Source organism: Parvularcula oceani, assembly GCF_000733125.1.
Taxonomy (GTDB): domain Bacteria; phylum Pseudomonadota; class Alphaproteobacteria; order Caulobacterales; family Parvularculaceae; genus Parvularcula; species Parvularcula oceani.
In genome coordinates this window covers 168,633-500,140 of record NZ_JPHU01000001.1, presented here as the reverse complement: position 1 = coordinate 500,140, position 331,508 = coordinate 168,633, and the positions used below count along the sequence as shown (strand labels likewise).

Sequence of the window (331,508 nt, the reverse complement as noted above, 5' to 3'; positions counted from 1 at the left end):
CGAGAAGGGTCGTCACCCGGCTCCGGCCGGGGCCGGGCGGGGGAAGAGCTTGAGCACGGCGGCGGTGACGATGCCGAGCGTGCCTTCGGCGCCGACGAAGAGATGCTTGAGGTCGTAGCCCGTATTGTTCTTCCGCAGGCTGTTGAGGCCGTGCCAGATCCGCCCGTCGGGCAGCACGGCTTCGAGCCCGAGCACGAGGTCGCGCGCATTGCCGTAGCGGATCACGTTCACCCCGCCCGCATTGGTCGAGAGGACGCCGCCGATATTGCAGGTGCCCTCCGAGCCGATGGAGAGGGGCAGGAGGCGGCCTGCCTCTTCCGCCGCCCCTCGCGCCTCGGCGAGGGTCACGCCCGCCTCCGCCGTCAGCGTGAAATCCTCCGGCGAGACGGCGCGGATCCTGCGCATCCTCCTGGTCGAGATCAGCAATTCGCCATGAGGCACCTGCCCGCCGACGAGGCCGGTATTGCCGCCCTGGGGCACGACGGCGATGCCGTTCTCTGCGCAATAGCCGATGACCGCCGCGAGCTCTTCGGTCGTTCCGGGCGCGAGGATCAGCGGCGTCTCGCCCTGCCAGCGGCCGCGCCATTCGGTGAGGTGCGGCGTGCGGTCGTCGCCTTCGATGACGGCGCGCGGGCCGGCGAGGCGGGTAAGGGCATCGGTGTGTGCGGCGTCGAAGGGCATGAGGGAGAGATAGCGGTTCGGCGGCGCGGGCAAAAGGCGGCCAGCCCGAAGCGCCCGCCTGTCGCGGGTGACGGAAGAAGAAGGGACCCGCGCGCGGACGCGCCGCAGCGAAAGGGTTTTGTGAACTGTGCCTTGCGCGTTCGAGGGTCCCAAGCCCCTCGCCCGCGCGCGGCCGCGATCCTTGACCTCTCCCGGCCCGATGAGCTCGCGGGAAAGGCGGGCCGTCGGAGGCCTGCTTTTGTCGCCCGGTCAGGGCGGGCGCCGCTCGGGGCAGAGCCCCTCGCGCGCGCCGCAGACCTCTCGCCTGAGATCGCGGGCGGCCCTCCTCACAGATGACGGTACCTGTCAGCCCCGGTGAGGGTCGCCTTGGCAGGGTAGGGGGCGGAGAGGGGGGCGGGGATAAGTGGCGGGCATCGCTCGCAGCGACGGCTGTTCCGAGATGGGCCCCGGCTCTCCGCTGCGCTCCGGCCGGGGTGACGCCTGATTGCCGCCGCTGTCACCCCGGCCCCCGCGCCGGGGCCCATCTCGGGAAGAGGGAGAGGGTGCGTAGGCGGGAGCTAGACTTCCAGATCCAATCCGATGTCGAGGTTCGGCGCGGAGTGCGTGATCCAGCCGGACGAGATCACGTCGACGCCGGTTTCGGCGATGGCGCAGACAGTTCGTACCGTGACATTGCCCGAGGCTTCGAGAACGCATCGTCCCTTCGCCATCTCCACCGCCTCACGCAGCTGATCGGGCGTCATGTTGTCGAGCAGCACCACATCCGCGCCGCCCGCGATCGCCTCTTCGAGCTGGTCGAGCCGGTCCACCTCGACCTCGATCTTCACCATGTGGCCGAGCGCGGCTTTCGCGGCCAAGAGCGCCTGCGCGATGCCGCCCGCCGCGACGATGTGGTTGTCCTTGATCATCGCCGCGTCGTGCAGACCGAAGCGGTGATTGTGCCCGCCGCCGCAGAGGACGGCATGTTTCTGGACGGCGCGGAGGCCGGGCAGGGTCTTGCGGGTGCAGACGATGCGGGCGCCGGTGCCCTCGACCGCGTGGACGAGTTCGGCCGTCGCGGTGGCGACACCCGACAGATGGCCGAGAAGGTTGAGGGCGGTCCGCTCTGCGGTCAGGAGCGAGCGGGCGCTCCCGCTGACCGTCATCAGCTCCGTACCCGCCTGAAGCGCCGCGCCGTCCGGCGCGTGGATCGTCACAGCGAGGTCCGGATCGACGGTGCGGAAGACGCGGGCCGCCAGTTCCACGCCCGCGGCCCGGCCGGGCTTTCGGGCATTGATGCGCGCATGGCCGGTCCGCCCGGGCGGAATGGTGGCGAGGGTGGTGACGTCGCCCGCATCGCCGAGATCCTCCTCGAGGGCGCGGCGGATGAGAGGCTCGGTCAGGACGGGCGGTAGGGGAAAGGGGATCATGCGAAGCGCACTCCGTCGGGTTTTCGCGTGAGGCTGTGGCGCGGCGCGTCCTGGTCCGGGAAGTCGGTACGCTGATGGGCGCCGCGGCTTTCGCGCCGTGCGAGCGCCGCCTCGGCGACGAGACGGGCGGCGGTGCGGGCGAGCGCGCCGCCCAACGTTTTCGCCCTATCGCCCTCGATCTGCGAAAGAAGAGCGGTCAGCCCGGCCTCGTCACGTAACAACCCGCAGCTATCCGACATGGCGCGGCGCAAAGGGGCGAGGTTCGCCGCAGGGCGCGCAGGCAGGGCCGGTTCGGCGGCGGTACCGTCTTCCTTCGCGCCATTGCGCGGCAGGGCACGGGCGGCTCTGGCGCCGAAGACGAGCGCTTCGAGAAGCGAGTTCGATGCGAGGCGGTTCGCACCGTGGACGCCGGTGCTGGCCGTCTCGCCCACCGCCCAGAGGCCGGGGATGTCGGCGCGGCCATCGGTGTCCGTCAGCACGCCGCCCATGTGATAATGCGCGGCGGGGGCGATGGGAATGGGCTTGACCCGCGGGTCGATTCCGCCTTCGCGGCAGGCCTCGAAGACGGTGGGGAAGGCTTTCGGGAAGCGGGCGCCAATGGCTTCTCTCGCATCCAGGAAGGCGCCGCCGGTCGTCTTGATCGCGAGCGCCACGCCGCGGGCGACGACATCGCGCGGAGCGAGCTCGGCATCCGGATGCAGCTCCGGCATGAAGCGGCGGCCATGCACGTCGCGAAGGACGGCACCCTCGCCGCGCAGCGCCTCGGTGGCGAGCGGGGCGGGGTCGCGGCCGATATCGATGCCGGTGGGGTGGAACTGGACGAATTCGAGATCGCGCAAGGTCGCGCCCGCCTCGTAAGCCAGGGTCAGGCCGTGGCCCTGTGCGTGGAGGGGATTGGTGGTTACGGCGAAGAGGCCGCCTGTGCCGCCGGTCGCGAGGACGGTCTCATGGGCTGGGATCGCCAGCGCCTCACCCGCCTCGGCGTCCCAGCAGGCCGCGCCCGTAACCGCGCCGTCCTCGGTCAGGAGCTCATAGGCGATGCAGCGCTCGCGCACGGTGATGGAGGGCGTCTGCCGCGCCTTCTCCGTCAGCACGCGCATGATCGTGGCGCCCGCTTCGTCGCCGCCGACATGGACGATGCGGTTTCGCCCATGCGCCGCTTCGCGGCCGAGCCTCAGCGTGCCGTCCTCTTCCCGGTCGAAGGGCACGCCGAGGGAGAGGAGGTCGTCGATGCGCGCGGGGCCTTCGGTGCAGAGGATGCGCGCCGCCTCTTCGTCGACGAGGCCGGCGCCCGCGGCGATCGTGTCGGCGAGATGCTCTTCGGGACTGTCATCCGCCCCGACGGCCGCGGCGAGCCCGCCTTGCGCCCAGACCGAGCTGCCGCCCGCGCCCAAATGCCCTGCGGTGACGAGGGTGACGGGGTGCGGAGCGAGTTTGAGCGCCGTGTAGAGGCCGGCGAGGCCGGCCCCGACGATCAGAATGCCGCCTTGCGCGGGTTCGGCTCTCATGCCTCATCCTCCGGAAGCGGAGGGCTTGGCTTGTAAGCCATTATCAAGTCCTCCATTAGGACCCGTTCTTCGCCAGAGAAGCTGCTATCTAGATTATCGCAAGCCGATTTGACCAGATGAAACTCCGTATCAGATTGCAGGCGACCTCGTGAAATGGCTTTCCTGATTGTGCGGTTTGTCTTCCTACTGAGGGCTTCAACAGGAGGAAGCCCTGCTTTTCGGAGTTCTCCATCCAGATGCAGGCGCAGATCTGTATCGAGATCTTGAGCCATCTCGATGCAGTCATTGATTCCCTGTTCCAATCCCGCGAGCGCGGCGCTGAGGCGCGGGTGCTCGCGCGCTGCTCGCGCTACCCGAACGGGATCGATATCTACCGACGACGATATGACTGCACGTACAGAAGCGGGAACGACCCCACGGTGAAGCGTCTCGAAGAGAACGAGTCGCTGATCGTACAGAGCAAGAAGTTCGTCCCTACTCCGCCGCTTGGCTTTCACCGGTGCTCGACCGAGATCACGTCGCGCCCGGCTTTCGCCTCGAAGCGGGCGGGGGCGCCGGGGCTCGGCAAGTCGATCATGCGCTGGACGGCCTCGCGGGCGCGGGCGGCGATGACGGGGTCGACCGTGACCTCGTGCTCGCCGGTCTCGAGGCTGTGCAGGATGCCCTCCAGCGTGATCCGCTTCATGTGCGGGCAGAGATTGCATGGCCGGACGAAGTCGACGCCGGGATTCTCCAGCGCGACATTGTCGGACATGGAGCATTCGGTGATCAGGACGACGTTCTTCGGCTGCTCGTCCTTGACGTAGTTCGACATGGCGGCGGTCGAGCCCGCGAAGTCCGCCTCGGCCAGGACTTCCGGCGGGCATTCGGGGTGGGCGAGGACGGTGACGCCGGGGTTCCCCGCACGGATCTCGCGGATGTCCTCCGCCGTGAAGCGCTCATGCACCTCGCAGGCGCCGGCCCAGGTGACGACCTTGAGGTCCGTCATCGCCGCGACGTTGCGGGCGAGGAACTGGTCGGGGATCAGGATGACCGTGTCCGTGCCCGCCTCGCGCGCGGCGTGCTCGCAGACCTGAACGGCGTTGGAGGAGGTGCAGCAGATATCGGTCTCGGCCTTCACCTCGGCGGTCGTGTTGACATAGGTGACGACCGGCACGCCGGGATAGCGCTGCTTGAGGAGGCGCACGTCGGCGCCGGTGATCGAGCTTGCGAGCGAGCAGCCCGCCTCCATCGAGGGAATGAGCACGGTCTTTTCGGGCGCGAGGATCTTGGAAGTCTCGGCCATGAAATGCACGCCGGCCTGAACGATGACCTGCGCGTCCGTCTTCGCCGCCTCCCGCGCGAGTTGCAGGCTGTCGCCGCGAATGTCGCCGACGCAGGCGAAGATCTCCGGCGTCATGTAATTGTGCGCCAGGATGACGGCGTTCTTTTCCGCCTTGAGGTCGTTGATGCGCGCGATGGTCGGCGCGATCAGCTCCCATTCGAAGCGGGGAATCTTCGCTTCGACAAGGGGATAGAGGTGATCGGTCTTCGCCCGCACTTCGTCGGTATAGCCGCTCGCGGCGTCCGCGTCGTAGGCCATGGCGATGCTCCCGTCCCGTCCAGGGTATTGCTCAACTAGAGTATATCTAGTGCGGGACATTATGCCCTTCAAGAGCAAAAGGCAAACCGCGCGGTCACACTTCGCGGCGCAGGCGGGGCAGGGTCAGGCCGACGCCAGAGGGGCCGCCGGGCGCGCGCCGGTAGAGCGCGGCGGGGCGGCCGCCCGTCCGCGCGGCGACGGCGCCGGTCTTCTCGACGAGCCCCGAGGCCTCGATCGCGCGGCGGAAATTCTGCTTGTGCACACAGAAGCCCAGTATCGCCTCGACGGCATCCTGGAGGTCGGTCAGCGTGAACTCTTCGGCCACGAGCTCGAAAATGACGGGCCGATAGCGCAGCTTGCCGCGCAGGCGCCCGATGGCGGTGGCGAGAATGCGGCGGTGGTCCGAGGTCATGGCCGGGCCGGTGCCGGGCAGCCCCTCCGCCGCTTCGCCCGCATCGCGCGCCGCTTCGGGGACGAGCCCCGCCTCGTACATCAGCTCGTAGCGGTCGAGCGCGCGCTCTTCCTGCCAGCCGGGCTCGGTGAGGCCGAAGGCGAGGTCGAGCCGGGCGCGGCGCGCGCGGTCGCCTCCGGCCCAGTCGCGAAGGGCGGGAAGGATCGCCTCTTCGAGGCCGTCTCTCGCGTAAGGCCTGCGGTCCTCCCAGGGGAAATGTTCGTACCAGCCGCGCCACGCCGCATCGCTCCGCCCCGTCTCGCCCGCGACCGGGGAAAGGGCGAGATAGCCGACCGAGACGACCCGGTCGGAGGCCTCGCCGCCGCGGAAGCTCGCCAGCGGCGCCTCGCGGCCCTCATCGCCGAAGGTGTAGAGCTGCTCGACATAGCCGAGCTGGAGCGCGGTCTGGCCGGTGACGAAGTCGCGCATGCCGAGCTCGAAGGTCCGGTGCCGCGCAGGATCGAAGGCACCGTAAGGCAGGCCCCAACCCTCTTCGCGCCGCACGCAGAGAACGTGCGGATCGCCGCCTTCGAGGGCGGTGACGACGGCGTTGAGGCCGATGACGACGCGGGCGGACATAAGCTGCTTATGTCGTCACGCCCGCCTTCGTATCAACCGGCGCTAGCGGTTGCGGGTCAGTTCCGTGAAGCGTTGCAGGTAGAGCGCCTGGCTGTCCTCGGCGCCCAGCGCCTCGATCTTCAGCGCATGGGGCTTGGGATCGCCGAAGAGCTTGCGGCTCTCGGTGACGCCGAAGCCCGCGATCTGCGTCGCCTCGAAATAGGCGCAGATGCGGTCTGCGCGCTTGATCGCCCGCTCCACCCCGTGGGGCAGGTCGGCAGGCAGGCCGAAGCGCAGATGGATCGCGCGCTGAAGGCCGCGCTCGACCGATTTGTAGGCCTCGCCGAGGGCCGATTTAAACGGGCTGATCATGTCGCCGATGACATATTCGGGCGCGTCGTGCAGCAGGGCGGCGAGAAGGTTCTCTTTCGGCCAGCCGGGATTCCGCTCCGCGCAGAGATCGGTGACGATGACGCTGTGATGGGCGACGTTGAAGGAGAGGGGGCCCGTCGTCTGTCCGTTCCAGCGGGCGACACGGGCGAGGCCATGGGCGATGTCCTCGATCTCGACGTCGAGCGGGGAGGGGTCGAGGATGTCGAGGCGGCGGCCCGACAGCATGCGTTGCCAGGCTCTTGGCGCTTGCGGATTGGACAAGGGGAACTCTCGGGCTTTCGGGTCAGGCTATTCGCTGCCGCCGCGTTCGAGGCCGGCGGGCACGTCCGGCCGGACCATGTCGAAACGCGATCCGGGCAGGGTCTCGTAATAGGCGGACGGGCCGCCGCCCCGGCTGATCGGGCGGGCGCGCGCGGTGTCGTAGACGCCGTCTTCGATCAGCCTGCGGTCGATATGCACCATGACGACCTCGCCGAAGACCATCCAGTTGGGCATGTCCTCGCCGGAACTTGTCTTGAGGCGGATCACCTGCGTCGTCCGGCATTCGAAATTGACCGGGCTCGCGAGCACGCGGGGCGGGGCGACGAGGCGGCTCTCCGCCCGCTCAAGCCCGGCTAGCGCGAATTCGTCCTCGCCGCGCCGCACCTCGGCGGAGGTCGCGTTCATCTTTTCGGCGAGGTCGCGCGTCGCCAGGTTCCAGACGAATTCGCCCGTGGCCTCGGCGTTCTCGACGCTGTCCTTCCGGCCCCAGCTCGCAAAGCCGATGATGGGCGGGCGATAGGCGAAGGCGTTGAAGAAGCTGTAGGGGGCGAGATTGACGCGGCCCCCGGCATCCGCCGTCGACACCCAGCCTATGGGGCGGGGCGCGATGATGGCGTTGAAGGGGTCATGGGCGAGGCCGTGCCCCTTGGCGGGCTCGTAGGCATGTGCGTCGGGCTGCGCCATCGGCCGGTCAGACGGCCCGCACGATGATCGAGCCCGCCGAATAGCCCGCTCCGAAGCCGGAGACGACGCCGATATCTCCGTGCTCGAAGCCGTCCTTGTGCTTGTGGAAGGCGATGATCGAGCCTGCCGAGGAGGTGTTGGCGTATTCGTCGAGCACGACCGGCGCTTCCTCGCGGGTGGCCTCGCGGCCGAGCACGCGCTTGGCGATCAGTTCGTTCATCGACAGATTGGCCTGGTGAAGCCACATGCGCTTGAGGCTCGAGGGCGCGATGTCGTTGTCTTCGAGGTGCTCGGCGATCATGGCGGCGACCATTGGCACCACCTCCTTGAAGACGGCGCGGCCGCGCTGCTTGAACAGCTTGTCCGTATTGGGATCGTCCCAGTCGATCACGCTGTCGGTCGCGGGGTCGAGGAAGCCGAAATTGTTGCGGATATTGCTCGAGAACTGCGTCTTGAGGCGGGTGTCGAGGATATCGAAGGGCTGCTGGCCATGCGGATCGTCCGCATGGCCGACGATGACGGCGGTCGCCACGTCGCCGAAGATGAAATGACCGTCCCGGTCGCGGAAATTGATATGCGCCGTGCAGATCTCGGGGTTCACCATCAGCACGCGCCGGGCGCCGGTCGAGAGAAGGCCCACCGCCGTCTGGATGCCGAAGGCGGCGGATGCGCAGGCCACGTTCATGTCGAAGGCGTAGCCGCCGATCCCCAGCGCCTCCTGGATCTCGACCGCCATGGCCGGATATTGGCGCTGCATGTTCGAGGCGGCGCAGAGGACGGCGTCGATGTCCTCCGGCCCCAGCTCGGCCGCCGCCATCGCTTCTCGCGCCGCGGCGACGGCGATCTCGGCCATGATCGACAGCTCGTCATTCTCCCGCTGCGGCAGCCTCGGCCGCATGCGGTCGATATCGAGCATGCCCTCCTTGTCGAGCACGTAGCGCGACTTGATGCCGGACGCCTTCTCGATGAAGGGCGCCGAGCTCGGCTCCTTCGGATCGTCGGGATGCGCCGCGTTCCATTTCTCGACCCAGGCATTGTAGCTCTCGACCAGCTCCTCGTTGGAGACGGACTGTTCGGGCGTGAACAGTCCGGTCGAGAGAATGCGGGCGACGGGTGTGCGTGCGGGGGCGGTCATGGCGGATCTCGGCGCGTGGCGGTGGTCCGTTTTGCGCTGTCGTTCCCGCGCTGGCAACCGCGCGGGCGTTATGCCTTTGAGAGCTCGGAATGGCTCTTCAGCACGTTCCCGCCATCGTCCTGCGAGATGTAATAGGCGGGATCGTCGTCATCGGCGTTGCGCGTGACCTCATTGCCGTCGATCTTGCGCGTGACCTTCTCGGTATAGCTCTTCTCGACCTTGCCGGTCGCGGTGCCGTTCCCCCAGCTCCACTTCACCTTGTCGCCCTTGTTGTAGGTCTTGCTCATCTTGCGCTCCTCGTTCTTGCGGATCGGGAACGGGGCGAGGGCCTGCGGGGTTCGCCGACCGGGACGAAGAGTCACGACAGAGGCAGCATGGCGGAAGACGAGAAACAGACGGTCTCAGGCGAAAGGGCGCGGCAGGGGGAGGTCGTGCTGCGCAAAAGGTGGCAGCGCGGCGTGTTTATCGCGGGGCTGGCAGGGATCGTGCTCCTTGCCGTCCTCGTCTGGATCTTCTGAGCATCAGCCGTCCAGCAGCTTCGCCCGCGCTTCGAGAAGGTCGCGCCAGGCGAGGCGCTTGCGCGCAGGCTGGCGCAGGAGGAAGGCGGGATGGAAGATCGGCAGGGCCGGGACGCTCCCGCCGCTGGTTTCGTAGTCCCGCCAGACCCCGCGGCTGCGGGTAATGCCCTTCGCGTCGGCGAAAAGGGCCTGGGTCGGCACATTCCCCGTCAGCAGCAGCACTTTCGGGCGGCTCAGTTCGATGAAGCGCCGCATGAAGGGCAGGCAGACCGCGATCTCGGCCTTGGTGGGATTCCTGTTGCCGGGCGGGCGCCAGAAGATCGCGTTGGAGATGCAGGCATCGGTCAGCCCGTCGCCCTCGCGCCGCGAGCAGCCGATCGATTCGAGCATGCGGTCCAGAAGGAGGCCCGAGCGGCCGACGAAGGGCTTGCCCTCGCGGTCCTCGTCCCGGCCAGGCGCCTCGCCCATGACGAGAAGCGGCGCGCCGGGAATGCCGTCATAGACGACGGCCTGTCTCGCACCGGCCTTCAGGGCGCAGCCGTCGAACCCGCCGATCGCCTCGGCGAGCTCTGGGATCGTCGCCGACCCGGCCGCGAGCCGTTCGGCCAGCGCCGTCGCCTCGGCCGTCGGCATGGGGGCATCGGCGGCGGTGACGGGCCTGGGCCCGGACGCCTTGGGCGCAGGCTCGGGAGCGGGCGCAGGTTCAGGCCGCTTGAGGCGCGGCGCGCCTTCCGGCCAGCCGAAGAAGTCCGACGGCGCTTCGCCCTCGACGGTGTCGATACCGTTATCGGCATAGAAGCGCAGGACGGCTTCTGGATCGAAACCGGGATCGTCGGAGGCATCGGCCATGGCATCCATATGGGCCATCGGCCCTGCGGACGCTACTGCTGCGCGGCGTCGCGGGTGAAGGCGGCGAGCGCAGCGATCACGCCGTCCGCCATCGGCGCTCCGGCTTGCGCGTATTCCGAGATGGCGCCCGTCTCGGCCTTCTGGAAGAGGTGGTTGAGGCCTTCGAAGACGTGGCTCTTCACGCCCGCCGCCTCGGCGGCCTGCGCATTCGCTGCGGCGTCGACCTGGCTGTCGCGCTCGCCGAACAGGGCGAGGACAGGGGCGTCGACCTGCGCGTAAAGGGCAGCGGGGTCGATGCGGAACAATGTGTAGAACCAGGGCGTGCAGAGCTTGCCGGCCTGGTTCTGCACCGGTTCGGGCGCGCCTCGGGCAGCGCGGGCGAGGGCTGCGCAGGCCTCTTCGCGCGTGCCGTCCGTCATCGCCGCAGCGAGAAGGCGGCGCTGAAGCGCCATGTTCTGCACGCTCGCGGCCTCGCCGAGACCCATCTGCCGCATCATCGTCTCGGATTGCCGTTCGAGAACCGCGTCCATGGGCTCGAAGGGGCTCGCCAGAAGCGCGATCATGTCCGGATCGGCGTCGCGCTCTGCCGCTGCCAGCCCCGCGACGATGCCGCCTTCCGAATGGCCCAGGAAGCCCGCGGCGCCGATCTCGGGCCGGGCGCGCAGCGCGTCGAGGGCGGCCTCGGCATCGGCGGCGAAATCGCGGCTGGTCGCGTCCTCGAAACTGCCGGTGCTTCCTCCGACGCCGCGGTCGTCGTAGCGATAGGTCGCGATACCTTCGCGGGCGAGGCCATCGGCCAGGACGGCGAAGGGCTTGCGGCCGAAAAGGGTCTCGTCGCGATCCTGCGGTCCGGACCCCGAAATCAGGACGAGGCCCGGAAAAGGACCCTCGCCCTCGGGCAGGGTCAGCGTACCCGAAAGCGTGACGCCTGTGCCGGGCACGACCAGGCCCATCTCGCCGGCCTCATAGGGCGCGTCTTGCGGTGGAACGAAGGCTTGGGAAGGAGCGGCTTCGGCGGGCTCGAAGCGAAGCGGGAACGTCGCGCCGGACTGGCTGAACGTGCCGTCGATCGCGCCATCATCGGTCAGCCGGCCCTCATAGCGGGCGCCGAGAACGCTCCAGGAGGCGTCGAGTGCGCCGTCCTCGCGCGGCGCCGCTTCGCCCGGAAGGCCGAAGGCGCCCTGCATCGGGCTGTCGAGGGTCACCTCCGGCGCCTCTTCCGGCATGACGTGCAGGACGAGGGGCAGGGTGGTCCCTCCCACCTGCAGCTCCCCCTCCCAGTCGCCGGCATAGGGCGCGAGGTCCTGAGCCTGCGCGCCGCCCATGACGAGGAGGGCGAGGAGAATGATCCAGGCTGCCGCAACGCGGTGCCGCAGCCGCCGCCAGCGCGTACCGATTCTTCGAATCATGGGCCCTCCGTCCTTGCGGATCCTGCCGTCCCGGCCGGGGCAGGGATGTGCAAGAGCCGCTCCGCATCCACTGCCCGCTAACACTGTTCGGTATCAGCTCCGTGACGACAAGGCCGGGCTGCAGTCCGACTGCGCTGACAGAGCGCATTGAAACCTGTTAGACGATCACGAACTGAACCTGCGAAGTCCGCGGGACGAAACAGAGAAGAGGATCCATGGCCGACGAGACCCCCATCGAGCGCGAGAGCATGGAATTCGACGTCGTCATCGTCGGCGCGGGCGGAGCGGGCCTCTGCGCCGCGATCCGGCTGAAGCAGCTCGAGCAGGAAACCGGAAAAGAGATTTCCGTCGTCGTGGTCGAGAAAGGCTCGGAAGTCGGCGCGCACATCCTGTCCGGCGCCGTCCTCGACCCCAAGGCGCTCGACGAGCTGATGCCCGACTGGCGCGAGGACGAGAGCTGCCCCATCGACACGCCCGTCACCTCGGAGCGCTTCTTGTTCCTGGGGCCGCAAGGATCCGCGCCGCTGCCCAACGCGCTCCTGCCCAAGATGATCAAGAACCATGGCTGCTACAATGTCTCCATGGCCAATGTCTGCCGCTGGCTGGCCGAGAAGGCCGAGGCGATGGGCGTCGAGATCTATCCCATGATGGCGGCGAGCCGGGTGCTGCGCGCCGATGACGGCCGGGTTCGCGGCGTCCTCGTCGGCGAGGCGGGCATCGGCCAGGACGGGGAACCCAAGGCAGCCTACGAGCCGGGCATGGAGCTTCTGGGCAAATACACCCTGCTCGCCGAAGGCGTGCGGGGCTCTCTGTCCAAGCAGATCATCTCGGAGTTCGGTCTCGACAAGGGCAAGGAGCCGCAGAAATACGGGATCGGCCTCAAGGAGCTGTGGAAGGTTCCCGACGAGAACTTCAAGAAGGGCTTCGTCCAGCACACCTTCGGCTGGCCGCTCGACGACCAGACGGGCGGCGGCTCGTGGATGTACCATTTCGGCGACAATTACGTGTCGATCGGGCTGGTGGTGCACCTCAACTACAAGAACCCCTATCTCGCGCCGTTCCAGGAATTCCAGCGCTTCAAGACCCACCCCGAGATCCGCCCCTTCTTCGAAGGTGGCGAGCGGGTCGCCTACGGCGCGCGGGCGATCAATGAGGGCGGGTTCCAGTCGGTGCCCAAGCTGACCTTCCCCGGCGGCGCGCTGATCGGCTGCTCTGCGGGCTTCGTCAACGTGCCCCGCATCAAGGGCAACCATAACGCCATGAAGACCGGCATGATGGCCGCCGAGGCGGCCTTCGAAGCCGTCACGGGCGCGGGCGAGGGGGCAGAGGTCCCGGCGGATCTGACGGGCTATGAGGAGCGCTACGAAGCCTCCTGGGTGCGCAAGGAACTCTATCAGGTGCGCAACGCCAAGCCGCTCTGGTCCAAGTTCGGCACCTGGAAGGGCGCCTTGCTGATGACGGGGCCCGAGCTCTGGATGACCTCGGTCAGCGGCGGCTATTCGCCCCTCGGTACGCTGAAGCACGGCAAGACCGACGCCGAGGCGACCGAGCCCGCAAGCAAGCACAAGCCCATCGATTATCCTAAGCCGGACGGGGAGATCAGCTTCGACAAGCTGACCTCGGTCTCCTTCTCCTTCACGAACCACGAGGAGGACCAGCCGGTCCATCTCAAGCTTCGCGACCCCGAAGTCCCCTATACGACCGAGCTGCCCGAATATGCGGGGCCGTCCCAGCGCTATTGCCCCGCCGGCGTCTATGAGTGGGTCGAGGCGGAAGGGAAGACGGACGCGCGTGGCCAGGACGACCACGGCACCGGCAAGATCTTCCAGATCAACGCGCAGAACTGCGTCCACTGCAAGACCTGCGACATCAAGGACCCGGCGCAGAACATTCTCTGGACCGTGCCCGAGGGCGGCGGCGGGCCGAACTATCCGAACATGTAGCGGCGCATTCCGTCCGAACGACAAAGAGCCCGCCGATCGGACGATCGGCGGGCTCTTTCATGCGCAGACCGGGAAATCAGCCCGGCTGGTTCGCGATCACGAAGAAATAGACCAGGAACAGGAGGATCGCCGCGAGGGCCGTCGAAATGACGAAGGTTCGCCATTGCCAGCGGCGATTGGTGCCTTCACGGGCTCTGGTGGCGTCGATCTCTCTTTTCATCGCGTCCTCGCTTTCGCCATGCGCTCTCATCCGAGCCGGTATGCAAAAGGAACGGCTGCGCCTCGGGCGGGGTTCCGTAGGGGGTTCGCGTTATCGCGTCGCAGCGGAGAGGGGCAGGAACGGCCTCAGAAGATGCCGAAGCGCTTCTTGTCCTCTTCTTCCGGCGTGCGGTCGACCCCCGCCTCCTCGCAGCCCAGCGCGTCGCCCATGCCCTTGAGATAGCTACGGCGCTGAATGCCGAGGAGATAGGCCTCCCGCAGCCTCACCTGATGGCGGTTCGCGCCGGTCGCGAAGCGGACCGCGCTGCGAAAGGGGATCTGGCTTCTCGTGACCGAGCGGATGCCCGAGCGGGTCAGATTGCCGGCCCCGTCCGAGGTTTTCTCGAAGATGTTGCGGTCATCCTCCAGGGGCGGATCGTCCACGTCGGGCCCCAGCGCCTCGGTCAGCCGGTCGATCTCGCTCTCGAGCGCGTCGCAGCTCTCTGGCCAGCCCGGCGAATAGATCCGCTCGGTCCTGCGCAGGGTCTTGGGGATCCGGGTCCGCTTGAGGTTGAGGTCCTCGAGCGGCACCTGCACGGCGACGCCCGCCACCTTGGCCGTGGTCTTCGCCGTGGTCTTGGTCGCGAAGACGGCGGTCTTCCCCGCGCCCTTGGCGGTCGTCTTGGCGACGCTCGCGCAGCCCGTCACGGCGGTCGCGGCGAGCGTCAGGGCGAAAAGGCGGAAATAGAGCATGGGCGTGAAGGTTAAGCCTGGCCGCCGCGCCGGCAAGCGCGGGCGCCTGCGGCTAGTCGTCCATCATCAGGCCGCGCCGCGCATCGCGGGGCGCGGCGGGCGGCTCGCAGCCGCGGATCTGACCGATTCCCTTGAGATAGGCCCGCCGAGCGATGCCGCGTTCATAGGCGGCCCGCACCTTGGCCTCATGCGCCGTCGCACCGGTCGCGTAGCGCACGACGGAGCGGAAGGGGATGATGTCGCTCGCCGCGCTCGAAATCACGCTGAGCGTGCCTTCGCCGGCCTTCTCCCCGAGGCTCTCATCCTCCTGCGCCTCCGGATCGTCTTCGTCAGGACCGAGAGCCGCGTTGAGGTCGCGCACATGCGCCGCGATCGCCGCGCAGCTCTCGGGCGCCTCGAGCGGATAGGGGCCGAGCAGGCCCCGAAGGACGATCGGGATCTCGTCGCGCTTGATGTTGACGTCCTCGAGCGGGGAGAGGACCGCCTCTCCGAGCCCTTCGGACGTGGTGTCGACGGTGTCGCTGCTATTGCTGCTGACGCTCGCGCAGGCCGTCAGCGCGGCGAGCGCGCCCAGAAGGTGGAAAGAGAAGAATTTCGTCATGCGTCCTGCCCTAGCGCGTGCCCTGCCGTCCGCGATGCGGACCGCAGGGCACGTTATCAGATGCCCTGCCGGGCCGCATCATATTCCCGTTTCAGCCGGTCCACCACCGACGCGACGGACGCCACTTCGTGAACGGCGCCGATGCCTTGCCCGCAGCCCCAGATATCCTTCCAGACCTTCTTGTTCGAGTCGCCGCCGGATTTGAAGTTCATCTTGGTCGGATCGGCTTCGGGCAGATTGTCCGGATCGAGGCCGGCCTTGCGGATCGAGGGGCCGAAATAGTTTCCGTGCACGCCCGAGAAATAGTTCGTGTAGACAACGTCTTCCGCTCGGCCCTCGACCATGCCCTGCTTGTAATCGTCGCTGGCGCGGGCCTCTTCGGTCGCGATGAGGGCGGAGCCGATATAGGCGGCATCGGCGCCCATGGCCCGGGCGGCGAGGACGCCGGCGCCGGTCGCGATGGAGCCCGAGAGCAGGATCGGACCCTCGAACCATTCGCGCACCTCGGCGAGGAAGGCGAAGGGCGAGAGGCTCCCCGCATGCCCGCCAGCGCCCGCCGCGACCAGGATCAGGCCGTCGGCGCCTTTCTCCACGGCCTTGCGGGCGAACTTGTCGTTGATGACGTCGTGGAAGCAGAGGCCGCCATAGGACTGCACGGCCTCGAAGACGTCCGTGCGGGCGCCGAGCGACGTGATGCAGAGCGGAGCCTCGTGGCGGACCATGACCTCCAGATCGTGCTGCAGGCGGTCATTCGAGCGATGCACGATCTGGTTCACCGCATAGGGCGCGCCGTCCACAGACTTGATGTCGTCCATCCACTCGGTCAGCGCCTCGGCCGGGCGGGCATTGAGGGCCGGAAAGGCGCCGATGATGCCGGCCTGTCGTTCCGCCTTCACGAGCTCGGGTCCCGAAACGATGAACATGGGCGCGGCGACCACGGGCAGGGCGAGCGCATCGACCATCTCGCGGAATTTGGCGCGGGCGTCGCGGGGAGAGAGCTTCGGCATGGGGCATCCTTCCTTTGGGCGGGCAGGCTAGAGAAGCGGCCAGGGCGGGACAACGCGGCCCGGCAGCGCGGCCTCGGCCAGAAGGACGAGCGCGATGCCGCCGGCGAGATAGGGACCGAAACGAAGGGCGGTGCCGCCTTCCACCGGCCGCCCGCGCGCGGCGGCGGCGGCGATGACGGCGAGCGCGCAGGCGGCGCTCGCGAGAACCACGAAGGGCAGGGCGAGCGGCCCGAGGGCCGCGCCGCCCGCCGCAAGAAGCTTGGCATCGCCCCGCCCCAGCCCCTCCCTGCCGCGCAGGGCCGCATAGCCTCCCGCGATCCCGCGAAAGGCGGCATAGCCCGCGGCCGCGCCGATGATCGCCGCGCCCGGCGGCACGCTGAGCCCGGCCGCGGCGGCGAGGAGCGCGAGCCAGAGCGCAGGTCCGGTCAGGGCGTCGGGCAGATAGCCCGTCTCCGCATCGATCGCCGCCGCGGCCAGGAGGAGGAGAAGGAAGCCGAGGAGGAAGGCGGCGCCCGCGACACCGGGCGCGCACAGGACCGCCGCGATGCCGGCCAGACCGCCCAGGAGCTCGATCAGCGGATAACGGCCGGCGATGCGCGCGCCGCATTGCCGGCACCGGCCGCGCAGGACGGCATAGCTCAGCAGCGGCACGAGCTCTGCGGGCGCCAGGGTGCGCTTGCAGGAAGGACAATGCGAGCGGGGGCGCGAGAGGTCGAAGGGGCCTTGCGGGCGCGGTTCCTCGCTCAGGCCCCAGAGCACCGGGCCCCGCGAGATCACGACATTGCAGAAGCTGCCGAGAATCAGCCCCAGAATCGCGAAGACGGCGAGCATCATGCCGGGGCGGCGGCCAAGTCGGATCGTGAAAAGATCGGGCTGTAGAAAAAGATTCTCATATCTCCGAAAGTCCGCATCGATGCGGGTTTTTCACTGTCCTTTGCGCACGTTGTGCGCACACTTCCTCTGCTCTTCGGCGGCGTCGTGGAACCGTCAGCTTACTGTCATGAAACTGTAGCGCCCCGGCCATACTCCGCGCCGCATTCCTCGCGCTCACCCCGCGGGTTCACGGACGTGTTTCAGGGGCCATAGCATGATCTCCTCTCTTCTTCGTAGCGGCCTGCTCGCCAGCAGCGCGATCGCTCTCCTCTCGGCCTGCTCGGGCGGCGGCGACGTGGCCTCCACCGGCGGAACGGCGCCCGTGGTCATCAATCCCGGCGGCGGCGGCGGCGGTTCCTCGAACGGGTTCGACTTCGTCGGCTCGGGCGGGTGCCCCTCCGGCCTCGACGAGACGACCGTCACCTCGAACGGCCAGGACATCCGGGCCTGCCGCATCCCCGCCGGCGTCATCACGACCGACCTTACGCTGACGAGCGACAATGCCTATGCGCTCGACGGGACGGTCTTCGTCGGCGAGAACGCGATCACGGTGGACGGCGCGCAGAGCGCCACGCTGACGATCGAGCCGGGTACGGTCATCTTCGGCTCTTCGGGCCGCGACGCGCTGGTCGTCTCGCCCGGCTCCCGGATCGAGGCGAACGGCACGCAGGCCGATCCGATCATCATGACCTCCGCCTCGGACCTCGCCGACGGCGATTCGGGCGACAGCGCGCGCGAAGCGGCCTCCGACGGCACGGCGGGCGGCTCGGCCACGGCCCGCGGCGAATGGGGCGGCCTCGTCATCAACGGCCTCGCGCCGATCAATGACTGCGCGGACACGGGCGCGACGCCGGGCACCGAAGACTGCACCAAGGACGGCGAGGGCGGCTCGGGCCTCTTCGGCGGCGGCGACGCGGCGGACGATTCGGGGTCGCTGCGCTATCTGCGCGTCCAGTATGCGGGCTTCGCCTTCTCCTCGGACAATGAGCTCAACGGCATCGCCTTCCAGGGCGTCGGCTCCGGCACCGAGGTCGAATACGTCCAGGTCCACAACAATGCCGATGACGGCGTCGAATTTTTCGGCGGCACGGTCTCGCCGCGCTATGTCGCGATTACGGGCGCGGGCGACGATTCGATCGACTGGACCGATGGCTGGCAGGGCAATCTGCAATATGCCGTGGTCGTGCAGACCGAAGGCGATGCGGACCGCGGCATCGAGGGCGACAACCGCGGCGACGACGTGGACCTGACGCCGCGTTCGAACCCGCTGATCGCCAATTTCACCTTCCTCGGCGCAGAGGGCGTGGGCGATGACGGCGTCAAGCTGCGCGCGGGCACGAACGCCGCGCTCTATAACGGCGTGGTCGTGAATTTCGAAGGCGACGGCCTCGACTATGACGACGAGGGCACGGGTCCCGACCCGCAGGTCTTCTCGCTCTTCGTGGCAGAGAACGGCGCGCCCTATGACAGCGACGGCGAGGTGATCTTCGAGGCCTCGGACAGCAATGTCGCCTCGACGGGCGCGACCCTGAACGGGCTCTTCCTCGGCGATACCGAGACGGACGTGGCGGCGACCACGGACATTCCCGGCGACGACACGGAGGACACGGATTATCTGGGCGCCTTCGCGCCCGGCGTGCAGTCGGTCGCCGCGAGCTGGCTCGCCGACTGGACGCTCGAAGCGCCCTTCCCGGACTCGGCCGCGCAGGGCTGCCCGAGCGGGACGGAGCAGAGCAGCCGCGCCGTGCCCTCGGGCCGGAGCGAGGACAATGTCTGCACGCTGCCGGCGGTCATCACCGCCGACCTGCGGCTGACGCGAGGCAATCTCTACGAACTCGACGGCACGATCTTCGTCGGCAACGATCTCGGCCCCGATCCCGAGAATCCGCGCGCCAGCGCGCAGAGCGCGACCCTGACGATCGAGCCGGGCGTCACGCTCTTCGGCTCGTCCGGCCGGGACGCGCTCGTCGTCACGCGCGGCTCGCAGATCGAGGCGAACGGCACGGCCGCCGCGCCGGTCGTCATGACCTCGCTCAGCGACGTGGACGGATCGGTCGACCCCTCGGCCCGCGGCGAATGGGGCGGCCTCGTCATCAACGGCCGCGCGCCGATCAATGACTGCGGCAATGCGACGGCCACGCCGGGCACGGTCGCCTGCGAGAAGGACGGCGAGGGCGGCTCCGGCCTCTTCGGCGGCGCCAGCCCCGAGGACGATTCGGGCAATCTCAACTACCTTCAGGTCCGCTATGCCGGCTTCGCCTTCACCTCGGACAACGAGCTGAACGGCATCGCCTTCCAGGGCGTCGGCTCGGAAACGGATGTCGATTTCGTCCAGGTCCACAACAACCAGGATGACGGGGTCGAGTTCTTCGGCGGCACGGTCAGCGCCAGGCATCTCGTCATCACCGGCGCGGGCGACGACTCGATCGACTGGACCGATGGCTGGCAGGGCAATCTGCAATACGCCATCGTGGTGCAGGCCGAGGATGACGGCGACAGGGCCATCGAGGGCGACAATCGCGGCGACGACGTGGACCTGACGCCGCGTTCGAACCCGCAGCTCGCCAACCTGACCCTGATCGGCAACGGATCGTCCGACATCGTCAAGCTGCGTGCCGGCACCAATGCCTCGATCTACAATTCGATCCTGCTGGTGGCGGATGCCGAGGGCGACGCGTCGGGCACGAATGACGGCATCGATTTCGACCAGGAGAGCCTGGCAGGCATCGTGCCGACCTTCTACTCGACCTATGTCGTCGACGTCGAAAACCCCGTGGTCGACGCGGAGGGCGACCTCTTCAGCGCCGCCAACGGCAACGTGGACGGCGAAGCGCTGGGCCAGGACAGCACGCTGACGGCCGACGGCACCGACGCCGAGCTCGTTCCGGGTGCGAACGAGCTCGCGGTCGACGCCACGGACATCGAAGAGGACGGCGAGTTCTTCGACGACTCCGACTATATCGGCGCCGTCGGCGGCTCTTCGGACGACTGGTACCAGGGCTGGACCTTCAGCCTCTGAGAACGCGTTCCCGGCGGGCGGCCCGGCGCCGCCCGCCATTCATGCATTTCGCCCCGGCAATGGGGCATGAGGGCATCATCATGACACGCAATTCCTCGCTCGCGCCGTCCGCACTTCTCGCGATGGCCATGCTGAGCATCGCGACCGGCGCCCGCGCTCAGGATGCCGAAGCCGCAGCGCAGACGGACACCGACGAGGGCGACGTCATCGTCGTGCGCGGCGCCTTCATCCCGGACGAGAAGCGCGCCACCTCCGAGATCGCTTCGGTTCTCGACGAGGAAGCCTTCGCCCGGGCCGGCGACAGCGACATCGCGGGCGCCCTGCGGCGGGTCACCGGCGTCACCATCACCGACGGCAAGTTCCCGGTCGTCCGCGGCCTGAACGAGCGCTACAGCTCGACCACGCTGAACGGCGTGCCTCTGCCGAGCCCGGAACCCTTGCGCCGCGCCGCGCCGCTCGACCTCTTCCCGACCTCGATCCTCGAGGGGACGCTGGTCCAGAAGACCTATTCGCCGCAATTCTCCGGCGAGTTCGGCGGCGGCCTGATCGAGCTGCGCGCCCGCGCGGTTCCCGACGACGACTTCCTGACCGTCGGCATCGGCTTCGAGGTCGACACGGAGACGACGCTGCGCGAGGGCCTCTTCTACGAGGGCTCGGACACCGACGTGCTCGGCTTCGATGACGGCCTGCGCGACCTGCCCGAGGCGGCCGAGCAGGCCGTGATCTCCGGCGACACGCGCCTCGACCCGTCCGTGGCCGTCTCGTTCGAGCAGGACGACACGCTGCTCCTCGCCCGCGACGAGACGCCCGCCAGCGGCGGCGGCTCGCTGGCCTTCGGCAAGCTCTTCCGCGACGATGCGGATGCGCGCATCGGCACCGTGTTCTATTTCGGCTATGACAATAACTGGCAGACCCGCGACGGCCTGCGCGAGCGGCCCGAGCGCTTCTCGGGCTCGAGCTTCATCGACACGCCGGACGCGCAGGTCGACTTCGAATTCTTCGAGACGCGCCAGAACATCCTCTTCAACGCCTACAACACGACGGGCATCGAGTTCGCGGGCGGCGACCATACGATCGCGCTGACGTCCTATCTCCTGCGCGACACGCTCAAGCGGGCGCAGATCTCGACCGGCTCCGACTTCGACGTCGAGGGCGGCGACCAGCAGATCCGGGAGCGCACGGACTTCATCGAGCGCCAGGTCTGGCAGACGCAGCTCAATGGCGACCATCTCTTCGCGGGGCTCAACGACGCCGAGCTCGGCTGGCGGGTCGCCTATGGCGAGGCCGAGCGCGACGCGCCCTATGAACGCCAGACGACCTATATCCAGGACGGCGAGGACGGACCCTTCGAATTCTTCGAAGGCACGAATGATGCGAGCTTCATCAACTTCTCGACCCTGCAGGACGAGAATTTCTATGCAGCCGGCGATTTCACCCTGCCGCTGACGGTGGCGAACCGCGCCTTCGAGCTGTCGGCGGGCGCATCCTATTCGGACCGCAGCCGCGACAATGCCCGCCGCGACTTCTCCTTCGACGGATCGATTCCGGATGAGCTGGCCCGGGCCCGCGCGGACATCGTCTTCTCGGATCCCGTCCTCGCCTCGGGCCTTCTGACCCTGCGCCCGCAGGCGAGCCCGCTCTTCCCGGACGAATCCTCGGCCTCTCTCGAAGTCCTCAGCGTCTACGGCATGGCGGATGTCGAACTCGGCGACTATGTCCGCGCCTCCTTCGGCGTGCGCTACGAGGACAGCTCGGAAGAGAGCAATATCGACTTCCGCGGCGACGAGGTCGTGGCCGACCCGGTGGCGCTCGACGACGAGTTCTTCCTGCCCGCCGCCACGATCACCTGGAACCCGGTCAGCAACATCCAGGTGCGCGCAGGCTATTCGCGCACGATCACGCGGCCCCAGTTCCGCGAGCTGGCCGGCACCGAATTCGTCGATCCGGACAACGACGTCACCTTCTTCGGCAACCCCTTCCTCGTGAACACCGAGATCGACAACTTCGATGCCCGTGCGGAATATTATTTCGGCAGGGGCGAGTTCGCGACGCTCGGCGTGTTCTACAAGAACATCGAAAAGCCGATCGAGCAGTTCGCGACCGGCCTCGACGCCACCACGGCGTCCTTCCTCAACGCGCCTTCTGCCGAGCTTTACGGGGTGGAAGCCGAGTTCGAGAAGCGCTTCGCCTTCGAGGAGATCGGGCTGGGGCGCTTCGCGCAGGACAAGGACCTCTTCTTCTCGACCAACTACACCTGGTCGGACAGCGAAGTGTCTTCGGACGGCGAGGTCACCATTCCGCTGATCGGCCTCGATGCCGAGGGCCGGACGCTGGGCCGCACCGTCGACGCCTCGGGCCGGATCACCGACGGCCGCAGGCTCCAGGGCCAGTCCGAGCACCTCTTCAACCTGCAGCTCGGCGTCGAGGACGTGGAGACGCAGAGCAAGGCGACGCTGCTGCTCAACTATGCGTCGGACCGGATCCTGATCGTGGAGAGCCCCACGAGCTCGGGCATCCGTCCGGCCATCGTGGAAGAGCCGCCGCTGAGCCTCGACTTCGTCATCAGCCAGAACCTCGAACTCGCCGGCGGAGAGTACGGTTTCGGCCTTAAAGTCACCAACATCCTCGGCGAGGACTACTCGGCAACCCAGACCGACGACCGCGGCGTCGAGAAGGCGTTCCAGGAGTATGATCGCGGACGGATGCTCTCCGTCAGCCTGAAGCGGGAGTTTTAGAACTCCCGCTCTTCTGGCACTGTCTGTGCACGCGGCGGCAGCGAGTCTTAAGCAGGCTTTAACCTGCGCTCGCGAAGTCGTTAATGGTAAGGCTTCATTTACCGGCGCGCCGCCCGGGGCAGGGCGGTGCAGGCGTGCAGGAGAATTACGGCGTGGCGGAGACCGCGACACTCAGCGGAGCGGGGGACGAGCCTGCGGCACCAGCCGCCGGGCGCCGCCCGCCCGCGCGCCGCGGACGGGCCTGGCTGACGCCGCGCCTGGTCGAGCTCGCCTATGTCGCGCTTCTGGGCGTTCTCCTCGTCCGGCTCGTCTGGCTCCTGGTCACGCCGCTGCCGCAGCCGGAGATCGAGACCCGTTCGCCCGCCGCCGCGCCTGAGCGCGCCGATCTCTCGGTCTTCTCGCGCTTCGATCCTTTCGGCGGCACGCCCGGCGCCGAAGAGGCCGTTCCCGATTACGCCGATGCGCAGGAGACGACGCTGGACCTGCGCCTTGTCGGGACGACCGTCGGCGGCAGCATCACCACCGCGACGATCGAGACCCCCAATGGCCGCCAGCGCACCGTGCCGCTCGGCGAGGAGATCCTTTCCGGCGTGGTCCTTCGCGACGTGCTGCCCGAACAGGCGATCCTGAGCCGCAACGGGGTGACCGAGACGCTGACGCTCGCGGGGCGCGATCCCCGCACTCCGCGCCGGGAATCCCGCGGCGGGCCCGCCCCGGCAGCGGGCCCGGCCTCCTCGGTGCAGCGGCCCGACATCACCCCGGCAGCGAACCTGGCCGCGCTGGCGCGGTCCTTCTCCTTCAGGCCGCTGCGCGACGATGCGGGCGAGGTGCTGGGCTATGCCCTCTATCCCGGCGGCTCGCGCGAGCTGTTCGACCGGTCGGGCTTCGCCGAAGGCGACATCGTCACGGCCGTCAACGGCACGCCTGCGCCCTCCGATCCCGAAGACCTTCTCGAGCTGATGGCGGATCTTCCGCCCGGCGCTCCCTTCACGGTCACCGTCGAACGCGGTGGCCTTCCCCTCGATGTGCCCGTCGATCCGAGCAGGGCACCATGAGCCGAGGTTTCATGACGTCACGACACACGCTTCGCGGCCTTCTTGCCGCCCTTGGTCTGAGTGCGAGCAGCCTGACGCTCCTGCACGGCGCAGCGCTGGCGCAGAGCGGCGCCGCGCTCAACTATGAGGACGCCGATCTGCGCGCGGTGGTGGACGATATCTCCCGCCGCACCGGCCGTGCCTTCATCATCGACCCGACGCTGGCGGGCAAGGTGAACATCATCTCGCCGCCCGACGCGGATCTGGGGCCGGACGAGGTGTGGGAGGTCTTCCTCGCCGCGCTGCAGCTCAACGGCTATACGGCGGTTCCGATCGGCGACCGGGAATACAAGATCGTCCGTTCGCAGCAGGCGCTGCGCGAGGCAGGACAGAACGGCAGCCAGGCGGCGCCCGGCGGCAGCGCGGTGACGCGGCTCGTCGAGCTGCGCTTCGTCGACGTGCGCGAGGCGGCCAATGCCGTGCGCTCGCTCGTCGCCGATACGGGCCTCGTCACGCCGATCACCGAGACGAACACGCTGATCGTCGCCGATACCGCCGCCAATGTGCAGCGCGTGGTCAGCCTTCTCGAGGAACTCGACGTCGACAATACCGTCGTGCGGCCGGTGACCCTCCAGAACGCGCCGGCCTCCGAAGTGGCGAGCACGCTCCTCGAGATCATCAACAACCAGGTCACCGAGGGCCGCAGGGCTGGCGCTGTCAGCGTCGTGGCGGCCGATGCGACCAATCAGGTCATCCTGCGCGGCAATCCGCAGGAGGTGCGCCGCCTGATCCCGATCATCGAGGAACTCGACAATGCGGGCGCCTCACGCGTCGGGCTCGATGCGATCTACCTCAACCATGCCGATGCGGAGAAGGTCGTCGAGCTTCTGCAGGGCGTTCTCGGCGCGCGCGTGACGGGGGAAGGCGCGCCCCAGCAGGGCGGCGCCGGGCAGGGGCCGAGCATCGGCTTCGATGCCGCGACCAATGCCGTGGTGGTGAACGCGCCGCCGGATACGCAGCGCCTCGTCCGCTCCATCGTCAACCGCCTCGATATCCGGCGGCCGCAGGTCCTGCTCGAAGCGATAGTGGTCGAGATCTCGAACACGACGGCGCGCGAACTCGGCGTGCAGTACCTCTCCGGCGGCGACGGCTTCCCGGTGACGGCGGCGAGCTTCACCAACACGCAGCCCAATCTCGTCAGCGCGGCGGGCGCGGCCTATTTCCTCGGGCCGGGCCGCGACAGCATTTCGGGCACGCGCACGGTCACGACCGATAGCGGCGCGGTCATCGTCGACGATGCCGACCCGCAGCTGACGCAGGTCGCCGGCCAGCTGGTCGAGGCGGCGGTGGGCCAGCTCCTCAACTATAACGGCTTCCTCGGCGGCTATGCCGCGCAGACCGATGACGGATCGGTCTATGGCGTGCTCCTCTCGGCGATCCAGTCGGACAGCCAGTCGAACCTTCTCTCCACGCCCTCGGTCGTGGTGATGGACAACGAGGCGGCGCGCCTTCAGGTCGGCCAGGAAATCCCGATCGTCACCGGCAGCACGGCCGGAGACGATTTCGAGAACGTCTTCAACCAGATCGAGCGCCAGGATGTCGGCAATATCCTGGAGGTCACGCCCCAGATCAACGAGGGCAACACGGTCAAGCTGGAGATCAAGCTCGAGGTCAGCTCGATCGGCGCCTTCACCGCGCAGACCGACAACATCATCACCAACAAATCGGTGATCCAGACCACGGCCGTGGCAGAGGACGGCCAGACCCTGGTCCTGGGCGGCCTGATCGACAATGACCGCCGCCGGACCGAGAGCAAGGTGCCGATCCTCGGCGACATTCCGCTCCTCGGAAACCTGTTCAAGGGCCAGAACCGCCAGCAGGAGGACACCACGCTCATGGTGTTCATCCGCCCGACCATCCTGCGCGATCCGCTGACCGCCAACGCGGCGACGGCGCGCAAGTACGACTATGCCCGCCAGCAGCAGCTGCGCCGCGAGAAGCGGGGCGCGGTGGCGCCGATCGACCGGGTGCTGAACGAATATCTCGGCACGGGCGGCTATGTCTCGCCAGAGCGGGTGGACGAGTCCCTGCCCGTGGACGAGCCCCTGTCGGGCGGACCGATCGAAGGGATGCCGGCCATCGATGAGTGAAACCGAGACGCTTCCTCCCGCCCCCTCCCATGAGGCGCCGCAACGCTTCTCCTACGGCTTCGCCAAGGAGGCGGGCATCATCCTGCTCGGCGGGCAGGGCGGCGAGAAGGTGCTCGGCGTGCGCGCGAACGCCGAGGGCGCGGCCCTGGCCGACCCCTGGGCGATGGCCGAGGCCTATCGCGCGGCCGGCGGCGATCCATCGGTCGAGCTCCTGCCCGAGAACCTCTTCGAGCGGCGGCTGTCGGAGGTCTACTCCGCCGAAGGGCTGTCGGCGGCGACCTTCGAGGACGAGGGCAGCGAGGATCTCTCCGCGCTCGCGGAAGGCCTGCCCGCGACGGCGGACCTTCTGGATACGGAGGACGACGCGCCGGTCATCCGCCTGATCAACGCGCTGATCGCGGAGGCGGTGAAGACCCGCGCCTCGGACATCCATATCGAACCCTATGAGGGCGCGCTCTCCGTGCGCCTGCGGATCGACGGCGTCCTGCGCGAGGTGCTGGAGTTGCCCGCGCGGATGACGCCGGTCCTGACCTCGCGCGTGAAGGTCATGGCGCGGCTCGACATCGCCGAGAAGCGCGTGCCGCAGGACGGGCGCATCTCGCTGTCCATGGGCGGGCGCCTCGTCGACGTCCGGGTCTCGACCCTGCCCAGCCGCTTCGGCGAGCGGGTGGTGATGCGCCTTCTCGACAAGGAGCAGGCCAAGCTCGACCTCGACGCGCTGGGCATGCCGCCGGGCATTCTCAGCCGCTTCAAGCAGGTCCTCAAGCGTCCCAACGGCGTGATCCTCGTCACGGGGCCCACCGGCTCGGGCAAGACGACGACGCTCTATTCGGGGCTCACACTGCTCAACGATCCGGGCGTGAACATCCTGACGGTCGAGGACCCGGTCGAATACGCTCTCGACGGCGTCGGGCAGACGCAGGTCAATTCCAAGGTCGGCATGACCTTCGCGACCGGCCTCCGCGCCATCCTGCGCCAGGACCCGGACGTGGTCATGGTCGGCGAGATCCGCGACGTCGAGACCGCGCAGATCGCGGTGCAGGCCTCGCTGACGGGGCACCTCGTCTTGTCCACCGTCCACACCAATTCTGCCGTGGGCGCGGTGACGCGGCTGCGCGACATGGGGGTCGAGCCCTTCCTTCTGTCCTCGACGATTGCGGGTGTCCTCGCCCAGCGCCTCGTGCGCAGGCTCTGCGAGGCATGCAAGGCGCCGCACGAGGCGGATGCCTCCGAACGGCAGCTTCTCGGGGCCGAGGAAAGCGTCACGATCTACGAGCCGCGAGGCTGCGCGCGCTGCAACGGCACGGGATACGAAGGCCGGATCGGCCTCTACGAGCTGGTCGTGGCCGACGACACCTTCCGCAAGCTCGTCCATGACGACGCCTCCGAGCACACGCTGGCCGAGCACGCCTTCCGCGATGCGCCGACCTTGGCCGAGACCGGCTGGGCGCATGTCCTCGCAGGCCACACCTCGATCGAGGAGGTCCTGCGGGTCGTCCAGGAGGCCGAAGCGACGTGACCGCCTACCGCTACGAGGCGGTGGACGCGGCCGGACGCAAGAAGCGCGGAACGGTCGAGGCGGACACCCAGCGCCGCGCCCGGCGCGAGATCCAGGCCTCCGGCCTGACGCCGGTCTCGCTGTCCGAGGCGGGGGAGGGGAGCGGCCTCGATATCCGCCTCAGCCGCGGGCCGAAACAGCCCTCGCGCAAGGACATCATCGCCGCCACGCGCCAGCTCGCCACGCTGATCGACGCGGCCATGCCGGTCGAGGAGGCGCTCGCCGCCGTGGCGGCGCAGGAACGGGGCAGCCCCACCGCCCGCGTCCTGACCGCCGTGCGCATGCGGGTCGTCGAAGGCTGGCGGCTCTCAGAAGCGCTCGGCGAGCATCCCAAGAGCTTCCCGCCGCTTTATCGCGGAATCGTCGCGGCGGGAGAGACCTCCGGCACGCTCGGCGCGGTCCTGGGGCGCCTCGCGGACATGCTGGAGCGCAACCGCGCCATCACGCAGAAGGCGACGACCGCGCTCATCTATCCCGCCACCATCGCCGTGGTCGCTATCGGCGTGGTCTGGGCGCTGATGACCTTCGTCGTGCCGCGCATGGTCGAGCAGTTCTCGGACATGGGTGCGCAGCTGCCGCTTCTGACGCGGGTGGTGATCGGCGTATCGGACTTCGTGCGCGATTTCGGCCTGATCGTGCTGATCGCGCTCGTCGCGGCGATCATAGGCTTTATCGTCGCGCGGCGCAGGCCCCGCCCGAAGCTCGCCATGGACAGGATGCTGTTGCGCCTGCCCGTGATCGGCCCGCTCGCCCGCGACCTCGACGCCGCGCGCTTCGCAAGGACGCTCTCGACGCTCTTCGCCTCGGGCGCGCCGCTTCTCGATTCGCTGCGCTCGGCGCGCCGCACCGTGGTGAACAGCCATATCGACGACCGCCTCGGCGTCACCCTGACCGGGGTGCGCGAGGGGGCGAGCCTGTCGGCATCGCTTCGCCGGGCGGGCGTCTTTCCGCCGATGATGGCGAGCATGGTCTCGGCCGGCGAGCGCTCCGGCGCGCTGCCGCTCATGCTGGAAAAGACCGCAGACCAGATGGAGGGCGGCTTCGAGGCGGCGACCACGCTCGCCCTGCGCCTTCTCGAGCCTGCCGTGATCGTAACACTCGGCCTGGTCGTCATGGTGATCGTGCTCGCTATCATGCTGCCGATCCTGCAGATCAACACCATGACGCTGGGCTAGCGAAGGAGCCTCATGACCACCTCTCACCGCAAACGCCGCCAGCAGCGCGGCGTCACGCTCGTCGAACTGCTCGTCGTGATCGTGATCCTGGGCGTTCTGGGCACGATCATCGCCGTCAACGTGCTGCCCGCCGCCGACCAGGCGCGGACCCAGGCCGCCGCGACGCAGATCGACAATTTCAGCCAGGCGCTGCAGAGCTATTACCTCGATCACTCCACCTATCCGGACAATTCCCAGGGCCTCGAAGCGCTGGTGACGCCGCCCCAGGGCCTGCGCACGGCGGGGCGCTACCGCCCCGGCGGCTATCTGGGCGGCAATTCCGTGCCTGCCGATCCGTGGGGCAATGACTATGTCTACAACTATCCCGGCGAGTTCGGTCAGTTCGACATCCTGTCCTATGGCCGCGACGGGCGGCCGGGGGGCGAGGGCCCCGATGCCGACATCACGAGCTGGGACTAGCCGGACGCTTCAGCGCGGCGTCACGCTCGTCGAGCTTCTGGTCGTGATCATGATCATGGGCGTCGTCGGGGCCGTGGTGCTCTTCTCGGTGCCCGCGCGCATCTCCGAGGCGGAGCGCGCGGCGCGGGAGCTGGCAGGCCAGGTGCCCGCGCTCAGCGACGCGGCGGTGACGAGCGGCCGGACGGTCGGCCTCGACCTGCGCGAGGGGCGGCTCATGCTGCTTGGCTATGAGAACGATCGCTGGCGCGAGACGGGAGGCGTGCCTATCGGCCCCGATCTGCGCCTCGACCTGTCGCCTGCGGACGAGGTGCTGCCGCCCGATCCCCCCTCGGAGGGACAGCTGATCTTCTACCGTCCGCCGGGCGAGGAGGAAGAGGAGCTGCCGCCGCCTCCGCCTGTGCTGTTCTCGCCGACCGGCGAGGCGACGCCGTTCTCGGTCCGCATCGAGGACGAGGAGGCGGCCTGGGTGGTGAGAGTGGATGCCATGGCCGAAGCGGGAGTGGCTCGTGCCGAAGACTGACACGCAGACAGGCCTGACCTTGATCGAGGTGCTGGTCGCGCTCGCCGTTCTCGCCTCGGCGGTCGGCGCGATCCTGATCATGATGTCGACCCAGACCCGCAATGCGGCGGCGCTGCGCGACAATGCCCTCGCCCGCATCGTCGCGGAGAACGCGATGGTGGAAATCGCGCTCGGGGTCGGCGAGGGCGACGATCCCAGCCCGTCCGGCACGGCCGAGATCGGCGGCACCGTCTATGAATGGCAGGCGAACCGCGACCCCGCGCCCCTGCCGCGCGCCGAGATCGTCTCGGTCGCGGTGCGCCGTGCCGATAGCGGGCAGGAGGTCGCGCAGCTGAGCACGCTGCGCCGCATCGAGGACGAGCAGCCTCTGAGCGAAGAGGGTGGCCCGACGCTGAGCGAGGTCACGCAATGAACGCGCAGCGCGGCCTCACCCTGGTCGAGCTTCTCGTCGCGCTCGGCATCTTCGCGCTGGTCAGCGCGGCGAGCATCGCCGTCTTCAGCCTTGCGATCGGCAGCCGCGCGCAGCTCGAGGAGGCGACGGACGAGACCATGCGGCTCGAGCGGGCGCGGGCGCTGATCCGCTCCGACCTCGCCCAGCTCGTGCCGCGCCCGGTGCAGGAAAGCGGCGAAGCGAGAGCCTCCTTCGTCGGCGGAACGGCCATATTGGAGGGGGCGGACGATGAAACCGTGCTGATGGCGCTGACGCGGAGCGGGTGGAGCAATCCGGGCGCGGCCCGTCCCCGCGCCGAGTTGCAGCGCGTGGAATACGTTCTTCGCGAGGGGTCGCTCATCCGGCGCAGCCGCCCCTTTCTCGACGCGGTCGAGGCGACGCCGCGCACCGAACAGGTGCTGCTGGCGGGGGTCGAGGCGGCGGATATGCGCTTCTTCGACGGCGATAGCTGGCGGCCCGGCTTTTCGGCACCCTCCGGCCAGCCCGGCCCCCGCGCCGTGCGCCTCGAAATGATCCATCCGCGCTTCGGTCCGCTGCGCCAGGATTTCCTCGCGGGGCCCCGGTCATGAGAGTCGCCCGCGAGGAAGAGCGGGGCATAGCCCTCCTCGTCGTCCTCCTGCTCCTTGCCAACCTTGCCGTGGTGGCGGTGGCGACGACGGAGGTGATGACCCGCTCGGTCGCGCGGACCGGCGCGGCGCAGGCCCGCGACCGCGCCGTCTGGGCGCTCCTCGGCGCCGAGCAGGCGGGGGCTCTCGTCCTGGAGCAGGCGCTTCAGGACGAGGCCGCGCAGCAGACGCTCGGCGACCCGCTCTTCGCCGCGCCCGTGACGCTGTCCCTGCCGGGCGCGACGATCGAGGGGCGGTTCGAGGACCGCTCGGCCTGCTTCAACCTCAACGATCTCGTGGACGGGCCCCCCGGCGCCTATGTCACGAACGAGGCGGGGGTGGCGCGCTTCGGGGATCTCATCGAATCGATGGGCGGGAACCGGCCCCAGGGCACGCTCCTCGCCGAGGCCGTCGCCGATTTCGCCGACAGCGACGATGCGCCGAACCCAGGGGGCAGCGAGGACTATGACTATTCGCGCGGCACTCCGCCCTACAGGACGGCGGGGACGCTGCTCTCGGATGTCTCCGAGCTGCGGGCGATCCGGGGGTGGAGCGCGGAACTCTACGCGGCGCTCGGCCCGCATCTTTGCGCCCTGCCGCGGACCGGGCCGGCCCGCCTCAATGTGAACATGCTTGCCCCCCAGGACGCGCCCGTCCTGCATGCCCTTCTGGACCGCCAGGTGCCGATGGGAGAGGTGGAGCGGCTGGTCGCGAACCCGCCGCCCGGCGGCTACGGCACGGTCGAGGCCTTCCTGTCGCAGGGCGCGCTGGCGAACGCCTCTCTTCCCGACGAGGCGCTGGCCGGACTTTCGACCAAATCTTCGCTGGTCTCCCTGACGGCGAGCGCCGTAGAGGGAGGACAGGAGTTGAGTATGACGACGCTGTTCTACATCGACGGCGGCACCGCCCGTCCCATCGCCCGCCGCTTCGGAGGCGCGCCGTGACCGTCGCTCTCGTTCTGCTGACGGGCGCCTCGCCCGATGAGCCCGTCCGCTGGGCCGTGGGCGAGGGCACGCAACTCGGGGCGGCCGGCATCGCGCCGAACCTCTTCGCACTCCCCGACCCGCTGCCCGCCCATGAGCGGCTCGCCGTGATCCTGCCCGGCGACCGGGTGGCGACCCGCGTGCTGCGCCTGCCGGTCAAGGGCGACCGCGCGATGGAGAACGCGGCCCGCCTCGCCATGGAGGATGTGCTCGCCGAGCCGGCCGAGGACTTCCACATCGCCTATGGGGAGCCGGATGCCGAGGGCGCCCGCAGGGTGAGTGCCGTGCCGCGGAGCTGGTTCGAGGAATGGATGGCGGCGCTGTCCGAGGCGGGGCTCGATCCCGACACCGTCTCCTGCGACCATGCCGCGCTTTCGGCAGACGGCTATGACGGCGTGGTGCTGCGAGAGCGCGGGCGCATCGTCGCCATGCTGCCGGGCGGCGGCTTCACCGCGTCGGAGAGCTTCGCCCGCCCGCTGATCGAGCGGCTCGGGCAGGGGGCTTCGCTCCTGTCGGTGCGGATCGGCCCTTCGGGCGAGACGATCGGCAGCGAGAGCCTCGTCCTCGCCGATGAGCGGGCGCTCAGCGCCTTCTATCTCGCGGGGCTCGGCCGGATGCGGCCGCCGTCCTTCCGCCGCGGCCGCTTCGCCAAGAGGCGCGATATCGGCGGCGCCCTGCGCAATTGGCGCCTCGCGGGCGGGCTCATGGCCGCCTGTCTCGCCGTGTGGTTCGCCGGCATCTTCGTCCAGGGCGCGCGGCATGGCGGCGCGGCGGATGCGCTGCGGGCCGAGGCGGAGGCGACCTTCACGCAAGCCTTTCCCGATGCCCGCATCGTGGATCTGCGGCGTCAGGCCCAGCAGCGGGCGGCCACTGGCCCCGGCGGCTCGCAGTTCCTCGGCCTCTCCGCCGCGCTCGCCGAAGCGCTCGAGGAGGCCGGCAGCGTGGAGCTGTCCGGCCTGACCTATACCGCGGAGGGCCGTCTGGTGGCCGATGTCCGGTATGACGGCTTCTCCGAGCTCGAACGGCTGACCCGGGCGCTGAGCGCGCGCGGGGTGCGCGCGCAGGAGGGTCAGAACCCGCGCCTCGAGAACGGCGCCTATGTCGACCGGCTGACACTGGAGGCCCGCTCGTGAGCGCCGTGACCGACGCCTATGCCCGCCTGTCCCCGCGCGAGCGGCTCCTGGTGCTGCTCGCCGCCGCGCTGCTCGGCGTGCTGATCCTGTGGTTCGCCGTCTTCGGCCCGATCCTCGCCGCGCGCGACGCGGCGAAGGCGAGCTATGCCGAGGCGGCGCAGACCTATGCTCTCGTCCAGCGCGCCGCCGCGACGCCGCGGACGGAGACCCCGGGCTCGGCCGAGCCGCTGCGCTCGGTCCTCTCGCAGACGGCCGCGCAGGCGGGGCTGACCATCGACCGCTACGACATCCAGGAGAATGCGATCGACCTGACCGTGGCCAGCACCGCCGCCGACACGCTCTATAGCTGGCTCGGCGAGCTGTCGCGGCGTCACGGCATCGTGGTTCGCGAAGGCACGGTGCGCGAGGTCGGCGAGGGCGGCGAGATCACCGCCAGGCTCACACTGGTGCGCCAAGGATGACCGCCGACCTGTGGCCGAGGGTCTTGGGCGGCGAGGCGGCTCGGCGTAGCGTGGCCGCATGACCCACCGCGCAGCCGGCCTCTTCGTGCTTCTTTTCGCCTCGCTCGGCGCCTGCGCCAGCACGCAGGACACGAGCGGCCGCGGCGGCGGCGCGCCCCTTCTCGCGCGGAGCGAGGCGCCGGACCCCGATGCGCTCGACGACTACGCGATCCCGCCCGGCCGCTGCGGCACGATCCTGTGGACGCTGTCGGGGGCCAGTCCCGTTCCGATCTTCCGCTCGGTGGATGACGGCATGGCCAGCATGGTCATCGAGGGGCAGAGGACGCAGCTCAACCTCGTCGGCCGCGGCGGCGAAGCGCGGCTGGGCATTCCCTCTGTGCAGCATTTCGAGGGGCAGACGCAGAGCGGCGCCGTGCGGGTCACCATGCGCGGGCAATGGGGCCAGCCCTTCCCCGCCGGAAACTATGTCGAGGAAGCGGTCTTGCGGGTGCAGGGCGCCGATGGCTGGTCGCGGGTCGTCCCCGTCGCCGGGATTGCGGGGTGCAGGCCATGAGCGCCGGGCACGGACATGACCACGATCACGACCATGATCACGGAATGAGCGATAGCGGGCGTTTGCGCATCGCGCTGTTCGTCATCGCGGGCTTCATGGTGGTCGAGATCGTCGGCGGGATCGTCTCGGGCTCGCTGGCCCTGATCGCCGATGCCGGCCACATGGCGACCGATGCCGTCGCCCTCGGGCTGGCGCTCGGCGCGCGCTGGCTCGCAGGAAAGCCGGTCACGCCGGCGCTGCCCTTCGGCTATAAGCGGGCGCAGGTCCTCGCCGCCTTCGTCAACGGGCTCGGGCTCTTCGTGCTGATCGGGTTCTTGATTCTCGAATCCTTCGAGCGCCTGTCCGAGCCGCCGGAGATCGGGACGGCGACGATGTTCACCGTCGCCGTGCTCGGGCTCCTCGCCAATATCGCCGCCTTCTTCGTCCTGCATGGCGGGGACCGCCACGACGTGAACATGCGCGGCGCGATCCTGCACGTGATCGGAGACATTCTCGGCTCCGTCGCCGCGATCGTTTCGGCCATCGTGATCTGGACGACCGGATGGCTCTATGCCGACCCGCTGGTCACCCTGATCGTCTGCGCCCTCATCGCCCGCTCGGCATGGGTGCTGACGCGGGAGACCGCGCATGTGCTGCTGCAGGGCGCGCCCGGCACGGTCGACACGGCCGAGATGCGCAGCACGCTGCTGGAGGCGGCCCCGCATGCGATCGACATTCACGATTTCAGGCTGTGGATGGTCACGCCGAAGGAACGCGAGCTCACCATGCATGTCACGGTGGAGAATGCGGGGGCCGCGCAACAGACGCTGATGACGATCAAGCGGGTGCTGGCAGAGCGCTACGACATCACCCATTCGACCATTCAGGTCGATGCCGTGCCGCAGGGGCGCGTCGTGCCCTTCTGCACCGACGCGCGGACGGCACGGGGCTAGCGCCCCGGCCTCCGCGCCGTCAGATGACGTTGTCGAACAGGCGCTCCTCGATGGCCGGGATGACGTCTTCCGGGCGGGTCACGACGATGATGTCGTGGCGCAGTTCCTCGGCCGCGAAGCCGCGGTCGATCACGTGGCCGATCAGTTCGACCAGCGGGGTCCAGAACCCTTCGACGTCCAGAATGACGATCGGCTTCCTGTGCAGCTCGAGCCGCGCCCAGGAGAGAAGCTCGATCACCTCCTCCAGCGTGCCGATCCCGCCGGGCATCGTGCAGAAGGCGTCCGATTCCTCGAACATCATCATCTTGCGGGTATGCATGGTGTCCACGACCTCGTGGTCCACGCCGTCGAGAATGCCTTCCATCTCGACCAGGAAGCCCGGGATCACGCCGAAGACGTCGCCGCCCGCGTCGCGCACGGCGGAGGCCACTTCGCCCATCAGGCCGAGCTTGCCGCCCCCATAGACGAGGCGGGTGCCGTTTTCCGCCATGGCCTCGCCCAGCGTCCGGGCGGCCTCGGCGAAGACGGGACGATCACCCACGCGCGAACCGCAGTAGACGCAGAGGGACTTCAGTTTGCTCACGAGAGACTCCTAGGTAGTGTAGGGGCGGCGTCTGAACGCCGCACGGCCCGCCTACATAGGGCCTACGATGTGAAAGGTCTCTATGCGCGCCGCCTTAATTGTTCTCGTCCTCGTGATACTCGCGGCGGCGACCTGGTTCGGCCTTTCCCATTTCGGAGGCTCGGAACCCGCAGAGGCACCGGTCGCAGAGCGGCAGGCGCCGGCCGAAGCCCGGACCGAGGCGACGGAGCCGGGCATGGTGCTGCCCCGCTTCGACATCGTCCGCGTCGCCCGCTCCGGCTATGCCGTCGTGGCCGGCACGGGCGAGCCCGGCGCCACCGTCTCGCTCCTGTCGAGCGGCGAGGTGCTCGCCGAAACCACCATCGGCCCCGACGGCGCCTGGGCGATCAACACCGAAACGCCGCTCGAGGCGGGCCCGGTCGAGCTGACCCTGCGCCAGACGCCCATAGACGCCGAGGGCGAGGCGGTGTCGAGCGAGGAGGCCGTGGTCATCTACGTGCCGGAAACCGAGACCGACTCTCCGCTCGTCCTGCGCACGACGCCGGGCGGGGCGACCGAGATCCTCCAGCGGACGACCGACAGCCCGCGCAATCTCGGACCGCTGGCGATCGAGGCCATCGACTACGACACTGCCGGCAACGTGCTGTTCTCGGGCCGGGCGAGCCCCGACAGCATGGTGCAGGTGCTCCTGGACGGCATCGCCCTGTCCCAGCCCGTCACCGCGGACGGGGAGGGGCGCTGGGAGCTGTCCGCCCAGGTGGCGCCCGGCCTCTATACCTTGAGGGCCGTGCAGGTCGGCCCTGACGGAGAACCCGAATATGTCGTCGAGGTGCCCTTCGAGCGGGCCGCCTATGACGAGGTGGTCCAGCGCACCGATGGGGGCGTGGTGGTCCAGCCGGGCAATTCGCTGTGGGTGATCTCCCGCTCGGTCTATGGCGAGGGACGGCAATTCACCGTGATCTTCGAAGCCAATGCCGATCAGATCCGCGACCCGGACCTCATCTATCCCGGCCAGGTCTTCCGCGTGCCGGGCGAGGAGGAATGATCATCCTTCCGCTTCGGGGCGCAGGAAGGCAGCGTATGTGCGCCGCAGCTTGCCGAGCTTTGGGTCGATATGGGTCCGGCAGAAGGGCGCATCGGGCCGGCTGCGGTAATAGTCGCGATAGCGCGGCGGCGAGAGCCTGAACCGGCGCAGGCGCAGGATGCGGGTGACCGGCGCGGTCCCGGTCTCCTCCTCGAAGGCGGCCAGCGCGCGCTCCGCGTCCTGCCGCTGTATGGCGCCGAGCGTGTAGACGGCGCTGCGATACTTGCCGCGCATGCTGTGATCCGACGCGCTGGCATGGGTGCGCAGGTGGATCTCGATCAGCACGGGCAGGGGGATCTGCGCAGGGTCGAAATGCAGGCGCACCGCTTCCGAAAGGGCGTCCTCGGGCGGGTCCGCCCCGATAAAGCCCTGCTCGACGATCGTCACGCCGCGCAGGGACTGGAAGACCGCTTCGGTGCACCAGTGGCAACCGCCGCCAAAGCCGATCACCTGATCCATTCGCACTTTCCCGCATGGCCCTCCGCCTTCGATCTGGGCGCGCCTCCGCCTCGCGGCCAGCCCTGCCGACGCCGCGCGTGACAAAGACCCCGGTCTGGGTCCACAAAGCGGGTCAAAGCAAGCGAGGCATCGGGCATGAGGGCGATCGTCTGCGGCGCGGGACGCGTCGGACACGGTATCGCGGCGCGGCTGGCGCGGGAGAAGGCGAGCGTCACGGTCATCGACCGCAACCCCGACCTGATCCGCAGCCTGACCGAGCGCCTCGACGTGCGCGGCGTGGTCGGTTCCGGCTCCTATCCGGACGTGCTGGTCGAGGCAGGCGCGCGCGAGGCCGATATGGTGATCGCGGTCACCCATTCGGACGAGGTGAACATCGTCAGCTGCCAGATCGCGCATTCGATCTTCAACATCCCGACCAAGATCGCGAGGATCCGGGCGAAGAGCTATCTTGAAAGCCGCTACGCCGACGTCTTCAGCCAGAACAACATTCCGATCGACGTCATCATCTCTCCCGAGCGCGAGGTGGCGCAGAGCGTGCTGCAGCGCCTGACGACCCCCGCCGCATTCGAGGTGAAGGTCTTCGCCGAGGACCGGATCTGGGCCGTCGGCGTGCGCCTGCGCGAGGACTGCCCGATCCTCGAGACCCCGCTGCGCCAGGTGCGCGAGCTGTTTCCCGACCTGCAGATCACCATCGTGGGCGTCCACAGGGGAGACACGCTGTTCCGCGCCAATGCCACAGATCAGCTTCAGGCGGGCGACGAGGTCTATTTCGTCTGCGACCGGGACCGGGTGGAGCGGGCGCTCGAAATCCTCGGCGAGCCGCAGCCGCGCGCGCGCCGCGTGATCATCGTGGGCGGCGGCAATATCGGCTACGATCTCGCCACCGAGCTCGAGGCGCGCGGCCAGTCCAAGATCCGCCTCATCGAAAAGGACGAGGACCGGGCCGCCTGGATCGCCGAGCGCCTCGAAAAGACGATCGTGCTTCAGGGGTCGGGCCTCGACCGCGAGGTCCTGCGCGAAGCCGGCGTCGCCAACGCAGAGGCGCTCGTCGCGCTGACCGACAGCGATCAGGTGAACGTCCTGTCCGGCGTGATCGCCAAGCGGGAGGGGGCGCGGCGGGCCAATGTCCTGATCAACGAGCCAGAATACGGCCCGCTCAGCCAGTCCGTCGGCATCGACCGCTATATCGACCCGCGGGCGACGACGATCTCCACCATCCTGCAGCATGTGCGGCGCGGGCGGATCAAGGCGGTCTATTCGATCCTCGACGGCCAGGCCGAACTGATCGACGCCATCGCGCTCAAGACCTCCAATCTCGTCGGCACGCCGCTCGGCGAGGCGCATCTGCCGAGCGGCATCGTGATCGGCGCCATCCTGCGCAATAGCGAGGTCATCCTGCCCGATCAGTCCACCATCGTGCAGGCGGGCGACCGGGTCGTCCTCTTGGCGCTGCGCGAAAACGTGCCTCAGGTTCAGAAGCTGTTCCGGGTCGGCTTCGAATACTTCTAGGGCGCAGGCATGTCGCTTTCGCCCGTCGCACGTTTCATCGCCTATGCGCTGTTCGCCGTCGCCGGCGCCAGCATCCTGCCGGCAATCCTCGCCGGAACGGCGGCGCCGCAGGAATTGCCGGGCTATGTCTTCGGCGGCGGAATGGCCCTCTTCTGCGGCGGCGCGGCACTGATCCTCGGCCGCAACCTGCCGCGCCGGACCATCGTCAAGAACGGGCTGCGCGAGCTTCTCCTGGCGCTGGTCCTTCTTTGGGCAGGCGTTCCAGTTGCCGCTTCCCTTCCCTTCATCCAGCAGGGCTGGTCGCCGGGCGATGCCTGGTTCGAGGCGGTCTCGGGCCTGACGACGACGGGCGGCTGGCTTTCCGATCCGAGCGCGCGCGCGACGGCGGCGGGGATGATCTACCGCGCGAGCCTGCAATGGATCGGCGGCCTCGTTTCCCTGTGCACGGCGGCGGCGATCTTCGTGCGGCCAGAATTCATGGGCATCACGCCGCTGGTGCCGCCCTTCGCGCGGGGGGAGTCGAATTCCTATCTGCGCGCCTTCGATGCTGCCTTCCGCGTCTTCCTTCCGGTCTTCATGGGCCTGACGGGAGCCGCAGCGGCCGGCTTCATCGGCCTCGGCATCCCCGTCATCGAAGCGCTGGTCATGGCGATGTCGCTCATCTCCTCGGGCGGCTTCGTTCCGCATCCGAGCGGGATGGAGGGCTATGGCGGCGCTGTGCGCGTGCTCTGCGTCCTCGTCATGACCCTCGGCGCCGCGAACTTCATCGTCATCGCCAGGATCGCCTCGGGCCAGCGCCAGCGCATGCGCGGCGGCGATGACCGCGAGACCCTGACCTTCGTGCTCCTTTGTCCCGCGATCGCGCTCCTCTTCTGGCTGTCGACCGGTGCCGGCGATCTCGACCGCCTGCTCGCGCAGACTTTCAACGCGGTCTCCATCCTGTCCACGAACGGCCTGACGGTCGGGGAGGATCCGGCGCTGACCCCGGTCCTCGTCACGGCGATCATCGGAGGGGCGGCGGTGTCCACGGCCGGCGGCATCAAGCTGCTGCGCTGGCTCGTCACCTTCTCCCGCACCGGAGAGCAGCTTTGGAAGCTAACCCATCCGGGCGGCGTGGTCGCCGACAAGCCGACGATCGACGAGTTCGGCGTCTGGATCCACACCATCGCCTTCACCATCCTGCTCGCCGCCTTCGTCCTGATCGCGGCGTTCTTCGGCAATTCCCTTGAGGTCAGCGCGGCGGCCGCGATCTCGGTCGTGGCCAATGCCGGCCCGGTCCTCAACCTCGCGCCGCTGATGACGGCGGACTACGTGCTGTTCGATCCCGCGCTGCGCCTGCTCTTCGGCATGGGCATGATCGCGGGGCGCCTGGAACTGGTCATCATGCTGGTTCTGCTGAACAAGCGGTTTTGGCTGGGATAAGCTGCGCGGGCCTGCCATGCTCCCCGGCGGGACCCGGCGAGGCGGTCCTTGCTAAGGGAATGCTGCACTGCAAGATAGGTGAGCAGATAGAAGCTGGAGACAAGAATGAGCGAAAAACGGCCAGGGCTTCAGGATTTGTTCCTCAACCAGGTGCGCAAGGACAAGGTTCCGACCACCGTCTTCCTCGTCAACGGGGTGAAGCTGCAGGGCATCATCACTTGGTTCGACAGCTTCTGCGTCCTTCTCAAGCGGGACGAGCAGGTCCAGCTGGTCTATAAGCACGCCATTTCGACCATCATGCCCAATGGGCGCGTATCGCTTCGCGAGGAGGAGCAGGATCACGACTGATCAGCCAGACGATCCGCACGCGGTCCTGCTGCCCGCCGAGCGGGCGCTCGTCCTCCAGCCCGTGCACACGCGCGAGCGCGGGGGGCTGCGCTCCGAGGAGGGCGCGCTCGAGGAGACGGTGGGCCTCGCGGCCGCGATCTCGCTCGACGTGGTTCAGGCCGACCTCGTCCGCCTGAACCAGAAGCGGCCCGCCACGCTGTTCGGCAGCGGCAAGGTCGAGGAGATCCGCGAATGGCTCGACGCGCAGGCGCCGCGCCCGGGCCTCGTCATCATCAATGACAGCCTGACGCCGGTGCAGCACCGCAATCTCGAAAAGGCCTGGAACGCCAAGGTCCTCGACCGCACGGCGCTGATTCTCGAAATCTTCGGCGAGCGGGCGCAGACCCGCGAAGGCGTCCTGCAGGTCGCGCTGGCGCATCTAAGCTATCAGCGCTCGCGCCTCGTGCGCTCCTGGACCCACCTCGAGCGGCAGCGCGGCGGGGCGGGCTTTCTGGGCGGTCCCGGCGAGCGGCAGATCGAGGCCGACCGCCGCGCGCTCGCCGACAAGATCGACCGGCTGAAAGCGCAGCTCGAACAGGTGCGCCGGACCCGCACCCTGCAAAGGGCGAAGCGGAAGAAGGCGCCTTATCCGGTGGTGGCGCTGGTGGGTTACACCAATGCCGGAAAATCGACTCTGTTCAATCGCCTGACAGGCTCGGACGTGATGTCGGAGGACCTGCTCTTCGCGACGCTCGACCCGACCATGCGGCGGGTCGATCTCGCATCGGGCACGCGGGTCATCCTCTCCGATACGGTGGGATTCATCTCGGAGCTTCCGACGACGCTGGTGGCGGCGTTCCGGGCGACGCTCGAAGAGGTGCTCGAAGCCGACATCATCGTGCATGTGCGCGACATCGCCCATGCGGAGACGGACGCGCAGCGCGCGGACGTCCTGTCGGTTCTGGGCGATCTCGGCGTCCGGGACGAGGATGGACGGCGCGTGATCGAGGTCTGGAACAAGGTCGACCTTCTGGAGGAGGAGGCGGCAACTCGCCTGGCCGCAGCCGCAGAAGCGCGGGCGAAAAGCGCTGCGGGCACGCTCGCCGATCCGGTGCCGATCGCGGGATCGGCCATCACGGGCATCGGCATGGACGGGCTCAATCTGTGGATCGACCGTCTTCTGACAGCCGAGCATCGCCTGTTCCGCCTGAGCGTTCCCGTTTCTGACGGGGCGGCGCTGTCCTGGCTCCATGCGCATGCCGAGATCGTCGAGGAGACCAGGTCGAGCGGCGGGGACGCGGATCTCGTCGTCAGACTCGGCGAAAAGGAGGCCGGGCAGTTCCGGGCCCGATTCGCCCACCCGCTCCTGTCCGAACCGGCCTCCGGTCGGCAGGAGGAGGACCGGGACTCGGCATCGGGCTGAGAAGCGGGATCTTCCGGCGGAGGGACGATGGCCTGCCGACCGTCCGCGCAAGAAAAAAGGCGGCCCGAGGGCCGCCTTTTCCTGAGATACTGGTCTTGGCCTTAGGCCGTCTTGCGACGACGCGCAGTGGCCGCGCCGGCAGCCGCGAGGCCCGACAGCATGAAGACAGCTGCACCCGGCAGCGGGATCGGATCGATCGGCTCGACCACGACGCCGCCATCATCCAGCGTGCCGTCATATTTGAAGCCGCCGAAGTTGAAGACGAAGTGCGCCGTCACGTACTGGCTGAGATTGGTCAGCATGTCGCGCAGCGGGAAGTCGCCGTCGATGACGTCGTTCGCGAAGGTCAGGCCGATGGAGAAGTTCCCGGCCAGTTCGCCTTCGGTCGAGACGAGGTTGAAGGTGACCTGATCCATGGCGTAGTCGGACGCGCTGCTCGGCACGTCGATCAGGAACGCCTGGCTGTACTCAGGATCGCCGTCGGCGCCGCCGATCGTCACCATCGCGCCGTTCAGCGCGTCGGTGAAATCGCCGTTCGGGCCGACCGTGCCGTCCTCGTCGATATCGAGCTGGATCTGGAAGTCTTCGCCGCCGACCATGGGATCGACAACGCCGGGGATCGGCGTGCCGTTGGGCGGTGTCGCTTCGGCACCGACGGTGCCGTTGAACGTCACGGTTGCCGCTTGCGCAGCAACGCCGAGACCCATCGTGGCGACCGCAGCGACGCTAGTAAGCATCAGTTTGCGCATATTCATAACCCTCCGAATTGCGTTCAGGAACCTTGCAGTAGGTGAACAATGTCCTAACGCATTCGTTCCACACGAAAGCGCGGCGTTAATCAATCGGGTAGCACATAGCTGTGATACACGTTTATGGTGTGCCGGCCCCCGTAAGGGCATGCTCCATCACGTAATAGAGCACGTTCTGCTCGAGGACTCCGCCGACGAGATAGGCGCCGGGCCCTGCCGCATAGACCGCGACATCCTGCCCGCCATGCGTCTCCGAGGGAGAGGGCACGAGGGATTGCTGCCTGTAATCAAGATGCTGCGCCTGCTCATCGCCCAGATCGGGCCGCAGGAGGGGGGCGTCCGCAGCGCCCATGGCGCCGACCGCCAAGGCGCCCGGGCCGTTCGCGTAGCCGAGCGTGGTATAGGGGCGGCCATCCGTCCCGGTCCGCACCACGGCCTCTCCGTCCGAATCCGCGCTCTTCACGATTCCGAGAATGGGATTCCCGCGCTGCGGGTAGCCGGCGAAGGACAGGGTATGCCCGTGATCGGCCGTGACGAGGATCAGCGTTTCGTCGAGATCCACGGTCTCGAGCGCCGCCTTCACCGCTTCGTCCAGGGACAGCGTCTCCTCCAGGGCGCGGGCGGCGTTGCCCGCATGGTGCGCATGGTCGACCCGGCCGCTCTCGACCATGAGGAAATAGCCGTCCTCGTCCTGGTCCAGCTTCTCGATGGCGAAGCGGGTCATCTCGGCGAGGGACGGCTCGTCGGCCCCTTCGGTCTGCCGGTCGGGCTCGTAGCGCAGATGGCTCGGCTCGAAGAGGCCGAGGACGGCGCCGCCGGCCGCCGGATCGAGGTCTTCGAAGCCTTCCTCGTTCCAGACGAAGCGATTGTCCCGCGACATCGCGTTCCAGGCCTCGACGAGGTTGCGGCCGTCCATCCGGCGGCCGGTGCGGTCCTCATATTCGGGATCGGCCATGTCCTGCGGCAGGAAATTCGAGCGGCCGCCGCCGAAGGCGACCTTGAGGTTGATGGCCTCGGCGCGGTCGAGAAGCTGCCGGGCGATGTCGGCGCAGGCCGAATCCGCGGGCATGTCGGCATCGCTCTCCCAGTCCCGCTCGGGCGCTGAGGCGTAGACCGAGGCCGGCGTGGCATGAGTGAGCCTGGCCGTGGTCACGATCCCGACCGAACGCTCGCTCGCCGCCGCGACGTCCGCGAGCGTGTCGAGCGGGGCGCCGCGGGCGGCCTCGCAATCGCCGCGCGGCACGCCCTGATCGACGTTGAGCATGCCGCTGCGCGTCTTGCGCCCCGACAGCATCGCCGTCGCCGTGCCGGCGCTGTCGGGCGTCTGCATGTCGGTGTTGTAGGTCTTGGACAGCGCCGTGTGCGGCAGCGTCTCGAAGCCGAGAACGTTCTCCTCGCCGCTCAGGCCCTGTTTCTGGCCGCCGAGGATGCGGGCGGCGGATATCGTGGTGATGTCCATGCCGTCGCCGATGAAGAGGATGACGTTGCGGGCCGGTCCTGTTTTCGGCTCCACCGCGAGGCGCTCGGCCAGCGCCTCGCGCCCCTGCGCCTCCCAGTCGGGGGCGGGCGCCTGCGGGTCCTGAGCACCAAGCAGGGCGGCGAAGAAGAGAGCGGTGATCATACGTGCTGTTCCGTCTGCGTGGCCGCAGAACTAACTCCTGTTCGCTGCGGGGGGAAGACGACGCCGCCTCTCGTCTCGGTAAGGCGGCGCTAGCGGCCCTGTTCCCTAGCGGCTCGCGCGGGCCCGCAGCGCGAAGCCCGATCGCTTGAGCGGTTCGTGCAGCCAGGAAGGCAGAATGCTCGCCGCCGCTATGGCGGCGCGCTGATAGGCGTAGGGCGTTCGGGCCATGCGCAGCGGATCGGTGCGCCATGCGCTGGCCGTGTGCCTGCGGGCTTCGCCGTAATCGCGCTGCGCATAGGCGAGGCTGGCCCAATAGAGCCGCTGCGCCGCAAGGGCCCGGCGGCGCGCGCGCACCCCCAGCGCCTCGTCCCGCCCGGCCTTTTCGAGAACCCTCGTGAAATTGTCTTCCATGCGCGCGGCGAGCGCCGTGATCTGCCCGGGCCTGCGCCTGTAGAGCACCAGAGGATCCTCAAGACAGGCCGCATTGCCTTGCCGCAGCGTCAGGACGCGCCGCCAGAAATCGAGGCCGATGCACCCGCTCAGCGTCTCGTCGAAAAGGCCTGCGGCCATGGCCGCGCTCTTGCGCACCATGACGCCGCTATCCGAATGAATCGGATTGCGGACCAGAAGCCGCTCCGCCGTCAGCGGCCCGGCCGGGGCGAGGCTGCGCGTGCCGAGGCGTTCTCCGCCCGGCCCGATATGTTCGAAAAGCGGATAGGCCATGTCCAGCGCGCCGCTCTCCGCCAGGCGGTTCCGCGCCCGGACGAAGAGGTCGGGCATCAGGATGTCATCGCCGTCCAGAACGACGATCATCTCGCCCCGCGCCTTTCTCAGCGCGAGATTGCGCGCCGCCGCGAGCCCGCGCGGGCCGGTCCGCAGGACGGTCACCGGCCGGAACGCCGGGTCGGCGCTTGCGGCATGGCGCGCGAGCATGTCCGCCGTTTCGTCGGTCGAGCCGTCGTCGACGGCGACCAGCTCGAAGGCCTCGAGCGTCTGGGCGCAAAGCGATGCCAGGGTTTCGGGCAGGAAGGCGGCGGCGTTCCTCGTGGCGAGGATGACGGTGACGCTGCCGGGACCTGTCATGAATCGGGACATCGCGTTCATCTTGCGGCGGTGTCGGCTGCACGGTACCGCATCGGCCTGGCCGGGGGAAATCAATTCGGAACCCGGTCTGACAGGTTCGAGTGAGGGGCTTCTTAATGGCGAACTGGACGCTGACCCAGCTGACCTTCGGGACGGAGAAGAACCGGTTCCATAGTCACAGCTATTACGACATCGCCGTGATGGACAAGGACGGGGCGCGCCTGCTCGTCCATCGCATGGGCTTTGCCGGGCATCAGCCGACCGCGCAGGATGCGGTCGAGGTCGGCGTCGTCGACATCGCCGAGCCGGGAAGCTTCGCTTCTCTCGGCGAGAGCCGCGCCTGGAGCTGGCAGCAGGGGCCCATGGCCCAGTGGGTCGGCGGAGGCGGGCTGGCCATCTACAATGACCGCGAGGACGGCGCCTTCGTCGCGCGGCTCGTCGATACCCGCACCGGCAGCCGGCGGACCCTGCCGCGCCCGGTCTATGCCGTCGCGCCGGACGGCAAGAGCGGGCTCTGCCTCAACATGGCCCGGCTCGACACGCTGCGCCCGGGCTACGGCTATCCCGAAGGCGGCGATGCGCGCCTCAAGCAGGAGGCGCCCAAAGAGGACGGCGTGTGGCGCATCGACTTCGAGACGGGGGAGGCGAAGCTCCTCCTGTCCCTCGACGAGGCGCGGGACTTCGTTCTCTACCGGCTGGGCGTGCGGCGGCAGGTGCTCGAACGGCTGCGCAGGCCGCATTACTGGTTCAACCACGTCAAGATCTCGCCGGACGGCAAGCGCTTCACGGTTAAGCTGCGCTGGCGCCGTCCCGGCAAGGGCTGGAACGACAAGCAGGGCGTCTCGCTGACCGGCAGCATGGAAGGCGGCGATCTGCGCTTCCTGGCCCGGGCGACCTCCCATGTGGTCTGGCTGAACAACCACGAACTCTACGCCTGGCGCATGTCCGAGGTCGTGCTGCTGGGTGACCGGAACGGCAAGGACAACCGCCTGCGCCGCATCGCGCCGGAGCTCCTGCAGCAGAACGTGCATATGCGGCACCTGCCGCCCGGCCCCACGCCCGTTCTCGGCGAGGCGGTCTTCGACACGCCCTATCGTGAGGACATCAAGCTCCTGCATTACGACGACCGGAGCGGCCATCACGAGGTCATCGCGAAGTTCGGCAATCACCGGCCGGCGCGCGGGCCCTTCCGCTGCGACCTCCACCCCGTGCCGAGCGAGGACGGCCGCACGGTGATCGTCACATCGATGCAGGATGGCGGTCGGCAGGTCTACGCCTTGCATCGCGGCTGACGAAAAGCAGCGGAAAGGAGCGGCCATGACGCTCGTCGAGGATGCAAGGGCGGACGAGGCGGCCTGCGGGGATGCCGATCCTGCGCGAGGGCAGGGCGGCTTTGCGCGTCTGCGCCTTCTTTCCTGTGTCGGCGTCGACCTCGAGCTCGCCCTCCTGCCGCATTTCCTCGAGCATTATCTTTCCCTCGGTATCGACCCGGCGAAGATCGCCCTGATCTTCAACACGGCCGATGCCGCCTCGCCAGCCCTCGAAGAGGCGGACCGCATGCTCGCCGAACGGGGCATCGCGCCGGCTAGGCGCTGGATCGCGCCCTATACGAGCGAGGCCATGTGGGCGCAGCGCCGGGCGCTTCAGGCCGAATTGGCGGAGCCGGGCGACTGGATCGTCAACGCCGATGTCGACGAGATGCACGTCTATCCCGCGCCGCTGCCAGAAATCGTCGCCGAGCTGGAGGCGGAGGGCCTCAATTGCGTGCAGGGCGTGATGATCGACCGCTTGGCCCCTGGCGGCGCGCTGGCGGCGGTGGAAGCGGACAGGCCGCTTGCGGAGCAGTTCCCGGTCCGGGCGGACGTGGCGCTGAGCATTATCGGGACGGGCGAGAATCACGGCGTGGCCGGGACGACCAAGCTGATGCTCCACAGCCATGACGTCCTGCCCAAGCGCGGCGGGCATACGGTCCATAACCCGGCGGCGGAGCGCTATGCGGCGGGCACCCGGCTGAGCGTCTTCCCGGGTGCCAGCGACCCGGCATGGCGAGCGGATTTCCCGTTCCAGGTCGACCACTATAAATGGACGGCCACGCTGCGCGGCAGCCTCGAGCGGCGGCTGAAGACGAAGGGCGTGTCGGTCGCCGGCCGGGAATATGGCAGCAAGATCGACCGCTATCTGAGCGCACACGGACGAATCCGGCTCGAAGACGCCTGCGTGCTGGACGAGGCGCCGCGGGAGGAAACGGACTGGCGTGGCCAGCTGGCCGCCATGCGCAGATCGGCGCCCTATTGGAAGGTGCGCAACGCCGTCCGGCACAAGGTCCTCTTCCTGCGCAGCGTCGCGGGGCGCGCCCTGGGCCGGTAGGGCCGGCTCAGCCGATCAGCAGACCGAGAAGGCTGGCCACCAGGAATCCGACGAGGCCGATCAGCGTGGTGCAGACCGTCCAGCTGCGCAGGGTCTGCGCCTCTGTCAGGCCCAGATAGCGGCTGACGAGCCAGAAGCCCGAATCGTTGACGTGGCTTGTCAGGCTGGCGCCGCTGGCGATGGCGATGACGAGAAGGGCGACCTGCGGCGCGGGCACGCCCGCCGTCTGGACGACGGGCGCGGCGAGGCCCGCGGCGGTCACCATGGCGACCGTCGCCGAGCCCTGTGCCAGCCGCACGATGCCGGCGGTCACGAAGCCGAAGAGGAGGAGCGGGACCGACGCCGCCTGAAGGCTCGCCGCGAGCGCCGCGCCTGCGCCCGAATCCACGAGGACCTGCTTGAAGGCGCCGCCAGCGCCGGTGACGAGCACGACCAGCCCGGCAGGCTCCAGCGCGCGGGCCATCGCGGCCTGAAGGTCTGCCGCCGGCATCCCCCTGGCGCGGCCGAGCCGCCACCAGCCGAACAGGCAGGCGATGGTCAGGGCGCTGAAGGGGTGGCCGATGAAGAGGATGACCTGTCCGAGAATGCCGTCCTGCGCATCCGGAGCGAAGCCCGTCAGCGCCGTGGCGAGGAGGATCAGGAAGACCGGCACGAGGATGACGAGCAGCGCGTCGAGAAAACCTGCCGGATCCGGCGCCCTCCCGCCGCTTCCGCTCGCTGCAGGAACGGGCGAAGCCTCTCCTTCGAAGGCGGAAGAGCGCGCGAGGATAGCCGCAAGGAGGGGGCCGCCGACGAGCGCGGCGGGAAGCCCGGCGATCAGGCCGAACAGCATGACGAGGCCGAGTTCGGCGCCGAGAATGTCCGCCACCGCGATCGGGCCCGGCGTCGGCGGCACGAAGGCGTGGGCGACGGCGAGCCCTGCCAGCAGCGGGATGGCGAAGGCGATGAGCGGGCGTCCGGTCTTCTGCCTCAGGCCGACGAGGACGGGGAGAAGGATGATCAGCGCCACGTCGAAGAAGACGGGGATCGAGACGAGAAGGCCGATCAGGGTGAGGGCTGCAGGCGCGCGCTTCGGGCCGAAGCGCGAGAGGATGCGCCCGGAGATCGCGTCGATGCCGCCGGACGCCTCCAGAAGCGCGCCCATCATCGCCCCGAGGCCCACCACGACCGCAACGAAGCCGAGCGTGCCGCCTACGCCTTCGCGCACCGCGCCCAGGACCGCCTCCGGCGCCATGCCGACGCTGATCCCGAAGAGGAGGCTGACGAGGATCAGGGCGAGGAAGGCCGGAAGCCTCGCCCTGAGCACCAGGAGGAGGAGCGCGGCGACGGCCGCGCCTGTGGCCAGGATCGGCCCGAGCGTCTCCCCTGGCATCCCCTTGCCTCAGTCCGCCTGCAGACGGACCCGCGCGAGGAAGGCGCCCGATGTGATGTAGAGCGTGCTGCCGTCCTCGGTCAGCGCCGCGTTCGCCGCCGGCGTGCCGGTGCGGATGAGCGCCAGCCGCTCCCCCTCGGGGCTCAGGAGGTGAATGCCGCCGGGGCCCGCCAAATAGATGTTCCCCTCCGCGTCCACGGAGAGGCCGTCCGGCAGGCCGGGCTCTCCGGCCTCCACCAGCGGGGTGAAGTCGGCGAGGAGGGTGCGCCCTTCGGGCATACCGTTCCCGTCCAGCGCGTAGGCGTAGAGATGCGCCGCCTGCGGATCGGATTGGGCGACATAGAGCGTGCGCTCGTCCGGGGACAGCGCGACGCCGTTGGGCCGCGTCAGCCGGGCATCGATCCGCGTGACCTCCCCGTCCGGCGTCAGGCGGTAGACGCCGTTCGCATCCATCTCCTTGAGGGGGGAGTCATCGCCGCCGCGCATGCCGTAGGGCGGATCGGTGAAGTAGATCGTCCCGTCCTCGGCACGGGTCAGGTCGTTGGGGCTCGTGAAACGCTTGCCGTCATACCGGGTGGCGAGGAGCATCTTCTCCTTCGTGTCGAGGTCGAGCCGGGCGATGGCGCGATTGCCGTGATCGCCCATCAGGATGGCGTCCGGACCGTCCGCGATCAGCCCGTTCGCGCCGGGCTCGCGGACCTCTTCGGGCACGTCCCCTTCGAGGCCGGAGGGCGAAAGGACCACTTCGAGGCCACTCTCCTCCGACCATCCGTAAAGCACATTGCCGGGCACGTCGGTGAAGAGCACCTGCCGGCGGTCCGTCATGTGGACGGGGCCTTCGGACCAGCCGAAGCGGTCGGCGGTCAGCTTCTCGATCCGCGCGCCGGGCGCGATCAGAGCATCCGCACGCGGATCGAGCCGTTCGATCGTGCCGATGGTCTCGTAAGCGTCCTCCTCGCCTTCTCCTATCAGCGCCGTATGCGTCGCATGCGCCGCGCCCGCGCCATCGGCCGCGAAGCCCTCGGCGACTTCGAAGCTGCCCTGCGCGCGGATATCGGACGAGGAGCTGCCGATGAACCAGTCGATGCGGCCTGCATCGACGCGCCATGCTTCCTCGGGTCCCCAATAGGCGAGCTGTTCGGGGGTCAAGGAGAAGGCCACCGTCTTCGTCTCCCCCGGCGCGAGAGCCAGCCGCTGGAAGCCGCGCAGGCTGCGCACGGGCCGCGCGACGCGGGCGAGCGGGTCGCGGATATAGAGCTGGACGACTTCCTCGCCCGGCCGGTCCGAGCCGTTGGTGACCGGCACTTCGATGGTGACGCTGTCGCCCCGGCGCAGCTCGCCTCTGTCCTGGACGGCTTCGCCATAGGCGAATTCGGCATAGGAGAGGCCGTGGCCGAAGGGGTAGAGCGGCGTGATCTGGGTATCCATGTAGCGGGCCGTGTCCTTTGACAGGTCCGGATCGGCAGGACGGCCCGTGGGAGAATGCGCGAGATAGATCGGCACCTGTCCGGTGCGGCGCGGGAAGGAGACGGGGAGGCGTCCGGCGGGATCCTCCTCTCCCAGAAGGACCGCGGCGAGGGCAGGCCCCGTCTCGACGCCGAGCATCCAGCTTTCGAGGACGGCCTCGGCCTGTCCCGCGATGCCGGGGATGGCCAGCGGGCGGCCATTCATCAGCACGACGACGACCGGCGTGTCCGTGTCCAGAACCGCCTCTGCGAGGGCGGCCTGCGGCGCAGGCAGGCCGATATCCGAGCGGCTCCGCGCTTCGCCGGAGAGGTCGTAATCCTCTCCGATCACGAGCAGCGCCACGTCCGCCCGCTCGGCCGCCCTCGCGGCCCTGCGCAGGGCCATCCGGCCGGGCATCTCTTTCGTATCCGCGCCCGCGACATAGTCGAGCGTGACCGCCTCCGGCAGCGCGTCCCGCAGGCCGTCGAGGAGCGTCACGACGTCTTCCTCGCGGCCCTGCGCCGCCCATGAGCCGAGCGGCGAGCGCGCATCGTCGGCCAGCGCGCCGATCACGGCGACGCGGCGCAGGCCGTCCGTCCGCAAGGGGAGCGTTCCGTCGTTCTGGAGAAGGACGAGGGAGCGGATCGCCGCTTCCCGCGCGAGCGCCCGATGCGCCTCGGACAGGAGCAGGCGCTCCTCCCGCTCCGGATCGGAATAGGCGAGAGGATCGTCCAGGAGGCCGAGCCGGTCCTTGGCGAGGAGGATATGGCCGACCGCACGGTCGAGCGCGGCCTGCAGCGTCTCGTCCCCCCGCACGCGGTCCGCCAGATCGGCGACATAGATGCCCGACGTCATCTCCATGTCCACACCGGCGCGAAGAGCCAGCGCGCCCGCCTCGGCGCGGTCCGCCGCGACCCCGTGCTCGGTCAGCTCGAGGATCGCGTTCCAGTCGGAGACGACGAGCCCGTCAAAGCCCCATGCTTCCCGCAGGATGTCCTGCAGCAGCATCTCGTTGGCGGTGGCGGGCACGCCGCCGATATCGTTGAAGGCGGCCATGACGCTGCCGGCGCCCGCATCGATCGCGGCGGCGAAGGGCGGCAGATAGACCTCGCGCAGCGTGCGTTCGGAGATATCGGCGCTGTCATAGTCCCGACCGCCCTGCGCCGCGCCATAGGCGCCGAGATGCTTGGCGGTGGCGAGGATCGTGTCGGGCGCTGAGAGGTCCTTCCCCTGATAGCCGCGCACCTGCGCCTCGGCCATGCGGGCGCCGAGATAGGGCTCCTCGCCGGCGCCCTCGACGGTGCGGCCCCAGCGGGCATCGCGCGCGATGTCGATCATCGGGGCGAAGGTCCAGTGCAGCCCGGCCGCCGACGCCTCCCGCGCGGCCATGCGGGCAACGCGCTCGGCGAGATCGGGATCGAAGCTCGCCGCCATGGCCAGCGGCACGGGATAGATCGTGCGGTAGCCGTGGACGACGTCCATCGCGAAGAGAAGCGGGATGCCGGTGCGGCTCTCCTCCACCGCCACGCGCTGAAGCCGTTCCAGCGGTTCGGCGCCCGCGACATGCAGATAGGAGCCGACGAGGCCGGCCCGCACGCGCGCGTCCTCCTCGTCGCCGAGGCGGGAATTGAGCGATTTCGAACGGCCGCCGGCCATCTGGTGAAGCTGGCCGAGCTTCTCCTCGAGCGTCATTTCTCCGATCAGGAAGTCGATCCTGTCCTGCCCGCTCAGGCCGTCCGCATTCGCCCGTGCAAGGAGGGTTTCCGCCTCCTGCCCGGCGGGCGAGGTCGGCGCCGGCTGCGCGGCGAGAGGGGCGGGCAGGCACAGCGCAAGAAGGGCGAGGCCCCGACCGATCACCCGTCTTCCGACCATCTTCTCTTCCTCCGCTTCGCTCGCCGGGAGATCCGCCCGCAGAGCGTCGTGCAAACCAGAACCAGACAGAAAACCCCCAAGACCATTCGGCACCGCAGCATGAAGCAGGAAGTGATCGTTCCCGCATGCACTTGCTGCGCTGCAACAAAAGAGAAGGCCTGTCCCTGCGCGTTCCTATCCTATTCTTCGAAGGAATGGTAGCGCTCGCATCAGCGTATGAGAATGGGAGGCCGAGGCAGGCGTTCAGTATACAGAAACAAGGCCGTCCCCCCGGGGGCGCGATCCGCCCAGCTTGCGCCGCGGGGCGGGACCGACCAGTCTCAGCACCGCCTCGCCTCAAGGAAAGAAGGAGCCGTCATGGCCGATGTCGTTCTGCTCAATCATGCCGAGCATGCGGATCTCCGGGTCCTCGAAGGGCATGGCGAAGCTTATGGGGACGCGGTCAATCTGGTGCCGGTCTTCCCGACGGAATTCGTGGAGCTGCAGCGCGAATATCCGATCCTTTTCCGAGAGGGAGAGGACGGCGCCTATTCGGCGGTCGCGCTTCTGGGTTTCGACAGGGGCGAGAACCTGTTCCTGTCGGAGGGGCGCTGGCGGGCCCGCTACGTTCCCGGCATCCAGGCCCGAGGGCCTTTCTCGCTCGCTCTGCGTCATGCGCAGGGCGAGGAGGCGCCGCCCGAGGCGATGATCCATATCGACCTCGCATCCCCCCGCATCAGCCGCAGCGAGGGGCACCGGCTCTTCTCGGAGGAAGGCGGCAACACCCCCTATCTCGAAGCCATGGCCGCGACCCTCGTTCGCCTGCATGACGGGGCGCGCACGGCGCCGGCCATGTTCGACGCTCTCGGCGGCGCAGGCCTGATCCAGCCCGTCGCGCTCGAGCTCGACACGGGAACGGAGCACGGCCACAGGCTGGACGGGTTCTTCACGATCGACCAGCGCCGCTTCGCCGAGTTGAGCGGCGAGGATCTCTCGCGCCTGAACACCGGCGGGTTCCTCGCGGCGGCGTTCTGCGTCGCCGCGTCCTTCGAGAATGTCCGCTATCTTGCAGACCTCAAGGCGGGGCGCAGGACGCTTCCCTGAGCCGCGCCCGCGCGTTCAGCGGCGTGCGGAGGACGTGCCCGCGTCGCCGCCACCCCCCGCCCGGCCGAAATCGTAGAAGGCGCGGGCGTCTTGCCCGAAGGCCGCCGAGCTTTCGGGATGCATGTAGTACATGTGCCCGCCCCAGTAATTGGACAGCGTAACGTCCTCGCGCTTCTCCTCGGGGATGGCGAGATTATTGATGATGTAGGCCGTCTCGAAATAGGGCGTTTGCAGATCGAAATAGCCGTGCGTAATCCAGACCTTGAGGTGCGGGTTGAGCGCGAGACCCTCGCGCAGCGCCTCGGCCGCGGCGGGCGGCTGGGGCCGCTTGTCCGAGCCGACGTAATAGCGCCATGCCATGCTGACATCGCGGCTGAGCGGCTGATAGCGGCGGTCGGGAAGGTTGAAGCCGAGCTCGTCGCTCAGGAAGCTGACGAGCGCCGCGCGGAAGGGGCCCGACAGGACGGCGAGGGTCGGATCGACATCGTATCCGGCTTCCGCCTCGTCCGGGGCCGGATCGAGGCCGGTGACGGAGGCGTCGTAAATGCCCAAGAGCCGCCCCTCGTCCTGGAGGAGGGCACGGGCGAACTCGTCCTGCGAGATGCGTCCGCGCTGGCGCGAGACATAGTCGTAGTCGAGGCCGGTCATCTCCGCGAAGCGCCGCAGCACGTCCTCGCGCTCGGCTTCGTCCATGCGTTCGCCCTGCACGAGGTAATCGGTGAAGCCGTTCAGTGCGAATTCCTCCGCCTCGCCGATCATGTCCTCGATGTCTTCCGCGCTCTTGGCCGCCTCGCCCGAAGGGCCGACGCCCTGCGCCGCGGCGGTCGCGGCATAGCTCGGCACGCGGGTCAGCCATGGCGCCGGGTGCAGCATGTCGCGGCGGCCGCCGAACAGATCGAATTTCGGCGAGATCAGAACCGCTGCCGTCAGCGGCACGTTGTGCTGGGTCGGCAGGCGCTGGGCGAGCGCGGCGGACCGGAAGCCGCCATAGCTTTCGCCGGCGACGACCACCGGCGAGCGGTAGCGGCCGTTCTCCGCCAGCCAGCGCTCGATGAAATCGCCCATGGCGGTCAGGTCGCCATCGACCGAGTGATAGGTCTTGGACCCTTTCGCCTCGCCGTTCTCTTCCTCGGCGGCTTCGCCGACGAAGCGGGAGAAGCCGGTGCCGACGGGGTCGATGAAGACGAGGTCAGTGAAGGGCAGCCAGCTATCGGGGTTCTCTTCCAGCGTGATCGGCGGGGGCGGCAGCGTGCCGTCCTCGGCGAAGGCGAGCCGCACGGGGCCGAGCGCCCCCATGTGGAGGTAGATCGACGCTGCGCCCGGGCCGCCATTGAAGACGAAGGTGACGGGGCGGCTGGCAGGATCCGCGTCCTGCTTCAGATAGGCGGTCGAGAAGATCTCGACCTCCGGCTCGCCTTCGGGGCCGAGCGGCGTGAAGCCGGCCTTGGCGCGATAGTCGAAGGCGTCAGCGCCCCCGCCATAGGTCAGCACGGCATCGGCGGCCGTCTGCGTGATCGTGACCTCCTCGGAGGCCGGAGCGTCTGCCGTGTCCGCCGCCTGGACGGCCGCGGTGGTGAGGAGAAGCGAAGCGAGCAAGCTCGGAACCATGAGGGACTCCATCCGTCGTCGCGCCGGCATGGCGGGATGCCAGAGTGACAAGCCGGGCGAGGCGAAGCAAGAAGAGGCGCTGCAACCGCCAGCGGGTGTGCGGCGGCGGCGGGAACCCCAGATCGGGGGTGCGCCTATGCGAGAAATTCCCATGCCCATGCTGCTCGAAGGCAAGTGCCGCTGCCATGCCGTCCGCTTCCGGGTCGAAAGCTCCACGCCCGTTCCCTATCAGCGCTGCTATTGCCGCATCTGCCGCAAGACGGCCGGGGGCGGCGGCTATGCGATCAATCTCGGCGCGGACAACCGCACGCTGGCGGTCGAGGGCGAGGAGCATATGCGGGTCTACCGGGCCGAGATCGACCGCGGCGGCAATTGCGAGAAAAGCTCGGGCGAGCGCCGCTTCTGCGCGCAATGCGGCAGCGCGCTGTGGCTGTGGGACCCGAACTGGCCGGACCTCGTCCACCCCTTCGCCTCGGCCATCGACACCGACCTGCCGGTCCCGCCGGAGAGCGTGCACCTGATGCTGCGCTTCAAGGCCTCATGGGTCGTCCCGCAGATTGGGGAGGGGGATCGGTGCTTCGATCTTTATCCCGAGGAAAGCATTGCGGACTGGCACAAGAAGCGCGGGCTCTGGACGGCATGAGGAGGCGTCAGACGCGCCGCGCCCCCGCCTCCCGCACAGCCTTGAGGGTCGGGTAGCCGTTGACCGCCATCAGGAGGTCGGCTTCGGCGAGGATGCAGCGCAGGAGATGCGCCGCGCCGTCCGCACCAGACAGGGCGAGGCCGTAAGCATAGGGACGGCCAATGCCGACGGCCCGCGCGCCGAGCGCCAGCGCCTTCACCGCGTCGCTGCCGGAGCGGATGCCCGAATCGAAGAGCACGGGCGTCTCCCCCGCCGCCTTCACGACATCCGGCAGCATGTCGATCGCGGCGATCCCGCCATTGGCCTGGCGTCCGCCATGGTTCGAGCAGAAGACGGCGTCAGCGCCCCTGTCCACCGCCTGCCGCGCGTCGTCGGGATGGCAGATCCCCTTGAGGACGAGAGGAAGCGAAGTCGCTTCGCGCAGCCAGCCCATGTCCTCCCATGTCAGGACCTGCCCGAAGGTCGCGGCCCACGCCGCGACGGCTGCCGGGAGATCCTCCTCGGGCGGAGCGTCGAGCATGCCGCGGAAGACGGGGTCGGTGAAGTAGTTCTGCAGGACATGGCCCCCGCAGCTGGGGGAAATTCGCCGTGTTGAGGTCGCGCGGCCGCCAGCCCGTCACCCAGGTGTCGAGCGTGATCACGAGCGCCCTGTATCCGGCCTTTTCCGCGCGGGAGATGAGGCTGAGCGCGAGATCCCGGTTCTTGGGCGTATAGAGCTGGAAGAAGGCGGGCGTGTCGCCGCAATGGGAGATGACGTCTTCGAGCGGGTCGTTGGACAGGGTCGAGGCCATGAACGGCACGCCCGTCTTCGCGGAGGCCTTCGCCGCGGCGAGGTCGCCGTGTCCGTCCTGCGTGCAGATGCCGTTGACGCCGATCGGGCTCATGAAGAGCGGGCTCGGCAGGGTCTGTCCGAACAGCTCGGTCGAGAGGTCGCGCTTCGAGCAGTCGACCATCATGCGCGGCACCATTCCCCAATGGGCGAAGGCTTCGGCATTGCGGTCCTGCGTGCCCTCGTCGCCGCAGCCGCCCTGAACGTAGCTGAGGACATGGGGCGCCATCGCCGCCTCCGCCCGCGCTTTCAGGTTCGCGAAATCGACGGGCAGGCCCGGGACGATGCCGCGCAGGCCCGCCCCGTAGATCTCGTTCTGATAGTCACCGTAATGCGCCATGCCTGACCTCCTCGCGCGGGGGAGCTTGGCATGGCCCGCCGCGATGTCCACGCGGCCATCGCAGCCGCGGGGGAGGAGAGCCGGCCCTCAGGGGATGCGGCTTCCCGTCTCAGCTCACCCAGTCGTCGAGATCGGGCAGGTCGTCGAGCGCGGAGAGGAGGGCGGTGGACCAGCCTTCCGAGATCGCGACATAGCGGGGATCATCCTCTTCGACCCGCCGCCGCGTCGAAAACTGCATGGTATCCGTCCTCAGCACCGCAACGTCGAGAGGCAGGCCCACTGAGAGGTTCGAGCGGACCGTCGAATCCATCGAGACGAGCGCCATGCGCAGCCCGGCGCCGAGGGCCATGTCCGATCTGACGGTGCGGGCGATGATCGGCTTGCCGTATTTGGCTTCGCCGATCTGGAAATAGGGCGTGTCCTCGCCGCACTCGATGAAGTTGCCGGCCGAGTAGACGAGGAAGAGGCGCGGCGCCTCGCCGGCGATCTGGCCGCCGACCAGGATCGACGCGCCGGCGGCGGCGCCGTCCTTCTCCATCGGGGCCCGGTGGCGGTCGACGAGTTCCCGCATCATCAGCCCGACGATCTGGGCGAGGCGGAACAGGTTGGGGACGGTGAGGACAGTCTCGCCGTTCTGGATCACGCCGAGATCGTCGGTGAAGACCTCGCCCCGGTCGGCGGCTCTGACGGCATGCTCCAGCCGGTCGATCACGCCCTGCGTGATCGAGAGATTTCCGGCGGTCATCAGGACCACGGCCCGGTCCGGGCTCTCCCAGGTGAACATCTTGCGATAGCGGGCGACATCGTCGATGCCCGCATTGGTGCGCGTGTCGGACACGCAGACGAGCCCCTCATCGAGCTTGAGCGCGACACAATAGGTCATGAGCGGATATCCTGATCGGGCGAAACCGGATTGAGGTTACTGCTGCGCCTGCGTGATCGCCACCGAGGCGGACAGCGTCTCCTCCACCTGGCCGGAGACGGCCCCGGATATGAGCCCCCCGCGCCCCGCATCAAGAGAGACCGCGACCCGAACGTGTTCACGAGTGGGACAGGTCCGGTTCGCGACATCGAAGCCGACCCAGCCGAGCCCCGCGGCATAGCCCTCGGCCCAGCCATGGGTCTGGGTCAGGGCGCCCTCTTCGGCGCCCGCCAGGTAATAGCCGGCGACGTAGCGGGCGGGAAGATCGAGGCAGCGGGCGGCGGCCACGAAGACGTGGGCGTGGTCCTGGCAGACGCCCGCGCCCTGCGAGAGCGCCGCGGCGGCGCTCGTCGCCATGTCCGTCGTCTCGGGGCGGTAGTCGATGGCGTCTCGCACGGCGCCGGCGAGCGCATGCAGGGTGTCGAGCGGCGCATCCTGCCGCGCGCTTTCGGCGAGCGCGCGGATGGCGTCGTCGGGCTTGGTCAGCTCGGTCTCGCGCAGGAAGACTTCCGGCGGCGTGCGCTCCTTGAGGCCGCGGAGGATGCCGGCATCCTCCGCGCGCAGAACCGTCCCCTCGGCGATGACCTCGGCCGCCGAAACCGGTTCTGCGGCTGTCCAGAGGCCTTCGGCGACGCCGCAGCCGTCATGGAGGGAGGGCGAGACCGGCTCGCCGTTCACATGCACCGCCCAGTCCTCGACCGTCTGCGAGGCGAAGCGCGAGGGAAAGAGCCGCAGCCGCATGGCGAGCCCGGCGGCGGGGGGCGCATAGTCGTAGCGCGTCAGGTGTCGGATCGTCAGGCGCATCTTAGAACCCGTAAGCCTCCGCGATCGCGCTGTGCAGGGCCAGGACGTCATCCAGGGTCTCGGTGACGAACTCGTGCAGGCCGTCGCTGAAGATCGTGTCGGTGTCGGCGTTGCGCAGCGTCTCGCACAGCGCATTGGCCCGGTCATGGCAGTCATGCCGCTGCCCGTAGCGGCCGGCGAGCCTGTCGAGCGCGGCGCCGGCTTCGTCGGCGCAGAGCGCGACGGCGCGGGGGAAGGCGCGGTTGAGAAGCAGGAGATCGGCCACGTTCCGCGCTTTCACGTCGCCCCGGTAGACGTGGTGGTAGGCGCGCAGCGCGGAGGATGCGAGGAGAAGCGACGTCCACTGATAGAGATCGCGCCCGCCGCCCACGACGTCGCGCTCCGGCAGGAGGGCGAGATATTTGACGTCGAGCAGGCGCAGCGTCATCGCCGCCCGCTCGATCAGCCCGCCGAGACGCAGGAAGTCATAGCGGTCGTCGCGCAGCATGGTGGTTTCGGTCGCGCCGCGGAAGGTGGCGGCCCGGCGGTGGGCCCAGTCGATATGGTCGGGCAGGGACTGGGAGGCCGCGGCCACGTTGACCACTTCGAGCGCGCGCCAGTCATCGTTCAGCGCCTCCCACATCAGGCTCGTCAGCGCGGTGCGCTCGGCCCTGCCATTGCTGCGGGCCGCCTCGAAGCAGGCCTTGATCGAGCTGCCGCCGGGGGCGAGGAGCAGCGCCTCGATCGCCTCGCGCCGTCCGGTCAGCCCGTCCTCGGGCAGGGGCACGCCGGCCGTCTGCAAGACGGACTGCCAGTCGCCGCGCGTCGCGGCGCCGGGCAGCATGGTCATCCGGGCGCCCATGGCGAGAAGGCGCGCGGTCGCATCCGCCCGTTCGACATAGCGGCCCGTCCAGTAGAGATTGGCTGCGGTCCGGCTGAGCATCAGCTCTCCTTGCTCAGGACCCAGGTGTCCTTCACCCCGCCGCCCTGGCTCGAATTGACGACGAGGGACCCTTCGCGCAGCGCGACGCGGGTCAGCCCGCCCGGCGTCAGGCGGATCTGCTTGCCCACGAGGCAATAGGGCCGCAGATCGACGTGCCGGGACACGATCTTGCCGCTCGCCAGCGTCGGCGCGGCGGAGAGGTCCAGCGTGGGCTGCGCGATGAAGTCTTCGGGATCCGCCTCGATCCGTGCGCGATAGGCTTCGACCTCCGCCTCGGTCGAGCGCGGCCCGACGAGCATGCCGTAGCCGCCCGAGCCCGCCACCTCCTTGACGACGAGGTCGCGCAGATTGTCGAGCACATAGGACAGATCGTCGGGCTCGGAGCACTTGAAGGTCTGCACGTTGGGCAGGATCGGGGCTTCTCCGAGATAGAAGTCGATCATCTCGGGGACATAGGTATAGATTGCCTTGTCATCTGCGACGCCCGCGCCGGGCGCGGAGGCGATGGTGACCCCGCCGGACAGATAGGCATGCATCAGGCCCGGCACCCCGAGGGCGCTGTCGGGACGGAAGGCGAGGGGGTCGAGGAAGTCGTCGTCGATCCGCCTGTAGATGACGTCGACGACTTCCGGCCCGCGGGTCGTGCGCCGCCAGACGCGCCCCTCCTGCACGTAGAGGTCCCGCGCCTCGACGAGGTCCGCCCCCATTGAATCGGCGAGGAAGCTGTGTTCGTAATAGGCGGAGTTGAACGGCCCCGGCGTCAGCACGACGACCTGCGGGTCCTGCTTGCAGGCGGGCGGCGCCACCTCTTCGAGCGTGCGCCGAAGATCGGCGGCATAGCCGTCGACCGGCCGCACCAGCCCGTCCTCGAAGAGGTCGGGGAACATCCGCATCATGATCTCGCGGTTCTCGAGCATGTAGGAGACGCCGGAGGGCGTGCGGCAATTGTCCTCGAGAACGAAGAAGTCGTCAGGCCCCGTACGGACGAGATCGACGCCGACGATATGGCTGTAGACGCGGCCCGGCGGCTCGAAGCCGATCATCTCGGGCAGGAAGGCGTCGTTCTGGGTGACGAGGCGGGAGGGGATGCGTCCGGCCCGCAGGATCTCGCGCCGGTGATAGACGTCATAGAGGAATGCGTTGAGCGCCCGCGCCCGCTGCTTGATGCCCGCCGAGAGGCGCTCCCACTCGGCGGCCGCGATGACCCGCGGGATCAGATCGAAGGGGATGAGGCGCTCGGGGTCGCCGCCTTCGCCATAGACGGCGAAAGTGATCCCGATGCGCCGGAACAGGGCTTCCGCCTCCTTCGAGCGCAGGTCGAGAAGAGACAGGCCGATATCGTCCAGCCAGCCCTCGACGCCGGCATAGGGGGCGCGCGTCGCGCCATCGGATCGCATTTCGTCGAACAGAAGCAACCTCCAGCGAGGACCTTGCTATAGAGCATCTGCTTTTGCAAGAGCGGCACCCCGTGCAGCTTTCTGTCAAATGCGCCTGCGGGAGAGGCGGGAGCGTGATCTTGGGCCCGCCGCGCGCCCTCCGCCCCGCCTGTCACTCGAAGTCGTAGAATTCCCAATCCGCTTCGTAATCGGGCGACAGCTCCTGGCCGGTCAGCCGGGCACGGACCATCTCGATCGGCATGCGTCCGCCGATGAGGATCGCGTCGTGGAAGGTCCGGGGCGACATGTCGCCATTGGTGACCAGCTCGTCGTAAAGCGCGCGGATCTGAAGGCCGCCGATGAGATAGCCGATCTGGTAGAGCGGCGCGGCCTGGGCGGTCCTCCGCACCTCCGCCTCGGCATTGGCGCGCTCATGGCCGACGCGCTCCACGAGGAAGTCCACCGCCTCCTGCGGGGTCCATTCGCCGAGCTGATAGTTCAGCGAGAAGATGATCCTTGCCGCCCTGTGCATGCGCCAGAACAGCATGCCGATCCTGTCGGGGTCGTTGCGCGCGAAATCCTCGTCCCACAGGACCAGTTCCCAATAGAGCGCCCAGCCTTCGCCCCAGAAGGGCGTGCGGATGAGTTCCGCCCGATGCTGGTTGAACCGGTCGTCCATGAAACCCTGATAATGATGCCCTGGAACGAGCTCATGGTGCACCGTGGGGAAGTTGAAGTGCGGCGTGTTGCCCCGCATGCTCATCATCTTCTGGTCGTGCTCCATGGTGTTCGTCGGATAGGAGAGGTGGGTCACCTCTCCGCCCGTGAAGAACGGGTTGATGAGCTGCCGCTCGGGCGTCTGCATGGTGAAGCGCCAGATCTCCCGCGCGAGCGGGGCCATGGTCACCGCATCCATGTTCTCGATGAAATCTTCCGAGTAATGCGCGATGTCGTAGAGGGCCCAGGGCACCTCGCCGGGCGGCGGGGCGAGGTTTTTCGTGTGCTCGAGCGCCTGCTTCCAGTCGTCGCCATAGCCCATGTCGCGCGAGACCTCGATCATCCGCTCCTCGATCCAGGCGAATTCCTGCTCGCCGATCCGGATGAGCTCTTCTGGCGTGTAGGCGATCATCTCGTGCTCGAGATCGGCCGCGAGGCCGTCGGCGAGGACGGGGTCGCCGACGATCGGCGGCACCTCGCCCTCTTCAAGGCCGACCAGCTCCTCGCGCAGGGCGAGGGCGTAGTCTTCCAGCGCGGCGTCGATGTCCGGATAGACAGTACCCATCCACCAGGTGAACATCGGATCATAGCCGTCGTAGAAGGTGTTCCAGTTGGCGAGCGTCTCCTGCAAGTGGTCGACGAAGCCGGCGGCGCGGTCCGCGACGACGGGCGAGACCCCGCCGCGGCGCCGCCCTTCGGCGGGCGCGATCTCTCCCGAGCGGACCTGTTCGGTCAGCCTTTCGACCTCGCGCGCCATGTCGTGCAGCATGGACGCGGCCCCGCGGGGATCCACGCGCTCGCGGTCCAGGCGCGTTTCCTCGAGTTCCCGGATGCCGTCGGCGAAGGGGACGAGCGCCTCGATCTCCGCGAAGCGCTGCTGCGCGAGCCCGAGCTGATGCCGGTCATAGGCGATTTCGTTCCGTAGAAGGATGTAATCGATCCGGGCTTCGTGGGACAGCTCAGAGAAATCGACGTCTTCGAGCTGTCCGGCCCATCCCTCGTAGAACCGCTGCAGGCGGTCGTGCTGGGCGGGAGAATACCGCACCGGATACCGCCTGAGGATCGCCGCCTCGTCCTCGACATAGCGAATGACCGGATTGCGCATCTCGCTCTCGTCCCGGGCGAAGGCGATCAGGGCGTCGAGAGCGGGCGGGTCGGCGGCCCAGCCCTCCGGGGGCACCAGCCCTTCTGGCTGGGCGAAGGCCGTAGCGCCCAGAAGAGCGATTGCCGCTGCCGTCGCCCTCAGGCTTTCCGCGAGGATCCTATCGGTCATGGTGCACTCCTTGCCCCTCTGCTCCCGTGCCGCACGCCGAGGCGCCGCTTCGCACGATTGACATAGTATACGGTATCCGATCTAGTTCCTGCGAGTCCAGTGAGGGGATCGGCGAAATGTGCGGAAGGGAAAAGGCAATGCAGCGGAACCTGTCGGCAACCCGGAGGAAGCTGCGTCTTGCGGCGGGCAGCATCGCCATGGGGCTCATGTTCGGCCCGGCTCCGGCGCTCGCGCAGGAAGAAAAACAGCCGCCCGCGCCCGTCCCGGCCCGCGAGGAGGGCGAAGGGCCCTATGACCGCCTGATCCTGCGCGGCGGCTACCTGATCGACGGCACGGGGCGCCCGCACAGGGGCCGGTCGATATCGTGATCGAGGATGACAAGATCACCCAGATCGCCGTGGTGGGCGCGCCGCTCCTCGCGATCGATCCGGAGAACAGGCCCGAGGCGGAGGGGGCGGAGGAGATCGACGTCTCCGGCTCCTACATCCTGCCCGGTTTCGTCGACACGCACCTGCACCTGCATCACGCCGAGGCCGGGCAGGGCGTTCCCTCCGACTACATCATGAAGCTCTGGCTGTCGCACGGGATCACCAGCGGCCGCGCGGTGGGCAGCGACGACACCGAATGGATGGTGGAGACCGCCGAGCGATCGGCGGCGAACGAGATCACCGGCCCGCGCCTGCAGGTCTATCCCATGTTCAACCGGGGCTCGCTCGGCATGGATGCGGCCACGACCCCTGAGGAGGCGCGCGAGCAGATCCGGGCGATGAAGCGCATGGGCGCGGACGGCGTGAAGTTCATCGGCGCGCCGGAGAACATTCTCTTCGCGGCGCTCGAGGAGGCCGAGAAGCAGGGCCTCAACTCGACCATGCACCACGCGCAGATCGCCGTGACGCAGGCGGATGTCATGGACACCTCCGCCCATGGCCTCAGGAGCATGGAGCACTGGTACGGCCTGCCCGAGGCGATGTTCGAGGACAAGCAGATCCAGGACTATCCGAACGACTACATCTACCAGAACGAGCAGCACCGCTTCGGAGAGGCGGGAAGGCTCTGGCGCCAGGCGGCGAAGCCGGGCTCGGAGCGCTGGAATGAGGTCATCGACACGCTGATCGAGCGCGATTTCGGCATCTCCCCGACCTTCACCGCCTATCTGACCAGCCGCGACTTCATGCGGATGAGCCGGGCGGTCTGGCACGACGAATACACCATGCCCGCCCTGTGGGACTGGTACCGCCCGAACCGCGACGCGCACGGATCGTACTGGTTCTACTGGACGCTCGAGGACGAGGTCGACTGGCAGGAGAACTACGATCTGTGGATGCAGTTCGTGAACGATTACAAGAACAAGGGCGGGCGCGTCACCGTCGGCTCGGACTCGGGCTACATCTACAACCTCTACGGCTTCGGCTATGTCCAGGAGATGGAGCTTCTGCGCGAGGCAGGATTCTCTCCGCTCGAGGTTCTCCACGCGGCGACGCTGGTCGGAGCCCAGCAGCTCGACATCGCCGATGAGGTGGGCTCGGTCCAGGTCGGCAAGAAGGCCGACCTCGTCATCGTCCCCGAAAACCCGCTTCAGAACCTGCACGTGCTGCTCGGTACGGGAACGATCCGGCTCAATGACGAGACCGGCGAGGTCGAGCGCGTCGGGGGCATCTCGCATGTCGTCAAGGACGGCATCGTCTACGACGCGCGCGAGCTGCGCCGCCAGATCCGGGACATGGTGGCCGAAGAGAAGGAGAAGCGGGACATCCCGCCGGGACCGATGCCCATCGCGACGGTTGCGCAAGGGGAGTGAGGCAAGCCCGCTCTCTTCCGCAGCTCTGAGAGGTATCCGTCCCGATGGAAAATCTGAAGGTCCACGAGACCTGGTCGTCCAGGCCCGCCTTCCTCTTGTCCGCGATCGGCTTCGCCGTGGGCCTGGGCAATATCTGGCGCTTCCCTTATGTCGCCGGAGAGAATGGGGGCGGCGCCTTCGTCCTCATCTATCTCGTCGTCCTCTTCTGCATCGGCGCGCCGCTCGTCGCCGCAGAGCTCCTGATCGGCCGCCGGGGCGATCTCAGCCCGATCGGCAGCATGCAGCGCCTCGCGCGGGAAGCGGGCGCGAGTTCCGCATGGGGAGGGGTGGGCGTGCTCGCGCTCGTTGCGACCTTCCTGATCCTGACCTTCTATTCCGTTGTCGCCGGCTGGGCCGCGGACTATCTCTGGCGCAGCGTGTTCGGCGGCTTCGCCGGCATCGATGCGGCCCAGTCGCGGGAACGCTTCGACACCCTCCTTGCGACGCCCTGGCGCCTGGCCCTGTGGCAGGCGGTGATGCTCGGCCTCGCGGTCATGATCATCCGGCGCGGAGTGAGCAAGGGCATCGAGAAGGCCGCGCTCGTCCTGATGCCGATGCTCTTCCTCATCCTGATCGTCATGGCGCTTTACGGCATGACGCTCGAGGGCTTCGGCGATGCGGCGGCCTTCCTCTTCGTGCCCGATTTCAGCCGCGTGACGGCGCAGACTTTCCTGATCGCCATCGGCCAGGCCTTCTTCTCTGTCGGCGTCGCAATGGGCGGGATGATCACCTATGGCGCCTATATGCCGGACCGGATCAAGATTCCGAGCTCCACGATCATCATCGCCTCGGCCGATACGCTGGTCGCGCTCGTCGCCGGGCTCGCCATCTTCCCGATCGTCTTCACCTCGGGCCTCGCGCCCGCCGAAGGCACGGGGCTCGTCTTCCAGAGCCTGCCGCTCGCCTTCGGGAACATGGCCTATGGGGGCGTGATCGCCGTCGCCTTCTTCCTTCTACTCGTCGCCGCGGCGCTGACCTCCATGGTCGCCAATCTCGAGCCGCTCGTCTCCTGGGCGGAGGAGCATGGCGGCATGAAGCGGCCGGGCGCAGCCCTCGCCTTCGGGCTCGCGATCTTCGGCGTCGGGATCGCCTCGACGCTCTCCTTCAACGTCCTGTCGGACTTCCACCCTCTGGGCGTCCTGCCGATCTTCGAGGAGATGACGATCTATGGCGCGACCGAGTTCATCGCGTCGAACCTCCTCCTGCCGATCGGCGCGCTCCTGACGGCCGTCTTCGTCGGCTGGATCGTGAAAAGAGAGGCCGCGCAGGACGAGCTGGAGCTGAGCGGCGGCGCACTGTTCGGGACGTGGCTCTTCCTTCTGCGCTTCGTCGCGCCGCTCGGCATCCTCCTGCTGATCGTCTTCGCCTTCATCGGCTGAGGGCAGGCGCCTCGACGCTGAAGATCCGCTGTTCCGGCAGCGAATCGATGTCGATCACTCGCCCCTTCGCGATCACCGCCTCGATGTCGTGGACGTTCGCGATATCGTCGAGCGGGTTCGATCCGAGAAGGACGAGGTCGGCGATCATGCCTTCCTCGATGGCGCCGATCTCATCCGCCATGCCGGCGGCGCGGGCGCCGTTGCGCGTCGCGGCCATGAGAGCCTCCATCGGCGTCATGCCGAGTTCGACCAAGCCCTCTATGGCGAGAAGCGACCCCATGCCGGCTTCCTGCTCCAGCGGCTTGGGTTCGCCGCGCAGCTCCGGCGCGTCGCCCTGATAGTTGTCGGTGGCGATGGTGACCGGGCAGCCAGCCGCAATCAGCCGCCTCGCATTGCGCCGCTGAAGCTCCAGATCGTCGCCCCGCGCTTCGGCGCGCCGGTTCTCCTGCGCGCCGGTCGCGGGCGGCGGCATCTCGGACTGCGCCGCAAGCGCGGCCTCGCGCCGCTCCAGATGCTCGGACCAGATCCGCCCGGTCAGCATGTTCGGCCGCATGGCGCACAACACGTCCTCCTCGACGATCAGTTCGATGAGGTCGTCAGGATAATCCGCACTCAGAATCTCGGGGTGCTGGATCAGGTCGATGCCCGCCTCGACGGCGAGGCGCAGCGATTCCTGGCTCGTCGCATGGGTCTCGGCGATCTTGCCGCGCTCATGGGTCTCTTCGACGATCACCTCCTGCACCCGGGGGGAAAAGCCGATCAGGACGGGGCGGCGGAAATGGCCCGAGCCGCCATATTTGATGAAGTCCACGCCCTTGTCGAGATAGGCGTTGATCGCCTCGCGGACCCCCTCGGGTCCCATATCCATCAGCTCTTCGCCGACCCCTTGGGTGATCCTGTCGTTCCAGGTCTGCTGGAAATGCGTCAGCTCGTCTTCGGGCAGCAAGGAGAAGGTGATCGAGAAGGGGCCGCCCCAGCCCACGATATTGCCCGCGACGAGCATCCGCGCGCCCGTGGCCTCGCCCGCCTCGATGCGGTCGCGCACCGCGAGAAGGGATTGCAGGTCGCCATAGCTGTCGCGGACCGTCGTCACTCCGTGGGCGAGGTGGCGCTGCGCGGATTCGAGCGCCAGTTCCTCGTTGCGGGGGCCGTAGCGGACCACGGTCTCGCGACGGCGGGCGTTCCCGTACACGGTCAGGTGCACATTGCTGTCGATGAAGCCGGGCAGGAGATAGAGGCCCGATCCGTCGATGACGGTGTCGGCGTCCTCGTCGTCCCGCGCCCTGCCGATCCTGATGATGCGCCCATCCTCGATGGCGACCGTGCGGCCGCTCATCGGAGCCGCTCCTGTTCCGTCGATCACCGTCACATCGGTGATGAGGATATCCGCTGCAGCCGCCATCCCGCTCACGGCGAGAAGAGACATGCTTACGGCGCATGCGGTCATAGCGTAACGGGCCATAGTTTTCACGATCGACTTTCCCTCTTTGCCTTCAGCGCTTCGACTGTTGCAGGCCATGCGGAATTGCACCGGACCGGACGCGACTGTCCGACCGTGATGACTTGGCAACACTCTCTTCGGGAGCGACGTCCGCCGCAGAAATCTGCGGAAAGCGCATTGACAGCCCCCGACTATGTAATACCGTATTTAGTATACTATTGCTGAGCAAGGGCCGGTGTCAGCGTGCCGGGCGGCTCGGCAGGGGAAGGGGACGGCGGGACCACCGCCGCGGCAACGGCGTCCCGCCAGCGCGGATGCCGGGGGAGGTCCGGTCGGAGCAGTTGCCGCTTCGAGGTCTGCCGGCAGTGCCGGCAGGGCGCTCCGGGCGGCGATGAGGGGCGATCGCGGCGGGCCATAAGGTCCGTATAATGAATGAGTCGAGCCGCTATGGTCAGAGGGGTAGAGAGATGACGACGAAGATCCGTTCTTGGAAGCGCAGCAGAAGGAAGGCCGCGGCCCTGGCCGGCGTGTCGGCCATTGCCCTTCTTCCCGCAGGGCCCGCCTTCGCGCAGGAAACCACCGCACAGCAGGATGAAGGCGACACGATCTACGTGACCGGATCGCGCCTGGTCAGGAGCGATCTTTCCGCGCCGAGCCCCACCACCGTCGTCGACGAGGAGGCGCTCGAGCTTTCCGGCGATCCCACGATCGAAGCCGTCCTCTACGAGTTCCCCCAGCTTTCCGGCGGCGTGACTTCCAGCGTCAACTCCGGCGGCGGCTCGGGCGTTCTCGAAGCGAACCTGCGCTCGCTCGGCGCCACGCGGACCCTGGTTCTCGTCAATGGCCGCCGCTTCATTCCCGCCAATGGCGACGGGACCGTCGACCTCGCCACGATCCCCGGCGGGCTGACCGAACGGGTCGAGATCATCACCGGCGGCGCTTCGGCCGTCTACGGATCGGATGCCATCGCCGGCGCGGTGAACTTCATTCTCGAAGACGATTACGAAGGCTTCTCGGCGGGCGTCCGCTACGGCGAAACGGGCGAGGGCGACGGGTCCTCGCAGGTCTACGAGCTGCAATACGGCGCGCAGACCGCCAGTGGCCGCGGCAACGCCGTCGTCTACGCATCCTATACGAACCGGAACCCGGTCTTCTTCGACGACCGGGAGTTTTCCAGCATCTCCCTGTCCGAACAGGACGGAGAACTCGTTCCCTTCGGATCGAGCAACATCCCCGGCACCCGGATCGCGCTCAGCAGCGCGCAGATCGCGGCGCTGGACGGGGTCGACCTCTCCACCGACAACTGCACCAACCTCCAAGGCGTCCGCTTCGGAGAGGGCGGCGGGGTCCTGTCCTATTGCCAGCCGGAGGACGGCTATAATTTCGCGGCGCTGAACTATCTCCTGCGGCCGATGGAGCGCGGGCAGATCGTCGGCATCGCGAACTTCGATGTCACGGACCGGACCGAGGCCTATACCGAGCTCTATTTCGTCGACACGCGGAACGCCTATCAGCAGGCCGAGGAGTCCTTCGCGCTGGCGACGCCGGGCCTCGAAGGGGGCGGGGTCCTCGTACCCAATTACGCCAACAACCCGATCCTGTTCGATCCGGTCCGGCAATTCCTGATCGACAATGCGGACCTCTTCGATCCGGACGGGGACGGCGATGCCCAGATCCTCAGCACGGGCCGGCGCGGCATCGAGACGGGTCCGCGCTTCTATGACTATTCGCGCCTCGCCTATAATGCGACGGCGGGCCTGCGCGGCGATTTCGATACCGGCAGCCTCAACTGGCGCTGGGACCTGTTCGGACAGTTCCAGCGCTCCCGCACCGACTCCGCCTTCGAAGGGCAGTATGTCGACGCCTATCTGTCCGCCGGCCTCGATGTCGTGGTCGACGATGAGACGGGCGAGGTGCGGTGCCGCTCGAGCATTCCGGGCTGCGTTCCGGTCAATCCGTTCGGCTTCGACTCGATCACCGAAGAGGCCGGCAATTTCATCGCGGGCACCTTCACCTCCCGCGAGATTTTCGAGCGGCACATCGTGGGCGGGTCGGTGACGAGCGTTCTGGCCGATCTTCCCGCAGGCGAACTCCCGCTCGCGGTCGGCTTCGAATATCGCGAGGACGACTACAGCTTCGATCCCGGTGCGCTCTATGCTTTGGAGAACAATCCGACCTTGGCGACCGAGGGCGGGTTCGACGTCAGCGAGGTCTTCGCGGAGACGCGGGTGCCGATCCTGGCTGGCCGTCCCTTCGCCGACGTCCTCGCGGTGGAGGCGGCGATCCGCTATTCGGACTATTCGACCTCGGGCGGCGCGACGACCTGGAAGGTGAACGGCGAATGGGGACCCGTGCCCTGGCTTCGCTTCCGGTCAGCCTATAACGAGGCGCTGCGGGCGCCGACGGCGAATGAACTCTTCTCGCCCATCGGCATCGGCTTCTCCGCGGGCGACGACCTTTGCGACGCCGATTTCTCGCCGACCCCTGCCCAGCAGGACCTCTGCGTCGCCCAGGGCGTGCCGGCGGGCGACATCTCCTCGTTCCAGCAGATCAATGTCGGCTTCGATGCGCAGTCGGGCGGCAATCCGGCCCTCGAGCCGGAGGAATCGGAGACCTTCACGGTCGGGGCGGTGATCCAGCCGCCCATGATCGACCGGCTGAACATCACGGTGGATTACTTCGATATCTCCGTGGACAACGCGATCGCCAATCTGGGGGCGCAGCAGACGGTGAATGCCTGCTTCGAATCCCTCGATATCAACAGCGCGGCCTGCCAGTCGATCAACCGGCTCGGAAACGGCCAGATCGACTATGTCGAGACCAACCTTCAGAATATTGGCGCCATCACCGTCAACGGCCTCGACGTGCAGGCGGACTACAACATTCCGCTGCCGTCGTCGGTCAGCCTGACCGGGGAAGGCGCCGATCTCGGCCTGACGGCCGTGGCAGGCTGGATCTTCGAGCGGGTGAACGAGGTGGAGGGCGCGTCCCCGCAGGATTGCGCGGGCTATTTCGGCGGCGGCTGCACCAGCTTCTCGCAATATGCCGTGCCCGACTTCAAGGCGACCTTCGGCGCGAACTATACGAGCGGGCCGATGCTCGTCCGGGCGCAGTGGCGGGTGATCGGGGATCTGGAGCTCTACCCGGACGCCAATTCGGCTTTGCCGACGGCCGACCGGCGGCACTATGTCGACCTCGCCGCCACCTACAATTTCAACGACACGTTCCAGGTCTATGGCGGCGTCGACAACATCTTCGACGAAGACCCGCCTCTTCTCGGCTTCAGCTTCGGGGGCGACGCGAACACCGACGTGACGCTTTACGACGTGATCGGACGGCGCTGGTTCATCGGGCTGCGGGCGACCTATTGAGGTGGCTTCCGGGACGGGCAGGGCTCGTCCCGGAGACCTCTCAAGGGCCGAAAGGCGCGTCGAGAGAGGGAGAGGGCTCGGTGAACCAGCGCGGGCCCTCCTCGGCCATGTAGAAGTGGTCCTCCAGGCGGATGCCGAACCTGCCAGGGACCACGATCATCGGCTCGTTCGAAAAGCACATGCCCGGGGCCAGCGGCGTGGCGTCCCCTCGCACCAGATAGGGCGCCTCGTGAATGCTCAACCCGATCCCGTGACCCGTGCGGTGGGGCAGGCCGGGCAGCGCATAGCCGGGCCCCAAGCCCCCTTCGATCAGCACATTGCGCGCCGCTTCGTCCACCGCCTCGCACGGAGCGCCGGGCCGCGCCGCCGCAAAGGCCGCAAGCTGCGCCTCGCGCTCGAGGTCCCATATCCGCCGCTGCTCGGCATCCGCTTTCCCATAGACATAGCTGCGCGTGATGTCGGAGTGATAGCCGTCCACCCTGCATCCCGTGTCGATCAGGACGACGTCGCCCTCCTCGAGGACCGGGTCGCCCGGCACGCCGTGCGGATAGCTCGTCGCCTCGCCGAAGAGGACGATGCAGAAGCTCGACCCGCTGGCGCCCAAGGCCCGATGCGCCTCGTCGATGAAGCGGCGGACCTCCGACGCCCTGATCCCCGGGCGCAGGATGCGGGCCGTCCGGCGGTGGACCTCCAGCGTCATCGACTTCGCCTGCTGCAACAGTGCGATCTCGGATGCCGACTTCACCGTGCGGCAGGCGTCGATGAGGCCGGTGCCGTCGCCGAAGCTGGCCCTGGACGCGGCGGCCCGAAGGCGCAGGACGACGCCATGCGGCAGCATCGGATCGGCGAGGACCGTCCGTGTGCCGAGGCTGTCCAGCGCATCGGCGGTCAGCCGGTGCGGGTCCTCGTGCTCTTCCCAGCCGCGGAAATCCGCCTCGATCTTCAGGCTGGCGAGCAGCGTGCCTTCCTCGAAGGCCGGCGCGATCAGGACGGGATCGCCCTCGCGCGGCACGAGGAGGGCGACGAGCCGCTCCGTGGCCGGAACGGGAATGCCGCTGAAATAGCGAAGGCTGTCGCCCGCGCCGACCAGCAGGGCGTCGGCCCCTTCCTCCGCAAGAAGGCGCCGCGCCTTATCGATCCGGGATTCGAATTCTCCGTCTCCGATCGGCGCCGCCGTGTCCGCCCATGGCTGCATGCCGCCGAGTTCGGCCTCCATGCCCGATCCGCCGATGCCATTGGTCATGCGATCCTCCTTTTTTCCTGTGAGAAGCGTTCCGCCCTCAGCGGCGCGATATCAAGTGAAGGCGCCTCGCCCGCCGCGAGCGCGGCGACGACCTCGCCGGTGACGGCCGCCAGCGTGAGGCCCAGATGCTGGTGTCCGAAGGCATAGAAGACGCGGTCGTCCCGCGCGCTCCGGCCGATCGCGGGCAGATAGTCGGGCAGGGTGGGCCGCGCGCCCATCCACTGCCGCACAGGCTCTTCGAGGGCGATGCCCAGGGCGCTGGCGTGCCGGCGCAGCGCCTTCCACTTTCGAGGATCGGGCGGCGCATCCGGCCCGGCGAACTCGACGAAGCTGGCGAGCCGCAGATGCTTCTCGAAGCGGGTGACGATGAGGCCGCGATCCTCGATCACGACGGGGGGCAGATCGGCAGGCCAGCCGCCCGGACCGCCCTCTATGTGATAGCCGCGCTCGGCGATCAGGGGGATGTCATAGCCGAAGCTTTCGAGGATTGGCCGGCTGCCGATCCCTGCGGCGATGACGACCGCGTCTTCTGTTCTCGCCTCCCCGTCATCGAGGCGCAGGCCGATTCCGCCGGGCTCGCTTCGGATGCACAGCGCCCGCTGCGTTTCCAGCGAGCCGCCGGCTTCGAGGAACCGCTCCCTCAGCGCGGCCTGAAGCCGCCAGAGATCCCTGATCTGTCCGGACTGCCGAAAGCGGACGGCATCGGCGAGCGGCCGGTGGAGCAGCTCTTCGAGGTGGCGCTTCTCGCTCGCGGCGATGTCGGTGAACTCGCGCAGGATGTGCTCGCCCCGCGACCAGGCCCTCCGGCCCTTCCTCGCCGCGCGCTCCGTCTCCCAGACGACGTAGTGGCCGTCCTGCGCGAGCAGCGCCTCCTCGCCGAGCGCGGCGAGGAGGCGGCGCCAGGCCGGCAGCGCCTCTGTCAGCCAGCGGCCGAGCACGTCCCGCCCCGCCTCGAACCTGCCGGTTGCAGCCGCAGGCAGGTAATGCCGGACGAAGGGCGCCCAGTGCCGCGCATCCCGCCACCGGAAATCGAGCGCCCCGCCGAGAAGGTGGAGACGCGATGGCGCGGACCGCAGATAGGCGAGCGAGGCCAGCGGCTCTGTCTGCTCGACGGCGATATGGCCGGCATTCCCCCAGGATGCCGCGGGTCGCGCGGCGTCTTCGTCGATCAGCGTCACCCGGTGGCCGCCGGCCTGCAGCCTGAAGGCGCAGGTCAGTCCGATGATGCCGCCACCGATGACGGCCATGTTTTTCGTCATCGCCTGCCTGCCCCGTGTTCCGTTCTCTTATCAGATACGGTATACGATATGGGAAACCGATGGAGTTTGGAATGGCCAGGACGGCAGTCGACTGGGCAGGAGTGTTTCCTGCCGCCACAACGCAATTCACCGAAGACCTCTCGCTCGACCTCGACGAGACGTGCCGTGTGCAGAAGGCGCTGCTCGACGACGGGGTGGACGGCCTCGTCCTCCTCGGCACGGTGGGAGAGAACAATTCCCTCGAACCCTCCGAAAAGCGGGACGTGCTGACGGCGGCCAAGGACGCGGTGGGCGGGCGCAAGCCGATCATCACCGGCGTCTCGGAAATGACGACCCAGCGCGCCGTGGACTATGCCAAGGACGCCGAAGCCATCGGCGTCGACGGCCTGATGGTGCTGCCGGCCATGGTCTATGTGCCGCAGGCGCATGAGCTCGTGGCCCATTTCCGCGCGGTGGCCGACGCGACGTCGCTGCCGATCATGCTCTACAACAACCCGCCAGCCTATCGCGTGAACATCGAGCTCGAAACGCTCGAAGAGCTGGCCGGGATTCCCAACATCGTCGCGATCAAGGAGAGCGCGCCCGATTCGCGGCGGATCACCGACATCATCCGCGCTTTCGGCGACCGGTTCACGGTCTTCGCCGGCCTCGACGACGTGGCGGCGGAAAGCCTGATGCTGGGCGCCAAGGGCTGGGTGTCCGGCCTGACCAACGCCTTTCCCGAAGAGTCCGTCGCGCTCGTCGCGGCCCTGCGCAAGGGCGATACCGAGACGGCGCTGGAGATCTATCGCTGGTTCATGCCGCTGCTTCATCTCGATGCGGAGCATGACCTCGTGCAGTCGATCAAGCTGTCCGAACAGATCATGGGACGCGGCTCGGAACGCGTGCGCATGCCGCGCATGCCGCTTCAGGGCGCGCGGCGCGACGAGGTCACGGCCATGGTGAAGGAGGCGGCGGAGAACCGGCCTCTCGAGGCGCGGCAAAAGGCGATGGCTGCCTGACCCGATGCGGCATCTCTTCTTCTGCATCGACGGGCACACGGCGGGCAATCCGGTCCGCCTCGTGGCCGGCGGCGCGCCGCCGCTGCGGGGAGGCACGATGGCGGAGCGGCGGGCCGATTTCCAGGCGCGCTTCGACTGGATAAGGACCAGCCTGTGCTTCGAGCCGCGCGGTCACGACATGATGTCCGGCGGATTCCTCTATCCGCCGACGAGGCCCGATGCGGATATCGGGATCTTGTTCATCGAGACGAGCGGCTGCCTGCCAATGTGCGGGCACGGAACGATCGGGATCGTGTCCTTCGGTCTGGAGAACGGCTTCATCCACCCGCGCGAGCCGGGGCAGCTCACGATCGAGGTCCCCGCGGGGCTCATCACCGTCCGCTACCAGGTCGAGGAGGGGCGGGTCGCGCATGTGCGGATCCGCAACGTCTCGAGCTATCTCTTCGCCCGCGATATCGTGCTGGACGTCGACGGGCTCGGCCCGCTGACGGTCGATATCGCCTATGGCGGCAATTACTACGCCATCGTCGAGCCGCAGCCGGGCTTCGACGGCCTCGACGGCATGTCGGCGCGGCGCCTGGTCGAGCTCAGCCGCCGGGTTCGGCAGGCCGCCCGCGAGGCGGTGGAGCCGGTCCATCCGCTGATCCCCACCATCCGCGGCGTCAGCCATGTCATGTGGACAGATGCGCCCAGGGCGCCTGGCGCGGATGGCCGGAACGCCGTCTTCTACGGCGAGAGCGCGATCGATCGCAGCCCGTGCGGCACCGGCACCTCCGCCCGCATGGCGCAGCTCGCCGCGAGAGGCAGGCTGCGGGCGAAAGACAGCTTCGTCCATGAAAGCTTCATCGGCAGCCGCTTCACCGGACGGATAGAGGACACCGCGGAGGTCGGCGGCTACGAGGCGATCGTGCCCAGCATCGAAGGGTCCGCGCGGATGACGGGGTTCAACACGATCTGGGTGGACCGGGAGGACCCGTTCTGGGCGGGGTTCCAGGTGACCTAGCGAAATGTTCGCACTCACGAAACGCCTTGGAACTTTCCGAGCGCGTTGGTAGGGGCGCATCTGCCTGCCACAGTGCGGCGCCGCACGATGAAGATATCGCCCGTGACTGCCTCCCGTTCCGCCGCCCCGGCGCTCCAGTTCGAAGTGCGGACGATCTCGGACCGCCTAGTCGACGTCATCCGCGACATGATCCTGGCAGGGGAGATCGAAGTGGGCGTCCCGATCCGGCAGGACGCCTTGGCCTCTCAGCTGAAGGTCAGCAAGATTCCTCTGCGCGAGGCGCTGGCCCGGCTGGAGCAGGACGGCCTCGTCGTCTCCCACCCCAATCGCGGCTTCTTCCTGCGCCCCCTGTCGGCCGGGGAGGCCGAAGAGGTCTATGCCCTGCGCCTCCGGCTGGAGCCCGACGCCACGGCGGCCGCGGCGCTCGAGGCGACCGAGGAGGAGCGGGCGGCGGCGGTGCGGGCGCTGGACCTTCTCGATCAAGGCGCCTCGGCCCATGAGCCGACGGTCGGCGCGCTCAACCGCGCCTTCCACCTGGCGCTCGTCACGCCCTGCAAGAAGCGCCTGACGACCGAGATCGTCACGCGCCTCAACGTCATGGCCGACCGCTATGTCGGCAAGCATCTCGAACCGCAGGGGCGCCATGTCCGCGCGGAAGAGGAGCACCAGAAGATCCTCGATGCCTGGATGGCGCGGGATGCGGATGCCGTGAGGGACCTCGTCCGCCGGCATATCGAATGCACCTTGTCGGACCTCCGCGTCGAACTCGACCAGGCCGAGGGCTGATCGGGCCGTTCAGGCCGGAAGCAGGCGGCAGCCGAAGGCGGGACCCGCCGTGTGCCCTGTCTCCGGCTCGAACCGGATGCGCACCTTGTCCTTGCCGCGGGTGAGTTCGGCCGGGATGCGGTAGCGGCGCTCGATCCATTCGCCGCTTTTCTCGCCTTGAAGGGTCTGGCGAGCGATTTCCTCGCCGTCGACGAGGATCGCGAAGGCGCGTTCCCGCTCTCCGCCCCAATAGGTCGCCTGCAGGATGTGCGGCCCTTCGCCGACCTCCATGTCGAAGGCGAAGAAGCCGCCGGTGCGCGCATCGCGTCCCGGGCGTTTCCGGTACTCCACCGCATAGGAGATGTCCGATTCGAGCCCGTGCGCCTCCTCGCTCTCCGGATCGCCGAGCACGACGAGATCGACCGATCGCGCATCGAGAGCGGCCAGCGCCGCTCTTTCCGCATCGAACGCCGCCCGCGCATCCTCCCACTCGGCAGGCGAATAGGCGCTGAAATAGACCGCCGTGGACCGGTCATGCATCTCGTAGAAGGGCGCGAATTCGAGGTCGAAGGGTTCGGCCACCCCTGCCGTCCGGAAGCGTCCGGGGCGCCCCTCGATCGGGGAGAAGCCCGAGAGCGGATCGTCCGTGACGAAGGCGGGGGCGGGCAGGGCGTATTCGCTGCTGTCCGGTCCGAGATCGGCCGCCAGCACGAGGGGGCCGTAAAGCACCGCCACGGTCTTCGGGTCGTCCGGCGTCGCCTCGAGGCGCAGGCGCATCGGCAGGTCCAGCACGATTTCGTCGCCCGCGCGCCATTGCCGGGTCAGGACGGCATAGCCCGCCGCATTGCGCGAAAGCCTTTCGCGCTGCCCGTTCACGCTGACCGCCGCGTCTTCCGCCCATGCCGGAATGCGCAGGGCGATGTCGAACCTCTCGGTTTCCGGCAGTTCGTCCAGCCGGATCTTCACCTCGCCTTCATAGGGATAGCCCGTCCGGGTGGAGATCTTCGCCGCGCGCTCGGGCCATTGCGCGACGGAGGGGATATAGAGGTTCACGTGCAGGCGATCCTGCGAGGCCCAGTAGATCGAGTCGCCATGCTTGGCATGGCTTTCCATTCCCGTCCCGACGCAGCACCAGAAGGAATCGAAGGGCTCGGAGAAGGACCGGTGCGCGCCCGCCATCAGCGGCACCATATAGGCGAACATGCCGTCTTCGGGCCGGTGCTGGGCGAGGATGTGGTTGAAATGCCCGCGCTCGTAATAGTCGAAATAGGCCGCGCTCGGACGTTTCTTGTAGAGCTCCCGCGTGAGCTTCAGCATGTTGTAGGTGTTGCAGGACTCGCAGGTCTCCTCGGTGATGTAATGCGAGATCGAGTTGGATTCCTGGAAATATTCCCGGTCGGCATTGCCGCCGATGACATAGGTGCGATGGGCCGTCACCGTGTCCCAGAAGAAGGATGAGGCGGTGTCATAGCGCTGCTTGCCCGTGATCTGGTGCAGGCGGGCGAGGCCGATCAGCTTGGGGATCTGGGTGTTGGCGTGAAGATGGGACAGCTCGTCCCGCCGATGCGCCAGCGGGTCGAGCACGGCCCGGTGATAGAGGCGCTCGGACAGCCGCAGCCAGCGCGGATCGCCCGTGCGGGCGTGAAGGTCGGCGAGGCTCTCGTTGATCCCGCCATGCTCGCAGCTCAGGACCTCCTGCATCTGCGCATCGGTGATTTGCGAGAAGATGCCTTCGAGATAGCCTGCCAGCCCTTCGGCCACGGCCACCGCGCGTTCGTCGCCGAGCAGGCGGTCGGCATGGTGGAGCCCGGCGAACAGCTTGTGCCAGTTGTAGAGCGGCGCCCAGGAGCCGTTGATGTAGAACTTGGCGGGCCGGATATCGCCCTCCGCGATCTCCTCGAAGACGCGGCGGCCGGATTCGATCTCCCCGTCCTCCGCCTTGCGGGTGAAGCCCGCGACATAGCCGTCGCCGCCGGCCTCCTGGCACGCCTGCAATTCTCCGACGATGTAGCGGGCGCGCTCGCGGCACTCCTCGTTGCCGGTCTGCGCATGCATCAGGGAGAGGGCGGTCAGATAATGGCCGAGCGTGTGCCCGGCGATCGTGTCGTCCTCCCAGCCGCCATAGATCGGGGCCTTGGGTTCGAGGCCCGCATAGAGGCGAAAATTGTGGAGCAATCGGTCCGGCTCGAGGCGGAGAAGATAGTCCAGGTTCGCCTCCACCGCCCTCAGGAAAGGGGAGGGAAGGAGGTCCACCCTGTCGAGCGGCACGGGTGCGCTCTTGCCTTGCGCCAGCGCCTCGGCGCGAAGAAAGGGCAGGGACGCGGCGGTCGCGAGGAGCGCCGCCTTTGCGCTGCCGCCGAGGACGTCACGGCGCGAGAGATGGCTGTTCAGCATGAGTGGCCCTTGAGTTCCCGCTCTACGGAATACAGTATACGATCATAGCGAGGGCGCCCGTCAAGCAGCTGCGTCCTATCTTTCGAACCAGCGATTGTGAGGCAGACATGGCACTCACCGGCGATCTGATCCTCGGCGGCCGCCGCGCGGCCACCGGCGACACCTTCACGGCGCGCTCTTCCGAAACAGGCGAGGCGCTCGAAACCGAATTCAGCCAGGCAGGGCCCGAACAGGTCGAAGAGGCCTGCGCGCTCGCGGCGGCCGCCTCCGAACCTTACGGCGCCACTTCCCCGGACGAGCGGGCAGCGTTTCTCGAGGCGATCGCGGAGGAGATCGAGGCGCTCGGCGACCCGCTCATCGAGCGGGCGATGGCGGAAAGCGGCCTTCCCCAGGCGCGGCTTCAGGGCGAGCGCGGACGGACCTGCGGCCAGCTTCGCCTCTTCGCGCAGGTGGTGCGGCGCGGCGACTGGCTCGGCCTGAGGCTCGACACGCCGCTGCCCGATCGCGAGCCCTTGCCGCGGCCGGACCTGCGCCAGCGCAAGATCGCCCTCGGCCCGGTCGCCGTCTTCGGTGCCAGCAATTTCCCGCTCGCCTTCTCGGTCGCTGGCGGCGACACGGCCTCGGCCCTCGCGGCGGGGTGCCCGGTCGTGGTCAAGGGCCATCCGGCTCACCCCGGGACGAGCGAGATGGTCGGCAGCGCCATCGCCGAGGCCGCAGAGAAGACAGGCATGCCCGAAGGCGTCTTCTCCCTCCTGCAGGGCGATGCCGCGCTCGGCGCGACGCTCGTCTCCGATCCGCGCATCATGGCCGTCGGCTTCACCGGATCGCGCAAAGGCGGCCTCGCCATCCGCGACGCCGCAGCGAAGCGGGACGTGCCGATCCCCGTCTATGCCGAGATGAGCAGCGTGAATCCCGTCCTCCTCATGCCCGGCGCGCTGTCCGCCAAGGCGCAGGAGCTGGGTCAGCAATTCGTCGCTTCGCTCGTCCTAGGGGCGGGGCAGTTCTGCACCAATCCGGGCATCATCCTCGCCGTGGAGGGCCGAGATCTCGACAGCTTCGTCGAGGCGGCGCGGGATGCGCTCGAACAGGCGACGCCGCAGGTCATGCTGACCGACGCGATCTGCAAGGCCTATCACGATGCCGTCGAGGCACTCGTGGGTAGGGACGATGTGGAGCTGATCGCGCGGGGGCCGCAGAGCGACGCGCCGAACCGGGGGCAGGCGGCGCTGTTCACCGTGCCGGGCGATCTGTTCTTGCAGGACGAGAGCCTCGCCGACGAGATGTTCGGCGCGGCCGGGATCGTCGTGCGCTGCCGCGACGTGGACCAGTTCCGCAAAGTCCTTGAGGGGATGGAAGGACAGCTGACGGCGACGCTGCACCTGACCGAAGAGGATCACGAAGCCGCGGCGGCGCTCATGCCGCTTCTCGAACGCAGGGCCGGGCGCATCCTCGCGGGCGGCTGGCCCACGGGCGTCGAGGTGTCCGATGCCATGGTCCATGGCGGCCCGTTCCCCGCGACCACGGACTCCAGAACCACCTCGGTCGGCACGCTCGCCATCGACCGCTTCTTGCGGCCGGTCTGCTATCAGAGCCTGCCAGAAGCGCTCCTCCCGCCGGCGCTGCGCGACGGCAACCCCTATGGCGCGCCGCGCCTCGTGGACGGAAAGTGGGAGCGCTAGCGGCCAGCCGGGACGAGCGTGACGGCCACGGGCTCGTCTTCTAGCGGAATGACGAAGGCTCGGCGGCTCTCGGCCAGGGGCGCGGACGGCCGGTAGGCGGCTGGCTCCCCCGCCGCTTCCGCTCGAAGCCGCGCCTGCGGCGTGTACGGATCTGCCGGGGCGAGGGTCAGCGTCACCTCGCCGGTCTCGGGCTCATAGGCCACCGCTTCGAGCGTTCCCGCTTCGAGCTCCAGCCAGAGCGCGGCAGGCGCGACGAAGGCCCGCCTTCGCCCGCTGTCGCGCGGCCGCATGACGAGATCTCCGTCTGCGCCCTCTTCGAGGAGGCCGCCGAAGGCGAGCCAGCCAAAGACCTCGTGATCCAGAAGATAGCTCGCCGTCGCGAAGGCATGGCCGAAGAAGCCCATGCCGTAATCGCCCGAATAGGCATCGAACCGCCGCATGTCCGGAAAGGAATGATAGGCGGCGGAGGCAAAGCCTTCCTCGTCGATATTCGTCAGGCTGCCCATCAAGCCGCCATAGGCGACCCGCAGGAGGTGGAGGTCCGAAGGATCCTTCCGGTAATCCGCGAACAACGGCACCGCGTTCAGCGCCGATCCGTAATGATGAAGCTGCCGCTCGATTCGGCGGGTCTTTCCCGCATAGAGGAAGTCCCAGAACCGGCGCGCGCTGCCATTATAACCCCAATGCGGGATCAGCGGGTCATAGGCGAGGATGACCTCCCGCGTGCGGTCTGCTTCGCGCTCATGGCCGAAATAGCGCATCCAGGCATGAACCTCCGGCTGGCCGGTGGAATCCCACGGCATCTCGCTTTCGAAGGGATAGGGCAGGCCCCGCCAGACCTTCACCCGCTCTCGCATGACCCGTTCGAGTTCGGCGCCTTCGGCGGTCAGGCCCTCTCTCTTCAGATCCCGGAGGATCGCGACATGCACGTCGCCTTCCATCTGTCCGAACTGCGCATAGCGGGGGGCGAGGCGCGTCATGGCGACGGCCGTGCGGCCGGCGCGGGCGAGGTATTCCCGCCAGTCGCCCTCGACCAGCCCCGCATGATCGCGCGCGAGGCGGTAGAGCACCCACTGCGCCGCCGCGACATGGACGTAATTGAACGAGCGGACGGCCGAGGCCGCTTCCTCCTCGTCCCAGGACGCCCAGCTCGACCAGTCGGTGTCCGGGTCGTAGTAACCGTCAGGCGCGCCTTCGGGGTCGTGGAAGAACAGGCTCTTGCGCACGCCCCCCGCCAGAGGCCCGTCCTTGTACTGCAGGCGCCCGTCGATGAAGCGGCGGTAGAAGTCCTCGAACAACGTGGCCTCTTGCGGGTCGGGCGCGATCAGCTGCTTCATGATCAGGGCGAGCCAGGCGCCCGCGCCGCCCTCATCGCTCATCCCCGCGATCCACACGCGCGGGTCCTGCGTGACGACCGCTCCGGCCTCGCGGTCATAGGTGAGGATGCCGCCATCGCGTCCGAACGGGTCGCCGGGGTCGTCGAGCACGTGGCGGGTGGCGAGAAACTCTCCGAGCCTCTCCACCGCATCTCGCATCGGCTCGGTGACGAAGTAGTGGACGGTCTGAACCGACCCGTCCTCATAGGCGAGCGTGAGGCGGGCCTCGCCGACATTCCGGCCCTCGACCTCGAAGCGCTGCCAGTCATCGGGGCCCTCCTGCCGCGTCACGTCGAGGGCGCCTTCGGGACTGACCGAGATCCGGCCGACCGGTGAGGGCGCGTTGACAAACAGCGCCGCGGGCAGGTCCTGCGGCACAACATAGCCGGGCATGCCGACGGCGACGGGATGCTCATGCGCTGCGAGCGTTTCCTCGATCCGGCGGATGCTCGGCGACAGGACGAAACGGAGGCCGAAGCTGCGGGAGGCGCCGGGCGGCAGCGGGATCGTAGAGGTGTGGTTCCAGCTCGCATCGGCCGGCCACTCCTCGCCGAAATGCGCGCCGCTGACCGCGAGCCAGGCATAATGGCCTTCGAAGGTATGCCCCCGCGGCGTGCACTCCGCCAGAAGCGTCGGGACGCAGACCGCTTCCTCCCCCTCGCCGCGGCGCTCCGCATCGAGGATCGGCCGATAGTCGAGGAACGGCGTGCCGCGCTCCGGCAGGACGAGGAGGGCGGGGCCTTTTCCGTTCAGCCGGGTGACCTGCAGATAGCCGGCGTCGCGGCCGGGATAGGGATCTGCGAAGACCGCCTCCTCATGCGCCTCTGCGAGCGTCCGATCTGTGAGGATGTTGTCGAAGGCCATGGCGAGGCCGATCCCGCCGAGTTCCACGGCTTCGGCGGAGGAATTGGTCAGCGTGAAGCGCAGGATCAGCTCGTCATCCCGCCGCAGCCATCGCCGCTCCAGGCTCAGGGGGAAATCGTCCGGCAGCGCCCGCGAAAGGTCGGCCGCCGCGAGAACGCTTTCCCCGTGCGGCAGGGGGGCAACGCGCTCCCGGGAGAGGGCGGTCGAATAGTCGCGCCAGCGCTCAGCGCCCTCCGCCCTCAGCCGGATGTCGATATCGCCCAGGCGGTAATGGCCGCCCCTCGCCGTTCCGACGGGAACGAAGCTGAAGCCCGGCTCGGCCGCAGGCGCCAGCCCGACAGCGACATGCGCGTTCGGATCGAGCTTCACCTCCAGAGCCGGCTGGGCCGAGGCCGGCCGCGATACGGCAAGGGCGGCGAGCGCCAGGAGGAGCGCAAAGCCCTTCGCGCAAGGCGGCATCGTCATCGCTCGCCTTCCGCATGGGGAGACCGGCCGCCATCGGCGATGAAGCCGTCGATGCGCGCCGCGAGCACGGGCAGCGGGACGCCGCCCATATCGAGGATCGTGTCGTGGAAGGCGCGGATGTCGAAATCCCCTCCCAGGGCATCCTCTGCCTTCTCCCGCGCCTCCTCGATCGCCATCATGCCCGTGTAATAGGACAGCGCCTGTCCGGGATTGGTGATGTAGCGGTCGATCTCGGTCGTGATCTCGTGCTCGCCGATGGCGGTGTTGTCGAGGAGGTAGCGGATCGCCTGATCTCGGCTCCAGCCCTCGGCGTGCAGCCCGGTATCCACCACCAGCCGCGCGGCGCGCCACATCTGATAGCTCAGCATGCCGAACATGTCGTAGGGCGTCTCGTAGAGGCCCATCTCGATGCCGAGCTTCTCGCAGTAAAGCGCCCACCCCTCGCCATAGGCGGAGATATAGACCTCGCGCCGGAACTCCGGCCGAGCCTCGTTTTCAGCCGCCAGCGAGGTCTGGAAGGAATGCCCCGGCGCCGACTCGTGCAGGGTCAAAGCCCGCAGCGAATAAAGCGGCCGGGTCGAGAGGTTATAGGTGTTCAGCCAATAGGTGTCCCGCCCCCCGGCCGCGCCCGAGGTGAAGGGCGCGATGTCTGGCGGGAAGGCCTCGATCGTGAAGCGCGAGCGGGGCAGGCGGCCGAAATAGTCGCCCGCCACGCCGTCGAACTGCTTCGAGATCCAGGCCGCTTCCTTGAGATAGTCGGCGGGCGTTTCGGCGTAGAACCGCGCATCAGAGCGCAGGAAGGCGAGGAAGTCGGAGAGGCTGCCCTTGAACCCGGCCTGCTCCATGACGTCCATCATCCGCTCACGGATGGCGGCGACCTCTTCGAGGCCGATGGCATGGACTTCACCGGCGGTGCGGTCGAGTGTCGTATACTGACGGACCTTCCAGCCGTAATAGGCTTCGCCGTCCGGCAGGTCTGACGCGGCCAGTGTCTGGCGGCTGTTCGGGATGTACTCGTCCCGGAAGAAGGCCAGGAGATCGCGATAGGCGGGGATCACCGATCCCTCGATCACCGCCGCCGCCTCCTGCCGCAGGGCCTCCTGCCGTCCGGCGGGAATGGCCGCGGGCATCTCCTCGAAAGGAGCATGGAAGACGACGTCTCCGGGCCGTGCGGCATTGGCGATGGCCGCCAGCATCTCCTCCCGGCCCTGCAGCGCGACCCTCGCCGGGGTGAAGCCGCGGGCGAGGCCGGCCTCCATGTTCTCCCGCTGCTGGGCGAAATAGCGGGGGATTTCGCCGAGGAGGGTGAGGTAGTTGCGGTAATCGTCCTCGGTGCGGAGCGGGCGGCGGCTCATATAGGCGAGGCCGGTCCAGAACCCGCCCGAGGAATTGAGCGGGATCTCGTATTCGCGAAAGCGCTGCGCGGCGATCAGGTCCTCGATCTGCGCAGCGTAGACTGCATGGTCGATCCGGGCCCGGCGGGAGAGGCCCGACGGGTCGATCGCTTCCAGCTCGCGCTGCACCTCCTCCCAATAGGCCAGTTTCTCGGCCTGCGCCTCGGGCGAGACATCGGGCAGGTGGCGCGGCATCACGTCTCCGCTGCCGAGCGAGCGCGCCTGCCGCCACGTCCATTCTTCCTGGTAGAGTCGCTCGAAGGCCTCTTCCGGTCCGGATTGGGCGGCAGATGCCGGGAAGAAGGCGCCGAGCAGCAAGACGACGAGGATGCAAACCACTTTCATTCCGGCCTCCCGAGGAAAATCGTATACAATCTTCGAACAGCCGGGTCCGGCTGGCAAGGCCGGGAGATGCAGCCGGGGCGCGGCGTGTTCGGCAGGCGGCAAGGGAGAAGCGTGCAGAATGAGCGGGACGAGCGCTGGAAACGAGGGGCGGACGGAGGACGGCGCGCCGCAGCCGCCGCCGGGCTTCCTGCGCCGCTTTCTCGCTTTGCCGCGAGGCTATAGCTCGGGCCTCTATGAAGGGCGGCGCTATGGCGTCACCCGCCGGTCCTCTTCGAACGGCCGCCGGCACTGGCTCTACGCCGAGGAGCTGGGCGGCCGCGACCGCATCAGCCTCAATCTCTACCTGCTGGAGCGGTCGGGAGCGCGGCTCAAGCCGTGCGAGATGCCGGCCGGAAAGGTGGTGGACTTCGTTCTCGGCTATGCCCCGAGCGATGTCTGAGGCGGACGGCAGGCGCAGCATCGCATTGACGCCGGTCGGCCTGTCATGGGAACTCCCCGGACGGAGGGGGCTGCGCGGCAGCCTTGTGTGTTCGGGTCGTCCCGCGGGGGCAAGAAATCGGCCATGTATGAGCAGTCCCAGCTTCGCGCTCTCATCGACACGGCGGTCGACGGCGTTCTCTCCATCGACGGGCAGGGGCGGATCAGGCTCTACAATCCCGCCGCTGAACGCATCTTCGGCCACCCGGCAGAGGCGGTGATCGGGCAGCGGGTCGAGATGCTGATGCCGGAACCCTATGCGGCCGCGCATGAGGGCTATCTGCGCCGCTATATCGAGACCGGCGAGGCGCGCATCATCGGGATCGGCCGTCAGGTCGAGGGGCTGCGGGCGGATGGAACGACCTTTCCGGTGCATCTTTCGGTGGGAGAGTTCGTCGATGAGGGGGACCGTCACTTCGTCGGCATTCTGCGCGACCTGACCGAGGAGGTGGCCGAGCGCCGCCGCGCGCAGGATTCCCAGTCCCAGCTCGAGCTGATCGGCCGGCATGCCGCCGTCAGCGAGATGGGCGCCGCCCTCGCCCATGAGCTGAACCAGCCGCTGACGGCGATCGACCTCTTCCTCGTGGCCGCGGAACGCCAGCTCGATACCGATCCGGACCGCGCCAGAGCGCTGTTCTCGCGCGTGCGGGCCGAGGCGGAGCGGGCGGGCGGCATCGTCCGCCGCATCCGCCAGATGGTCGAGCGGAGCGACGGCGAGAAAATGCCTTTCCCGCTCGGCCAGGCCGTCGAGGAAGCCGTCGAGCTCTGCCGCCTCGTCGAGCGGAGCACGGGCGCCGTGACCATCGGCGCCCCGCCGGACGACGCCGTCTTCGGCGATCTGACGCAGATCCGCATGATCCTCGTCAACCTGATCAAGAACGGGCTCGACGCGACCGAGGGGCAGGCGCAGCGCCACGTCCTCGTTCGCGGAAGGCCGGGCGACATGGCCACGGTCGAGGTCCTCGACAGCGGACCGGGTGTGGAGCCGGATTTCGCAGAGCGCCTCTTCCAGCCCTTTTCCAGCACCAAGGCCCGCGGCCTCGGGATCGGATTGTCGATCTGCCGCACCATCGCGGAAGCGCATGGCGGACGGCTGAGCTATGTGCCGCCCGAGGCGCAGGAGGAGGGCCTGGGCGGCGCCCTGTTCCGGCTGGAACTGCCGCGCCACGAAGAGGAGGAATGATGCGGATAGCCGTCGTGGATGACGACGACGCCGTGCGCGAGGGCGCAGCGCTCGTTCTGGAGGCGGACGGCCGCCATGTGGAAGGGTTCGCCGACGGCACCGCCTTTCTCGGCGATGAAGGGCCATGGGACTTCGCCTTCGTCGACCTCAAAATGCCGGGCCTGTCCGGGTTCGACGTGCTGCGCGAGCTCAGCGGGCAGAACGCGCCGTTCCCCGTCGTCATGATCAGCGCGCATGGCGACGTCCAGGCGGCGGTTCAGGCGATGCGGCTCGGCGCTTCGGGCTTCGTCGAGAAACCCTTCACGCCCGAGACGCTGGAGCAGGCGATCGCCGAGGCTCTGGCGGGCGCATCGCCCGGCGACGGGCGCGAAGCGCTTCTCGAGCGCCTGACCCCGCGTGAGCGGGACGTGGCGGTGCTCCTCGATGAAGGCCTCTCGAACAAGGAGGTCGCGGCGCGGCTCGGATGCAGCCCGCGCACCATCGAGATCCACCGCGCCCGCGTCTTCGAGAAGCTCGACGTGCGCAATGTGGCGGGACTGGTGCGGGCCTTGGCCGGGCGGGACTGATCCGTCCGACGCGGAACGCTTGCGCTCACGCAAGGACTGCCGCTCCGCTAGGCCCTAGGACATCCTCATGGCCATCGATGGTTCCAGCACCTTCACCTCTACGATCCACGTGGTCGAGGACGACGATGCGGTGCGCGAGGCCATGGGCCTCGTCCTCGGCGCCGAAGGGTACGAGATCCGGAGCTGGCCCGACGGCGAGGCCTTCCTGCGCGAGGCCGCCATCGGGGCGAGAGATCTCCTGCTGCTCGACATCGACCTTCCGGGCCTCGACGGCGTCGCCGTGGCCAATGCCCTGCGGGCAAGAGGCCAGAAGGTGCGGATCGTGCTTCTGTCCGGGGTCAGGGGGGCCGCGTTCGATCGCGCGGTCCGGTCGATCAGGCCGCTGCTCGCGCTCAGAAAGCCGGTCGCGGGCTCTTTCCTCGCCCATGCCGTGCGGGATGTCTGCCTGCCCCCGGGCCTGTCGGCATAGGGAATGTTCCTTACGCACTCCTCCTGATTCCGGCGCCGCTCCCCGGGCGGCATGGTCTGCCGCAAGGCAGAAGGGACAGGATCATGGCAGCCGCACCGGTCAGGCACTATGCGAAGCGCGCGACGATCTTCGCTGCGGGCGAGCAGGGCGGGGCCCTGCCGAAACTGCTCTCCGGCGCCGTCATCCTCTACGCCCTGCTCGATGACGGACGGCGTCAGGTGCTCGATCTGGCGGGTCCCGGCGACCTCCTCCATTTCGAGACGGACGGCGTCGTGGACCATTATGCAGAGGCGCTGACCCCCTGCGAAGTCGCACGGTTCGAAGCGGGAGACCTTCTGGCAACGGGCGATGGCGCGGCCTTCCTGATGGAACAGATGCGCGACCGGCTCGCACTCGAACGCCGTCACCTCACAATGCTGTCGCGCAAGGGCGCCGCCGAGAGGCTGGCCGATTTCGTGCGTCTCGCCGCCGATTGCCTCGGGCAGCGGGACGGGCGCTTCGAGCTGCCGCTGACCCGCCAGCAGATCGCGGACTTCACCGGCCTGACGCTGGAGACCGTGAGCCGGACCTTCGCGCAGTGGGAGCGCGAGGCGGTGCTGACCAGGCTCGCCGGGCGGACCTATCAGATGAGCGAGGCGCTGGCGGCGTAAGGCGCGAGGCGCGTCAGCCGGCCATCTTCTCAGGCGCCGCCGACGGCCTCGACCAGAGCCAGGCGGAGACGCCTCCGAGCACCGCCGCCAGGATGGCGAGCAGCACGCTCGCCGCACCGGCCAGCGCGACGATGCCCACCGCAGCCGCCATGCCGGCCGTGGCCGCGATCTTTCCCTTGCGCGAAATCCGGCCGCCTTCGAACCACTCCCTCAGCGCGCGGCCGAATCTCGGGTGATCGAGAAGCCGCCGCGCCAGCGGGTCGTCTCCCTTCCACAGGCACCAGACCGCCAGAAGCCACGGCCCGGTCGTCGGCAGGAGCGGCAGCGCCGCGCCGAGGGCCCCGATGCCGAAGCAGAGATAGCCTGCGCCTCGCCAGACGGGACGCAAGCTCGAACGGCCGGACGCTCTCATCGCTCTCTTTCTCCACGGGTCGTCGCCGTGTGCACGGTCGTCGCCGCAAGCGCGGCCAGGCGCCGCTCATGCGTCACGAGAAGGATAGTCCGATCGGAAAGCCTCTCAAGCAGGCGGCGGAGAATGCGTTCGGCCTGATCGATGCGCAGATGCTCGCCCGGCTCGTCGAGGAGAATGAGCGGCGCCGCGCTGAGACAGGCCCGCGCGAGAACGAGGCGCCGGGCTTCGCCGAGCGACAGCATGTCCTGCGTGATCCGGGCGTCAAGGCCGCCGGCCTCGCGAATGCGTTCTGCCAATTCGGCCGCTTCGAGGGCGCGCCAGAGCTCTTCGCCGCTTGCGGCCGAAAAGAGATTGTCCCGCACCGTCGCATCGAGGACGGCTGCATCGTGCAGGCTGAGATGCGAGGCGGCGCGGGCGTTTGCGGCAGAGCCGAGCGGGTGCGGGCCCTCCTGCCAGGGCAGCCAGCCTGCAAGCCTCTTGAGGAGCGTGGTCTTGCCGCAGCCCGAGGGGCCGAGCAGCGCGACAGGATGCCCGGGCCGCGCCGCGAAGGTCACGGACGACCCAAGAGCGTGTCCCTGCGGGTCGCGCAGCGGGAGGCCGCTCACCGCGATTTCGGCCGGACCCGCGGGGCTGACCTCTTCGTCGTCATCGACCCAGACCGACAGGGCCTCCCCGGCCCGCCGGGCGCTGCGCCGCGCGAAGCTCGCCCGCGCAAGGGGCGCGATCAGCTCGCCGAGGGCGAGCCAGGAAAAGGCGGCAAGCACGGCCGGCAGCAGCGCTTCGCCGCGCATCCCACCGATCTGCGAGAGGACCAGGACGAGCGCAGCGGCAAGAGGGCCGAGCGCCGAGAGAAGGGCATCGGCGGCACCGAGACGCGCCCGCCCCGCCGCAGCGGCGCTCTCGGCTGCGCGCGAGATGCGGGCTGTCTCGCCGAGGCGCAGCGTCCGCTCGCCGCCGCCTTCGAGCGAGACGAGGCCGGAGAGCTGCTGGCCCAGCCGCTCGCCCGCTTCGCGCCGCCCCGCCTCGGCCTTACGGGCCCGGATATCGGCCTCCGCGCAGAGCCGTTCCGCCGCGAAGAGCAGCAGCGCGCCCTGGCCGAGTATGGTGGGCAGAGCGAGGGGAACGGTGAATGCGGTGAGGACGGCGACGAGCAGCCCCGCGCCGGTGATGGCCAGGACGGGCATCACCACCCGAAGCCGCGCGAAATCGACGGCCTCGACCTCGTCCAGGAAGCTCTGCAGCCGGTCGGCGCGGGCGAGCTGCCAGCCTGCGGCCCGGCTTTCCTCGGCGCCCGCCATCCGGCGGAAGAGGCGGCCGCGGTGACGGGTCTGATCGCGGAGGGCGGCGGCATGACCGGCGATCCTCTCGCCATATTTCGTGCCCGTCCTGAGGAGGGCGAGAAGACGCACGATGGCGGCGGGGTGGTGGAAGCTGAATGCATAGGCCGCAGGCCCGAGGCCCGCGAGCGCCACCGCGCCGAGGAACCAGGCGGAGACGCCGACCAGCAGCACGCCGGAAAGCGCGGAAAGACCCGCCAGCACCAGCGCCGCCCGCCAGCGCCTGTCATCGATGAAAGCGGTCATGCGGCCTCCTCGAAGCGGTGGGCGAGCGGTATCCGGATGCGCGCTGCCGCGGCGAGCTCGGCATCATGGGTGGCGACGATCACGAGGCGGGTCTCGGCGAGCCGGCCGAGAAGGGCGCGAACCCCCGCCGCCGCCTGCGCGTCCAGCTTCGCCGTCGGCTCGTCCGCGAAGACGATGCCCGCATCGCTCGCCGCTGCCCTGGCGAGCGAGAGGCGGAGCCTCTGCCCGCCCGACAGATCCGCGCCGCCTTGCGCGATGAGGGCGGAGAGACCGTCCGCGAAGCGCGGCTCGCTCAGCAGGCCGAGGGCCTGCGCGGTTGCGGCATCCGTCATCCCGCCCAGCCGCCCACCGGGCTGCCACGCATCGGCCGCCGCCCAGGCCTGCTTGCGGCCGGCGGTGAAGGCATGTCCCGCCGCGGCTTCGTCCACTCCTGCCAGGACGCGCAGCAGGCTCGTCTTGCCGCAGCCCGAGGGGCCGGTGAGGGCGACGAGGCCGCGCTCGGGCAGGTCGAGGTCCTGCACGGCGCCAGCGTGGGCCAGGACCACGCCGCGCGCGCCCGCCCGCCCGGTCGGCAGGCGCGGATCGGCGGCGGGAGCCGCCGCCCGGACCTCCTCGAGGCTGTCGAGGGCCGCCTGCCCCTCGGCGGCGGTGTGGTAGATTTCGGCAAAGCGGCGCAGCGGCGCGAAGACCTCCGGCGCGAGCACCAGAACGCTCAGGCTCTGCGCCAGGGTGAGGCCGTAAAAGCCCGGAACCTGCGCCAGCCCCAGATGGCCGAGGCCGAGAAAGACCGCCAGCATGGCGACGCTCAGCGAGCTGAAGAAATCGAGCACGCCGGAATTGAGGAAGGCGACCTTCAGGACGTCGCGGCTGCGCGCCTCGTGCTCGGCGAGCGCGGCTTCCAGCCGCTCCGCCTCCCGCTCCGTCGCATGGCAGGCGAGGAGGGTGGGCAGGCACCGGACCCGCTCGGCGAAGCTGCCGGAGACGCGCTGCAGCGCCTCTTCCTGAAGGGCGGCGCGGTGCCTGGTCAGGCCGCCGACAAGAATGAAGAAGAGGATCATCACCGGCAGGCAGAGAAGGAGGAGGAGGGCGGCCTGCCAGGAGAAGAGGGCCATCGCGGCCAGCGCCATGACGAGGCCGAGGGCGCTCATCGCCTTGGCGTTGGGCACGGTGACGACCGCGGCGGCGGCGGCGGCGGGCTGGCGCGCCAGCCGCCCGGCGAGGTCGCCGGCATCGAAGCGCTGAACCTCATCGACCCGCGCCCTGCCCGCAAGGCGTTCGAACCAGGACACGACTCTCGCCGCGGCCCGGCCTTCGGTTCTCGCCGCGACCGCTTCGCCCGCGGCAGCAGCCCCGCTTGCAGTGCAGAGGGCGGCGCCGAGCGCGAAGAGGGCCGGGGCCGACACCGTCCCCTCCATGACGATCCCGCCTGTCAGGGTCGCGAGCGAGAGGCCGCTCGCGAGACGCCCGGCGCGGGAGAGGAGAGCGAGGAGCAGGGCGGCGCGGCGGCCGTCCCGGCTCAGCGCGGCCAGCTCGGCCTGCGCCGCGGAGAGGGTCTTGCGTTGTCGTGTCACCGAACGACGACTAGGCGCAGCGGCATCACGCTTCCTTGAGGGAGCGCAAGGAAGCGCGATGCGGCCTCAGAACCGCCGCCCGATCCCGATCCCGGCGACGACCGGGTCGAGATCGACCTCCACCGTGTTGACGAGCGTGCCCGTGGTCAGCGTCGCATCCGTGTCGATCTGGATGTATTTCACGTCGAGATTGGCGAACCAGTCCTCGTTCAGATCGAAATCCACGCCCGCCTGAAAGGCGATGCCGACGCTGTCGTCGAGATCGATATCCGTCTCGCCGATCGCGTTCGTCAGGCTGTCCGAGGCATCTTCCGAGTAGAAGATCGTGTAGTTCAGCCCGACGCCCGCATAGGGCCGGACCGCGGCTTCCGGCGCGAAATGGTACTGAAGGGTGAGGGTCGGCGGCAGCGCCCAGACATCGGCAAGATCGCCGAGGCCGTCGAGATCGCCCGTGCCGTTCAGATCGTGCGGGCTCGTCGCCAGAATCAGTTCCGCCGCCACGCGGTCGGTCAGGAAATAGGTGAAGTCGAGTTCGGGGACGACGGCATTCTCGACCGCTACCGAGCCATCGGGAAAAGCCGGCTCCACCCCGGACGTGTCTTCGGTCGGCGCGACGAGGATGGCGCGCGCGCGCACCAGAAGGTCGCCCTGTTCGGCATGGGCGGCCGGCACCAGCGCAGGAGCGAGAAGCAGGGCGGACAGGAAGGCGGGGCGTCGCATGAGGACCTCCGTTGCTGAATGACGGTTCGGTCACATGGCGGGGGAAAGCGTTCCTTGCGCTCGCTCAAGGACGCGTGAGGGGCGTTGCTGCACGTCCTCGCGGAACGCTGGAGGATTCTCATGCCAGATCCGTTGATCACGGACCTCTCACGCCTGCAGTTCGCGCTGACGGCGATGTACCACTTTCTCTTCGTGCCGCTGACGCTCGGCCTGTCGATCCTGATGGCCATGATGGAGACGGTCTATGTCATGACCGGCCGCTCCATCTGGCGGGAGATGACCAAGTTCTGGGGTCTCCTCTTCGGGATCAACTTCGTGCTCGGGGTCGCCACCGGGATCACCATGGAATTCCAGTTCGGCATGAACTGGGCTTTCTACAGCCATTATGTCGGCGACGTCTTCGGCGCGCCGCTCGCCATCGAGGGGCTGATGGCCTTCTTCCTCGAGGCGACCTTTGTGGGGCTGTTCTTCTTCGGCTGGGACCGGTTGAGCGCCAGGGCGCACCTCCTGGTGACCTGGCTCGTCGCTCTCGGCGCGAACTTCTCCGCCCTGTGGATCCTCGTCGCCAATGGCTGGATGCAGAACCCGGTCGGTGCGGCCTTCAATCCCGACACCATGCGGATGGAGGTGACGGACTTCATGGCCGTGATCTTCAATCCGGTCGCGCAAGCGAAGTTCGTTCACACGGTCTCAGCGGGCTATGTCACGGGAGCGGTCTTCGTGCTCGCCATCTCCGCCTTCTACATGCTCAGGGGGCGGCACATCGCGCTGGCCCAGCGCAGCTTCGCCATCGCGGCGGCCTTCGGCCTCGCCTCCACCCTGTCCGTCCTCGTCCTCGGCGACGAGAGCGGATACGCGGTCACCGACCACCAGAAGATGAAGCTCGCCGCGATGGAGGCGATGTGGCATACGGAGGAGGCGCCCGCCGCCTTCACCATCGTGGGGCTGCCCGATCAGAGGGCGCGCGAGACGCGCTTCGCAATCCACGTGCCCTTCGTCATGGGCCTGATCGGAACGCGCAGCCTCGATACCGCGATCCCCGGCATCTTCGAGCTCGTGGACCATGCCGAGGAGCGCATACGCTCCGGCCTCCTCGCCTATGAGGCGCTGGAAGCCTTCAAGGCGGACAGGACCGACATGGCAGCGCGCGAAGCCTTCATGGAGCACCGCGAGGATCTCGGCTACGCCCAGCTTGTCCGGCAATTCGCAGAGGATCCGCTGACGGCGACGGACGCCGAGATCCGCGAAGCGGCCTGGTTCACCGTGCCCTCCGTGCCGGCCGCCTTCTTCAGCTTCAGGGCGATGGTGGCCTGCGGCCTCGTCCTCCTCGTGCTGTTCGGCGTCGCGGCTTATTTCACGACCAAGGAAGAGACGCCGCCGCGCTGGCTTCTCAAGGCGGCGCTCTTCTCTCTGCCGCTGCCCTGGATCGCGATCGAGCTCGGCTGGTTCCTCGCCGAATACGGCCGCCAGCCCTGGATCATCGAGGGCGTGCTGCCGACCTTCCTCGCCGCATCGAACCTCGCTCTGTCCGACATCCTCATCACCATCGCGGGCTTCACTCTCGTCTACGGCGTTCTGGCCGTCATCGAGGTCAGGCTGATGCTGGCCGCGATCCGCAAAGGGCCGTCAGTGGTCGATGAGCTGGACGACCTCGTGCCCGGTCTCGGCGAGCAGGGCCGCCACGATCCCGCCCTGTCACCCGCAGAATAACGGAGACACTCATGGAGTTCCTGTTCGACTACGCGACCCTGAGGGTCATCTGGTGGGCGCTGCTCGGCGTGCTGCTCATCGGCTTCGCCGTCACCGACGGCTTCGACATGGGGGCGGCGGCGCTGATGCCGCTGGTCGCCAGGGGCGATGACGAGCGGCGCGTCGTCATCAACACGTTCGGTCCCGTCTGGGAAGGCAACCAGGTCTGGTTCATCCTCGGCGGCGGCGCAATCTTCGCGGCCTGGCCGGCGCTCTACGCGCTCAGCTTTTCCGGCTTCTACCTGGCGATGTTCCTGGTGCTGTTCATGCTGATCCTGCGCCCGGTCGCCTTCAAATACCGCTCCAAACGCGAGGGCGCGAAATGGCGCTCGCGCTGGGACCTCGCGATCGTCGTCTCCGGCCTCGTGCCGCCGGTGATCTTCGGCGTCGCGGTGGGCAATGCGCTGATCGGCGTGCCCTTCGCCTATGACAACGACCTGCGCCCCGACTATCAGGGCGGGCTGTTCGGCCTTCTCAATCCGGCGGCGCTCTTCTGCGGCGTCCTCTCCCTCTTCATGATCGCGGCGCACGGAGCGGCCTGGCTCCACCTCAAGGCCGATCCCGTCATCGCGGAGCGTGCGAGGAAGATCGGGAAATGGGCGGCCTTCGGTGCCTTCGTCCTCTTCGCCCTCGGCGGCTTCCTCGTCGCGTTCGGCGCGCTGGGCGGCTATGAGCTGACGAGCACCGCAGACTTCCGCACGCCGAGCTTCCCGCTCGGCAAGACGGCTGCGGAGGCGGATGGCGCCTGGCTCGCAAATTACGGCGAAGCGCCGCTCCTGATGCTCGTTCCGGCACTCGGGCTCTTGGGTCTCGCCGGAGGGGCGCTCGCCTTCTGGACGGGGCGCTGCCGCGTGACGCTGGTCGCAACGGGCCTCGGCATCGCAGGCGTCATCGCCACGGTCGGAGTGTCGATGTTCCCCTTCATCCTGCCGAGCGCCGTCGATCCTTCGCACAGCCTGATGGTCTTCGACGCCAGCTCCAGCCGGAACACGCTGCGCACCATGCTGCTCGCCACCGTCTTCTTCCTGCCGATCATCCTCGCCTACACCGCCTGGGTATACCGGGTGATGAGCGGCCGGGTGACCACGGACGGCCTGCGGGCCGCCGACCACGCCTACTGACGATAGGGAAAGGACAAAGCCATGTGGTATTTCGCCTGGGTTCTCGGCCTCGGCCTCGCTGCGGCGGTCGGGATCATGAACGCGATGTGGTTCGAGCTGAAGCGGGTGCGTCAGCACCCGCCCGCCCATTCCCGGCCGATCCTGCAAGAGGATCCGGCATCGGGAGTCTGATATGGCGCAAGGACCGCCCCCGCGGGCGGTCCTAGGCTTCCTCGGCAATCAGAAGGAGGCGTCTTCCGTGACACTCGGCACCATTCTCGTTCCCGCCTACGACCTGAAGGGTCTGAAGCACGCCGTGGCTGCGGCCCGGCCCTATGCCGAAAGCGCGAAGGCGAAGCTCGTCGGCCTGCATGTCCGCGAACGCTATCCGGTGGGCGCCGTGGCCGAATATTACTGGCACGCGCCGATCGTGGAGGAATTCCAGTCAGGAATCGCTCAGCGCGCCGAGGAGATGAGGGCGGCGTTCGAAGAGGGCGCCGCTGGCCTCGAGACCGAATGGCGCCAGCCCGAAGGCACCGAAGTCGTCGATCTCGGGATCCAGGCGCGCTTGGCCGATCTGGTCGTCGTTCCGGCGCCGGCCGTCTGCGAGCGCACGGATGCGGCGGGCATGGCCGAGGCCGTACTCGTCGGCTCCGGCCGCTGCGTCCTCGTCGCGCCGCCAGGCGAGGCGCGACCCGTCCCCAGACACATCCTCCTCGCCTGGAACGGCAGTGTGGAGGCTGCGCGGGCGGCCGCCATCGCCAGGCCGATGCTGAACCTCGCTGAGCGGGTGACGGTCCTGTCCGTCGGCGATATCGCGATCGGCATGCCTGAACCGGGCGCCGTGGCCGATGCGCTTCGCCGCTCGGGCCTTGCGGCAGAGGGGCGAAGCGTCGCCAAGGGGCAGGGCGGCGTCACCGCGACCCTCGCCGAGCAGGCGGAGATGGCGGAGGCCGATGCCGTGCTTCTCGGCGCCTATTCCCACACCCGCCTGCGCGAGCGGATCCTCGGCGGCGTCACCAGGCGCCTCGTGACCGAACCCAAGCTGCCGACATTCATGGTGCACTGATCATGAAGGCATTCCATGCCGGCCTCGCCGAGGCGGCGGTGCCCCGCTATACGAGCTTTCCCCCGGCGAACCGCTTCCGCTGCGACGTCGCGCCGGCCGACCACGCCGGATGGCTCGGGGCCCTGTCGGCGGAGGACCGGGTCTCGCTCTACGTCCACGTGCCCTTCTGCCGGTCGCTATGCTGGTATTGCGGCTGCAACACTCATGTGACCCGCCATCGCTCGCCCGTCCGGCGCTTCAGGGATGCGGTGCTGGAAGAAATGCGGCTCGTCGAGGAGCGGCTTTCGGAGCGGCCGGTGGCCTCCGCGCTCCATTTCGGCGGCGGCTCGCCGGACATGCTGACGGCGGAGGATGTGCGGCTGATCGGCGCCGGGCTGCGGCGCATCTTCGGCTTTTCGGACAATGCGGAAATCGCAGCCGAACTCGACCCGCGCGGCGTCAGCGCGCCGCTCGTTTCCGCCTTCGCCGATGCGGGCGTGACCAGGGCGAGCTTCGGGATTCAGACTACGGACGAGGCGGTGCAGCGCCGCATCGGCAGGGTGCAGTTCCCGGCGACAATCCGCCATGCCGTCCGCATGCTGGCTGAAGGCGGCATAGCGGACTGGAACGCCGACCTCCTCTATGGCCTGCCGGGGCAGGCGGTGCGGCATGTGCGCGAGGACTGCCGCTTCGTCGCATCCCTCGGGGCATCCCGCGTCGCCGTCTTCGGCTATGCCCACGTCCCCTGGTTCAAGAAGCACCAGCAGGTCATCGACGAAGCGCTGCTGCCCGGCGCCGCCGAGCGCTTCGCGCAGGCCGAAGCCGCCGCCGAGGAACTGGTCGCGGCGGGATATGAGCGCATCGGGTTCGACCATTTCGCCCTGCCGGACGATCCTCTGGCCGTCGCTGCGCGGGAGAGGCGCCTGAAGCGCAATTTCCAGGGCTTCACGCCGGACGACGCGACGGCGCTCATCGGCTTCGGCCCCTCGGCCATCTCGCGCCTGCCGCAGGGCTACGTCCAGAACGAAACCACGCTCAAGGGCTATTACGCCGCAGTCGGCGAAGGGTCCCTGCCGACCGCGCGCGGGCACCATCTGACGGCGGAGGAACGCCGCCGCGGGGCATTGATCGAAAGGCTGCTCTGCGACGGGGGCGTCGACCTTCCCGACTGGGCTCTCGCCGAAGCGGCATGCGGACTGACGGCGTTGCGGGGGCGGGGGATCGTGGATGTCGCCGATGGCCGCCTCACCGTGACGGAGGCGGGACGCCCCTATGCGCGCAATGTCGCCGCCGCCCTCGACAGGGAGCACCGTCCGGCGCCGCAGGCCCACGCGCGGGCCGTATAGGCCGCCCCGGGGCAGGGGCGGCGGAGGCTGGCTCAGCGCTCCGCTTCCATCTCCTCGTAGAAGTCGGCAAGGACGCCGAACGCTTCTTTGCGTTCCCCGGTCTCCGAAATCAGCCCCTTCCTATTCCAGCCCTGCTGATAGACCGGGTGCTGACGGCGTGGGGACCGGAAGTCCTTCAGGATCCATGGGGACATGCCCTGCAGGAAGGGCACGCCTTCCGCCATTTCCAAGGTCTCGCGATAGATCTCGGCCTGATACTCCTCGGAGAATTTCTGCCGCGAATCCGGATCGTGGAAACCCGCCAGCGCGCCCGCTCCGAATTCCGAGAAGATGAGCGGCTTGTTCCATTCGGACTGCCAGCGCACCTCGCTGACCCGCTCGACCGGCAGAGGACCGTACCAGCCATGATAGGCGTTCACCGCCATCACATCGAGGTCGGCGGTGAGGGGGTCGGTGATGCGGGTGAGAAGCTCGCCGTCCTGCTCGCGGAACTCCGTGAGCAGGGCGGCGGTGACGAGTCGCGTGTCGTCTAGCCTTCGGACATCTGCGATCAGCCGGCGCAGGAATGCGTTGCGCTGCTCTCCGACAGGCGTCTCGTTCCCGACCGACCACAGGATCACCGAGGCCCGGTTCCGGTCGCGCCGGACATTCTCTTCCAGCATGGTCCGCGCCGTGGCGAGCGCCTCGTCATTCTCCCATGCGATCCGCCAGTAGACCGGGATCTCGCTCCACACGAGCAGCCCCATCTCGTCAGCGAGTCGCACCGTGGTTTCCGCATGCGGATAATGCGCCAGCCGGACGAAATTGGCGTTGAGCCCGTCCTTGATCTCGGTCAGCAGGGCGCGTGCGGCGGCTTCCGTGATCGCGCGGGCGGGATCACGGCCCAGCTCCTCCTCATGCATGCAGATGCCGCGGAGAAAGATGGGCTCGCCGTTGAGGAGGAGTTTCTCTCCCCGGACCTCAATGGTGCGGAAGCCGACGCGCTCGGGCAGGCTGTCCGCGCCCGCCTCGATCTGCACGTCATAGAGCCTCGGCGCCTCCGGCGACCAGCGCCGAAGCCTCTCCGGCGCTGGCGCTTCGGCTTCGAAGACGCCGTTCCGGTTCGTGCTTCCCTGCAAGGTGAGGTCGAGCTCGGGGACCCTGACCGCCACAGGCCTCTGCGCTGCTTCCGGCCCGTCGAGCGCGACCGTCGCCGCGATGCGGCCCTCCTGCGTCATGCGGACCCAGGCCTCGTCGATGAAGGTCTCCGGTACGATAACCAGGCGCACGGGCCGGGTGATGCCGCCATAGGTTTCCCAGTCGGTGACCGGGGAGGGGATGCTCGTCTCGTCGCGGGCAGAATCGACGCCGAGCGTCACCCGGTTCTCTCCGTCCACCAGCCGATCCGTCACCTCGAAGGCGAAGGGGGTGAAGCCGCCCCGATGGGTCCCGACGAGTTCTCCGTTCACATAGACGCGGGCCGTGTAATTTGCGGCGCCGATATGGAGGAAGGCACGCTCGTCATCCTCAAGGTTCGCTTCGAAGGCCCGGTCATACCAGACGAGCCCCTCGTAATGCCGAAGCTCCGGGTCATGCCCGGTCCACGAGCCGGGCAGGGTCGTGCGCGCCGCGCGCCGCATGTCGTATTCGAACAGCGCCTCCGGCCGCTCGCGGATGACGGCCTCCACGTCGCGGGGATCGAATCGCTGATGCCCTTCGCCAGCCGGGCTGCCGTGAAAGCCGTAGAGGCCGTCGCGGGAGGGGTCGATCGAATAAGTCCAGGAGCCCGACAGATCCTGTCCCTCCCGTGCGGCCGCATGGGTCAGGACGGCGCCGCTCTGGGCGGAGGCTGCGCCGGCAGCGACCGGAAAGAGGAATGCGATCAGGATCGGGACGAGCCTCATTCTGGCCTCGCTGACTGCTTCGCCACGCACCCTGCCCGGAAGAGAGCGAAGTTTCCACGGCGGCCCGCACCGGACGGGTCGCGGCAAGAAAAAAGGCGCCCCGAGGGGCGCCTTTCCAAGAGCGGCTCCGCCGAAGGATCAGAGCGCGTCCTTCAGCTTGGGCAGGGCGTCGTAGAGATCGGCCACCAGGCCGTAATCGGCGACCGAGAAGATCGGCGCTTCCTCGTCCTTGTTGATCGCGACGATGACCTTTGAGTCCTTCATGCCCGCAAGGTGCTGGATCGCGCCGGAGATGCCGACCGCGATATAGAGCTCGGGCGCGACGACCTTGCCGGTCTGGCCGACCTGATAGTCGTTCGGGACATAGCCCGCATCGACGGCCGCCCGCGACGCGCCGACGGCGGCGCCGATCTTGTCCGCGATCGGATAGATGAGCGTCTCGAAGTTCTCGCCCGATTGCAGCGCGCGGCCGCCCGAGATGACGATCTTCGCCGAGGACAGGTCGGGGCGCTCGCTTTCGGTGAGCTCCTCTCCGACGAACTCGGAGACGGAGGGCGCATCGACGCCGTCGCCGACCTGCTCGACCGAGGCGGACCCCTCGCCGGCGGGCGCGTCGAAGGCCGTCGGCTGGACCGTGATCACCTTCTTCGCGTCCGAGGACTGCACCGTCGAGACGGCGTTGCCGGCATAGATCGGGCGGACGAAGGTGTCCGCGCTCTCGACGCCGGTGATCGCGCTGATCTGCATCACGTCGAGAAGCGCCGCCACGCGGGGCATGTAGTTCTTGCCGTCCGTGCCGGCGGGCGCGAGGAGCGCGTCATAGCCGTCGGCCAGGCTGACGATCAGGGCCGCCATCGGCTCGGCGAGCTGCTTGGCATAGGCCTCGCCGTCCGCATGCAGCACCTTGGCGACGCCGCCGATCTTGGCAGCGGCCTCGGCCACGGCGCCTGCGCCGGAGCCTGCGACCAGGACGTGCACGTCGCCGCCCATCTCCGAGGCGGCGGCGACCGTCTTGGCGGTGGCGTCGGACAGGGTTTCGTTGTCGTGTTCCGCGATGACCAGAGCCGTCATTTAGAGCACTCCCGCTTCGTTCTTCAGCTTGTCGACCAGCTCTTCCACGCTCTCGACCTTGATGCCCGCTTCGCGCTTGGGCGGCTCGGTCACCTTGAGGGTCTTGAGGCGCGGGCTGACATCGACGCCCATATCGCCGACGGCCTTCTTGTCGAGCGGCTTCTTCTTGGCCTTCATGATGTTGGGAAGGCTGGCATAGCGCGGCTCGTTGAGGCGCAGGTCGGTGGTGACCACGGCGGGCAGGGAGAGCGCGACCGTCTGCAGGCCGCCATCGACCTCCCGGGTGACGTGCAGCTTGTCGCCTTCCTTGACGAGCTTGGAGGCGAAGGTGCCCTGCGACCAGCCCATCAGCGCGGCCAGCATCTGGCCCGTCTGATTGCGGTCGTCGTCGATCGCCTGCTTGCCGAGCAGCACGATGTCGGGCTTCTCCTCTTCGCAGATCGCTTTCAGGATCTTCGCGACGCCGAGGCTTTCCACGTCCTCGTCGCTGGTGATGAGGATGCCGCGATCCGCGCCCATGGCGAGGCCCTGGCGGATCTGGTCCTGCGCCTTTTCGGGGCCGATCGAGACCACGACCACTTCTTCGGCGGTGCCGGCCTCCTTCAGCTTGACCGCTTCTTCGACGGCGATCTCGTCAAAGGGGTTCATCGACATCTTGACGTTGGCGAGGTCGACGCCGCTCTGATCGGGCTTCACCCGCACCTTCACATTGTAATCGACCACGCGTTTCACTGGGACGAGAATTTTCATCCGGGCACTCCTGAGGTTCGGCGCGGACACTAATGACGCAGAGGCGAAGCTTCAACGCCACGCCGCAGGGCAGTTTCGTCGCGGGGCGGCAACGGGACGGAAACTTTCCTGTGGCATACGCGTCGTTCGAATTGGGAGGAGCTGCATGCTGCGGACGGTCATCTATACGAGCAGCGCGACGGGCGCGGTGAGCGAGGACGATCTGCGCGACATTTTGGCCGTCTCGCGGCGCAACAACAGCCGGCTTGGCCTGTCCGGCGTCCTGCTTTATCGCGAGGGCACCTTCCTGCAGGTGCTGGAGGGGCCGAAGGACGCCGTCGAGCAGCGGATGCGCGTCATCGCGAAGGATCCGCGGCACACCGGCCTCGACCTGCTATCCGACCTCGAGACCGAGGAGCGCTTCTTCCCCGACTGGGCCATGGGCTCGCGCAATCTTGACGACGAGGGCGCCTTCCACCTCAGCGAGGACGAGATGAAGGCCCGGCTGCGCGAGGACGTGCCGCCGGTGGTCCGGGTGCTGGTTCGCACCTTCTTCCGGATCACCTCCCGCTACGCCGCCTAGAACGCGCCAAGGCCCCGATCGGAGATGCGGCGCGTAAGATCGAACGCCGCGTCCGGCCCGCCCGCTGCCCGGACCGTCAGGCGGTCCCCCGGCACGATCTCCACGGATGCTGCGGGGAATTGCTGCCGCGTGAAGGTGCCTTCCCCCTCGGCCGGCAAGCTGGCCGCCGCGCCATCGCGCAGTGGCCGGAGACGGATTTCGCCATTCTCCTGAACGATCGCCCAGCCTTGAAGGGCGGCTCCGCCTCCTGCGACCGGAAGCGCGATCTCTTTCAGGACGCCGCCTTCAAGGCGGCATTTCGCGGGCCCCAGGGTCAGCGGCTCGTCCGCAGGGCCGGCCGCGCCGCCCTCGATCCGCCCTTGATAGAGCCCGCCGCCGCAAAGCGATTGTAGGCGCAGCATGAACCCGTCCTGCGGGCCGGGAAACTTGCCCCGCGGGCCATCGGCGCCGCGCCTCGCCGACCTGTCCTCGGATCGGTCTTCCGCCCCGGGCGGCTGCGGCGGAAACGCCATCGCGCAGCAGAGCAGGGGCAGGGCGAGAGCCAGGCCCGCGCCGGGCCTCATGCCTCCTCCGGTCCCTCGCCCGCATCGGGCACCCAGACCACTTCGCCGCCCGCATCGCGGCTGACCTTCCGGGCCGCCACGAAGAGAAAGTCGGAGAGGCGGTTGAGATAGCGGGGCACGGGGGCGGAAAGATGCGCCTCGTCGCCGGGCAGGTCCGCGACGCGCCAGACCGCCCGCTCGGCGCGCCGGGCCACGGCGCGGGCAAGATGCAGGGTTCCGGCGCCGCCCGGCCCCGAAGGCAGGACGAAGCTCTCCAGCGGGGGCAGGGCGTCGTTGTAATGATCGATCGCCTCTTCGAGGCGCTCGATCCGGCTCGCCCGGAGGCGCAGCTCGCCGCGCAGCGTCTTCGGCGTGGCGAGATCCGCGCCCAGGTCGAACAGGTCGTTCTGGATCGCGAGGAGGCGGCCCCGCAGCTCCTCGTCCTTCAGCTGTCCGAGCGCCACGCCGAGACACGCATTGAGCTCGTCCACCTCGCCGATGGCGACGATCCGCGCATGCGTCTTGGGCAGGCGCTCTCCGGTGACGACGCCCGTATCGCCTGCATCGCCGGTTCGCGTGTAGATCTTGTTCAGGACGACCATGCCCGTTTCCTCCTTCCGGGCCGCGCCTTCGCGTCAGCCGCCATTCGCTCTCGCGATCAGATAGGCGAAGATCACCAGAAGCGCGACGGCGATCGCCTGGGCCGTGACACGCGCGCGCATCAGCTTGTTCGAGTTGTTCTTGGCGAATTCGCCGCCCTTCGCGAGCGAATAGATGCCCGCGGCGAGAATGACGCCGACCGCCAGAAGCGCCACCGGGATGAGGAAGAACTGGAGAACGTTCAGCATGAGAGCTCCAAGAGTAGCTGTTTCCTACCTAGGCGCCGGATCGGGCATTGCCATCGGACGGGTGGCCGCAGTCGCGGTGGAAGCGTTAACCCTGCGCCGCTAAGGGCTCGGCTGACAGGGTGAAGGAGCGGTGTCCATGCGCAGATGCCCGAGCGTGATGATCTTGCTGTTGCTCGCCGCCTGCGCGACCGGGCCCGACCCGGTGGGCGAGATGCGCGGACGGGCCTGGTCGCAGATCGTCGATCAGACCGACGTGGTGGCCCTCGGCGGACCCACCCTGCGGATCACCGCCTCGACGCCTCTCTTCCGCAGCACCGACGAGATGGAGCTGGCGCTGCTCACCCGCGCTGCGGGCGAAGCCGTGGCGTCAGGCGCGCCGCGCTTCGTCCTGACCTTCGTGGACTATGACGAGGCGGGTCTCGGCGAGCTTCTCGTGCCCGATCTCTCGGTTCCCGAATCGGGCTGGATCGGCAGCTATGCGGACCTCCTCGAAGCGCGGGCGGAACTCGATCTCGACGGCAGCCTGAGCGGCCCCTTCGGCTATCGCAACATGACGACGGTGGTGCGGCTTCTGGGGGAGGGGGAGGACGCCGATCGCCCCGCCTTCGCCTCCGAAGAGACCTATGAAGCGCTTCTTGGCGGACGGATCGAGCGCCGGAATATCCGGCCGCGCCGCCGCCTGCGCCTGCCCAGGGTGTCGTTCGACTGAGCTGACGCTTGCCCCGCCGCCGCCCCGCTTCTACTTTGCGCTGCAAAGAAGGGGTTCTCCATGCGTGACGTCGATCGCGCCATCGCGGACATCGCCACCATTCGCGGCCAGATCGCGGCGGGCACGCTCTTTCGCGGCTTCGGCCCCCTGGTCACGGCGGCGACGGGCGGGCTTGCCCTGCTGCTCGCCGCGGCCCAGTCGGTCTGGCCGGGAACCCTCGCGGCGGGCCCCGGCGCCTATTTCACTGCGTGGATCGCCCTCGCTGTCATCTGCGCCGCGCTCGTCGGGGTCGAGATGTGGTTCCTGTCGCGCCGCCATCATCGCGGCCTCGCCCTGGCGATGATGGGCAATGCGGTCGAGCATTTCCTGCCCGCTGGCGCTGCCGGTGCGGCCGTGATGTTCGTTCTTCACCGCTTCGCGCCGGATACGCTCTGGATGCTGCCGGGGATCTGGCAGGTCCTCCTCGCGCTCGCCCTGTGTTCTGCGGCCAGGATGCTGCCGCCGCCTGCGCTCCTCGTGGGCGCATGGTATCTGGCGGCGGGCCTGATCGTCCTGGCGCTCGCCGGCACCGAACGGAGCCTCGACCCGTGGATGATGGGCCTGCCTTTCGCGGTGGGGCAGGGCCTGATGGCGCTCATCCTCAAACGCGCAGGCGGAGGCGATCATGCAGCGCGATGAGCCGACCTACGCCTATGACGGCCTCGACCGGGTGATCCACGAAAAGGCCCGTCTGGGGGTCATGACCTCGCTCATGGCGCATCCCAAGGGCCTTTCCTTCGCCGACCTCAAGGCGCTCTGCGCCCTGACGGACGGCAATCTCAGCCGCCACCTCAAGGTTCTCGAGGAGGCGGGCTTCGTGGATGTCACGAAGAGCTTCGAGGGCAGGCGCCCGCTGACCCGGGTCCGGCTGACGGCAGAGGGACGTCAGCGTTTCATCGACTATCTCGGCGTTCTCGAACGGGTCGTGCGCGATGCCGGCGAAGCGACGGAGGCCGCCCCGCACACCGCGCCGAAGCCGGCCTGACGCACCCGCCGCCCCGACCACGGGTCACCGGGAAATCGGCTTGCATCTCTCAGCTTTATAATGCAAAGTACTCTTCATGGCAGCGGCCGAGGCCGCTCGCGGCGGTCACAGATGGAGGGTGTGCGGTGAACTGGACCTTGGGCGACTATCTTTTCGCGGCGGTTTCGCTCGGCAGCGCGGGCGCGGCCTTCGCCTTTCTTTTCACCCGGTCGGGAAGCATGGCCTACCGGCTCGGATGCCTGATCGGCGTGGGCACGATCTTCCTGCTCGTATGGGTCAACGGAGCGGTCGGCTTCATCGGCTCGTCCGCGACGGACGCCAATCTGATGTATGCCGGTGTGATCGCAGTCGCGGTCGGCGGCGCCTGCATCGCTCGTTTCCGGCCGCTCGGGATGGGGCGCACCATGCTGGCCGCCGCAGCGGCGCAGGTGCTCGTCGCGCTCATCGCGCTGGCCGGAGGCCTGGGAGCGGGCTCTCCCAACTGGCCTCTGGACGTGATTCTCGGCACGGCGCTGTTCACCGCCTTCTGGCTCGCAGCCGCCTGGCTGTTCCGGCGCGCCTCCGGCGCTTCCCTCGTGCCCGCAGCTGCGCCCATCGGCTGAGGGGGGAGGCCGGAGCGCCGGCGAGGGTGGCCGAGGAAGCACACTCGGCCACTCTCTGCCCGCGCAGACCGGAATGATGGGGGCGTGCGGACTCGCGGGGACGTGACTTCTGCCGGCGGCTGCCGCTAGGAGGCGGCTTTCGGGCAGGGACTTCCTATGGACGCCATCGGTCTCGGACTGCGCCTGCAGAGCGTGGTCGGCATTCTCTCCTTCATCTTGATCGCCTGGCTCCTGTCGGAGCGCAGGAAGGCCTTCCCGCTTTCCCAGGCCGCCATCACGGTGGCTTTGCAGATCGCGCTCGCCGCCATCTTCATCAACTGGGATCCGGCGCGGAACGCGCTGACGGGGCTGAACGGCGTGGTCCTCGCGGTGAACCAGGCGACCCTTGCCGGGACCTCATTCCTGTTCGGCTATCTCGGCCAGTCGGCGGATCTGCCCTTTGCCGGGTCCGAGGAAAATCCCGGCGCCTATTTCGTCTTCGCCTTCCAGGCCCTGCCGCTGCTCGTCGTGGTGTCCGCTCTGGCCGCCGTCCTGTGGCATTGGGGGGTGCTCAAGGCCGTCATCCGCGGCTTCGCCCTCGCGCTGTCCCGCATCCTCGGCACGGGCGGCGCGGTCAGCCTGGCTGCGAGCGGCAACGTTCTTCTGGGACAGACCGAGGCGCCGCTCCTTATCCGCGCCTATCTCGCCAAGCTAACGCGGTCGGAGCTCTTCACGGTGATCTCCTGCGGCTATGCGACGGTCGCGGGGACGGTGATGGTCCTCTACGCGACCATTCTCGGCGGCCTCGATCTCGGAAACGGCGAGGATCCGGTCCTCGGCCACATCATCGTCGCCTCGATCATCGGCGTCTTGGGCGCGCTGCTCCTCGGGCGCATCATGGTGCCGCCGGCCGAAGGCGAGGAGGCGACCCCGGCCTCCGCGGGCGCGGGCTTCGCCTATGACGACACGATGGACGCCTTCGTCACCGGCGCGACCGAGGGCGGCAAGCTGTGGGCGAATATCGTCATCGCGATTCTGGCCTTCGTCGCTCTGGTCGCGCTCTTCAACATCGTGCTCGATGCCGTGCTGCCGGACCTGTTCGGCGCGCCGCTGACGCTCGAACGCCTTCTCGGCTGGCTCTTCGCGCCCCTCGTCTGGCTTGCGGGGATCCCGTGGAACGAAGCGGTCATCGCGGGCGGGCTGATGGGCATCAAGACGGCCGTGAACGAGGTCGTCGCCTATATCGCGCTCGTCGATCTCGAGCCCGGCACGCTTGAGGACCGCTCGACCCTCATCATGCTCTACGCGCTGTGCGGCTTCGCCAACGTCTCCTCGATCGGCATCGTCATCGGCGGGCTTTCGGCGCTGGAGCCGACGCGGCGGCGCGACATTCTCGATCTCGCGCCGAAAGCGGTGGTGGCGGGAACGCTCGCCACCCTCGGCTCGGGCGCCTGCGTCGGCCTCGTCTATTGAGGGCGATCAGCCTTCGCTGCGCGCGGCGGCGTCGATTTCGTCCTGTGTCATCGGCAGGAAGGCATCCATCATGAAGTCGGGCACGGGACGGCCGGTATAGGTCGCAAAGCGCGCCTTCTCGCCGGCATAGAAGCGCCGATAGGCGGCGATTGTGTCGCCGCTGACCTTGAACTCCTCGCCCATGCACTGGGGCGGCGTGGTGCGCTGCCCCGGTCCGATCAAGCGTTCGAGGGCATCGCGGTCGAAGGTGCGAAGCGCCTCATGCGCTTTGTGCGTCTTGGCGAAGCGGTGGACATATTCCTCGCCGAGCGCATCGGACAGGTCCCAGGTCCAGGCGAAATTGCCAGCGCTCTCGCGCACCCATTTGTTCATCGGATGATTCTGGAAGGCGGGTTTCCACGGCGCCTCGCCGCCCGACAGGACGAGGGCGGTGGACAGCATCTGCACGTTCTCGACCAGCATCTTGCCGACATGCTTGTCGCAGTGAAGGCGCGCATTCGCCCGCGGGTCGGGGGAGAGGTGGAAAATATTCACGCCTGCCGAACGCCCGACGCCCTCCGCCCGTTCCCTTCCTGCGACGCAGCGCCATCCCTTGGGTTGGGGCGCGCGATGAACTAGTTTCAGATGTAACGAAACGAACGGATGATGTTATGAAGCTCGCCTCCCTACGCTCCGGCCGCGACGGCCGCCTCGTCGTCGTCTCGAAGGATCTGACCCGCTGCCTCGAGCCCTCCGGCGGGGCGAAGACGATGCAGGATCTCCTCGACCGCTGGGACGAGCTTTCCGGGCATCTCCAGGACGACTACCGCAAGCTCAATGACGGCACGATCGAGGGCCAGCCCTTCGACCAGTCCGCCTGCGCCTCGCCGCTGCCGCGCGCCTATCAGTGGGCGGATGGATCGGCCTATATCAACCACGTGGAGCTGGTGCGGAAGGCGCGCGGCGCAGAAGTTCCCGAGAGCTTCTACGACGACCCCCTCATGTATCAGGGCGGCTCGGACAGCTTCCTCGGCCCGCGCGAGGACATCCTCGCCGCGGACGAGGCCTGGGGCATCGACCTCGAAGGCGAGGTGGCGGTCGTCACCGACGACGTGCCGATGGGCGTCTCGCCCGAGGCCGCGAAGGACCGCATCCGGCTGGTCATGCTGGTCAACGACGTCTCGCTGCGCGGCCTCATCCCGGGCGAGCTCGCCAAGGGGTTCGGCTTCTTCCAGGCCAAGCCGTCCTCGGCCTTCTCGCCGGTCGCGGTGACGCCCGACGAACTCGGCGAGATGTGGGACGGCGCCAAGATGAAGGGCGCCCTCAAGGTCGATCTCAACGGCGAAGCCTTCGGCCGGGCCGATGCGGGCGAGGAGATGACCTTCGAATTTCCGCGCCTCATCGCCCATGCCGCCAAGACGCGGCCCCTGAGCGCCGGCACGATCATCGGCTCTGGCACGGTCAGCAACAAGATGGATGGCGGCCCGGGCAAGCCGGTCAAGGATGGCGGCGTCGGCTATTCCTGCCTCGCCGAGCAGCGCATGATCGAGACCATCGAGCATGGCGAGGCCAAAACGCCCTTCCTGCGCTTCGGCGACCGGGTGAAGATCTGGGCCGATGATGGCGAAGGCCGCTCGATCTTCGGCGAGATCGACCAGACCGTCCGCAAATATGACGGCCCGTAAGGCCTAGCTGCGCGCCTCGGCCCGCCTGCGGGCCGCGGTGCTGTCCCGGTCTTCGAGGTGCAGGAGGCCGACCAGGCGGCGGATCACCTGCTCTTCATGCGGGTCGCGGTGCTCATCGGTCAGCGCGATCGCCCACATGTCCTCGATCAGCGCCATCTTCCCTTCGCGGTCGAGGCCGTCCTTCACCACGGAGCTGAAGCGGTAGAGGTCGTTCGCCTCGGCCTGGTCGGTCTCCGCCACCGTGCGCAGCGCATGGGCGTCCTCCGCGCCGAGGCCGAATTTCGCTTTCAGCACGCGGTCGATCACGCGCCGCTCGTCATCGGTATAGTCCTCGTCCGCGCGCGCGGCCTCGACCAGCAGCGCGGCGACGGCGCGCGGCAGCGCATCCTCCTCGGTCTGCGTCTCTTCCTTCTTGAAGCCTGCGAACAATTTGCCGAGCATGTCAGTCCTCCTGGCGGCGGACGGCATCGAGCCGCCTGCGATCCTTCTTGGTGGGGCGTCCGGCCCCTTCCTCTCTCTCGAACACGGGGGCGGGCCGTTCCTCACGCGGGGGCGGCGGCGGCGAATGATCCTCGTAGAGCGTCCGCGCCTCGGCGGGCGGCCCCCGCCGCTCTCCCAGGGCCAGCACCTCGTAGACGAAGAGCCTCGGGCCGCGGGTGAGGGCGACGGTGTCACCGACCCGCAGGCCGAAAGCGGGCTTCTCGCAGCGCTGCGTCTGCCCCGTGCGGGTGATGCGCACGCCATCCTGGGACACCGCCTTGGTGGCCGCGGCCTTGGTCTTGAAGACGCGCGCGTGCCACAGCCAGCGGTCGAGGCGCAAAGAGGCCTGCGGCAGTTCAGTCATGAGGCGCGGTCACGCGGCAAGCAGCTCCCTGGCTCTTCGAAGGTCCGAGAGGAACTTACCCTCCTCGATCCGCCTTGCACCCTCGTCCTGCAGCCGCAGGAGATAGGAAGGGTGGAATGTCGGGATGAGCGCGCCGCCGCTCGGCAGGGCCAGCTGCGTGCCGCGAACACGGGCGAGGGGCACGGATTTGCCGAGAAGGCCGCGCAGGGCGGTCGCGCCTAGGGTGACGGTCACTGCGGGCGCCACCGCCTGATGCTCGGCCAGCAGCCATTCCGAGCACGCATCCACGTTCTCGGCCGATGGGCTGCGGTGCAGACGCCGCTTTCCGCGAAGCTCGAACTTGAAGTGCTTGACCGCATTGGTGAGATAAGCGCGCTCGCGGTCGAGCCCCGCCTGTTCGAGCGCCTGGTTCAGGACCTGGCCCGCAGGCCCGACAAAGGGGCGGCCTTCGAGGTCTTCCATGTCGCCTGGCTGTTCCCCGACCAGGAACAGGCGCGCATCGGCTGGTCCCTCGCCGGGAACGGCCTGCGTCGCAGGCCCGTGCAGCGGGCAATTGGTGCAGCTCCGGACCAGAGCGCGGATCGCGGGCATGGCCACGGGCGCCGCCATGCGCCGGGGCGCGGCCTCCGCGATTCCCCGTTCCTCGTCGGCCAGGGCATTGGCCGCCATGGTCGCGACGCGAGCGGACGCGGTCTCGATCATTTCCGGGATGAGCCGGGCCTCGGGCAGGTTGCGCCAGTATTTGCGCGGCATCTCCGCGGTCATCGCCGACACCTTCACCCGCGCGGGGTTGAAGATGGAGGCGTAATAGGCGCGCCAGGCTTCATCGAAGGCATCGTCCTGGGGCACGTCCTCGCGCCGACCGCCGGGACCGGCGCGCAATTGGCCGTCCTCCCAGCGAATGCTCCTGCGCGGCGTGACGATCGCCCAATGCATGTTCGCGAAGCGCCGGATGAAGAAGGGCGCCTCGCGTTCGACGATGTGATGGTCAGGCTCGAACCACGCGATATAGCGCGAAGGGCCGCCGCCGGGATCCTCGACCTCCTTGAAGCGGACGAAGGCATGCATCTTGTGCGCGTCGCGCCGCACGGCCTTCTCCATCTGCCGCAGCCGCCGGACGAGCGGATCGGCGGGATTGTCCGCGAGCGCCTTCTCGCCGAGGCTTCGGTGGAGGAAGGTGTAGAGGAGGGGCCAGCGGCCGGGGTCCGAGTGATGGGCCGCGGCCTGCGCCAGCTCCACCGCCGCGCGCGGAAGGCTGACCTCGGCCTTGCTCGCCCTTCGCGCGGGCTCCGCGCCGAAGAGATCCCGCTCGGATCCTGCCACGCGCCAGACCACGCGGTCGGGCGGAACCCGCTCTGCGAGCAGGCGGCGCGCCTCCTTCCGGAAGCCGGCGATATCGTCCTCGGCATCGAGAGTGACGAGGATGCTCCTGGATGCCGGGTCGGCCATGAGCAGTGTCAGCGGCGCTCGAAGAGGCGGACGACATTCGCCCCGGAGGCGGGATCATCCTCCTCATCCTCTTTCGGCGCCGCTTCGGCGTCCGCGGCCTTGGCGGCCTTGCGCGCATCCTTCGCCTTCTTGTTCATGCGGGCGAGAACGCGTTTCTGGCTCGAGGAGAGCGCGTCGCCGGGCCTGCCGAGCGAAGGGTCGGAAAAGGCCGAGCCGTAAGTCTCGAGGCGTTCCGCCACGGAGCCGGCGAACTCTTCCTCGAATTCGCTGATCTCGCCGATCTCGGTCAGCTTGGCCTTGAGCCTCGCGATCTTGCGCTGCGCGTTCCGGGCGGAGCGCTCGCGCCGCTTCTTCTCGCGTTCGCGCTGTTTGGCGAGGGCCGCATCGAAGGCCTCCTGCCGCGCTGCCCATGCCTTGCGATCATCATCGGACATTTCGGACACCTAGGAAACGAGGCGGAGCTGCGCCAGCGGCCCGGCCATCACGCCGCAGCGGCGAAGAGATCGGACTGCTCGGCCTTGCGCCGGAAGCGTGCTTCGAGGCTGGCGGCGTCGAGAAGGCCGCCGGGGCGCCAGTCAGGCGTGATAACGAAGGGCTTGATCTTCCTCACGCTCGCCGCGAGCCGTGCGAGGTCGGCATAGCGGAGCACGCCCTGCGAGCGGGCAGCGAGGATCTTGGCCACGCCCTTCTCGCCGAGGCCCGGAACGCGCAGCAGCGCCTCCCTGTCGGCGGTGTTGATGTCGAGCGGGAAGAAGCCCCGGTTCTGCATCGCCCAGATGGTCTTCGGGTCGAGGTCGAGGTCGAGCATGCCGCCCTTGAGAGTGGCGGTGATCTCCTTGGGGTCGAACCCGTAAAAGCGGGTCAGCCAGTCGGCCTGATAAAGGCGATGCTCGCGGATCAGGGGCGGGGCCTGCACGGGAAGACCGGCCTTGGCATCCGGGATGGGCGAATAGGCGGAATAGTAGACGCGGCGCAGCTGGTGCTTGCCGTAGAGCCCCGCCGCCGTGTCGATCACCTGCGCATCGGTCTCCTGATCGGCGCCCACCACCATCTGCGTCGATTGACCGCCCGGGGCGAAGAGCTTCGGCGGCGTTCTGTGGCGCAGCTTCCGCGCGCTCCTGGCCTCGGACTTCGCGCCGTCGATCTGCGTCTTGACGGAGGCCATCGCGCCCTCAATCCCGTCGCGCGACTTTTCCGGCGCCAGCGCCTCGAGGCTGCGGCGCGAGGGCAGTTCGATATTGATCGAGAGGCGATCGGCATGCCGCCCCGCCTCTTCGAGCAGCTTGGGGTCGGCCTCGGGGATCGTCTTGAGATGGATATAGCCGCGGAAGTCGTATTCATCGCGGAGGATCCGGGCCACCTCGACGATCTGTTCCATCGTATGGTCGGGACTTCGAATGATCCCGGAAGACAGGAACAGGCCCTCTATGTAATTGCGCTTGTAGAATTCGACTGTGAGGTCCGCGACTTCCCGCGGCGTGAAGCTGGCCCGCTTCACATTCGAACTCGACCGATTGATGCAATAGGCGCAGTCGAACATGCAGTAATTGGTCAGCAATACTTTAAGCAGGCTGATGCAGCGGCCATCGGGAGCATAGGCATGGCAGATCCCCATGCCCTCGCTGCTGCCCACACCCTTCCCGCCGATCGAGTTGCGTGACGCCGATCCCGACGATGCGCAGGACGCATCATACTTCGCGGCATCTGCCAAAACCCGCAGCTTTTCAATGAGTCGTGCCGAAATCGCCATGATCTCGTTTTGTTCCCGCTCGGAGCGGAATGCAAGTCACCGGAAGACGTCCGGGGCCAATTCTCTTCGTTTTCACGTCCGGTCCGCTGATCTTTAACCTGTATCAAGGCCGCGGCGTCGCTATCTGGCGCAATCCGGATTTGCGCAGCGGGTCAGCGATTCTCGAAAGGGGTCTGCGAGGCCGTGAGGGAGGTCCGGTTTCACGTAAACGTTATCTTCTTTCTATGGTTAACGGAGGAACTCCACATCATTGACGCGCAGAGAACAGTCAACTGTCTTCGTCCGATTGTATTTTCGTCAACATCGGCGTGAGCGGTGCTTTGTTCTATTGCGATGGCATCGTGAATGCTTTCCAAGTGGTTACTTCGGGACCATCGGGGCGAGTGCGTCGCTTCACCCGGAGCCAATGAAGGGAGCACAGTATGAGTAAGCTTAAGACACTGAGTATCGCGAGCATCGCCTCGGTTGCGGCGTTCGGCCTTTCGGCCGCTTCCGCTGCCGTCATGGTGACGGGTCCGGAAGGCGAATCGGGCGGTGTGCCCGCCGTCGCTCCGACCCTTGATGTCGGATCGCCTGTCAATATCGACAACAACGACATCTCCGACCTGGACGAGCTGAACGACGTCGGTTCGTTCATGGTCGCAGAAGGCATCATCGGCGGCGACACGGCCGTTGACGTTCGGTTCGGCAACGGTCTTCGCGCCGGGATCATGAACCTCGCCATCACCTTCTTCGTCGAAGGCATGGACGCGCAGACCTTCAATATCACCGACGCCGCAGGCGTGGATATTGACGGCAACACGACCTTCCTCGTCGATCTGACGCCGGGCACCATGGTCGACTTCGTCGTCACCGGCACGGTGTTCGAGGACTTCGGTCAGGAAGCCAACTACAACATCAACATCCTCGCGCAGGCTGTTCCGGTGCCGGCCGCTGGCCTGCTCTTCGGTACGGCGCTCGTGGGTGGTGCGATCGCGCGCCGCAAGCGCAAGCTCGCCTAAGCGATAAGCGTAGTCCTTGCAGCGCCGGACCCTCCGCCGGCGTCCTTACGCGGAAACCCGCTGCCAGAGATGGCAGCGGGTTTTCTCTTGTCAGTCGCCCGCGCGTTGCGAGGCGGGCTTCCCCAGAAGATCGAGCGCAGCCGCGGTCATCGCCTCCACGCCGGTCGTCAGTGTCGGGCGCGGATCGGGTGCGAAGAAGGGAGAGTGCAGCGAGGGCAGGGCGTCTCCGCCATCCTGCGCTGCTGCGAAGCGCTCCGGCTCGACCGCGCCGACCCAGAAGATGACGGCCGGAACGTCCTCCGGCGTGCGGCCGAACTGGCTGAAGTCCTCTCCGCCCATGACCGGCGGGGCTTCCTGAACGCGGTCCTCGCCGAACTGTTCGCGGAAGACGCCCGCGATGCGCTGGGTGAGGTCGGGATCGTTAAAGGTGGAAGGGGTGTAGGGTTCCTCGACCTCGACCACCGGCATCAGCTCCTCGGGAAGGCCGGCCGAGACAGCCTGGGCGCGGGCGATGCGCGCGATGCCGGACAGGAGCTTCTCCCGCGTGGCGTCGTCGAAGCTGCGGACGGTCAGCTGCAGGTGGGCCTCATCGGAAATGATGTTGTGCTTGGAGCCCGCATTGAACGCGCCCACGGTGACCACGGCCCGGTCGAGCGGAGACAATTCGCGGCTGACCAGCGTCTGCAGGTTGTTGACGATCTGGCTCGCGATCACGATCGGATCCTTGGTCGTGTGGGGATAGGCGCCGTGCCCGCCAATGCCCTTCACCCGGATGTCGACGCTGTCGACATTCGCGAGCGCCCAGCCCGGCGTGTAGGAGATGCTGCCCGCCGGAAGGCTCGCCGAATCGTGCAGGCCGACGACATAATCGGGCGTCAGGAAGCGCTCATAGAGCCCATCCTCGATCATGGCGAGCGCGCCGAGGCCCAGCTCCTCGGCCGGCTGGCCGATCAGGATCAGCGTGCCCGACCAGTCATCCGTTCTCTCGGCCAGCTGCCGCGCGGCGCCGACGAGGCTCGTCATGTGCACGTCGTGACCGCAGGCGTGCATGGTCGGGAACATCTCGCCGTCGCGGTTCGGCCCTCGCGCCTCGGACGCATAGGGCAGTCCGGTCTGCTCCTCGACCGGAAGGCCGTCCATGTCCGCCCGCAGCATGACGGTCGGCCCCTCGCCGTTCTCCATCACGGCGACGATGCCCGTGCCGCCGACGCCGGAGGTGACGTCATAGCCCGCCTTTCGCAGCTCCTTTGCGAGGCGCTTGGCAGTCTCTGTCTCCTGGAACGAAAGCTCGGGGTTCTGGTGGAAGTGCTCGTAGAGCGCTTCGAGATATTCGTAATCGGCCTCGACCGCCTCGTTGAGGTCGGCGGCCGCGGCCGGAAGGCAGAGCGCGAGGGCAGCGCTCGCGCTGAGAAGCGTGCGGATCATGGATATATCCTTCTATCGTCGCAGCGACGGTACCGAGCGCGGACCTCTGCAATCAAGCATGCTGCTCAATGAGCGTATTGCAGGCGAAGGAAGGTCCCGCTGACCGAAGACAGGCCGCTGGGGCTGCCCTCGATATCCGTGTGGGAGGCGTTGAGGCCGAGCCGGAGCCGGCGCGAAAGGTGCCAGTTGAGCCCGAGCGTGCCTCTCAGCGTCCTGCCGCCGCCATCGGTATCGGTGCCGTCCATCCGCGCCGCGAGTTCCCAGGCGCCGTATCCGCCGGAGAAGACGGGCCGATCGGGCACGATCTGGCCGAAGCTGCCCCCGGCATAGGGCCGGATCTCGCCCGTGAGGATCCACGATCCCAGAAGATAGACCCCGAGCGGAGACTCGTCCGACCCGGTCCGCCGGTCGACGGCCACGAATGTGACCTCCGACTGCGCCGATACGGACCCGAAGCGGAAGGCGCCTTCGAGGTTGAGACGGTCCAGCCGGTCGACATCCTCGAATGCGCCGACCGAGACCAGCTCCCGCGGGAGGAGGTTCGCCCCGACCTGACTGACGAAGCCGGCGCGCAGATCGCGCCCGGACCGCCTCGCCGCGGCGATGGCGAGGTGTGTCAGGCGCTCGCCTCTGCCGGTGGGGTTCCAGACCGCCCGCCCGGCGACCGCGAGGCCTTCGGCGCCGACGCCCGTTTGCAGATCGCCGCCGAAGAGGCCGGCGGAGAGCGTGTGCCGCTCCCCGTCATGAACGGCCACGATGCCGACATTGTCGCCGGGCGCCAGCGCGACGGCTTCATTTCCGTCGATCATGGTCTGGGCCCTGCGGCCGGACAGGTCGACGAGCGAGAAGGGCTCGTCCTGCTGGCCTAGGCGGAACTCGATACGATCCGTCGGGGAATAGGATGCGTAGGCCATGGTCACGCGCGCTTCGTCCTGGAAGTCGTAGGAGAAGCGGGCGCCGAGCCGGCCATGCCGCGCTTCGGCGTAGAGACGGGCGACGTTCAGGTCGGCCCGATCGGTCGGAAAGCCCGCCGGAACATCGGTTGCGATGGCGAGATCGGCCTGCACGAAGGGCCGCAGGGCAAGAAAACGGCTTCCCGATCCGAATTGCAGCGGATCGGCGGCGGCCGGAGCGAGAACGGACAGCAGGCAGAGCGGCAGGGCTAGGGAGGCGCGGATCATCGCGCCCCTCTAGCCGATGCGCCGGGTCAGTGCAGCGTTTCCGCCCGCATGTCCTTGTCGAGCTTCTTCATCGCCTTCTGGAGCTTCTCGAAGGCGCGGACCTCGATCTGCCGGATCCGCTCGCGGCTGACGCCGTATTCGGTCGACAGGTCCTCGAGCGTGCGCGGCTCCTCGGTCAGGCGCCGCTCGGTCAGGATGTGGCGCTCCCGGTCATTGAGGCCGGCCATGGCTTCCTGGAGAAGCTCCATCCGCGTGTCGAACTCATTGTCCTGAACGAGCGCGGCCTCGGCATCGACGGCCTGCTCGTCGACGAGCCAGTCCTGCCACTCCGCGCCGCCGCCCTCTTCACCGACGCGCATCGGGGCGTTGAGCGAGTTGTCGCCGCCCGACATGCGCCGGTTCATCGAGATGACCTCGTCTTCCTTGACGCCGAGGCGGGTGGCGATCTGCTCGACATCCTCGGGGCGCAGATCGCCCTCTTCGAGCGCGTCGATCTGGCCCTTCATCTTGCGCAGGTTGAAGAAGAGCTTCTTCTGCGCGGCCGTGGTGCCGATCTTCACGAGGCTCCAGGAGCGCAGAATATATTCCTGGATCGAGGCGCGGATCCACCACATCGCATAGGTGGAGAGGCGGAAGCCCTTTTCGGGATCGAATTTCTTGACCGCCTGCATCAGGCCGACATTGCCCTCGGAGATGACCTCGCCCGTGGGCAGGCCGTAGCCTCTGTAGCCCATCGCGATCTTCGCCACCAGGCGCAGGTGGGACTGGATCAGCTGCTGGGCCGCATCCGGGTCGCCATGCTCCTTGAAGCGCTTGGCCAGCATGTATTCCTGATCCTTCTCGAGCATCGGAAATTTCCGGATCTCGGAAAGATAGCGGCTCAGCCCGCCCTCGGGCGTGAGAGCGGCGCCGCTCGTCGTCGTCAGTGCGTTCGCCATGAATGTGAGTGTCTTTCTTCCCGGCTGGCGTGTGGGAAACACGCGCAAGCCCTTCCCTTCGTCATGCAATATGGGGCCAGTTCGCCGGGATTTGAAGTGAAGACCCCGCAAACGCGCCAGGGCAGGCGGCGGGTCGAGCCGGCTCCTGCATTGCAGCCGACCTCGCCCGCGGCCGTGTCTGCCGTGCTCTGGCAGCCAAGTGCGAGCCTGCCCCGGTAGGGTGCGTGGCGGCGGACAGGCTCATCCCGCTGCGGCTTTTGCAGGCGCGGGAGACCGTCGGCTCTGGCTGCGCCCGAGCGCCAGGAGGAGGGCGAGGCCGTTCCAGGCGACGATGACGCCGACCATCGGCCATGCGCCGCCGAAGCTGCTTTCGAGGGGGCCTATGAGGAAGGTCGACAGGGCGGCGAGGCTGGCCTGCACCGTACCCATGAGGGCGGAGGCCATGCCCGCATCCTTGCCGTGGGACATCATGGCGAGGGCGGTGGCATTGGGAAAGACGAGGCCGAGGCAGGCGACGAAGACGAAGAGCGGCGGGATGAGGCCGAGCGGTCCCCAGCCATTCACCGCCGCGAGGAGGAGGCCGGCCGAAGCGAGCACCTGGATGCCGATCCCCGCCATCATCGGACGGGCCGGGTTCGCGCCCGCGATCCGGCCATTGATCTGGGAGACGGCGATCAGCCCCATCGCATTGGCCCCGAAGAACCAGGCGAACTGCGTCTCGGAGAAGCCGAACCGCTCGATGAAGAGGAAGGGCGATCCGGCGATATAGGCGAACATGCCCGCCATGCTGCATCCGCCGATGAGCGCGGGCAGAAGGAAGGTCGGCGCCGCGAGAAGCCTGCCATATCCTCTCAGCACGCCGCGCAGGCTGAGCGCACTCCGCCGCTCCCGCGGCAGGGTCTCCCTCAGGCGGAAGCGCACGAGCAGCAAGGAGAGCGCGCCGAGCAGGGCGAGCGCCCAGAAGATGGCGTGCCAGCTCCACAGTGTCATCAGCGCGCCGCCCATCAGCGGCGCCAGCATCGGCGCGACGCCCATGACGAGGATCAGGAGCGAATAGATCTCCGCGATGCGTTCGGGCGGATAGGCGTCGCGCACCACCGCGCGCGCGATCACGGCGCCGGCGCAGGCGCCGAAGGCCTGCATGAAGCGGGCGCCGCTCAAGGTGGCGACGTCGGGGGCCAGCGCGCAGGCCGCCGAGGCAATGGCGAAGAGCGACAGGCTGACATAGAGCGGCAGCTTGCGGCCATACCGGTCGCTGAGCGGGCCGTAGAAGAGCTGGCCGAGCGCGAAGCCGGCGAAGAAGGCCGTCAGCGTGCGCTGGGCCGCGGCGGTCGTTGTATGGAACTCGGTCTCGAGGGCCGGCAGCGCCGGCAAGTACATGTCCACCGACAGCGGCGTGAAGGCTGTCAGGGCGCCGAGGATGACGATCATCTCGGTATTGCGGCGGCGTTCTGTCCTGGGTGTCATGGCCCGAATGAGCGTGCTGCACCTGCGAAATGCAAGGCCAATCCCTGCTCCTGCGGCTGCAAGTTCGCGTGACTGCCCGCCCGCGCCGCCTTCAGAGCGCGGCGAGCGCGGCGCGCAGCTTCGCGAAGTCCTTCGGCGGCTCGGTCTCGAAGCGCAGGTCCTCGCCCGTGATCGGATGGGCGAAGCCGAGAATCGCGGCGTGCAGGGCCTGGCGGCGGAACTTGCTCACCACGCCGAGCGCGCGCTCAGCCGCCTCGTCCTCGGGCCGGAGGCCCGCAAGCCCCGTGCGTCCATAGACGGGATCGCCGACCAGCGGGTGGCCGACATGGCTCATATGGACGCGGATCTGATGGGTGCGGCCGGTCTCGAGGCGGCACTCGATCAGCGAGGCGACGGAATCGCCCGGCAGCTTGGCCCGGCCCGTGCCATAGGCTTCGAGGCGCTTGAAATGGGTGATCGCCTCGCGGCCCGCAGGGTTCTCCCAGTCCGTGACGGCCTGCTTGCGCTTGTCGCCGCCCGCGCGGGCGAGGGGCAGCTCGATCGTGCCGACGGCCGGCCGGGGGCTGCCATGGCAGATGGCGAGATAGGCCCGCTCGACGTCATGGGCCTGCCAGAGCGTCGTCAGGCCCTGATGCGCCTCGTCGGATTTGGCGACGACCATGACGCCCGATGTTTCCTTGTCGAGGCGGTGGACGATGCCGGGGCGGGCGACGCCGCCGATCCCCGACAGGCTGCCCGCGCAGTGATGCAGGAGCGCATTGACCAGCGTGCCCGACCAGTTGCCCGCCGCCGGGTGCACCACCATCCCCGCCGGCTTGTCGAGGACGATGAGATATTCGTCCTCGAACAACACGTTCAGCGGAATGTCCTGAGCCTTCGGCTCGGCGTCCTCGACCGGCGGCGGGGTCAGGGTGACGGTCTCTCCGCCGCGCAGGCGGTAGGAGGGATCGGTGTGCGGCGCGCCGTCGCGGAGGAGGGCGCCGCCCTCGATCATCGCCTTGACCCGGTTGCGGGTGACGGGCGCGAGGAGGCCCGCCAGCCAGCGGTCGATCCGCTCTCCGGCCGCGCTCTCGTCTGCGGTGAATTCATGTGTCTGGGTCATCGCCTGCGGGGGTGCGCGAGGGCGCGGGGCGTGTCAAATCCTCGTGCATGACCGATTCCCCTCCTCCCTCCCCGAACCTCGCCCTGATCAAGGGCGTCACCGCCGGGCTCGGCCTCCTGCTGCTGGGCGGGCTGGCGCTTCTCGTCGTGCTGCTCTTCACGCGCGGCACGGGCGGGGAGGGCGCGGCGGAGCTCGCGCCGCTGACCGTGGGCCCGGGCGAGGCGATCGTGGATCAGGCGGTCGGGGAGGACGTCGCCATGTTCGTGATCCGCGGCGAAGACAGCGCCAGAGTCGTCTTCGTCGATATCGACACGGGGGCCCAGAAGGTGCTGCCGGTCGAGCGGGCTCTGCCCGACGATCAGTGACCGAACTTTAACACATTTCACGGGGCGTGACTCTTTCCTTCGAGGGGAGAGATGCCATTTCAATCCCGTGGTCGCCGAGAGGCGGCCGTGCGGGGCGCCATTCCCCTCGTTCCCCCTCGACGGCGCCCCGCGCACCTCTCCCGCATCTCCGATCGTCCGCAGCAAGACGGCGAGTCATTTCGCCGCGGCAGCTCTTGCCCGCGGGACCCGCGGCGCGCGGCTCCTGTGGGTCCAGGCGTCCCAGGCGAAGATGCTGGCCGCCACCCAGATGAAGCCGAAGCAGATCTGGTGGGCGAACGTGAAGTCCTCGCCGTCCCAGAGCCCGACGAGGAACTGGATCGTGGGGCCGATGAATTGCAGGAACCCCAGAGTGGCGAGCGGCAGGCGGCGGGCCGCCATGGCGAAGAAGAGAAGCGGAACCACCGTCGCGGGACCGGCGAAGGCGAGAAGGGCCAGGAGGCCGGCATCGCCGCTCTCGATCGCCGTGTCTCCGGTCGCGACCATCCACCACAGAGCCAGCGCGGCGAGCGGCGCGAGCAGCACGGTCTCGATGAACAGGCCCGGCATCGCGCCGATGGCCGCCTTCTTTCGAACATAGCCGTAGATGGTGAAACTGATCGCGAGGGTAAGGCTGACGACAGGGAATTCGCCGCCATAGACCGTCAGTACGAGGACCCCGATCGCGGCGAGGGCGACCGCCGCCGTCTGGCCCATGCGCAGCCGCTCCCCCAGAACCGCGACGCCGACGAGGACATAGATCAGGGGGTTGATGTAGTAGCCGAGCGAGGCCTGGAAGATATGCCCGCCCTGCACCGCGATGATGTAGACGAGCCAGTTGATCGCGATGAAGACCGAGGAGACGCCGAGGGCGAGGAGGACGCGCCTGTCCGAGAACCCCGCCCGCACCTCCTTCGACTGGCCGCGCAAGAGGACGATGGCGGCGCCCAATGGAACGGCGAAGAGGATCCGGTCCGCCAGCAGCTCGAAGGAGCTGACATTCCGTAGAAGGATGAAGTAGAGCGGGAAGAAGCCCCACATGGTATAGGCCGCGACGGCGGCAAGGACGCCGCCGCGCGCCGTATTCGACGTCTCACTTGGCACGAAGCGCCTCCTCGATGCGCCGCCGCAATGCTCTTATGAGCGGTGCGGCGCAAGAGGGGCGCGGCAGGCCGCGTCAGCGGCGGCGCTTGCCCGCCCGCTCGACCTCGCGCCAGACGCGAAGAGCGTTCCCCGAGAGGATCTGCTCGATGTCTTCGCGCGAATAGCCCCGGTCGAGAAGGCCCTGAACGAGGTTCGGCATGTCCGAGACATCCTTGAGCCCGACCGGCAGGCTGTCGCCGACGCCGTCATAGTCCGAGCCGATGCCGACATGGTCGATACCGGCGAGCTGCACGACATGGTCGATATGGTCGAGCACGTCGTCGAGCGTCGCATAGGGGCGCGGGCTCGTCTTCTCGTATTCAGCGCTGAAGGCCTCCATCGCCTCCTCGGTGTCCTCGATCCCTTCGGCTTCGAGATGCTCGCGATAGGCCGCCTGCGCCTCGTCGCGCCACGCCGCCCATTCGGGGCCGATGAAGGAGGAGCCGAAATTGATCATGATGACGCCGCCGTTCTCGGCCAGGCGCTCGATCATCGCGTCGGACATGTTCCGCTCGAAGCCGGGCGTGAAGTGGCGGGCGGAGGAGTGGCTGGCGATCACCGGCGCGCGCGTCACCGCCATCACGTCGTCGAAGGCCTCGTCCGAGATGTGGCTGACATCGACCATGATGCCGAGATCGTTCATCTTCTGCACCGCCAGGCGGCCGAAGGGCGACAACCCGCCCCAGCGGCGCTCCTCGTCATAGGAGCTGTCCGAGAGGTGGTTCACCTTGGAATGGGTGAGGGTGACGTAGCGGATGCCGCGGTCGTAGAAATGCTCGAGATTGTCGAGATCGCCCTCGATCGGCGCGCCGTTCTCCATGCCGAGCGGCAGGGCGATCTTGCCCTCCTCGGTGATGCGGCGGACATCGCGCACCGATTTCGCGATCTCGAACTTGTCAGGGTGCATTGCGGCGAGCCCCTCGACGAGTCCGATCAGCCGGTCGGCCTGCGCCTTGGCGCCGCCGGTCTCCTGATAGTCCGCGGCGACATAGATCGACATGAAGGGCGCGTTGAGGCCGCCCTCCATGGCGCGGGGGTAGTCGAAATCGCCCGCCAGCGCCTCCTCGCCGACATCCTCGCCAGAGGCCCAGACGCGGTAGGGAATGTCCACATGGCCATCGAGGATGATCGTCTCCCGCGCGATCTCGCGGGCATCGTCAGAGGCCTGATAGTCCTGCGCATGAGCGGGGGCGAGGGCGAGGGCGGCGGTGGCGGCGAGGAGAGACTTCATCGGCAGCATCCTTGAGCGTTTCGAGGCCCGAGTGAAGCGAAGGCGCGCCGCCGACGCAATCGCCTCGGCTAGACCCCGACCCAAAGCCCGATCTGGCCGAGGACCGCGAAGGCGCAGAGAACGGCCCCTGCGGCCGGAACGATGCGCCAGACATTCGGCACGTCGTCCGGCTGGCCCTGCCGCTTGAGCTGCCACAGCGCCGCGTTCACGCCGAAGAAGACGAGGAGCACGGCGAGGCTGGTCGCGCTGGCGAGGCCCTTGAGCGGAATGAAGAGCGCCAGCGCGAGGACGAAGGCCGATGCGAAGAGCGTCGCGATGACGGGCGTGTTCGTGCGCTGGTTGACCCGGCCGAAGAGAGAGGGCGCTCCGCCGTCGTCGCGGCCGAGATCGAGAAGCAGGCGCGCCGCCGTGATGACCTGGGTCAGGCCGCCATTGACGATGACGAAGAGGCTGGCGATCGCCACCGGCAGGGCGGGGATCCCGCGCAGTTCGACCACCTTGACGAGCGGCGCCTCGGCTTGCGCGATCTCCTGGCCGTTCTCTCCGCCGATCAGCGCCGCGGAGACCGCGAGGTAGAAGGTGAAGACGACGGCCATGGCGATGATGATGGCGCGCGGCAGCGTCGTCTTGACGTGTTTCACCTCTTCGGCCGTCTGCGCCATGTCGCCGAAGCCGATGAAGGAATAGAAGGCGAGGAAGGCGCCTGCATAGAGGCCGCCCGCCGCCGCGCCATCGAAGGCGCCGAGATCCTCCATCACCGCGCCGGGCGCCGCGAGGAGCGCGTCCCGCGCGACCCACAGAATGAAGAGCAGCGTCGCCATGCCGATCAGCGTCGTGATCGTCATGAACCAGGCGCTCTGCTTCATGCCGATGCAGGAAATCCCGCAGAGGACGGCGACGAGCCCGGCCGTCGCCGCCCAGCCGGGCACGTCGAGAAAGCTGCCCAGATAGTCGACGAAGCCCGTGGTGATGGTGGCGCCGGAGACGATGTTGGCGGCCGTCAGGACCCAGCCGGTGAGAACGGCCAGCCTGCGGCTGTCGAAGGCTTTCTCGACGTAGTCGATGGGGCCGCCCGCCGTCGGGATGCGCGCACCGAGCTCTCCGAAGGAGAGCGCGGTCATCAGCGCGACCGTTCCTGCGAGCGCATAGGCGAGCGGCGAGAGGGCACCAGCCTCCGCCACCACCTCGCCGATGACGACGAAGATGCCAGCGCCCAGAATGGTGCCCGTCCCGTAAAAGGCGAGGCCGGGCAGGCCCATCGAGCGCTGAAGGTGCGAATCCTGGTTCTTGTCCGGTGCGTCCCTGGCCATGCCCATCCCCAACGGATGAGCGGGCGAGACGTTCCGGAAAGTTTCAGTCCCGCGCCTCGACCAGCCCCCTGTTGACCACCAGCTCGGCGATCTGGACGGCGTTCAGCGCCGCGCCCTTGCGCAGATTGTCCGAGACGCACCAGAGGTTCAGGCCGTTCTCGACGGTCGGATCCTTGCGGATGCGGCTGATGAAGGTGGCGAAGTCGCCGACGCATTCGACGGGCGTGACGTATCCGCCGTCCTCGCGCTTGTCGACGACGAGGATGCCCGGCGCCTCGCGCAGCGTCTTGCGCGCCTCTGAGACCGTGATCGGCCGCTCGAACTCGATGTTGATCGCTTCGGAATGGCCGACGAAAACCGGCACGCGCACGGCGGTCGCGGTCAGCTTGATGTTCGGATCGAGCATCTTCTGCGTCTCCGCGACCATCTTGTATTCCTCGCGGGTCGATCCGTCCTCCATGAAGACGTCGATGTGCGGGATGACGTTGAAGGCGATCTGCTTGGTGAATTGCGACGGGGTCGGATCGTCGTTGACGTAGATGCCCTTGGTCTGGGTGAAGAGCTCGTCGGAGGCCTCCCGGCCCGCGCCGGACACGGACTGATAGGTCGAGACGACGACGCGCTTGATCCCGGCGAGGTCGTGAAGAGGCTTCAGGGCGACGACCATCTGCGCGGTCGAGCAGTTGGGGTTGGCGATGATCCCGCGCTTCCTGAAGCCTTCGACCGCGTCCGGGTTCACCTCCGGGACGACCAGCGGCACGTCCTCGTCGAGGCGGAAGCGCGAGGAGTTGTCGATGACGAGGCAGCCCTTGTCCGCCGCCTTCTGCGCGTATTCGCCCGAGACGTCGCCGCCCGCCGCAAAGATCGCGATATCGGCCTGGCCGAAGTCGAACTGGGCGAGGTCGCGGCATTTGAGCGTCCTGTCGCCATAGGAGACCTCGCGCCCCATCGAGCTGCGCGAGGCGAGGGCGAAGACTTCGGCGGTCGGGAACATGCGCTCGGCCAGGATGGCGAGGACTTCCTGACCGACCATGCCGGTGGCGCCGACGACGGCGACGTTGAAGGCCATGCTCGTATCCTTTGTTCGTGGAAAACCGGGCTTAGCCGCGCGGAAGCGGGGGTCAAGGGAGGAGCGGCACGCAAGGCGCGAGGGCCAGATCCGTTGATGCTGCGAAGAGTTTCGCTGAAGCCGGGCGGCGGCATTTCTGCAGCGGCCGCGTTTACATCCCTCTGGCGCGAACCTACGGTCCTTCGTCTGGTTGCCTTGGGGACGAGCAAGTGTCGGGACAGCCAGCTATGGGGGAGAACCAGTAATGAACGCGACGGTCCGCTGCCATGGCGGCATCGAAGGCGGGCCTGTTCTTCGCGGAACGGTTCCGTCTTGGTGCGGATCGCCTTCTCCGCAGGCTCCGCGGCGCTTCCCCGCGCGCGGGCGGAGCCGATGAAACAAGTCAACAGGATCGAGCAGGAGACGGCAGTCATGAACAAGAACGCGCTCACCTCGGCTCTGGCCGGATCTTTCCTTCTGGCGCTGGCCGGCTGCGGCGGCGGCCTGTCCTCGGAGGAGCAGGCGCTCGCCAATGCCTGCCAGTCGCAGGGCGCCGCGACGGAGGAGCAATGCGCCTGCCTCGCCTCGGAAATGGGCGAGGCGCTGAGCGAGGAGGACATGGACGTCTTCGCCGAACTTCTCGAGGCGACGGATGACGACATGTTCGGCGCGATGGTGATGTTGGCGGAACGCCCGGACGGAATCGCGCTCAGCCAGCGCATGGCCGAGGCCGGGCAGCGCGCCGAGCGGGCCTGCCGGGAGGGCTGAACGGGACCGGGCCGCGCGGGCCGTCTATTGCGGGCGGTCCATCGCCCTGCGCAGCGAATCCTCGAGCTTGTCCAGAGTGTAGGGCTTGTCGAGGAGCATGGGCTCGCCCGCCAGGTCCAGGTCGCTGCGGCTGTACCCGGTTGCGAACACATAGGGCACGTTCCGCTCGTGAAGGCAGGAAGCGATGGGAAGGCTGCGCCGCCCGTCGAGATTGACGTCCAGCACGGCTGCGTCCACCGCCTCCGTCTCCGCGAGGAGGAGGCCGTCCTCCAGCCGGTGCGCCATCTTGACCGCTCCGGCGCCGAGGCGCTGGAGCATCGATTTCGCGCCGATGGCGATCAGATATTCATCCTCCACGAGAAGGATGGTCTTGCCGTCGAGCAGGCCGGTCACCGCGTCTTCTCCTCCCCAGGCAGCGGAGCGACGATCCGGCAGAGCAGCCCTTCCGGGCGATAGTCGAGCGATACCTGACCGTTCAGCTGCGTCGCCAACGCCTCTCTGAGCATCATGGTTCCGAAACCTTCCTCGCTCGGCGCTTCCACGCGGGGGCCGTCCTGCTCGCGCCAGACGACCTCGAGAATGGGATCAGGGCCGTCGCCGACTGTCCAGTGCAGATCGACCGTGCCGACCTTGTTCTTGAGGGCGCCATATTTGAAGGCATTGGTGCATAGCTCGTGCAGGGCCATGGCGAAGGTCACACCCTGCGTTGGTAGCAGCTGGATCGGAGGGCCGGAGATCTCCATGCGATCTCGCGGCACGCCGCAGGCGAGGGCCGAGCTGTACGCGACATCCTGAAGCGTGGTCGCGAGCCAGTTCGACTGGCTGAGAAGGGCATGTGCACCGGCCAGGGCGGAGAGGCGGCCCTCGAAGGTGCGGAACCGCTCATGGTCCTCGAAGCCTTCGAAGGTCTGCCGGGCGACGGCGTCGACGACGGCGAGCGTGTTCTTCACCCTGTGGTTGAGCTCTCCAACGAGCAGCCGGAGCCGCTGCTCCGCCTCCTTCCGGTCCGAGATGTCGTTGAAGAGGACGCCGAGCTGATGCTGGTCGGGCTCGCCGAGCGGGAAGGCGTAGACTTCGTAATAGCGGTCTAGGGCAGCGGCCTCGTGCTCGAACCGTTCGGCCCGCCGGCTTTTCGCGATGCGGCCGTAGATCTCGTACCACTCCTCCTCATGGTCGGGCGCGAGGGACCGCATCGTTCGGCCGATAGGGTCCTTGAAGCCGGTCTGCCGCTCGAAGCCGTTGTTGACGTCGAGGAAGCGATAATCCGAAGCCTGTCCATTCTCCTCGTAGATCATCTCGATGACGCAGAAACCCTGATCGATCGAATTGAACAGGGTACGGTACTTCTCCTCGCTCTCGAAAAGCTGGCGCTCGGTCTTTAGCCGCGCGGTGATGTCGACGAAGGTCAGGACCACGCCGTCGATACGGTTGTCGATGGTACGATAGGGACGCACACGCATCATGTAGCAGCTGCCGTCGCGGGTGCGGAGTTCCGTTTCGGTCGGCGCGAGGTTCTTGAGGACCTCCCGAGCATCCTGTTCGATGCCGTCATAGGCGAGGTGGTGAGTGAAGTCGGTGATCGTCCTGCCGACATCCTGATCGGTAATGTTGAACAGCTCCGCCACGGGAGGCGTGAACATCTTGATCCTGAGCCGCGAGTCGAGGAACAGTGTTCCGATCTCCGTCGCCATGGTCAGATTCTGAAGGTCTGGATGCGCCGACGAGATGCTCTCGAGCTTGTTCTTGAGCTCTCCGTTGACCGTCTGGAGCTCCTCGTTCATCGACTGGAGCTCCTCCTTGGAGGTCTCCAGTTCCTCCGAGGTCGAACGGTATTCCTCGTTGATGGACTGCAGCTCTTCATTGGCCGCGCGCAGGTCTTCGATCACCGAGTCGTGGTCGCGGCGGCTGGCAGCGAGGCGCTCCTGGGCGGCCTTCAGCTCCTCGTTCAGCCGGCGTTCCCGGTTCGAGGTCGCGTCGATGGCCTCGTCATCGACGTCGCTCGGCTCGGCGATCTCTCCGCCGTCGATGAAGAAGACGAGCGCCTGCCGCGCCTCGTGCCCCTCTCCGTTCTTCGGCAGGACGTGCAGGGCGACGCGGCGGAGCGTGTTCTCGAACGCGACCGCGAGGGGCAGCGTCAGGGACGGCTCCTGGCTGTCGAAGGCATGGTCCAGCGCCGTCTTGAGGTCGAGGCGCAGCTCGGGGCGCACCAGCGTAGGAAGGTCCGAGGTGAACGCGCCGCCGGGCGGCTGGACGAAGCGGCCGGCCGAGGGGGACAGCGTGACGATGCAGTATTCCTGATCGACCAGCGCGCTCGGCGGCGCCTGGCCTTCGAGCGCGGCGAGGTGTTTCGAGGCCAGGCTCCGCTCCGACCCGTGCTGGTGGCGGATCTTCTGTTCGGTGGAAGGTTCGGGCCCTGAAAAGCCGCCCTGGCTGAGGGTGGGAAGCCTGCGCGCGACATGCGGCTTCGCCTGATAGATCCGGGTTTCCCGGTCGACCAGCGCGAAGAGGTCCGGCATGGTGTCGACCGTCTCGGCCGAGCCCAGGAACAGGTAGCCGCCGGGGTTCAGGCCGTAATGGAAGACCGAGCACAGCTGCTGTTGCAGGGGGCGGTCGAGATAGATCATCAGGTTGCGGCACGAGATCAGGTCGAGCCGCATGAAGGGTGGGTCCTTCAGCACGCTGTGCTTGGCGAAGAGGACCATGTCCCGCAATTCCTTGCGGACCCGGTAGTGAGTTCCTTCGGGTACGAAGTTCTGCCGCAGCCGCTCTTCGGACACATCGGTTTCGATCGATTTGAGGTACCGCCCCTCGCGCGCCGTCGCCAGCGCGCCTTCGTCGAGATCGCTCGCGAAGATCTGGATCGGCGTCTCGACCTTGCGCCGCTTCGCCTCCTCGCGCATCAGGATGGCGAGGGAATAGGCCTCTTCCCCCGTGGCGCAGCCCGCGACCCAGGCGCGAATGCCCTCGCCCTCGTCCGCCGAATCGAAAATGGCCGGGATGGTGCGCTCGGCCAGCACCTCGAAGGCGCCGGGATCGCGGAAGAACATGGTGACGGAGATCAGGAGGTCGGAGAAGAGCTCGTAGGCTTCTTCGGGATTGTCCCGGACCCGGGCGGCATATTCGCCGAGCGTGTCGAGCCTGGCGACCTGCATCCTGCGCATGACGCGCCGCATAACCGTCGCCCGCTTGTAGCTGGCGAAGTCGTGCCCCGTGCGGGCACGGAGGAAGTTGATGATCCGCCGCAGCTCGTTGGAGGCGTCGTCGGGGTTCATCGAGCGGACGGCCTGCTTGCTGTGCACGACCTCGGCGAGATGCCGCGTCAGCTCCGCGACGGGGGCTACGAAATCGGCGACGCCCGTCGCGATGGCGTTCTGCGGCATCATCTCGTATTCGGCTTCGGACGGATCCTGGACGAAGACGATGCCGCCGGCCTCCTTGACCGCCTTCACGCCCAGCGCCCCGTCCGAGCCCGAGCCGCTGAGAACGACCGCCGAACCGTCGCCGCGGCACGCCGCGATTGAACGGAAGAACATGTCGATCGGCGCTCGCTGTCCGCGCGGCTGGCTGAAGGGGCGGGAGGAAATCGTATCTTCCTTGATCACCAGCTCGCGGTCGGGTGCGATGACGTAGACGCAGTTCGGCTTGAGCGTCGGGCCGTCTTCCACCTGCAGGACGCTCATCGAGGTGCAGGTGCTCAGGATTTCGTCCATGACGCTGGGCTGGTCGGGGGAAAGGTGGACGATCACGACATAGGCGAGGCCGAGATCCGGATCGACGGTGTTGAAGAAGCGCTTGAGCGCCCGAACGCCCCCGGCAGAGGCGCCGATCCCGCAGATCGGGACGGTCGGCTGCTGGTCACTGGACATCGCTGTGCTCTCTTGCCGCCCTTTGCCGAAGGCCGCCATAACACGTTTGCGGTAGGTTAAGGCGAATTTATGAGCCGCTTGCGCGAGCTATACCCGCTTGTAAGGAGAAGGGGCGCAGGGCGCGAAAGTGCTCTCTCGCTCCCGCTCCGCACGAAGCTCTCCACCGGGCATTAACCATTCTTCGGCAGGGCTAGCTCGAAACGCACGGCGTTCGTGCTAGAACGGGACAGCTTTGCGGAGGCCGCGCCGGTCGGAACGGCGCCCCCGCACCGGCGCAGCCAGGAGATCTCGATGGAAGAGACCGTCGCGGTGACGAACACGCTCGGCACCGATTTCAGCGTGTGGGGCATGTTCCTTCAGGCCGATCCGATCGTGAAGGTCGTGATGCTCGGCCTCGCCCTCGCCAGCATCTGGTCGTGGGCCGTCATCATCGAGAAGATGATGACCTTTGCCCGCCTCAAGAAGCGGGCCCGCCGCTTCGAGGACGATTTCTGGTCGGGCAAGCCGCTCGACGAGCTCTATCGCCGCGTGCGCGAAAAGCCCGACAGCCCGATGGCCGCCGTCTTCGCCGCCGGCATGACCGAGCTCGGCCGCGGGCGCACCACCGGCTCCAGCTTCACGCCCGGCGCGCAGGCGCGGATCGACAAGGTGATGCGCGTCACCGTCGACCGCGAACTCGACAAGGCCGAGCGCCAGCTGCCCGTCCTCGCCACCATCGGCTCGGCCGCGCCCTTTGTCGGGCTGTTCGGCACGGTCTGGGGCATCATGAACGCCTTTCAGGGCATCGCCGAGACCGGCGACGCCAATCTCGCCGTCGTCGCGCCGGGCATCGCCGAGGCGCTCTTCGCCACCGCCATCGGCCTCGTCGCCGCCATCCCGGCGGTGGTCGGCTATAACCGCTATTCCGCGGCGCTCAATTCCTATGCGGTGCGGCTCGAAGGCTTCGCATCGGAGTTCTCGGCCATCCTGTCGCGGCGCCTCGAAGGCGCGAACTGATGGCGGGCGGCATCCAGCAGCGCGGCGGGCGCGGGCGCACGCGGCCCATGTCCGAGATCAACGTGACGCCGCTCGTCGACGTCATGCTGGTGCTGCTCATCGTCTTCATGGTGGCAGCCCCGCTCCTCACGGTCGGCATCGAGGTGGAGCTGCCCGAGACCGAGGCGCAGGCCCTGACCGAGCAGACCGAGCCGCTCGCCGTGACGCTGACGGGCGAAGGCACGATCTTCGTTCAGGAAAGCGAGATCGCCTATGACGACCTCGTCCCGCATCTTCAGGCAGTGTCCGCCGCGGGCTACGACCAGCGGATCTATGTCCGGGCGGACAAGGGCGTTCTCTATGACGACGTCGCCCGCGTGATGGGCCGGCTGAACGCCGCCGGCTTCACCAGCATCGGGCTGTTGACGGAGTAGGCGCCTTGCGCAAGGCAACGCTTCTCTCGGCCCTCCTGCACGGGGCCGCTGCCGCCGCGATGGTGGTGAGCTGGCCGCATATCGCGCCGGACCTTGTTCCTTACGTGCCCGTCGTGCCGGTCGAGCTGTTGAGCGAAGCCGAGCTGGCACGCGAAGTGTCGGTGCCGCAGACGGTGGAAGCAGAGGAGCCCGAGCCGGAACCCGAGGAGGCTGCGGCGGAGCCGGAGCCTGAACCCGAGCCCGAACCGGCACCCGAGCCCGAGCCGGTTCAGCCGGAGCCGGAGCCCGAACCCGTCGAGCCGGAGCCTGCGCCCGCCGACCCCGAACCGGAGCCCGAGCCCGAGCCCGTGGAGCCGGCCCCCGAACCGGAACCGGTCGAGCCTGAGCCCGAACCAGAGCCTGAGCCAGAGCCGGTCGAGCCCGAGCCGGAACCCGAACCCGAGCCCGAAGACCCGTTCGATCTGTCGAGCCTCGACGACGCGCTGCAGAACCTCGACCCGGACGCGCAGGAGCGCCAGCGCCCGCGCGAGGTGGCGGAGGGCGAAGCGACAGGCGAGCGCGACCAGGAGCGCATCGGCCTCGGCGAGACGCTGACCGTCTCCGAGGAAGCCATGCTGCAATCGGCGTTGGAAGCCTGCTGGCTTCGCGATCTCGGCGTGCCCGAGCAGGAAAAGCTGGTCGTGTCGGTTGAGATCAACCTCAACCGCGACGGCAGCCTGATCGGGCCGCCGCGCGTGCTGAACAGCGGGCAGATCGACCGCTCGGGGAACCGGTACTGGTCCGTCGCTCGCCTGCGCGCCGTTAGCGCAGTGGTGGACTGCGCGCCTTACGACATGCTGCCGGAGCGGCTCCTGTCCGAGCCCTTCATCTTCAACTTCAAGCCGCCGGCCGTCTGATCTTTCAGCTCCGCGCCCCGAACGCGACCTCGTGCATGATGCGGCCGGGGGCGAAGGTGAGGGCGCCCGCGATGACCAGCCCGCCGATGAAGATGGCGATGAAGGGTCCCCTGTGCCGCTTCATCTTCGCGCCGCCGAACAGGATCAGGAACACGCCCTGAAGAAGCGCGAGCGCCGTCGTCAGCGTCAGGATGTGGATCCAGGAGAAGCGGGCGAGGAACGGGTCGCCGGGGCCGACCGGCCGCTGGATGAAGACCGACGAGATCACGACGATCCCGATCAGCACGACCCAGACCGTGCCGATCGTCCGGTGCGGCAGCGTGCCCTTCGGCGCTGCGAGCTGGACGATGCCCAGAAGGAAGGCCGCCATGGCGGCGAAGGCATGCATCTGGATATAGAGCGGCGCCGCCAGAAGCGGCGATAGATCGATGGACATAGCGCTCTCCCCAACGCAGGCCCTGTGCAAGAAGAGGCGTAAAGCGCTTACGAGGCGGCGCGCAAGCGTATAAGGGAGCGCCATGACCGATCAGACATTCGACCTTCTCGTCATCGGCGCGGGCCCCGGCGGCTACGTCGCCGCCATCCGCGCCAGCCAATTGGGCATGAAGACCGCCATCGTCGAGCGCGAGCATCTGGGCGGCGTCTGCCTCAACTGGGGCTGCATCCCGACCAAGGCGCTGCTTCGCACCGCCGAGGTCTATACGAACATGCAGCACGCCTCGGCCTTCGGCCTGAAGGCGGAGGGCATCGGCTTCGACCTCGACGGCGTGGTCAAGCGCAGCCGCAAGATCGCCAAGCAGCTCGCTTCGGGCGTCGGCTATCTGATGAAGAAGAACAAGATCCAGGTGATCGACGGCGAGGCCAAGCTGAAGGGCGCCAATGGCGCCGGGCCCGCCGTGGTCGTCACCAAGGACGGCAAGGACACGACCTATTCGGCCAAGCACGTCATTCTGGCCACCGGCGCGCGGGCGCGGACGATCCCGCAGGCGGGGCTCGAGCCCGACGGCAAGCTGATCTGGACCGCGCGCGAGGCGATGACCCCCGACGTCATGCCCGAGCGCCTGCTGGTCGTCGGCTCCGGCGCCATCGGAATCGAGTTCGCGAGCTTCTACAACGCCATGGGCGCCGAGGTGGAAGTGGTCGAGATGGTGGGCCGCATCCTGCCCGCCGAGGACGAGGAGGTCTCGGCCTTCGCCCGCAAGACCTTCGAAAAGCAGGGCATCAAGATCCAGACCGAAGCGCAGGTCGCGAAGCTGGAAAAGGGCGAGGATACCGTCACCGCCCATATCAAGGGCAAGGACGGCAAGACCGAGGCGAAGGAGTTCGACCGCGTCGTCCTCGCCGTCGGCATCACCGGCAATACCGAGGGCCTCGGCCTCGAAGAGCTCGGCGTGAAGGTCGAGCGCGGCCATGTGGTCGTGGACGAATGGCTTCAGACCGGAGTGAAGGGCCTCTACGCCATCGGCGATGTCACCGGCGCGCCCTGGCTGGCGCACAAGGCGAGCCATGAGGGCATCATCTGCGTCGAGAAGATCGCGGGACAGAACGATGTCCACCCGCTCGACGTCAAGCGCATTCCGGGCTGCACCTATTGCAACCCGCAGGTCGCCTCTGTCGGCCTGACGGAGGCGAAGGCCAAGGAGGCGGGACACAAGGTCAAGACCGGGATGTTCCCCTTCCAGGGCAATGGCAAGGCTATCGCGCTCGGCGAGCAGGAAGGCTTCATCAAGACCGTGTTCGACGCGAAGACCGGCGAGCTTCTGGGCGCGCACTGCATCGGCGCGGAGGTGACCGAGCTCATTCAGGGCTTCGGCATCGCCATGACGCTGGAGGCGACGGAAGAAGACCTCTTCCACACCATCTTCCCGCACCCGACCCTGTCCGAGATGATGCATGAGAGCGCGCTCGATGCATTCGGTCGCGTTGTCCACATCTGATAGGCCGCGATAATAACGCTCATCAGTGCGGGCCTCGCTGGACCATGGGCCCGCACACCCCTTAGGAAATCCGATATCAGGAAGAGGAGACGCCGATGTCCTTCGACGGCAAGTACGAAGCCACCATCAACACCCCCATGGGCAAGCAGAACGGAACGCTCAACCTCGAGCAGTCGGGCGACGCCCTGACCGGGACGATGGAGCAGGGCGGCGATTCCACGCCGATCAAGAACGGTAAGGTCGACGGCGATACGGCGAGCTGGGACGTCGACGTCACCAAGCCGATGCCGCTGACCCTGTCCTTCGAAGGCACGCTGACCGGCGACAAGATCAACGGCCCGGTCAAGCTCGGCGCCTTCGGCAACTCGACCTTCGAGGCCGTGCGCGTCTGACGCGCCCTTCCGGCCGGGGCGCGCGGCGCGCCGGCCGGCCAGAATTGTCGCGGCTGGCTTAACGCCGCTTCAACATGCCCCGCCATAGCCTGACCCCCGGTTCGATCGAGGGCAGGAACCATGTTGACGGTGGCGCGGGTGGACCTGCCCGATCAGGTCACGCAGCGCCTGCGCGAGCGGGCGGCACTTTCCGAAAGCTGGGGCGAGTTCCTCAAGGAGCGCCTGATCGGCTTCAAGCAGCCGGTGGCGCGGGCGACGGCCTTTGTCGGGCCGCTCCTCGTCGCCTTCGTCTATGCCGTCAGCGACTTCTTCACCATGGTCGAGGTCGCCAGCGTCTTCGCCGCGACGAGCGCGCTCTTCATCTTCGTGGCGTGGTACATGAACCGCCACGACATCCGCAGCGCCTATAGCCGTCAGATGGTGGCGCGCCGGGCCGCCAAGGCCGATCTCAAGGCGGGCCAGGGGGAGGCCGTGGACCTCACCTTGCGTGTGCGGCCCGTCTTCTACGAGCACGAGCACGGGGTCATCGTGCTGGCCGATTCGGGCAATGGGCAGGCTCTCTATTTCGACGTCGACAGCGCCGGCGAGGACAGCCGCTGGTTCCTCTATGTGAATGGCGACATGCATCGCGACAGCTGGCGCTGGCTGAAGCTTCTCGGATCGGGCGCGGTGATGGAGTTCGAGGCGCGCGGCCGCCGCCTCGCCGGCATCGGAGACACCCCCTATGTCGAGGCACCCGATGCCTGGGAGGCGATCAGCCTCGCCCTCGGCGAGCCGCAGGACGGCGACGTGATCGACATGCCGTTCGAAGAGGTCGTGCAGACGATCTCACGGCTGCTCTGAGCGCTATTCCGCCTCATAGGCTGCCGGAACGGGCAGCTCGGGCGCTTCCTGCTGCCAAGCCAGCGAGACGATCCACCAACGCTCCCCGTCGAAGACGAGCTGGAAAGCATTCACGCCCCGGATGAAGGGCGCCTCGTCCTCTTTCCACCGCCCCTCATAGGTCGAGAAGACCTGCGCCACGTCCCCATAGCGGTGAACGCTGCGGGCCACTTCGCCCTCGAAGAAGCCGCGCTCCTCGAGGAGAGGGCCGCTGCGGGCTACGTAGTCTTCGGGCGTGGAGGGGCGAAGGCCCTGCGGCATGCCCGTAACGCGCGGGTAGAGCTTCGCTCCTTCTGCGAAGAGCGCACGGAACCGGTCCCAGTCCCGCGCCTCTCCTGCTGGGCCGGAAATGACGTCATAGGCGGCGTCGACGATCGCATCGATGCTCGCGCCGTCTTCGGTCTCCTGCTGCGCCGCGGCCATGGCCGGCAGAAGGAGCGGCATGAGGAGGACGGCAAGGGCTGGCAGGAGTGATTTGAGCGGCGTGAGGGGCATGATCTCTTCTCGATCACTTCGAACGGAGGCGGGAAACGATCTGCAGGCTCAGCCCGAGGATAGCTGCGCAGGCGGCCGTTCCTGTGAGGAGAAAGCCGATGCTGGCGGGAGGCGGCAGGTCCTGCCAGCGCAGCATGGTGGCCGCTGTCAGCACCGCGGCCGAAGCGGCAACGCCTTCGGCGAGATTGCGCCACGCCCAGCTCGTCGAGCGGCGCGATGCGGCGTAGAAGCCCAAAGCGCTCAGGGCGAAACCGGGAAGCGGGAGCGGCGACCCGGCCGCGAGCGCGAGCGTGCAGGACAAGAGCGCGGTCGTGATGCTCGCGCCGATGAGGAAGGACCTGTCGGCGCCGCTCACTGCCGGGCCTCCTCCGCGCGCGCCTGCGGCACCACGATGGTCGCAGCGGCGGGCTCATCGGCGCAAGGATCGCTGCCCTCGGGGAGGGTCCGCGTTTCCAGCAGCGTCCTCGCCAGTCCGGCCGCGCATCGCGGCACGGGGGGATAGTGCGAGGCGGCGGGGACCACGATATGGCGCGCATTGGGCAGCGCCTCGGCAACCGCTTCGCCCCAGTCCGGCCCCGCCACTGGATCGAAGCCGCCGGAGATGATGAGGGTTTCGGTGTCCGCCCTCACAGGTTCGAAGAAGCCCGGCTCGACCTGCGCCACCGGCCAGATCTCGCAGGCCTGCATGTCGCTGCGCACGGGCATGGTGCCGAAGAAGGTACCTCGCGTCGCCTCTTCGACCGAAGCGGGATCGATGCGGGAGATGTCCTCCGCGCACAGGACCGACAGGCGCAGCCCCTCTGCGATCTGGCCGAGGGTCGAGGCGACCATCGGTCCCGTGATCCCGACGAGGGGCGCGAAGTCGCCTTCCGCCGCCGTATGAACCAGACGCGGCAGGTGGACGTAGAGTTCGGGCACGTAGAGGAGGAAGAAGAGGCTGGTCGTGAACGCCTCATGCGTGAAGGCGACCTCTTCGACCTGCCCGTCGCGCGGATCGGTGACGGAGACGGTGACAGGACCTTCGGCGAGACGGCTCAGGACCCGGCCCACATCGCCCGCAAGGTCGGGATAGGCGCGGGCGCAGGCGGCCTGTTTGGCGCAGGCCGCGATCAGGCGGTCGAGGCTGGCTTGCGCATCGCGCGGGGTGAAGAGCGGCAGCTTCATAGCGGGCGGAGCCGCGGCACGCAGAATGGCGACGCCGACGCCATCGGGGTGCATCCGCATGGCCTCGAGCGCAAGGCGGCTGCCATAGGACATGCCGAAGAGGTCCAGCACTGGCTCGCCCAGCGCCTGCCGGATGCGGTCGAGGTCGTCGGCGGCGAGCGGGGTCGTGTAGCGGGTCAGGTCGGCGCGGGTTTCCAGCGCCTCCTTGCAGGCCGCAAGGCTCTCTACATCCGTCCGGCCGAGGGCCAGGAGCGCCTCGCCGAGGCTCGCCCCCTGCTCGCAGACGAGCGGGTTCGAGCCGCCCGTGCCGCGCTGGTCCACCAGCAGCACGTCGCGGCCTTGGGTGAGGGGGCCGAGCATCTGCCGGACCCCGGCGGCAACATGCGAACCGCCGAGGCCCGGCCCTCCTGGGAGGACGGCCAGCATTGGGCTAGCTGCGGCCGTCTCCCCTCCCGGAAGCAGCGCCACCCGCAGCGGGATATCCCGCTGCGGGCTGCCGCCTTCCGGAACCGAATAGGTCCCGCACCGCGCTCCCGCAGGCAGGCCTGCCGCCTCGCAAGGGCCAAGGAGGAGCGGCGCGATGCCCCCCGCCGTCAGGCGGCGGGTCCTGTTCCCGTCGAGCCAGTAGAGGCGGTCGTGATCGTCATGCGCGATCGGCGCGCCGGGCGCGCCGCCGAGCAGGGCGACGAGTGCTGGGGTGGTGTTGGAATGCCCCACCACGAGGACCGGTCCGCCGCTCTCCGCCAGCGTGGCGGCGAAGCCCCTAAGGTCGCGCGGGTCGTAGAAGCGGGGTTCGAGCCCGATCACCTCGGCGAGCGGCGCGGCCGTCTCCCGGGTGCGCCGATAGTCCGTCGTATAGATCGCCTCGAAGGGCACGTCGGCGAGCTGCTCCGCAATCGCCTCGGCCCTCTGCCGGCCTTCCTCCGTCAATGCGGGATCGGCGCTGCCGCTGCCCGCCTCGGCATGGCGCAGGAGGAAGATCTGCACCTGAAGCGCGCTCTCTCCATGGGCCCGGTCCTGCAATGCCGATGGCGTCTGCGCCTGTGCCGGAAGCGCGGCCAGCGCGAGAAGGGGGAGGGAGAGGAGGGCGCCGCAGCGCCGAAGAGAGGTTCGAAACATCGCTTGCCGCATCGTCTTCGGTCCGGCGCAGCAAAGCAGAATGCGGTCAGGCGGGAGAACCGTCCTGCCTTGAGTTTCGCAAGATCTGCGCGATCCGTTGCGGCGGCAGGTCGCGCAGGCCGCTCGGGCTGAGGCCGAACCGCGCGCGGAAGGCCCGGCTGAAGCTGCCGGTGGAGGCGAAACCGGCTCGCTTCGCCGCCTCGCCGACCGAGAGGCCGCCCAAAAGTCCGTCCGCGGCTTCGCACAGGCGCAGACGGGCATGCTGGGCGGCGGGCGGCTCGCCATAAGCCTCGGCGAAGCGGCGGACGAAGTGAAAGGGCGACATGCCGGCCGCATCCGCCATCTCGGCCACGCTCAGCGGACGGTGAAGCGTGCGTGCCATGAGGGCCCGCGCCGCCTCGAGGCGCTGCAGGAGATCCTGCCGCGTTGCCTGCTTGGCGACTTCGAGCCGGCTCATCGCCATCTCCGCCTCGCGCAGCAGGGCGGGCAGGCCGGCGCCGGTCTCAGCGAAAAGATCGCCGAGGCCGTCATTCTCGGAAGAGCGGGCCGCAAGACGGCTTGCGGCATCGGACAGGCTGCGGCCAAGCGCGCTGTTCTGCGCTTCGAAGACGATGCCGCCGCGGCACAGAGGCGAGCCGCTGCCACGCCCTGCCGGCAGGGACAGGCAGAAGCCCGCCGCGGCACGGGGCAGGATGGCTTCGATCGGGACGGAAGTCTCCAGAACGAGGAACCGGCCCGGCCGGACGATATGCGTGGTCTTGCCGACCCGGTAGCGCTCTTCGCCGTCGAGAACGTATTTCACCGATAAAGAGCGGCCCCAGACCACGCTGTCGCCGCGCGGCAGCAGCGACAGGACGGCGCGGCCGCCGGGACCCGGCGCGCGCGGAGTGCGGCTGTGCGCCGTAGCGATCTGGAGGCCCTGCGTCATCAGGGCCTCAGGATTCCCGCTCCGTCCCCTTTCGTCCAGAGGCGATCGGTCAGCCGCCTCTATTGGGCGTCGGCGAGACCGTGTCGGGCGCGGTGGGCGGCACTGCGGGTTCGACCGGGTCTGAGGGCTGCATGCCCTCCGCATTGTCGCCGGCTTCCTGGCGCGCGCGGCGCCGCTCGGCCGCTGTGGCGCGGACCATGCTCAGGGGGTCGGAGCGCGCGGCCGCGGCTGCGGGCTCGCCGCCTTCGGCCGTCAGGGCGTCATAGACCTGCCCGGCCATGCGTTCGGCGGTGATGAAACGCCAAGCGTAATCATCGTCGTAGCGGCCGAGGAGGTCTGCCGCGATCACCGCCTCGCGGTCATCGCCCGCATCGATGCGCGCCTGCACCCGGTCGCGGGCATGGGTCAGGACCTCGATCGCCTCTTCCACGTCCGCCCGCGTCGAGACGGGGCCGTGGCCGGGTACGATCCTGGTTTCCGGCCCCGCGACCTCCGCGATGCGTTCGAGCCCCGCGATCATGCCTGCGACCGAGCCGCCGGCCTCGACGTCGATATAGGGATAGCGGCCCGAGAAGAAGACATCGCCCGTATGCAGAATGTCGGCCTCGGCGAAATAGACCATGGCGTCGCCGTCCGTATGCGCATCGGGCAGGGCCACGGCGCGGATGGGCTGGCCGTTCCAGTGGAAGGTGGCTTCCTCGCTGAAGGTGATCACGGGCAGGGCGCTGCCTGCCGTGCCGTCCTGGCCGGACAGGCGCCGGCGGACATTGTCATGGCTGACGATGGTGGCGCCGGCGCGCGTGAAGTCGGCGTTCCCACCGGTGTGATCGCCGTGATAATGCGTGTTGAGGACGAAGACGACGGGGCCGTCCGAAACCTCCTCGATCAGCTGCAGATTGGTGTCCGCGATATCCGCGAACTGGTCGTCGACCACGAACGTGCCGTCCTCTCCGGTCGAGAAGAGGATGTTCCCGCCGCGCCCGGTGATGACGTAGAGGCCGTCGGCGACGCTTTCCCGCACCTGCTCGGGCTCTGATGGCTGGGCCGCGCGGTCATGATTCTGCGCCGGGAGGGAATGGGCGGCGGCGGGCGCTGCGAGCGCCGATCCGGCGAGAAGGGAAGCGATCAATCGCGTCATGGCATCCTCGATGAGTGTCCTGCTTGCGTTAGAGACGGGCGGGCGCCGCTCTCCGTTCCCGCTCGCCTGCGCAGAAACGCTGCGCCGTTCGCGGGCCTGGTCTAGTATGGCGGCGGACGGGACGTTCCTGCCAAGGAGGCGCAGCCATGACTGTCACCTATCTGTCCCTGAAGACCGCGCTCGGCCCTGCCGCCATCGCGGCGACGCGGCGCGGGGTGTGCCTCCTGACCTTCCTTGGCGAAGGCGAGACGGCCGAAGGCGCGGTCAGGGCCGCCCTTCCCGACGCGATGCCCGCTGGGGCCGGCGACCCGCTGATCGGCTGGGCCGCCGCCGTCGAGCGCTTCCTCGCCGAGGGCGGCCGCCGCCCGGACCTGCCGCTCGACCTGCGAGGCACCGCCTTCCAGGAAGAGCTCTGGCAGGCGCTGTGCGAGATTCCGTCAGGGGAAACCGTCACCTATGGCGAGCTTGCCCGGCGCCTGGGCAAGCCCCGGGCGGCCCGCGCGGTGGGCGGCGCCTGCGGCGCGAACAAGGTCGCCGTCCTCGTGCCCTGCCACCTCGTGCTTGGCGGAAGCGGCGGCCTCGGCGGCTATGCCTTCGGCGCGGAACGCAAGAAGCGGCTTCTCGCGCTGGAAGGCGTTGCGGCGTAACCGCCCCCTGCCGTTGCGCCGGGGGAAGGCCTTGCCTAACTTGGCCGGACTTCATTCTTGCGAGGCGGCATGACCTGGTCCCCGGACAGCTGGCGGAACAAGCCGGCCAGGCACATTCCTGACGATTATCCCGATCCTGCGGCGCTGGCCGAGGTCGAGCGGGAGTTGTCGGGCTATCCGCCGCTCGTCTTCGCGGGCGAGGCGCGCACCTTGCGCGACCGCCTGGCGCAGGTCGCGCGCGGCGAGGCCTTCCTGCTGCAGGGCGGGGATTGCGCGGAGAGCTTCAAGGAGTTCGCGCCGGACAATATCCGCGACACCTTCCGCGTCCTTCTGCAGATGGCGGTGGCGCTGACCTATGGCGCGGCCATGCCGGTGGTGAAGGTCGGCCGGATCGCGGGGCAGTTCGGCAAGCCGCGCTCCAGCGCCGTCGAGACCGTCGAGGGCGTCACCCTGCCGAGCTATCGGGGGGACAACATCAACGGCATGGCTTTCACGCCGGAAGCGCGCGTTCCCGACCCGCAGCGCCTCCTCAAGGCCTATGGCCAGTCCGCCTCGACCCTGAACCTGCTGCGCGCCTTCGCCAAGGGCGGCTATGCCGACCTACGCAACGTGCATCGGTGGAACCTCGAATTCGCCAGCGGCCCGCAGGGCGAGCGCTACATGGCGCTGGCCGACAAGATTTCAGAGGCGATGGCCTTCATGGATGCCTGCGGCATCACCGCGGGCGGTCAGAAGGCGCTGACCGAGGTCGAGTTCTATACGAGCCATGAGGGCCTCCTGCTCGGCTATGAGCAGGCGATGACGCGAACCGACTCCACCACGGGCCGCTATTACGACACCTCCGCCCACATGATCTGGATCGGCGACCGCACCCGCCAGCCCGATGGCGCGCATGTCGAGTTCTGCCGCGGGATCGAGAACCCGATCGGCATCAAATGCGGCCCGACCATGGAGCCCGACGAGTTGATCGCGCTGCTCGACATCCTCAACCCGCAGGACGAGGCGGGGCGGATCGTCCTCATCAGCCGCTTCGGCGCCGACAAGGTGGCGGGCGGCCTGCCGCGCCTCGTGCGGCGGGTGCAGGAAGAGGGGCGCACTGTCGTCTGGTCCTCCGACCCGATGCACGGAAACACGATCAAGGCGCAGACCGGCTACAAGACGCGGCCCTTCGACCGGATCCTGTCCGAGGTGACCCAGTTCTTCGAGGCCTGCGAGGGCGAGGGGGCCTATCCCGGCGGCGTCCACTTCGAGATGACGGGGCAGGACGTGACCGAATGCCTCGGCGGCGCCCAGGCGATCTCCGAGGCGGATTTGTCGGATCGCTATCACACCCATTGCGACCCGCGCCTCAACGCCAACCAGGCGCTGGAGCTGGCCTTCACCCTCGCCGAGAAGCTGCGCGAGGACCGGCGGCGTGCCGCGGCGGCGGCGTAATAGCGGTAACGAGCGGCAACCGCCTGTGACGTGCGTGCCGTCCTGCGCGGATTAAGAGGGCGGCATGATGGAAGGCGAGATCAGGGCCGGGGTCGCCGGCGCAGGCGTGTTCGGCGGCTACCACGCGCAGAAATATGCCGCGGCCGAAGGCGTGCGGCTGGCCGCCATCTTCGACCCCGTGCCCGAAAAGGCGCAGGCGCTGGCCGAGGCGCATGGCGCGCAGGCCTTCACGGGCTATGCTGATTTTCTGCATGCGGTCGACGTCCTGACCGTGGCCACGCCCGCGCCGTTCCACGCCGAACTCGCCGGGCGGGCGATGGAGCGCGGCCGGCATGTTCTGATCGAGAAGCCCGTGGCCATGACGGTCGAGGCGGCGGACACGCTGATCTTCATGGCCGAAGAGGCGGGGCTGATCCTGCAGGTCGGCCATCAGGAGCGCTATGTCGCCGAGGCGCTGGGCCTTCTCGACCGGCCCGAGCGGCCGCAGCGCTTCGCCGCGCGGCGCCTCAACCGCTTCTCGCCGCGGGCGCTGGACGTGTCGGTGGTCATGGACCTGATGATCCACGATCTCGATCTTCTGGCGAAGCTGGCCGGAACGGACGAGGCGGAGATCGCCACGTGCGAGGCGCGGGCCGAGCATGGTGAGAACGCCGATCACGTCGAGGCGCGCCTGCGCTTCGCCAGCGGGCTCGAGGCGCAGCTTTCGGCGTCCCGCCTCGCCCGGGAGCCGGTGCGCGACCTCGCCCTGCACTACCCGGACGGGCGGCTGCACCTCGATTTCCTCTCGCGTGAGGTCACGAACGAGACAGGGACGCCGCTCAAGGCGAGCCTCGGCGGCGGCGGCTCCCTGGCGCTGGAGGATCCGCTCGGATACGGCACGCGAAGCTTCCTCGACGCCGTGCGCGGGGGAGCCATGCGCGGTGTCGGAGGGGCGGAGGGGCGCGCCGCGCTGAAGCTCGCGACGATCATCGAACAGGCGGCCAAGGAGGTCCTGTGATGGCTATCATGCCGAAGGCGGACGATCGCGAGGGCGTCGCGCCCATCGCCTTCATCGACCTCGTGGCGCAGCAGGCGCGGATCCGCGACAAGGTCGAGGCGCGGCTGACGGCGGTGCTCGATCATGGCCGCTATATCGCCGGTCCCGAGATCGAGGAGCTCGAAACCCTATTGGCCGAACAAGTGGGGGCGGAGCACTGCATCGCCTGCTCGTCGGGCACGGACGCGCTGGTCATTCCGATGATGGCGCTGGAGCTGACGCCGAAGGATGCCGTCTTCGTTCCGGCCTTCACCTATAACGCGACGGCGAACGCGGTGGCGTTGGCGGGCGGAACGCCGGTCTTCGTCGATATCCGTCCGGACACGTTCAACATGGATCCGGAGGACCTGAAAATCAGGATCGGGCAGGCGAGAAAGGCCGGTCTGACCCCGCGCCTCGTCTGCGCGGTGGACCTGTTCGGCGTGCCGGCGGACTACCCGGCGCTGCGCGCGGTGTGCGAGGCCGAGGGGATGGAGCTCTTCGCGGACGGGGCGCAGAGCTTCGGCGGCGAGCAGGACGGACGCAGGGTCGGCAGCCTGGCGGACACGACGGGCACGTCCTTCTTTCCGGGCAAGGCGCTCGGCGGCTATGGCGATGGCGGCGCGGTCTTCACGCAGTCGGGCGAGATGGCGGAACTGTGCCGGTCGATCCGCTGGCACGGCACGGACGAGGCGCGGGCCGAGAGCGTGCGGGTGGGCCTGAACGGCCGGATGTCGAGCTTCCAGGCGGGCGTGCTGCTGGAAAAGGCCGCGATCTTCTGGGACGAGCGCGAGGCGCGGCGCCGCGTCGCCGGCATCTATGACGAGGGGCTCGACGGTCTCGCGCAGGCCCAGGCGATCCCGCGCGGCACCTCCTCGGGCTACGGCTATTACACGGTGCAGGTCGATGACCGGGACGCCGTGCGCGAGCGGCTTTCCGAGGCGGGCGTGCCCACGGCCGTCTATTACAGGACGCCGCTTCACCGGATGAAGGCCTTCGCGCGTTTCCTGCCCGAGACGCCCCTGCCGAATTGCGAGCGGGCGGCGGAGCGTGTCCTGTCCCTGCCCATGCATCCCTATCTGAGCGACGCCCAGGCGGAATTCGTCTGCGAGGCCTTCGCGGCGGCTGTCCGATGACGCGTTGAGGGCTCGCCGCGGGCGGCGCTCTGGTCTAGCTCTGAGGCCATGTTGGACCGGATCAAGATCGCGCTCGCTCAGCTGAACCCGCTCGTCGGGGACGTGAAGGGCAATATCCGCCTCATCAAGGACGCCCACGAGGAAGCGGCGGGCCTCGGGGCGGATCTCGTCGTCTGTCCCGAACTGATCGTCTCGGGCTATCCGCCCGAGGACCTGATCCTGCGCCCGGCCTATGCCGAGGCCTGCCGCCAGGCGGCGCTGTCCCTGGCGAATGCGACCAAGGACGGGCCCGCACTGGTCGTCGGCACGCCCTGGCCGTCCGATAGCGGCGATCCGCGGCCCTACAACGCGGTGGTGCTGCTGGCGGACGGCGCGGTGACGGCCGTCCGGTATAAGTCCTGCCTGCCCGATTACGGCGTCTTCGACGAGCCGCGCACCTTCCGGCCGGGCCCCATGCCGGAGCCGGCGGCCTTTGGCGGCGTCACCCTCGGCCTGATGGCCTGCGAGGACATGTGGCAACCGGCCGTCGCGCAGCACCTCGCCAAGCGCGGAGCGGACCTCCTGATCGTGCCGCATGGTTCGCCCTTCCGGCAGACGGTCCATGCCGAGCGGGCGCTTCATGCCGAGGCGCGGGCGCGGGAGACGGGCCTGCCGCTGATCTTCGTCAACCAGGTGGGCGGACAGGACGAGCTCGTCTTCGACGGCGGCAGCTTCGTGATGACCAAGGCGGGGGCGGCCTGCCGGGCGCCGCTCTTCGTCCGGGCGATCACCATGACCGAGTGGCGGGAGGGGGCCGGGGGCAGCCTCACCTGCCAGGCCGTGCAGAAGGTGGCCTGGGAAGAGGAGGAGCCGCTGGTCTGGCGCGCCCTCGTCACGGGCACGCGCGACTATGTCCGCAAGTCCGGTTTTCAATCGGTGATCCTCGGCCTGTCCGGCGGCATCGACAGCGCCGTGGTCGCGGCCATCGCGACGGATGCGCTGGGCGCGGAGAATGTGCGCTGCGTCATGCTGCCCAGCCGCTATACCTCGCCCGAGAGCCTGGAGGACGCCGCCGCCTGCGCGGACGCGCTCGGCGTCGCCTATGACACGATCCCGATCGAGCCGGGCGTCGAGGCGTTCAGCGGCATGCTGGCGGACGCCTTCGCGGGGCGGGAGGCGGACGTCACCGAAGAGAACCTCCAGTCGCGCATTCGCGGCACGACGCTGATGGCGCTATCGAACAAGCTCGGCGCGCTGCTGCTGACGACCGGCAACAAGTCCGAAATGGCGGTCGGCTACGCGACGCTCTACGGCGACATGAACGGCGCCTATAACCCGATCAAGGACGTCTACAAGACACGGGTCTTCGATCTCGCCCGCTTCCGTAACGAGACGCGGCCCAAGGATTGCGCAGGACCGGAAGGCGCCGTCATCCCCGAGCGGATCATCACGAAGCCCCCCTCGGCCGAGCTTGCCCAGGACCAGCGCGACGAGGACAGCCTGCCGCCCTATGCGGTGCTCGACGATATCCTGCACGGCCTCGTCGAGGAGGAGATCTCGGTCGAGCAGATCGTGGCCCGCGGCCACGACGCGGAGACGGTGCTGCGCATCCAGCACCTTCTCTATCTGTCCGAATACAAGCGCCGCCAGGCGCCGCCGGGCCCGAAGGTCACGTCGAAGAATTTCGGGCGGGACCGCCGCTATCCGATCGTGAACAGGTGGCGGGTAGTGTCTCAGTTTGAAATCTGACGATCTTGCGCTGGGGTTTGCATCGTCGCCCCTGCTTCCGATATGCTTAGCGGCAAGCAGAATGGAGGCTAGCGTGAGCGAGAGAGCAGCCGACTTCCTCGAAGGGTTTAAGGATGAGCACGTCCATGCGACGGGCTATCCCCAGGACCATAGCGAGGCGCGAGACCTAGCGAACCAAAGCGTTGCCGAGGCAGAAGCGAAAGGTATCCCACGCGCTGAGCTAGATGCTGCTGCTGATGGTGACCTCGTAGGCTACATGCAGGATGCGCTCGAAGGTGCCAACGACGCCGAGGTGCAGCGCCTTGCTGACAAGGATGACTGACCGATGCCCAAGGGTCCTAAAGGCGAGAAGCGTCCCGCCGACGTGATCGGGAACGCCGTGCGCGTGATGAAGATCGCGACCGGCGAGGAGGAAGAGGACTATGGCGAGAAGCCGAAGGACGAGGCCGCCGCTGCGATGGGGAAGAAGGGCGGCGCAGCTCGCGCGAGCAAGCTGACGCCGGAAGAGCGCTCCGCCATCGCGAAGAAGGCGGCGGCGAAACGATGGGCGAAGAAGGACGAGCGCTAGCGTTCAAATAAAGAAACGACGTTGTCTCCTATGCCTTTGCGCTTGAGAACCGGCTCTGCCCTTGTACCAGCGCTAGAACCCAATGTGCCGGATTCAAGATCCGCAAGTTCCTCAAGATCATCGGCAGGAAACGGAAGCGCTTTTCTTATGTCAGCGACAGATTGGATGCCTTCGCTAAGAAGCATCTCGAAGCCCCTGCGGATCAAAAGAGGCTCTTCCTTGGCCATAGAGCTGTCGTAAGGCTCTCCTTTACGCCAACCCCTTCGGGTGTAGTTCATCCACAGCCTTTTAGCGCTCGCGTCATCGAGCAAATCGAGCGATTTGCAGCGCATGATCATTGCGCCTACCGATACGCCCCACCGCTCTTTCAAACTTAGCATCGCGTCGAGCGTTGGCGCATACAACTCGCTTATGAACGCCTGCTCCGGCATGAGCATATAGGAAGCAAACTTGTCAGCCTGACCTTCAATCAGCTTGTAAGTAGCTTTGTTGTTCATCTGCTTCTGTGTCACGTTCTTATGCATGAGGACATGGCCAAGCTCGTGCAGCAAATCGAACCGCTGGCGAACTGCGCTGGCCTTGTCGCGCGAGAGAACGATAAACGGCACATCGTATCGGTCAGACCACTGAGAGAAGGCATCAACCTTTTCGGCGTGGACATGGATTCTAGAAACTAGAACGCCACTCTCTTCGACCTTCTCGACGCAGTCCGGAAGCGGGCCCGGCTGAACTGACCAGAACGACCTTACGGTGTTCGCTAGCGTTTCAATCTCGTCCTCTCGGATCGTGAGTGCATCGCGATCTTCCCCGATTGGAAGGCTGAGCGCAGGATAGTCGAAGAAGCTCGACAGGTAGTCGATCATCTCTTTCAACCATTCCAACCGAACCTTCGCTCGTTCGAGATCTCCGGTTTGTGCCGAAAGCTTGGAACGCCAGAACACAGGGCGCTGATCGCTCGAGAGCGTCGCGCGGTAGAAGTAGTCGCTGGGCAGCCTCAACGTCGCCGCCATGCGGTCCACAACATCGCGGCGCGGCGTCTGATGGCCGTTCTCGTACTTCGAGATTGAAGTTGGGCTAACGTCGATCATGCCAGCCAGGTCGGCCGCCGTCACACCACGAGCGCGGCGCGCCTCCGTTAGCCGATCAGCGATAAATCCGACTGCTAGGCTCATTTCTCTCCTTCTTTCTTCTTCGCAGGCCGACGCTTCAAGATAGGCGCTCGCTGCGAGGTAGGCTTGCGCTGTTCGGCGGGATAAAGGCCGATCAACTCCCACACGTTCATCTCGAACGCCCAACCCGACATCTCTGGGTACGGCACACAAAGGTTCAACGAGCCCAATTTCTGATGCTCATCGGTGAAGCGTTTCCCGACAGGGTTGTGGGCGAGTAGGCCGTAGTAGGTGCGCGGCTTGTAGATCTCTTCATCATCGTCGAGGGGCATACGTGGCACGTTCGCTGCGGATGCGAGCGCATCGCGAAACTTCGCAGACTGGGGCTTCTCGCCAATTGCAGGAACATAAGACTGCGTCAGGCCGAACGTTCCTGACACGGCGTAGGCATGGCACCAATCGTTGTAGGGTAGCGGTCGTTCTGTGCCGACCATGCCCGCCGCCTGAGCGGCCTCCATCATCTCGAAATCCAGCCGATGCTGACGGACGCTTTTGAGCTTAAAGAGGCGTTGCGGACCTAGGACGCGGGTGTCTGCCTTCACCTCTTCGTAGACGCCGACGTAAGCATCCTGCGCCCGTTTAGCGAACCCCTCCAGAAAAGCTCGGGGAACGCTATCCAGCACATTCTTCAGGATCTGGTCACGCAATCGGTCTATCGGCTCCGGCACTTCATGCCCCTCTTCGAGTTGCCTTCAACGTCGTTTTCTCGTTATAGCTTGAAGTGTGACGTGGCAAGAGGGTTTTAGTATGAAGTTTATGCTTGACCCTAAGCACATAAGTTCACATACAGGAGGTATGAACAAGCTGCCCCTCAAGACCCGCGCAATGATCCTGAACATGCTGTGCGAGGGCAGCTCCATGCGCGCGATCAGCCGCATGACCGGCGTGAGCATTAACACCGTCAGCAAGCTCCTCGTGGACGCTGGTGAAGCCTGCGCCGCCTTCCACGACGAGACGGTGCGGGGCGTGAAGGCGAAGCGCGTCCAGTGCGACGAGGTTTGGTCCTTCACCTACGCCAAGGCGAAGAACGTCGAGGGCGCGAAGGCCGCGCCGGAGGAAGCGGGCGACACATGGACGTGGACCGCCCTGGACGCCGACAGCAAGCTGATCGTCGGCTACCTCGTCGGCGGGCGGGACGGCGAGTACGCGAAGGCGTTCATGGACGATCTAGCCGACCGCCTGGACGGCCGTGTCCAACTCACCACGGACGGTCATAAGGCTTACTTAGAGGCCGTGGAAGGCGCGTTCGGCGCGGACGTGGACTACGCAATGCTCGTGAAGTTGTTCGGCGAGCCGACTGGCAAGAAGAACGAGCGCCGCTACTCCCCCGGCGAGTGCTGCGGCACCCGTAAGGACGTGATCGAAGGTGAGCCGGACGAAGCGCACATCAACACGAGCTTCGTTGAGCGGTCCAACCTGTCCCTGCGGATGCACAACCGCCGCTTCACGCGGCTGACGAACGCCTTCTCAAAGAAGTTCGAGAACCACGTTCACATGGTCTCGCTCTACACCGTCTTCTACAACTTCGTTCGCATCCATAAGAGCCTGCGCGTCACGCCCGCCATCGAAGCCGGACTGACCGACGAGGTTCTGGACTTTGAGGACATCGTGAAGCTGATCGACGCCCGCGCGCCGAAGCCGAAACGCGGCCCTTACAAAAAGCGCGCGGCGGATAATTCAAACTGAGACACTACCAGGTGGCGCGAAGCGGCGACGCCCGCTCCCTGAGCTGCTAGGCTCCCATCCGGGCCCTGGAGGGGAGGGAAGAATGCGGACCTTGGTGATGACGGCGCTTCTTTGCGCCTGCGCGGGCATTGCCGAGCCTGCGCCTGGCGGGCCACCGGCGAACCTGACCGCCCGGCCGAACCCCGATGCGGCGCCGGCGGTCTATCGCAACGGGCTCTGGTACGTCGCGGACGAGAACGGCGTGCGTTTCGAGGCGGGCGACCGCTACCAGGCCGGCGGCGTCTTCGTTGCGACCGCTCCGGACGGCGCGGATATCGTCGATCTGTCCGGCGCCTATATCGTGCCGGGCTTCGGCGAGGCGCATAACCACAATCTCGACGGACCGTGGACCGCCGGGCGGGGCCAGGCCTATCTTCGCGACGGCGTCTTCTACATGAAGAACACGAACTCTGTGAATTCGGTCGATGCCTGGGCGGCCGAGGCGTGGGAGACGCCCGGGACCGTCGACATCGCATGGGCCCATGCAGGCATCTCGGTCGATGAGGGGCACCCCGAGGCTCTCTACCGGCGCATCGCGAACGTCTACCGCCTCGACCCCGAAGAACTCGAGGGCGACGTCTTCTGGGATGCGCCGGATATCGCGACCCTCGAGGAGAAGTGGCCGGCGATCCTCGCGACCGAGCCGGACTGGATCAAGCTCTACCTCCTGCATACCGAGGATGAGGGCGAGCGGCCTCTGGCCGGACTGTCCAGAGCTGTCTTCGCGCGCGCCGTCGAGCTGGCGCATGAGGCGGGCCTGAAGGCGACGGTGCATGTGAACACGGCCCGTGACTTCGCCGCCGCCATGGCTGCGGGCGCCGACGAGGCCGCGCATATGCCGCCTCAGAGCGTGCAGGGGGAGGAGGACCGCCAGCGTTACTCGCTGACCCCGGAAATGGCGCGGGCGGCGGCGCGAAGCGGCTTCGTCACCGTGCCGACGACCGCGCTGATCGAGGCTTACGAGACCCGGAACGATCCCGAGCGGGAACGCATCCTCGAAGCGACGCGGGACGTGCAGCGCGAGAACCTCCGCCTGCTCAAGGAGGCGGGGGCGCCGATCGCCTTCGGATCGGACCGCTATGACGGGACGGGACTGACCGAAGCGCTGGCCGTGCGCCGCAGAGGCGTGTTCACGGATGAGGAGATCCTGCGCATCGCCGTGGAAACGCCCTCGCGCAGCATCTTCCCGGACCGCGCGATCGGTGCGCTGTCACCGGGTTACGAAGCGAGCTTCGTCGCGCTGGAGTGCGATCCGCGAGACGATTTCGCGGCCTGCGTGGCGGCGCCGCTGCGCCGCATCAAGCAGGGCATCGAGGTCGGAGCGACCGGCGCGGCGCAGGCGGACTGACCGCCGCCGCGCTCGCCCATCAGACGTAGGCGACCTTCGCGATCTCGTAGACGCGGGCGCCGCCGGGGGCCGCGACCTCGACCGAGTCGCCCTCTTCCTTGCCGATCAGGGCGCGGGCGATCGGCGAGGAGATCGAGATCTTGCCGGCCTTGGCGTCGGCTTCGAGCTCGCCGACGATCTGGTAGGTCTTCTCTTCCTCGGTGTCCTCATCGATTAGGGTCACGGTGGCGCCGAACTTCACGTCCGGACCGGACAGCTTGGCAACGTCGATGACCTGGGCGCGGCTATGCTTGTCCTCGAGGTCCAGGACCTGTCCCTCGATCCAGGACTGGCGCTCCTTGGCGGCGTGATATTCGGCATTCTCCGACAGGTCGCCATGCTCGCGGGCGGTGGCGATGGCCTGGATCACGGCCGGGCGCTCGACGGACTTCAGGTGCTTGATGTCGGCTTCCAGCTTTTCGAAGCCGGCGCGGGTCATCGGGAACTTGTCCATCTTGTCTCTCTCGAACAGCGAAAGGGCGCCCGCCGGGCCGGTAGGCCCGCCCGAGGCGCCCCGATCTCATGAAGAATTAAGTGTAGGATTGCAGCGAGACCGCTTCAAGGCCGCCGCGCCGCAGCGCCTCGATGCCGCGGACAGCCGCCTTCGCCCCCGACAGGGTCGTGATGCAGGGAATGCGGCGCTGCAGCGCCGTGGTGCGGATCGACCGGCTGTCGGCGATGGAGACGGCGCTCTCGGTGGTGTTGAAGATCATCTGCACCTCGCCGTTGATGAGGGCATCGACGATGTGCGGCTGGCCTTCGAGCACCTTGTTGACCCGCTTCACTTCGAGGCCCTCGCGCGCCAGCCAGTCCGCCGTGCCGCCCGTCGCCATGAGGGAGAAGCCAAGCTCCACGAGGCGCCGCGCGGGCGCGACGACGCCGTCCTTGTCGCTGTCCTTGACCGAGACGAAGACGCAACCTTCGAGCGGGATCTGCGTGCCCGCGGCGAGCAGGCTCTTCGCCCGGGCGCGGTCGAAGTCCTGGTCGATGCCCATGACCTCGCCCGTCGATCGCATCTCCGGGCCGAGCACGGTGTCGACGCCCGGAAAGCGGCTGAAGGGGAAGACCACTTCCTTGACCGCCGTATGCCGCGGCGCCGCATCGGGCAGGTCGAATTCGGACAGCTTCGCCCCCGCCATGACGCGCGCCGCGATCTTGGCGACCGGCGCGCCGATGGTCTTGGCGACGAAGGGGACGGTGCGCGAGGCGCGGGGGTTCACTTCGAGGAGGAAGATGTCCTCGCCCTTGATCGCATATTGCACGTTCATCAGGCCGCGCACGCCGAGGGCTTTCGCGAGCTCGACCGTCTGGCGCTTGAGTTCCGCGATGGTCTCTTCGGACAGGGTGTAGGGGGGCAGGGAGCAGGCGCTGTCGCCCGAATGCACGCCGGCCTCCTCGATATGCTCCATCACGCCGCAGACCCAGACATCCTCGCCGTCGCAAACCGCATCGACATCGCATTCGACGGCGCTGACGAGATACTGGTCGAGGAGGAGGGGGGAATGCTCGGAGACCTCGATCTGTGCGGTGCGGAGATAGTGGTCGAGCGCGCCCTGATCGCGCACGATCTCCATCGCCCGGCCGCCGAGGACGAAGGAGGGGCGGGTGACCAGCGGATAGCCGACTGCTTCCGCGGCGGCCTTGGCGGCTTCCATCGAAGGAGCGGTGGCGTTGTTGGGCTGCTTCAGGCCGAGCTTGCGCACGAGCTTCTGGAACTGCTCGCGGTCCTCGGCCAGTTCGATCGCCTCGACGGCGGTGCCGAGGATCGGGATGCCCTCATCGGCGAGGATGCGCGCGAGGTTGAGCGGCGTCTGGCCGCCATATTGGACGATGACGCCCAGAAGCTCGCCGCTCTCGGCCTCCTTGGCGAGGATCTCGAGCACGTCCTCGGCCGTGAGCGGCTCGAAATAGAGCCGGTCCGAGGTGTCGTAATCGGTCGAGACGGTCTCGGGGTTGCAGTTGACCATGACGCTCTCGAGCCCCGCATCTGCGAGCGCAAAGGCAGCGTGGCAGCAGCAATAGTCGAACTCGATGCCCTGACCGATGCGGTTCGGACCGCCGCCGAGGATGACCACCTTCTTGCGGTCCGAAGGCTGGCTCTCGTCGAAGCCGCCGGGCTCATAGGCGGAGTACATGTATGGCGTGACGGCGCGGAATTCGGCCGCGCAGGTGTCGATCCGCTTGAACACCGGCTTGACGCCCAGGCCCCGGCGGTGCGCCCGCACTTCGGCCTCGGTCCCTTGGGCGAGCTGGGCGAGGCGCTTGTCGGAAAAGCCCATCGCCTTGAGGCGCCGCATGCCCTCGGCGCTGGTCGGCAGGCCGCGGGCCGCGACGTCCTCCTCGGCATCGACGATGCCCCGGATCTGCTCGAGGAACCACGGATCATAGGCGGTGATCGTGCGGACCTGCTCGACCGGTATGCCCGCGCGCATCGCCTCGGCCGTCACGCGCAGGCGTTCGGGCGTGGGGGCGGAGAGGGCGCGCCTGTAGGCGTTGACCGGGTCGTCGCTGTCGAGGTCCTCGATCTCGATCGGGTCGAGGCCGCAAAGGCCGGTCTCGAGGCTGCGAAGCGCCTTCTGAAGGCTCTCCTGGAAGGTCCGGCCGATGGCCATGGCCTCGCCGACCGATTTCATCGCGGTCGAGAGGAGCGGCTGGGCACCGGGGAATTTCTCGAAGGCGAAGCGCGGGATCTTGGTGACGACATAGTCGATGGAGGGCTCGAAGCTCGCCGGCATGGCGCCGCCGGTGATGTCGTTGCCGAGCTCGTCGAGCGTATAGCCGACCGCCAGCTTCGCTGCGATGCGCGCGATGGGAAATCCCGTCGCCTTGGAGGCGAGGGCGGAGGAACGGCTGACCCGCGGGTTCATCTCGATGACGACGAGGCGGCCATCCTCGGGGTTCACGGCGAACTGGACGTTCGAGCCGCCGGTCTCCACCCCGATCTCGCGCAGGACCGCGATCGAGGCGTTGCGCATGACCTGATATTCGCGGTCGGTCAGCGTCATGGCGGGCGCGACGGTGATCGAATCGCCCGTATGCACGCCCATCGGATCGACGTTCTCGATCGAGCAGATGATGATGCAGTTGTCCGCTTTGTCGCGGACCACTTCCATCTCGTATTCCTTCCAGCCGAGCAGCGACTCGTCGATCAGGACCTGGCCGACGGGCGAGGCGTCGATTCCGGCGCGCACGATCCGCTCGTATTCCTCGCGGTTATAGGCGACGCCGCCGCCCGTGCCGCCGAGCGTGAAGGCGGGGCGGATGATGGCGGGCAGGCCGATCTCATCAAGCGCGTCCATCGCGCGGGCGAAGCCGCCGATCCGGTCATAGCCGATCAGCTTGCCGTTCCCGTCGCGGATCTGCGGCGAGGACGCGATGGCCGCGCGGGGGTTTTCGAGCCCGATCCTGTCCATCGCGGCGCGGAACTTCTCGCGGTCCTCGGCCATGTCGATGGCTTCGGCCCGCGCGCCGATCATCTCGACCCCATGCTCTTCGAGGACGCCCATTTCCTGAAGCGCGAGCGCGCAGTTGAGCGCGGTCTGCCCGCCCATGGTCGGCAGGAGCGCGTCGGGCTTTTCCGCGGCGATGATCTTGGCGACGAAGTCCGGCGTGATCGGCTCGATATAGGTCGCGTCGGCCATGTCCGGATCGGTCATGATGGTGGCCGGATTGGAGTTCACCAGGATCACCCGGTAGCCCTCCTCGCGCAGCGCCTTGCAGGCCTGCACGCCCGAATAGTCGAACTCGCAGGCCTGGCCGATCACGATGGGACCGGCGCCGATGATGAGGATGGACGAGATGTCGGTACGGCGTGGCATCAGAAAGGATCCGCTCGAAGCGCGCAAATTGCCAGGGGTTTAGAGAGGCATGCGCCCGGGGGCAACGCTCGTCTACCCGCTATGGAATTTCTTAAGGAAAAGAGCAGCAGGAACACCGGAATGACGCAAACCACTCTTCTTCACGTCGGCTATCCAAAAACGGCTACAACTTGGCTGCAGGCGCAGCTTTTCGAACGGCATCCCCGCCTCTGTACGCCCTGGCCGACTTTCGACAATCGGATCATCGAGGAAATCTGCTGGTGCCCAGAGGCGCAGTTCGATCCGGCGCGGGTACGGGCGGCATTCGAGGAGGATGCGGCCGCTGGCCGCGCGGAAGGGAAGATTCCAGTGATCAGCCATGAGGTGCTGGTCGGCGATCCGGTGCGAGGCCTTTATTGGGGTGATCTTGCTGCGCGGCGACTCGCGAAGGTCTTTCCCGATGCCCGGGTCCTCATCTCAATCCGGGAGCAGGTAGGCTTTGCCTACTCTGCTTGGGGAGAATATGTGCGGCGAGGCGGTACGATGTCTCTAGAACACTACCTTTTCCGCACTGGAACAGAATGTCTAGGTTACCGACCGCTCTTGCCGCCAGAATACCTGCGCTTCGCAGGCCTCTATGCCAACTATCTCGGCCTATTGGGGCAGGGCGCCGTCGCTTTGCTGCCGATAGAACAGCTTAAGCAGGATCCGGGCCTGTATGTGCGAAACGTTCTTTCACTCGTCGGCCTGCCTGTTTGGGACGAGTTCGATAGCGTGGCCATATACCCTGCCGTCTCCCCGCAGGCTCTCGCCGTACAGCGGCGCCTCAACCGGCTGGTGACGGTAGATGCGCTCAACATTGGCCATCCGAAACGAGACGCCATCTCGAAATGGGTTCAGCGGTTGGACAGGCGCATCTCTCCCGACCGGGCCGAGGCCCAGCGCAAGAGGCAGCGCGAAACCGTCGCACCACGTCTGCGAGCGCTCGTGGCCGAGAGCAACAAAGAGTTGTCGGATCTCTCTGGCGTAGACCTGAGAGCCTTCAATTATTCTGTAGGATAAATTACTCACTTTAGCCCGCTGCGGGGCAGAGCATCCGAGCCTAGGAGCTATCCCTATTAACGGTTGACGTCGTCCGGGTGCATTGATTCCGTGCGGGCCTTCTGGAGAGGAGATCTGCTGATGGGACATCGGTTCGAGCTGACGGACGCGGAGTGGGCGGTGATCAAGCCGCTATTGCCGAACAAGCCGAGGGGCGTGCCGCGGGTGGACGACCGGCGGGTCTTGAACGGCATCTTCTGGGTTCTGCGGACGGGCGCGCCTTGGGAGGACATGCCCGAGCGCTATGGGCCTCGGACGACGGTCTACAACCGCTTCAATCGCTGGCGGAAGGCAGGCGTCTGGGCACGGCTCCTCGAGCACCTGCAGGAGGACATCGAGGACAGCCTCTATATGGTCGACAGCTCCGTGGTCCGGGTCCATCAGCACGGTACGGGCGCCCGGAAAAAGGGGGCGCGGACGACGAGGGAGAGGCGGGACGGAGCCATCAGCAAACCGGCCGCTCACGCGGCGGGCTGACGACCAAGCTGCACGCCCTTACCGACAGCCGCGGCAACGTGGTCTCGCTGTCGCTCTCGCCGGGTCAGGCGCACGACCTCTCCGCGATCCCCGATCTTATCGAGGCCGTCCCCGAGGACACGGTGCTGCTCGCCGACAAGGCCTACGATGCGAAAGGCTTCATCGCCGCCCTCGTCGAGCGCGGGGTTTGTCCGAACATCTCGAACAAGCGGAACCGCAAGGATCCCAGGGGCTTCTTCCCCTCGCTCTACAAGCTGAGGAACGCGGTCGAGCGCTTCTTCGGCAAGCTCAAGCACTTCCGCAGGATCGCCACCCGCTACGAGAAGCGCGCCGACAACTACCTCGCCATGGCGCAGCTCGCCTCCGCACGCGTGCTGATGCGGCGGTTATGAGTCAGGCTCCTAGTATAACGCTGCGCGATGGGTTCCCTCCCAGACCCAAGTCCCCACTGCGCCGCAGCCAAGCCCGACGGCGACGAATAGCAGGGTCCAGACCTCTTCGCGCAAGCTGAAAGTGCCAGCCTTCCTGAGCAGCACGGAGAAGTACAGGACGGCAGGAATGTCAACGAGCGCCGTAGCCCAGATCAGGCCGTAAACGCCGTAAAGGTTATAGCCGATCAACGCGGTCCCGATCAGCCAGGCGAGCTTGAGCACATCGGAGACGAATTTCGTCCGAGGGCGGCCGATCGCGAGCATGGCATTCTCTCCCGGCCGCGCAAAGAGCGCGAGGAGGGGCCTGAAGGAGAGGATGGCGAACATCGCGCCCGCCTCGAGATAGCGGTCGTCGAAGGCTATGGCGAAGAAGGTTTCGCCGAAGGTAATCCCGCCGGCACACGCGAAGGCCAGCAGTGGGCGCATCCTGCGCATCGGCCGGTAATAGGCGGCTCGGCTGAGTTCGGAACCCTCCAGCGAATGCGCCAGTTCTGCATAAAAAATCCGATGCGAGTAGCTGCGGACCAGCCCGTCCGCGACGAAAGCGAGGCTCCAGGCCATGTTGTAGAGGCCGGCGATCGCCAGAGACATGTTTCCTGCGATGAAGAACTTATCGAACTGGTTGAGAACGATCGTGATCACGCTCGATGCGGCGAGGAAACGCGAGAATATCCAGAGTTCCTTCACGACGGCCCCGTCCAGCCGCGGCCTGTGCCAGGAGGAGCCGTAGAAGATGTATGTGGAGGCGGAGGTCAGCGCTGCGCCGATGATCATGCCGTAGATCAGGGCCCAGTAACTCTCCAGCCAGGCCGCGAGGCCGATGATGATCGGAAGCTGCAGGGCATATGTGCCCATCTCGGTGAGGCTGTTGTGCCAGTCGCGCCGATTGCGGCGCTCTCGCAGCGGAGCCAAGGATTTTAGGCCGTCGAGGAAGAAAATGACCGATGCGGCGCGAAGCGGAAGCTCCAGTGCGGGCTTGCCGAGCCAGCCCGCGATGGGCCCTGCAAGAAGGGCGAGGGCCACAGCGAGAACGGCGCCACGCAGGACCTGCACCGTCCACAGCGTGTCGTAATAACGCCGCTCGAGTGCGGGCTTGGTGCGGACGAGGAAGGCCGGAATTCCCGTCTCCGCCAGAAGGGCCATCACATAGGTGACCGAAGTAATCACCAGTACCACCCCGAACGCTTCGGGGTAGAGCAGGCGGGTCAGGATCAGGTTCGAGCCGAACCGGAGCACCGCCTGAACGATGACGCTGCCCACCAGCGCGCTCGAGGAATTGAAGGCGCGCTGAAGAAGGGGCTTGCGCGGCGCCATCGCGGCAGTGGTGTCTCTTGCGGTCATCGAAAGGTCACAGGCCGCAGGAACCGCCTGCACGGCTTTTCCGGCTTGAGGCCTCCGGGATGGTGTGTTCTTCGTTCATGGAACCGAAGCCCTCGTGCTTCGGCAGGCCTCTCCCGCACTGCAACAGGATTTGCAAGCCGCTCCCGGATTTCGGCGAGCCGCCAGCCAGGATCGCCCAAGGAGGCCTGCGTCGGAGAGCCCGACATATCTCTCCTTCCTCATTCCCACCGGCTTGCTGCCGCTTCACAACTTTAAAGGAGTGTGCCTTAGAGTTCGTGAGAGAAAAAGCTGAAGAACTTGCTGATATGGCCGAGACCGGACCGCTTCACATCGCCTATTACGCCCCGCAATGGCCACCGAGCACAGCTGCGCCGAACGGGATAACGACGGCTCTCTATCACACGGTTTCCGCCATGCAGGCGCGCGGGCACAGCGTGACCATCGTCGGCGGGAAGAGCGGGAAGAGCGTGTGCGGCGAACACGTTGTGCCGGCGCCAGTGCTGGAAGACGGTATTTTCGAGAAGATTCTGTGGCGTATCCTGCCGCCACGCCGGCGGCAGGCTTGGTTTATGCGGCGAATGGGGACAGCCATCGGGGAGGCTTTCGCGCGGGTTCACGAGGATCATCCGATCGACATCATAGAATCCGAAGAAAGTTTCGGTCTTCCCTCCGATATCCGACGAGTTACCCGCCTGCCGGTCGTCGCAAGGCTTCATGGCCCTTGGCGCGAAGCCGTGGCCGCGGTGCATCGCGAGGAAAGTGGAGAGGACAGGATGCGCATCGCCAGAGAGGACAGGGCAATCGAAGACGCGGATGGCGTCACGGCCCCCTCGGCAGCGACCCTCGCGCCCTATCAGGAGAGCGCGCGCCGCTCCCGCGTTCTCTACAATCCTATCCCGCCGGCTAAGCACCTCTGGCATGAGGAAGGATGCGATCCGAAGACGATCGTCTTTGTGGGCCGGATCGACCGCCGCAAAGGCGCCGACGTGGCCATGCTCGCGGCGCAGAGCCTTATGCGCGAGGACCAGGCGGTGCGCATGCTCCTCTGCGGAACAGAGCCCGGGATTGAAATCGACGGGCGAATCTATGACTACGCAGGCTTTCTCGAGGCGTTCATAGACAAGGACCTGCGCCAGCGTTTCAGCTTTCTCGGTCCCAAGAAGCCCGAGGAGGTAACACGTCTGCGGCGCCAAGGCGGCGTTATCTTGGTGTCCTCGCGCTACGAAAACTTCCCCTACATCGTGGCCGAGGCCCTAGTACAAGGCTGCCCCGTCGTCGCCTCAGCCAGTTTCGGGATCAAGGAGCTTGTCGCGCACGAAGAGACCGGATTGCTCGTCGCCCCGGGATCGGTTGAGGAGACTGTGGTAGCCCTGCGACGATTATTGCAAGACCGCGTTCTGGCCGGTTCCCTCGCGCAGAAGGGGCGCCAACGCGCCACGAAGATGCTGCACCCTGCAGGCATCGCCGCTCAGACGGAGGAGTTCTATCGGCATGTCATAGAGGCGGAAGGGCGCTGACCCGCCCTCGCCCCCAGCTCGGAGAGACTTAGTGACGAGCCGGCAGCCAGGAAAACACCTATGATTCCGTTCCACACCATGCAGGCCGCACCGTTTCTGCTCGCAGCCTTGGCGGCGGCCTTTCTGGCGCTGCCGCGGGCGAAGTCCGATCCGGAGGACTGGCGCGGCCTTGCTGTGCGCGTTTTCGCCTACTGGGCCATCAGTATCCTGCTACTCTTCACGATCAGCGCACGGTTCATCCCGCTTGTCGCTCTCGGTCTCGTCGCTCTCGCTCTCGCTCCGAAAGCGCCGGCACAGAAGATCGCGTTTTATATCGGCGTCGTTTTCGCGGTTCCATCCGAGTATCAGGAATACGTGCCCTTCCCTGGGGTGAACTACCTCATAATCTTGAACCATGCGAAGGTCCTTGCACTCGTTCTCCTGCTCCCACTATGCGTGGGCGGAGGGAAAGCTGCTGCCTCTCCCTCCGCGAGAGGGCGCAGGCGTGAGAACGGGATCTGGCGGAAGGCGGACATCCTCTTCGGCATCTGGATCGCGATCGTCGCGATCCTGGATCTCCGCATGACTCAGACCTTCACCAACAGTCTCCGGCACTTCGCAGATATCGGCCTCGAACTGGTTCTCCCCTACCTCGCGGTCCGCAGGTCGGTGCGCAGCATGAACGACATCCAGATCGTCCTCTGGGGGCTGCTCCTGGGTCTCCTCATTCTCACGGCGCTAGGCCTCCTATCGGGTCTTCAGAACTGGCTTCACTACAAGCCGCTCGGCGACAATGCTCTCGGCTGGACCGGCGCGTTCCGGGGCGGCGGCGTCCGCGTGAACGTCACCCTGTCCAGCATCCTTCTCGGCCAGCTGATGGTCGTCTGCATGGCCCTGCTGTTCTGGCGGCGGCGTGTGGCGGATCAGCCTTGGCTGCCCCTGATGTGGCTCCTGCCCTGCGCTTTCGTTCTGGAGGCGACGGGCTCTCGAGGGGCGATTTTGGCTGCGATAGTGGCTGTCGGAGGCCTCGTCTATTTCAGGACGAGAGCGGCGGGCACGCGGACCTTCATCGGCGTCGGCGGCGCATCGCTTCTGGCCATCACATATATGACCCTGCAGAGTACCGGCTTCGATGCCGTCGATGAATACGGCACCTTCGATTACCGGCAGCAGCTTCTCGAAACGGCCGCGGTGAAGATCAGGCAGGTGCCGTTGCTTGGGGATGCGGATTACTATGACGATCCGCTCTTTGAGCCGCTGCGTCAGGGGCAGGGGATCATCGACTTCGTAAATGGATATGTGCAGGTCGCACTCGGATATGGCCTGCTGGGGCTGGGGCTTCTGCTGGCGAGCCTCGCGGCGGCGTTTTTCGGAACCGCGAAGGGCACCTACGTCCTGATGCGGCAGAACCGCACGCACGGAGAGCCCGGCGCCGGCTTCGCCCTCGGCATCGCGCTCAGCAGCCTGGGCGTCATGCTGATGACGGTCAGCTTCGTGTCCTATATCGAGCTGTTCCTCATCCTGCTGATTGCTCTGAACGTGTGCTACACACAGGCCGCGCTGACCGAGAAGCGGAAGGCCGAACCTTCTCTGAACCCCACAGAGGCCGGCGAGCCGCCAGCGCCGTCTCGGCGACCTTTGGCAGCCGAGGCGGAGCGGGAACCGGCCTCCGTTTCTCCCTGGCCGCAGGGCTACACGCCCGGCCGCACCGGCTGGCCGAGCTGAGCGGGGATCTCGCGGCGTCCTGCTTTCCAGCCCGGGCGGGCGGTTCGGGTTCCGCCCTAGCTCCGGTTCTCGCGCGCCTCGATTGTGTAGGCGAAGCCGTCCGGGTCCAGGGGGTCGCGGCGCTCGCCGCCGGTTTCGGCCTGCGGGTACATCAGGAAGGGAAGATCCGCCCCGTCCGCGCCGGGCAGGTTCACGTCATGGGCGAAGTTGTAGGCGACCCAATTGCCTTCCCAGGCGCCGAAGAGCGCGGAGCGGGCGGCCCGCACCTGAGGATCGCGCAGGTGCAGCGCGCGCGCTTCCTCTTCCAGCATGACCTTGCGCACATCGGCAGGATCGACGGGGACCCAGCCGAAATCGCTCAGGAACACTTCGGCGCGGCAGTGCTGCGCGCCCGTGACATCGGACGAGCCCGCGCCGAGGCTGTCATAGCCGAAATCGGAGGGTGCGACGCGCAGTCCGTAGACATCGCGCGCGGGCAGGCCGGAGGCGCGGGCGAGCCCGACATAGAGCGCGTTGAGGTCGGCGCATTTGCCGGTCAGGTCGCCCATCATCAGCATGGAGGCGATATCGCCGAGCCCGCAGCCGCGGGTCTCGGGGTTCCGCGCGGTCTTCTCCACCACCCAGTCATAGATGCGCCGCGCCTTTTCGAGGTCGCTCCGCGCCCCCGCGGTGATGGCGGCGGCCGTTTGCGCGACGATGCCGTCCGTGGGGATGAGCCTGGTCGGCGCGGTGAAGCGGCTTCGCTCGGCCGGCGATAAGGGCGGGTGCGGACGGGGCTGCGTCAGGTCGACCGAACGCGACTGCGTCGCGGCCATGCTCGTCACTTCGAGCGTCGCCGGCGCATCCCCTGCGGGCCAGACGGCGTGCACGAAGCGGGCGCCGGTCCGCGCATCGGTCTTCAGGGCGGCTTGGGCGGCATCGGTCCGCCACACCATCTCGCCCGGACGCATCCATCCTGGTTCTGAGACGGCCGGGACGGGCACCCAGGCCTGCACCGCCGCGCCCTCGCGCGGGATGGCCACTCTGGTCGTCACCCGGAAGCGGCGCCAGCCATCCGGCTTCGGCGCATAGCTCGCCGATCCGCAGCCTGGAAGGGCGCTCGCGAGCAGCGCTGCGGTCCCGAGCCTCATCGCGGCCCGTCTGTTCAGGGACATTCGGAGACCTTCTCTTCTCCATCGCCTGTCGTGGAGGGGAGGTCTGATAGAAGGCCGGGTCGCCGCGGGCAAGGCCGCGCCCTAGGCGGCGCGCAAGCAAGAGCCGTCAGGCCGGCCCGTTCGCCCGGCAGGCACGCGCGGCGGGGCGGGCGGTTCCCCGGTCGGGCGCGACCCGCTGGATTTCGGCCAGCAGGTTCGCCTTGGTCACGGGCTTGGTCAAGAACCCGTTCGCGCCCAGCTCGAGGACCTGCTTTTCGGTCTCGGGGTCTGCATCGGCCGTCACGACGATGATCGGCAGGGCGGAGCGACCTTCGCGCGCTTCTTCCTGCCGCACATGGCGCAACACGTCGCGGCCGTCGAGGCCCGGCATGAAGAGGTCGAGGAGGAGGACGTCCGGCCGTTCGGCCGCAAGGGCGGTCAGGGCCTCCTCGCCGTCCTCGGCCTCGCGCACGGCCAGCCCCTCGCTCTCGAGGAACAGGCGGGCGACCTGGCGATTGATGGGATTGTCGTCGACCGACAGGACGAAGAGGTTTCCGGCGCCCTCATAGGTGGCGGACCGGGAGTCGTCATTGCTGGCCAGGGGCGCGGCGCAGACGGAGGCGCGGAAGGTGAATTCGAAAGTCGAGCCCCTGCCGGGCTCGCTTTCGAAGACGAGCCCGCCGCCCATCGCTCTTGCGAGGCGCCAGACGATGGCGAGGCCGAGGCCCGCTCCCCCGGTCCGGCGCGTCGAGGTTTCGTCGACCCGCGTGAACTCGGCGAAAAGGCGCTCCGCCTCGTCCTCGTCGATTCCTATTCCCGTATCGGCCACGACGACCCTGATGCAGAGCGTCCCATCGGGTGCTGGCGCGCCCGACGGCTCGATTCGCAGGGCGATCGAGCCGTCCTCGGTGAACTTCACCGCATTGCTCAGGAGGTTGCCGATGCACTGGCGAAGGCGGACCGGGTCGAAGACGAGCCGCTCGGGGAGCGCCTCGTCGATCTCGGCGGTCAGAACCAGGCCCTGCGCCCGCGCGAGCGTCTCATAGGCGTCGATCACGCATGCGAGGTCGGCGCGCAGCGAGCCGTCCCGATCGCAGATCTCGACGGTTCCCGTCTCCATCTTGGAGACATCGAGCACGTCGTCGAGCAGGCAGACGAGGATCTCGCCCGAACGGTGAAGCGCGGCGAGCCGCTCTTTCTGGTCCGCCTCCAGCCGGTCGTCGTCCCGCAGGATCTCGGCCATGCCCAATATGCCGTTCATCGGGGTGCGCAGCTCATGGCTCATGGTCGCGAGGAAGGCGGACTTGGCCCGGCTCGACGCCTCGGCCGCGCTCTTCGCCTTCTTGAGTTCGGTCAGGACGGTGTCGACGATCGCCGCCGATGCCAGCGCCAGCGCGCTGTAACAGACCACGACCGTCGCCAGGATGGAGGAGTAGAAGGCCGGACTGTTTCCGATGAGGTGGGCCAGCCAGATCGCGCCGAGCGTGGCGATGGTGGAGACGAGCGTTCCGCGCGCGCCGAAATAGACGCTGGTCGCCAGAGGCATGCCCAGAAGGAGAGGCAGGAGGCTGCTGTCCGAGCCGCCCGTGAGATAGGCCGAAGAGGACACGGCGAGATAGTAGGTGGCAAGCAGGAAGGCCGCTGGCCTGGCATAGCCCGGTCGCGAGCGCAGCAGGAGGAGGATGCAGGCATAGGCTGCGAAGGCGACGAAGCCGATGCCCGCAGCCCATGTCATGCCATGCCTGCCGATCTCGACGGTCACGAGGGTGCCGGTGCAGACGGCGAACACCATCGCGGTCAAAGCGAGGCCGCGCCGCTTGGCGATCAGCCCCGCATCCTGTTCGGCCTGCACTCGCAGCCAAACATCAAGCCAGTGCCATCGCCTGGCCCGCGCATCCGCCCTCATGCCCATGAGGAGAGTTTTGACGGGGAATAATGAATCCGGCGTTACATTGTTCAGGCTTCCGCGAACGATGTCATGGCCGCTCGAAGAGCAGAAGGTAGTTTTCCTGAAGACCCCGCACCGGAACTTCGCGGGCGAAAACGAAACCGGCCGCGGTCACTTCGGCGATGACCGTCGCCATGTCGGTGCGGACATGATCGCGGATCCATCTCGGCGCATCCTCGTCCGTTCGGAAGTCGAGGATGGCATAGGTGCCGCCGGGGCGCAGAACGTCGAACAGATGCGCGTTCATCGCGCGCGGCCGCTCGAAGTGATGATAGACGTCCGAGGTGAAGACGAGATCGACCGAGGCGTCGGGAAGCGTCGTCGTGGCCGTCTCGCCGAGGACCGGCTCGACATTGTCGAGGCCTCGTTCCCGGGCATAGGCGTCGAGATAGTCCACGAGCGGCTGGGCGATGTCGATGGCGTAGACTGTTCCGTCGGGACCTACGGCGTCCGCGAAGGGCTCGAGATATATGCCCGTTCCCGCGCCGATATCGGCTACGGCCATTCCCGGTTCGATCGTCAGCGCCCGCGTGACGGCATCCCGCGCCGCGAAGGCTTCCCGCCCCTCCGAAGCGAAGCCGCGCGCCAGCCGCTCCACGTCGAGGGACGGATCGAGATAGGCCGCGTTGACGTCAGGCCGGACCCGCGGCTCGGCCCGCTCGCTGCGGGCATCGACGGGAGGCTGCGTCTCCTGGGCGTTGCAGGCCTGTGCGCAGAGGAGGACGGCCAGAAGGGCGAGGCGGGATGAATCGAGACGGCGCATGAGGGGAAGCTAGGCGGGCCCGGCCGGGCGGCCATGACCGCGATGTCGCGCCAGCTTCGCGCGCGGCGGGCCCGCTTCGCGCGCATTTCTTCCAAAGTGCGAAATCTCGCAGCGCGGGGGTGTTGACGGGACCGCTGCGCATTCTTAGCTCCGCGCCGTTAGCAGCCACTGCATGCGAGTGCTAAAGGCTGCGTTCGATCAACCGAGCAACGGAGAGCGACATGGCTTTCAGACCGCTTCACGACCGTGTCCTGGTGCGCCGCACCGAAGAGGACGAAAAGACCGCCGGCGGGATCATCATCCCCGATACCGCCAAGGAAAAGCCGCAGCAGGGCGAAGTCGTCGCCGTCGGCTCCGGCACGCGCTCGGACACAGGTGAGGTCACGCCCCTCGACGTCAAGGAAGGCGACCGCATCCTGTTCGGCAAGTGGTCGGGCACCGAGGTCAAGCTGGGCGGCGAGGACCTGCTCATCATGAAAGAGAGCGACATTCTCGGCATCGTCGACTGAAGCCTCGCCTCTCTTCCCCTTTCACGAAATTCAAGGAGCTAGAACATGGCTGCCAAAGAAGTCCGCTTCGAAGCCGACGCCCGCGAACGCATGCTGCGCGGCGTCGACACCCTCGCCAATGCGGTGAAGGTCACGCTTGGCCCGAAAGGCCGCAACGTCGTCATCGAGAAATCCTTTGGTGCCCCTCGCACCACGAAGGACGGCGTCTCGGTCGCAAAAGAGATCGAACTCGAAGACAAGTTCGAGAACATGGGCGCCCAGCTCATCAAGGAAGTCGCGTCCAAGACCAATGACGAAGCCGGCGACGGCACGACGACCGCCACGGTCCTCGCCCAGGCCATCGTCAAGGAAGGCGCCAAGTCGGTCGCGGCGGGCATGAACCCGATGGACCTCAAGCGCGGCGTCGACACGGCCGTTGCCCGCGTCATCCAGGAAATCCGCTCGATCTCCACGCCGGTCTCCGGCTCCGACGGCATCCGCCAGGTCGGCACGATCTCGGCGAACGGCGAAAGCTCCATCGGCGACATGATCGCCGAAGCCATGGAGAAGGTCGGCAATGAGGGCGTGATCACGGTCGAGGAAGCCAAGACCGCCGAGACCGAACTCGACGTCGTCGAGGGCATGCAGTTCGACCGCGGCTACCTGTCGCCCTACTTCATCACCAATGCCGACAAGATGTCCGCCGAGCTCGAGGATCCCTACATCCTCCTGCACGAGAAGAAGCTGTCGAACCTCCAGTCGATGCTTCCGCTCCTCGAATCGGTGGTCCAGTCCTCGCGTCCGCTCCTCATCATCTCCGAGGACGTGGAAGGCGAAGCGCTCGCCACGCTCGTGGTCAACAAGCTGCGCGGCGGCCTGAAGATCGCGGCCGTGAAGGCCCCCGGCTTCGGCGACCGCCGGAAAGCCATGCTCGAGGATATCGCGATCCTCACGGGCGGCCAGGTCGTCTCCGAAGATCTCGGCATCAAGCTCGAGAATGTCGGCCTCGACATGCTCGGCACGGCCAAGCGCGTCGTCATCAACAAGGACGACACGACGATCGTCGACGGCGCCGGCGAGAAAGCCGACATCGAGGCCCGCACCGCGCAGATCCGCAAGCAGATCGAGGACACCTCCTCGGACTATGACCGCGAGAAGCTGCAGGAACGCCTCGCCAAGCTGGCCGGCGGCGTGGCCGTCATCAAGGTCGGCGGCGCGACCGAAGTCGAAGTGAAAGAGCGCAAGGACCGCGTCGACGACGCCCTCAACGCGACCCGCGCGGCCGTGGAAGAAGGCATCGTCCCCGGTGGCGGCGTCGCGCTCCTCTACGCCTCCAAGGTCCTCGACGGCATGACCGGCGACAATGCCGACCAGAATGCCGGCATCGCGATCGTCCGCCGCGCCCTCCAGGCGCCGCTGCGTCAGATCGTCGAGAATGCGGGTGAGGAAGGCTCCATCGTCGTCGGCAAGCTGCTCGAGCAGTCCGACACGAAATACGGCTACAACGCGCAGACCGAAGAATATGGCGACCTGACCGCCATGGGCATCGTGGACCCCGCCAAGGTCGTCCGCACCGCCCTGCAGGATGCCGCGTCGGTCGCCGGCCTGCTGATCACCACCGAGGCGATGATCGCCGAGGCGCCGAAGAAAGACTCCGGCGGCGCCGGCGGCGGCATGCCCGGCGGCGGCATGGGCGGCATGGGCGGCATGGACTTCTAAGTCCCGCCTCCATCGGCTAAGGGAAAGGGCGGCCTGCGGGCCGCCCTTTTTCGTTCCCGCATGGCGGGTTCGCGCGCTCTCTCCCTCAACCCTTAACTGCAACTTTACCCTTGCATGTGCGTCGCACACTGTAACAGGATGAGAGCGGTGAGGGGCGGGCCCTTCGGGAGAGTGCCATGTTGCTGCGTGTGTTGGGACTGGCTGCTGCCAGCGCTGCCTATTCGAGCGCTGCCGTCGCGGAAGAGGGCGGGTTCGAACTCCTCAGCGGAATCGTGGACGGCAATTCCGTGATGCTCTTCGTGGACAGGAACGGCACCGCCGTCGCCATCGAGCTGTCCGAGAGGGGCGCGCAGGTTCTCACCGGCCTCGCCGCCGGCGCGCTTCTGTCCGAAGTGCGGGAAGCCGATGGCGAACCTGACCTGACGGGGCAGGCCTTGAGCGCATTGCGGGCCGAGCGGGCCAGCACCAAGGAAGCCAGCGCGCTGATCGATGAGATGACGGTGCTCAACGACACCCAGAAGGCGCGTCTGCGCACGGCTCTGGCTCTTTAGGACCGCCGCTCCCGGCGCAGGCCCGGTGGCACTGGCGTCCTGCCGCTCCCATGCCCATCTGGCGGCGATGAGCCTTCCCGAATCCTTCCCGCCGCCCGCCCTCTTGTCCCGGGAGCGGCGCTGACCATGCCCGAATTGCCCGAGGTCGAGACGGTCCGCCGCGGATTGGCGCCTGCGCTCGACGGCGCGCGGATCACCTCTCTCGTGCAGCGCCGGCCGGACCTGCGCTTCGCGCTGCCCGAGGGCCTGGATGTGCGGCTGACGGGCGCCCGGGTCCTGGGCGTCGGCCGCAGGGCGAAATACCTCACCTTGCCGCTCGACAGCGGCGAAACCCTGATCGCGCATCTGGGCATGACTGGCCGCTTCACCGTGCAGGCGGGGCAGGACCCGGTCATGCCGGGCGCTTTCGAGACGAAGGTTCCGGCGGACCGGCACGAGCACATCGTGCTGGAAGCCGAGGGCGGGGCCGCGGGACCGGTTCGCATCGGCTTCGTCGACCCCCGCCGCTTCGGCTTCTGGGATCTCGTGCCTTCGAGGGAGCTTGTGACCTGCCGTCACTTCGCGGGCATGGGGCCGGAGCCGCTCTCGGAGGGCTGGACCGGCGAAAATCTCGCTCAGGCGCTGGAGGGCCGGCGGACACCCATCAAGCAGGCGCTTCTGGACCAGCGCATCGTAGCGGGGCTCGGCAACATCTATGTGTGCGAGGCGCTGCACCGGGCGGGCGTCAGCCCGCGGCGCCAGGCGGCGAGCATCGGGCGAAAGCGGGCAGAGCGGCTCGTGCCCATCGTCAAGGCGGTGCTGGCCGAGGCGATCGAGGCGGGCGGCAGCACGCTGCGCGACTATGCCGATGCGCGCGGCGAGCGTGGCGCCTTCCAGCACGCCTTCTCTGCCTATGGCCGCGAGGGCGAGCCCTGCGGGCGCTGCGGCGGCGTGATCGCGCGGATCGTGCAATCGGGACGCAGCACCTTCTATTGCGGCGGCTGCCAGCGTTGACCGCACCTGTCCGCACTGCCAATGAGGCGTCGGGGATCTAAGGAGAGAGAAATGGACAAGCGGCACCGGTAATCCGGCTCATCCGCTCTCGCGCCGCCTGACGGCGGCGACGCTGCCATTTCTCTTGGGAACACCCTCATGCCCGAACTCGCAGGAAAACTCTGCATCGTCACCGGCGCCGCGCGCGGCATCGGCCTCGCCATCTCCAAAGCCTTCGCCGAGGAAGGCGCTTCCGTCCTTCTCACCGATAAGAACGAGGCCGAGGGCCGCGTGGCCGCCGAGGCCCTTGGTCAGCGCTTCCTGTGCCTCGATGTCGCCGAAGAGGGCGATTGGGCGCGTCTGGCCGAAGCGGCCCCGCAGGCTGACGTGGTCGTCAACAATGCCGGCGTCACCGGCTTCGAGGAGGGCGCCCGCCCGCACGATCCCGAGCATGCGAGCCTCGCCGACTGGCGGGCGGTGCACGCGGTCAATCTCGACGGAACCTTTCTTGGCTGCCGCTACGCCATCGGCGCGATGCGGCAGAAGGGGGAGGGCGCCATCGTCAACATCTCCTCGCGCTCGGGCCTCGTCGGCATTCCGGGCGCCGCGGCCTACGCCTCTTCCAAGGCGGCGGTGCGCAATCACACCAAGACCGTGGCGCTGTACTGCGCCCAGCAGGGCTGGCGGATAAGCTGCAATTCGGTTCACCCCGCTGCGATCCTCACTCCCATGTGGGAGCCGATGCTGGGCGAGGGAGAAGAGCGTGCCTCGCGCATGGCGGCGCTGGTCGCCGATACGCCGCTCAAGCGGTTCGGCGAACCCTCCGAAGTCGCCGCCGTCTGCGTGCTTCTCGCCTCGGGCGAGGCGGCCTACATGACCGGGGCCGAGATCAACCTCGATGGCGGCCTCCTCGCCGGCTCTGCCGCATCGCCGGGCTGAGCGCCTTCGGCGTTGACGGCGGGCGCCCCCGGCGCTATGCGCCCGCCTTCGAGTTCCAACATATCCCGCTTAGAGGTTTTCCGCATGGCCAATACGTCTTCGGCCAAGAAGATGGTCCGCAAGATCGAGCGCCGCACGGCGGTCAACAAGGCGCGCCGCAGCCGCGTCCGCACCTATCTGCGCAAGGTCGAGGAGGCGATCGCCTCCGGCGATCAGGCCGCCGCTCAGGACGCTCTGCGCGTCGCGCAGTCCGAAATGTTCCGCGCCGTCTCCAAGGGCGTCGTGGCGAAGAACACCGCCTCCCGGAAGGTGTCGCGCCTGTCGAGCCGCGTGAAGGCGATCAGCGCCTGAGCCGCGCCGCCCTCTCCCGCTGCGCGGGAGTTGGGGGCGGCGGCGTTCGCCTTCGAGGTGTGCCAGGATCCATCAGAAACCCGTCCCATTTTGGGGCGGGTTTTTTGTTGCGAGCGAGTCTTGTGCGAGTCCAGTTTGCTGGGCACCAGATGTTGTGACCGGCGTCCGTGGTGCGCTTTTGTTCCTTATTTTCGAACAAAATCATACATTTGTGCCGTGCAGAAGATTCCAACCGTTGTTGAAAAGAGTCGAGTCGCGCCAGGAAATTTCTTAAGCAGAGGTAAACGCTTGATTCACGGCGATTCCAGCTCGACTGCGTGAGAATCGCGCGAGAGAATCGCCTGACTCAACCGGTCATCGTCTTGTCATCGACAGGCCGTGGGAATACTGTGGCGAAGCTGGTATCGGACGGTGCAAATCGTTTGAATTCAGGAAGAAGGGGAAGGTCATGGCGCACGGTTCGGGATCAGTGAGCAAGCGGCCATCCCCGAGTCTCAGCCCATAGCCGTCCCGGTTCGAGACGCGTCCGCCGCGGAATTTACGCGGCGTTTACGCTGACCGCCCAGTTTGGGCCGAGGCGGCGCCGCCCGCTGTCTCTACCGCGAATGTTTCATCTCTGGGCCGCATCCGCCCGATGCGGAGCACGGCCCTCTATTGCCCGAGTTCCGCCATGCCGACGTCCATCGATCAAGAACGCTTTTCGACCTTCAAGTCCGAGCTGCGCGACCGCTTCGGACCGGCGGTCTATGACAGCTATTTCGAAACGCTCGGTCTCGCCGAGGCGGGCGAGGGCCGCGTCGTCCTGCATACGCCGACGCGCTTCTCCGCCAGCCTGATCTCGCAGCGCTTCGCCAGCGGCATGCGCGAGGTCTGGAACAAGAGCTGCGGCCCGGTGAACCGTCTCTCGGTCAAGGGCGTGCAGGATCTCGCCCAGGTCCAGCGGGCGGAAAGCCCCGCCGCATTGGCCCCGGCGCGTCCCGCGCCTAGAGTCACCGCATCGCCCTTCCATGCCGGAGGGCGCGCCGAGGGAGGCGCCGCCGTGAACATCGCCAGACGGGAACAGCCCCAGACGCCGCCTCAACAGCCGCAGGCCGCCGCGCAGCCCTTCGACAGCGCGCTGCCTTCGAGCTTCCACAGCGCGATGACGCTGGAGCGCTTCTGCGTCAACGACACCAACCGGCTGGCCCGCCATGCCGTCACCAAGATGCTGGACGGCACGGGCGCGCCGCTGACCTATATCTACGGCTCCGCCGGGCGCGGGAAGACGCACCTCCTGAACGCCGCCGCGCAGGAATGGCTGCGCCGCAGGGGCGGGGACAATGTCCTCTACCTGACCTATGACAGCCTGATGACCGACGTGTCGGAGGCCTTCATCTCCAAATCGGTCAAGGAGCTGCGCAGCTTCCTGCAGAGCACGGACGTCCTGATGGTGGACGATATCCAGCTCCTGCGCGGCCGGAAGCGCACCCAGGAAGAGCTCGACTGCCTGATCGACCGCCTGCGCGGCGCGGGCAAGCGCGTGCTCGTCGCCGGTGCGCTGCCGCCCGCGCGGCTCGCCGAGACCGGCATCTCCCAGCGCCTGGCCGACAGGCTGGCCGGTGGCCTCTGCGTCTCGATCGACCGGCCGGACTACGACCTGCGCCTGCGGGTCGCCCGTCAGGCCGCCGCCGTCTTCGAGGCGCAGTCCGGCATCACCATCCCGCAGCGCCATCTCGACCTGATCGCCCGCCGCTGCGAAGACTCCGTGCGCGAACTCGAAGGGATGCTCTCGCTGATCCAGGTCGCGATCGAGGCGGAAGGCGCCCCGCGCGGCCAGCAATCCGCCGGCAGCGCGAGCCTCTCCGACGAGCGCGTGCGCAAGCTTCTCGCAGAGCATCTGTCCCATCGCCGCCAGGCGGTCACGATCGAGGACGTGTTCGACTTCACCGTGCGCACTTTCGGCCTGACCAAGGAAGAGGTCGCCGGACGGGCCCGCAAGCAGCCCATCGTGCGTGCTCGCCATGCCTTCTGCCTCGCCGCGCGCAAGCTGACGGACACGCCGCTGACCGGCATCGGCGCGATGATTCACCGCGACCACACCACCGTCATGCATTCGGTGAAGGCCGCCGAGATCCTGGCCGAGACCGATGCCGTGTTCGGCGACCGGATCACCGCCATCTTCGACGAGTTCGAGCGCGGCTGAACCCGCGCCGGGCCGCCGTCAGACCCCGAACAGGGCCACGATGGCGAGGCAGGTGCCGATGCCGACGGTGATGTTCATCGGCACGCCGACCTTGAGGAAATCCGAGAAGCGGTAGCGGCCGGCCGAATAGACCAGCGTATTGGTCTGGTAGCCGACCGGGGTGGCGAAGCTCGCGCTCGCCGCGAACATCACCGCCAGGATGAGGGCGTGCGGATCGATGCCGAGCGAGCCTGCAAGGCCGATCACGAGCGGGGTCATGATGACCGCGACGGCGTTGTTGGTGACGAGTTCCGTCAGGAACGAGGTCAGCGCGTAGATGCCGAGGAGCAGCATGAAGGGCGACTGGTCCTGAAGCCACGGCGTCGAGGCCTCTACGATCAGCATCACCGAGCCCGATGCCTCGAGCCCCCTGCCGATCATCAGCATCGAGAAGATGAGGACCAGCACGTCCATGTCGATGGAGCGCCAGGCCTCCTGCGCATCGACGCAGCGCAGGAAGAGAATGATCGCGGCGCCGATCAGGGCGAGGGCGGAGATCGGCATGACGCCGAGCGCGGCGAGGCCGACCACGCCCGCCATGGTGGCGGCCGCGAGGGCGACCCGCTCCCGCCGGAAGGCGAATTGCTGCGGCGGACCGGATACGATCAGGCTCGGCGTTTCCCGCAGGATGCGGATCGTGTTCGTCGTCGCCTCGATCCAGAGCTGGTCGCCGGCCTTGAGGACGAGATTGGCGATATCGGGTCCGGCGAGGTGACGGTGCCGCGAGGCGCCGAGGATCCGCACGGGCAGGCGCGAGGCGAATGGCGCGGCGCGCAGCGCGCCGCCCACGGCCGGGTCGTTGGCGGCGAGGGTCAGGGTGACGATCTCCTTGGGCGCGGAACTCGGAGAGCGGATGGCGAAGCCCATTTCGAAATCGGGTGACCGGGCGAGGGTCAGAAGCTCCGCTTCGCTCGCCCGGATGATGAGCCGGTCGCGCGCCTGCAGCGTCGTCTCGGCGCATCCGTCGATCCTCTCGCTGCCGCGATAGGCGGCGACGAGGCTCACGCCGCGCGGCGCGAGCGGCCTGAGGCCGGAAAGGGGGCTGCCGATCGCCTTGGCATCCTTTCGCACCCTCAGCTCGCTCAGCACCGGGGAGGGCTCCTCCGGCGCCGCATCCGGGTCATCGCCGCCCGGCAGGAGCGGGCGGCCGAGCAGCGCCAGGGTCGTGGCGCCGACCGCGGCGGCGACGAGGCCGACGCCTGTCATCTCGAACACGCCGAACCCTTCGAGGCCGCGGGCCCGGGCGATGCCGTCGACGAGGAGATTGGTCGAGGTGCCGATCAGCGTGCAGGTGCCGCCGAGAATGGTGATGTAGGAGAGCGGAATGAGGAACCGCCTGCGCGAGCGGCCGAGCTGCGCCGCGAGGGCCGTGACGATCGGGATCGTGATGATCACGACCGGCGTGTTGTTCATGAAGGCAGAGGCGAGGAAAGTGCCTGCGAACAGGAGCAGGAGGGCCAGTCGCGGCCGCGTCCGGGCCAGCTCCAAGATGCGCGTCGCCACCGCCTCCAGGGTCCCGGTCCGCACCAAGGCGCCCGACAGGATGAACAACGCCGCGATCGTGATCGGGGCCTCGTTCGAGAAGACTTCCATCGCCTCGTCGGCGGGAACGAGGCCGAGCAGCAGGAACGCCGCAGCCCCCATCGCTGCGATGACCGAAGGCGGATGCCGCTCCCGCATGAACCCGACGAAGAGGAGGGCGACGAGGCCGAGCGCGATCAGGGCGCGATATTCGGCGAGAAACGGTGGCAGCAAGGTCAAGGGGCTCTGGCTCCATGCGCCGGCGGCGCGAATCGGGGTCTTGACCGCACTGGCGGCCCCGGCGGCATCCCGGCCGCCGATCCTAGCGCAGGCCCAAGGCTCTGCATCCAAACATGAACAGGCGATGCGGGGCGGGCGTTCCTGATGTCTGGAACCTGAAGAAAACGGTTTCCGGTTCCATTCGGCGCGGTGTCCCGCTGGCGCTCGGCTGCGGGCTGTGCTTAGTCTCGGGACCCATTTTCCCGGAACGCCGGAGCGCGAGGAGGGTCCCCGGACGCCATGAAGGTCACCATCGAACGCGGCACGCTCCTGAAGGCGCTCGGCCATGTGCAGAGCGTCGTCGAACGCCGGAACACGATTCCGATCCTCTCCAACGTCCTGATGCGCGCCGATGGCGGCACGCTGTCCCTGACGGCGACCGATCTCGACATCGAAGTGGTCGAGCAGGTGCCCGCAGACGTCGACCAGGACGGCGCGGTGACGGCCTCCGCGCTGACCCTCTTCGACATCGTGCGCAAGCTGCCCGACGGCACGCAGGTGGGCCTCGAGACCGGCGGGGAGGGCGGCCGCCTCAAGCTGACCGCTGGCCGCTCGGAATTCACGCTCGCCGTCCTGCCCGAAGCGGACTTCCCGCAGATCACCTCGGATGAGGGCGGCACGCGATTCGTCCTGCCCTCCTCGGACCTGCGGCGCCTGATCGACAAGACGCGCTTCGCCATGAGCCAGGAGGAGACGCGCTACTACCTCAACGGCATCTATCTGCACGCGCAGACCGAAGGCGAGATGCGGTCCCTTCGCGCCGTGGCGACCGACGGGCACAGGCTCGCCCGCCTCGACGCGCCGCTGCCCGAGGGCGCCGAGGGCATGCCCGGCGTGATCGTGCCGCGAAAGGCCGTGCTCGAGCTGCGCCGCCTGCTCGACGATGCCGAGGACGAGGTCGCGATCAGCGTCACCTCGTCCAAGATCCGCTTCGCCTCGGGCGACGTTGTGCTCACCTCCAAGCTGATCGACGGCACCTTCCCCGACTATCAGCGCGTGATCCCGACCGGGAACGACAAGGTGATGGCGGTCGACAATGCCGATTTCGCCCGCGCGGTCGACCGGGTCTCGACCGTCTCGGCGGACAAGACGCGCTCGGTGAAGCTTTCGCTCGGCGGCGACCGGCTGCAGCTCCTCGTGAACAACCCTGAAACGGGCACGGCGACCGAGGAGCTGTCGGTCGACTACCCGGGCGACGAACTCGAGATCGGTTTCAACGCGCGCTACCTCCTCGACATCTCCGGCCAGATCGACGGTGAGACGGCGACCTTCAAGCTGGCCGATCCCGCGAGCCCGACCATCGTCCAGGACGAGGAAGACGCGCGGGCGCTCTACGTGCTGATGCCGCTTCGGGTGTGAGCTGGGTGCGTGTTGGCCTGCGCCTGATTGGCGTTGCGGGGTCGATGATAGCTCTTAGCTTGTCATATGTGACTATGTCCGGATCGGTGGAGCGTGCGTCATCCCCTTTCACAGGCATGGCGGAGTTCATTCATCGGTTTCGACTGGTAGTAACCTTTGAAATCCCGTTTATCGGCGTGCTCTTCTGGAGCGGCGTCGTGCTGCTAATGGCAAGTTTTCTCGTGCCTCGGCAGGTTCGCTGCGAACGCGGGGCATGATCGCCATCCGCCGCCTCACCTTGCGCGACTTCCGCTCCTACCCCTCGCTCGACCAGCGCTTCGCGGGGCGGTCGGTGATCCTCAGCGGGCCGAACGGGTCGGGCAAGACCAACCTTCTCGAAGCGATCAGCCTGCTCTCTCCGGGACGTGGACTGCGCTCCGCGCGGCTGTCGGATGTCCGCCGTCAGGGGGCGGAGGGGTTCGGAATCGGGGCGAGCCTCGGCGGCGACGAAGAGCCCGACGAAACGCGCCTGTCGATCCGCTCCGCGCCGCCGCGGCCCGAGCGGCGCGAGGCGCGGGTGGACGGGGAGCCCGCTTCGGGACCGGGCGTCTTTCTCGACTATATCGCTCTTTCCTGGCTGACGCCGGCGCAGGACCGGCTCTTCGTGGAGGGTGCATCAGAGCGGCGGCGCTTTCTCGACCGGATGACGCTGACGCAGGATCCCGCGCACGCCCGCGCCTCCTCTGCCTATGAGACGGCGATGCGCCAGCGCACGGCGGCGCTGACCGGGCCGCGCGCGCCCGATCCACGCCTTCTCTCCGTGCTGGAGACCCAGATGGCCGAGGCCGGAGTCGCGGTCGCGGCCGCGCGCAGGACGACGGCGGCCATGCTGGCGCGCGGCTATGCAGCGCTTCAGGAAGGCGCGTTTCCCGGCGCCGTGGTGGCGCTGGAGGGGATGCTGGAAGAGGCTCTGGCGGAGCGTTCGGCGAGCGATGTCGAGGCCGAATTCCTCGAGACGCTCGCCGCGAACCGGAGGCGCGATGCCGAGGCGGGCAGGGCGCTGTCCGGCCCCCACCGTTCGGACCTCCATGTCACCCATGCGGACAAGGATCAGCCCGCGCGCCTGTGCTCCACCGGAGAGCAGAAGGCGCTCCTGATCGGCCTCGTCCTCGCTGGGGCGGCGGCGCGCAAGGACAGCGCGGAGGTGCCGCTGGTCCTGCTCCTCGACGAGGTGGCGGCGCATCTCGACGCGGACAGGCGCGAGGCGCTGGCGGGCATCCTCGAAACCCTCGGCTGCCAGGCCTTCATGACCGGCACGGATGCCGATCTGTTCGCAGCATGGGAAGGGCGGGCGGAGCATTTCGCGGTGCGCCAGGGCGAGCTCGTTCCGTTGGGCTGACGGAAGGCGCGCGGATCGAATCAGGAGCGGCATCCGGACCTGTTCCCGCCTAAATTGTTTCGACCTCGTAACGCTTGGTTTCGCGGCGGGTTTCCGCTAGAAAAACAGGGCAGGATTCGAGTCTTTCAGCAGTCAGGTTGCCTATGCCCGCAGACGCGGCCCCCGATCAGTCCGCCATTCTCGCCGATACCGAGTATGGCGCCGGTTCCATCAAGGTTCTCAAAGGCTTGGACGCTGTCCGCAAGCGGCCCGGCATGTATATCGGCGATACCGATGACGGCTCCGGCCTGCACCACATGGTCTATGAGGTGGTGGACAACGCCATCGACGAAGCGCTGGCGGGCCATGCCGACCATGTCGGGGTCACGCTGAACGAGGACGGCTCGGTCACGGTCGAGGACAATGGCCGGGGCATCCCGACCGATATCCACGAGGAAGAGGGCGTCTCGGCCGCGCAGGTCATCATGACCCAGCTCCATGCAGGCGGGAAGTTCGACCAGAACAGCTACAAGGTCTCGGGCGGCCTTCACGGCGTCGGCGTCTCGGTCGTCAACGCGCTGTCGGACTGGCTGCGCCTTCGCATCTGGCGGGCCGGCAAGGTCCACGAGATGGAGTTCCGCAGGGGCGACGCGGTCGAGGACCTCAAGGCGCTCGGCGACACGGACAGGACGGGGACGGAAGTCACCTTCATGCCCTCGGCCGAGACCTTCTCGATGACGGAGTTCGATTACGAGACGCTGGAGCGGCGCCTGCGCGAACTCGCCTTCCTGAATTCGGGCGTGAAGATCGTGCTGCGCGATGCGCGCCATGTCGACGTGAAAGAGGAGACCCTCCTCTATGAAGGCGGCCTCGAAGCCTTCGTGCGCTATCTCGACAGCGCCAAGCACCCGCTGATCGGCGAGCCGATCAGCTTCACCGCCGAGCGCGACGGGATCACCGTCGAAGGCGCGATGTGGTGGAATGACAGCTATCACGAGAAGGTCCTCTGCTTCACCAACAACATCCCCCAGCGCGACGGGGGCACGCATCTGGCGGGCTTCCGCGCGGCGCTGACACGCGTGGTGAACGGCTATGCGACCTCGTCGGGCCTTTCGAAGAAGGAAAAGGTCTCCCTGTCGGGCGACGATGCCCGCGAGGGGCTGACCTGCGTTCTCTCGGTCAAGGTTCCCGATCCGAAATTCAGCTCGCAGACCAAGGACAAGCTTGTCTCTTCCGAGGTGCGGCCAGTCGTCGAGAACATCGTCAACCAGGAGCTTTCGACCTGGTTCGAGGAGCACCCGTCCGAAGCCAAGCGCCTCGTCCAGAAAGTGGTCGAGGCCGCCGCCGCGCGCGAGGCGGCGCGCAGGGCGCGCGAGCTGACCCGCCGCAAGGGCGCGCTCGACGTCTCCTCCCTGCCCGGAAAGCTCGCCGACTGCCAGGAGCGGGACCCCGCCAAGGCCGAGCTCTTCATCGTCGAGGGCGATTCGGCCGGCGGCTCCGCCAAGCAGGCGCGCAACCGCGAGAACCAGGCGATCCTGCCGCTGAAAGGCAAGATCCTGAACGTAGAGCGGGCGCGCTTCGACAAGATGCTGTCGAGCCAGGAAGTCGGCACGCTGATCACCGCGCTCGGCACGGGCATCGGGCGCGACGACTTCAACATCGACAAGCTGCGCTATCACAAGATCGTCGTCATGACCGACGCCGACGTGGACGGCGCGCATATCCGCACGCTGCTCCTGACCTTCTTCTACCGGCAGATGCCGGAGGTCGTGCGCCGCGGTCACCTCTTCATCGCGCAGCCGCCGCTCTACAAGGTGACGCGCGGCAAGTCCGAGCAGTACCTGACCGACGAGGCGGCGCTCGAGGATTATCTGTACCGGGAGGGTCTTGAGGACGCGTCGCTGCGCCTGTCTTCGGGCGAGGTGATCGCGGGCGCGGATCTTGCCGACCGGGTCGCCGCTGCGCGCACGGCGCAGGGCCGCCTGTCGGCCTTTCCGGACCGCTATCCCCGCGACATCATCGTGCAGGCCGCGCTCGCCGGGGCGCTGGGACAGGAGGCCGAGCAGGCGCAGGGCGATGCGCTCGCCGCGCGGCTCGACCGTCTCGCCGACGAGGGCGAAGATGGTTGGACCGCGACGCTGGACGGACAGGGCGGCATGACGCTCGCCCGCGAAGTGCGCGGGGTGCGCGAAGCCTATGATCTGTCAGCGGAGCTTCTTTCGAGCGCCGATGCCAAGCGGCTCGCCGAGGCAGTCGCGCCGCTGCGCGAGATCTTCGCCGAGCCTGCCGTGTGGAGCCGCAAGGAGAGCGAGGTTCAGGTCTACGGTCCCGTGCAGCTTCTCGAAGCGGCCCGCGCGGCGGGCGCCAAGGGCATCGCGCTGCAGCGTTACAAGGGCCTCGGCGAGATGAACCCCGACCAGCTCTGGGAGACGACGCTGGACGCGGATGCGCGCCAGCTCCTCCGCGTGGAGATCGACGAAGCCGACGAGGCCGACGACATCTTCAGCCGCCTGATGGGCGACGTGGTCGAGCCGCGCCGCGAGTTCATCCAGGGCCGGGCGCTGGAAGCGGAGCTCGATATCTAGCGCAGCTCCAGCCTCTTCAGCGGCGCGCCTAGCGCGCCGCTGACAGTGGCGGCGAGCAGGAGGGGTACCGGCCAGAGGCCCATGAGCGGGGCGGCGACGCGATCCCGCAGCCAGGGCAGGACCCTTCCATCTGACTGATAGACCGGCGTAAAGGCGCGGCTCATCGCCTGATAGAGGGCAACGTGGCCTTGCCGGGCTCGGGCATAGGCGGCGAGCGCGGCCTCGCCCCGGTGATGCTTCAGCGCGAGGGCGAGCGCATAGGCATCCAGCAGCGCCATATTGGCACCTTGGCCGAGCTGGGGCGAGGCGGCATGCCAGCTGTCCCCGACGTGGACCAGACGGGGGCCGGACACCGGCCGCCGATGCGTCCTGTGGCGATAGCGCGCGAAGGTCAGCTGGTCGTGAGAGGTGATCTGGGCGAGGAGCGGCGCCGTCTGCGGCCAGAGCGCTTCGGCCTCATTGCGCCAGCTCTCTAGAGGCGCGGCTCACCAATCCTTCGCCTGCGCAGCCTTGATCGACCAGAAATAGGTCGCGGTCTTCGGGGCGCCCGGGCTCGGCCGGCCCGATGCCATCACCCCAGCCATGCGGGAGGCGGCGCGGTAGCGCTGCTCAAGTGCCGCCGGGTCGAAATCCCCATCTGCAGGCCAGGGCAAGGTCGCCCAGAGTGCGCCATAGGGAAGCTCGCGACGCGGTGCCTTCGTCAGCGGAGACCGGAGGCCGAGCGCGTCGACGATCAGTGCGAACGGCCCCGCCTCGCGGCCGCCATTCAGGCGGAGCGTGCCGCGTTCGGCATCGGCACCCTCGATATCGCTTTGCGGCAGGAGGGTCGCGCCCGCCTCGCGCGCAGCCTCGAGCAGAGTCTCGAAGAGCGTGCCGCGCAGAGTACCGAAGCCCTGGCGGCCTGTGCCGAGCGCCGCGAAGCGGACATCGAGCACGCGGCGGTCCTGCTCGTTTCGGCCGATCAGGCGGTCGATGGGTGCGCAAAGAGGCGCGAGATTCTCCCACAGGCCCATCCGTTCGAGAACGGCACGCCCGGTCGGCTGGATCATCAGCCCCGATCCGACGGCCCGCGGCGCCTCGAACCGGTCGAAGACGAGGACGCGGCGTCCCTCACCCGCGAGCAGCGTCGCGATCGCCAGCCCGCCAATGCCTGCGCCGAGAACGGCGATGTCTCCTGCCTGTCCCAACGCCCGATTTCGCCCCGTCCGCCCGGCGCGACGCTAGGCGGGCGGGAGCAGCTGCGCTAGCGGCGTGGTGCCGCGCATCTCCTTGCGACCAACAAGCTTTGTATTGTAAAGTAGATCCGGGTATAAGGGGCGGAGCGTGGTGCTCACGCCAGCGAGCCGTCAGGTCCGGAGCGAACTCATGAAGTCCCTTCTCGCAGACAGCCTCGTCCCCCTCATCGCCGTGGCAGTCGCAGCCCTTGGTGGGGCCTTCTTCGTCTTCGGCGAATATGACGACTCGCCGGGCGCGATGCTTATCGGCTGCCTTGCGGTTCTGGGGGCGGCGGTCACCGTGGTGGTTACAGGGCGCCGCCGCGCCTAGAGGGCGGCCACCGTCCGATCGGCTTCCGCCGCGAGGCTGACGATGTGGTAGAAGCTGCTGGCGGGCATGTCCTCGCTGACGATGTCGCCGTTCTCGTCATACTGGTCGTACCAGCCGCCCGGCATCGGCGTGCCGAGATAGTCGTCCATGAAGCGGCCGATCAGGCGTGCGGCCTTGTCGGCCATTCCATCCTTACCCCGCCGCGCCAGGACGAGCGTGCCCTTGGCGTATTCGCCTTGGACCCAGAGGCGGCGCGTCGCGCGGCTGGGCGCGCCGTCCGTATGCGCTTCGTCGATGAGGAGGCCGGAGGCGCCCAGGCCGGTGCGTTCGGCGGCCTCGTAGAGCGACATGATGAGCGCGGACTGGTCCTCGCCGGTCGCCTCCTCATAGCCGTCGAGCAGCCAGCACCACTCAGCCATGTGGCCAGGCTCGACGAGATCGCCGCGCTGAGGGTCGAGCGCCCAGTCTTGCGTGAAGAACTCCCGCAGCACCGCGCCGTCCCAGAAGCGTTCCGTGAAGAGAGCATGAATGGCCCGGGCCCGCTCCAGCGCGCTCTCCACCCCTGCCGCATGCAGGGCGAGGAAGGCCTCGAAGAGGTGCATGTGCGGGTTCTGGCGGCGGGGCAGGGCGGCGGGGACGCCTTCGAGATAGCTGCCATCGTCCTGTCGCAGCCTGTCGAGGAAGGAGAGGGTGCGCTTCGCGACCTCGCCCGCCTGCTCGTCGCCGAAGACGCGCAGGCGCCAGGCGGCGGCCAGCAGGACGAAGGCGTGATCATAGGTATCGCGCCTGCCGTCCTCGACCCCGCCCTCGGGCGTCAGGCAATGCACGAAGCCTGTGAACGGCCCGTCGCCCGACAGGCTGCCGTCATCGGTGCCCGCTTCGAGCGTGAAGCTCCAGGCATGGTCCGACGCGCTGCGGCCGAGATCGGTCCAGCCGAGCGCCTCGGCATGGGCGAAGGCATAGGCCATGCGCGGATGGACGCGGAAGCGCTTGGTCCGGTCCATGAGCGGCGCGCCGTCGGGCGCGAGCGCTTCATAGAAGCCGCCGCGATGGTCGCGGCCCCTGCGCCCCCAGACGGGCAGGGCGTGCTCAGTGAGCCAGGCCTTGAGCCTCGCATTGGCTTCTTCGAGCGCGGTCACAGAATCTCGCTCCGCCCCTCGGCCTTGAGCTTCTCGACGATCGTCTTGACGTCCTGCGCGCGGGTCTTGTCGACGACGAGCACCGCGTCGCCCGTCGCGATGATGATGACGTCCTTCACGCCGATGGCGGCGACGAGCGGGCCGTCGGAGCGGATATGGCTGCCCTCGCAGTCGAGCGCGAGGACATCACCCTTTTCGAGCGCGCCGCCTTCGAGGGCGTGTTCGGCCACGGCGCTCCAGGAGCCGATATCGTCCCAGCCAATATTGACGGGATCGACCACGGCGGCCTTGTCCGTCCGCTCCATGATCGCATAGTCGATCGAATCGGCGGGGACCTGCGCGAAGCTCGCTTCGTCGAGGCGCAGCGTGCCATCCTCCTGCGCCGCCCGGTCATAGGCCTTGCGCGCCTCCTCCACCATTTGGGGCACATGGGTCTGCGCCTCGGCGAGAAGATCGCGGGCCCGGAAGAGGAAGATGCCCGCATTCCAGGCATAGCCGCCTTCGCGAAGATAGCGCTCCGCCGTCTCCGCGTCGGGTTTCTCGACGAAGGCGTCGACGGCATAGACGCCGTCGGTAAGAGGGGCGCCGCGGCGGATATAGCCATAGCCGGTCTCGGGACCCGTCGGCGCGATGCCGAGAGTGACGAGATGCCCCCGCTCGGCCGCGGCCCGTCCACGGTTCACCGCCTCCCAGAAGCCTTGCGCGTCGCGGATGTGATGGTCGGCGGGCAGGAGGAGGACGAGGCCTTCCGGGTCGGACTTCGCGACATGCAGGCTGGCGACGATGGCGACGGGGGCGGTGTTCCGGCCCACCGGCTCGGTGATGATGACGGGGGCGGCGGCGCCGTCGCGTGTCAGGAGCGTCCGGATCTTCCCGCAATGCGCGTCCCCGCAGATCACGACTGGACGGGCGACCTCCTGCCCACCGGCTTCGAGCCGCGCCACGGTCTCCTCCAGCATCGACCGGTTCGTGACGAGAGCCCGGTATTGCTTGGGCTCGCTCTTGCGCGAGAGAGGCCAGAGCCGTGTTCCGGCGCCGCCGGACATGATGATCGGGGTGATGGAAGACATGGAATTCTCTGCGGTGGTGACGATGTGCGCGCCTGCGCGTTGTGTCGGCTGGGGGCGTGCCTCGCAAGCCGTAAAGGGGTCCCGGCAGGGCAGCGGCTTTCCCGAGCGTGCCCTATATGGGTCGGATGCTCGACCCTTCGCTTCCCGATGCGGTGCTTCCGCCGCGCTTCCAAAGCTGGTTCGACGGGCGCGGCTGGCGCCTGCGCGACCATCAGCGCGCGGTGCTGGAGGCGGCGCGGGCCGAGGCTTCTGCGCTGCTCGTCGCGCCGACGGGCGGGGGAAAGACGCTTGCGGGCTTCCTGCCGAGCCTCGTTGAGCTGTCCGAACGGCCCAAGAACCAGCGCAGCCTGCACACCCTCTATGTCAGCCCGCTCAAGGCGCTGGCGGTGGATATCGAGCGGAACCTGAAGACGCCGATCGAAGAGATTGGCCTCGATATCCAGGTCGAGGCGCGCACCGGCGACACCAAATCCTCGGTCCGCCAGCGCCAGAGGACGCGGCCGCCGGACATCCTGCTGACGACGCCCGAACAGATCGCGCTGCTCCTTGCGCATCCTTCGGCCGAGGATCTGTTTTCTGGCCTGCGCTGCGTCGTCCTCGACGAGCTTCACGCCTTGCGCGGCTCGAAGCGGGGCGACCTCCTCTCGCTGGACCTTGCCCGCCTGTGGACGCTGGCGCCCGCGCTGCGGACGGTGGGGCTGTCCGCGACCGTCGCCGATCCCCTGCCGCTGCGGCGCTATCTCGTGCCCCAGCCCGAGGAGGGAAGTGCCGAAGCGGCGCTGATCGAGGGGAAAGGCGGCGTGCGGCCCGATGTGCGGGTGATGACGGGGGAGGACCGCATACCCTGGTCCGGCCATTCGGGCCGCCACGCCTTCGGCGCGGTCTACGAGGCGATCAAGGGCGCGACCACCACGCTCGTCTTCACCAACACCCGCAGCCAGGCCGAGGTCTGCTTTCAGGAGCTGTGGAAGCTGAACGAGGACTCGCTGCCCATCGCCCTCCACCACGGCAGCCTCGAGCGGGCGCAGCGCGAACGGGTCGAGGCGGCGATGCAGGCGGGTGGGCTTCGCGCCATCGTCTGCACGGCGACGCTCGACATGGGGATCGACTGGGGCGCGGTGGACCTCGTTATCTGCCTCGGAGCGCCGAAAGGCGCGTCGCGCCTCGTGCAAAGGATCGGGCGGGCCAATCACCGTATGGACGAGCCGTCCCGCGCGCTGCTCGTGCCCGCGAACCGCTTCGAGGTGCTCGAATGCGTCGCCGCGAAGGAAGCGGTCGATGCGGGGCTTCTGGACGGGGAGGGCGCGAAGCCCGGCGCGCTCGATGTCCTCTGCCAGCATATCTGGGGCATGGCCTGTGCGGAGCCGTTTCATCCGGACCACCTCTACCGCGAGGTGACGAGCGCGGCGCCCTATGCCGGGCTCCCGCGCGAGGTGTTCGACCGGGCGCTCGATTTCGTCGCGACCGGCGGCTACGCGATGAAGGCCTATGACCGCTATCGCCGCATCGTGCGCCAGCCGGACGGCCGCATGCGCATCCGCGATCCGCGCACGGCGCAGCTCTATCGCCTGAACGCCGGAACCATTGTCGAGATGCCCGTCTACAATGTCCGGATCGGACGGCTGGGCGGCACGGACGGCAAGCCCGGGCGGGCGCGGCCGGGCCGCAAGCTCGGCACGATGGAGGAGTGGTTCACGAGCCAGCTGACGCCGGGGGACACCTTCCTCTTCGCCGGCGAGGTGCTGCGCTTCGAGGGCATTCAGGAGACGGACGTTCTGGTCACCAAGTCGCGCTCGGACGAGGTGAAGATCCCCTCCTGGCAGGGCTCGAAATTCCCTCTGTCGAGCTTTCTTTCGGCCCGCGTGCGCGACATCGTCAACGACCCCGCGCGCTGGGGCCAGCTTCCCGCGCAGGTGCAGGAATGGCTGCACCTGCAAAGGCGCAAATCCTATGTGCCGAAGCCCGACGAGCTCCTGATCGAGACCTTCGAGCGGGCGGAGAAGTTCCACCTCGTCTGCTATCCCTTCGACGGGCGGATCGCGCACCAATCGCTCGGCACCCTTCTGACGCGGCGGCTGGAGCGGGCGGGGATGCAGCCCCTGGGCTTCTGTCCGACCGAATACGCGCTGTCGGTCTGGATGCGGCGCGATCCGAGCGGGCTCGATATGGATGCCCTGTTCGACGAGGACATGCTGGGCGACGATCTCGATGACTGGCTCGCCGATGCGCAGCTGATGAAGCGGACCTTCCGCAATTGCGCGATCATCGCGGGCATGATCGAGCGGAATCATCCGGGCCAGGAGAAATCAGGCCGGCAGGTCAGCTTCTCGGCCGGCTTGATCTACGACGTGCTGCGCGAGCACGAGCCCGATCATATCCTTCTGCAGGCGGCCTGGAACGATGCGGCGGCGGGTTTCCTCGACATCCGGCGCCTCGGCGCGCTCCTGTCGCGGATCCAGGGGCATCTCGTCCTCAAGCCGCTCGCCCATGTTTCGCCGCTCGCCGTGCCGGTGATGATGGAGGCGGGGCGCGAGACGATCATCGGCGGCGCGAACGAGGCGATCCTTGCAGAGCTGCAAGAGGAGCTCCTGTCGGAGATGATGGCCTGAAGAGCTCCTCTCCGGCCGATCATGCCTCCGGGGAAGCGCTCGCCACCTTCCAGCTTTCGCGGGCGGTGCAGCGGTCGAAATAGGCCGTCACCGGTTCGGGCGCATGCTTCATGATGCCGGCGAATTTGGCGAGCAGCAGCATATAGGCGACCGATATGTCTGCGGCCGAGAAGCCGGTCGGCAGGAGGTAGTCATGCGCCGAGAGCTGTCCTGCGAGCACGTCGAGGCAATGGCGTGCGCTGTCCTCTCCCCATTGCGCCATGGCCGGGATCCGCGCCGCTTCGGGCAGGAGGCGCCGGTGACCCAGGCACATGGTCACGTAAGGACCCATGCCCGCTTCGCCGTAATGCAGCCATTGCAGATAGGGGCCGTAAAGCCTGTCGGAAGGCTCCGGGGCGAGGCCTTTCGCGCCATGCTTGGCGAGAAGATATTCCATGATCGCGACCGATTCGAAGAGGATCAGCCCGTCATCGTCGATCGCCGGAACCTTGGCCGTCGGATTGATGGCCCGGAAATCGTCCGAGGTCATGTAGTCGCCGCGAATGGGGAAGGTCTTGGTCTCGTAAGGCACGCCCATCTCCTCGAGCAGCCAGAGGATGCGGACGGATCGGGACGGCGGCGCATGGTAGACGGTCAGGGTCACGGAAATTTTCCTCCCATAAATGATGGCTGGGCCAAGAACCGGGATTTGTTCGGCCGCAGCAAGTGTTACCAGCAGTCCGACCTTCAGAAGCGACCCTTACAAGATGACGAAGCCAGATCCGATCGCCCAAGCTGCCGAGGACATGTTCGCCGCATGGCAGGTGCTTGCCTTCCGCCTGCCCATGCTGGCGATGCAGTCCACGCCGTCGCGCCGGAAGGAGGCGCAGCGCATGGTGACCGAGAAAGCGGAGGCGGCTTTCGACGGCGCCCTCGCTTGGCAGCGCTACTGGGCGCTCACCTCTCTCGAGCTGTGGAGCAAGCCGCTGGCGCCCAATGCGCTGCAGGAGGCTGCCGATGCCTGGGCGGCGCCGGGACGGAAGACGCTCCGCGCCAATGCCAGGCGCCTGTCGCGCCGCAAGGGCCGCTGAGCGCAGGCTCCGCCTTTTTCTCGCCACAGGAGCGAACGGTTCGGATTCAAAGCGAGACGCCCATCTAACGATCCGGAAAATCACAGTCCGCCACATTGCTTAGGCACGCAGACGTGACTAGCTAGCTCGGCAGAAAAGGGTGTGGGTATGGACGCGGTTTCGGCAGGTCTTCTAGCGCTCGCGCACAAGGTGGCGGGCTCGGTCATGCTTCTGTTCGGGGTCGTCCTCTTTCCGCTCCCCATTCCCTTCGGCCTCATCCTCATTGCGCTCGGGCTCGCCTTCCTGGCGCCTTATGTCGCACCGGCCCGCGCCGTCATCCGTGCCCTGCGCAGCCGGGCGCCGCTTCTGGACCGCGCAATGGCGAAATATGCGCATCGCTGTCCGTCGGTCGTGCGCACCGCTATCGAGCGGACGGCGCCCATTCTCTGATCCTGCGGGTGGCCCCCGGGCCGCGCCGGGTTAGGTCCAGGCGGTGACCCGCCTTCTTCTTCTCCTGCTTCTGATCACCCCTGCCGCCTGCACGGGACCCGCCCTGCTCAACGCGGTCGCGCGGAACCCGGACCGCGCGACGGCGACGGTGCACGATGTCGGCTATGGCGAGGGGGAGCGGCAGGTCTATGACCTCTACGTGCCCGACCGGCCCGGGCCGCATCCCGTGCTGGTCTTCTTCCACGGCGGCAGCTGGAAGGCGGGCAGCAAGGACAGCTATGCCTTCGCCGGGAAGCGGTTCGCCGCGGAAGGGTTCCTGACGGCCGTGCCGAGCTACACCCTGACGCCGGAGGGCGCTTATCCCGTCTTCATGCGGGACGCCGCCGCAGCGCTGGCAGACGTGATCGAACGGGCGCAGGATCATGAGGGCGACCCGGACCGGCTGTTCTTGGCAGGGCATTCGGCAGGAGCCTATATCGCCGTCCAACTCGCTCTGGCTCCCGAATTCCTCGCGGGCGAAGGACTGACGCCCGGCATCGTAGACGCGGTGGCGGGCCTCTCCGGTCCCTATGACTTCCTGCCCCTAGAGGCAGGGGTCGGCCTCGACGCCTTCGGAAATGCCGATGACCGCGAGGCGACGCAGCCTGTGAACCGCGTCACCCCCGAGGCGCCCCCGATGATCCTGATCACGGGAACCGATGACGATACGGTCCTGCCGCGCAACACGGCCGCGCTGGCCGGGCGGCTCCGCGAGGCGGGGGTGGAGGTCGAGGCGCGGCGCTATCCCGGCATCGACCATGCCGGGACCGTGATCGCGCTCGCCTTTCCCGGCCGCGCGCCGGTGGTCGAGGACGTGAGCGCATTCTTCGCGAAGACAGGATCGGACCTATGAGAACCGTGGACGTGGCGATCATCGGCGCCGGGACCGCCGGCCTTCAGGCCTATGCCGCTGCGGCCCTGCACACGGAGAACGTTCTCCTGATCGAGCAGGGCGCCTATGGCACCACCTGCGCGCGGCGCGGCTGCATGCCGTCCAAGCTGATGATCGCCGCCGCCGATGCGGCCCATGCCGTGCGGCATGCCGAAGAGTTCGGCATCAGGGGCGGGCCGGCGGCCATCGACGGACAGGCGGTGATGGCGCGCGTCCACCGCCTGCGGGATCATTTCGTCCGGGGCGTGGTCGAGGATACCGAGGCGATCCCGCAGGAGCGCCGCCTGCGCGGGCGCGCCCGCTTCCGCGAGCCGGGCATATTGGAGGTGGACGGCGAGCCGCTGCGGGCCCGCCGCATCGTCATCGCGACCGGTTCGACCGCGCGTGTGCCGGACATGCTCGGGCGGGGCGCCGGCCAGCGCCTCCTGACCATCGACGATGTCTTCGAATGGAACGACCTGCCCGAAAGCGTCGTCGTCTTCGGAGCCGGCGTGATCGGAATCGAGGCCGCCCAGTTCCTCGCCCGCCTCGGCGTCAGGGTGTGCTGCTTGTCCAAGGGAGGGAAGATCGCGATCCTGACCGACCCGCATGTGAACGAAGCCGCGCATGCGATTCTCGGCGCCGAATTCCACCTCGACACGGATGCCGAAATCGAGCGCGTGGAGAATGACGGTTGCTCCGTCTCCGTCACGTTCCGCGAGGACGGCGAGACCCGGACCGAGCGCTTCGACTACGCCTTGGCCGCGACGGGCCGCGAGCCGGCGCTCGGCGGACTGGCGCTCGAAAATAGCGGGCTGAAGCGCGATCGCCGCGGCGTGCCGCTCTCCGATCCCGCAACCGGATTGTGCGAGAGCGGGGAGGGGCCCGGTTGCGCCCCCGTCTTCATCGCCGGAGATGCCGAAGGCCGCGCGCCGGTCCTGCCCGTCGCCTCGGACGATGGCAGGATCGCGGGCGACAATGCGGGGCGCTGGCCAGGCGTGAAGGCGCATGAGCGCAAGGTGCCCCTCTTCGTGACCTATTCGCGTCCCTCGATCGGGATCGCCGGCATGATGGCCGAGGAGGTCGCGGCATCGGGCCTCGACTACCGGACCGGGGAAGCCTCCTTCGCCGATCAGGGCCGCGCCGTGGTCGAGGGGCGGGCGAGGGGGCTCTTGCGCATCTATGGCGAATGGGCGACCGGCCGGATCCTCGGCGCGGAGATGATCGGTCCGGATGCGGAGCATCACGCTCATCTTCTCGCCTGGGCGATCGGGCGCGGGCTCTGCGTGCCCGAGGCGCTCGGCCTGCCGGTCTACCACCCCTGCACCGAAGAGGCGGTGCGAACGGCGCTGCGCGACCTCTGCCGGAACCTCCAGCTCGACGATCTGGCGGTCGAGCGCATCATGCCGAGCGACTGAACGAAAAAAGGCCCCGCCGAAGCGGGGCCTTCATTTTCATATCGAAGCGGGATTACCGGTTCGGGTGGCGGTCGTCGCGGCGCTCGGTGCGCAGGCCGCCATCCTTCGTGTCGTCATCCACATCGACTTCGGTCGAGCGGATCTGGTCGACGACGTGCTTCTTCTTCTCGGTCGCCTTCTTGCCGACCTCGACTTCCTCCTTGAGCACGGCTTCCTTGTTCACGACGGCTTCCTCGCCGCGTTCGTGAACCTCGACCGTCTTGTCCTTGAGGAGGCTGTCCGCCTCACCGGGCGAAAGTTTCTTGCCGACCTTGTGGCGCTCGACGTCGACTTCCTCGCTGCGCAGGGTCACGTCCTTCTCGACCGGCTTTTCGGTGACATAGGAGCGGACCTTGACCGAGCCCTTGTCGACTTCGCGCTTGCCGACATTCATCCGCTCTTCGACGACGGGGATCGTGTCCCCCTCCTTGTGGGTCGTCGTGTCGCCGCGGCCATAGGCGTTGCGCGTGCCGAAGCGGTGTTCGTCGGTATAGCTCTTCTCGCGCTCGTCGAGATCGATGCCGCCGCCTTCGAGGACACGGACGGCCTCGGAAACCTCGTTGTCGTCGACGCGCGCCTGGACCAGCGTCTCGCCGCGATCGAGGGCGTCGTGATAGGTGTGCAACTCGTCATCGGGGATCGAGCTGTCGCTGAGATGGCGGTAGCGCTTGTTCGTCTCGTCGTAGCGTCCCTCCTTCACCTCGGTCTCGCGATCGATGATGTGCACGTTGTTCTCGTGAATGTTCGCCGACTTCAGGGCGTTCTTCGCGGCTTCCGCTTCGCGGCGGTTCGAATAAACAGCGGTAACAATGCGTTCCATGTCTGATCTCCTCATTTAACGTCTTGAGTCTGGGTGGGCGGGGGCATCGCCGCCGGGGCCGGTGGGCGCGGAAGGCGCGTCCTCTCCGGACCCGGGCGGGATTCTGTTGATCGTGACCTTTTCCTTGGCGAGCGGGATGCTCTGCTTGTCGAGGCGGGTGACCTCGTCGATCTTGATCCGGACCTCCTCGGTGACGACCAGCTGCTTGGTGACGACGACCCTCTCCTCGAGGATCGGCACGACGACGGTGTCGCCTTCGAGCCGCGGCTCGGGCCGCTCCTCGACGACCCTGTCGACCCTGACCCTCTCGAGTTCGGCCGTCTGGTCGTGGAGTTCCGTCTCGACCGTCTCGTCCTCGGTGACGATCTCGGTCGAGACCCGGACACCGCCCTTGTCGACCTCGTGGGTCGTGACCGCGGCGCGTTCCTCCACGACGGGAAGGACGTGCCGCTCTTGCGTGGCGGGCCTGTCTCCGCTCGCGTCTGCCGGTGCGACCGTCGGCGCGTCGGAGGGCGGCTTCTTGCCCGGGGCGGGGTCTGTTCGTTTTCGCGTCGTCATGCCCAAGGCAACACGTCGCACCCGGCCTATGTTGCTGCCCCGTGTGATGACGAATGCGTTAACTCTATGACTCTGCGGCGACTCTCGCTCCCGTGACCCGCTCAGTCCTTCCGTTCGGGGCCGCTATAGTCGCCCGGCGCGCTGGCGGAGCCGTCGGGCCGCACCTGGTCCTCGCGGCTCCAGCTTCCCTTCGGCCCGCCGGCCATGTCGCTCGTGCCCTCTCCGGCCCGGGGCGCCTCGGCCGCGCCCGAGCGGCGGGTGTCGTTGGGCGCCCGCTCCCCCTTCAGTATGGCGACGGCCCGCTCGACCTCTTCGGGCTGGACATAGGCCCTGACGGCGATGCCGCCGTTCTCTTCTTCCATGTGAATGTCGTGCGCGTAGATATTCGCCTGCTCCAGCGCGTCATGCGCGGCCTGGGCGCTGGCGCGGTCGGGAAAATGGGCGGTGACGTGCTTGTGCATGATCGGCTCCTTCGTGCGTGCCGAAGAAACAGAGCCCGCAGGCGGGAAGTTCGATGCTACACTTGCGCGCGCTGCGTTGCCTTGCGCGGCTCTCGGCGCTACTCCTCGCCCCAACGATCAGCGTGTCGCCGCAAGGCGAGCAGACTCAACAGGACACGACCGACATGGCCGGCGACGTCAAGCACGACTACCACCTCGTCAATCCCAGCCCCTGGCCCCTGGTGGGCTCCGTCACCGCCATGGTGATGATGCTGGGCGCCGTGGTCTGGCGCTACTCCGAGCAGAAGCTGTTCGGCATGTCGGGGCCGTGGCTCTTCTTCCTCGGCCTGGCGGGCGTGCTGTTCACCATGGCCGGCTGGTGGCGCGACGTGGTTCGCGAATCGCTGCGCGGCGAGAACACGACATCTGTCGTCCGCATCGGCCTGCGCTACGGCATGGTCCTGTTCATCCTGTCCGAGGTGATGTTCTTCGTCGCCTGGTTCTGGGCCTTCTTCGCCGGCGCGCTCTTCCCCGATGCCGGTCCGGCCATCATGCTGTCGGACGGCACCCAGATGCTGAACGCCGAGGGGCTTCCGGCCTATCTTCAGAACGATGCGAAATTCCACGCGCTCGGCGGCGAGTGGCCGCCCGAAGGCGTCCGCCCGCTGAGCCCCTGGGGCCTGCCGCTCGTCAACACGATCATCCTGCTGCTTTCGGGTACGACCGTCACCTGGGCGCACCACGCCGTCACGATCGGCGACAAGGAAGGCTTCAAGTGGGGCATGATCTCCACGATCGGCCTCGGCGTGATCTTCTCGTTCTTCCAGGCCATCGAGTATTACGAGGCGCTGGCGCTCAACCTCTTCGCCTTCAACAACGGTTCGATCTACGGCTCGTCCTTCTTCATGGCGACGGGCTTCCACGGGCTGCACGTCATCATCGGGACCTTGTTCCTGATCGTCTGCCTGTTCCGCGGACTGCGCGGGCAGTTCACCGAAGATCGCCATTTCGGCTTCGAGGCGGCGGCCTGGTACTGGCACTTCGTCGACGTCGTCTGGCTGTTCCTCTTCGCGATGATCTACGTGCTGGGGAACCAGGGCCTTCTGAGCTGACGGCTTGGCGGAACACCGCTATCCGCCCGCCGACGCGAAGAAGGCGGGGCTGGCGGGGCGCTGCCCCCGCTGCGGGCAGGGCAAGCTGTTCGACGGCTTCCTGAAGCTGAAAGAGGCCTGCCCCGTCTGCGGGCTCGACTACTCCAAGGCCGATTCGGGCGACGGGCCGGCCTTCTTCATCATGTCGATCGTCGGCTTCGTCACGGTGGCGGCGGCTTTCCTCCTGCGCTTCGCCTTCGGATTGCCCGCCGGGGCCGTCCTGCTCCTGACCTTCCTGCTGACGATCGTCCTGACCGCGGTCAGCCTGCGCCCGGCCAAGGGACTGATGGTCGCGCTGCAATACCGCAATCAGGCTGCCGAAGGCCGGCGGCATTGACGCTCCGCCCGGTCCTTCTGGCCTTCGCCGTTCCGGCCTTCTTGATCCTGATGGCCCTCGGCACCTGGCAGGTGCAGCGCCTCCAGTGGAAGCTCGACCTGATCGAGCGGATCGAGGCGCGGACAGAGGCCGCGCCCCTGCCTCTCGAAGAGGTGCTGGAGGGAGATTGGCGGGAACTCGAATATACGCCCGTCCGCGTCTCCGGCCGCCTTGTGGGGGAGGAGGTGGCCCATGTCTTCGGCACCTATGAGAGCCAGCCGGGCTGGTTCGTCTTCCAGCCCCTGGCCCTAGACGGGGCGGAGAGCGTTTTACTGGTCAACAGGGGCTTCGTGCCGGATGACGAGCGCGCGGACGGCTATGGCGGCCTCGGGGGCCGCCCATTCACCGGTCTCCTCCGCCTCTACAGCACGCCTTCGGGGATCGCGCGCCTGGTCCGTGCCCCCGACGATCCGGCGGCCGGCAGCTTCTATGCCCGCGACCGGGCGAGCCTGCTCGCTGCCTTCCCGGGACTGGAGGGCGAAGAGGTGCTGCCCTTCTATCTCGACAGCACCATGCCGACCGAGCGGCCGAGGGGGGGAACCACCCGCCTCGAATTCTCGAACAGGCATCTTGGCTATGCCATCACCTGGTTCGGCCTCGCGATCAGCCTGGTCGGCATCTGCCTCCTCATGATGCGTCGCCGATGAGGCTCCTGCCGCACGCCCTGGTCGGCGCGGGCACGCTCCTAATCGTACTTTTCCCCGGGCCGGCGGCGCTGTGGCTGCGCCAGGCGGCGGATTGGTTCCTCCTGCATTTCGGCCGGCCCATCCTCTGGGGGGCGAGCGCATGCGTCGTCCTGTGCGCGGTCCTCGCCGTGATCCCGGCCGGAAGGGTGCGGATCGGGGGCCAGGAGGCAGTGCCGGAATTCGGCACGTTCACCTGGCTCTCAATGCTCTTCGCCGCGGGCATGGGGGCGGGCCTCGTCTTCTGGGGCGCGGCCGAGCCGCTCATCCACGCGGGCCAGCCGCCGCCGGGCACCGAGGGCGAGGCGCTGCACCACGCCCTTGCCCTGACGCAGTTCCATTGGTCGCTCCACGCCTGGGCGATCTATGCCATCGCCGCTCTCGCCGTGGCGCTCAGCCTGCGCCCCGGCCGGCCGCCACTGCCCAGCGCGCCTTTCCCGTCCCTTGGCCCCGCAAAGCGCAGGCTGCTCGACTGGACGGCGCTGATCGCGGTCCTGTTCGGCGTCGTGGCCAGCATGGGGCAGGGCCTCTTCCAGATGGGCGCAGGGCTCGAGATCCTGACCGGACAGGCGGTGCCGGATGGCAGAGGCCCTCAGGTCGCCGCGCTTCTTCTCCTGTTCGCCGCCTACGCGGTCTCGGTCGCGACAGGCCTGCATCGGGGCATCGCCGTCCTGTCGGTCCTCAATGTCGGCCTCGCGCTCTTGCTGATGGGTTTCGTTCTCGTCACCGGATCGACGGGCGCGATCCTCCGGACGCTCGCGCAGACGAGCATCGCCTATCTATCGGAATTACCCCGCCTGTCTCTCGAGATCCGGCCGGAAGGGGCGGGGCGGCAATGGACCCGGGACTGGTCCCTGACCTATTTCCTCTGGTGGGTGGCATGGACCCCCTTTGTGGGCGTCTTCATCGCCAGGATCAGCATCGGACGCACGGTGCGCAGCTTTCTGGCCGGCGTGGTCCTGGTTCCGTCTCTTGCGACCCTTGTCTGGTTCTCGGTCTTCGGAGGCGCTGCCCTGTCGGCCGAGGCCGGTGGCGCATCGCTCGGTGTGACGGACTTCGCCACCGCGCCGCAGGCGAGCTACGCGCTTCTGGGAACCCTGCCATTCCCCGTCCTGAGCCAGGCTCTGACGCTGCTCCTCGTCTTCCTCTTCCTCGTGACGAGCGCGGATAGCGGCGCCTATGTGCTCGGCCTTTTCAGCAGGAATGGCGAACCGGCGATTGCCGAGCGGCTCTACTGGGGCAGCGTGCTCGCCGCGCTGACGGGCGCGGCGATCTGGTCGGAGAGCGGTCAGTCGGTGACGCGGGCTTTCGCGGTCACGGGCGCCATTCCGCTCAGCCTTCTCTTGGCCGCTCAGGCAGGCGCGCTCCTTCTGTTCGCGTTTGGGAGCGCGCTGCCTCAGCGCGGGGAAAGGTCTGGCCGGCAGCGTCAGTCGTCGCGGCCGAAATCGGCCTCCCGGCCCGTATCGCGGCGATAGGCGGTCTCGGCCTCGATCATGCGCCGTTCGCCGCGGCGCACCAGCTCCTCGCCTTCGCGGATGCGTTCCTGGTTCTCCCGAATGTCTTCTCGGGCCTTGGCGACGTCGCGGCGCTCGTCCTGCACGTCGTCCTCGAGATCGTCCACGCGCTCTTCGAGCTGATCGAGCGAGCGGCGATCGCTGGCCTCGGCGTCCGAGAGGAGGAGCGCGGCGTCATAGGCTTCGCGCGCCTGGCGGAGGTCCTGTTCGGTGGCGGCGAGGCGGCTCGTCTGCTGGGCCAGCTCGGAGCGGGCCTCTTCCACGCCCGTCCGGCCGCGCTCGATCAACCGGCGCCCCCGCTCGACATCCCGCTGCCCTTCCTTCCAGGCATCTGCGATGTCTTCGATTTGCGTGGCGAAGTTGTCTTCGCGCTCTTCGTTCAGATTGAGAGAGCTACAGCCGCTCGCCGACAGAACGATGATGGCCGACAGGACAAAAGGTTTACGCAGAATCATTCCGGACCCGCTCCTAAAACACTCGCAGCATTTGTAGGGAGGAAGAGGAGCTCTTGCCAAGCGGGCAGGGCGAGCACTGCCCGGCGGTCAGGTCACGAAACTGTCATCGGCCGCCGGAGGGGAGGGGAGGGGCGGGGCGAGCCGCAAGGCCGCCCCGACCGGATCAGTTCAGGCGCGTGCCGACTTCGCCGATCGCGCGGTCGATCAGCGCTTCCTGCGCGCGCGCGTCGACCCTGTCGGCGATAATGCGGCGCGCCGCTGCGACGGCGAGATCGGCTGTCTGGCCGCGCATGTCCGCGACGGCCTGCGCCTCGGCCCGCGAGATGCGTTCCTGGGCGGCCTTTGTCCGGCGAGCGAGTTGCTCGTCGATCTGCGCGCGAGCCTCGCGGGTCATGATCTTCGCATCGGCCTTGGCCTGGTCGATGATGGCCTTGGCCTCGTCTTCGGCTTCGCGCTGCTGCTTCTGGTAGTGCGCGAGCAGCGCCTGCGCCTCTTCGCGAAGCTCCCGCGCCTCGTCGAGCTGGCTGCGGATGCCCGCTGCGCGCTCGTCCAGCGAGCTCTTTACCCGCTTGTGGACGCCCTGCCAGAACAAGAGGCCCAGAACGAGCACGAATGCGACGAGGACCCACAGATTGGTGTCCTCGAGCGGGCTGCCATAGGCGGCGTGAGCATCGATGCCGGCATTGGGATCGGCCAGTGTGCCGTCGTCGATCGTCAGCTCGTCGCGGACATCGTCTGTGAAATCGTCCTGCTCGGACTGCAGGTCAAGCTCATGCTGCTCTTGCACGGGCTTCGCTCCTTACATTGCTGAGCGCTTCATTGACGGTCTCCTGCGAGGGAGTCTCGTCGATCAGCGCCTCGACGATGGCCTGGGTGGTCTCGCGTGCCGCCTCGGCAACCGCGTCGCGCGCCTTCTCGGCGGTCTCCGCGATGCGGGCTTCGGCTGCGGCGATCTCGCCCTCGAGCCGCGTCTCGCTCTCTTCTTCCATCTCCGCGATTTCGGCGTCGATGGAGGCCTTGGTCTCCGCCGCGATGCTGGCTGCGCGGGCGCGCGCATCGGCGAGCGCCTTCTCGTAGCCGGCCTCGGCTTCCTCGGCCTGCCGCTTGAAGTCGGCGGCCTGGTCGTAGTCGTCCGCGATGCGGTTACGCCGCTCTTCGATGACGCCGCCGAGGCGGGGCAGGAAGATCCGGCTCATCACGAAATACAGCGCGCCGAAGGTCAGGAGCAGCCAGAAGATCTGGCTGGCATAGGTCGACGGATCGAGCTGCGGCAGGCCGCCCGCTTCCTCGCCCGGAACGGGCTCGGCGGCGATGGCCATGCCGATCAGAGCGAGCGCGGAGGCTCCGGCCGTAAGGTAAGCACGCATCAGGGGCACCACGCTGGCGGCGGGCGCCGGACAAGCCGACGCCCGCTCACCGATCAGGAGAAGAGGATCAGGAAGGCGATGACGAGCGCGAACAGGCCCGTCGCTTCGGTCAGGGCGAAGGCGATGAAGAAGTTGCCGGTCAGGCCCTGGGTGGCGGAGGGGTTCCGGAACGCGCCCTGCATGAAGTTGCCGAACAGGATGCCGAGGCCGATGCCCACTCCGAAGAGAGGGAGAACGGCGAGCCCCGCGCCGATGTATTTCGCTGCTTCCGCGGTCATTTTTGATCTCCGTTGATGGCCGCTTGGGCCGGTCGTGAATGGCCGATCGGCCAGGCTGGGTGAAGGATACCGGCCGCTAATGCGCCGGGTGAAGCGCGTCCTGAAGATAGATGCAGCTCAGGATCGCGAAGACGAAGGCCTGCAGGAAGGCCACGAGGAACTCGAGAATGAAGACGCCGACAATGCCGATCAGCGGCAGGATCGAGATGGCGGAGAGGACGCCGCCCGAAACGATCAGCACGGCGACGAAACCCGCGAACACTTTGATGACCACGTGGCCGGCCAGCATGTTGGCGAAGAGACGGACGGACAGGCTGACCGGGCGCGACAGGAAGGAAATGATCTCGATCGGCGTGATCAGCGGCAGGAGCCAGACCGGCACGCCCGAGGGCACGAAGAGGCGCAGGAAGGCGAAGCCGTGCTTGAAGAGGCCGTAGAGCACCACGATCCCGACCGAAAGCACCGCCAGCGTGAAGGTCACGATGATGTGGCTCGTCGGAGTGAAGGTGTGCAGCGCCGCCGGCGTGCCGGGTGTGGAGGGCAGGAGGCCGAGAAGGTTCGCCAGGAAGACGAAGACGAAGAGCGTGAAGATATAGGGAAAGAACCTGCGCCCGTCCTCGCCGATCGTGTCGCGCACCATCTTGGCGATGAATTCGTAGATCACCTCGGCCGAGCCCTGCGCGCCGCCGGGGACGAGCTCGGAACGGCGGGTCGCCCATGTGAAGAAGAGGAGCGCCGTGCCCAGCGAGATCAGCATCCACAGCGAAGCATTGGTGAAGCTCAGATCGAGCCCGTCGCCGAAGGAGAGGGGCACGATGGGCACGATCTCGAACTGCTCCATCGGCCCGGCGGCGACGCCGCGGGCCAGGCTGAACAGCCAGGAAGTCAGATCAAACGCCGGGTTCATCCCTAGTTCCCTCTTCTGCGGACTCCGCCGAGCCCGCCATCATGCCGCGATAGACCCCGCGCAGGCCGGCTGCGAAGCCGAAGAGAAGCCCGATCAGCAGGCCGATGACGGCGCCGCCCAGAAGCCCCCCGATGAAATACCCAAGTCCCGCGCCCACGAGGACGGAGACCACGAACTCGATGGCGATGCGAAGGCCGTCTCCCATCGCCGTATCCGCCCGCGTCCGCGCGGGTGCGGGATCGAGCCCCGCTGCCGTCCGCCCCTTGGCGACCTTCTCTCCCAGACGATCGAGATCCGCTCGGGAATAGGAGTGCTGTTCAGGGTCGGTCATGGCCGGAGAATCGCGAGAGCCGTCCTCACGCCGCATCGTCGTTCCGCGGGCGTCTAACGGCGCTGGTGAGAGGGGTCAAGCGAGGCGGGCGAACCGGAGCCTTTCGGCCGTGTTCCCAAAGGCACAGAGGAGACTGGAATGCTCGACCGCCCCGCCGCCAAGACCGCCGCCGCGAAAGCGGCGCTCGCCGTGATCTCCGTCGCATTCGCGCGGCGCTATCCGGCCAGCCGCACGCTCGTCGTGCTGCCGCTCATCCAGGCGGGCCTGTCGCTCTACAAGGCGCGGCAGCGGGCCGAGCAGGTCCGCAAGCTGCGGCGCCGGCCGGGGAGCCGGCTGCGCCGCCTGACATAGGAGGGCACGATGGCGAAATCGGCATTCGGCAGGAAAGCCGCGATCAAGGCGGCGAGCTTCGGAGCGAAGGCCGTCGTGCGGCGCCATCCGCTGGGCCGCGCCGCGCTTCTCGCAGTCAAGGCGGGCCGCTGGGCCCATGGCGCGAAGCGCCGCGGAGACACGCTCCGCGGCACGATGCCGCAGGCGGACAGACCGACGCCCGGCGCCTAGGCCTCGCCGAAGACCCGCTCGAAGACCGTGTCCACATGCTTGGTGTGGTAGGACATCTCGAAGAGCGGCTCGATCTCGGACGGGGGCAGGTAGCCCGTGACTTCCCCATCCGAGCAGAGAGCGTCCATGAAGCTCGCGCCCTCGTCCCAGACCTTCATCGCATTGCGCTGCACGAGGCGGTAGCCGTCCTCGCGGCTCGCGCCCGCCTGGGTGAGGGCGAGGAGGACCCTCTGGGAGAAGACGAGGCCGCCGAGGGCGTCGAGGTTCTCCTGCATCCGCTCGGGCGAGACGACGAGCTTTTCGATCACCCCGGCGAGGCGGTGGAGGGCGAAATCGAGATGGATCGTCGAATCGGGCGCGATGCCGCGTTCCACCGATGAGTGGGAGATGTCCCGCTCATGCCAGAGCGCGACATTCTCCATCGCGGGCACGACGGCCATGCGCACCAGGCGGGCGAGGCCGGTCAGGTTCTCGGTCAGGATCGGATTGCGCTTGTGCGGCATGGCCGAGGAGCCCTTCTGCCCCTTGCCAAAGAACTCCTGCGCCTCGCGCATCTCCGTGCGCTGGAGGTGGCGGATCTCGACCGCCAGCCGCTCGATCGAGGAGGCGACGACGCCGAGCGCCGCGAAATAGGCGGCATGGCGGTCGCGCGGAATGACCTGCGTCGAGACGGGCTCGGGGGTGAGGCCCATCTTCTCTCCCACATGCGCTTCGACGGACGGATCGACATTGGCGAAGGTGCCGACCGCGCCGGACAGGGCGCAGGTGGCGATCTCTTCTCTTGCGACGAGAAGTCTGCGCTTTGCCCGGTCGAACTCGGCGTAATAGCCCGCGAGCTTGAGGCCGAAGGTCATGGGCTCGGCATGGATGCCGTGGCTGCGGCCCACCGTCGGCGTCATCTTGTGCTCGAAGGCGCGGGCCTTGAGCGCGGCGAGGACGCGGTCGACGCCGCCGAGCAGGAGGTCGGTCGCCCGCGACAGCTGCACGGCGAGCGTGGTGTCGAGCACGTCAGAACTCGTCAGGCCCTGATGAACGAAGCGCGCCTCCGGTCCGACGATCTCGGCGAGATGGGTGAGGAAGGCGATGACGTCGTGCTTCACCTCGCGCTCGATCTCGTCGATCCGCTCGACGTCGAAGACCGCGTCCCTGCCTTTCGCCCAGATGGTCTCGGCCGCCTCCTTCGGGACGATGCCCAGTTCCGCCATCTTGTCGGCGGCGTGGGCTTCGATCTCGAACCAGATCCGGTACTTGGTCTGCTGGTCCCAGATGGAGGACATCTCTTCGCGGGCATAGCGGGGGATCACGGCGGGCTCCTTGCGAGGGAAAGGCGGGATGGGCCGGGGGGTAGAAGCCTGCCGCCGCCCTGTCGAGGCTCCCGCCCCGCCAAGGCGCTTCAGGCATAGATCATGCGCCTGGTCATGCCGCCGTCGAGAACGAGCTCCGCGCCCGTGGCGAAGCCCGCCCCTTCGAGATAGGCGACCGCCTGGGCGACGTCTTCGGGGCGGCCGACGCGGCCCGCGGGGTGCTGGGCGTGATCCTCCTCGCTCAGATCCTCGCCGTCGACGTCGATCCAGCCCGGCGAGATCGCGTTGACCCGCACGTCGGGGCCGAGGCTGACGGCGAGGGAATGGGTCAGCGCGACGAGGCCGCCCTTGCTCGCGGCATAGGCATGGGTGTCGGGCTCGGACTGGTGGGCGCGGGTCGAGGCGATCAGGACCATCGCGCCTTTTGCCCGCCGCAGCGCCGCCTCGGCATGCTTGGCGAGCAGGAAGGCGGCGGTGAGATTGCTCGCCAATATCCTGTCCCATTCCTCGCGGCTCGTCTCTCCGAGCGCGCCGAACCGGCTCTCACCGGCATTGGAAACGATCAGCCCGAGCGGGCCGAGCGCCGCGGCCTCGGCGACGAGGCGACGGACATCCTCCTCGCGTCCCACATCGGCCTGCACCGGCTGGCCGCGGCCCTTCGCGGCCTCGGCCAGGCGGGTCTCGTCCCTGTCGGCGAGGACGACGCGCCAGCCATCCTTCGACAGGCGGTCGGCGCAGGCGAGGCCGATGCCGTGCGCGGCGCCGGTGACGATGGCGGTTCTCGTTTCCTCTGGCATGGAGGGGGACTCCTTCTCCGGCTTCCGGTGCGGGAACAGGCGCGGGCGCCGATCGTCTTCTTGCCAAATGCGGGAGAGCGGGCGATGCCGTCGTCATGACCAAGGCCAAGACGAAGCGGCGCAAGGGCTATGACTGCCTCGACTGCCCCGCCTATTGCTGCTCCTACGCGCATATCCCGGTGACGCAGGAGGATGCGCGGCGGCTCGCCGAGTATTTCGGCCTGGACGAGGAGGGGGCGCGCCGCCGTTTCTTCAAGAAAGGGGATGCGGACAGCCCGCTCGTCCTCCGCCACAAGGCGGACGAGCATTTCGGCACGATCTGCCGCTTCATCGACACCGAGACCCGCGGCTGCACGGTCTATGAGGCGCGGCCGGCCATCTGCCGCGAATTCCCCTCCCAGAAGCGCTGCGGCTATTACGACTTCCTGACCTTCGAGCGGGAGGTGCAGGACGACGAGAGCTGGATCGCCACGACGTCCTGAAGCCGCAGGGGACCGGGCGGGGCCTGCAGGCAGGCGGGGGCCGGGCAGGGCGGCTCGAGTGGCGCTGCGGCTTCGAGGAACAGCGCCGCTTCGGCCGCCCGCCGCCTGACGAGGCCGGGCAGCACCCGCTTCTCGCCGCCGATGGTCGCCTTGTTCCACCAGCCGATCGCCTCGGCAGCGCCCCTCCCGTCGCCCGCCTTGAGGCGCGCGAGCGCCGTCGAGCGCGCGAAGGCGCCGATTCCGATGTTGTATGAAAGCGACACCAGCGCATCGAATTGCTGTTGCGGCAGACGGCCGACAAGGCGCCGGACCGCCTCCTCGAAACGCCCGAGGTCGCGGGCGAGCAGCGCCTCGGCCTCCGATGCCGTGATCTCCGCGCCTGCGCGCGCCTGTCCGCCCGTATGGCCGTAGCCGATCGTCCAGACGCCCGCCACGTCCCGATAGGCCTTCAGCCGCAGGCCTTCGAAGCGCTTGATAAGCGCGATGCCGATGTCGCTCGTGCGCTGCATCATCCCTCCCGCTGACCCTCTTTCCGGTCGCCGCCGGACAGGCAGGGTAGGAGCAGGATGCGGAGCGGGGACAAGATCGCTTACGCAACATTCATCCAATCGAGACACACACGCGTGAGCAGGACCGCTTGTTCGCTGTCCGGACGGTGTCTATAGCGCGCGCCATGGGATGCGACGCGTCCCGTCACCAGGTCCCGGGCGGTCGAGGACATGCCGGGGAGGAGAGGCCGATGGCAGCGACCACGACCACGACCGAGGAATATCGCCCGAGCGAAGACGAGCCGTTCATGAACGAGCGGCAGCTCGAATATTTCAAGCGCAAGCTGCTCGCCTGGCGCGAAGAGATCCTGCAGCAGAGCCGGGACACGATCAGCGAGATGCAGGATGCCAGCCTGCACCTGGCCGATCCGACGGACCGGGCATCCACCGAGACCGATCACGCCCTCGAGCTGCGCACGCGCGACCGCCAGCGGAAGCTGATCTCCAAGATCGATTCCGCCCTTCGGCGCATCGAGGCGGGCGATTACGGCTATTGCGACGAAACCGGCGATCCGATCTCGCTGGGACGCCTCGAGGCGCGGCCGACGGCGACCTTGTCGCTGGAGGCGCAGGAGCGCCACGAGCGGCAGGAAAAGGTTCACCGCGACGACTGACGCGCTCGGCCGGCATGCAGCTGCTCTCGGCGACCGGCCACAGCGCTATCATCGCATTCCGTTCCGTCCTAGAACCCGCCCGATCCCGTCGCGCGGGCCGACCGGCTCCGCGGCATTTCTTGCATGGCTGCGGGCCGACGCCGAAGCGCGGCGCCCGCGGGAGGAGGACGAGACGCATGCTCACCATGAAGAAGACTGCTCTGCCGCTGGCTCTGGCCGGCCTGCTCGGCCTTTCCGCCTGCGTGACGCCGCAGCCGGAGCTGTCGAGCCTCGATGGCTCCGTCACCGGGAACAGCGAGGGGGAAGCCCCCGACGATCTCGGGCCGGAATATCTCGTCGGGCCCTATGACCAGCTTCAGGTCTTCGTCTGGCGTGCCGAAGAGCTCTCCACCGACGTCACGGTGCGGCCCGACGGGCGCATCTCCACGCCGCTGGTCGAGGACATGCTGGCCGCCGGCAAGACGCCGTCCGAGCTGGCGCAGGACATCGAGGCGGCGCTCGCGGAATATGTGAAGACGCCCGAGGTGACGGTCATCGTGGACCGCTTCTCCTCCACCGTCGACCAGCAGATCCGCGTGCTCGGCGAGGCGCAGCAGCCCGCGGCGCTGCCCTACCAGTCCGGGATGACCGTGCTCGACGTCATGCTCGGCGTGGGCGGCCTGACCGAATTCGCGGCCGGCAACCGGGCCAAGCTGATCCGCGGCCGCGGCGAGGAGCAGCGGACCTATCGCGTCCGCCTCAACGACCTGATGCGTCAGGGCGATGTCAGCGCCAATGTCGAAGTGCGGCCGGGGGACGTGATCCTCATACCGGAAAGCCGCTTCTGATCGAAGCGCCGGCGCCCGGAGAGGCGCCGGGCCTTGCCGGACGGACGGCGGGACTGGCGGACCAGCCGCCAGCAGAGGGAGCCAGAGCGACATCATGAAGACAGCATCTTCGTTCCGGCCGCGCCGGCATGGACTTCTCGGCGCGAGCGCCGTCCTGGCCCTGTGCGCGTGCGGCGGCGCCCTCGCGCAGACGGGGCAGGAGGCCGAGCCGCGGCCGGGGGATGCCGGCCGGGGCAATGAGCGGCAGGTCCAGGGCCTCGTCTCCCAGTGGAACCTGAACCTCAACGCCACCTATTCCGACAATTTCAGGCGCCTGTCCGAGCAGCGCCGCCGCTTCTTCGAGCGCGACGGCGATCTGGTGACGCAGCCGACGCTGGTCGAAGTCGTGAACCCCGACGGCACGCCGGGCATCGAGCTGGTGGATGTGCCGATCTCCCAACTCGTGGAGGTGGAGCCCCCGGACAATGTCATCGGCTCGGCCTCCCTGCGCGGCGCGACGGTCTATGACCGGCCCGGCCTCACCGGCATCGTCCAGGGCGGCGTCCGGATCAGCGCCTATGCCGATACGCAGGACGTGAACCAACGCCTGGCAGAGACCGTCGACGCCCCGCTGCCCGGCGGGATCGAGGACACCGACAGCATCACCTTCGGGATCAGCGCGGTCGACGAGGTCTTCATCGATCCGGATATCGCGGCCTCGGCGACGGCGCGGCTGGTGCCGGACCTGCTCTTTTTCGACGCGGCGGCCGTCGCGCAGCAGCAGGCTCTGTCGCGGCGCAGCGATATCGAGCAGGAGAGCGCCGGGCGGCTGGACGACCAGGCGACCTTCATCGGCGGCTCGCTGAGCCCCTATGTCTTCCGCGAATTCGGACGCGACGGCACGTTGGAAGCCCGGTACCGCTACACCAATGTCTTCGTCGCGAACGAGAACTTCCGCCAGGACGCGGCGGCGGCGGAAGAGCTGGGCCGCCCACCGGATTTCAGGTTCTCGAACGATTCGGTGGCGCATGAAGGGCTGCTGGAATTCCGGAGCGGAGACCTTCTCGACCGAATTAGCTTCGCCCTGCGCGGCGTGGCGAACAGCACCGAAGAAAGCGGCAGCGACGTGCTGGACCAGGTCGATCTGGAACGGCTCTCGGCCGCCGGCGAAGTCGGCTACGCCCTCAATCGCAGCGTCACCCTGACCGGCGAACTCGGCTATGACGAAGTCTCGCTGACGCAGACCGATCCACGCAGGATCGGCGGCCTGCCCAATTCCCTCAACGAGGACGAGCTGTCCGGAGTGTTCTGGAATGTCGGCTTCATCGCCGTTCCGGGACGGAAGACACGGTTGTCAATGGCGGTCGGCGAGCGTTTCGGCGGCACGCTGATCGAGATCGAGGGCAGCTACAGGCCCTCGCCGCGCGTGAACCTGACAGCCGCCGCAGACAGGCAGCTCGAGACGGGCACGCAGGACGCCTTCCGCGGCTTCGGCGCCTTGAACTCCCGGACGCTCCGAGTGGTCGACGATCTCGCGGACATCCAGGGCGGCTCGGCGCAGCGCCTCCTCGAGCAGGCGGTGAGCTTCCAGAGCGGCTTCAACGACGTCCAGCGGCGGCAGGCCGGGGCAGGAGCGTTCGACCGCTATCGCCTCGGCGCGGTCTACAACAATCGGCGCACGCAGTTCGGACTGAGCGCCTATTACACGAAGAGCGACAATTTCGGCCGCTCCAACGAGATCTCGTCGCTGAACTTCTCGGCCCGGCGGCAGCTCACCCGCCGGACCTCCGTCAACGCCCAGATGCGCGCCATCCGCAATGAAGGTGTCTTCATCGAGGACACTTTGCTCGGAAGTGACCTGGATCAGGACATCACCACCAGCGGCGGCACGACGCAGCTCTTCGGAGCGATCGGCGCCGCCTACCGCCTCGGCCCGCGATTCTCGCTGACCGGCCGCGTCTACCGTTCACAACGGGAAGGCGAAGGCACTGGCACGCGACTTGATTACGAGGAGAATGCCGTGAGCGCCGGCGTGAGCTGGACGTTCTGAAGCGATGCAGGATCCGTGATGATAGAGGAGCACTTCGGTCTGGACAGGGCGCCGTTCCGCCTCGCCCCCGATGCAAGCTTCGTCTATCAAAGCGAGCCGCACCGCCGCGCCATGGCGCATCTGCGCTACGGCATCCGGCAGGCCGAGGGCTTCGTTCTCATCACCGGGGAAGCCGGGGTCGGCAAGACCGTTCTCGTCGAGCATCTCCTGGCCGGTCTTCAAGGAACAGGAACGCTGGCCGCCCTGCTGCCGCCCGGCCCGGCGCCGGCGGATGACATGCCGGGCCGCGTTCTGGAGGCGTTCGAGCAGCGGCGCGAGGACGGGGCCGAGCCCCTGCGGGCGCTCGAGGCGTTCCTGTGCGAGCGCCGCGATGAGGGGCAGCGGGCCTGCCTGATCATCGACGAGGCGCAGCGGCTGTCGAACGAGGCGCTCGAGGCCCTGCGGCTTCTGTCCAATCTCAGCGCCGATGGCGAGGCGCTGCTGCAGATCTGCCTGATCGGGCAGCCCGAGCTGCGCGAGCGGCTCTACCGGACGGAGATGGACCGCTTCCGACAGCGCATACTCGCCTCCTATGCCATGCCGCCGCTCGGTCCTGCCGATGTCGGCGCCTATCTGTCCTACCGGATGCGCGCTGCCGGCTCGGAAAGCGCGGACACCGTCTTCACCGCCGAAGCCGCAGAGGCGATTCATGCTGCGACGAACGGCGTGCCCCGGCGGGTGAACATGCTGGCCGCGCGCCTTCTCGCCCAGGCCGCCATGTCCGGTGCGGATCGGGTCGGCGCCTCGGACGTCGAAGAGGCCGTGCAGCGGGAAGAAGAGGGCCTCGTGCCCGATCCCCTCATGCCCGAACCCGCCGTGCAGAGTCCGGGGGCGGCCGGTGAGGAAGACGCGGCAAGCCACCCTCGAGGACCGTTCCACGACGCCTATCACGCCGAGATCGAGCGCAAGCTCGCGCTTCTGACGGCGCCCGTCGAGACCGAGGACGGACCGCCGCTCGCCGAAGAGGATGCGGAGGAGGCCCGGGAGCCGGTGGCGGCGCAGCTGACGCAGCGAAGCCCCTCCGGCCCCGTCACGGTCGGCGACATCAACGCGGCCATCCGCTCGATCCAGGAGCGGCCCGTCGAGGCGCCGCGCCTTCGGGCGACCTCGCCGCAGGAGCTGATGCTGGCCGGTGCCCGCCGGGCTGCCAATGATGCGGTGGCGCGGCCGCCCGCAGAGGATGCGCCCGATAAGGAGGATGAGCGCGAGCGACCTTCGCCTGCCGGGGGGCCCGAAGCGGCGCAGCCTGAAAAGCCGTCCGAAACGCGTCCCGGAACGCGCAGCGAGGGGCACGAGATCGTCGCGGGCTTCGTGGGCGAGGTCGAGGCCGCCCTGAATGAGCTGCGCGGCCTTCTCGGCGATCTGCGCGAGCGCACCGACGCCCTCGATGCGGAGCGGCGGTCGCGCCGTGCCGAGCTCGGCGAGAAGGTGGAAGAGGCGATGCGCCGCCTCAGCGAGTTGCGGCGGGAGTAGGGCGGGCGGGCGAAGCGCGCTAGGACCGTTTCCACGCCTGCCGAAGAGCTTCCGCGATGATCCGCCTTCTTCTCTCTCTCGCCCTCGCCGTCGGCGCCTATTTCGGCCCCTGGCTCGATCTGGGCGGCGAGGTCACGGGCGAGGCCTTTGCCGGCGTGACCGCCGATTGCGTGCTGACCGGGCAGTTCGAGAAGGAAGAGGCATGCCTGCCCGAGGGCGGTCTGCTCGGCCATCTGGTCGCGGTGACCACGGCGCTGGCCCTCCTGTCGGCGCTCGCGAGCTTCCTGGGCGCTCTGCCGGTGATCGGCCGCATCGCGCCGGTCATCGCGATCCTCGCGGGACTGGGTGGCATTCTCGCTTTCGTCGCCGCCGGCCTTCGGGGCTTCGAGCCGCTCTTGTGGGGGGCCTTCGCCACTGGCGGCTTCGGCTTCCTGCTCGTGCTGGCCGGGGCGGGCCGGATCGGCGGGAAGAAGACCGGCTAGGGCCAGCGCGCGAGCGGGGGCAGGCTCGACAGGATGCTGTCGACATTGCCGCCGGTCTTCAGGCCGAAGGTCGTGCCCCGGTCGTAGAGCAGGTTAAATTCGGCATAGCGGCCGCGGCGGAACAGCTGGTGGTCCCGCTCTTCGGGCGACCAAGCCGTACCCATGCGGCGACGGACGATGCGCGGATAGATCTCGAGGAAGCGCGTCCCGACATCCCTGGTGAAGGCGAAATCGGCGGCCCAGTCGCCGGAGTTCAGCCGGTCGTAGAAGATGCCGCCCACGCCGCGGGCCTCGTTCCGGTGCGGCAGCCAGAAATAGCGCTCGCATTCTTCGGAGTAGCGGGCATAGGCCGTTTCCTCATGAGGGTCGCAGGCCGCCTTCATCGCCGCATGGAAATCGCGCGTATCCTCGTGATCGGCCGTGCGATAGGCGTCCATCATCGGGTTGAGGTCGCCGCCGCCGCCGAACCAGCTCTTCGTCGTCACGATCATGCGCGTGTTCATATGCGCCGCGGGGGCGTGCGGATTGCGCGGATGGGCGATGAGGCTGATGCCGGAGGCCCAGAAGCGGGGATCCTCCTCGGCGCCCGGGATCGCGTGCCGGAACTCCTCGGAGAATTCGCCATGCACGGTCGAGCAGTGAATGCCGGCCTTCTCGAAGACGCGGCCATGCAGCATGCCCATCACGCCGCCGCCGGCCTCGACCTCTCCATCGCCCGAGCGGCTCCACGGCGTGAAGGCGAAGCGGGAGGAGGCGCCTTCGCCGTAGAGATCCGACGGCGCCTCGGCCTCGATCGTCTCGAAGGCGGCGCAGAGACGGTCGCGCAACGCCTCGAACCAGGCGCGGGCCTGTGTCTTCCTGTCCTCTAGCATATCCATCCGCAGCGGGTAGAACCTGGGCCATCGCGCTTCAAGCGCTCCTTGCCGCGACGCTGCACCGCGTTCCTTCGGGACATCTTCAAGTGTATGTCATCTGGACGAGGCGGCGCGCGCGTGGCACACGCGCCCGAACCCAGAGATTCACGCTGCGAGCAGACATGAGTTCCACCACAAACAGCACTGGCGGCTACGAGGCGGAGGCCGTCCGGGTCAGCGGAAGCAAGCCCGAAGGTCCGACCGTCGAAGTCGACGAAGGTCGCCGCGACTTCATCCACCTTCTCGCCGCGGGCACGGCCGCGGCTGCGGGCGTCGGGGTCCTCATCCCGCTGATCTCGCAGCTCGCGCCCGATGCGGCGGTGCGGGCCCTTGCGACGAAGGAGGTCAATATCTCCGCGATCGAGCCGGGGCAGGCGATCAAGGTCATCTGGCAGGGCAAGCCGGTCTTCATCCGCCGCCTCACCGAGCGTGAGCTGGCGGTCGACGAAGAGACGCCGCTTTCCGCCCTCAAGGACGCCGATGCGCGCAACGAGAACGCGGCCGGCGAGGCGACGGTGGAGAACAGGATCGCTTCGGGCGATTTCGTCATCGTCCTCGGCGTCTGCACGCATCTCGGCTGCGTGCCGCTCGGCACCGACACCGGCGACAATCGCGGCGATTACGGCGGCTGGTTCTGCCCCTGCCACGGCAGCCACTACGATAGCCTCGGCCGCATCCGCAAAGGGCCGGCGCCGCAGAACCTCGCGGTCCCGCCGCTCGAATTCCTCACCGACACCACGATCAGACTGGGGTAAGCCATGTCCCATGAAAGCACCTATGTCCCGGGTACGGGCTTCGAGCGGTGGGTGGACAAGCGCCTGCCTCTGGTCCGCCTCGGCTATGACAGCTTCATCGACTTCCCGACGCCGAAGAACCTGAACTACTGGTACACCTTCGGCGGCATCCTCTCGATCATCCTGGTCTGGCAGATCGTCACCGGCATCGTGCTGGCGATGCATTACACGGCCCATACCGACTATGCGTTCCAGTCGGTCGAGATGATCATGCGCGACGTGAACTATGGATGGCTGCTGCGCTATGCGCACTCCAACGGCGCCTCCATGTTCTTCATCGCCGTCTATCTGCACATCGCACGCGGCCTCTATTACGGCTCCTACAAGGAACCGCGCGAGATCCTCTGGGGCCTCGGCGTCGTCATCTTCCTCCTGATGATGGGCACCGCCTTCATGGGCTATGTCCTGCCCTGGGGTCAGATGTCCTATTGGGGTGCCACGGTGATCACCTCGCTCGCCTCGGCGGTCCCCCTCATCGGCGATCCGATCAAGACGCTGCTCTGGGGCGGCTTCGCGGTCGACAATCCGACGCTGAACCGCTTCTACGCGCTTCACTACCTGATGCCGTTCCTGATCGCGGGCGTCGTGATCCTGCACATCTGGGCGCTGCACGTGCCGGGGAACAACAACCCTTCGGGCGTCGAGGTGAAGACCAAGAAGGACACCGTTCCCTTCCACCCGTATTACACGGTGAAGGACGGCTTCGCGATCGTCTGCTTCTTCATCCTGTTCGCGGCCTTCCTGTTCTACATGCCGAACACGCTGGGCCACCCGGACAACTATATCGAGGCGGACCCGATGGTGACGCCGGCGCATATCGTGCCCGAATGGTACTTCCTGCCGTTCTACGCGATGCTGCGGGCGATCACCTTCGACATCGGCATCCCCTTCACGGACATCGTCCTGATCAACTCCAAGCTCGGCGGCGTGCTCGTCATGCTGGGTTCGATCCTGATCCTGTTCGTGCTGCCCTGGCTCGACCGGTCCAAGGTACGCTCCATGCGCTATCGCCCCGTCGCCAAGCTGTGGCTGATCCTGTTCTTCCTCGATGTGTGCCTGCTCGGATGGCTGGGCGCGCAGCTGGCCGAACAGCCCTATATCCTGATCAGCCAGCTCGCGACGGCCTATTATTTCGCCTACTTCCTGATCGTCCTGCCGGTTCTCGCCATAACCGAGACGCCGAAGGCCCTGCCGCGCTCGATCTCGGAATCGGTGACGGCCGACAAGGCGGGCATGCGCAAGCGGAAGACCCCTGTGGGCATGACGGCGGGCGGTTCGCACCCGGCCCCTGCGGAGTAAGAGAATGACGCTCAAGAGAACCCTCGCGGCGCTCGGCGCCGTCCTCCCCCTCGCGCTCGCCGGCGGCGCTTCCGCCGCCGAGGGCAAGATCAAGGAGCTGAAGGAGCCCTCCTGGACCTGGGAAGGCATTTTCGGCCGCTACGACCAGCAGCAGCTCCAGCGCGGCTATCAGGTCTATCGGGAGGTCTGCTCGAGCTGCCACTCGATGAAGCTGGTCGCCTTCCGGCACCTCGCCGAGGATGGCGGTCCCTTCTATCTCGAGGAGTGCCCGGTCGAACTGGGCCTGCCCTCGACGACCGACTGTTCGGATCCTGCGGCGAACCCAATCGTCAAGGCCCTCGCGGCGGACTATCAGATCGAGGCCGGTGTCGACGATTCGGGCGATCCCCTGATCCGTCCCGGCCTGCCTGCCGACTATCTGCCCTCGCCCTATGCGAACAGGCAGCAGGCCATGCTCGCCAATGGCGGCGCCTATCCGCCGGATATGAGCCTCCTGGTGAAGTCGCGGGTGAAGGGCCGGAACTACATCTACAGCCTCATCACGGGCTATGAAGAGCCGCCGGCGATCCTCGATGTGCCGCCGGGCCAGTACTACAACCCCTATTATCCGGGCGACACGGCCAGCATGGTCCGTGAGGAATATCTCGATGAGGAAGGCCACATCCTCCACGAATACGAGCTGCCGCCGGGCGGTGCGTTCAAGATGGCGCCGCCTCTGCAGGACGGCATCGTCACCTATGAGGACGGCAGCCCCGAGACGGTCGACCAGTATGCGCGCGACGTCGTCTCCTTCCTCCAGTGGTCTTCCGAACCCAAGCTCGAACAGCGCAAGGAGATGGGGGGCTTCGTGATGCTCTACCTCTTCGCCTTCGCAGGCATCGTCTATGCGAGCTACCGCCAGATCTGGCGGAACGTGGAGCACTGAGGAGAAGGCGCAGCCCTCTTTTCGAACTCATAAGGAAGCCCGCCTCTTCATGAGGCGGGCTTCTTCGCTTTCAGTCGCCAAGCGCACTCGTCCGGAAGAGTTGGACCCGCAGCGGCCCGTGCGGGACGGGTGGGCCGGGGTCGAGGAAGGGAAGGCCGGTCGCGCGGGCGAGGCGCGGCTCGCTGGTGACGAGGCCGACGCGCCAGCCCTCGAAGCGCTCGCGGAGCGTCCGGCCCAGAGCCGCATAGAGCGGCGCCAGCGCGCCCGTGTCGCCGATCCGCGCGCCGTAGGGCGGGTTCACCATGACAAGGCCCTTGGGTCCTTCGGGAGGCGTGAACTCGCTGACCTGCATCTGCGCGAAGGTCGTGATGGAAGCGAGGCCCGCCCGCCCGGCATTGGCGCGGCTGGCCTCGACGGCGCCGGCGTTCCTGTCCGAGCCGAAGAATCGCAGATCCGTCTGGCGCGCAGGCATGGTGTCTTTCAGCGATGCCCAGGCATCGGCGTCGAAATTGGCGAGCCTTTCGAAGGCGAAGCTGCGGCCTCGCCCGGGCCACAGGCCGGAGGCGATCTCCGCGGCCTCGATCGGAAAGGTGCCCGAGCCGCACATGGGGTCCAGCAGGGGCTCCTCGCCCTTATAGCCGCAGGCGCGCAGGAAGAGCGCCGCCATCGTCTCGCGCATCGGCGCCTTGGCGACGGCCTGCTTGAAGCCGCGCCGGTGCAGCGGCTCGCCCGAGCTGTCGACGCTCAGCGTGCAGATGTCCCTGTCGATCCGCAGCAGGATCCGGAGCCCCGCATCGGGAGAGGGGAGAGCCCGGGTTGCCGCCCCGATGGCCCGTTCCGCCCGCTCCTGCGCCGCGCCCGAATGATAGATCTTCGACCGGCTGCAGCTCGCCTCGACGCGGAACGGCGTGCCGGGCGCAAGAAGACCGCGCCAGCCGGCCGCGCCGGCCTTGCGTTCGAGTTCGGAAAGCTGGGTCGCGCGGAACTGGGCGAGCCGGACCAGAACCCGGCTCGCGCCGCGCAGCTGCAAGTTGGCGCGCCACGCCTCCTCCCATCCGCCCCGCGCATGGACGCCGCCGGGGAGGGCGCGCGTTGCGCGGAAGCCCGCCGCCTTGGCCTCGCTGCGCAGCAGCGGTTCGAGGCCGGGCGGGCAGGCGAAGAAGAGGTCTCGGTCGTCGGATGCTGTCATTGCGCCTTGTCGGTCAGACCGGGATCGCCGTGAAGGGCTTGAGCGACTTCATCTGCACGACTGTGGTGATCTTGCTGATGCAGAGCTCTCCGTCGGTCAGCGTGTCGGCGAGCTGCGTCCAGCCCTCCATAGAGGGCACGACGAAACGAGCGAGGTAATCATAGGGGCCGCTGACCTGCGCGATCTCGCAGGCCTCCGGCAGCTCCGCCAGATGCCGCTCCACCCGGCGCACCTCTGACAGCTCATGGGTGGACAGCGTCACCTCGGCGAAGACGGTGAGGCTGGCGCCGATGCGCGCGGCCCGCAGCTTGGCGTGATATCCGATGATGACGCCCGCCGCTTCGAGCCTGCGGGTCCGGGCGAGGCAGGCGCTCGGCGACAGCGCCACCGCCTCTGCGAGCTTCTGATTGGTGATGCGGCCATCGGCCTGCAGCCGCCGCAGAATGGCCCGGTCGATCCGGTCGAGCGCAATGGCTTCGGCCATGGGCATAGTCCTCCGCAGATCCTTCGGCAGGCCGCGAAAACTTCGCCAGCACATGCAGTCCAGACCGCGTTAGCAGAGGCCCCGGGCGACCGCAGCCCCTGCCGTGCGCTGCGATCGTCCATCCACACATTCTCAGGCGAAAGGAGCGCATGCCATGCGCCGCACGTCCATTTCCACGCTCATGCCGCATATCCTGCTGGCCGGGGTCGCGCTGTTCTGGGGGTCGACCTTCCTCCTGACCAAGCTGGCCGGGGAAAGCGCGGGCCCCTTCGGCGTGGTCGCGCTGCGCTTTGTGGTGGCGAGCCTCGCTCTCGCCGCTCTGCGTCCGGCCGCATTGCTCTTTATCAGGCGGGAAGAGCTCCTGGCGGGGCTTCTTCTCGCCGCCATCGCCTTCACCGGCTACGCGGCCCAGTCGATCGCGCTGCAGGAGGCGCCTTCGGCGCGGGTGGCCTTCGTCGCCTCTCTTTACGTCCCGCTCGTGCCGATCCTCGCCCTGCCGCTCCTGCGGGAAGCGCCGGGTGCGAAGGCGATGATGGCTGCCGGGCTCGCCGTCCTGGGTGTCGGCGTCTTGTCGGGCGCCTTCGGCGGCGATCTCGTCTTCGGTCCGGCCGACGGCCTCTCGCTTCTGAGCGCGCTCGCCATCGCGAGCGAGGTTGTCGTCCTGTCGCGCGTCGTCCGCCATGCAGACCCGTACCGCCTCGCTTTGGTGGTGGCCGGCGCGACCGGCCTCTTCGCGATCCTCGCCGCCGCTGGATCGGGCGAGGCGCTTCCCGGCGCGAACGGCTCGCTGCTCGTCGCGGCGGGCCTTCTCGGCCTCGGCACGGCGGCGGCGCAGCTCGCCATGGCCTGGGCGCAGAAGCGGGTGCGGGCGGCGCAGGCGGCGCTTCTCTATGCGACCGAACCCGTCTTCGCCGGCGTGATCGGCGTCCTGGCCGGTGAGGCGCTGGCGCCGAACGAGGGTGTGGGCGCCGCGATCATCGTCGGCGCGATCGTCCTCGGCTCGGTGCGCCTCGCGCTGCCGAAAGGCGTCCGGCCACGCGCCCGCCTGCGCAGCGCCCGCGCTTGACCCTAGAGGGCGGCCCGGCGAACAGGGCCGCCGCATCGGAAGAAGGGCAAGGCATGACGAAGACGACGCTCGCGATCATCGGCGGCTCGGGGCTCTACGCCCTCGAAGGGCTGGACATCACCGGACGGCACACGGTCGAGACGCCCTGGGGCGCACCGTCCGACGAGATCGTCGAGGGTGAGCTCTCGGGCGTCCGCATGCTGTTCCTGCCCCGGCACGGGCGCGGGCACCGCATCCCGCCCTCCGAGATCAACTACCGCGCCAATATCGACGCGCTGAAGCGCCTCGGCGCGACAGACGTGCTCTCGATCAGCTCCTGCGGCTCCTTCCGCGAGGAGATGGCGCCGGGCAGCTTCGTGATCGTCGACCAGTATGTGGACCGGACGCGGGGGCGGGCCTCCTCCTTCTTCGGCACGGGGCTCGTCGCGCATGTCTCGATGGCGCAGCCGGTCTGCCCCGGCCTCTCCGCCAAGGCGCTGGACGCCGCGCGGGAGGCGGGCATCACCGTCTTCGAGCGCGGCACCTATCTGGCCATGGAAGGCCCGCAATTCTCCTCGCTGGCGGAATCGACCCTCTACCGCTCCTGGGGGATGGACGTGATCGGCATGACGGGCATGCCCGAAGCCAAGCTCGCCCGCGAGGCGGAGCTGCCCTATGCCTGTGTCGCCATGATCACGGATTACGATTGCTGGCACGAGCCTTCGGGCGCGGTCGACGTCGCCTCGGTCATCGCGGTGATGCAGGGCAATGGCGAGAAGGCGCGGGCGCTGCTGCACGCCCTCGTGCCGAAGATGGGCCCCGAGCGCACGCCAAGCCCGGCCGGAATCGAGACCGTGCTCGACAGCGCGATCATCACGCCGCCCGAGCATCGCGACCCCGAGCTGGTCGCGAAGCTCGATGCGGTGGCCGGCCGGGTGCTCGGCTAGCGCCGCTCGACGGGCAGGGACACGGTTTCCGTTTCGCCGCTCTCGAAGGTGAAGGTGACTTCGACCGCGCCGCCTTCCTCGAGCGGCGCTTCGGGGCCCATCATCATCAGGTGGGCGCCGCCCGGCGCGAGGCTCACCGCTTCGCCCGCGGGCAGAGCGAGGCGATCGAGCGGCCGCATGCGCGAGACGCCGTCCTCCTCGATCACGGTATGAAGTTCCACCGCGCGGAAGCCGGGCGCCCGGACCGACACCAGCGCATCGCCGGCTTCCGAGGTCAGGGTCGCGTAGCCTGCCGTCGCCATGGCGCCCGGCGCCGCCGGACGGACATAGCCGTTGCTGATGACAAGGCCCTCGCCGCCCTGCGCCGCCATGCCCGCCGCGGCATCCCCGCGCTCTTCGCCGGCGCCGCAGGCGGCGGCGAGGGAGAGGGCGCCAAGGGCCGCCGCCTTGGCAAATGGGGTCAGAATGCGCATACCGCTGGTTCCCGAGTTGGGCTGGAAGAGCCCGAACACTAGCCTCTTCAGCAGGCCGCCACAAAGCCGGCCTGCTGTCCGCCCCAGGGAGGGGCCGTCTATGACACCGTCCGAAGTCCACCGCATCCAGAGCTATCTGCAAGGGCTCTTCGCCAACCCGTCGATCGATGTCCGCGCGCGCCCGAACAAGGATGACAGCGCCGAGGTCTATATCGGCGAGGAATTCATCGGCGTCCTCTTCCGCGACGAGGACGACGAGGAGGACTACAACTTCAACATGAGCATTCTGGGCGTCGACCTGCCCGAAGCGGGAGGCGCGGCGTAAGCGCGCCTGCCTCTTCCGCTCCCGGCCGCGAGCGCTTTGAGGCGTTCAAGGCGCGCCTTTCGGCCTGCCGCCATTGCGAGCGCGAAGCGCTGATCCCCAAGGCGCGGCCGGTCTTCCAGCTGCCCGAGCGTCCGACCATCGGGCTTTTCAGCCAGGCGCCGGGCAATCTCGCCCATCAGGGCGGCAAGCCTTTTCTCGATCCGTCCGGCGTGCGCCTGCGCGATTGGATGGGGATCGACGAGGCGGCATTCTACGACAGCGGCAGGATCGCGATCGCGCCCATGGCGTTCTGCTTCCCCGGCTATGACGGCAAGTCGCCGACGGGGAAGGGAGGCGACCTGCCGCCGCCCAAGGTCTGCGCGCCGATCTGGCGCGACGAGGTGATGGGCTGGATCGGCGGCGAGCTTCAGCTCGTCCTGCTCGTCGGCGCCTATTCCCAGAAATGGCATCTCGGCGAGAGGCGGGGCCGGACGCTGACCGAGACCGTGGCGGCCTGGCGCGACCGGGTGAGAGAGGCGGAGGCCGGCGGTCCGCTCATCCTGCCTCTTCCGCATCCGAGCTGGCGCAACAATGCCTGGCTCAGAAAGAACCCCTGGTTCGGCGAGGACCTGCTGCCCGTGCTGCGGGAGCGGGTCGCACAGGCGCTGACATGAAAACGGCGCCTCCGAAGAGGCGCCGTTTCCGTTCACGCGATGCGCTGAAGCTTACTGCAGCGGATCGTCATCCTCGGCGTCCGCATCGGCTTCGCCTTCTTCGGCCGGATCGACTTCCAGCGTCGGAACGGTGACGACTTCTTCTTCGACATCGATTTCGGGCGCGTCGACATCGACGTCGGTGTCCGGAACATCGAATTCGCCCCGCGTCTCGACTTCGACTTCGGGCGTCTCGAATTCACCTTCGGTCTCGACGTCGGTGTCGAAGAAGATGATGTAACCGATGACCAGGATAGCGATGACGATGATCGCTGTGATAACTTTACCCATATCTGCAAACCCCTCTCGTTGCGTCTAGGTGACGTGCATGTAAGGTGCCGTCCCGTGATTCGTCCAGTCTACAAGCGGACAAAACTTGTCCCGTTTTCGTGTTCATAAGGCGGCGACTGCACACAAATACCCCTCGAAAACAGCGACTCGAACACGCGACGATCCGGCTCAGTTCCTTCCTTCGTCATCTGCACTACCCTCCTTCCGCGGGAGGGCGATGCGCTAAGGGAGAGATACGATGCGCAAATACATGTCCATTGCCGCCGCCACGGCGGTTTTTCTGGCTGCGCCTGCGGCCCATGCCGTCACCGTGACCGGCGGGATAACCACGGTCGAGGTCACGGCCGACCTCGAGGCCCTCGGGCTGACGGGAGCGCCGCTCGGGACGGCGAGCGTCGAGGCCGAGGACGGCACGCCGGTCTTCACATTCCCGATCACCGGGGGCGATCTCGATCCGGCGAGCTATGCGGGAGAGATCCTGCATGACGGCAGCGGCGTCGCGCTGTCTGCCGGCAGCGTCACGATCTCGCTGCAGGACTTCATCATCGACACGACGCAGAGCGTGATCACCGGGACCGTGTCCGTTTCCGGCACCGAATCGATGGACGGCGATCTGGGCCGCGTGCCGGTGTTCAGCTTCGACATCGGCACGCTGCCTGATGTGACGGGCCTGTTCGACACCGACGATCCCATGCTTGCGCTGATCATCACCGATATCGCCGGCGCGGCATTGGCGCCGATCCTGGAGGTCGACCTTTCGGGCGCGACGTTCGGAATGGCTGCGACCGACCCCGCCCTCGTGCCCGTGCCGGGCGCCTTGGTCCTGTTCGTGAGCGGCGCTGCGGCGCTCGGCGGCCTGCGCTACAGGCGGAAATCGGCCTGACCGGTCACTCCGCGGCGGCAGCGGCGGGCGTCGCCTCGCTCTGCTGCCGCCAGAGGTCGGCGTAGAGGCCGCCGCGGGCCAGCAGGGCCTCGTGGCCACCTTCTTCGGCGACCTCGCCTTCCTTCAGAACGATGATGCGGTCCGCATCCACGATGGTGCTGAGGCGATGGGCGATGACCAGCGTCGTCCGGCCCTCGGCCACCTCGCGCAGGGCGGTGAGGATCTCCTGCTCCGTGGCGCTGTCCAGGGCCGAGGTCGCCTCGTCGAGGATCAGGAGCGGCGGGTTCTTCAGGATGGTCCGCGCGATGGCCACGCGCTGCTTCTCGCCGCCCGAAAGCTTCAGGCCCCGCTCGCCGACCACCGTATCGTAGCCTCTGGGCAGCGACGCCACGAAGGCGTGGACCTGCGCGAGACGGGCCGCCCGCTCGACCTCTTCCTGGCTCGCATCTGGTCGGGCATAGCGAATATTGTAGCCGATCGTGTCGTTGAAGAGCACGGTGTCCTGCGGGACCATGCCGATGGCGGCACGCAGGCTGTCCTGCTTCACATGGGCGATGTCCTGCCCGTCGATCAGCACGCGGCCCCGTTCGAGGTCGTAGAAGCGGTAGAGGATGCGCGCGATGGTGGACTTGCCCGCGCCCGAGGGGCCGACGATGGCGAGCTTTTCGCCGGGACGCGCGGTGAAGCTGATGCCCTTGAGGATCGGCCGGTCCGGGTCGTAGCGGAAGCGGACATCCTCGAAGCGCACCTCGGCCCCCCGCACCGCCAGAGCCGGAGCATCCGGCGCGTCGGCGATTTCGGGGCGCAGCCGGAGCATGTCGAACATGCGCTCCATGTCGACGAGGCCCTGCTTGATCTCGCGATAGGCGAAACCGAGAATGTTGAGCGGCTGGTAGAGCTGCATCATGACGAGGCTGACGGCCGTGATCTCGCCGATCCCGAGGCGACCGCTGAGGACGCCGTTCACCGTCAGCGCGAGCGCCGAGACGAGACCGACATTGATGATCAGCGCCTGGCCGATATTCACCACGGCAAGCGAGTTCTGCGAGCGCACGGCGGCGGTCTGGTAATCCCGCAGCGCCGCGTCGTAGCGGCCTGCCTCCCACGCTTCATTGCCGAAATATTTGACCGTCTCGTAGTTCAGGAGCGCGTCGATGGAGCGCGTATTGGCGAGCTGGTCCTTCTGGTTCATCTCGCGCCGGAACTGCAGGCGCCATTCGGTCGAGGCGGCGGTGAACCAGAAATAGAGGATCACCGTGACCAGCGCGATCAGCGACAGCCAGATGTCGTAGCGCACCGCGAAGGTGACGCAGACGATCACCAGGAGGAGGAGCGTCGGCCCGATATTGAAGAGGAGGAAGCGGAACAGGAAGTCGATCGCGCGGATGCCGCGCTCGATGATGCGGCTGAGCCCGCCCGTGCGCCGCTCGAGATGAAAGCGCAGCGACAGCGAATGCAGGTGGCGGAACACCTCGGTCGCGACCTCCCTCTGCGCGGTCTGGCCGACGGGGGAGAAGAGGAATTCCCGAATCTGCGGGATGGCGGAGGAGAGGAGCCGGAGGACCCCGTAGCCGATCACCATGCCGAACACGGCCGCGGCCGCCGCGGCCGCGGGGTCCTCAAGCCTGTTGATCGCGTCGGCGAGGAGGAAGGGCGCGGCGACGGTCGCGATCTGGCCGATCAGGATGACCAGGACCGACAGGACGATGCGCAGCTTGAAGCCGGGCCGGGCCGAGCGCCACATATAGGGAAGAAGATAGCGAAGAGAGGCCAGCTGCTCTCGCAGGCTGGCCTCTCTCGCTTCGTGCGGGTCGTGGGCAGTGACAGAGGGAGGGGGCATGCTCCCCCTAGCTAGGCGCTCCACCCGAAGTTTGCGAGGCGGCGCAACGCCGCCTCGCAAGTCTCAGTCCTCGGTGCGGAAGGCGTAGCCAGAGCCGCGGCGGTTTTCGAAGAAGGCGGCTTTCTCTTCCTTCGAGAGCGTATCGTTCTCCTCGATGAAGCGGGTGACCTCTTCGGAAGCGAAGCGGGACTGGCCGCCGGCGACGCAGACCGCCTTGACCGTCTCGCCGCTGTCCTCGACGCGGGCGGTGACGATTGCCGGCTCGTCGCTGCCGTCGCGATGGTCGTCGCAGGCATCGGCGAGTTCGCCGATGGCTTCGCCGGCAGCGCCCATGCGCTCGCCCCACGCGCCCATCTCCTCGCCGAAGGCTTCCATCTCGGCCTCCCATTCCTCCATCTCGGCGGAATGGCTCTCCTCCCAGGCCTCCATCTCTTGCTCGAACGCCTCCATCTCGGCAGCGAATTCGGGGTCCACGCCGTCCGGCACGAGGATCCAGGTGCCTTCCTCGTCTTCGCGTGTGCGGACCTCCGGGGCGGGCGGCGCCGGCGGGGCGGGCGGCGTGCTTCGCGCTTTCGGGCCATGCGGGGCTTCCGGCTGCTGCCGGGTCAGTTCGGCGAAGGGATCGGACAGGAGGACCATCTGGGTGTCCGAGCTGCCGACGATCCGGGGAGAGTCCGCACCGACACGGATCGTGTGGGTGCCATCCGAGCTGGCATAGGTGGAGCGCTTGGCTTCCTTCATCTTGACCCGCGCGACCTCGCGGGCCGCTTCGCGTTCGTCGCGGACCTCCTGCCGGTCGGTGACAGGAGCGGGGTCCTCGTCCTGCGGGCGCTCGGTCGTCTGCGCGGCGGCGGCGACGCCGATCGCCAGAGCGAAGAGCGCGCTGGTGCCGAAGAGGCGCGTGGCGGTTCTGGGCAGGGGAGCTCGCATGGTTTCGATCCTTTCATGGAGAGCGTGGTTGAGGGTGAGAGCGGGCACCGCCGGTCCTCTGGCGGCGCGCAGCAGCGTGCCGGCATAGTCGCGGACGCCGACGCCGCAGGCCCGGACGGCTTCATCGCAGGCCGCTTCCTGATCGGCGCGCATCCGCGGAAGCGCAGCGCGCATGAGCGGGTTGAACCAGTGCAGGGCGCAAGCCGCCTCGGCCGCCCAGCCCTGGACGAGGTCGCGGCGCCGCAGATGGGTCAACTCATGGAGCAGGGCGAGGCGCTGCTCATTGGGCGAGAAGCGGCGCTCGAAGTCGTCGGGCAGGGCGATCAGCGGGCGAACCACGCCCGTGACCTGGGGCGACGCCGCCGCGCCGGTCAGGACGACATGGGGCGAGTCGAGCCCCAGCTCCTTCGCGCAGCGGGCCGTCAGATCCTCGACCGCGCGGCTGGCCGGACGGGCTTCGCGCAGCAGCGTCCGCCGCCAGCCCTCGGTGCGCAGAAGCGCGAGCCCGAAGCTGAGCGCCGCGCCGCCGAGCCAGAGGCCGAGCGCCAGGAGCGCGAGGTCGAGCGAGGCGAAGAAGGGCTCGGCCTCGCCCGGGGCGGACATCATGGCCGTCTCCGCCAGAGGGGGCGGGGCCTGTGATGCCTGCGCCGTCAGGGCCGGCGCGGTGTCGGCGAGGGGCGCTGCCGCTTGGAAGGGGAGCGCGGGCGCCGCTTCGCCCCCGGGCACCCCGTCCGGCCGCGCGAAGGAGGGCAGGAGGCCGGTTCCCAGCGGCGGGCAGACCAGGCGCAGCGCCGGCGCGAGCCAGAGCAGCATGGCCGCCCTCGCGCCGAAGGCGCGCCGGACCGGCCGGCGCAGGACCAGAACGAGCAGGACCAGGAGGCTGGCGGCGACGCTGGCTTCAAGAAGCCAAGACAAGAGGCTGTCAGGTGTCATTGCGGAGGCTCCTCACCAGCGCTTCGAGTTCATCGAGATCCTCGTCCGTCAGCCCCTGGCTGTCTGCGAGGTGGGCGACCATCGGTGCCGCGCGGCCGCCGAAGAGGCGCCCGGCGAGGCTGCCGACGGCGTCTCGCCTATGCGCCTCCCGCGCGATCTGCGGCGAATAGAGATAGCGGCGCCCTTCCTGCGAAGTGGCGAGCGCGCCTTTCTCGGTCAGGCGGGAGAGGAGCGTCTTGACCGTGCGGTCGCTCCAGCCTTCCGCGCGCAGGGCGGCGGCGACCTCCGCCGACCCCTGGGGGGCATGGTCCCACAGGACTTCCATGACCTTCAGCTCTGCTGCCGTGATGCGCATGGCCGCTCCTTTTCGACTACGTGTGTAGTCAGAACATGGACTACATCCGTAGTCAAGAGCGTTTCTCAGCGCCCGGTGACGGAATTGATTTGACTTCTCGGCTCAGGTGTCGTCCTGATGGCCGCGCGGGGTCCGCATCTTTCAGTTACTCGGCGACCCGGCATGAACGGCCCTAGACCATGCGTTCCTTCAGAAGACCGCCAGACTTCGGCCCCACCCCCTCCATCAAGACAGGACTACCCCAATGGCCACTGGCACAGTGAAATGGTTTAACGGCGAAAAAGGCTACGGCTTCATCCAGCCCGACGAAGGCGGTCAGGACGTGTTCGTCCACATCACCGCGGTTCAGCAGGCGGGCCTGCAAGGCCTCAATGACGGTCAGAAAGTCGAATACGACCTCTACACCGACCCGCGCCGGAACAAGACCTCCGCGTCGAACCTGAAGACGCTCTAAGGCGGAATGCTGCCGCGCCGATGGGCGCGGCGCTTCTTCCCATGGAAAAGGGCGCCCTCGGGCGCCCTTTTTGTTTGCCTGCGAATATCCGCCGCCCCGGCGCCGAGCCGTCAGCTCGACTCGCGCAGCAGGCTGAGCTGCTCGATCTTGGCGCGCGTATCCTTGCGCTCCTGATCGGCGAGGGCGGTCGGATAATCGCCCGTGAAGCAGTGATCGGTGAAGGCCGGTTCCTCGGAGCGGCGGGGCCCCTTGCCGAGCGCGGTGTAGAGGCCGTCGAGCGACAGGAAGCCAAGGCTGTCCGCGCCGATCATGCCGCACATCTCGTCGACCGAGTGGGACGATGCCATCAGCTCGTCCTGGCTCGGCGTGTCGATGCCGTAGAAGTCGGGATAGACGATGGGCGGGCAGGCAATGCGGAAATGGACCTCCCGCGCGCCCGCCTCGCGCAGCATGGTGGTGATCTTGCGGCTGGTCGTGCCGCGCACCAGGCTGTCGTCGATCAGGACAACCCTCTTGCCGCGCACCACGCCGATATTGGCCGAATGCTTGCGGGCGACGCCGGCCTCGCGGATCTGCTGGCTGGGCTCGATGAAGGTGCGGCCCGAATAGTGAGAGCGGATCAGCGCCATCTCATAGGCGAGGCCCGAGCGCTGCGCGAAGCCGATGGCGGCAGGAACCCCGGAATCGGGAATGGGCGAAACGAGATCGGCCGAGGCGGGCGCCTCTTCGGCAAGCTGGCGGCCGAGGCGCTTTCTCAGCTCGTAGACGCTCTCGCCGTCGACGAAGCTGTTGGGGCGGGCGAAATAGATCAGCTCGAAGATGCAGGGACGGGCCTTGCGGTCGGCGAAGATCTGCCGGCTCTCGACCGATCCGTCCGGACGGCAGATCACCATCTCGCCGGGGCGCACGTCGCGCACGAACTCCGCGCCGATGAGGTCGAAGGCGCAGCTTTCCGAAGCGAGGACCGCCGCATTGCCGAGCTTGCCGAGGACGAGAGGGCGGATGCCCTGCGGGTCGCGCACGCCGAGGAGCGCGTCCTGTGTCAGGACGCAGAGCGCATAGGCGCCTTCGACAGCGGACAGGCTGTCGGTGACCTTGTCCACCATGGACAGGCCGCGCGACAGCGCGGCGAGCTGCACGAAGAGCTCGGAATCCGAGGTCGTGTGGAAGATCGAGCCCTTGCGGATCAGATCCGCCCGCAGCGTCCGCGCATTGGTCAGATTGCCGTTATGCGCGACGGCGAGGCCGCCCCGGTCGAGATCGGCGTAGAGCGGCTGGACATTGCGAAGATCCGAGCCCCCTGCCGTCGAATAGCGCGTATGGCCGATTCCGGCATTGCCCTTGAGGGCATCGAGCGTGGCGGCCTCGGTGAAGGCGCCGGAGACGAGGCCGAGCTTCTTGTCCGAGAAGAACCGCTCGCCGTCATAGGTGGTGATGCCGCACGCTTCCTGGCCGCGATGCTGCAGGGCGTGAAGGCCGAGCGCGACCTTGGTGGCCGCATCGTCCGCCCCGCCGATAATGCCGAAGACGCCGCATTCCTCGTTCAGGGCGCGCGGAAAGACGGCGCGCATCCGCTCGGCTTCGCGCTCGCGGGCGAGAAATCGCGCGGCATGTCGCGCGGCTCTGCTGGGGGCGGTGCGCATCGTGAAGGCCTCCGGTCTGCCACCCGCGAGGTAGGAACGGGAGAGGGCGGCGTCTCCTTATTGTTCGGTCAGCTAGAGCTCGTCCAGAGCTTCGCCTGATTCATCGATCGTGCCGTCCCCTTCGATGCCGATCCGCTCGAGGGTCTGGGCGGCACCGGCGACGAAGCCCTTGAGGGCCGCTTCCTCGACCGGCGGCGGCAGGTTGTTCACGTCGTGATACCAGGTCAGCGCGAGGAAGGTGAGCCCGCACAGGAGCCAGCCGCGCAAGAGGCCGAAGGCGCCGCCCGCGATCCGGTCGAGGCGCGGCGGACGGGGGCCGATCACTCTGCGCAAGGCGAATTCGAGGCCCGTCGTCACGACGAGGAAGGCGAGGACGAAGAGCGTCGTCAGAACGATGACAGGCCCCGCCACGCCATCGCCCAGCGTCCCGCTGAGGGGAGGGCCGAGAAGCGCGATCGCGGCGATGCCCCCGGCAAGCGCCAGCAGCGTCGCCGCCTCGCGCATCGAGCCTCTCAGCCAGCCGAACAGGACCGACAGCGCCGTGATCGCCAGGATGAAGAGATCGAAGATCGTCACGCCGCCATCCGTGCTGTTTCGCGCCTGCCTCTAACAATCCTGGCGCTGTTCCGCCATCCGATCCGGCGCCTGCTGCCCGTCCTCGCCTTCGCCGCCGAGCCCGTGGCGTCGCAGGAACGCACTTCCGTCCCGATTGCCGAGGCGCCACGTCTTCTCGATCTTCTCCTTGTCCGTGAAGTCGATCTTGTCGGCGGGCGTCTCGTCCGAAGGCGCGACATAGAGGCGGTCCGGCCGGTCGGGCGTGTTCCTGTAGCGCCGCGTCAGGAGGATCAGCGTCCCGCCCTTTTCGGGGTCGGGCATGGGGGCGTTGTCGCAGGTGCCGGCATCCATCACGCGCTCGCCCTGCCAGTAGGGCAGCGCGAAGACCGGTGGGATGACCGCCGCCGCGCAGATCAGATCGTGAAGCGTTCCGTCCCGCGCCGCCGCCCGGGCGTCGACCCGCAGGGCCTTGCTGCCGATCATCACCGGCAGGGCGGTGTGCGGCGAGGAGCGCGCCTTCCGGTCGATTTCGTAGAGGACCAGCGCCAGCATCGCGCCGGCCCGCAAGGGCAGGTGGCGGGGCGGCCTGGCCAGCGTGATCTCCAGCTTGGGACCCTCGGCCACCCGTCGGACCGCATCCGCATTCAGCGTTTCCTCGACGACGTCGCGGTAGAGCGACTGGTGCGGCGTCGGCCGGTGGCTGTCCTGCCCCGGCGCTTCGCCGAGATTGCTGTCCTGATCGGCGAATGCGTCGCCCATGATATCCAGAAGCGCCTTGGCGCGCCCGCCGATCCAGGCGCATGCGGACAGAGCGCCGCCGCTGACCGCCGCGATCCGGGCCGGGCGCAGGCCCAGCGGTTCGTGCACCGCTTCGAGGAAGCCGCCCTGCCAGAAGCAGCGCGTGCCGCCGCCGGAGAAGACCAGCCCCTCGAACTGTCCCGGCGTCAGCTTCCCGTCCTGCTCCATCGCATCCGCCTCGTCAGCCTGTCACACAAGGAATAACCCCGATGCGGCGATTCGGTTCGGCAGAGCTTGCCAACGCGCCCACAGAGCGCCTATCAGCCTCCGCACGGATGGGTGGCCGAGTGGTCGAAGGCGCACGCCTGGAACGCGTGTAGGCGGGCAACCGTCTCGAGGGTTCGAATCCCTCTCCATCCGCCACGCAGTCCCGAACTTCTGCTCTGAACAGGCGCTTTCGCGCCAAGTGCCCTCGTGGCCCCGTCTTTTCCGCCTCATTCCGTATCTGGCGCCGCTCTTCCCGGCCCGAACAGGCCTCTTCGCGTGGCCCTTCCGGGCGAGGACTCTGCAGCAATGATGGGGGAACGGTCGGGAAGCTTCGAGAGAGTCGTCTCCGCCGGACAGATCGCGCAGCGCCGGGCGAGCACGACCGCCTACGAGCCGGCGATCACGCCCGAGAACCTGACCGCGGCCTGCAATGCGCTCAACCATGTCACATTGCGGCACCGAGCTGTGGTGCGACAAGGCGCGGGCCTATGTCCCCCGCCTCGGCCGCTTCCTGCAGCCCGTCCCGATCGGCTTCGGCGATGGGCTGAACGTCTATGCCTATGTCGGAGGGGGTGCAGAGAGCCTGACGAATCCGAGCGGGATGAAGACGTGGGACTGCAGCGAGCCGGGCGGAGAAATGAAGGTCTGCGGCGTGAAGGACAAGCGCAGCTGGACGAGGGCAGAGCTGATGCTGCTCCTTGAGCGGTTCGGGCAACAGGAACTGCAGAAGACATCACAGCCATTCATCGGCGACGGTTTCAATGCGCCTGAGGAGGATTTACCCCTTACGGACGGGGCGACCGAGCGAAATGCAATAGGACAGTTCTTCGTTGGGGTAACGGTGCGAAGGGAATCGCGCTTCATGTCTGCCGAAGCGGGTCAACAACAATCGCGGGTGGGGTTGCTCTTGCGCCAACAGTCCCGGCATCTGCTGGAGCAACCTCGCCAGCGGTAGGCGTGACATTAGGAGTAGGTGGTATCTTGACGCTCATCGGTTCTGGCGCCGACGTTATTGGGCGTGGAATGGTAGGTTATGCGACAGGCGGACGTGATGGCTTGTTTATCGCTGCCGCAGATTCAGTTGAGGACTATCTTACAGGTAAGGTTGTCAGTCGTCTTTCGCTCCTCGGGTCAGCTTATCTTGCTCTCGCCGAAGACGGGAAAGCGATCTTCGACAGCCTTCCCACCGCGCGTCCAGTGCTCCAAATGATATGGTTCAATCATGGTGTTGAGATTAGCAGTGTTCGTATACGCAGTTTCATCAATGATGTTATTCATGAGCACATTCAATATTACCCTATTGGGAATTCTTGATAGTGATTATGTGTTGGAGAAATCGATTATATTCGTAGCGGGGTCGTCCGTATTTATTGGCCTGGTATCGATGTTAAAAACTATAGACAAAGAGAAGAAAGGGTACGGAAGCATATCTTCAAATCATACGATACGAATTTACATTTTTAGATCTGTGCCTTGCGTCGCCTTGCTATCTATGGCGCCATTGTTGCTTGCGGGAATAATCGCAGCGGTAATCTGCTAATGTGCGGCCTAGGTGGAATTCCAAACAAGACCAAATCGCAAGGCTAGAGTAGACTATGCTGCTTGCAAAAGATGGTCATGCTAGATTGTTAACCGATCCAAAAAACTTTTTCATCATAGCAGGCCACAGTCATAAAAAGCACCCTCACTGCGTGCTTGCTGCACTTGTCACCATCAACGGTGACGCTGCGGAGGATTTCGACATTGCGCCGGCACCTGAGTGGGTGCTGCCGCCGGAGAAGGCTGGCCACCTTCCGTCGAGCGACGAGGCGGTGACCGCTCTCGCCTTCCACATGCAGACGCGCTTCGGCGAGGCGGCCACCGAGACCTACACGACATCGCGCCTGCGCATCGAGACACCCGAAGGGCTGCAGGTCGGCAATGTCTCGCTCGGCTGGAGCGTGGCATTCCCGCAGACCATGCGCGAATCCGTGCGCTGTTCCCTATAATTCCCTGTTTGCGAAGTCGTGCAGACGCGGAGATCAGAGTTCGAGCGGACTGCTTGCACCGCCACTCCACCTCAGACTTCCGCTCGGATCGCGCGCTTCAGCCCAGCGCCGCGAAGACGGCCAGGCCTGCGGCCAGCAGGCATACGGCGCAGATGGGTGCCGTCCGCCGCATGATGCTGCCTTCGCTGCCGACGAGGTCGACGGTCGCGCAGCCTGCGATGATATTGTGCGGCGCCACGATATTGCCGATCCCCGCACCGACCCCTTGCGCGGCGGCCATGGCGACCGGCGGGAGCCCGAGCGCAGCGGCGGTCGAGATCTGGAATTCGGTGAAGAGGATGTTCGAGGCCGTCGCCGATCCCGACACGAAGGTTCCGATCGTTCCGACCGACGCGGCGAGCAGCGGCCAGACGGGGCCCGCCTCGGCGGCGGTCTCGGCCAGCGCGCTGATCATGCCCGAATGCACCATCACCCGAGACAGGGTCAGCATGACGAGAAGGGCGAGCCCGACGGTCGTGAGCCGGTCGAGCGCAGCGCGCAGCGAAGGGCCGAGGAGCGCCTGGCGCCGCGCTGCGACCGCGCCCGCGGCGACGCTGAGGACGAGCAGCGTGCCGGGGTGGAAGAGCGGCGCGAAGCTGGCGCCGAATGCGCCGCAGAGCTCCCATCGCAGCACGAGGCCGGCGAGCGCCTCGCGCAGGGCGGGAATGAGACGGGTCGCCAGCACGAGCCCGACCAGCAGAAGATAAGGCAGGAGATCGGGCAGAAGCGACTTCGCCTCGAACGGCATCATGCCCCGGCGCCGCCGGACGATCAGCACGAACGGCACCAATCCGATCAGCGCGCCCGCCAAGGTCGGCAGCTCGGGCCCGGCAATCATCGCAAGGCCGATATAGGGCAGAACGAAGCCAAGCCCCGCCAGCCCAGCAAGGCCTGCCTCATGCCGCCCGATCTTCGGACCGGCCGCCAGGACGACCAGAGCGAAGGGCAGGAAGAGGACGAGCGGAAGGTTGAGGAAGGCCGTCGCCGCTGCAAGATCGAGCGGCGGCAGCGCGGAAATCTCGATCTGCGCGAGGACGGGCGTGCCGACAGCGCCGAAGGACACGCCAGCGGCGTGGCCGACCAGCGCCAGCGTCACCGCCCGCACCGCGGAGAACCCGATCCCGACGAGTAGGGGCGCGGCGAGCGCGACCGGCGTGCCGAATCCGGCAGCGCCCTCCATGAACAGGCCGAAGAAGAACGCGATGAGAAGAGCCTGGACCGTCCGCTCGCCACTGGCCCCCGACAGCGCCGTCCGGAAGCGTTCGAGCGCGCCCGAGCGCTGCTGGTACTCGTAGAGGGTGAGCGCCGGCAGGATGATCCACAGGATCGTCGCCGTCGCATGCGTCGCCTCCGCCAGGATCCCTGCGAGTGCCGCTGGGACGGGCAGGGCGCCCCCTGGCGCGATGTCGAAGGCGGTGGCGGCGAGCAGGAGAGCGAGGCCGAGCCCGACGGCGCCGGCCAGCGCAGCCGACCAGCGCAGCGCCGTCATGGCGACGAGCACGAAGAGAAGCGGTGCGGCTGCAAGCAAGGTGATCACGAGTGAGACGTCTCGGACGGTTCCGTCGTGGCCAGGCCCCGACCGGATAGCACGTCCGGCGCTGGTGGTCGAACCGGAGGTCTTGCGGCCTGCTTTCCGTCCTAGCTGGCGGCCCTGCAATAGCGGTCCAGGAACGCCGCATGGGTGGGAAGGCCGCCGATGGCGGCCGCTGCGCGACGCTCGAGGCCGTCAAGGACGCCGCGAAGCTGAGCGTCGCTCATCATGCCGCCGATGCGGTGACGGCTTTCCGGTTCGAGCCGCTGGCCCAGCATGACCTGGATCCAGGAATCGGGCTGGAACAGGTCTTCGGGCCCCTGATAGGCGTGGCCATGCTCCCGGAAGAGCGCGATGCGCTCTTTCAGGCTGTCCGGCACGTCCATGTCGCGCCGGTCCCGCCAGAAGGAGGAATCGTCCCGTTCGGTCAGCTTGTAATGCAGGATGATGAAGTCCCGGATGCGCTCGAGCTCGACCCGCGCCATGTCGTTGTATCGCGCCCTGATCGCCGGCGTGATCCCGCCAAAGGGAAAGAGCTTGATCAGGCGGGTCACGGCGATCTGGACGAGGTGGATGCTGGTGGATTCCAGCGGCTCCACGAAACCGCTCGAAAGGCCGAGCGCGATGCAGTTCTGCGCCCAGACCGCCCGCCGCCGTCCCGTCGCATAGCGTATGCGCCTCGGCTCGGTGAGCGGGTCCCCCTCGACGGCCTCGCGTAGGCGCCGCTCCGCCTCGTCATCGGAGAGATCGTCGCTGCTGTAGACGATTCCATTGCCGACCCGACGCTGCAGCGGAATGCGCCACCGCCAGCCCGCATCATGGGCGATGGCTCTGGTGTAAGGCAGCGGGTCGCCCGTCGCGCTCGTCTGCATCGCGATCGCGCGGTCCGTCGGCAGCCAGTGCCCCCAATCCTCGAAACCCGCGCCGAGCGCGTCCTCGATCAGCAGGGCCCTGAAGCCGGTGCAGTCGATGAAGAGATCGCCCTCGACCCGCTCTCCGTCATCCAGCAGCAGGGCCGAGATGTCTCCTGTGCCCGGGTCCCTCTCGACAGTCTCGATCAGGCCTTCGCGTCGCCGGACGCCCGCCGCTTCGCTGAGCGCGCGCAGATGGGCCGCATAGGCCGTGGCATCGAGATGGTAGGCGTAATTGAGGGGCGGCTTGCCCTCGGTCGAGAAGAGCCCGGCCTCGGCCGCGAGAAGCTCGGCGCAATAGGCATCGAGGCCGCGGCCCATGCCGCGCGCGCGCGCCTCCAGCCAGACCGCGAGGAAATGCGTCATCCAGGGCGAGCGGCCGATGGCGCCGAAGGAGTGGATGTAGCGATCGCCCTCCCGCGCCCAGTTCTCGAAGGCGATGCCGAGCTTGAACGTTGCCTGCGTCGCCCGCATGAATTCGGCCTCGTCGAGGCCGATCAGCTGGTGGAAGGTCCGCTGGGTGGGAATCGTCGCCTCGCCCACGCCGATCGTGCCGATCGTCTCCGATTCGACGAGCGTGATGTCGAGGAGCGGACCGAGCTGTTTTGCGAGCGCCGCGGCCGTGATCCAGCCGCTGGTCCCGCCGCCCGCGATGACGACTCTGCGCACCTGTGAGTTCATGGCGACCGCCTTACCGGTTCAGCTTGTTCAGGATCATGCGGCGAAGCGCCCGGGCCGTCGCGGGATCGAGCTCGCCGAGCGGTCCCCGCGCTGGCGGCGGCAGGTGCTCGGCGGCGGCCTCGGGCGGCCCGAAGACATAGTGGTCGAACAAAGCGCGCCAGGCCTCCCGCTCCGCCTGCGGACGGCTGCGCAGGCTGAGGAGGCCGTGGAGGAGGGTCGTCCACGGCGTATCGACATGAGCGGGAACGCGGTTCCACCACGTGTTGACCAGCACGTTGAAGGGCTCGAGCCCCTCGACATGGTGCCACCACAGCGCCGGATAGAGGAGGGCGTCCCCTGGCCCGAGTTCGGCGATTTCGCCTGCGGCCCGGGCATCGGCGAAGCGCGGAAAGCGCTCGAGGTCGGGATTCGCGAAATCGACCATGCTGACGACCTGTCCGCCCGGCGTCGGCTCAAGCGGCCCAGGATAGAGATTGCCGGCCTGGTCCGGCGGGAACAGCGTGAAGCGCCGGCGGCCCGCGACGCAGCAGGCGATGTTGTTCGACATGTCGAAATGGGCCGTCGCGATCGTCCGGTTGCCGAACCAGATGCTCTGCAGCGGCGCTGCATGCGCGAATGTCGGGTGGCCGAGGGGCAGCGCGTTCTCTTCGGCGAAGCCGGGAAGGAAGGCCTGCAGATCGGTGGAGCCGACATAGTGGCAGGGCTCGTCCTGACGGCCGCCTGCGGCTTCGATATCGTGGAGCACCGCATCGAGCGGCCGCCGCGCCGCCGAGAAGTTCAGCCGCGTCATCGTCTCGTCATAGAAGAAGCGGCCGCGCGCTTCCGCCTCCGCCGTATAGGTGACGACCGGCCGCCCCGCATCGAACCCGCGCAGATAATCCATGAGCGCACGGTCCGACCGCAATCCCGCCCGGACCGACGGCCAGTCCGAGACAAGGCCGCGCAGGATGACGGGAGAGCCCGCATCGATCAGCTCGTCATAGGGAATCGCGCCGGGCTCTATGCCTTGGAGTTCTCTGGTCCGTCGCTGGACAGCGGACATGGCGCTTCCCCTCAGGCCGCCGGATTGCGCTTCCGCCAACGCTCGATCAGCCGGTTCACATTGGACAGCGACATCGCGCCGGCGAAGGCGAGCGCCAGGAAGCCTTTGCGGTGAAGCCGGTCCAGCGCATCGGCGCCGAGCGCGTTGAGGTGCTCGGTGCCGATCGCATGGAAGTCGTGCGCCTTGTATTCGGTCTCGTCCGACAGCGCGATTTCGAGCGTGACCGGCTCCAGAATTCCGGCCTCTTCGAAGGCCGCGAACATCGGTCCTGTCAGCGCCAGTCCCTCATGGACCGTGCGAAGCGCCGCGGAGACATAGTCGAGATAGGGCGCGTTGCCGCCATTCTCGAGGAAGAGGGGATAGCCGTCGGACGCCCCGACCCGGGGATCGTTCATGTCGATGCGCAGGGTCGGCTCGGCCGTCCCGCCCTCATCCCTTTGCAGGCCGATGGCGAAGGGGCCGCGGCGCTGGATGGCGGGAACGTAGTCGGACGTCCACGCGCCGTTGTCGAGAAAGAGGTTCTCGCCCCTGGCGAAGCCGAGAAGGGCTATGGCCATCCATCCCTCCTTCGCATCGCGCTGGAACAGGATCGGGAAATGCCGCTGCGCCTCGACAAATTCGGTCGGGAACAGCCGCATCACGTTCACGGCGTCGCCGAACTCGGCGCCATGCGCGGCGCTGACTTTCAGGTCGTGATGCAGGTCATCACGGAGCAGCACGGTCTCGGAGATGGTGCATCCTCCCATGGCTCTTGAGGGCAGGGTGGCGGAACCGCGCCTCCTGCTCAAGCGGCTTGTTGAGTTGCCGAAGGGGCCGCCCGGCTCGGGCAGCCCCTTCGTTCGATGGTCCGCGGCATTGCCGCCGGACCTACCAGGAGTAGCGAAGGCCGAGCGCGTAGCGCGGCGACAGTTCGTAGGCGAAATAGACCTGTTCCGGCACGCGGTGGTACTGGCGCTGGTCCTCGCCGGTGAGGTTGATGCCCTCGAAGGTGACCGCGAGCTGGTCGGTGAAGTTGTAGCTCGCGCTGAGGTCGAGCTGCTCATAGGCCTCGACATAGACGCCCGAGCGGTCGCCGGTCTGGTTGGCGGCCAGCAGGAATTCGTCGCGCCAGTTATAGGCGAGGCGGACGGAGACCTTTTCGTTCTCGTAGATCCCGACCACGTTGGCCGTATCCGACAGGCCGGTCAGCGCGAACTGGTTCTCGCTCGGATCCGCGGCGGGATCGAGAGGCACGTCGCCGTCGACGATCGTGTAGTTCGCCTGGATGCCGAAGCCGGTATCGCCGAAGAAGTGCTGGATCGCGAATTCCCAGCCATTGATGTTGCCGGTCTGGAGGTTGACCGGCTGTTCGACGGCGAAGGTCAGGAGCGGATCGTCCGCATTCGGCAGCACATCGTAATCGGCCAGGATCTGGTCGACATAGGATTGCGGCAGGGCGCCGTCCTCGAGATTGGCCTCGAACTCGGCGCGCGCGGCGGAGACATCGCCGTTATTCGCATCGATCAGCGCGACCAGCGTGAACAGGTTCGCTTCGGACTGGTCGATGCCGAGATCGTCGATGATGTCCAGCGCATCGCCGGAGCGCGTGCCCGGAGCACCCGCCGTCTGGTCGCGCAGGCCGAACAGGTTCCGGTCAACGACACCCGTGCCGAGGAAGTTGCTCACCCGCTTGTCGAAATAGGTGACGGAGGCATAGCTGGCTTCGTCGTAATACCATTCGACCGCGAGATCGAGGTTGTCGGACTCGTAGGGCAGGAGGGCCGGGTTCTGCGAGGAACCGGTCACTTGGCCGCCGAGCACCGTCGGACGGTTCGGCGCGGCGGCCGTCGTCGATGCGAAGAGGTTGCCGTAAGGCACGCGGCCGAGCGTCTTGCTCCACGAGGCCCGGGCGACGAGGTCGTCGGTCAGGTTCAGGCGGAAGTCCGCGTTCGGCAGGATATAGTCGTAGGACCCTTCGCCCGTGACGGTCTGGATCTCGCCGCTCTGCTGGACGAGGAAGTCGTTGTCGGCCGTCCAGAGAATGGCCGACGGCACCGATTGATCGGTCGCCGCGTCGACGGTCGTGTCCTCATAGCGCAGGCCGGCATTGATCCGTGCACGCTTGCCGAGGAACTCGCTCTCCGCCTCGAACTGGGCGAACAGAGAGAAGATTTCCTCGGAGACCGCATTGCGGCTCGGCGAAACGGTGATCGTATTTCCTTGCGCCGCATAGAAGTCCGTCAGCGGCCCGAAGAGTTCGGCCGCATCCGCGCGGAAGGCGTTGTCGGCCTGTCCGACCGGAAGGTCGTCATAGAGGCATTCGAGGCAGTAGTTCTCGACGAGGCCGGGCGCGATCTGCTCGATGTCGCCGGGATTGCTGATGCCCCAGCTGCCGAGGTCCTGCTGGGTCGTGGTCTGCGTGACCAGGACGTCGGTATTGCGATAGTTCACGCCGGCGGTGAGCTTGCTCCGGTCGGCTTCCCACAGGAAGCGCAGATCGATCTCGTCCACCTCGGAGTCGTTCTTGGAGATGTTCGCGCGCGCCACCTGGGAGCCAAGGTCGCCGACATCGAGGACGCCGTTCCCGTTGCCGCGGACGCTGTCGTCGATCGTGTAGCTCTGGATCGGATAGCCGGAGCGGTAATCCACCGAGTGCTGGAGAATGACCGGCGCGCCGAAGGTGACGAAGGTCGCCGTGTGGCCGAGGGGGTTGTCGCCTCCCGATTCCGCATCGGAGTGATGCGCGTCGAAGATGACCGACATCGCGTCGTTGACTTCCCACTCCGCGTTGAAGCCGATCGACTGCAGAACGTCCTTGGTGGCGCGGTTGGTCTGCTCGAAACCGATATCCTTCGAGCCGTTATTGTTCTCCTGCATGAAGACCGCCGTCGCGACGGGGCCGTCATTGTTGAAGATGATCTGGTCCAGCGGCGTCGCGAACCAGTTCGTCTGCTCGTAGCGCAGCTCGGAGGTCTTGTTCTGCGCGTAGGTGTAGTCGGCCGTCATGGTCAGGGTGTCGACCGGACGGAATTGCAGCACGGCCTGGCCGTTGAAGCGCTCGCGCTCGATGTCGGAGAAATCGTAGCGGCTGTCCTGCGCGATGCCGTAGAGCTGGCCTGCGGCGGGCGGATTCTCGATGGTCGTCGAGCCGTCGCCGCGCGTGTAGCTGTCGGCGATCGATCCGTCCTCGGAGCGGGAAATGATCCAGTCGTTGATCTGCTGTGTCGGCGCGCCCGAATCCCGCTTGGAGTAGGAGCCGAACAGCCCGACGCCGAAGCGGTTTTCGTAATCGGCCCAGCTGACGAGGCCGGACAGCTCCGGCGTCACGTCATTGCCCATGTCGACGCTCGTGTCGTGCATGGCCTTGGCCTGGAGCGATGCGTCGAAGCCGTCCGTATCGATCGGCTTGCGGGTGAGGATGTTCACCGTCGCGCCGAGCCCGCCCGAGGGCAGGACCGACTGGCCGGTCTTGTAGACCTCGAGGCCGCTGACGCCTTCGGAGGCGAGGTTCGAGAAGTCGAAGCTGCGCGAGCCGCCGGAGGCGAAGTTGCCCCGCGCGCCCACCGCCCCGACCTCTGCGGTCGGAAGCGTGCGCCCGTTCAGCGTGATCAGGTTGAAGCCGGGGCCGAAGCCGCGAACCGTGATGCCGGAGCCTTCGCCGTTCACGCGGTCGATCGAGACGCCGGTGATCCGCTGCAGCGATTCAGCGAGGTTCGTGTCCGGGAACTTGCCGATATCCTCGGCGCTGATCGCGTCGACGACGCCGTTCGCGTTCCGCTTCACGTCCATCGCGCGCTCGAGGGAGGCGCGCACGCCGGTCACGATGATCGTGTCGCCGACCGGATCGGTTTCCCGCTCGACCGCGGCGTTGTCGCGAAGCGCTTCGGCGTCGTCTTCCGCCGATTGCGTGTCCGGAACATTTTCCTGCGCATAGGCGTTGGCGGATGCAGCAAGGACAACGGAAGATACGCTGGCGAGCAGCACCGTCCTCGTCAGGTCGGCAGGGCGCTTGGTCATGATGGTCGTTCCCTCTCTTGAAGTCGTTTCATCCCTATGCGGAGCGCCGGCTTCTTGCGAGCCTTGCTGCTGCGCCCCCCGTTCGGCCTCTCAAGCTAGCCTTGTTCGGCTGAGTGTCTCCAGAGGCCTGTCACTCCATCGTGCTACCGCTAACATTATCTGAAAGTCATGGCTACTGCGAAATCATGTAGCGCGGCGCATGTGTGCAGTGCAGCATTCGAAGGTGACAGTAAAGACAATGGGGAACGAGTCGGGGCGCCCCGGCCGCAAGCATAAAAAAATCATTTACTTGTTGCCGCGGCGCCACACCGGTCAGAAGAGGCATCCCGCGAGGGGCTGGCTGCGCGAGGAGCCCTCCGGCCCCCTCGGCAAGGAGCGGGCGGCGCAGGACCTCGCGGCGTCATCGCCGCGCCCCGTCCCGGCCCGCCCTTTTCCGGCCGGTTCAGGCGCTTTCGGCTTTCGCGGCGCATTCGGCCGGAGAGGCGGCCGCGCGGTCGCTGCTGGCCGCGTCCGCCTTCTGCCGGCGGAAGGGGTGATGCTGGGGGCCGCGCGGGAAGGGGCGTGCCTGCGCCGCTTCGGCGCGGGGCTGCATCTCCTTGCAGGCGGCCGGTGCGGCTTGGGGCGCGGAAATGGCATGACGCGGAGAGGCGCGAGAACCCGCCGGAGAATCGGCATGGGCAGGAAACGACAGCAGGATCCCGGAAGTGGCGGCCAGAGCGGCGATGACGGAAAGGGCCCGGTGCGGCCCTCCCGAAAGAATTGACGGCATGGTCGAGGTCTTCCTGTTTGCTGACCTCACAGAATGGGAAGTCAAGCGGCGAATTCCAGGGTGGCTGCAGCACCTTAGCTGCCGCCGGCGGAGCTGCTCCGGGGGAAGGCCGGAGGACCGGCGGATGGGTGGGGCCGCTTCCGCTCCGGACGGGCGGTTCCGGTCCTGCCTGCGCAAGAAGAAGGAGCTGCGGCAGCAGCGCTTGCGGCCCGGAATGCCGCACCTAGGTTCTCAGCTGCGTTCGGTCTTGGCCTTCGGCCGGGCAGTTTTCTCGAAGAGGGGCACCCTTGGTCAGTTCAGAGCATGCCGCGCCGTTGAGCGCCGGGCAGCTGTTCCGCATTATCGGACGCATCATCGGGCCGGAACGCAGTTTCCTCATGCTCGCGGCCATTTACGGTGTCGGCATCAGCTTGTTGTCGCTCGCGACGCCGATCGCGGTGCAGGTTCTCATCAACACGGTCGCCTATACCGGGCTGACCGCGCCGCTCGTCGTGCTGTCGCTGTCGCTGTTCGGCCTCCTGCTGGCCTCGGGCCTTCTCAACGCGCTCCGCGTGCACCTCATGGAAATCTTCACGCGCCGCTTCTACGCGCGCATGGTCTCCGAGATCGCCCTGAGGACGCTCTACGCGCAGAACCCGTTCTTCGCCGATGACGGGCGCGGGCCGTTGTTCAACCGCTATTTCGATATTCTCGGCGTTCAGAAGAGCATCCCGATCCTGATCATCGGCGGCTTCACCGTGATCCTCCAGGTTCTGGTCGGCTTTCTCCTGGTCTCGTTCTACCACCCGCTCTTTCTCGCCTTCAATCTGATCGTCCTGTTCCTGATGTGGATGATCTGGTCGATCTGGGGCGCGAGCGCGATGCGGACCTCCGTCGGCCTGTCCCAGCGCAAGCATGAATCGGCCATGTGGCTCGAAGGGCTCGCCGCATCGAACGGCTATTTCAAATCCGAGCACCACGTCGCCTATGCGCTTGAGCGCACGGACAAGATCACCGAACGCTACATCACGCAGCACAAGGCGCATTTCCGGCGCCACTTCGCGCAGACGGTGGCCTTCCTGCTTCTCTACGCGGCCGCCAGCGCGACGCTTCTGGGGCTCGGGGGCTGGCTCGTCATCCAGGGCCAGCTGACCCTCGGCCAGCTGGTCGCCGCCGAGCTCGTTCTCTCGGCCGCCTTTTACGGGATCTCGCAGCTCGGCACCTATCTGAACTATTTCTACGACCTCACCGCTTCGGCAGAAGAGCTCTCCTTGTTCTGGAGCATCCAGCAGGAGGCACCCACCGGGCAGGAACTGCCCGAGCGGCGCAGCGCGACCTTGGGCTTCGAACAGGTGAAGGGCGACGCGCGCGGCACCCCGGCGCAGTTCGACCTGCGCATTCCGGGCGGCATGCTGATCCAGGCCGCCGCCGAAGCGCATGGCGTGCAGAGGCTGTTCACCAACCTCCTCAAGCGCTTCGTCGAGCCTCAGGGCGGCACGCTCACCCTGGGCGGCGACGACATCACCGCGACGGAGGTGCACGTCCTGCGCCGGGAGGTCATGGTCCTCGACCGCCCAAGCCTCGTCGAGATGCCTCTCCGGCAATATCTCGCCCTCAGCCGCGAGGGCGTGACCTCCGCCGAGATGCTGCATGTGCTGCGCGAGGTCGGCCTGCGCGGTGTCGTCGACCAGCTCGAGGAGGGCCTCGACACGAAGCTCGCCTCGACCGGCTGGCCGCTCTCGATCGCCGAGGCGATGCAGCTGAAGCTCGCCGGCGCGCTTCTGTCCCGGCCGCGCGTGCTGGTCCTGAACCAGCTCTTCGACATGATGCCGCAGGACCGTCTCTGCGCCGCCCTGCGCAGCCTGCAGGCCGAGGCGGGGACGACCGCCGTCGTCTTCACCAACCGCCATCAGGATCTGGAGCTGGACGGCTATCTCTTCCTTGAGGCGAAGCGTCAGCGCCTCTTCCGCAGCTATGACAACTTCGCCGATGCGGCTTACGGGAAAGGGCGCGCGCCGGGCCACCTGCCCGAGGAGCCGCGTCTCGCGCTCACCGATGATCGCTGAGGAGATCCATGCCCTTCCGTGACCGCCATATCGGCCACTTCCGCACGCTCGCCGCGATCAAGGTTCCGCGGATCATGCGCGTCGTCGCCTGGATGCTCATCGTCGCCCTCGTCACCGCCGTCCTGTTCCTCACCTTCACGCCCTGGGTGCAGACGGCTTCGGGGCCGGGGCAGGTGACCGCGCTCGACCCCAATGACCGCGTGCAGGAAATCAACGCGCTCGTTCCGGGCCGCATCGATCGCTGGTTCGTGCGCGACGGCAGCCGGGTGGAGGAGGGGGACCCCATCCTCCGCATCATCGACAACGACCCCCAGCTCCTGGAGCGGCTGGCGGCAGAGCGGGAGCAGCTCGTGGCCCAGCGCGAGGCGGCGGAGACCGCCCTTGAGACCGCGCAGCTCGATCTCGAACGGACGCGCAGCCTGTTCGAGGACGGCCTCGCCGCCCGGCGGGACTTCGAGCAGGCGCAGATCCGGGTCGAGGAGCTGCGGGCGCGGGTCGCCGAGGCGAATGCTGCGCTCTCCCGGCTCGACGTCGACATTTCTAGGCAATCCGCGCAGCTCGTCCGGGCGCCGCGCGACGGAACCATTCTTCAGGTCAATGCGGGGGACAGCGCCACCCTGGTCTCGGCCGGGCAGACGGTGGCGACCTTCCTGCCCGCCAATGCCGAGCGGGCGGTGGAACTCTTCATCGACGGGCGCGACATCGCGCTGGTCCATCCGGGATCGGAAGTCCGCCTTCTCTTCGAAGGCTGGCCGGCGGTTCAGTTCTCGGGCTGGCCGTCCGTCGCCGTCGGCACGTTCGCAGGCGAGGTCGTGGCGGTCGATCCGTCCGCCCAGCCCGACGGCACGTTCCGCGTTCTGGTGTCCGAGGACGCGGACGCGGGCGAGCCCTGGCCGGGCCGCAATTTCGTCCGCATCGGCGCGACGGCGCGCGGCTGGGTGCTGCTCGATACCGTGCCGGTCGGCTACGAGCTGTGGCGCCAGCTCAACAATTTCCCGCCTCGCTACGTTCCCGCTTCGGCGGCGGCCGCGCAGGATGCGAGGATCTGATGATGCGTATGATGATGGTTCTTGCGGCCTGCGCCGCGGCGGCGCTCGGCGCTGCATCCGCGCAGGACGAGGCGGCCGCGCCTCTCCTGCCGCGCGACGTCGCGGCCTCGGCCGCCGCCCATTACCCCCAGGTCGTCGCCGCGCTCGCCGAGCGGCGCGGCGCGGCCGGCGAGCTTCTGGCTGCGCGGGGCGCCTTCGATACCGTCTTCTCCGCCGAAGGGCAGTCGCGTCTCGCGGGATATTACGATGGCCAATACGTCAAGGCGGAGGTCAGCCGCGCCCTCGGGCCGATGGGCGCGCGGGTCTATGGCGGCTACCGGATCTCGGAGGGGGACTTTCCGACCTATGAGGACTATTACTATACGGACCAGGCCGGCGAGCTGAGCCTCGGCATCCTCTTCTCCCTCCTGCGCGACCGGGCCATCGACGAGAACCGCTTCGGGGTGCGCGATGCGCGGCTCGCTCTGCGGGAGGCGGATCTCGAAGTCCTCCTGACCCGCGTCGGCGTGCAGCAGCAGGCGCTGCACGCCTATTGGCGCTGGGTCGCGGCGGGCAGGCAGCTCGAAGTCTACGAGGACCTCCTGCGCCTCGCGCAGATGCGGACGGAGGGGCTGGAGGCCGAGGTGGAGCGCGGCGCCCGCGCCGCCATCTACCTGACCGAGAACGCGCAGACCGTGACGCGGCGGCGCGTCCTTGTCGAGCAGGCGCGGCGCGATTTCCGCCTCGCCGCGAATGCCCTCTCGCTCTATCTGCGCGGCCCGCTGGGCGAGCCCGCCGTGCCCGCTCCGTCGCGTCTTCCTGCGCCGGAGGCGGTCGAGCTGCCGACGCTCGCCGATGCGGCGCTGCCCGCGATCCTCGCCCGCCGGCCCGAGCTCGCTCTTCTCAGAACGGCGGCCGAGCGGGCGCGGGGACGGGTCGCCCTGGCCGAGAATGCGTTGAAGCCGCGCCTCGATGTCGGAGTGAGCGCGGCGAAAGACATCGGTCCCGTGGCCGAGGGCGGCCCGAGCCGGAATGACGCCGAAGCCATTCTCGGCGTCGAGTTCGAGATCCCGCTCGGGCGCCGCGCGGCCAGGGGAGAACTCGCCGCGGCCAGGGCCGAGGTCAGGGCGCTCGAAGCGGAGCGCCGCCTCGCCCAGGACCGCATCGCCATCGAGCTGAGGGAGATCGTCCTGGAGCTCGAAGCCGCCGAGAACCTGCTGCGGCTTGCCCGTCAGGAGGTCGAGCAGGCGGAGCGCATCCGCCAGGCCGAGCAGCGCCGTTTCGAGGAGGGCGCCAGCGACTTCTTCCTGATCAATCTGCGGGAGGAAGCCCTCGCCGATGCCCGCACCCGCTATGCGAGAAGCCTCTACGCCCTCGCCAGCGCGCGGGCGACCTATGACGCTGCGGTGCTGGATCTCGACCGGCTCGGGCTGAACGAGGTCGAGGCGCAGGATGGGCTGACGAGCATCGAGTGACGAGCCGAAGGGAGGCGCCCGGAAGCCGTCAGCCGCCTCCGCCCCCGAGCTGCGCCAATGCCGCGGCGAGACACAGGCCGAGGGCCGTCGCGATGCCCGACAGGTGGCGGTCCTCGCTATAGGCCTGCGGAAAGACCTCGGTCGCGAGCGAGGCGACCACGGCGCCAGCCGCCAGGCAGCGGATCGCGCCCAGAAGCGCCTCCGGCGCTCCCGACAGTAGGACGTGGCCCGCGATCGCAGCCCCGGAGAGGAGGGCGGCCGCGCCGGTCCATAACAGCAGCACCTTCTTCTTGGAGTTTCCCTGCTCCCCCATCTGCTTCGCGCCGCCGGCCGCCTCCGGAAGGTTCGACAGGAAGATCGAGCCTGCGAGAGCCGCGATCTGCATCGGCCCCGCGCCGATCAGGGCGACGCCCAGAGCCAGATTTTCGGGCACCCCGTCAAAGGTGATCGAAGCGAGAAGCCCGCCCCCGCCGCTCGAATTCCATTTCTCGTCGATCAGCCAGTCTGCAAGCGTGAAGATCGCGGCGCCCGCGCCGACCGCGCCGAGGGCGAGCGCGACGCCGGCGCTTTGCAGGGCGGGGCGCACCAGCTCCTCCATCGACGAGACGATGAGCGCGCCGCCCGCGAGCGCGATCAGGAAACCCTCCCAGCGCGCGGGCAGCTTGCCCCACACTCCCCAGGCAGCTCCGCCCACAAGCGCTGCGGACACGATCACGACGACGGCCAGCGTCATCAGCATGAAGGTCTATCCCCTCGACAAGCTCGTTGCCATCTAGGACACAGGCGCGCACCGAACCGTTCGCTTCTGCTGCAGCCGAGGAAGACTTCCCTTGATCCCACAAGACAAGCTCGACGCCGTGACCGCCCGCTTCGCCGCCGTCGAGCGGGAAATGACCACGGTGACGGATGCGGATGCCATCGTCCGGCTGGGCAAGGAGCATGCCGAGCTGCGCCCGGTCGCCGAGGCCGCGCGCGAGCTGACGGCCGCGCGGCGCGAGCTTGCCGAGGCGAAGGAGCTCGCCGCCTCGGGCGATCCGGACATGGCGGAGATGGCGCGCGAGGAGCAGGCGGAGCTGAAGGCGCGGATTCCCCAGCTCGAAGAGGCGCTGCAGGTCATGCTCCTGCCAAAGGACAAGGCGGACAACGCGCCCGTCATCCTCGAGGTGCGCGCCGGGACGGGCGGAGACGAGGCGGCGCTCTTCGCCGGCGATCTCTTCTCGATGTATCAGCGCTACGCCCAGGCCCAGGGCTGGAAGGTCGAGGTGCTCTCCGCCTCCGAGTCCGAGGTCGGCGGATACAAGGAGATCCAGGCCAACGTCTCCGGACACGGCGTCTTCGGCCACCTGAAATTCGAAAGCGGCGTCCACCGGGTGCAGCGCGTGCCCGAGACGGAGACGCAGGGGCGCATCCACACTTCGGCTGCGACCGTGGCGGTGCTCCCGGAGCCCGAGGATGTCGACATCGAGATCAGCGAGGCGGATCTGCGCATCGACGTCTTCAGGGCGAGCGGGCCGGGCGGACAATCGGTGAACACCACCGATTCCGCCGTCCGGATCACGCACCTGCCGACCGGCGTGGTGGTCATCCAGCAGGACGAGAAGTCCCAGCACAAGAACCGCGCCAAGGCGATGAAGGTCCTGCGCGCGCGCCTCTACGAGGCCGAACGCGCGCGGATCGACGCCGAACGCTCGGCGGCGCGCCAGAGCCAGGTCGGCTCCGGCGACCGTTCCGAGCGCATCCGCACCTATAATTTCCCGCAAGGCCGGGTGACCGATCACCGGATCGGCCTGACCGTGCACAAGCTCGACAAGGTGCTGGCGGGCGAGGCGCTGGACGAGGTGCTCGACGCGCTGATCCTTGCCGACCAGACCGAGCGGCTGGCGGCGATGGAAGGGACGGGCTGAGCGCGGGTGGCGGACCGGACTCACGGCGAGGCCCTGCGCAGAGCAGCCGTCGAGCTTCGTGCGTCGCCGACGCCGCTGCTCGACGCCCGCACGCTCCTGATGCGGGCGACGGGGCGGGAACATGCCGAGCTGATCGCTGCCGAGCGCGAGCCGCTGAGCGCGGAGGCTGCAACGGCCTTCCGCGCGCTCGTCGCGCGGCGGGCGGGCGGGGAACCGGTTAGCCAGATCCTCGGAGAGCGGGAATTCTACGGCCGGAATTTCGCGGTCAGCCGCGATGTCCTCACCCCCCGGCCCGAGACCGAGATGCTTGTCGACGCCGCGCTGGAAACGCTGCCCGAAGGCGGGCGGGTCCTCGATGTCGGAACCGGCTCTGGATGCCTGCTCGTTAGCGTGCTGGCCGAGCGGGGCGACGCTTCGGGCACCGGTATCGATATCAGCGAGCGCGCCCTCGGCATCGCGCGCAGGAATGTCTCCGCCCACGACGTCGGCCGCCGGGCGCGGCTGGAGCATTGCGATCTGGCAGAATATGAAGGCGGACCCTTCGACCTCGTCCTCAGCAACCCGCCTTATATCGAAGAGGGCGCGGCCTTGCCGGTGGAGGTCGCGGGGCATGAGCCCGCCATCGCCCTCTTCGCAGGCCCAGATGGCCTCGACGCCTATCGCGCTCTTGCCCGGCGCCTGCCGCTCTGGCTTGCCGAAGGCGGCACGGCGGCGGTGGAGATCGGAACCGGGCAGGGCGAGGCCGTGGCCGCGATCCTGACAGCGCCGCTCGCCCGGACGCATGCCGCGGAACTCAGGCGAGACCTCGCCGGGCACGACAGGATGGTGATCCTGCGGCCCAAGGCGCGGTGAGGAGAGCGAGGCGCGGTGCCATCGATCTGCATCTTCCTTCATGCCCTCACATCGACAGGCGTGTCGAAGAACGCCCGGCTGATCGCGGAGCACCTCGCGCGGCGGGGCTGGGACGTCACCGTGGTCACCTGCGTCGGCGGACCGCCGGACCCTGTTCTGCGCGGCGTCCGCCGGGTCACGCTGTGCGAGCCCGAGGGCAAGGGAGGCAAGCGGGGAAGCATGCTCCTGCGCAGCGTGCCGGACTTGCGGCGCTGGCTGAAGGCGCATCGGCCGGACATCTTCCTGTCGGCGGGCAACCACGCCCACCTGCCGAGCTGGCTGGCCTGCGCCGGCCTCGCCGGCATCACGCCCGTCTACCGCATCAGCAACGACCTGCGGCACGGCACAGCGCGCAAGGACCGCTTCACCGGGATGCGCAGGCGCCTCGCCGCCCGCCTCTTCAGCCATGGCGCCTCGCAGCTCATCCTCGTGTCCGATGCCTTGCTGGACGAGCCGGTCTTTGCCGCAGCCCTGGGTGAGGGCCGGGTGCACCTTATCAGGAACGGTGTCTGCATGAATGCGGTGCGCACGCTCGCAGAAGCGCCATGCACCCATCCGTGGGCGGCGGAGGAGGCGCCGCTGGTGGTCGCGCTCGGCCGCCTCGCGCCGCAGAAGAACCTGCCGGTCCTGCTCCATGCGCTCGCCATCGCCCGCCGCGAAGCGCCCTTGCGCCTCGTGATCCTGGGAAAGGGAACCGAGGGCGAGCGGGAGGCGCTTCTGAAGCTTGCGGGCCGCCTCGGTATCGCAAACGCGATCGACCTGCCGGGCGTCGAGGAGAACCCGTTCCCGCTTCTGTCGCGAGCCTCGGTCTTCGCGCTGCCCTCCTTGTGGGAAGGTTCGTCCAATGCCCTCCTCGAGGCGCTGGCCTGCGGCGTTCCGGTCGTGGCGGCCCGCAGCGCCGGCAACGCCGCGGCCGTCCTCGATGAGGGGCGGTACGGCCTGCTCGTGCAGCCCTATGACCCCGAGGCGATGGCCCAAGCGCTTCTGCAACAGGCCGATCCGATCCGACGCCTGATGCCGGGACGCCGCGCGGACGCCTTCGATCTCGCCGCCACCCTCGACAGCTATGCCGAGCTTCTCGAAGATCTGGCGGATCCGGACCAGCAGCTGGGGCAGGCGGAACCTTCCGCGACGTAACCGGAAGGCGGGGCGGCATTGCTTGCGCAGGATGCGGCGCGGTGGTCAGATGAACGGCCGTGAAGACAATCCGAGGCGATGTGACCCCTTCTCTGCTCCGCCACTGCCTGCCGGCCGCCGGCATGGCGCTGATGCTCACCGCCTGCGCGTCGGCCGGCAGCAGCCAGCCCCGCATGGCCGACCGCATCGAAGGCGCCTCCGTCGACGTCGATTCGGTGGCAGGCGATTACCTGCGAGGCCGCTTCGCTGCGCGGCAGCGGGCCCTGGAAGAGGCGGCGAGCGCCTTCTCCGAAGCGGCGGCGAGCACGGACCGGACCGTCCTGACCGACCGGGCCTTCCAGTTCGCGCTTGCCAGCGGCGACCTCAGCGCGGCGCATGGCTATGCCGAAGCCCTGCTCGCCCAAGGCCCCGCTCCGGACGGGACGGACCGCGGCGCCATCGCCTTCACCCAGCGGGACCTGCCCCGGCTGACCCTCGCCGCCGAGGCGCTCGGGGGCGGCGACGAGGACGACGCGCTCGCGCTCCTGTCCGAGCCCTTCGCCTCCTCGCTCGGCCGGGCTCTGGGCTTCCTCGTCGAGGCCTGGGCGATCTATGGCCGCGACGGGCTCGATGCGGCCGTCATCCATCTGAGCGACGCGCCGGACGAGACCTTCCTCGGCTTCGCGCCGCTGCACCTCGCCTTGATGTACGACCTCTCGGGGCGCCGGGACGCGGCGGAGGCCGGTTATGCCGCGGCGCTCAAGGGGGCGAGCCCGGACATGGCGCTGATCGGCTTTGCGGGCCTTCTCGAGCGGCAGGACAAGGCCGAGGAGGCGCTCGATCTCTATCACCGCATGTCCGAGGATCGCGGCTATGTGCGCCGCGTCGGACGGATGGGGCTCGCGCGGCTCGGCGAGCCGATCGACGGCGAGACGCGGAGCTTCCGCCGCGCGGCGCGCCGAGCGCCCCTGCGCCTCGTATCCGATGCGCGCGAAGGGGCGGCGCTGGCATTCCTCAATTTCGCATGGGCCGCCTATGAGCAGGCGATATCCGAGCAGGAAGCCGCCATGCGGGCCGGTTTCGGCGAGCTTGACCTGTTCCTGAACGCCCCGCTCTCCTTCGCGCAGATCGCCGCTTCCCTCGACGAGGATCAGGGCGCGGCGCATTATATGATCGGCGCCATTGCGGGCGCCTATGACCAGCCCGAAATGGCGGCGGCGGCCAATGCGCGGGTTGGGCCGTCCTCATGGCTCTACAATTACGCGGTGATCGACCGCGCCGAAGCCCTCGTGGCGCTGGAGCGGCGCGAGGAGGCGATCGAACTGCTCGAGGATTATGTCGAGCAGGACGCGCTGGCGCCGGACGTCTATGTCACGCTGTCCTATCTCCATGCCGATGCCGGCCGGCAGGAGGAGGCGACCGAGGCGATGACGCGCGCCATCGAGATCGCCTCCAGCCTCAGCTCGGAGGAGACGCGCGCTGAGAATCTCTGGCGCTACTATTTCCTTCGCGGGGCGGGCCTCGTCGATGCCGGCGAGTGGGATGCCGGGGAGGCCGATCTGCGCATGGCGCTCGATCTCGCCCCCGACGAGCCGAACGTCCTCAACTATCTGGGCTATTCCTATGTCGAGCGGGGCGAGCGGCTCGAGGAGGCCTTCGGGATGATCGAGCGGGCGCTGAACCTGCGCCCCAATTCGGGCGCCATCACGGACAGCCTCGGCTGGGCGCACTTCCAGCTCGGGCGCTATGGCGAGGCCGTGCGCCTGCTTGAACAGGCCGTGGCTCTGGAGCCCGGCGACGATGTGATCACCGACCATCTCGGCGATGCCTACTGGCATGCGGGCCGCCGCAAGGAAGCGGCTTATGAGTGGCAGCGGGTCCTGCTGATCGAGGATCTCGATCCGGACCTGCGCGGTACGGTCGAGGCGAAGCTGGCGGGGCAGCCGCCAGAGCCCGGCGCGCTGGCGGAAGAGGCCCGTGAAGACATCTGAGGGCGCTGCTCTGCAGGCGCTCGTGAAGGTGAACCTGACCCTTCATGTCGGGCGGGCGAGGGCGGACGGGTATCATCCCGTCGACACGATCTGCCTGTTTCCCGAAATCGGCGACCGGGTGGCGCTCGGACCGCGAAGCGACGCGTTCACGCTGGAGGTGACGGGACCGGCGGCGAAGGATCTCGAAGGGCTGCCGCCGAGGGACAACCTCGTGCTCAAGGCGGCCGACCTGCTCGCCGCGGCCACCACGATCGCGCCGCGGCGGCTTCTTCTCGAAAAGCGCGTGCCGGCCGCGTCCGGCATCGGCGGGGGCACGGCCGATGCGGCAGCGGCGCTCATCCTCCTGAACCGGAGCGCCGAGGCGCCCCTTCCGGCGCAGGCGCTGGTCGCGCTGTCGGCGAGGCTCGGGGCAGACGGCCCGGTCTGCACGCGCGCGCTTCTGGACGGGGGCGGCGCCTTCCGGGCGAGGGGGGCGGGCGAGAAGATCTCTTCGCTGCCCCCGCCGCCGCCCTTGTGGATGGTTCTGTCCAATCCGGGCATCGCCGTTCCGACCGGCCGCGTGTTCCGCCGCTTCGACGGGACCTGCCCGCCCGCAGCCCCGTCCCCGAACCGCCGGACCGGGAGGACGACCTCCGCCCTCCTGTCCGCCGCGCAGGCGGGGAGGAACGACCTCCAGCCGCCCGCAGAGGCGATCGCGCCGCAGATTCGCCTCGTCGAGCGATCCCTCAGGGCCGCGCCGGGCGCCCTCTTGGCGCGCATGTCGGGCAGCGGCGCGACCGTTTTCGCGCTCTTCGCATCGGCCGCCGCCGCCGCCCGCTGCCTGCGCAGGGAACGGAGCGCCGGGCGATGGGCCGAGGCCGGCCCGCTGGCGCGCGGCGCGGGAATTCCGTGCTAGGGCGCGGGCCGGGCATCAGTCAGAGAGTTTCGTCTTGAGCAATCCGTCGCCGACCGAAATCCTGCTGCAGGCCGTGGCGCTGAACGGCCTCGCCTTCGGGCTCGCCCTCGTCACGCTCCTCCTGTGCCGGCTGGCGGGGCGGGCGCGCTTCGTGCCGGATGCGGTCAGCGCGCGGTCCAACCATACCGAGCCGACCTCCCGCGCGGGCGGGCTGATCGTCGCTCTGTGCTTCGCCGCTGGGGCAGGCGGGCTCGCTGTCGCCGGCTACACCTCGCAGGCCGCGCTGAACCTCCTGGTCCTGGTGGCAGGCGCCGCGACTGTCGGCTTCCTCGATGACGTGCTGGACCTGTCGGCGCCGACGAAGCTCGTCTCCCTGATCGTGCTGGGTCTCCTGTCCGCGCTGCTTTGCGGTCCCATCGCGGCCCTGCCGGTGCCTCTCCTCGGCTGGACAGCCCTGCCGGCGGTTCTCGGCTACGCCCTCGCGGCGCTGTGGGTCCTAGGTTTCGTGAACGTCTTCAATTTCATGGACGGGCTCAACGGCATGGCGGGCACGACGGGGATGGTCCTGCTTTCCGGACTGGCGCTTTTCTGTCCCGGGGCAGGCCCTGCGGGCGGCGCGCTCTATCTGGCCTTTCTCTGCCTTGCCGGATCGCTTTTCGGCTTTCTGGTCCGGAACATTCGCCGCGGCGCCCCTTTCCTCGGCGATGCGGGCAGCCTCGGGCTCGGCACCGGGATCTCGGCGGGCGCCTTGCTGCTCGTCAGGGAGGGGGGCGGCGGAGAGATTCCCTATCTCCTCGCGGTCGGCGCCATGCCCTTCCTCGCCGACGTCGCCACGACGCTCGTGCAGCGCGCCCGCCGCAGGGCGCCCCTCATGCAGGCGCATAAGGAGCATGCCTATCAGCGGCTGCGCGAAGCCGGTTACAGCCACGACGCTGTCAGCGCCGCCTATGGCGCGCTCTCTGCCGTTCTGGTGACGCTGGCCGTCCTGCTCCAGCCCCTCGCCGTGCCGTCGGTTCTCGTCCTCCTGGCGGCAGGGGGCGCTGCGGCCTGGGCCTGTCTCGTAAGGGGAATGCTTCGCGCGAAGGGCTACGAGGCGCGGACGGAGGAGGAGAGGGCCAGGTCCTCGAGCGTGTCCCGCAGCCGCGAGGGCGGCAATGCGCCGAGCGAGGTCGCGGCGGCCTCTGCGTAATCCTCGGCCATGGACAGGGACCGCTCGACGAGCCCGTCACGCGCCATCAGCTCCTGCGCGCGCGCGAAATCGTCCTCCTCGCGCTGCCCCTCGCCGATCGTACGCTGCCAGAAGGCGCGCTCCTCTCCGCTGCGGGCCGCCTCGATGGCGAGGATGACCGGCAGGGTCATCTTGCCCTCCCGGAAATCGTCGCCCGCGCTCTTGCCCGTGGCTTCTTCGGTGCCTTCGTAATCGAGCGCGTCGTCGACGATCTGATAGGCGATCCCGAAATTCATGCCGTAATCGGCGAGCGCCCGTTCCTGGCGTTCGGGCGCGTCGGCGAGCACGGCGCCCGCATGGGTCGCGGCCCCGAACAGCGCGGCGGTCTTGGCCGAGATGACATCGATATACATCTTCTGGGTGGTCTCGACATTGGACTGGGTCGCAAGCTGAAGGACCTCGCCCTCGGAGATGGTGCAGCTCGCCTGCGAAAGGATGTCGAGCACCTTGAGCGAGCCGGTCTTCACCATCAGCTCGAAGGAGCGGGCGAAGAGGAAGTCGCCGACCAGAACGGACTCCTTGTTGCCGAAGACGATATTCGCGGTCCGGAGGCCCCGGCGAAGCGCGCTTTCGTCCACCACGTCGTCATGCAGCAGCGTCGCGGCATGGATCAGTTCGACCGCCGCGGCGAGGTGATGGTGCGAGGCGCCCTGATAGCCGCAGACCTGCGCTGCGCTCAGCGTCATCAGCGGCCGCAGCCTCTTGCCGCCCGCGCCCATCAGGTGCCGCGCGACCTCGGGAATGAGCGAGACGGAACTGTCGAGATGTTCGAGGATCACCTCTCCGACGGCATCGAGTTCTCGCGATTGCGCGGCCTTTAGGCGCGCAGCGACGTCGGCGAACGGTTCGCGCGTGGCGATCTCGGCGGCAAGGCCCATGCGTGCCCCTTTCTCGGCGAGCTGCGGGTCGGTGCTTGTCATATGGGACCTGTCTCGCCTCTCGCAGTGCGTCAAACGGCGCTATGCCACACAGCGCGCTGTTATTGAACCGTCACGAGCCCCCGCGTAGAGGCCGCCGTCATGTCTCGTATCGCATCTGCCATCGCGCGCGTCTGGCGCAAGCTTCCCTTCACGCCGGAGCCGCGGCCGCTGGTGGCGACCGTGCACCTTGCGGGCGTCATCGCCTCCGATGCGCGGCCGGGCCGGGGGATGAGCATCCGCCAGGTCGAGAAGCCGCTGCGCAAGGCGTTCTCGCTCGGCGGCGTCAAGGCCGTCGTCCTGACGATCAATTCTCCGGGGGGCGCGCCGGCGCAGTCGCGGATGATCCATGACCGCGTGCGCGAGCTGTCCGCCGAGAAAGGCGTGCCGGCGATCAGCTATATCGAGGATATCGGCGCATCCGGCGGCTACATGATCGCCCTCGCCGGAGAGGAGATCCTCGCCGATCCCTTCGCCATCGTCGGCTCGATCGGCGTGATCTCGGCGGGCTTCGGCTTTCAGGACGCGATCTCGCGGCTCGGCATCGAACGCCGCGTGCATACGGCGGGCGAGAACAAGAGCCAGCTCGACCCCTTCCGTCCCGAGCAGGCAGACGACGTGGCGCGCCTCGAAGACCTCCTGACCAAGTCCCACCGCCTCTTCGTGGCCATGGTCGAGGACCGGCGGAGCGGGCGGCTGCGGCCTGGCGAGGAGAACATCTTCGATGGCCGCTTCTGGATCTCGGGCGATGCCGCGGCGCTCGGCCTCGTCGACGAAATCGGCGATCTGCGCACCATGCTGAAGGAGCGCTTCGGCGAGAAAGTGCGAATCAAGAGCTTCGATACCGAGAGCCGGAACCTCGTCTCCAGGCTTCTGAGCGGCCGGCTGTCCCTGCTCGACCCCGGCGCCGTTGCCGAGGAAGCGGAAAGCCGTGCCGCACGCGCTCGTTACGGCCTCTGAAGGGCGAAGCTCGCTACACACGAGGCGCCCTTTGCGGTAACGTGGCCGCATGAGCGCCACCGTCACCCTCCTCGCCACGGCCGCCGCCACAGTGGGCGCCGTCACGCTGGCAAAGACACTCAAACGCCGGATCATTCAGGGCGAGAAGCGCCTCGAGGCGATCCGGCAGCGCCAGGCGCGGCGGCGGACCGCGCCCGTCCTCGATCTGGAAGCCGACGACGCGACCGGCGTCTACGGGGTGCGGGACCAGCGGCAGGACGCCTCCTGAGGTGCAGCGGCGTCTGCGTCCTGCGCCTTGGCGAGCGGCGCGAAGGCGCATAAGCCGGGCGGAATGAGTTCCTCGGCCACACGCGACCTGCCCGCCCCCTCGGGCCCGCCGCCTTCGCTCGAAGAGGGGCTGGGCGTTGCCTTCATCGATGTCGAAGCCTCCGGCCTCGGACCCTATTCCTGGCCGATCGAAGTGGGCTGGGGGTTTCACGGCTACCAGCCGCGCTCTGTGCTGATCCGCCCCGTCGACAACTGGTCCATGCTGGCGTGGGAGAAATCCGCCGAATCGCTGCACCGGATCGATCCGGGCCAGCTCCTGACCGAGGGGCGTTCGGTCCTCGACGTGGCCCTGGGGCTGAACGCGGCCTTGGGTCAGGCCACGGTCTATTCCGACGCGCCGGACTATGACAGCTTCTGGCTGTTCCGACTCTATGACGCGGCCGGCGTGAAGCCGAATTACAGGCTTAACGATATCGGCGACCTTCTGGGGCCGATCTGGGATGACGAGCCGTCTGCGCTTGTCGGCCGCGCCTCCGCCGTGGCGCCCCACACGCACCGGGCCGCGGACGATGTCCGCCACCTGCAGACCATGTACGAGATCGCGTTGCGCGATGGCAGCTGAATTCCGCCGCCGGCGGCAAAGGCTGAAGGACGGGGAGATGGCGGTCCTCGAATGCGAGGGCCGAGGCGGCACGCTGATCTTCAGCCATGCGAACGGCCTCAATGCCAGCGCCTACGGGCCGTTCCTCGAGGCGCTTCGAGAAGACGTCCGGATCCTTGCGGTCTCCGCCCGCGGTCACGGCGCGACGACGCTTCCGACCCGGCCCGACCGCCTGCGAAGCTGGGACACCTATGCGCAGGATCTCGAGGAGTTCGCGGGGCTGACGGATGGACCGGCGCCTTTGACCCTCGCCGGGCACTCGCTCGGCGCGGTGACCTCGCTTCTCGCCGCCGCGCGCGGGGTCGAAACGCAGCGCCTCTTGCTGATCGAGCCCGTGATCCTGCCGGGCATCGCACGGGTCGCCGCGCGAACGCCCGGGGCGGGCGGCGCGGTCCGGGCCAATGCGCTCGCCGTGAAGGCGGCCCGGCGGCGCAATGGATGGCCGGATCGGCGAAGCGTGCTGGAGCAGTATTCCGGAAACCCCTTCTTCGCCCGCTGGGACAAGCGCGCTCTCGAAGGATATCTCGAAGAGGGATTGCGGGGCGAGGGGCCGGTGAGCCTCGCCTGCGATCCGGCATGGGAGGCGGCGAGCTTCGGCGCGCAGGCGCATCGCTTCTGGCGTCCGCTCATGGCCGTCAGGCGACGCGGGGTGCAGGTCCACCTCCTCAAGGCGCAAGAGCGCTCCACCGTGCCGGAGCGGGCGCTATGGCGCCTGCGCATGCTCGGCGTGACGATCGAGACGCTTCCCGCAAGCCACATGCTGCCCCAGGAGATGCCCGGGGAGGCCGCCGGGTGGGTGGCGGAGCACATGGCCTCGGCGAAGGGTTTGACGCGGGGAGGCCCGGTGCTAGACCGCGCGCCACTTCAAGACACGCACGGGTGAGACCCTCATGAGCCAGACGCCGCCGGCCGCCAACGGGCCGCAAATCCAGGGACAGATGTTCCTGTTCCGCAACCCGCAGCTCCTCACGCGGGAGAAGCACGGAAATCTCGGCGTTTCGCGGCCGGAGCGTCCCTTCGCCTTCGCCGAACAGATCCGCGCCGTTCCGCTGACGGTGTCCGAGGTCGCTTCCGCGATGAAGCATTTCCCCATCATCTTCTCCGACCTCGAGAACCCGCAGCCCCTGGCCGTGCTGGGCCTGATCGACGAGCAGAACATCTTCGTGAACGATGCGGGCGAGTGGGACGAGAACGTCTACGTGCCCGGCTATCTGCGCCGCTACCCCTTCGCGCTGGCCACCGACCGCGAAAGCGATCCGCAGAACCCGCGCATGGCGATCATCGTCGACGAGGCCTATGAAGGCATCCAGGCGGGCGGGGACCTGCCCTTCTTCGACGGCGACCAGCCTTCGGACGCCATGAAGCAGGCGATGGAATACTGCCAGCAATATGAGCGCGATCGCATGATCACGCAGAACTTCGCCAAGACCCTCGCCGGCTATGACCTGCTCGCCGAGCAGGTGGCGCAGTTCACGCCCGAAGGCGGCCAGGCCCAGCCCTTCGCCAAGTATAACGGCGTCGAGGAGAAGCGGCTCAACGAGCTTTCCGACGAGAAGTTCCTCGAACTGCGCAAGTCGAACATCCTGCCCATCCTGCATGCGCAGCTGATGAGCATGGGCAATTGGCGCGCCCTGATGGACCGCCGCGCGCGGCGCTTCAACCTGACCGGCGAAGCGGTGCTCAAGCCGCTCCCGAAGGCATAAGTTTTTTCTTGAACCACGGGGAGGACGGGGCTAACCGGTCCTCCTCGCCGGGCGACCGGCACGGGCGTATAGCTCAGCGGTAGAGCACTTCCTTGACATGGAAGGGGTCCCAAGTTCGATCCTTGGTACGCCCACCACTTTCCCTTCCGAACCCTCGCTTCCGACCCGTCCGCATGCGATGCGGCGATACCGGCTCAGGCGGGCACTTCCTTCCCGGCATAATCGAAGACCCGGCCGGTCTGCTCGGGCGTCAGCCTGCTGACGACATCGAGCAGGGCCTCGCCGACATAGTCGGTGGCGAAGAGCTTTCCTTCGGGAACGTTCCGCTGGAAGGGCGCCGAGAGCGGCGTGTCCACCGTGCCCGGATGAAGGCCCGCCACGACGGCGTTCGGATTGCGCCGCGCAAGCTCGATCGACAAACCGCGCAGGAGCATGTTCAGCGCCGCCTTGGAGGCCCTGTAGCTGTGCCAGCCGCCGAGGCGGTTGTCGGAGATGCTGCCGACCCGGGCGGAGAGCGCCGCGAGCACGCTGCGCCGCTCCCGGTCGAGAAGGGGCGCCATGTGCCGGGCGATCAGCGCCGGGGCGAGCGCATTGATGCGCATGACCTCGAGAAAGGCGTCCTCCTCCAGATCGCGGAAGGCCTTTTCCGGGCCATAGGTCTCGCCGTGCAACGTGCCCGTCGCGATCAGCACGAGGTGCTGTGGCCCTGCGGCCTTCGCCGCCTCGGCCGCGCGGGTGAGGTCGTCGTCCTTCAGGGGATCGCAGATCAGGCCCGTGACCTTGCCCGTGCTCGGTACCGGACGGCGGGAGAAGGCGTGGATGCCGCGAACGGAGGGATCGCGGGCGAGCGCATGGACCAGCGCGCTGCCGATGCCGCCGGATGCGCCGAAGACGCAGGCGTTCAGCCCCGGCTCGAACCGCTCCGCCATTTCCGTCAGAGACTGAAGGAGGTGCCGCAGCCGCAGCCGGAGGTCGCGATCGGGTTTTCGATTCTGAAGGCGGCCGCGATCAGTTCCTCGGCATAGTCGATGACTGCGCCGGGCATGTATTGCTGAGACATTTCGTCGATCAGCACCTTGGCGCCGCCCTTTTCGAGGAGGAGGTCGTCATCGTTCTTCTCGGTGACGAGGGAGTAGTCGTACTGGAAGCCCGAGCAGCCGCCTCCCAGGACCGCGATGCGGAGCATGGTGCCGTCCGCTTCGCCGGACAGGATCTCTGCCACGCGCCGCGCGGCGCGATCGGTCAAGGTCGGGGGCGGGGTGTCGGAGCCGTCATGCATGGCTGGAATATAGGAGGGCGGCGAAGGCGCGCAAAGGGCGCCGGCGCGCTTCCCTCCGCCGTGGCGGCGTGGCACTTTCGCCAGCCTATGCTGCAACCCGTTCCCGAGCCCGCATCCCCGCTCTCCGACGAAGCCTTTCTCGGCGTCGCCCGCTCCGTCAGCGGCAAGGCCTGGCGGCGGCGTCCCTTCGATGCGCGCGAGGCGGAGGCGATGGCGCAGAAGCTCGGCATCGATCCGGTGCTGGCGGAAGTGGCGAGCGGGCGCGGCGTCACCCTCGATACGGCCGAGGGCTTTCTGCGGCCCATGCTGAAGACCCTGCTGCCCGACCCCGATGTGCTGACGGACATGCCCATTGCCGCCGAACGCCTGGCGCGGGCGATCCGCGGCGGCGAGACCATCGGCATCTTCGGCGATTACGACGTGGACGGGACGAGCTCCACGGCGCTTCTCTCGCGCTATCTCGACGCCCTCGGCGTGCGGCACGACGTGCATCTGCCCGACCGGATGACCGAAGGCTATGGGCCGAACATCGAGGCGTTCCGGGGGCTGGCGGCCAAGGGCGCGAGGCTGATCGTGACAGTGGACTGCGGCGCCCATGCCCATGGCGTCCTCGAGGCGGCGCGCGCCGAGGGGCTCGAGGTGATCGTGATCGACCATCACCAGGCGAGCCTGCCGCTGCCACCGGCGCTGGCGCATGTGAACCCCAACCGGCCCGACGACACGTCCGGCCTCGGCGGCCTTTCGGCCGCGGGCGTCGCCTTCATGACGCTGGTGGCGGTCAACAGGCTGCTGCGGCGGGAGGGGCATTTCATCTCTCGCGAGGAGCCGAAGCTCTTGCAATGGCTGGATCTCGTCGCGCTCAGCCTCGTCTGTGACGTGATGCCGCTCACGGGCCTCACGCGGGCTCTGGTGGCGCAGGGCCTGCGCCGGATCGGCACGTTCGAGCCGGGCGGCGGCGGCAATCCGGGCGTGCGGGCGCTGGCGCGGGTGGCTGGCGCGAAGGGAGCGCCGCAGGCCTCTCATTTCGGCTTCCAGGTCGGCCCCCGCATCAATGCGGCCGGGCGCATCGGCCATGCCCGCACCGCCTTCGCCCTCCTGACCGAGGACGATCCGGCGCGCGCCGAGGAGATCGCGCAGAAGCTGCAATCGCTCAATGGCGCGCGGCAGGGCGTGGAGCGCGAAGTGCTGGATGCGGCCCTCCATCAGGCGAAGGCGAAGGAAGGGCGCGGGCCGCTGCTGGTCGCATCCGAGGGCTGGCATCCGGGCGTGATCGGCATCGTCGCGGGGCGCCTCAAGGAGCGCTTCGGGCGGCCGGCGCTCGTGGTCTCTCTGGAGAACGGGGAGGGGAAGGGGTCCGGACGCTCCGTCCCCGGCATCGATCTTGGCGAAGCCATCGCCGCCGCGGCGAAAGAGGGCATCATCACCGGCGGGGGCGGCCATGCGATGGCCGCGGGGCTTTCGCTGCGCGAGGATCAGGTCGCCCCCTTCGAGGCCTGGCTCGAAGGGCGCCTCGGAGCAGCGGTCGAAGAGGCCGCCGCCAAACGCAGCCTGACGCTCGACGGCCTCCTGTCCCTCGGCGCGATCACGCGAACCTTCTGCGAGGCCCTCGCGCCGGCGGGCCCTTACGGCCAGGGCAATCCGGAGCCGCGCTTCGCCGTGCAGGACGTGCGGGTGCGCGATACCCGCATCGTCGGCGAGCGGCATGTCGCGGCGACCTTGACCGACCGCATGGGCAGGACCGCGAGGGCCATCGCTTTCGGCTGCGTCGGCGAGCCGCTCGGCACGCTGCTGCAGGCGGCGCAGGACGGCCAGCGCGTGCATCTGGCGGGTCGGGTGAAGCCCGATGACTGGCGCGGCGGCGACAATGCCCAGCTTCACGTCGAGGACGGAGCCTTCGCGTAAGTTTTGCGGCGGATCGGAGAATTTCGGGCTTGAACCGCGCCTTCGCCCCCATTATACCCCCGCTCACCGACACAGTCGGCGAAGCGCTCCCTTCGTCTATCGGTTAGGACGCCAGGTTTTCAACCTGGAAAGAGGGGTTCGATTCCCCTAGGGAGTGCCAACTGTTCCGATGAGTGTTCGGCAGGAACAGCAGATATCTTCGGAAAATCCGGACTGGTCTCGTGAGAGCCTGCGCGGGTTCTGGGATCCCGGCCGGCAGCTGCTCAAGTCTATCCGGGATTACGGCCGCGCGCGCAGCGGGCTCGCCCGGAAGCGGGCGGCGCTGAAGCACCGGTTCTGGTCGGCCGTGACCTCCTGCGACATTCCATTGAACGCCCGGATCGAGGGAGGGCTTCTTCTCCCTCACCCGCTCGCCATCGTGGTGCATCCCGATGCGCGGATCGGACCGAATTGCCTTCTGATGCACGGCGCGACGCTGGGCAGCCGCGGAAGCGGCTCCGGCCTGCCCGTTCTCGAGGGACATGTGGATGTCGGGCCGGGTGCCGCGATCCTGGGCGGCGTAAGGATCGGCGCGCACGCGCAGATCGGCGCCAATGCGGTCGTCCTGACCGACATTCCGGCGGGCGCGGTCGCAGTCGGCGTTCCTGCGAAGGTGATCGTTCCGGGTGACGGAAGGCCGGGAAATTCGGAACCGGCGTCGGCCTGAGTCGTTCTCCCCATGCAAGGAGCGTTCGCTCCTCAACGAATGGAGGACGACATGACCAGCATGAACAGCCTGAAAGACCTCTACATCGACCAGTTGCAGGACAACTACTCGGCCAACAAGCAGATGCTGGCCGTAGTGAAGGATTTCGAAAAGGCCGTCTCGAACGACAAGCTCAAGAGCATGCTGACCAAGTCCAAGGACGGCATCACCAAGCACATGGACACGCTCTCCTCGATCATCGAGGGCCATGGCGCGAACCCGAATGGCGAGCACTGCAAGGGCATGGAAGGCCTGGTGAAAGAGGGGCGCGCCCACGGCCTGGACGCCGAGTTCGGCAGCAAGGCCGTCCAGGACGCCGCGATCATCACGCAGATGCAGCGCATGTCGCATTACGGGCTCGCCGGTTTCGGCACCTGCAAGGCGATGGCGCGCGAACTCGGCCTCGATGACGAGCACAAGAAGATCGAAGGCGCCCTCGACGATATCTATGAGGGCGACGACTACCTCTCGACGCTCGCAGAGACCCAGATCAACGAGGCGGCGGCGGGCTGATCCTCAAAAGGCGCCGGGCGCGACCTGGAAACAGGGTACGCCCCGGCGCCGCCACATAGCGACGACCTTGTCCCGGTCGTCGAAGACGAGGGCGGGCTTGGGCTCCGCCGCGTCGAGCCAGGACTCCTTCAAGACATCGTCGGGCGTGTAGTCCTTCGCCTGCCGCATGACGAGGCGGTCGGGGTGGAGGCCATGTTCTTCGAGCCAGGCCTCGGTCTGGGAGCGGACTTCGTCCGACCGGCCCGACCAGACTTCGACCCTGTGACCGGCCTTCTTCATCGCGTGGAAGGCGAGGGTGACCGCCTCGACCGGCGTATCGTCGACACAGGCCGCGAAGAACAGGTCCCAGCGCCTCTTGCCGCCGGAAACGTGGTGGCGGCGATGTTCGACATCGGCCAGCGTGCCGTCGAGATCGAAGACGACGAGCATCAGGCCTCCAGCGCCTCGCGCTTCTCCTCGAGTTCCAGCCAGCGCTCCTCGCTCTCGAACAGCTCCGCCTGCGCCGTCTCGAGACGGGTGGAGGCCGCCTTGAAGCGTTCGGGCCTGGCTGTGAACAGCGCGGGGTCAGAGAGCTCTTTCTGCAGGGAAGAAATCTCGTCTTCGAGAGTTTCGATCCTTGCAGGGAGCGTTTCGAGCGCATGCTTCTCCTTGAATGACAGCTTGGCGTCGCGCGCGACGGTTCGCGTAGCGGCGGCGGCTTTGGGCGCCGCCTTCGCAACGTCCTCGCCCGGCTGCGGCTGGCGCTGCGCCTGCATGTCGCTATAGCCGCCGGGATATTCCCGCCAGAGCCCCGCGCCTTCCTCGGGAACCGGAACGAGGGTGCTGGTCACGACCCGGTCGAGGAAGTCGCGGTCGTGGCTGACGAGAAGGACGGTGCCCTCATAGCCGTCGAGCACGTCCTGAAGGACGTCGAGCGTTTCGAGATCGAGGTCGTTGGTCGGCTCGTCGAGGACCAGGAGATTGGAGGGCCGCGCCAGCGCCGCGGCGAGGGCGAGGCGGCCGCGTTCGCCGCCGGACAGCGCGGAGACGGGCTGGCGGGCCTGTTCGGGGCGGAAGAGGAAGTCCTTGAGATAGCTCATGGCATGGCGCTGCTCGCCGCCCACGGTCACCATGTCGCCCCGGCCGCCCGTCACCGCGTCGGTCAGGCGCATGTCCTCGGTCAGCGTCGCGCGCTGCTGGTCGAGGGTCGTGACCTCGAGCTTGGTACCGTGCCGGACCTCGCCCGCATCTGGGGCGAGCTCTCCCGTCAGCAGGCGGATCAGGGTCGTCTTGCCGGCGCCGTTCGGCCCGGCAATGCCGATCCTGTCGCCCCGGTCGATGCGGATCGAGAACTCCTTCACGATCGGGCGGCCCTCATAGGCGAAGGAGACGCCCTTCGCCTCGATCACCTTCTTGCCCGACGCTTCGGCCTCGGCCGCGCTCATCTTCACCGATCCTTGCGGACGCCGCAGGTCCTTGCGCTGCTGGCGCAGGCCCTGAAGCTCGCCGAGGCGGCGGACGTTCCGCTTGCGCCGTGCGGTGACGCCGTATGTCAGCCAGTGCTCTTCACGGACGATCTTGCGGTCGAGCTTGTGCGCGTCGCGCTCTTCCTGCTCATAGGTCTCGTCTCGCCATTCCTCGAAGGCGTCGAAGCCGCGTTCCAAGGTGCGGGTCCGGCCGCGGTCGAGCCAGACCGTGCGGGTCGTCAGGCCTGACAGGAAGCGCCGGTCGTGGCTGATGACGATGAGCGCGGCGCGGGAGGCACCGAGCGTCTTCTCCAGCCATTCGATGGTCGGAAGGTCGAGATGGTTGGTCGGCTCGTCCAGCATCAGGATGTCGGGCTGCGGCGCAAGCGCCCGCGCGATCGCCACGCGCCGCGCTTCGCCGCCGGACAGGTTCACCGGCGCGCGTTCGGGATCGAGGCCGAGATCGTCCAGAAGCTGCGGGATCATGCCCTGATCGTCTGTCGGGTCGAGCCCGCCGCGCACCACCGCATCGATGGTCGCATAGCCTTCGAAGACCGGCTCCTGCGCGAGATAGCGCATGGAGACGCCCGAGCGCAGGACGCGCTCGCCGCCATCGGGCTCGATGAGGCCCGCGGCGATCTTGAGGAAGGTCGACTTGCCCGACCCGTTGCGGCCCACGAGCGCGACCCGGTCACGCTCGCGCACTTCCATGTCGGCGGCTTCGAGCAGGGGATCGCCGCCGAAGGTCAAGCGGATGTCACGGAGGGTGAGGAGGGGCGGCGCCATGCGCGTCAGCTAGAGACTCCGCCCCCTCTTGTGAAGCCGGGCCGCTTCAGCGCCCGATCAGGCGGAAGAAGCGCTCTTCGAGGCGCGGATCGTCCTTGAACGCGCCGAGGAAGGTGCGCGTGACGCAGGAGACGTCGTCCTTGTGCGTGCCGCGGGTCGAAATGCACTGGTGCTGCGCGTCGATGATCACGGCGACACCGCGCGGCTTGAGCACGCGGTCCAGCGTCCGGGCGATCTGCTCGTTCAGGATTTCCTGGCTCTGCAGGCGCTTGGCATAGACGTCGACGAGACGCGCGAGCTTGGACAGGCCCACCACGCGCTTGTCGGGCAGATAGGCGACATGGGCCGTCCCCAGGATCGGCGCGACGTGATGCTCGCAATGGCTCTCGATCTTGATGTCGCGCAGGAGGACGAGGTCGTCATAGCCCTCGACCTCCTCGAAGGTGGTGGAGAGCACCGCCTCGGGGTCCTGATCGTAGCCTGCGAACCAGTCGTCATAGGCCTTCACGAAGCGCTTGGGCGTATCGATCAGCCCTTCGCGGTCCGGATCGTCGCCGACATAGGCGAGGAGGGTGCGCACGGCCGCTTCGGCCTCTTCGCGGCTCGGGCGGGTTTTCACGGGATGGCTCATTCAGCCCTCCTTGATCGCGGTGAGGAGGCGGGCCGTCTCGACCGCCACGGCGGCGGCTTCGGCGCCCTTGTTTCCGGCCTTGGTGCCGGCGCGCTCGATCGCCTGTTCGATGGTCTCTGTCGTCAGCACGCCGAAGATGACGGGCACGCCGGTGTCGAGGCCCGCCTTGGCGATGCCCTTGGCCGCTTCGCCCGCGACATAGTCGAAATGCGGGGTCGCGCCTCGGATCACGCAGCCGAGCGTGACGATGGCGTCATAGCGCCCGGTCTCGGCCGCCGTCTTGGCCGCGAGCGGCAGCTCGAAGGCGCCAGCGACCGTGGCGTGGGTCACGTCCTCGTCGCGCACGCCCATGCGCCGCAGCGTGCCGAGCGCGCCTTCGGTCAGGCGGCCGACGATGAATTCGTTCCAGGTGGTGTCGAGGACCAGGACCTTCAGCCCCGCTCCGTCCATCGTACCTTCGATGCGTTTCATTCCGCTCACTCTGCCGCTTCGAGAACGCGCGCGTCGGCGGCGTCTTCTGTTTCCTGTCGATAGCGCCGCAGGGCCTCGACCGTGACCATGGGGATGGCGCCATGCTCTTTCGCGAAGCGGGCGAGGTCGTCGCGGCGGGCCATGGTGCCGTCGTCGTTCATCACTTCGCAGATCACCGCGCCGGGGCGGAGCCCTGCGAGCTTTGCGAGATCCACAGAGGCCTCGGTCTGGCCGCCGCGTTCGAGGACGCCGTTCTCGCGCGCGCGCAGGGGGAACATGTGGCCCGGCGCCACGATGTCTCCGGGCGTGCTGTCCGGATCGATCAGTACCGCCACGGTCCGTGCCCGGTCCGCCGCGCTGATCCCCGTCTCCACGCCGGTCTTCGCCTCGACCGACAGTGTGAAGGCCGTGCCGAAGCCCGAACCGTTCAGCGCCTGGGGCACCATGAGGGGCAGGCCGAAATGATCGATGATCTCGGGCGCCAGCGCGCAGCAGACGAGGCCGCGGCCGTAGCGGGCGCAGAAATTGATCGCCTCGGCGTCCGCGAACTCGGCGGCGATGACGAGATCGCCCTCATTCTCGCGGCCTTCGTCGTCGCAGACGATGACGAAGCGGCCCGCGCGTAGGGCTTCGAGGGCTTCGGGAATGCTCGCAAAGGTCATGAGGCCCTCCGCGAGAGAATCTTCTCGGCATATTTGGCCATGATATCGACCTCCAGATTGACGGGATCGCCCTCCGACTTCGTCGGCAGGACGATCAGGGGTTGCGTGTGGGCGACGAGGGTGAGGGTGAACCAGTCATCGCCGGTTTCGACCACGGTGAGAGAAGTGCCGTCGACGCAGATATAGCCCTTCTCGACGATATATCTCATCAGCGACGGGTCGGTCTCGATCCGTACCCAGAGCGCATCGGCGTCGCGTTCGAAGCTTGCGATGCGGCCGGTGCCGTCGACATGGCCCTGAACGTAATGCCCGCCCATGCGGGTCGTCGGCAGGACGGAGCGTTCGAGGTTCACCCGGTCGCCTTCGGACAGGATGCCGAGGCTCGTCCGCTTAAGCGTCTCCGGCGCGAGGCCCACTTCGAATTCCTCGCTGTCGAAGCGGGTGACGGAGAGGCAGACGCCGTTCACGGCGATCGAGTCGCCGAGCTTCACGTCCTCCAGCACCACATCCGCGCCGATGCGCAGGGTAAAGCTGTCCTCGCCGCGGATCACGGCGCGGACGGTGCCCATTTCCTCTACGAGGCCAGTGAACATGCCGCCTCCTGGCGTTGCGTGAGGCCGCGGATCAGGATGTCCGGGCCATGGGTTTCGGTGACGGCGCCGGAAAGGCGCAGGGCCTCTGCGACCGTGTCCGGCCCTCGTCCCGCAATGGCCGGCTGGCCGCCGCCGATGATGACGGGCGCGAGGAAAGCCCAGACCTCGTCGACGAGGCCCCGGTCGAAGGCGGAGCCCAAGACCGACGCGCCGCCCTCGACCATGACGGACAGGCAGTCGCGCTTGCGCAAAGCGAGGAGGACCGCGCGGAGATCGACGGTTCGGGGCGCCGCTTCACCTCCCCCTCGGGAGGAATCCAAATCTGTGATCTGCGGTGAGGGGAAGATGCGTTCCCCGCTCCCCCGACGCTGCTGCCCCTCACCCGACACCGAAGATGTCGACCTCTCCCAAGGGAGAGGTTCGCCCTGCGGGAACGCCTGTACCTCCGCTCCCGCAGCGCGCAGCGCATCCGCCTTTCCTGCGTCCGCTTCCTCGCCGCAGGCGATGAGCGTCCGCCCCGGGCTCGTCAGGAGCCTTGCATCCGCAGGCGTGCGCAGATGGGTGTCGAGCACGACCTTCAGTCCCGGCGCGGGCTCCTGGCCTTGCGGCCTCGGATCGAGAGAAGGATCGTCTGCCAGCACCGTGCCGACCCCGACGAGCACGGCATCGCACCGCTGGCGCAGCTCGTGGCTGCGGGCCCGCGCTTCCGGCCCGGTGATCCACTTGGAATCGCCTGTCCGGGTCGCCGTGCGGCCATCGAGGCTGGCCGCGAACTTGGCCGTCACCCAGGGCAGATCGCTCGCGAGGCCATGCAGCCAGGGGCGGATCAGCGCGCGCGCCTCGTCCTCGCAAGGCCCCTGGCGGGCCGGAATGCCGGCGCTGCGCAGACGCTGGGCGCCGCCCGCCGCAAGCGGGTTCGGATCGGCCACGGCGTAGACGACCTCGCTCACCCCCGCCTCGATCAGCGCGAGGGAGCAGGGGCCGGTGCGGCCGGTATGATTGCAAGGTTCGAGGGTGACATAGGCCACGGCGCCCCGCGCCGCGTCGCCGGCATCGCGCAGGGCCATGACCTCTGCATGGGGCAGGCCCGGCCCTTCGTGCCAGCCTTCGCCGACAATGGCGCCGTCCCTGACCAGCACGCAGCCGACCAGCGGATTGGGGCTCGTCCGGCCCTCCGCCCGCCTTGCCAGCGCGATCGCGCGGCGCATGATGTCGGCCTCGTCCGTCACCGGACTCCTTCCACATATGCGCTTTGGGGGCGTGCCGGAACGGCGGGATGCGCGCGAGCGCGATCCGCGGGGAACCGGACCGCGCGGTCGCGCGCTGCCGGCTAGCCGTTCTCGAGCCTTCTACCATCCGGACTGTGACCGTCGGCACCGGATTCTCACCGGTTCCTGCGTTGGGTCCCTTGAGGGGACCTTCAGCTCGCGGGCTGACGGACGCTCATGAGGAGGCCCGATCACCGCCGGTGGGGACTTCCACCCCGCCCCGAAAGCTCGTTTCGATGGGCGGAAGGTAGGGGCGCGCGCTCAAGCTGGCAAGCCGAAGCCGTGCGAGTATTTGACCGGGGCAGGCTGACGCTCCTAAAGGCGGGCGCTCTTTTCTTGCCAGGTGCTCCGATGTCCGTCCTCGTCCGCTTCGCCCCGTCGCCGACCGGCCGCCTCCATGTCGGCAATGTCCGCGCCGCCCTGTTCAACTGGCTCTTCGCCAAGAAGCACGGCGGCCAGTTCCTGCTGCGCTCGGACGACACCGACCAGGAGCGCAGCACCAAGGAATACGAGGACGGCATTCAGGCCGACCTTGCCTGGCTCGGCCTCACCCATGACGATTTCGCGCGCCAGTCCGAGCGTTTCTCGGTCTATGACGACGTTTCCGAGCATCTGAAGGCGAAGGGGCTTCTCTATCCGGCCTATGAGACGGCGGAGGAGCTCGACCGCAAGCGCAAGCTCCAGCGGGCCCGCGGCCTGCCGCCGGTCTATGACCGTGCGGCGCTGAACCTGTCGGACGAGGAAAAGGCGAAATACGAAGCGGAGGGGCGGCGCCCGCATTGGCGCTTCAAGCTGTCCCAGACGCCGGTCGAATGGGACGACATGGTGCGCGGGGCTGTCAGCCTCGACACAGCGACCATCTCGGACCCCGTCCTGATCCGCGAGGACGGGCAATATCTCTACACGCTGCCCTCCTGCATCGACGACGTCGATTTCGGCATCACCCATGTGATCCGGGGCGAGGACCACGTCACCAACACCGCGGCGCAGATCGAGGTCTTCCGCGCCATTCTTGACTATCGCGGCAAGGGCGAGATGCCCCGCTTCGGCCACCATTCGCTGCTCGTCGGCAAGGAAGGCGAGGGGCTGTCAAAGCGCCTCGGCTCTCTCTCCATCGCGTCCATGCGCGAAGAGGGGATCGAGCCGCAGGCGATCACGAGCCTCCTCGCGCGGCTCGGCACCTCCGATCCGGTCGAGGCCGTGACCGATATGGGCGTCCTCGCCGAAGGGTTCGACATGGATCGCCTCGGCCGCGCGCCTGCGCGGTTCGACGTGGACGATCTGCGCGCGCTCAACGCCAAGATCCTGCACCTTCTTCCCTATGCGCGGGTTTCGGACCGTCTGGAGAAGATCGGCGTGTCCGAAGCGCTCTGGAACGCCGTGCGGGGCAATCTCGACCGGCTGGAGGATGCCGCGCTCTGGAAGACGGTGACCGAAGGCGAGATCGCGCCCGTCATCGCCGACGAGGATGCGGACTTCCTGCGCCAGGCGGCGGAGCATGTGCCTGCGGGCAGCCTTGCGGCTGAAAACTGGAAGCCCTTTGTCGATGCGGTGAAGGAGGAGAGCGGACGCAAGGGCAAGGGGCTCTTCATGCCGCTGCGCCTCGCGCTGACCGGCGAGGCGCGGGGGCCGGAAATGGCCGACCTCTTCGCGCTGATCGGCTCCGACAAGGCGAAGGCGCGCCTCAAGGGCGAGAAAGCCTGAACGTTCAGAAGACGGAGAGGATGTCGCCCAGCGGCTTCTTCTCGAGCGCATGCCTCGGCACGGTCGCGCCCTCTGCGGCGTGCCCCGTGACGAGCAGCACGTAAGGCTTCTCGTTCGGCGGGCGGCCGAGCTCTTCGGAGAGGAAGCCCATCGGCGCCGGCGTATGGGTGAGGGTGGCGAGCCCCGCCGCGTGAAGGCCCGCGATCAGGAAGCCGAGCGCGATGCCGCAGCTTTCGGGGACATAGTAGTTCTTGGAGCCGTCGGCCCGCTTGCGCTCGGCGAACATCACGATCAGCCAGGGCGCGTTCTCGAGGAAGGGCTTGGAGGCATCCGTGCCGAGCGGCGCCAGCGCCTCGAGCCACTCCTCGCCCGCGCGCCCACCATAGAAGCCGCGTTCCTCCGCTTCGGCAGCGGCACGGATGCGGCGCTTCACGGCCGCGTCGCCGACGAGGCAGAAATGCCAGGGCTGATGGTTCGCACCCGAGGGCGCACTCGCAGCGGTGCGGATCGCGCTCTCGACGATCCCGCGCGGAACGGGCTTATCCGAGAAGTCGCGGGTCGTATGCCGCCTTGCCATCAGCTCACGGAAGGCTTCGGCCGCGGCGAGCCGCTCCTCGTCGCTGCGGGTGTCTCGCGGGTGGAGGCCTGTGAGCGGAACGTGCTCGCCCTTCATCGCCGCCCGAACAGCCTCTCGATATCGTCGAGCTTGAGCTCGACATAGGTCGGCCGCCCGTGATTGCACTGGCCCGAATGGGGCGTCGCTTCCATCTGGCGGAGGAGGGCGTTCATCTCCTCGCCGTTCAGGCGGCGGCCCGCGCGGACAGAGCCCCGGCAGGCCATGTCGCCGCAGATATCGCCAAGCTTCTCCTTGAGGGCGAGGTTCTCGTCGAGCGAGACGAGATCCTCGGCGATATCGCGGACGAGGCCCTGCACGTCGCATTCGCCGAGAAGGGCGGGCGTCTCGCGGACCAGCACCGCGCCCTCGCCGAACCCTTCGACAACGAGGCCCATCTCGGCGAGTTCCTCGGCGCGGGACGCGACGGCATCGGCCTCGTCCTGGGGCAGGTCCACCACCTCGGGGATGAGGAGGCCCTGGCGCTGGACATGGCCCTTCGCCATGGCGGTCTTCATGCGCTCATAGACGAGACGCTCATGCGCCGCATGCTGATCGACGATGACGAGGCCGTCGCGGGTCTGGCTGACGATATAGGTCTCGTGCAGCTGCGCGCGGGCGGCGCCCAGAGGATAGTCGCTGCGCGGCGCCGCTTCCGGTTCGGGTTCGATCCTGGCGGTGGGGGCGTCCCGCCGGTCCTCGGCATCCACCGGCGCGAAGGCGGCCTGCGCCTCGGCGAACTGCGCGGGTGTGCCGCGCTGGAGCGCGAAGCTGCGATCCACCGTCTGCGGACGATGAGCATAGCCCACGCCGCCCTGAGGCCGCGCCGCGCCGAGCGCCGCGCCCGCCACCGTGGTCGAGGCGCGATGCCCCGCCTCGGCGAGAGCGTGCTTGAGCGCGCTGACGAGGAGGCCCCTGACAGAACCGCTGTCGCGGAAGCGCACCTCGGTCTTGGCGGGGTGCACGTTCACGTCGACCCTTTGCGGGGGAAGCGCGAGGAAGAGCGCGACCAGCGGGTGGCGGTCGCGCGCGAGGAAATCGGCATAGGCGCCGCGGACCGCGCCGACGATAAGCTTGTCCCGCACCGGCCGTCCGTTGACGAACAGATATTGCCGGTCGGGCAGGCCCCGGTTGAAGGTCGGAACCCCTGCGAAGCCCGTCAGATGCGCACCCTCGCGCTCGGCGTCGAGCGGCACGGCATTGCGCCCGAAATCGGCGCCCATGATCGCGGCGAGACGGCGGAGGTGACCCTCCTCGCCCGGCGGCTCGGCCGTATAGGAGAGCCGCTTGCGGCCGTCGCTCGTCACCGAGAAGGCGACGTCCGGCCGCGCCATGGCGAGGCGTTTGACCACGTCCAGCGCGGCGCTCGTCTCCGCCCGTTCGGATTTGAGGAATTTGAGGCGGGCGGGCGTCGCATAGAAGAGGTCTCGCACCTCGACCACCGTGCCCGTGCCGGGGAAGGGCGCGGGCGCCGGGGCATGCATGCTGCCGCCCTCGCTGCGCAGGACCCAGCCATCGCCGCCCGCGACCCGGCTCGTCAGCGACAGCCGCGCGACCGAGGCGATCGAGGGCAGGGCCTCGCCGCGAAAGCCCATGGTCGAGATGTCGAGGAGATCGTAATCGCCCGCATCGTCGGGCGCCAGCTTGGAGGTCGCGTGGCGTTCGAGCGCGAGGGGCAGGGCATCCCGCTCAATGCCGCAGCCATCGTCCGAAACCCGGATCAGCGAGCGGCCGCCATCCCCGATCTCGATATCGATGCGCGTCGCGCCCGCATCGAGCGCGTTCTCGGCCAGTTCCTTCAGGGCCGAGGCAGGCCGTTCGACCACTTCGCCGGCGGCGATCCTGTTGACCGCGCTCGGCGGCAGGCGGCGGATGACGGGCGCGATGGCACCTCCTGTCATCGCCGCCTCGGGCATGATCAGTTCACGCCGGGCAGGTTCAGAACGCCCTCATCGTCCTCTGCGATCGTGACGGGGGCGCCGCCGGTCACGCTTTCGATCGAGCGGCGGCGCTCTTCCATCCACGCAGCCTGGTCGTCGACGCGCAGGGGGGCTGCGCTGTCGTCGATCTCATTGCCGTCGGTCCGCCAGAACAGGATCTGGTTGGCGAGGCTTTCGATCTTGCTGGCCCGGCCGCCATTCTCCGCGGCGAGGATCGCACGGATATTGCGGTCGACGTCGAGCGCGCCCGCATTCTGAACGAGGGCCAGTTCGCCGCGCGAGGGCGGGGCGGTGGACGCGTCGCCGACGAGGATCTCGCGCGCCCGGTCGGAGGTCGAGCTTTCCTCGGGCCGCGTCTCGCCCGGCCGCGGCGGGCGCAGGGCGTAATCCGGCGGCACGGTGAGCGGCGCCTTGGTGGTGATCGCGAACTCGTCCGGCGGATTCTTGCCCGTGCCGAGCGCTTTGCCGAGCGACGCGCAGCCGCTCGTCAGCATCAGCCCCGAAAGAAGCAGCGCGGTGGCGCGCAATGTTGCGGTCATAGCCATGAGCCTTTCACTCGCCCGAAGCGGGAAGCGTTATACGCCGACCGCCGCGAGTCGGAACCCTCAAGGGTCTGGAGTTTCGGTAACCTGCGCACCGGCGCCGCGTCGCTTCTCGGCCTCCATGCGCGGCGTGACGACGAAGGCGTCCCAGGCGAGGCAGGCGACGCCGATATTGATCGCGGCGTCGGCGACGTTGAACACCCAGGGAAAGCCGATCTGCGAGAAGTTGAGGAAATCGACGACATAGCCGTAAAGCAGCCGGTCATAGACGTTGCCGAGGGCGCCGCCGATGATGAAGCCCGCACCGAGGGCTGCGACCCGCCGGTGCAGCGTGCCGAGCCAGCGCAGAACGAAGCCCGCCACCACCAGCGCCAGGATCGACAGGAGGATGCGGCTGACGAGGCCGCCGGAGAAGAGGCCGAAGCTGACGCCCGTATTCTCGACATAGGAGAGGTCGAAGAAGGGCAGCACCTCGATACGCTCCGGCACGCGCTGGTGAAGGCGCAGGCCGTAGAGGATCCAGTGCTTGGTCAGCTGATCGAGCACTATGACCACGAGCGCCAGAGTGATTCCGCGGCGGAAGAACGGATTCTCCCGCGCGCTCGTCCACCAGCGGCTCACGCCTCGACCACCTCGTGGCAGCGCGCGCAGAGCTCCTCTGGCGGCCGGACCTCTTCGAGCACTTTCCAGCAGCGGGCGCATTTGCGGCCCGGCGCCTTGCGGACCTCGACGGCGACATCGGGCACTTCGGACAGGCGGAAGGCCTCGGCCGGAGCCGTGCCTTCCGTGACGGCGGCGCCGGATGTGATGAAGAGTTCGGCGAGGTCGTGCTTGGCGAGCGCCTTGCGGGTCTCCGGATCCGAAGCATGGACGAGCACGGCGGCTTCGAGGCTCGCCCCGATGCGTTTCTCGCGACGCTCGACCTCGAGCGCGCCGGTGACCACGCGGCGCACCGCGCGGATGCGGCTCCAGCGGGCGGCCAGGGCGTCGTCCCGCCAGTTCTCGTCGGTGTCGAGGAAGAGCTGGAGGTGGACCGAGCCGCTTTCGGCCTCTTCGGGGTGGCGGACGAGGAAGGCCTCTTCCGCCGTGAAGGGGCAGATCGGCGCGAGCCAGCGCACCAGCCGCTCGAAGGTCTCGTGCATGACGAAGCGCGCCGCGCGGCGCTCCTTCGAAGCCGGCGCATCGCAATAGAGCGTGTCCTTGCGCACGTCGAAATGGAAGGCGGAGAGGTCCTGGCTCGCGAATTCCGTCAGCGCCCGCCATGCCGCCTTGAAGTCGTAGGCTTCATAGGCCGCGCGCACCTCGGCATCCACGGCGTTCAGCCGGTGGAGGACATAGGCTTCGAGGTCCGGCAGCTCGCCATATGGGACCGCTTCGCCCGCATCATAGCCGTCGAGGGCGGCGAGGAGGTAGCGCAGCGTGTTTCGCAGCTTGCGATAGGCGTCGACCGCCGAGCCGATGATCTCGTCGCCGATGCGCATGTCCTCGGAATAATCCGCGCTCGCCGCCCAGATGCGCAGGATGTCCGCGCCGTATTTGCGCGTGATCTCTTCGGGCAACAGAACATTGCCGAGGCTCTTGGACATCTTCCGGCCCTGCGGGTCCAGAACGAAGCCATGCGTCAGCACCGCCTCATAGGGCGCGCGTCCGCGCGTGCCGCAGGCTTCGAGAAGGCTCGACTGGAACCAGCCGCGATGCTGGTCTGAGCCTTCGAGATAGAGGTCGGCGGGCCAGGTCAGGTCCTTGCGGTTCTCGACCACGAAGGCGTGGGTGCTGCCCGAATCGAACCAGACATCGAGGATGTCCTCGACCTTCTCGTAATCGGCCGGATCATGGGCATCGCCGAGGAAGACCGACTTGTCCGTGTCGAACCAGGCATCGGCGCCGCGTTCCCGGATCGCCTTGAGGATGCGCCTGTTCACCGCCTCGTCGACCAGCGGCTCGCCGTCCTTGCCCACGAAGAGCGTGATCGGCACGCCCCAGGCGCGCTGCCGCGAGACGAGCCAGTCGGGCCGGCCCTCGACCATGGTGCGGATGCGGTTCTGGCCCGACGCCGGATAGAAGGCGGTCTCGGAGATCGCTTTCAGCGCCTTGTCGCGCAGGCCGCCATCGCCGACCCGGCCCATGCGGATGAACCATTGCGGCGTGTTCCGGTAGAGGACCGGCGCCTTGGACCGCCAGGAATGCGGATAGGAGTGGGCGAGCCGCCCGCGCGCCAGAAGGGCATCGCGCTTGAGGAGTTCGGCGACGACCGCCTTATTCGCGCCGCCGTCGCGGCCCGTCTTCTTGCCCTCGGTGACGAAGACCCGCTCCCCGGTGAAGCCCGGCGCCTCGTCGGTATAGGCGCCGGTCTCGTCCACCGTGTAGGGAACGTTCTCGAGCGACAGGCCGTGCTCGATCCAGACGAAATAGTCCTCCTGGCCGTGGCTCGGCGCGGTGTGCACGAAGCCCGTGCCCGCATCGTCGGTGACGTGATCGCCAGACAGCAGCGGCACGGCGAACTCGTAGCCGCCTGCGAAGCCCTTGAGCGGGTGGTCGAGCACCGCCCCCTTCAGCTTGGCGGTGGGCACGTCCTCGACGCGGCGCCAGCGCTCGACGAAGCCCGCCGCCTTCACCTCGTCGGCCAGGGCATCGGCGAGGACGAGGCGCTGGCCGGGCTTGGTCCAGGGGTCGAAATCGAGATCGCCGCGGACCTCCTGGATCTCGTAGAGGCCGTAGGAGAGGCCGGGCCCGTAGCAGACGGCCCGGTTGCCCGGAATCGTCCAGGGCGTCGTCGTCCAGATGACCACCTCTGCGCCCTCCAGCCCCTTGGGCGCCTCGCGGAAGCCGAAGCGGACCCAGATCGTGGTCGAGGTGTGCTCGTGGTATTCGATCTCGGCCTCGGCCAGGGCCGTCTGCTCGACCGGCGACCACATGACGGGCTTGGAGCCGCGATAGACCTGACCGCTGGCGGCGAACTTCATGAACTCCGCGCAGATCGTGGCCTCGGCGTCATAGGCCATGGTGGTGTAGGGATCGTCCCAGTCGCCCTCGATGCCGAGGCGGCGGAACTCGTCCGACTGGATGCCGACCCATTTCTGCGCGTATTCGCGGCAGGCGGTGCGGAATTCCGATGGCGGGACGTCGGCCTTCTTGCGGCCTTGTCCCCGGAACGCCTCCTCGACCTTCCACTCGATCGGCAGGCCGTGGCAGTCCCAGCCGGGCACGTAATTCGCGTCGAAGCCGCCCATCTGGCGCGAGCGGACGACGATATCCTTGAGGACCTTGTTGAGGGCGTGCCCCATATGCAGGTGGCCGTTCGCATAGGGCGGGCCGTCATGCAGCACGAAGGGCTTCCTGTCCTTCGCCTCCTCGCGCAGCCGGCGATAGAGGTTCATCTCCGCCCAGCGCTCGAGGATCTGCGGCTCCTTCTTCGGCAGGCCGGCCCGCATGGGGAAGTCGGTCTGCGGAAGGAAGAGCGTATCGCGGTAATCGCGCGCCTTGTTCGCGGCGTCGTCGGACATTGGGAACCCCGGGGGCTGAAACTTCTCGGTCGGGGTCTAGCGGAGCCGCGCGAGCGGCGGCAAGCGTTCGCTAGTACCGCGCCAGCTGGAGGCCGAAGCGGCTTTGCCGGCAGGTGAAATCGCGCAGGCGGGCGGCTTCCTTGCGCACGACCTTCACGGTCAGGTCGACGATGAAGCCTTCGCTTCCGGGCCAGACGCGGTTCACGTCGGCAAGCGTGATGGCATCGATGCCGCGGCCGTCGAGCTTGTCCTGCACCGAGGAAAAGCAGGTCTGGACGGCGGACCGTTCCGCTGCGGGACTGGCCGAGGGAAGCTCGGCATAGCCTGCCGCCGGCAGGTCGGGCTGCCCGTCGGCTGCGAATGCCATGCTGCCGACAAGCGCCGCGCCGCCGATGGCCGCTGCGCATGCCCAGTATCGTTTGCCCATCACGGATACTCCTTGCCCCGAGAGGATCATGTGCCTGTCGAATAGGGCTGGAGTTGGACGAATTCTGGTGAAGGGAGTGTTAACGCTTGGGATTCAGCGCCTTGCGCGCCGCGTCGGCGTCCCGTGCAATCGCCGTTTTCAAGGCGTCGAGCCCGGAGAAGGTCTCCTCCTCCCGCAGGAAAGAGGCGAATTCGACGCGCAGCGGCTTGCCGTAGAGGTCGCCTTCGAAATCGAAGAGATGGACTTCCAGCCGCTCCGTCTCGCCGTCCACCGTCGGCCGCACGCCGAGATTGGCGACACCGTCATGGCTGCGGCCCTCATGCCGGCAGCGCACGGCATAGACGCCGTAACGCGGCCGGATCAGGTCGCCCATTTCCATGTTCGCGGTGGGATAGTCGAGCGTGCGGGCGAGCCTGCGGCCTTCGAGGACTTCGCTTTCGACGGTGAAGGGCCGTCCCATGATCTGCGCGGCGACGTCGGGCCTGCCCTCGCGCAGGGCCTGCCGGGCGGCGGTCGACGAATAGCGGACGCCTTCATCCGACTGGATGCCGACGGTGACGACGTCGATGCCGTGCTCGGCGCCTGCGCGGGCGAGAAGTTCGGTGTCGCCGGAGCGCTGGGCGCCGAAGCGGAAATCCTCGCCGACCACCACGCCCGACAAGCCGAGAATGTCGCAGAGCACCGTCTGGACGAAGGCTTCGGGCAGGAGGGTGTAGAGCCCTTCGGTGAAGGGCAGGGCGAAGACGCGGGCGCAGCCGAAGCGCTCCAGGAGGGCGGCCTTCTGCTCGAGCGTGGTGAGCAGGAAGGGCGGCGCGTCGGGCTGGAAGATGCGGCGCGGATGCGGCTCGAAGGTCACCGCTGAGACTCTCGCCTCCTTCTGCGCGGCCAGCTCCTTCGCGGTGCTCAGAAGCGCCTGATGCCCCTTGTGGACGCCGTCGAGGCTGCCCATCACCGCGACCGTGCCGCGATGCTCATCTGCGAGGGCGCAGGCGAGGGGGGCGCGGATCAGCGCGCTCACCAGCGAAGACCGTCCATGGCGAACTCCGCATGCACCCCATGCTCATCGAGCAGGGCCGCCAGCTTGCGCTCGTCGAGGCGGCCGTTCTCCCCGCGCGCCTCCTGCGAAAAGATGCCGTCGGCGACGAAGACCGAATCGAAGCCCTGCCGGTTCGCGCCGAGAATGTCGGTCTGCACGCCGTCGCCGATCACGAGAGGCCGCCTGGGCGGCTGCCCGCCGCCCACCGCCGCCGCTTCGAGCGCCAGGTGGTAGATCGGCTCGTGGGGCTTGCCCGCCAGGATCACTTTTCCCCCCATCGCCTCGTAGACGTCGCCCAGCGCGCCCGCGCAATAGATCAGCTTGTCGCCATAGCGGACTACCTTGTCCGGATTGGCGCAGATCATCGGCAGGCCGCGCTCGGCCGCGCCGGCCAGCATATCGCGGTAATCGTCGGGCGTCTCGTTCATGTCGTCGAGCATGCCGGTGCAGAGAATCGCCTCAGCATCCTCCAGCGGCACGAAGGCCGTCTCGATCGCGTCGAACAGGCCGTCATCCTTGGCCGGGCCGAGGCGGAAGAAGGCCATGCCCGTCCGGCGCTCCACCTCGGCCCGCGTGGCATCGCCCGAGGTCACGATGTCGTCATAGGCTTCGGCCGGCAGCCCGAGGCGTTCGAGTTGCGCCGGGATCACGTCCGATAGGCGCGGCGCATTGGTGATGACGATCACCGGCCCGCGTTCCTGCCGGAACCGGGTCAGGGCCTCGGCCGCGCCGGGGAAGAGCGCATGGCCGTTGTGGATCACGCCCCATGCGTCGCACAGCAGGGCGTCGTAGTCGCCGGCGATCTCGCTGAGGCCGGACAGGGGTCGTGTGTCTCGCATCATTGCCCGATAGGCGGGCGCAAGGCCCGGAGCAAGCGCCGGGGCGAGGCTTCCGGCCGGCTGCGGCGCCCTGTATGCTCCTGCGGTGCAGAAAAGCCGAATCGTCTCCCCGGTGCCGCTATGAGTCTCCTCCTGGCCGCTCTCGCCCTGATGGCGCCCCTCGCGGATCTGCGCGTGGGAGAGGCCGACGGCGTGGTGCGCCTCCTGCTCGCCTGCGCCGGCCCTTGCGAGGCGGAGCCCTCGGGCGATGGCGGCTTCCTGCTGCGCGGCGTCGAGGATTCGCTCTCGATCGATCTGTCCGAAATGGGCGTCACCGCGGTGTCGATCGATCCCGTTCCGGGCGGTTCGCGCCTGCTCATCGAGACGGAGACCGAGCCGCGCCTCGTCGAAGTGTCCGCCTGCGGCGCGCAGACCTTGTGCTTCGATCTCGATCTTCGGGCGCCTGAAGGCACGGGAGAGGGGCCGCCCACCATGTCGAGCGTCGCGGCCGCGCTCAGCGCCATGGCCGCGAAGGGCGCGCCGCGGGTCTCCGACCTCCGGCTCGAGCTGTTCAACCTGACCGGCCTGCCGCTCGACGAGACGTCCTGCGACGAGGCGGAGGAGGCGCTGGAAGAGGATGCCTGGGCGCTCGACGCCTATCGCCATGTCGCCTTGTGCCGGGCGGGAGAGGGCGCTCTGTCCGAGGCCGACGGCCTTCTCGCGCGGCTTCTCGCCTACAGGCCCGATCCGCTGGCAGAGGCGGCGCGCGCCGCCATCGTCAGGCAGATGGCGCCGCTGGCGAAAGACCGTTCGGGCGCCGCCCTGCGCTGAGGGATGCCCGCTTGCCGCATCCGGCACGCGCCGCTAGCACCGCCCCATCATGACTGACGCCAAGACGCGGTCCTTCCAGGGCCTGATCCTCACCCTGCAGAACTACTGGGCCGATCATGGCTGCGTGATCCTGCAGCCCTACGATCTCGAAATGGGCGCGGGCACCTTCCACCCTGCCACGACGCTCCGCAGCCTGGGGGAGAAGCCCTGGAACGCGGCCTATGTGCAGCCCTGCCGCAGGCCGGGGGACGGGCGCTATGGCGCGAACCCGAACAGGTTCCAGCACTACTACCAGTTCCAGACGGTCCTGAAGCCAAGCCCCGAAAACCTCCAGGAGCTCTATCTTGGCAGCCTCGACGCGATCGGCATCGACCGTTCGCTCCACGACATCCGCTTCGTCGAGGACGACTGGGAAAGCCCGACGCTGGGCGCCTGGGGCCTCGGCTGGGAAGTCTGGTGCGACGGGATGGAGGTGACGCAGTTCACCTATTTCCAGCAGGTCGGCGGCTTCGACTGCAAGCCGGTCACCGGCGAGCTGACCTACGGCCTCGAGCGGCTGGCCATGTATGTCCAGGGCGTCGACAACGGCTACGATCTCGACTTCAACGGGGAGGGCGTCACCTATGGCGATGTCTTCCACCAGCAGGAGGTCGAATTCTCGGGCTATAACTTCGAGCTCGCGAACACGGATGTCCTGTTCCGCCAGTTCCGCGAGGCGGAAGAGGCCTGTGAGACGATCCTCGCCAAGGGGCGTGAAGAGGGGCGCAGCTTCGCGCTGCCGGCCTATGACCAGTGCATCAAGGCCAGCCACCTCTTCAACCTGCTCGATGCGCGGGGCGTGATCTCGGTCGCAGAACGCCAGTCCTATATCCTGCGGGTGCGCAAGCTGGCCAAGGCCTGCTGCGAAGCCTGGCTCGACAGCCCGCAGGGCCGCACCGAGGGCGCCGGCATCGCCGGGCAGGACGCCGCCTGAGGGCGCGGCGGGCTCGGGCCTACTTGCCCAGCGCCTTCTTCACCGCGGCCAGCAATTCGTCGTCGTCGAAGGGCTTGAACAGGACTTCGGCAGCGCCGAGCGCATCGGCCTTGGCGGTTGCGCTTTCGAGGGAGCGGCCCGGTCCGCCTCCGGACATCATCACGAAGGGCACGGGTTCCGCATCCCGGCTGATCTCGGTCGCAAGGTCGAGGCCCGTGTCCCCGTCGATCCATACATCCAGAACGCAAGCGTCGACCTCGCCAGTCGAGAGAATGTCGCGGGCGCTCGCCATGTCCTTCGCCACCAGGACGAAATAGCCGTCGTTCTGAAGGACGAGCTTTACCGCATCGGCAACGTCCTGCTCGTCATCCACGACGAGAATGGTAGCCATGAGGGACCTCCTAAAGAAAACGTCCTTGCCGGCCTGCCTCTTGCCTCAGCCCTCGCGCTGAGGGGCCCAGATGGAAAAGGTGGACCCCTTCCCCGGCGCGGTGTCAACCGCAACGGCTCCTCCCCAGCCCATGGTCAGGCCCTGCGCGATGGGCAGGCCGAGGCCCGTTCCCTTGCCCTTCGGCTTGGTCGTGAAGAAGGGGCGGAAGATCTGGTCGGCGGCAGCCTTGTCGAGGCCCGGCCCCTCATCGATGACGCTGACGCATACGAAATGGCCCGAAGCGGTCGGGCGAAGCGGCAGGTCGCGGGGCGGCACGGCGCCCTTGATGCCTCTGATCGTCACCGTCCCCCGGTCGTTCTGCGCTTCCATCGCATTGTTGAGAAGGTTGAGGAGGACCTGCCGGAACTCCGTCGGCTGAATCAACGCGCGCAGCGGCTCGCCCGGCAGGTCTATGACGAAGCGGATCGAGCCGCGATTGAGGTCCTTCGCGGTGGCGACCACGTCCTCGATCAGCTCGCTGAGATCCGTCAGCGAGGGCGGGTCGTCGTCCGACCGCGCCATCAGAAGCGTGCGGCGCAGAAGGCTGCCCGCGCTCATCGTGGCCGCGCTGATCCTGTCGGCGTAATAGGCCCGGTCGGGGTGATCCGGGTTCTTCGCGAGACTCCGCGCATAGACCCCGACCGGGTGCAGGAGGTTCGACAGTTCATGGGCGAGAGACCCGGCGAAGTCGTTGAGGGCGCCGACCTTCTGGGTTTCGGCCAGGGCGCGGGCGAAGGCTTCGCGTTCGCTGATCAGCTTCATGGTCGCCGACTGGTCGACCGCGATCGTCACATAGCGCTGCAAATCGCCGCTTCGCCCGAAGAGCGGCTTGGCGAAGAGGAGCCAGCTCGTCCCTGCCAGCGGGCCCCTCGTCACCTCGATCAGCTGACGTCCGGCCGGCGTTCCTTTCTGCAGGAAGTCGACCATGGTGCGATAGACAACCGGATCGAGGTTGAGGCGGCGGAGCGCCTGCGGCTTCTTGCCGAGGATCAGGCGCCGCTTCAGTCCCAGGCGGAGCGGCACGTATTTGTTCAAGAAGAGAATGCGGCCCTCGGCGTCCTGCACCGCGACAGCCAGGGGCAGGTCGTCGAGGATCGCCCGCAGCGCTTCGGTCCGCTCTTTCGCGGCGGACCTGGCCTCGATCTCGCTCGTCCGGTCATTGGTGACGAGCATGACCTTCCCATCGCCCGTCAGCGTGGCCGTGCCCTCGAAGAAACGCGCTTTGCTCTCGGTCAGCTGCCAGCGGAGCCAGCCGCGCCAAGGCTTCCCGCTCGCGACGAATTCCGTCCAGAGCCTTCGCCGCTCCGCCTTCAGTTCCGGCCCGGCGGCATCGCGCTCGAACCAGCACCGGCCTCCGGCATCGGCCGCCTCGTCGAGCCCCGTCGCGGCAAAGAAGGCTCGAGACGCGGCCAGGAGCACGCCGTCGCGGTCAGCCAGCGCCCAGCCGACATTGGCCGCGTCGAGCGCCGGGATCAGATGGTCGTGCAAGCTGGAAGAGTCCGTCACCGCCGCGCGTTTCGCATCGCTTCATCGACCTTGTCGAGAAGCTGGCCCAGCTGATCGAGGTCGCCCGGCTCCATTCCCTCCAGCACCATCGCGATATCGTTCAGCGGGTCCTTCCTGAGCGCCCGCCGGCCGGCCTGCGTCAGCTTGATGACCGTCGAGCGCGCATCCGTCCGCGAAGGCGTGCCTTCCAGCAGGCCGCGCTCGACAAGGGATTTGATCGTCCTGGACGACGACCCCGTCGTATTCCCGAGAAACTGGGACAGGCCATTCACATTCGCGGTCCGCCGTCCGGTCCGCGCGAAATAGCGCAGGGCCGACCACTGCACTGCATGAAGGTCGTCGGCATTGCGCTTTTCGAGAACGCGTCTTCCGATCTGGAAAAGCATCTGCGCGACGCCTGCAGCCCGCTTCGCTGCCGCAGCCTCATCCATTCTCCCCCCCCTGAGCCTCGCAAGAGGCTCACAACCCTTTCGCTATGGACGCCTGCCGCCTCTCGCTTCCCGCAGGAACGGTAGATGCTGCTGCCCGGGTCTGCCTGCCACGCCCCTTCCGCGAGATTCGCAAGAACCGCGCCTCAAGACGGCGACTGTATGCGACGCTTGATGCCACGGGCAAGGAAGCGGGCCGGGGAAATAGCAGCCGCGCCCGCGACTTCCATGGGGGAGGGGGTGCCGCAGATCAGGCTGGCCAATGCCGCGGACAGGAGCGGCGCCGTCGACAGGCCCCGCGAGCCGAGGCCGCCGAGCACGAAAAGGGCCGGCCTGTAGGGCGGCGCGGCATCCACTCTGCGGCCCTGTGACAGGCCGGCATAGCGCTGCCGATAGGCCTCCACATCGGGCACGGGGCCCATCAGAGGGTGGCGGTCCGGCGTCACCGCCCGAAGGGCCGCGCGGGCCGCGATCCAGCCGGAGGGCTCTTCGCCGAGGAGCTGGCGGGCCCTCGCCGCATTGGCGGCGGTGCTGGCCTCATCGGCGATCGGGGTCGCGTCGGCCGGGACATCGTCATAGGTCGCGCCGACCACGGTGCCGGTCTCCGGCGCCGGGGCGGCATACCCTTCGCCGGAGAGGATCCTCTCGGGGACCGGGTTTGCGAAGAGGTCGATCTGCCCCCGCGACGCTGTCAGCGCCGGGGCGCCGAGATCGAGCAGCGAGGCCATGGCAGGTCCGGCCGCAACCACGATGGCGGAGCAGGAGAGCGAGCCCTGCCGGGTGCGGAGTGCCGGACCCGCGCCGGCCGCGGCGATCTGCGGGACCTCGGTCCTGACCGGAACGTCGCCGAGAAGAGCGTCGACGGCGACGGCCGGACGCAGCACGGCGCTCGCCCCGACGAAGAGGCCCTCCGCCTCCACCCGCAGCGCCCGCGACGGCCACAAGCCGCCCTCGACGAGGCGGCGGGCCCGCTCTTCGGCCATGAGCACGGTGGCGCCTCTTGCGGCGAGAGCGTCCGGTGCGGCGTCTTCGTAGAAGGCGGAGGCATAGAGGAAGGCGTCGCGATAGAGGCGGGCGACCGGCGTATCGCCCAGATCGAGGCGCGGCGAGACCAGTCCCGCAGGGTTGCCCGACGCGCCCGCCGCCTGCCCCTGCGGGTCGAAGACGATCACCTGCCTGCCGAGCCGCCGCAAGTGCCAGGCGAGGCTGGCCCCGGCAATGCCGGCGCCGAGGATCGCGACGGGAGCATCCGCCCGTGAGGGCGCGACCTCATCGTCCCGCAGATGGCCCGGCACGGATGGAATGGAGGGCGGCGTGCCCGCCAGCTCCGCACGCAGCATCTCGCGCTTCCGGCCGAAGCCGGGCGTCTTGCGGATGTCGAAGCCCGCGGCCTGAAGCCCCCGCCGCACGGCGCCGGCGACGGTGAAGGTCGCTGCGGTCGCGCCGCGCCGTGATCGGGCGGCGACGAGGCGCAGAACGGTCTCGGACCACATCTGCGGATTGGTGGCGGGCGAAAAGCCGTCGAGGAACCAGGCATCCGCCCGGAGCCTCGCCTGCATGAGGACCTCTTCGACCTCGCCGAAAGCCAGCGTCAGCGTGACGTCCCGCCCGAGGCGGACAGTCGCCTGTCCGGGGCGCGGCTCGGGATAATGCGCCGCCAGAGCGTCCAGCGCCTGCGCGGCGTCGGACCAGCGGCTGGCGGCCTCCCTCGCGGCGCGGACGAAGGCGTCCGGGGGAAGGGGGAAGCCTTCTGCCGACCAGATATGAAGATGGCCGCGGTCATGGCCTCTTCGGGAAAAGGCGGAGATGGCGGCCGCGATGTTGAGGCCGGTGCCGAAGCCGAGTTCGCCTATGGCGAAGACCTCTCCGGCCTCAAGCGCGGCGAAACGGTTCTCGAGTTCGTTGCCGTCCAGGAAGACGTGCCGGCTCTCCGCCAGTCCGTCCTCCTGCGAATAGTAGACGTCGGAGAAGCGGCCGGAGCGGAGGACAGGGCCGTCCCGGCGCAGATCGGGATCGGGAAGCTTCCCGCTCACGCCCCCATCAGTCGGGAGAGGATGAGGGCGGACGCATAGCCGTCGGCCGGCAGGCCGTTGTCGCGTTGCCAGGATCGCAGCGCCTTGCGCGTGCCCGCGCCGATGATGCCGTCCACGGGGCCGGGCTCGTAGCCGAGGCCGGACAGCGTCTCTTGCAGGGCCTTGCGCTCGGCCAGGGTGAGGGGGCGGTCGTCGCGCGGCCAGTCATTGGCCAGCGGCTGGCTGCGCCCCGCCACCGCATCGGACAGGAAGCCGACGGCGAGCGCATAGGCGGTCGCGTTGTTGTAGCGCAGGATGGCGCGGAAATTGTCGGTGACGAGGAAGGCCGGACCGTTCGCGCCCGCGGGCAGGATGATCGAGACCGTCTCGTTGAGGTCGATCCTGTCCGAAAGGGCGCCGCCGGGACGGGTCACCCCGGCGCTCTGCCAATGGGCGACGCTGCGCCCGACGGAGCGGTCGGCCTGCGCGAAATCGAAGCCCTCGGGCAGGACGACCTCGAAGCCCCAGGGCAGGTCGGCCCGGTAGCCCGAGCGGGAGAGATAGTTGGCCGTCGAGGCGAAGACGTCGCCACGATCGGACCACAGGTCCTTTTTCCCGTCGCCGTCATGGTCGACGGCATGGGCGAGATAGGTGGTGGGGATGAACTGTGTCTGGCCCATCGCGCCGGCCCAGGACCCCTGTAGCTGCTCGCGGCGCGCATCGCCGTTCTGCAGGATGCGGAGAGCGGCGATGAGCTGGGTGCGGCCGAAGGACTGGCGGCGCCCCTGATAGGCGAGGGTGGAGAGGGCGGAGAGGACGTCCTCGTCTCCCATGATCCGCCCGAAGGAACTCTCCATGCCCCAGATCGCGACCAGCGTCTCGGCATCGACGCCATACTCGGCCTCGATCGTGTTGAGGAGGTCCGCCTCGGAGGCATAGCCTTCCAGGCCGCCCCTGATCCGGGCCTCGGAAAGGGCGCCGTCGACATAGTCCCAGAGCGGGCGGACGAATTCGGGCTGGTTGTCGTTGCGCTTGAGGATGACGGGCAGCGGCTTCACCGTGGCCATCTGCTCGTCATAGAGGTTCGGCGAGATGCCGGCAGCGACCGCGTCGATGCGGAACTGCTCGCGGAAGGTGCCGAAATCGGGCTCGGCTTCCTGCGCGGCGAGCGGCGTGGCGGTCAGCGCCATGGCGGCGGCGAGAAGACGGGTTCGCATGGCTTCGGCTGCCCTCATTGTCGCGGAACGCTAGCTGCCCTCGTTAAGGCTAACGCTTCGTTACCATTTAGGGGCAGGAGAAGCGCGTTGAAGCGCAAACGCTCAATCCACCGCCCTATAAAGTTCGGCAAGCAAGGCCTTCGCCCGCGGATCGCCGACGAGCACGGGCGACATGGTCGCCGGCACGAAGGCGAAGGAAAGCTCCCGCGCCGGGTCCGCCATGACGCAGGAGCCGCCGAAGCCGTAATGGCCGATGGCGGTCGGCGCGCCGCCGAAGGCGCCGAGCGTCTCGCGCATCACGCCCGCCCCCCAGGAGATGCGATAGGGCAGGACGAGATCGTCGCCATGGATGCGCTCTTCCCAGGCGGCTTCGCGCGCACTCGTGCCGGCGAAGGCTTTCCCGGAGATCTCTCCCGTCGCATAGGCCTGCATCACCTCGGCGAGGCCGCGGGCATTGGCATGCGTGTTGGAGGCGGGGATTTCGGCGGCGGCCCATGCCTCTCGCGCGACGCCGGAGGGCGCGCTCCAAGGCGCGAGGAAAGCGGCCTTCTTCGGAGGCGTGATCTCGCCGAGATCGGGCGCTTTCGGCGGCTTGACCATCTGCGCCGTGCGCGCCACCTGATCAGCGCTCAGCCCGCAATGCACGTTGAGGCCGAGATCGCGCAGATGGTCGCCATAGGTCTTCCCGCTCGACCGGCGCAGCACCTCGCCTGCGATATAGCCGAAGGTCTGGGGGTGATAGCCGCTCGCCGTGCCGGGCTCCCACATGGGCTCCTCACTCGCGATGGCGGCGCAGGTCGCCTCCCAATCGAGCCAGATCGCGGGGTCCTTCTCCTCGGCGAAGCCGGGCACGCCGGCCTGGTGAGAGAGGGCCTGGGCAAGGGTCACCCTTTCCTTGCCGCGCTCGCCGAAGGCGGGCCAGATCTCCGCGACGGGGCGGTCATAATCGAGCCGTCCCTCCGACACTTCCCGCATGACGAGTGCGGAGAGAACGGCCTTGCCCGAGGAATAGACGCAGGCAATCGTGTCCTCTTCCCATTCGGCCGACTTCTTGCGGTCCCGCCAGCCGCCGCGCAGGTCCACGACCGGCTCGCCATCGATCAGGACGGCGACAGAGCCGCCGAGATTCTCTCCCGTGGCGATGCTGCCTTCGAAGACGCGGCGCAGGCCGTCGAAGTCCTTGTCGCAGCGGCCGGAAAGCGGCACGTCCTGAATATCGGCCATAAGAACCTCGATCATGGTCAGCGGAAGGGCGGCTCGTCGAAGCTGCGCAGCTTGCGCGAGTGCAGCGCCACGGCGCCGTCCCTGCGCAGGGTCTCGAGCGCCTCGATGCCGATCTTCATGTGCTCGCCGATGGCGCGCTCATAGAAGCTGTTGGCGGCGCCCGGCAGCTTGATCTCGCCATGCAGCGGCTTGTCGGAAACGCAGAGCAGCGTGCCGTAGGGCACGCGGAAGCGGTAGCCATTCGCCGCGACCGTCGCGCTCTCCATGTCGATGGCGATGGCGCGGGCATGGCCGAGGGTCCGGGCCTCGTGCTCGAAGCGCAGCTCCCAGTTCCGGTCGTCATGGGTGACGACCGTGCCCGTGCGCAGCCGATGCTTGAGCGTCTTGCCCGCATCGCCCGTCACCGTGCCCGCCGCCGCGGTCAGGGCGAGCTGGATCTCCGCGATGGGCGGCACGGGAATGTCCGGCGGCAGGTCGTGGTCGAGCACGTGGTCGCGGCGCAGATAGGCATGCGCGAGCACATAGTCCCCGAGGCGCTGCGAATGCCGCAGGCCGCCGCAATGGCCGATCATGATCCAGCATTGCGGGCGCAGGACGGCCAGGTGATCCGTGATCGTCTTCGCATTGGAAGGGCCAACGCCGATATTGACGAGCGTGATGCCCTGTCCGCCCGGCGCGGTGAGATGGTAGGCCGGCATCTGGTGACGGCGCCAGGGGCTCTGCTGGACGAGGCTGACCGCGCCCGCCGTATCCGCATCGACCCGGACCCCGCCCGGCGCGACGAGTTCCTTGTAATCGGGACCGTCGCCCGGCTCCGAGCGCAGCTTGTCGACCGCCAATTCCACGAACTCGTCCATGTAGCGGTGGTAGTTCGTGAAAAGAATGAACTGCTGGAAGTCTTCGGGATCGGTTCCGGTGTAATGCTTGAGGCGTTGCAGCGAGTAATCGGTGCGCAGCGCGTCGAAGAGGGCGAGGGGCTTGGGTTCGGGCCCGTGGCCGGTGGCCATGGCGGCCGTCGCCCATTCGCCGTTCGCGATGCCGTCATCGATATTGGCGAGGTCCGGCACCGGGAAGACCCGTGCCAGCTCGGAGGGCGGCACCGCCTCGGCATCCACTCCCGCCGCGCTTTCGAGCACGTAAGGGTAGGGGATGTTCGAGCCGGACGAGCCGACCATCGCCTTCACGTCGTAGCGGTCCATGAGCAGCGAGAGCTGCTCGGTCAGGTAGTCGGCGAAGAGAGCCGGCCGCGCGACATCGGTCTCGTAAAGCCCCGGCGCCTCGAACTTGCCGAAGGCCGAAGACAGCGGCGGCACGACGGTCTCGGGTCGATAGTCGAGCCTCAGCGTCGGATAGGCGAAGTCGTAGGGGCCGGCCTCGGGCGGCGTGCCGTCGCGCACGAATCGCTCGAAGGCGGCGCGAAGCCTGTTCGCGCTCGCCTCGTAGCGTTCGGTGAGTTCCGAGACGGCCTGTTGCGGGGTCTCGACCGTCTTCCAGTCAGTCACGCGAGCGCCGCCTCAGTCCTTCTTCCGGAAGGTCACGGCGAAGAGCGGCTCGCCGTCGAAGAGATCGGAGGGCGCTTCGTGGCCTTCGATCATCTGGAAGGTGCGCGGCGTGATCGACCCCTCCATGACATAGCCTTTCTGGGCCATCTTGCCGCGGTGGAATTCGAGCGCGGCGGCGGTGAATTCGCGGGCGAGAATGGTGATGCGTTCGGGGTCTTGGGCCATGGAAGTGGTGTCCTCGCGGTCTTTCGTCGGTCCGGTAGGGCAAAGCAGATGCCGCCGCCAGTTTCAACGCGGACGGGCTGTTGACAGCCTTTCCTGCATGTCATTATCAGTCGCAGTGCATATGCGACGCTTTCGCAAATAGCAGGACATTTTCCGATGATCGAACTCGCCGCCGCAGCGGCTTCCGACGCTGCGATTCAGGACACCTTCAACGGCCTCGACGAGATCGTCGTCGTCGGCACGGCCAGAGCGGGCGCTGCCCCCGCGACGATCCTGACGTCCGACGACCTCGACCTCTTCGACAGCGCCGACGTGCTTCGTACCCTGCGTGCGGTGCCGGGTCTCCAGCTCGGCGAGGAGGAGGGCTTCGGCCTGCGGCCCAATATCGGCATTCGCGGATCGGGCTCTGAGCGCTCCGCCAAGATCGCCCTGATGGAGGACGGCGTGCCGATTGCGCCAGCGCCTTATGCCGCGCCGGCCGCCTATTACTTTCCGACCACGGCCCGTATCGCGGCCGTCGAGGTGGCGAAGGGCCCCGCCGCGATCCAATACGGTCCTCAGACGACGGGCGGTGCGCTGCACCTCTTCTCGACCCCGCTGCCCGAAGGTCCGCAAGCCTATCTCGCGGCGTCCTTCGGCTCATATGGCAGGATGATCGACCATGGATGGGCCGGCACCCGTGTCTCTCTCGGCGAAGACCTCGAAGGCGCGGTGATGATCGAAGCCGTGCGAGACAGCTCGGACGGGTTCAAGGATCTTCCGTCCGGCGCCGATACGGGGTTCGAGATCGAGGACTACGTCTTCAAGGGCGCGCTCTATACGGGCGAGGCGCATCTCATGGTGAAGATGCAGACCTCCGATCAGGTCTCCGACGAGACCTATCTGGGCCTCACCGAGGCGGACTACGCCGCCGATCCCTATCGCCGCTATGCGGCCAGTGCCATCGACCGGTTCCACGGCGAGCACGAGACCTATCAGATTTCGGGCGAGGTTCCGCTGACGGACAATGTCCGCGTGACGGGGCTCGCCTACCGCACCGAGTTCGCGCGCAGCTGGTACAAGCTTCAGGAAATCGAGACGGAAGATTTTCTGGGCGCGGGCGGCCTCAGCGGAACGGGCGATTGCGACGGGATTTCGGAAATCCTGGCGACGCCCGAACTCTGCGGCAGCGAGCTCGCCGTCCTCAGAGGCGCCGACAGCCCGGCGGACGCGGTCCAGATCCGCGACAACAACCGCGAATATTATGCCGAAGGCGTGCAGATCGCGCTGACCTCGGATCTCGCGACCGGCGCGCTGCGCCATGATCTGGTTCTCAGCGTCCGCGATCACCAAGATGGCGTCGACCGCTTCCAGGATCAGGACGGTTACGCATTTGAAGGCGGAAATCTCGTCCTGACCACGGACAATGCCGACGGAACGCAGGCGAACCGCCTGACCGAGGCCGAGGCGCTCGCCCTGTTCGCGCAGGACAGGATCGAATGGGACCGCTTCGGACTGGTACTCGGCGCGCGGTTCGAAAGCGTCGAGACGCGCCAGCGCCGCTGGGACACCCCGGACCGCGCGCTTGCCCCGGACAGCATCCGCGAGAACGACTATGACGTCTTCCTTCCGGCGATCCGGGCCGACTTCGAAGCCAGCGACACGCTGACCCTCTTTGCGGGGAGTTATGAAGGCTTCGGCGTTCCAAGCGCCGGCGCGCGCGAGGGCAAGGCCGAGAAATCGGTGAATTCGGAGATCGGCCTCGTCTATGACGACCGGGGAACCCTGTTCCAGATCACCGGCTATTTCAACGATTACGAGAACCTGCTCGGCCGCTGCACCGCCTCGTCGGGCAGCTCGGAATGCGATTTCGGCGACCAGTTCAATGCGGGCGAAGTCGACAGCTACGGCGTCGAAGCAGTCGCCTCGCGCAGCTTCGCAGCCGACGGGACGGTCTTCCCCGTCACCCTCAGCTATTCATGGACCGTTGCGGAGTTCCAGAACGGCTTCTCGTCGGATTTCGATCCGTGGGGCGATGTCGAGGCAGGCGACCGGCTGCCTTACGTGCCGGAACATCAGGCGACGTTGGTTGCGGGGATCGAGCGCGGTCCGTTTTCGGCCTACACCTCGATCAACTATGTCGACGACGCCCGTTCGACGGCGGGGCAGGGACCCATTCCGTGCGATCAGCTGATCGAGGAGCGCGTGCTCGTCGATCTGGCCGCGCGCTACGCGATCAACGAGACGCTCAGCCTGCGGGCCTTCGCCGACAACCTCTTCGATGAGACCTATACGGCCAGCCTGCGTCCCGCCGGGCGCAGGCCGGGCAAGCCGCGCGAGCTCCGGGTCGGCATCGAGGCGCAGTTCTGACGCCTGCGAGGAAAGGGAGGCCCGTTCGTCTCTGGCCTCCCAACGGATACGAAAAAGGCCGCCTCGGAAGAGGCGGCCTTTCTTCTTGCGCGCTCCGGCGAGCCGTTCAGACCGCCGCGTCGGCGTCCTCGGCAGGGGGCACATTGCCCTCTTCGCCGGTCTGGGCGCCGCCTTCGGTGCGGGGTTCGTCGCCGCGCGAGCCGTATTCGTCGAAGTCGCCGGTGCCGGCGACCTGTTCGACCTCCTCGCGCTCGGGCGCGAGAACGTTCTCGCCGCGCTCCTGGCGTTCGGCTTCTTCCTGGGTCCGGGCGATGTTCACCTTGATGTCCACGAGGACTTCGGGGTGCAGGCGGACCTGGACGGGGAAGATGCCGAGCTCTTTCAGCGGCTGGTTCAGCACCACCTGGCTGCGTTGCAGCTTGAGCTTCTTGGTGCTGGCCACTTCGGCGATGTCGCGCGCGGAGACCGAACCGTAGAGCTGGCCCATATCCGATGCGGAGCGGATCAGCACGAAGGTCTTGTCCGCGATGGAGGTGGAGAGGTTCTCCGCCTTTTCGCGGGCCTGGGCGTTGCGCTCCTCGATCTGGGCGCGCTGGGCCTCGAAGACCTGCTGGTTGGCTTCGGTCGCCCGCAGCGCCTTCTTGCGCGGCAGGAGGAAGTTGCGCGCGAAGCCGTCCTTCACGGCGACGGTGTCGCCGATGCCGCCGAGCTTCTCGACGCGTTCGAGCAGAATGACGTCCATCTGTGCTTACTCCGTCGAGCTGTAGGGCAGGAGGGCGAGGAAGCGCGCGCGCTTGATGGCGCGGGCCAGCTCACGCTGCTTCTTCTGGCTCACGGCCGAGATGCGCGAGGGGACGATCTTGCCCTTCTCGGAGACGTAGCGTCCGAGAAGCTTGGGATCCTTGTAGTCGATGGTCGGCGCGTTCTCGCCCGAGAAGGGGCAGGACTTGCGGCGGCGGAAGAAAGTGCGTGCCATGAGTTAGCTCCTGTCCCGGTCGCGGCGGCGGCTCTCGTCGCGGTCGCGGCGCGACATGACCGGCGAGGGCTCTTCGTCGTGCTCTTCGACGCGCAGCGTCATGAAGCGCAGGATGTCTTCCTTGATGCGCATCTGGCGTTCCATTTCCTGGATCGCCTCGGCCGGGGCCGTGATGTTCATCAGGGAGTAGTGACCCTTGCGGTTCTTGTTGATCTTGTACTGGAGGTTGCGAAGACCCCAATATTCAGACTTCTCGATCGACCCGCCATGCTCGCGGATGATCTCCTGAAGTTCCTCGGTGAGGTGCTCGACCTGCGCGGGGCTGACGTCCTGCCGCGCGATGTAGACATGCTCGTAAAGAGGCATGACGGCTCCTTTCCAGACGGCGGAGACGGCAGGGGTGGAGGGCCCTGTGCGCCTTCGGCTCCGCATGCGGTGGGACCATCCCGGATGCAGCGGACCGCCGTTCGAAGGCGGGCCGGTACAGGAAAGGAGCGGGGGTGGCAAGCCGGGGCGCGTCATCCCCGGCAGCGCCTCCGCCGGCGCCGCCTCAGGGCGCGTAGGAATAAGGTCCCTCGCCGCCGCTTTCGATGAAGGTGTCGATCCGCGCCTCGAGAACGGAGAGCGGCACCGGGCCGAGCGCGAGGATCGTGTCGTGGAAGGCCGCGAGATCGAATTCGGGGCCGAGCGCTTCTTCGGCCTCCCGCCGCAGGCGCCGGATCGTCATCTCTCCGAGCTTGTAGGCGAGGGCCTGGCCCGGCCAGCTGATATAGCGGTCCACCTCGGTTCCGACCTCGTGCTCGGAAAGAGCGGTGTGCTCTGCGAGATAATCGACCGCTTCCTCGCGCGACCACCCATAAAGGTGCACGCCCGTGTCGATGACCAGCCGGGCGGCGCGCCACATCTCATAGGAGAGCTGGCCGAAGAGCTCATAGGGCGTGCGGTAGATGCCCATCTCGCGCCCCAGCCATTCGGTATAGAGTCCCCAGCCTTCTCCGTAGCCGGAGAAATAGGTGTAGCGGCGGAAGGGCGGCCCCGCCTCCTGCTCGGCGGCGAGCGCGGCCTGGAAGCTGTGCCCCGGCGCGCATTCGTGCAGGGTCAGGGCGGGTATGTTGTAGAGAGGGCGGCTCGGCAGGTCATAGGTGTTCATCAGGCAGCTGCCGAGGCCGCCGCGCCCTGCCGTGTAGAAGGGCGCGATCTCCTCGGGCACCGGCAGGATCGTGAAGCGCCGGCGGGGCAGGTGCCCGATGATGTCGCCGATCTCGCCGTCCACCCGCTTCGCGACATAGGACGAGACGCCCATCAGCTCGTCGGGCGTTTCGGCATAGAATTGCGGATCGGTGCGCAGGAAGGCGATGAACTCCTGAAGGTCGCCTTCGAAACCGGTCTCGCGCATGACCTCCTTCATCTCGCCCGTGATCCGTTCGACCTCCTCGAGCCCGATCCTGTGGATCTCTTCGGGCGACAGGTCGAGCGTCGTGTATTCGCGCACCTGCGCGTCGTAATAGGAGCGGCCGTCGGGCAGCTCGGTCGCGGCGAGGGCGGTGCGGGCGCGCGGCACGTATTCGTCGCGGAAGAAGGCCAGGAGGTCTGTATAGGCGGGGGCCACCGCTTCCTCGATGGCGTCCCTCGCCGCCGCCCGCAGCGCTTCGCGCTCCTCCTGCGGGATCGAGGCGGGCATGTCCTCGAAGGGGGCCCAGAACGGATTCTCTTCCGCATCCGAAGCGGTATAGGGCTCGATCGAAGCGTCGCGGCCACCGAGCACCGCGCGCGGCACGCTGAAGCCGCGGTCGAGGCCGGCTTCCATATTGTCGATCTGCTCGCCGAAATAGCGCGGCAGGTCGCGCATCCTTCCGATATAGCGCCGGTATTCCTCGGCGCTGCCGAAGCCCTGACGCGGCGTCAGGCCGCTCCAGAAGCTGCTGTCGCTGTTGAACGGCATCTCCCATTCACGGAATCGGGCATCGGCGACCGCGTTGCGCAGATTGGTCTCGAAGACGGCGGCATTGACCCGCTCATCGGGCGACAGCGCATCGCGGGGTATCCGGTCGAGCTCCGCGAGCATCTCTTTCCAATGAGCCAGCCGCCGCGCCTGGGCCTCAGGCGTGACCGAAGGCAGGTAGTCCGCGCGCTGAAGCTCGCCGTCCTCGTCCATCAGGCGGCCATACTCGCTCAGGCTCCACTGCCAGTCGGCGTCGTAGAGCTCGCGAAGGCGCTGATCGGCCGGGCTGCTCGTTCCCGTCCGCTCCTGCGAGGCCAGGGCTTCGGGCGTCGCCGTCGCAAGCAGCGTGGCGGCGAGAAGGGCGGCTCTGATCATGCGAAGCTCCCGGCAGAATGGCATCGCCCGGGAGCGAACACCCCCGCAGCCCGCAGGGCAAGAGGCCGCCCTGCACTTGCGCGCGGAGCGCGATAGCCGCGATCCGCGCGCGGGCGGGAGAGCGTGTCGAATTCCGTTTAAAATTGCCGGGGCGTAACCACACCAACTGGTAGTGAAATCAGTGGATTAGCCCCGATTCGCAAGCACACTGTGTTTCCGCGGTGCGTTCCCGATTTCCGCAGCCTACTATGGCGCGGGGCGAGAAAGGGGCGCCATGAAGGGCCATACCGATCGCAATTGGGCCATCGCGAAACATCGCGCTCGCCTACTAGACCTATTGAACACACCCGACCCGAAGCAACGCCTTTCCGTTCGCCTGGTAGCCCGTGAACTCAATCTAGGAGAACGACAGGTTCGCAACCTGCGGCAGGCTTACGAGCAGCGTCGGCTCGTGTCGGACTTACTGCCGAAAGTGCGCGAGCGAAACACTCGGATAGACGGGCGTGTCGAGCGCATAATCGATGAGCGGATCGCTACCGACTACATGCGCCTTGAGGCACCTAAGCTATCGAAAGTCGTCACTAAAATTCGGGCGGCGTGCATACGCGAGGGTCTCCGTCCACCAGCGAGGCGCACAGTCGAGCATCGGCTTCGTCTCCGCTATACCGACGAAGAAGTTGTACGAGCTCGTGCGAGCGACCCTGCTGAACTTCGACGACTGAGATATCTTCCCGGAACGATCAGTGCGCCCGCGCCGCTTCATATTTGGCAAATCGATCATACCCCTGCCGATCTCATCATAGTGCAGAACGAGGATGGGCGGCCGATCGGTCGCCCCACGATCACGGCAGCGGTCGATGTCAGTACGGGGGCCGCAATGGGTTTTGCGGTATCCTTCCAAGATCCGAGCGTCGTGTCGAATGCGATGTGTTTGGCCCACGCCATCGCACCGAAGAAGGCATGGTTGGAGGCGAGGGGGCTTGGGCACATCGACTGGCCGATGCATGGGCGCCCCAAGATGCTGCACGCCGATAGCGGTAGTGATTACCAATCGAAGCGCTTCAATGATGCTTGCCGATCTATCGGCATTGAGCGCTCGAGCCGCGAGGCCGGCACGGTTCATACCGGCGGAATGATCGAGCGGCTGGTTGGGCTCACCAACGAGGTTCTGGACGATCTGCCAGGTCGGACGGGCGGGAGCGTCAAGCGGCGGGCAAGGTACGACGCTGAAGAGAAAGCCGTGTTGACGCTGAAGCAGTTGGAGTACGTCTTGGCGATCTACTTCGCCGAGATACGGAATACGACGAGGAACAGCGAAACCGGGCGTGTGCCTTACGACAGCTGGAAGGAGGCAGTTCCAGAAGGATCAATCCAAGCGGACGATGCCGACTTCATCCGGAACCACTTTCTCCCGCAACAAGAGAGAATGCTTTCTCAAAGTGGGATAAGGATGTTCGGGACGACGTATCAAGCGAAGGAGTTCCACCGGCTCGTTTCAATGCGGGATCGTATCAACCCACTCATCGTTCGCTACGATCCCCGGGATATCTCGTTCGTGCTCGTTCGTGATCCGACGTCTGGAGAAGACTTTCCAGCTTTTCCTAAACGCCGGTTCGGCCTGCCGGACGGCCCGTTCGCGCGCTGGGAGTTGGAAGCTGCCCGCAAAATAGCCCGTCACCCACTTCACGAGTTCCGACAGGGTGTCGCGTTCGAGGAGATCGACGGCATCGCGAACAACGCGATCGAAGCGAAATCTGAGCGCAAGCGTGCCGCCAAGAAGGCGGAGATCGCAGAGGCGCGCGGGCCGATGTCTGCACGAAGCGCCGACACCCTGCCGTCAGCGAACGATGAAACCGACGTCGAGTGGAAAGAGAATGTTGCGTTTCCAACAAGCTTCGAAAGGTTCGTTTGATGATCGCTAGCCATCTCACTAGCGAAGCGGCGACGCAGCTACAACTGCCCGTGGCGCGGCGACGCCAGTTGGTTCGGGAACCATTTTGGATCGATTACGCAGCGGCTTCGAAAGCGAACTACATGCTCACCGATCTTCTCGGACGAGCAGTCACCAAAAGATTGGCTGGCGGTATGGTGCTCGGGCCTTTCGGAAACGGCAAATCGACGATCGTACGCCGCTTCGCGGTGACAGCGACGCGTATGGGGAAGGCGAAGAGCGTCGTGTACGTGACCGCCAACAGCGGTGGCTTGATGGGCATACTGTCGGTCATATGGCGGGGTATCTCCAACACCATGGGGATCGGATTGCGGTCTTCGATCCCAAAAGCGCGGTCCCAGGTTCTCGCTCGTTTTGAGGAGTTGGGAACGGAGATGCTGATCATCGATGAGTTTCCGAACGCTTTAACGACAACAGAGAACATTCAAGAGACCATCTTCTCCTTCCTTCGCCAGGTCGGAGAAGAGTTGAACATTGCAGTCGCCTTGGTTGGTGACAAGAGCCTCGGCAAGTTAGTCTACGACGATGACCAGATGTCCACGCGGTTGGACCATGCGTTTCTACCACGTTGGAAGTGCGATAACGACTTCGCGATGCTTCTACGGACGTTGGAGGGCGTCATGCCGCTCGCGGAGCCGTCCAGACTGGGGCGTTTCGAGACGGCTCAACTCATCCACTCGTTGAGCGGAGGCCTTATCGGCGAGACCACTAAGATCGTGACAGGCGCCGCGGTCATGGCGCTCGATGATGGCCGCGAACACGTCACACTTAGCGACTTGGAAGCGCAGCGGGCACGAACACTGATCGGGAAGCGTTCGGTGAATTGGCAAGCTCTCGCCTGATGGTAGCTGACGCGGCTTCGGGGCCGCGCTTTCGAACGGAAATGCTGCCGAAGGGCGTTCGTTTGGGGCCACTCGCGGACGAGAGGGCGATCGGTGTCCGATTAGACAGAGCCGCGATCCAGCACGAGTGCCTGTCCAGCTGGTTGTATCGCTGGTGTGTTTCCCGCGGTGTCGCACCTGAGGACGTTCTCGCTGAGTACGGACCCGGTGCTCCCACCGATGTCCTTAGTATTGATTTCGCTAGCGGCCGGTTCGTGAGGTTCATCGCTCGCCTGACCGGTGCTCCCTTCCCCGAACTTCTGGCCATGCGGGCACGCCCGCTGAGCAAGTATGAAGCACCATGGGTCACTTTGCGCAGCGATGCTCGCAATGGTCCATCTGGCGTGCAGTTCTGCCCTCTCTGTGTTCTCGAAGAGCCTGGTTTTCGGTTGAAGCGTCGACTGCGTTCTCCCTTCGAGATGACCTGTACGCGCCATGATGTTGTCCTGGTGGATCGTTGCGGATGGTGTGGACGACCAATCAGCCTACAAGGCTCGCATGGGCTCCGACCGATCTGGCAATGCCGTTGTGGAGGGCCGATGACGACTTTGGACGTCACTCCGCGACCGCAAGGAACCGATGCCGTCGAATCTTCTCTGTTGCGGGCAACTTTCGCAGCTCGGAGTTCGTTCAGTGACGGCGAGATAACCTTGTCCGGCCGTCTAGACCCGCTCTTAGGCGATTTCGGCGGCTTCGCGACGTTCGATGCGATCTTTCGCTTGTCGTTCCTCCAATACCTAAGGGTTCAAGGAGAATTGGATGACGTGCTTTTTGGTACGCGGACGGGGACCCGAGTACCGGCTCCAGTAATAGCAGCTGACAACAAGTATCTCAAACGGGTTGCGATTAGCCGCCCAGGCGATTTGGGCGCCGCCTTACAGCCTATCACGAAAGGCTTGCACGAGATGTTCGAGCGTGGCTTGTTTCTACAGACGCAGCGAGCCAACGGAGAGATGATCTGGCCGACCTTCGTAGACATTGAGCGAGTGTACTACGGCACCCGAACAGTGCCGTGGCCAGCGCTACTGGAACTAGGACGGGCCAACTGCTTCAGGGTCGGTTTGAAGATTCTCACCGAAAGGAACGTGTACTCGAATGCGTTCAAGTTTGCCCGGACGAAGGGGTGGGGGCGCCGCAAGGTGGAAGATGCGGTCCGCATTCTCGTTGCGCACGGTGTGATACGGCCCTTCACCGAAACGGAAATGAAGTCACCGACAGTGGCAAAAAGCGGCCGCTACGCTATTTCTGACGAGTGGTGGCGCGCATGAGAGCCTCCAAGACGCCTAACCACACCGTCATGATCACAGATGCATCCGTCCCATTGCGGAGACCGTAGGTGCGCCGTCCTTCGTTGAATAAGCGAGCTAGACGGATTGGTCTCTTCCTCACCCCTACGCTTCAACTTTCGTCTTCCCCGGGACGACGATGCTATTTCCGGACCATCTCGCCGTCAGATCGGCGGTTAGGTTGGTGCCCCATTCGAAATCAGGTGGCCGACGCTGATGCGTTAGCGGTACGTCCGGGTAGAGGGAATCCCTCGCTCGGGAGCGCGAGTATCTACCCCTCGCTGAACCTGCTCTTCCGCATCGTCTGTCTCCTCTCTGACGGACTCGCTTTTCGAGTAGAACCTACGAGTGGCGCAGATCAAAGTCCTCTTCTTAGCACTCCAGGATGGGAGCGGAGGTTGAGCGAAACGGTGCAGGCCTACTGACGCATGGACCAATTACCCGAGACGAACGACCGCCAGAGAGTGGTGTTGGAACTACTCCTGGAGGCTTGCGCCGACGCTTACTACACCACGGTACAGGCTTTACGTTCCAACCGCCGACCAGCGGATGTGACCGAAGCGCGTAAGCTCTTCTGTGCCTTGGGAAGGGTGGTCGTAAATCGTCCGATGAACAAGCGGACCACGTCGCCCAAAAAAACCCAACTAACGGTACTTGCGACTCATCTTTGCAAGCACATTAGTTCCATTGTCTACCTTATCGAAGAAGGCAACCGCGTGCTCGAAGGGAGTGTCGGTGATGAGGTGGCCGATCGCTTCCGCGCAGAGGCATCCAACATACTCGATGACCTAGGCCAGTCGGGACTCGTTAGGCACGCGGACGAACTCGCGAAACACTGGCAGTTGCCAGAGCCGCACCCTCTTCGGGCGAGCGTTATCCGTGAGCGCGCAAGGGAAGCTGCAGCGTCTCTCGAACCCAATCGGTTGGCTGCACGACGGTCTAGGTGAGAACGACTGATCATGACGGAAGCAGAGGCGGATCCGAATGAGCGCCAACACGCAGCCGTCAGTGTTTGATGGCTGTCGATGTACAATCGCCGGCATCTTCAGGGCGTGAACGGCGAATGGGCACTGCTACGGCGCTTGCATCGCGCGGTTCGCGTCCCCGGCTTACGGCTCTCCTGTCGGACGCGCCTATGGGCAGTCGGGAGCGGTTTTGTCGTCTCGGAGAGGGATCGTCGCCTCCTCGGAGAAAATCGGTGCACCGCTCAGTTTACGACAGGGCAACCTTCCAAAGCACGGCAGTCGGTGAGGTGAGACCGATCCGACATTCCAGCCAAACGAAACGGACTCGAGCGGTAAGGCAGCTTCGGAGCGGAGTATCCACGATTATTGGCTGAAAGCAGGTGTCCGTCGGTTGCATTCCAGCTGATATTCCCAGCCAGCCGGTCGGATTGAAAATAGTCCTCGCTTCGGTCATTAAGGGCCGCCTCGGGAAATGTAGGCAGCGACCGCGAGTCGGCGGTGGCGTCCCTAAAAAAACAGCTGGTGATGTGTTGGCGATGACGTTGAAGCTGATCGTACGGTCGTTCGTGCTGTGTCTGATTGGCGTGCCCTTACTTCAAGGCGTAGCGGCAGCCCAGCTTCCGGTTGGTGAACGGACAGAAGAAGCCGCGAAACCCCAGGCCCCTACAGACGTCTACGGCCGAACGACCCCACTTCGGACTACGGAAGGCCTCGTCGAGGCGATTGCAGCCCAAAATTACGAGCGAGCTTCGCAGTACTTCGATCTACGTGGAGTTCGTCCCTCCGAACGAGAGGAGCGGGGCGCGGCGTTGGCCCGCCAACTTGAAGATCTGCTTGACCGGGGCGGGACAATTCTGCCGTCGCTTCAGATCAGCAACCAACAGTCAGGACGTTTGGAGGACGGTTTGGAGCCGTCGCGAGACCGGATTGGATCCCTGCGTGCCGGTGATCGTACTGTCGACATCCTCGTCGAAAGGGTTGCGATCGCTGATGATGCTGAGCCAATTTGGTTGATCTCGTCGGCAACACTCGACGAGGTGCCTGACCTCGCAGAGCAGGCGAGCGCGGCGTTAATCGACGGCGTTCTTCCCGAACCATTGGTCAGTACAAGGCTATTCGGAGCTCCGCTGGGCCACTGGATCGTCCTCGTCGGGGTCGGCATTCTTGCCTTCGGTGCGGTTCGCGTAGGTTTTCTACTCGCCTTCCTACCGCTCCGCTTGTGGTGGCGGGGGGGACGCCGAGCTAGGTTGCGACGCGTGCTGTTCGCTACCGCTGCGCCGCTCAGCCTCTACGTTGGAGCTTGGGTGTTCATCGCGTCGACGCGGGTTCTAGGCCTGTCGATCGTCGCGAGGGCAGTTTCGACCCGAGTTGTCGAAGTCATCGCTGTCGTCTCCGCCGTCTGGTTTCTATGGCGGTTGATCGATGCCTCGACCGAAGCTGGCACGGAGCGGATGACGAGACGCGGCCAGCTTGAGGCCGTCTCTGCGACCATCTTCCTTCGCCGGTCACTCAAATTCGTTCTCGTCGGAGGTGCGTTGATCGTGGCCCTCGGCGTCCTGGGGGTCGACGTATCGACTGGCTTGGCCGCGCTTGGGATCGGTGGTCTAGCCCTAGCTTTGGGTGCGCAGAAAACGATCGAGAACGTGGTGGGCGGCGTCTCGATCATCATCGACCATCCGGTGAGGGTTGGCGACTTCTGCAAGGTCGGCGAGACCATCGGCACGGTCGAGGACATCGGCCTTCGTTCGACGAGGATCCGGACGCTGGGTCGTACGGTCGTGACGATTCCGAACGGTGAGTTCTCGGCCTTGAGGATTGAGAACTTCGCACCGCGCGACCGGTTCTGGTTCAACCCGACGCTGACGTTTCGGTACGAAACGACGGCGGATCAGATCCGATTCCTCCTCGTCGAGATTCGAGCACTCTTCTACGCCCATCCCAAGGTGAACGCCGACCCAGCTCGCATCAGATTCACAGGGTTCGGCGCCGACAGTCTGCGCTTGGAGGTCTTTGCCTATGTCGAGGCGGAGGACTACGACGCATTCCTAGAGGTGCAGGAAGACCTGAACCTTAGGATCATGGGGGTCGTCGAACGGAGCGGTGCCGCTTTCGCATTCCCCTCGCAGACACTCTACCTCGCACGTGACAAACAACCCGCGGCCGAGAAGGTCCGGGAGGTCGAAGAGCGCGTAGCCCAGTGGCGCGACGAGGGGGAACTTCAACTGCCTCGCTTCACGCCGGACCGCATCGACCAACTGAAGGCCACTCTCGACTACCCGCCCGAAGGGTCAGCGATGAGAGGGACGACTGACGCAGACCAGCCCACTCTGTTCGACACCCCGCACAGTAAGAAGCGACGGCGGCGCTTCTTCGAGTTCCGTACCGATCCGACCAGATAGAGGCGTGATCCGACCTCATCCGGGAGGGATCAGGGGGTTTACCTCCTTGCAACTCGATCCTGCTTATTTTAAGCCAGCCGGACGGAATGAGGAACGCCCATGGGCCGACACCCGACGATACATGCCGATGATCTATTGGATGCGGCCGAGCGGGTCGTGATGGCTAAAGGGCCGTCGGGGCTCACCCTCGGGGCCGTGTCTCAGGAAGCGGGTGTGAGCAAAGGAGGCTTGCAGTACCTCTTCACGTCGAAAGAAGCGTTGTTGCGTGCGCTCGTGCAACGGATGTCTGATCGTATGGAGGCGCAGGTCGAGGCCGCGACCGATGTTCGGCGTGCGGGACCCGGTCGGCAAGCCGCGGGTTATGTCCGTGGGCATCTAAGCCCCGAGGTAGCTCCGCAACCTGAGCATGCCGCTTTGCTGGCCGCGGTCGCGAACGATTTGTCGTTGTTAGCGCCTGAAGCACTGCGCTGGCGACAGAAGTTGGAACAGTTTCAGGATGATGGACTCTCTTTCGAGCGGGCAGCCATTACGCTGCTGGCGACCGACGGCCTATGGCTTCTCGACCTGCTCGGCATCGCGAGCCTGTCGGCCGCAGAGCGGCAGAAAGTCGCTGATGCTTTGTGTGCTGACGTTGATTCGAGCGAGAGTTGAGCATGTGGTTGCCTAAGGAAGGCTACGTCGCGATTGCGTTTGCAGGGTTCCTGCTTTCGGCTTGTAGCGGCGGAGCCGAGACCGACGAGGGTTCGAACAAGCAGCCACCTGTAAGGCCCGCCAAGGTCATTGAGGTTGGTGCTGCCGAGGCTAGCAACCTGCGCACTTTTCCAGGACGCGTCGTCGCTCCAACATCTTCGGCGCTTTCCTTTGACGTATCCGGTCGCCTCGTCGAATTTCCGGTGCTGGAAGGCTCGCGGGTCGAGGAAGGTGAACTCGTCGCGGCACTCGACCCGGGGGATTACGACGAGCGGGTCACCGAAGCGCGCGCGCGCGTCAATCTCTTGGAGCGTCAACTCGCGCGTCAGGAGCGGTTGTTGGAGGGCGGTGCGACTTCCCAAGCGGAGTACGATCAGGTTCGTGCCGAACACGACATCGCCCAGGCGAACCTCGAAACAGCTCAACGAGACCTCGCTGAGACGCGTTTGTTGGCGCCCTACGCTGGTACCGTCGCACGGCGTCTCGCCGACCTCTACACGCAGGTGCGGGCCGGGCAGGAGATCGTCGTTCTGCAGGACGACCAGCAGGTCGATATCGCGATCCAGGTCCCCGAAGGCATCATCGCGACCGCGACACGGGACGCGCCAGAACTTTCCGTATCGTTCGACTTCGCGCCCGAGCGACGGTTCGATCTGGACGTCAAAGAGTACCAGACGACCCCGGAGGCAGGGTCGGGTGGGTACAGGGTCGTCCTCACCATGCCTCGACCGGATGGTCTCGATCTCCTTCCAGGAATGACAGGAACGGTAAGGGCCGAATTCAACAACGCTTCGGCTGCTCGAGCGACGGTGCCAGTGGCCAGCCTCGTCGGTACAGAGCAGGGCGGGTTCGCCGTCTTCGTAGTCGATCCCGAGAGCGGAATGGTAAGCCGACGCGGTGTCGAGGTTGGGCCGCTGACGTCAGGTGAAGCGCCTGTCCGGAGCGGGCTGGAGGCTGGCGATCTCGTGGTCGCCGCAGGTGCGTCGTTCCTTCGGGACGGTATGCGCGTACGGCCGTTGAGCGAGTAGAACCATGGACATCGCACGCTGGTCCATCACGCGGCCCCTCTATGTCTGGCTGATCGTCGTCCTCACGCTCGTCGGTGGCCTCTTCGGGTTCTTCAACATCGGACGACTCGAAGATCCGTCCTTCACGATCAAGGAAGCGTTCGTCGTCGCCGAGTATCCTGGGGCGTCCTCGACCGAAGTCGAGCAAGAGGTCACCGAGACCCTCGAGACTTACATTCAACAGCTCGGGCAACTCGACGAGATCGAGTCCCGTTCAGTTCCAGGGCGCTCCGAGATCCGCGTAAGGATCAGAGACGAGTTCGGCGGTGAAGAACTGCCTCAAGTCTGGGACGAACTGCGCCGGAAGGTTGGGCAGGCGGAGTTGCAGTTACCGCCCGGCGCTGGACCCGTGATCGTCAATGACGACTTCAGCCAGGTCTACGGAATGTTCTTCGCGCTGACGGCCGAGGGGTATTCCGAGCAGGAGTTGTACGATTACGCGAAGACGCTCCGCCGCGACCTCCTAACGGTCGATGGCGTCGCACGGGTCGAACTGATCGGGCAGAGACCCGACCGGATCTATGTGGACGTAGCGCAGGGCGAGCTGACCCGGCTTGGCCTTCCGCCGGAACAGCTGTTCGCGCCATTGACCGTTCAGAACCAGGTCGAGCCGACGGGTCGGGTCCGGGTGGGTGACGAGAGCATTCGCGTTGCGCCGACCGGAGCCTTCGACAGTGTGGAGGCGGTACGCGAGTCGATCCTGCTCGGTGAAGGCGGAGGGGCAGTTAGGCTTGGCGACGTCGCGAAAGTAAGCCGTGAGCCGGTCGCGATCCCAGATCAGCTCGTCTACTTCGATGGGCAACGCGCGATCGGGCTGGGTATCGCCGCAGTACCGACTGCGAACGTCGTCGACGTCGGCGCTCGGGTGCAAGCCAGGCTCGCGGAACTCGAGTATCAAAGACCGATCGGCATCGAGTTGCACCCGATCTATCAGCAGCCTCGTATCGTTGAGGAGGCGGTGAACGGCTTCGTTCTGAACCTTCTGACTTCGGTGGCGATCGTTGTCGGCGTGCTATGTCTATTCATGGGCTGGCGTCCGGGAATCCTGATCGGATCGGTCTTGTTCCTGACCGTGATCGCGACGATCCTGATCATGTACATTCTCGGCATCGAGATGGAGAGAATATCGCTTGGTGCGCTGATCATCGCGATGGGCATGTTGGTCGACAATGCCATCGTCGTCGGCGAGGGCATGCTGATCGGCATGCGTAAGGGTCAGAAGCCGGTTGAGGCCGCGAGTGCCATCGTCAAGCAGACGCAAGTTCCGCTTCTTGGTGCAACGATCATTGGCATCCTCGCCTTCGCGGGCATCGGTCTTTCGAACGACTCGACAGGCGAGTACACGTTCTCACTCTTCGCGGTCATTACCATCTCCCTCCTGCTTTCCTGGGTGTTCGCGATCACGGTCACCCCTCTCTTCGGGTCGTATATCCTGAAGCGTGGTGACCAGGCGGATGGCGAAGACACCGAGCAGTACCGAGGGCGCATGTTCTCCGCCTACCGGACCGTGCTGCGCCGCGCCGTTCAGGCCCGTTGGGTAACGGTAGCAATCCTGATCGGCGCCACTGGCGCAGCCGTGTTCGGCTTCGGTTTCGTCAAGCAGTCCTTCTTCCCGAACTCGGCGACGCCCATCTTCTTCGTCGACTACTGGCGTGCCGAAGGTACGGACATCCGGGCGACAGCCGCAGATATCCGTGAGATCGAGGAGGAGGTGCGTGCACGCGAGGGGGTGACCTCCGTTGCTTCGTTCGTAGGGCAGGGCGCACTGCGGTTCTCGCTGACCTACGAACCGGAACGCCCCAATCCCGCTTACGCTCAGATGATCGTCCGTGTCGACGACGCCGATCGCATCGACGCTCTGGCACGATCACTCGTCGACACGATTGGCGGAGCCCATCCAGCGGCGACCGTCAGGACGAGGCGGGTTCGCCTCGGGCCAGGCGGCGGCGCCAAGATCGAGGCGCGGCTGCTAGGTCCGGATGCCGATACCTTGCGTATCCTCGCCGACCGCGTCGAGAAAGAGTTCTACGATGCAGACTACCTGACGGACATCCGGACGGATTGGCGGCAGAGAACTACGACGATCGTTCCGGTGCTGGCGGAGGATCGCGCGAGAATAGCTGGCATTACCCGGCAGGACGTTGCCGAGGCTTTGGCGCTGGCGACGGACGGCACCCCCTTCGGTCTCTATCGCGAAGGAGACGACCTGATCCCCATCGTCGTCAGGGCGCCGGACGAGGAGCGGGACGATCCTCGTGCGCTCGAAGACCGGTTGATCTGGAGCGATCTGCAACGCGCCTACGTTCCGATCAGCAACCTCCTTCGTTCGTTGGATACGCGCACCGAAGACCGTATCATTCGTCGGTTGGACCGTGTTCGGACCTTGACGGTCCAGGCTGATCCCATCGCAGGCGTGACTTCAGTGGACGCGTTCTCCCAAATCCGTCCGGCCATCGACGCGCTCGAGTTGCCTGCCGGCTACGGGCTCGAGTGGGGAGGGGAGTACGAAGACAGCAGTGACGCACAGTCCGCTCTGTTCCAACAGATTCCCCTGAGCTTCCTCGGGATGGTGTTGATCACGATCCTCCTCTTCGGGAAGCTCCGCCAACCGACAATCATCTGGCTTATCGTTCCGATGTCGATTATCGGCGTGACCGTCGGCCTTCTCGTGACCGGCATTCCGTTCGGCTTCATGGCCCTACTTGGGTTTCTCAGCCTCTCCGGAATGCTGATCAAGAACGCGATCGTTCTCGTCGACGAGATCGACACACAGATCGCGAGCGAGCGTCCCCGCTTCCGCGCGCTGGTCGATGCGAGTGTCAGTCGTCTTCGGCCCGTCATGTTGGCGGCGGTGACGACGATCCTCGGGATGGCTCCCCTCGTTGGCGACGTCTTCTTCGCCGACATGGCGGCGACGATCATGGGCGGGCTCGCCTTCGCGACCGTGCTGACGCTCATCGCCGTGCCGACCCTCTACGCAATCTTCTTCAGGATCAATACCGATGAAGCGTGATCGAGGTGTGCCGAAGCGCAGTTGTGGGGGGCGTTTGTTGGCAGGCGTAGCTTGTCTCACTCTTGTCACTGCCTGTGCCACCGTTCCCTATGAGGACTACGAAGCGGACGACGCCATCGCGGGCTACGCTTATAGAGGCGCTTCGGGCGGAGACGTCGCGGTTGAGACCCTCGGATGGCGAGAGTTCTTCCGTGATGAGACGTTGCAACGCCTCATCGAAGCCGCTCTCGAAAACAATCGCGACCTTCGAGTCGCGACGGCGCGCATCCTCGAAACAAGAGGCCGGTATCGGATCGAGCGCAGCGCTCGCCTTCCAAACGTCGAAGCGAGTGCAGGAGGTAATCGTTCACGGATCCCTTTAGGGTCTTACGACGTGGCTGAAGAACTCGGCGAAGGGCTCCTCGGGGGGGAAGAAGCGCTGACCTTCACCCGCTACGACGTCAACGTGGCGATCCCAAGCTACGAACTCGACTTCTGGGGACGGGTCCGTAACCTTAGCGCGGCTGCGCGGGCAGAGTACCTCGCGACGGTCGCGGCACAGCGGGCTTTCCGACTCTCCGTCATCGGCGACACGGCACGCGCCTACTTCGCGTTCGCCGAGGCGAACGAGGCGATCGCCCTGGCCGAGGCCACGCTGGAGAGCCGGAAGACCGGCTACGAGATCGCCCAGCGGCGTTACCGTGCCGGCGCTGTATCGGAGCTAACCTTGCGGCAGAATGAAGCCTTGGTGCTTCAGGCGGAAGGGTCGTTGAGCGCACAGCGGCTTGAGCGTGCCCGTGCGGTCAACAGCCTCGCCGCCATCGTCGGTGCACCCATCTCACCGGACGAACTCGTGTCGGGCAGTCTTGATGGAGCCGAGGTCGTTCGAGCGCTAGACGCGGGGATACCGTCAGAACTTCTTCTCGCCCGACCCGACCTTGCGGCAGCCGAGTTGCGGCTCGAGGGGGCCCAAGCGAGTGTACGAGCTGCACGTGCCGCCTTCTTCCCCTCGATCTCCTTGACGGGGTCTGCGGGTTACGCCTCGTCCGAACTCGACGATCTCTTCGAGGACTCCACTTTCGCGTGGAACTTCGGCCCCTCCATCTCGTTGCCGATCTTCGACGGCGGCCGCCGGCGCGCGAACCTCGATGTGGCCCGGGCGCGGACAATTGCCGAAGTGGCAGAGTATGAAGGTGCCGTGCAGTCCGCCTTCAGAGATGTTGCGGACGCTCTCGCCGGTCGACGCCTTCTGGCTGAGCAGATTGCGGTCGCGGAACGGACGGTAGCAGCTCTCGCTCGCATCGCGGATCTCGCTCGCCTACGGTATGATGAGGGACAGTCTCGCTATCTCGAAGTTCTCGATGCAGAGCGAAACCTTTTTGCGGCGCAACGCGATCTGATCGGTCTCCGCCGGGCCGAACTCGAAAACCTCGTCGGGCTCTATCTCGCCCTCGGTGGGGGCGACGCCGGCGCGTCGGAACCTCAAAGCATCGAGGATCTTCTGCAACGCCTGGCCATGGAGAGCTGAATGTTCTTGATTCCGATGAATCGCAGCCGAGGGAGGGGCATAGGACAGGCCTCCGGTCTGAGTAGATCCTTCTGCGTAGGATATCCGTGCGGCTTCAGGACGAAGCTCGGCGTGATCGCAGCCAGCGTTTTGGCTACGACGGCCATCGCCATGGACGTCGCTGAGGCCCAGACCCAGCCTTTCGAGCGCATCCTGGATGACACGACTTGGAACTTGGAAGTGGGCGGCGGCGGTGTCTATGGCTTCGCTCCGCTTGGAGACGATCCCTACAAGCTCAACTTCACACCTTGGGTCTCCTTCTCCCATCGTGACCGTGTCTACGCGAACCTTCTGGATGGGGTGGGGTACAACGTCGTCAAAACAGACCGCCTGAGAATGGGCGCTCAACTGAGGCCGAGCTATACGCTCGATTCGGATGTGGAAGGGCTTGACCGACCGAGCACGGGTGTCGATCTCACGGGCTATGCGTTCACGCGGCTGCCGGCTAACTTCGTCGTGGGCGGCCGGATTGAGCGAGATGTAACCGGCGCTTCGGATGGCTTCGCCTATTACGCGTCGCTCGCCCGTCGCGACATCACGCGGATCGGTCTACTTCAGTCTACGGTCTACACTCGAGCGGGAGGCGACCGTCGGGCACGCGCATACTACGGCGTGACCGAAGCTGAAGAGGCAGCGACGGGGATCGATGGATTCGAGCCTGACGGAGGATTCCAAGCCGTTGGGGCGGGCTTCTTGATGATGACACCCATCGGTGACCGATACGCGATCGGGGCCTTCGCGAACTACGAGCGGGTTCTAGGAGACGCCGCACGGAGTCCGCTCGTTCGGCGCAGTGAGGCCGAAGAGAACATCCTCCGAACCGGCGTAGTGCTGGTTCGACGCTTTACGTCAACGAATTAACGGTTTTAAAAATCCGTCGGGCCGGATTCTTTGAATTAGAAGGCAAGCCTAAATGCTTCGTTCCGCCATCGCCTACGCTTCAGCGGCGATCACTTGCGTCGTTCCCGTCGCAGCTCTTAGCCAAGAAGCGGCTGAGAGGCCCGGTGGTGTCTGGTCTGGTTTGATCGAGAACGACTGGTTCGCGAGCACGGACCAAAACTACACGAACGGTGCGAGGCTCGCCCGGTTCGCTGAAGCCGATCCGGGTGGTACCCACTACGACTTTGCGGGCGGCATCTTGAGAGCGCGCCCGGAACGGGATGAGGTCATCTACGGCTTCGCGCTCGGGCAGAACCTCTACACCCCGGAGGACACGGATACCGCGTTGCCTCTGCCTGGCCAGCGACCCTACGCTGCTTGGCTTTATGGTGAGTACTCTCTCATTCGGATCGGGGAAGAACGAGTCGATCAACTCACTTTTCAGCTTGGCACGGTCGGGCCGAACGCGCTCGGCGAGGAAGTTCAGAACGGGTTCCATGACCTGATTGGCGGCGAGGACGCAGAGGGCTGGGACAATCAGATCGGCAATGAGGTCGGGTTCGTCCTCAGCTTAGACCGTAAGCTGAAGAGCCGTTATCTTGTGCGTGAGATCCGAGGCCTAGACATTGACTTCACACCGAACGCGGGCATCGCGTTCGGTAACATCCGGACGGATGCCAAGCTCGGCGCGACGTTACGCATCGGCACTGGGCTCTCTGACGACTTCGGCCCGCCTCGCATCCGCCCAGCGTCTGCCGGAGTTGGATATTTCAGTCCGGATGAGCCGAACGGCTTCTACGCATTCTTTGGAGCGCAGGGACGGGCAGTCGCTCACGACATCACGCTCGAAGGGTCTCTCTTCGACGACGACGACGGGATCACAGTCGAGCCGGAGACCTTCGTAGGTGAGACGCAGGCTGGCTTCGTCTGGCGTCTCAATGGTTGGCAACTCGGTTACACGCACGTCTGGCGCGGTGAGGAGTATGAAGGTCAGACCGACGGACAGCGGTTTGGTGCCCTCAGCGTGGCGGTGCGGTTCTGATGGTCAGAACAGCTGCTCATCGGGGACCCGCACCGTCCGTCCTCGTCGTAGGAGGAGGAGTGGCCGGCCTATCGGTCGCCACCGCACTCGGGCGTCGCTTCGGACGCCGCGGCGCCGCGAACGTCACCCTCGTGGATCGAAGCTTTGCGCACGTATGGAAGCCCATGCTGCACACCTTCGCCGCGGGAACGAGGCGATCGCAGGACGAGCAGCTTCCGTTCGTCCACCAAGCGGCGAGGGCAGGGTTCCGCTTCCTTCCTGGGCCGTTGGACGGCGTGGACAGCGAGGCAGGATGCATAACGGTCGGAGCGCTCACCGATCCCGGGGGTCGTCCTGTCGCGCCGCAGCGTCGTGTAGAGTACGACTACCTTGTCATCGCGATCGGCAGCCGCGCGAACGATTTCAGCATCAGAGGGGTCGCCGAGCATTGCCACTTCATCGACGACTTACCCGCAGCGAACGCTTTCAACGATCGACTCTATGGCGAACTGCTTCAGGCGGCGTCCTACGATCGACGCCTTGAACTGGCCATCGTCGGTGGCGGCGCAACGGGCGTCGAACTGGCGGCGGAAGTTAGCCAGCTACTCGATATCGGACGGGCTTACGGCACTCAGAACCTTAGACCCCAGCTAGGCATCACTCTGATCGAAAGCGGCTCGCGACTACTGTCTTCCTTTCCCGAGACCATTTCCGCCGCGGCGGCTGATCAGCTACGTCAGATCGGCGTTCGCATATACACCGATACGCGGGTAGTCGCTGCGGACGACGACGGATTTACGCTGAACAACGGCGGACGGATCGCTGCTAACCTCCGGGTCTGGGCTGCAGGAATACGATCGGAGGACATACCCGAGGGCTTTTCCGGCCTCGAACGCAAGGCCAACGGCCAACTCGTTGTGAAGCCAACGCTTCAAGTGACGCGTTCAGACGCGATCTTCGCGATCGGGGATTGTTCAAGCTTCATCCCGCCGGGCTCATGTCGGCCGCTTCCGCCAACGGCACAGGTAGCAAGCCAACAGGGGCGGCATGTGGTCGAACAGATCTCGCGTCTTTTGGAAGGGCGCGACGTCGAGGCATTCGAATATCGTGAGCGTGGCTCCTTGGTTTCGCTTGGCCAGTACAATGCTTGGGGCACGCTCGGCAGGCACGGAGTATTCGGAGCTTCGCTCATCAAAGGTTCAGCGGCGCGTCTCGGACATGCGCTACTGTACCGGCAGCACCAAGCCGAGCTCTACGGTCTGCCTGGCGTTTGTGCACTTTGGGCCTCTGACGCCCTAGCCTCGTTTGTCCGTCCGCCCATCCGCCTCGGATAGCTAGGAAAGTAGGCCCTAGCAGTAGTGAACCATTGGGAAGCTGAGATGGATACAACCTGCACCTTCGTCCTGTTCGGCGCGACCGGCGACTTGTCGCGCCGCATGCTGTTCCCCTCGCTCTACAGCCTGCATGCCGAAGGCTTCCTTAGGGACGATCAAGGCATCGTTGGCACCTCCCACCGATCGTCCGAGGATGATGCCTTCCGAGCGCAGGTGCGCGCCTGGGTGAAGGAGCGCGTCGGCGAGCACTATGATGACTCCGTCTCTGACGATTTCGCCAAGCGGATCTCCTACATTTCGGTCGATGCGAACCACTCTGAAGACTTTCGGCGCCTGCGCGAGCGGCTCGACGAGTACGAGTGCGAGGAGATCGTTTTCTATCTCTCGACGAGCCCCTCGATCTTCGGCGCGGTCTGTCAGGGCCTGAAGGCGAACGGCTTCTCCCGCGCGCCGAACCGGATCGTGGTCGAGAAGCCGATCGGCTCGGACCTCGCGTCCAACATCGAGATCAACGAGACGGTGGCCGAGGCGTTCTCGGAGGACCGGACCTTCAGGATCGACCACTACCTCGGTAAGGAGACCGTCCAGAACCTCATCGCGCTGCGCTTCGGCAACAGGATATTCGAGCCGCTTTGGAACGCGCAGGCGATCGAGAGCGTGCAGATCACCATCGCCGAGACGGTCGGTGCCGAGGGGCGCGGCGGCTACTACGACGAGTACGGCGCGATCCGCGACATGGTGCAGAACCACCTTCTGCAGCTCGTCTGCCTCGTCGCGATGGAGCCGCCTACGAGCCTCTCGGCCGACAGCGTGCGCAACGAGAAGGTGAAGGTCCTCAGGTCCCTCGCCCCGATCACGCCGGAGAACGTCGAGCAGAAGACCGTCCGCGGACAGTATGAAGGCGGCTACGACGAGACGGGCGGCAAGGCCTCGACCTACAAGGAAGACGTCGAGAACGAAGACTCGGACACCGAGAGCTACGTCGCGATCGCCGCGGAGGTCGAGAACTGGCGCTGGGCCGGCGTGCCCTTCTACCTCGAGACCGGCAAGCGCATGGCCGAGCGCAACACGCAGATCGTCATCCGCTTCCGCGAGGTGCCGCACTCGATCTTCGGGGCGGAGACCAACCCGAACGAGCTCATCATCAACCTGCAGCCCGAAGAGCGCATCACGCTGCAGATCATGAACAAGAAGCCGGGCCTGACGGCCGAAGGCATGCCGCTGCAGGAGCTGGGCCTCAACCTGTCGCTCGCCGAGCATCACTCGGCCCGCCGCCGCATCGCCTATGAGCAGCTGATCCTCGATGCGCTCAACGACAACCCGGCGCTGTTCGTCCAGCGGGACGAGCAGGAAGCCGCCTGGCGTTGGATCGACGGCATCGTCGGCGCTTGGAAGGCGAAGGACATGCGACCTGCAGGCTACCGCTCGGGCAGCATGGGCCCGGCCTCCAAGCACTCCTTGACGGAGCGGAACGACCATAGCTGGTACGTATGATGACAGGCGGTGTGCGCGGTAACTGTCCGAACAACCCACTGCGCAGTAGACGACTGCGGCGTCCGAGCCGTCTGTCCCGAAGCTTCGCTTCCAGGGTACTACCGCCAACTGGATAGCGATTGAGTGGACGAACGACCCTAGCGTGTCGAACAGTCAGTTAGTGCGAAAGACCATCGGGCAAACCTAACTCGCTTGCAATGGCGCACTGAGACAGTAGAGCGAAGCGCCTTAGCTTCAAATATAACCGACAAGTCCGCGGTGCTTTCCTAGCTCCCGATAAGACCCCCTTATCGGGAGCGGTGTAAGGTTCATGCGTAGGCGGCTAAGACGCCATAGAAGCACCTGCTCAGCCGGTCTGGGCAGTAGCCATCGAACGACGAGCCGAGTGCTTCTGGCTCAGCAGCGAGAAGGGCGGACTCAGCGATGGGCCAGAAGCATGAGGACGGGGCGGCTCGCCTCGCGAACGACCTCGTGGCGTTCGTCCCTCTCCAATCGGCGGAGCGACTAGCCGGCTCTTTGACCCCGGACGACGTCGATACCCTCCGCGCGCTTGCCCGAGCAGCCGCGTCCCCGAACACTCTCCGCTCGGTCGCCTCGGACCTCGGCTACCTCGAAGCCTGGCACGCCGCCGCCTACGACGGCGCGAGGCTGCCCTGGCCCGCCCCGGACGAGACGGCGCTCCGCTTCGTCTCCCATCACCTCTTCCTCGCGGCGGAACGCGAACGGAATCCAAGCCACGGCATGCCGGCTGGGGTTGAAGCCGCCCTTCGAACGAAGGGCACCCTCCGCGGCTCGCTGCCCCACGCGCCCTCGACGGTGAGTCGCCGCTTGTCATCCTGGCGGACGCTACATGCGGTCCGCGGTCACGAAGACGCCCTCGGCTCGAAAGCCTTGAGGTTGGCGCTTCGCGCCGCGACGACCGCGCAGGACCGGCCTCCGAAGCGGAAGTCCCGGAAACCCGTAACGCGCGATGTGCTCGACCGCCTCGTCGGCACCCATGAGCCGACTCCCTGGACGGATGTCCGGACCCTCCGCGACAACGCGCTGCTACTCGTTGCATTCGCGAGCGGAGGGCGGCGGCGGTCCGAACTCGGCCGGCTGCTCATCGAACGGATCGAACGAACGGAACTGGTGCAGGACGACGGAAGCGTGTTCAGGGGAGTCCGGATCGCTCTTGGTCGGACGAAGACGAGCGAGGCAAGGCACAGCGCCTTCGTCGTTGTCACTGGACGACCTCTACGCTGGCTCGAGGCTTGGCTCGATCGGCTCACCGGTATCGATCCCCACGGGGCGGCGACGGGGCCGATCTTCCGTCCCATAGACCGCTGGGGCAATGTCGGCCGTTCCGGTCTGACGGGTGATGCCGTAGCCGACGTTCTCAAGGGTCGCTGCAAGTCCGTCGGCTTAGACGCAGCAGACTACTCGGCCCATGGGCTTCGGTCCGGTTACATGACCGAGGCGAGCCTACGGGGCGTGCCGATCGAAGCCGCCATGCGGTACAGCCTGCACCGCACGGTGCAAGCTGCCCAGCGATACTTCGATGACCAGCAGCGCGAGGCCGGAGCCGGAGCGAGGCTAGCGGACTGATTCCGCCTCGATATCGACACCACAAACACGCTGCGCCGCGGACATCGTTTTCTTTTTCCAGTTCCGAGCGCACATTTCTCGGTTTGGTCGGCCATGATCTTCTGGACCCAGCAGCCACGGGTCTACTCCGCGGCCAACGCGCCGCCAACGTTCAGGAGAACTGAGATGGCTAAGAATACCGATACCAGCGACCGCCTGCTGACCGAGGTCGAGCGTCAGCAGAAGTACCTTGACCGGTTGCCGGAAGATTACACTTACCCCCTGTTTAACGGTCAGCATGCCCTCGAGTCTCAGCGGCGCAGCGGTTACCGCAACACAGCAGCAGCAGCGCGTGAGATCGTGGACAACGCGATCGAAGCAGGCGCAGAGAATGTGCACGTCGTGTTTCGTTTGCCGACGGTGAAGACGCGCGAGAAGGGGCAGCGGAAGAACGCTGTGACTGCCGTGGCCTTCATCGATGACGGAGCAGGAATGCTCGCCGAGATGGCACGCTACGCACTGTCATGGGGCGCTGGGACGCATTTCGACGAGCCTGGCACGATCGGCAAGTTCGGCTTTGGTTTGCCGAACGCATCAATCAATCAGACCAGACTGGTGGAAGTTTACACCAAGACCGACGATGCCCAAACGTTCAGCAAGACGATGCTCGATGCACGAGAGGTGCCGCAGTTCGGCGAGCAGCGGATCGGTGCCCCAGTGGACGCTGATCTGCCCGATTTCGTCCAGCGCTACCTGGACGAGAAAGGCATTCGTCTGGATCACGGGACTGTCGTCGTGTGGCAGGACCCTGATCGGTTGACGTTCCGGACCGCGGCGAATCTGCGCGAGCACCTTATGCAGGATTTCGGCGTGACCTACCGGTACATGCTGGAACAATGCCAGATCTTCGTTGATGGTCGAGCTCTAGAGCCGATTGACCCTTTGTTCTTGATGCCCTCCGCCCGTCTGTTTGTCTCGTCGGAAGACGGCGGTGCAGAGCAGACAATGATACGCGATATCGCTGTCGCCTACCGGCAAGGTGAGGAAGGCGAGTATCATCTCGACGCCTACGATAGCATCGCTGACATCGATCCGAACGAGGAAGGTCTTCTTGCACTGGGAGCGGTGCAGATTCGAGTGTCCGAGTTTCCGTACGGCTTCGCGGTCGGTGACAAGAAGGACGCACCTGCCGACGCCAAAGCGCGCTTCGAGATCAGGAAGGGGCGGCGTGGGATGGCGTTTGTCCGTGCTAACCGCGAGATCGAGACGGTGGACGTCTTTCCCACGAGCACGAAAGAGGAGAGCAAGGGGCTCGGCAGTTGGCCGCTGCTCCAATCATACGCCTACCATTGGGGAGCAGAGCTGCGTTTCGATCCTGACCTTGATGAAGTATTTGGGATCACGAACGACAAGCAAACCGTCAGGCCCGTCGAGGAGTTGTGGCGACTTCTTTCGAACGATGACATCGGGCTCGATGATCATCTGCAGAGAGCCAACAGGCAGCAGCGCACGATCCGCAACAAGAAGGCTCGAGAGGAGAAGAGGCGCCAGAGCGAGGCGGAGAACGACGAGCCATCGAGGGGCGAAGCTGCCACGGCGGCCGTCTCTTCCTCAACGGGTCAACGAGCGAAGCCATCTGCTCGAAAAATGGGAGAGGCCCGCGAACGCTTCGAAGAGGCGGCGGCAAAGAAGGCGAAGATCGCGAACACGTCTGTAGAAGCCGCAAAGGATGCGCTCGAGCGTGAGAGTCGCCGTAGGCCGTACGTCATTCAGTTCGAAGACGAGAAGTACGGCCCGTTCTACCGACCCGAATGGCAGGGTAACCAGCTTGCGATCATCATCAACCGGTCGCATCCGTTCTTCGACGTGATGTATGGGCCGCTGATGAATGACCCTGCACAGGCGTCATCGAAGGACGCCTTGGACGTTCTGCTCATCGCCCTTGGCGTAGGCGAAGCCAAAGCCGGTACGGACGAGTGCGAGGATTGGTACAAGGCCCAACGAGAGGATGAATGGAGCAAGTTTCTCGCGAAAGGGCTGACCTTACTCGACCGTACGTCCCGTGCCGGGGAAGAGGAGGAAGAGGACGAGTCGAACGGTTCGGAAGCCGACGGGCTGTCCCACGCCGCTGAGTAAGCCGTGACGCGCGGCCGGCTGACCGGAACGTTTGCTTGGCCGCGCGTTCACCCGTTAGGGTGGTTGAAGAAGACTAACAGCTCGAACCAGTGCAGGACGCGGCCAACGCGCCGTCTACGCCCCTCCGGAGCGCTGCATCGACTTCGTGCTGAACGAAGATGATGCAGTCGCGAAGGAGACGACGGTGAACAACCGTAAGAATGACTGGACCCTTGCGGTCCGACTGGAGAGATACGTCCGCGGACAACAGCCGTTGGACGCAGCACTAATCACTGATGTGGAGCGCTATGCCCTCAAGGTCGCGCACAGAGTGCGCGGGATAGACTGGGCTAGACGGTACGGTGATGACGTCCGGCAGGAAGTGTGGCTTAAGCTACTAGAGTGGCGTGGCGGCTCGATCCGCGGTTTGCCTGCGAACCGGCGTTATATGATCCGTCAGGCCAGTCTGGCAGCGATCCGTGCGATCGGAAGCCAGTTCGTGGCGCCAGGCGAACGGACGCGAAGGCATGGGGAAGACGTCGCCTACAAGTTCGACGCGGACGCCATAGGAGCCTTTGTTTCCGTAGTTACGGAACATGGTCCGCAGTTGGCAAGCGCGCCTGATCCCCAAGCTACTGCGGCGTACGATCGTCTAGAGTGGCAACTCACGTTTGTTCGCATCCTGCGCGGTCATGCTTCGCACCAAGTGATCCAAGCGCTCGTGGACCTGTTGGCGAACGACAACACGCTTCAAGACGCGGCCAGAGGAGCGGGCCTTTCCAGGGACGCTCTCAACCGACACTTGAAGGCGTTGCGCGCCGTAACGGCGGCCGCAGCGTGAACGGGCCCAGACAGAGTGGGGGAGGGCGAACTAGAACAGAAGTCCAGCGTCAGAGTGAGTACGCCGCAACGGCTGCCGAGAAGCGCAAAATCGGTCTCACCATGCCTGAGGCTTTTGTTCGAGGTATCCGCGACATCGGTTACAGGTCCAGTGCAGACGCGATCGCGGAGTTCCTAGACAACTCGATCCAAGCCTACGCTGAGCGAGTTGAGGTCGTCCTTGGTCCGCCCGGTAACCGTGGCCGTCCCGATAGCATGGCCGTCATCGATGACGGCCATGGCATGCTTCCCGAGATGATTCGCCTGGCCGTCACGTGGGGCGGGACACACCGGGAGGGGGACCGAGTAGGTCTTGGTCGTTATGGTTATGGCCTGCCGTCCTCCGCTGTTAGTCTCGGGCGCCGTTTTACGGTCTATTCCAAACCTCCCCACGGGGACCTCTACGCCGTCACGCTTGACCTCGACGACCTCGCCGAGGGTGCCTATCACGACAAAGAGGGGGACATCGTGGTCCCCATCGCCGAACGCGCGCGGCTGCCGTGCCATCTCCAGGAAATTATAAGAACGGCTTGGTCGGACGGATGGCACGCCGGCACAGTCGTGCTCATAGAAAAACTCGATCGGCTTCCTTGGCCGGGTCGGACGCGGTTCGTTGAGCGACTCACACAGCGCGTAGGGGTGACCTATCATAAGCTGCGCGACCGTACGGACCTCTACGTAGATGGTACGTATGTCGAGCCGATCGATCCTCTCTTCCTGACAGGGGGACAGGCCTTGTTCGAACTCGATGACGACAGAGCAACGGCGTTCGATTCAATCAGACTAGAACTCAGCGCACCGGACACTGGCGAATACCTCGGCGCGATAACGGTGCGCTATGCCTGGCTCCCACCGAGTTTCGGTTCGAAGGAAAAAACTCGTGATGCGGTAGGTTTGAATGCGAACGAGCGTTTCGATGTCATGAAGACATACCATGGAGTCCTATTCAGTCGGAATGGCCGCCTCGTCGACGTCCAAGCCCGGACGCCATGGACCAGCTTCATCAACAACGACCGCTACGTACGCGCTGAGGTCGAGTTCTCGGCTACTCTCGACGAGCAGTTCGGTGTGACGACGTCAAAGCAGCAAGTCACCGTTTCCGACTTTGTGTGGGATGCGTTGCAGGCGGCAGGGATGCCAAAGGCGATCGAACAACTGCGCGCACGTGTCCGCCAGGCAAAAGCGGCGCGGTACGCTGCCGGGCTGCGCGAGAGTGGTAGGACGGGACAGGTCGCGAGCGAAGTCGTCTTACTTGCCGATCGAGAAGCAACGTCATCCGCGAGCGTGTCGCGTTGGGATCGATCGGTCTCCATCGAGCACGACCCGGCCGCGCCGTTCTTCTGGATGTCACGATCAGAAGGACGGGCGGACCAACGGGTGCTTCTCCTGCACCTCAACGCGGCTCATCGCTTCTACGAAGTCCTGTATGACGGGCCGCAAACAACGGCTGCCAGCCGATCGGCGCTTGAGGTACTACTGTTCACCATGGCGGACACGTTTCTCGACCCGAAAGGTGAAGTATCTGGTTACTCCGATGAGATCGCTGCTAGGGATGCGGTGAAAGAGTGGTCTGGAAGACTCGACTACGCGCTGGCGTTGATGGCGCGCCATTTCGTGCGAGAGCCGGCTGAGGAGAACGAGGAGTTCGGGCTACTGGCGTGGGCGGAAGAGTCTGCTTAGCGTGCCGTTCGTCCCGGACGATGAGATCCGGGTCCGAGACGGAGGAAATGATTAGCCAGCGCCTCACCAAGGTCGAGCCGATTCGCGAACTCGTCCCCTTCCTGGGGGCCAGCGAGCGCGCTCGCATAGGAGCTATCTTCGGCGTCGCGCCGACAGGCACGACGAGTTTCGCATCGGAACTGCGCGATCTCGCCAGGCGGCATGCTGGCGATCCGTCGAGCTCGCGACTACGCGCATTTTGTCTGGTGGCAGCGGACCTCTGCGAGCAAGGCTGGGCCCTCAGTTTCGAACACGACCGGGTCGTGTTCGAAGCGCCGGGCAGTGCTTTGCTTGACGGCGAAGACCGGGACGCTGCCAAGGAGCGTGTCAGGCGCGCATTGCGCCGAGGGCGGTTCGAGCAACTTGCGGAACCCTCAACCCGCGCCTTCTTGCGCAGGGTCGAGCGACGTAAGGATCGCGGCACAGGTGGGCTCACCTCAGTTGCTGACCTTGTTGACGACGGCCGCGACCTCGCAAGGGCACTCGAGGAAGCGAACGCCGTACCGTCCGACGAACGGAAAGATGCACTTGCGCGAGTCATCGATCCTATCGTTGAAGTCTGCACTCCTGAAGCCAGATGTCCGGAGACCGGTCTGCCGCTCCTCGATATCTGGCGCTACTTCCGGCATACTTGGGCACATGAATATCGATCTGTGCCCGGACGCCAGCTATGCTTCCTTGTACGTAACGCAGCGCGCCCAAATCGGCCGGTTATGGGCATTGCCATGCTTGCAAGCCCGGTCATGCGGTTATCGGTCCGGGACAGTTGGATCGGCTGGCTGCGTGACGACGCCCAGGCCCGAATAGAGAACGGGCATTGGGGTAGCCGATCGTTCGCTCGGACCCTGCGAGAGCGCCTCGATGCCTCGATCGCAGAAGTTCGAAGCGATGACCTTCTGACAGAGCAGGAAATTGCTGAGCCTACGGACGCTATCGTTGCACGGCTTGAGCAACGTGCCGCGGGCGCAGCGTTCGAGCGCGAACGTCAGCTTCGCGCCTACCATGAGGCTTGCCAAGAAAGCGGTGAGAAGCCGAAACCCCAGCGCGGCATTCGCGTGGATGGTGCTGCTGGCGACGTCGATTGGATCGCCGCGTCTGAAGACCTTCTCTTTCTGCGCAAAAGGGCGGAGGTGCTCGCAAAGTTGCTTGCTGCTCGCATTGCTTTTCAGAAAGCAGAACTCACTGCCCGTCCGACTCAGGCTCTGAAGCGTCTGTTCTCTGATTCAGATGGGCAGCGGGCGATCGATACGGTGCTCGCAGAGTTTCGCAAAGCCGGGCTATCGAGCCAAGTAGCCGATTTAAGTGTATGCGGCGCGGTGGCGCCCTACAACGAGTTGATCGGCGGTAAGCTCGTCGCTCTTTTGATGACATCAAACGAAGTCCGCCGCGCCTACGCCACTCGATACGGTGGACAGGTGAGCGTGATCGCATCGCAAATGGCCGGTCGGCCGATCAGGAAGCCAGCGAATCTACAAGTTCTCACAACGACGAGTTTGTTTGGCGCTTCCTCAAGTCAATACAACAGACTACGCCTCAAAGCTGAGCAACACGGTGAACTCCGATCGGATATTAGATGGAGGAAGATTGGGCGAAGTCTCACGCAGGGTTTCGGTACACTACATTTGAGCAATCATACATTCGCTGCCTTGAGCGAGATCGCCCTTGAACGGCACAGCGCGAGGCGGGTGAACAACCGCTTTGGAGAAGGGACGAGCCCACGCCTCCGGCAAATACGAGAAGGACTGGAGGCGCTCGGTTTGCGAGCGAATAACGTCTTAAACCATGCGACGCCAAGGATCTTCTACGCATGTGAGTTGGGGCATGGTTCGGCCGACGCATTAGTTGGCATGGGTAAACCGTCGCGAAGGGGCGCTACGACCGCGGCTATTAGTACTGCATGGCGCGACCGGTGGCTAGCGCAGCGCGCTCGACGCGCTGAGACGCTCGCAGCGTTGGCTTGCCTCGGTCCCGCCACGGTGAAGGCGAGTCTTCATGCTGATGTTGACGGGCAACTCGCCCTCGAGATGGAAGGCTAGTCGCCACGGCAAAGATCGCTGTCGAAGTTCGCTTGGCACTTTAGTTCGAAACCGCGCTTCCGATTTGGCGCGGAGCTGAAGCTACTACACCCGCAGCCCATGCCATTGCGTTGAGAGCGCTACTGGCGGAATTTGGCAGCTACAGTCGTTGTATCTGGGCAACGAAGGTCGCATGTTCGTGCTACGTTCTAGGAGGTCGAAATGTCTGCGACGCCCACGTTTCGTAACCGATCGGGTTTGGATTTCACCGATATATCGAGTGAGAAATGGCGCGATTATACATTCTCGGACGGGACCACGATCCGCGTTGACGAACCGTTGTGCCTGAACGTGACGGATGCCGGCCATCGCATCTTCGATAGCGCTGGCATCTCTCATTTCATTCCATTCAAATGGACGCACCTTCGATGGGAAGCAAAGGAAGGGCAGCCACATTTTGTCCTCTGACGCGGAGCTGCGCCGGGAACTCGCCGGAGAGATTGCACGAGACCGAAAGCAAGTGAACTCCGAGGGCGAAAGTCCACGGTGCTGGGTCTTCTGTTCTTCTGGATCCCGACGGCTCTATCTCGAAAACGTAGTCCGAGCACTCGCTTTACCGGAAGGTAACGTCATACAGTTCCGCTACGAGAGTGCGATCGTCAGTAACACCTTCAAGACTCTGGCGAAGACGGATGAACTGGATAACGACGTAGCTTATCTCAGCTACTTAGATGACACCGACCCATCGAAGGATCCAATCATCTTCCCCGTTCGCGAGGCTCGCATCGTCGAGGTCAATCAGCGTGGAACGTCGTACATCATCAAGTTGGAAGTCCTTCGATACATAAATTGGGATGCTGACGGACAGAACGATCTGTCACGCTACCCCGCGTCCCGCACAATCGATGAGTTGCCCGGTTGGAAGCCGGAGCAGGGGCAAGAACTTCAACGCAGCGGTTCTTGGGTCGCGGAAACTCATCAGTTTGATGATCAATGGTTTGGCGACACTACCGCTGATGCGAACGGCCGATTAGCCGCTTTCGAATCGACCGTGCGGGCACTTGCTGAAGGCAATGCCTTCAGAGATGGCAAGTATCTCTTCACGAGCGTTGTCGGTCTCAAAGAGCTTGCAAACGGCTCGAAAGTCGAAACCTCGTTGCGGGCTGGGAGTTCCTACGAGCTTTCGCTCTACCACTATTTGGGAAGGACGAATTCGCATGCAGATTGGGAACCGTTCTGGATTGAGGTCCATTCCGAAAGCGACTTCCTGACGTTCGATACGCCGCCCGTACACAAATGCGAGGCGGAGTACGATGAGGTTCCATTCGTCTTTCGAATAAAAGACGAAATGCCCGATCGGTTAGTAGGGCTAAACATTAGCGTTTATAGTAGAATAAGTAATGGTGATCGCTTCGACATCAGCCAAGTTCGGCTTCAGTTTAACGTGAAGCGTGCAGTTGGTTACCGGTTCATCCGGGCGGCGCTGGTAGCAGTCGGTATAGCTGGTGCTCAGATGGTCGCCCTGAGCTCTTTAGATCGACTCGATATCCCCACCGGCTTTGTGGTTATAGCCTTGGCCTTGTTCGCCGGAGTTGCCACGGTGCTCTCGGTGGGTGACTTGCAGCTGGCGAGTGCTGCGGTCGTTCGGTGGTTAGGGCGAATTAGGCGGCTGGATCCTCGTAGGCGAGTCGACCAAACCTAGGGGCTCGTCTTGGTGTGTCTGCGGAAAGTGGGCAGGGACGCGGCTAGGGAATCAAAGCGCGTGGAACGCGGATATAGCGAACGGCGGATAGATAGCTCCTCCTCCGCACCACCAGTCCTCCGTTACAGAGTGGGGTTCCTCCGCAAAGGCCTCCTGCCAAAGGCGAATTCCTAGTAAGCGTCCGGCCATCACCGCCTTACGGACCTGCTGCGCCTAGGGTTACTCAGTAGAAGTTCTACTGAGGAGGCTACGCGCGGGTGGATGGACGGGATGGTGGTGATCGAGGGGCGTCGTCGCCGGCACTGGCCGGAGGCGGTGAAGCGTCGGATCGTCGAGGAGAGCGAGGATCCGGACGTGACGGTGTGCGAGGTAGCACGCCGCCACGAGCTCGGGCCGGGTCAGCTGTTCTCATGGCGCAAGACGTTCCGCGAGCGCGACGGTCGGGTGCCGTTCCGAAGCGAGCCGCTCGGCTTCGTCCCCGTCGAGGTGGCGCAGCCGGAAGCCTTGCCCGGCTCGAGCGAGAGGCCGAGCGACGCTGCGGGAGCGCGCGCTGATCGGATTGAGATCGTACTTGCAGGCGGGCGTCGTCTTTCCGTGCCGATGTCGATCGACCCAAAGCGGTTGGCGCGCCTGGCGAAGGCGCTCGAGGCATGAGCCTGAGCTTTCCCGTCGGCACGAAGGTATGGCTGGCGGCGGGCGTCACCGACATGCGCCGGGGCTTCGACGGGCTCACGGCGCAGACGGTATCGGTGCTGAAGGAGGATCCTCTCAGCGGCCACGTCTTCGTCTTCCGCAACTGGGGTGGCGACCGGGCGAAGGTGCTATTCTGGGACGGTCAGGGGATGTGTCTCTTCTACAAGCGCCTGGAACGCGGATCGTTCGTCTGGCCGCGAGCGAAGGACGGCAGGGTACAGGTCACCGCGAGCCAGCTGGCGAGCCTTTTGGAGGGGATCGACTGGCGGCTGACGCGGGCACCGCCCGCCGCGCCGCAGCCCACCCTGGTAATGTAGCGGCAGCGCCGACGGGCCCTCGACTGCATCTTCCGGCTCGCTCTTTTACATCGCTGGTTCCGTGGACTGACGAAGCGGGGTACGCTTTGGCATGCCTACCAAGACGGCCCTTCGTCCGGCAGCAGGTTCCGTCCCCGAAGCGGATGCGCTGCCGGACGACGTGGCGGCGTTGCGCGGCCTGATCGTCCACCAAGCGCTGATGATCAAGAAGCTGAAGGCGCAACTCGCCACCCTCCGGCGGCACCGCTTCGGCACGAAGAGCGAGGCGCTGGACCAGCCCGAGCTCGCCATCGAGGAGATGGAGGAGGCGCAGGGCGCGGCCGAGGCGGCAGGTGACGCCGGTGTCTCCGATGGTAGCGAGGCCGATGCGGCTGCAACCAGGCGCCAGCCGAAGCGCCGCCCGCTGCCCTCGCACCTGCCCCGCGAGGAGATCGTGCACGCTCCGGACAGCAGCTGTTCCAACTGTGGCGAGCCGATGCGGCCCCTTGGGCAGGACGTCCGAGAGGTGCTGGACTACGTGCCCGGACGCTTCGTCGTGCACCGGCACGTCCGTCCGAAGCTTAGCTGCCGGGCCTGTGGCACTGTCGCTCAAGAGCCAATGCCGTCCCTGCCGATCGAGCGGGGTACGCCGGGACCGGGGCTGATCGCGCACGTTCTCGTCTCGAAGTACGCCGATCACCTGCCGCTCTACAGGCAGGCGCAGATCTACGAGCGAGAAGGGGTGAGCCTCGACCGGTCCACCATGGCGGACTGGGTGGGGCGATCCGCCTCGCTGCTGCACCCGCTCGTGGACGCGATCGGCAGGCACGCGCTCGGCGGCGCGGCCCTCTTCAACGACGACACGCCCGTGCCGGTGCTGGACCCCGGCCGCGGACGCACGAAGACCGGACGGCTTTGGGCCTACATCCGCGACGAACGTCCCTGGGCAGGCCCGGCGCCGCCCGCCGCCTTCTATCGCTACAGCCCCGACCGGAAGGGCGACCGGCCAGCCGAGCACATGAAGCCCTTCTCAGGCATCCTGCATGCCGACGGCTATGCCGGCTACGACCGGCTCTACGGCGAGCGGACCGGCATCGCCGAGATGGCGTGCATGGCCCACGTCAGAAGGAAGCTCTTCGACATCGCCCAAAGCACGGGCTCGCCGGTCGCGAAAGAAGCGCTCGAGCGCATCGCGCAACTCTACGCCGTCGAGAAACAAGCGCGCGGCCTTCCGCCGCACGAACGGCTCGCGCTGCGTCAGCGGGAGGCGGCGCCTGTCATGGACGATCTGCGCGCCTGGATGGACGGCACACTGGCGCAGCTGCCCGGACGCTCGAGCCTCGCCTAGGCTCTCCGCTACGCCATCACCCGCACGAAGCGGATGGCTCCTTACCTGACCGACGGCCGTAGCGAGTTCGACAACAACGCCGCCGAGCGGTCCATGCGGGCCCTCGCCCTCGGCCGGAAGAATTACCTCTTCGCGGGCTCCGATGCCGGCGGCGAGCGCGCTGCCTCGGCCTACACCCTGATCGAGACCGCCAAGCTGAACGGCGCCGATCCGCAGGCCTGGCTGACCGACGTCCTCGGACGCATCGCCGACCACCCGATCAACAGGATCGATGAGCTGCTGCCCTGGCGCTTCGCCCCAGCCGGCTGACGGCGATCACCGGACGCTTACAATAGAGGCACGACGGATGGACTGCATCTACATATATAGGTAGCCATATAATGGCTTCGCATTTAAAAAGGGGATTTCCGCGATGAGCGCACTTTATACCACCAAGGTCACTGCCACTGGCGGGCGCAGCGGGCGCATCGCCAGCGACGACGGACTGCTCGAACTCGATCTCGCCATGCCGAGCGGCCTGGGCGGCAAGGGCGGTGCCACCAATCCCGAACAGCTGTTCGCCGCAGGCTATGCCGCCTGCTTCGGCAATGCCGTGATCCATGTCACCCGCAACACCCACAAGATCGCTGATGACGACGTGACCGTGATCGGCACCGTCTCGCTGGCTCCCAACGCCGATGGCGGCTTTGCCCTGTCGGTAGCGCTCGACGTGGCGATTGCCGGCGTCGAGCAGGGCACTGCGGAAAAGATCGTCGATCAGGCGCACAAGGTGTGTCCCTATTCCAATGCGGTGCGCGGCAATATCGAGGTCGAACTCTCGGTTCGGGCCGACGCCTGAGAATCCGCGAATGACGGACGATCGCCATCCGTCGGCACATGAGGGGGATGAATTGCTGCACCTCGACCGCCAGCTCTGCTTCCCCCTCTATGCCGCGACCAACCTGCTCCAGCGCCTCTATCGCCCGATGCTGGAGCCGCTCGGCCTGACCTATTCGCAATATCTGGTGATGCTGGTCCTGTGGGAGCGCGAGCCGGTTACGGTGGGCGAGTTGCAGAGCTGCCTGCGTCTCGATGTCGGCACACTAAGCCCGTTGCTGAAACGCATGGAGCGCGCCGGGCTGGTGACGCGGATACGCGACCCGCGGGACGAGCGCCGGGTGCTGATCGCGCCGACGCCGCGGGGTCGCGACCTTAAGGTCGACGCGCGCGACATTCCCCATGCGCTGGCCAAGCAGATCGGGGTCGAGCCAGAGCGGCTTCACGCCCTGCGCGAGCTGACCCAAGCGCTAGTCAGACAGCTTGGCGAGGCCGCAGAGCAGGAAAATCATCCCACCGCCTGATCATTCCACGCCCAGTCACATTCTCAAAAAGGATTTCCGCATGATCGTTGTCCATCACCTTGAAACATCGCGCTCGACGCGCGTCCTCTGGCTGCTTGAGGAACTGGGGCTCGAATACGAAATGCATCGCCACGCGCGGATCAACGGTCGGGCGCCCGAAAACCTCAAGCATATCCATCCGCTGGGCAAGGCACCCTTCATCGTCGATGGCGATCTGGTGCTGGCCGAATCGAGTGCGATCCTACGCTACATCGATGCCCGCTATGGCGGCGGCCGGCTTTCCCCGATGGCTGGCACCGCCGAGGGTGCGATGCACGACCAGTGGCTTGACTTGGCCGAAGGCTCGGCAAGCTTTCCGCTCCTGCTGCCGCTGCTGGGTCAGATGATGGGCGGATTGCCCGATCCGATGGCGCAGTTCGCCGCGGCCCGGGCCAAGGACCTGCTTGCCTATATTGCCGAGGGCGTGGGCGAAGGGCCTTACCTGATGGGTGAGCAGCTCACGCTTGCCGACATCCAGATGGTGTATACGCTCGAAATGGCCAAGATGGCCGGGGCGCTCGATGCCTATCCGGCGCTGCAGTCCTATCGCGACCGGCTTCACCGGGAACCGGGCCTCATCAAGGCTATAGAGGCGGGGGGGCCGTTGGTGCCGTCCAGCTGGGCACGGGATTGAATTACTTGCTACGCAAGTGACAGCAAAAGTGGCTGGCGAAGATTTGCCTCGGATTGATCTGCGCCTCTTGCGGTAGTTCGTTGCCGTCACCGAGGAGCTTCATTTCACTTCTGCGGCCAAGCGGCAACCGCTGGCGCAATGTACTGTCGACGTCGATCGTCCACGCCGGCGCGGGCTGTCCACCACTGCCACATTGGTAGGCGCGGTTGGTGCGGCCAGAGTTTACGATAGGCGATACCTATCGTCGACGCACTCAATTCCTAGGGCGGCGACTCAATCAGAGCCAGAAGGCGACGAGGGTTGCGAGTGCGGCGGCGGAGAAGAAGTTGCGAGCGAGGCGGTCGTAGCGGGTGGCGACGCAGCGGAAGTCCTTGAGGCGGCAGAAGGCGTTCTCGACCAGGTGCCGGTCGCGATAGCGTCGCTGTTCATGATGGACGGTCCGCTTGCGGCTTGCGCGTCCTGGGATGACGGGCACGACGCCCCGGCCGCGCAACTCGCAGCGTAGGCCGTCCGCGTCGTAGCGCTTGTCGGCGATCAGGTAGCGGGCGCCGCCCAGGCGCGGCAGCAGGTCTGGGACGGCCTTCACGTCGGCGACGTTCCCTGCCGTTAGGGACAACGCGAAGGGCCTTCCGATCACGTCGCAGAGGACGTGGAGCTTGCTCGTTTGTCCGCCTCGCGAGGGGCCGATGCCTTGTGTCCTCGCCCCCCTTTTCCGCCGTGGGCCGAGCGCTGCGCTTTGACGTAGGTGCTATCGACCTGGGTGCTTCTCGTCACCGCTCCCGTCTCCGCGAGGGCTTCGAGCAGACCGATCCAGAACCTTCGCCGGGACCAGCAGCGGTTGAAGCAGTTGTAGATCGTCGTCGGCGGGCCGTACTCGCGAGGCACGTCGCACCACCGACACCCCGTCTTCAGCACGTGGACGATGCCAGAGATCACCCGCCGGTCATCGACCCTTCGGGCACCTGGCTGGTTCCTCGGCAAGTGCGGCTCGATCGTGGACCACTGCTGATCGCTCAGCCAGAACAGACCCTCGGACGGTATGGCACTCTCCCATCGCCCCGCCCAGAGCGGTAGGAAACACGGACCCGCAGCGCGATCAACCCACTGATCGGGTTTTCACCCTAGAATGTTTGTGTAGCCGATTGTTGTATCACGCATATTCAGACTCGACTGCGAAATTCGAGCACTCAGGAATTCCGATTTAGCGTTCTACGTTTCCATCGGAAATTCTAAGCGCAACTCGACAGAGCGGGACGCGAAGACGCTGCCGTAAACACGGTGTGGAAAACTCTCCCGCTTCGGCTGTACGGAACGGGAACACGCTGTTCATGCATGATATCAGCATGTTGGGTGGCCTGAGGTCCCCATGAGCGTCTGTGGAATCGCCCGCTTCTGCGGAACGTGTGAAGAACATCGATTGCGGAGAGAACAAAGGGGGAATAGGAACGGGGCGGGAACATCGGGCAGAAAGGGAACGAGGGCAATGACGGCAAGAACGATCAAGGACGGGTTCGGCCTCACGGTGCTGATCGCCATGGTGACGGCGGCGACCATGTGGGGCGGCATCGTCGGCTGAGGCGGCATGGCGGGAGAGGGCGGATCGTTCTCCGTTCTGAGGAAAAGTGGGTGAACCGGAAGCCGGCGAATCGCGTACCCCTTGGGGCATGCCGGCCAGCTTCATCCACCTGCACACCCATTCGGCCTTCTCGCTCGCGGAGGGGGCCCTGCCGATCGGCGCGCTGCGGGACGTCTGCGTCCGCGCGAAGATGCCGGCTCTGGCGGTCACCGACACGAACAACCTCTTCGGCGCACTCGAAGCGTCCGAGACGCTTTCCGCGGCTGGCGTGCAGTCGATCACCGGCATGGAAGTGTCGATCTGCCCGGACGACCTCAAGCTTCCCGAGGGCGGGCCGGACGGCCTTCCGCGCGTCGTCCTCCTCGCGCAGAACGAGGTCGGCTATCGGCGCCTGATGGCGCTCGGCTCGCGGGGCTATCTTCAGCCCGCGGCGGAGGGAGAGACCTGCATCCATCTGCAGGATCTCCTGGAGGACACGGCCGGTCTCATCTGCCTCACCGGAGGGCCGAACGGGCCGGTCGAGAGGCTTTACGGCCTCGGGCGGCGGCCCGATGCCGAGGCGCTTCTGGACCGCCTGGCGGATGCGTTCCCGCAGCGGCTCTATCTCGAGCTGCAGCGGCACCCGTCCGGCGAAACCACCGATGCGCGGGGGCGCTACCCTTGGGAGGTGGCGGCGGTGAAGGCCGCCTATGCCCGCGACCTGCCGCTGGTCGCGACCAACAATGTCTATTTCGCCAGGGCGGACGATCATGAAGCGCATGATGCGCTCCTGTGCATCGCGACCGGCTCCTATGTCAGCCAGGAAGACCGCCGCCGCGTCTCGGCCGACCATTACTTCAAGTCCGAAACCGAAATGCTGGCGCTGTTCTCGGATCTGCCCGAGGCCTGCGAGGCGACCGTCGAGATCGCGCAACGCTGCGCCTTCCGCCCGCGCACCCATGCGCCGATCCTGCCGAGCTTCGCCGGCGATCTCGAAGGCGAGATCGCCGAGCTCGACCGGCAGGCGCGCGAAGGGCTGAAGGCGCGCCTGGCCGCGATCGAACTGGCCGCGGAGGAAAGCGCCTATTGGGAACGGCTGGAGCTGGAGCTCGGCATCATCAACCAGATGGGCTTTCCGGGCTACTTCCTGATCGTCTCGGACTTCATCAAATGGGGCAAGGCGCAGGGCATTCCCGTCGGGCCGGGACGGGGATCGGGCGCGGGCAGCCTCGTCGCCTATGCGCTGACCATCACCGATCTCGACCCCTTGCGCTTCGGCCTCCTCTTCGAGCGGTTCCTGAACCCCGAGCGGGTCTCGATGCCGGACTTCGACGTCGATTTCTGCCAGGACCGGCGCGACGAGGTCATCGCCTATGTCCAGCGCAAATACGGCCACGACCGCGTCGCGCAGATCATCACCTTCGGAAAGCTTCAGGCCCGCGCCGTGCTGCGCGATGTGGGCCGCGTCCTTCAGATGCCGTTCGGCCAGGTCGACCGCCTCTGCAAGATGGTGCCGAACAATCCGGCCAATCCGGTCACGCTGGAAGAGGCGATCGCGGGTGAGCCGCGCCTGCGCCAGGAGCAGCGCGACGACGAGCAGGTGCGCCACCTCCTCCAGACGGCGCTGAAGCTCGAAGGGCTCTACCGCCACGCCTCGACCCATGCGGCGGGCGTCGTGATCGGCGACAGGCCGCTGCACGAGCTGGTGCCGCTCTATCTCGATCCGCGCTCGGACATGCCGGCGACCCAGTTCAACATGAAATGGGTCGAGCCTGCGGGCCTCGTGAAGTTCGACTTCCTCGGCCTCAAGACGCTGACGGTGATCAAGAAGGCCGCCGACCTCATCGGCGGCGGCTTCGAGCCCGCGAAGATTCCGATGGGCTGCGAGACGACCTATGCCATGCTCGGGCGCGGCGAGGCGGTCGGCGTGTTCCAGCTGGAAAGCTCCGGCATGCGCGCGACCCTCAAAGGTCTGAATGCGGACTGCCTCGAGGACATCATCGCCCTCGTCTCGCTCTACCGCCCCGGTCCGATGGACAATATCCCGACCTATATCGAGCGCAAGGCGGGTCGCGAGGCGCCGGATTACCTCCACCCCAAGCTCGAGCACATCCTGCGCGAGACGCACGGCGTCATCATCTATCAGGAACAGGTGATGCAGATCGCGCAGGTCCTGTCGGGCTACAGCCTGGGGGAGGCCGACCTTCTTCGCCGCGCCATGGGCAAGAAGAAGAAGGAGGAGATGGACAAGCAGAAGGTCCGCTTCGTCGCCGGCGCCGAAGAGAACGGCGTCGATGCGGAGAAGGCCGAGAGCATCTTCGAGCTGGTCGCGAAATTCGCGGGCTACGGCTTCAACAAGTCCCACGCCGCCGCCTATGCCTGGATCAGCTATCAGACGGCCTGGCTGAAGGCGAACCACACCGCCGAATTCCTCGCCGCCTCGATGTCGCTCGACATGAGCCTGACCGACAAGCTCGGCGTCTTCCTCAACGAGGCGCGCCGCTGCGGCGTGACGGTCGAGCCGCCCTGCGTGAACCGCTCGGGCTGGGACTTCACGGTAAAAGAGGGCGCGATCCACTACGCGCTCGGCGCGATCAAGAATGTCGGCACCGAGGCGATGCGCCATGTCGAGGAGGTCCGCCGCCAGGGCGGTCCGTTCACGGATATCCACGACTTCGCCGAGCGTGTGGACGGCCGCAGGATCGGCAAGCGCGGTTTCGAGCAGCTCGCGCGCGCCGGCGCCTTCGATGCGCTGCACAAGAACAGGGCGCAGCTCTTCGCAGCGGCCGAGTTCCTGACGCGCTATTCGGCGGCGCAGGCCGAAGAGAAGTCCTCCGCGCAAGGAGGCCTGTTCGGCGGCGGGGAGAGCACGCTCGCCAAGCCCGCTCTGCCCGCCGCCGAGCCCTGGTCGCAATTCGACCGCCTCGACAATGAGCGCGGCTCGATCGGCTTTTATTTCTCGGGCCATCCCCTCGACGATTACGAGGAGCAGCTCGCCGCCAAGGGCGTGAAGGCGCAGGACGTGGTGCTGCGGGAGGCCGAGGGCGGGCGGATCGCCTGCTGCATGGCCGGGATCATCCGCGAGGTGACGCCCCGCCGCTCGCGCTCGGGCAAGCCCTTCGCCTGGCTGACCTGTTCGGACCGCTCGGGCGATTTCGAGCTGACCGTATTTTCCGAGCTGCTCGAGAGCGCCCGCGACCTGTTCGAGCCGGGGGCGCTCCTTCTCTTCACCGTGACGGCGGAGGACCGGGAGGGTTCGGTGCGCCTGACGGGGGAGGGCGCGCGCCGCCTCGACGAGGTCACGGCGCAGCGCCCGGGTTCCCTGCGCATCGTCGTCGAGACGCCGGAGGCGCTTCCCGCTCTGAAGCGCCGCCTCGCCAGCGTTGCGCCCGAGGGCGGCAGGCCGGGCGCTGCGCGCCTTCTCCTTTCGCTGCGCGACCTTGGCTGCGAGGTCGAGCTGGCGCTGCCCGAGCCCGTGGCGGCTTCGGCGGCGGTGAAAGGAGCGCTCAAGACGATCGACGGCATCTCCGCCGTCGAACTCATCCACTGAGGCCTTTCCGCTGCCGGCCCCTCGCGGCCAGGCGGCGGCTCTGGCCGGAAACCCGTTCCCAGCCTCCGGCCCCCGAAGCGGACGCAGGAAGCGGCACGGCCCGTTCAGTGCTGCGCCCCTTCTTGCATCGGACACGCTCCTTGAGGCATCGCAGAGGCGTGTCCCGGCGCCGGGACCCCGAATGGCAGGATTGGAGACTTCGTGATCAGACACAGCCTCGCCCGGGCGGCCACCGTGGTGGCGAGCCTCGCTCTCGCTTTCATCCTTTCGCCCGGCGCATCGGGCCAGAGCTTCATGCCCGGCGTCGATTTCGATCCCGCGATTCCGACCATGGAAGAGGTCCTCGGCACGCCGGCCGGAGAGCGGATCACGCCGCCCGAAGACATCGCGCGCTATCTGCGCGCGCTCGAACAGGCTGCCCCCGACCGCATCGCGCTGCGCAGCATCGGGCGAAGCTGGCAGGGCCGGGAACTGCTCTATGCCGTCATCGGATCGCCGCAGCGCCTCGCCGACCTCGACGGCCTGGCCGAGGGCATGGACCGCCTCGCGGACCCGAGGACGGTCTCGCCCGCGCAGGCCACAGCCCTGATCGAGTCCCTGCCCGGCACCGCATGGCTCACTCACGGCGTGCACGGCGACGAGATTTCCTCGTCCGACGCGGCCCTGATGACCGCCTATCACCTGCTCGCCGCGCGCAACGATCCCGTCGTCGAAGAGATCCTCGAGAACACGGTCGTCTTCATCGACCCCGTTCAGAACCCCGATGGCCGCGCCCGCTTCGTGCACGGCTACTATGACACGCTCGGCCTCGAACCCTCGGGCAGCCCCATCGCCGCCGAGCGCAACCAGCCCTGGCCGGGCGGGCGGACGAACCACTATCTCTTCGACATGAACCGCGACTGGTTCGCGCTGACGCAGCCGGAAACCCGCGCGCGGGTCGCCGCCTATCTGCGCTGGCATCCGCTCGTGGTCGTCGACCTGCACGAGATGAGCACGCGGGGCGGCTATTTCTTCTCGCCCGAGGCCGAGCCCTACAATCCCGACATCACGGCCGATCAGCGCGAAACGCTGCGCCTCATCGGACGGAACAATGCGCGCTGGTTCGACCGCTCGGGTTTCGACTACTACACCCGCGAGGTCTACGACGCCCTCTATCCGGGCTATGGCGCCGCCTGGCCGCTCTTCCACGGCTCGATCGGAACCACCTATGAGCAGGCGAGCGCCCGCGGCCTGACCGCCGAGCTCGGCAATGGCGAGGACATGTCCTATGCCGACACGGTCCGGCATCACTTCACCGCCTCGATCGCGACGCTTCAGACGGTGGCGCGAAACCGCGAAGCGCTTCTGCGCGATTTCTACGCCTATCGCCTCTCCGCCCTCGAAGAGGGGAAGACGGGCGAAGTGCGGGCCTTTGTGATCCCGCGGCAGGCCGATCAGTCGAGCGCCGACAAGCTCGCCGGCATCCTCGCTATGCAGGGGGTCGAAGCGCTCAGGGCGGAGGAGGCCTTTTCGGCCTGCGGACAGACCTATCGCGCGGGCGCCTATGTGGTGCCGCTCGACCAGCCGGCCGGCCGCCTCGTCAGGACGCTTCTCGCCGAAGACGTGCCGATGGACGCGTCCTTCGTGGCCGAGCAGGACCGGCGCCGGCAAAAGGGGCTGGGCGTCGAGATCTACGATGTGACCGCCTGGTCGCTTCCGCTGATGTACAATGTCGAGGTCGATGCCTGCGCGGAGCGGCCGGAAGGGGCCTTCGCGCCCGCGCAGCCGAGCCTCGTCGTGCCGGGCGAGGTCGAAAACCCGCGGGCCGAGTTCGGCTTTCTCGCCCCTTGGGGCACGACCGCCTCGGCGCGGCTTCTCGCGACGGCCCTGCGCGAGGAGCTCGTTCTGCGAAGCAGCGATGAAGGCTTTACCCATGAAGGGCGCGATTATCCCGCCGGGACGCTGATCTTTGTGCGCAGCGAGAACGAAGACGGCCTTGGCCGCCGCCTCGCCGCGCTCGCCCGCGAGACCGGCGCGGAGGTGGTGGGCATCGACGCCTCCTGGATCACCGCCGGCCCCAATTTCGGCAGCCGCAATGTGGAGCGGTACACGCCGCCGCGGATCGCGATGGCATGGGACCGCCCGACCTCTCCCACGGCGGCGGGGGCAACGCGCTTCGTGATCGAACGCCAGCTCGGCTATCCGGTGGAGCCTGTGCGCACTGCGGACCTCCTCTCCGACGAACTCGATGCGTTCGACGTGCTGATCCTGCCGGATGGCCGGGGCTACATGTCCGTGCTCGGAGAACCTGGCGGCGAGGCGCTCCGCGGCTGGGTGGAGCGGGGCGGGGTGCTGATCGCAATGGACGGCGCTGCGCGCTTCGTGGCCGATCCTGCATCCGGCCTGTCCTCGTTGCGTCGCGAGAAAGCCTTCGCCGAGGAACCGGCGGAAGAGGGGGGCGGCGAAGAGGAGGAGCCGACCGTCGCCGGAACGCGGCTCGGAGACGAGGCGGCACGGATCGCCGCTGAAGCTCCCGCGCAGGCAGCGCCCGATGCCGCGCTCGGCGCCCTCTTGCGGGCGGAGCCCGATCCGGACCACTGGCTGGCGGCAGGCCTCGCGCCGACCCTGCATGTCCTGACGAGCGGTTCGGCGATCTACGCGCCGCTGCGAGGCGATACGGGCACGAATGTCGTCAGCTTCGCCGGCCCGGAAGACCTCCTCGCCTCGGGCGTGGTCTGGGAAGAGACCCAGCGCCAGCTGGCCTACAAGCCCTTCGTGACCGTCGAGCCTCTGGGGCGGGGGCATCTGATCGTCTTCACCCAGAACCCGACGACGCGCGCCTATCTGGACGGGCTGAACGTGCTGGTCGCCAATGCGATCTTCCGCGGCCCCGCCCATGCCGATCCGGTGCGCTAGCGCCTCTTGCCGGAGCGGACGGACAAACGGCGCCGGACCGTGAACCGATCCGGCGCCGCATGTGGCGTCAGGGCTCTTCGCCCGTCCTAGAAGGACAGGTTCGCACCGAGATAGAAATAGCGGCCCCGCGGTCCCGCCGGACGCGACAGCGTCGCGATATAGGGCTCGCGGTCGAAGGCGTTGTTGATGCCGCCATAGATTTCGATGTCGTCGCGGAGCACATAGCCCGCCGAGAAATCGTGCACGAAGGAATCGCCGGTCTCGGTGATGTTGGAGAAGAGGTCGCCCCCTTCGCCCGACAGGTCGTCATTGGTCACCCCCGGCGTGAGCTGCGAGGATTCGTAGCGGCCCCGCCAACCGAGCGAGAATGCGCCATAGGTCCAGTCCGCATTGAAGTTCGCGATCCAGTCCGGGTTCGCGAACTCGCCCTGGACATCCGTAACCTCGTCGGGCGCGGTGGGGTCGCGCACCTCGTCATTTTCGATGAAGTGGGTCCCAAGCGTGCTCAGGTCGATGCTGCCGAGATCGCTGCGACCGAAGAGCGGCGGGATGTCGAAGCCGTAGCGCACGGTCCAGTCGACGCCGGAGGTCTCGACGCTGCCCAGATTGACCTCACCGGCGAGGAAGCCGGTGATGAAGCCGTCTTCGGGATCGCGGAAGATCTGATCG

Annotated in this window: 302 protein-coding genes, 3 tRNA genes, 3 pseudogenes and 1 riboswitch (1 of these 309 only partly in view); of the genes and pseudogenes, 164 read left to right on the top strand and 144 right to left on the bottom strand. The window is 67.2% G+C overall.

Annotated features, from left to right (window positions below):
• Positions 1 to 12 precede the first annotated feature (12 nt).
• From IE88_RS0102360 to IE88_RS0102320, 9 genes are all read right to left on the bottom strand, one after another.
• Positions 13 to 714, bottom strand: coding sequence for an FAD-binding oxidoreductase (locus IE88_RS0102360; RefSeq protein ID WP_051881392.1), 702 nt, complete (start codon positions 712 to 714; stop codon positions 13 to 15).
• Between the two features lie 524 nt (positions 715 to 1,238).
• Complete coding sequence (gene nadC / locus IE88_RS0102355; RefSeq protein WP_031549703.1) at positions 1,239 to 2,090, bottom strand: carboxylating nicotinate-nucleotide diphosphorylase; 852 nt, start codon at positions 2,088 to 2,090, stop codon at positions 1,239 to 1,241.
• Positions 2,087 to 3,598: an L-aspartate oxidase gene (locus tag IE88_RS0102350; RefSeq protein WP_031549701.1), complete on the bottom strand. Its 1,512-nt coding sequence runs from the start codon at positions 3,596 to 3,598 to the stop codon at positions 2,087 to 2,089. The genes nadC and IE88_RS0102350 overlap by 4 nt, the downstream gene beginning before the upstream one ends.
• A gap of 493 nt (positions 3,599 to 4,091) precedes the next feature.
• Positions 4,092 to 5,180, bottom strand: coding sequence for a quinolinate synthase NadA (gene nadA, locus IE88_RS0102345; protein ID WP_036766334.1), 1,089 nt, complete (start codon positions 5,178 to 5,180; stop codon positions 4,092 to 4,094).
• A gap of 94 nt (positions 5,181 to 5,274) precedes the next feature.
• Entirely contained in the window at positions 5,275 to 6,210 is a 936-nt protein-coding gene (locus IE88_RS0102340) for an NUDIX hydrolase (protein WP_031549698.1), read from the bottom strand.
• A 42-nt stretch (positions 6,211 to 6,252) separates the two neighbouring features.
• Positions 6,253 to 6,807, bottom strand: coding sequence for a YfbR-like 5'-deoxynucleotidase (locus IE88_RS0102335; protein ID WP_031549696.1), 555 nt, complete (start codon positions 6,805 to 6,807; stop codon positions 6,253 to 6,255).
• 63 nt (positions 6,808 to 6,870) lie between these two features.
• A complete protein-coding gene (locus tag IE88_RS0102330) occupies positions 6,871 to 7,527 on the bottom strand; it encodes a flavin reductase family protein (protein ID WP_051881391.1) in 657 nt (218 codons plus the stop codon).
• Between the two features lie 7 nt (positions 7,528 to 7,534).
• Positions 7,535 to 8,662, bottom strand: coding sequence for a beta-ketoacyl-ACP synthase III (locus IE88_RS0102325; protein WP_031549692.1), 1,128 nt, complete (start codon positions 8,660 to 8,662; stop codon positions 7,535 to 7,537).
• Positions 8,663 to 8,730: 68 nt separating this feature from the next.
• Entirely contained in the window at positions 8,731 to 8,949 is a 219-nt protein-coding gene (locus IE88_RS0102320) for a hypervirulence associated TUDOR domain-containing protein (protein WP_031549690.1), read from the bottom strand.
• An 87-nt stretch (positions 8,950 to 9,036) separates the two neighbouring features.
• Between IE88_RS0102320 and IE88_RS18015 the strand changes: the two genes are divergently transcribed.
• Positions 9,037 to 9,180 carry a peptide ABC transporter permease gene (locus IE88_RS18015; protein ID WP_156032304.1) on the top strand — a complete coding sequence of 48 codons (144 nt, stop codon included), beginning with the start codon at positions 9,037 to 9,039 and terminating at the stop codon, positions 9,178 to 9,180.
• A 3-nt stretch (positions 9,181 to 9,183) separates the two neighbouring features.
• Here the strand turns inward: IE88_RS18015 and IE88_RS0102310 are convergent, their stop codons facing one another.
• Together IE88_RS0102310 and IE88_RS0102305 are read right to left on the bottom strand one after the other, a co-directional pair.
• Positions 9,184 to 10,047, bottom strand: coding sequence for a uracil-DNA glycosylase (locus IE88_RS0102310; protein ID WP_051881390.1), 864 nt, complete (start codon positions 10,045 to 10,047; stop codon positions 9,184 to 9,186).
• Between the two features lie 14 nt (positions 10,048 to 10,061).
• Positions 10,062 to 11,438 carry an alpha/beta hydrolase family protein gene (locus IE88_RS0102305; protein ID WP_051881389.1) on the bottom strand — a complete coding sequence of 459 codons (1,377 nt, stop codon included), beginning with the start codon at positions 11,436 to 11,438 and terminating at the stop codon, positions 10,062 to 10,064.
• 215 nt (positions 11,439 to 11,653) lie between these two features.
• Between IE88_RS0102305 and IE88_RS0102300 the strand changes: the two genes are divergently transcribed.
• Positions 11,654 to 13,381, top strand: a complete 1,728-nt coding sequence (locus IE88_RS0102300; RefSeq protein WP_031549683.1) for an electron transfer flavoprotein-ubiquinone oxidoreductase — start codon at positions 11,654 to 11,656, stop codon at positions 13,379 to 13,381.
• 76 nt (positions 13,382 to 13,457) lie between these two features.
• Here IE88_RS0102300 and IE88_RS18010 read toward each other — a convergent pair whose 3' ends face one another.
• The 5 genes from IE88_RS18010 to IE88_RS0102275 form a co-directional block, all read right to left on the bottom strand.
• Positions 13,458 to 13,601: a hypothetical protein gene (locus tag IE88_RS18010; RefSeq protein ID WP_156032303.1), complete on the bottom strand. Its 144-nt coding sequence runs from the start codon at positions 13,599 to 13,601 to the stop codon at positions 13,458 to 13,460.
• A gap of 125 nt (positions 13,602 to 13,726) precedes the next feature.
• Positions 13,727 to 14,332 carry a hypothetical protein gene (locus tag IE88_RS17030; RefSeq protein ID WP_051881388.1) on the bottom strand — a complete coding sequence of 202 codons (606 nt, stop codon included), beginning with the start codon at positions 14,330 to 14,332 and terminating at the stop codon, positions 13,727 to 13,729.
• 52 nt (positions 14,333 to 14,384) lie between these two features.
• On the bottom strand, positions 14,385 to 14,933 hold the full coding sequence (locus tag IE88_RS0102285) for a hypothetical protein (RefSeq protein WP_051881387.1): 549 nt from the start codon (positions 14,931 to 14,933) through the stop codon (positions 14,385 to 14,387).
• Between the two features lie 56 nt (positions 14,934 to 14,989).
• Complete coding sequence (locus IE88_RS0102280; RefSeq protein ID WP_238319247.1) at positions 14,990 to 15,940, bottom strand: NAD(P)H-dependent flavin oxidoreductase; 951 nt, start codon at positions 15,938 to 15,940, stop codon at positions 14,990 to 14,992.
• A 27-nt stretch (positions 15,941 to 15,967) separates the two neighbouring features.
• Complete coding sequence (locus IE88_RS0102275) at positions 15,968 to 16,774, bottom strand: prepilin peptidase (protein ID WP_031549675.1); 807 nt, start codon at positions 16,772 to 16,774, stop codon at positions 15,968 to 15,970.
• Positions 16,775 to 17,027: 253 nt separating this feature from the next.
• Here IE88_RS0102275 and IE88_RS0102270 point away from each other — a divergent pair, with 253 nt between their 5' ends.
• The 15 genes from IE88_RS0102270 to IE88_RS0102200 all read left to right on the top strand — a co-directional run bounded on the left by IE88_RS0102270 (position 17,028) and on the right by IE88_RS0102200 (position 34,581).
• Positions 17,028 to 19,832 (top strand): hypothetical protein, encoded by a 2,805-nt coding sequence (locus tag IE88_RS0102270; RefSeq protein ID WP_036766331.1) that lies wholly within the window; start codon positions 17,028 to 17,030, stop codon positions 19,830 to 19,832.
• Positions 19,833 to 19,912: 80 nt separating this feature from the next.
• Entirely contained in the window at positions 19,913 to 22,567 is a 2,655-nt protein-coding gene (locus IE88_RS0102265; RefSeq protein ID WP_036766442.1) for a TonB-dependent receptor domain-containing protein, read from the top strand.
• A gap of 134 nt (positions 22,568 to 22,701) precedes the next feature.
• Positions 22,702 to 23,622 (top strand): type II secretion system protein N, encoded by a 921-nt coding sequence (locus tag IE88_RS0102260; RefSeq protein ID WP_031549663.1) that lies wholly within the window; start codon positions 22,702 to 22,704, stop codon positions 23,620 to 23,622.
• A gap of 11 nt (positions 23,623 to 23,633) precedes the next feature.
• The gene (gene gspD, locus IE88_RS0102255) at positions 23,634 to 25,751 is read left to right on the top strand and encodes a type II secretion system secretin GspD (RefSeq protein ID WP_036766327.1); all 2,118 of its coding nucleotides are present in this window, start codon (positions 23,634 to 23,636) and stop codon (positions 25,749 to 25,751) included.
• Entirely contained in the window at positions 25,744 to 27,270 is a 1,527-nt protein-coding gene (gene gspE / locus IE88_RS0102250) for a type II secretion system ATPase GspE (RefSeq protein WP_031549659.1), read from the top strand. The genes gspD and gspE overlap by 8 nt, the downstream gene beginning before the upstream one ends.
• Positions 27,267 to 28,484, top strand: a complete 1,218-nt coding sequence (gene gspF / locus IE88_RS0102245; protein ID WP_031549657.1) for a type II secretion system inner membrane protein GspF — start codon at positions 27,267 to 27,269, stop codon at positions 28,482 to 28,484. The genes gspE and gspF overlap by 4 nt, the downstream gene beginning before the upstream one ends.
• A 12-nt stretch (positions 28,485 to 28,496) precedes the next feature.
• Positions 28,497 to 28,943 carry a type II secretion system major pseudopilin GspG gene (gene gspG / locus IE88_RS0102240; RefSeq protein ID WP_031549655.1) on the top strand — a complete coding sequence of 149 codons (447 nt, stop codon included), beginning with the start codon at positions 28,497 to 28,499 and terminating at the stop codon, positions 28,941 to 28,943.
• Entirely contained in the window at positions 28,918 to 29,463 is a 546-nt protein-coding gene (gene gspH, locus IE88_RS0102235) for a type II secretion system minor pseudopilin GspH (RefSeq protein WP_162178285.1), read from the top strand. Before gspG ends, gspH begins: the two co-directional genes overlap by 26 nt.
• Positions 29,450 to 29,875: a type II secretion system minor pseudopilin GspI gene (gene gspI, locus IE88_RS0102230; RefSeq protein WP_031549651.1), complete on the top strand. Its 426-nt coding sequence runs from the start codon at positions 29,450 to 29,452 to the stop codon at positions 29,873 to 29,875. The genes gspH and gspI overlap by 14 nt, the downstream gene beginning before the upstream one ends.
• The gene (gene gspJ / locus IE88_RS0102225) at positions 29,872 to 30,483 is read left to right on the top strand and encodes a type II secretion system minor pseudopilin GspJ (protein WP_031549648.1); all 612 of its coding nucleotides are present in this window, start codon (positions 29,872 to 29,874) and stop codon (positions 30,481 to 30,483) included. Before gspI ends, gspJ begins: the two co-directional genes overlap by 4 nt.
• A complete protein-coding gene (gspK, locus tag IE88_RS16190; RefSeq protein WP_036766325.1) occupies positions 30,480 to 31,463 on the top strand; it encodes a type II secretion system minor pseudopilin GspK in 984 nt (327 codons plus the stop codon). Before gspJ ends, gspK begins: the two co-directional genes overlap by 4 nt.
• The gene (gspL, locus tag IE88_RS0102215; protein WP_031549646.1) at positions 31,460 to 32,635 is read left to right on the top strand and encodes a type II secretion system protein GspL; all 1,176 of its coding nucleotides are present in this window, start codon (positions 31,460 to 31,462) and stop codon (positions 32,633 to 32,635) included. The genes gspK and gspL overlap by 4 nt, the downstream gene beginning before the upstream one ends.
• Positions 32,632 to 33,096, top strand: a complete 465-nt coding sequence (gspM, locus tag IE88_RS0102210; RefSeq protein ID WP_031549644.1) for a type II secretion system protein GspM — start codon at positions 32,632 to 32,634, stop codon at positions 33,094 to 33,096. Before gspL ends, gspM begins: the two co-directional genes overlap by 4 nt.
• 58 nt (positions 33,097 to 33,154) lie before the next feature.
• Positions 33,155 to 33,649, top strand: coding sequence for a hypothetical protein (locus tag IE88_RS18005; RefSeq protein WP_031549642.1), 495 nt, complete (start codon positions 33,155 to 33,157; stop codon positions 33,647 to 33,649).
• Positions 33,646 to 34,581, top strand: coding sequence for a cation diffusion facilitator family transporter (locus tag IE88_RS0102200; protein WP_162178284.1), 936 nt, complete (start codon positions 33,646 to 33,648; stop codon positions 34,579 to 34,581). Before IE88_RS18005 ends, IE88_RS0102200 begins: the two co-directional genes overlap by 4 nt.
• Positions 34,582 to 34,600: 19 nt before the next feature.
• Here IE88_RS0102200 and IE88_RS0102195 read toward each other — a convergent pair whose 3' ends face one another.
• A complete protein-coding gene (locus tag IE88_RS0102195; RefSeq protein WP_031549638.1) occupies positions 34,601 to 35,164 on the bottom strand; it encodes an LOG family protein in 564 nt (187 codons plus the stop codon).
• An 82-nt stretch (positions 35,165 to 35,246) separates the two neighbouring features.
• On the opposite strand from IE88_RS0102195, the gene IE88_RS0102190 reads away from it, so the two are divergent.
• Positions 35,247 to 36,209, top strand: coding sequence for an Ig-like domain-containing protein (locus IE88_RS0102190; protein WP_036766322.1), 963 nt, complete (start codon positions 35,247 to 35,249; stop codon positions 36,207 to 36,209).
• On the opposite strand, the gene IE88_RS0102185 is transcribed toward IE88_RS0102190, so the two are convergent.
• The gene (locus IE88_RS0102185) at positions 36,210 to 36,707 is read right to left on the bottom strand and encodes a peptide-methionine (S)-S-oxide reductase (protein ID WP_031549634.1); all 498 of its coding nucleotides are present in this window, start codon (positions 36,705 to 36,707) and stop codon (positions 36,210 to 36,212) included.
• Between the two features lie 135 nt (positions 36,708 to 36,842).
• On the opposite strand from IE88_RS0102185, the gene trkA reads away from it, so the two are divergent.
• The 4 genes from trkA to hflX all read left to right on the top strand — a co-directional run bounded on the left by trkA (position 36,843) and on the right by hflX (position 41,388).
• Positions 36,843 to 38,216 carry a Trk system potassium transporter TrkA gene (gene trkA, locus IE88_RS0102180; protein ID WP_031549631.1) on the top strand — a complete coding sequence of 458 codons (1,374 nt, stop codon included), beginning with the start codon at positions 36,843 to 36,845 and terminating at the stop codon, positions 38,214 to 38,216.
• A gap of 9 nt (positions 38,217 to 38,225) precedes the next feature.
• Positions 38,226 to 39,638 (top strand): potassium transporter TrkG, encoded by a 1,413-nt coding sequence (locus IE88_RS0102175; RefSeq protein ID WP_031549629.1) that lies wholly within the window; start codon positions 38,226 to 38,228, stop codon positions 39,636 to 39,638.
• A gap of 105 nt (positions 39,639 to 39,743) precedes the next feature.
• The gene (gene hfq / locus IE88_RS0102170) at positions 39,744 to 39,986 is read left to right on the top strand and encodes an RNA chaperone Hfq (RefSeq protein ID WP_031549627.1); all 243 of its coding nucleotides are present in this window, start codon (positions 39,744 to 39,746) and stop codon (positions 39,984 to 39,986) included.
• Complete coding sequence (gene hflX / locus IE88_RS0102165; RefSeq protein WP_081871360.1) at positions 39,943 to 41,388, top strand: GTPase HflX; 1,446 nt, start codon at positions 39,943 to 39,945, stop codon at positions 41,386 to 41,388. Before hfq ends, hflX begins: the two co-directional genes overlap by 44 nt.
• 101 nt (positions 41,389 to 41,489) lie before the next feature.
• Here the strand turns inward: hflX and IE88_RS0102160 are convergent, their stop codons facing one another.
• The 3 genes from IE88_RS0102160 to IE88_RS0102150 all read right to left on the bottom strand — a co-directional run bounded on the left by IE88_RS0102160 (position 41,490) and on the right by IE88_RS0102150 (position 44,853).
• A complete protein-coding gene (locus IE88_RS0102160; RefSeq protein ID WP_156032301.1) occupies positions 41,490 to 42,137 on the bottom strand; it encodes a hypothetical protein in 648 nt (215 codons plus the stop codon).
• A 121-nt stretch (positions 42,138 to 42,258) separates the two neighbouring features.
• On the bottom strand, positions 42,259 to 43,758 hold the full coding sequence (locus tag IE88_RS0102155; RefSeq protein ID WP_036766319.1) for an alkaline phosphatase: 1,500 nt from the start codon (positions 43,756 to 43,758) through the stop codon (positions 42,259 to 42,261).
• Between the two features lie 105 nt (positions 43,759 to 43,863).
• Complete coding sequence (locus IE88_RS0102150; RefSeq protein ID WP_031549619.1) at positions 43,864 to 44,853, bottom strand: glycosyltransferase family 2 protein; 990 nt, start codon at positions 44,851 to 44,853, stop codon at positions 43,864 to 43,866.
• Between the two features lie 104 nt (positions 44,854 to 44,957).
• Here IE88_RS0102150 and IE88_RS0102145 point away from each other — a divergent pair, with 104 nt between their 5' ends.
• Both IE88_RS0102145 and IE88_RS0102140 read left to right on the top strand, forming a co-directional pair.
• The gene (locus IE88_RS0102145; protein WP_031549617.1) at positions 44,958 to 46,133 is read left to right on the top strand and encodes a hypothetical protein; all 1,176 of its coding nucleotides are present in this window, start codon (positions 44,958 to 44,960) and stop codon (positions 46,131 to 46,133) included.
• A gap of 25 nt (positions 46,134 to 46,158) precedes the next feature.
• Positions 46,159 to 47,208, top strand: a complete 1,050-nt coding sequence (locus IE88_RS0102140) for a glycosyltransferase family protein (RefSeq protein ID WP_031549615.1) — start codon at positions 46,159 to 46,161, stop codon at positions 47,206 to 47,208.
• Positions 47,209 to 47,215: 7 nt separating this feature from the next.
• Here the strand turns inward: IE88_RS0102140 and IE88_RS0102135 are convergent, their stop codons facing one another.
• Positions 47,216 to 48,580 (bottom strand): GntP family permease, encoded by a 1,365-nt coding sequence (locus IE88_RS0102135; RefSeq protein WP_031549613.1) that lies wholly within the window; start codon positions 48,578 to 48,580, stop codon positions 47,216 to 47,218.
• A gap of 9 nt (positions 48,581 to 48,589) precedes the next feature.
• On the bottom strand, positions 48,590 to 51,898 hold the full coding sequence (bglX, locus tag IE88_RS17025; protein WP_156032299.1) for a beta-glucosidase BglX: 3,309 nt from the start codon (positions 51,896 to 51,898) through the stop codon (positions 48,590 to 48,592).
• Positions 51,899 to 52,255: 357 nt separating this feature from the next.
• Between bglX and IE88_RS0102125 the strand changes: the two genes are divergently transcribed.
• Positions 52,256 to 52,981 (top strand): SapC family protein, encoded by a 726-nt coding sequence (locus tag IE88_RS0102125; RefSeq protein ID WP_031549609.1) that lies wholly within the window; start codon positions 52,256 to 52,258, stop codon positions 52,979 to 52,981.
• Between the two features lie 15 nt (positions 52,982 to 52,996).
• On the opposite strand, the gene IE88_RS0102120 is transcribed toward IE88_RS0102125, so the two are convergent.
• Entirely contained in the window at positions 52,997 to 54,589 is a 1,593-nt protein-coding gene (locus IE88_RS0102120; RefSeq protein WP_162178283.1) for a S10 family peptidase, read from the bottom strand.
• 151 nt (positions 54,590 to 54,740) lie between these two features.
• On the opposite strand from IE88_RS0102120, the gene IE88_RS0102115 reads away from it, so the two are divergent.
• Complete coding sequence (locus IE88_RS0102115; RefSeq protein ID WP_031549605.1) at positions 54,741 to 55,232, top strand: GFA family protein; 492 nt, start codon at positions 54,741 to 54,743, stop codon at positions 55,230 to 55,232.
• Between the two features lie 7 nt (positions 55,233 to 55,239).
• Here the strand turns inward: IE88_RS0102115 and IE88_RS18795 are convergent.
• From IE88_RS18795 to IE88_RS0102085, 6 genes and pseudogenes are all read right to left on the bottom strand, one after another.
• A pseudogene (locus IE88_RS18795) lies at positions 55,240 to 56,401 on the bottom strand (alpha-hydroxy-acid oxidizing protein).
• Positions 56,402 to 56,510: 109 nt separating this feature from the next.
• Positions 56,511 to 57,284 (bottom strand): proteasome-type protease, encoded by a 774-nt coding sequence (locus IE88_RS0102105; RefSeq protein ID WP_031549603.1) that lies wholly within the window; start codon positions 57,282 to 57,284, stop codon positions 56,511 to 56,513.
• 36 nt (positions 57,285 to 57,320) lie between these two features.
• The gene (locus IE88_RS0102100) at positions 57,321 to 58,127 is read right to left on the bottom strand and encodes a transglutaminase family protein (RefSeq protein ID WP_036766315.1); all 807 of its coding nucleotides are present in this window, start codon (positions 58,125 to 58,127) and stop codon (positions 57,321 to 57,323) included.
• 1 nt (position 58,128) lies between these two features.
• Positions 58,129 to 59,049, bottom strand: coding sequence for an alpha-E domain-containing protein (locus tag IE88_RS0102095; RefSeq protein ID WP_031549599.1), 921 nt, complete (start codon positions 59,047 to 59,049; stop codon positions 58,129 to 58,131).
• Positions 59,049 to 60,446, bottom strand: coding sequence for a circularly permuted type 2 ATP-grasp protein (locus IE88_RS0102090; RefSeq protein WP_031549597.1), 1,398 nt, complete (start codon positions 60,444 to 60,446; stop codon positions 59,049 to 59,051). The genes IE88_RS0102095 and IE88_RS0102090 overlap by 1 nt, the downstream gene beginning before the upstream one ends.
• A gap of 151 nt (positions 60,447 to 60,597) precedes the next feature.
• The gene (locus IE88_RS0102085) at positions 60,598 to 62,415 is read right to left on the bottom strand and encodes a DUF885 family protein (protein WP_036766313.1); all 1,818 of its coding nucleotides are present in this window, start codon (positions 62,413 to 62,415) and stop codon (positions 60,598 to 60,600) included.
• A 137-nt stretch (positions 62,416 to 62,552) separates the two neighbouring features.
• Here IE88_RS0102085 and IE88_RS18490 point away from each other — a divergent pair, with 137 nt between their 5' ends.
• The 3 genes from IE88_RS18490 to IE88_RS0102075 are packed head-to-tail and all read left to right on the top strand — an operon-like array spanning position 62,553 to position 65,631.
• Entirely contained in the window at positions 62,553 to 62,783 is a 231-nt protein-coding gene (locus tag IE88_RS18490) for a hypothetical protein (protein ID WP_202900397.1), read from the top strand.
• Positions 62,780 to 64,213: an amidohydrolase family protein gene (locus IE88_RS16180; RefSeq protein WP_202900396.1), complete on the top strand. Its 1,434-nt coding sequence runs from the start codon at positions 62,780 to 62,782 to the stop codon at positions 64,211 to 64,213. Before IE88_RS18490 ends, IE88_RS16180 begins: the two co-directional genes overlap by 4 nt.
• Positions 64,214 to 64,257: 44 nt before the next feature.
• Positions 64,258 to 65,631, top strand: coding sequence for a sodium-dependent transporter (locus tag IE88_RS0102075; protein ID WP_036766311.1), 1,374 nt, complete (start codon positions 64,258 to 64,260; stop codon positions 65,629 to 65,631).
• Here IE88_RS0102075 and IE88_RS0102070 read toward each other — a convergent pair.
• On the bottom strand, positions 65,621 to 67,057 hold the full coding sequence (locus IE88_RS0102070) for an amidohydrolase family protein (RefSeq protein WP_202900395.1): 1,437 nt from the start codon (positions 67,055 to 67,057) through the stop codon (positions 65,621 to 65,623). The two genes, IE88_RS0102075 and IE88_RS0102070, sit on opposite strands and share 11 nt — an antisense overlap.
• A 482-nt stretch (positions 67,058 to 67,539) precedes the next feature.
• Between IE88_RS0102070 and IE88_RS0102060 the strand changes: the two genes are divergently transcribed.
• On the top strand, positions 67,540 to 70,443 hold the full coding sequence (locus tag IE88_RS0102060; protein ID WP_081871355.1) for a TonB-dependent receptor plug domain-containing protein: 2,904 nt from the start codon (positions 67,540 to 67,542) through the stop codon (positions 70,441 to 70,443).
• 40 nt (positions 70,444 to 70,483) lie between these two features.
• On the opposite strand, the gene IE88_RS0102055 is transcribed toward IE88_RS0102060, so the two are convergent.
• Both IE88_RS0102055 and IE88_RS0102050 read right to left on the bottom strand, forming a co-directional pair.
• Positions 70,484 to 71,686 (bottom strand): M24 family metallopeptidase, encoded by a 1,203-nt coding sequence (locus IE88_RS0102055; RefSeq protein WP_031549587.1) that lies wholly within the window; start codon positions 71,684 to 71,686, stop codon positions 70,484 to 70,486.
• The gene (locus IE88_RS0102050; protein WP_031549585.1) at positions 71,683 to 72,945 is read right to left on the bottom strand and encodes an NAD(P)/FAD-dependent oxidoreductase; all 1,263 of its coding nucleotides are present in this window, start codon (positions 72,943 to 72,945) and stop codon (positions 71,683 to 71,685) included. The genes IE88_RS0102055 and IE88_RS0102050 overlap by 4 nt, the downstream gene beginning before the upstream one ends.
• A gap of 71 nt (positions 72,946 to 73,016) precedes the next feature.
• Between IE88_RS0102050 and IE88_RS0102045 the strand changes: the two genes are divergently transcribed.
• The 3 genes from IE88_RS0102045 (at position 73,017) to IE88_RS0102035 (ending at position 75,735) form a co-directional block, all read left to right on the top strand.
• Complete coding sequence (locus tag IE88_RS0102045) at positions 73,017 to 73,946, top strand: dihydrodipicolinate synthase family protein (protein WP_031549582.1); 930 nt, start codon at positions 73,017 to 73,019, stop codon at positions 73,944 to 73,946.
• 4 nt (positions 73,947 to 73,950) lie between these two features.
• A complete protein-coding gene (locus IE88_RS0102040; protein WP_031549580.1) occupies positions 73,951 to 74,949 on the top strand; it encodes a 4-hydroxyproline epimerase in 999 nt (332 codons plus the stop codon).
• Positions 74,950 to 75,135: 186 nt separating this feature from the next.
• Entirely contained in the window at positions 75,136 to 75,735 is a 600-nt protein-coding gene (locus IE88_RS0102035; RefSeq protein ID WP_420330123.1) for a GntR family transcriptional regulator, read from the top strand.
• Between the two features lie 9 nt (positions 75,736 to 75,744).
• Here IE88_RS0102035 and IE88_RS0102030 read toward each other — a convergent pair whose 3' ends face one another.
• Positions 75,745 to 78,108: a glycoside hydrolase family 127 protein gene (locus IE88_RS0102030; protein ID WP_031549575.1), complete on the bottom strand. Its 2,364-nt coding sequence runs from the start codon at positions 78,106 to 78,108 to the stop codon at positions 75,745 to 75,747.
• A 107-nt stretch (positions 78,109 to 78,215) separates the two neighbouring features.
• Between IE88_RS0102030 and IE88_RS0102025 the strand changes: the two genes are divergently transcribed.
• Complete coding sequence (locus IE88_RS0102025) at positions 78,216 to 79,787, top strand: aldehyde dehydrogenase (NADP(+)) (protein WP_031549573.1); 1,572 nt, start codon at positions 78,216 to 78,218, stop codon at positions 79,785 to 79,787.
• Here IE88_RS0102025 and IE88_RS0102020 read toward each other — a convergent pair.
• On the bottom strand, positions 79,784 to 82,492 hold the full coding sequence (locus IE88_RS0102020; RefSeq protein WP_036766307.1) for a DUF5695 domain-containing protein: 2,709 nt from the start codon (positions 82,490 to 82,492) through the stop codon (positions 79,784 to 79,786). The two genes, IE88_RS0102025 and IE88_RS0102020, sit on opposite strands and share 4 nt — an antisense overlap.
• Entirely contained in the window at positions 82,489 to 84,231 is a 1,743-nt protein-coding gene (locus IE88_RS0102015) for a DUF885 domain-containing protein (RefSeq protein ID WP_031549569.1), read from the bottom strand. Before IE88_RS0102015 ends, IE88_RS0102020 begins: the two co-directional genes overlap by 4 nt.
• Positions 84,232 to 84,349: 118 nt before the next feature.
• Between IE88_RS0102015 and IE88_RS0102010 the strand changes: the two genes are divergently transcribed.
• From IE88_RS0102010 to IE88_RS0101990, 5 genes are all read left to right on the top strand, one after another.
• On the top strand, positions 84,350 to 84,670 hold the full coding sequence (locus IE88_RS0102010) for a hypothetical protein (RefSeq protein WP_238319245.1): 321 nt from the start codon (positions 84,350 to 84,352) through the stop codon (positions 84,668 to 84,670).
• 123 nt (positions 84,671 to 84,793) lie between these two features.
• Positions 84,794 to 85,891, top strand: coding sequence for a two-component system sensor histidine kinase NtrB (locus IE88_RS0102005; RefSeq protein ID WP_051881381.1), 1,098 nt, complete (start codon positions 84,794 to 84,796; stop codon positions 85,889 to 85,891).
• Positions 85,888 to 86,457 (top strand): response regulator transcription factor, encoded by a 570-nt coding sequence (locus IE88_RS0102000; protein WP_031549563.1) that lies wholly within the window; start codon positions 85,888 to 85,890, stop codon positions 86,455 to 86,457. The genes IE88_RS0102005 and IE88_RS0102000 overlap by 4 nt, the downstream gene beginning before the upstream one ends.
• Before the next feature lie 67 nt (positions 86,458 to 86,524).
• Entirely contained in the window at positions 86,525 to 86,926 is a 402-nt protein-coding gene (locus tag IE88_RS16175; protein WP_051881379.1) for a response regulator, read from the top strand.
• An 83-nt stretch (positions 86,927 to 87,009) separates the two neighbouring features.
• Complete coding sequence (locus IE88_RS0101990) at positions 87,010 to 87,576, top strand: Crp/Fnr family transcriptional regulator (RefSeq protein ID WP_051881378.1); 567 nt, start codon at positions 87,010 to 87,012, stop codon at positions 87,574 to 87,576.
• Positions 87,577 to 87,589: 13 nt separating this feature from the next.
• On the opposite strand, the gene IE88_RS0101985 is transcribed toward IE88_RS0101990, so the two are convergent.
• The 4 genes from IE88_RS0101985 to IE88_RS0101970 all read right to left on the bottom strand — a co-directional run bounded on the left by IE88_RS0101985 (position 87,590) and on the right by IE88_RS0101970 (position 91,862).
• Positions 87,590 to 87,988 carry a YbaN family protein gene (locus IE88_RS0101985; protein ID WP_051881377.1) on the bottom strand — a complete coding sequence of 133 codons (399 nt, stop codon included), beginning with the start codon at positions 87,986 to 87,988 and terminating at the stop codon, positions 87,590 to 87,592.
• Positions 87,985 to 89,571 carry an ATP-binding cassette domain-containing protein gene (locus tag IE88_RS0101980; protein WP_081871353.1) on the bottom strand — a complete coding sequence of 529 codons (1,587 nt, stop codon included), beginning with the start codon at positions 89,569 to 89,571 and terminating at the stop codon, positions 87,985 to 87,987. The genes IE88_RS0101985 and IE88_RS0101980 overlap by 4 nt, the downstream gene beginning before the upstream one ends.
• A complete protein-coding gene (locus IE88_RS0101975; protein WP_051881376.1) occupies positions 89,568 to 91,142 on the bottom strand; it encodes an ABC transporter transmembrane domain-containing protein in 1,575 nt (524 codons plus the stop codon). Before IE88_RS0101975 ends, IE88_RS0101980 begins: the two co-directional genes overlap by 4 nt.
• A 66-nt stretch (positions 91,143 to 91,208) precedes the next feature.
• On the bottom strand, positions 91,209 to 91,862 hold the full coding sequence (locus tag IE88_RS0101970) for an OmpW/AlkL family protein (RefSeq protein ID WP_031549552.1): 654 nt from the start codon (positions 91,860 to 91,862) through the stop codon (positions 91,209 to 91,211).
• A 120-nt stretch (positions 91,863 to 91,982) separates the two neighbouring features.
• Here IE88_RS0101970 and IE88_RS0101965 point away from each other — a divergent pair, with 120 nt between their 5' ends.
• The 5 genes from IE88_RS0101965 (at position 91,983) to hemN (ending at position 97,105) form a co-directional block, all read left to right on the top strand.
• Positions 91,983 to 93,572 (top strand): cytochrome ubiquinol oxidase subunit I, encoded by a 1,590-nt coding sequence (locus IE88_RS0101965; protein ID WP_031549550.1) that lies wholly within the window; start codon positions 91,983 to 91,985, stop codon positions 93,570 to 93,572.
• Positions 93,573 to 93,583: 11 nt separating this feature from the next.
• On the top strand, positions 93,584 to 94,732 hold the full coding sequence (gene cydB, locus IE88_RS0101960; RefSeq protein ID WP_031549547.1) for a cytochrome d ubiquinol oxidase subunit II: 1,149 nt from the start codon (positions 93,584 to 93,586) through the stop codon (positions 94,730 to 94,732).
• Positions 94,733 to 94,753: 21 nt separating this feature from the next.
• The gene (gene cydX, locus IE88_RS17755; RefSeq protein WP_081871351.1) at positions 94,754 to 94,903 is read left to right on the top strand and encodes a cytochrome bd-I oxidase subunit CydX; all 150 of its coding nucleotides are present in this window, start codon (positions 94,754 to 94,756) and stop codon (positions 94,901 to 94,903) included.
• A 67-nt stretch (positions 94,904 to 94,970) separates the two neighbouring features.
• Positions 94,971 to 95,780 carry a universal stress protein gene (locus IE88_RS0101950; RefSeq protein WP_162178282.1) on the top strand — a complete coding sequence of 270 codons (810 nt, stop codon included), beginning with the start codon at positions 94,971 to 94,973 and terminating at the stop codon, positions 95,778 to 95,780.
• Positions 95,781 to 95,782: 2 nt separating this feature from the next.
• Positions 95,783 to 97,105, top strand: a complete 1,323-nt coding sequence (gene hemN / locus IE88_RS0101945; protein ID WP_031549543.1) for an oxygen-independent coproporphyrinogen III oxidase — start codon at positions 95,783 to 95,785, stop codon at positions 97,103 to 97,105.
• A gap of 32 nt (positions 97,106 to 97,137) precedes the next feature.
• On the opposite strand, the gene IE88_RS0101940 is transcribed toward hemN, so the two are convergent.
• The 3 genes from IE88_RS0101940 to IE88_RS0101930 form a co-directional block, all read right to left on the bottom strand.
• Positions 97,138 to 98,988, bottom strand: coding sequence for a glycoside hydrolase family 2 protein (locus IE88_RS0101940; protein ID WP_036766305.1), 1,851 nt, complete (start codon positions 98,986 to 98,988; stop codon positions 97,138 to 97,140).
• 138 nt (positions 98,989 to 99,126) lie between these two features.
• On the bottom strand, positions 99,127 to 100,059 hold the full coding sequence (locus tag IE88_RS0101935; RefSeq protein WP_031549537.1) for an electron transfer flavoprotein subunit alpha/FixB family protein: 933 nt from the start codon (positions 100,057 to 100,059) through the stop codon (positions 99,127 to 99,129).
• Positions 100,060 to 100,809 (bottom strand): electron transfer flavoprotein subunit beta/FixA family protein, encoded by a 750-nt coding sequence (locus IE88_RS0101930; protein ID WP_031549535.1) that lies wholly within the window; start codon positions 100,807 to 100,809, stop codon positions 100,060 to 100,062.
• Between the two features lie 145 nt (positions 100,810 to 100,954).
• Here IE88_RS0101930 and IE88_RS0101925 point away from each other — a divergent pair, with 145 nt between their 5' ends.
• Positions 100,955 to 101,371 carry a BLUF domain-containing protein gene (locus tag IE88_RS0101925; RefSeq protein WP_051881374.1) on the top strand — a complete coding sequence of 139 codons (417 nt, stop codon included), beginning with the start codon at positions 100,955 to 100,957 and terminating at the stop codon, positions 101,369 to 101,371.
• On the opposite strand, the gene IE88_RS0101920 is transcribed toward IE88_RS0101925, so the two are convergent.
• Genes IE88_RS0101920 through IE88_RS0101910 form a run of 3 tightly spaced genes read right to left on the bottom strand, consistent with a single transcriptional unit; the run spans position 101,368 to position 102,761 of the window.
• Positions 101,368 to 101,934 carry a hypothetical protein gene (locus tag IE88_RS0101920; RefSeq protein WP_031549531.1) on the bottom strand — a complete coding sequence of 189 codons (567 nt, stop codon included), beginning with the start codon at positions 101,932 to 101,934 and terminating at the stop codon, positions 101,368 to 101,370. The genes IE88_RS0101925 and IE88_RS0101920 overlap by 4 nt on opposite strands.
• Positions 101,931 to 102,515, bottom strand: a complete 585-nt coding sequence (locus IE88_RS0101915; protein ID WP_031549529.1) for a cob(I)yrinic acid a,c-diamide adenosyltransferase — start codon at positions 102,513 to 102,515, stop codon at positions 101,931 to 101,933. Before IE88_RS0101915 ends, IE88_RS0101920 begins: the two co-directional genes overlap by 4 nt.
• 33 nt (positions 102,516 to 102,548) lie before the next feature.
• A complete protein-coding gene (locus IE88_RS0101910; protein WP_031549527.1) occupies positions 102,549 to 102,761 on the bottom strand; it encodes a twin transmembrane helix small protein in 213 nt (70 codons plus the stop codon).
• A 136-nt stretch (positions 102,762 to 102,897) separates the two neighbouring features.
• On the opposite strand from IE88_RS0101910, the gene IE88_RS0101905 reads away from it, so the two are divergent.
• From IE88_RS0101905 to IE88_RS0101885, 5 genes are all read left to right on the top strand, one after another.
• Entirely contained in the window at positions 102,898 to 103,470 is a 573-nt protein-coding gene (locus IE88_RS0101905) for a hypothetical protein (RefSeq protein WP_162178281.1), read from the top strand.
• Between the two features lie 60 nt (positions 103,471 to 103,530).
• Positions 103,531 to 104,148: a hypothetical protein gene (locus tag IE88_RS0101900; protein WP_031549523.1), complete on the top strand. Its 618-nt coding sequence runs from the start codon at positions 103,531 to 103,533 to the stop codon at positions 104,146 to 104,148.
• Positions 104,135 to 104,494: a winged helix-turn-helix domain-containing protein gene (locus tag IE88_RS0101895; RefSeq protein WP_031549521.1), complete on the top strand. Its 360-nt coding sequence runs from the start codon at positions 104,135 to 104,137 to the stop codon at positions 104,492 to 104,494. Before IE88_RS0101900 ends, IE88_RS0101895 begins: the two co-directional genes overlap by 14 nt.
• 125 nt (positions 104,495 to 104,619) lie before the next feature.
• Positions 104,620 to 105,096 carry a hypothetical protein gene (locus IE88_RS0101890; protein WP_156032295.1) on the top strand — a complete coding sequence of 159 codons (477 nt, stop codon included), beginning with the start codon at positions 104,620 to 104,622 and terminating at the stop codon, positions 105,094 to 105,096.
• Between the two features lie 156 nt (positions 105,097 to 105,252).
• On the top strand, positions 105,253 to 106,548 hold the full coding sequence (locus IE88_RS0101885; RefSeq protein WP_031549516.1) for a NupC/NupG family nucleoside CNT transporter: 1,296 nt from the start codon (positions 105,253 to 105,255) through the stop codon (positions 106,546 to 106,548).
• Positions 106,549 to 106,554: 6 nt separating this feature from the next.
• On the opposite strand, the gene IE88_RS0101880 is transcribed toward IE88_RS0101885, so the two are convergent.
• Positions 106,555 to 107,082, bottom strand: coding sequence for a pyrimidine dimer DNA glycosylase/endonuclease V (locus IE88_RS0101880; RefSeq protein ID WP_051881372.1), 528 nt, complete (start codon positions 107,080 to 107,082; stop codon positions 106,555 to 106,557).
• Positions 107,083 to 107,198: 116 nt separating this feature from the next.
• On the opposite strand from IE88_RS0101880, the gene IE88_RS0101875 reads away from it, so the two are divergent.
• Positions 107,199 to 108,212 (top strand): fumarylacetoacetate hydrolase family protein, encoded by a 1,014-nt coding sequence (locus tag IE88_RS0101875; protein ID WP_031549512.1) that lies wholly within the window; start codon positions 107,199 to 107,201, stop codon positions 108,210 to 108,212.
• 3 nt (positions 108,213 to 108,215) lie between these two features.
• Here the strand turns inward: IE88_RS0101875 and IE88_RS0101870 are convergent, their stop codons facing one another.
• The 5 genes from IE88_RS0101870 to IE88_RS0101850 are packed head-to-tail and all read right to left on the bottom strand — an operon-like array spanning position 108,216 to position 112,255.
• A complete protein-coding gene (locus IE88_RS0101870) occupies positions 108,216 to 108,653 on the bottom strand; it encodes a tellurite resistance TerB family protein (protein WP_051881371.1) in 438 nt (145 codons plus the stop codon).
• Position 108,654: 1 nt separating this feature from the next.
• On the bottom strand, positions 108,655 to 109,056 hold the full coding sequence (locus IE88_RS0101865) for an RNA-binding S4 domain-containing protein (RefSeq protein ID WP_031549508.1): 402 nt from the start codon (positions 109,054 to 109,056) through the stop codon (positions 108,655 to 108,657).
• A gap of 9 nt (positions 109,057 to 109,065) precedes the next feature.
• Complete coding sequence (locus IE88_RS0101860; RefSeq protein WP_031549507.1) at positions 109,066 to 110,505, bottom strand: UdgX family uracil-DNA binding protein; 1,440 nt, start codon at positions 110,503 to 110,505, stop codon at positions 109,066 to 109,068.
• Between the two features lie 8 nt (positions 110,506 to 110,513).
• Entirely contained in the window at positions 110,514 to 110,939 is a 426-nt protein-coding gene (locus IE88_RS17020; protein WP_051881370.1) for a hypothetical protein, read from the bottom strand.
• A 47-nt stretch (positions 110,940 to 110,986) separates the two neighbouring features.
• The gene (locus IE88_RS0101850; protein WP_031549503.1) at positions 110,987 to 112,255 is read right to left on the bottom strand and encodes a putative DNA modification/repair radical SAM protein; all 1,269 of its coding nucleotides are present in this window, start codon (positions 112,253 to 112,255) and stop codon (positions 110,987 to 110,989) included.
• 422 nt (positions 112,256 to 112,677) lie between these two features.
• Between IE88_RS0101850 and IE88_RS0101845 the strand changes: the two genes are divergently transcribed.
• Positions 112,678 to 113,256 carry a PEP-CTERM sorting domain-containing protein gene (locus IE88_RS0101845; protein ID WP_031549500.1) on the top strand — a complete coding sequence of 193 codons (579 nt, stop codon included), beginning with the start codon at positions 112,678 to 112,680 and terminating at the stop codon, positions 113,254 to 113,256.
• A gap of 90 nt (positions 113,257 to 113,346) precedes the next feature.
• On the opposite strand, the gene IE88_RS0101840 is transcribed toward IE88_RS0101845, so the two are convergent.
• The 5 genes from IE88_RS0101840 to IE88_RS0101820 all read right to left on the bottom strand — a co-directional run bounded on the left by IE88_RS0101840 (position 113,347) and on the right by IE88_RS0101820 (position 119,369).
• Positions 113,347 to 114,681 carry an amidohydrolase gene (locus IE88_RS0101840; protein ID WP_031549498.1) on the bottom strand — a complete coding sequence of 445 codons (1,335 nt, stop codon included), beginning with the start codon at positions 114,679 to 114,681 and terminating at the stop codon, positions 113,347 to 113,349.
• Positions 114,682 to 114,746: 65 nt separating this feature from the next.
• A complete protein-coding gene (locus tag IE88_RS0101835; RefSeq protein WP_031549496.1) occupies positions 114,747 to 115,862 on the bottom strand; it encodes an OprO/OprP family phosphate-selective porin in 1,116 nt (371 codons plus the stop codon).
• Between the two features lie 26 nt (positions 115,863 to 115,888).
• Entirely contained in the window at positions 115,889 to 116,800 is a 912-nt protein-coding gene (rpoH, locus tag IE88_RS0101830) for an RNA polymerase sigma factor RpoH (protein ID WP_031549494.1), read from the bottom strand.
• Between the two features lie 240 nt (positions 116,801 to 117,040).
• Positions 117,041 to 118,267 (bottom strand): Bcr/CflA family multidrug efflux MFS transporter, encoded by a 1,227-nt coding sequence (locus tag IE88_RS0101825; RefSeq protein ID WP_081871350.1) that lies wholly within the window; start codon positions 118,265 to 118,267, stop codon positions 117,041 to 117,043.
• Between the two features lie 91 nt (positions 118,268 to 118,358).
• A complete protein-coding gene (locus IE88_RS0101820) occupies positions 118,359 to 119,369 on the bottom strand; it encodes an RluA family pseudouridine synthase (protein ID WP_031549490.1) in 1,011 nt (336 codons plus the stop codon).
• Between the two features lie 47 nt (positions 119,370 to 119,416).
• Here IE88_RS0101820 and IE88_RS0101815 point away from each other — a divergent pair, with 47 nt between their 5' ends.
• A complete protein-coding gene (locus tag IE88_RS0101815; RefSeq protein ID WP_031549488.1) occupies positions 119,417 to 119,734 on the top strand; it encodes a hypothetical protein in 318 nt (105 codons plus the stop codon).
• 174 nt (positions 119,735 to 119,908) lie between these two features.
• Here IE88_RS0101815 and rarD read toward each other — a convergent pair whose 3' ends face one another.
• From rarD to IE88_RS0101795, 4 genes are all read right to left on the bottom strand, one after another.
• Positions 119,909 to 120,835 (bottom strand): EamA family transporter RarD, encoded by a 927-nt coding sequence (gene rarD, locus IE88_RS0101810; protein ID WP_031549487.1) that lies wholly within the window; start codon positions 120,833 to 120,835, stop codon positions 119,909 to 119,911.
• Between the two features lie 73 nt (positions 120,836 to 120,908).
• On the bottom strand, positions 120,909 to 122,105 hold the full coding sequence (locus IE88_RS0101805) for a dipeptidase (protein ID WP_031549485.1): 1,197 nt from the start codon (positions 122,103 to 122,105) through the stop codon (positions 120,909 to 120,911).
• A gap of 68 nt (positions 122,106 to 122,173) precedes the next feature.
• Positions 122,174 to 123,415: an APC family permease gene (locus IE88_RS0101800; protein ID WP_051881405.1), complete on the bottom strand. Its 1,242-nt coding sequence runs from the start codon at positions 123,413 to 123,415 to the stop codon at positions 122,174 to 122,176.
• Positions 123,416 to 123,458: 43 nt separating this feature from the next.
• Complete coding sequence (locus tag IE88_RS0101795; protein ID WP_031549481.1) at positions 123,459 to 124,484, bottom strand: aspartate-semialdehyde dehydrogenase; 1,026 nt, start codon at positions 124,482 to 124,484, stop codon at positions 123,459 to 123,461.
• 372 nt (positions 124,485 to 124,856) lie between these two features.
• On the opposite strand from IE88_RS0101795, the gene IE88_RS0101790 reads away from it, so the two are divergent.
• Complete coding sequence (locus tag IE88_RS0101790; RefSeq protein WP_156032291.1) at positions 124,857 to 125,231, top strand: hypothetical protein; 375 nt, start codon at positions 124,857 to 124,859, stop codon at positions 125,229 to 125,231.
• A gap of 24 nt (positions 125,232 to 125,255) precedes the next feature.
• On the opposite strand, the gene IE88_RS0101785 is transcribed toward IE88_RS0101790, so the two are convergent.
• Positions 125,256 to 125,624 carry a response regulator gene (locus IE88_RS0101785; RefSeq protein ID WP_031549477.1) on the bottom strand — a complete coding sequence of 123 codons (369 nt, stop codon included), beginning with the start codon at positions 125,622 to 125,624 and terminating at the stop codon, positions 125,256 to 125,258.
• On the bottom strand, positions 125,621 to 129,097 hold the full coding sequence (locus tag IE88_RS0101780; RefSeq protein WP_031549475.1) for a chemotaxis protein CheB: 3,477 nt from the start codon (positions 129,095 to 129,097) through the stop codon (positions 125,621 to 125,623). Before IE88_RS0101780 ends, IE88_RS0101785 begins: the two co-directional genes overlap by 4 nt.
• Before the next feature lie 291 nt (positions 129,098 to 129,388).
• On the opposite strand from IE88_RS0101780, the gene tolQ reads away from it, so the two are divergent.
• The 3 genes from tolQ to IE88_RS18485 are packed head-to-tail and all read left to right on the top strand — an operon-like array spanning position 129,389 to position 131,402.
• Positions 129,389 to 130,093 carry a protein TolQ gene (tolQ, locus tag IE88_RS0101775; protein WP_031549473.1) on the top strand — a complete coding sequence of 235 codons (705 nt, stop codon included), beginning with the start codon at positions 129,389 to 129,391 and terminating at the stop codon, positions 130,091 to 130,093.
• Positions 130,093 to 130,506, top strand: coding sequence for a protein TolR (gene tolR, locus IE88_RS0101770; RefSeq protein WP_031549471.1), 414 nt, complete (start codon positions 130,093 to 130,095; stop codon positions 130,504 to 130,506). Before tolQ ends, tolR begins: the two co-directional genes overlap by 1 nt.
• 5 nt (positions 130,507 to 130,511) lie before the next feature.
• Positions 130,512 to 131,402, top strand: a complete 891-nt coding sequence (locus tag IE88_RS18485) for an energy transducer TonB (protein WP_202900392.1) — start codon at positions 130,512 to 130,514, stop codon at positions 131,400 to 131,402.
• Between the two features lie 4 nt (positions 131,403 to 131,406).
• Here IE88_RS18485 and IE88_RS0101760 read toward each other — a convergent pair whose 3' ends face one another.
• Entirely contained in the window at positions 131,407 to 131,838 is a 432-nt protein-coding gene (locus IE88_RS0101760; RefSeq protein ID WP_202900391.1) for a DUF2306 domain-containing protein, read from the bottom strand.
• 82 nt (positions 131,839 to 131,920) lie between these two features.
• On the opposite strand from IE88_RS0101760, the gene lpdA reads away from it, so the two are divergent.
• The 3 genes from lpdA to IE88_RS0101745 all read left to right on the top strand — a co-directional run bounded on the left by lpdA (position 131,921) and on the right by IE88_RS0101745 (position 134,574).
• The gene (gene lpdA / locus IE88_RS0101755) at positions 131,921 to 133,339 is read left to right on the top strand and encodes a dihydrolipoyl dehydrogenase (RefSeq protein ID WP_031549465.1); all 1,419 of its coding nucleotides are present in this window, start codon (positions 131,921 to 131,923) and stop codon (positions 133,337 to 133,339) included.
• A gap of 95 nt (positions 133,340 to 133,434) precedes the next feature.
• A complete protein-coding gene (locus IE88_RS0101750; RefSeq protein WP_031549463.1) occupies positions 133,435 to 133,731 on the top strand; it encodes a hypothetical protein in 297 nt (98 codons plus the stop codon).
• A 120-nt stretch (positions 133,732 to 133,851) separates the two neighbouring features.
• Positions 133,852 to 134,574: a hypothetical protein gene (locus tag IE88_RS0101745; RefSeq protein WP_031549461.1), complete on the top strand. Its 723-nt coding sequence runs from the start codon at positions 133,852 to 133,854 to the stop codon at positions 134,572 to 134,574.
• A 3-nt stretch (positions 134,575 to 134,577) separates the two neighbouring features.
• Here IE88_RS0101745 and IE88_RS0101740 read toward each other — a convergent pair whose 3' ends face one another.
• The 5 genes from IE88_RS0101740 to IE88_RS0101720 are packed head-to-tail and all read right to left on the bottom strand — an operon-like array spanning position 134,578 to position 139,457.
• Positions 134,578 to 135,108: a Cif family virulence factor gene (locus tag IE88_RS0101740; RefSeq protein ID WP_162178280.1), complete on the bottom strand. Its 531-nt coding sequence runs from the start codon at positions 135,106 to 135,108 to the stop codon at positions 134,578 to 134,580.
• Positions 135,109 to 135,121: 13 nt separating this feature from the next.
• Entirely contained in the window at positions 135,122 to 135,463 is a 342-nt protein-coding gene (locus IE88_RS0101735; RefSeq protein WP_031549457.1) for a hypothetical protein, read from the bottom strand.
• A complete protein-coding gene (locus tag IE88_RS17015) occupies positions 135,460 to 137,391 on the bottom strand; it encodes an alpha/beta fold hydrolase (RefSeq protein WP_051881369.1) in 1,932 nt (643 codons plus the stop codon). Before IE88_RS17015 ends, IE88_RS0101735 begins: the two co-directional genes overlap by 4 nt.
• Before the next feature lie 46 nt (positions 137,392 to 137,437).
• Positions 137,438 to 138,319 carry a helix-turn-helix domain-containing protein gene (locus IE88_RS17010; protein WP_051881368.1) on the bottom strand — a complete coding sequence of 294 codons (882 nt, stop codon included), beginning with the start codon at positions 138,317 to 138,319 and terminating at the stop codon, positions 137,438 to 137,440.
• A 49-nt stretch (positions 138,320 to 138,368) separates the two neighbouring features.
• Positions 138,369 to 139,457, bottom strand: coding sequence for an MBL fold metallo-hydrolase (locus tag IE88_RS0101720; RefSeq protein ID WP_051881367.1), 1,089 nt, complete (start codon positions 139,455 to 139,457; stop codon positions 138,369 to 138,371).
• A 146-nt stretch (positions 139,458 to 139,603) separates the two neighbouring features.
• Between IE88_RS0101720 and IE88_RS0101715 the strand changes: the two genes are divergently transcribed.
• The 7 genes from IE88_RS0101715 to IE88_RS0101685 all read left to right on the top strand — a co-directional run bounded on the left by IE88_RS0101715 (position 139,604) and on the right by IE88_RS0101685 (position 145,985).
• Complete coding sequence (locus IE88_RS0101715) at positions 139,604 to 140,104, top strand: methylated-DNA--[protein]-cysteine S-methyltransferase (RefSeq protein ID WP_051881366.1); 501 nt, start codon at positions 139,604 to 139,606, stop codon at positions 140,102 to 140,104.
• A gap of 69 nt (positions 140,105 to 140,173) precedes the next feature.
• Positions 140,174 to 141,538: a class II 3-deoxy-7-phosphoheptulonate synthase gene (locus IE88_RS0101710; RefSeq protein WP_031549447.1), complete on the top strand. Its 1,365-nt coding sequence runs from the start codon at positions 140,174 to 140,176 to the stop codon at positions 141,536 to 141,538.
• Between the two features lie 64 nt (positions 141,539 to 141,602).
• A complete protein-coding gene (locus IE88_RS0101705) occupies positions 141,603 to 142,535 on the top strand; it encodes a Gfo/Idh/MocA family protein (RefSeq protein ID WP_081871346.1) in 933 nt (310 codons plus the stop codon).
• Positions 142,535 to 143,689, top strand: coding sequence for a DegT/DnrJ/EryC1/StrS family aminotransferase (locus tag IE88_RS0101700; protein ID WP_051881365.1), 1,155 nt, complete (start codon positions 142,535 to 142,537; stop codon positions 143,687 to 143,689). The genes IE88_RS0101705 and IE88_RS0101700 overlap by 1 nt, the downstream gene beginning before the upstream one ends.
• 48 nt (positions 143,690 to 143,737) lie before the next feature.
• Positions 143,738 to 145,417 (top strand): NAD+ synthase, encoded by a 1,680-nt coding sequence (locus tag IE88_RS0101695; protein ID WP_031549440.1) that lies wholly within the window; start codon positions 143,738 to 143,740, stop codon positions 145,415 to 145,417.
• 73 nt (positions 145,418 to 145,490) lie between these two features.
• Positions 145,491 to 145,739, top strand: coding sequence for a DUF768 domain-containing protein (locus IE88_RS0101690; protein ID WP_162178279.1), 249 nt, complete (start codon positions 145,491 to 145,493; stop codon positions 145,737 to 145,739).
• Between the two features lie 3 nt (positions 145,740 to 145,742).
• Complete coding sequence (locus IE88_RS0101685; protein WP_031549436.1) at positions 145,743 to 145,985, top strand: hypothetical protein; 243 nt, start codon at positions 145,743 to 145,745, stop codon at positions 145,983 to 145,985.
• Here the strand turns inward: IE88_RS0101685 and IE88_RS0101680 are convergent.
• Complete coding sequence (locus IE88_RS0101680; RefSeq protein ID WP_031549434.1) at positions 145,982 to 147,157, bottom strand: helix-turn-helix domain-containing protein; 1,176 nt, start codon at positions 147,155 to 147,157, stop codon at positions 145,982 to 145,984. The two genes, IE88_RS0101685 and IE88_RS0101680, sit on opposite strands and share 4 nt — an antisense overlap.
• The gene (locus tag IE88_RS0101675) at positions 147,154 to 147,801 is read right to left on the bottom strand and encodes a hypothetical protein (RefSeq protein ID WP_156032289.1); all 648 of its coding nucleotides are present in this window, start codon (positions 147,799 to 147,801) and stop codon (positions 147,154 to 147,156) included. The genes IE88_RS0101680 and IE88_RS0101675 overlap by 4 nt, the downstream gene beginning before the upstream one ends.
• A 148-nt stretch (positions 147,802 to 147,949) precedes the next feature.
• Here IE88_RS0101675 and IE88_RS0101670 point away from each other — a divergent pair, with 148 nt between their 5' ends.
• Both IE88_RS0101670 and IE88_RS0101665 read left to right on the top strand, forming a co-directional pair.
• Complete coding sequence (locus IE88_RS0101670; protein ID WP_031549432.1) at positions 147,950 to 148,840, top strand: DDE-type integrase/transposase/recombinase; 891 nt, start codon at positions 147,950 to 147,952, stop codon at positions 148,838 to 148,840.
• An 82-nt stretch (positions 148,841 to 148,922) separates the two neighbouring features.
• Complete coding sequence (locus IE88_RS0101665; protein WP_031549431.1) at positions 148,923 to 150,227, top strand: amidohydrolase family protein; 1,305 nt, start codon at positions 148,923 to 148,925, stop codon at positions 150,225 to 150,227.
• A 19-nt stretch (positions 150,228 to 150,246) separates the two neighbouring features.
• On the opposite strand, the gene greA is transcribed toward IE88_RS0101665, so the two are convergent.
• Entirely contained in the window at positions 150,247 to 150,720 is a 474-nt protein-coding gene (greA, locus tag IE88_RS0101660) for a transcription elongation factor GreA (RefSeq protein WP_031549430.1), read from the bottom strand.
• 76 nt (positions 150,721 to 150,796) lie between these two features.
• Entirely contained in the window at positions 150,797 to 154,084 is a 3,288-nt protein-coding gene (carB, locus tag IE88_RS0101655) for a carbamoyl-phosphate synthase large subunit (protein WP_031549429.1), read from the bottom strand.
• Between the two features lie 120 nt (positions 154,085 to 154,204).
• On the opposite strand from carB, the gene IE88_RS0101650 reads away from it, so the two are divergent.
• Together IE88_RS0101650 and IE88_RS17750 are read left to right on the top strand one after the other, a co-directional pair.
• Entirely contained in the window at positions 154,205 to 155,125 is a 921-nt protein-coding gene (locus tag IE88_RS0101650) for a sulfotransferase family protein (protein ID WP_031549428.1), read from the top strand.
• Between the two features lie 120 nt (positions 155,126 to 155,245).
• A protein-coding gene (locus IE88_RS17750; RefSeq protein WP_420330122.1) for an IS5 family transposase occupies positions 155,246 to 156,033 on the top strand; the annotation gives its coding sequence in 2 pieces (ribosomal slippage) (positions 155,246 to 155,614 and positions 155,617 to 156,033; 786 coding nt in all).
• Between the two features lie 9 nt (positions 156,034 to 156,042).
• Here IE88_RS17750 and IE88_RS0101635 read toward each other — a convergent pair.
• Complete coding sequence (locus tag IE88_RS0101635; protein WP_081871344.1) at positions 156,043 to 157,413, bottom strand: oligosaccharide flippase family protein; 1,371 nt, start codon at positions 157,411 to 157,413, stop codon at positions 156,043 to 156,045.
• 305 nt (positions 157,414 to 157,718) lie between these two features.
• Between IE88_RS0101635 and IE88_RS0101630 the strand changes: the two genes are divergently transcribed.
• Together IE88_RS0101630 and IE88_RS0101625 are read left to right on the top strand one after the other, a co-directional pair.
• A complete protein-coding gene (locus tag IE88_RS0101630; protein ID WP_031549425.1) occupies positions 157,719 to 158,930 on the top strand; it encodes a glycosyltransferase family 4 protein in 1,212 nt (403 codons plus the stop codon).
• Between the two features lie 60 nt (positions 158,931 to 158,990).
• Positions 158,991 to 160,634, top strand: a complete 1,644-nt coding sequence (locus tag IE88_RS0101625; RefSeq protein WP_031549423.1) for an O-antigen ligase family protein — start codon at positions 158,991 to 158,993, stop codon at positions 160,632 to 160,634.
• A gap of 56 nt (positions 160,635 to 160,690) precedes the next feature.
• Here IE88_RS0101625 and IE88_RS0101620 read toward each other — a convergent pair whose 3' ends face one another.
• From IE88_RS0101620 to IE88_RS0101610, 3 genes are all read right to left on the bottom strand, one after another.
• A complete protein-coding gene (locus IE88_RS0101620; RefSeq protein WP_202900390.1) occupies positions 160,691 to 161,764 on the bottom strand; it encodes a transglutaminase-like domain-containing protein in 1,074 nt (357 codons plus the stop codon).
• Between the two features lie 130 nt (positions 161,765 to 161,894).
• Positions 161,895 to 163,619, bottom strand: coding sequence for a response regulator (locus IE88_RS0101615; RefSeq protein WP_051881363.1), 1,725 nt, complete (start codon positions 163,617 to 163,619; stop codon positions 161,895 to 161,897).
• Between the two features lie 124 nt (positions 163,620 to 163,743).
• The gene (locus IE88_RS0101610) at positions 163,744 to 164,478 is read right to left on the bottom strand and encodes a class I SAM-dependent methyltransferase (protein ID WP_036766297.1); all 735 of its coding nucleotides are present in this window, start codon (positions 164,476 to 164,478) and stop codon (positions 163,744 to 163,746) included.
• A 221-nt stretch (positions 164,479 to 164,699) separates the two neighbouring features.
• Between IE88_RS0101610 and groES the strand changes: the two genes are divergently transcribed.
• The 7 genes from groES to IE88_RS0101575 all read left to right on the top strand — a co-directional run bounded on the left by groES (position 164,700) and on the right by IE88_RS0101575 (position 171,680).
• The gene (groES, locus tag IE88_RS0101605; protein ID WP_031549416.1) at positions 164,700 to 164,987 is read left to right on the top strand and encodes a co-chaperone GroES; all 288 of its coding nucleotides are present in this window, start codon (positions 164,700 to 164,702) and stop codon (positions 164,985 to 164,987) included.
• A 45-nt stretch (positions 164,988 to 165,032) separates the two neighbouring features.
• Positions 165,033 to 166,685, top strand: a complete 1,653-nt coding sequence (gene groL / locus IE88_RS0101600; protein ID WP_031549413.1) for a chaperonin GroEL — start codon at positions 165,033 to 165,035, stop codon at positions 166,683 to 166,685.
• A gap of 176 nt (positions 166,686 to 166,861) precedes the next feature.
• A complete protein-coding gene (locus tag IE88_RS0101595) occupies positions 166,862 to 167,236 on the top strand; it encodes a hypothetical protein (RefSeq protein WP_031549412.1) in 375 nt (124 codons plus the stop codon).
• Positions 167,237 to 167,362: 126 nt separating this feature from the next.
• Positions 167,363 to 168,229, top strand: coding sequence for a bifunctional DNA-formamidopyrimidine glycosylase/DNA-(apurinic or apyrimidinic site) lyase (mutM, locus tag IE88_RS0101590; protein ID WP_031549409.1), 867 nt, complete (start codon positions 167,363 to 167,365; stop codon positions 168,227 to 168,229).
• 138 nt (positions 168,230 to 168,367) lie between these two features.
• Positions 168,368 to 169,147, top strand: a complete 780-nt coding sequence (locus IE88_RS0101585; RefSeq protein WP_031549407.1) for an SDR family oxidoreductase — start codon at positions 168,368 to 168,370, stop codon at positions 169,145 to 169,147.
• Positions 169,148 to 169,231: 84 nt separating this feature from the next.
• Positions 169,232 to 169,498, top strand: a complete 267-nt coding sequence (rpsT, locus tag IE88_RS0101580; protein WP_031549406.1) for a 30S ribosomal protein S20 — start codon at positions 169,232 to 169,234, stop codon at positions 169,496 to 169,498.
• A 670-nt stretch (positions 169,499 to 170,168) separates the two neighbouring features.
• Positions 170,169 to 171,680, top strand: a complete 1,512-nt coding sequence (locus tag IE88_RS0101575; RefSeq protein ID WP_031549404.1) for a DnaA ATPase domain-containing protein — start codon at positions 170,169 to 170,171, stop codon at positions 171,678 to 171,680.
• Between the two features lie 18 nt (positions 171,681 to 171,698).
• Here the strand turns inward: IE88_RS0101575 and IE88_RS0101570 are convergent, their stop codons facing one another.
• Entirely contained in the window at positions 171,699 to 173,480 is a 1,782-nt protein-coding gene (locus tag IE88_RS0101570) for an SLC13 family permease (RefSeq protein WP_051881362.1), read from the bottom strand.
• Between the two features lie 279 nt (positions 173,481 to 173,759).
• On the opposite strand from IE88_RS0101570, the gene dnaN reads away from it, so the two are divergent.
• From dnaN to gyrB, 3 genes are all read left to right on the top strand, one after another.
• Positions 173,760 to 174,878, top strand: a complete 1,119-nt coding sequence (gene dnaN / locus IE88_RS0101565) for a DNA polymerase III subunit beta (protein ID WP_031549399.1) — start codon at positions 173,760 to 173,762, stop codon at positions 174,876 to 174,878.
• Between the two features lie 253 nt (positions 174,879 to 175,131).
• A complete protein-coding gene (gene recF, locus IE88_RS0101560) occupies positions 175,132 to 176,256 on the top strand; it encodes a DNA replication/repair protein RecF (protein ID WP_081871340.1) in 1,125 nt (374 codons plus the stop codon).
• A gap of 143 nt (positions 176,257 to 176,399) precedes the next feature.
• Positions 176,400 to 178,820, top strand: coding sequence for a DNA topoisomerase (ATP-hydrolyzing) subunit B (gene gyrB, locus IE88_RS0101555; RefSeq protein ID WP_031549396.1), 2,421 nt, complete (start codon positions 176,400 to 176,402; stop codon positions 178,818 to 178,820).
• Here gyrB and IE88_RS18480 read toward each other — a convergent pair.
• On the bottom strand, positions 178,817 to 179,233 hold the full coding sequence (locus IE88_RS18480) for an FAD-dependent monooxygenase (RefSeq protein WP_202900408.1): 417 nt from the start codon (positions 179,231 to 179,233) through the stop codon (positions 178,817 to 178,819). The two genes, gyrB and IE88_RS18480, sit on opposite strands and share 4 nt — an antisense overlap.
• Before the next feature lie 72 nt (positions 179,234 to 179,305).
• Positions 179,306 to 180,007, bottom strand: a complete 702-nt coding sequence (locus IE88_RS18475; RefSeq protein ID WP_202900389.1) for an FAD-dependent oxidoreductase — start codon at positions 180,005 to 180,007, stop codon at positions 179,306 to 179,308.
• 178 nt (positions 180,008 to 180,185) lie between these two features.
• Here IE88_RS18475 and IE88_RS0101545 point away from each other — a divergent pair, with 178 nt between their 5' ends.
• Entirely contained in the window at positions 180,186 to 180,365 is a 180-nt protein-coding gene (locus IE88_RS0101545) for a hypothetical protein (RefSeq protein ID WP_156032285.1), read from the top strand.
• Here the strand turns inward: IE88_RS0101545 and IE88_RS0101540 are convergent.
• Both IE88_RS0101540 and IE88_RS0101535 read right to left on the bottom strand, forming a co-directional pair.
• Positions 180,362 to 181,504: an AGE family epimerase/isomerase gene (locus IE88_RS0101540; RefSeq protein WP_031549392.1), complete on the bottom strand. Its 1,143-nt coding sequence runs from the start codon at positions 181,502 to 181,504 to the stop codon at positions 180,362 to 180,364. The two genes, IE88_RS0101545 and IE88_RS0101540, sit on opposite strands and share 4 nt — an antisense overlap.
• Positions 181,501 to 182,574, bottom strand: a complete 1,074-nt coding sequence (locus IE88_RS0101535) for a mannose-1-phosphate guanylyltransferase/mannose-6-phosphate isomerase (RefSeq protein ID WP_036766294.1) — start codon at positions 182,572 to 182,574, stop codon at positions 181,501 to 181,503. Before IE88_RS0101535 ends, IE88_RS0101540 begins: the two co-directional genes overlap by 4 nt.
• Positions 182,575 to 182,690: 116 nt before the next feature.
• Here IE88_RS0101535 and IE88_RS0101530 point away from each other — a divergent pair, with 116 nt between their 5' ends.
• Complete coding sequence (locus IE88_RS0101530) at positions 182,691 to 185,183, top strand: ligase-associated DNA damage response DEXH box helicase (RefSeq protein WP_051881361.1); 2,493 nt, start codon at positions 182,691 to 182,693, stop codon at positions 185,181 to 185,183.
• Positions 185,184 to 185,202: 19 nt separating this feature from the next.
• Here IE88_RS0101530 and IE88_RS0101525 read toward each other — a convergent pair whose 3' ends face one another.
• Positions 185,203 to 185,826, bottom strand: coding sequence for a glutathione S-transferase family protein (locus IE88_RS0101525; RefSeq protein WP_051881360.1), 624 nt, complete (start codon positions 185,824 to 185,826; stop codon positions 185,203 to 185,205).
• A gap of 103 nt (positions 185,827 to 185,929) precedes the next feature.
• Here IE88_RS0101525 and IE88_RS0101520 point away from each other — a divergent pair, with 103 nt between their 5' ends.
• From IE88_RS0101520 to IE88_RS0101505, 4 genes are all read left to right on the top strand, one after another.
• On the top strand, positions 185,930 to 186,253 hold the full coding sequence (locus IE88_RS0101520) for a hypothetical protein (protein ID WP_051881359.1): 324 nt from the start codon (positions 185,930 to 185,932) through the stop codon (positions 186,251 to 186,253).
• Positions 186,254 to 186,400: 147 nt separating this feature from the next.
• Positions 186,401 to 186,682, top strand: coding sequence for a PGPGW domain-containing protein (locus IE88_RS0101515; RefSeq protein WP_031549382.1), 282 nt, complete (start codon positions 186,401 to 186,403; stop codon positions 186,680 to 186,682).
• A gap of 43 nt (positions 186,683 to 186,725) precedes the next feature.
• Positions 186,726 to 187,574: an alpha/beta hydrolase gene (locus tag IE88_RS0101510; RefSeq protein ID WP_031549380.1), complete on the top strand. Its 849-nt coding sequence runs from the start codon at positions 186,726 to 186,728 to the stop codon at positions 187,572 to 187,574.
• Positions 187,571 to 189,010 (top strand): dihydrolipoyl dehydrogenase, encoded by a 1,440-nt coding sequence (locus tag IE88_RS0101505; protein ID WP_031549379.1) that lies wholly within the window; start codon positions 187,571 to 187,573, stop codon positions 189,008 to 189,010. The genes IE88_RS0101510 and IE88_RS0101505 overlap by 4 nt, the downstream gene beginning before the upstream one ends.
• A gap of 52 nt (positions 189,011 to 189,062) precedes the next feature.
• Here the strand turns inward: IE88_RS0101505 and IE88_RS17005 are convergent, their stop codons facing one another.
• The 3 genes from IE88_RS17005 to IE88_RS0101490 all read right to left on the bottom strand — a co-directional run bounded on the left by IE88_RS17005 (position 189,063) and on the right by IE88_RS0101490 (position 190,888).
• Entirely contained in the window at positions 189,063 to 189,869 is an 807-nt protein-coding gene (locus IE88_RS17005) for a YsnF/AvaK domain-containing protein (protein ID WP_051881358.1), read from the bottom strand.
• Positions 189,870 to 189,884: 15 nt separating this feature from the next.
• Positions 189,885 to 190,448 (bottom strand): YsnF/AvaK domain-containing protein, encoded by a 564-nt coding sequence (locus tag IE88_RS17000; protein WP_156032283.1) that lies wholly within the window; start codon positions 190,446 to 190,448, stop codon positions 189,885 to 189,887.
• A gap of 80 nt (positions 190,449 to 190,528) precedes the next feature.
• Positions 190,529 to 190,888 (bottom strand): hypothetical protein, encoded by a 360-nt coding sequence (locus IE88_RS0101490; RefSeq protein WP_031549373.1) that lies wholly within the window; start codon positions 190,886 to 190,888, stop codon positions 190,529 to 190,531.
• Positions 190,889 to 191,052: 164 nt separating this feature from the next.
• Between IE88_RS0101490 and IE88_RS0101485 the strand changes: the two genes are divergently transcribed.
• The 4 genes from IE88_RS0101485 to IE88_RS0101470 are packed head-to-tail and all read left to right on the top strand — an operon-like array spanning position 191,053 to position 194,552.
• Positions 191,053 to 191,979 (top strand): cytochrome c oxidase subunit 3, encoded by a 927-nt coding sequence (locus IE88_RS0101485; protein ID WP_031549371.1) that lies wholly within the window; start codon positions 191,053 to 191,055, stop codon positions 191,977 to 191,979.
• A gap of 4 nt (positions 191,980 to 191,983) precedes the next feature.
• On the top strand, positions 191,984 to 192,355 hold the full coding sequence (locus IE88_RS0101480) for a DUF983 domain-containing protein (protein ID WP_031549369.1): 372 nt from the start codon (positions 191,984 to 191,986) through the stop codon (positions 192,353 to 192,355).
• Entirely contained in the window at positions 192,352 to 193,041 is a 690-nt protein-coding gene (locus IE88_RS0101475) for an SURF1 family protein (protein WP_031549367.1), read from the top strand. Before IE88_RS0101480 ends, IE88_RS0101475 begins: the two co-directional genes overlap by 4 nt.
• On the top strand, positions 193,038 to 194,552 hold the full coding sequence (locus tag IE88_RS0101470; RefSeq protein ID WP_051881356.1) for a BCCT family transporter: 1,515 nt from the start codon (positions 193,038 to 193,040) through the stop codon (positions 194,550 to 194,552). The genes IE88_RS0101475 and IE88_RS0101470 overlap by 4 nt, the downstream gene beginning before the upstream one ends.
• Here the strand turns inward: IE88_RS0101470 and IE88_RS0101465 are convergent.
• The 6 genes from IE88_RS0101465 to IE88_RS16995 all read right to left on the bottom strand — a co-directional run bounded on the left by IE88_RS0101465 (position 194,504) and on the right by IE88_RS16995 (position 197,929).
• Entirely contained in the window at positions 194,504 to 195,046 is a 543-nt protein-coding gene (locus IE88_RS0101465) for a hypothetical protein (RefSeq protein ID WP_031549364.1), read from the bottom strand. The two genes, IE88_RS0101470 and IE88_RS0101465, sit on opposite strands and share 49 nt — an antisense overlap.
• 163 nt (positions 195,047 to 195,209) lie before the next feature.
• The gene (gene atpF, locus IE88_RS0101460; RefSeq protein ID WP_051881355.1) at positions 195,210 to 195,833 is read right to left on the bottom strand and encodes a F0F1 ATP synthase subunit B; all 624 of its coding nucleotides are present in this window, start codon (positions 195,831 to 195,833) and stop codon (positions 195,210 to 195,212) included.
• Positions 195,817 to 196,413: a F0F1 ATP synthase subunit B family protein gene (locus IE88_RS0101455; protein WP_081871336.1), complete on the bottom strand. Its 597-nt coding sequence runs from the start codon at positions 196,411 to 196,413 to the stop codon at positions 195,817 to 195,819. The genes atpF and IE88_RS0101455 overlap by 17 nt, the downstream gene beginning before the upstream one ends.
• Before the next feature lie 53 nt (positions 196,414 to 196,466).
• Positions 196,467 to 196,691, bottom strand: coding sequence for a F0F1 ATP synthase subunit C (locus IE88_RS0101450; RefSeq protein WP_031549358.1), 225 nt, complete (start codon positions 196,689 to 196,691; stop codon positions 196,467 to 196,469).
• Positions 196,692 to 196,767: 76 nt separating this feature from the next.
• Positions 196,768 to 197,532, bottom strand: coding sequence for a F0F1 ATP synthase subunit A (locus tag IE88_RS0101445; protein ID WP_031549356.1), 765 nt, complete (start codon positions 197,530 to 197,532; stop codon positions 196,768 to 196,770).
• Between the two features lie 49 nt (positions 197,533 to 197,581).
• The gene (locus tag IE88_RS16995) at positions 197,582 to 197,929 is read right to left on the bottom strand and encodes an AtpZ/AtpI family protein (protein ID WP_051881353.1); all 348 of its coding nucleotides are present in this window, start codon (positions 197,927 to 197,929) and stop codon (positions 197,582 to 197,584) included.
• 138 nt (positions 197,930 to 198,067) lie between these two features.
• On the opposite strand from IE88_RS16995, the gene IE88_RS0101435 reads away from it, so the two are divergent.
• The gene (locus tag IE88_RS0101435; protein WP_031549352.1) at positions 198,068 to 198,280 is read left to right on the top strand and encodes a hypothetical protein; all 213 of its coding nucleotides are present in this window, start codon (positions 198,068 to 198,070) and stop codon (positions 198,278 to 198,280) included.
• Positions 198,281 to 198,289: 9 nt separating this feature from the next.
• Entirely contained in the window at positions 198,290 to 198,490 is a 201-nt protein-coding gene (locus tag IE88_RS0101430) for a hypothetical protein (RefSeq protein WP_031549350.1), read from the top strand.
• On the opposite strand, the gene purB is transcribed toward IE88_RS0101430, so the two are convergent.
• A complete protein-coding gene (purB, locus tag IE88_RS0101425; protein ID WP_031549348.1) occupies positions 198,487 to 199,794 on the bottom strand; it encodes an adenylosuccinate lyase in 1,308 nt (435 codons plus the stop codon). The two genes, IE88_RS0101430 and purB, sit on opposite strands and share 4 nt — an antisense overlap.
• 89 nt (positions 199,795 to 199,883) lie before the next feature.
• Positions 199,884 to 200,591 (bottom strand): SDR family oxidoreductase, encoded by a 708-nt coding sequence (locus tag IE88_RS0101420; protein ID WP_031549346.1) that lies wholly within the window; start codon positions 200,589 to 200,591, stop codon positions 199,884 to 199,886.
• A 95-nt stretch (positions 200,592 to 200,686) separates the two neighbouring features.
• Here IE88_RS0101420 and IE88_RS0101415 point away from each other — a divergent pair, with 95 nt between their 5' ends.
• Complete coding sequence (locus IE88_RS0101415; RefSeq protein WP_031549344.1) at positions 200,687 to 201,073, top strand: YkgJ family cysteine cluster protein; 387 nt, start codon at positions 200,687 to 200,689, stop codon at positions 201,071 to 201,073.
• Here the strand turns inward: IE88_RS0101415 and IE88_RS0101410 are convergent.
• Positions 201,007 to 201,585: a lysozyme gene (locus IE88_RS0101410; RefSeq protein WP_081871334.1), complete on the bottom strand. Its 579-nt coding sequence runs from the start codon at positions 201,583 to 201,585 to the stop codon at positions 201,007 to 201,009. The genes IE88_RS0101415 and IE88_RS0101410 overlap by 67 nt on opposite strands.
• Before the next feature lie 227 nt (positions 201,586 to 201,812).
• Here IE88_RS0101410 and dksA point away from each other — a divergent pair, with 227 nt between their 5' ends.
• From dksA to IE88_RS0101385, 5 genes are all read left to right on the top strand, one after another.
• Positions 201,813 to 202,235: an RNA polymerase-binding protein DksA gene (dksA, locus tag IE88_RS0101405; protein WP_031549340.1), complete on the top strand. Its 423-nt coding sequence runs from the start codon at positions 201,813 to 201,815 to the stop codon at positions 202,233 to 202,235.
• A 185-nt stretch (positions 202,236 to 202,420) separates the two neighbouring features.
• Positions 202,421 to 203,062 (top strand): XrtA/PEP-CTERM system exopolysaccharide export protein, encoded by a 642-nt coding sequence (locus IE88_RS16165; RefSeq protein ID WP_036766405.1) that lies wholly within the window; start codon positions 202,421 to 202,423, stop codon positions 203,060 to 203,062.
• Between the two features lie 94 nt (positions 203,063 to 203,156).
• Entirely contained in the window at positions 203,157 to 205,091 is a 1,935-nt protein-coding gene (locus IE88_RS0101395) for a porin family protein (RefSeq protein WP_031549336.1), read from the top strand.
• Between the two features lie 18 nt (positions 205,092 to 205,109).
• Positions 205,110 to 206,603: an AAA family ATPase gene (locus IE88_RS16990; RefSeq protein ID WP_051881351.1), complete on the top strand. Its 1,494-nt coding sequence runs from the start codon at positions 205,110 to 205,112 to the stop codon at positions 206,601 to 206,603.
• Between the two features lie 56 nt (positions 206,604 to 206,659).
• Positions 206,660 to 207,085: a hypothetical protein gene (locus tag IE88_RS0101385; RefSeq protein WP_031549332.1), complete on the top strand. Its 426-nt coding sequence runs from the start codon at positions 206,660 to 206,662 to the stop codon at positions 207,083 to 207,085.
• Here IE88_RS0101385 and hemF read toward each other — a convergent pair.
• Positions 207,082 to 207,957: an oxygen-dependent coproporphyrinogen oxidase gene (gene hemF / locus IE88_RS0101380; protein ID WP_031549331.1), complete on the bottom strand. Its 876-nt coding sequence runs from the start codon at positions 207,955 to 207,957 to the stop codon at positions 207,082 to 207,084. The two genes, IE88_RS0101385 and hemF, sit on opposite strands and share 4 nt — an antisense overlap.
• Positions 207,958 to 208,121: 164 nt before the next feature.
• On the opposite strand from hemF, the gene petA reads away from it, so the two are divergent.
• From petA to IE88_RS0101365, 3 genes are read left to right on the top strand one after another with little or no spacing between them, the layout of a single operon-like run.
• Complete coding sequence (petA, locus tag IE88_RS0101375) at positions 208,122 to 208,754, top strand: ubiquinol-cytochrome c reductase iron-sulfur subunit (protein ID WP_081871333.1); 633 nt, start codon at positions 208,122 to 208,124, stop codon at positions 208,752 to 208,754.
• Positions 208,755 to 208,757: 3 nt separating this feature from the next.
• Positions 208,758 to 210,092 (top strand): cytochrome b, encoded by a 1,335-nt coding sequence (locus IE88_RS0101370; RefSeq protein ID WP_031549327.1) that lies wholly within the window; start codon positions 208,758 to 208,760, stop codon positions 210,090 to 210,092.
• Between the two features lie 4 nt (positions 210,093 to 210,096).
• Positions 210,097 to 211,017: a cytochrome c1 gene (locus IE88_RS0101365; RefSeq protein WP_031549325.1), complete on the top strand. Its 921-nt coding sequence runs from the start codon at positions 210,097 to 210,099 to the stop codon at positions 211,015 to 211,017.
• Between the two features lie 70 nt (positions 211,018 to 211,087).
• Here the strand turns inward: IE88_RS0101365 and IE88_RS0101360 are convergent, their stop codons facing one another.
• Both IE88_RS0101360 and IE88_RS0101355 read right to left on the bottom strand, forming a co-directional pair.
• On the bottom strand, positions 211,088 to 212,206 hold the full coding sequence (locus IE88_RS0101360) for a THUMP domain-containing class I SAM-dependent RNA methyltransferase (protein WP_031549323.1): 1,119 nt from the start codon (positions 212,204 to 212,206) through the stop codon (positions 211,088 to 211,090).
• Between the two features lie 13 nt (positions 212,207 to 212,219).
• A complete protein-coding gene (locus IE88_RS0101355; protein WP_031549321.1) occupies positions 212,220 to 212,690 on the bottom strand; it encodes an Lrp/AsnC family transcriptional regulator in 471 nt (156 codons plus the stop codon).
• A gap of 154 nt (positions 212,691 to 212,844) precedes the next feature.
• Here IE88_RS0101355 and IE88_RS0101350 point away from each other — a divergent pair, with 154 nt between their 5' ends.
• Together IE88_RS0101350 and IE88_RS0101345 are read left to right on the top strand one after the other, a co-directional pair.
• Positions 212,845 to 213,756: a DMT family transporter gene (locus IE88_RS0101350; protein ID WP_051881349.1), complete on the top strand. Its 912-nt coding sequence runs from the start codon at positions 212,845 to 212,847 to the stop codon at positions 213,754 to 213,756.
• Positions 213,757 to 213,809: 53 nt separating this feature from the next.
• On the top strand, positions 213,810 to 214,682 hold the full coding sequence (locus tag IE88_RS0101345) for an S-methyl-5'-thioadenosine phosphorylase (RefSeq protein ID WP_031549317.1): 873 nt from the start codon (positions 213,810 to 213,812) through the stop codon (positions 214,680 to 214,682).
• Here IE88_RS0101345 and IE88_RS16160 read toward each other — a convergent pair.
• Complete coding sequence (locus tag IE88_RS16160) at positions 214,679 to 215,155, bottom strand: copper chaperone PCu(A)C (RefSeq protein ID WP_162178278.1); 477 nt, start codon at positions 215,153 to 215,155, stop codon at positions 214,679 to 214,681. The genes IE88_RS0101345 and IE88_RS16160 overlap by 4 nt on opposite strands.
• Before the next feature lie 100 nt (positions 215,156 to 215,255).
• Here IE88_RS16160 and IE88_RS0101335 point away from each other — a divergent pair, with 100 nt between their 5' ends.
• Positions 215,256 to 215,480, top strand: a complete 225-nt coding sequence (locus IE88_RS0101335) for a DUF3126 family protein (RefSeq protein ID WP_031549313.1) — start codon at positions 215,256 to 215,258, stop codon at positions 215,478 to 215,480.
• Positions 215,378 to 216,133 carry a uracil-DNA glycosylase family protein gene (locus tag IE88_RS0101330; RefSeq protein WP_081871331.1) on the top strand — a complete coding sequence of 252 codons (756 nt, stop codon included), beginning with the start codon at positions 215,378 to 215,380 and terminating at the stop codon, positions 216,131 to 216,133. The genes IE88_RS0101335 and IE88_RS0101330 overlap by 103 nt, the downstream gene beginning before the upstream one ends.
• A gap of 51 nt (positions 216,134 to 216,184) precedes the next feature.
• On the opposite strand, the gene IE88_RS16155 is transcribed toward IE88_RS0101330, so the two are convergent.
• The gene (locus tag IE88_RS16155; protein WP_036766290.1) at positions 216,185 to 216,463 is read right to left on the bottom strand and encodes a hypothetical protein; all 279 of its coding nucleotides are present in this window, start codon (positions 216,461 to 216,463) and stop codon (positions 216,185 to 216,187) included.
• Between the two features lie 238 nt (positions 216,464 to 216,701).
• Here IE88_RS16155 and IE88_RS16985 point away from each other — a divergent pair, with 238 nt between their 5' ends.
• Positions 216,702 to 217,346 carry a hypothetical protein gene (locus IE88_RS16985; protein ID WP_051881347.1) on the top strand — a complete coding sequence of 215 codons (645 nt, stop codon included), beginning with the start codon at positions 216,702 to 216,704 and terminating at the stop codon, positions 217,344 to 217,346.
• Positions 217,347 to 217,350: 4 nt separating this feature from the next.
• Here the strand turns inward: IE88_RS16985 and IE88_RS0101315 are convergent, their stop codons facing one another.
• From IE88_RS0101315 to IE88_RS0101305, 3 genes are all read right to left on the bottom strand, one after another.
• The gene (locus IE88_RS0101315) at positions 217,351 to 219,186 is read right to left on the bottom strand and encodes an ABCB family ABC transporter ATP-binding protein/permease (RefSeq protein WP_051881346.1); all 1,836 of its coding nucleotides are present in this window, start codon (positions 219,184 to 219,186) and stop codon (positions 217,351 to 217,353) included.
• A 63-nt stretch (positions 219,187 to 219,249) separates the two neighbouring features.
• Entirely contained in the window at positions 219,250 to 221,049 is a 1,800-nt protein-coding gene (locus IE88_RS0101310) for a M56 family metallopeptidase (RefSeq protein ID WP_081871330.1), read from the bottom strand.
• On the bottom strand, positions 221,039 to 221,404 hold the full coding sequence (locus IE88_RS0101305; protein WP_031549303.1) for a BlaI/MecI/CopY family transcriptional regulator: 366 nt from the start codon (positions 221,402 to 221,404) through the stop codon (positions 221,039 to 221,041). The genes IE88_RS0101310 and IE88_RS0101305 overlap by 11 nt, the downstream gene beginning before the upstream one ends.
• 244 nt (positions 221,405 to 221,648) lie before the next feature.
• On the opposite strand from IE88_RS0101305, the gene IE88_RS0101300 reads away from it, so the two are divergent.
• The gene (locus IE88_RS0101300; protein WP_031549302.1) at positions 221,649 to 221,858 is read left to right on the top strand and encodes a cold-shock protein; all 210 of its coding nucleotides are present in this window, start codon (positions 221,649 to 221,651) and stop codon (positions 221,856 to 221,858) included.
• A gap of 110 nt (positions 221,859 to 221,968) precedes the next feature.
• Here the strand turns inward: IE88_RS0101300 and purF are convergent, their stop codons facing one another.
• From purF to IE88_RS0101285, 3 genes are all read right to left on the bottom strand, one after another.
• The gene (gene purF / locus IE88_RS0101295) at positions 221,969 to 223,501 is read right to left on the bottom strand and encodes an amidophosphoribosyltransferase (RefSeq protein WP_031549300.1); all 1,533 of its coding nucleotides are present in this window, start codon (positions 223,499 to 223,501) and stop codon (positions 221,969 to 221,971) included.
• A 72-nt stretch (positions 223,502 to 223,573) separates the two neighbouring features.
• A complete protein-coding gene (locus IE88_RS0101290; protein ID WP_031549298.1) occupies positions 223,574 to 224,077 on the bottom strand; it encodes a CvpA family protein in 504 nt (167 codons plus the stop codon).
• Positions 224,078 to 224,107: 30 nt separating this feature from the next.
• Positions 224,108 to 225,022 carry a patatin-like phospholipase family protein gene (locus IE88_RS0101285; protein ID WP_051881345.1) on the bottom strand — a complete coding sequence of 305 codons (915 nt, stop codon included), beginning with the start codon at positions 225,020 to 225,022 and terminating at the stop codon, positions 224,108 to 224,110.
• Positions 225,023 to 225,127: 105 nt separating this feature from the next.
• On the opposite strand from IE88_RS0101285, the gene IE88_RS0101280 reads away from it, so the two are divergent.
• The 4 genes from IE88_RS0101280 to IE88_RS17995 all read left to right on the top strand — a co-directional run bounded on the left by IE88_RS0101280 (position 225,128) and on the right by IE88_RS17995 (position 227,049).
• A tRNA-Ser gene (locus IE88_RS0101280) sits at positions 225,128 to 225,217 on the top strand.
• Positions 225,218 to 225,503: 286 nt separating this feature from the next.
• Positions 225,504 to 226,016: an RHS repeat-associated core domain-containing protein gene (locus IE88_RS0101275; protein WP_031549295.1), complete on the top strand. Its 513-nt coding sequence runs from the start codon at positions 225,504 to 225,506 to the stop codon at positions 226,014 to 226,016.
• Positions 226,017 to 226,042: 26 nt separating this feature from the next.
• The gene (locus tag IE88_RS18000; protein WP_156032282.1) at positions 226,043 to 226,375 is read left to right on the top strand and encodes a hypothetical protein; all 333 of its coding nucleotides are present in this window, start codon (positions 226,043 to 226,045) and stop codon (positions 226,373 to 226,375) included.
• Between the two features lie 281 nt (positions 226,376 to 226,656).
• Positions 226,657 to 227,049, top strand: coding sequence for a hypothetical protein (locus IE88_RS17995; RefSeq protein WP_156032281.1), 393 nt, complete (start codon positions 226,657 to 226,659; stop codon positions 227,047 to 227,049).
• Positions 227,050 to 227,146: 97 nt separating this feature from the next.
• On the opposite strand, the gene IE88_RS0101265 is transcribed toward IE88_RS17995, so the two are convergent.
• From IE88_RS0101265 to IE88_RS0101245, 5 genes are all read right to left on the bottom strand, one after another.
• Positions 227,147 to 228,625: an L-lactate permease gene (locus tag IE88_RS0101265; protein ID WP_031549291.1), complete on the bottom strand. Its 1,479-nt coding sequence runs from the start codon at positions 228,623 to 228,625 to the stop codon at positions 227,147 to 227,149.
• A 101-nt stretch (positions 228,626 to 228,726) separates the two neighbouring features.
• Positions 228,727 to 230,211: a tryptophan halogenase family protein gene (locus tag IE88_RS0101260; RefSeq protein ID WP_031549289.1), complete on the bottom strand. Its 1,485-nt coding sequence runs from the start codon at positions 230,209 to 230,211 to the stop codon at positions 228,727 to 228,729.
• A gap of 10 nt (positions 230,212 to 230,221) precedes the next feature.
• Complete coding sequence (locus IE88_RS0101255; RefSeq protein ID WP_031549287.1) at positions 230,222 to 231,253, bottom strand: cupin-like domain-containing protein; 1,032 nt, start codon at positions 231,251 to 231,253, stop codon at positions 230,222 to 230,224.
• 11 nt (positions 231,254 to 231,264) lie between these two features.
• On the bottom strand, positions 231,265 to 231,999 hold the full coding sequence (locus IE88_RS0101250; RefSeq protein WP_202900387.1) for a SapC family protein: 735 nt from the start codon (positions 231,997 to 231,999) through the stop codon (positions 231,265 to 231,267).
• 121 nt (positions 232,000 to 232,120) lie between these two features.
• On the bottom strand, positions 232,121 to 235,249 hold the full coding sequence (locus IE88_RS0101245) for a TonB-dependent receptor (RefSeq protein ID WP_081871328.1): 3,129 nt from the start codon (positions 235,247 to 235,249) through the stop codon (positions 232,121 to 232,123).
• 1,056 nt (positions 235,250 to 236,305) lie between these two features.
• On the opposite strand from IE88_RS0101245, the gene IE88_RS0101235 reads away from it, so the two are divergent.
• From IE88_RS0101235 to IE88_RS0101225, 3 genes are read left to right on the top strand one after another with little or no spacing between them, the layout of a single operon-like run.
• Complete coding sequence (locus tag IE88_RS0101235) at positions 236,306 to 238,063, top strand: ABC transporter transmembrane domain-containing protein (protein WP_238319242.1); 1,758 nt, start codon at positions 236,306 to 236,308, stop codon at positions 238,061 to 238,063.
• 8 nt (positions 238,064 to 238,071) lie between these two features.
• A complete protein-coding gene (locus IE88_RS0101230; RefSeq protein WP_036766288.1) occupies positions 238,072 to 239,112 on the top strand; it encodes an HlyD family secretion protein in 1,041 nt (346 codons plus the stop codon).
• On the top strand, positions 239,112 to 240,566 hold the full coding sequence (locus IE88_RS0101225; protein ID WP_202900386.1) for a TolC family protein: 1,455 nt from the start codon (positions 239,112 to 239,114) through the stop codon (positions 240,564 to 240,566). Before IE88_RS0101230 ends, IE88_RS0101225 begins: the two co-directional genes overlap by 1 nt.
• 28 nt (positions 240,567 to 240,594) lie before the next feature.
• On the opposite strand, the gene IE88_RS0101220 is transcribed toward IE88_RS0101225, so the two are convergent.
• Positions 240,595 to 241,305, bottom strand: coding sequence for a ZIP family metal transporter (locus IE88_RS0101220; RefSeq protein ID WP_031549276.1), 711 nt, complete (start codon positions 241,303 to 241,305; stop codon positions 240,595 to 240,597).
• Positions 241,306 to 241,396: 91 nt separating this feature from the next.
• Between IE88_RS0101220 and prfA the strand changes: the two genes are divergently transcribed.
• The 6 genes from prfA (at position 241,397) to IE88_RS0101190 (ending at position 248,552) form a co-directional block, all read left to right on the top strand.
• Positions 241,397 to 242,470: a peptide chain release factor 1 gene (gene prfA / locus IE88_RS0101215; RefSeq protein ID WP_031549274.1), complete on the top strand. Its 1,074-nt coding sequence runs from the start codon at positions 241,397 to 241,399 to the stop codon at positions 242,468 to 242,470.
• A gap of 6 nt (positions 242,471 to 242,476) precedes the next feature.
• Positions 242,477 to 243,322 carry a peptide chain release factor N(5)-glutamine methyltransferase gene (prmC, locus tag IE88_RS0101210; RefSeq protein ID WP_031549272.1) on the top strand — a complete coding sequence of 282 codons (846 nt, stop codon included), beginning with the start codon at positions 242,477 to 242,479 and terminating at the stop codon, positions 243,320 to 243,322.
• Positions 243,323 to 243,382: 60 nt separating this feature from the next.
• On the top strand, positions 243,383 to 244,498 hold the full coding sequence (locus IE88_RS0101205; protein ID WP_162178277.1) for a glycosyltransferase: 1,116 nt from the start codon (positions 243,383 to 243,385) through the stop codon (positions 244,496 to 244,498).
• An 80-nt stretch (positions 244,499 to 244,578) separates the two neighbouring features.
• A complete protein-coding gene (locus IE88_RS0101200) occupies positions 244,579 to 246,468 on the top strand; it encodes a tetratricopeptide repeat protein (RefSeq protein ID WP_156032280.1) in 1,890 nt (629 codons plus the stop codon).
• Positions 246,455 to 247,363 carry a 4-(cytidine 5'-diphospho)-2-C-methyl-D-erythritol kinase gene (locus IE88_RS0101195; protein WP_051881344.1) on the top strand — a complete coding sequence of 303 codons (909 nt, stop codon included), beginning with the start codon at positions 246,455 to 246,457 and terminating at the stop codon, positions 247,361 to 247,363. Before IE88_RS0101200 ends, IE88_RS0101195 begins: the two co-directional genes overlap by 14 nt.
• A gap of 34 nt (positions 247,364 to 247,397) precedes the next feature.
• Entirely contained in the window at positions 247,398 to 248,552 is a 1,155-nt protein-coding gene (locus tag IE88_RS0101190) for an MraY family glycosyltransferase (RefSeq protein WP_051881343.1), read from the top strand.
• Here IE88_RS0101190 and IE88_RS0101185 read toward each other — a convergent pair.
• On the bottom strand, positions 248,450 to 249,511 hold the full coding sequence (locus tag IE88_RS0101185; protein WP_238319241.1) for a polyprenyl synthetase family protein: 1,062 nt from the start codon (positions 249,509 to 249,511) through the stop codon (positions 248,450 to 248,452). The two genes, IE88_RS0101190 and IE88_RS0101185, sit on opposite strands and share 103 nt — an antisense overlap.
• 99 nt (positions 249,512 to 249,610) lie before the next feature.
• Here IE88_RS0101185 and IE88_RS0101180 point away from each other — a divergent pair, with 99 nt between their 5' ends.
• The 6 genes from IE88_RS0101180 to IE88_RS0101155 all read left to right on the top strand — a co-directional run bounded on the left by IE88_RS0101180 (position 249,611) and on the right by IE88_RS0101155 (position 253,236).
• Entirely contained in the window at positions 249,611 to 250,468 is an 858-nt protein-coding gene (locus tag IE88_RS0101180; protein ID WP_051881342.1) for a S49 family peptidase, read from the top strand.
• Between the two features lie 49 nt (positions 250,469 to 250,517).
• Positions 250,518 to 250,736 (top strand): hypothetical protein, encoded by a 219-nt coding sequence (locus IE88_RS0101175; RefSeq protein WP_031549257.1) that lies wholly within the window; start codon positions 250,518 to 250,520, stop codon positions 250,734 to 250,736.
• A 63-nt stretch (positions 250,737 to 250,799) separates the two neighbouring features.
• Positions 250,800 to 251,357, top strand: coding sequence for a hypothetical protein (locus tag IE88_RS18355; RefSeq protein ID WP_051881341.1), 558 nt, complete (start codon positions 250,800 to 250,802; stop codon positions 251,355 to 251,357).
• 37 nt (positions 251,358 to 251,394) lie between these two features.
• Positions 251,395 to 252,279, top strand: a complete 885-nt coding sequence (locus IE88_RS0101165) for an alpha/beta fold hydrolase (RefSeq protein WP_051881340.1) — start codon at positions 251,395 to 251,397, stop codon at positions 252,277 to 252,279.
• 7 nt (positions 252,280 to 252,286) lie between these two features.
• Positions 252,287 to 253,099, top strand: a complete 813-nt coding sequence (locus IE88_RS0101160; RefSeq protein ID WP_051881339.1) for a SapC family protein — start codon at positions 252,287 to 252,289, stop codon at positions 253,097 to 253,099.
• Positions 253,100 to 253,161: 62 nt separating this feature from the next.
• Positions 253,162 to 253,236, top strand: a tRNA-Val gene (locus tag IE88_RS0101155).
• A gap of 57 nt (positions 253,237 to 253,293) precedes the next feature.
• Here IE88_RS0101155 and IE88_RS0101150 read toward each other — a convergent pair.
• Positions 253,294 to 254,028 carry an SDR family NAD(P)-dependent oxidoreductase gene (locus IE88_RS0101150; protein WP_031549249.1) on the bottom strand — a complete coding sequence of 245 codons (735 nt, stop codon included), beginning with the start codon at positions 254,026 to 254,028 and terminating at the stop codon, positions 253,294 to 253,296.
• A 5-nt stretch (positions 254,029 to 254,033) separates the two neighbouring features.
• A complete protein-coding gene (locus IE88_RS0101145; RefSeq protein WP_031549247.1) occupies positions 254,034 to 254,378 on the bottom strand; it encodes a HesB/IscA family protein in 345 nt (114 codons plus the stop codon).
• Positions 254,379 to 254,465: 87 nt separating this feature from the next.
• On the opposite strand from IE88_RS0101145, the gene recJ reads away from it, so the two are divergent.
• From recJ to IE88_RS0101125, 4 genes are all read left to right on the top strand, one after another.
• On the top strand, positions 254,466 to 256,280 hold the full coding sequence (gene recJ, locus IE88_RS0101140) for a single-stranded-DNA-specific exonuclease RecJ (protein WP_031549245.1): 1,815 nt from the start codon (positions 254,466 to 254,468) through the stop codon (positions 256,278 to 256,280).
• Positions 256,281 to 256,365: 85 nt separating this feature from the next.
• Positions 256,366 to 256,440, top strand: a tRNA-Glu gene (locus IE88_RS0101135).
• Between the two features lie 9 nt (positions 256,441 to 256,449).
• Positions 256,450 to 256,986, top strand: coding sequence for a serine acetyltransferase (locus IE88_RS0101130; RefSeq protein WP_036766284.1), 537 nt, complete (start codon positions 256,450 to 256,452; stop codon positions 256,984 to 256,986).
• Between the two features lie 51 nt (positions 256,987 to 257,037).
• Positions 257,038 to 257,538 (top strand): YciE/YciF ferroxidase family protein, encoded by a 501-nt coding sequence (locus IE88_RS0101125; protein ID WP_031549241.1) that lies wholly within the window; start codon positions 257,038 to 257,040, stop codon positions 257,536 to 257,538.
• 3 nt (positions 257,539 to 257,541) lie between these two features.
• Here the strand turns inward: IE88_RS0101125 and IE88_RS0101120 are convergent, their stop codons facing one another.
• Genes IE88_RS0101120 through ribD form a run of 7 tightly spaced genes read right to left on the bottom strand, consistent with a single transcriptional unit; the run spans position 257,542 to position 263,355 of the window.
• Complete coding sequence (locus IE88_RS0101120; protein WP_031549239.1) at positions 257,542 to 257,967, bottom strand: phosphatase domain-containing protein; 426 nt, start codon at positions 257,965 to 257,967, stop codon at positions 257,542 to 257,544.
• Entirely contained in the window at positions 257,967 to 259,769 is a 1,803-nt protein-coding gene (locus IE88_RS0101115; RefSeq protein WP_031549237.1) for an ABC-F family ATP-binding cassette domain-containing protein, read from the bottom strand. Before IE88_RS0101115 ends, IE88_RS0101120 begins: the two co-directional genes overlap by 1 nt.
• Before the next feature lie 46 nt (positions 259,770 to 259,815).
• A complete protein-coding gene (gene folE, locus IE88_RS0101110) occupies positions 259,816 to 260,400 on the bottom strand; it encodes a GTP cyclohydrolase I FolE (protein ID WP_031549234.1) in 585 nt (194 codons plus the stop codon).
• A complete protein-coding gene (ribH, locus tag IE88_RS0101105) occupies positions 260,401 to 260,871 on the bottom strand; it encodes a 6,7-dimethyl-8-ribityllumazine synthase (RefSeq protein WP_031549232.1) in 471 nt (156 codons plus the stop codon).
• Positions 260,872 to 260,876: 5 nt separating this feature from the next.
• On the bottom strand, positions 260,877 to 261,533 hold the full coding sequence (gene ribB / locus IE88_RS0101100) for a 3,4-dihydroxy-2-butanone-4-phosphate synthase (RefSeq protein ID WP_051881338.1): 657 nt from the start codon (positions 261,531 to 261,533) through the stop codon (positions 260,877 to 260,879).
• Positions 261,530 to 262,126 (bottom strand): riboflavin synthase, encoded by a 597-nt coding sequence (ribE, locus tag IE88_RS0101095; protein ID WP_031549228.1) that lies wholly within the window; start codon positions 262,124 to 262,126, stop codon positions 261,530 to 261,532. The genes ribB and ribE overlap by 4 nt, the downstream gene beginning before the upstream one ends.
• Complete coding sequence (gene ribD / locus IE88_RS0101090) at positions 262,108 to 263,355, bottom strand: bifunctional diaminohydroxyphosphoribosylaminopyrimidine deaminase/5-amino-6-(5-phosphoribosylamino)uracil reductase RibD (RefSeq protein WP_081871326.1); 1,248 nt, start codon at positions 263,353 to 263,355, stop codon at positions 262,108 to 262,110. Before ribD ends, ribE begins: the two co-directional genes overlap by 19 nt.
• Positions 263,356 to 263,466: 111 nt before the next feature.
• A riboswitch (FMN riboswitch) is annotated at positions 263,467 to 263,626 on the bottom strand.
• Between the two features lie 119 nt (positions 263,627 to 263,745).
• Here ribD and gltX point away from each other — a divergent pair.
• Positions 263,746 to 265,098 (top strand): glutamate--tRNA ligase, encoded by a 1,353-nt coding sequence (gltX, locus tag IE88_RS0101085; protein ID WP_031549225.1) that lies wholly within the window; start codon positions 263,746 to 263,748, stop codon positions 265,096 to 265,098.
• 4 nt (positions 265,099 to 265,102) lie between these two features.
• Here the strand turns inward: gltX and IE88_RS0101080 are convergent, their stop codons facing one another.
• The 8 genes from IE88_RS0101080 to IE88_RS0101045 all read right to left on the bottom strand — a co-directional run bounded on the left by IE88_RS0101080 (position 265,103) and on the right by IE88_RS0101045 (position 273,998).
• Positions 265,103 to 265,771 (bottom strand): nitroreductase family protein, encoded by a 669-nt coding sequence (locus IE88_RS0101080; protein ID WP_031549222.1) that lies wholly within the window; start codon positions 265,769 to 265,771, stop codon positions 265,103 to 265,105.
• Positions 265,768 to 267,612 (bottom strand): DNA mismatch repair endonuclease MutL, encoded by a 1,845-nt coding sequence (mutL, locus tag IE88_RS0101075; RefSeq protein WP_031549220.1) that lies wholly within the window; start codon positions 267,610 to 267,612, stop codon positions 265,768 to 265,770. The genes IE88_RS0101080 and mutL overlap by 4 nt, the downstream gene beginning before the upstream one ends.
• 17 nt (positions 267,613 to 267,629) lie before the next feature.
• Entirely contained in the window at positions 267,630 to 268,190 is a 561-nt protein-coding gene (locus tag IE88_RS0101070) for a DUF3035 domain-containing protein (protein WP_051881336.1), read from the bottom strand.
• A 66-nt stretch (positions 268,191 to 268,256) separates the two neighbouring features.
• Positions 268,257 to 268,814: a signal peptidase II gene (gene lspA / locus IE88_RS0101065; RefSeq protein ID WP_051881335.1), complete on the bottom strand. Its 558-nt coding sequence runs from the start codon at positions 268,812 to 268,814 to the stop codon at positions 268,257 to 268,259.
• The gene (ileS, locus tag IE88_RS0101060; RefSeq protein ID WP_031549213.1) at positions 268,811 to 271,696 is read right to left on the bottom strand and encodes an isoleucine--tRNA ligase; all 2,886 of its coding nucleotides are present in this window, start codon (positions 271,694 to 271,696) and stop codon (positions 268,811 to 268,813) included. Before ileS ends, lspA begins: the two co-directional genes overlap by 4 nt.
• Positions 271,697 to 271,766: 70 nt before the next feature.
• Positions 271,767 to 272,126 (bottom strand): hypothetical protein, encoded by a 360-nt coding sequence (locus IE88_RS0101055; RefSeq protein ID WP_156032279.1) that lies wholly within the window; start codon positions 272,124 to 272,126, stop codon positions 271,767 to 271,769.
• Between the two features lie 76 nt (positions 272,127 to 272,202).
• Positions 272,203 to 273,141: a bifunctional riboflavin kinase/FAD synthetase gene (locus IE88_RS0101050; RefSeq protein WP_051881334.1), complete on the bottom strand. Its 939-nt coding sequence runs from the start codon at positions 273,139 to 273,141 to the stop codon at positions 272,203 to 272,205.
• Positions 273,138 to 273,998, bottom strand: coding sequence for a TIGR01459 family HAD-type hydrolase (locus tag IE88_RS0101045; protein ID WP_031549208.1), 861 nt, complete (start codon positions 273,996 to 273,998; stop codon positions 273,138 to 273,140). Before IE88_RS0101045 ends, IE88_RS0101050 begins: the two co-directional genes overlap by 4 nt.
• A gap of 120 nt (positions 273,999 to 274,118) precedes the next feature.
• On the opposite strand from IE88_RS0101045, the gene IE88_RS0101040 reads away from it, so the two are divergent.
• On the top strand, positions 274,119 to 274,808 hold the full coding sequence (locus IE88_RS0101040) for a hypothetical protein (protein WP_031549206.1): 690 nt from the start codon (positions 274,119 to 274,121) through the stop codon (positions 274,806 to 274,808).
• A 49-nt stretch (positions 274,809 to 274,857) separates the two neighbouring features.
• Positions 274,858 to 275,781 carry a glycine--tRNA ligase subunit alpha gene (locus tag IE88_RS0101035; protein ID WP_031549204.1) on the top strand — a complete coding sequence of 308 codons (924 nt, stop codon included), beginning with the start codon at positions 274,858 to 274,860 and terminating at the stop codon, positions 275,779 to 275,781.
• Between the two features lie 19 nt (positions 275,782 to 275,800).
• On the opposite strand, the gene IE88_RS0101030 is transcribed toward IE88_RS0101035, so the two are convergent.
• The 8 genes from IE88_RS0101030 to IE88_RS0100995 all read right to left on the bottom strand — a co-directional run bounded on the left by IE88_RS0101030 (position 275,801) and on the right by IE88_RS0100995 (position 284,325).
• Entirely contained in the window at positions 275,801 to 276,172 is a 372-nt protein-coding gene (locus tag IE88_RS0101030; protein ID WP_031549202.1) for a response regulator, read from the bottom strand.
• 45 nt (positions 276,173 to 276,217) lie between these two features.
• Positions 276,218 to 277,717 carry an ATP-binding protein gene (locus IE88_RS0101025; RefSeq protein WP_156032278.1) on the bottom strand — a complete coding sequence of 500 codons (1,500 nt, stop codon included), beginning with the start codon at positions 277,715 to 277,717 and terminating at the stop codon, positions 276,218 to 276,220.
• Positions 277,714 to 278,148: a MarR family winged helix-turn-helix transcriptional regulator gene (locus IE88_RS0101020; RefSeq protein WP_031549198.1), complete on the bottom strand. Its 435-nt coding sequence runs from the start codon at positions 278,146 to 278,148 to the stop codon at positions 277,714 to 277,716. Before IE88_RS0101020 ends, IE88_RS0101025 begins: the two co-directional genes overlap by 4 nt.
• 143 nt (positions 278,149 to 278,291) lie before the next feature.
• Positions 278,292 to 280,178 carry an FAD-dependent 5-carboxymethylaminomethyl-2-thiouridine(34) oxidoreductase MnmC1 gene (gene mnmC1 / locus IE88_RS0101015; protein WP_051881333.1) on the bottom strand — a complete coding sequence of 629 codons (1,887 nt, stop codon included), beginning with the start codon at positions 280,176 to 280,178 and terminating at the stop codon, positions 278,292 to 278,294.
• A complete protein-coding gene (locus tag IE88_RS0101010) occupies positions 280,175 to 281,374 on the bottom strand; it encodes a lytic murein transglycosylase (RefSeq protein ID WP_051881398.1) in 1,200 nt (399 codons plus the stop codon). Before IE88_RS0101010 ends, mnmC1 begins: the two co-directional genes overlap by 4 nt.
• Positions 281,375 to 281,476: 102 nt before the next feature.
• Positions 281,477 to 282,613: a serine hydrolase domain-containing protein gene (locus tag IE88_RS0101005; protein WP_051881332.1), complete on the bottom strand. Its 1,137-nt coding sequence runs from the start codon at positions 282,611 to 282,613 to the stop codon at positions 281,477 to 281,479.
• A gap of 2 nt (positions 282,614 to 282,615) precedes the next feature.
• On the bottom strand, positions 282,616 to 284,100 hold the full coding sequence (locus IE88_RS0101000) for an AMP nucleosidase (RefSeq protein ID WP_031549189.1): 1,485 nt from the start codon (positions 284,098 to 284,100) through the stop codon (positions 282,616 to 282,618).
• A 12-nt stretch (positions 284,101 to 284,112) separates the two neighbouring features.
• On the bottom strand, positions 284,113 to 284,325 hold the full coding sequence (locus IE88_RS0100995) for a hypothetical protein (RefSeq protein WP_031549188.1): 213 nt from the start codon (positions 284,323 to 284,325) through the stop codon (positions 284,113 to 284,115).
• A gap of 156 nt (positions 284,326 to 284,481) precedes the next feature.
• Here IE88_RS0100995 and IE88_RS0100990 point away from each other — a divergent pair, with 156 nt between their 5' ends.
• Entirely contained in the window at positions 284,482 to 286,674 is a 2,193-nt protein-coding gene (locus IE88_RS0100990) for a TonB-dependent receptor family protein (protein ID WP_051881331.1), read from the top strand.
• A gap of 106 nt (positions 286,675 to 286,780) precedes the next feature.
• Here IE88_RS0100990 and rplI read toward each other — a convergent pair whose 3' ends face one another.
• The 4 genes from rplI to IE88_RS0100970 form a co-directional block, all read right to left on the bottom strand.
• On the bottom strand, positions 286,781 to 287,416 hold the full coding sequence (gene rplI / locus IE88_RS0100985) for a 50S ribosomal protein L9 (RefSeq protein WP_051881330.1): 636 nt from the start codon (positions 287,414 to 287,416) through the stop codon (positions 286,781 to 286,783).
• A gap of 6 nt (positions 287,417 to 287,422) precedes the next feature.
• The gene (rpsR, locus tag IE88_RS0100980; RefSeq protein ID WP_031549182.1) at positions 287,423 to 287,650 is read right to left on the bottom strand and encodes a 30S ribosomal protein S18; all 228 of its coding nucleotides are present in this window, start codon (positions 287,648 to 287,650) and stop codon (positions 287,423 to 287,425) included.
• 3 nt (positions 287,651 to 287,653) lie between these two features.
• Positions 287,654 to 288,016, bottom strand: coding sequence for a 30S ribosomal protein S6 (gene rpsF, locus IE88_RS0100975; protein ID WP_031549180.1), 363 nt, complete (start codon positions 288,014 to 288,016; stop codon positions 287,654 to 287,656).
• 184 nt (positions 288,017 to 288,200) lie between these two features.
• Entirely contained in the window at positions 288,201 to 289,967 is a 1,767-nt protein-coding gene (locus tag IE88_RS0100970) for a DUF885 domain-containing protein (protein ID WP_031549178.1), read from the bottom strand.
• 274 nt (positions 289,968 to 290,241) lie between these two features.
• Between IE88_RS0100970 and IE88_RS17745 the strand changes: the two genes are divergently transcribed.
• The 25 genes and pseudogenes from IE88_RS17745 to IE88_RS0100845 all read left to right on the top strand — a co-directional run bounded on the left by IE88_RS17745 (position 290,242) and on the right by IE88_RS0100845 (position 322,839).
• Positions 290,242 to 291,879, top strand: coding sequence for a Mu transposase C-terminal domain-containing protein (locus tag IE88_RS17745; protein ID WP_081871324.1), 1,638 nt, complete (start codon positions 290,242 to 290,244; stop codon positions 291,877 to 291,879).
• Positions 291,879 to 292,760, top strand: a complete 882-nt coding sequence (locus tag IE88_RS16145) for a TniB family NTP-binding protein (protein WP_081871323.1) — start codon at positions 291,879 to 291,881, stop codon at positions 292,758 to 292,760. Before IE88_RS17745 ends, IE88_RS16145 begins: the two co-directional genes overlap by 1 nt.
• Positions 292,760 to 293,236, top strand: a pseudogene (locus IE88_RS18900) (TniQ family protein); the annotation flags it as partial. The gene IE88_RS16145 and the pseudogene IE88_RS18900, both read left to right, overlap by 1 nt.
• 102 nt (positions 293,237 to 293,338) lie before the next feature.
• Positions 293,339 to 294,067, top strand: a complete 729-nt coding sequence (locus IE88_RS18600; RefSeq protein ID WP_238319240.1) for a hypothetical protein — start codon at positions 293,339 to 293,341, stop codon at positions 294,065 to 294,067.
• A 1,519-nt stretch (positions 294,068 to 295,586) separates the two neighbouring features.
• A complete protein-coding gene (locus IE88_RS0100950; RefSeq protein WP_156032277.1) occupies positions 295,587 to 297,449 on the top strand; it encodes a mechanosensitive ion channel family protein in 1,863 nt (620 codons plus the stop codon).
• 99 nt (positions 297,450 to 297,548) lie between these two features.
• Positions 297,549 to 298,100, top strand: a complete 552-nt coding sequence (locus IE88_RS16975; RefSeq protein ID WP_051881326.1) for a TetR/AcrR family transcriptional regulator — start codon at positions 297,549 to 297,551, stop codon at positions 298,098 to 298,100.
• Between the two features lie 2 nt (positions 298,101 to 298,102).
• Positions 298,103 to 299,167 (top strand): efflux RND transporter periplasmic adaptor subunit, encoded by a 1,065-nt coding sequence (locus IE88_RS0100940; RefSeq protein ID WP_051881325.1) that lies wholly within the window; start codon positions 298,103 to 298,105, stop codon positions 299,165 to 299,167.
• 4 nt (positions 299,168 to 299,171) lie between these two features.
• Positions 299,172 to 302,219: an efflux RND transporter permease subunit gene (locus tag IE88_RS0100935; RefSeq protein ID WP_031549165.1), complete on the top strand. Its 3,048-nt coding sequence runs from the start codon at positions 299,172 to 299,174 to the stop codon at positions 302,217 to 302,219.
• Entirely contained in the window at positions 302,209 to 303,726 is a 1,518-nt protein-coding gene (locus tag IE88_RS0100930) for an efflux transporter outer membrane subunit (RefSeq protein WP_081871320.1), read from the top strand. Before IE88_RS0100935 ends, IE88_RS0100930 begins: the two co-directional genes overlap by 11 nt.
• A gap of 111 nt (positions 303,727 to 303,837) precedes the next feature.
• Positions 303,838 to 304,626 (top strand): MipA/OmpV family protein, encoded by a 789-nt coding sequence (locus tag IE88_RS0100925; RefSeq protein ID WP_031549161.1) that lies wholly within the window; start codon positions 303,838 to 303,840, stop codon positions 304,624 to 304,626.
• A 52-nt stretch (positions 304,627 to 304,678) separates the two neighbouring features.
• A complete protein-coding gene (locus IE88_RS0100920; RefSeq protein WP_051881323.1) occupies positions 304,679 to 305,686 on the top strand; it encodes a lipid A deacylase LpxR family protein in 1,008 nt (335 codons plus the stop codon).
• A complete protein-coding gene (locus tag IE88_RS0100915) occupies positions 305,686 to 306,999 on the top strand; it encodes an NAD(P)/FAD-dependent oxidoreductase (RefSeq protein ID WP_036766279.1) in 1,314 nt (437 codons plus the stop codon). The genes IE88_RS0100920 and IE88_RS0100915 overlap by 1 nt, the downstream gene beginning before the upstream one ends.
• Before the next feature lie 45 nt (positions 307,000 to 307,044).
• The gene (zwf, locus tag IE88_RS0100910) at positions 307,045 to 308,493 is read left to right on the top strand and encodes a glucose-6-phosphate dehydrogenase (protein ID WP_031549156.1); all 1,449 of its coding nucleotides are present in this window, start codon (positions 307,045 to 307,047) and stop codon (positions 308,491 to 308,493) included.
• Positions 308,494 to 308,916: 423 nt separating this feature from the next.
• Complete coding sequence (locus tag IE88_RS0100905) at positions 308,917 to 310,080, top strand: site-specific integrase (RefSeq protein WP_036766276.1); 1,164 nt, start codon at positions 308,917 to 308,919, stop codon at positions 310,078 to 310,080.
• Positions 310,081 to 310,245: 165 nt separating this feature from the next.
• The gene (locus tag IE88_RS0100900; RefSeq protein ID WP_031549151.1) at positions 310,246 to 312,195 is read left to right on the top strand and encodes an ATP-binding protein; all 1,950 of its coding nucleotides are present in this window, start codon (positions 310,246 to 310,248) and stop codon (positions 312,193 to 312,195) included.
• 145 nt (positions 312,196 to 312,340) lie between these two features.
• Positions 312,341 to 313,015, top strand: a complete 675-nt coding sequence (locus IE88_RS18595) for a hypothetical protein (protein WP_238319239.1) — start codon at positions 312,341 to 312,343, stop codon at positions 313,013 to 313,015.
• A 101-nt stretch (positions 313,016 to 313,116) separates the two neighbouring features.
• Complete coding sequence (locus tag IE88_RS0100890) at positions 313,117 to 314,733, top strand: ATP-binding protein (protein ID WP_051881322.1); 1,617 nt, start codon at positions 313,117 to 313,119, stop codon at positions 314,731 to 314,733.
• A gap of 47 nt (positions 314,734 to 314,780) precedes the next feature.
• The gene (locus IE88_RS17735) at positions 314,781 to 316,808 is read left to right on the top strand and encodes a Druantia anti-phage system protein DruA (protein ID WP_162178275.1); all 2,028 of its coding nucleotides are present in this window, start codon (positions 314,781 to 314,783) and stop codon (positions 316,806 to 316,808) included.
• 337 nt (positions 316,809 to 317,145) lie between these two features.
• The gene (locus IE88_RS0100875) at positions 317,146 to 318,489 is read left to right on the top strand and encodes a hypothetical protein (RefSeq protein WP_156032275.1); all 1,344 of its coding nucleotides are present in this window, start codon (positions 317,146 to 317,148) and stop codon (positions 318,487 to 318,489) included.
• A gap of 270 nt (positions 318,490 to 318,759) precedes the next feature.
• The gene (gene tnpA / locus IE88_RS0100870; protein ID WP_162178274.1) at positions 318,760 to 319,143 is read left to right on the top strand and encodes an IS66-like element accessory protein TnpA; all 384 of its coding nucleotides are present in this window, start codon (positions 318,760 to 318,762) and stop codon (positions 319,141 to 319,143) included.
• Complete coding sequence (gene tnpB / locus IE88_RS0100865) at positions 319,140 to 319,499, top strand: IS66 family insertion sequence element accessory protein TnpB (protein ID WP_031549137.1); 360 nt, start codon at positions 319,140 to 319,142, stop codon at positions 319,497 to 319,499. Before tnpA ends, tnpB begins: the two co-directional genes overlap by 4 nt.
• Before the next feature lie 91 nt (positions 319,500 to 319,590).
• Positions 319,591 to 321,135 (top strand): annotated as a pseudogene (gene tnpC / locus IE88_RS16140) (IS66 family transposase).
• Positions 321,136 to 321,238: 103 nt separating this feature from the next.
• Positions 321,239 to 321,664, top strand: a complete 426-nt coding sequence (locus IE88_RS0100855) for an organic hydroperoxide resistance protein (RefSeq protein ID WP_031549135.1) — start codon at positions 321,239 to 321,241, stop codon at positions 321,662 to 321,664.
• Between the two features lie 10 nt (positions 321,665 to 321,674).
• Positions 321,675 to 322,166: a MarR family winged helix-turn-helix transcriptional regulator gene (locus IE88_RS18790; RefSeq protein WP_051881321.1), complete on the top strand. Its 492-nt coding sequence runs from the start codon at positions 321,675 to 321,677 to the stop codon at positions 322,164 to 322,166.
• Positions 322,167 to 322,206: 40 nt separating this feature from the next.
• Positions 322,207 to 322,839 carry a glutathione S-transferase family protein gene (locus IE88_RS0100845; RefSeq protein WP_031549132.1) on the top strand — a complete coding sequence of 211 codons (633 nt, stop codon included), beginning with the start codon at positions 322,207 to 322,209 and terminating at the stop codon, positions 322,837 to 322,839.
• Positions 322,840 to 323,116: 277 nt separating this feature from the next.
• On the opposite strand, the gene IE88_RS17730 is transcribed toward IE88_RS0100845, so the two are convergent.
• Positions 323,117 to 323,865, bottom strand: a protein-coding gene (locus IE88_RS17730; protein WP_238319253.1) for an IS5 family transposase whose coding sequence is annotated in 2 segments (ribosomal slippage) — positions 323,117 to 323,545 and positions 323,548 to 323,865 — 747 coding nt in all. Because the reading frame shifts where the segments join, the coding sequence is not laid out codon by codon here.
• A 638-nt stretch (positions 323,866 to 324,503) separates the two neighbouring features.
• On the opposite strand from IE88_RS17730, the gene dnaE reads away from it, so the two are divergent.
• On the top strand, positions 324,504 to 327,944 hold the full coding sequence (gene dnaE, locus IE88_RS0100825) for a DNA polymerase III subunit alpha (RefSeq protein ID WP_031549127.1): 3,441 nt from the start codon (positions 324,504 to 324,506) through the stop codon (positions 327,942 to 327,944).
• 201 nt (positions 327,945 to 328,145) lie between these two features.
• A complete protein-coding gene (locus tag IE88_RS0100820; RefSeq protein WP_031549124.1) occupies positions 328,146 to 330,839 on the top strand; it encodes a M14 metallopeptidase family protein in 2,694 nt (897 codons plus the stop codon).
• Between the two features lie 86 nt (positions 330,840 to 330,925).
• Here the strand turns inward: IE88_RS0100820 and IE88_RS0100815 are convergent, their stop codons facing one another.
• Positions 330,926 to 331,508: the end of a TonB-dependent receptor domain-containing protein gene (locus IE88_RS0100815; RefSeq protein WP_031549121.1), read on the bottom strand. Its footprint extends 2,486 nt past the window's final position; the window shows 583 of its 3,069 coding nt (coding positions 2,487-3,069); its start codon lies off the right edge, out of view — the gene reads right to left on this strand; its stop codon occupies positions 330,926 to 330,928.

What these genes read in the sequence shown, in the direction of transcription:
- IE88_RS0101695 (WP_031549440.1), top strand. Translation starts at nt 143,738, where the DNA reads ATGTTGGACCGGATCAAGATCGCGCTCGCTCAGCTGAACCCGCTCGTC.
- IE88_RS0101515 (WP_031549382.1), top strand. Translation starts at nt 186,401, where the DNA reads ATGGACGCGGTTTCGGCAGGTCTTCTAGCGCTCGCGCACAAGGTGGCG.
- IE88_RS0101245 (WP_081871328.1), bottom strand. Translation starts at nt 235,249, where the DNA reads ATGACCAAGCGCCCTGCCGACCTGACGAGGACGGTGCTGCTCGCCAGC.
- IE88_RS0101070 (WP_051881336.1), bottom strand. Translation starts at nt 268,190, where the DNA reads ATGACCGCAACATTGCGCGCCACCGCGCTGCTTCTTTCGGGGCTGATG.
- IE88_RS0101020 (WP_031549198.1), bottom strand. Translation starts at nt 278,148, where the DNA reads ATGGATGAGGCTGCGGCAGCGAAGCGGGCTGCAGGCGTCGCGCAGATG.
- IE88_RS0101300 (WP_031549302.1), top strand. Translation starts at nt 221,649, where the DNA reads ATGGCCACTGGCACAGTGAAATGGTTTAACGGCGAAAAAGGCTACGGC.
- IE88_RS0100970 (WP_031549178.1), bottom strand. Translation starts at nt 289,967, where the DNA reads ATGATCAGAGCCGCCCTTCTCGCCGCCACGCTGCTTGCGACGGCGACG.
- rpsT (WP_031549406.1), top strand. Translation starts at nt 169,232, where the DNA reads ATGGCCAATACGTCTTCGGCCAAGAAGATGGTCCGCAAGATCGAGCGC.
- bglX (WP_156032299.1), bottom strand. Translation starts at nt 51,898, where the DNA reads ATGGTCGGAAGACGGGTGATCGGTCGGGGCCTCGCCCTTCTTGCGCTG.
- IE88_RS0101255 (WP_031549287.1), bottom strand. Translation starts at nt 231,253, where the DNA reads ATGTCCGCTGTCCAGCGACGGACCAGAGAACTCCAAGGCATAGAGCCC.
- IE88_RS0102300 (WP_031549683.1), top strand. Translation starts at nt 11,654, where the DNA reads ATGGCCGACGAGACCCCCATCGAGCGCGAGAGCATGGAATTCGACGTC.
- IE88_RS0102155 (WP_036766319.1), bottom strand. Translation starts at nt 43,758, where the DNA reads ATGATCACCGCTCTCTTCTTCGCCGCCCTGCTTGGTGCTCAGGACCCG.
- dnaE (WP_031549127.1), top strand. Translation starts at nt 324,504, where the DNA reads ATGCCGGCCAGCTTCATCCACCTGCACACCCATTCGGCCTTCTCGCTC.
- IE88_RS0102070 (WP_202900395.1), bottom strand. Translation starts at nt 67,057, where the DNA reads ATGTCTCTTCTCGCCGTGAGCGGGATGGCGGCTGCAGCGGATATCCTC.
- IE88_RS0101385 (WP_031549332.1), top strand. Translation starts at nt 206,660, where the DNA reads ATGATCCGCCTTCTTCTCTCTCTCGCCCTCGCCGTCGGCGCCTATTTC.
- IE88_RS0100920 (WP_051881323.1), top strand. Translation starts at nt 304,679, where the DNA reads ATGCTTCGTTCCGCCATCGCCTACGCTTCAGCGGCGATCACTTGCGTC.
- IE88_RS16990 (WP_051881351.1), top strand. Translation starts at nt 205,110, where the DNA reads ATGATAGAGGAGCACTTCGGTCTGGACAGGGCGCCGTTCCGCCTCGCC.
- IE88_RS0101870 (WP_051881371.1), bottom strand. Translation starts at nt 108,653, where the DNA reads ATGCTCGGCAAATTGTTCGCAGGCTTCAAGAAGGAAGAGACGCAGACC.
- IE88_RS0101450 (WP_031549358.1), bottom strand. Translation starts at nt 196,691, where the DNA reads ATGACCGCGGAAGCAGCGAAATACATCGGCGCGGGGCTCGCCGTTCTC.
- hflX (WP_081871360.1), top strand. Translation starts at nt 39,943, where the DNA reads ATGGGCGCGTATCGCTTCGCGAGGAGGAGCAGGATCACGACTGATCAG.
- IE88_RS0102085 (WP_036766313.1), bottom strand. Translation starts at nt 62,415, where the DNA reads ATGACCGATAGGATCCTCGCGGAAAGCCTGAGGGCGACGGCAGCGGCA.
- gspG (WP_031549655.1), top strand. Translation starts at nt 28,497, where the DNA reads ATGACCACCTCTCACCGCAAACGCCGCCAGCAGCGCGGCGTCACGCTC.
- dksA (WP_031549340.1), top strand. Translation starts at nt 201,813, where the DNA reads ATGGCAGCGACCACGACCACGACCGAGGAATATCGCCCGAGCGAAGAC.
- IE88_RS0102050 (WP_031549585.1), bottom strand. Translation starts at nt 72,945, where the DNA reads ATGACGAAAAACATGGCCGTCATCGGTGGCGGCATCATCGGACTGACC.
- IE88_RS0101305 (WP_031549303.1), bottom strand. Translation starts at nt 221,404, where the DNA reads ATGCGCATCACGGCAGCAGAGCTGAAGGTCATGGAAGTCCTGTGGGAC.
- groL (WP_031549413.1), top strand. Translation starts at nt 165,033, where the DNA reads ATGGCTGCCAAAGAAGTCCGCTTCGAAGCCGACGCCCGCGAACGCATG.
- IE88_RS0102105 (WP_031549603.1), bottom strand. Translation starts at nt 57,284, where the DNA reads ATGACCTATTGTGTCGCGCTCAAGCTCGATGAGGGGCTCGTCTGCGTG.
- IE88_RS0101920 (WP_031549531.1), bottom strand. Translation starts at nt 101,934, where the DNA reads ATGAGGCCCGGCGCGGGCCTGGCTCTCGCCCTGCCCCTGCTCTGCTGC.
- trkA (WP_031549631.1), top strand. Translation starts at nt 36,843, where the DNA reads ATGAGGGCGATCGTCTGCGGCGCGGGACGCGTCGGACACGGTATCGCG.
- IE88_RS17995 (WP_156032281.1), top strand. Translation starts at nt 226,657, where the DNA reads ATGCTGCTTGCAAAAGATGGTCATGCTAGATTGTTAACCGATCCAAAA.
- IE88_RS17030 (WP_051881388.1), bottom strand. Translation starts at nt 14,332, where the DNA reads ATGCTCTATTTCCGCCTTTTCGCCCTGACGCTCGCCGCGACCGCCGTG.
- IE88_RS0101875 (WP_031549512.1), top strand. Translation starts at nt 107,199, where the DNA reads ATGAAGCTCGCCTCCCTACGCTCCGGCCGCGACGGCCGCCTCGTCGTC.
- IE88_RS0102320 (WP_031549690.1), bottom strand. Translation starts at nt 8,949, where the DNA reads ATGAGCAAGACCTACAACAAGGGCGACAAGGTGAAGTGGAGCTGGGGG.
- IE88_RS0102185 (WP_031549634.1), bottom strand. Translation starts at nt 36,707, where the DNA reads ATGGATCAGGTGATCGGCTTTGGCGGCGGTTGCCACTGGTGCACCGAA.
- IE88_RS0102145 (WP_031549617.1), top strand. Translation starts at nt 44,958, where the DNA reads ATGGCGAACTGGACGCTGACCCAGCTGACCTTCGGGACGGAGAAGAAC.
- dnaN (WP_031549399.1), top strand. Translation starts at nt 173,760, where the DNA reads ATGAAGGTCACCATCGAACGCGGCACGCTCCTGAAGGCGCTCGGCCAT.
- IE88_RS0101435 (WP_031549352.1), top strand. Translation starts at nt 198,068, where the DNA reads ATGCTCGACCGCCCCGCCGCCAAGACCGCCGCCGCGAAAGCGGCGCTC.
- IE88_RS0101175 (WP_031549257.1), top strand. Translation starts at nt 250,518, where the DNA reads ATGAGCGCCACCGTCACCCTCCTCGCCACGGCCGCCGCCACAGTGGGC.
- IE88_RS0101230 (WP_036766288.1), top strand. Translation starts at nt 238,072, where the DNA reads ATGCCCTTCCGTGACCGCCATATCGGCCACTTCCGCACGCTCGCCGCG.
- IE88_RS0101980 (WP_081871353.1), bottom strand. Translation starts at nt 89,571, where the DNA reads ATGACCGCTTTCATCGATGACAGGCGCTGGCGGGCGGCGCTGGTGCTG.
- IE88_RS0100875 (WP_156032275.1), top strand. Translation starts at nt 317,146, where the DNA reads ATGCCGGCCATCGCATCTTCGATAGCGCTGGCATCTCTCATTTCATTC.
- recF (WP_081871340.1), top strand. Translation starts at nt 175,132, where the DNA reads ATGATCGCCATCCGCCGCCTCACCTTGCGCGACTTCCGCTCCTACCCC.
- IE88_RS0101930 (WP_031549535.1), bottom strand. Translation starts at nt 100,809, where the DNA reads ATGAAAATTCTCGTCCCAGTGAAACGCGTGGTCGATTACAATGTGAAG.
- rplI (WP_051881330.1), bottom strand. Translation starts at nt 287,416, where the DNA reads ATGGACGTCATTCTGCTCGAACGCGTCGAGAAGCTCGGCGGCATCGGC.
- IE88_RS0101260 (WP_031549289.1), bottom strand. Translation starts at nt 230,211, where the DNA reads ATGAACTCACAGGTGCGCAGAGTCGTCATCGCGGGCGGCGGGACCAGC.
- IE88_RS0102100 (WP_036766315.1), bottom strand. Translation starts at nt 58,127, where the DNA reads ATGCGCCTGACGATCCGACACCTGACGCGCTACGACTATGCGCCCCCC.
- IE88_RS18005 (WP_031549642.1), top strand. Translation starts at nt 33,155, where the DNA reads ATGACCCACCGCGCAGCCGGCCTCTTCGTGCTTCTTTTCGCCTCGCTC.
- IE88_RS0101365 (WP_031549325.1), top strand. Translation starts at nt 210,097, where the DNA reads ATGACGCTCAAGAGAACCCTCGCGGCGCTCGGCGCCGTCCTCCCCCTC.
- IE88_RS0101850 (WP_031549503.1), bottom strand. Translation starts at nt 112,255, where the DNA reads ATGGCGATTTCGGCACGACTCATTGAAAAGCTGCGGGTTTTGGCAGAT.
- IE88_RS16145 (WP_081871323.1), top strand. Translation starts at nt 291,879, where the DNA reads ATGATCGCTAGCCATCTCACTAGCGAAGCGGCGACGCAGCTACAACTG.
- rpoH (WP_031549494.1), bottom strand. Translation starts at nt 116,800, where the DNA reads ATGGCGAACGCACTGACGACGACGAGCGGCGCCGCTCTCACGCCCGAG.
- IE88_RS0102015 (WP_031549569.1), bottom strand. Translation starts at nt 84,231, where the DNA reads ATGAAAGTGGTTTGCATCCTCGTCGTCTTGCTGCTCGGCGCCTTCTTC.
- ribH (WP_031549232.1), bottom strand. Translation starts at nt 260,871, where the DNA reads ATGAAACGCATCGAAGGTACGATGGACGGAGCGGGGCTGAAGGTCCTG.
- IE88_RS17745 (WP_081871324.1), top strand. Translation starts at nt 290,242, where the DNA reads ATGAAGGGCCATACCGATCGCAATTGGGCCATCGCGAAACATCGCGCT.
- IE88_RS0102010 (WP_238319245.1), top strand. Translation starts at nt 84,350, where the DNA reads ATGAGCGGGACGAGCGCTGGAAACGAGGGGCGGACGGAGGACGGCGCG.
- IE88_RS0101115 (WP_031549237.1), bottom strand. Translation starts at nt 259,769, where the DNA reads ATGGCGCCGCCCCTCCTCACCCTCCGTGACATCCGCTTGACCTTCGGC.
- IE88_RS0102035 (WP_420330123.1), top strand. Translation starts at nt 75,136, where the DNA reads ATGATCCTGGCAGGGGAGATCGAAGTGGGCGTCCCGATCCGGCAGGAC.
- IE88_RS0100915 (WP_036766279.1), top strand. Translation starts at nt 305,686, where the DNA reads ATGGTCAGAACAGCTGCTCATCGGGGACCCGCACCGTCCGTCCTCGTC.
- IE88_RS0101530 (WP_051881361.1), top strand. Translation starts at nt 182,691, where the DNA reads ATGGGTCGGATGCTCGACCCTTCGCTTCCCGATGCGGTGCTTCCGCCG.
- IE88_RS0101680 (WP_031549434.1), bottom strand. Translation starts at nt 147,157, where the DNA reads ATGAGCCTAGCAGTCGGATTTATCGCTGATCGGCTAACGGAGGCGCGC.
- nadA (WP_036766334.1), bottom strand. Translation starts at nt 5,180, where the DNA reads ATGGCCTACGACGCGGACGCCGCGAGCGGCTATACCGACGAAGTGCGG.
- IE88_RS0102140 (WP_031549615.1), top strand. Translation starts at nt 46,159, where the DNA reads ATGACGCTCGTCGAGGATGCAAGGGCGGACGAGGCGGCCTGCGGGGAT.
- IE88_RS17005 (WP_051881358.1), bottom strand. Translation starts at nt 189,869, where the DNA reads ATGGAACGCATTGTTACCGCTGTTTATTCGAACCGCCGCGAAGCGGAA.
- IE88_RS0101035 (WP_031549204.1), top strand. Translation starts at nt 274,858, where the DNA reads ATGACTGACGCCAAGACGCGGTCCTTCCAGGGCCTGATCCTCACCCTG.
- IE88_RS0102350 (WP_031549701.1), bottom strand. Translation starts at nt 3,598, where the DNA reads ATGAGAGCCGAACCCGCGCAAGGCGGCATTCTGATCGTCGGGGCCGGC.
- IE88_RS0101925 (WP_051881374.1), top strand. Translation starts at nt 100,955, where the DNA reads ATGCTGCGGACGGTCATCTATACGAGCAGCGCGACGGGCGCGGTGAGC.
- IE88_RS0102305 (WP_051881389.1), bottom strand. Translation starts at nt 11,438, where the DNA reads ATGATTCGAAGAATCGGTACGCGCTGGCGGCGGCTGCGGCACCGCGTT.
- IE88_RS0101700 (WP_051881365.1), top strand. Translation starts at nt 142,535, where the DNA reads ATGGCTATCATGCCGAAGGCGGACGATCGCGAGGGCGTCGCGCCCATC.
- gspJ (WP_031549648.1), top strand. Translation starts at nt 29,872, where the DNA reads ATGAACGCGCAGCGCGGCCTCACCCTGGTCGAGCTTCTCGTCGCGCTC.
- IE88_RS0100990 (WP_051881331.1), top strand. Translation starts at nt 284,482, where the DNA reads ATGATCGAACTCGCCGCCGCAGCGGCTTCCGACGCTGCGATTCAGGAC.
- IE88_RS0101420 (WP_031549346.1), bottom strand. Translation starts at nt 200,591, where the DNA reads ATGCCAGAGGAAACGAGAACCGCCATCGTCACCGGCGCCGCGCACGGC.
- IE88_RS0102060 (WP_081871355.1), top strand. Translation starts at nt 67,540, where the DNA reads ATGACGACGAAGATCCGTTCTTGGAAGCGCAGCAGAAGGAAGGCCGCG.
- IE88_RS0101490 (WP_031549373.1), bottom strand. Translation starts at nt 190,888, where the DNA reads ATGCACAAGCACGTCACCGCCCATTTTCCCGACCGCGCCAGCGCCCAG.
- IE88_RS0101745 (WP_031549461.1), top strand. Translation starts at nt 133,852, where the DNA reads ATGTTGACGGTGGCGCGGGTGGACCTGCCCGATCAGGTCACGCAGCGC.
- IE88_RS18015 (WP_156032304.1), top strand. Translation starts at nt 9,037, where the DNA reads ATGGCGGAAGACGAGAAACAGACGGTCTCAGGCGAAAGGGCGCGGCAG.
- IE88_RS0101370 (WP_031549327.1), top strand. Translation starts at nt 208,758, where the DNA reads ATGTCCCATGAAAGCACCTATGTCCCGGGTACGGGCTTCGAGCGGTGG.
- IE88_RS0101225 (WP_202900386.1), top strand. Translation starts at nt 239,112, where the DNA reads ATGATGCGTATGATGATGGTTCTTGCGGCCTGCGCCGCGGCGGCGCTC.
- IE88_RS0101185 (WP_238319241.1), bottom strand. Translation starts at nt 249,511, where the DNA reads ATGACAAGCACCGACCCGCAGCTCGCCGAGAAAGGGGCACGCATGGGC.
- tolQ (WP_031549473.1), top strand. Translation starts at nt 129,389, where the DNA reads ATGGAAGAGACCGTCGCGGTGACGAACACGCTCGGCACCGATTTCAGC.
- cydX (WP_081871351.1), top strand. Translation starts at nt 94,754, where the DNA reads ATGTGGTATTTCGCCTGGGTTCTCGGCCTCGGCCTCGCTGCGGCGGTC.
- IE88_RS0101990 (WP_051881378.1), top strand. Translation starts at nt 87,010, where the DNA reads ATGGCAGCCGCACCGGTCAGGCACTATGCGAAGCGCGCGACGATCTTC.
- IE88_RS0101470 (WP_051881356.1), top strand. Translation starts at nt 193,038, where the DNA reads ATGAGGCTCCTGCCGCACGCCCTGGTCGGCGCGGGCACGCTCCTAATC.
- IE88_RS0100940 (WP_051881325.1), top strand. Translation starts at nt 298,103, where the DNA reads ATGTGGTTGCCTAAGGAAGGCTACGTCGCGATTGCGTTTGCAGGGTTC.
- IE88_RS0100930 (WP_081871320.1), top strand. Translation starts at nt 302,209, where the DNA reads ATGAAGCGTGATCGAGGTGTGCCGAAGCGCAGTTGTGGGGGGCGTTTG.
- IE88_RS0102000 (WP_031549563.1), top strand. Translation starts at nt 85,888, where the DNA reads ATGATGCGGATAGCCGTCGTGGATGACGACGACGCCGTGCGCGAGGGC.
- groES (WP_031549416.1), top strand. Translation starts at nt 164,700, where the DNA reads ATGGCTTTCAGACCGCTTCACGACCGTGTCCTGGTGCGCCGCACCGAA.
- IE88_RS0101805 (WP_031549485.1), bottom strand. Translation starts at nt 122,105, where the DNA reads ATGAAGTCTCTCCTCGCCGCCACCGCCGCCCTCGCCCTCGCCCCCGCT.
- IE88_RS0100995 (WP_031549188.1), bottom strand. Translation starts at nt 284,325, where the DNA reads ATGGCCCAAGACCCCGAACGCATCACCATTCTCGCCCGCGAATTCACC.
- IE88_RS0101120 (WP_031549239.1), bottom strand. Translation starts at nt 257,967, where the DNA reads ATGCTCGTCGTCTTCGATCTCGACGGCACGCTGGCCGATGTCGAACAT.
- IE88_RS0101345 (WP_031549317.1), top strand. Translation starts at nt 213,810, where the DNA reads ATGACGAAGACGACGCTCGCGATCATCGGCGGCTCGGGGCTCTACGCC.
- IE88_RS16160 (WP_162178278.1), bottom strand. Translation starts at nt 215,155, where the DNA reads ATGCGCATTCTGACCCCATTTGCCAAGGCGGCGGCCCTTGGCGCCCTC.
- IE88_RS0101790 (WP_156032291.1), top strand. Translation starts at nt 124,857, where the DNA reads ATGAAACAAGTCAACAGGATCGAGCAGGAGACGGCAGTCATGAACAAG.
- IE88_RS0101520 (WP_051881359.1), top strand. Translation starts at nt 185,930, where the DNA reads ATGACGAAGCCAGATCCGATCGCCCAAGCTGCCGAGGACATGTTCGCC.
- IE88_RS0101620 (WP_202900390.1), bottom strand. Translation starts at nt 161,764, where the DNA reads ATGAGGCTCGGGACCGCAGCGCTGCTCGCGAGCGCCCTTCCAGGCTGC.
- nadC (WP_031549703.1), bottom strand. Translation starts at nt 2,090, where the DNA reads ATGATCCCCTTTCCCCTACCGCCCGTCCTGACCGAGCCTCTCATCCGC.
- IE88_RS0101795 (WP_031549481.1), bottom strand. Translation starts at nt 124,484, where the DNA reads ATGGCCTTCAACGTCGCCGTCGTCGGCGCCACCGGCATGGTCGGTCAG.
- IE88_RS0101130 (WP_036766284.1), top strand. Translation starts at nt 256,450, where the DNA reads ATGAGTGTTCGGCAGGAACAGCAGATATCTTCGGAAAATCCGGACTGG.
- folE (WP_031549234.1), bottom strand. Translation starts at nt 260,400, where the DNA reads ATGAGCCATCCCGTGAAAACCCGCCCGAGCCGCGAAGAGGCCGAAGCG.
- tnpA (WP_162178274.1), top strand. Translation starts at nt 318,760, where the DNA reads ATGGTGGTGATCGAGGGGCGTCGTCGCCGGCACTGGCCGGAGGCGGTG.
- IE88_RS0101915 (WP_031549529.1), bottom strand. Translation starts at nt 102,515, where the DNA reads ATGGTCGTCCTGAACAAGATCTACACGCGAACCGGCGATGCAGGCGAT.
- IE88_RS0102160 (WP_156032301.1), bottom strand. Translation starts at nt 42,137, where the DNA reads ATGCGCAAACTGATGCTTACTAGCGTCGCTGCGGTCGCCACGATGGGT.
- IE88_RS0101415 (WP_031549344.1), top strand. Translation starts at nt 200,687, where the DNA reads ATGACCAAGGCCAAGACGAAGCGGCGCAAGGGCTATGACTGCCTCGAC.
- IE88_RS0101355 (WP_031549321.1), bottom strand. Translation starts at nt 212,690, where the DNA reads ATGGCCGAAGCCATTGCGCTCGACCGGATCGACCGGGCCATTCTGCGG.
- IE88_RS0101285 (WP_051881345.1), bottom strand. Translation starts at nt 225,022, where the DNA reads ATGGAGCAGGACGGGAAGCTGACGCCGGGACAGTTCGAGGGGCTGGTC.
- IE88_RS0101010 (WP_051881398.1), bottom strand. Translation starts at nt 281,374, where the DNA reads ATGCGAACCCGTCTTCTCGCCGCCGCCATGGCGCTGACCGCCACGCCG.
- IE88_RS17010 (WP_051881368.1), bottom strand. Translation starts at nt 138,319, where the DNA reads ATGACGCAGGGCCTCCAGATCGCTACGGCGCACAGCCGCACTCCGCGC.
- IE88_RS0101845 (WP_031549500.1), top strand. Translation starts at nt 112,678, where the DNA reads ATGAGTAAGCTTAAGACACTGAGTATCGCGAGCATCGCCTCGGTTGCG.
- IE88_RS0101005 (WP_051881332.1), bottom strand. Translation starts at nt 282,613, where the DNA reads ATGATCGAGGTTCTTATGGCCGATATTCAGGACGTGCCGCTTTCCGGC.
- IE88_RS0102275 (WP_031549675.1), bottom strand. Translation starts at nt 16,774, where the DNA reads ATGATGCTCGCCGTCTTCGCGATTCTGGGGCTGATTCTCGGCAGCTTC.
- IE88_RS0101045 (WP_031549208.1), bottom strand. Translation starts at nt 273,998, where the DNA reads ATGCGAGACACACGACCCCTGTCCGGCCTCAGCGAGATCGCCGGCGAC.
- IE88_RS0101535 (WP_036766294.1), bottom strand. Translation starts at nt 182,574, where the DNA reads ATGTCTTCCATCACCCCGATCATCATGTCCGGCGGCGCCGGAACACGG.
- IE88_RS0102090 (WP_031549597.1), bottom strand. Translation starts at nt 60,446, where the DNA reads ATGCGATCCGATGGCGCGACGCGCGCCCCCTATGCCGGCGTCGAGGGC.
- IE88_RS0102330 (WP_051881391.1), bottom strand. Translation starts at nt 7,527, where the DNA reads ATGGCGCAGCCCGACGCACATGCCTACGAGCCCGCCAAGGGGCACGGC.
- IE88_RS0101985 (WP_051881377.1), bottom strand. Translation starts at nt 87,988, where the DNA reads ATGAGAGCGTCCGGCCGTTCGAGCTTGCGTCCCGTCTGGCGAGGCGCA.
- IE88_RS0101895 (WP_031549521.1), top strand. Translation starts at nt 104,135, where the DNA reads ATGCAGCGCGATGAGCCGACCTACGCCTATGACGGCCTCGACCGGGTG.
- IE88_RS0101825 (WP_081871350.1), bottom strand. Translation starts at nt 118,267, where the DNA reads ATGACACCCAGGACAGAACGCCGCCGCAATACCGAGATGATCGTCATC.
- IE88_RS0101900 (WP_031549523.1), top strand. Translation starts at nt 103,531, where the DNA reads ATGCGTGACGTCGATCGCGCCATCGCGGACATCGCCACCATTCGCGGC.
- carB (WP_031549429.1), bottom strand. Translation starts at nt 154,084, where the DNA reads ATGCCACGCCGTACCGACATCTCGTCCATCCTCATCATCGGCGCCGGT.
- IE88_RS0102075 (WP_036766311.1), top strand. Translation starts at nt 64,258, where the DNA reads ATGGAAAATCTGAAGGTCCACGAGACCTGGTCGTCCAGGCCCGCCTTC.
- IE88_RS0101935 (WP_031549537.1), bottom strand. Translation starts at nt 100,059, where the DNA reads ATGACGGCTCTGGTCATCGCGGAACACGACAACGAAACCCTGTCCGAC.
- IE88_RS0102005 (WP_051881381.1), top strand. Translation starts at nt 84,794, where the DNA reads ATGTATGAGCAGTCCCAGCTTCGCGCTCTCATCGACACGGCGGTCGAC.
- IE88_RS0101335 (WP_031549313.1), top strand. Translation starts at nt 215,256, where the DNA reads ATGACACCGTCCGAAGTCCACCGCATCCAGAGCTATCTGCAAGGGCTC.
- IE88_RS0101665 (WP_031549431.1), top strand. Translation starts at nt 148,923, where the DNA reads ATGCGGACCTTGGTGATGACGGCGCTTCTTTGCGCCTGCGCGGGCATT.
- IE88_RS0101840 (WP_031549498.1), bottom strand. Translation starts at nt 114,681, where the DNA reads ATGATCCGCACGCTTCTCAGCGCGAGCGCTGCCCTCGCGCTCTGCCTT.
- IE88_RS0102335 (WP_031549696.1), bottom strand. Translation starts at nt 6,807, where the DNA reads ATGCTGTCGGGCCGCCGCCTCGACATCCTCGACCCCTCCCCGCTCGAC.
- IE88_RS0100900 (WP_031549151.1), top strand. Translation starts at nt 310,246, where the DNA reads ATGGCTAAGAATACCGATACCAGCGACCGCCTGCTGACCGAGGTCGAG.
- hemF (WP_031549331.1), bottom strand. Translation starts at nt 207,957, where the DNA reads ATGCTAGAGGACAGGAAGACACAGGCCCGCGCCTGGTTCGAGGCGTTG.
- IE88_RS0101820 (WP_031549490.1), bottom strand. Translation starts at nt 119,369, where the DNA reads ATGACCCAGACACATGAATTCACCGCAGACGAGAGCGCGGCCGGAGAG.
- IE88_RS0100890 (WP_051881322.1), top strand. Translation starts at nt 313,117, where the DNA reads ATGCCTGAGGCTTTTGTTCGAGGTATCCGCGACATCGGTTACAGGTCC.
- IE88_RS0101220 (WP_031549276.1), bottom strand. Translation starts at nt 241,305, where the DNA reads ATGCTGATGACGCTGGCCGTCGTCGTGATCGTGTCCGCAGCGCTTGTG.
- IE88_RS0102115 (WP_031549605.1), top strand. Translation starts at nt 54,741, where the DNA reads ATGCCCATGCTGCTCGAAGGCAAGTGCCGCTGCCATGCCGTCCGCTTC.
- IE88_RS0102055 (WP_031549587.1), bottom strand. Translation starts at nt 71,686, where the DNA reads ATGACCAATGGCATCGGCGGATCGGGCATGGAGGCCGAACTCGGCGGC.
- mutM (WP_031549409.1), top strand. Translation starts at nt 167,363, where the DNA reads ATGCCCGAATTGCCCGAGGTCGAGACGGTCCGCCGCGGATTGGCGCCT.
- recJ (WP_031549245.1), top strand. Translation starts at nt 254,466, where the DNA reads ATGCTGCAACCCGTTCCCGAGCCCGCATCCCCGCTCTCCGACGAAGCC.
- IE88_RS0102285 (WP_051881387.1), bottom strand. Translation starts at nt 14,933, where the DNA reads ATGACGAAATTCTTCTCTTTCCACCTTCTGGGCGCGCTCGCCGCGCTG.
- IE88_RS0101125 (WP_031549241.1), top strand. Translation starts at nt 257,038, where the DNA reads ATGACCAGCATGAACAGCCTGAAAGACCTCTACATCGACCAGTTGCAG.
- IE88_RS0101160 (WP_051881339.1), top strand. Translation starts at nt 252,287, where the DNA reads ATGAGCCAGACGCCGCCGGCCGCCAACGGGCCGCAAATCCAGGGACAG.
- IE88_RS0101705 (WP_081871346.1), top strand. Translation starts at nt 141,603, where the DNA reads ATGATGGAAGGCGAGATCAGGGCCGGGGTCGCCGGCGCAGGCGTGTTC.
- IE88_RS18010 (WP_156032303.1), bottom strand. Translation starts at nt 13,601, where the DNA reads ATGAAAAGAGAGATCGACGCCACCAGAGCCCGTGAAGGCACCAATCGC.
- IE88_RS0101630 (WP_031549425.1), top strand. Translation starts at nt 157,719, where the DNA reads ATGGCCGAGACCGGACCGCTTCACATCGCCTATTACGCCCCGCAATGG.
- mutL (WP_031549220.1), bottom strand. Translation starts at nt 267,612, where the DNA reads ATGACAGGAGGTGCCATCGCGCCCGTCATCCGCCGCCTGCCGCCGAGC.
- IE88_RS0101780 (WP_031549475.1), bottom strand. Translation starts at nt 129,097, where the DNA reads ATGTCCAGTGACCAGCAGCCGACCGTCCCGATCTGCGGGATCGGCGCC.
- gspK (WP_036766325.1), top strand. Translation starts at nt 30,480, where the DNA reads ATGAGAGTCGCCCGCGAGGAAGAGCGGGGCATAGCCCTCCTCGTCGTC.
- IE88_RS17015 (WP_051881369.1), bottom strand. Translation starts at nt 137,391, where the DNA reads ATGTTTCGAACCTCTCTTCGGCGCTGCGGCGCCCTCCTCTCCCTCCCC.
- IE88_RS0101410 (WP_081871334.1), bottom strand. Translation starts at nt 201,585, where the DNA reads ATGATGCAGCGCACGAGCGACATCGGCATCGCGCTTATCAAGCGCTTC.
- IE88_RS0101835 (WP_031549496.1), bottom strand. Translation starts at nt 115,862, where the DNA reads ATGATCCGCGCCTCCCTAGCCCTGCCGCTCTGCCTGCTGTCCGTTCTC.
- IE88_RS0101715 (WP_051881366.1), top strand. Translation starts at nt 139,604, where the DNA reads ATGACTGTCACCTATCTGTCCCTGAAGACCGCGCTCGGCCCTGCCGCC.
- IE88_RS0101800 (WP_051881405.1), bottom strand. Translation starts at nt 123,415, where the DNA reads ATGGCCAGGGACGCACCGGACAAGAACCAGGATTCGCACCTTCAGCGC.
- IE88_RS0101670 (WP_031549432.1), top strand. Translation starts at nt 147,950, where the DNA reads ATGAACAAGCTGCCCCTCAAGACCCGCGCAATGATCCTGAACATGCTG.
- IE88_RS0102020 (WP_036766307.1), bottom strand. Translation starts at nt 82,492, where the DNA reads ATGACGATGCCGCCTTGCGCGAAGGGCTTTGCGCTCCTCCTGGCGCTC.
- IE88_RS0101165 (WP_051881340.1), top strand. Translation starts at nt 251,395, where the DNA reads ATGGCGGTCCTCGAATGCGAGGGCCGAGGCGGCACGCTGATCTTCAGC.
- IE88_RS0101040 (WP_031549206.1), top strand. Translation starts at nt 274,119, where the DNA reads ATGAGTCTCCTCCTGGCCGCTCTCGCCCTGATGGCGCCCCTCGCGGAT.
- ileS (WP_031549213.1), bottom strand. Translation starts at nt 271,696, where the DNA reads ATGTCCGACGACGCCGCGAACAAGGCGCGCGATTACCGCGATACGCTC.
- IE88_RS0101455 (WP_081871336.1), bottom strand. Translation starts at nt 196,413, where the DNA reads ATGCGTGCTTACCTTACGGCCGGAGCCTCCGCGCTCGCTCTGATCGGC.
- IE88_RS0100935 (WP_031549165.1), top strand. Translation starts at nt 299,172, where the DNA reads ATGGACATCGCACGCTGGTCCATCACGCGGCCCCTCTATGTCTGGCTG.
- IE88_RS0102280 (WP_238319247.1), bottom strand. Translation starts at nt 15,940, where the DNA reads ATGCCGAAGCTCTCTCCCCGCGACGCCCGCGCCAAATTCCGCGAGATG.
- IE88_RS0101250 (WP_202900387.1), bottom strand. Translation starts at nt 231,999, where the DNA reads ATGGGAGGATGCACCATCTCCGAGACCGTGCTGCTCCGTGATGACCTG.
- IE88_RS16975 (WP_051881326.1), top strand. Translation starts at nt 297,549, where the DNA reads ATGGGCCGACACCCGACGATACATGCCGATGATCTATTGGATGCGGCC.
- IE88_RS0102270 (WP_036766331.1), top strand. Translation starts at nt 17,028, where the DNA reads ATGATCTCCTCTCTTCTTCGTAGCGGCCTGCTCGCCAGCAGCGCGATC.
- ribE (WP_031549228.1), bottom strand. Translation starts at nt 262,126, where the DNA reads ATGTTCACTGGCCTCGTAGAGGAAATGGGCACCGTCCGCGCCGTGATC.
- IE88_RS18600 (WP_238319240.1), top strand. Translation starts at nt 293,339, where the DNA reads ATGACGACTTTGGACGTCACTCCGCGACCGCAAGGAACCGATGCCGTC.
- ribB (WP_051881338.1), bottom strand. Translation starts at nt 261,533, where the DNA reads ATGACCTTTGCGAGCATTCCCGAAGCCCTCGAAGCCCTACGCGCGGGC.
- IE88_RS0101315 (WP_051881346.1), bottom strand. Translation starts at nt 219,186, where the DNA reads ATGCCCCCTCCCTCTGTCACTGCCCACGACCCGCACGAAGCGAGAGAG.
- IE88_RS0100950 (WP_156032277.1), top strand. Translation starts at nt 295,587, where the DNA reads ATGACGTTGAAGCTGATCGTACGGTCGTTCGTGCTGTGTCTGATTGGC.
- IE88_RS0102175 (WP_031549629.1), top strand. Translation starts at nt 38,226, where the DNA reads ATGTCGCTTTCGCCCGTCGCACGTTTCATCGCCTATGCGCTGTTCGCC.
- IE88_RS0102030 (WP_031549575.1), bottom strand. Translation starts at nt 78,108, where the DNA reads ATGCTGAACAGCCATCTCTCGCGCCGTGACGTCCTCGGCGGCAGCGCA.
- IE88_RS0101080 (WP_031549222.1), bottom strand. Translation starts at nt 265,771, where the DNA reads ATGAAGGGCGAGCACGTTCCGCTCACAGGCCTCCACCCGCGAGACACC.
- lpdA (WP_031549465.1), top strand. Translation starts at nt 131,921, where the DNA reads ATGACCGATCAGACATTCGACCTTCTCGTCATCGGCGCGGGCCCCGGC.
- IE88_RS0100905 (WP_036766276.1), top strand. Translation starts at nt 308,917, where the DNA reads ATGGGCCAGAAGCATGAGGACGGGGCGGCTCGCCTCGCGAACGACCTC.
- IE88_RS0101860 (WP_031549507.1), bottom strand. Translation starts at nt 110,505, where the DNA reads ATGGCCGACCCGGCATCCAGGAGCATCCTCGTCACTCTCGATGCCGAG.
- IE88_RS0101710 (WP_031549447.1), top strand. Translation starts at nt 140,174, where the DNA reads ATGACCTGGTCCCCGGACAGCTGGCGGAACAAGCCGGCCAGGCACATT.
- petA (WP_081871333.1), top strand. Translation starts at nt 208,122, where the DNA reads ATGAGTTCCACCACAAACAGCACTGGCGGCTACGAGGCGGAGGCCGTC.
- purF (WP_031549300.1), bottom strand. Translation starts at nt 223,501, where the DNA reads ATGCGCACCGCCCCCAGCAGAGCCGCGCGACATGCCGCGCGATTTCTC.
- tnpB (WP_031549137.1), top strand. Translation starts at nt 319,140, where the DNA reads ATGAGCCTGAGCTTTCCCGTCGGCACGAAGGTATGGCTGGCGGCGGGC.
- IE88_RS0102095 (WP_031549599.1), bottom strand. Translation starts at nt 59,049, where the DNA reads ATGCTCAGCCGGACCGCAGCCAATCTCTACTGGACGGGCCGCTATGTC.
- IE88_RS0101430 (WP_031549350.1), top strand. Translation starts at nt 198,290, where the DNA reads ATGGCGAAATCGGCATTCGGCAGGAAAGCCGCGATCAAGGCGGCGAGC.
- IE88_RS0102340 (WP_031549698.1), bottom strand. Translation starts at nt 6,210, where the DNA reads ATGTCCGCCCGCGTCGTCATCGGCCTCAACGCCGTCGTCACCGCCCTC.
- IE88_RS0102150 (WP_031549619.1), bottom strand. Translation starts at nt 44,853, where the DNA reads ATGTCCCGATTCATGACAGGTCCCGGCAGCGTCACCGTCATCCTCGCC.
- zwf (WP_031549156.1), top strand. Translation starts at nt 307,045, where the DNA reads ATGGATACAACCTGCACCTTCGTCCTGTTCGGCGCGACCGGCGACTTG.
- IE88_RS0102310 (WP_051881390.1), bottom strand. Translation starts at nt 10,047, where the DNA reads ATGGCCCATATGGATGCCATGGCCGATGCCTCCGACGATCCCGGTTTC.
- greA (WP_031549430.1), bottom strand. Translation starts at nt 150,720, where the DNA reads ATGGACAAGTTCCCGATGACCCGCGCCGGCTTCGAAAAGCTGGAAGCC.
- IE88_RS0101815 (WP_031549488.1), top strand. Translation starts at nt 119,417, where the DNA reads ATGACCGATTCCCCTCCTCCCTCCCCGAACCTCGCCCTGATCAAGGGC.
- IE88_RS0101575 (WP_031549404.1), top strand. Translation starts at nt 170,169, where the DNA reads ATGCCGACGTCCATCGATCAAGAACGCTTTTCGACCTTCAAGTCCGAG.
- IE88_RS0100845 (WP_031549132.1), top strand. Translation starts at nt 322,207, where the DNA reads ATGATCGTTGTCCATCACCTTGAAACATCGCGCTCGACGCGCGTCCTC.
- IE88_RS0101650 (WP_031549428.1), top strand. Translation starts at nt 154,205, where the DNA reads ATGACGCAAACCACTCTTCTTCACGTCGGCTATCCAAAAACGGCTACA.
- IE88_RS17735 (WP_162178275.1), top strand. Translation starts at nt 314,781, where the DNA reads ATGATTAGCCAGCGCCTCACCAAGGTCGAGCCGATTCGCGAACTCGTC.
- IE88_RS0101395 (WP_031549336.1), top strand. Translation starts at nt 203,157, where the DNA reads ATGAAGACAGCATCTTCGTTCCGGCCGCGCCGGCATGGACTTCTCGGC.
- IE88_RS0101275 (WP_031549295.1), top strand. Translation starts at nt 225,504, where the DNA reads ATGTCACATTGCGGCACCGAGCTGTGGTGCGACAAGGCGCGGGCCTAT.
- IE88_RS0101685 (WP_031549436.1), top strand. Translation starts at nt 145,743, where the DNA reads ATGCCCAAGGGTCCTAAAGGCGAGAAGCGTCCCGCCGACGTGATCGGG.
- IE88_RS0102135 (WP_031549613.1), bottom strand. Translation starts at nt 48,580, where the DNA reads ATGCCAGGGGAGACGCTCGGGCCGATCCTGGCCACAGGCGCGGCCGTC.
- IE88_RS0102190 (WP_036766322.1), top strand. Translation starts at nt 35,247, where the DNA reads ATGCGCGCCGCCTTAATTGTTCTCGTCCTCGTGATACTCGCGGCGGCG.
- rpsF (WP_031549180.1), bottom strand. Translation starts at nt 288,016, where the DNA reads ATGCCTCTTTACGAGCATGTCTACATCGCGCGGCAGGACGTCAGCCCC.
- gspH (WP_162178285.1), top strand. Translation starts at nt 28,918, where the DNA reads ATGCCGACATCACGAGCTGGGACTAGCCGGACGCTTCAGCGCGGCGTC.
- IE88_RS0102040 (WP_031549580.1), top strand. Translation starts at nt 73,951, where the DNA reads ATGCGGCATCTCTTCTTCTGCATCGACGGGCACACGGCGGGCAATCCG.
- IE88_RS0101545 (WP_156032285.1), top strand. Translation starts at nt 180,186, where the DNA reads ATGAAGTCCCTTCTCGCAGACAGCCTCGTCCCCCTCATCGCCGTGGCA.
- IE88_RS0102125 (WP_031549609.1), top strand. Translation starts at nt 52,256, where the DNA reads ATGGCCGATGTCGTTCTGCTCAATCATGCCGAGCATGCGGATCTCCGG.
- IE88_RS18355 (WP_051881341.1), top strand. Translation starts at nt 250,800, where the DNA reads ATGAGTTCCTCGGCCACACGCGACCTGCCCGCCCCCTCGGGCCCGCCG.
- IE88_RS0102045 (WP_031549582.1), top strand. Translation starts at nt 73,017, where the DNA reads ATGGCCAGGACGGCAGTCGACTGGGCAGGAGTGTTTCCTGCCGCCACA.
- IE88_RS0101910 (WP_031549527.1), bottom strand. Translation starts at nt 102,761, where the DNA reads ATGCTGAACGTTCTCCAGTTCTTCCTCATCCCGGTGGCGCTTCTGGCG.
- IE88_RS0101750 (WP_031549463.1), top strand. Translation starts at nt 133,435, where the DNA reads ATGTCCTTCGACGGCAAGTACGAAGCCACCATCAACACCCCCATGGGC.
- rpsR (WP_031549182.1), bottom strand. Translation starts at nt 287,650, where the DNA reads ATGGCACGCACTTTCTTCCGCCGCCGCAAGTCCTGCCCCTTCTCGGGC.
- IE88_RS0101740 (WP_162178280.1), bottom strand. Translation starts at nt 135,108, where the DNA reads ATGCCCCTCACGCCGCTCAAATCACTCCTGCCAGCCCTTGCCGTCCTC.
- hfq (WP_031549627.1), top strand. Translation starts at nt 39,744, where the DNA reads ATGAGCGAAAAACGGCCAGGGCTTCAGGATTTGTTCCTCAACCAGGTG.
- IE88_RS18790 (WP_051881321.1), top strand. Translation starts at nt 321,675, where the DNA reads ATGACGGACGATCGCCATCCGTCGGCACATGAGGGGGATGAATTGCTG.
- IE88_RS16155 (WP_036766290.1), bottom strand. Translation starts at nt 216,463, where the DNA reads ATGGGTAAAGTTATCACAGCGATCATCGTCATCGCTATCCTGGTCATC.
- IE88_RS0102120 (WP_162178283.1), bottom strand. Translation starts at nt 54,589, where the DNA reads ATGGTTCCGAGCTTGCTCGCTTCGCTTCTCCTCACCACCGCGGCCGTC.
- IE88_RS0102025 (WP_031549573.1), top strand. Translation starts at nt 78,216, where the DNA reads ATGGCACTCACCGGCGATCTGATCCTCGGCGGCCGCCGCGCGGCCACC.
- IE88_RS0101720 (WP_051881367.1), bottom strand. Translation starts at nt 139,457, where the DNA reads ATGACGCGATTGATCGCTTCCCTTCTCGCCGGATCGGCGCTCGCAGCG.
- IE88_RS0101180 (WP_051881342.1), top strand. Translation starts at nt 249,611, where the DNA reads ATGTCTCGTATCGCATCTGCCATCGCGCGCGTCTGGCGCAAGCTTCCC.
- IE88_RS0101610 (WP_036766297.1), bottom strand. Translation starts at nt 164,478, where the DNA reads ATGCGCCGTCTCGATTCATCCCGCCTCGCCCTTCTGGCCGTCCTCCTC.
- cydB (WP_031549547.1), top strand. Translation starts at nt 93,584, where the DNA reads ATGGAGTTCCTGTTCGACTACGCGACCCTGAGGGTCATCTGGTGGGCG.
- IE88_RS16165 (WP_036766405.1), top strand. Translation starts at nt 202,421, where the DNA reads ATGAAGAAGACTGCTCTGCCGCTGGCTCTGGCCGGCCTGCTCGGCCTT.
- IE88_RS16175 (WP_051881379.1), top strand. Translation starts at nt 86,525, where the DNA reads ATGGCCATCGATGGTTCCAGCACCTTCACCTCTACGATCCACGTGGTC.
- IE88_RS0101030 (WP_031549202.1), bottom strand. Translation starts at nt 276,172, where the DNA reads ATGGCTACCATTCTCGTCGTGGATGACGAGCAGGACGTTGCCGATGCG.
- gspD (WP_036766327.1), top strand. Translation starts at nt 23,634, where the DNA reads ATGACGTCACGACACACGCTTCGCGGCCTTCTTGCCGCCCTTGGTCTG.
- gltX (WP_031549225.1), top strand. Translation starts at nt 263,746, where the DNA reads ATGTCCGTCCTCGTCCGCTTCGCCCCGTCGCCGACCGGCCGCCTCCAT.
- IE88_RS0101970 (WP_031549552.1), bottom strand. Translation starts at nt 91,862, where the DNA reads ATGCGACGCCCCGCCTTCCTGTCCGCCCTGCTTCTCGCTCCTGCGCTG.
- IE88_RS0101625 (WP_031549423.1), top strand. Translation starts at nt 158,991, where the DNA reads ATGATTCCGTTCCACACCATGCAGGCCGCACCGTTTCTGCTCGCAGCC.
- IE88_RS0101865 (WP_031549508.1), bottom strand. Translation starts at nt 109,056, where the DNA reads ATGACTGAACTGCCGCAGGCCTCTTTGCGCCTCGACCGCTGGCTGTGG.
- IE88_RS0101310 (WP_081871330.1), bottom strand. Translation starts at nt 221,049, where the DNA reads ATGACACCTGACAGCCTCTTGTCTTGGCTTCTTGAAGCCAGCGTCGCC.
- IE88_RS0101905 (WP_162178281.1), top strand. Translation starts at nt 102,898, where the DNA reads ATGCGCAGATGCCCGAGCGTGATGATCTTGCTGTTGCTCGCCGCCTGC.
- IE88_RS0101595 (WP_031549412.1), top strand. Translation starts at nt 166,862, where the DNA reads ATGTTGCTGCGTGTGTTGGGACTGGCTGCTGCCAGCGCTGCCTATTCG.
- IE88_RS0101585 (WP_031549407.1), top strand. Translation starts at nt 168,368, where the DNA reads ATGCCCGAACTCGCAGGAAAACTCTGCATCGTCACCGGCGCCGCGCGC.
- tolR (WP_031549471.1), top strand. Translation starts at nt 130,093, where the DNA reads ATGGCGGGCGGCATCCAGCAGCGCGGCGGGCGCGGGCGCACGCGGCCC.
- IE88_RS0101965 (WP_031549550.1), top strand. Translation starts at nt 91,983, where the DNA reads ATGCCAGATCCGTTGATCACGGACCTCTCACGCCTGCAGTTCGCGCTG.
- IE88_RS17020 (WP_051881370.1), bottom strand. Translation starts at nt 110,939, where the DNA reads ATGTCCGATGATGATCGCAAGGCATGGGCAGCGCGGCAGGAGGCCTTC.
- IE88_RS0101940 (WP_036766305.1), bottom strand. Translation starts at nt 98,988, where the DNA reads ATGAGGCTCGTCCCGATCCTGATCGCATTCCTCTTTCCGGTCGCTGCC.
- IE88_RS0102325 (WP_031549692.1), bottom strand. Translation starts at nt 8,662, where the DNA reads ATGACCGCCCCCGCACGCACACCCGTCGCCCGCATTCTCTCGACCGGA.
- IE88_RS0101445 (WP_031549356.1), bottom strand. Translation starts at nt 197,532, where the DNA reads ATGGAGCAGTTCGAGATCGTGCCCATCGTGCCCCTCTCCTTCGGCGAC.
- hemN (WP_031549543.1), top strand. Translation starts at nt 95,783, where the DNA reads ATGAAGGCATTCCATGCCGGCCTCGCCGAGGCGGCGGTGCCCCGCTAT.
- gspE (WP_031549659.1), top strand. Translation starts at nt 25,744, where the DNA reads ATGAGTGAAACCGAGACGCTTCCTCCCGCCCCCTCCCATGAGGCGCCG.
- IE88_RS0101150 (WP_031549249.1), bottom strand. Translation starts at nt 254,028, where the DNA reads ATGGCGGAGCGGTTCGAGCCGGGGCTGAACGCCTGCGTCTTCGGCGCA.
- IE88_RS0101360 (WP_031549323.1), bottom strand. Translation starts at nt 212,206, where the DNA reads ATGACAGCATCCGACGACCGAGACCTCTTCTTCGCCTGCCCGCCCGGC.
- IE88_RS0100855 (WP_031549135.1), top strand. Translation starts at nt 321,239, where the DNA reads ATGAGCGCACTTTATACCACCAAGGTCACTGCCACTGGCGGGCGCAGC.
- IE88_RS0102265 (WP_036766442.1), top strand. Translation starts at nt 19,913, where the DNA reads ATGACACGCAATTCCTCGCTCGCGCCGTCCGCACTTCTCGCGATGGCC.
- IE88_RS0101350 (WP_051881349.1), top strand. Translation starts at nt 212,845, where the DNA reads ATGCGCCGCACGTCCATTTCCACGCTCATGCCGCATATCCTGCTGGCC.
- IE88_RS0101885 (WP_031549516.1), top strand. Translation starts at nt 105,253, where the DNA reads ATGGACGCCATCGGTCTCGGACTGCGCCTGCAGAGCGTGGTCGGCATT.
- IE88_RS16985 (WP_051881347.1), top strand. Translation starts at nt 216,702, where the DNA reads ATGCGCAAATACATGTCCATTGCCGCCGCCACGGCGGTTTTTCTGGCT.
- IE88_RS0101760 (WP_202900391.1), bottom strand. Translation starts at nt 131,838, where the DNA reads ATGTCCATCGATCTATCGCCGCTTCTGGCGGCGCCGCTCTATATCCAG.
- IE88_RS0101505 (WP_031549379.1), top strand. Translation starts at nt 187,571, where the DNA reads ATGAGAACCGTGGACGTGGCGATCATCGGCGCCGGGACCGCCGGCCTT.
- IE88_RS18490 (WP_202900397.1), top strand. Translation starts at nt 62,553, where the DNA reads ATGCAGCGGAACCTGTCGGCAACCCGGAGGAAGCTGCGTCTTGCGGCG.
- IE88_RS0101485 (WP_031549371.1), top strand. Translation starts at nt 191,053, where the DNA reads ATGGCCGGCGACGTCAAGCACGACTACCACCTCGTCAATCCCAGCCCC.
- IE88_RS16995 (WP_051881353.1), bottom strand. Translation starts at nt 197,929, where the DNA reads ATGACCGACCCTGAACAGCACTCCTATTCCCGAGCGGATCTCGATCGT.
- IE88_RS0102200 (WP_162178284.1), top strand. Translation starts at nt 33,646, where the DNA reads ATGAGCGCCGGGCACGGACATGACCACGATCACGACCATGATCACGGA.
- IE88_RS0101465 (WP_031549364.1), bottom strand. Translation starts at nt 195,046, where the DNA reads ATGATTCTGCGTAAACCTTTTGTCCTGTCGGCCATCATCGTTCTGTCG.
- gyrB (WP_031549396.1), top strand. Translation starts at nt 176,400, where the DNA reads ATGCCCGCAGACGCGGCCCCCGATCAGTCCGCCATTCTCGCCGATACC.
- IE88_RS0101635 (WP_081871344.1), bottom strand. Translation starts at nt 157,413, where the DNA reads ATGACCGCAAGAGACACCACTGCCGCGATGGCGCCGCGCAAGCCCCTT.
- IE88_RS0101145 (WP_031549247.1), bottom strand. Translation starts at nt 254,378, where the DNA reads ATGCATGACGGCTCCGACACCCCGCCCCCGACCTTGACCGATCGCGCC.